The sequence below is a fragment of the Mucilaginibacter daejeonensis genome (genome assembly GCF_020783335.1).
In the GTDB taxonomy this organism is placed as follows: Bacteria; Bacteroidota; Bacteroidia; order Sphingobacteriales; family Sphingobacteriaceae; genus Mucilaginibacter; species Mucilaginibacter daejeonensis.
Window position 1 is genome coordinate 3861957 of sequence record NZ_CP086068.1, and the last position, 461373, is coordinate 4323329.

The following is a 461373-nucleotide window of genomic DNA, read 5'->3' on the forward strand; positions in this document are numbered from 1 at the left end:
TACTTATGATGAGCCTTTACAGCGCGTAGGTGGCGAGAACAATGCCTTCACCAGCAACGATATCACCAACTACTACATCACCCTGCCTGCCGTGAACCTCGAGACCGCTTTTTGGCTCGAGAGTGACCGCATGCTGAGCCTGGCCTTTAGCGAGAAAAGCCTGGAGGTACAGCGTAATGTGGTGATGGAAGAGTTCAAGCAGCGTTACCTCAATCAGCCTTATGGCGATGTTTGGCTGCGTTTACGTCCGCTGGTGTATAAAAAGCACCCTTACCAATGGGCAACCATCGGCAAAAATCTCGAACACATCGAGCATGCAAAGATCGAGGATGTAAAAGCGTTCTTCAAAAAGCACTACAACCCGCAGAACGCTATCATGGTGGTAGGCGGTGCCGTGACCACCGAGCAGGTAAAACAACTGGCCGAAAAGTGGTTCGCCCCTATCCCTGCCGGCGAAAAATATCAACGTGATCTGCCGCAAGAACCTGACCAGCACGAAGAGCGCCGCGAAACGGTGACCGCCAAGGTGCCGCTTAACAGCATCTACATTGCGTTCCAGGTGCCTGCCCGTACCGACAATGATCATTACGCACTTGACCTCACGTCAGACATCCTATCACGCGGACAATCATCACGTTTATACCGCTCGTTGGTACGTGATCAGCAATTGTTCAGCGAGATACATGCGTACCTGACCGGCAGTTTTGATAAAGGCATGCTGGTGGTTGAAGGTAAACCATTGGAGAACGTCAGTATAGAGGAAGCCGAGGCGGCCATTTGGAAGGAACTGGAGACCATCAGTTCGACCCCGGTAAGCGATGAGGAACTGACCAAGGTGAAGAACAAGACCGAGAGCACCATGGTGTTCGCCGAGATGGCCCTGCTTGACAAGGCCATGAACCTGGCCTATTTTGAATTGTTGGGCGATGCCGACCAGTTCAACCATGAAACGGAACGCTACCTGGCCGTAACTGCACAACAGATACAGCAACAGTGTGCAGCCACCTTCCGCAAAGAGAATTCATCGACCCTGATCTACCTGGCCGAAAAATAATGACCATGCTCAACAGAACACAAGCTCCTGACTTCAAGGCTGTGGATCACATCCATCTGATCAAGCCTCAACATACTACCCTGCCTAACGGTTGTCCGGTTTACATATTCAACAGCGGCGACCAGGAACTGGTACGCATTGAGTGGATATTTGGCAACCTGCGTTTCGACCCAAGTAAGCCATTGCTTAATATGGCGGTGAACACCATGCTTACCGAGGGTACTTCTACGCGCACATCGGCCCAGATCGCCGATACCATTGACTATTATGGTGCCTTCCTGCAAGCAGAATATGGCTACGACCGTTCGGCATTGACCCTATACTCGCTGAACCGGCAGTTGGCCAATACCCTGCCGGTGATCGTTGATATATTGACCGACAGCCAGTTCCCCGAAAAGGAGCTGCAGACCTTTGTGCGCAACCAGCAGCAAAAGCTGCAGGTAAGCCTGCAAAAGAATGATGTGCTGGCTCGTCGCGCTTTCAATAAGGCCTTGTATGGCGATACCATATATGGCCAGTCTGCCGATCCGATCGACTACCAACAGCTTCAGCGCGCTGACATGCTCGCTCATTTCAAGCAAATGTATCAGCCCGGCAACTGCACGCTGGTCATCTCCGGTAAGGTGGAAGACGACATTCTGGAGCAGATCACTTCAGCATTTGCACAATGGACCAATGGGCCCGAAGCTGCTGATACCAGCCAACCACCTTTGGTACCACAGCCTGAAAAGTTCTATTTCACCGAAAAGCCTGAGGCCTTGCAGTCGGCCATACGCATGGGCCTGCCCATCGTGAACCGCACTCACCCAGATTTCCCGGCTTTGCAGGTACTCAATACTGTATTGGGTGGCTATTTTGGTTCGAGGCTGATGGCTAACATTAGGGAAGACAAAGGCTATACATATGGCATCGGTTCGGGCATATCCTCACTGAGCCATGGAGCGGCGTTCTTCATTGCCACCGAGGTAGGTGCCGATGTTTGCCGTGATGCCGTATCGGAGATAGAGAAAGAGGTGACCCTTTTACAGACCGAGCTGATCAGCGAAGAGGAACTATCCTTAGTACGTAACTATATGCTTGGCTCACTCTTAGGTAGTTTAGAGAACGTTTTCTCCCATGCCGATAAGTTCAAGAATATCCATTTTGCCGGCCTTGGTTACGATTACTACGACCGCTACACCGATGTGGTAAGGACCATTACTGCTGAGGAGTTACAACAACTGGCTCAAAAATATTGGAACCTGAATGACCTGTACCGCGTGATCGTGGGCAAGTATTAATGCCGATTATCTGCGCTCTGTCAATTTAATACAGGTCTATTGACAGATAGTTGAGCATCAGATAAATTTGGTGCTCAACTATTTATCATTCCAATGCATCTCCTGATCGCCAACCTGTTCACGTTCAAATTCTTTGTGCTTTTTTCGCTCATAGCGGCAACTATGATCGTACATTACCGGGGTAAGGTACGTTACAAGTTCCTACGCCAGCTGGGCGATCACTCTACCTTCATGGCGCCGATCAACGTACCTATGTATGCCTTGTCGGGGGTGGAGAACAAACCTTACATCAGCAGCTCTTACTTCCCGCAGCTGCAATTACTCAAAGAGAATTGGGAGACCATTCGGGATGAGGCCATCTTGCTTGAAAAAAGCGAACTGATCAAAGGTTCGGACCAATACAACGATGCCGGGTTCAACTCATTTTTCAGGCGTGGCTGGAAACGTTTCTATTTAAAGTGGTATGGCGATTTTCACCCATCGGCTAAAAAGTACTGCCCCAAAACGGTCGAACTACTCAAGAACACGCCTAACATCAAGGCGGCCATGTTCGCGGTACTACCTGCGGGCAGCCAGTTGATGGAGCACCGTGACCCTTACGCCGGATCGTTACGATATCATTTAGGACTTATCACCCCCAACTCTGACCAATGCCACATTGTGGTGGATGGCCAAAGTTATGCCTGGAAAGATGGCGATGACGTACTGTTCGATGAGACCTATATTCATCATGCTGAGAATAAGACGGATAAGGATCGCCTCATCCTTTTTTGCGATGTGGAGCGCCCGGTAAAGACCTGGTTCGGACGTGCATGGAACAGCTTTTTCGGCTGGTTCGTGATGGCGTCGGCCGCATCGCCAAACATGGGCGAGGATAAGACCGGTAACATCAACAAAGCATTCCGGTACGTATATTCGATCAGGTTGGTAGGTAAACGCCTTAAAGCTTATAACGAGCGGCTGTACTATGCCGTTAAATATGCGCTGATGTTGCTGATCCTGTATGCTTTATTCCTGAGACACCTGATCTAACATTAGCTTAATGAAATAATAGCTAACTTTACTACATGGGCCACGATCATTCGCACGCACACCACCATCATGACCACGGTCCGCAAAAGCTGGATCATTTGAACACTGCCTTTATCGTAGGCATCGTGCTCAACTCGGCCTTTGTGGTGGTAGAGGCTGCGGTGGGATTGATCTACGGTTCGCTATCCTTACTGACCGATGCTGGCCATAACCTGAGTGATGTAGCCAGCCTGGCCCTCGCCCTATTGGCTTTCAAGCTATCTAAAATGAAGGCGAGTGATACTTATACTTATGGTTTCAGGCGTTCTACCATCGTGGTGTCACTGCTTAACGCGGTGATACTGGTAGCAGCAGTAGGTATCATTGCTTATGAGGCCATTTTAAGGATCGGGCATCCTCAGCCTATACCGGGTGTTACTGTGGCCTGGGTAGCCTTTGCCGGAATATTGGTGAATGGCGTTACCGCATGGCTATTCATGAAGGACAAAGAGAAGGACCTCAACGTTAAAGGCGCTTACATGCACATGGCGGTTGATGCACTGGTATCGTTAGGTGTGGTGGTATCGGGGTTGATCATCTACTTTACCCACTGGTACTGGATCGATAGCGTGGTTAGCCTCATTATCGTGGTGGTGATCATGCTGGGTACTTGGCGCCTGCTGATGGATAGCATTCGTTTGGAATTTGACGGGGTACCCGACGGTATCAAGATCAATGAGATCAGATCTGAGCTACTCAAAGCCAAGGGAGTGCTTGATGTACATCACTTACACGTTTGGGCGCTCAGCACTACTGAGAATGCGCTTACCGCCCACCTGGTGATCCCGCCCGACCAGTTCACCAACTTTGACCAGATCAAGAACGACCTGCGGCACCGATTGCTGCACCTGGATATCCACCATAGCACATTTGAGCCTGAGTTCGCTACCGAACAGTGTGAGGCTAAACAATGTACCCTTTAGATCCATATCATAAAAAAGCCCCGAACGTGATGTTCGGGGCTTTTTGCTTATTTTTTGGCTGCGGCCTTCTTTTTCTTGGCCGGTGCCGGAGCTTCTTCCTCAGTTGCGGGTTCTGCGTTGGCAGGAGCTTCTTCAACAGCGGGCTCTTCTGCTACCGGTGCGGCGGTCTCTTCGGTAACAAAGATCGGCATATCCTTCAGGATGTAGTACCATGAAAGGATCTTCTTCATGTCCGAAGCGTATACCTTCTCTTCATCGTGATCAGGTGCTACCTCTCTAAAGAATTCGCGGAGTGCTTTACCATCTGCTTTGGCATCAGGTACGTTGGCCGCTGTTTTGATGCGCTCAAAAACATCGGTCAGTTTGATATCGTCGTAGTCGCCAAAAATGGTGATCTCATCCAAAGCGGCCAGCTTGGCGGTGCTCAGGTTAGCTACCAGTTTAGTTTTTTTGTCATCAAGGCTTTCCAACACAAAACCTGTCTTGTTCTGTGCCAGTGCCTTCCACAGACCGGGTTTGCCGGCTACTGATACGATCGCTTGTAAGTTCATTTATGTTAACGTTCAAAGGTCGGTGGCCCAAGTCAAAGAACTGCTGCTCTGTGTCAAGGCCACCAACGGCCTTTATCTATTCTTCTATTACTTCTACGCTGGTGATCTTGTCACCCTGACGGATAGCATCAACTACCTCTACGTTATCGATCACTTTGCCAAAGCAAGTGTGGTTACGGTCAAGGTGAGCGGTGTTATCGCGGCTGTGGCAAATAAAGAACTGTGAGCTGCCGGTGTTACGGCCAGCGTGCGCCATTGACAGTACGCCACGGTCATGGTATTGGTTACCACCGGTCAGTTCGCAATCTATGCGTTTGCCTGAACCACCTGCACCGGTACCGGTAGGGTCGCCGCCTTGTATCACAAAGTTAGGGATCACACGGTGAAAGGTAACACCATTGTAAAAGCCTTCTTTAGCCAGGTTAATAAAATTAGCCACGGTGTTAGGGGCATCAGCATCGTAAAACTCGATGGTCATGTCACCTTTTTCGGTTCTCATTATTGCTTTGCTCATAATTTTTTGAGTTTTATAAAGATGGCAAAGTTAAACATTTTGGCCATTACCGTGAACTTATAATAGTTTATGTGATCTATCGTTATATTTAGCGATCCGGTATGAGGTTACTTACTGCTTTCGTGCTTTTGCTCATGCCCCTGCTTGGCAGGGCATCGTCTATCCTGTTACCTATGGACGCGGTGCAAAAGGACCATTTGAAAGCCTACGGCATCGCCTTTTGGACACTTAAGAACGGAGAGGAAGTGAACTGGCTGCTCAACTATCGGGGCGGTAGCTTCTTGTCTAAGTACAGCAAACCTCTGGAAGATGAATGTAAGATACGTGGGGTAAGCTACGAGGTATTGCCCGATGCCAAGGTGAACAGCGTGCTGACCGAAGTAAGCGAGGCCTCCGTGAACATGGATGTGGTGAAGTTGGAAAAAGCGCCCAAAATGGCCGTTTACTCTCCCAAGAACAAACTCCCCTGGGATGACGCCGTGACCATGGTACTCAAATATGCCGAGATACCCTATGATGTATTGTATGATGAGGAAGTGATACGTGGCGACCTTTCCAAATACGATTGGCTGCACATGCACCATGAGGACTTTACGGGTCAGTACAGTAAATTTTATAGCAACTTTCGTTACCAGCAATGGTACCAGGATGATGTACGCGGCCAGGAGGCCATGGCGCATAAATTAGGTTTTAAAAAGGTGTCGCAAATGAAGCTGGCCGTGGTGCAGCACATTCATGATTTCTGTAGTAATGGAGGCTTTTTATTCGCTATGTGTTCGGGTACCGACACGTTCGATATAGCGGCCGCGGCATCGAACACTGACATTTGCGAAAGCATGTTCGACGGTGATGCGGCCGATCAGCGGGCGCAAAGCAAACTCGACTTCGGACAAACGTTCGCGTTCCAGAACTTCAATTTGGATATGAACCCAATGTCGCACCAATTTAGCGACATTGATATGACCATGACCCGCCAGGTGCAGCGCGATCAGGACTTTTTTACCCTATTCGATTTCTCGGCCAAATGGGACGTAGTGCCCAGTATGCTTACCCAGAACCACGACAAGGTGATCAAGGGCTTTATGGGCCTCACCACCGCCTATAACAAGAACCGCATTAAACCGGGGGTGACCATTATGGGCGAGATGAAGACCAGAAATGAGGCCCGCTACATTCATGGCGAGTTCGGTAAAGGGCAGTGGACCTTTTATGGCGGCCACGATCCCGAAGATTATCAACACGCAGTTGGCGATCCTCCTACCGACCTGAAGCTGCATCCCAACTCTCCCGGCTACCGGTTGATCCTTAACAATGTGTTGTTCCCTGCTGCCAAGAAAAAGAAGCAGAAGACCTGATGAAATGGGCAAGTATTTGATAATATCGAATAAGATATTTATCATTGAATAAAACAGCCGCCTTATGAACATCCTCTCTGTCCTACTGGTCATTTATCTTTACATCATTGTCAGATATTGCGTTAGTAATGTGGTAAGAGATGCTCGCATTACGACCACGCAGTACACCCTATGGTTATTAGCCATCATATTCTTACCTTTTTTGGGCTATATACTTTATCTCCGTTGGCTATCACAGAAGTTAGCTTAGGAGCAGATCAACGAACCTCAGCTTTTAATTATAGAACGTCCAGCTCACACCGAACTTGAGTTGCTTGTCGGGCATGGGGTAGCGGTTCACGGTGTAGTACCCGTTGCTTTGCAGGCCCTGATTGGCATAGTCATACATGATAAAAAGGTTGGTACGGAATAGCGTGGCCTTTATGTACGGCGTGATCACCGGGTAGGTATAGAACGATAGGTCGGCACTGTTATAGAACTGACCTATGCCAATGGCGTAATTAGGCGCCTGGTAACGGGTATTGTAGCGTACGTTAACGCCCATGGCAGCATCCAGTACCTTGAAGAACATTTTGGTGTAGCAGAAATTAAAGTAGTTGTACAGCTGCGGCGTACGAATAGTGCTTTGGTAATCAGACTGCTGGTACACCAGGTAATCCTCAAAATGCCAGCGGCCAAAGTCAAAACGTTTACCGGCAGCAAGCTTGAGCAGGTTCATAGGCGAATTGAGCTGCGCGGGTGCTGCGTCTATCCCACCCGGGGTTTGTGAGGCGAAGTACTGATAACCGCTTATCAAAAAGTACTCGGCCTTTACATCGAACTTATATTTATCATTGATGTAATTGAAAGAGAAGTTATTGATCTGCTGCTTGCCTATGTCGGTATTGGTGTAAACGTAGTGGTTCGATATCCAGTTCTTGAAGATCAGCGGGGCTTCGTTATTTTGAGCATAGGCCCCTAAAATGATCTTGCCTGCACGCTGACCGCCGGCCAGGGTAAGCTTGGCATCGTACAAATAATCGCCAAAGTTATAACCGGTCACCACCTGCTGGAAATCACCATCAAGCAATACGCGGTCGCTGAAGCGGTAGCTGAACTTAGCGTTCAGTTTGATGTTCTGGTAGGTCTTGCCCTGCACGCGGCGCACCTGATCACGCAGGTTGTTCACCAGCGAGTCGTTCACGTACTGGTTAAAGTGGAACAGGTCGTGGGTAAGACCAACGTCCAATTTCACTTCGTTCTTCACAAAGCTTACCGAGCGGCCTCTCAAATAAAAACTGTACGAGAACTCGTTACGGAAACTGGTGACCGCGATAGAATCCTGCGAGATGTCGTTGTTAAAATAGTAATCAGGGAAGGCCTTATACGTATCTGGCTCGTTTTGCCTGAACCTGTACTTTTGAATGTTGTAGAAAAAGGTATGAGCCACGCGCTGGGTAGGCAATATCTTGGCTACCTCCTTACTGGCCGATTGTATGGTATCGATGCGGCCCACGTAATAGAATTGCTTCAGATAGAAACCATTATTGCGGTGATTGGTGTACGAGTTGTTCAATCGTACGGCTTCCTGCTGCTTATCAAGCGAGCCGGTGGTGAATACACTTTCATTCAATATGGCGCCACTTTCCGGGGTGCGGATGTTGTTGAAGAACAAAGTCCCTAACAAGTTATATCGCTTGCCCTTCGACTCATACCAGGTAGAGATGGCCGCATTCAGGTCGCTCACGTTCTGCCTGCGGTAATAACCGCGCGACCCGGTATTGTTGAAGTTGACCGTAAAGTTCCAGTTAGGCTTGATGTTCTGCGTGTGCACCATCCTGAACACCTGATCTGCATTGGAGTTACTGAATGCGCCGCTAAAGAAGGAAAGGTTGGTATAAGCCACCCTGGCGCGGTAGTAATTGACATCCTGCGGACCCATCATGTACACATCAAGCGAGTGCAGGCCAACATCGAAACCCACCGTTTTGGCCGGCTCGAAGAGTAATGCGCGTTGCGGCAAACCCGTATTACCTAAGTGGATACGCGGACTGCGCGGTTGCATCAGCGCAGTGTAGTTCTCAAAGTTGGTGAGGCCGGTATCGATAGGGAACACCTGCGTACTATCGTTGAGTAAACGCTCATTGGTCACCTTCACATACTTGGCACTGTAGATCACGGTATCCTTATCACCTTCCAATCGCTTGCGCACGCTATCGATGGATTGCGCCGGGCGCGCACCACGCAAGGTATCGGTACCGTAAGGCACATCAGGTATCTGTGCAAATGCCGTATGCCCCAGCGCGGCCAGCAGCAACGTTAAAAAAAAGTATTTCAGCCCTTTGAGCATTGAGTGTATCTGTGAACCAGCAAGGTCCTCTCGTAATGGAGAGAACCTTGCTGGCATCTAATTCATTATGTATCTCCCCACCGGGGAGGATCAGTAGTGGGCTATGATCCTGCGATCAGTTCCTTCATGATAAAGGTCAGATCAGGTTCGGCGTTATTGGCCACCTCAATGATCTCCTCTATCGATACCGGCTTCAACTGATCAGGGAAACCCTCATCGGTCAATACCGAAATAGCGAACACCGGCAAACCCATGTGGTTAGCCACGATCACCTCGGGTGCGGTACTCATCCCCACGGCATCGCCACCAATGATGCGCAGGTAACGGTATTCGGCCCTGGTCTCGAGGTTAGGTCCCATAACCGCTACATAAACTCCTCGATGGCAGGTAATATTGTTGTCGGCAGCGATCTGTAATGCTTTTTGTACCAGGCCAAGGTCATAAGGCTCGCTCATGTCTGGAAAACGTGGGCCTAACTCGTCATGATTGGTACCCACCAGCGGGTTGGTAGGCTGCAGATTAATGTGATCATCGATCACCATCAGGTCGCCTTTTTTAAAGGCCGGGTTAAGCGCACCGCTGGCGTTGGATACGAACAGGGTTTTAATGCCCAGCATCTTCATCACCCTCACCGGGAAGGTGATCTGCTGCATGCTGTAACCTTCGTAATAGTGCAGGCGGCCTTGCATGGCCACCACTTTTTTACCGGCCAGTTCGCCAAATATCAAACGGCCCGAGTGGAACTCCAGCGTTGATATAGGAAAGCCCGGGATGTTGGAATAAGGTAACTGCTTTTCAACGGCTATCTCTTTTACCAGCCCGCCAAGGCCAGTGCCTAAAATGATCCCAACTTCGGGTTCAAAGTCGCCTATGCGGCTTTTTATATAGGATGCGGTACGTTCAATACTGTCTAACATAGTTCTGTATGGTTTCGTTAAATCGCTTTTCAGCATCGTTCAAGAACATAACACCGATAGGCAGCACATAGATAGGTAAAGCCTCCACATGCGGCAATAATTCGGGCTGGCGCAGGCGTTGGGCATCCTTTTCGGTAGTGATGACCATGGTGCCCGGCGGGGCGTTATGTTGCAGATCTGCTGCAAGTTTAGTAATATTTTTTAAGCTGAACTGATGGTGGTCAGGATAATTATGATGCACCACCTCAAGCTGCAAGTAATTTAAATGACCGATCAGCGGATCGGAGTTGGCAATACCCGTCAGCACAAATATCTTGCTTCCGGCGGGCGGTAGTTCACCTTTCCTTTTACCATATATATCCTGCAAAGGCATATAGCTGATGGACGTAAAGTATACCTGCTGGTAGCTTAAAGGTTTTAATTTTTGCAAAGCTTTTTGCTGCTGCACCTCGGTAAGATTAGCCGGGCACTTGGTCACCACCAGCACATCGGCGCGGTAGCGGCCCACGAACGGCTCGCGCAGGTTGCCTGCCGGTAGTAATAGCTGCGGCCCGCTTAGCCGTCCGTGATCAAAAAGCAAAAGGCTGAACCCCGGCTTAACGGCGCGGTGCTGGTAAGCATCATCAAGCAGCACCACATCGTGCTGTGGCAATAACCGCTCAATGCCTACGGTGCGTTTCTCGCAAACGGCGACGGTAACATCAGGGAACTTTTGCTTGAATTGAGCCGGTTCGTCGCCCAGTTCGGTGGCACCCGTGATCGCATCGGCCAAAACAAAGCCTTTGGTAGCACGGCCATAACCGCGGCTCAGGGTAGCCAAACGGTGATCGTTCTTAAGCATCCTGATCAGGTATTCGGTCATGGGACTTTTACCTGCGCCCCCAACATCAAGGTTACCTACGCTGATCACCGGCTTGGTATACGATCGGCTCTCGAACAGCCCGGCATCATACAGCCAGTTGCGCATCATCACCACCAGGCCGTAAACTATGGAGAAAGGGAGTAGTAACCACCGCAAATACTTCATAATCGATTTTGGACCGCTAAAGATACGTAATTACGGATGGGAGACGCAATAAGCGCCGGTTACTTGAACAGAAAGAAAGTCAGGAAAGGAGGCTTATTTAGAAAACGAACTTATCCTCAGCCTTAGAGGCGTTACGGCGACCTTCGTCACACACCTCGAAATAAAAGAAATCGCTCACGTGGCGGGGTGATCGCAGGCCGTTCACATCCTGATCGTTATACATCACCTTTTGTATGCCATACTTAGCCGACTGACCACCTTTTTGAAAATACGAGATCTTGATCACATGCTCATAACTACCGGTAGGGTTAAAAGTTACCGGGAACGTACCAGGTGATTGCTTATAACCGGCCTGTAATTTGGCCACACCCAGATCTATTTTTAACTTCTGCAACGCCTCATCCATATCGGCATCGGCCTCGCCGTAGCAGATCACTGAGTAAGGTTTATCATAAGCGTTCTTACTCACTTTGATCTTAGCTTTGATCTCCTTGCCACCCGTTTTGATCACGATATCGCTGGTGTCTTTATACAAGTTATATACACGGTCAACATCAAGTTCCGGACCAGCAGTCTTGGTTTGAGCCACAGCTACGTTGATCAATAAAAAACCAATGATGATGAAGCAGATGTTTTTCATGTAACGACCTTGTGCATGTTGTTGAACACTGTTCGAATATACAGCATAACCGCCTAACTATCTAAAATATTGTAACAGATAGATAATATGATCGCCGATCTTTCGTAAAAATAAAGTTTTGCTTAACAAATATTACAGATCAATGAGTTGAGCACACCTGTAGGTCAGAAGTCGAACTTCTCGGGCTTACGGTTCTTTTTGCGGGTCATATCACCCACTTCGAAGTAAAAAAAGTCGCTTGAGTATCGTTCGGTAGTATTCTCTTGCAGAGCCTGGTTACGTTTCTCGGCTTCTTTGATGCCGTACCTGGCATACTGTGAACCCTTTTCATAAGCACGAACCTCTATATTATTTTCATATGCTCCCTTTTGATCAAAATTGACCACCGTAGTATGCGGAACACGTTTGTAACCGGCTTTTTCTTTAGCGGCACACAGATCGCCGATAAGCGATTCCATAGCGGCGTCGGCAGCCGTTTCACCATAAATGATGATGCGGTAAGGCTTGTTGTGGCTATTGTAATTGATCAGCACGTGGGCATTGATCTCGCGGTCGCCGGCAAATATCACTGTTTCGGTCTGCCCTTTGTATTTGGCATATAAGCGGTCAACATCCAGTTGTGCGGTTTGCGCTTTGGCACCAAACAACATCATGTACATCATAACCTTGAACAGGATCAGGCTTTTGTTGACCTTTAACATATGCGTATCAATAATATATGATGCAATAATAAAACTTAAATGGCATAACATACACACAGCCTGCGTGTTTTTTGATCCCGACCTGCAACGGGCGTCAGATCTTATCTCGCGATCGTTACACAAGAACCGGACAGTGCATCACGGTTGCTACCTCTGCTACCTATAGCTTTAAACCGAACAACTATTTTACATCGATGAGATCACTACTAAGATCAGCCGCGATCTTACTTTTCATATTCACCTGCACAACTTCTACCCTATTAGCCCAACGCGCCATGGAAAGGCTTGGCCGCGGGGTGGTGGCCATCAACAAAGGCCATGGCAACATCTATATAGGCTGGCGCATGTTAGGCACCGACCCTATCGATATCGCTTTCAACCTTTATCGCAGCAGCCCAGGCAAAGCGACTGTGAAGCTCAACGACCGACCATTGACCAAGACCACCGATCACACCGACCACCTCACCGATACCACCGCTATCATAAGCTATTTTGTGAAGCCGGTGATCAACGGCGTTGAAGGCGAGGCAAGCGCCCCGTTCCTTTTAAAGGTTGGTGCTGGTGATCAGCCTTACCTATCCGTTCCGTTAAATACTATGGCTGGCTACCACCCTAACGATGCCTCTGTAGGCGACCTTGATGGCGATGGCGAATACGAGATCATTTTACACCAGGTAGGCCGTGGTCATGATAATTCGCACAAAGGCATTACCTCCAACCCCATCTTAGAAGCCTACAAACTTGATGGCACCATGCTTTGGCGCATCGACCTGGGTCGCAACATACGCGAAGGTGCTCATTACACCCAATTTATGGTGTATGACCTTGATGGCGATGGCAAGGCCGAGGTGGCCTGCAAAACTGCGGACGGTACCATTGATGGCAAGGGCAACGTGATCGGCGACAGCACCAAGACCTGGCGCAACGCGGACGGCCACATTTTGCGCGGACCTGAATACCTGACCGTTTTCAACGGGCTCACCGGAGCCGCCATCAATACTACCAATTATGTACCCGCTCTTCACCCTGACACACAGGAACCCACTCCGGAGCAGATAAAAGCTATTTGGGGCGATAGCTATGGTAACCGTGGCATGCGCTTTTTGGCAGCCATAGCCTACTTAGATGGTAAGCACCCAAGCCTGATCATGTGCCGTGGATATTATACCCGTACCGTAGTAGCTGCGTGGGACCTTGAGCAAGGCAAGTTGAAGCAACGCTGGGTATTTGATAGTGACGCCAATTCAAAGAACAAGCCCTTCCGTGGACAAGGGAACCACAACCTGACCATTGCCGATGTGGATCACGACGGCAAGGACGAGATCATTTACGGCGCCATGGTGCTTGACGATAATGGCCAGGGTTTGTACTCCACCGGAACAGGGCATGCCGATGCGCTGCACGTTTCAGACCTTAATCCCGACCGCCCCGGCCTGGAGGTGTTCGATATACAGGAACGTTTTGGTGATGCCGGTGCCAATTTCAGGGATGCCCGAACAGGCGAGTTCATTTGGAAAAAGGCATCGGTACAGGCCGGTGAAGATGGCGAAGGACCTGGCCGCGGATTATCATTGAACGTTGACCCGCGTTATAGGGGCTATGAATCATGGGTGGCCGGCGCCGGGGTCAGTGGCATGTTCGATGTGAAAGGCAACAAGATATCAGACCGTACACCGTCAGTGAACTTTGGCATATTTTGGGATGATGACCTGCTGAGCGAATTGCTCGACGGAACACGCATCACCAAATGGAATTACCAGGACTCAAAAGCTGAAGTACTCTTCGATGCCTCAAAATATGACTGCGTAAGCAACAACGGCACTAAGCAAAACCCAGTATTGAGCGGCGACATTTTGGGCGATTGGCGCGAAGAGGCCATATACGCCACGCGCGACGGCAAGGAGCTCCGGATATTTACCACTACCATACCCGCCAGGAACCGCTTTTACACTTTTATGCATGACCCACAATATCGCCTCAGTATCGCCTGGCAAAATGTGGCCTACAACCAGCCTCCACATACCAGCTTTTACATTGGCGATGATATGCAACCACCGCCGCGCCCTAACATCGTATTGACAGGTGAAGCCAAGAAATAGCTAAAACAGAACAATAACCGGGCTGTACTATTATTATGACCCGTTACAGAGACCTGTCAGGCAACTCCGGAGTGGTGGCTTACCGCATAGGCACTGACCATATCGCTGTGGAGTTCAGGAGCGGCGACATGTACCTGTACACCTACCACAAGCCCGGCAAAGTGGCCGTTGAAGACATGAAACGACTTGCCGAAGCAGGCCGTGGCTTAAGCACCTACATCAGTCAGCACGTGCGTGATGACTATGAGGCGAGGATATAGCATCGCATTGTCAAGATGATGTATCTGCCTGTCCTCACATTCGCACATCTGCACATTTAGCCTTATCTTTGCGGTCTCAAGATTTAGCTATGTTAAAAGGATTCTTTAATGTGCCGGCCCCCGTTAATGAGCCGGTATTGAACTATGGTCCGGGAAGTGCTGAGCGTGTGGCCTTGCAGGCTGCGCTGGCCGAAGGCCGTTCCAAAGTGATTGATATACCGATGTACATTGGTGGCCAGGAAGTGCGCACCGGCAAAACGCTGGAAGTACATCCTCCGCACGACCATAAACACCTGCTGGCCACTTACCACGAGGGTGATGCCAGCCACGTAAAAGCTGCTATTGACGCTGCCCTGGCCGCCAAGGCCGATTGGGAAGCCCTGCCATGGGAACAGCGTGCCGCTATATTTTTAAAAGCTGCCGACCTGCTGGCCGGTCCGTACCGTGCCAAGATCAACGCAGCCACTATGCTGGGCCAGTCAAAGAACGCCTACCAGGCCGAGATCGATGCGGCCTGCGAGTTCATCGACTTTTTGCGCTTCAATGTGCAATACATGACCGAGATCTACGCTGAGCAGCCTATATCGAGCAAAGGTATCTGGAACCGCTTGGAGCAACGCCCGCTGGAAGGGTTCGTGTTCGCGATCACGCCTTTTAACTTTACCGCCATTGCCGGCAACCTTTGCGCTGCCCCTGCCATGATGGGTAACGTGGTGGTTTGGAAACCTGCCCCTACGCAGATCTACGCCGCTAACGTGATCATGGAAGTGTTCATTGAGGCCGGCTTACCTGCCGGTGTCATCAATATGATCAGTGTTGATGGTCCGGTGGCTGGCGATATCATTTTCAAGCATCCTGACTTTGCCGGTCTACATTTTACCGGTTCTACCCACGTTTTCCAGGAATTATGGAAGACCATCGGTAACAACATAGCCAACTACCGCAGCTACCCACGCATCGTGGGAGAGACCGGCGGTAAGGACTTTGTATTGGCCCATTCAAGCGCCAACGCCGATGTGGTTAGTGTAGCCTTGCTACGTGGTGCCTTTGAATACCAGGGACAAAAATGTTCGGCTGCCTCACGCGCCTACATACCTAAGTCGTTATGGCCTGCGGTGAAAGAGAATATGCAACGCGACCTGGCCACCTTTAAAATGGGCCCTACCGAAGATTTTGGTAACTTCATCAACGCGGTGATCACTGAAGCCTCTTTTGACAAACTGGCCAAATACATCGATGATGCTAAAGCTGATCCATCAGTGCAGATCATTGCCGGCGGTGGTTATGATAAATCGGTAGGTTACTTTGTGGAGCCGACCGTGATCGAGGTACAAGATCCTAAATATGTGACCATGTGCACTGAGTTGTTCGGCCCGGTACTGACCGTTTATGTTTACGAGGACGACCAGTACGAGCAGATCATGGAAGTGATCGATACCACATCACCATATGCGCTTACCGGTTCGATCATTGCACAAGACCGTTATGCCATCACCACAGCTACCGAGCGTTTACGCAACTCTGCCGGTAACTTCTACATCAACGATAAACCTACCGGCGCGGTGGTTGGTCAGCAGCCATTTGGCGGTGCCAGAGGTTCGGGTACTAACGATAAGGCCGGCTCGATGCTTAACCTGTTACGTTGGGTATCGCCACGTACCATCAAAGAGACTTTCGACCCGCCTAAGGATTACCGCTATCCATTCTTGCAGTATTAATATAGAGGCAAGAACCAACAAGCAGGAGCCCAGATATATCAAAAGGCGTATTCTTTACTGAATACGCCTTTTTTAGTTCCAAGGAATCCATCTTGATTCTTGGCTCTTAACTCTTGGCCCTCACCTATTCCTCTTCTTTATCGGCTATGCCTTTGTCCAGATCCAGCTCGTAAGATGGGGTCGATGCGTCGTAGGCATGCTGAACGGCTTCCATTTCACCGGCCTCTTTGTTCTCGGTGTCGTGGGTGTAGCCTAAAGTGGTATCCTGAGGGTCGCGGGTCGATGCCTTTTGGTCCTCTTCCTCGTTGATGGGTACGTTATTTTGGTTATCTGTTGCCATGGCTTTTTGCAATTATCATTTCCATAAAAAGCGATGAGAACAGCCTTTGTTTTAATTTATCGGTCGTGGAGAATCTGCTGCAAGTGTTACATTCAGGTGTTTCACTGTTAAATTTGGTGTTACATTTCGGCTTTTTGTATGCTTTTTCTTAAAAAAGTTGGGTTTTTACGAATTTCGCAATGACGAAAAGTGGGGAAAGTTGGGGAATTTTGTTACAGGCGTGAAACAGCCCCACCCTAACCCTCCCCGGGAGGGAGGGCCTTAAATGACAGGCGTATCACCCACATCATGGCGAGGCATCTCCTACCCCGTCATGGCGAGGCACAAAGCCATCTCTGCCGAGGACAAGCAGCCTCGTTAGAATCAAACATGTTGTTCACTGATCGCTTGGTGGCGCTCATTCGCCGCTATGCTATGGCTTTGTTCTTCTGTCTTTACCACAAAAGAACTTTTCGCTTTGATAGACACACCCCTGCCCCTCTCAAGAGGGGAATAGAACATGATCGCTTCTTTTGCTGGCGCACGCGTGCTGCGTGTGCTTCGCGCGGCCCAGAAGCCGTGAACGATCGACAAGCAAAAACGCTTACATCCTTCCCTGTACCTTCCTCCCACTCATCCGCATACTCGCCACTAACGACACCACTATACAGGCCGTGATGTACCAGTAAAAGCCCTGCTCATAGTTCAGTTTCTTGAACAACAGGGCCACGTACTCGGCGGTACCGCCAAAGAGGGCCACGATGAAGGCATAAGGAAAACTCACGCCTAACGACCGCACATTGACGGGGAACAATTCGGCTTTAACGATGGCCGATACCGAGGTGTTCAAGCTCAGGATACACAACGCTGCGGTGATCAGCAGGGTGGCTTGCCAAGCCTCTTTGGTGGTACCCAGCAACATCAGGATAGGTACAGTGGTGATCAATGCAAGCACGCCATAGATCACCATGATACGTTTGCGCCCTACCCGATCGCCCAGCATACCGGCAAAAGGCTGGGCCAACATGAATACGACGAGCGACAAGGTGGTGATCAGCGTCGAATCTTGCTTACTGAAACCGGCCGTATTGACCAGGAACTTTTGAATATAAGTGGAGAAGGTATAATAGCACACCGTAAGCCCAATGGTGATGCCCACGATGAGCCTTACCTCGGTGCCATACTTGCGCAGTTCGGCAAAGGTACCGCGCTTTTCTTCCTGCACCTCTGCGTTGCGGAAGGAGTCGGTCTCCTGCAGGCTACGGCGCAGGTACAGGGCCGATACGGCCAGCACAGCACCTATACCAAAAGGTATCCGCCAGCCCCAATCGGTCAGCTGGGTGGGCGTTAGCAACCAGCGCTCCAGGATCATGAGGATCAGCAGCGCGGCCAGTTGCCCCATGGTGGTGGTCACGTACTGGAAGCTTGAATACAAACCTCGCCGGTGAGGTGGCGCGATCTCGCTCAGGTAGGTGGCCGCGGCGCCATACTCGCCGCCAACGCTTAGGCCTTGCAGCATACGGGCCAGTACCAGTATGGCCGGTGCGGCCAGCCCAATGGCACCGTAGGTAGGTACGATGGTGATCATCAACGATCCGGCGCTCATCATCAATACCGACAGCGTCAGTGCTGCCTTGCGGCCTTTGCGGTCGGCATAGGTGCCCATGAGCCATCCGCCTACCGGGCGCATCAAAAACCCAATGGCAAAAATACCTGCCGTGTTGAGCAGTTGAGCGGTCTGGTCTTGCTTGGGGAAGAACGACCCGGCAAAGTACAGCGAGAACACCGAATAAGCATACCAGTCGTACCACTCGACCAGGTTACCGATCGATCCGCCAAAAACGGCCTTTAAATGACGAGTGATATTGACTAAGCGTTGCTGCATCTCTGGGTGGTTCCCACCATGACCGTTGGGAATTAGTTACGAACACCGAAAGCTACAAAAATATGCCGAAGAACCAGCCATGAACATTATTTGATGCAGGGTGTTAATCAAGAAACACCATCATTATGGAAGAGCAGAAGATCATCACCGGAACAAAACAAGAGATATGGGACACCATTGAACGCGACCTTACCGTAGACGGTGAGGTGTTAGGTTATGATGCATTGCTTGATGATGGCCAGCACCGGGTGGCGCTGTACATCGATATTGACCTGGGTGGTGGTTTTGAAGGTGGTTCGGCCCTTACCCGTATCACCTCTCCTTTGCATGTGAGCCCGGGTTTCAGGTTCGCGCTGCATGATGAGGACTTTTTAGACAGCATTGGTAAGTTCTTCGGTTTGGAGGATGTGGTGACCGGCTACCCTGAACTGGACGATCATGTGGTGATCAAGACCAACGCCCGCGAAAAACTGGTGGAGCTATTCGCTGATGACGAGGTGCGCCGCGTACTGACCGGGTTAGAAGATTTTGACCTCGGAATCCATCACCGCACGGTGGACGATGTGGAATATCCCTTCCTCGAACTAAACATCAACGACGGAGTGACCGACCCAGCCTATCTTCATAGCATTTTCAACGTTTTTTATAAACTGATAGATGGTTTGGAAAGATAGCTCTAAATTAACTTCAACAGGCCATTCGATCGTCTTCGTAACTGATATCTTATACTGCTGATGCAGTTATTTTCTGTAATAATTAATTTACTGTGGTATATTTAACCACAACATAAAAATTATCACATGAAAAGAATTTTGGTCACAGTGTGTGCGATGATCGCTTTGGTCGGTTGCAAAAAAGATGACAACGATGTAGCCCCTGACTTTACGTTAAGTGCACAGAACGTTTACATTGGTCAGGAACTACAGATAGTTCCAGGCGCTAATTCCGGCGCAAGTTATACCATTAGTTACGGCGATGGAAATTATGGGACCACTTCAGGAACTACCCAACATAGCTATGCAAAGGGTGGCATCTTCACCATAACCATGACAAGAGGTTCATCAAATTTCTCTAAAAAGGTGCGTGTATACCCTGGTACCGCAAGCTATCAGATTCAGAATAATTACAAGAAAAGCTTTTTTGAGCTCATCTCTCAGGTCAACGATAAGAACAGCAATGCGATACAAGACGCAAAGATCCACGGTCAACTCGATAACGGACGGCTTAGCGATACCGTTTTTGTGAATGCCGCCAGCCTTACGTACGAACCAACCGTTGTTGCTTTGTTCAAATGGCGCAACGATAACGCTATCCTGATCAATTTTTTTATTGATTCGTATTTCAAAGCCAGTAAGTTTCAGCATAAGATATTTACGCTCGATCAGAACACACCCGGAATATATAGTTACACGAAAGGTATTAACCAGTATTTGTTCAACGGATCACTGAATGATGCAGACAAGCAGCCTTGATCATTGGTTCTCTTGCCGATACCATAACTACAGGGGCTTCGCCATGGGCAATTTCCAATCGTAACGTACGGCCAACAAGCGCGTAGTGCAGATCACTACGATAGCTATGGTCTCGGCGGCTTGTGCAGGTAAAAAGTGCAGGCTGCCAAAATAGATGCTACCGCCCAGTATGCAGGCGGTGGCGTATATCTCGCGGGTATGGAACAGGGCGGGGATCTGTCCGGTCAATGTATCGCGCAGCACACCGCCAAAGCAACCGGTAATGGTACCCAGCGCCACGCATATCCCATGGTTCAACTCCAGGTCGAGCCCCTTCTTCATCCCGGTTACCGTGAACAGAGCCAACCCGAGCGTATCGAACAGGAACAATGTGGTTCGCAGCTTTTGCAGGTAGCGCCCAAACACCATGGTGAATAGTCCGGCGCCCAGGATCACCAGCGGGGTGGTCAGGTCGCGCATCCAGCTTACGGGGGTATTGCCGATCAATACATCACGTATGGTACCGCCGCCAATGGCGGTCACAAAGCCCAGCGTTAACACGCCGAACAGGTCGAGCTTTTTTTCAATAGCGGCCAGCGCGCCAGAAATGGTGAAGGCTATGGTGCCCAATATCTCGATGATGAACAGGTACTGCACGGTGTTAAGGAGTGATACTGATCAAATGTAGCTTTTTATACATAAAGATCTTGTTACTATACCATCCGCAGTGTGGGCACCCACTCAAAAGTTGCCCAATGTTTTTATTTTAGCTGAATGGATCAGTACAGCATACCCCTCAAGTACCGCAAAATGGAGAACCTGCATATCGTTTTCTGGCTGCTTAAGGATATTGGCTGGTGCCTGATCTGGCAGCCGTTAGGGATCATCATGATCTTCCCAACGCTGCTCATTTCCATTGTGATCGCTTACCGTACGCGGGGCATGATGTCCGAACTTTGCCATAACCTGGCCATCACGCTGTGGATCACGGCCAACTCGTATTGGATGATCAGCGAGTTCCTGCACTTTGATGCTCGCATCGTATTCGGTACGGTCACTTACAAGCATTTGGCGCTCATCCCCTTCCTTTCGGGCCTGGCCTGCCTCATTTACTACTATGCTATTTGGCACCCACGCCACCCCGACGAGGTGGAGACCATGTGATCGCATCTACGCTTAACATTAACTCCAAACTAACTAAGCATACTATGAACAGATCTTTACTTACCAGCCTGCTCTTACTAGGCATGGGCACTACCGCCCTTGCACAAGAGGATTCAGGCAAACCCGCCAAAGCAACGGCCGGCAAAGCTTACACGCAGCAGATCGACGCACTGGCTGGCAAGCCGGTGGTCAAAAAAGCGTTCCAAACCATTGTTGACCTACAGCCCGAAACCCTGAAGGACCATGTGCTGCTCACCGAGATACCTGCACCGCCTTACAAAGAGACCGAGCGCGGTAAAAAATATGCCGAGATGTTGAAGGCCGCCGGTGCCGACTCGGTTTGGATAGATGCCGTGGGTAACGTGATCGCTAAACGTAAGGGCAAAAAAGGCAAACGTACCGTAGTGCTGGAAGGCCACCTGGATACGGTGTTCCCTGAAGGGACCGACGTGAAGATCAAGCACCGCGGCGATACCTTATATGCACCAGGCATAGCCGATGATACCCGCGCACTGGCCGTAGTACTTACCGTGCTCAAAACGGTGGAGATGAATAGGATCGAGACCGATGATGATGTGTTATTTATTGGTGCCGTGGGCGAGGAAGGCCAGGGCGACCTGCGTGGCGTGAAGAACCTGTTCAGCGATAAAGGCCCCGGCAAGATCGATAGTTATATAGCGGTAGATGGCACCGGTTTGAACAGCATCGTTCATCGCGGTTTGGGATCGCACCGTTATAAGATCACTTACAAAGGTTTGGGCGGACACTCGTCGGGCGCGTTCGGGTTGGCCAATCCGCATAATGCACTGGGCCGCGCCATCCATTACTGGACCACCGATGCCGACAAACTGGTGCGCACACCCGGCGTACGCGCTACCTACAATGTGGGCGTGATCGGCGGTGGCACGTCGGTGAACTCGATCCCATTTGAATCATGGATGGAGGTGGATATGCGATCAGAAAGCCCCGAACGGGTGGCCGGTATGGATAAGCTGTTACAAGCCGCCGTACAAAAAGCTTTAAAAGAGGAGAACGCCATGAAGATGCGCGGCCCCGACCTTACCGTAGAGGTTAAAATGGTGGGTGACCGTCCATCAGGTTCAGGCGATCCTAACACACCATTCGTGCAGCGCACCATTGCCGCCACCAGCTACTTTGGTGTGGAACCGGGCCTGAGCGTCAGTTCGACCAATGCCAACATTCCGATCTCGAAAGGAATACCTGCTGTGACCATAGGGAGCGGCGGCCGCTCGGGCGGGGCACATGCCCTGGGCGAGTGGTTCCTGGATGATGGCAAAGCCTACCAGGCCACCCAACGCGCCTTGCTGCTTTTATTGGCCGAAGCTGGCCTGGCTAAATAATATGGTTCCATAAAGTATAATATGCTATTAAGCCCCGCATCGCAATGATGCGGGGCTTTTTTGTTGAAAGAACCCTACTTCTGCAGGTTGTAAAAAGGTGATAAAGGAAATACAGAAAATTACTAACTTACTGACCCTAAACAATATATAATGACCGTTAAACCTTCCAAATTCCAGATAACCGTGGGACTGATCGTGGCCGCTATCGGCTTTGCGATCGCTATCTATTTATACCGTACCCATCCACATGCAAAAAGTGTGTTCCCGATGTTCGTCAGTGCGTCCATTATCGGCCTTTGGGTGGCCTATCTTATCATCAAACGTTACCGGATGACCATTGCAAGCCGCTAAGGCCGTTTATTATTTTAAAATAAGCCGAAACAATACTCATTAATTACTGTTCATCAACCAACCATTATTGACCATGTTCAGGCTTGTTATGCTGATATGAAGCCCATATTAACATTAACAACACTCCAAAACATTTCGGAAAATGCATCGTACAATAATGCGAATGATATGCCCGTGATATATGATAACGCACACTGAAAGACCGATCATCTCTAAAACAGCTAATATACCAGGTTACAGAAGAAAAAAATACTGGACAGGATACAAATTCGAGACCGCCGGAAAAGCCAAACCCGTATGGTCGTGGCTGAGCCTGGTGCTGGTAGCCATCGTATTTTTACTGATCGCCAGGGCCTGACCTGCTGCTCAGCTCACCAGATCTTTACTTTTAATAATAAATGACCGTCAAGAGGCTTTCCTGCATAAGGACAAGCCTCTTGGTGTGTTAACTACTTTTTGAACCGGGGTATCATCCGCAACCTTCTTCCTACAACTTTGCGGTGTGGTCAAAGATCAATGATCCCGCTTTTTACTACCTGATCTCACCAGGGATCCATCTTTTTTCAATGTTCTTTTAACGTATCGCAGCTTCAGGTCAAAACGATGCTTTCTGCTTCAAATGCAGCATTATCAGTGTTAAGCCGAACGTTCATCAACCGTATCACCATCCTTACAATACATTGTATATCAGTATTTTATTTAGTAAAACCTCTTGACATTGGGTTGAATTATCCATTATTTTGGTCGTAACCAATTACCCGATATCCCCCCAGGTATCCATTACTGATCTGCCGAAATGACCGCCTGACCCGCCATGCCCCTGCATGCGCGACCAAGCTCATGTATATACCAATTGATCCTTGTACCTATGAGAAGAAAGACCATAGCGCGGTACTTCATGTGTCCGTTCCTGTTCATGGCTGTGACCGTGCTCACCAACTGCTCAAAGCCCTTACCCGTGGCGCGCCCGAGTGCATTTGCACCCCAGCAAAGGGATAGCCTGCAACACTTCATCAACAACTATTATGAAAATGCCGGCTTGCCGGGCCTCTCGGTGGCTATCGTTAAAGGTGACAGCATCTTCAGTACCGCCATGGGCCATGCCGATAGCAGCGGTAAGGCTTTTACGCCTAACACTACGTTTATGGCCGGCAGTCTATCAGAACCGCTATTGGCATTGGCCGTGCTGCAACTGGCCGATGAAGGCAAGATCGGACTTGACAAGCCGGTGATCACCTACCTGCCCTACTTCAAAATGGGTGGGGACAACTACCAGAACGTTACCGTTAAGCACCTGCTTACTCATACCTCGGGCATACAGCATTACAGCATCATGTGGGATAACCCCACCTTTGCCCCCAACGCTCCCGAGACCACCACGCGCAGCATAGCCGCCCAGCAACCTGACTTTAAGGTGCCTGGGTCACGTGTTAAACGATCCCCCTACAACTACGATATCCTGGCCGATATGATCTGCAAAGTGACCGGCCAGCCCTTTGAAAAATATGTTCAGGAGCGGGTATTGAACGGGATCGCTATGCGGCATTCGTCGTTCATCAAACCCAATAATACCGCCCAGCCCTTTGTCACCAGCAACTGGCTCAGCTATCAAACCCGTCAAGACATCCTGTACCCCTACAACCGTGAGAATGGCGGCAGCGGCGGCCTGCACACCTCGGCCACCGATATGGCCAACTGGATGTTCACCCTGCTGAACCGGGCCTCCGTTGTACCTGGATCACAACTGACAGACAAGCTCCTGGCCAGCGCCATGACCATGCAGTTCAACACTGGCAAGGGTAGCGGCATCGGCTTCGGGTGGGACATTGAACAGATCGACCGTGATCAGGTGTTCGTGAAAAGTAGCAAATATGGCGGTTTTTGCACCACTACGATACTTATTCCTGGTAAAAAGATTGGTGTAACCGTGGCCAGCAATATTACTGATGCAGGTATGGATCCGCTGGCATTGAGCCGCCCGTTAGCGCAATGGCTCATGGGCAAGCCGCTGGTTCAACCCAAGGTACCGGTATCGATACTGATGGGTAAAACGCTCGCGGCCACCGGCAACATGGCCGATGCCTTTGCCGTGTACCGCTCGGCTCAACAACAGGCTGATAGCAAATTCGATGTGAGTCCGGCCGCCCTGAGCCAGTTCGGCATCAATTTGCTGCACCGTGTGCATGACCGGCAAAAAGCACTGGAGGCCTTCAAGTTCTGTGTTGAGCGATTCCCGCGATCGGCTTATGCGCACCTGAACCTGGCCGAAGGCTTTATCTTCAATAAAGATGCTCCTAATACCCGTAAGGCCCTGGCAATGGCCAACTCCCTACCTGATGATTCCGGCCTGAAAGCCCGCTACATGGCCTACCTCAAAGAGAACCTCGAGATACTGGAGGAAAAGAAAAGCTAAAAGACACTCAACCGATACACACTATTAAAAAACCAACAAATTATGAACTTGAGAACTCATTTGACCCGCACGCTTACCGCAGCCGTGCTTATTCCGGCGCTTTTTACAGCGTGCAAAAAGGACGCTAACACACAAAACCCTATCGTTGACGAGGACGCCACCGTGGCCCGCGCCATTTATTCGAGCAAGTCGACCGGCTTTGCGCATGGCGACGGCACTTATTCACAGTCGACCGCCGAGGCCGATATGGGCCAGCTGGCCAGCGGCACCTGGAAAAATGCCGACATTTACAGCGAGCAATGCCGTATACGCATACCGGCCAATACGCTGTCGAACGGTAACATCGTCAATATCGATGTGTCTGACGGTACCGAGTACGAACTGACCTTCCGGGTAAGGTTCGGACCTAATTTTGACTGGAGCCGTGGTGGTAAGGTAGGCTTCGGTTTCCACATCGGTAACGGCTTTACCGGTTGCAACAAGGCCGATGATGGCACCGGCGGTACCGCGCGCCTAATGTGGTACAACCCTAACGGCACCAAGACCGATAACAGCAATGATGCACCTTACTTCAGGCCGTATGTCTATTACAAGGATATGCCCGAAAATTGCGGCAATAACTTTGGCAAGCAGAGTAAAACGCTTAGCAAAAACACCTGGTACACCGTTAAGATCAGGGTAAAAAGTAATACCGGTACCAGCACCAACGGCAGCGTGCTGTATCAGATCGATGGTGTTACGCTGCTGAGCCAAACGTTGCGCTGGACCACCGACGATAACTTCCGTAAGATCAAGAACATCACCTTCCACACTTTCCGTGGCGGCAGTGATACTTACTGGCAATCGGCATCTGATGGTTTGATCTATTATGATGACCTGAGCTATACCCGCATAGCAAGCTAAACTGGATCTATCGCTGTGGTTGGGGGCAATATTCATATTAGCCGTTATCAAAGCAGGAACGCCTTGGCGTCTTCCTGCTTTGGTCGTTCATTCAGTTGGGTCATTGTGGTGTGCCTGGTGGTCGTGGCGGCGGTGTGCCCGCAGGTTACCAACGCGCAAGATATTTTGCACCGATCGGTCAATGACAGGTTAACCATTTCCATTTCGGGTGGATATGCGCAATTGAACACTTCGTGGTCTATCGCCGGTAATGTAAAAGGACAAAAGCCCAATATACTGTCTGAATTGAAATGGACCGGGCTAAAAGGCCCGGTGCTGGATGTGGGTTTGAGATACCAGTTCACCGATCACTGGTTCGTGAGTGGTAAGTTCATCAATACCCTCTTTAGGGGCGGCACCGTTACCGATACCGACTATTCAGGCGACGACCGTACCGGAGAGGCGTTCCGCATCGAGCTGCCTGTGCAAAAAGGCAACGACAAGGTTTATGATCTGATGCTCGGCTACCGCATATCACTTGCCGACCGATGGCGTATGGATATCTCCGCAGGGTACAACGACTATCGACAGCACCTTTACCTGACCGACCCGGTGAACAGGACCGACCTCAACAGCACCTATCAAAATAGCTGGCGCGGAGCGTCGGTGTTGGTGGCTCCTGCGTTTCAAGCATCCTCCAGGCTGACCTTACACGGAACCGTAAAATATGACCAGATACGTTATGATGCGGTAGGGAACTGGGATCAGGTGAATGAATTTGCCCATCCAATCAGTTTCAGGCACCGGGCCAATGGTTATGGCTTTACTGTAGGAGCCGGAGTGATGTATGAATTGAACCGAAACTTATCGATCGATCTGCGAGGATATGGCTTTAAACGAGAGACCGGCAACGGTACGGATAAGCTTTACCTGGCCAATGGAAATGAAAGCATCACGCAGTTCAATGGCGCCCGGAGTACGGGTTACCAGTTGTTATTGGGGCTGATCGTGAAATTATAACGATCGCGTCACTACCTAAGCCTTGCTGGCCATACGGCCAATGTAGCCACTGGGTGATCGTCCCGTCACCGTTTTGAATACACGGTTAAAATTGGTGATACTGCTGAACCCACAGGCATAGGCCACGGCCGATATGCCATTCTCCGGTTGATTCACCAGCATCTTACAAGCCTCATTGATCCTGATCTTATTTAAAAAGCTGATGAAAGTATGATTGGTATGCTTTTTAAAATAACGGCAGAAAGCCTGCGGTGTCATGTGCGCCTGATCAGATACCTCTTCAAGACTCAGGGCGCGGTCATGATTTTGAATGATGTAGTTGTAAATGGCACCAATGCGCATACCCTCGCTATCGGTCAACCCTTGCGGGTAGGTAGTAGCGGTGAGTGGCTCAAGGTTCTTCATGCTGCTCAATATCTTGAGCAATTGCAGGAACTGCATTAACTGATCTACCCCCTCGGCCTTTTTAATGTTCAGCATATTGGCCGACACCACATCCAACATTGCCTCGGGCACCTTAAAACCCGACTGGAACTGCTTTAAAAAAGCGCGTATGCTCTTCATCTCTGGTAGCTCGAACAAGGAGCCAAGCTGGCGGTAAGGATTAAAAAAGATGGTAATGGTATGTACACTTTTGGTACTGCCCTGCTCAAAATGAGCCGATTCGCTTTTAAAAAGATGCGGCAGATCGGGGCCAAGCAAATAGATCTCGCCAGGCCTGAACACGTGGATGCTGTTACCGGTAATGAGCGTGCCCTCACCTTCTAATATCCAGGTGAGCTGTATCTCTTCGTGCCGGTGAAGGTGAGTGTAAAAGTAAGGCAGCACTTCCTCCTGCACAATGATCGTATGATCATGTGGTACGGGTATGGTAAAGGGCAATACTTTCATATCAGGCCAAATTGATGGCTTTAATAGCTAATTAACAGGGGTTGGGAGCGCACACCGTAGTGATGCGCCAATATAAACAACAAATAGCTGACCTACAAGCAACTATCTTGAACAAGCATTAACATTAACGATCAGGCGCGAACGCATCTACCGAGATAGAAGGCTGCACCTCGCTCACGATCTCGGCCACCAGTTTACCGGTAGCCGGGCCCAGGCTAAGGCCCATCATACCATGCCCGCCGGCGATCACCAAATTGCTGATCTTGCGCGAGCGGCCTATGTAAGGCAATCCATCAGGCGAGCAGGGCCTGAAACCGTACCACACCTTGTTTTGCGCAGGCAGGGCGGGCCTTATGTCGGGGAAGTAGCGCGGTATGGACTCTACGATGCCCTCCACGCGGCGCATATTCACCTTGTCGTTCATCGGACCGATCTCCATGGTGCCGCCAAAGCGGATCTGATCGCCCATAGGCGTGACCGATACGCGGGCCTCCATGAGCAGGGCCGGGATGTGCATGCGTTGCTGGGGCTCATCTACCATGAACGAGTAGCCCTTACCGGGCATGAGCGGCATGTTAAGACCGGCCAGTTCAACGATCCTGGGCGACCATGCCCCACCGGCGATCACCACCGTGTCGGCTGTCAGGGACCAGTCACCTGCGAATACGCGGGTGATCTTACCGCCCTTATTCTCAATCTTGTCAACAGCGCTGTTATACATGATCTTCACGCCTTTGCCTTCCAGGTAGCTTACCAACTGGCGCATCAGTGCATTAGGTGTGATGTGTCCGTCGCAACGGTAATGTACGGCCCCTGCAATGTCAAGCCGGATATCGGGCTGCAAGGCTTGGCTTTCAGCGGCGGTGAGCGCCACCACGTCTAAGCCAAGCCCCTTGGCCTTTTCGGCCATATGCAGCTCCTCTTCTCCAACCTTAGGGGTCTTATACAGCATCAGGATGCCATTGTTATGCAACCCGAAATCAAAGCCATCCTGCTTTGCTAATTCCTGATAAAGTATGGTGCTGAACAACGACAGATCACGTAATGGCTCGGCCGAGGCATCCACATGCTTACGGTTGGCTTTTTTCAGGAATTTCAATCCCCAGGAAACAAGTGCCATATCCATTGACGGACGCACATAGAAAGGGCTTTTGCTATCGAACATCCAACGGATGCCCTGCTCCACCATTCCGGGTGCCGCCAATGGAACAAAATGGCTGGGTACGATCATTCCAGCATTACCAAAAGAGCAGTTATCCTCCAGCGAACCTTTTTCAACTACGGTGACCTCATGGCCTGCCTGCTGCAAGTAATATGCAGAGCTCAGCCCAATAATGCCGCCGCCAACAACCAATACTTTACTCATCTATATTAATAGGGGATCTTAATTCAAAAATTTCTAAAGCACCTGGAACCCGTGTGCATACGGGTCATCATCGTCTATCTTAATGGTGTTATAGCCATACACTTTGGCCCAACCTTCAATACTCGGTATAATAGCCTGATGTCCGGCCATGGTCACTACATCCTCCACCCGGCCGATGAATTTACTGCCGATGATGCTCTCATGCACGAATCGATCACCGACCTTGAGTTTGCCTTTGGCGAACCACTGCGCCATACGTGCCGATGTACCGGTACCGCACGGAGAACGATCGATGGCCTTGTCGCCATAGAACACCGCGTTACGAGCCGTTGCATCTGCCGATAGGGTCTTACCTGCCCACAAAATGTGTGTACAGGTATTGATGGTAGGGTTTTGCGGATGCACGAACGTGTAGGCCGCATTGATGCGCTTACGTAGCTCGCGGCTCCAGCTGATCAGCTGGTCGGCGGAATAGTTCTCGATGCCTGTAAAATTTTCCTGCGGATCGATGATGGCGTAATAGTTACCGCCATAGCTTACATCGAAGGTGAGCATACCCAGGTCAGGGCATTCTACCTGCAGATCATGAGCGGCCAGGTATGATGGCACGTTGGTCAGCTTTACCGAGCGCACCTTTTGATCTTCCTGCTTGTACTCGATCATGACCAGACCTGCCGGAGCTTCCATACGGATCACGCCGGGCACCTTGGGCTGTATCAAACCTTCCTCAATGGCAATGGTGATGGTACCTATGGTGCCATGGCCACACATGGGCAGGCAGCCACTGGTCTCGATGAAGAGCACGGCCACATCATTTTCGGGCGAATGAGGCGGATACAGTATACTGCCCGACATCATATCATGCCCGCGCGGCTCGAACATAAGCCCCTTGCGGATCCAGTCATACTCCTTCAGGAAATGCTGACGCTTCTCGCTCATGGTGTTGCCCGTAAGGTTAGGGCCGCCACCGGCCACCAGCCTTACCGGGTTGCCGCAGGTATGGGCATCTACACAAAAAAAGGTCTTACTTGCCATATTGATCCTTTGTCCATTGCTGATCCAGCGTGCGCCATATCTGCAATGGGTTATCGTCCTTTAATTCGTCGGGCAGGTTGGCGTTATCCCAGCCCTGCCAGGCCAGGGGTCTTACAAAGCGGCGGATGGCCGATGTACCTACCGAGGTGAAACGGCTATCGCTGGTGGCCGGGAAAGGGCCGCCATGCTGCATGGCCGCGCAAACCTCCACACCCGTGGGCACGCTATTTAAAATGATGCGGCCTGCCAGTTCGGCGGCCTGATCGATCAGCGGGCGGAAATGCGTTAACTCATCGGCGTTGGCCATAAAGGTAACGGTAAGTTGCCCCGGCAATGTACCGATCAGCTGTGCCAGTTGCTGTTCATCATCGGCCACCACTAACAGTGAATATGGGCCGAACACTTCTTCAGCTAGATGCGGATCGTTGATCAGCTGCTGGGCGGTCACACGGGCAACGGTTGCCAGCGCCTGATTTTCGGCGCCCTCCCGCTTAAGTTCAGATGAAGCGATCACCGACACCCCCTGATTATCCAGCATTTGCTTCACTTTGCCGGTATAGTTTTGGTATATACCGGGGGTTAGCATGGTAGCCGACGGGATGGCGGTGATGGCGGCTTTTAAATTCTCTTCCAAAACATCCAAGGCCGGCGACCTTACGGCCAGCAACAGACCCGGGTTGGTACAGAACTGCCCCGCCCCTAACGTGATCGATGCGGCATATTGGTTGGCCAGCTCGGCCGCGCGGCTGTTGAGCACCCCCGGCAACAAGATCACCGGGTTGATGCTGCCCATCTCGGCAAATACCGGTATAGGCACCCCGCGCTGGCGGGCTATCTTCTCTAACGCCATACCACCGTTGTACGATCCTGTAAAGGTAACAGCTTTGGTGTGCGGATGCTTAACGAGTGCCTCACCCACGGTGTAGCTATCATCATACAAAATAGAGAACACGCCTTCGGGGATATCATGAGCGATGGCCGCCATGTGGATGGCCTCTGCCACCAAAGCGCTGGTACCCGGATGCGCCGGGTGCGCTTTGACCACCACCGGACAACCGGCCGCTAAGGCCGAAGCCGTATCGCCGCCCGCTACCGAAAACGCCAATGGAAAGTTACTGGCACCGAACACTACTACAGGACCAATAGGCACCAGCATTTTACGGATATCGGGCTTGGGCAAAGGTTGCCTTGAAGCATCGGCGGTGTCGATCACTGCCTCTACCCATGAACCTTCCTCTACCACGTTGGCGAACAAGCGCAGCTGGCCGGTGGTACGGCCTAACTCACCTTGTAAACGTGCCAGCGGCAAACCACTCTCGGTCGACGCACGCTCAGTAAGTGCAGGCGCAATGGCTTCTATACCTTCAGCTATAGCGCGCAGGAAAGCTGCTTTTTGATCTTTACCGATATGCTTGAACCGGGCATGCGCCGCCACGGCCAACTGCATAGCCTGATCCACCAATTCCTGGCTGGCCGGGAAAAAGTTCCCATCCAACTCCTTGCCGGTGGCAGGATCGGTAGCCTTGAAGGCTGCCGTATCGGTATCTATATAGGCGAAACCTATCAAGTTCCTTCCGTCCATCTAAAATAAATTAGGCGTTGGCCAGTTCCAGTTTACCCCAGCTATCGGCCGGTAACTCAGGACGGGCCTCTAACGCAGTGTTGATGATGTTCAATACGTGCTCACGCTCGGCACCTTTAATGGCCAAACGTGGCGCTCTTACGGTCTCGGTACCCAGGCCGGTGCAAGCCTCGGCCAGTTTAATGTATTGTACCAGTTTAGGATGGATGTCCAGCTCCAGCACAGGCAGGAACCAGCGGTAAATGGCCAAAGCCTCCTCTATCCTGCCAGCCTTGGCCAAACGGAATATGGCCACGGTCTCTTTAGGGAACGCGTTCACCAAACCTGCCACCCAACCATCGGCACCGATGCAAAGGCTTTCCAGAGCCAGGGTATCCACACCGGTAAGCACGCTGAAACGGCTGCCGAACTGGCTTTGCATACGGATAACGTTACTGGTATCGCGGGTCGATTCTTTAACCGCTTGTATATTATCAAAAGCGGCCATCTCCTCGAACATCTCTAATGTTACCTTGATGCCGTAATCTACCGGGTTGTTGTAGATCATGATCGGCAGGGCCACGTTCTTGGCCACGTCGGTAAAGTAGGTCACGGTCTCGTGGGCGTCGGCTTTGTAACGCATAGGGGGCAACAGCATCAAACCATCGGCACCGGCATCTAATGCCTTTTTGCCCAGGTCGATCGCTACTTTGGTAGCTTGCTCGGCTATATTGCTGATCACTGGTACGCGGCCGTTCACCAGCGCCACGGTATGTTCAACAAGTTGTATCTTCTCTTCGTTACTTAATACACTGGCCTCACCTAACGATCCGCCCAGCACGATACCGTCAACACCGGCCTCCAGTTGAGCCTCGATGCCCTTGTCAAATACAACAAGGTCAAGTTGATCATCAGTAGTGAATTTTGTGGTGACCGCAGGGTACACGCCTTTCCAGGTAACTTTCATATTATGCTTGATTTTATGCAAAACTATATCGAACGCTTTGCAAATTTCAGCCGGGAATTAACCACATATGGCTTGATTTTAACATAATAATGTTCACTACTCCCCTTAACAGTTAATATATGGCCAGCATCGGTCAATATTTAACTCATAAGCGCTTGCTGATATCTTTACATTTGAGTTAACGGCTGTTGCATATGCTCCACCAAGGCGCGCTCCGGCCTTTCCCTTACCCCTAATTAAAATGAGATACCGTTATTTGATGATGGCCGGCATGTCGCTGCTGTATGTTCAGCGGTCGGCCGCCCAGCAAAAAGATTACCGTATTCAGCCGGTGGCCTTCACCAGCGTGCAGGTGAACGATGCCTTTTGGAAGCCCAAGATGGATGTGAACGCCACCGTGACCATACCTTACGTGCTACAGAAATGTCGGGAGAACGGCCGCGTCGACAACTTTTTGCGCGCCGCCAAAAAGATGGACGGCGACAAGCTGACCGAGTACCCGTTCGATGATACCGACATTTATAAGGTGATCGAAGGAGCATCATATGCCATGCAGGTAAAGGACGACCCTAAGCTGGACCATTATGTAGATACCCTGATCCAGATCATTGGGCAGGCGCAGGAACCTGATGGTTATCTCTACACCTTCCGCACCATTAACCCCGCCAAACCGCACCCCTGGGTAGGCGAAAAACGCTGGCAAAAGGAGGAAGAGCTCAGCCACGAACTGTACAACTCCGGGCATTTATTTGAGGCCGCGGCCGCTCACTATACGGCCACCGGTAAAAGGACCCTGCTCAACATCGCCCTCAAGAACGCCGACCTGCTGGTGCGCGACCTTGGCCCCGGCAAGGAGAAAATATACCCGGGCCACCAAGTGGTGGAGATCGGGTTGGTGCGTTTGTACCGCATCACCAAACAGAAAAAGTATCTTGACCTGGCCAAGCACTTTTTAGATATACGCGGGCCCGGCGGCACTGAATACAACCAGGCCGATAAACGCCCAGCCGACCAGCACGCCGCCGAAGGCCATGCCGTAAGAGCTGCTTATATGTACACCGGAATGGCCGACGTGGCCGCCCTCACCGGCGACAAGACCTACCTGACCGCCATTGATGATATTTGGAAAGATGTGATCGGCCATAAACTTTACCTGACCGGCGGCATAGGTGCTACCGGTAATGGCGAGGCCTTTGGTGCCAATTATCAGTTACCTAACATGTCGGCCTATGCCGAAACGTGTGCTTCCATTGCCAATGTGTACTGGAACAACCGCATGTTCCTGCTGCATGGTGATGCCCGCTACATTGATGTGCTGGAACGTACGCTTTACAACGGCCTGCTATCGGGCGTATCGCTCAGCGGCGACCATTTCTTTTACCCCAACCCGCTGGCATCCATGGGTCAGCATGCGCGGAGCGCCTGGTTCAGTTGCGCATGCTGCATCTCAAACATGACCCGCTTTTTGCCGTCGGTACCAGGCTATGTCTACGCCGTGTCGGGCAATGATCTTTACGTGAACTTGTTCATGGGCAACCATTCGACCATCATGCTCCCAGCCACCAAAGTGAACATAAGCCAAACCACCGATTACCCTTGGCAGGGCACCATCAAGATCAATGTTGACCCGGATAAGGCCTCAGCATTCGCACTGAAGGTCCGTATACCGGGCTGGGCGCAGGGTCAACCGATCCCAGGCGACCTTTATACTTATGCTGCTTCGGCAAGCCGACCGGTAAGTTTATTGGTGAACGGCAAGCCGGTACCCATGCCTTTACAGCTGACCAATGGTTACGCCACCATCAACAAGATCTGGAAAAAAGGCGACGTAGTGACCCTGGAGTTGCCCATGGAACCGCAAAAGGTATTGGCCAACGCGCAGGTGAAAGACGATGTTGGTCGTTTCGCTATTCAGCGTGGCCCCGTCGTGTATTGCCTGGAAGGCCCCGACAACCGCGACAGTGTGGTGCAGAACATCATGATCGATAAGAACGCCCCGCTTACTTACGCCTATGAGGGTAACTTTTTAAACGGCGTGACCACCATCAAAGCACAGGGCAGTAGCGCCAAGCGCCTGTTGAACTCTGACCAAGTGGCTACCACCCAGCAGCAGGTAAAGGCCATACCTTACTACGTCTGGAACAACCGAGGCAACAGCGAGATGACCGTGTGGATACCTTACGAGGCATCGGCCGCACGGCCAAAGGCAGCGCCTACCATTGCCGCTACCAGTAAAGTATCGTCCTCATTACTTAAGGCCCGCAGCTTAAAGGCCATCAATGACCAATATGACCCTGAAAGTTCGGCCGATAACAATTATCCGTATTTCCACTGGTGGCCCAAGAAGAACACCACCGAATTTGTGGAATACACCTTCGATAAGCCGCACACCGTATCAAGCTCAAAAGTGTATTGGTATGATGATGGTCCGTTCGGTGGTTGCCGCGTGCCGGCCTCATACCGGATACTTTACCAGCGCGATGGCCAGTGGATGGAGGTCAAGACGACCACACCATATACCATTGCTAAAGATAGCTACAACGCGGTGAGCTTTGACCCGGTGAACACCACCGCCTTGCGCCTTGAAGTGAAACTCCCTGTTGATAATTCGACCGGCATACATGAATGGATCGTTAAATAACATCGACACTAAGCTAAATGACCAATATTAAACTCTGCATAACCGCGCTGCTGATCGGCCAAGCCACACTTTCATCGGCACAATCATACGTGCCTGAGCAACGGGATGCCAGGATAAAGGTACAGCCCAAAGTACCCATCAAGGCTTACAGCTTCCCGTTGCAGGACGTGCGACTACTGGATGGCCCTTTTAAAAAGGCCATGGATGCCGATGCCCGTTACCTACTATCCGTGGACCCTGACCGTTTACTGGCTGCCTTCCGGGCGCACTCAGGCCTTAAGCCCAAAGGCCAGATGTACGGCGGCTGGGAGTCGACCGGGCTGGCGGGCCACACGCTGGGCCATTACCTATCGGCCTGTTCTATGCAATATGCCTCAAGTGGCGACCCTAAGTTCCTGAGCCGGGTCAACTACCTGGTGAACGAACTGGACGAATGTCAAAAGGCCCGCAAAACGGGTTACATAGGTGCCATACCTAAAGAGGATAGCCTATGGACAGATGTTGCGGCCGGCCGCATCCAAAGCCACGGTTTCGACCTGAACGGAGCATGGTCACCCTGGTACACGGTTCATAAGATCATGGCAGGTTTGCTGGACGCTTACCTCTATTGCCATAATATCAAAGCCCTCAACATTGAGCAACGCATGGCCGACTGGACCGGCAACACGGTAAAAGGTTTGGACGACCAAGTGATGCAGAAGATGCTACTGTGCGAATATGGCGGTATGGCCGAGACGCTGGTGAACACCTATGCCCTCACCGGAAACAAGAAGTACCTTGACCTAAGCTACCGCTTTTATGACCGCCGTATACTGGACTCACTGGCCGCTAAAAAGGATGTGCTTCCGGGTAAGCATTCCAACACGCAGATCCCCAAGATCATTGCCAGTGCCCGCCGTTATGAACTCACCGGCGACCAGCGCGACGCCACCATAGCTAAATATTTTTGGGATGTGGTGGTGAACCAGCACTCGTACGTGACCGGCGGCAACAGCAATTACGAATACTTGGGCCCGCCGGGCAAACTGAACGATCAGCTGACCGATAATACAACCGAGACCTGCAACACGTACAACATGCTCAAGCTCACGCGGCACTTGTACAGTGTAGAGCCATCTGCTTATTTGATGGACCATTACGAAAAGAGCTTGTACAACCACATCCTGGCCTCGCAGAACCACGAAAATGGCATGATGTGCTACTTTGTTCCGTTGCGCATGGGTGGCCAAAAGGAGTTCAGCACACCGTTCGAGACCTTTACCTGCTGCGTGGGTTCGGGTATGGAGAACCATGTGAAGTATGGCGAGAGCATCTATTTCAAGGGATCTGACGGGAGCCTGTATGTTAATCTGTTCATTCCTTCGGTATTGAAATGGAAAGAAAAAGGTGTGACCATTAAGCAGGAAACATTGATCCCGGCTAATGACCACACTACCTTGACCGTTAACACCGCCAAACCATCGGCCTTTGCCATGCGCATCCGCAAGCCGCGCTGGGCCGGGGCCGTTACGGTGACCGTTAATGGCAAACCTCAGGACGTGATCCTGAACAATGGCTACATCACCATTGACCGCAAATGGCGTAACAATGATGTGGTGACCATCACCTTGCCGGCAAGTTTTTATACCGAGGCCATGCCCGACAATGCCGCCCGCCAGGCCATATTTTACGGGCCGGTGTTACTGGCCGGCGTATTAGGCAAAACAGAACCCGACCCTGTAAGCGGCAAACCGGTACTGGTGACCAACAACGGCACCGTAACCGACCGCATACGTACGGTGGATCAAAGGAAACTGATCTTCCGCACCGCAGGTGCCGGCGTTCCTAACGATGTGGAGCTTATCCCTTTTGCTCAAGTGCAGGATGATCACTACAATGTGTATTGGGACGTGTTCAACGCCCAGACCTGGGCCAAACAACAAAAGATATACGAGGCCGAAAAGAAAGCGGCACAAGAACTCGATGCACGGACCGTAGACATTTTACGCATGGGCGAGATGCAGCCTGAACGCGACCATGACCTGACCGGCGAACACACCACCACCGGTGATGCTCATGGCCGCAAGTGGCGCGCTGCCGAAGGCGGGAGCCTGTCATTCAAGATGAAGGTAGCGCCAGGTGTGGCCAACACGCTCATGTGTACCTACTGGGGCATGGACAACCGTGGCCGCACCTTTGATATTTTGGTAGATGGCGCACAGATCGCCACCGAGAACCTTGACCATTACAAAGAGAGCCGCTTTTACGATATCAAATACCCCATTCCAGCCAACGTGACCGGCAACAAGCGCGAGGTGACCATCACGTTTGCACCCAAGCCCAACAACGCCGCTGGACCTGTTTATGGCTGTCGTGTGATCAAAGATCAGTAGCATCGCTTAAGAAAAAAGCTGGCCCGGTGGGTCAGCTTTTTTAATTGGAAATGACTTTAAACAAGAAAGCCCCTTAGCGTTAACTAAGAGGCTTCTGACGTTTGTGGTACCAACTGGGATCGAACCAGTGACACAAGGATTTTCAGTCCTTTGCTCTACCATCTGAGCTATGGTACCAGCAGCGTTTTTGAGCTTTAAGACACAATCCGTCGCCAAAATGGCGCCAAATGACCTATACAGCTCCTTCCATCGTAACAAGCGATGACTTAAGAAAAAAATCATACATAACCTTCTACTACGGCACAGAACGGGTTCGCAAGTACAGTGCCCAATGCCTGAATTTGAAAATTGAACCGAACAGGGCGAAGTCCGTAGGTTTGCGGAATGAATTACTTGAAAGACTGCGCTTCGAGTATCACAAAGCATTAGATGCAGGTACATACGGTATACCGATAACCAACTCATCACAACCGTCATCCGATATCATACAGTCAGAACTACCCCACAGCGCAATAAATGAACCTGAGGCACAAACAACGCAGGCCCTATTACAAGAGTCCTTAAATGAAAAGCTGAACTCCGATTTGAGCAGAAGCTATAAACGAGATCTTAAAACCATACACAAGGAGTTCTTAGCTTTCTTAACCGACGCCGAAAGAGTCTCACCTATAAATGATATATCAACCGCTAGGGTGCAGAAGTTTCTAAGTCGTTATGGTTCATCCGGCACCTACTATATGAACAAGCGTAGGAACCTAGCTGTTCTCTTCAATTTCGCGGCCGGACTAGAAGACAAACAGCTTAAAACCGTTAAAGCTACATCGAGGCGCAAGTCCAAGGCCAAGCTCCACGAAAAGTATGAGAAACAACAACTCAAACCTATACTGGAGTTTCTCAAAGAAAAGCATTTCAACTTGTACGTATGTTGTCTTCTCACATACAGCTCTTGGTTGAGGCCTCATGAGGAAATCCGCCTCCTAACGCCCCACGACTTCAAAAAAGGTTTGACGGAAGTTCACCTTACAGGCGCAGAGAACAAAGGGAGACAGGTTAGAATAGTCCATATTCCTGAATATGCCCGGGATTACATAGCCAAGATGCTAACTGGTCTACAGCGTAACGACAATCTATTTAGCCGCTGCCCCGAACCCTTCAATGAGTCTTATTTCAACACAGCCTGGTCACGTATGTACAAGAAGATGGCTAAGGTCAGCTTAATACACGAAAATCAAACAATTTACTCTTTTCGTCATACAGCAGCCGTGGAGGTATATAGACGTACCAAAGATGTACACCTACTGCAAAAGCTACTAGGACATTCATCCATTGTAGTTACATTAAAATACTTGCGTAGCTTGGGCGAATTGAACAGCGAAGAAATGAAGAACGCTGCCCCACAGCTTGACATATAAAGAGAAAGCCCATCACTAAGCGTGGTGGGCTAATTGCCATTGCCTCTTGGTTACTAACTGGGGGCACGAATACTTAACTTGCTAGAATAGCAAAGATAGGAATAATCCCTACGTGCACCTTCGAGGTATCACCATTTTCATCGGTTCTATCCTCTTTCCTATCCTCGTAAATGAAGACCTTATCAAACTCTTTCAAACAACTGGTAGTGATGTTAGAGGTAAAAGTCGGCATTTGATGTTGTGCTCTTGCAGAACACACATGTTGTACGATATCATTTTTGGTGACGAGTTCGTTTAAATCAAACATCTCCGTCAAGGTGGTTAGATAAATCTTTTCTTGGCCGTCACTGTTGTTAACAGCGTCCGACAGCTCAACAAATTTAGACCATTGCCCGCCACGTTTTGACTTAAAGTGCAATACTATGGCTTCTGCATCATCTTCATACCTGTGTTTGATGGACGCAACCTTTTCTAAATCAGCTCTAGATAATGGCTTGGCGGCGACAACTACAGACTGAACTGCGGCGGATTGCGCAGACTTGACTGGCGATTGGGTCAATGTGTTATTGCTTTCTATTGTATTCTGAGAATTTTCGATCATGACTATTAAGTTTAATATAGAAGTAGGTTTTAGAGCAACCTTATACTCCCATTTAGCCATGGGTTAAACTCAATGATTCATTAGTAACCAAGAAGTCAAAGAGCATATATGTTCCACGGTTGAACCGAGTGACATGATGGTACAAAGCTAGAAATTTTTACAAGCCCCTAAAGCCTCAAATTCAAACCTTTCAATACCATGACAGTTTCAAATAAACGGAATCAAACTAAACTTGTAGTTCATGGTTGAGTTTTGTATCTTTGTATCACATTTCAAGGTCGGCTAAAGGTGCTGAGTAAAGGAGGCCATGTTGCAACTGGTCTTTTTTATGCTTCGTACTTTCCTCTCACAAGCCGATTTTGCACAGATCGACTTTCGAGCCTTTTCCAAGGCCGCCGAGATCCCCCTCATACATCTGAACCTTTACATTGAAATGTATACGCACCTACAAGAATATACCATAAGCAAAGAAGCCTACCTAGATACAGTTTTCAATTCCATCCCATCAAATGCCTTCATAGATAAAGGTAGATGCGGCATAGGAGGAACCACATTAGAACTACTCAACAAAACACGTTGCTCGATCATCGTAGCACCAACACGGGGCATACTTCGCAATAAGAAATTAAAGCACCCTGACCTTTTTATCATCGACGGCGATGTCAATAGATCAGACATTGAAGAATACCTACAGCACGTTAAGCCAGCCTCAAAAATAATGGTCACCCCCGATAGCTTTGGCAAGCTTATCGATGCGCTCAAAGCGCGAGGTTTATATGAGACCGCATTAAGTACTTGGTTTCTATTATTAGACGAGTGCCACAGCTTCATTACTGAGGCCTTTAGGAAGAACATACTTAAGCCATTCCAATACTTTTGGGCGTTCACACACAAAGCTATTATCTCAGCAACACCCTATCATTTTTCAAACCCTAGATTCAAACAGTTAGCATATTACAAGATCAACTTCACGGCCAGCTTAGGCACTGTCACATTAGTGCAGTGTTACAGCATTAAGGCTACTTTGAACGCTTTGTTGGCGCGAGCGAATGATGCTTCAGGTAACATACACATCTTCTATAATTCTGTTACTGCTATTGCCCAAGCTATTAAGCTTGCAGGTTTGACCAACTTAAGTATCTATTGTGCCGACGACAAGGATAAGACGAATATGGAAAAGCTCGGTGAGTATGCTAAGTACTATCATGAGTTACCTGATAACAGCAACTCTAGCAAGGTAAATTTCTACACCTGTAAATATTTTGAGGGTATCGACATAGAAGATAAGGATGCGGTTGTTGTAGTGGTTACAGATGTAAATCAACCGCACACCAAAGTACCGGTCAACATGAAACTGAAGCAAGCAGTCGGTAGATTACGAGATGCCCCCGAACAGATCATACACTTAACTAACCATCACCGACGAACTAATATCAAGCGGGAGCTAAGTGAGATCCAACAACAGTTCAAAGCAGAGGCCGACTTGCTTATCAAACAGAGGATAGAGTATCTCGAACTTTGCACTAATCACGCCTTGAAACCTAAACCTGATGATCTTGTCGCCCGTTATGCAGATATAGATGCAGAGACGGGTTACCCCACATTTAACTATGAGCTCTTTGATCAAGTGGTGAATGAAGTTTACAGCAATGAGATCTATAACGACATTAACCTAATAAGAGGAGATTGGGAGGCTGGCTATTATGATGTGATCATGAAACGCTCAGATCTTAAATCCGAAACCTCAACTGCTATGAAACGTAAATCGAAAGCAACCATTTTAAAAGAAGATATAGAGGCCTTAAAAGCGTATAAACTAGCGGCAGCCACAGCCATGATCTTTAACTTCGGTCATACAGTCGAAACAGAGATCAGGAAGCGTAACCCTTTGGCATACGAAGCGGAAAGGGTGTTAAGTATGGAAAAACTGGAAGAACTTAAATATAACCGCATCAAAGTACAGCAGGAAGTGATCATAGCATCTAACTTACAAGTTGAACATAAGCTGCTCAAGCTTCTAAACAGTACATTTCAGGTGGGCCAACGTTACTCAATTGAGGTCATCAACGAGCGGCTTCAAACCATATATGAAAAGCTGAACATCAGAGATGCTAAGGGAAACGTGAGGAAAGCGCAGGCTACTGATCTTGGCGAACCTGGGCGATTCCGTATACATCTTTGTAAGATACAAGGTAGCACCCAAAATGCTTATGATATACTTGGTAAGAACTTTGGGCTACAGATCGCAGCTTAAGTGTCAGGTCAGAGGGATTTCCTTTGAAAATTGAAAAACTACTTTAGTAAAGGGATTTACAAGAATCTCAATTAGAGAGGAAATAGGATTTGAAACTGGCAGCCTTTTGATAGTTCAAACCTTAGATAGTGCATATTGTAGCCCACACACTCGCAATATTGATCAGTTCAAGCGCTGAAACGCGTAAGATTATTCAATTTGTCCACTGTAACACGACGGATACGAAAGTTCAGCTTCTAAGGGTGACACATTGACTGTTTACTTACTAGTCCCCCCGGCTGTAAAATTTTGGATGAGTTAAGCCTCCCCACCCAGACCTGAATTAACCCCCCGCGCTTGATCTTGAGGAAAGCAAATAATATACGCGGCCGCCCTGTCTCTCAGCCAGAGCAATTTGAAGAACGTATCGCTAAACGCTTCCTGCTATATATCTCTATGAAGAATGCCTGATCCAAGATCTGGCAACCTTTCCAACTTGTAAAAATGCAACCAACCTTCATCCTTATAAGTTGGCCTGCATGCAATTATACCTTACCGAACATCTACTAAGCCGCTACTATAGCGGCTTTTTTCATGACCATCCCGCAATAGATACAAACCATCAAGTAACCCACCAACACCATGATACCATACTGGATAACAGCGCTGAAACGCAAACATAACTCTGCACAATATTCGATCAACCTGTCACTTGACACCAACTTTCCCTTCCTTGTAAATAGAGTAAAGGAGTTGTTAAGGCCTGAAAAACCTTTAGTATTCGAGCGAAACTTCAAGACGCATCCATCGGGTTCTCTTGTCACTGTTCATGCGTTTCTCGGCCCATCGGTCTACTTGAACCTTGATTGTGATGGTGCCTACTGCTATCAGATGGAATATTGGTTCGACCATTGCCTTTATGAGCAGGAGATCCGCGTCTACATGCGTGAGTTAGGGCTGCATGATAAAGCCTATGAGAAGAAGCGATGGCCTGACTTCGATACCTTCTTTCATAAGGTGTTACACCATCAAGGTAGAGCAGCCTTTTACCGACTTGGCTTAGAGCCGAACCCTTACCAGTAATTAACCGAAAGCTTGGTGCAATAGCACCAGGCTTTCTTCATTTTAAAACTACATCAATCTAGTCATTATGAACACATCTAACAAGCAAGACCAAAGTGTTAAGATCGCGAACGAGGCAGTAGAGAAAGCCTACCATGCGGTGATCAAACAGGTTAAAGACCTATTAGCTAACTTTCCAACAGAACCATTGCGTACGTATGTTGAACGTACTGGCACAAACAACAATTCTCATTCCTTTTACTCACCGCTTGTCTACATAAGTGTTGCTGAGTACTACGGTAAGCGAATGATCTCTTTTGCAAAGAACCCAAGAGTTAAACCACATATTGGGCCGTACTTGGATAGTCTTATCCCACGTATCATTTACAAGTTGACAAGCGTGGAGGTCACAAAACACAGCATCGAGGACCGGCTAGAAGAGTACACCTATCATTACAGTAAGTATGATGATGCTCTGAAGCACTCCGAAACGCTTGACAACTACAAGAAGGACACCGTTCACTCAAACCAAGCTGCTTAAAAACATCTATCAAACATGCGTGGTGGCAAAGCATCACGCATGTTACTACACCCACACAATGAAGACCAATAAAACTATTGACCCACAGACCGCAGCCTATAATATAGAGGTGCGTAAGGCTTACTTCAAAATACTAAAGCAGGCCAAAGCATTGATCGCGACCATGGTGCAGCACGAGCTTCGCTGTGCGCTTGTACAGGCCGACCGTTCTAAACCAATCTTTATGAACAAGGTGCATGAGTTCGTATCACCGATCATCTATTTATGCTTGATCTGTCCTGTAGATACCTACTGTATCCATTTCGGCTTTGAGATAGGCGTTAGCAGCGACAGCGATCACACAGAGCTTACTTCGAGGTTCATGCGCATACTTTACAAGTTGACATCTCAAGAGCATACTTCCGTCAACATTGAAGATTGCGTTTCAACTTATAATGTGATAACCGAGTGCACGGAACTATTTGATTATATGGAAGAACGCGGCAAAAGTGCTCATACACTGGAGGTGATACCCTACAAGCAGCCATTGAAAAGAAAGTTGCGTAAAGTGGCTTAACGTATCGTTCTGCTGCTTAACTTTGCTTGAGACCAATACAGGAGGCATATACAGACAGTATCATACTTAAACATATAATAAAGATTTAAAGCGTTTGCTTTGTTCTTGCACCCCGAAATCTGGCGATCTCTTAATGCAACAAGAACAGACAAGTCAAATGCTCATGCGAAAGCGTGGGCTGTGACCGTCTGTTGCATTGGGCTCCGCCAGAGCCTCGGGTGTGTGGACTAAGTTGCAGTTCCACGCTCTTGTTTTATATACCCACCGATGAAGGACTGCTTCGGTACTTCAACCCATCACATTGAAAACTTTTCTTATTTCAGCCTTTGGCACCTTCGCCTTGGCTCTTACAAGTTGTAAAAGCGACAGCAGCGGCCGTTATGTAGTTTACAAGGTCACACAGGATGACCAACATTTCTTTTTCAATAGAACACGTTACGCTGACAATGACACTGCGTTTGAGATACTACAGCGCACAAGCCTGTCAAAGCAGTACAACATCAAGTACCAAAAGGACTTCGCTTCTATCACCGGCACCACAGGGAGCGAGAGCTTGATATTAGCGATGGACCAGACCAAGGATGGTAACGTTTTCTATAAGCAAGAGATCCATCAGGACGAAGTTATATACCGATACATACTTTATCCTACCAAAGACACTTTGATGCTTGCAAAACAAATGCTGGTGCCTTTAAGAATACCTTTTTCCCAACCTGCACAGCTCGGAGGCAGCTTGATCACCAAGTTCAAAGGCAGCCAAGTTATCTGTTATCTAAGCAAAGCCGAGTAATGACTGAGGCATATAACTCACTACCAAAAGGGCCGAAGCGGCTTATTTGGTTTGGCTATATCATTTATCTTCTTTGGATGAATGTCTTTGGTGGCTGGGATGCCATCATTGACCCGTTCTTCACCACCTTATGGGATAACTTCGCCGTTACGCTTATAGTGATGCTCACGCTTTACTGGATCCTGGTCTTTCTCATCCTGTGGGTGATCATTGGCTTTCTTGACTAAACAACTTACCGTTTCAATAACACCTTTAACACAAAAACTTATAAAGATGAACAAACTGACCACCTTGCTGCTAAGTGCAGCTTTATTGGCAACCTCATGCTCAAAAAGCGGGGACTCGAACACGGACAAACCAAGTTCGACGCAACCGACCGTACTCCTCACCAAGATCACCAACGTTACTCCCGGAGTGGATAACGGAAAGGTAATTGCCGAGTTCTTATACAATGGCAAGCAACTTATAAAGGCAAATCTGGACAAGCAAGCCAACGGCACATTTGCCGAGGCTCACACCTTTAATTACAACTCACAAAGCCAACTGACAGGCACTACCATCTCAAGTGGTCAATACGGTTATAGAAAAGCTGATGTAACATACAATGGTAGCAACATTGCCACTGTAGCATTTACACGTTATGATAACACCGTTAGAGGCAACACGCTAACCTATCAAAATGGCAGACTTGCTACATGGCGCATGGATACAGGTTTCAGTCCGCAGATCGGAATTGAGTACACATATGACGCTAACGGGCACAATAGTAAGAGGGTGGAAACGGAGTACTATACAACGCCCAGAACATATGCTTTCAATTACAATTCCTTTGACAATAAAAGCAATCTAGCCAGCTCATTGCCGTACTGGATCTATTTTAGAACATATCAGGTTAGTGGTATCGGTGATGTACTTGGCACGAACAACCCATTGACAGGTAATGAAGATGGCTTCACTGCTAACTTCATCTACACATATAACAGCGACGGATACCCATCTAAAGTGACCTCAATCGTTGGCACAAGAGAACATTCTTACACTTACGAGTATGCTACCGCAAACTAAGGAGAATCCTGAAGGCAACCAGTGGTATTTCCTGCTGATGATACTGTTTGCCGTATTGGTGGTGATCATCAAGTCGCCATACTTAATAGTAAAAGGTATCTATCACTATATCAAACAACTTATAGCTGACCAACATCCGAACTTGCTGCACAAGCCTGATCACAAACAGTACTATATCTAACGCCAAAGCCTACCTTGAATGAGGTAGGCTTTTATATCTTATATATCAGATTCGGCAGTTATAAGCCATCCTTCACGAGCGGCTAGTGATATTAATTCTTGCATGTCAGCAAAACTTGGAATCCTTGCCTGCCCCCTTGCAGCTTGTAGCGAGCCGTCTGGACGTCGCCAAATAAATCTATACCCATGATCTGTGTCGCCTTCACTGTAGACATACTCACACCATTGAAAACAAAGTTTCCAGGCACCTTCTGTGCCATTCGACACTTCTTTAATTATAGTAACATTAGCCATGATCTGTAATATTGTTTAAGTGTTAGCAAGATAGATAATTTACAGCTCCAACCATAGCATCATTTCGGCTAACGAACAGATCCTATGCGGTAACGGTCAGAACCATAGTATGCCTTAGCTCGAAGAGGGTGTTTACGCGAGAAAGGCATTCCCTGGATCTTTAGGGTTGTTCCTCCTGGCTATCGCAGGAAGATAGGTATTCTTCACTCTTAAGCTCCACACCAATAGCGCCAAGCTGCATTACGTTCGGTAAGTGCGATGCACACACCTCACTTCATCAGCCATACGGCTGGCTCGTCACAATTGCTGCAGGTCGCAAGCGAGTTCATCATGTTCGCTGCCTCTTAACTTATAAACATTAAGCTACGCTGCATTCTTTATAAGCTAACACGCTCACCTTGCTTGGCTCACCTGCTGTTCGCTCGGGCGGCACGCTGTCACAGCTTTTGATTGGCCTTATACGCGCCAACCTTCGCTTCAAAAGCAGCGCCAGTGTTTGTAAGCATTTCTAAGCAGCCGCCTAGCGGCTCCCTCTGCTTAGACCCGAGCTCAATTCGCAGGACGGTTCGCAAACAAGTTCTATGCTGTCTATACAGTTGTAATGCATATTGTAGTTACTATTGTATACTTATATTTGAGTTATGAAAAATATATCTATCTACTGTCCGTTTTGCCACCGGCATACCGCTGTAAGTCCTGCACCAACACGTTACACGGGAAAATACGGTATTGTAGAAGAAACACCAGCTATGTGGCTCGGTGATGGTGAGTGGTGGATAGGATTATGTAACTACTGTCAAAAGCCTATGTTAGTTCATGCCGATGGTGACACAATATACCCGACACCAATGCCAACACCTACAGATTTACGAATACCTGAAGGTATAAGATTAGATTTAGAGGAAGCAAAGCGGTGTTTTAGTGTCAGTGCTTTCAGAGGGTGCGCTGTTTTAGCTAGGAGGGCTATACAGTCTACATGTATCGACAAAGGCACCGCTCAACGGGACCTAGTTAAACAAATAGATGATTTACAAATAAGGGGAATCATAACGAACGACTTGAAGGAGTGGGCTCACGTAATTAGATGGATTGGCAATGACGCGGCGCACCCTAACAAAGACGTGGTTAGTGAGGAAGACGCTGGTGACATACTCGAACTTTGCGATCAGTTTCTTAATACAATTTACGTAGCACCGGCAATTGCTAAAGAAAGGCGTGAAATTAGAGGCAAGTAGGTGCTGCATCCTACATCACCTTTAGACAAATTGCAGTACACCGCCTTGACAGCAAATTGGCTTTGATCGTTGAAAAGCGATATCTTGCAATCTTATGTTATAACGATGGTAGAAACTACAACCTTAAATTTATCAAACGCTTGTGTGGAAGCGCTTCAAACCGACAACCACGACAGGTTAGACCTCTTGGACGAGGAACTAAAGAACCATCAAGGCGTTGTTCGATTACTATCTGCCTATCATGATGGTGCACATACTTGGTATGAATATCAGTCCTCTGACGTTGACACAGACGGCAACGGTTCTTTCGAGGTGAACTATACCGTGGAAAGATATAGTGGTTGTAAGGACGTAAACTTAGATGAAGAACACCATATGGTCATTTCCATTTCCGTCAATCTAGTTACAGCCGAAGCGACAATTACCAGTGAAGAGAAAAGACAACCCGAGCCGGATGCCTATTGAAGCACAAACGCCATAATGAACCGCCAAAAACTCGCCACTGGCTGATTTGCTCCATACATTCACGGTTATATACTGCGATTGACTGTATATTAGCTTATGTATAAAGCCAAGCTTGTAGCTTGGCTTTTGCATTTAAGTTCGCGCTCATCCAGCCTCCTAATTCGTATATTAGGCAGACTTAAAACCTTAACATGAATAAAGAGATTGAAGACCTATGCGAAGTTTTGGAAGAACTCGCTGAAGCTATTGTAGCTGGATGGGCCAGTGATACGGACTTGATAGACAACTGGGCCTTCACCGTACCACTGAACAAAAATGAATTGAGCGAGGGACCTTTAATTATAGCAAATAGGCTGAAAGAGGCGGAAATTCGAGAGCTCAGTCCTGAAATGAAGGATACGGTGGTCAACCTAGCCGCGAATGTCAAAAAACTTATAGGCAACACGGTGCCACATTTCTATAATGGTAACGGACATATGGCTGTATCTACATTCTTTAATACAATGTACTTTGCTGAACTCGTCTTGCAGCCACTAACAAGCTGGCAGGTGTTGGCTGACACCAAGGCAATGCCGAACCGCCTTGCCAACCGCCTTAAAGGTTTACAAGCTGGCATTGAGGAAATTGTTCCTGACAAAGCCAAACTTGAAGGCCAAATTAAGGTAATCCAAGATGCATATGCAGCAGCGGAATCACTTCCTACAGACCTTCAGTCATTAAGATCTGCCCGTAATACTATTGATCAACTAAGCACACAGTCTTCTGAATTTAAAGTTAAGGCTGAGCTAAGTGCCAAGGCGGCTTTGACCGACGCGGACCATATTAAAGTAAAGAAAGAGGAAGCGGACAAGCTAGTTGAACAGTGTGAGATTGCTTATCGCATCACTACAAGTAAAGGACTAGCCGGAGCCTTTAATCAGAGAAGCAAAGCCTTAAATTGGTCAATCTACGGTTGGGTGTTGGGTTTAATAATAGCCTTAAGTGGAAGTATTTGGTTAGGATCAAGTAGGTACGCAGTGCTTGTTGCGAAGTTGGATTCTGTCAACCCTTCGTGGGGCGTTATAAGCATACACCTTGTTTTATCTGCACTAGCTTTAGCAGCTCCAGTGTGGTTTGCATGGTTAGCTACTAGGCAAATTAGTCAACGTTTCAAACTTGCAGAAGACTATGCTTACAAAGCTTCTATAGCAAAGGCTTACGAAGGTTATAGACGAGAAGCAGCTAATATCGATGAACAATTTGTAGCACGACTATTTTCATCTACCTTGACTAGACTTGAGGAGGCACCTTTAAGGCTCGTAGGGGAAGAGGAACATAGCAGTCCAATACAAGAATTGCTGGCATCCAAAGGTTTTCAGAAAGCGTTGGAGACTGTACCAGAACTTAGAGATTCATTTACAAAGCTTTTCAATGATACTGTCGGCTCGTTAGCTTCTAACATAAAAGAAGTTATCCCATCTAAGGTCATCAAGCCTGATAAGATAGAAAAAGAAGAAGCTTGAGCAGCGCTAGTGTTTATAAGCATTTCTAAGCAGGCGCCTAACGGCTCCCTTTGCTTAGACCCTCGCTCAATTCGAGGGACGGTTCGCAATATCTAAACAAGCAACTATATTGAAGGATGAAATCAGATGAACTCATAAGACAGTTAGATTACTTAATCAGTTTGGCGGCGAACGCTAAACTAGAGGCAGATGGTTCTTTGAAGGTTGTTGATTATGCGGATAGAATTGGTTTCTCGTCCGCTGGTCTTTCATTCATTGGTAAGCTGTATGGTGAGCAACATAGTTACTATACCACTTTTACCCGAACAATGCGAAGTGAGTACGAATCCGGCATTAGGGCGGCAACTAACATTCTACAGCAAATAAAGGTTGAGGTTGAACAAGGATGGCTATATACGATTAGGCAGTTGGTGACGGCCGATATTTTCTCAGATTTCTTGGAAATGAGTGAACATCTTCTGGAGGAAGGCTACAAAGACGCAGCGGCAGTCATGATTGGTTCAACACTTGAAGAACATCTCAGAGAGCTTTGCGACACCTACAAGATACAAACTAAAATGCTCAAGGGTAGTGATGAAGTACCAAAAAAAGCTGATACCTTAAACTCTGACTTAAAAAAAGCCGAAGCATACAATGCATTGGATCAAAAGCAAGTTACAGCTTGGTTGGGTATTAGAAACAGTGCCGCGCATGGAAAGTACGATGAGTATACAAAGGAGCAGGTACAGACAATGTATATTGGAGTTCTTAACTTTATTTCTAGAGTTAAATAGCAAATGGAAGAACAACTAAGACCTATTCATTATCTTGATCACAATGTTAAGGAAGCATTTGAACACTTTGCTAGTCAACTAAGCCAAGTACGGAGGGCAGGAATCTCTAAAGCTACGATAGGTATTGAATTAACGGAAGATGAAGAACCCGCGCGTACACCTGTTGCCGACCTCAACAGTAATCTCATTAAGTTAAACGTAAACCACCTTTCATACGTGTGGACATGCTGCTATTTTTTTACAGGAATGCAAGACTTATACTACAAAGCAGCAATGCAAGATAAGCCTGTAGTTATATTAGAGCAGACACCTGTTGTAAACAAAATGAACCATACGTTTTATTGGGGACGTTCGTTAAACTCTTTTCACAGTGAATGGCCTTCTAACACGGTGTATCCAAGTTCTAACGAACCATACGTCGAAGGCGCTAACACAATTTTTTTATATGCTGTTTGCTATTTGATGTTCCATGAGTTGGGTCATTTAGTCCTGCATCGCGATCTAACACAGTTCATCCAAAGAGTCAAGGGAAGGTATTACGAGAAGACGATTGACGATGTGAGGCGTATACGTAACATGGAACGGCAAGCTGATTCTTATGCACTTGATTGCATGCTGTCAACTGCAAGTGATGATAGGCAAAGGTATATGATAGCAATAGGTGCAATCGTTGGCATTTTTACGATGTTCTACTCTCTACAAAACACTGATATACGTGGAGGCACTCATCCCGACTTAGATGATAGATTGAAATTGGTAATGAAGTCTATTAAGCTTACTGAAGAATATCACAGCATCCATATGCAAGCAACGTCTAGCATAGGCCTGCAAACCTTTCTTAAACTTACAGAAACCGAGTTTCGCCCTGAAGGCAAGAATTTAAGCTATGCTGACTTTAAAGAACTGGAAAAAGACATCTTTGATTTGCTTAGTGATACTAAGGCAAAGTATAATCAGCGCTGGCCATTTAATTTTAAACCTGAATGAATAGCAGCAACAGTAGATCTATAGGAAGTTAATGCTTAATTAAGGAACGCCATTCTCTACTCAGAGTTAGCTGAGCCACCCGGCACACAGGTTGAGCTAGCTTCAAGCTAGTATCTCGTAATTGGGTTTCCCTACCGGGGGCCTCCGCAATTACTCAATCTCCACCTTGCCTTATTATTGCCGTTCAGCAAATAAGCTTGGGCTATACGCATTCTGGAGATACTAGCTCACCCAACTTTGCCGCAATGTCTGACATTGTGTTCTCAAATGTGCTAAGGCCACTTCGTGAACCCAATAAAGGACTTACTTCTCTTAACGCTTCATAGGTCGTATTATGAACAATCGGAACAAGTAGATCTCTTGCTAATAGTGCCGAGAGCTCTTTGTCAGCAATCCCCTCTCCTCGTATTCGGCTTAGGAAATTTGGTGTTACCAAGACTATCCCGACTCGTGACTTTGCTAATCCCTTGTCAATCTCCCGAAGTAAAGGGGAACCTAGTGCTACATCCTTTTCACTAAACCACACCGAGACCCCTTTTGACTCGAGTAGGTCATGTAGCTCTTTAGCAGCTCCTTGTCGGTCATCCCACGCATGGCAGAGAAAGACATCCCGTAAATCAGGTAATGATACTCGCTTCTCTACATTATTACGTACAGGTGTAAGCGTAACTACTTCAGCAGGGGTATAGTAGACAGGAGAACTGGAACGGGACCAACGCGGCTTGCTACTTCTTCCTGAAGTGCCGCCACTACTTCTTCCCGAATAATTTGTCGATGAAGAATAAGACGATGAGTATGAATCGTAAGAACGATAGCTGCCATAGCGACTGCTACCACCACATGCAGGACATGCATCTCTTCCACTTGCAGTGCGGTGGCCATATCTTGGTGCTGTACATCTTGCCATTTGATTTGAATTTCAATTTATTATTAAGGGTTACATCTGCTGCATGCAGTGTAGCCACTTGACTGAGCATCGCTCTTCTTCATAGGTATTGAACTATATCTGAGATAGCTACAATACTCTTCATGATACTTACTGCCAGTTCGAGTTACATATACTGTTGCTTCTTTTCTTACTGCCTTCTTGACGTGCTTAGCATGTTTCTTTTGAGCTATCGAAGGCTGATTGAATCCAATACTTAATGTAGCTAAGAGTAGAAGGTAAAGAAATCTTTTTGTCATGATAGGGTTTACTAAAGGTAGCCGAAGGTACCTTCATTTAGTACTTATGTCTACCGTAGTGATTGCTGGTTCTAGCATTACGATAATGTCCTCCCTTGTGAGAGCTTCCTGAGCCTCCATTATAATGACCACCGTGGCTTGAAGAGTGCGTTCGACCGGAATAACGAACTCGTTGAGCAAATGAAAAGTTAGCTGCTAGCATGGTTACGACTAGCATGATCGTAAGTTTGAATCTCATATTAGCATTGGGGTAAGTTTAGTAAGTTGTCCTTCTCTGTATGGTCTGGTACCGTGCGAATGTATGGTCTTCGTCCTTCTGGTCTCTCTACTTTGACATAAGCCGACCCTGCCGGAGTTTCTACATAGAACTCCCGACTATTGGCTTCGATACGTTTGATGGCTTCCTCTACAGTTATAATTCCTCGCTTGAACAAAGTGTCATAACCGATATGAGTAATGTGCTCATGGGAGCTTTGTGCGTTAGGTTTAGTGATGCATACAACTTGATAGCTTGCCATATTTCAATAAGGTTTAGATTTGGTTAACGGGATGCAATATAACCTTCCTTAAGAGCTACGCAGCAGGTGATTACACCCTATCTACAAAAAGGGAGAAATACTTACTTTCTTTACTTGAAGTAGCATCATAGCACCATATAGCACATAGTCTCAAGGCATCTTGTTTTGAACAGCAAGCTAACTTACATTTGTTATACTCTTTTGATTGCCAACTAGTAAGCAGTGATGAGAGTGCAGGGTAAAGGAGTTGTAATGTCGGACTAACTTCAAATAAGCTTAATAGGCGACCAAGGTTTCAAGGCCTAAGAATTGAAGAAAGCTCTTGTTGTTTAGCGTGGCCGTACAGCTTTAGGGTTGAGCGCATTAGCAAAAGTCGTAGGATTCAAAGCCTGTACTTTGATTTAATCTCAATCCGCCCTGCTAATTCATCTTCAATTCATCAGAAAAAATGGTATCAAGGTCTAGAAACTATACGCACTACATTGGAGTTGATGTATCTCGGAATAAGCTTGATTTTGCAGTAATGCATGGCAGGAAGCTACTCTTCTGTAGAGAAGTACAAAACGAAACACTTGCAATACTTTCATTTATCAAAGACTTGAAGGACATAGATGGGATAACTTTCAGTAAGGTTATCTTTGGAATGGAGCAAACTGGAATTTATACCAATCACTTGTTAAATACTTTAAAGAAGGTTAAGGCTCATGTTGTATTGGAAGACTCCGTTCACATCAGAAACTCACTTGGGAAGATGCGGGGAAAGTATGATAAACTTGACGCTATAAGAATTGCGACCTACTTGTTCAGATCAAGGGATGATTTAAAGCTGTGGCAGCAACGGAGGTCTATCATAGTTCAATTATCCCACTTATCAACCTTACGTTTCCGATTACTCACGCTACAGAACTCATTGAAGGTGCCTTTAAAGGAACAGAATGAATTTCTAACCCCTCAAATCGTCAAACTTCACAGTGTACTATGTAATGACAGCTTGATCGCGCTAAAGAATGATGTTGCTAAGGTGGATAAAGCTATATTAGAACTAATAGCTTCTGATGAACGTTTAAAACGATTGTTCGAGATTATCACGTCTGTGCCTTATGTAGGGCCTGTTACAGCTACACAGATCATCGTCACAACCAATGAATATTTAAACATAACAGATCCTAAAAAATATGCATCCTATGCCGGTGTAGCTCCTTTCCGCAAAGAGTCTGGCACGGCTATTACAAGCGCAAGAGTCTCTCCAATAGCCAATAAAAAGGTAAAAGCACTGCTTCACATCTGTGCAATGGCATCAGTTTCAAGAGACTCAGACTTGAAGACTTATTACCTAAGGAAGACACAGGAAGAGGGAAAACCAAAGATGGCAATGTTGAATGCTATCAGGTACAAGATAATTTTAAGGGTCTTTGCTTGTTTAAAACAGGATAGGCTGTATCAAAAGGATTATGTAAGGGGCTAAGATTTACTCTTAAAGTTGAGACACTTGCACTGGCCGCTGATACCGTCATGGTGTACGAGCTTTCCTGAGTATCAAACATCGAACGCCCGAAGTGAGGACATGCACGATAAAGCATCATTCAAGCACTTATTAGGTCAGCGTCATTGTGTGATCGCGGTCGATGGCTTCTATGAATGGAAAGGCAAAGGGAAGGATAAAGTGCCGTACCACTTTAGCATGGCCGATGGTAGCATGATGATGTATGCGGGTTTGTGGGACTATAATACCAAACTGGAAGCACCTGTGTTAAGCTGTACCATCATTACACGGGAACCTAACCAGATCATTGGAGAGATACATGACCGTATGCCGGTGATCTTGACGCCTGGACAGGTAAAGATATGGCTTGACAGAGAGTTACCGTACAGCGAACGGGCTAAGGTGCTACAGCCGATCGAGAACAGCGCCCTCATTAGGCGTGTGGTCGGTAAGAGCGTCAATGGTGCCGGTAACAAGTCAGGCGACTGGTTCGATGCCAAGGATGAGGACGGTACCTGTTTATTTTAACGTAGAACGGCCGTCAAGGTCATAAGGAGAAAGCTATGCTGATCTTAGAAGATATTTTATACGGAAGGTTCGTTGTAGAAGGCGTACTGGAAGAGCTGATCTTATCAGCACCTATGCAACGCTTGAAAGGTGTGCATCAAGGCGGTGCTATATTTTTGGTCGACCCGGCCCAACAACATACGCGCTTTGAGCACTCGTTAGGTGTGTTCTGGTTACTTCGCAACTTTGGCGGTAGTGTCGATGAACAGATCGCAGCCTTGCTGCATGATGTGTCACACACGGCGTTCTCTCATGTTGGCGATCAGGTATTCGATCACCCAGGCGAGGATTACCACGAGCAGATCTTTGAGGAGGTGATCGCAAGGTCGGAGATACCTATGATATTAGAGAAGTACGGCTATGATCAGGCGTTGAAGCACTTTGAGGACCACAGCCTTTTAGAACGACCATTACCCGAGTTATGTGCAGATCGTATCGATTATACGTTACGGGATCTGTATCATGCCGGTATGGTCGATCTTGGTGATGTGAGGCATTTTCTCACAAGCCTCACTGTTGAGGGTAGGCAATTTACATTATCAACTGACATAGCTGCACGCTGGATAACCACAAAGTTCAAGAAGCTGAATGAGCAGTACTTTAAAAAACCGCAATACCTATTCGCTAATCAGCGAATGGCCGAACTGTTGAAGGCAGCCTTGCTTAAAGGCTTGATCACAGCTGCTGATCTGCAATTGGATGATGAAGCAGTACTTACTAAACTTCGTTCAGTAGGTTACGAAAATCAGGTTGCATCGATAAGCAATCTGGAGGGCTTTGAAGGTTTCGCCGTCACAGGTGCCGCAGAACGGGTAAAACGTAGGGAGCTATGGCCTGCCGTGTCTATTTAAAAGTTATATTGCCATGATGATCACCCATTATGATTTCATACGAATGAGCGAGGCCGAACAGTATGACGCTGTTTGGGCAGGTACGTTCTTAGGTGATCGCAAAGAGGGTGACTTATGGGTACAACTATATAACGTGAGCAGCTTTTACGTTGAGGTCTACTATGATAGCGGTTTCAACAAGATACAGCGTATTAGGTCATTCACTAAGGTTGCGCAATTGGATCTGTATCTGTAGCTGTCCCTTAATGACTTTAGAGGTTGGTAGGATGTTATAATAACTTAGTTGGAAAGACTGGTTTGTTGTTTTGATACTCAAGCAAAGTTAGGCGACGGGAGCAACACGTTTCAAGGAACTACGGCATAAACACATGCTTAAGCTCAGTTCATCATTTATTCCGTTCCTCCTTGACTTAATTGCTCCCTAGCCTGAGTGTTCGCACGTAAACTAACAACAAAACAAATGGAAATACATTATCAATCATCAAGAATGCTAGGGACGCTCGGTGTATGTACAGTTTAAATATACGACCCGAGTAAGGCAAGTGGGACACAAAACGTCGCCAAATCGTCGCCAAAAACAGCATAGAAAGGAGGAAACCAGTACAAGAAGAGACAAAGTAATGATTGCAACTACAAAGTAATTAAGACAACCAACAGATTAGAAAACCGCGCGGAAAGTGCACAGAGGCTTCTTAAATACAAGAAAGCCCCTTAGCGTTAACTAAGAGGCTTCTGACGTTTGTGGTACCAACTGGGATCGAACCAGTGACACAAGGATTTTCAGTCCTTTGCTCTACCATCTGAGCTATGGTACCGCCGTTTTGGGACTGCAAATGTAGCTTCTTTTTTTATTTATTGAAATTTATTTTGAAAAAAGTTGACCTGTTTTGAACCATAAAGCGCCGATATCAGGATAAGTGATTGAGCGCAAGACAAATAAATATCGAAAAAAATTCACTTACTGGCCACACTTCATACCCATACTGCATAACTGTAATTATATTTACGCTGACCAACTGACCGACCTGATCCATTGCCTTATGAAGAACCTTTTCCTATGCCTGTTAACCTTACTGCTGTTCACGGTTCATGCGTCAATGGCGCAGGGCCCTGCTTTGCCCTCAGGTATCAAGCAACTGGTGCGACAGGTGAACGATCAGGCCACTAATGCGGCGGCAGAGCAGATCTACATTCATACCGACAGGCCAGCATACAATGCGGGCGATACCTTGTGGTTCAAAGCCTACGTGTTCGATCGGGCGTTATGGCAGTCATCGGTCAAGAGCGGGGTGCTGTATTTTGAGTTGGCCAATGATAGCGACCGTGTGGTGAAACGCGCGATGCTACCCATCTATTGGGGTCTGGGGCTTGGCAATGTGCCCCTCGACTCTGAAACTTTTGCACAGGGTGGCTACACCCTTCGGGCGTACACCAACTGGATGCGCAATTTTCCCGAGCAGGTGGTATTCAAACAACGTTTCTACATCTCCAACGCCAAAGGCAATGACCGCATATTTGACCAACGCGCAACCATTGCGCAAGTGGGCAATAAACAGAACGTGAAGCTGAGCCTGCATGTAGGCCAAATGGACCGGTCGGCCGTGATGCTGCGCGATATGCAGCTACGGGTGACAGATGGACGGCGCACCGTTGTCAAAAGCAAGGTAACTACCGACCTGAGCGGCATAATCGACGTGAACTTTGACGTACCCGAAAAAGTGAACCTCAAGGCACTGTCCCTGACCCTACAGGACATTGACAAGACCGGCGAGGCGCCCCGCATCGTGATGCCTATCTTGTTCGACCGTGCCGAGAACATGGACATACAATTTATGCCCGAAGGTGGTAAGCTGGTGGCCGGCCTCCCGGCGGTGGTAGGTTTCAAGGCCATCAATGAGTATGGAGCGGGTGTCGATGTTAGTGGCGAGATACGGGATAGCAAGGCTCAAGTGGTCACCACGTTCCGCAGCAACTACAAGGGCATTGGCGCGCTGTCGTTCATGCCGCAGGCAGGAGAAATCTATACGGCAAGGGTGAAGTTACCCAATGGTTCGTTCAAAACCTATCCGCTCCCTGCCGTGGCGGCATCAGGACTTTCCTTGATGGTACGCAACTCTTATGGTTCGGATACCTGCTCGATAGCGCTGTCGGCCACACCCGACGTGGTAAGTTCGGGCAAGGTGTTCTATCTCATGGGCCTTTCGCGCGGGTTGGTGTGCTATGGCGCGGCTATACAAGCCAACAAATTACCGATGAACATCCACATCTCCAACAAGCTATTTCCCAGCGGTGTGGCGCGTTTTATTGTGACGGACGCCAATTACCAACCCACTAACGAACGCTTGGCCTACATGGACCATGCCGATGATCTGCAGATCAGGGTGAGTACGCATAAGTCCTCCTACCTGCAGCGGGACAGTGTATCTATGGAGCTGGCCGTGACCGATAAGGACGGCGCACCGGTACAAGGCAGCTTTTCACTGGCCGTGACCGACGACACGCAGGTAGATACTGACAGTCTGAAATATAATAGCATGGCGATGGCCCTGCGCTACACCGGCGTACTAAAGGGCGATGTGGAAACACCCGGCTATTACGCCCACGCATCGTCGTCGCCGGTAAAATGGCAGCAGTTAGACCAGTTGTTGCTCACCCAAGGGTGGGTAGGCTACGAATGGGCCGATGCGTTAAAGGCTCCGGCCACGCCGCAGTACCAGGCCGAGAAAGAACCGCTGATCACCGGCAAGGTCACTAACATCTTCAACAAACCAGTGGCAGGTTCGGGCGTCACCTTGTTCTCCAAAAAGCCCACCATGTTCACCGATACCGTGACCGACCAGCGGGGCGTATTCACCTTTCAGCACATCCCGGTGTCTGACACGGCCATATACTTCATTCAGGCCAAAAATAAGCGCGGCAAGAGCTTCAATGTGGGCATTGATATGGAAGACCGTAAACCACCTGTATTCGCGTCGAACACCACACGTACCATCCCGTGGTTCATGAATATCGACAGTACGGCATTCGTATCTAAAAAGAAACAAATGACCTTAAAGGCCGAGCAGCAACGGATCAGCCGGGGAACTTTGCTCAAAGCGGTAGAGGTGAAGGCCAAAAAGGTGGTGAGAGGTAGCAAGAACATCAACGGCCCCGGCGAGGCCGACATCATTATTGATCAGGAGACCATGGAACGGTCAGGGCGGATGAGCCTGCGTGAACTGCTGGAAAGGAACGTGAAAGGCTTTGCATTGATCTACAAAAAAGGATACCCATTTTGGGTGGTGAGTATGACACCGCTTAAACTCATAATCGATGGGATAGACGTGGACTCTACTAAACCTGAGACCATCTCCAGGTATGAATACCTGAAAGAGTACCTGGATTACTACGACGCCGAAGAGATCAAGGGTATCGAATTGATGACCTCACCCGGGAACCAGTCCAAATATGACTCGGCTTTCCTACCGCCGCTGGCACAGCCCTGGCAAACCGTATATATTGAGATCACTACCCGCAGCGGTTCCGGGCCTTTCCTGAAAAAAGCGGTAGGCACTTATGTATATCGTCCGCTGCCCTTCATGCTGCCTAAGCAATTTTACGCGCCCAAATACCGCCGCGACCCAAAACCCGACATGACCGACATCAGGGCCACTGTGCACTGGGAGCCCAACATCATCACCAATAAAGATGGCAAGGCCACGGTAAGCTTTTACACGGCCGATGATATCGGCACTTACACCATACGCATAGAGGGGGCTGACATGGCCGGCAGCGTAGGCTCCTATACAGGCAAGATCAAAGTAAAACGCGGCTCGTGATCAGCGGGCGTTTTTAAGATAAAGCAGTGTATTGAAGAGGCTATCCACCCGCTCGGCGCTCATATCGCGCAGCGGGATCCTCATGGTGGTCGACATCGAATCGACGTTGCCTTTAGGGTCGTTGAAGGTTTGCACGATCACATCGTCGGCCTTGGTGCGGATGCGGAGCATTCCCCTGCTCACATTGCCCAGGTAATCCATATCCTTAAAGCTGCGCAGGTTGAACGAGTAGTATTCCTGCTTGCCGGTAGCATACGTTTTACGGAAGCGTAAAAAGGAGTCATCAGTGAGCTTAAAGTCCCAGCCTTTAAGCTTAGCCTCGGCTAAGTGATCAAAGTTCTGGTAAAAGCACCGGCTCCCCCACTCAATGGCGCTCATCTTATCCAAATGGTAACTACCATAGGTAAAACCGCTGGCCACGCTCAGCACCGCGCCACCCAAAAGCAAACTTTTAAGCCTGGCAAAACCTGATGTGATCATGACAACAGACCCTTCCTATTCAATTTACAAATTTGGTACATTTGCGTATGCGATTTTCTGAGAACTCAAGAGTTTGGATATACCAGTCGAACAAAGCGTTAAACGATCAGCAGGCTGAAGAGTTACAGCAAAAGCTGAACGATTTTACACAAAGCTGGACCGCCCATGACCACCAGTTGCTGGCCGGTGCGCAGGTCAAGTACAACCGCTTCATCATCCTGGTGGTAGATGAAAGCCAGGCCGGTGCCAGCGGCTGCTCGATAGACAAGTCGGTGCGTTTCCTGAAAGACATCGAGACCGAGTTCGGTATCGACCTTTTCGACCGCTTCAACCTTGCCTACCGCGACGGTGAACAAATACTATCGGCACCCCGCGCCCAGTTTGAGGAACTGATCAGTAACGGCAAGATCACCGCCGATACCATCGTATTCAACAACCTGGTGAAAGACCTTAACGAACTGCAGACCAAATGGGAAGTACCACTCAAGAACAGCTGGCATCAGCAAATGTTCGGCAAACTATTAGCTATATAAAATGAGTGCTTAGCTTCATCAGCTAAGCACTCTTTGTTTTTAGAATTGATGCTTTACTTGGTCAATTCGACCGCGATGGAAGGATGATCATTCAACAGTTGGGCAATGAAGCCTGTTCTGTCTTTGGGTGACACCATGATGGTGTCATATTTCCCGTAAGCAATCTCCAGCCTGTCCAAAGAGATCGCCGGAGCACTTAACGGGTTCCGCGTCGCCTTGACGCTTTTGATCGTATTCGCATCGATATTTAAATTCACAAAGAACCCGCTCTTGACCACCAACTCATCTTAATTTAAAAGGTAAAAGGTCGTTTTGAACGTATAAGCGATAAGCGCTCCTATTATGCTCACGATCATAACTCCCACCCATGCCTCTTTGACCACCATTAACACGTCCGTACCGATCAGGATCAGCGCTACGGGAAGCGCTATCTCCAGCCCGATCTAGGAGTTATACCTGGTGAACATCAGGTCGGCTAATTAAGCGATGTAGCTTTCCAGTATCTTGAAGCCACCTTCGGTGGTCAGTTCCACCTTATCTACGGTGTTAGGCAGCAGGATGCTGTCACCCATCTTCACCTCGTAGCTTTCGCCATTGTAATTGATGGTGTAGGCACCTTGCAAACACACGTGGATCACGAATGAATCAAACGCAGAGTAGTCCTTGCTCACGTTCTCGGTGTAGTCCAATACGTTGGTGGTAAAGTACTCGCAGCTTACCAGTGGCACATCCTCGTTCTTTTTAGGGGTGTACTCGGTGCGGTAGTTCGGGTATTTTTTGTAGTCGATAGCGGCCAAGGCCTCTTCAGTATGCAATTCGCGTTTGTTGCCGTGATCATCAACACGGTCAAAATCGTAAATGCGGTAGGTGATGTCTGATGTTTGCTGTATCTCAGCGATAAGTAAACCTTTGCCTATGGTGTGCACACGGCCAGCAGGTAAAAAGAAAACATCACCGGCCTTTACCTCTTCGCGGTTCAGTATATCGGTCAGGTGGCCGCTGTTCAGTTTCTCTACATACTCGTCCTGATCCACATCTTTGTTAAAGCCTGAGATCAGGCTCGAGCCCGGGTCAGCTTCGATCACATACCACATTTCGGTCTTGCCAAATGAGTTATGGCGTTTTTTGGCCAGCTCGTCGTTCGGATGTACCTGTATAGAAAGATCATCATTGGCATCGATGAATTTTACGAGCAGCGGGAACTCATCACCAAAACGCTCATACACTTTCTTACCTACTAATTCGTCCTTGTACTGTACCAGCAGATCAGCCAATGACTCGCCACTTAAAGCGCCGCCATCAACTACCGACACGTCAGACTTAACGCCCGATATCTCCCAGGTCTCGCCGCAATTTGGCAGATCACCAAAGTCTTTATGTAAATAGGTCTTGATCTTTTGGCCGCCCCAGATCTTGTCTTTGTAAATGGTCTTAAATTTTAGTGGATAGAGTGTTGACATGTTCGTTCGATTGAAATACGTGCTAAATTAAACATACCAATACAAAACCGGCAAAATAGTTTTGCAGATGTGCTAACTTGATCAGGCGATACCGAGTTGAGCGGCAGGCCTTAGCCTTGCAGGGTTCAATACCAAAGCCAGCACGGCCATGGCCAACGTATGCAAGTACACCAGATCGGGCACGCCTAACCACCTGCGGGTAGATAGCCATCCGCTATGCAATACCATGCCCAGCAGCTTGAACTCGTACAGGTACATGATCGGCATGGGCAATATGCAAAAGGCCAGCAGCACCCATACTTTGCGATCATTGGTCATGCGCTTATACAGCATTAGGATCGGTGGTAGGGTGAGTGAGGCCACGATCGCAAAGCCAAGTATCCGGCATCCCCAAGGGCCTATGTGAGGCAGCAGCAGTGCTTTCAAAACAGTGATCTCATCGCCCCCACCTATAGCAGCGGTGAACAGACGGGCGAACACCAGGTTACCCATAACTAGCACAAAGGCAAATGGCCAATAGCGGGCATCGTTCTTCCGGAATATCAAGTGACCCGTCCAGATCATGGCGTAGCTGAACACGGGGCCGGCAAGCGTGGCCAGGTAGGTATATTGAGAGTTGTTACATTGGGCTCCTGTGGTCCAAAGGTTCAGGTCGATCTGCCGGCCTGCGCAGCCGCAAACCAGCTGCACCACAAAAAGGTGAGCCATTTCGTGCAGTTGCCCGAGCACAAAAATAGACGCCATAATGGCGATGCAATAGCGTAAGGTGTAAGGTATATTCATTGTTCTTTAGGTCTGTCGGCTCTGACGCCGGTCCGGCCCAACAGGTTACACCTCAAAACATAAAGCCCCGCCTGAATGATCGGGCGGGGCTCATGCTATTATAAAAGCTTAAAGGATATTATTTACCCAGTTTAGCTTTCAGGTTCTCGTTGATCGCTTCCAGGAACTCTTCAGTGTACAAGTAATCTACACCGTGCTCAACCTTAGGCTTAATGGTGATGGCAAGGTCCTTGGTCATTTTGCCGCTTTCAACAGTTTCGATACAAACCTGCTCTAAAGTGTGGCAAAAATCGATCAGCTCCTGGTTGTTGTCCAGTTTACCACGGAACTCTAAACCACGGGTCCAGGCAAAGATCGAAGCGATCGGGTTGGTAGAGGTCGGGTTGCCTTTTTGGTGTTCCCGGTAGTGACGGGTCACGGTACCGTGTGCAGCCTCAGCTTCCATCACAGTGCCATCAGGAGTAACCAAAGTAGAGGTCATTAAACCTAATGAACCAAAACCTTGAGCTACGGTATCTGACTGTACGTCGCCGTCATAGTTCTTACAAGCCCAAACAAAGTTACCGTTCCATTTCAAGGCCGAAGCGACCATGTCATCGATCAAACGGTGCTCGTAAACGATACCTTTCTCGGCAAACTTAGCTTTGTAATCTGCTTGGTAGATCTCTTCAAAGATGTCTTTGAAACGACCGTCATATTTTTTCAGGATGGTATTCTTGGTAGACAGGTATAATGGCCAGCCTTTCATCAATGCCTGGTTAAAGCAAGCATGAGCAAAACCACGGATAGACTCGTCGGTATTGTACATAGCCAAAGCAACGCCATCGCTTTTGAAGTTGAACACCTCGAATGATTGCTCGTCGCTGCCATCTTCGGGAGTGAAGGTGATGGTCAGTTTACCTTTGCCTTTAGTAACAAAATCGGTAGCGCGGTACTGATCGCCAAAAGCATGACGACCGATGCATATAGGAGCGGTCCAGTTTGGAACTAAACGTGGTACGTTGTTCATTACAATAGGCTCGCGGAAAACGGTACCGTCCAATATGTTACGGATGGTTCCGTTAGGCGATTTCCACATTTGCTTCAGGCCGAACTCTTCAACACGGGCTTCGTCAGGAGTGATGGTAGCACATTTGATACCTACACCGTATTGTTTGATCGCGTTGGCAGCATCAATGGTCACCTGATCGTTGGTCTCATCACGATACTCGATACCAAGGTCATAGTATTTGATGTCCAGATCCAGGTAAGGCACGATCAGTTTGTCTTTGATAAATTGCCAGATGATGCGGGTCATCTCGTCGCCATCCAGTTCAACTACCGGATTTTCTACTTTAATTTTTGACATATCGGGTTTGTTGTAATTCGATTTTTAATTAAAACGCCCAAATATATCACATTATATACACTTTGGTTATCGGCAATTTAATAAATTGCACATCCAGAATACAGAGCGGCTAACAATTGACAGGTTGCAAACAAAATGTTACTTTTAGTGGCCATAATGATCGATGAAAAAGATATACGCAGTTTTAGCCCTTGTCACTATCCTGTTCGCCGCGGGCTGTAAACAAGACCCGGCCGTAGTACCCGCTAACCTCCAGAACGCCCAGCTGCTGGGCAAATGGTACCTGACCTCATTGGTGATCGATACTGATGTGGACGGTTCTGTTACCACAGCCGATGCCATTACCGATTTTACCGACCAGGACTACTTTGAATTCAAGACCGGGAATGAGGCCGTATTCTCGTCAAGCCAGTATGGCAAGCTATTTAAAGGCTACTACTCGGCCAACTCCGACGCCAGCCCGCAAACGCTCAAATTTAAAAGTGGCAGCGTGTTGATCAACTACGTTTTAGAAAGCATCGACGATACTGAATTTGTGGTGAATACCTCATCATCATCCACCACAGCTGGTTCAACCACCATTATCACCAGCCATTACACATACAGCCGCACCCGGTAACAGGCATATATTTATATGAAGAGATATTTATTTACCCTAAGCATTTGCCTGATCAGCTTTTTGGCCAAGGCGCAGTTAGGCTACAACTACGCTCAGTATGACCTTGGGGTAAGCGGGGCGCTCAATTACGCCTATACCGATGCCGAGACCATTAAAGGCACGCCTGCGGTGCACCTGCATTTCACTTACAACCATACCCCTTTCCTTAATTATATAGCCGAGGTGCAACTGGGCAAACTGGCCGGTGGCGATTCGGTGAACACCCTTTCGGGCCGTCAGTTCAAGAACAATTATTCGGCGGTATCCTTCAGGGTACAATTACAGGCCGGCGAGCTGATCAACTACGAGAACAGCATGTTCTTCAACGCACTTAAGAATATCTACGTAAGCAGCGGCATTGGAGTGATCTATAACAATATGGACGAGATACACCGCAACTCCTTATATATACCCGACTATACCTCGACCGGCCGCAACAATAGCAGCGAGGCGTTCATACCGATCAAATTAGGTTATGAGTTCAAGATCTTTAACAGCTATGATGAGCCTGCCGTAAAGCTTGACCTGGGTTACCAGCATAACCTGATACTGGGCGATCAGCTTGACGGTATCAAAGCCGGCATACACAAGGACATGTACAAGCAATTTGTGGTGACGCTCAAATTCGGCATCGGCGGTTATACCTCATACCGTAAGAGCATCAGGCCTAACTGATCCGCGTAGCCGCATCTCCCCTTCTTTCATACCATGGTCGGGCTAAAGTTTAAAACTTTGGCAGGATAAGTGCTGTTATGTTTTTAAATAACCGACCTATGAAAAACGACGAGACCTTCTACCCTGGGTTCAATGATGAGAACCTGGATAGAGACAAAAAACTGAAAGACACACTGGACGCTGAGACCGATGCTCACGACCTTAAATATAACGCCGAGAAAGATAGCTACGAGATAGAAGTAGAAAGCGACGATCCTGACTATGATCCACCTGCGCTATTCGATACTGCTGCACCTGGTGGCAGCGACTTTGATTCGAGCTATGATGAGGCCAACCCTTATGATGTGGAAGGTGAATACGATAAGGAACGCTCGATAGAGACCGATGCCGAAGGTTTAGGCATGCATATCGATAGCGGCCACATCGTTGAGCTTGACCCCGTAGATGAATCACTGGCCCGCACCCCTGAGGACGATCGCGATGACCTTGACGAAGAAGGCTATCCAAAAAATGATGCCGACCTGGCCGATGGCCTTTCAAAAGATGATAGCGACATTAGCGGTGAAGGTGAAGATAATGACTATCTGAAATAACCTCACCCCGGCCCTCTCCAGAGGAGAGGGAGACGAAAATAGATCTAAATCAAAAGGTCCTCCTTGATCGGAGGACCTTCTTGTTATTATATCATTAAGCTTTTCAATTACTTCCTCTCCTTTGGAGAGGGCTGGGGAGAGGTATTAATCCAACTCCAAATTCAGCCGCTTGCGCAACTCTAATAGTTGCGGGTTCTTGGCAGCCATATGCTGAAATTTCTCCAGAGCGGTATACGGTTTACGCACCACGGTCTGTTCGTCTATGCGCGTGTTCACCTCAATGCTGAAATTACGCAAGGTGGTGCGCAGGTGGTTCATCAACCCTGGCTTTTCTTCCCTGAAAACGTTCTCCTGCGTACGATTGCTCACGATCACCTCAAATACATAAGGTTGCAGCATCACCGGTGCGTTGGAGGTCAAAATGGTCACCAATGTGGCTTTACCATCGGCCTTTACCTTGGTCACGTGGTCCATCCAGCATTTCATGAACTCATCAGTAGTAAAGCTTTCGTTGTCGGTACCTTTTAAGTAAGGATCTTCCTCATCTTCAACGGCGGTAAGGGCGCCCATGCTGCCACCCTTTAATGATGGACTTAACGATGGCGTGGCCAGTAAAGACGTAGCCAATGGCCGAACGGGTGCTTCGGGCTTGGCAGCCTCAGGCTGAGGCGAAGCCGACGGCAAAGGTTCCGTTACGTGCCGGACCGGTTCGGGAGGTGCCGCCTTTAATGATGGCGTTGAGGATAAACTGGGTGTAGCACCAGCCGTGTAAGCAGGCTTTGGCTCATTCACCACAGGCTCGGGCACGGGAGGCGCAGCTACCGGACGCGGTGCCTCTGTAGCTGCATTCATGACCGGTTGTGCCGCAGCAGGTGCGGCTACGCCTGGATCAGAGTTTTTTTTTAAGGCCTCACCATTTGGCGACGCTTGAACCGCAGGCATACTTGCTGCTGTGAATACCGATGGCAAATGGCATATCTTGAGTAGAGCAAGCTCTACTTGTAAACGCTGATTCTTACTTAGCTTATAATTCAGTTCGCACTGGTTGGCCATGTTAAGCGCCGAGAGCAGGAACGATACCGTTGCCCGTTGCGCCTGTTGTACATATTTTTGACGGATGCCCTCGCTTACCTCCAACAGTTTCACAGTTGCAGCATCCTTGGTCACCAGCAAATTGCGCAGGTGCCCGCACAAGCCGCTAATGAAGTGGCTGCCATCGAACCCTTTAGATAGGATCTCATCAAAGATCAGCAGGGTCTTGGCCGTGTCCTCGCCGAGCAGGCTATCGGTGATATTGAAGTAGTGGTCGTAGTCGAGGATGTTCAGGTTATCGATCACCGAACGGTAAGTGACCTTACCACCCGAAAAGCTCACGATCTGATCGAACATGGACAGTGCATCGCGCAAACCACCATCTGCCTTTTGGGCAATGATGTGTAGTCCGTCGGGCTCAAAGCCAATGCTTTCTTTTTGGGCGATGGAGGCCAGGTGATCGGCCATATCCTCTACCTTAATGCGGTTAAAATCAAAGATCTGACACCGCGAAAGGATAGTAGGTAATATCTTATGTTTCTCAGTAGTGGCCAGGATGAAGATCGCATAGTTAGGCGGTTCCTCCAAAGTTTTCAGGAACGCGTTGAACGCCGCCTGCGACAGCATGTGCACCTCATCGATGATATACACCTTGAATTTGCCTGCCTGCGGGGGTATACGCACCTGCTCGATCAGGCTCCGTATATCATCTACCGAGTTGTTGGATGCAGCGTCCAACTCATGTACGTTAAAGGAAGTACCTTGCTGAAAAGCACGGCACGGATCGCACTCGCCGCAAGCCTCGCCATTGGGCTGCAGGTTGGTGCAGTTAATGGTTTTGGCCAGGATACGCGCGCATGTGGTTTTGCCCACCCCACGTGGCCCGCAGAATAAAAATGCCTGCGCCAGCTGACTGTTCTTGATCGCGTTCTTCAAAGTATTGGTCACATGTTGCTGACCTACAACGCTTTCAAAAGTTACCGGGCGGTACTTACGGGCCGAAACTATAAAATTATCCACAGCCACTAAGTTACGCAAATTTGCCGAAAGGCTAAAGGGGAAAGAACGCTTAGACGTGAGGTCAAGCGCGCAAGCTCAAATAGCTCAGCTGAACTATTTGGCGTAAAAGTTGTACTTTTACCTATATAAAGTGACCATTAATTATGCGATTCTCTGACCTTGACCTCAGCAAAAGCTACACCTACGCCGACTACTTAAAATGGCAGTTCGATGAGCGACTGGAGCTGATCAAAGGCAAGATATTCAAGATGAGTCCTGCACCGAGTGTGATCCATCAACGACTGTCAGGAAGAGTATTTCTGAAGTTAGGCAATTACCTTGCGGGTAAGGCTTGCGAAGTTTTCAATGCGCCCCTTGATGTTCGCCTAACACGAACCGTTAATGATGCACAGGTCACCACAGTGCTTCAACCTGATGTTTGCGTGATCTGCGATCCCACCAAAATTGATGCCCGCGGCGCTGTTGGCGCTCCCGACATTGTGGTGGAGATACTATCGCCGGGGAATAACAATAAAGAGTTACAGACCAAGTACGATGTGTATGAAGAGGCAGGTGTACAGGAGTACTGGATCATTCACCCGTCTGAACGCACCTTTCTTAAATACACACTTGCCAATGGATCATACGTGGCCTCACGTCTGCTTACCGGGGGCGATCAAGTGACCACTCCTATCCTGCCCGGATTTGTGCTCGACCTTGAAGAAGTATTCAAAGATCTATAGGTTCATTCGATGCCTGTGATCTCTTTCACCTTATAATAACCTTTGGCAGCCGGAACATAAACCTCCATCTCCTGCCATTTGACCTTGACCTTTTTGCCTGCGTATGTACTGGTCGCGCTCTGGAAATTCTCCGACCCATCAAATTGCCTTAGCCACAGGAATGACCTTTCCTTGCCGGCAACATCGGTTATCACAACATAATTGAAGCCTTTATTCTCGATCCGTTTGATCGTCCCCTGAGTGGTGCCGATCTCGGCACCCGGATCTTTTTCTTTCTGAGCCATTTTGGTGGCTATCTTCAGGAACGATGCACAGTTAGACTTTAAGAGGTTCTTACCAATGTCGGTACCCAGCGCCTGCATTGCTCCATCATCGCTAACATCGATCTTTCGTTCTTCGGCAACGTTCATCAACAATGCACTATATTTCGAGAATGCTTCATTAAATGCGTTCTCCGCCTGCTCTTTGGTCTTTAATGATGCCACATCCACTTTATTCATCTCCAGGCACAAACTGTCGATGAGCTTTTTTTCTAATGGTCCGGAAGTTACATTGGATTGAGCTTTTAGGAGTTGGGCGCCTGCTGAAAAGATAGCGAGCAAAAGGATGATACGCTTCATGATGATAAGTTGAGTTGCGGGAGTAAATATAGAATAAAGATGCGACAACGCCCGTTAATAAGGGAAGCGCTAAGTGTATCAACGGATTATCTATTGAACACTTGCATATATCCAGATATATTTCTACATTTGCGTCCCCGTTTTGCACGGGTAATTAATTAACAAACGTATAAAATGCAACAGTACGAAACCGTCATCATTCTAACCCCGTTGTTATCTGATGAGGCTGCTAAAGAGGCGATCGCCAAATTTAGCAAGATCCTTACCGATAACGGAGCCGAGATTGTTCAAGAGGACAATTGGGGTTTGAGAAAATTAGCGTATCCGATCCAAAAGAAATCGACCGGATACTACCACCTCACCGAATTCCGCGCTCCGGGTGAATTAATTAGCAAACTGGAGATCGAATACAAACGTGATGAGCGTGTTATGCGTTTCCTGACCATTGCTTTAGATAAAAATGCTATTGCGTACAACGAGAAAAAACGCAGCGGTGCTTTCAACAAAAAACCTAAAACAGAGGAGGCAGCAGCTTAATTATGGCAAACGAACAGATCCAATACGTTACCGCCCCTAAAGTGGACGATAACCGCAAAAAATACTGCCGCTTCAAAAAGAACGGTATCAAATACATCGATTACAAAGACGCTAACTTCCTTTTGAAGTTCGTTAACGATCAGGGTAAAGTATTACCACGTCGTTTGACCGGTACTTCATTGAAATTTCAGCGTAAAGTGTCGCAAGCCGTTAAACGTGCCCGTCACATCGGTTTATTACCATACGTTACTGACTCGTTAAAATAATAGGAGGTTACAAAATGGACATTATCTTAAAACAAGACGTTAAGAACCTCGGCGAAAAAGACGAAGTGGTTAAAGTAAAAGCTGGTTACGGCCGTAACTTCCTTATCCCTAAAGGATTTGGTATACTGGCTACTGAATCGGCCCGTAAAGTTTTAGCTGAGAACCTTAAACAAGCTCAGTTCAAACAAGACAAGATCCGCAAAGATGCTGACGAAGTTGCTGCCCGTTTAGAAGGCGTGAAACTGAGCATTGGCGCTAAAGCTGGCGAAAGCGGCAAGATCTTCGGTGCTGTGAACACCATCCAGGTGGCTGATGCTTTAAAAGCTCAAGGCTTTGAAGTTGACCGTCGTCGTATCACCTTTAACGAGGACCCTAAATTTGTTGGTGAGTACACCGCAACCCTTAACCTGCACAAAGAGGTTAAAGTACAGGTTCCTTTTGAAGTGGTAGCTGAGTAATTTGGCACACCTGTCCTCTCCCAAAGGAGAAGGAATTAGGAAATATCAACAAAGCCCTTTCCATTGGAGAGGGCTTTGTTATTTTTAGGGAAAATTTTTAGATCCCTTAAGCCCTCCCTCCCGGGGAGGGTTGGGGCGGGGCTGTTTATGATCACCAAAGGTATAGGTAAACTGATATGGCGCTTTGTAAGGCTGGCGCTGCTACTATTTTTCGGCATCAGCATTTTGTGGGTGCTGCTGCTGCGTTTTATAAACCCGCCCGTTACCTGGCTCATGATCAGCCGTGCCTTTGAGCGCAAGGCAGCCGGCAAAGAATGGAAGATCGACAAGGACTGGAAGGACTTTGACGAGATATCCATCAACATGAAAAAGGCCGCCGTTGCCGGTGAGGACCAATCCTTTCTTGAACATAATGGCTTTGATTTTAAAGCCATTGAACGCGCGATCAAAAAGAACGCGCACAGCAATAAGATCATTGGTGGCAGCACCATATCGCAGCAAACTGCAAAGAACGTTTTTTTATGGCAGGGCCGCTCGTGGCTGCGTAAAGGTTTAGAGGCCTACTTTACCATGCTGATCGAGATATTTTGGAGCAAGCAACGCATCATGGAAGTATACCTGAACGTGATCGAGATGGGTGATGGCATTTACGGCGCCGAAGCTGCCGCGCAGAACTACTTCCACAAGCCGGCCTCACAACTGACCCGGCGCGAGGCGGCGGCCATTGCGGCCATCTTCCCGAGTCCGCTTAAACGCTCGGCCACCGATCCTACACGCTTTGTAAGGCACCGCCGTTACCTGATCATGAAGAACATGCGCCGTTTAGGTCCGCTGGATTTTTAAATAAAGATCTGTAAAGCCCTCCGTCCCGGGGAAGGTTTGGGAGGGGCTGTACTACCATTCACCATCAAAAAAATACCATTCGGCTAAAAGTCCATCTTTCTGAGTGCTTGTGCTGTACATTTACAGCATGGCAAAACAACCTATCATCACAGTTACCGATCTGGTAAAGCAATACGACGGACTTACCGCCGTTAAAGGCATCAGCTTTGAGGTCCATGAAGGCGAGATCTTTGGGCTATTGGGCCCTAACGGCGCCGGCAAGACCACCACGCTCGAGATCATTGAAACGTTACGCGACAAGACCTCGGGCCGTATTTTGGTGGACGGACTGGATATTGATACCCAAGCCAGCCAGATCAAACAGCGCATCGGCGTACAGCTGCAGGCCGCAGGCTACTATCCGGGCCTCAACCTTACCGAGCTGCTTAAATTATTTGCCGGCCTTTACGGCGTAGGTATCGATCCTATACAAATGCTGGCCAAAGTGAACCTGACCGATAAAGCTAAGGCTTTGTATAAAGATCTGTCGGGCGGCCAAAAACAACGCTTCTCGATCGCCACCACGCTGATCAACAATCCACGCATCATATTTTTGGATGAGCCTACTACTGGCCTTGACCCGCAGGCCCGCCGTAACCTTTGGGAACTCATTCGCGAGATACGAACCGCCGGCACCACTGTGGTGATCACCACCCACTACATGGACGAGGCCGAAGAACTTTGCGATCGCGTTGCCTTTGTTGATGGTGGCCACATCGTTGGCATTAACACTCCTGACACCTTCATTGACCAGCTGATAGAACGCGGCTTTGAACGTAAGAAACACACCAAACTGGCCAACCTGGAAGATGTGTTCATTGACCTGACCGGCAAGGAGTGGCGGGAATAACCCCACACAACCCTCCCCGTAGGGAGGGCTTTAGAAACGAACGATCACATATAACATCCCTAAACTTAAAATACCCCCATAAAACTCCCTCTCCTTCGCAGAGGGCTGGGGAGAGGTACCATGAACTCATCATACTCTAACCTTCGCGCAACTTTGGCCATCACTAAGGCCAGTTTACGTTCCATCTTTCGCAGCCCATCGGCTGTTATATTCAGTTTGCTGTTCCCGCTCATTTTCATTGTCATATTTGCCAACCTGGGCGGCGGCGCTGTATCGGTAGATGTGGGCGTTGATAAGAACAGCGACACCATCAACCCCATCTATCAGATCCTGAAGAACTACAAGGTGATCAACCTCAAGACAGGTCTTACCGATAAGGCGCTGCAAACCAACCTGTCAAAGGGTAGCCTTGATGCCGTGATCAGTATACAAAAGAACAATGGCATGCCAACCTATGTGCTCAACGCCAAATTTTCAAGTGCCTCGCAAGAGAAGGGTAACATGTTCCGCTCGATGCTAAAAAGCCTGCTGTACCAATTTAATAATCGGGCCCAAGCCAACGCCCCGCAAGTGGCCGAGCTGAAAGAGACCACCATCACCGGCCGCGAATACAAATACATCGACTTTATACTGCCCGGCCAGTTAGGTTTCTCGTTGCTTAGCATCGGGGTTTTCGGTACCGCTTTTGTGTTCCTGAGCCTACGCCAAACGCTGGTGATCAAGCGCTTTTTTGCCACCCCGGTAAAACGCTACAGCATCGTATGTGGCGAAATGATCGCCCGTGTGCTCTTTGCCATGATGGGTTCGGTAGTGATCATTGGTGTAGGCCATTATGCCTTTGGGTTTACGCTGATCCATGGCGTGGCGACGGTGCTGAGCATGCTGCTACTGGCTTTGATCGGGCTGATCATCTTTATGGGCTTTGGTTTTATCATCTCTGGTCTGGCTAAAAATGATACCAGCATTCCTCCTTTATCTAATCTGGTCACCCTGCCACAGTTCCTGCTGTCAGGTACTTTCTTCTCTAACTCGGCGTTCCCTACCTGGCTCAGGAATGTGAGCAATGTATTGCCCCTCACCCACCTGAACAATGCCATGCGCAAGGTAGCCTTTGAGGGAGCCGCGATCACCGAGGTAGGCCACGAATTATTGATCTTATTGATATGGGGTATCGTACTATACACCATCGCCATCAAAACCTTTAAATGGGAATAATATTATATTAACAATGAATGGCTTACAAGCCTATATTTGCGCCTTTGTTAATAATTAATTAACAAAGGCGTTTTTATGTCGCTCAAACACACTCTTCTCATCTTTTGCTTAATTTTTAGCCTTACGGCAAGTGCCCAATACCAAGGCTTGGGTAGCTGGAACGTGGTCACCATTAATTTACCGGGTAGTACCGAACACCGCTGGGGAGGTTACCTGGAGGCTCAGAACCGGAACTACGGCCTGACCAGCAAATTTTACTACTATGAAGCCAAAGGCGGGGTCAGTTATAATTTAGATAAGAACAACGTGGCATTGCTGGGCATAGGCCGTTACGTTACTTATGACGAGGACGATGTGGATAATGGTCCAATGCTGGAAGAGTTCCGTTTTTGGGAGCAGTTCGTCTCTAACCAGTACCTGGGCCGCATTCGTTTTGAGCATCGTTACCGCATCGAGCAGCGCTGGTTCAACACCGGCTATCGCAACCGTTTCCGTTACCGGTTCAGCTCGATCATCCCCTTCAACAAAAAGAAGGTGGAGCCAGGCGCACTGTACAGCATTTTGTACGACGAGCTTTTCTTCAACAACAAACAGCCTCATTTTGAACGTAACCGGGTGGCCTTATTGCTGGGTTATCAGTTCAGCAAGCAATTCGCGTTCACGGCGGGGTTGCTCAACCAGTTCAATAATACCGCTACCGGCACTAACCGTAAGTACTATTTACATTTGAACGCCATATACAATATCGTACGCAAATAGAGGCGGATCGCAGGCTGCAATAGCGCCACCATGCCTATATTAAGTTATTGTAAACAAAACACTAAGTATTCATCTTTTACATTTCGAATGTCATTTTTTGCGCTTATCTTAGCGCGCAATTAACCGTACAGACCATATACTTACCAAACTAGATAGCACTATGAGCTTAATAATTGATGTACATGCCCGCCAGATACTCGACTCGCGCGGCAACCCCACAGTAGAAGTTGAAGTATTGACCGAGAACGGCGCCCTTGGCCGTGCTGCGGTTCCTTCAGGCGCTTCTACCGGTGCACACGAGGCCGTTGAACTTCGCGATAACGATAAAAGCCGTTACATGGGCAAAGGCGTATTACAAGCCGTAGCTAACGTGAACGACGTTATTGCCAAAGAACTGGTAGGTTTAGATGTATTTGAGCAAAACACTATCGACAAGATCATGATCGATCTTGACGGTACTCACAATAAAGGTAAATTAGGCGCCAACGCGATCCTGGGTGTATCACTGGCCGTTGCCAAAGCTGCCGCTCAGGAAAGCCGCCAGCCATTGTACCGTTACATTGGCGGTGTTAACGCTAATACCCTGCCTATCCCGATGATGAACATCGTGAACGGTGGTTCACACTCTGATGCGCCTATCGCGTTCCAGGAGTTCATGATCATGCCTATCGGCGCACCTTCATTCTCTGAGGCTTTGCGTTGGGGTACCGAGGTATTCCATAACCTGAAAAAGATCCTTCACGATCGTGGCCTTTCTACAGCGGTGGGTGACGAAGGTGGCTTTGCTCCTACCTTTGAAGGTACCGAAGATGGCGTTGAGACCATTTTACAAGCGATCGAGAAAGCCGGTTACAAACCAGGTGTTGATATTTACCTGGCGTTCGACTGTGCTGCCTCTGAGTTCTATGTAGATGGCAAGTACGATTACACCAAATTTGAAGGCGATAAAGGTGCTGTTCGTACCAGCGCCGAGCAGGTTGAATATTTAGCTCAACTGGCCGAGAAATACCCTATCGTATCTATCGAGGATGGTATGGCCGAGGACGATTGGGATGGCTGGAAATTACTGACCGACCGCATTGGCGACAAGGTGCAGTTAGTAGGCGATGACCTGTTCGTGACCAACGTTACCCGTTTACAACAAGGTATCGATACCGGCGTAGGTAACTCTATACTGGTAAAGGTTAACCAGATCGGTTCATTGACCGAGACCATCAACGCGGTATCATTAGCTCAAAGCAACTCTTACACTTCAGTAATGAGCCACCGCTCAGGAGAGACCGAAGATGCTACCATTGCCGACCTTGCTGTTGCCCTTAACTGCGGCCAGATCAAGACCGGTTCTGCATCACGTTCAGACAGGATCGCAAAATACAACCAGTTACTGCGTATCGAAGAAGAATTAGGCGCTAACGCTAAATTCATCGGTAAGAACTTTAAATACGCTAAAAAATAGTGAGCAGAGAATGGTGAGTGGTGAATAGTTGAATGGTTCACTATAAGCCTTCTTAAAATAAAAAGGCCATCCTAAGCGGATGGCCTTTTTTGTTGTGCTATCGTTTGTCCAAGCTTTTCCACATGATATTACCAACCTACTATCAAGCTCTAAGGTTGTGCTTCAAGATTAAAAATGTTGAATAACCAAGAAAGGCCGCATTAAGCGGCCTTTTCTGTTTATCAATTACCGAACTATTCATGCAATATGTTTATGCACGATGGCGAACAGGTCGGTCAGTTCAAATGGTTTTTTCAGGTAACCATCGGCCAGGCCCGCCTCGCTTACTTCTTTGATGTTACTCACCGCCGATACGATGATCACCGGTATATGGCTCGTGGCCGGGTTGGTCTTCAATTCTTTACTGATCTGCTGGCCATTGGCATCGCTTTTCCAGTCGGTAAGCCAGTTATCCAACAAAATAAGGTCGGGGGCTATCTCGCTAACGTTCTTCAGGATCTTCGCGCTTTCCGATTCGATCACCTCGAAGCCGTCCTCCTTTAACGCCAGTACGATGGTATCCCTTATATCTTTATCATCCTCAATGAGTAGAACTTTCTTAGCCATGGTGTTTTATCAATTAAGCATCTTCAATTAAGCATCGCCCCTCAGGCGACGGCGCTTTTATACGAGTTGTAACAAACAGCACCCCATATATTGTTTTGATCCAACAAAGGTAACTTTAAATAAGTGCATGGCTAAGTTCACCGTTATGCCTCACACCAGGTGGCTAACATAATGAAACTCCAAGGGCTGCTCCAGCAACACCGGTACCACCCGCATAAAATGCTTGTAGTGTGCCGTCGACTGATGCGCCTCGAAGGCTTCTGCATCGCGCCATTCGTCAAGTAATACGTATTTATAGGGCTTATCCTGGTATTGGAATATCTCGTATTTGATGTAGCCCTCATCGGAGGCGGAGGCCTCTACCAGCTTTTTCAATTCCAATTCAAACGCTTCTTCTGCATCGGCATGGCAATGCAGTATAGCTATCGATCTAACGCTCATAACTTGGTCATCATATAGGTGATAAGATAACCAATGGTCAATATCTTCTGTTTGCTTGGGGCGAGCCGATCAGGACGAAAAAAAGCAGGTGCGGCAACGGGGTTCGTAGCTTTCCTTTTCGCCCAGCAGTACACGGCCTTCATCAGGCACCAGGCGATATGAGTACAGGGCGGGGCTGCCACAGCACACGCATACCGCGTGCACTTTGGTCACCGATTCGGCCATGGCCATAATAGCGGGCATAGGTCCGAAAGGTACACCTTTAAAATCCATGTCCAGCCCGGCCACGATCACGCGCACGCCGCGGTTGGCCAGGGCATTACATACGTTGGGCAGCTCATCGTCAAAAAATTGCGCTTCATCGATACCTACCACTTCAACGTTGGCACCTAACAGCAGGATGGCCGATGAACTTTCGACAGGAGTGCAGGGAATGCTGTTCTGGTCGTGTGATACCACCGCCTCTTCGGCGTAACGGGTATCAGTTTTGGGCTTGAAGATCTCGACGTTCAAACGCGCGATCTGGGCACGGCGCAACCTGCGGATCAGCTCCTCGGTCTTGCCCGAGAACATGGATCCGCAAACCACTTCTACACTACCACCATGCTCACTTCGCCTCTTAAAAACGTCCTCACTAAACAACATTCCAAAACTTTTACAGCCGGCTAATATCAGAATTATATCTTACTTTTGAATGCGTACATTTTCAACATCGGCACCCATGAAACAGCAGGAGATACTCAAAAAGATAGGTTTTATACTTAAAGAACTCAACGAACAGTACGACTATCTGTTGACCCAGGAAGGCCACATCAACGACCTTGAATTGGAGCTTTTTGCTGCCAACGCCCGCTTTTTGGGCGACCATAATGACATATTGCGCAAGGTGAATACCCAGGCCCTGAACCTTAGGCCGGCCCTGCCTGAGCATGACCAAAACGCTGCCCCGGTTAATGCTTTTGATACCACCAACACTGTGGTACAAGAACCGGTGATCCTTGATCAGCATTTTGACACACATGCCCCTGTTGATACTTATACCGAACCTCAGCAAGTGATCCACTTGCCTGAGACCACCGAAAGTGCCCCCGAACACACCGAACCTGCTTTGGCCTACCAGGAACCACAGCCCGTTGCTGAAGAACCTACCGTAACCATTGAAGAGTACGAGCACGAAGCCGAACCGGTAGAAGAAAAAAGCTTTGACACACCTGCCGCCTCTGTTGAGCCCGAACATCAGGCGACACAGGACCATGTGTTCCACAAGACGGTAGACATTAATACCCCGCCACCTCCGGCCTACGCTGATACGCACATAGAGGAGGCCCGCGAGAGTAATGACCATTACGACTTTATACGCCACGAGCCGCAGGTGAGTAACGAGCAGCACGAGTTCTCGATCAGTAGCCACTCGGCCGAAGAAGAACGCCCGCCACACGTTGACCTCACCACCGACGAACCGCAACCGATCGATGCCAACGAATACGCGGAACCCGTGAACATCGCGCCGGTTGAGCCGGAACCTGTTGCTCCTGCTCAGGAAGAACGCTCTTTATTTGATCATCCAGCTGAACCTCAAATAACAGTTCCGATAGAAGAAGAACGCCCTGCTTATAACTTCGAGGCTCAAGAGCCGGTAAAGGAAGAGGCTCCTGCCGCTCCGGAACCTTACACCGCCCCTGTTCATGAAGCGCCTAAGGCCACCGAGCCAGAAAAGCCATTGACGCTGCATGAGCGACTGGCCGCCCAATTACGTGGCGACAAACCTGCCGAAGCACCTTTAGCCCAACCTATCACCAGCGCTTACGCCGCACCGCAACATCAACCGCAAACGGCCATTACCGATATCAAATCGGCTATTAATATGAATGATAAGATGCTGTTCGTGAAGGACCTGTTCAATGGCTACAGCCTGGCCTACAGCGAAGCGATCGAGCTGCTCAACCGCTGCAAGACCATGGAAGAGGCCGACCAGTTCCTGAAAGCCAACTACGTGACCAAGAACCGCTGGACCGAAAGACCGGACACGGTAGATAAGTTCTACGCAGTGCTGAGAAGAAGATTTCAGTAATTAATTTATTGTTTGATCGGTCATGCTGAACTTGTTTCAGCATCACACTTGCAAGGTGGTTAGCCTGTCCTGAGAGATGCCGATATGCATCGGCATGACGGGGGTGAGTATGTAAAACAAATAACCCGTCATGCTGAACTTGTTTCAGCATCACACTTGCAAGGTGGCCGACCTGTCCTGAGAGATGCCGATATTCATCGGCATGATGGGGGTGAGTATGTAAAACAACTAACTTGTCATGCTGAACTTGTTTCAGTATCTCACATGCAAGGTAACTACATATACTGAGAGATGCTGATATGCATCGGCATGACCGTAAGCATTCGCCCTCTAAATCCCCAACACCTGCTTCAATTTTGCGTATCCTGTTTTACTGACCGGGATGCGGGCCCCTGATCTGAGGATGGCGATGTGGGTATCTTTTTCGTAAGGGTCTATACGGGTGATCTGGGATAGGCTCACCATATACGAACGGTGCACGCGGGCAAATTGCCGTGGGTCAAGCGTGCGTTCGAAGAAGCTAAGGGTCTTATTCTTTAAAAAGGAGCCTTCAGGGGTGATGATGCTCACGTAATCATCATCGGCGGCCAGGTATTCTACATCATGCACCGGAATGATCTTCACTTTGGCGCCGGTCTTCACCACGATGCGCTCATGTTGCGCGGGTGACTGGGCGGCGGTCTCTAACAGTTCCTCGGTAGGTTTGCTTACGGGAGCCGGGCTGGTCACGGCTTGACCGAGATACTTTTCGATGGCCTTGTTAAAGCGCTCACGACTGAACGGCTTTAGCAGATAATCCACCGCATGCGCCTCAAAGGCCTTGATGGCATACTCGTCAAAAGCAGTGGTAAAGATCACCTGCGGAGGTTGCTCTACCAGTTCGAGCATCTCGAAACCGTTGATCTTAGGCATTTGCACGTCCAAAAAGATAAGGTCGGGCTGGTGCTGCATAATAGCCTTGATACCTTCAAAGCCATCACCGCATTCCTGCAATACCTCTATCTCGTTCTTATATTGTTGTAAATATTCGAGCACCACCATGCGGGCCAATGGCTCATCGTCTATCACCAGTACCCGTTTCATGCTGCCTGTGGTATTTTGATCATGATGGTAAATATATCATCATTCGTGTAAGTTTCAACCAGATCATTACGGGCATACAGCAAATAAAGCCTGCGTTTGATCCCACTCAAGCCAAAACCTGTGCCCTGGCGGGGTCGGGCGGTTTGCGGGTCAAAGGGGTTTTGAACCATCACGGCAAGGTAGTTATCCTCTATCTCGGCCCGTATGCTGATGGTCACCTCGCCGGTGGTATCATACAAACCAAATTTGATGGCGTTCTCCACTAAGGGTTGTAACAACAGCGGCGGCAGCATGGCCTTCCGGCAACGGTCATCACAACTCACCTCCGTAAGCAGGCGGTGGCCAAAGCGTACCTTTTCAATATCGAGGTAAAGGTTGAGGTGAGCAAGCTCTTCGTTAAAGGTCACATGTTGCTGGTCGTCCTTTTTTAAAGTGCCGCGCAAAAAGTCAGATAGTTGATGGATCATCTTGCGGGCCTCGTCGGGCTTGAAACCGATCAGCGCGTTGATAGAGTTGAGGCTGTTGAACAAAAAGTGAGGCTGAAGTTGCTGGCGCAGGTTGTACAACTCTGCATCGCGTGAAAGTTTCTCGGCTTCGGACTTACGCTTTTCATTATCCTTTTGATCTTGCTGTACATACCAGATCAGGCTGATCATGGCCATCCATCCAATGGCTAAAAAGCTGGTAAAAAAACGAAGCATGAGCGACTGTTTCAGGAAAATATCATATGTGTCGCCCATGCTGAACATTGGCATCAGCCACCGTACCGCCACGGTGCAAACCGCTGCCAATGCTACACACCAGATCACCAGGTTAATGTAACTGCCCTTGCCGGGTTGGTAGTAGCGCAGGTTATTATCGATAAGCCAGCAGGCGGCCGCCAAGGGCAGCACGCTCACGCCGCTATCGATCACGGCCACGTACCAGTCAAAACCAAAGCTATGCACCACGTAGGTTTGCAAAGCTGCCCAGGCCAGGCCGCCTATGGACAGTGCGAGTCCTAATTTACCGTAAAGAGTGGTAGTTGGGTTGGCGGTCATTGCTTAAGGGTCAGTTCAGTTAGTGATGTACAGGTGTTAAAGGTTCGGTTGAAAGTAAGATGGATCGGCTACCCGACAGGTCCGCCCAGGGCGCCTATGATGAGTTGCAGGATCGTGTAGATGCTTAAAATGATGAGATACCAGTTCATGACTTTAAATATGATGAAGGTTAAAAACTACGAACGTCTACCCCGGCGAAAATGGAAACTCCTTTGATCACCAGTAATTTATCAGGGTTGATGGCACTTTGCGGGCCAAACTTGCCGAAGCGTTTATCATCAACACTGGCAAATACAGCGGCCATATCTGAAGTGACCGACCAGTGCGGCGGCACGACCAGTTTGATCCCGCCGAACAGTTGAGTGACCTCGATCACCACCGTGCCGTGTATATCGGCCTGGCTCAGGTCTATCTCGGCACCGCCGAAGATGTTCACGATCTGGCCGCCGCGGAAGTTCTTAGACAATACAGCCTTTTTGATACCACCGAACACGGATACCGTATCGATCACGTCGTCGGCCGAGTAGCCGGTGCGGGTGTTCTGGTAAGCGCCGTATGAGCTGTCCTCAGTTTTTTTTTCGGGCTCGGGGTCGTTGGCGTCACGTACTACGTAATCCACTACCGGTACGTCTTGGGTAGTATTGGTGAAGTCGGGTTGGCTTTTCCAGTCGGTATTACCCCAGCGGTTGTTCTGGTGGCTGCGTTTAACGATCAGCCATATACCTACTGCGATCACCACGATCGGCAAGCTCAGGTGACTGATATCGATCCAGGGCGATATACGACCCGACAAAAAGATCACACCGATCAGGATGGCGATCAGCGCGCCGGGCTTTTTAAAGTTGTGCTTGGCTCCGCTGAACAGGCCGATCACGATCAGCAGCATAGGCCAGCTGAACAACCAGTGCGGAATAAAGAAGAAGTGGAACTGGCGCAGCAACAATGCACAGCCAACTACCAGCAGCACCAGGCCAGCAATGGCTTTACCGTTATTTTGTGGTTGGTTAGGATATATGGGTTCGGTGTTCATGACGATCAGATTCTATGTTCCAAAAGTACGATAGCGATCGCCTGTAGTAAATAGCAAAGTGGTGGCCGGGGCCACAACCTCGGTGAACGGCCATTTTTTGTCGGTGAAATTTCTGGCCGCTGTAACATTATCGGTGAACGCGGTGTCTTATCCGTATCCTAAACTTAATATGACACCCCTGGCCTCACAAAAGAGGCTTGACATAGGAGCATATACTCAACAACAAAAGGCCATTGCTGATCAAGCAAATGGCCTTTATTGTGTATTACATCGCCTCAAAAAAGTTACAACCTATAAAAGGTAGTTTATCATAACTTAGGAAAGTCAAACTTAACTAACTCCCGAATGAAAGTAAACTTACTCAGCACCTTAGCGGTATCGTTGTGGTTAGCCACCACGATACAGGTACAGGCTCAGAGCGTCCCCACCCCCAAACAACATTTTGGTTTCAACATAGGCGACGACTACAACCTGGCCAACTACACCCAAACCGAGGCTTATTTTAAAAAGCTGGCCGCATCGCCCCGTACCAAGTATGTTGATATAGGCCTAACCGAAGAAGGCAGGCACCAGCTAATGCTCATCGTGTCATCGCCTGAGAACATCAAGAACCTCGAAAAATATAAAGAGATATCGCGCAAGCTGGCCCGTGCTGAGGACCTTACCGAGGCCGATGCCAAAAAGCTGGCCAATGACGGCAAGGCCATCGTTTGGATAGATGGAGGCCTGCATGCCACCGAGACCGTAGGTACACACCAGCTGATCGAGACGGCCTACAACCTGGTAAGCCGCACTGATGCCGAGACCATGCGCATCCTCGATAACTGTATCATCCTGATGGTGCATGCCAACCCCGACGGGCAGGAACTGGTATCCAACTGGTATATGAGCCAAAAGGATCCGGCCAAACGCAACATGAACATTCCGCGCCTGTATGAAAAATACATCGGCCATGATAACAACCGCGATTTTTACATGATGAACATGAAGGAATCGCAGAACATCACTCGCGTACAGTTCCTGGAGTGGTTCCCGCAGATCGTGTATAACCACCACCAAACTGGTCCTGCCGGATCGGTAGTGGCCGGCCCGCCGTACCGCGACCCGTTCAACTACGTGTACGACCCGCTTTTGGTGACCAGTATAGATGCGCTGGGCGCCGCCATGAGCAGCCGCCTCAATGCCGAGAACAAGCCCGGTTACACCGAGCGTAACGGCACCCAGTTCTCTACTTGGTGGAACGGTGGTTTACGCACTACCACTTATTTCCACAACATGGTGGGTTTACTTACCGAGATCATTGGCAGCCCTACCCCGGCCACGGTGCCGCTGGTGCCTGAACGGTTGATCCCGAGCAGTAACACGCCTTACCCGGTAACGCCGCAGCCATGGCACTACAAACAGTCTATAGATTATTCACTATCGCTCAACTATGCGGTATTGGGCTATGCCGCCCGCCAGCGCGATATCATGTTATATAACATGTACGTGATGGGCCAAAACTCGATCAAAAAAGGCCGTACCGATACCTGGGGCTTATCGCCTAAAAAGGCCGACTCGATCACCGCAGCTTACCGTAAAGACAGCCCTGCACCTGCAGCTGGCGGCCGTGGTTTTGGTTTTAATGGTGTACCTACCAAGTATTATGATCAGGTGTTGAAAGACCCGACCCTGCGCGACCCACGTGGCTATATCATCCCTGCCGATCAGGCCGACTTCCCTACCGCTGTTAAATTCATCAATACCTTAGTGCGCAGTGGCCTGATCGTTCACAAGGCATCATCAGCCTTTAAGGTAAATGGTGTGAGCTATCCGGCAGGATCATACGTGGTGAAGACCGATCAGGCCTTTCGTCCGCATGTGTTGGATATGTTCGAACCACAGGATCACCCTAATGATTTTCAATACCCGGGAGGCCCCCCTATCCGCCCTTATGATAATGCTGGCTGGACACTGGCCTTCCAAATGGGTATCAAGTTCGATCGTATACAGGACGCCTTTGATGGTCCGTTCAAACGTATACCTTATGGCCAATTACAAACCCCGCCGCTTGCCGCCGTACCTGCTGCTGCTAAGGCCGGTTACTTGTTAGATACCCGCAGCAACAACGCTTACATTGCCGTTAATGACCTGTTAAAGGCCGGCGTTGAAGTGTACCGCGCACCACAAGGTGCCGATGGTCTGCCTGCCGGAACATTCTTCGTTCCATCAAGTACTACTGCACAAGCTGCACTGGCTAAAGAGGCTAACCTGGGCGTGAAAGCCATCGCTACCGCGAAAAAGCCTAAGGGCGCGGTGAAGATCCAGGCCTTACGCATTGGTTTGTGGGATCAGTACGGTGGCTCTATCCCATCAGGATGGTTGCGCTGGTTGTTCGAGCAAACGCACTTCAACTTTGAGCGTGTGTACCCGCAAGAGATAGATGGTGGCAACTTGAAAAGCAAATACGATGTATTGGTATTTGTGGGTGGTGCTATACCAAGTACTACTGGTGGTCGTGGCGGCTTTGAAGGCCGAGGCGGTTCTGCCGAGGACCTGCCGGCTGAGTACAAAGCCATGACCGGCCGCATCACTGCCGACAAGTCGATACCGCAATTGAAGGCCTTTTTGGAGGCTGGAGGTAGCATCGTGACCATAGGCAGCAGTGCCAACCTGGCCTACCAACTTAAATTACCGGTAAAGAACGCCCTCACCGAGACCGTGAAAGGAGAAGAAAGACCACTTTCTGGCGATAAGTTCTACATTCCGGGCAGCGTATTACAAGTGACCTATGACACCACCCAACCGGCCACCTGGGGTATGCCAGCCACCGGCGATGTGATGTTCGATAGCAGTCCGGCGTTCAAACTAGACCCTAACGCCAACGCGCAAGGCATCAAAGCACTGGCCACTTATACCACTGCCACTCCGTTACGCAGCGGCTGGGCCTGGGGACAAAAATACCTGCAAGGCTCCATGGCCGCCTTCGTGGCACCATACGGCTCAGGCAAACTGTACGTGTTCGGCCCCGAGATCAGCTTCCGCGCCCAATCGCACGGCACATTCAAGCTGTTATTTAACGAACTGTACGGCACCGCCGGTAAGTAAATATTATTAGAATGACAAAGGGCCGCGATGAGCGGCCCTTTTTGTTTAGGTAGGTCTTTGATCATGCCGATGCTTATGGGCGTGGTTGTCCCTTAAAAATACTTGTCATGCTGAACGTAGTGATGTATCCTATACACCAGGACCGATCGCACGCATAGGATGTTTCGCATGCGCTCAACATGACAGATGCTTATGTGTGTGTGTGTGTGTTCTCCACATCCATACCCACCTCGTTATGCCGATGAATATCGGCATCCCTCAGGACTGGCTGATCACTTAGCATGTGAGATGCTGAAACAAGTTTAGTATGACCGGTGCGGATGAATGGATGATCATTATAATAAACTTGTCATGCTGAACGTAGTGAAGCATCCTATGAACTATGACCGGTCGAACGTATAAGATGTTTCGCATGCGCTCAACACGACAGGTGTGTGTTCGGCGGAAATCTATTTATCCCACCCCGTCATGCCGATGAATATCGGCATCTCTCAGAACAGGCTGATCACTTAGCATGTGGGATACTGAAACAAGTTCAGCATGACCGGCGCGGATGAATGGATGATCATTATAATAAACTTGTCATGCTGAACGTAGTGAAGCATCCTATAGATACGACCGGTGGCACGTATAAGATGTTTCGCATGCGCTCAACATGACAGGTGTGTGTGTGTGTGTGTGTGTGTGTGCTCGACGGAAATCTATTCATCCCATCCCGTCATGCCGATGCATATCGGCATCTCTCCGGACAGGCTGATCACTTAGCATGTGAGATGCTGAAACAAGTTCAGCATGACAGAGCAGATCATTTACATGTGCGATCAGGATCACTCAGTAATTATGAAAAACTTGGCATCGAAAGATAACCGATCGTTATGACCGATCACTCTGCTCCCAGCCGCTTCAATAGCCGGTTCACGGTGGCTACCGATATGCTGGCCTCTGCGGCCATTTGGCGTTGGCTGTAGCCTTGGAATCGGTAGAACAGTAGCTGCCGTTCAAGGTTGGTGTTGGTCTTGAGGTGCTCCTGCTCGGGTGCAAAGCCGATCACGTCGAAACGGAGCATACTCTTATCGCGCTCAATGCGGCACAGGCAAACATTGCCTTCGCCGTAGAGCTCCTGCGTGCTGCGCTGCTTGATCTGTTTAAGGTAACGCAACTGCGGGATCATGCTGCTTTGGCCAATAGCAAAAGCACCGTCGGCAAAGTTGATCAGCATTTTGCTGCCTTGCAGATCATTGGCGGTCAGTGGCCGGCCGGGCCGTCGTTTTGGGGTGTGGGCCAAAACGAGTATCGACAGCCGATACTGTTGTTTGAGGCGCGTGAGCTCTTTCATCAAAGGCAAAGCATCTTTGGCTCTTTCGGTGCCGTCGCGCAAAAAAGTAATGTTATCGATGATGAGCACTTTGGCACCGGTGGAAATAAGTGCGTTCTCGATACCGTTATATAGCAGTTTATCATGCCGCACGGCGCTCAGGGAAGTGGTGACCGCAGGTTATACTCGGCCCTGTACAGCCGCGGACCAAAGTTGTGGGTGGTTCGGTCGGCCTCGTTGGTGTAACGCCGTTCAAATTGCTGGGCCGAAAGTTCAAAATCCATGTATAGCACGTTCGTGGGCACAGTGTCGATAGCGAATGGCTCGATGCGGCGTCCGTTGGCCAAACTGTCGGCCAGTTGTACCGCCAGTATGGATTTACCCATATTAGTATCCGCGAACAGGATGCAAAGCTCCCGCTCGTACCAGAACTCACCGAACAGCCGTCCCGGTCGCTCTGCCTGGCGTTGTTCGCTAAGCCACTGATCGCCTGTCTTGACAGCGAACAAGCCGCCGGCCGCGTCGGCCTTTTGGCGATCGTGGGTGATCTGCCGGATCTCGGTACGCAGCATCTCTATCTCTATAGGGCGCAATCCGTGTAAGTGATCATTGGTATACATGATGAAGTATTGTGTCACGCTAACATACCGTATCATGACCGATATGCTGGTGGCGCAACTATGTCAGCTATCTGTTCTGACAGGCATCTTTAATGCAAAGAAGGTCGGTGTTACGATCGCAAAAAAGTGTTACACAGTTGTAACATAATTCCCCAAATTTCCCCACTTTTCATCATTATGAAAATGGCAAAAACCCAGAAATTTCCAGAAAAAACTACATTTTTCTGAATTGTAACACAAAATGTAACACTTTTTGGGTCGAATGTAACAGCAGAACCCTGTTCAATATTTCTATATGATTTAATTAATTTACCCTAAGTAGATTTTGGCACCAACTTTGTAATATTCGTAAACGTAATGTGAAGTGAGATAAGCGATGCAGAGTGAGTGAAACAGCCATGAGAACCATGGCTGTTTTTTTGTACTCAGGCTTCAAAAACGTCACGCTCATTTTACGGCTCGGGTGGTAATTTACGTTTGCGTATCGTACCTTTGCGCCCTGATCAGCAATTGGCACTTAAACCACCTCATGAAGCAACATCTGCAGCATCCTGTGTTCAAGACCATATCGGCCGTAGCCGATGAACAGCAGGTACATGCCTATGCCATAGGTGGCTTCGTACGCGACATCTTTCTTGAGCGCCCTTCTAAAGACATCGACATCGTGGTGATCGGCAACGGTATAGCCTTTGCCGAAGCGGTGGCTAACCGACTGAAGGTCAAAGTTTCGGTATTTAAAAGCTTTGGCACTGCCATGCTTAAATACCGGGATGTAGAGGTGGAATTTGTGGGTGCCCGCAAGGAATCGTACCGCTCACAGTCGCGCAAACCAGTGGTGGAGAACGGCACGCTTGACGACGACCAAAAGCGCCGCGACTTCACCATCAATGCCCTTGCTATAGCCTTGCATGCTGAGGAACACGGTCAACTGATCGACCCATTCGGCGGCATGGCCGACCTGGAGCGTAAACTGATCCGCACCCCGCTCGACCCTCAGGAGACCTTTAGCGACGACCCGTTACGGATGATGCGCGCGATAAGGTTCGCTTCACAATTAGGCTTTACCATTGATGAGGTTGCTGTAAAGGCCATCGAACTGAATAAAGAACGTATTCGCATCGTATCGCAAGAGCGTATCACTGACGAGCTGAACAAGATCATTCTATCGCCGGTGCCTTCGGTGGGTTTCAAGTACTTACATGATACCGGTCTGCTTGCGCTCATCTTCCCACAAATGGAAGCGCTTTACGGAGTAGAGTATGTGAACGGCCGTGGCCATAAAGATAATTTTTACCACACCCTGCAGGTGCTGGACAACATAGCTACTACCACCAATGATCTTTGGCTGCGCTGGAGCGCCATATTGCATGACATAGCCAAACCTGCCACCAAACGTTTTGAAGCAGGCCACGGCTGGACCTTTCATGGCCATGAGGACAAGGGCTCGCGCTGGGTACCCAAGTTGTTCGGCCAGTTGAAATTGCCGTTGAACGACCGCATGAAGTTCGTTCAAAAAATGGTGCTGCTGCACATGCGCCCTATCGTGCTCACGCAAGAGATCGTGACGGACTCGGCCGTGCGCAGGCTGCTATTTGAGGCTGGTGATGATATTGAAAGCCTCATGCTGTTATGTAAAGCAGACATAACCACCAAAAATGAGTACAAGATCAAGAAGTACCGGCAAAACTTTGAGCTGGTACAACAAAAGCTCAAAGATGTAGAGGACCGTGATCGCATACGGAACTGGCAACCCCCTATCACCGGCACCGACATCATGGAGCTATTCGGGCTCCAGGAAGGCCGAGAGGTAGGCATCATTAAGAATAAGATACGGGAAGCCATATTAGAAGGCGACATCCCGAACACCTACGAAGATGCATTGGCCTTTACGATCGCTGCCGGCGAGCAGATCGGCTTAAAAGTTGTGGCGAGACCTAATTGAATTTTAAAGTAATATTTTTGAACATTAAATCAACCTATTAAAAATGGCAGTATACCGGTTCAGGGTAACTTTTGAAGATTATGACGACATCAGCAGAGAGATCGATATCAAATCGACCCATACCTTTGTTGACCTACATAAAGCAATTCATCAGTCGGTGGGCTATGATCCTGAGTACTCTTCATCATTTTACATCAGTAACGATCAATGGACCAAAGGCGAAGAGCTGGCCTACAAACCTTCGGAGCGCAAAGTGAACCGGGGCGTAACATTGATGGAGAACGCCAAGCTGGCCAAATTCATTGACGACCCTCACCAAAAATTCTACTACACCTCTAATTTTGACCGTCCGTTCGATTTTCATGTCGAACTGGTGAAGATACTGGACGAAGCACCTGGTGCCACATATCCACTTACCGCTAAAACAGTAGGCGAAGCGCCTAAACAATTTGGCAACGTAGTCGCACCAGCCTCTGGAACGGCCAATGCGGTAAGTGAAGACCTTGATTTCCTGAATGAAATGGAATATAATCCTGAGGATACCGAGCATTTCAGTGAAGTGACCGAGGACGGCGGAACCGATAGCGAAGAGAACGATGAAGAGGATGAATTCAGCAACGAGTTCTCAGATGATGAGAACTATGACGAAGAAGAACGTGGTGGTCGTGGTGGCCGCAACGACGATTATTGATCATTGAACAACAACAGATATCATTTGTCATCCTGAGCGATCAGGATGACTTTTTTATTTGATCTCAGCCGATCTTAGATGACCAGCCATAAATACCTGATATGTGTAGTAGGCCCCACAGCCATTGGGAAAACGGCTGCGGCCATAGCCCTGGCAAGACACTATCATACTGAGATCATATCAGCAGACTCGAGGCAATTCTACCGGGAGATGAGCATTGGTACAGCTAAACCCACCGATGACGAACAAGCCCAGGCGGTACACCACTTTGTGAACTCGCACAGTGTCAATGAACTTTTCAACGTTGGAGACTTTGAAGCTCAAGGGCTCAGTAAGTTGGAGGAGATATTCAGCGATCATGGCATCGCGATCATGGCTGGCGGATCGGGCCTTTATGTAAATGCGATCACCAAAGGTTTTGACGACCTTCCCAAGATCGACGTGGCTGTGCGTGAAGAGCTGAACGCGTTATTCACACAGCAAGGGATCAGCGCTTTACAACAAGAACTAAGCATAGCCGACCCTGGATATTACGCCCAAGTAGACGTAAATAATCCTCAAAGACTGATCCGTGCGTTGGAAGTGTACCGAAGCACGGGCAAGCCGTTCTCATCATATCGTACCGGCAATAGTAAACCACGCCCGTTTAAAACTATCATGATCGGTTTGGAGCTTCCGCGGGAGCATTTATACGAGCGCATCAACCACCGGGTCGATCTGATGATGCAAGCCGGATTACTGGAGGAGGTAAGGTGGTTGCTGCCTGATCGGCATCTCAATGCACTCAATACAGTAGGATATACCGAATTGTTCGACCATTTGGATGGACATACCGATTTGACAACTACTGTGGAACTGATCAAACAAAATACCCGGCGCTTTGCTAAACGCCAACTCACCTGGTTCAAAAGAGACAGGGACACCAAATGGTTCGCTCCCACCGATGTCCCTGCCATTATTCAATATATTGATAATGCGATCAGGCACCCAAACGCTTGATGCATTCTTCGAGACTGTGGCGCCAGTAAGGTATCTGTATGTTGAAGGTCTCTTTCACCTTCGTCTTATCCATTACTGAATAGGTTGGCCTAACTGCAGGTGTTGGATATTGTGAAGTACGGATAGGGTAAGCTTTTACCTGGGTGCTGGAAATATCGAATATGGCCACCGCAAAATCATACCATGAAGTCACACCCTCGTTACTGTAGTGATAGATGCCGTATGCCGTACTTCCTGAAGCGATGATATCTAAAATACATCCAGCCAGATCGATCGCATAGGTCGGGGTGCCTACCTGATCGGCAATGATGTTCAGTTGGTCACGCTCGGCTCCAAGGCGCAACATCGTCTTCACGAAGTTATTACCGAACTCCGAATACAACCAACTTGTACGTAAGGTAAAGTGTTCAGGCAGAATATCAGTTATGGCTTGCTCACCTTCCAACTTGGTCAATCCGTAAACGTTGATCGGGTTGGCAGCATCTGTCTCCACCAAAGGGTAAGGATTCACTCCCTCAAAAACAAAGTCAGTAGATACGTGCACCAGCACTGCACCATGTTTTTTGCACGCATGGGCCAGGTTGGCCGCACCATCTTTATTCACTTTGCGTGCCGTAGCCGTATCTTCTTCGGCTTTGTCTACCGCAGTATACGCTGCACAATTGATGGCAAAATCTGGCTGGTACTTTTCGAACAGTCGGTCGATACCATCTATATCTAAGATGTTTCCCTCATCCTCAGCCGGAAAAAAAACTTCGGTGATCTGACGTTCTTCCGCCACCTTTTTTAAACAATGGCCCAACTGCCCTGAGGCACCTAAAACTAATATTTTGCTCATATAAAACGTTTGTGGCGCAATATAGCAAAATTGCTTATGGTGCATATTAAGTCGATCTTATCCAGTTAGAGAACGGTCTCAAAATTTCGCAAAACGAAAGTTCAAACAGTTCGTTATCGACTTGATGTCGAGCTTGCTTTAGCTTAACTCACACGGTCCGCCATCTGTTCGCGACCGTATGATATTTTTATTCTGATAAAATATTTTAACTACAAATTATTTATATCAAAATATTTGAAGTAAAATTACCCGTTTTATAATATTTAATTTTCGACAAACAAATTATTATTATTATTGTAAAGATTTATACGTTTTACCAGTAAAGTTTCAGTAAATCGGAATTAATCTAATGGGCGCAACTTTCTATGCGTAGTAAACATTTTAATTACGATCTACACCCCCTTAATTAATAACTAACTGATATTTTTAAACGTTCAGGCTCAAAAGAGGTCTGATCTTTGATAGCGTTCACTAAGCATAAATATTTACCTGGAAATAATTCACAGTCGATGAAAATGAAGTTCACTCAAGTCGCGATAACACTTTCGGCGATATTAGCCATTACAGCTTGTAAATCGAAGCGTTTGGCAGACATTGATAACATTGGAAAGTCAAGGACCACTTTGCAGTCCCTCACTCCTCTTGCACCACATGGCATGGTGTTCGTACCGGCCGGATCGATAGTGGAAAAAGATGTTGTTAAGGATACATTAATGGCACAAGATACTGCCGCTAAGACCGTTACCGTAAGTGCGTTCTTTATGGACCAAACAGAGGTGACCAATAAACAATATCGTATGTTCGTTGACTGGGTAGCCGACTCGGTTGCCATAACCGACTATTTAAAGGACGAAAAATACTTCCAAAAAACTAAAAAGGCCGCTACCACCACTCGTAAGGGTAAAGGCAAAAATGCCACCACTGTTGAGGTGCCTACCTTTGCAGACACTACCAAAATGATCGACTGGAGTAAAGCTGATGGCCGCACACCACTTTGGCAAAGCCAAGACCCTACTATTAAAGGGGCATTGTTTGGCAAATTATACACCATGGAGAACGGCCGGCCAACATTGATCAGAAACGCTGTGGTTTACCGCTTCGACCGTCGTTCGGTAGATCGTAACGGTGCAAGCCGCTACATCACTGATACCGTTGCCGTACCACCAAACACAAAAGTATGGTCAACAGATTTTCCTAACTCTCAAATGGAAGTTATGGATAACAACTACTTTACCAATAGGGGTTATGATGAGCACCCGGTGGTAGGCGTTACCTGGAAGCAGGCTCGTGCTTATGCTAATTGGCGCAGCAAAATGATCTACGCTACAGCAGGCGAAAGATCTTTAGTTAAAACCTATAACTTACAGTACAATCTGCCTTCCGAAGCACAATGGGAGTATGCAGCCTCTATGGATACTAAACCGGAGGACATGAGCAAGCTGGCTACTGTTAACCTTAAAGACAAAAAGACCAAAAAGAACGTGGATATGCTTGCTGTGAACTTTAAACAGCAAGAGGGCGATTATCGTAAAGATGGTGGCACCTTCACGATGCACGTTAAATCATACGCACCGAACTCGGTTGGTCTGTATAACATGATGGGTAACGTTTCAGAATGGACCCTAGATGCCTTCAGTCCATCTTACAAACAATTGGTACATGACCTAAATCCAGTGCTATTATATGATGCTGACGATAGCGAAGCTGAAGCCATGCGTCGTAAAGTGATCAGAGGTGGCTCATGGAAAGATAATGCTACATTGCTTACTCCATCTACCCGTAATTACGAGATACAGAACGTAGCCCACTCATACATCGGCTTCAGGTGTGTGATGCCAGCACCGGATATCGTACTTGAACAGACCAAGACACGTAAATTTGCCAACAAATAATAAACAAAGCATAAAGTAGCGGTTCGAGGCTTGATGGGCCATTTGCCTACGAGATCTCGGACCACAATAACGACCAGGATATGAAAAAATTAGCAAATAAGTTATACGTTACTGCCCTTTGTTTATTGGTGGTGGTAGCAATGAGCACTACTGCCGACGCTCAGAAAAAGAGATCGACCAAAAGCTCAAGATCAAGAACTTCAAAAACGCAGATCAAAAAATCATATAAACCTGCAAGAACAACGTCGGTGCCGGTAGATACTGCCACTCAGGTCAATTATGCTCAAGCGCCGACACAACAGCCAGGCATTAAACCTGCCGTGCAGGACACTATGCCGCAGGATACTTTGCCACCAATGGATGGCTATTACAAGAACGATATGTTCAATAATGCTAAAGCATTCAGCTATCCAGGCATCAGCTCACGTGACGTGCGTTTTTACAAACGCGTATGGAGAGATATCGACATCAATGATCCAAAGAACTCGCTTTTCAACACCCCGGGCTCACAAACCCTGGGTGATATCATTGTCGAAGGTATCAGAACTGGGAAATTGACCGCGTACATGCCAAGCATCTACAACGCTAATGATAGCACATTTGCGCATCGCCTGTCGATCCCAGCCGCTATGAGGCTTTTACAAGGCGCTGAGGTAGCTGTTAAACAGTTCAATGAAAAAGGTGAAGAGATCGGTACTAAAATGACCCGTAACGATTTTAATCCTGCTTCATTAGTAAAGTTCAGAACTAAAGAGGACGTGTACTTTGACAAAAAACGTGCGATGGTGGTAACCCGCATTATTGGTATAGCTCCTATCAAGTCAACGGAGGCTGCTGGTCAAGCGATCGAAGCACCGGTTTTTTGGTTATACTTTCCACAATGCCGCGACTTCTTTGCTACCAAAGACGTATCTGACCCTGACCGTAACATCTACGACACCAGCCTTGATGACGTATTTGTACAAGGTAAGTATGTGAGCAATATCGTTCGTGCCACTGGTAGTAATGCTTCACGCGCTGCATCACAACAGATCGCTGCTGCCGCTACTACCGGTTCTGCTGCCGACGCTTTAGCTGCCGCTACCGGTCAAGATAAGACCGCTGTTGCTAAGCAAACAGAAGAGCAGATCCAACAGTTCAAAGAAAAGACCTGGGAGTACGATATCAAAAAGACCCCTACTGCTGCTGAGAAGAAAGCTGCTGCTAACGCTGCTAAACAGGCTGCCAAAGCAGAGAAAGACGCTCAGAAAGCTGCTAATAACGCGTCTAAGCAAGCTTCGAAGACCACAGCAAGCGCTGACATTAAGAAGCCACAATAATCAAGACACTTTTTCTATATATGAAGCCGCTTTGAATCATCAAAGCGGCTTTTATTTTGTCATTAACATTGGCCGATCGCACATCCCATTAAAAGAAAAGGCCCGGCGAGTATGAAACTCACCGGGCCTTATTTTATTTCAGGATCCTTTATTACTTGTTGTATTGTGAGAACTCTTTGTGCTCGATAACGTGCTGTGGAAGTGACTTGAAGTATTCATAAGTGATCTTCAAACCTTCCTGACGGCTAACTTTAGGCTCCCAACCTAATATCGATTTCGCCTTAGTAATATCTGGACGACGCTGTTTGGGATCATCGGTAGGCAGTGGCTTGCCAACCAATTTTTGATCGGTGCCGGTCAATTTAATGATCTCTTCGCCGAACTCTTTGATAGTGATCTCGTCAGGGTTACCAATATTCATCGGTTGTGCGTAGTCGCTTAACAATAAGCGATAGATACCTTCTACCAGGTCATCAACATAGCAGAAAGCTCTTGTTTGAGAACCATCACCGAACATGGTCAACGGCTCACCTCTTAAAGCCTGACCAATGAATGCAGGTAATACACGGCCGTCATTCAGTCGCATACGTGGGCCGTACGTGTTGAAGATACGGATGATACGGGTCTCCACACCGTGAAAGGTATGGTAAGCCATAGTGATAGCTTCTTGGAAGCGTTTTGCTTCATCATAAACACCTCTTGGACCTACTGGGTTAACGTTACCCCAGTATTCCTCTGGTTGAGGATTAACGGTCGGGTCACCATATATTTCAGAGGTAGATGCCACCAGGATACGTGCCTTTTTAGCACGAGCTAAACCTAATAGGTTGTGTGTACCCAATGAACCTACTTTCAAGGTCTGAATAGGGATCTTTAAATAGTCGATCGGGCTTGCAGGGCTTGCGAAGTGAAGAATGTAATCCAATTCGCCAGGTACATGAACGAATTTAGAAACGTCGTGATTGTAAAATTCGAACTCTTTCAGTTTGAAAAGGTGTTCGATGTTTTGCAGGTCACCTGTGATGAGGTTATCCATACCGATCACGGTACATCCTTCTTTGATGAACCTGTCACAAAGGTGTGAGCCTAAAAAGCCCGCAGCACCTGTGATCAGTACTCTTTTGCCACTTATATCCATATTTATCTGTTGTTGAAGTTAAGGTGTGAAACGTAATGTTACTTACTGAATGACCGAACGCTTTTTTATGGTGTCCGGTCATTCAGTATTGATTTATTTGATCTCTTTCCTGCCGATAGAGTTGTAGTAGAAACCACGGTCGATCATCTTGTCCAGGTCGTACAGGTTACGGCCGTCAAAGATAACCTTCGCTTTCAGCAGTCTCTCCATCCGCTCCAGGTCAGGTGTGCGGAACAGTGACCACTCGGTCACGATCAGCAGTGCATCAGCGTCCTTCAGCACGTCGTACTGGTTCTCTGCGTACGTGATCTTGTCGCCCAGCAGTGCCTTCACATTGTTCATGCCTTCCGGGTCGAATGCTGATACCGTTGCGCCGGCCTCTACCAGTGCATCGATGATGTACAGTGCCGGTGCTTCCCTGATGTCGTCCGTTTCTGGTTTGAACGCCAGACCCCACAGCGCGAAGTGCTTGCCTTTCAGGTCGCCTTTGTAATATTTCTTTACCTTCTCGGTCAGTACGTTCTTTTGTATCTCGTTCACTTCCATCACCGAGTTCAGTATCTTGAAGTCGTAGCTGTTCTCTTCTGCCGATTTGGCCAGCGCCTGCACATCCTTAGGGAAGCATGAGCCGCCATAACCGATACCGGCGAACAGGAAGCGTTTACCGATGCGTTCATCCGCACCAATGCCTTTTCTAACCATGTCCACATCAGCGCCTACCAGCTCGCACAGGTTGGCTATCTCGTTCATGAACGATATCTTGGTGGCCAGGAAGGAGTTGGCCGCATACTTGGTCAGTTCTGAGCTGCGCTCATCCATGAAGATGATCGGGTTGCCCTGGCGCACGTATGGTCCGTACAGTTCGGCCATCAGTTTTCTTGCTCTTTCGTCGGTGGTACCTACCACCACGCGGTCGGGCTTCATAAAGTCCTCCACCGCTACGCCTTCGCGCAGGAACTCCGGGTTACTTACCACCGCATATTCCACACCTTCTTTGGCGTGCTGCTGCATGGCGGCGGTCACTTTATCGGCCGTGCCTACCGGTACGGTGCTCTTGGTCACGATCACTTTGTAGTCGGTGATCAGTTTGGCGATGTCGCCTGCTGCACCCAGTACGTAGCTCAGGTCGGCCGCACCATCACCACCCGGAGGGGTCGGCAGGGCTAAAAAGATGATCTGTGCCTCAGCGATGCCTTCGGCCAAACTGTTGGTGAACGTTAACCTGCCTTGCGCGATGTTGCGGTGGAACAGTTGCTCCAGGCCTGGCTCATAGATCGGCAGCTGGCCGGCCTTCATCATCGCCACTTTCTTTTCGTTGATGTCCACACAGGTCACTTCGTTCCCTGTCTCTGCTAAACATGTGCCTGTCACCAGGCCTACATAACCCGTTCCTACTACGGCTATCTTCATATTAGATGTTGTTTGTACGGTTGTCTTATCTGCTTGCTACTGTCTCGGCACTCAAAAAATCGTGATAGGCTAACTTAATGCCCTCAGAGAGTTCAATTGTGTGTTTCCAACCCGTAGCATGTAGCTTGGACACATCCATCAATTTACGTGGAGTACCATCGGGCTTAGTGGTATCAAAATCTATCTCGCCTTCATAGCCAACAACTTGTTTGACCAACTCAGCGAGCTCTTTGATAGAAAGATCTTCCCCTGTACCTACGTTTACCAAACCTGGCTCGTCATAATTCTGCATCAAGTAGTAGCAAGCCGCTGCTAGGTCATCCGCAAAAAGGAATTCTCGTTTCGGTGATCCAGTGCCCCAGATCGTAACAGATGGAGTACCGTTCTCCTTAGCTTCGTGGAACCTTCTTATCAAAGCCGGAAGAACGTGGGAGTTTTGTGGATGGTAGTTGTCGTTGTAGCCGTACAGGTTAGTAGGCATTACAGATATATAATTACATCCATATTGCGCCCTATAGGCATCACACATTTTGATACCTGCTATTTTCGCGATCGCATACGGCTCATTGGTCTCTTCTAAAAGGCCGGTAAGCAACTGATCTTCTTTCAATGGCTGAGGAGCCATCTTAGGATAGATACAGCTGGAACCTAAGAACATCAGTTTTTTCACTCCATTTAAATATGAGGAGTGTATGATGTTGTTCTGTATCTGTAGATTATCGTAAAGGAACTCTGCCCTGTACGTGTTATTAGCTATTATACCTCCGACCTTAGCAGCCGCCAAAAAAACATAATCGGGACGCTCCTGCTCAAAAAATTCAGCTACTTTTTGTTGGTCGCGAAGGTCAAGCTCAGATGAAGTGCGAACGACAAAGTTAGTAAAGCCTTCTTTTTCTAATTTCCGTTTAATGGCAGAGCCGACCATCCCACGATGGCCGGCTATATAAACTTTTCCTGCTTTATCCATATTTGATTAGTCCTTATTCGAACTGATTTTTGATCTGGTAGCCAGAATCTTTTAGTAATTTTTCGCGACGGAAAAGTTCGACGTCCGCCTGCATCATGTCCTTCACCAGTGAGGCCAGGTCATGCTTAGGCTTCCAACCCAATTTGGTTTGTGATTTGGTAGGGTCACCTATTAGCAACTCCACCTCTGTAGGGCGGAAATATTTTGGATCTACAGCTACTACCTCTGTCCCCTCCGCTATTTGAAAATCTGCATTATTGCATTTTACAACATAACCTTTTTCATCAACACCTTCACCTTTGAATTCTACTTCGACACCAACCTCAGCGAACGACATACGAACGAAATCTCTTACGCGAGTGGTAACGCCGGTCGCAATAACGAAGTCCTCAGGAGTATCTTGTTGTAGGATAAGGTACATCGCTTCAACATAGTCCTTTGCGTGGCCCCAGTCGCGTTGTGCATCAAGATTACCTAGGAATAATTTTTCTTGCATCCCCATGGCGATCTTTGATACCGCACGCGTGATCTTACGCGTTACAAAGGTCTCACCACGCAGCGGGCTTTCGTGGTTGAACAGAATACCGTTGCAAGCGTACATTCCGTACGCCTCACGATAGTTCACAGTGATCCAGTATGCATATAGTTTAGCTACGGCATAAGGTGAACGAGGGTAAAAAGGAGTGGTCTCACTTTGAGGAACGGCTTGAACGAGGCCGTAAAGTTCCGAAGTGGATGCTTGATAAATGCGGGTCTTTTTTTCCAGACCCAAGATGCGGATGGCTTCCAATAAACGAAGTGTACCGATACCATCAGCATTGGCAGTATATTCTGGAGTATCAAAGCTCACTTTTACGTGGCTCATAGCGCCCAAATTGTATATCTCATCAGGTTGCACCTGTTGGATGATACGGATCAGGTTGGTAGAATCACTCAGGTCACCATAATGAAGCACTAGGCTTGGATGTGGCTCGTGAGGGTCTTGATAAAGATGGTCTATACGATCGGTATTGAAAAGTGACGAACGGCGTTTGATACCGTGAACTTCATAACCTTTGCTCAAGAGTAACTCCGTCAAATAGGCCCCATCCTGACCTGTTATACCTGTAAGTAGCGCTTTTTTCATATATGTAAAAGTGAGAATATTAATTTAAGAATTCTGCTCTTTGATAAACTTGTTAATTAATGAGTTGTGGAACGTTATTGCTTGATTTGATGTTTTGCATAAAATTATTCATCACATTATCGATATTCAAATACATTAAAGCATACTCTCTTGCATTCGAACGTTTAAGTTCCGTTACTGCATCGCTATTCCTTAAATCTGCTATCGTACGTGCAAGCAGATGGTAGTCTTCTGGTTCAATGATATAACCGACATCATATTTATCTACAACATCATGTAAAGATGTACCCGGCGAACAAGTAACAATGCTTGCTCCGCCTACTGCCAATATCGTGGTTAGTTTAGAGGGCATCACCAGGTCGCCGGCATTTGCTTTTTGAAGGACCAAGTGAAAATCAGCCATGTTCAAAAATTCATTGAACTTTTCCTTATCCTGCACGGGAAGAAAATTTACATTTTTCAAATTTTTATCCTTCGCTAAACTGATCAGTTTTTCTTTATAAGGCCCAGAGCCGCAGATGACAAAATTGATATTCTCATCTTCTCGCAGTATGTCGGCTGCATAAATAACATTTTCCAGCCCCTGTTTTTCACCAATCGCGCCAGAATATAAATATATAATGTCTGTCTCCTTGTAGCCCCACTGTTTCTTTAAATACTCTCTTCCAGCTACAGGAAAAAAGAACGATGTATCCGCCCAATTAGGAAAAAATAGTACATCCTTATTGGTCTTAGCCCGGATCTTATCGATCATGCCTTCTGAGATGCTGCTCACAAAGTCAGCTTTCAGCAATATGTTCTTTTCGATGTTATATAGCCTATCCAAAAGTTTATTATTCGATAGCATGCCAAGATCTTGAGCTGCCTCGATTTGAAGATCTTGAATGTGGTACAACAATTTACCTCCACTATAATTCTTGACCAACAGACCTAAATATGCCAGATGGAAGGGTGGAGCTACAGTAAATATCAGGTCGAATCTTTGGGATGTTAACAAAAGTTTTAACACCACCCACGATTTGAAGAACCAGAATGATATATCTTGAATCATTCTCCTTTTGCCAGTAGGCTTAGCCGGAATATACGAAGGACAGCGATATACGGTGATGGCAGCATCACTATTTGGGTAAGTGATCACTTCTTTTGTATACCACCGATTCTTGTAGGGTGCCTGAACCTTCCATTGGGGATAGTAAGGAAAAGTGGTTACCACCGTGCATTCATAGCCTCTTTTTGCAAGCCATTCGATCATCTCGCCATTGTATTTTCCGATACCTGTAGGTTCCGGCAAGAAGTTGTGACTTATCAATAAGATCTTTTCCTTTTTCATCTCAAGGCTTGGCTCGATCATGCACTATGGCAGGAATACAGCTAAATATGTTTTTTTTATTGGATATCTTAAAATAATATAATGTACCAAATATAGCACAAAAATAATTATAAATCTCATGATCTAGTTAACGGATAATTAACATCGCTTTAACTCTACCATCTATTCTTTATGAATACGGCAGGGTCTCCCTTAAATATTCCATTCCCATGAATATTATTCGTCACCACACTTCCGGCGGTTATAACGCTATCCGCGCCAATGGTAACGTTTGGGGCGATAAAACAGCATGCTCCTACCCACACCCCATCCATTAAAGTAATAGGTCCGTTGCGGTAAGGCATTGCAGGGTCTTTATAGTTATGGTTACCACCGCACAAAAAGGCTCTTTGAGATATGCAAACACTGTTACCGATATTGGTCGTTTCAAAGTTTAAAATAAATACCTCTTCACCGATCCATACATGATCGCCCAACTTCAACTTCCAGGGGAAATGAATGTTGACCCTAGGCTTAATGATAACACCTTTACCTACTTTAGCACCGAAAAGTTTTAAAATGATTATTTTTATTTTGTTAGGGTACGGTAAAGCACTTAAAAAAAAGACGACCTTGGTCAAATACCAAAGTATTTCTTTGACCTTGCTCGCACCTCGATCAAAGTCTCCAGGGTCAAATTTTTCTAATCTTACTTTTGAGACATTAGTTGGCTCCATAATAACTACTTGGAATCCTTTTTAAGCTTTTCTTCCTCAATCAAACGTATAGCCATTAAGATCTCTACCATAGTTCGTTGCAAAGTGTAATGCCAACCCGCCCAGCCATCCAAAATAAGTCCTTTGACAAAGAGCGAGTAAAAGAACACAAAAAATGGTGCGATCACTTTATTCTTCCGAATTTTTGAGCTAAAGGACAGCCTACTTCCAGGTTCAAGCAACTTATGACATTCTTTTACAGAGTATCCATCTTGGTTACTTAACCAGCGGCTCAAAGATTTACGATCATCATGCAATATTTTAGCCTTGTAATTTCCGGTAGGGCCATTGATCTGCAATCGGTGAGCATGGCCATCATCAAAATATGAACCTTCCCCCTTCTTGAATAGCACAGCACGTGGAGTAGTATTATTGCTGGTCAGCTGATGCCCAAAAACCAAAAATTCAAAGCGCGTGAAATAGCCTACGTTATTATCGGCGTCGTCGTTCACAATAGATTTCGTCTCACTAATAAATGCATTCGTAAGCACATAATCGGCATCTAAACTTAAGACCCATTTACTTGTAAGCAATTCCAAACCATAATTACATTGTTGCGCAAAACTGTCGAATTTACGATAATGAACTTCAACGTTTGAGTAACCTCGCAATATATCAATCGTCTTATCGGTGCTGTAACTATCTAATACCACTACTCGATCCATCCACGTAAGTTTATCAAGCACACGTTTGATATTGGGTTCCTCATTTTTGGTAAGGATGAGGGCTTGCAGTCTGTCGACTCTTACGTTGTCCATGTCTAATAGCTTTTATTACCCGGCAATATCAGCATTTTGAGCCAGGTGCTTTTCGTTAAATGTTGAGCAAAGGATCACCGTATTTGGAAAATCCTGGTAGAGTTTTTTTAATTTATCAGAGGCCGATATCGAACGGTCGCCACCGCTAAGAGCGGAAAAGAAGATATTTCGTCGGTCACCTCTATTGTGCTTGATATCCTCGTACTCGTCCATCCCAGGAGAAGCGTTGAATTGCAGAACGTCGAATTTATTGATATAGCTTTGATGCAAATCCAACTGCGACTGATTATAGGCCAAACCAATGGCTTTTATCTTGCCTTCCTTCTTCAGCTTTTCTGCTGTCTCCAATAACTCATCAATATAGATTAGCGAGGTGTTAGGTTCGTGTACAAAGTATACATCAACATAGTCAGTACCCAACGCACGCAAACTTTTGTGGAGGTTGACCTGCATGTCCTGGCCGCGTAATGGTGATATGCGGTCAAAAAAACGGTTGAGTATGGCGGTCTCAGTATTTACACTTTGCATGGCCGCAGTTGGCGCAGGCTTTGGCTTATTACCTTTCAAGGCACGAACTATAGGTTTGACCGGCTTAAGCAGCTGCGCTTTCCAATTAGCTTTTATACCAAATTTGGTGGCTATAACCAAGTCATTCCTTTTACTTTTGACCAGTTTACCTACAAATTGTTCGGCTTCACCATAACCATATGAACGGGCCAGATCAAAATGCGTTATCCCGTGGTCCAAGGCGCATTTAACACCGCGCTCGGCTGTTTTGGCATCAGTAGCACCTAAGATAGACGCGCAACCGAAACCAAGTGCGGAAGAATTGATACCCGGAATAAGTTCTACTTTCCTCATTTGATCAGTTTGTTAAATGATGCGCTAACCGGACGGCAAAAGCACCTAAAAAAAATGTTGGATTGGCCTGTCCCGAAGTTGGAAATACCGAGCTACTGCACACATAAACGTTACTGGTACCAAACAATTTAAGATCACTGTCGACAACTCCTTTATCAGGAGAGTCGGCGATACGCGTGGTACCCGACTGATGTATCCCGTCACGCGATACTCCTCTGATCGCGTTGGGGAGTTCATTTTTCTCATACCAATATTCCAGTTGACCACAATTGTTTTTGCGTAACCATTTGTCCAATGCATCGTGCAATTCGATCACCGATGACACGTCTTTGTCTGACAAAGTATAGTGAATGTTTAATTGTTCGCCGTCAGCGCCAAGTTCCATACGATTATACTCTTCTGGAGTTTGTTCTGCGTGAAAGTGCAGGGCGTATCTGTTTTGACCGCTGTACAAAAATATGCCTGGCAATTTTCGCTTTAAAAGGAACCGCTTGTAAAATATCGTGGCAGGTGTTAGCACCGAGCCCGGGAACTGCTTAATAACATTCCAAATATGCTTGTTAACACCTTTCACAGTGCCTTTCGTAATGCTGTGCGCGATAGCAGGCGGCAGCAGCTTTTTACCAAGTATTGGAGTGATCATGGCCAAATACATTAACGACATAGCCCCACTACGATGCTGTGGATCATGATATAGAGGGTTATCGAGCCACATTGCTGTGTTGAGCAGATTATTATTTACCAGATACTGGGTATCAAATTGAAAACGACGTCGCAGATAAACGCCATCCTTGTCGCGCAGGAATGAATACTCTGTTTTTTTGGGGTCTCCATTGAATTTTACCGAAGCGATCTTGCCTGATACGTGTCCCTGATAATATTTACCTAATGCAGCCGGTGGTTGTGGCAATAAGCTAAAAAGTTGTTTGTTACGTAACAGTATGCGGGTGCTTTCTTGAGTACCAGCGGCCAGTACTATTTTTTCGGCTTTTATTTCTTTGACCTCGTACGTAGTAGTACTTCTAAGTTTTACTGAAGAAACCCTCCCTGTAATATCGGGTTCAGCAAATTCGCGTGCCTCATAACCCTGCAGTAGTGTGATATTGGCGTTATTCAGTATCTCCTGCTCATATCGGGCGCCAAAACGTGTGGGCATGCTCCAGCGCTCAATAGCGGTGTCAGTGACAACTCCTACTTTAAAATTTTCGGTGATTCGGGTGCCTTTAAATTCATTACTATCATCTAAGTCAAAGATACTTTCACCGCATTCAAAATAATCACATGTGGCTTGCAAAAACTGTTTTACCTCGTTAAATAAAGATCGGTCCCACGTACAACCACCGTTTACCGCCGGGCGGTCAATAAAGTCCACCTCATCATACATCACGCACCTTCCGCCCCATGTAGCCGACGAGCCGCCCAATCCTTTATTGGTACACTCATAAGGTTCGTGGTGATTGGTCAAATTGTCAATCTTAATCGTATCGTCAAGCTGATTGGTAGGCTTTTGACCTTTGTGACCATACTCCACGAATAAGATCTTCTTCTCAGGGTAGAGTTTGGCATATTCGAGCACCAGGATGATCCCTGCCGGCCCGCTGCCAATAACGCAAAGGTCATATATATTTTCTGTCATGGTAGCGTTAGAGAGCGTAAAACATTACTGCGTTATTATTTTTTTGTACTCGCTAATATACTCCTCACTAAGTACCTTTTCTGAAAAGTTTTGCTGTATCACCGAACGTCCGTTTTGTCTGATATTGGATAATTTGACCTTGTCTGCATACGCTTGGGTCAATTTGTCAGCTACATCATTAACCTCTAATGTACTTACCCATCCCATTTCCTTGTTCTTCACAAAATCGGCGAGACCCACATCCTGAGATACCAAGACCGCTGTACCAACATGCAATGATTCTATCACCACATTGGCGAAATTCTCATTGAGCGAAGTAAGTACAAAAAGATCGGCTTGCATCAGGCGCAAGAATTTTTCCTCGCGGTCCATCCAACCCAACCATTCAATTTTATCTGTAACCTTTAACTGCGCAGCCAAGGCTTTCATCTCGTCAATATAACCATTCTCGCCCGAGCCGGCTATCTGTAATTTTACATCAAAGCTCAGCTTACTAATGGCAGTGAACAGTATATCTAAACCCTTTTTCGGGTGGATCCGAGATAAAAAGATCAACGTAAAAACATCATTTACCTGATGCTTGACCGGCAACTCAGGCAGGGCAATAACATTGGGTAACATGAACCCTTTCCAACCGGGTATCAACTTGCGGCATTCTTTAAGCTCAGCATCTGAAGTAGCGTGTAAATAGCACTTGGTCAATATAGCCTTACCGAACATTTTGTAGGTAAGCCTTTTTGCCATACTCGCACCAGATTTAAATATATAGGTACTAAGCATACCTCGCGGAGCCAATATCACCTTCCTTCCTTTTGTAAAACAAATCTGCGCGGCAACAGGATTCAGTATATTCCACCACGCATGTATATGAATAACATCGTAACTTTTGGCGTTTTTTAACAATGCCTTCCATAAACCTGGGGTTACGTTAGTGGGATCGCCGGTAAGCCGCTTAAAGTAAATGACGTTCACGCCGTCAACGTCCATAAATTTATTATATGGCACATCAAGCTCTGTTTTTCCATTAGCAGAAGTTGTGTATACATCGACAGTATGGCCGGTCGCTGCAAGTGCTTCACACAATCGCGCCACAGATTCGGTAGGGCCACCGTAAATGTAAGCTGGTTTATAAGCAGGTGCTATGTGTAATATCTTCATCTATCTTAAGCCAACTTTTTCGTACTTTTTAAAACCTGTGCATAAACCGCTTCTATTTGCTTAAGCGACTCTTCAGTATCGAATCTTTTGGCATTATCAATACCAGCTTCTATCACTCTTTCTCTTGTTTCCTTTGGGAGATCCAAGATACTTTCGATCACTTTAGCTACATCATTCGACCACTCGTGCCAATTCTCTTCAAAGCTCTTACGGCGAACGTAATATGCGGCGGATCCCCCCACTTCTGTCATAGGGGCTTCTTCTGTCGTAATAACGGGACAGCCCGATGCCATAGCCTCAGCTATCGGCCATCCAAAACCTTCGGCAAGCGATGGGAACAGAAAAAGTGAAGCCCCGCAATATGCGCTTTTAACAAATTCATCATTCTTTCCACTTAGCAGCATGATATCATCCTTGTAAGGTGAAGTATCGCAACGCCCTTGTAACTTTGAAGACGGCGACGGCCCTATCATTAACAACTGCAAAGGAGTGGTCGTCTCTGATCGCCAAGCGTTGTAAGCTTGTATGACACCTTCTCGATTTTTGTACCACTGGTTACCGCCAACATGTAATAGATAGCCCTTCGTAACATTCACCTTGAGCTCAGAGCTAATCTTTTGACGTGCTTCTACAACATTTTGAGGCCTAAAACCTTGATTTAATCCGTTATATACGACCTCTGATACTTCCGGCTCACGACCCAACATGGCATGTAGGTCCTGCTGAGTTTTCTTGGATACGGAAATGAAATACTTTCCTTTACTATATCCCTTTCGTATGTAATCTTGGTATTTTTTTCCGGTCGCACTCGTTGGATTCTCGGGAATTTCACCCAATGCTGAACGTTGTGCCAGTAGATCATGCGCATGTATGACATGCGGACGATCAGCGACCAATGGAATCCATGGCCCCAAAGCCTGATCAGCAAATACAAATAAGGTATCATCGGCATAAGTTAATAACCTTTTCTTAACCTGAGCAGGGAACACCATGTACTGATCAATATATCCCATCCATTTTTTTAAGCTCTTATAGATCGGCAACTTATAAAACAAAGGCTCCGGAGCCCATACCTCTACAGTGTGCCCGCGGCCCTTCATGCCATTGCTAAGCATAGAGGCGAACCTCGGCATACTTTGCGAGCCTAAAAAGGTAGGATGTGTGAAAAGCACTATATGCATAACGGTGATCAGAACCCCATTCTACTTCGCAACTCATCGATGCAGCCCCGGTGGGAGCGCTCCTGAAATTTCACAGCGATCTGGTGAGAATATTCGCTAAAATTATGGCGTAATACTTCATCGTCCATCAATTTAATGACCTGTTGCGATAGTTGAGCGATGTTACCGAACTCATAAACGTATCCGTTCTTTCCATCCTGCACGTCATCATCAGGACCATAGCTACCGCAACGATCACTAATAATAGCTGGACAGCCCATATACACCGCCTCACTGATAGCCAACGAATGAGGCTCTATGCTTGCTGGATGGGCGTAAAGATCACTCGCCGCATAGAAGCTCGGCAATTGTAATGGATCTACAAAACCGGCAAAATGTACTCTACTCTGCTTTAGCCCTTTAGCTTTCTCCTTCAGTTCATCCATCATCGCACCAGAACCAAGCATGATCACGTGAGCCTTCCTGCCTTTGCTCTCCAAGTCATAAAGCAGGTCGATCAAATGGGACTGGTTCTTCCAATGCACTAATTTGCCTACTACCGACATCACGAAATCTCTCTCAGGAATATCATAGCGATCACGAATATCCTTTCTTAACGTGACACGATCTTCATAGGCATTTTTGTAAAAATCGATATCGATAGGATGGTGCATCCTGATAAACTTTTTCGGGTCGGCTCCATAGGTCTTATAGTAAGATTCATTCTCATCACCAATAGTGAAGAAATAGCTGATCTTACGGAAGCGCCAAGAGAGGTAAAAGTATTTCAATATGCTTTTCCACAGTTTACGCTTCTGCCTGTTCTCGGCATCGGTCATGTAAACGATAGGCACTTTTTTAGATGATGCCCAGTTGTATAAACGCTTTTGCACCTTATGGTAATAACCGTAGTTCAGAACAACATCAGGTTTAAAAAGCTCAAGCTCTTCTTCAAGGTTAGGCGCGTCAAGCTGTGCTGTAGAAGGCAATACCGCGTCTCCGTTCAAGAACATATGATCGAACTCATCAAGACGTAAATTATTCCATACTATTTCCTGTCCAAAATTCTTATCCAGGTAGCTCTTGTAACCCATGGCAGAGGCGAAAAAAAGTTTAACTTCAAGACCTGGGATCTTTGCAAAACTTACATATTGGGGACACCAATACTGTATCGGGTGTGAGGATACAATCGCGAACCGAAGTTTCTTATCTGACATTTTGTAATGTTTTTGACATGTGATTATAGACGGGAGACAGCACTCTTTTTTTATCTTTCTTTAAACTTTCAACGTAATCTGTATAATTTTTGACAGTGATGATACACCCCACCATCAACCAAAGCCAAAGGTTTAAAGGAGGCTGTTTCCCTATGGCACTCATAAGTGCATTCAAAATTATGTATGATAATAAGAACGAGGCAGCCACCGCCCAATCTTCATCTTTTATGCCTTTCCACACGTTAAAGCAAAAAATTATCAACCACACCCTAAAAAAATACCAGATAAGCATTAAATAAACACCTCCCTCCCAAAAAGTAACGTCTACATCGCTTTCTGCGAAGGCTGACTGCTTAGCTGCCGCAGCATAGTTGCTCAATTTCTCAGAACCGTTACTTAATATACCTAAACCGTTACCAAATAAAATCGATATCATATCTTGTTGCATCCCCCATTTGGTCCAACTGAAAAAACTATCCTCAACACGTGACTGAATCTCTTCAGATTGGGTACGACCTCCATATCCCTGAGAACGGGCATCGTACGCTTCAAAATATTCAGGCTTAGCTATTCTAATGGCTCCAGTACCAATAATCAAGACGGCTACAGCAATCGCACCACGCTTCACTAACTTCCCGGGGGAGCGAAAGCTGGCCAGAACAAACCCTAAGATCAGGGTTGTAGCACATCCCAACACTGCAGTGCGGCCACCAGTTATGAAGGCTCCTACGAAAAGACATATCACTGCACCAATCGATATGATTTTTGTGATTGGATTTAATGACTTCGCAGTTTTATCTTTTGGTAGTAAGAGTAAAAGAGCCAAACAGGGACAAACTAAGACTAAATACCATGAAAATTGACCAGTAAAGGAAAATGTCGAGCTTACACGTAATCTACCTGCAGCAGAGAATGCTTCTAAAGACCCTCCGTCAACGCTCAAGTTTAACCAATGACTTGATGGTAACGAGTTTTGTAAAGTTGCAACTCCAACAGTTGGGAACAAGGTCAACACTAAAAAGAAAACGAACGTCTTAAAATCATTGATCTTATTAGGTGGATAAGCTATAGGAGTCAGAAAACCGATTACACAAAATAGTAAATATTGCTTAAGACCGAATATTGCTAGTATAGGCCCACCATTTATCAATGTCATAAGCACAATGGGAATAAATAACGAAAATGTATTCTTAACTTTGTCATTAATCCGGTTGAGCAACTTGCTAAATCTTGCATTCTTCAACACAAAAAACAACCCGATAACACAAAGTATATCCTTTAAGAAAAATATTGAAAGGCCTAAGGAGGAGGGCACAAGTTTACGAATCAGTCCTTCGAATATAAGAACCGTTACCAATGCATAGAGTAATCTCTTAGCATTGACCTGTTCCATATTCTTTTTATCTGGTTTCCTCACTGATGATCTTAAATTATTTTGCAGTATAAAGTTTAGTTAACTCCTCAACAAGTGAATGTTCGGTCTCATCCCACCCCTTTAAACTTGATGCTGTTATTAAGGCTCTCTCCTTCATTTGCATAAATACACCATCATCATCTGCCAGCAGTTGCAGCTTCTCAGCTATGGCGCCACCATTTCTGATAGGGACAATGAATCCTTCTTCTCCATCAGTGATGATGTCATCAGCCCCAGTGTTTTGCGTTGCGATGATAGGAATACCGAATGAAAGAGCCTCGCCTAAAACGAGGGCTAGGCCTTCTTCAATGGACGGCAGACAAAAAACATCAGCTGATCTATAGGCATTTTCCAGGTCATCTCCTTTAAGTGGCCCTGTAAAAATAACACTTTCGGGAATAGATATATCTTCTAACCCGCTTGCTTTTGCCTTCGGCCCAACAATGACCAACTTTTTATTTGGGTGCTTGAAGCTTCGGAAAGCTTCTATAAGATAGCGAAGTCCTTTTCTAACAGATATACTACCTACGTATAAGATGGTAAAACTTCTCTTAATATCATTAGATGTGTCTTCCACACCCTTACTCATTCTATTGAAGCCGTAAGGCACCTTGATCAGCTTGTCCGCTGGAAATCCTAATCCTATAAAACTGCGTTTAACAAATTCTGATGGAAGTAATATACGATCGGCTATCTCAAATTCTTCCATACGTCGACGCTTTTCCGCCGCGTCGAACGGCTGCCAGGGCAGACCCAACGAAAGATATTCATCTTTAAGCAATTCTTCCTGATAATGCACATGACTATTTACAGCTTCAGCTACCGTTATCGTATCTGGAAGTGTTTTTGCTTTTTTACATGTGTTCAAGCCACTACCATTGTAAAACATAAAAATATCTGCTTCCTCAATATGGCGTTCACAAATATTATCTTGCTGAACCTTCGCTAAATAGGCCAAATGTGCGCTTACTTTTATAGGGACCTTAAATTTCAAACTGGCTAAATAGATATTTTGTAATATATCAGCTCTGATTAGTTTATTGCCGATATCAGGTATAGCCGCTCTCGGGCTCCATCTTGAAAAGCCACTAACAAATTTATGCAATATTCCTGCATTATTTAATGCTGTTGCATAACGGTAATGATGTCCACGGTTGGGAGCTGTATAAATTACTTTCATCGCCTTTTATCAGTGATCGATAGTAAAAGTTCAAAATAGCGTTGCGAAACTACTTCAGGTGAGTGTGTGCTAAGCTGGTTTGCCGATGCGTTTTTTAATTTATTTTTTAATCCATCGTTATTCAGCAGCATCTCCATTTTATCGGCCAGGTCGGTCACATCGCCACGTTTGAATACCAGACCTGCCGCGCCTACGGCATCGGGTAGCCCACCGCCATCAGCTACTATAGGTATACATCCGCATGCCAGCCCTTCTAAAGCCACTATTCCAAAGGGTTCGCGCCAAGCGGAAGGTATGAGCATATACTTGTGCTCATTAAGGATATTCACTAAAGGTTCGCCACTTAACGAACCTACAAAACTTACTCGTTCGCTAATCCCTAGCTCGAAAGCCTGGTCTTGTAGCTTTTGCTTATCAACACCGTCACCTATCACCGTAAGCTTGAGTCCGCTGTGATCCATTTTAGACAAAGCATATTTCTTGACCAAAGATGCAAGTGCCAATATTGCCAAATTTACACCTTTATCGGATACAAGCCGACCCAAAAAAACGAACGAGCCGTTCCTTTCAAAGTCAATTAATTTTTTTGAGAATAGCTTGTCATTGTAAGCGTTCTCTATCACCACCGCATCTTGCCAACTGTCTTTCCTGATAGCATCACTAACAGCTACCACTACCTTAGCTTGTTTCAACCATTTAAACTTGACCTTACTCTGTAGCGCGGGCGGTTTTCCTTCAGTGGTCAGCCAGGTATTTAATGAAACAGCTAAAGGCTTGCGCGTAAATAGTACCGGCCACGATAAGCGAAGTACGGGACTATTTTCAAACACGACTTCAGCCCAAAGATGCTCTTTCCATAATTGACAAAACGACGGCTCACGTAATACGATATACGGAAATCTTTTATCTCCGACTTCTTTGGTCCAAGTAATCAAGTGCACCTCAGCCCCTTTGTCGCAAAAAGCTTGTGCTAAGAATTCTGCGTTCGCTTCAGTCCCACCGACATGAGGGTAAAATTTATGTGTGATAAGAAGTATCCTCATAACTGCCGTCGATCGCTACTTACTTGTGAATAATATAATCTGCCTTTCGAGAATATATTCTTAAACAGTCCTATCCAACGATATCTGTTTCGTTCCATAATGTAGCCGAAAAACAAACTCATCATAAGAGCGAATAGTATGCCTAAACACATTTGCATACCGTCATAATACCTAGTTTTTGAAAACCAACGAAATAACACGAGAAAAGGATCATGTAAAACGTAAAGTGGGAAGGTTAGGTCAGCCAGCTTTCGTACGACTTCAACGAGCTTACTTTTTTTATTTTGTTGAACTTGATAGGTTGGTAGCAACCATAAAATCGTAGCTACAACGATGCCGATGATATTATCAGTGATGAACTGACTTGCAAAAAACAAGGGGGCTTTCCCTATGTGTGAGGGTAATCCCGGGAGAAATATAACTAGGATATAGATCAACATTATAAACACGGCAATCAGCATCCAAGATATTCTTCTATTTTTTATAGGGCACTTCGCACGATAAGCAATGTTACCCATTATCCAAATAGGCATCATCACCAGTATTTTAGGTCCTGCTATCACACATGCCAATAATGGCAATAACCATCCTCCTACTTTTTTTGATTTAAATAAGTACAGGCCAAATATAAAGTAATACCAAAACTCAAAGCATAAAGACCAAAGTGGACCATTGAGTAATGGAGATGCTGAAAAAAACCACACCTCATTGATGAAAAGTGCTGAGACGACGTATCTTGGCCAGGAATGACCACGGGTAAAATGAGCTGCCAACTCGGCATCAGAAGAAATTATCAACTCTATCAAGAAAGTAATAATAACTGCTGGAAGCACCACAGAGTATAGGCGACTCAACCTTGCTTGCGCGTAATTTATTGGCCCTCTATTGTTTACAGTTGTCGTGTAAGCTATTACGTATCCTGATAAGGCGAAAAAGACAACTACTGCAACGTGCCCCCAATCAATTGCACCATAATTATAACCTAATTTTGAGTACCATTGCGCGTAAGCATGACCTATGAATACCATAAGTGCCGCGACGATACGCAGGCAATCCATAAAAATGGATGTCCATCCTGCTATCGTTTTATGTGACGATTCGACCTTCATTATCACACTTCGCCTTTCAAGAACATTGAGATCAATTTTGATCGAGAATAAGATTTGTCTTCTCTTATCTCGTTTGACATCTTGAACCTGCCTATGGTATTTATTGATAAATATTCGACCATTAGCCGAGATACGATCAAAGTATTTAATAAATATTTTGCTGGATACTTATTGAATTTCTTCAGAAGCTTCATCCTGTTTTGGTAGAACCTGATCACTCGCTTACTTACCTTTTGTGGGGTTCCGCTACCCTTGTGAAATGCTCTAACCGGAATGATACCTATCTTCCAGCCCTTTCTTATCGCGCTCATGCATATATCATGGTCGAGTTCAAGCCAGTCATAACTTTCGTCAAACCCACCTACTTGTTGAATGACCTCTTTGCGCAACACCATAGCACAGGTATACACCGTTATTTGTTTCGGCTCATTGTTAAAGAGCTTTTGATAATATCCATGTAACTTCTGCCCTAAGATCAGGCTCATAGCATCTGGTTCTGGCTCATAGGCTATCGCAGGACGCCCTGAAGCATTCTCAGTTGTGTACGCTGCTATACCAACTTCAGGATGTTCGTCAAAATATTGCTTGGTCCTTAATATGTAGTTCTCCAATGGCCAAGCATCTGAATCGAATAAGATCACCAGATCAGTATCAACCGCTTGTAACCCTTTATTCAAACTTTTAACGAGGCCCAGATTTTCCGAATTGCGTATAAGCTTAATATTTTTAAACTGATTCTCGAACGGCTGGGTAGAATGATCATCAATCACAACAAATTGTTCGATGGTGTCATCAGCAAATGCCATGCAGTTCTCGATACACTTTGACGTGAGTTCCCAGGTGTTATAATTTGTAGTGATCAGCCCTACTGTCATATCGTTATACTATACAAATATTCGTTGGTAACGTTCTACGATGTTCTGAACGTCGTAAGCATATTTAAAATCTTTGACTTGCTCGATAAATGTTTTTATATCGGTTATCTCGATTAATTCTTTGATCTCGCTTACATTCCGGATGTCATGTTCAAAGCCCTTCCGTAAGATCATTACAGGGCAGCCATTGTTCAATAATGCTGCTATGCTACCGCTCTTTTCAGACAACACTTTTGGGTAATTTGACAAACCTACATCTATGTGTGTGAACAGATCAGCAATATCCTGTTCAGGCCACTCACCTAAAACGCAGGTCTCTATTTCCGTTCTTTCACTAATATCTCTAAAGACCGTTTCGATTCCACCGCTACGTCCAACATGTAATATTAATAACTCTTTTCCCAAAGATCGTTTGACCTTGTCACGAAACTCCGTCAATCTCGTTGATATGTCATTATGAAAATGAAAACCTCCGAAGAATCCGGCGATAATATATTTTTCCCGTTCTTCCAAGACCTTGGTGGGTAGTTTTGACAAGATAGCTTCACCCGACACATCGCCCTTAGGCATATTACTGAATACCGGTATCTTATCAATTTTAATTTTGGCCTTCTCAAAACAGCGCTTATAATACTCGTTGGTGGTAGTGACAGTTCGTGGCTTCAAGCGCGTAATCAAATCCAACGACACGCTTTTTTGTAAGCGCCCAAGTATCACATCTTTAAAAGTGCTTTCGTTCGACTCTCCCTGCCAAAGTTCATGAAACATGATATGAACTTTCGCCTTCTTAAAGGCAGCTTGGAGCTCACTTGGCAAGCTGAAAGCGATACCTCTTTTATGATAACTATAAGGAACGTATTGTAAGCTGATCCATTGTGGATCAAATTTTGTTAAAAAGTCTTTTAGAGCTATGCAACGCTCCTGCCTTTTCAAGTTCTGGGGTAACCTTATAACATCAACCCCCCTTTTGTCTACCCACTGCCTTTCTTCCGTTACAGTATTAGTGTTCCGGTCTTTGTAAGAGATGATCAGCACATCATAGCCCTTATTCAACAACCCTGCTGCCAATCTGCGTGTATAATCGCCAACGCCATCTAAACCTGGCTCCATAGATCCACAAATAAAAGCGATCTTCATTGATGATGGATTGACCTTATATAATATTTATTGATCAAATGCTCAGATGCATAAGCATTTGAGTCCGAGCTTCGATCTACTATTTACTATAGAATCTTGAAAGAAAAGCAACAAGCTTCAATTTCATTTTTTGTGTCTTCAGTTTGCCCAAACTGTAAACCGTGATAATACCCGAAGCATTTTCCCAATAGGCCTTGTCAACTGATGAAGGCTTTGAACCCTTTTTGAGCCATGAGGTCAAGATCCTCTTGTTCCAAGGCTTATCTCCTCCTACAGCATGTGGCATCAAGGTAAGGCCCGGACCAAAGCCCATTGCTTCTTTACGCTGAAAGCTAACCGCTCCATCATGTAGTTCAATAGTGGCATTCAACGCATCCTGGTCTGTTTTACCAAAAGCATAAAAATTATTCATCTTCCCCGATGGGATCTTTTTGCCTTTGTTAAAAATAGCTATCTCTAAGCCACCTATATCATGAGCCATGTTCTCTTGCACCTGTTTCCAATGTTCTAAAAAAGCGAGGCTGTTACGATGTACGCCAACAAAACCGCCATTAACATAGATGTTCGTTTTGAAAGACAACTCCTGACCATAGCCTTTGAAATAGGTCCGCCAGAAAACCCGTTTGGGGTTATATTCTTCTACCGGCGAATTTACGTCTTCGCATACTGCTACACCACAATTCACCCATTCGTCCATAAATGACCATGGGGCCTGCTGAACGATATCCGGATCATAGTAAAAGACAGCATCTGCATTTTTACCATAGCCATTTAATAAACCCAACATAAAGTCAGGCTTATAATTGGTCAAATGATATTTAGTGTCAACAGGTAAAAAATATACACTGAGGTCACTATTAACGGTAAGCTTTTTTGTACCTGCTACTTCCCCCTCAACTTGCACCGCTTGATCAGTCCAATGGGGAAGAGATCCTTTGTAGCCAGCATATACGTCACCCCTGTAACCGTTATTATATAACGAGTTTATCAGCACGGCTACACCGATATGGTACGAGCCTTCAAATAGAGTACATACGACAGATGCCATGCTTATTTTTTACCTGACCTTTTGAAAAATCGCATCAGACCTTTATTACCACGTGGCTGTTCGCCGTAATAACTATAATCGTACCGATAACCATAGCCAAAGGACGAAGTATCGATCGAGTTGAATATGATGTTCATATTCCTGAATATCTTTTTGCGGTTTAACTCGTTCACCAACTCAATCTGGTCCTTACGGGTAAAATTATGACGAACAAGGAAAAATGTGATGTCGGCATACTGACTTAATATCTGCGCATCCGTAACCAAACCTATAGGTGGCGCATCGATCAAGATATAGTCATACTCTTTCCTAAGCTCTGTGATCAATTGCTGTAGGTACTTCCCCATCAATATTTCAGCTGGGTTTGGAGGAATCGTACCGCTTTCTATCAAATAGAAATTTTCCTGTTGAGGTACCTTTCTAACGATGTCTTTGTAGTCGATCTTGCCGATCAGGTAATCAGATAAACCGGTCCTTTTATCAAGGCCGAGTGTGCTGAGCAACTTTGGCTTACGGAGGTCAAGCTCAAGAATTATCACTTTTTTGCCTGTACTGGCTAAACTTGCACCCAGGTTGAGTGATATAAATGATTTGCCTTCACCACTATGTGCTGAGGTGAACAATAGCGCCTTTGGCCCTGGCCCGGGTACCAAAAAATCCAAATTGGTCCTTAAAGCACGTATCTGTTCTGCTATAATGGACTTCGGCTTGGAAACGATAGTAAGCGGATCAATGTCGTCAGAATGCGAGATCTGGGCTATTACCGGAACTTTGGTTGCCTTGATTATGTCTGACCTGCGCCTTACCGTATTATTCAACATCTCCTTGATGAAGACCACACCAAAAGGAATACCCAAACCTAACGCAAAGAAAATCATGTATAAAGAGCTTTTTACCGGTTTGATCGGTTTACCACCCGTGCTCGCCGCATTGATAATGCGCACGTCTGATGTATTAGACGCCAAGGTCAGTTGAGTCTCTTCACGTTTTTGAAGCAGGAAGTTGAACAAAGTGTTTTTAACACCTTGATTTCGCATCACATCTAATAACTGGCGCTCTTTAATAGGAACATTCTTTAATTGACCAGTAAAGTTTGCCGACTGTTGCTTTAACGTACGCTGTGACAGCAAAAGGTTACTTCTGACTGTCTTTATAGTACCGCTTAACGTTTGCTTTAAGGACAGGATCTGGTCATTAATGGAAACAATTAGAGGGTTCGTCTCTGGAACCGTAGTCAATAAATTTTTCTTTTTTAATAAAAGATCGGCTAATTGAGCAACCTGACCTGTAACTGTGCTCTCTGTTAGTCCGATCATCGACGGCTGAGTGACATCTACGTTGTCCGTACGGGCCAAAAAGCTTTCGATGTTCCTTAAAATATTCAGTTCGAGATCTATTTCAGCTACTCGTTCATCGTTACTCGATATATGTTTATAAATATCTTCCGACTCTTTACTAAGATCCGTAATGTTATTGCTGATCTTGAAATTTTCTACGTTCTTATTCTCTGCATCTAACTCTATCGCTAATTCCTTTATACGGTCATTAATAAAGTTAACAGCGCTGGTGATGTTTTTGGTCTTGTCGTCCGTTGAAGCGGTGATGTAATTCTTAATCAACTTATTTAAAAAATCTTCGCCACGCTTTGGTACAGCATTCTCTGTGGTCAAGAGTAAAATATTACTTCCTTTAGCCACAGGTGCAACCCCTGTTTTGTTAATGTATTCACCTGCCACATCTCCGACCTTCGAAAATTTTACAAAATAAGGAATGGTAGAAAAGCTTAATCTATTAACTGTTATCTTGATGACACCAGCAGGAGTATTCACGGGCGCACCTAAAGAAACTCTTTTACCATCAAATAAAGCTTCGCTATTATTGGAAAGTTGTACGGGCCAATCAACAGAATAAGTTTTATCAGATGGTTGTATCACCTCTATCTTAGCAGGAACATTGCTATACAAAATCCGGTCATTTAAGGGCCCTTTTGCATAATATGATGTTTGCAGATCAAGTTCCTTGATAGTCACCTCTACCAGGGTTGGCGACCTCAGAATCAATATCTCGTTGTCTACGGTCGATCCAGGAGGCGTTATATTTAACTCTTCAAATACTACCTGATCGGTCAATTGCTTGCTATTGTCTTTGATAAGGATCTGCGCCTGAGTGCTGTATTGAGGAACTTGAATCTTTACGTAGAAATACCCAATGACCAAAAAAATCGTCAATGATATCAGGAACCAGTACCAATATTTAAGGTAGGTAAAAATGACTTCGATCAAACCAGGTCCTTTTTCGGCACCCTCTTGCCCGTCGTCTTCATATAGATCTTCTTCGTTCATTTTACAATGCAGAGGTAGATAAGTATTTATTTAAGGTTAACCAAAATTAATATCAGCAACGATATTGTACTGACAGCGATCGGAAGCACTCTACTTAAGAAACTCGACGCAAGTGCCTTGCCAGGTATTGGCTCCACATAAACGATATCATTAGCATACAAATAATAATATTTTGAATTAAATACAGAACGGTCATTCAGGTTCAGATGACCTACCACTTTCTTACCTTCTACATCGCGAATCACCATAATGTTATCCCGCTTACCTAATTCGGTTAGGTCCCCTGCTAGGTTCAATGCTTCTATAACAGTTATACGTTCATTAGGTATCACGTATACAGATGGCTGCTTTACCTCCCCCATAATCGTGATACGATAATTAAGTACCCGGACGATAACGTTCGGCCCCTTCAAATATGGCTTTAATTTTTCTTTAATCAGGTCTTTGATTTCCAAGGTATTTAAGCCTTGTACCTTCAATTCACCTATGAGCGGAAGTTCAATGTTGCCCTTCGTATCGACTAAAAAGCCAGCTGACTCAGACGCATTCAAAGAAGCTATAGTTGATGTTTGAGTCGTTGGAGTTGCTAAAGTTGGAAAAGGGTTAAAGAATTTACTCGCTTCAGAGTTTAAGGAAACCACCATTACGCCCAATATATCACCCGGCTGTATGGTTGATGGTGTAGCCTCCGGGACCCTCAGGGTATCTGACTGTCCGGGCGCCTTAGAAAAATACCTCAATCGGTTGATGCTTTGACACGCTGAAAAAGTATAGGTTATGATGACCAGTAGAATAAATATTCCAAGTTTGGTGTTTTTCATTGAATAGTTGTATGTAAGATATGGCCGTTGTTAGACTTTCACCGTTCACAACTAAGGCTTAAGCACATCTCTACCAGATTGTAACTTTTTCTCGTTAAAATTAGCGTTTTTTTAAATAACACGCCAATATTTTGAATAATTTATAATCGCCACTATGCTTCGCCAATTGTTCCACCAAAGTTCATAGGAAACCCGGATGACTCGCTGTCGACTTTGATACGACCATTGGTCGCTTCAAATTTGTCAATATTCTCCTCTAATGCTGTTAATAGCCGTTTAGCATGTTCAGGTGTAAGTATGATTCGTGACTTCACCTTAGCCTTGGGAACACCCGGCATCACTCTTATAAAATCCAAGACAAATTCAGCGCTTGAGTGTGTTATAACAGCAAGATTAGAATAGATACCCTCCGCTACTTCTTCAGTTAATTCTATATTCAGTTGTTCTACGTTGGTCTCAGCCATCTCAAGATATTAAACTACAATTATTTATATATATTTTTTCAACTTAGTGATGATACGGTCTTTTTTCGTTTCAGTTCTCTGTATCCCGACAGTTAACTCATTCCTTCAGTAACTATCTGTTTCAAGCGTTGTTCAGCAGTCGACGAGGCGAGCATGAGGTGATCTATAGATTGCGTTCTGTCTAGTACTTGGCCAGTCTGTATCAATTTGATCACCTCAAAAGAATTAGGATGGTCACCGGCCCAAGAACTTGCCCAATCATGAGGAGGTTTGCATATATTCAAGACCTTCCATTCGCCCAGTAAGATGGCAATATGCATCAGTGTCTGGTCATGTTTTTTAGGTATCGAAGGATTTTGCTCAAACCAATCTAAGGCCTTAATAATATCGTCCACTTGCTTGTGACTACGGCGAGCGGCGAAATGCCCGGCAGTGATGGCCTGCTCTAAAGCATCCGTTCCGAATATTTCAGTCGCCTTTTTAGGCTGAACAAAATTATAAATGCCTTCCGTGATGTATTCCTGATCAGCATGAACAAGGTCATTGCTTTGTAAGTGCTCAAAGAGCTCCGTCCAATCACACAAAGCTACGATATCATTATCGCTGTAGATAAACTCTTCACGTTCGCCGAACCAAGCCAAAAAGCGGTACAGGAAGCCTCTTGGACAGTCGCTGATCCGCTCAGCTACTTGCTCAACAAATCGGTTGGCTTCAGGAGAAAAATCTTTTGCCGTGACCAGTTGAGCTTCAGCGGTAATATAAGAAGAGGTCACTGGTTCGCCACCAAAATGGATGACTTTAATGGGTAGTGAACAGCCGAATTGACGGATGGTGTAGATCAGGTTCTCACAGAACTGCTCGCTTCTTTTATTAGCGACCAAGTATATTCCTCGACTGCTCGACATAGGTTTTTTTTTCAAAAATAAGAATATCTTATGCACGCACAACTTTACGATCAACAAAAAGGCCGCTCTCTTTCGGGAGCGGCCTTGTGATTTTATAAGTGATACTTATGCTTCTACATCTTCGGTCTTCGATGCCATCAGGCGATCGAATTCCTCTTGTGAACCTACGCGGATGTTGTCGTAAGCACGCAGACCGGTACCTGACGGGATCAGGTGACCTACGATCACGTTCTCTTTCAAACCAAGCATCAGGTCACGTTTACCAGCTATAGCAGCTTCGTTCAATACCTTGGTGGTCTCCTGGAACGATGCGGCCGAGATGAAAGACTTAGTACCTAATGATGCACGGGTGATACCCTGCAGGATCGGGCTTGAAGTGGCTGCGATAGCATCGCGAACCTCAACCAGTTTCTGATCTTTACGTTTCAGTACCGAGTTCTCATCACGCAGTTTACGTAACGATACGATCTGGCCTGGTTTCAGGTTGGCCGAGTCTCCCGGATCAACAACAACTTTCTTGTCGAATATCTCGTCGTTCTCGATCATGAAATCCCAGCTATCAACAGATTCTTTTTCTAAGAAACGGGTATCTCCCGGATCTTCGATAGCTACTTTCTGCATCATTTGGTGTACGATAACCTCAAAGTGTTTATCGTTGATCTTCACACCTTGCAAACGGTAAACTTCTTGTATACCATTCACCAAATATTCCTGAACAGCTGCAGGACCTTTGATGGCAAGAATATCGGCAGGTGAGATCGAACCGTCAGACAATGGCATACCAGCTTTGATAAAGTCATTGTCCTGTACCAGGATGTGCTTAGAAAGCGGCACCAGGTACTTTTTAACTTGTCCGTCACGTGACTCGATAGTGATCTCGCGGTTACCACGTTTCACACCACCTAAGGTCACCACACCATCGATCTCGGTAACTACCGCAGGGTTTGATGGGTTACGAGCCTCGAACAACTCCGTAACACGTGGAAGACCGCCGGTAATATCTCGGGTCTTACCGGTAGAACGTGGGATCTTAGCGATCACCTGACCTGTCTGTATCTTCTCGCCTTCTTCGATAGCGATGTGTGCACCAACCGGGATGTTGTATCCTTTAATGATGTCACCGCCACGTTCCGCGATCTGGATAACAGGGTTCTTTGTCTTATCACGAGTATCGATGATCACTTTTTCACGGTGACCGGTTTGTTCGTCAGATTCCTCACGGAAGGTGATACCTTCTAATACAGCATCGAATTTAGCAGTACCGGCGAACTCAGAGATGATCACCGCGTTGTACGGATCCCATGAACAGATACGCTCACCTTTAGTGATCTTGCTGCCATCTTTGATGTACAGGTAAGAACCGTAAGGGATGTTATTGGTCATGATCACCTTGTTGCTGCCTGGCTCAATGATGCGGAACTCGCCCGAACGACCCAGAACTACCTCAACTGTACCATCTTCCTCGGTCTCGAAAGGTACGGTACGTACGTTCTCGAATTCGATGATACCGTCATAACGTGCACTGATCTGTGATTCAGCCGCGATGTTAGACGCGGTACCACCCACGTGGAAGGTACGAAGTGTTAACTGTGTACCCGGCTCACCGATAGACTGTGCAGCGATAACACCTACCGCCTCACCAGCCTGAACGCGTTTACCAGTGGCCAGGTTACGGCCGTAGCAAAGCGCACAAACACCACGTTTGCTTTCGCAGGTCAGTACCGAACGGATCTCGATACCTTCCAGCGGAGAGTTCTCTACACGTTTAGCGATATCCTCATCGATGTCCTGACCGGCAGATACCAACAGTTCGTTAGTAAGTGGATCAAATACATCGTGAAGTGAGGTACGGCCCAATATACGATCGTATAAAGGCTCTACGATATCCTCATTATCTTTCAATGCCGTAGTGAAGATACCACGCAATGTACCGCAATCGGTCTCACCAACGATCATATCCTGGGCAACGTCATGTAAACGACGGGTCAAGTAACCAGCATCCGCCGTTTTCAAAGCCGTATCCGCCAAACCTTTACGGGCACCGTGAGTAGAAATAAAGTACTCTAATACCGACAGACCTTCTTTAAAGTTCGACAAGATCGGGTTCTCAATGATCTCGCCGCCTGAACCTGATTTTTGAGGCTTGGCCATCAGACCACGCATACCAGCCAGCTGACGGATCTGCTCTTTAGAACCACGGGCACCTGAATCCAACATCATGTAAACCGAGTTGAAGCCTTGGTTGTCGGTAGACAGGATCTCCATTACGTTGGCGGTCAAACGGTTGTTGATACGGGTCCAGATATCGATGATCTGGTTGTAACGCTCGTTGTTGGTAATGAAACCCATGTTATAGTTGTTCATTACCTCTTCAACTTCGCGTGACGCTTGTTGGATCAGGTCTACCTTTTGCGCAGGGATGTTCACATCCTGCAGGTTGAATGACAAACCACCACGGAATGCCATTTGGAAACCTAATTCCTTAATATCGTCAAGGAACTGTGCGGCACGGGCCATACCGGTGATCTTAACCACCTCACCAATAATATCACGAAGTGACTTCTTGGTCAACAGTTCGTTGATGTAACCTACCTCGGCTGGTACATGTTGGTTGAACAGTACACGACCTACGGTGGTCTCGATCAATTTATTCACGATGCTGCCATCGCGTTCTTTAACATTAGCTTTTACCTCGATAAAGGCATGCAGGTCTACTTTCTTCTCGTTGTAGGCAATGATCACCTCTTCGGCTGAGTAGAAAGAGAGGCCTTGTCCTTTAACCACGCGCTGCTCATCTGTTTTACGGCCTTTAGTAATGTAGTAAAGACCCAAAACCATGTCTTGCGATGGTACAGTGATAGGTGTACCGTTAGCAGGGTTAAGGATGTTGTGCGATGCAAGCATCAAGATCTGGGCTTCCAAAATTGCGGCGTTACCAAGCGGCACGTGCACGGCCATCTGGTCACCGTCAAAGTCGGCGTTGAATGCGGTACAGGTCAGTGGGTGCAGCTGGATCGCTTTACCTTCTACCAGTTTTGGCTGGAAGGCCTGGATACCTAAACGGTGCAGCGTAGGTGCACGGTTAAGTAACACAGGGTGACCTTTCAATACGTTCTCCAAAATATCCCAAACCAATGGGTCTTTGCGATCAACGATCTTTTTAGCTGACTTTACCGTTTTAACCACACCACGCTCGATCATCTTACGTATGATAAATGGTTTGAACAGCTCGGCAGCCATATCTTTAGGTAAACCGCACTCGTGTAATTTCAGGTTAGGACCTACAACAATTACCGAACGGGCAGAGTAATCCACACGTTTACCCAATAAGTTCTGACGGAAACGGCCTTGTTTACCTTTCAGGATGTCTGAAAGTGATTTAAGAGCACGGTTACCTTCAGTTTTAACAGCGTTCACTTTACGTGAGTTATCGAACAACGAATCCACAGCTTCCTGCAGCATACGTTTTTCGTTACGTAATATCACTTCTGGTGCTTTGATCTCGATCAAGCGTTTCAAACGGTTGTTACGAATGATCACACGACGGTAAAGGTCGTTAAGATCGGAAGTAGCGAAACGGCCACCTTCCAACGGCACTAACGGACGCAACTCAGGCGGAATAACAGGAACGATCTTCACGATCATCCACTCAGGGTTGTTATCTATACGGCCTTGAGCATCGCGGAAAGCCTCAACCACCTGAAGGCGTTTTAAGGCTTCGTTCTTACGTTGCTGAGAGGTCTCGTTAGCTGCCTGGTGACGCAGATCATATGATAACTGATCCAGGTCGATACGTTTCAATAACTCTTCCAGAGCCTCAGCACCCATCTTAGCAACAAATTTCTGTGGATCTTTGTCATCAAGGTACTGGTTCTCTTTTGGCAAGGTATCTAACACATCCAGGTATTCTTCCTCAGTAAGGAAGTCCATTTTCGATATGCCGTCACCTTCTTTGATACCTGGTTGAATTACTACATAACGCTCGTAGTAAATGATCAGGTCCAATTTTTTGGTAGGTAAGCCCAGTAAGTAACCGATCTTATTCGGTAACGAACGGAAGTACCAGATGTGCGCAACAGGCACCACCAGGTTGATGTGGCCCATACGCTCACGACGAACCTTCTTCTCGGTAACTTCAACACCGCAACGGTCACACACGATACCCTTGTAACGGATACGTTTGTATTTACCGCAATGGCACTCGTAATCTTTTACCGGACCGAAGATCCTTTCGCAAAATAAACCATCACGCTCGGGTTTGTAGGTCCGGTAGTTGATGGTCTCAGGTTTCAAAACCTCACCGCTCGAACGCTCCAGGATAGACTCCGGAGAGGCTAAGCTGATGGTGATGGTGGTGAAGTTGCTTTTTATTTTATTATCTTTTTTGTAAGACATAGTTCTTTTTTGGTATTGAATGAATGATCAGTGATGAGCGAACGCTGGTTCGCTTTGCACATAAAAGTTAACAAAGGATAGGATGATCGCTCACCCTATCCTTCACTAATTCATTATTCTAAAGTGATGTCCAAACCTAAACCTCTAAGCTCATGAACCAATACGTTGAATGATTCAGGAACTGATGGAGTTGGCAGGTTCTCACCTTTAACGATCGCCTCGTACGTTTTAGCACGACCGATCACGTCATCAGATTTAACGGTCAAGATCTCTTGCAGGATGTTGGCTGCACCGAATGCTTCCAGTGCCCAAACCTCCATCTCACCAAAACGCTGACCACCGAACTGGGCTTTACCACCCAATGGTTGTTGCGTGATCAACGAGTACGGACCGATCGAACGGGCGTGCATCTTATCATCGACCATGTGACCTAGTTTAAGCATGTAGATGATACCTACGGTGGTAGGCTGATCAAAACGCTCACCGGTCAAGCCGTTATGTAAGTATGTACGGCCTGTAGCTGGTAAACCTGCCTTAGCGATCCAGTCCTCAACCTCTGCATAAGTAGCACCATCAAAGATCGGGGTGGCAAATTTGACACCAAGCTCTTTACCGGCCCAACCTAACACGGTCTCGTAGATCTGACCCAAGTTCATACGTGAAGGTACACCCAGTGGGTTCAACACGATATCAACTGGTGTTCCATCTTCCAGGAACGGCATATCCTCATCACGAACGATGCGGGCCACGATACCTTTGTTACCGTGACGGCCTGCCATTTTATCACCCACTTTAAGCTTACGCTTTTTAGCGATGTAAACTTTGGCCATTTGCACGATACCTGATGGAAGCTCGTCACCTACGCTGATCGCGAATTTATCACGACGATAAGCACCCAGTTCCTCATTCACCTTAATGCCATAGTTATGAAGCAGAACTTTGATCTGGTCATTCTTGTCATCATCAGTGGTCCACTTGGTAGGGTTGATGTTCTCGTAGTTAAGCTCGGCCAGTGTTTTTTGGGTGAATTTAACACCTTTAGCTACCAGCAGCTCTTTGTAAACGTTGTAAACACCTTGTGATGTCTTACCGTTCACGATCTCGAACAACTTGTCGACCAAGCGATTTTTAAGGTCCTTGATAGCCTTTTCGTGCTTGTTATCCAGTTTCTCTAACTGTGCTTTTTCTTCGGCCTTAGAGGTCTTTTTAGCACGTGAGAATAATTTAGTATCGATAACCACACCGCTGATCGATGGAGGGGTCTTCAACGAAGCGTCTTTTACGTCACCGGCTTTGTCACCAAAGATCGCACGTAACAATTTCTCTTCTGGTGAAGGATCCGACTCACCTTTAGGAGTGATCTTACCGATCAGGATATCGCCTTCTTTAACCTCAGCACCAACACGGATGATACCGTCCTCGTCAAGGTCTTTAGTGGCTTCTTCTGATACGTTAGGGATATCTGGTGTCAATTCCTCTTCACCACGTTTGGTGTCACGAACTTCAAGTTCGAACTCTTCTACGTGGATAGAAGTAAAGATATCTTGTGATACTACACGCTCAGAGATCACGATCGCATCCTCAAAGTTGTAACCTTGCCAAGGCATGAAGGCGACCTTCATGTTACGGCCCAGTGCAAGCTCACCGTTCTGAGTAGCATAACCTTCGCACAACACCTCACCTTTTGACACGCGCTGACCTTTGGTCACGATCGGTTTAAGGTTCATGGTAGTACTTTGGTTGGTCTTTTGGAACTTGATCAAACGGTAACCCTTGGTGTCATCATCAAATGATACCAAACGATCATCATCGTTACGATCATAACGGATGCGGATCTCGTTAGCGTCAACATACTCTACCACACCATCGCCTTCGGCGTTGATCAGGGTACGAGAGTCTTTCGCTACACGGCCTTCCAGACCAGTACCCACTATCGGCGCCTCAGGGCGTAAAAGTGGAACGGCCTGGCGTTGCATGTTCGAACCCATCAACGCACGGTTAGCATCATCATGCTCAAGGAACGGGATAAGCGACGCCGCGATCGAAGTGATCTGGTTAGGCGCGATATCCATATAATCCAAACGCTCTGGTTCAATAACCGGGAAGTCACCCTCGAAACGTGCTTTAACGCGTGGGCTATCAAATACACCCTGATCATTGTACACTGCGTTAGCCTGACCGATGGTCTTGCCGTCCTCATCCTCTGCAGAGAGGTAGATAACCGGCTCATCAACCGCTACCACACCGTTATCTACACGTTTGTACGGAGTCTCGATGAAGCCTAAGTTGTTGATCTTGGCGTGAACGCAAAGTGACGAGATCAGACCGATGTTCGGACCTTCCGGGGTCTCGATGGTACACAAACGACCGTAGTGGGTATAGTGAACGTCACGTACCTCGAAACCGGCACGCTCACGTGACAGACCACCGGGACCAAGGGCCGACAAGCGGCGCTTGTGAGTTATCTCGGCCAATGGATTGGTTTGATCCATGAACTGTGATAACTGGTTGGTACCGAAGAAAGAGTTGATCACTGACGACAGCGTACGCGCGTTGATCAGATCGGTAGGCGTGAACACCTCGTTGTCACGAATGTTCATACGCTCACGGATGGTACGGGCCATACGGGCCAAACCAACACCGAACTGGGCATACAACTGCTCACCTACCGTACGTACACGACGGTTTGACAAGTGATCGATATCATCCACCTCAGCTTTTGAGTTGATGAGTTTGATCAGGTATTTAACGATGGCAATAATGTCTTGCTTGGTCAAAACCTTGATCTCATCAGAGGTATCAAGCTTCAGTTTACGGTTGATGCGGTAACGACCTACATCACCCAGGTCATATCTTTTATCTGAGAAGAACAAACGATCGATGATACCGCGGGCGGTCTCTTCATCTGGTGGTTCGGCGTTACGCAACTGACGGTAGATGTGCTCTACCGCTTCCTTCTCAGAGTTCGAAGTATCTTTTTGTAGGGTATTATATATAATGGTATAATCACCGCTGGTGGCCGCATCCTCTTTGTTCAGGATAATGCTTTTCACGCCAGCATCAATGATCATGTCAATATTGTTGTCATCCAGTATGGTCTCGCGCTCAAGGATGATCTCATTGCGGTCGATCGATACCACTTCACCGGTATCCTCGTCCACAAAATCTTCCACCCATTTCTTAAGCACTCTCGCAGCCAGTTTACGGCCAACGAATTTTTTCAGACCTGACTTGCTTACCTTAACCTCATCGGCCAGTTCGAACAGCTCAAGGATGTCCTTGTCTGAATCGTAACCGATGGCACGCAGCAAAGTAGTTACCGGGAATTTTTTCTTACGGTCAATGTACGCGTACATCACGTTGTTCACGTCAGTAGCGAACTCGATCCATGAACCCTTGAACGGGATCACACGGGCCGAGTACAATTTAGTACCGTTAGTATGGCGGCTTTGGCCAAAGAACACACCTGGCGAACGGTGCAGCTGAGATACGATAACGCGCTCAGCGCCATTGATCACAAATGTACCTTTTGGCGTCATGTAAGGAATGGTACCCAGGTACACATCCTGCACGATCGTTTCAAAGTCCTCATGCTCCTCATCATTACATGACAGGCGCAGCTTGGCTTTTAATGGCACACTGTAAGTCAAACCACGGTCGATACACTCTTGTATATCGTAGCGTGGCGGATCAATAAAGTAATCCAGAAACTCTAACACGAAGATGTTACGAGAATCGGAGATCGGAAAGTTTTCGGCAAACACTTTGAACAAGCCTTCCTTGTGACGGTTGTCCGAAGTGGTTTCCAGCTGGAAAAATTCCTGAAAAGATTTCAACTGTACGTCCAGGAAGTCAGGGTAGTCAAGGACGTGCCTGCTGGTCGCAAAGTTCACTCTTTGGTTATTTTTGTTTGCCAAGGGATTATAATTTTAAGATGAATTAAACTCTTATTGGTTTATTTAAAGTTGTTCCTGAACTTCAAACAAAAATGAAAATGGTATAAACGGCAATAGACCCCGGCCTATACAGGTCGGGGTCTGAATGCATTTTGGCTCATGCTGAGCGTGAGATATTACTTGATCTCAACTACAGCTCCAGCTTCTTCTAAAGCTTTTTTCAAAGATTCAGCTTCGTCTTTAGCAACACCAGTTTTTAATTCTTTAGGTGCACCGTCAACTAGGTCTTTAGCTTCTTTCAAGCCCAGGCCAGTAAGATCTTTAACTAATTTAACTACAGCTAATTTTTGACCACCTGCTTCTTTCAGGATCACGTCAAATGCAGTTTGCTCAGCAGCAGCAGGAGCAGCATCACCACCACCAGCAGCAGGAGCAGCAACAGCAACAGCTGCAGCAGCAGGCTCAATACCATACTCGTCTTTCAGGATCTGAGCTAATTCGTTAACTTCTTTTACTGTTAAGTTTACCAACTGTTCAGCAAACGCTTTTAAATCTGCCATTTTATTTTAATTTTTACTTTTAATACTTTGTGTTGTTTAATTCCGAACTTTTGTAAAGGTGTTCGATCAACCTTCTCTTTCTTGCAATGTTTTAACCAAGCCTGCGATAGTAGTTCCGCCTGATTGCAGTGCAGAAAGTACATTCTTAGCAGGTGATTGAAGTAAGCCAACGATCTCGCCAACCAATTCTTCTTTCGATTTCAGCGTCAATAATGAATCAAGCTGTTCGTCGCCAACAAAGGCAGCCGAATAAACGTAAGCCGCTTTTAATAAAGGCTTAGGTCCTTGCTTGCGCAGATCTTTGATCAGCTTTGCAGGTGCTTTAGCTGATTTAGAGAATAAGATGGTCGAGGTGCCTTTCAGCACGTCAAATAATTGATCGTAATCATCACCGGCAGCTTTCAGCGCTTTTTTGATCAGGCTGTTCTTGGCCACCTGCATGGTGATCTCGGCATCAAAACATTTGCGACGGATGTCATTTACCTTGGCTACAGTAAGGTCGGCAGTATCAGTAATATAGAAATTACCATACTCCTTGATCTGCTCGGTAAGAGCATTAACCAGTTCGTATTTTTCTTCTTTATTCATGATCAGATCCCCGCTACTGTTTTAGTTTCAACTTCAATGCCGCGAGACATAGTTGATGAAAGGTGAATACTCTTGAAATAGGTACCCTTTGCTGCCGAAGGTTTTAACTTTGAGATGGTTTGCAATACTTCTAAAGCATTCTCATAGATCTTCTCAGCAGGGAAAGATACTTTACCTATCGAGGCATGGATGATACCGGTCTTGTCAACTTTAAAATCGATCTTACCGCCTTTAACCTCAGTTACAGCTTTGCCAACTTCGGCAGTTACTGTACCTGATTTAGGGTTAGGCATAAGGTTACGCGGACCTAAGATACGGCCCAAACGTCCAACCTTCGCCATAACACTTGGCATAGTGATGATAATGTCAACGTCAGTCCAACCGCCTTCTATTTTGGCAATGTAGTCATCTAAACCTACGTAATCTGCACCGGCGTCCTTAGCTTCTTGCTCCTTGTCAGGAGTACAAAGCACCAAAACGCGTACAGTTTTACCGGTACCATGAGGTAAGGTAGCTATACCACGTACCATTTGATTGGCTTTACGTGGATCAACACCTAAGCGCACGTCAATGTCAACAGATGCATCAAATTTAGTAGTGGTGATATCCTTTACTAAACTGGTGGCATCTTGCAAAGAGTACTGCTTGTTAGCCTCAATTTTAGATAGTACTGCCTTTTGATTTTTTGTTAATCTTGCCACTGTCTTAAACTGAATTGTGTGTTAATTATTAATTCCAGGGTGCTGTACCAGAAACGGTAATACCCATGCTGCGAGCAGTGCCAGCCACCATTTTCATGGCCGACTCTACTGTGAACGCGTTCAAGTCAGGCATTTTATCTTTGGCGATGGCCTCAACCTGCTCCCAATTCACATTGGCAACCTTTTTACGGTTTGGCTCGGCCGAGCCGCTTTTCAAGCCCGAAGCCTCTAACAACTGGATAGCTACTGGAGGGGTCTTGATGATAAAATCGAATGACTTGTCGGTATACACAGTGATCACTACAGGCAACACTTTACCAGGTTTATCCTGAGTACGTGCATTGAACTGCTTGCAAAATTCCATGATGTTCACACCTTTCGCACCCAATGCAGGGCCGATCGGAGGAGACGGATTTGCAGCGCCACCCTTAACTTGTAGTTTTACTAACGCACCGACTTCTTTTGCCATTTTAATTAATTTTAATGTACTTAATGTTAGTAAGTTGGAAGCTATGTAACATTTAGAACTGAATATAAAAAATTCAGCCCGCAAAGATATGAACTTTACGGGCTGAATGCAAATTATTTTTAGGTTATTCTTTCTCGACCTGCATGTAGTTCAGCTCGAGCGGCGTACGGCGACCAAATATCTTCACCATTACCTTCAGCTTCTTCTTCTCTTCGTTAACTTCCTCGATCACACCACTAAAGCCATTGAACGGTCCGTCCATTACTTTAACGTTCTCGCCTACGTAGTATGGTACGTTAACGGTCTCGCCTTGGGCGGCCATCTCATCTACCTTACCTAATATACGGTTAACCTCGGCCTGGCGTAAAGGTATAGCATTGCCTGCTTTATCTCCCAAAAAACCGATAACGCTATTGATGTTCTTGATGATGTGTTCAAGCTCACCGTCAAGGGCGGCTTCCATCATTACATATCCGGGGAAGTAGTTGCGTTCTTTGGCGATCTTCTTGCCATCGCGCATCTGGTAGTATTTCTCGGTAGGGATCAACACTTGAGGTATCAGGTGCGATATACCCAAGCGGTTAACTTCTGCGTCGATATATTGCTTTACCTTTTTTTCTTTACCGCTTACTGCGCGAACCACATACCATTTTAACTGATCACTCATCTCTTTAACTGTATTTTATTAGGCAAGTGAACTGTAGAACGTTCTGAGCACGTAACCGATGATCTGATCCATACCAAAAACGAGCAACGCGATGATCAGAGCAGCTACCAGAACCAGGATAGCGCTGCTTTGCAGCTCACGCCAAGTTGGCCAGGTAACCTTCTCGGTCATCTCGATGTATGATTCTTTAATGTATTCAGTTACTGCTGACATGTGCTTGAATTACTTAGGAGCACGGGAACAAGGATTCGAACCCTGATCAAAGGTTTTGGAGACCTCTATTCTACCGTTGAACTATTCCCGTGTGTATTTTAATTTTTAAAACAAAGTACTTAGCGTTGCGCTAAGTACTTTGTTTATAAATTAACCTTACCTTTTTGCTCCCCTATCGGGGAATTTGGGGCTTGGTCTTATTTTAAGATCTCAGTTACCTGACCAGCACCTACGGTACGACCACCTTCACGGATCGCGAAACGTAGACCTTTTTCCATTGCGATAGCGTTGATCAAAGATACAGTGATCGTAACGTTATCACCTGGCATAACCATCTCTACGCCTTCGGCTAATGAGATCTCACCAGTTACGTCAGTGGTACGGAAGTAGAATTGTGGACGGTATTTGTTGAAGAATGGAGTGTGACGACCACCTTCAGCTTTCGACAATACGTAAACTTCGGCTTTGAAATCGGTGTGAGGAGTTACTGAACCTGGTTTGCAGATAACCATACCACGACGGATATCGGTTTTCTCAATACCACGTAACAACAGACCTACGTTATCACCAGCTTCACCACGGTCAAGGATCTTACGGAACATCTCAACACCAGTTACGGTAGATTTCAAGTTCTCAGCACCCATACCCAGGATATCAACCGGATCACCAGAGTTGATCACACCACGCTCGATACGACCAGTTGCTACAGTACCACGACCAGTGATCGAGAATACGTCCTCAACAGGCATCAGGAATGGAAGATCGGTCAGACGTGGAGGGATAGGGATGTAGCTATCTACAGCGTCCATCAGTTCCATGATCTTTTCAACCCATTTTGGCTCTGCGTTCAAACCACCTAAGGCCGAACCTTGGATAACAGGGATATCATCACCAGGGAAATCGTAGAATGATAATAATTCACGGATCTCCATTTCAACTAATTCTAATAACTCTGGGTCATCAACCATGTCAACTTTGTTCATGAAAACGGTCAAAGCAGGTACACCTACCTGACGAGCTAACAGGATGTGCTCACGAGTTTGAGGCATAGGACCATCGGTAGCAGCAACTACCAGGATAGCACCGTCCATTTGAGCAGCACCAGTAACCATGTTCTTTACGTAGTCAGCGTGACCTGGGCAGTCAACGTGTGCGTAGTGACGGTTAGCAGTTGAGTACTCAACGTGTGCGGTATTGATAGTGATACCACGCTCTTTTTCTTCTGGAGCAGAGTCGATAGAGTCGAAAGAACGGGCTTCTGATAAACCTTTATCAGCTAATACTTTAGTGATAGCAGCAGTTAAAGTGGTTTTACCGTGGTCAACGTGACCGATAGTACCGATGTTTAAGTGCGGCTTACTGCGGTCAAATTTTTCTTTTGCCATGATTTATTAATGTTTGTAGGTTAATTTACTCTCAATTGTAACGTTTAGAACGTTGAGCCAACGAAGGGATTTGAACCCTTGGCCTCTTCCTTACCAAGGAAGTGCTCTACCCCTGAGCTACGTCGGCTTATTATTTTTTCACTTGGTGGTTATCGAGTTATTATGTTATCCAGTTATCGAGTAAATGCGTCCATCGACCTTATAACTAACAACCCAGTAACTTGATCACCTATCCGAGCGGAAGACGAGGTTCGAACTCGCGACCTATAGCTTGGAAGGCTATCGCTCTACCAACTGAGCTACTTCCGCTTTTAAATGAGTATGAGCAAAAGATGAAGAGCTGATAGCTCGTTCATTCTTTTACTCATCACTCAATGTGTGGGGAGAGAAGGATTCGAACCTTCGTAGCCGAAGCAACGGATTTACAGTCCGTCCCATTTGACCGCTCTGGTATCTCCCCAGGCTTTTCAGTTAATTTTACTTTGTGTTTCTATCAACCTTTGCGGGGTGCAAATATAGGTTCATTTTTCACAATGCAAACAATGAATTTAAAAAACTTGAGCCCCCTATCGGAATCGAACCAATGACCTACTGATTACAAGTCAGTTGCTCTACCAGCTGAGCTAAGGAGGCTTATTTTTTCTATTTGAAAGAACCGTTTCCCTCGTGTTGAGCACCTCTCCAAAAGGGAATGCAAATCTACACAATTTTACGCCTGTGCAAAATATTTTTACAAAAAAAATGAGCAGGCTTTTTACCTGCTCATTTTTTACGGTGTAACGTGCTGATGATCAATATTCATCCTCTTCAACACCCAGTGTATCTACTTTACGGGCGGCCTCTTTAACGGCCGATTGTTTTTGCTTATGCTTCTGAATTTGCTTGCGCAGGCTCTCGATGCAAAGATCGGTAGCCTCTTCGAAGGTCTTACATTGGTGGCTGGCAAATAATTGTGTACCCGGCGTGAGCAACTTAATCTCAGTGATCTTGTTAGCCTCTTCTCCGGTGTTCTCCAATTTCAAATATACCTCACCACTGACTATACTGTCGCTGAATAGTTCCAGCTTATCGGCTTTTTTCTGTATAAAATCAATTAACTTCTTGTCTGCACTAAAATGAATTGCCTGAACAGTAATTTTCATATGTTCCTCCTTGTTAATTTGAGGCCTTTGGATGGGCCTGTTTATAAATAGATTTAAGTCTTTCGACAGAATTGTGCGTGTATACCTGAGTTGCGCTCAGGCTGGCATGACCCAGCAGATCCTTGATCGCATTAAGGTCGGCGCCATTGTTCAATAAGCTTGTTGCAAAGGTGTGCCGCAGCACGTGCGGGCTTTTTTTGTTTTGGGTCGATATGTAACTTAAATACTTTTGCACTATCAAATACACCATTTTAGGGTAAGCATCAGCTCCTTTGTTTGTAACGATCAATTTTAAGGAATTGTTAGAAAAAAGTTTATCTTTTTTTAACTCCCTGTAACGCTGCACCAGCCTCTTCAACTCGGCTGTGAGTGGTATGATGCGTTGCTTATTGCGCTTACCCAAAACCTTTACCGTTCCTTGTTGCAGGTCGATATCATGATCCTCAATGGCCAGCAATTCGGCTAGGCGCATACCGGTACCGAACAGCAATTCAATGATGAGTTTATCCCTCGTACCGGCAAGATCGTTGGTGAAAACAAGGTCGTTATCAAGCAATTTGGAGAGCTTTTGATCTTCGACCACCACAGGCAACTGTTTGCTTACTTTGGGTGTATGTATACGGGCGGTAGGTGTAGAGGTAATGATCTGCCCTTGCAGCAGGAACTTGAAGTACTTGCGCAGCGTGGCTATCTTACGGTTAATGGAACGGCCGCTAACCTGCTTATCCATCAGGTCAACGATCCAGTTACGTATATGATGATGAGTGACCTCGGATGGATGTGTCACCACCACTTCGGGATGGTTCAAAAAAGAAAAGAATTGGTCAAGATCTGACCCATAAGCAGCCACGGTATGCGGCGAGTACCGCTTCTCGTACTTGATATAAGCTATGAACTGCTCTAAAAACATAAAAACTATTTGAACAATGCCAGAAAGGCAAAGTACAAATAGTTTTTTATATAAGAACAGGAAGTTTACTTATACAGCAGCTTCCTGATTCAAGCCTTGTTTGTAGACGGCATGTTTTACCACGTTACGACGGGTAACTGATTTTTTCTCGAATGCCTGACGGCTGCGTAGTTCGCGCAATACACCAGTTTTCTCAAATTTCTTTTTGAAGCGTTTTAACGCTTTATCTAATGATTCGCCTTCTTTTACGTTGATAATGATCATAGTCCTTCTAAATACCTCCTTTCAGGGAGAGCAAAGGTACAAAAAAGGCCTGCAATGTTGCAAGCCTTTTTTATTTATATTATGCAGATAATTAAGCCGTTGGGGATCACACCGCAGGCTCCTGCTGGCTAAGGCAATGAAAGCTGCCCAAACCCCAGATGATATCGGTAGAATCTACTCCCACCACCTTACGGTCGGCGAAGCAGTTTTGAAGTATTTGTAAGGCCTTATCATCATTAGCGCAACGGTATGTAGGTACTACCACCGCAGCATTGCTAATGTAAAAGTTAGCATATGATGCCGGCAACGGCTGATCCTCGTAGATCACCGGGGTCGGCATAGGCAGTTCGATCACGTTCAATTGCTTGCCATTCAGCAGGCGCATGGTGTTCAATTCTTTAAGATTATCTTGAAGGATGTGATAGTTCTCATCATTCTTGTTCTCTTCTACCACGGTCACTACAGTATCCTCGTTCACAAAACGGGTGATGTCATCAATATGTCCATCAGTATCATCACCTATGATGCCATCGCCTAACCAAAGCACCTGCTTCACACCGTAGTAGTTTTGCAGATAGGCCTCGATCTGTTGCTGGTTCAAATGCGGGTTACGGTTCGGGTTCAGCAAGCACGCAGTAGTGGTAAGTACAGTACCTTTACCATTGAACTCTACCGAGCCGCCTTCCATCACGATACCCGGATAAAATACCGGTAGGCCGAACTCTTGGGCGATACGGGTAGGGATCACATCATCCAGATCGAACGGTGGATATTTGCCACCCCATGCGTTATAGCCCCAATCGACCACTACTTTTTGTTTGGTTTGCGGGTCGATCAAAAATGCCGGACCATGGTCACGGCACCAGGCATCATTGGTAGGAAAATGATAGAATTGGATACGGTCGAGGTTCACACCTGCCGCCTGCAAATGCTGAGTGGCAAAACGCTCCATAGTGGCGTCGGCCACATTGATGCGTACCAACTCTCCAACTGATACCTCCTTGATGAACTCGCAATATTTACCATATATCGTATCGATCTTGCCAGGCCATGAAGCTTCCTTATGAGGCCAGCTTAACCATGTGGCCATATGCGGCGCCCATTCGGCTGGGAACACGAAGCCGGCCTTCGCCGGTAAGTTCTCAAAATTATTCATCGTCTAACAGGCGTTTAGTGATCGGCTGATAGGTCTCTACTCGGCGATCACGCAGGAACGGCCAGTGGGTACGATAGTAGTCGGTCTTGGTCAGGTCAAGGTCCACAACGGTAACTTGCTCTTCTTGATGGTCGCCCTGGAAGATCACTTTGCCGAATGGGTTGGACACGAACGAGCCGCCCCAGAATTTCAGACCAGCCTCTTCGCCTACCCTGTTCACGCTCACCACGTGCACGCCATTGGCCACCGAGTGCGAACGCTGAATGGTTTGCCATGCGTTATACTGATCGGTGTTGGTGTCCACATCTTGTGATGATGCCCAACCGATGGCGGTAGGATAGAATAATATCTCAGCGCCCATCAAAGCGGTGATACGAGCTGCCTCAGGATACCACTGATCCCAGCAGATCAACACACCAATGGTAGCGAATTTGGTTTTGAATACTTTATAGCCCAGGTCGCCCGGAGTAAAATAGAATTTCTCGTAAAAGCCCGGATCATCGGGAATGTGCATCTTACGGTACTTACCTAAGTAAGCGCCATCGGCATCCAATACCGCAGTAGTATTGTGGTACAAGCCTTGGGTACGTTTCTCGAACAATGAAGCAATGATCACCACACCCAATTCGGCCGCTACTTTCGAAAGCTCATCGGTAGATGGGCCGGGGATAGCCTCGGCAAGGGCAAAGTTGTCATAGTCCTCAACATCGCAAAAATACAATGAGGTAAAAAGCTCTTGCAGGCAAACGATCTGCGCACCCTTTTGGGCGGCCTCACGTACCTTTTCAATGGCTTTTTGTAAATTTTGCTGTTTATCAGCCGTACAGCTCATCTGTACCAAACCTACTTTTACTTTACTCATGTCGTTCTCAAAATTTGCGCAAAAATACGCATTGTATCACGAATACTGAATGATGCATCCTTAAATAGTTAAGTAGTACAACAGGTTATTACATTACGATGAGGTGGTAAGTTACACCGTCATTTCCAGTGCCTCAACTACTTGCCCTACACTACCTATTATGCACAGATCGATGATTTTGCTTAGTTTTGCCTCACATGACCGAAAAGGAAATACCTGCAAAACCCAAGACCTGGAAGGACCATTTGTGGACCGCCACCAAACTGATCCTAAAGTTAGGGTTCACCTCACTGCTCTTATACTATATATTCAATAAGATAGATATCCAGAAGGTAAAACTCCTGTTGGCCCAGGCCAACCCTTACTGGATCGGTGCTGCCATTATTTGCTTCTTTATCTCCACTGTGGTATCGGCCTCCAGATTGCTGAGCTTTTTCCGCTCGATCGATCTGCACATCAGCTGGCGTTTTAACCTGCGTTTGTACTTGCTGGGTATGTTCTATAACCTGTTCCTGCCGGGAGGTATCGGGGGCGATGGTTATAAGATCTACCTACTTAACAAGCGTTTCCATCTGCCGGCCAAAAAGGTGTTCTGGGCTATACTGTTCGATAGGCTGAGCGGCTTTTGGGCTATTGGTTTTATCACCGTGATCCTGATCTTCTTTTTACCGCAAATGGGCATACACATCGGGATACCGCTTGCAGTGTTCCTGGTTGGTACCGCCATCTATTACTTTGTAGCCAAACGCTTTTTTAAAGAATATACCCGCTACTTTTTCGAGGCTCATTTGAAGGCCATTGGCGTACAATCTTTACAGGTGCTTACCATATTACTGGTGATGCTGGCGCTCAGACACCAGGAAAAGTTCGCTCCTTACCTGTTCGCTTTCCTCATGTCGTCAATGGCGGCGGTGGTGCCTTTCACCTTTGGTGGATTAGGTGCCCGTGAGTTCATCTACAAATATGTGATCACCGACCTGTTCCACATGAATGATGAGCTGGCCGTATTCCTGAGCCTTTCGTTCTATGTCATATCGGCCATCGTATCCCTAGTGGGTATCTATTATGTGTTCCGTGAGGATAAGTTACAGGAGGGTTTGCCCGCTAACGAAAAACTGGAAGAGGAGGACGTTTAAACCATGAACATCATTATCACCGGCGCCAGCAGCGGCGTAGGCTTTGAGGCCGTACTGGAACTCACCCTGACCAATAAACACCAGGTGATCGCCCTGGCCCGATCACAGGATAAGCTGACCCGCTTACTGGAGATCGCCAAAGGACTTAACCCGGAGTGTACGTTATACCCTGTGGCTTTCGATATCGTTCATGATGACCACCATGCTTTGGCTCAATTCGTTAGCTCACGTTTTGATGGTAAGGTAGATGTACTGATCAACAATGCCGGCGCACTGGTGAACAAACCCTTCACCCAAACCACCGAGACCGACCTGGTAGAGATGCTGCAAAGCAATTACCTGGGCCACGCCCGCATGATACAGACCATTTTACCATTCATGAGCGAGGGTGGCCACATCATGAACATTGGCAGTATGGGTGGTTTTCAAGGTAGTGTGAAATTCCCCGGACTGGCAGCTTACTCGGCCAGTAAAGCGGCCCTGCATACCCTGACCGAGTGTTTGGCCTATGAACTGGCCGACCGCAAGATCAGCGTGAACTGCCTGGCCCTGGGTTCGGCGCAAACGGAGATGCTGGAACAGGCCTTCCCGGGTTATCAGTCGCCGGTGATGGCTTTTGAGATGGGTAAGTACATTGCTGATTTTGCCACGGCGGCCCACAAGTTCTTTAATGGGAAGGTGTTGCCCGTAGCGGTCACCACCCCCTGACAGCACGATCACCAAATTTGTAATTCTTGGTCGTGACCGTACGTTTAAGGGCACTTTGCGACACTAAGTATGGTTTTACAGGTGTTACATTTTGGTGTTTCAGTGTTACATTTAGTGTTACATTCCGGCTTTTTGTTGATTTTTCTTGAAAAAGTTGGGTTTTTACGAATTTGGCAATGTCAAAAAGTGGGGAAATTTGGGGAATTCTGTTACATCGATGTAACACCTGAAACAGTGCCTCATCTTGAAAAAAGTTCACGATATCGCTAACACAACTCCTCCGATATAACGCACTATCTTCTCTTTTCATCTTCATCAACGCTACAACTCCATATCCAATATACGGCTACTCACTATGCCAAAAATGAAAGGCCCGAAGAGTTCATCTTCAGGCCTTCTGTTTATTATGCTGAGCTCGCTTTAATTCTTATCTACGAATTTGCTGCTCGATTCATTGTAGCGTGCACCGGTATCCGGGTACTTTTTCAACAAGGCTTCGATGCTTTGCAGATCAGCTGATGATAGCTCGATATCGACCGCACCTGCGTTCTCGATCAGGTATTTAACGCGTTTAGTTCCGGGTATCGGTATAATGTTATCGCCCTGGTTGAGTACCCAAGCCAGTGCCAGTTGCGCCGGCGTACAATTCTTAGCTTCGGCCAGGTTGGCAAATTCGAGGGTAAGCGCTTTATTGTTCTCCTCGTGTGCCGATTGAAAACGTGGAAGCCCTTTACGGAAATCGCCATCTTTTAAAGCATTGATGTCGAGCGTGTTGGTCATTAAACCACGTGCCAGCGGACTGAACGGAACAAATGAGATCTTCAGTTCTTTGCAAAGCGGCAATATCTCTGCCTCAACTTCGCGGGTCAGTAATGAGTACTCGCTTTGCAGCGCACTGATCGGGTGCACCGCATGAGCCCTCTTGATGGAATTTGCCGAGGCTTCTGAAAGCCCCAGGTAACGCACCTTACCCTCTTTCACCAGATCAGCCATGGCTCCCACCATATCTTCTACCGGCACGTTCGGGTCTATACGATGTGCATAATACAGGTCGATCACATCCGTCTGTAAACGTTTTAAGCTGGCTTCAACGGTCTTTTTGATCCGCGCAGGCGAGCCGTCGAATTCCATAGCATTCTGGCTGTTCAGGTAGAAACCGAATTTGGTGGCCAAAAAGATCTTCTGGCGGTTCGGTCGTAGCACTTTAGCTACCAATTCCTCGTTAGCGCCGTTGGCATATACATCTGCGGTGTCCCAAAAATTGATACCCAGTTCAAGTGCCTTTTCTAAAGTGGCTATCGATGAAGCATCGTCGGGCTCGCCATAACCGTGGTTCATGCTCATGCAGCCTAAGCCAATGGCTGACAACGACACGTCGGTATCCCCTAATTTTCTGTATCTCATGTTATAGATGTTTGTTATAAGCAAAGGTAAAGTACCGTTAACCGGATACCTTGCAATATTCAAACCAATGGTTAATTATTTCAAACATCGCCCAAAACGGCGCATCAGCATATATCGTTTTACACGATCCTTCTGCTGCGCAACGATGGCCCAACTGTCATACATTATTTGTATGTTGGGGTTCAAAAAAGCACATCACACACTATATGAAGATCGAGATCATATCGGGCAGTCCGCGCCCGGATAGCCACACTTACAAGGAGGCCTTATTTATTTACAACCACTTTAAAACCAACACCCAGCACGAGGTAGGCCTGATCGACGTGCGCGAGAACCCGTTGCCATTGCTCGAAAAGGTATGGTCGTCGGCCGAGGCAGCGCCCGAACAATTCCGCTCGCTGGCCGAACGCATGTTCGCGGCACAAGCCTTTATTTTGGTGACTCCGGAATATAACGGCGGCTATTCGCCAGCGCTCAAGAACCTGTTCGACCATTTTCCAAAGCAGGTACACAAGACCTTTGGCATCGTGACCGGTTCGGCCGGACCAATGGGCGGCATGCGCGCAACCCAGCAACTACAGCTCTACATCAACGCCCTGTTCGGCATCGCCTCCCCCTACATGATCGTGACCCCACACGTTGACAAGAAATTTGATGCCGAAGGAAATTTGTTGGACAGCAGCTTCCAGGCCAATGTGGATACCTTCACCGCCGAGTTCCTTTGGTTAGCGGAGAAGGTTAGTGTTTAAAGTTCTATTTGTTACACAACCCGTCATGCCGATGCCTATCGGCATCTCTCAGGACAGGTCGGTTACTTGGCATGTGAGATGCTGAAACAAGTTCAGCATGACCGGGGTGGTAAGGAATAGCTCCCCCAAATAAAAGTTGTCATGCTGAACGGAGTGAAGCATCCTATACGCCATGTCTGATCGCACGTATAGGATGTATCGCATGCGCTCAACATGACAGGGAAGTATAGATCACCACCAACCCAGCCCGTCGTGCCGATGCATATCGGCATTCCTCATGACAAGTCAATCACTTAGCAGGTGGGATGCTTAAACAAGTTCAGCATGACGGGGTGGTAAGGAATAGCTCCCCCAAATAAAAATTGTCATGCTGAACAGAGTAAAGCATCCTATACGCCATGTCTGATCGCACGTATAGGATGTTTCGCATGCGCTCAACATGACAGGGAAGTATACATCACCATTCACCCAGCACTCAACCAACCAACCCGTCATGCCGATGCATATCGGCATCCCTCAGGACAGGTGGACGCTGGGCGACCTTGCATGTGAGATGCTGAAACGAGTTCAGCCTGACCGGGGTGGTAAGGAATAGCTTCCCAAATAAAAGTTGTCATGCTGAACGAAGTGAAGCATTCTATACGCCATTCCTGATCGCACGTACAGGATGTTTCGCATGCGATCAACATGACAGGGAAGTATAGATTACCAACCAACCCGTCATGCCGATGCATATCGGCATCTCTCAGGACGGGTCGGTCACTTAGCAGGTGGGATGCTGAAACGAGTTCAGCATGACCAGGGTGATAAGGAATAGCTCCCCCAAAAAAGTTGTCATGCTGAACGGAGTGAAGCATCCTATACGCCATTCCTGATCGCACGTACAGGATGTTTCGCATGCGCTCAACATGACAGAGAAGCATAGATCACCAACCAACCCGTCATGCCGATGTATATCGGCTTCCCTCAGGACAGGTGGACGCTGGGTGACCTTGCATGTGGGATGCCGAAACAAGTTCGGCATGACGGGGTGGAGAACTAACCTCATCCCAAAAAAAATGTCATGTTGAACCTATGCTCAACATGACATTTTAATATCAACCCAGGGAAAAGACCCTGATCACTTCAGTTTCTCGAACAGGCTTTCGGCGTCGGCTTTGCGGAAGAGTTCGGGGCCGGCGTTCATGGTGGCGGCGCTGCCGCAGGCTATGCCCATACGTACCACGTCCTTTAGCTCCCAGCCTTTGTCTAATGCGTAAACCATACCAGCTACCATGCTGTCGCCTGCACCTACGGTACTGCGTTTCTCAACATCAGGTGCCGGGATGTGCTCACTGTAACCGCGCGAGGCCACATAGGCTCCATCCGGACCTAAGGACACCACCACTACCTGGCATTTGCCTTTATCAATGATCTGCTGGGCCGCGGCTTCCACGCTTTGCTTATCCTTCACCTCGATACCGGTCAGCTTGCTCAGCTCCTTTTGGTTAGGCTTAAGCAGGTAGATGCCTTCGTTAACAGCATTGGCAAGCGCCTCGCCCGAAGTATCAACAATGAGTTTGATATCGTCCTCTTTGCAAACGCGCGCCAGTTTGGCAATAAAGTCATCGCTGGCACCAGGCGGCATACTACCGCTCACTACCATAAATTTAGGCTTAGGTACCAGCTTCTTAATAGTGCTCAGTATCTCGCGCTCCTCCTTGGGCAGCAGCTCTACCGCAGGCATCCCAAAACGATATTCCTCATGCACCTCCCGGTTCACCACGATGAAGTTCTCGCGGGTCATCTTTTCGGTAAGAATAGGTACCTGGTTGATATGCTCAGCTTTAAGCAGATCCTGCAGTAGCTGACCGGTCAACCCGCCCGACGGGAAGACCGCGATGGAATTCACGTTCAAACGTTTTAATCCTCTTGAAACGTTGATGCCTCCGCCTCCCGGCTCGAACAATGGTTCGTCGCAAGCCAGTTTTTGATCGGGCTCTATCCTGTCTACTTTGGTGCTTTTGTCAACTACCGGGCTCAGCGTGACCGTTACGATATGCTTCATGCAATGGTGATCTCTTGCGCCAAATATACATCTTGTATCATATTCAGGAACTCCACGCCCTCAGCAAATGGACGCTGGAACGCACGACGGCCTAAGATCAATCCTGAACCACCTGCACGTTTGTTGATCACCGCGTTCATTACCGAATTGGCCAGATCGCCCTCGCCTTTTGATTCGCCACCTGAGTTGATCAGCCCGGCACGGCCCATGTAGCAATTAGCCACCTGGTAACGGCACAGATCGATCGGGTGATCAGTAGCCATTTTGCTGTACATTAATGGATCAGATTTAGAGAAACCGATCTTGGTGAAACCACCGTTCACATCAGGCATTTTTTGCTTGATGATATCGGCCTGAATGGTAACGCCTATATGATTGGCCTGACCGGTGATGTCGGCCGAGGTCTCGTAGTTAACGCCATCCTTTTTAAAGTCGTTGTTGCGGGTGTAGCACCACAGTACGGTGGCCATACCCAGCTCGTGCGCACGCTCAAAGGCTTGCGATACTTCGATGATCTGGCGACTCGAGTCTTCGGACCCGAAGTAGATGGTAGCGCCTACTGCGGCAGCACCCAAATTCCAGGCATCCTCTACCGACCCGAACATGATCTGATCATATTTGGTAGGATAAGTAAGCAGCTCATTATGGTTGATCTTGACCAGGAACGGGATCTTGTGCGCATACTTGCGCGATACCATGGCCAGGTTACCGAACGTGGTCGCCACCGCGTTACAACCGCCCTCAATGGCCAGCTTCACGATATTTTCGGGGTCGAAATACATCGGGTTCTTGGCGAACGACGCACCTGCAGTATGCTCGATGCCCTGATCGATAGGCAATATGGATAAGTAACCGGTATTGGCCAACCGGCCATGGCCATACATGGCCTGCAGGTTACGCAGCACCTGCGGGTTGCGGTTGCTTTGAACAAATATCTTGTCAACAAAATCAGGTGACGGGGTATGCAGCAGGTCCTTGGCAAAGGTCTCGCTTTTATGGTCCAGATAGTAGCTGGCCTTGTCGCCTAGCAGTTCCTGTATCTTTTGAAACGCCATAACTGTATTATTTAATTCGTTAATGTTTGTGCAACAATAACATCGGCCCAATGTTATTGTTGATCGAAAAATAACGCAGCATTTTTTATGACGATCGGGAGACGGGGGATGATGCATAACTATTCGACCCCGTCATGTTGGGCGTATGCGAAACATTCTATACTTACGATCGGCCATGACGTATAGGATGCTTCACTGCGTTCAGCATGACAAGTTTGTTTTATGGTGCTTGGCGTAGCTTGACCTGTTATGTCATGCTGAACTTGTTTCAGCATCTCACCTGCACGGTGAGTTACTTGTCCTGAGAGATGCCGATATGCATTGGCATGACGGGGTTGGACAATTTTGTTTCCCTCCATCTCCACCCCTGTCATGTTGAGCGTATGCGAAACATCCTGTGCGTGCGATCAGGCATGGGGTATAGGATGCTTCACTGCGTTCAGCATGACAAGTTCGTTTTATGGTGCTTGGCGTAGCTTGACCTGTTATGTCATGCTGAACTTGTTTCAGCATCTCACATGCAAGGTGAATTACTTGTCCTTTGAGATGCCGATATGCATCGGCATGACGGGTTGGATAATTTTATTTGCCTCTATCTCCACCCCTGTCATGTTGAGCGTATGCGAAACGTCCTGTGCGTGCGATCAGGCATGGGGTATAGGATGCTTCACTGTGTTCAGCATGACAAGTTTTTTTATGGTGCCGGCGTATCTTGACCCACCCTGTCATGCTGAACTTGTTTCAGCATCCTATAAGATACGTAGCCGACAGATGCGCAACCTTTCCTGCGAGACCCCGATACGGAGCGGCATGACGGTCGGTAAAAAACTTCCGCCGCAGAGATGGCTTCGTGCCTCGCCATGACGGGTGGGTAGTGCGCTTAGAACTGTTAAAGCATCTTCAACAATTCTTCATCGGTAATGATAGGAATATTTAGTTTGTTGGCCTTTTCGAGTTTAGAAGGGCCCATGTTATCGCCGGCCACCAGGTAGTTCAATTTGGCCGATATGCTGCTCAAGATCTTGCCGCCGTTCTGCTCGATCATCTCTTTGAGCTCATCGCGCGAGTATTTTTCGAACACACCTGATATGATAAATGTCTTGCCTGCCAGTTTATCGCTGGCCAGGACCACTTCCTTTTCTTCGGCCGCGAACTGAAGACCCTGGCTTTTGAGCTTTTGCAATTCCTGCTGATGCACCTCACCGCTCAGGTATTCCACCAGGCTTTGGGCAATGCGTTCGCCGATCTCGTCCACAGCGGTGATCTCTTCGAGGGTGGCGGCTTGCATGCGTTCTAAGGTCTTGAAGTGAGCCACCAGTTTGCGGGCCACGGTCTCCCCCACGTAACGGATACCCAGGCCGAACAGTACTTTTTCAAATGGCTTTTCTTTCGACTTTTCGATACCGGCAAGCATGTTGGTGATCGAGCGTTCGCCAAAGCGGTCCATCTGTTTTAATTCGTCGGCACGGAGGTGCAGGTCGTAGATATCGCTGATATGCGAGATGAAACCTTTTTGGTACAACGTTTCCAGGGTCTCATCACCCAAACCGTCAATGTCCATGGCCTTGCGACCTACAAAATGCTGCATCTTGCTCACGATCTGCGGTGGGCAGCCTTCGTCGTTAGGGCAATAGAACGCGGCCTCGCCTTCTTTACGTTCGAGCGGGGTACCGCATACCGGGCAATTGGTGAGATATACGATCGGCTCGGCATTAGGCTTTCTTTTGTCAGGGTTCACGCTGATGATCTTGGGGATGATCTCGCCGCCTTTTTCTACGTATACGGTATCGCCTTCGTGCAGGTCGAGGCGGAGGATCTCGTTGGCATTGTGCAGAGTGGCACGTTTAACGGTGGTGCCGGCCAGCAGGACCGGCTTCAGGTTGGCCACCGGGGTAACGGCACCCGTACGACCTACGTTGTATGACACGCTTTCGAGCGAGGTCTCTACCCGCTCGGCCTTGAATTTATAAGAGATGGCCCAGCGCGGCACTTTGGCCGTAAAGCCCAGTTCTTCCTGCTGGCCGTAGTTGTTCACCTTGATCACGATACCATCGATATCAAAACTGAGGTCGAAACGGGCCGTATCCCAATGTTCGATGTATTTGAGCACCTCATTGATATTACTGCACAGTTTGCTATCGTCACTCACATGGAAGCCCCATTTTTTGATGGCCTGCAAACTTTCCCAATGTGTTTTGTAGGGCGAGCGCTCCATGTGCAGGGCATATAAAAAGCAATCGAGCGGGCGGCGGGCCACCTCGGCAGAGTCCTGAAGTTTCATGGTGCCTGAGGCAAAGTTGCGCGGGTTGGCATAAGCCACCTCACCATTCTCGATGCGCTCATTGTTCAAGCGGTCAAAAGCCTTGCGGTGCATGAACACCTCGCCCCGTATCTCGAACAGGTCGGGGTAGCCGTCACCTTTCAGCGTTTTGGGTACGGTATGTATAGTGCGGACGTTGGTGGTCACGTCGTCGCCCTCTACCCCGTTGCCGCGCGTGACGGCGCGGGCCAGTTTACCGTTCTCGTAGGTCATGCTCATGCTCAATCCATCGAACTTGAGCTCTACCACATATTCAAAATTATCGCCAATGGCCTTACGCACGCGTTGATCAAATTCCAGCAGTTCCTGCTCACTGTAGGTGTTGCCTAATGACAGCATAGGCCAGCGGTGGCGCACGGTCTGGAACTCTTTGGTCACCTCGCCGCCTACCCTTTGGGTGGGCGAGTCGGCATGGGCAAGCTCGGGATTGGCCTCTTCCAGTTTGGCGAGTTCTTTAAGCTTCAGATCAAAATCCTGATCGCTGATGGTGGGCTGCGCCAGCACATAGTAATTATAGTTATGCTGTTTTAGCTCGGCGGTCAGATCATCGATCTGTTGTTTGATATGGGTAGACATGAGGTAATAATTAATATAAAGTATCAGGTGACCGGACGTATTAATTCACGGGGGCTTTGTCACCCTTGTCACTTGTGGGTGCGGTGGCGGCTGGTGCATCATCCGCCTTTTTGGTGATCATCAGTTCGCGGATCAGTTTGACCGGGGCGCTGCCATAGCTCAGGAACTTTTCGTTAAAGGCCTTGACGGTGAACTTATCACCCAAACGCTTTTTGTAGGCGTCGCGCAGGTCGGTGATCTCTTTGTAGCCGTTGAAGTAGCTGGTGAGCTGCACGCTGCTCACGGTCACCCGCTTCCACTTACCTTCGGCCTCGGCCTGCTGCTGGAAGGCCTCGCGGGTGAGTAACTTGATGGCTTGCTCCTTATTCATGTTGTTCACGTGCACGCCATAGTCGAGTATGGTATTGCACACCGAGCGCAGATTCCACTTATACCACATCAGGCGCATCTCGGGCTCGTTGTTGCCGTAGCCTGCATCGAGCATCATCTCTTCGGCATAAACCGCCCAACCCTCGATCATGGCACCGTTCTGCAGTACGGCCTTGATCATGCTGGGTGCTTTGTTAGAGTATACCAATTGAGTGTAATGTCCGGGTATAGCTTCATGGATGCACAGGATCTGCAGCATATATTGGTTGTACTCGCGCAGATAGCTTTCGGCGCGTTGGGGTGCCCAACCGCTCAGGCTGCCTACGTTGAAGTAGGTGTTACCCGTTTTGTCATACGGGCCTGGCGAACTTACCGATGCACCGGCCACACCAGCCATGTAGGCCGGCTCTTTACGCACGATGAGCGGCTTCGAAGGATCAAGCGTGAGCAGGTCCTTGGCCCGTACAAAGTCCACCAGTTTAGGCATGAGCTTCTCGATAGAGCTTTGGAACTCTTCGGGCTTCACGTGTTTGGCCGATAGCGTGTCGATCATCTTACCGATCAGCTCGATCGAATCTTTAGGCATGGGTGTGTTAGCACCAAAGTATTTAGGCCATAGTTGCTTGCTGATCTTGGCCATTTGACCATGCAGGTACTTTTTACGGTCGACCGCGGCATTATATAGTTGCTGCGCCGTAAGGCCCGACTGTATCTCGAACTTGAACTTATCCTGATACAGGTCATTCCCTAAACGGAAGCTGCGCGGCTTGGTGCTTTTTAATTTGGTGAGCCAGTCGGCAAAAGCTCTAACGGCATCGGCACTGGTCTTGGCGCGGGCCACCATCAGCTTTTGGGTGGCCTCGGGTATCTTGGTCTTCTTGAGCGAATCCGCAAAATCCTTCTCGATCACGCTTACGCCACCGTTCAACTGATCAGCGGCCAGGGCGGTGAGCTCGGGTACAGGGTCTTTGATCTGCTTTTGGGCCTCTTTGTAGTAATCGGGCAGCTTTTGCAGTTTCTCGTAAAAGTTGCGCAGGCGTTTGTCTAACGGGGCATACCGCTCGTTCAAAATGTAAGCAAAGGTGGAGATGTTGTTATAGCTGCCCGGGTCCCACTCCCACTCCTTGAGGGTTTGCAGGCTCCATTGTATGCGCTGCACCTCGTTCTGGATCAGTTGGTAGTCGAGCTTGTTGCTGGCCGGCAGGGTGTTGGCATCGTAGTGGGTGAGTGAGTCGGCCTCTACTTTGGCAAAAGTGATCAGTTTATCACGGTTGCTTTGGCTCGGGATCACCAGCAAACTATCATATACGTGGTAACCGGTCTGGGTGGCGCGGTCGGGCTGTAACTTCCACAAAGCCTCTAAAAAATGCTTGGTGTAGTTGCTAAAGGCCGCGTTGTCGCGCATGGTATCGCTCGGGCCGCCCTCTTTTTTACAGCCAATAAGCAGCAGCGCGCCTATCACTATGGTAGTTAATATCCTGTTGATCACGACTATGAGTTTGATGCGGTTAAAGGTATAAACCTACAAATTTAGCGGGGTAATTAGCAAGCTTGAAATTCAATGAACCATGCCCCCATTGTTTTGTTAGCTCTATTAAAACCCTAACAATATGTCAGATCATAGCCGATCCCTCGTGAATGAGATCATCAAATTGATGAATGGAGGTACTGCACATGCCTCGTTAGAAGATGCCTTAAAAGACCTGCCTGCCGAGCAACGCGGTGAACGCCCGCATGGACTGCCCTACAGCATCTGGCAATTGGTAGAGCACATCCGCATAGCGCAATGGGATATGCTGGAGTTCAGCAAAGATGCCTTGCATAAGTCGCCTAAGTGGCCTGAAGAGTACTGGCCCAAGGAGACCGCTCCAGCCAGCGAAGAGGCCTGGAACAACTCACTGGCCCAGATCAAAAAAGACCTGCAGGAAATGACCGAACTGGTACAGACCGAAGACCTGCACAAACCCATTCCTCACGGAACCGGGCAAACCCTGTTGCGAGAGGCCTTACAGATAGCCGACCATACGGGCTATCACATCGCCGAGATCATTGTGATCCGCAGGTTATTGGGAAGCTGGAAAAGCTGAGTAGTGAGTAGTGAGTAGTGAGTAGTGAGTAGTGAGTAGTGAGTAGTGAGTAGTGAGTAGTGAGTAGTGAGTGAATGCGCTTTCCCTGTTAAAGGTTTGAGAACTTGTCATCTTTTTAATAAAGATGACAAGTTCTGTATATGCTATTCGGACCTTGTTTAGCCCTTTTGACCACCGTCTCACATACCAACAGACTCAAAAGTCCTATCTTACTTGACCGCTTTTACAAAGTCGGTCACGGCGGTCACTAATTCGGGTTTGATGGGGAGCGCGGGTTGGTTGTAGGTGGCCAGGTTAGCGGCTTGGGTGGCAGGTGCTTCTTTCAGTACGTAGTTCATGCCGGCTATAGGCACCAGTTTGGCATCGCTTTTTGCTTTTTTCAAGCGTTCGGCATCGGCCATGCTCACTTGCAGGTCAGTAGTGCCTTGTACGATCAGCACCGGTATCTTCACCTTTTTCAATTCTTTTACGGGATCGTATCGCATCCAACTGGCCAGGTAGTATTGTACGCTTGGGCGGGCTATGCTGTACAAGCCAAAATCTACCTGGTCGCGCGTTTTGCCTTTGCGCAAGCTGTCCAGTATAGCTTTAAAGTTTTGGGTGATATTCTCAGGTTGCGACTTCAATTGCTCGGTCATCACCTTATCGCCCGATAAGCTTTCGCCTTCGGCCGATATCAGGCCGCTCACTGGTTGACCGGCCGAAGCCAGTATGCCTACTAACGAGCCTTCGCCATGGCCGAACAGGATCACTTTCGAAAACCGCTGATCTTCTTTCAACTGGTTGGTGATCGTCACCACATCGTCCACGTAATCATCAAAGCGCCACTCCTTTTCGGCGGCCGGGCTTGCCGAGGTGACATCCAAACGGCGTTTATCGTATCTAACGGTGGCAATGCCGTTCTTGGCTAAAGCACCCGCTAAAAGTTTATAGCTGTCGGTACGCTGATTGAGGCGGGGCTTGTTACCATCGCGGTCGGTAGGGCCCGAGGACGGGATAATGATCACCACCGGCACCTTACCGCTTACCTGTTTAGGCAAGCCTAAAGTACCACGCACCACACCCGAAAGCGTCTTGATCTCCAGCGGTGACTCGTCCATATCAGGGTCGGCCACACGGGCACCTGTTTTGGCGTTAGGGTCTTTAATGTTATCAAAAAACAGTCCGCTTAGCTTACCGTAAGAGTTGATGCTGATCTTCATGGCCAGCGAGCCTTTTTGAAAGTCGGCACGGTAAGTGGCCACGCCATTCTCGAAACCGGCAAAGACCGTGCGCTGCAATGCGCCCGAGCGGCTTTGCAACTCAGCGAACATTTGGCGGTTGGTCTCCTGCGGCATCTCTGACCTTACCTCGGCCGCGAACATATTGAATAAGCTGTCGGGTTGGTTACGGTTATAGTAATGCATGAACTTGCCTAATGCCACGCGGTAACCAACAGGTTCGCTTTGTGCCCAAACGCTGCAAAGACTGAACAGTAAAGTAAAAAGTAAAAGCGGTCGTCTCATTGTTCCAAAAGTAAGAAATAAAAGCAACCCCACCCAACCCTCCCCGATGGGAGGACTTTATTAGTTATATATACTCACTCTCCTTTGGAGAGGGCCGGGGTGAGATTACCCCGCATGCCCGGAGAGGGCACTGGCCACAATGATGAGCAACACCAGCAGGGTTATGCCGGTGTAAAGCCAGTCGCGCTCGAGCACAAAACCAATTGCTGAAAAGATGATGCGGATCACCGGAGTACTGATGAGCAGGATGATGCCACCTTGTATGATGGCACGCCCACGACCGGTCATGATGCCATGCCAAATTCCTCCTGCACTGTGCACAAAGGCCGGCACACCGGTAAAGGCGCTGTAATGTACCTGCTCGGCACCATGGCGGTACAGGTAAATGCATCCACCTATAAACACCACCAGCATGGACACGATCACGCCCACGCGCAAGATCCAGCCAATGATCTGCTGTATATCAGTATCGTGTATGGTGTCTTTGGTTGCCACGCTTATTTATATCTTATGGTTGAGGCCGTTGTATATCATTTGCACGGCCAAAAAGGTAACGATCACGGCAAATACCCAGCGCAGCCATTGTGATGAACTGGTATGCACCAAAATTTTGGATCCGGTGAGCGCTCCCAGCAACACGCCCAGTACCACCGGCATGGATAGCCCCGGGTCTATATACCCCCGTTGCAGGTACACCACCGCGCTGGCCGCTGCCGTAACACCGATCATGAAATTACTGGTAGTAGTTGATACCTTGAACGGGATGCGCATGATGCCATCCATGGCCACTACCTTCAAAGCGCCCGAGCCGATGCCCAGCAAGCCTGATATCACTCCGGCAAAAAGCATCATTAAAAAGCCGCCGCCTACATGGCGTACGCCATATTGAACCACACCAGCCGAGGTCGGGTAAGTGCCGTTGAGTTTAAGCTTTTGCGCCCAGGTATCATCATGCTTATCTATATGTTCGACCTTTGGCTTTAATGACATGATCGCCGAGAATATGAGGATCACCCCAAAAATGACGGCAATGACACTGGTTTGTATATGCAACGCCAGCATGGCGCCTGCCAATGCGCCCACGGTAGTAGCGATCTCCAGGAACATGCCGAGCCTGATGTTGGTGATACCTTCCTTAACATAGGCAGCTGCCGAGCCCGACGAGGTAGCGATCACCGAGATGAGCGAGGCACCGATCGCGTAATGGATGTTGACCCCCAGCAACAGGGTAAGCAACGGGATGATCACCACCCCACCGCCCAGCCCAGTAAGGGAGCCCAGCAGCCCGGCAAAGTATGATCCCACCAAAACGATAACGGTCAAAACAAGTACTGACATGCACGGGCTAAGTTAGCAAGAACCCCTGCCGTAATGCTGCTTTATTTGAAAATAGTGGTCTATAATATCTACCAATAAAGTGGCTTAACGCTTTGCAGGGCAACTTTTTAGCGCTGCGTGCAACTGTGGGTAACAGCATTTTTCCTTATCAATTAACATACTTTAACGATCAATCATGGCTAAATAATGAGCATATTTACGCTCACCTATTCTGTCTCATGCACAAAACGTTTTTCTTGCTTTTATTTACATTCTTGACAGCGTTAGCTAACGCACAAACCTTCACCTTAAAAGGAACCGTAAAAGATCAAAATGGCCAGCCCATTCCCTTTGTTACCGTAGTGGTAAAAGGCACCAGCAAAGGATCGCCGGCCAATAGTGATGGCGAGTACAACCTTAGCTTAGCTTCGGGCAATTATGATATTTTGTTCAAAGGCATTGGATACAAGCAACAGATCAGGCCTGTAGCGCTTACGGCCGATCGTGTATTGAACGTTCAGCTGGAACCGGAATCGTTCGTGTTGCAAAATGTGGTGGTGAAAGCAGGCGGCGAGGACCCGGCCTATGCGATCATTCGTAAAGCCATCCGCAAACGTAATACTTACCTTACCCAGGTAAAAAGCTACCAGTGTGATACTTACATCAAAGGCCTGCAGCGCATGTTGAGCGCACCCAAGAAGTTCCTGGGGCGAGACATCGATCAGATCGGTCGTGAGCTGGGACTCGACTCCAACCGCAAAGGCATCCTATACCTTTCAGAGTCAGAATCTAAACTAAGTTTCATGCAGCCCGACCGCTATCACGAGGAGATGGTGTCCTCCAAGGTATCGGGCAGCAACCGGGCGTTCAGCTTTAACCGGGCATCAGATCTGGACGTGAACTTCTACCAGAACCTGCAGAATTGGGAAGGCATCAGTAACCGCCCACTAATATCGCCCATTGCCGATAATGCTTTAAGCTACTATAACTACCGCTACATGGGCGAAACAGTGGAGAACGGCGAGACCGTGAACCGCATCAAAGTGACGCCTAAACGCCAGTACGAGCCCACCTTCGAGGGCTACATTTATATTATGGATGATAGCTGGCGCATCCATAGCACTGATCTTTATTTGACCAAAAGCTCGGGCATCAACTTTTTAGATACACTCTCGGTAAAACAACAATACATCCCGGTTGAGCGTAAGGCCTGGATGCCATCGTCGGTCAAGTTCGAATTCACCGGCGGATTGTTAGGCTTCAAGATCGGTGGATACTTTGTGGCCGTTTACAAGAACTATGATATTGACCCTAAGCTGGATAAAAAGCTATTTGCCGAGGTGATGAAAGTGACCGCCGGCGTCAACAAAAAGGATTCGACCTACTGGCAGCAGGCCCGCCCTATCCCACTTACCACCGAGGAGACGGTCGATTATGAAAAGAAGGCCGTGCTGGCTCGCAAGCGTGAATCGAAAACGTATTTAGATTCACTCGACCGGGCCAACAACAAGGTATCGGTCGGGCGTTTCCTGTTCTCGGGGCTTAACATCCGTAACCGGTATAACAAAAGCTATTTCAGCACGCAGTCGGTATTGGGCTCTATGCTGTACAATACCGTGGAGGGTTTTACCATTAATTACGGTGCGTCGTTCCGTAAGCAGATCGACAGTGCGCGTAATAAATATCTGCTACTGAACGGCCATGTGCGCTACGGCTTTGGTAATAAATTATTGCATGGCAATGTTAATGGTGTGATCCCGGTGGATGATTACCGGATCGGCTTCAACGTAGGATCTGACGTGGTAGACCTTAACAACAAGGAACCGATTACGCCGCTATCCAACTCCATTGCTACGCTGTTCTATCGCCGTAACTATCAAAAGTTATATGATAAGCATTTTGCTGCGGTATCGGTGTCGCGCCGCATTGTTGGTGGTTTGCAAGCATCGGTAGGTGCCGAGGTAGCCGACCGTAAATGGTTAGACAATACCTCGTACTACAGCTTTTTTTACCAGCAGCGCCGCTTTACGCCTAATAACCCTTTTGCGCAAAGTGTTGATGACCATACGCCGCTGTTCAACAATAACCGGTCGTTCAAGATCAACGTTCGCGCCAGCTATGATTTTAGCGACCGCTACGTGACCTATCCAACCGGGCGTTATTACCTGCGGTCGAAGTATCCCAAACTGGAAGTATCCTACACCAAGGGCATCCGCAACTTTTTAGGATCTGATGTTGATTACGACCTGTTAACGGCCAGCATCACCAAAGATGATGTTGACCTGGGCCTTTGGGGTAAGTTCTCGTTCTATGTGGGTGCGGGCAAGTTCCTGAACAACAAAAGTGTGTTCTATACTGACGCCAAGCACTTTATGGGCACCGAGATCTTCCGTTATCGTAATGCCCCCGACGCCTTTTTGCTGCTCAATTACTATACCTACAGCACTACCGACCAGTACCTGGAAGGCCACATCGAACATAACTTTGGCGGCATTGTGATGAGCAAGATCCCGTTGCTGCGCAAGTTGAAGTTGCAGGAGATCGTTAAAGCCAATTACCTGACCACACCTCAGCTCAAAAACTACACCGAGCTGGCCGCCGGGCTGGAGTTCTATGGTATGAAAGCGCTGTACGGATGGTCATACAATACCCAGGAGAATACCAAGCACGCGTTCAGGATCGAGATAGGGTTTTAACCCCTCCCTCCCGGGGAGGGTTTGGGTGGGGCCCTTTTTAGATTATATAAGTCGGTTTATGGCTTAAAATATTATCTTAGCAACCCTTTTAACACGTAAACGACAGAAATGGAAATGTTTCACGGAACGGGGGTGGCTATGGTCACTCCGTTTACAGCGCAAGGCTCGGTAGACTATGCCGGCCTTGATACCCTGATCGATCACCTGATCAATAATGGTATCGATTACCTGGTCTCGTTAGGTACCACCGGCGAAAGCGCCACATTGAGTAAGGAAGAGAAGCAGAAGGTGTGGGCCTTTACCGCCGAAAAGGTGAACAAGCGCGTGAAACTGGTTGCCGGTATAGGCAGCAACAACACCTACGAGGTGGTTGAGGCTGTGAAGAGTTTTGACACCAATGGTTATGATGCCATCCTATCGGCCAGCCCGCATTACAATAAGCCCATACAGGAAGGCATTTACCAGCATTACAAGGCAATAGCCGAAGTTTCTCCCCTGCCGATCATTTTATATAATGTGCCCGGCCGTACCGGCAGCAACATGACCGCCGAGACCACCGTACGTTTAGCTCACGACTTTAAGAATATCATTGGTATCAAAGAAGCCTCTGGCAACTTCGACCAGTTCAACCAGATCATGCGCGATAAGCCGGCCGATTTCCTGTTCATTTCAGGTGACGATCCGGTAACGCTGCCTATGATCGCTTTGGGTGCCGTGGGTGTAATATCGGTAGTAGGTAATGCTATTCCGCGCCAGTTCAGCGATATGATCCGCCTGGCTTTAAGCGGCGACCTGGTAGCTGCCCGTGCCGAGCACTATAAGTTCATTGAGTTCACCCGGTTAATGTTCGCTGAGGGTAGCCCTGGTGGTGTAAAGACCGCGCTTAAACAATTAGGCGTTTGCGGTGATGCCTTACGCCTGCCATTGGTTCAGGTTAGCCCGTCAACAGCCGATAAGATCGCTGTTGAATTGAAGAAGATCGTTTAAAGCTATTTTATATTATCACATCCTAAAGGTGGCCGAAGCTGTAAATGCGGATCCGGCCACCTTTTTTGTTGGGATAAATTTTAATGTATTCTTGGCTGTAGCTATCGGGCAAGTGGTTGCGTATAGGCTTACACACAACAACCAAAAGTTATGAAAAAAGCTTTCCTATTCCTGTTACTGATCACTGCCATTTGCTCCTGCCAAAAAGATGACCTCAATGGACCTGGCGAGATCATTATCGAACCACCAGCAGTGGTGATGATCTCGAAAGACTCGATCGCTACGGGTCAGTTCTGGGGCATTACCATCGGACAAACCTCGGCCGAGATATATGCCAAGATACAAAGCCTCAGGACCGAGAAAGGCATTACCAGCCTTGGCGTAGTAGACAATAGATTCAGCCGCCTGGATTCGATACAGAGCATGATCCCCTTGTACAGTTCACTGTTCCTGGACGAACGCAAAGGCACCGACCGTGGGATTCAGTTCTCGTTCAATAACGACAAGGTAGAACAGATATTTGTGAACAGCGGCCAGCGATTGCAGCAATGGCCTACGCTATCGAACAAGACCCTATCGGTAGCGGTGGGCGACCCTGTTAGCGAGGTATATAACAAGCTGTCAGCCATCAAGAGTACCGGTAATTACAATAGCCTTTTTGAAAGCCTATCTATCTTTTATAAGATCGTTAGCAAACCTTACGACCCAACCATGAGCAAGTCAAGGCAGTGGTACTTTGCCACACCGGTGGTCAATAAACGCTATTACCTTGTCCACCTGAATTTTGTGGGAGGCAAGCTTCAGTCTATTAAGTCAGAGTTATGGGAGACCGCGGGATAATGGCCCTTGACCTATAGCTCGTTAAAAAAAAGAGGCCCCCTTGACAGGCCTCTTTTTATTTTACCAGGGCTGGTTATAAGTATCATTATATGAATGGAGCGGTTCGCTATCATCAACATATTTCCAATTGAATTTGGCCACGGCTGGTTGCCCCGGAACACCTTCTCCGTATATAGTAGCCGAGGGATTAAGATAGTACGCCGGCACGAACTGGGTTCCATCATAGTACTCGATACTTGTAATGTAACCTTTGACCTGTGCTTCGTTTATCCAGTGTCCGTATAAACGGATCTCCACCCCTCCATCGAAAACGTATCCCAGATAAACTTCGTCTACAGCCTGACGTTTAAGGTGTTTAATGGCATGCTTGTTCGACAATGGTGCTACATGATCAAATGATGACAGCACAGTAAAGGCAAGCAAAGCCGCTGCAATAAGTAAAGTTCTTTTTTTCATGATAAAATTTATTTAATTACAATGTAGATCATTATTAATTATAAGTCAACATTTACCATAAAAAAAGGTCCCGCATATTGCTATGCGAGACCTTTTTATTTATCATTGAAGCGGTGCTTATACAGCAGCCGATTTTACTGTTTTGATGATACGGGCAGCCACTTTGTATGGATCTGCAGCCGAGTTAGGACGACGATCTTCCAAATAACCGCTCCAGTTATGCTCAACAGCGTACAGAGGGATACGGATAGAAGCACCACGGTCAGATACACCGTAGCTAAAGTCGTGGATAGAAGCGGTCTCGTGCTTACCGGTCAAACGCTGATCGTTGTCAGCACCGTAAACCTCGATGTGCTCTTTAACTACCGGACGGAAAGCCTCGCAGATCGCTTTGAAAGTAGCTTCGCTATTAGCGGTACGTAATACTGAGTTAGAGAAGTTAGCGTGCATACCTGAACCGTTCCAATCTAATTGGCCCAGCGGTTTGCAATGCCAGTTGATCGATACTCCGTATTTCTCGCCAATGCGCTCTAATAAGTAACGAGCAACCCAGATCTGGTCACCAGCATCTTTAGCACCTTTAGCAAAGATCTGGAACTCCCACTGACCAGCAGCAACCTCAGCGTTGATACCTTCAACGTTCAGACCAGCGTCAAGGCAGGCATCCAAATGCTCTTCAACGATCTCACGACCGTAAGCATTTTTAGCACCTACTGAACAGTAGTAAGGGCCTTGTGGTGCTGGGTAACCGCTGGCCGGGAAACCTAATGGTTTGTTGGTCTCAGGATCCCACAAAAAGTACTCTTGCTCAAAACCGAACCAAAAATCATTGTCATCATCCTCGATGTGGGCACGGCCATTAGACTCATGTGGCTGACCATCTGAACCTAATACCTCGCACATTACCAGGTAAGCATCTTTACGCTGTGGATCAGGGCAAATGAACACTGGTTTAAGGATACAATCAGATGAACCGCCTGGTGCCTGCTCGGTAGAAGAACCATCGAAGCTCCAGTTATCAAGATCTTCCAATTTTCCGCTGAAATCTTTTACGATCTTTGTTTTGCTACGCAGGCTTTGAGTTGGTTTATAACCATCAAGCCAGATGTACTCTAATTTTGATGCCATTTTTGTGGTTTGTTTAACAATTAAGGGAAAGTATGTTAATTTTTCCTTGCTCAGTTTCTAATTACAGGCTAATATAAAACTTTCCGCACCAAATCTTTGAAAATTTTAAGAAAAAACAAACTTTGTTTTAAATTAATTACGATTTTCCTAAAAAGCATACAAAATATTATACGGCTAATGCTTTTTCATCAAACTGCGACGTTCACCACCATCCATTTCGACCTTGATCACGACTCGAGTGTTTTTGAAGTGTAAATTTATCGTTAAATAGCTGCTAACGAATCATTTACAGCGCCTTTAGGTCTCTAAACTTCCTTAGCAATAAAAAAGCCCCCTGATATGTATCAGGAGGCTTCTTATGGTGGTTCGCGAAATATTATTTCACTTCTTCAAAATCAACGTCGGTAACGGTATCGCCACCTTGCTGCGGACCTTGACCGGCCCCTGCATCAGGGCCTGGCTGGCCACCTTGCTGACCTTCGGCCGAAGCTTTGTACATGTCTTCTGAAGCAGCTGCCCAGGCAGTGTTCAGTTCGTTCTGAGCGGCCTCGATCTCGTCAAGGTTCTTGGCTGAGTACGCCGACTTCAATTTTTCCAGAGCCGATTCGATCGGTGCTTTTTTATCAGCAGGGATCTTATCACCGTACTCTTTCAATTGTTTCTCGGTCGAGAAGATCAATGCATCAGCACCGTTCAGTTTCTCGATCTCTTCTTTTGCCTTTTTGTCAGCATCAGCGTTAGCTTCTGCTTCCTCTTTCATTTTCTTGATCTCGGCATCGGTCAAACCTGATGAAGCCTCGATACGGATCTTTTGCTCTTTACCGGTAGCTTTATCTTTAGCCGACACGTGTAATATACCGTTGGCATCGATATCGAAGGTCACTTCGATCTGTGGCACACCGCGAGGAGCCGGTGGGATGCTATCCAGGTGGAAGCGGCCCAGTGTACGGTTCTGTGAGGCCATAGGGCGCTCACCTTGCAAAATGTGGATCTCAACAGATGGTTGGTTATCAGATGCTGTAGAGAACACTTCCGACTTTTTGCTCGGGATAGTGGTGTTAGATTCGATCAGTTTGGTCATTACACCGCCCATGGTCTCGATACCTAATGAAAGTGGGGTAACGTCCAGCAGTAACACATCTTTCACCTCACCGGTCAATACACCACCTTGAATAGCAGCACCGATCGCTACTACCTCATCAGGGTTAACACCTTTTGAAGGAGCTTTGTTAAAGAACTTTTGTACCGCTTCCTGAATGGCAGGGATACGGGTAGAACCACCTACCAGGATGATCTCGTCGATATCTGAAGTGCTGTAACCGGCATTTTTCAAAGCGGTACGGCATGGTTCAATGGTACGTTTGATCAGGCTATCGGCCAGTTGCTCGAATTTGGCACGGGTCAGTTGCTTAACCAAGTGCTTAGGCATACCGTCAACAGCGGTGATGTATGGCAGGTTGATCTCTGTAGTGGTAGAGCTTGACAACTCGATCTTGGCTTTCTCAGCAGCTTCTTTTAAGCGTTGCAGGGCCATAGGATCACGGCGCAGGTCAAAACCCTCGTCGCTCTTGAACTCGTCGGCCATCCAATCGATGATCACCTGATCAAAGTCGTCACCACCTAAGTGCGTATCACCGTCGGTAGCTTTTACTTCGAACACGCCATCACCCAACTCCAGTACTGATACGTCATGTGTACCACCACCGCAGTCGAATACCACGATCTTCATGTCCTTGTGTGCTTTGTCAAGGCCGTAAGCCAGGGCAGCAGCAGTAGGCTCGTTAATGATACGGCGTACTTTCAAACCAGCGATCTCACCGGCCTCTTTTGTGGCCTGACGCTGAGCATCGTTAAAGTAAGCTGGCACGGTGATCACCGCTTCGCTCACTTCGGTACCTAAAAAGTCTTCGGCGGTCTTCTTCATTTTTTGAAGGATCATGGCCGATATCTCTTGAGGAGTATATTTACGGTCGTCTATCTCAACACGTGGAGTGTTATTGTCACCTTTCACCACGGTGTAAGGTACACGTTCAGCCTCTCTGGTCACCTCGTTAAATTGGTTACCCATGAAGCGTTTGATAGAGTAGATGGTTTTTTTAGGGTTGGTGATCGATTGACGCTTAGCAGGATCGCCCACCTTACGCTCACCATTATCAACAAAAGCCACTACCGATGGGGTGGTGCGTTTACCCTCGCTGTTGGCAATAACTACAGGCTCGTTGCCTTCCATTACCGCAACGCAAGAGTTCGTTGTTCCTAAGTCGATTCCAATGATCTTTGACATATGATTGATATTTCTTTTTATTTGATGTTACCCTCACTAATTATCAAGGCTTGTGCCAACGTGCGATCGGCAGTAAAAATTGTACAGGCACCGACAAAAACGATACTACCGTCAGTACAAGATGAGTTTTCTGTGACAGCTTGTCACTTTGAAAGGGCACTTATTGTGACAAAGCTTGTTGCTCATCATTATTTTCGGCAATTTGCCTTCATAAGGTATGTTGAACATTCGCACCAAAAGACTTTGCATCATTCCGCTTGACCATGAGCTATTGAAACTTTATCATGAACAGCCACATGCATTATTGCAACTGTTGCAACTGAAGCCTTCATTACCCTTGATCAGATCATCGTTTAAAGCGCAAATGGACGTAGCCATGAAAGAACGCTGGCTGCCTGACACCCTCGCCTACCCCGATCTTTATACCTGGTACACCAACTCGCTGATCGTGCACTCGAAAGATAGGCTGGTCCTTGGCACCACTGGCCTAGGTGGTTACCCTAACGACCATGGCGAGACCACTATTGGTTACATGATCGGCGAGCAGTATACGGGTAAAGGCTATGCTACCGAAGCTTTGACCAGTATGATCAATTGGGCATTTGCTTTCAGTGCCCTGCAAGTGATCAGGGCAGACGCATCCCGATCTAACCTAGCATCGCAGCGGGTATTAGCTAAAGCGGGCTTCGAATTGACCCATGCCGATAAAAACGACAATTATTATCAACTGACCCGTAAACAAGTACAACAGCTGATCATTAAACACTAAGTATCATTACACCATGTTTCAACCCCTTATTGATCATATTCAAAAGATAGTTCTGCTCAGTACTGAAGAACAAGCCTTACTTACCCAACATTTGCAACATCAGCACCTGGGCAAAAAAAAGTACTTGTTCAGTGAGGGTGAACGGTGCAATGCGCTGTATTTTGTAGTGAAGGGTTGCCTGCGGATGTATTTCATTAAGGATAACGGTACCGAGCAGATCATTCAATTCGGGATCGATAATTGGTGGATCAGCGATCATACCAGCCTGATGATGCAGGCACCGTCGCAATTTTACCTGCAAGCGGTTGAAGATAGCCAACTGATCATATTGCCCACGAGTAAGCACGATGAGCTGTTGAATAAGCTGCCTAAGATGGAGAAGTATTTCAGGCACATGTATCAACGCGCCTATGCTGCGGCACAGAACCGAACCTTTTACTTTTTTGACATGAGCGGCGAAGAAAAGTATCACAACTTTGCCCGCCGTTTCCCCGACTTTGTGCAGCGGGTACCGCAATACATGTTGGCCTCCTACCTGGGGTTCTCGCCGGAGTTCCTGAGCCGCGTGAGAGCAAAAGACCACTGATCTGCATTTCTTGACCTTGGTCAATTTTTGGCGAGCCGCGATCGCTCACTTTTGCTATGTGAACAACATCTAAAAATCAAAAGCATAGCAACATGACACCAAGATTTAACATCGAGCAATTAGCACCCGAAGCCTACAACGCCTTATTGGGTTTAGAAATGTATAACCGTAAAAGCGGATTGGATAAGAACTATTATGAGCTGATCAAGATCCGCGCATCCCAGATCAATGGTTGTGCTTTTTGCCTCGACATGCACACCCGCGACGCCCGCAAGTTAGGTGAGACCGAACAACGCATCTACGTATTGAACGCCTGGCGCGATACCGACTTCTTCACCCCCGAAGAACAGGCCGTGCTTGCACTCACCGAAGAGATGACCAACATACAGGGCCACGTGAGCAATGCAACTTATGACAGGGCTATCGAGCTGTTGGGGCCAGAGACCACCTATAAAGTGATCATGGCCAACATAGCCATCAACAGCTGGAACCGGCTGGCCATTACAGGTCACTTCATGCCACCACTTGCGGAATAGTATTTGAATAGCCATGGCAAAAAGGGAGCCCGTAACGGCTCCCTTTTGTATTTGATCAATAATAGATATAGCTTTATAACAATGATGAGAAAGGTGGGTATTTCCATTATAGCAGCGTTGTGCATGTCGACCATCGTATATGGCCAAAAACTTACACTCAAGGCAGAGCGCAAGGAATTTCTGACCTTCTACATCGACCATCTATCAAGACCAGTACATGACTCTTTATTATCCATTCTAATACCCCACCAAAGAGAGCCACTGCGATATGATGATGCAAAAGACTTTCACCTAAGCAAAAAAGATATAAGCTTCATGCTTGATCAATACCATGCGAACGCGCCTATCAAGCGCCTTAAAGCTTTACCGGTCGATAAAGTAACGAAGGGCAGCCAACCAACGGAGTTCGACCACTACATTTCGCTCCCTGTGTTCTCAATAAAGCGCGATGTCGCATTCATCAGAACATATTATTACTGTGGCCCCCTCTGCGGAAGTGATGGCATTGAGATCTACATCAAGCGCAAGGGTAAATGGATACCGTCAACATATGACCCACCCCGTGCTGAATTCTAAATATCAGTAAAAACAAAAGCGGCCGGTTCAAATGAACCGACCGCTTTTTCGCTTAAATGATAATTGATGAATTATTCGCCTTTTTCAGCGTTCTCTTCATTGGCTGCAGGAGCTTCTGGAGCTTCTTCAGTTTTTGGTTGCTCGTCAACAACCACTGCTTCATCAGCAGGAGTTACTTCGGCAGTAGCAGCAGGAGCAGCTTTGCCTTTACCAGCACCACCACGACGGCGGGTAGCTTTTTTAGCAGGAGCAGCTTCAGCGCCGGCACCGTATACGGTGTTGTAATCAACCAGCTCGATGATGGCCATCTCGGCGTTGTCACCCAAACGGTTCTCTAATTTGATGATACGGGTATAACCACCTGGACGGTTAGCTACTTTCTCAGCGATCTCGCGGAACAGGATAGTTACCGCTTCTTTGTTTTGCAGGTAGCTAAATACTGTACGACGTGAGTGAGTAGTATCTTCTTTTGATTTAGTTACGATCGGCTCAACATACACACGCAGTGCTTTAGCTTTAGCCAAAGTAGTAGTGATACGTTTGTGCAGGATCAGTGATGAAGCCATGTTGCTCATCATAGCCACGCGGTGGCTCTTGGTACGACCTAAGTGGTTGTGTTTTTTACCGTGTCTCATTTTGTTGTTTGTAGTGGCACGTGCATACCGTTGGGCGGCGTTGCCGTCAAGCCCTCGGAATTATGCCGGGTTTATTTAGAATTTAGACTCAAGAGCCGAGAACAAAGAAATCTTGTATCTTGGTTCTTGACTCTTGAGTCTTGAAATTATTCTTCGTCCAGTTTGTATTTGGCCAGGTTCATACCAAAAGAAAGTCCTTTTGATTTAACCAGGTCCTGGATCTCGGTCAATGATTTTTTACCGAAGTTCCTGAATTTAAGCATATCGGCAACATCGTATGATACCAGATCAGCAAGGCTACGGATATCAGCTGCTTTTAAGCAGTTCAGTGCGCGTACTGAAAGGTCAAGATCAACTAGTTCGGTCTTCAGGATCTTACGCATGTGCAGGATCTCCTCGTCAACCTCTTTGGTCTCCTCTTTAGCCTGAGCTTCCAGCATCATGTTCTCATCAGAGAACAGCATGAAGTGTTGGATCAGGATCTTAGCGGCTTCTTTCAGTGCTTCTTCAGGATGGATAGAACCGTCAGTTGCAATGTCCAGAACTAATTTCTCGTAGTCGGTCTTTTGCTCAACACGATAGTTCTCGATGGTGTACTTAACGTTCTTGATCGGGGTATAGATCGAGTCGATAGCGATAACGCCAACCGCTGCATCAGGGTTCTTGTTCTCTTCGCTCGGGATATAACCGCGACCTTTATTAACGGTCAGTTCAACTTCAAGGGTAACCGCAGGATCCATGTTGCAGATCAGCAGGTCAGGGTTCAATATGGTGAAGTTGTTCGAGAACTGGGTGATGTCGCCGGCTTTGAATGTATTTTGGCCGTTGATGATAACAAAGATCTTTTCGCTATCGCCTGAATCACCTGTTTTTTTCAACCTCACCTGTTTCAGGTTCAGGATGATCTCGGTAACGTCCTCAACCACACCTTTGATGGTAGAGAACTCATGCGTTACACCTGAGAAACGTACCGAGGTGACAGCATAACCTTCAAGTGATGAAAGTAAGATACGACGTAAAGCATTACCAATGGTTACACCGAAGCCAGGTTCTAACGGACGAAATTCAAACGTACCTTCAAAGTCAGTAGACTTCTGCATGATAACCTTATCAGGTTTTTGAAATGCTAAAATTGCCATTTATTATGCTTTGTTTATTGTTTACGAATTAAATAGATAAAAGACATGAGATGTTAGATCTGTACATGGCCTTAACCATATCAGATCTAACATCCCATATCTCAATACTACTAAATATTATTTAGAGTATAACTCGACGATCAGGTTCTCCTTGATGTTCTCAGGGATCTCATCGCGGTTAGGGTAGTTCAACAGCTTACCGCTCAATGCAGCAGCATCCCACTCGAACCAGCTATACTTGTTCACTTTGCGGCCAGCTACCGAGTTGGTAATAGCTTCCAGTGATCTTGATCTTTCACGTACGGCAATAACATCACCAGCTTTCAAAGTGTAGGAAGGGATGTTAACCACCTCACCGTTAACAGTGATGTGTTTGTGACCAACCAGTTGGCGTGCGCCTGAACGAGTTGGGGCAATGCCTAAACGGTAAACGGCGTTATCTAAACGAGCCTCTAATAATTGAAGCAAGTTAGTACCGGTGATACCTTCACGAGCCGAAGCACGGTGGAAAAGGTTCTCGAAGTAACGCTCTAATACACCGTAAGTGTATTTTACCTTTTGTTTCTCCATCAGCTGTACAGCGTACTCTGATTGCTTGCCTCTGCGTTTTGAAACGCCGTGCATGCCCGGAGGGTAGTTCTTTTTCTCTAATACTTTATCAGGACCGAAGATCGGCTCTCTGAACTTACGGGCGATCTTGGACTTTGGTCCGGTATATCTTGCCATTGTTTGTGTGTTTTAAAGTACCAAACAGCCTAAAGCTGAAGGATCTTAGCTTTAAAAATATGATTAATTAAACTCTTCTGCGTTTTGATGGACGGCAACCGTTGTGTGGAAGCGGAGTGATGTCCTTAATGGTAGTGACTTCGATACCTGAAGTTTGCAGCGTACGGATAGCCGACTCACGACCAGAACCAGGACCTTTAACAAACACCTCAACTTTACGTAAGCCCAGGTCATAAGCAACTTTACCGCAATCGGCAGCAGCTTGTGAAGCAGCGTAAGGAGTGTTCTTTTTTGAACCTTTGAAACCCATTTTACCTGCAGAAGACCAAGAGATAGCCTGACCGCTGGTGTTGGTCAAAGTGATGATGATGTTGTTGAAGGTAGCGTTAACGTGTGCTTGGCCAACCGGCTCAACGATCACGATACGCTTTTTGGTTACTTTTTTAGCTTTAGCCATTTTCTTTTTTTACGATATGGTCTATGGATTACTTGATCAGCGAATGATCAGGACCCATGGCCCGTTTGATAATGTATGTTCCCAATAAATGCAGGACCTTTTATAGAAGCCCTGCACCTACTGATCAGTTATTATTTAGTAGCTTTTTTCTTGTTAGCAACTGTCTTACGTTTACCTTTACGGGTACGTGAGTTGTTCTTGGTACGTTGACCACGTAAAGGAAGACCTTTACGGTGACGGGTACCACGGTAGCAACCGATATCCATTAAACGTTTGATGTTCAGTTGAACTTCTGAACGCAGTGCACCTTCAACCTTGATCTGGTCGTTGATGATACCACGAATAGCAGCCAACTGATCGTCGGTCCATTCTTGTACTTTGGTGTCATAAGAGATACCAGCCTGGTCCAAAATGTTTTGAGCCGTAGTGCGACCGATACCATAAATGTAGGTTAATCCTATCTCTCCCCTTTTGTTTCTTGGAAGATCGATACCTGAGATCCTTGCCATATTTTTTGATTGTTTTTAGATGAGCGACCGAACGGCGGGCCACCGTTGTACGGATATCGCTCCAATGTTTTTAATTATCCCTGACGTTGTTTGTACTTAGGGTTCTTTTTGTTGATCACAAAAAGCTTCCCTTTGCGGCGGATGATCTTGCAATCAGCGCTGCGTTTTTTGATGGATGCTCTAACTTTCATGTTATTATTTATATCTGTAGGTTATTCTACCCTTGGTAAGGTCATATGGACTCATCTCCAATTTCACCCTGTCACCAGGAAGGATCTTGATGTAGTGCATACGCATTTTCCCCGATATATGCGCGATGATCTCATGACCGTTCTCCAGCTCTACCCTGAACATTGCATTGGATAATGCTTCCTTGATAGTACCGTCTTGTTCGATCGATGATTGTTTGGCCATATATTTTACTGATTCTTACTTGTTTATACCGATGCAAATCGGGATGCAAAAATAAAAATAATTTTTGAAATATTAATTATTTTTAGCTAAAACTTCTTCAACGTATGAAAATGTTGATAAAAGCTCTGCTTTGCCCTTGCGCACAGCTACCGTATGCTCAAAATGGGCGGATGGTTTACCGTCAACGGTAGATACGGTCCAGCCGTCCTTCCAGAACTTGACGCCCGCTTTGCCCCCATTGATCATGGGTTCTATCGCGATGACCATGCCCTCTTCTAACTTAGGTCCTGAGCCGCGTTTGCCATAGTTGGGCACTTCTGGCTTTTCGTGCAGTTTAACGCCAACGCCATGGCCTACCAGTTCCTTCACCACACCAAAGCCATGACGCTCGGCATGTTCCTGAACGGCATACCCGATGTCGCCTACGCGCATACCGGTAACGGCTTTAGCAATTCCTCTGTCAAGGCACTCTTGAGTCACCTTCAACAAGGTTTGCGTTTCCGGGCTTACCTCGCCAATGGCAAAGGTATAGGCCGAATCGCCGTAGAACCCGTTCAGGATAACACCGCAATCAACAGAGATGATATCGCCATCGGTAAGCTCATGCTGACCCGGGAAACCATGCACCACCTGATCGTTAGGTGATATACATAAAGAGTAAGGGAAACCGTGAAAACCAAGGAAAGCTGGCACGCCTCCATTATCTCTAATGAAGGTCTCTGCCAGCTTATCTAATTGTATGGTAGTTACACCGGGCTTAACGATCTTGGCTACCTCTCCCAGTGTCTTTGACACCAGTTGGGCACTTTGACGGATAAGCTCTATCTCTTCGGCTGTCTTGAATATGATCTTCGACATTATCTGTATTAGATAGCCGGTGGTACGGTACCAGCTGCGGTAGGAACGGCCGTGCGGCCTTTAACCCTACCGGTCTTCATCAGGCCGTCATAGTGGCGCATCAGCAAATGGCTCTCGATCTGTTGCAGCGTATCTAAAACAACACCCACCAAGATGATCAGCGAGGTGCCGCCAAAGAAACGAGCGAACTGACTGTTCACATGTGCCATGTTAGCCAGTGCAGGTATGATCGCGATGATCGCCAGGAAGATCGAACCAGGTAAAGTGATGCGTGAGATCACGGCATCAATGAACTCTGAAGTAGGATTACCCGGAGCAACGCCCGGAATAAAGCCACCGTTCTTCTTCATATCATCTGACATTTGTTTCGGGTTAACGGTGATAGCCGTATAGAAATAAGTGAACAGAATGATTAGGATAGCGAACACCAGGTTATGCAACCATGAAGTATAGCTTGATAAAGCGATCAGTACGCTGTTAGATGCGATGTTAGGGAAGAACGAAGAGATGGTAGCCGGGATGAACATCAATGCCTGAGCAAAGATGATCGGCATAACACCTGCAGCGTTAACTTTCAACGGGATGTACTGACGCACACCACCGTATTGTTTGTTACCTACTATGCGTTTTGCATACTGTACAGCGATCTTGCGTGTACCTTGAACCACCAGTATGGTGAACATGATAACGGCTACCAGCGCCAGTATCTCCACAATGAACAGCAGTGGACCGCCAGACGCGTTGGCACCGCTCACACGTGAGTTGAACTCATCGATGATAGCTGCCGGCAACTGGGCTATAATGCCCACCATAATGATCAGCGAGATACCGTTACCGATACCTTTATCAGTAATTTTTTCACCTAACCACATCACGAACAGGGTACCTGCGGTAAGTACGAATATCGAGCTCAGGTTGAACCAGAACGCACCCATAGCCGGGTTGATCGCGTTAGGCGTGATCTGCGATTTTACGTAACCCACGGCTTGTGCCATGGTGATCAATATGGTCAGATAACGGGTCCATTGGTTGATCTTGCTGCGACCGCTTTCGCCCTCTTTTTGCAATTTTGCAAAGTAAGGCACGGCGATACCTAACAACTGCACCACGATAGATGCCGAGATGTAAGGCATCACACCCAAAGCGAAGATAGATGCACGAGAGAACGATCCGCCGGCGAACATGTTCAATAGGCCTAACAGACCATCTTTTGCTGCCTGATTGTTCAACACGTTGGCATCAACACCTGGCAATGCTACGTACGAACCCACGCGGTAGATCAAAAGAAATAAGAGTGTGTTTATGATACGCACTCTCAGATCTTCGATCTTCCAAATATTGGATAATGTGGTGAAAAAATTTTTCATTTAAAATTACAACTTAACGATTGAACCGCCTGCTGCCTCAATAGCTTTTTGTGCAGTGGCCGAGAATGCATGAGCCTGAACATCGATCTTAGCGGTCAGTGTACCACGGCCAAGGATCTTGACCAGGTCATTCTTTGACGCCAGACCATGTTCTCTCATGGTCTCAAAGTTAATAGTTGATACTGAATAAGTATCAGCTAATTGTTGTAAAGTATCCAGGTTGATGCTGTTGTACTCAACGCGGTTAGGGTTTTTAAAACCAACCTTAGGTACACGACGTTGTAACGGCATCTGGCCACCTTCAAAACCAACTTTTGTAGATGTACCTGAACGTGAGCCCGCACCTTTATGGCCACGGGTAGAGGTTCCGCCACGGCCCGAACCGGTACCACGGCCTATTCTCTTTTTATTTTTAGTAGAACCTTCTGCAGGTTTAAGATTACTTAAATTCATAACATTAAATGTTTTCTACTGCTACCAAATGATTAACTTTTCTGATCATGCCAATAATAGCAGGATTAGCTTCAACTTCAACGCTATGGTTAATTTTCTTTAAACCTAAAGCCTCAACAGTTTTTTTCTGGCGCTCGCTTCTATCGATCACGCTTTTGATCTGTGTTATTTTGATCTTTGCCATGATAATTATCCGTTAAATACTTTACCTAAATTAATACCACGGTGCTGAGCTACGGTATAAGCATCGCGCAGTTGCGCCAGGGCCGATACAGTGGCTTTAACCACGTTGTGAGGGTTTGATGATCCTTTTGATTTGGCCAGTACGTTATGTACACCGGCGCTCTCTAACACCGCACGCATCGCACCACCAGCAATTACACCGGTACCGTTAGCTGCTGGCTTCAAGAATACGAAACCACCTGAAAATTTGCCTATTTGTTCGTGAGGGATAGTGTTATTGATGATAGGCACTTTCACCAAGTTCTTTTTAGCATCATCGATACCTTTGGCGATCGCCTCGGTAACCTCTTTTGCTTTGCCAAGGCCGTAACCTACAACACCGTTCTCATCACCTACCACCACAATGGCGCTAAAGCTGAAAGTACGGCCGCCTTTGGTCACTTTGGCAACACGCTGTATACTTACCAACCGGTCTTTAAGTTCGATCTCGGTGGTCTTTACTCTCTTAATATTTATTGTTGACATTACTCGTTACGATTAGAAGTTCAAACCACCTTCACGTGCACCTTCGGCCAGTTGCTTAACGCGACCGTGATACAAGTATCCATTTCTATCAAATACCACTTGCTCGATACCAGCAGCTTTGGCTTTCTCGGCGATCAGTTTACCTACGGCTACTGATTGCTCACCTTTTGAACCATTCGCTTGAAAATCTTTTGATGCAGACGAAGCTGATACTAAAGTTTTGCCGGTAACATCGTCAATGATCTGTGCGTAAATACCTTTATTACTTCTGAACACTGACAAGCGAGGGCGTTCTGCAGAACCCGATAAACGTTTTCTGATGCCCATTTTAATTCTGTCTCTTCTTGATAATTTACCTGTCATGACGATTATTTTTTAGATGCTGATTTACCTGCTTTTCTTCTTAACACCTCACCAACGAACTTGATACCTTTACCTTTGTAAGGCTCTGGTGCGCGCAGTGAGCGGATCTTGGCAGCTACCTGACCGATCAGTTGTTTGTCGATAGACTCCAGGATGATGGTCGGGTTCTTACCCTTCTCAGCAGTGGTTGATACTTTGATCTCTTGTGGTAACTCGAACACGTAGTGGTGAGAATAACCTAACACCAGGTCAAGTGTGTTACCTGCATTGGTAGCACGGTAACCTACACCTACCAGCTCTTGCTCAATTTTGTAACCAGTGGTAACACCGATAACCATGTTATTGATCAGGGCACGGTATAGGCCGTGTAATGCTTTGTGACGCTTTTGGTCGGTCGGGCGTACTACGGTAAGTACACCGTCTTCTTGTGATACAGTGATATCACTGTCTAACGCCTGCTCTAATTGGCCTTTCGGTCCTTTTACGGTTACTACGTTATCATTAAATGTAACGGTAACACCGGCAGGGATAGTAATGGGGGCTTTTCCTACTCTTGACATTGTTTAATTCCTCCTTGCAATTAATAAACGAAGCATAGAACTTCGCCACCGATGTTTTGCTGACGGGCTTCTTTATCTGTCATCACACCTTTAGAGGTTGACAAGATAGCGATGCCTAAACCATTTAATACTCTTGGCATAGTGTCCATGCCTGCATATTTTCTCAAACCTGGTTTACTTACACGGGTAAGCGTGCGGATAGCAGGAACTTTGGTTACCGGGTGATACTTCAAAGCTACTTTGATAGAGCCCTGAGGACCGTTGTCCTCAAATTTGAAGTTAGCGATGTAACCTTTGTCGAAGAGCACCTTAGTGATCTCCTTTTTCAGATTTGATGCAGGAATTTCAACAACCCTTTGGTTGGCTTTGATAGCATTCCTTACTCTGGTAAGATAATCTGCGATTGGATCAGTATTCATTATATAAAATTATGACAGCGGTTTCCTTCGCCTCTCGGCGACGACCTTCCATCGGTTAAAAATTCTTTTTTTGGCGGCAGGCGTAAATGCATAAAGGAACAGTGAACGCATAGCTCACCCTTCCATTGATTATCATTACTTGCCTTAGGCTACCGCAGTATTTGCAAATTGCCGGCCGCAAAGGTAAGAATTTAATTCTCAACCTGCAACCGGCAATTATTATACAGTGGAGCTGATTACCAGCTTGCCTTTTTTACTCCGGGGATCTTACCGGCCAGTGCCATTTCACGGAAAGTTACACGTGAGATGCCGAACTGACGCATGTAACCGCGAGGACGACCAGTAAGCTTGCAACGGTTGTGCAGTTTTACCGGTGATGCAGCTTTAGGCAATTTGTCTAACGCTTCGTAATCACCAGCGGCTTTAAGGGCTGCTCTTTTCTCAGCGTATCTTGCTACTAATTTAGCACGTTTTACTTCACGCGCTTTTACACCTTCTTTAGCCATTGTTAACTGGGGTTTGATTTTTAAATGGTAAACCAAATTGTTTTAGTAACTCCAATGCCTCAACATCGTTAGTTGCCGAAGTTACAAAGGTAATATCCATACCTTGGATCTTGTTGATCTTGTCAATGTTGATCTCAGGGAAGATGATCTGCTCGGTGATACCTAAAGTGTAGTTACCTTTACCGTCAAAACCTTTATCATTGATACCTTTAAAGTCACGGATACGTGGCAGGGCAACAGCGATCAAACGGTCCAGGAACTCGTACATGTTATTGTCACGTAAAGTTACACGTACACCTACTGGCATACCTTTACGTAATTTAAAGTTCGAGATATCTTTTTTTGACTTTGAAGCTACCGCTTTTTGACCAGTGATAGTGGTCAACTCAACGATGGTAGTATCGATAAGTTTCTTATCGGTAGTAGCACCGCCAACACCTTGGTTAATAGCGATCTTTTGTAGCTTAGGAACCTGCATTACGCTTTTGTACTGAAATTTATCTTTCAGTGCGGTGCGGATCTCCTCTTTATATTTTGATTTTAATCTTGGAACGTATGACATTATTTGATCTCCTCCCCTGATTTTTTAGCTACACGTACTAATTTACCTGCGTCGTTCTTTTTACGACCTACGCGGGTGGCTTCACCTGTTTTAGGATCTACCAGTGCTAAATTCGAGATGTGGATAGCTGCTTCCTTTTTAACGATACCACCGTTAGGGTTAGCTGCGTTAGGTTTGGTATGTTTCGATACCAGGTTAACACCTTCTACCACGGCGCGGTTCTTATCTATAATAACCTCGGTAACTTTACCTTGCTGACCTTTTGAGTCGCCGGCGATCACTTTTACCAGGTCACCTTTACGGATCTTTAATTTGATCTTCTTTTCCATATTACAATACCTCCGGTGCTAATGAAACGATCTTCATGAATTGTTTCTCGCGTAACTCTCTTGCTACAGGGCCGAAGATACGTGTTCCACGAGGCTCATCCTGGTTGTTCAACAACACAGCTGCGTTATCGTCGAAACGGATGTAAGAACCGTCCTTACGACGAACTTCTTTGTTGGTTCTTACAACTACGGCTTTAGATACGGTACCTTTTTTCACGTTACCTGAAGGTAAAGCGCTTTTTACAGTTACTACGATCTTATCGCCAACAGAGGCATAGCGTTTTGCGGTACCGCCTAATACGCGGATCACTAACACTTCTTTTGCGCCGCTGTTATCGGCTACGGTTAATCTTGATTCCTGTTGTACCATCTTATTTAGCCCTTTCTACAATTTCAACTAATCTCCAGTTCTTATTTTTGCTCAGGGGGCGAGTTTCCATGATCGTTACAGTATCGCCGATGCCGCAAGTGTTGGTCTCGTCATGAGCCATGAACTTAGCGGTCTTGTTAACGAACTTACCGTAGATCGGGTGTTTCACCTTACGCTCTACTGCAACCACGATAGATTTGTCCATCTTGTTGCTAACTACCAGACCGGTACGGGTCTTTCTTAAATTTCTCTCTTCCATTGTTTCGACGCTTAAATTATTGCTGTTCAGAAGCTGACGCCGCTTTACGCTTGGTTAATTCAGTGTTTAAACGAGCAACCTCCCTGCGTACATTTTTGATACGGATAGGATTCTCAATAGCCGAAACCGCATGAGCGAATTTCAGTTTGGTAAGATCAGTTTTCACCTCGCTAATTCTTGCAACCAACTCTTCAGTTGACAGCGCTGATATTTCTGAGTTCTTCATTGTTCTCTCTCTTGTGAGTTTTCTGTGTGAGAGGTAAGTTGGATGCTTACGTCACGCTTCTTATTATTTACTTGTTCAAGGTCACAGGTCGTGAGCTCTATTACGGAACTCACAACTCACGACCTGTAACTTTTTATGCTTCTACGTAATCTCTACGTACGATGAATTTTGTTTGGATAGGCAGTTTTTGAGCGGCCAGGCGAAGTGCTTCTTTAGCAACTTCTAATGGCACACCTTCTGCTTCAAAGATGATCCTTCCAGGGCGCACAACGGCTACCCAGTACTCAGGAGCACCTTTACCTTTACCCATACGTACCTCGGCTGGTTTCTTGGTCACTGGCTTATCAGGGAATATCCTGATCCAAACCTGACCTTCACGTTTCATAAAACGTGTTACAGCGATACGGGCAGCCTCGATCTGGCGGCTGGTGATCCAGGCCGGCTCGAGTGATTTTATACCGAAAGATCCGAATGAAAGTTCAGCACCGCGGGTAGCGGCTCCTTTCATTCTGCCTTTTTGCATCTTTCTGAACTTCGTTCTTTTTGGCTGTAGCATTTTATTAGCTTTTTATATCTAAACGATGTCTGTCTCGACTTTGATTAATTATCTGTTACCACCTGGGCGGTTACCACCCTGACGGTTCTGGCCACCACCGCGTTGGTTGTTACCACCTCTGCGGTCGCCACCACCTCTGCGGTCATTGCCGCCTCTGCGGTCACCACCACGCTCGTTACCGAAACCGGCACCACCCTCTGGGCGGCCACCGCGGCCACTTGCGCTGCTGGTTGATCCGATGTTAGGTGAAAGATCACGTTTACCGTAAACCTCGCCTTTGCAGATCCAAACCTTAACACCTATTTTACCATAGGTAGTTAATGCTTCAGCCAAAGCGTAATCAATATCAGCACGGAAAGTATGCAGAGGGATTCTTCCTTCTTTGTACTGCTCGGTACGTGCCATCTCGGCACCACCTAAACGGCCAGAGGTCATTACTTTGATACCCTCAGCACCCATACGCATGGTAGAGGCGATAGTGGTCTTCATTGCACGACGGAAAGAGATACGGGCCTCTAATTGCTTAGCTATGCCTTCAGCTACTAACTGAGCATCAAGTTCAGGACGTTTGATCTCAAAAATGTTGATCTGTACGTCTTTCTTGGTCAGTTTCTTTAACTCTTCTTTGATCTTATCAACTTCCTGACCGCCTTTACCGATAACGATACCCGGACGGGCAGTATGGATAGTTACAGTGATGCGTTTTAAGGTGCGCTCGATAACTACTTTAGATACGCCGCCTTTAGCGATACGCACTGATAAGTATTTGCGGATCTTTTCGTCCTCAACTAATTTATCGGAGTAGTTGTTGCCACCGAACCAGTTAGAATCCCAACCACGGATGATCCCTAAACGGTTACCTATTGGATGTGCTTTTTGTCCCATTTCTAAATTAGTTGATCTCGGTTTTACTATCCACAATTAAAGTAACGTGGTTAGAGCGTTTACGGATACGGTATCCGCGGCCCTGAGGAGCCGGACGCAGTCTTTTCAACTGACGACCACCACCCACTGAAACTTCTTTTACATATAAAGCGCTCTCGTCAATGCTCTTACCTTCGTTCTTTGCTTGCCAGTTGTTGATGGCCGACAGCAGTAACTTTTCTACACGGATAGCCGCTTCTTTGTTAGTGAACTTCAGGATGCTAAGTGCTTTAACTACACTTTCGCCACGGATCAGATCCACTACCAAACGCATTTTGCGTGGTGAGGTAGGGCAGTTCTGTAACTTGGCAACAGAAGCTCCTCCTTGCTGAGCTTTCTCTTGCTCTTTGCGTTGTCTGATCAGTACAGACTTTTTGATTTTTGTTGTTGCTTCCATTGCCTATTATTTTTTCTTCTCTGCGTGACCGCGGAATGTACGGGTAGGTGCGAACTCTCCCAGCTTGTGACCTACCATGTTCTCTGTTACGTACACAGGGATAAATTTATTACCGTTGTGTACTGCGAATGTATGACCAACGAAATCAGGAGAGATCATGGAACGGCGTGACCATGTTTTTACAACTGATTTCTTATTTGAGTCATTTAACACCTGTACCTTTTTGTCCAGGTTATGATCAATATAAGGGCCTTTTTTAATCGAACGTGCCATTATTTCTTCCTTCTTTCTATGATATAACGATCAGATGTTTTCTTCTTGTCGCGAGTCTTGTAGCCTTTAGCCAACAAGCCTTTACGTGAACGTGGGTGACCACCAGATGAACGGCCTTCACCACCACCCATAGGGTGATCGACAGGGTTCATTGCTACACCACGAACGCGTGGACGACGACCTAACCAACGTTTGCGACCAGCTTTACCTAATACTTCGTTCGCTTTCTCAGAGTTAGAAGCGGTACCGATGGTAGCTAAGCAGGTAGCCAGGATCATACGGGTCTCGCCTGAAGGCAATTTGATGATAGCGTATTTGCCATCACGAGCCGATAGTTGAGCGTATGTACCGGCCGAACGAGCGATGATACCGCCCTGACCTGGGTTAAGTTCGATGTTATAGATGATAGAACCTAATGGGATGTTCTTCAAAGGTAAAGTGTTACCTACCTCTGGAGGCGAACCAGCACCTGATAGAACGATCTGACCTACGGTCAAACCTTCTGGAGCCAGCATATACCTTTTTTCACCATCAGCATATACCAAGAGAGCGATACGGGCCGAGCGGTTCGGGTCATACTCGATAGTTGCTACAGTAGCAGGGATATCGAACTTGTTGCGTTTGAAATCGATCAAACGGTATGACTTTTTGTGACCGCCACCTAAATAACGCATGGTCATTTTACCACTGTTATTACGGCCACCTGACTTTTTATGCGCTACTACTAATGATTTTTCAGGAACGTTAGTTGTAACGTCAGAGTAATCAGCACCTACCCTGAAACGGGTACCCGGGGTTACCGGTTTAAATCTTTTAACTGCCATTTCTCTTGTTATATAGTGCTATAAAAATCTATTGTTTCACCATCCTTTAAAGTGATGATCGCTTTCTTGTAAGCAGCTGGCCTACCGGTCACTGTACCTGCTTTAGTGTAGCGGCTCTTCAATTTGCCGGCATATTTCATAGTGTTAACTGCTGTTACAGTTACACCGAACATTGCTTCAACTGCTGCCTTAATTTGGATCTTATTCGCCTTAGGGTCAACTTTAAAAGCATAACGGTTAAGTTTCTCGGTCAACAGAGATACTTTCTCGGTAAGTAGTGGTTTTTTAAGTATTTCCATAATTACTTAGCGAATGCTTCCTCCAGAGTTTTAACAGAACCTGCAGTAAGTAACAGTTTACCGGCGTTCAACACGTCATAAGTGTTCAATTGGTCGGCAGTAATGACCTTGGCTTTTTTCAGGTTTCTGCTTGATAAATAGATATTGTTGTTAGCAGCAGGCAGTACCAATAAGGTCTTCTCGTTGCTGATGTTAAGATCAGCTACCAGTTGTACGTAATTTTTGGTCTTTACAGAATCGAAGTTGAAGTCTTCTAAAACTACGATGCTGTTCTCCTGAGCTTTGTAGGTAAGGGCCGATTTACGAGCCAGTTGCTTAAGCTTTTTGTTCAGCTTGAAGCTATAATCGCGCGGCTGCGGACCGAATACACGGCCACCACCGTTGAACAAAGGCGATTTGATGCTACCCGCACGGGCGCCACCTGTACCTTTTTGTTTATGTAATTTGCGGGTCGAGCCAGCAATTTCGTTACGCTGCTTTGCTTTGTGCGTACCTTGACGTTGGTTAGCTAAGAACTGCTTAACGTCAAGATAAATAGCATGATCGTTAGGTTCGATAGCGAAAACGGCATCAGACAGTTGCACCTTGGCACCTGTTTCTTTTCCTGATACATTTAATACGTTGATCTCCATCTTATTTATCCACAATTACGAATGAACCCTTAGCTCCTGGGATGGAACCTTTAACAACCAGCAAGTTTTGCTCAGCGAATACTTTAACTACTTCAAGGTTCTGCACTTTAACACGTACGTTACCGGTTTGACCAGCCATGCGCATACCTTTAAATACGCGTGAAGGCCATGATGAAGCACCGAGTGAACCTGGAGCGCGTAAACGGTTGTGCTGACCGTGGGTTTGCATACCCACACCGCCAAAACCATGACGCTTTACAACACCCTGAAAACCCTTACCTTTTGAGGTACCAACCACATCCACAAAATCTCCGGCGGCGAAAATATCAACGGTAACAGTGTCACCTAATGATTTTTCATCTTCGAAGGTCTTGAATTCAACCAGCTTACGTTTTGGCGTAGTGCCGGCTTTCTGGAAATGGCCTTTTAGGGGAGCAGAGGTGTTTTTTTCTTTCTTCTCGTCATATGCAAGCTGAACAGCTGCATAACCGTCTGTATCAACAGACTTAACGTGAGTAACCACGCAAGGGCCAGCTTCGATCACAGTACAAGGGATATTCTTGCCTGCTTCGTCGAAAATGCTGGTCATTCCTACTTTTTTACCAATAATTCCTGACATTTTCTTAATTAATTTGTTTTGCCCATCGAAGCAGTAGGGCTTCGTTCAAGGCATTTTCCCGGTTTAAGGGAGGGCAAAGATAGGAATTTTTGATTATGTGTCAAATAGTTACGTAATTATTTTTCAATGTTTTTGAGTTGATGATCAGGGATATATAACCCATTCAGGCGGTCGTCTATATCATTGTATCCATAGCGCTTCCTAAACAATATTATTGCCGTCACTTTTTGTCGATATCTATGGTCATCATTGAGCTCAAGATCGGCACTATAAAATAGCTATCAAAGACCGATATCGATAGCAAGTATTTGACTTACAATCAATAACACACAATGTAATTTTAAAGTTGAACTTGTATCCAACTCGCATCAGCTGATTGCTTTTCTTGATAATTCCTCGAAACCGTATACGTTTCTTCAATAAACAGCACGAGACGAACCCAGTGCATATACCAAAGATTTAAAAAAGAAGACCAAGGTAAGACGGCCTCAAATCAGTAACGCAAGAAGATATTGATCTGCCCTTAAAGACGGTTAAGAACACTTAGCTCCTAAACCCAGAACAATGCTGAGAATATGAGACTCTCTCCTATTTCTTCATTAGCTTCCTGATCATATCTGCGCTGTGCTTTTGGCCTTCTTCCAACCGGTCGGCGAAGAAGGAGCGAACGTGGTCGAAGTGCTTTTTGTAACCTTCCATGTCGCCGTAGTTGATGATGGACGACCACTCGCGTACCGCTGAATGGAATTCGAGGTCGTCGCCACGGATAGAACGGTCATATAGCGCGGTCTGTATGGATTCCTCTAACAGATCATCGTTCTTGAACAGGTATTCGGCAATGCCTAATCTTAAACGGAAAGGTGGTGTTTGGCCGATAAGGTTATCGTAAGGATTCACACCTAAATGATACCAGGCATCTACCATACTCAATATGCTGAGGTGCGAGTTGGGTTTACGTTCGCTGGTGTTGCCATGAAAAGTGAACTCATCCATTACTGCATCGTTAAGCATGATGGGTGTGCGGCTCTCGTGAAATACAAAGTCGCGCGCTTTGAATAAGCGCTCTCTAAAGCTTTGTTCATCCTCCTTGATCATCAATTTGAACAGTTCAGACTCTGACTGGGCATAACGCTTCACCTGTTGGCGTGCGTAAGGGTTGAGTATGGCTAAACCACCGTAAACGTGTGCTTTGTAACTAAAAATGCGCAGCGTGATGAGTATCTTCACGTTATCGATACCGCCAAGGTATGAGGCATTCTCCCATGGGAAAAGACCTGAAGCAGCCCAAGCGGTACCCATACTTTCGAAACCTACGTGGGTCACGGCCTGCGTGTCGGCCACGATCTGATCGTGCTCGTGGTAATCGTTCAGCTCAACAATGTCAGACCCGATGAGAGTGAATAGATCCAACATGCGCTGGTAAGCTTCGTCATCGGACCGATAGCGAATGAGTATCAGCTTTTGACCAGCCGGCTCAAAGCCTCCACCATGCATGGCATGAAAGGTCACGATCTGGGTATCGGCCGGCAGGTACCGGTTAAAGATGGCGATCTCAGGATGCTTAACGGAGGTCTGTCCTGCCACTATAGCGCCGTACTTGATGGAGCCGCAGCTTTCGGCTACTACCTGTTCCATGTGTTCGGCCTCGACCGAGTAGATCAGCAGGTCACTGATGCGTGCCACTTGACGGCTGTCATCCATGATCTTGATACCGAGCGGCGACAGGTCGGCTTCCAGCGACTCCCTATTTTGGGGAAGATCGCACCCGGATACCCTATGGCCAGCCTTGACGAATGCCTTAGCATATACCCTGCCCATGTCGCCCAAACCAATGATCCCGATATTCATGCTGCTAATATAAATAAATATGGTTTGGTAATTTGGCTGTGGTTAGCCTATATTCGTTATCAGGGTGATGCATATCGCCTTTTTACAACAAGGCTTGACCTACAATTATTTACAAAGAACAAAGCATCAGGAATGGTGTTCTGCATGGTAAAACTCCACTTTGCGCTTATGAAAAACCGTTATATCGCAGCCTCACTGGCTCTTTTCACATTATTAAGTATGGGTGCTGCCCAAGCTCAGGATAGTGTTAAAAAAGCGAAGACCGCTCCTACTAAATGGGTACCCAAACCGTCGGCGTATAGCTCCCGCCCGGCAGCAGCTGCAGCCTATGGAACAGCACAACAACCGGGTGCAGCTCCTGTGAATACCGATAAAAGCTTGAATGGCCAGTACCAATACATATCCGGCAAATTCTACAATTATCAAAAACCGCAACTGGCAGCCTTTTATAAGAACGTGACCGATACGCTGCGTGCCGAACGTAAAAAGGTGAAGGATCTGCAAAGCCAGCTATCGGCACAAGGCAAAACCGTTAATGACCTGCGCACCGATGTATCGTCAAAGGAACAAAGCCTCAATGAATCCAATGCCAAGGTCGATTCGATCAGCTTGTTAGGCATAGGCGTAACCAAATCGGTATACAATACCATTATGTGGGGTTTGGTGATCGTGTTCGGTGCGGTGGCAACAGTGGTGCTATTACAATCGGGCAGCGCACGTAGAGAGGCTAAATATCGCATTAAGCTTTATGAGGAGCTTGATGAAGAATTCAAAGCCTACAAGGTAAAGTCGAACGAAAAGGAAAAGAAACTGGCCCGCGAACTGCAAACCGAGCGTAACCGCATCGAGGAGCTTTTAGGCAGAGGCTAAGATCTTACTCAAAACATAAAAATGCAGAAAGGCTATCCACAATGGATAGCCTTTCTGCATTTTTATAAAAACGTTCCTTATTCAGTACGTAAACTTTTTACCGGGTTGGTCAGCGCTGCTTTAATGGCCTGAAAGCTCACGGTCAGCAAGGTGATCACCAACGCCCCTATACCTGACACCGCAAATATCCACCATGAGATGCTGGTCCTGTACTCATAAGCTTGCAACCACTGATCAAGGAAGTACCAGGCGAATGGTACGGCTATAGCGCAAGCGATCAGCACCAGTATCACAAAGTCTTTGGACAGCATACTCCAAAGGTTATATACCGATGCCCCTAACACCTTACGTACACCGATCTCTTTGGTGCGCTGCTCGGCAACGAATGAGGCCAGCCCGAACAATCCTAAAGATGATATTAGTATGGCCAACACAGCGAACAGCGTGGCCAGGTCGCCTATGCGCTCCTCGGTCCGAAACTTTTGAGCATACATACTATCGGTAAAATCATATATAAAAGGTGCCTCAGGATTAAATCTCTTAAATACGGCCTCTACCAGATCAAGTGCCGAACGCACCGGAACGCCAGGCTTCAATTTAACCAAAATGATATTGGCCCAGTTATAGTTTAACATGAATACGCTTGGCTGGGTTGGCAGGTAAGGCGACTCCATGATCATATCATTTACTACACCTACCACAGTAAGTGGCTTACCGTTATACACCACCACTTGCCCCAACGGTTGTTTAAATCCCATCGTTTTAACTGCGGACGTATTCAGGATAATGCCGGAGGAATCGGTCGCAAAGTCGCGGGAAAAATCGCGCCCCGACCTCATTGACCAGCCGATGGTCTTGCCATAATCATGCGTGACGGCGATGGTGCCGAATACCGGTATTGAGCCAGGCTCCTTCCCTTTCCAATCAAAACCGATCTGGCTGCTACTGATACTGGTCGACCGGCTTGACGACTCGGCCATTTCCTGAACCACACCGGTGCGCACCAGGTCACCGCGTAAGGCATCGTAATGACCTGCCAATTCGGGGGTGTTGATCTCGACACTGATCAGGCCTTCGCGGTCATAACCCACTGGCCTGTTCTTGGCATATTGGATCTGCTTGTATACAATGATGGTACCGATGATCAGCGTGATGGATACCGTAAATTGAATTACCACCAACACCTTGCGTGGTAGAGCCGAAAACCGGCCGGCTTTGAACGTGCCTTTTAATACTTTCACCGGATCAAAGGCCGAGAGATAGAGCGCAGGATAACTGCCCGACAGCAGACCGGTGATGATCGTGAAGACGAGTGCCGCTATCCAGAACACTGGGTTGAGCCAAGGCAATTGAATTTGCTTATCAGATATGGTGTTAAATACCGGAAGGAATATTAACACCATGATGACTGATAGTAGAAAAGCCAAACTGACCATGACCATTGACTCGCTTAAGAACTGCGCGATGATCTGTACCCTTAACGAACCGATAGACCTCCGGATACCTACTTCCTTAGCGCGTTTTTCGGATCTTGCCGTGCTCAGATTCATAAAGTTGATACAGGCCAGCAGCAGTACGAACACACCGATAATCCCGAATAACCACACGAACTTGATACGTCCACCACTTACCCTACCATCAGTGAACTGATCATACAGATGCCACTGCGACATCGGGTGCAACTGTATCTTGTCATCGCCCGATACCTTATGCGGGGTGGCTATCTCTTTGATCTTGGCGTTGATGTGGCTGATGTCGGCACCGTCGTTCACCTGGGCAAATAAACGGAAGCTATGGTTGTCCCACTGCTCGGCCGAGTCGCGCACCCAATTCTCGATCTGCGCAAAGCGTTCCCAGGCACAAAAGATCTTGATGTCGTGGAAGGTGGTATTCTGGGGAAGGTCCTCATACACGCCTGCTACCTTGACGTCTGTTTTATTGTTGAGCTTGATGGTCTTGTTAAGCGGATCGGCGTTGCCAAATAGCGACCGCGCTAGTGACCGGGCGATCAATACCGAAGAAGGGTCATTAACAGCACCGAGGCTGCCATTCACCATTTTGATGGTCAGCATTTGCGCCAGATCGGGCTGCGCCCATACTCCTGTGGTACTTACGCTCTGATCGCCCGCCTTTATGGTCATGGTCTCGTTCCATGAGCTTAGCGCTAGCCTTTTTATATCATTAGGATACTTGGTGCGCAGTTCCTGTGCCAGCGGCAAGGCAACCGCCTCATGCGTGGTGTTATGCCCGCTGAACACCTGTGTTACCTTTACCTGCGCAATGGTATCATAGTTATCATGATAGGTGTCGAAGCTGAGCTCATCCCACATCCATAAGCCGATGAGTATGGCCACGGCCATGCCAAGGGCTAGCCCTAATATGTTGATGAACGAGTATACTTTATTTTTAAGCAGATTACGCCAGGCGATCTTGATGTAGTTCTTGAGCATATATATAATGATAAAGGCTGTTCAAAGGTAGAGGCCACCAAGACAATGCCATGCCCGAAAACGACCTTCAAGGGCTTCCAACGGCACTTAGCACAATGTTGACTGTTCGTTATCGATACAAACATACGTACGCTTATGAACATGACATAAACACAAAAGGCCACCCTTTGCAAGGTGGCCTTTTGTGTTCGTATCTTCCGGTACTATCACACTTTGATCTCAACTTCAACGCCGCTTGGCAATTCAAGTTTCATCAGTGCGTCAACTGTTTTAGAGTTAGAGCTGTAGATGTCCAGTAAACGTTTGTAGCTGCACAGTTGGAACTGCTCACGAGCTTTCTTGTTTACGTGTGGTGAACGCAATACAGTGAATACTTTCTTTTCAGTTGGTAAAGGCAGTGGTCCGCTTACTACGGCACCAGTAGGCTTTACAGTTTTTACGATTTTCTCGGCTGACTTGTCAACCAGGTTGTAATCGTAAGATTTCAGTTTGATCCTAATTCTTTGGCTCATTTTAATTGTTTGTTATGACCACCTGTAAGAGCTATTTATTACAAGCGGACGGTTTATTTGATATGCAGATGTGCTTATGTGTAAGTGTGCAAATGATCTGCACATTCACTCATTGGCACATCTGCGAATTTACTTACGCAACAGCGCCTTTGGCTTTACCTTTTGATTTGGCAACTACTTCGTCCTGCACGTTACGTGGAGCATCTTCGTAGTGGTCAAATTCCATGGTAGAAGTTGCACGGCCTGAAGTGATGGTACGTAATTGAGTTACGTAACCGAACATCTCAGAAAGTGGAACTGTAGCCTTGATCACCTGAGCACCGTTACGGGTGTCCATACCTAAAAGCTGGCCACGACGACGGTTCATATCACCGATCACATCACCCATGTTCTCTTCTGGGGTCAAGATCTCGATCTTCATGATCGGCTCAAGCAATACTGGTTTACATTTTGGTAATGCCTCACGGTAAGCTGAACGGGCAGCGATCTCGAAAGATAACGCATCCGAATCGACCGCGTGGAACGAACCATCGATCAGTCTTACTTTCAAACCTGTTAAAGGATAGCCTGCTAACACACCATTTGCCATGGCTGAAGCGAAACCTTTTTCAACAGATGGGATGAACTCACGAGGGATAGAACCACCAGTGATCTCGTTCACGAACTGTAAGCCTTCTTTACCGTCATCAGTAGGCGAAATGATAACCTGGATGTCGGCAAATTTACCACGACCACCGGTTTGTTTCTTGTAAGTTTCACGGTGTTGAGTAGTACCGCTGATAGCCTCTTTGTAAGCTACCTGTGGTGCACCTTGGTTAACCTCAACTTTGAACTCACGTTTCAAACGGTCCATGATAATATCTAAGTGAAGCTCGCCCATACCCGAAATAACGGTTTGGCCGGTCTCTTCGTCAGAGTTTACACGGAAGGTTGGATCCTCTTCGGCAAGTTTACCTAAGGCCATACCTAATTTATCAACGTCGGCCTGAGTTTTAGGCTCGATCGCCAAACCGATAACCGGCTCAGGGAACACCATTGACTCCAGAACGATAGGGTTCTTCTCGTCGCAAAGGGTATCACCAGTTTTGATATCCTTAAAGCCTACTACCGCAGCAATATCACCAGCACCTACGTTAGGGATAGGATTTTGCTTGTTAGCGTGCATTTGGAATATACGTGAGATACGCTCTTTATTGTCTGAACGCATGTTGTGTACATACGAACCGGCCTCAAGGTTACCTGAGTATACACGGATGAAGCACAAACGACCTACGAATGGATCGGTAGCGATCTTGAACGCCAAAGCAGCGAATGGCTCTTTAACATCAGGTTTAACCAGGATCTCTTCGCCAGTGTTAGGGTTGGTACCCACAACACCTTTCGAATCGATAGGTGAAGGCAACAATTCCATCACATAATCAAGCATGGTTTGTACACCCTTGTTCTTGAATGATGAACCGCAGGTCATTGGTACGATCTTACCGGCTAAGGTAGCCTGACGTAAAGCGTCCAATACTTCGCGCTCAGTGATAGTGGTTGGATCGTCAAAGAATTTCTCCATTAACGTATCATCGAATTCAGCTACTGCTTCCAGCAACTTCTCTCTCCACTCGTTAGCTTCATCGACCAGGTCGTCAGGGATAGGCACTTCGGTAAAGGTCATACCTTTATCGTGCTCATTCCAAACCACACCACGGAAGTTGATCAGATCCACAACACCTTTAAAGCCATCTTCAGCACCGATAGGGATCTGCAGTGGAACAGCGTGGCTGCCCAGCATATCACGTACTTGCTTAACAACTTTCAAGAAATCGGCACCTGAACGGTCCATTTTATTTACGAAACCGATACGTGGTACGTTGTAGTTATTAGCTAAACGCCAGTTGGTCTCTGATTGAGGCTCAACACCGTCAACAGCCGAGAACAGGAACACCAGGCCGTCCAACACACGTAAAGAACGGTTAACCTCAACGGTGAAGTCAACGTGTCCTGGAGTATCGATAACGTTCACCTGGTATTTGTTACCACGGTAGTTCCAGAATACAGTAGTAGCAGCCGAAGTGATGGTGATACCACGCTCCTGCTCCTGGGCCATCCAGTCCATGGTAGCAGCACCTTCGTGCACCTCACCTATTTTGTGGCTTACACCAGCATAGTAAAGGATACGCTCGGTAGTGGTGGTCTTACCGGCATCAATGTGGGCGGCAATACCAATGTTTCTTGTGTATTTAAGATCTCTTGACATATCTTGTTTTTATTTAAGCTAAAATGGCTATTGAGGTATTAAGATAAGATGAACTTTGCGTGCACTTATAACTTAATAACTCAATAACCTTTATAACTATATTTTTATTAGAAACGGAAGTGTGAGAACGCTTTGTTGGCTTCAGCCATTTTGTGCGTATCTTCTTTTTTCTTCACAGCGGCACCTTCACCTTTTGAAGCTGAGATGATCTCGCCAGCCAATTTCTCCATCATGGTCTTTTCACCACGACGACGAGCATAGCTGATCAGCCATTTCATACCCAAAGCGATCTTACGCTCAGGACGAACCTCGGTAGGTACCTGGAAGTTAGCACCACCCACACGACGAGATTTAACCTCTACGGCAGGCATAACGTTGTTCAATGCTTTTTTCCAAGTTTCCAGACCATTTTCGCTGGTCTTTTTCTCGATAATATCAACTGCGTTGTAGAAAATACCGTATGCGGTAGATTTTTTACCATCATACATCATATTGTTCACAAAGCGGGTCACCATCACGTCGTTAAAACGAGGATCAGGAAGAAGGATGCGTTTTTTCGGTTTCGACTTTCTCATTTTGTACTATCCTCCTTTAATTATTTCTTTTTGCCTTTTGTAGGTGCAGCAGCTGCCTGACCTGGTTTAGGACGTTTGGTACCATATTTAGAACGACGTTGGTTACGACCGTTAACACCTGAGGTATCCAGTGCACCACGGATGATGTGGTAACGAACACCTGGAAGGTCTTTAACACGACCGCCACGGATCAACACGATAGAGTGCTCTTGCAAGTTGTGACCTTCACCAGGGATGTAGGCATTCACCTCTTTACCGTTGGTAAGGCGCACACGGGCAACTTTACGCATTGCTGAGTTTGGTTTCTTAGGGGTAGTGGTGTATACACGGGTACACACGCCTCTTCGCTGTGGACAGCTGTCCAACGCTGGGGATTTACTCTTATCCTCCAGAGCTACTCTACCTTTTCTAACTAATTGCTGAATAGTAGGCATTCTTCCTTTTTTTCTGTTACTTTTTACAACCCGGTTTTCGGGACTGCAAAAGTAGATATTTATTTGTTGATCATCAAGGGGTTGACAAAAATATATTTCAGAGTTAACTCGCACAACTGTAATGTTATACCCTTTAATAAGGCATACGATATCAGCTCCTGCTATCGCCTACTCATATCAGCCATGCCGAGCCCAGGCTTACAGGTCCAAAAAGTTCAGCAGATACCTACCTCAACAACAAAAAAGCTGCGCCGGTATGATCCCGACGCAGCCCCTACTACTTACTCAACATTAACACTTATGCTTTTTGAGCCTTATGGTGGCGGAAGCCTCTTTTACCATGCTGACTTTTCATAAGCTCTTTCATCTGCGCTTTTTGCTGATCATTGAGCGTTGCTACAAAGGCTTTGCGATCGGCCCTGGCTTTTTCGCGGTTATCAGCAAGGGTCTTTTTTTGCTCATCGGTAAAGGTGGCGGCCAGTTTGGCATGGCGCTCTTTAGGTGCTAAGCTTTTATCTTTAATGATCGCTTTTTGATCGGCTGTGAGGCTGGCATGAAATGCTTTGCGGGCCTCTTTATGCTTTTCCTGGTTAGCCTTCAGGGTAGCTTGTTGTTCAGGGCTAAGCACGGCCTTTAGCTTTTGATGGGCCTCTTTACGAGCCAAACGGGCGCTGTCGTTCTTAACTTTGGTCTGCGCGTTGGCACCTATGGCCAATGCACTCACCATCAGGGTGGTTAAGGCTATTGATCTTACTAACTTTTTCATTTTGCTCTATCTGTTTATTTGTAGAGATAGAGTGTTGCCGGATCAAATGGTTTAAGTAACAAATATGTAACAGCCGTTATAGATGACCACACAGGCTAACGGGTATCCATGGTAAAGTTGCTTACGCAGGTACCAAAACCGATCAGTACGGCCAGGAAGCCGCCTAAAAGCCAGGCCCACCTGCTGGTAACGGCGCCAATGATGCCGCAGATCACAAAATGTGCGATCGATATGATGAACGCCACAAAGCCGCCGCTGCTTCCATCAACCAGCAGACATAAGCCGGTGTAAGCGGCAAAAGCCAGCAGGTTATAGCCCAATATGGCCGCGTCCGATGGTTTTTTCGGTTTAATTTCTCGCTCTGGTCTCATCATACAGGTATCTCGTTACGGAGTGTTTCTAAATAAGCTGCTTTATCGTCACGGTAGAACAGGTTCATGGTCTCGAACGGAATAATGTTCAGATCTTTGTTCACAATGTGGACGCACGATTTTTTGATGGCCCGCACGTCAAAGTTCTGTGCATCTATAAAGTTCATGATAATAACGCGGAACAAGTTATCGTAGCTCAAGCCGGGTGCATCGATGTTGGGTAAACAACACATGATCGAGGTCAGGTGTTCCTGTGCCTTATCTACCGAGTTACCGGTGCTGAACATGTGCAGCAGGTGTTCCTTTAATACCTCATCCTGCTCATATACGATCGTGTTGCGCGAATTGTCGAGCAGGTCATTAGGGTCTATCATTCGAGTTAGCGGGAACACGCAGTCGCCCAATTTAAGCGCGTAACCCATCACCAGCGCATCGGGGTTGCAGGGAACGGGCAACAGATCTTGTGCGGTAAAAATGCCGGTCTGTTCCAAAATGGCGGTGCGCACCTCGGTCATGGTATAACGGTCGGTGGCCGGTTCAAAGTTCTCTAACCGCCCGGCTTGCTGCGTGGGCTGAAAAGTGACCCCTCTTACACAGCGTTGTTTCAAGGCATACTCGGTTATGGCGCCTATCTCGTCGGTGTTCAGTCCTTTTTGCAGGGTGACCACCAGCGTGGTCGATAGGTTGTATTTGTTCAGATTCTCGATCGCTTTGCGCCTTACTTCGCGCAGGTCCTCGCCGCGCATCTGTTCCAGCACTTCCCTTTTGAATGAATCGAACTGGAGATAGATCTCAAAATCGGGCATGTAGGTGGCCAAGCGTTTAACGAACTCCTCATCCTTGGCTATACGGATGCCGTTGGTGTTCACCATGAGGTGTTTGATCGGCTTACGCTTGGCAATGTCCAGTATCTCGAAGAAATGCGGATGCACGGTAGGTTCTCCCCCACTGATCTGCACCACATCGGGTTCGCCCTCGTTAGCGACAACTACATCCAGCATCTGCTCGATCTCGTCGAGGGTGCGATGCCTGCCGTAATGCGGCGATGACATGGCATAACAGGTAGGACAGCTCAAGTTACAGCGGTCGGTCACCTCCACCACGGTAAGGCAGGAGTGTTGTTCATGATCACGGCACAGGCCACAATCATAAGGGCAACCATAGTGGGTGGCAGTATTGAACTTGAGCGGCATCTCACTCCGCTTGGCATAATTGCGGCAACTCTTGTAATATTCTACATCCGTTGCGATCAGCACCTTCTCAAAACCGTGGTGGCGGCAATTCTTGTGCATGTACACCTTATCGTCCTCAAAAACGATCTTGGCATCTACCCGCCGTAAACAGGTAGAGCATATACTGATGGTAAAGTCGTAATAGATGTACGGACGTTCAGGCATAAGGTTGTATCAGTTCTTTAGGATAGACGATGACCCGGTAATAATAAAACAAGCCAGCTAAACAGGCCAGTTGCAATACCGATAGTCCGAAGTTAAAAAAATATGCCGGTTTAATGAATTCGACCATGAGGCGGAATATCAGGTAACTGACCATCATGATCTTGAACCGCGCACCATTGGCCAACTCGTGGTGTTGTTCCAGTTTCCACAAGGATAACCATAACACCAACCAAAACAGCATCTCATACAGGTTAGTAGGATGCCGCGGCACACCATCACCCATATCAATAGCCCAAGGCAGGTTACTCGGTATGCCATAGGTACCATCAGTAAGCCCTGCTAAAAAGCAACCCATACGACCGATCACCATACTCAGAATGATCGGATACACCATCAGATCACCTGATGAGGTATGCACACCGATCCGCTTTTTCATCAGCTCCACCCCGACCAGGCCGCCCAGTAAGCCGCCTATAATGGTGGTATTCCCCATAAAATAAGCTATACTCATTTGGTTCAACTTATCAGGGTCTTCTAAGATGCCCAATAGGTGTGACCCCACAAATGCCCCAGCCGCCGCACCGATGAAAATGAGCATACGCTGATTATCATTGATAGGATCATGCCGGTGCCTGCGCAAATAATTGTAATACCGGTAGCCTATGGCATAGGCCAGCACCTCGCACACCAGGTGCACTGGGATAACGGTATGGCCTAAATGGATATTGACAGGGAACTGCACTGGTTAAAATTAATATGGATCAAATAAGTGCGTTGAGTGACCGTTTATTTTTTACCAGCCTCTTCGTCCTTCTTTTTTAACCTGCCGCTTTCGGTCAGCGCCTTGTGCAGTAACCACTCGATCTGCCCGTTCACACTCCTGAAATCATCGGCCGCCCATTTCTCTATCGCCTTTAGCGTTTCAGCATTTACCCGCAACGCGAACGACCTTTTATCAGCCATGCTTTCTTTCTCCTCTTACCAAACTATTGATATAACGTGCCAGTGTTCACTACCGGCTGTGTTTCGCGGTCGCCGCAAAGTACTACCATCAGGTTGCTTACCATGGTGGCCTTTTTATCATCGTCAAACTGAATGATCTCTTTTTCTGATAATAACTTCAAAGCACTATCTACCATACCTACGGCACCTTCCACGATCTTGTGGCGGGCAGCCACCACGGCCGATGCCTGCTGACGGCGCAACATCGAATGCGCTATCTCGGGCGCGTAGGCCAGGTGACCGATACGGGCCTCGATCACATCGATACCTGCCATGTGCAGTCGCTCAGCTATCTCCTTTTCAAGGGCATTGTTCACATCCTCAAAATTAGTACTCAGGGTGATGTGGGCCTGCTCATCCTCAAAGTGATCGTAGGGGAAACTGCCGGCCAATTTACGCACGGCTGAATCGGTTTGTATGCGCACGAATTGGATATAATCATTAACGGCGAACGAGGCCTTGTAAGTGTCCTGTACCTTCCAAACCAGGATCACGCTGATGAGTACCGGGTTACCCATCTTATCGTTCACTTTGATCAGCTCGCTCTCGAAGTTGCGGGCCTTTAACGATACACCTATGCGCCAGTAAAACGGATTGACCCAGAACAGGCCGCTTTGATCCACACTGCCCACATACTTACCGAACAGCAGCAACACCTTCGAATCATTTGGCCCAACAATGATCAGTCCTTTAAGTAAGATCACACCCACGATCACTCCAGCCACTGCGCATAAAGGGATGTTGATGGCCAGTACCAACCCTACAACAACAGCTACCAAGGCCAGGACCACCGCTACATAACCATTAAGCGGTTTCAATATACGTTCAGTTTCCATGTCTATTCAATTTGATATTAAAATGATATCACAATTGTCGTACATGTTTTGTTCAAATGCAAGAGGAGGCCATTAATTATTTTTGATGTTGCCTTACCTCATTCACTCGCCTTCAGGTCAAACTTTTTTGGACTTATGATCATTCAGTATATATGAAGGGAAACGTGTTGTAAGTTATGTCGGCCATATTTTTTTCAATAAGCGAGCAGCTGCCGCTAATGATCATTCCAGATACTTTGTTCCATAGCAATGGCCACGAGGTTATCACTTACACATACAGTGTGTTTAAAGACATTACCAATGGCGATGCTAATGCCGAAGTGACCAAGAGCAGTGAGCTGCATTTGCAAAAACATGACGACCCTAATTATATGGGCTATATAACCTTTGAAGACCCGGGAAGGCTATTCTCCTATACGGCCGACGGGGCCATCAGATTGGAATTGGCCCAGGTAGAAGAGATCATTGAACACATTAGTCATTACCGCGACAACCCTAACATGTGGCGGCATCTACATCATTAATACACAGATGAATTATGGAATTTAAAATAGGCGACGCCGTAAGCACGCCAAATGGCAACGGCTACATTAACGATATTATTGGCGACCAGGTGATCGTTGACCTGACCGATGGCGACGACCGCCGCGAGATGTTCAGCAAAACTGAGATCACGCTGCTGGCCGAATAGCCCGTGTGTCAAATGCTGCACTTATAAAATAATCGCTAAAGGTCCTTTCTTTTTAGTCTACGAATCTTGTGCTTGAACAGCAACAAAAAAGGGAACTGCATCCTTGGCAATTCCCTTATATAATTTAACTCGCTATGTAGTTACCTGGCGTCTTACTCGTTCAGGAATACGAACTGGTTGTCGAACATATCCAGCTTGATCTTGCTGTCCTTATCTACCTTACCAGCCAATATTTGCTTACTCAGCTCGTTCAGGATCTTTTTCTGGATCACCCGTTTAAGCGGACGTGCACCATATTGCGGGTCGTAACCCAGTTGGGCCAGCCAATCAAGTGCTTCGTCAGAGGCCTCCATGTGGATGCCCATTTCCTGCAGCGTGGCCTGCAAACCTTTGAATTGCAGCTTCACGATATCGGCTATCTCATCGCGACCCAGTGGAGTGAACATGATCACCTCATCTATACGGTTCAAGAACTCCGGACGAATGGTCTTTTGCAACAATTCGAACAGTTGGTTCTTGGTACGTGCCATCACTTCTTCCTTATCACTGTCCTCAAAATTCTGGAAGTTCTCCTGAATGATGTGCGAACCAATATTGGATGTCATGATCACAATGGTATTCTTGAAGTTGACCACGCGACCTTTGTTGTCGGTCAAACGGCCATCGTCCAGCACCTGTAGCAATATGTTGAACACATCAGGGTGTGCCTTCTCGATCTCGTCGAGCAGGATCACGCTGTATGGTTTGCGGCGCACGGCCTCGGTCAGTTGTCCGCCTTCATCATAGCCTACGTAGCCCGGAGGCGCACCGATCAAACGGCTTACCGCATGGCGTTCCTGGTACTCCGACATATCGATACGTACCATGCTTTGCTCATCATTGAACAGGAACTCGGCCAATGCTTTAGCCAACTCCGTTTTACCTACACCCGTAGTACCTAAAAAGATGAATGAACCTATAGGGCGGCGTTTATCCTGCAAACCGGCACGACTGCGGCGTATGGCATCGCTGATCGCCTCAATGGCCTCTTCCTGCCCTGCCACGCGTTTGTGCAGTTCCTCTTCCAGGTGCAACAGCTTTTCGCGCTCACTTTGGATCATTTTAGATACCGGGATACCGGTCCAGCGGGATACCACACCGGCGATATCATCGGCGGTCACCTCTTCTTTGAGCATGCGGTGATCTTCCTGGTTCTCGCGTAGGGCTGCTTTTAGTTTCTCTACCTCTGCCTCGGTCTCACGGATGCGGCCGTAACGCAGTTCGGCTACTTTACCATAATCACCGGCTCTTTCAGCTTGTTCGGCTTCCAGTTTGTATGCTTCTATAGCTTCGATCTTACTGTTGATACCATCCACCAGATCCTTTTCGCCCTGCCATTTAGCACGCAGTGAATCCCGTTCGGTAGACAGGTTGGCGATCTCCTCGCTCAGTTCTTTCACCTTGCGATCATCGTTCTCGCGCTTGATGGCCTCGCGCTCGATCTCGAGCTGCATGATACGTCGCTCCAATTCATCAACCGCTTCGGGTACCGAATTCATTTCTAAACGCAGCTTACTGGCTGCTTCATCCATCAGGTCGATAGCCTTATCAGGCAAAAAACGGTCGGCGATATACCTTTGCGACATCTCTACTGAAGCAATGATGGCCTCATCCTTGATGCGCACCTTATGGTGTGTTTCATAACGCTCCTTCAAGCCACGCAGGATCGATATGGCATCGGCAGCATCAGGCTCTTCCACCATCACGCGTTGGAAACGACGCTCGAGGGCTTTATCTTTCTCGATGTATTTTTGATACTCGTTCAGTGTGGTAGCGCCTATGGCTCTCAGCTCGCCACGGGCCAGGGCAGGTTTCAGGATGTTGGCAGCATCCATCGCACCCTCGCCACCACCAGCTCCCACCAGTGTATGGATCTCATCAATGAACAGGATGATCTCGCCATCACTCTTGATCACCTCATTCACTACCGCCTTCAAGCGTTCCTCAAATTCGCCTTTATATTTGGCACCGGCTACTAGTGCACCCATATCCAGTGAGAAAACGGTCTTGCTCTTGAGGTTATCGGGCGCATCACCTTTGATGATCCTAAAGGCGATACCTTCGGCTATAGCTGTTTTACCTACACCAGGCTCACCCACCAATACAGGGTTGTTCTTGGTGCGGCGGCTCAGGATCTGGATCACTCGGCGGATTTCTTCATCACGACCGATCACGGGATCCAGCTTACCTGATTCAGCATACTCGTTCAGGTTACGCGCATATTTGTTTAAGGCGTTATAAGTGGCCTCGGCATTTTGGCCGGTCACCTTGCTATCGCCACGCAAACTAACGATGGCCGTTTTAAGGTCCTTTTCGTTCACGCCATAGTCCTTAAGAGCGGCGCTCACTTTATCGTTCACAGATAAGATACCCATCAGGATATGCTCTACCGAAACGAACTCATCTTTAAATTCTTTTAAATAGCTCTGCGCTTTTTGCAAAGCAGCGTTGGCATTGGCCGAAAGATAGATATTGCTTCCGCTTACTTTAGGGAAGGCTTGGATCTGGTTGTCGAGTGTTTCGTTCAACCTGCTAATGTTCACGTTCAGTTTTTTGAGCAGGTAGCTTACCACGTTCTCATCGACCATTAATAAGCCTTTGAGCAAGTGCGCGGTCTCAATGGCCTGCTGCTGATTGCCGGTGGCTATCTCGGATGCCTTCTGCACGGCCTCCTGTGCTTTTATGGTAAAGTTGTTAAAATTCATGGTACTTAGTGTTAGTCAAACTATTTGCCATTCAACAATTAGTGAAAAAAAGTCAGCTATTTCCAATTTTCAGCGACAATTTGTCTAATTGGTCAATATTCCGGGCGGCCGTTTTGTTTGTCTATAGATATATCGCACGGTCATGCTATCTGCTTTGCTCTAGCATCCACCTGATCGTTAATCGAAAAGACAGCCATAATTAACTCAGGAGTTATTAATACAACATTCGGAGAAAATCGGACTCAACACACCTTTATTTTAGTAGATAACTTTTAGTTTTATAGGTATCCAATAAGTGTTTTGAAAACCTATTATTTCAAAAGTATACCTAAAGCGTACCGGGCCAGCTATCAGCGCCTATACATGCAACAGAACCTTGACACCGTACAAGTTGCGTGCATGATCTTTTTTGGGCTAAACCTGTGTATCAGAGCTTTCTTAAGTCTGTTACCAGTTAGCGTCACCCACATCCACAATTTCCCTGAGTTCAACCTGGCTAATTGGGCCTGTTTGTTACTCACTCCATTATTCTATGTAGCAGGCCATCAACTGGCCAGGCAGTATAGCTGGCGTAAAAATGCGATATCGTATGCCCTGTTCTACGTGATCATCTTTTGTATTTACCTGTCGTTATGCGGCATGTTCTTCAACTTTGTGGCCACGTCCGACCCAAGCTCAAGCATCATCATTTACCTGATCGCGCTGATTGCCGTAGCTGGCGTTTACACCTTTGAGTACCAGGAAAGCCTTTTACTTACCATCGTCAACTGGCTATTCTTCAGCTTACTGCTACTGTATGTACATGCCGACCCCACTCAGATCATTTATAATGAATTGCTGCTGCTTTGCCTTTTACTCATCTTTTTCTTTATATCGAGGCACATATACTCATACCGTGCCGATCAGTACATGCAGCTCCAGATCATTAAAGAAAAGAATGAGGAGATAGAACGCGCAAGCTTGTTCAAGAACGATGTACTGGGCATGGTGGCACATGACCTGCGCAACCCGATAGGGGCGGTAGAATCGATAGCCATGCTGATGGAGATGGATGAGTTGGACGAAGACACCAAAGAGAACGTGAGCATGATCAAAACATCATGCCGCAAGGCCTTTGCGATCATTAATGACCTGTTAGAAGTTGCGCGTAATGATAATAGCAGCCATATGGAGTTCGTGCTGGTGAACCTAAAGGACCTATTGCAAGATGTGGTGAGGATCTGGCAGCGACCAGGCGCGGTGGACAACCCGATTATTTTGCATGCACCTACTTATCCCGTATATGCGGAAGTGAACCAGGAAAAGTTTCAAAGGGTGATGGATAACCTGATCAGCAACGCAGCCAAGTTCTCTAAGGAAAACTCCCCCATTGAGATCACTCTGAGCGAGAAGGATAACCATGTGACCATTGAGATAATGGATCATGGCGTGGGCATTCCGCCTGACCTGTTGCCGCAACTGTTCGATCGCTTTACCCGCTCAGGCCGGCAGGGGCTCAAAGGAGAACGCTCAACAGGGTTAGGACTCAGCATATCAAGGCAGATCGTTGAACAGCACCATGGTCGCATAGAGGTGAGCAGCGTGGTAAATAAGGGCACGACCTTCACCATCAAACTTCATCAGGTCAAAAATGGCTGATACAATTGTATTCAGCGCTTGGATATAATGACCTGGCACTGATCAGCAACTCAACTTTGAACTGTAATTCAGCAAGATGTATACACAACTACTCAATTATCCACACTTTGTGTAACATTGTCTACGTGGACAAAAACTACTCGTTTTCTTTATTCACAACCTTTATACCACAGTATTGTGCGATCTGTGATCATTGACCTGAAACGTTGATGAACTTGTAAAAATGCGCTCTGAGGCTATTTCCAGTATCAATCTTGCTATAATTGTCGTATCGTTTACCATACGTACACCTAAAAAGAAGAGACCATGAGAAAGGCATTCACTTCCACATTTAGCTCATTTACTGCATTTCTTTCTTTGCTATTTTTAGTAGCTGTAGTTTTCTTTAAAATAAAAGACCCACATTATTGATCGCAGTTCGTGACTAAAACACAAAGAGCATCTGTTATCACAGGTGCTCTTTGTGTTTCGAGACGGTTACCCTTCGGCTGGTGCGGCGTAAAAGCGCTGATTGAAATTGACAAGGAAAAGTTCAGTAGTGGCGCGGGTACATGCGGTATAGAACCATCGGAGGAAGTCGGTATTTAACATTTCTTCGGTCAGGTACCCCTGGTCAATAAATACGGCCTCCCATTGGCCACCCTGTGCTTTATGGCAGGTGACGGCATAAGCGAACTTGATCTGTAAAGCGTTGTAATACGGATTAAGTTTAAGTTCGGCCAGTTTCTCGCGCCGGGTAGGTAAATGTTCGTAATCCTTCATCACCTCCAAAAAGAATCGCTTCTGATCATCAGCAGATAGTGCCGGCGAGTCAGCATACAGCGCTTCGAGCAATACCTTGCAATCGATCACCGGGTCCTCTGCATAGTCAATGAACTCGATCTGCACATCAGCGAACCGGAATCCATACAGTTCCTCTATCCGCCTTACTCTTTTGATACGGGCGATATCGCCATTGGCAATAAATCCTGTGCTTGCTTCTTCGCCCCCTTGCAGCCAAAAGTAGTTGTTACGCACCACCATGATCTGGTCGCCGCCGGTCAGTTCTTCCTCACGCATGAGTATGCGGTTACGGATCTGTTGATTGTACAGGTTAGCGTTCTTATTTGACCGGCAGATAACCAAAGTGCCGTCGAAACCATATTTACCATACGCATAACTCAACCCTTCTTCCAGCCGCTCACCGGTCATGCGGTATACATCCTTGTACCCTTTGGTCACGATCTGAGGATAGTTGGCTTCTTCGTGCCTGATCAACTCCCGTACGGCGGTCACATTATGCAGTATACCCGAATTCTTTTGTTGCCTTAAAACTTCGGTCAATTCAAAACTGAACACTTGCAGACCCAGGTCCTCGCTCAATATGCTGGCATCCAATGCAGGGCTATACTCAGAACCGACGGGCGGAAGCTGTGCCGTATCGCCTACCAACATCAACTTGCAGTTCTTGGTGTTGTAAACATAGTTCACCAGATCACGCAGAAGCGTATCTCGAGCGGTGCCCATGGCCTCGTCAGATATCATGGAGGCCTCGTCGACAATGAACAAAGTATCTTCAGACAGATTGGTGGCCAGCATGAACATGTCATCCACATTCATGGCCGAGCGTTTACGGTAGACCCGCTTATGTATGGTGAAGGCCTTACGCCCTGAATAGCCGGTGATCACCTTAGCGGCCCTACCGGTAGGCGCCAACAGTACTGACTTTAAATTGTACGCTCGCAAAGCCTTTACCAGGGCACTGAGCACGGTTGTCTTACCGGTACCGGCATATCCTCTCAGCAGGAAGCACTCGTAACCGTTATCGCTCAGCAAGAACTGGTGCAACTTGCCGAACAGCTCACGTTGCTGAGGTGCAGGTTCGAAAGGAAATGATGCGCTGATCTGTTCGCTTGCTGGCATGGCTTTATGGCACAAAACTCAACAAAGCAAACGAAAAAATAGTTATTTTTGTGCATTACTGATGAACGACGCCTTATACCATTACATTGACCCAAGTTTTAGCCACCTGGAGGTAGGCCATTACACTTTGACGCTGTTGCTTGGTGAACAAAGGTTCTCTTTGTCTGTACTTTACGGTCAACAATTGATGGTTTGGCGTAAAGATGCACCGATCGCCGAACTTACTTCGCCCGGCGAGGTGCAGGAGGTGCTCAACTTTGGTTATCAGGACGTGATCACCGCTGTGCGATCGGCCAACTTTACGCTGGTACCTCAAATAGTATTTGAGGAAGACGGCATTACAGAAATAGCCCGATTTTTAGACGTGCATGCCACTGATACCGTGATGGCCCAGCCTTTAGACGATAACAATGAGGTGGTGTTCAAGATCACCCAAACACAGGCCGAGGCCTTGAACCGCTTTGGTACCGCTCGTACATTGTTCGGTGCAAAAGGTTGGTTAAAGGCTATTGCCAGCGCTCAACCATCAGGTGATGAGTTGTACGTGAACATCTGCGACGGCCAGTTCGATATCGCCTACTTTCAGAATAGTTCGCTGCAATTGTTCAACACTTTTGAGTTCGGTCATGAGGATGAGCTGGCCTATTATGCGGCGTTCATCTGTCAGCAACTTAAGCTCGACATGAGCAAAGTCACTTTGATCCTGAGCGGCATGATCGCCGAAGGCAACCAACGTTACACTGACCTGCTCTCTACTATGTTCAAGTCGGTGCAGTTGAACACTATTACGGTAGCCAACATACCCGACCGCTTTGCTAAGCACCAATTGCTGGCAATAACCTCACTGCCATTATGCGCATCATTGGCGGACGCTTAAAAGGGCTTCGGTTAGACCCTCCCAAAAACCTCCCGGTACGGCCTACTACCGATATGGCAAAGGAGGCTCTTTTCAATATCCTGCAAAATCAAATAGATCTGGAAGGCATCAAGGTGCTCGACCTGTTCAGCGGGACCGGTAACCTGGCACTTGAATTTGCATCGCGCTTTGCCCAGAGTGTTACCGCTGTTGACCGTAGCATACACTGCATCAATTACCTTAAAGGTACTGCACGCAAGCACGGACTGACGCAAATTAGCACGTATAAAGCAGATGTATTTAAGTACCTGGAGATGGAGACAGAACAATATGATCTCATTTTTGCCGACCCTCCGTACGATCTGAGCCGCATACCCGAGATACCCAAGATCATTTTTGAGAAGAACTTGCTACTGCCGGGCGGAATGCTGATCGTTGAGCACCAGTCAATGCAAAACCTGAGCAATCATTTCAATTTTACCGAGCAACGGCGGTATGGCCATTCGTCATTCTCATTCTTCCATTTGGAAGAGGACGACGATAGCCAAGAATAATGCGCTCACCTATTATTGAACACATAACCCACGTATTGACCGTGGTGCGATAATGAAATTGGCTCGGTACTATCAATTCCTGAGCTACTGATCAACGGTATCCCCCGTTCATCTTTTGTGATCACGGCACTTTGGCCGTAAAGAGTGTGGAGCCTTTCCGTAGCCGCTTCCCTGACCGCAGCGGACAACCCCGCCGGCGAATCGTCATCGGTGAGCAGTAAACCCCAGCGGATGTTGTTAAAGCTTTGGTCGTTGCTAACGAGGGTATGTATCACTTCCTGTGAGGAGAATGAGCGAAAATAAAGTGTGTGTTTATCATGAAGTATGCGACCATGATAGCCTTTATCCGTATCAAATATTCGATCGTTTAGCTCTTTGACTACCGTAACAGATGGTTCCTCTGTAGGTGGAGTAAGATTTATGACGGTAAACTTGGTAGGCGAGAATACTAAGTGAGGATGGTGTCTTTGAAGAAATTTAAAGGCAGCCTCTTTAGCCGACCATGACAACCATACATAATGATGAAGCGGCATGGACTGGTGATATCCCTGTTCATACCGCTCTATCTCAGTGGGGGAAAGTATCCTTTTATAGAAAGCCGGCCGCTCTGTGCGGACCTTATCAGTATGGGCTAATGATACGATATCATTGCCTGCACTGATCATGCTTTTTCATTTAGCTTTTCGCTGATCACGTCGATACAAGTACCTACGTTCATCATCTTATCGGCCGAATCATAATCGATCTCGATATCATATTTGGCTTCCGCATCAATAATGATATCGACCAGGTTGGCCGAGTTGATCTGCAGATCTTTAAGCAGGTCAGTATCATCGTTCATCTCGGCAAGTTTATCTTTATGAGTAGTGTATGGTGAGATAACTATTTTAAGTTCATCTAATATCTCTTGTCTTGTCATTTATTGAGTGTATTTACTTAAGATCAAACACGAGTTAACATCGCCAAAGCCAAAATTGGCTTTAGCTACAATATTAACTTCTTTTTTTATCATTTCGGTAGGAATATTGTTCAAACTTACCAGATCAGTGATGGCCGGGTTAGGGTCCTCGAAGTTGATGTTGGGGTGAACGAAACCATGCACGATCTGTAATACCGATGCCACCGCCTCGATCGATCCGGCCGCGCTGAGCGAGTGACCGATCATTGATTTTACGGAATTGATGAGCGGAAAGTTGTCGCCCCTGCGGCCCAGGGCCTGTACCCAGTTCTGTATCTCCTGCCTGTCGGCATTAGTGGCGGTAAGATGACCGCTGATGAGGTCGATATCATTAGTATGAACACCCGACCTTTCAATAGCCTCGGTGACGCAGCGCACCACTCCTACCGAATTTGCGGCCGTCATGGTGCCGCCCAAACGTTGCCCGCCAGAGTTGGTGGCACCACCCAATATCTCAGCGTAAATGTGAGCGCCACGCTCTAACGCTACATCCAGGTCTTCCAATATCATGGCACCGGCACCTGATCCCGGGACAAAGCCTCCGGCAGTAGCACTCATGGGTCTTGATGCTCGCTCGGGCTCGTCATTGAACTTGCGTGACAGTACGCGCATCGAATCAAATGCGCCGTATACGTAGGTGTCCACATGCTCAGCGCTACCCACCAGCATGCGTGGTGCATAACCATGTTTAATATACTCGTAGCCCATTAAAATGGCCTGCGTACCTGTGGCACATGCGGCCGAATTGGTCATCACCTTATTGGCCAGCCCTAACCTGCCCGATATATAGGAGGTCACACTGCTATTCATGGCCTGTTCCACCACACGTGACCCTAATTTCTTTACCTCTTTGTTATCTACCCGGGTGATCACATTCTTCATGGCCTCGGTATCGGCCACACTGTTCCCGAATATGCAACCGGTATCCCAGCGCGGCTCAACGGTCTCACGCTCCAAGCCTGCATCGGCCCAGGCATCAAGCGCGGCAACAAGGCCATAACCTATGTTGGTCCCTTTGAGGCCGTGCAGCACCACTTCCGAAATGTAATCTTTCAGGATACTCCACTCAAAGGCAGGCATACCCGCTACCTGGCAGCTAAAATTAAGCTCACGGTAATGCGGCATGAATTTAATGCCTGAAGTACCCTGTTGTAAAGAGTTCAGAAAGGCTGGGATGCCCACCCCATTGGGCGATACCACACCCATACCGGTGATCACAACGCGCTTAGCCATTATTCTTTTTGATATCGATCTTTTTAATGATGCCCGAGAACGTTCCTCTTGCCACCAGTTCATGTTGACCGTCGAACATCTCTACTTGGCACTTTAATTTACCAAAGCGGAAATATTGTTTTTTGGATATTACGGTCACTTTCTGACCGGGTAACACCATTTTAAAGAACGACACATCGGTCGACGTGAGGAGCGGATACATCGAGGCGTCATCCGTATAACTGTGGTCGGTCTCCTTCATGATCAGGAATATCCCTAACACCACTAAACCGATCTGCGCCATGATCTCAGTAATGATCACGCCCGGGGTCACCGGGTTGTCTTCAAAATGATCCTCGTAAAAAAAGGCATCATGCCTCAGCGTATAATCACCTTGAACACCGTCCTCGCTCAATGCCGATATGTTGTCCACAAAACGGAAAGACGATTTATAAGGAAGATGGTTTAGTATAAGATCTGTCATACGTAAAAGCAGTAGTGTGTATCAGTTGCAATGTTCGCCGCCGTCAACGTGTATCAGGGCACCGTTGATCCAAAATGCCTCAGCCATACAAAGGAGATATATAACATTCGCAACGTCTTCCGGTTTGGTGATACGCCCCATCGGGTTGCGGGTCTCCCCTATCTCGATCAGCTTATCACTGCCTGGAATCTTTTTCAATGATGCGGTAGCGGTGATACCGGCTTGGATCACGTTCGTCTTTAAGCCGTAAGGTGCAAATTCCACGGCCATGTATTTAGCCAGGCTCTCTAACGATGATTTGGCTAGTGATATAGCGGCATAGCCCTCCCAAACCTTATGCGCCCCCTCGCTGGTGAGTCCGATCACTCTCGCATCGGGCTGAAAAAGATCATGCTGAAGCAACGATCTGGTCCAATCCAACAAACTGTTGGACATAGCATAGGTGGTCATTTGTATATCCTCGGCCGATAGCGTACTCAATGTATCAGCATTCTTATCTTCGGTCACCAAGGGCTTCAGGTTCCCGCGCGCTATGCTGTGTAACAACAGCTTTACACTATGTTTAGGTGCGGTCTCCTGGAACTTTTCAAGGAATCGCTCCCGACCTGAGGTTTCCAGAGCGTTGATGTTGAAAGGCAGTATAGTCACCATGCATTCTTGCGCCAAGGCATCAAGCTTTTGGAGCAGTGGCTTTTCAGTAAAGGCTGGTTCGCGGTACAGCAGTGCAACGTTCATGCCGTTACGGGCCAGTTTTTCGACCGTTGCATGGCCAAATCCACTGGAACCACCCAGTATGACCGCCCACTGATCTGCAAATAACTTATTACTCATCCGTAGCTAAACTTTAAACCTTAATGGCCTTTGCGTGTCTTGCTTTGGTGATCAACTACAGCGGAATCGCAATAACGCAACCCCAAAGTAAGCGAAAGTAAATGGATCTTAAGGCATTTATATCGCATTTGTTGCTTCACACCGCATCAGGTAACAGGTAAGATAAGAAAGCACTTACAAATACGTACCTGATACGGCTTATGTACTGATAATTAATTATGTTTGGTAACATGAATTTTAAGCGTGGAGCAGCGCCGATCTTTGCTGCTCTTATATGGATAGGTGCCGGGGCGATAAATAAAGCTGTCGCCCAGGAAAGATTTGATAAAGCGGCCTTTTACAAGGTAATGGAGGCTGGCGAATTAAAAGACATCAATGATGAGATCGATGTGGTTAAGGCATCGGCGCTTAAAGAGAACGATAAAAAAGGTTACGAAGGTGTGTTGCTGATGCGTAAGGCAGGCAAAGTGAAGGTCCCTGCGCACAAACTGAACCTTTTTAGGGAAGGTGCTTATAAATTAGAGAACGCCCTGAAGAATGATACCGACAACGCCGAGTTCCATTTTTTAAGATTGACCATACAAGAGAATGTACCCAAGATCGTGCATTATCGCAAGGATATAGAGAAGGACAAACAGCATGTGATCAGGAATTACAAGAGCCAGCCTGATGTTGTAAAAGCAGCCATAAACAGCTACTGCAAAATTTCAAAAACACTACATGCCGAAGATCTTTAACTTTGCTGCAAAATGCATAAGCGGATTTTAGCCATATACTTCACGCAATCGGGACAAATGGGGCAAATTATTGATGCCTTCACTGCTCCGTTGGTCGAGGCTGGTGCCTTGGTAGATAAGGTGTCGTATAGAACGGTTTCCGACTATGACTTCCCGTGGACAGGTAGCCGCTTTTTTTCGGTTATGCCATCATGCGTATTGAGTATACCAGAGGCCGTAAAGCCGATCAGCTATCAGTACGAACATTACGACCTGGTCATCTTGGGCTATCAACCATGGTTCTTGTCGCCCAGTATACCTACCAACTCTTTGCTGAACGATCCGCATTTCAGGAAGCTGATCAAGGATACACCGGTAGTGACCATCAGTGCAGCGCGCAATATGTGGGTCAACGCTTACGTGCGGGTCAGGATGGCGTTGCACAACGCTGGTGCTAAATTGGTAGGGAATATCGCTTTGGTCGATAAGCATCCCAATGTGGTGAGCTTTGTTACCATTTTTTACTGGATGTTATCAGGTAAAAAGGACCGCTACCTGAACATTTTCCCTAAACCGGGTGTTGCCGATGATGACATTGCGCACACCAAGGTATATGGCCAGATCGTGAACGAACATCTCGAGAACGATGACCTTGATAACCTGCAAGCGGCACTCTTGAAAGAGAAAGCTGTAGTGATCAAGTATCCGCTCATGTTCACTGAGGCCCGGGCCAAGCCAATATTTGCGGCCTGGGCAAAATTTATTTCGAAACGCAAGCACAAGACCCCATGGTTAAGTGTTTTCAAATATTACCTTTTTATAGCGCTGTTCTTGGGAGCGCCTATATTGTTGACGCTGGATGCGATATTTTTGCGTCCGTTTTTTCCAAAGCGTATCAACCGAACAAAATTGAGATATTTACAAGTTGCTAATCTTTAAAGTACATGTCTAACAACGTTTATATTAATCATACCTCCGCTTATTTTCCGAACGACCCTGTGTCGAACGATGAGATGGAGGAGTACTTAGGTTACATCAACAATAAGCCGTCGAAATCAAAAAAGATCGTGCTCCGCAATAACGGTATCACCAATCGTTATTATGCTTTAAATAAGGAACGTAAAAGCACTCATACCAACGCGCAAATGACCGCTGAGGCCATTAAGGCGCTTTTTAGCGACCAACCTGACAAGATCAGGGAGGTACAGTTATTGGCTTGCGGTACATCATCGCCCGATCAGGTGATGCCCAGCCACGGTGTAATGACCCACGGCCAGGTGCCAGAGATAGGCAGCATTGAGGTGGTATCGCCTGCCGGTGTTTGCTGTGCAGGTATGCATGCTTTAAAATATGCTTACTTAGCCATTAAAGCAGGCGACACCAAAAAAGCGGTAGCTACAGGTTCTGAGCGCTTTTCGGGCTTGCTGGTGTCTGATGTGTTCGAAGAAGAGAGCCAAAAGCTGATCGAGATGGAGGCTAACCCCTACATCGCGTTCTCTAAAGAGTTTCTGCGCTGGATGTTGTCTGACGGAGCTTCGGCGTTCCTGTTAAGCGACACCCCTAACCCTGAAGGCCAGTCGTTACGGATCGATTGGATCGAAGGGGTATCATACGCCAACGACATGAACACTTGTATGTATATGGGTGGTGAGAAACAGGCCGACGGTTCTTTGAAAGGCTTTATGGACTTCACCCCTGAGGAGATCATGAACCAGTCGATCTTTAGCGTGAAACAGGATATTAGCCTGCTGAGCGATAATATCGTTCCTCGCGGCGGCCAAAAGATCAAAGAGATATTTGAACGCAAAGGACTTACCGCTGATGACATCGATTGGTTCCTTCCACATATATCCAGCAACTTTTTCCGCAGTAAGATCTATGATATGATCCAGGAGTACGGCGGCGGCATCCCTTACGATAAATGGTTCATCAACCTGTACACCGTAGGTAACGTTGGCGCGGCATCGATATACTTGATGATCAATGAGCTGTTCAACAGTGGCAAGCTAAAAAAGGGCGAACGTATTTTATTATTAGTACCTGAAAGCGCGCGTTTTTCGTATATGTATGCGATGCTGACCGTAGTTTAGATCGCTGGCGGTAAAAAGACAAGATGAAGAAGGACGAGATACCACAAGACCCGGGCGCCCTTGGCCGTATCACCAAAGAGGTTTGTTATGCTACTGATGCCAGCGGCAAATACACTACCGAGCTGAGCAGCGGCTGGGATGTCAAGATACAGGCACTTAATGTAGCTTGGGAAGATATCGACAAGCGCATTGCAGTGGCTAAGCAAAAGGTATTGGATGGCCAGGCCAGCCCGATCTATTTCTTTATGGAATATAGGCTAATGGACGTTGCCCTTGTGGCCGACTATACCGGCTTTTGGCAATGGCAGGTAAAAAGACATTTAAAACCTGAGGTATTCAAGGGCCTTAATGATACAAAACTTCAGAAGTACGCGCTGGCATTTAACACCACCGTAGATGATCTGAGAACCATGACCGTGCACGATGACCGAGTTTGAACACCATCAGGCGGCTCATTGCGAATCGGGCGTAACGCGTGACCTGTTAAATACCCGTACGAACGGCAAACTGACAGAACCTCTTGTTTTTGGTATCGGGGCAGGCCTCTTTTTTGCTAACATCCCGTTCATCAAGATTAATCACGGTCCGGCCATCGCATTCCGCACGTTACCGGGTCATATATTCAGGCGTACCTGCCGCTCACTGGGCATACCGGTGGTACGCAAAAAGTTCTTTTCTAAGGAACGCGCAAAGGCATTTTTGGATGAATGCCTGGCCAACGGGCAACCGGTAGGCTGCCAAGTAGGCGTTTACTATCTACCCTATTTCCCACGTGAGTACCGCTTCCATTTCAACGGCCATAACCTGGTGGTTTACGGGCGCAAAGGCGAGGATTACCTCATCAGCGACCCCATCATGGAGAATGCCACCACTTTGGGCAGTTATGAGCTGGAGCGCGTTCGTTTTGCTAAAGGAGCGCTAGCGCCCAATGGCCAGATCTACTACCCAAAAGGAGATGTAGAATTGAGCGACGACCGCATCAAGCGATCGATCGTTAAGGGTATCAAAAAGAACGTTTACAACATGCTGCAGATACCAGGCAGCTTTGCAGGGATCAGCGGCATATGTAACACCGGCAAAAAGATCAAAAAGTGGCGTGATCAGTTAGGCTTGGAAAAGGCAAAGCTGTATCTGGCTCAATTGGTGCGCATGCAAGAGGAGATCGGTACCGGTGGTGGCGGTTTTCGTTATATTTATGCAGCTTTTTTGCAGGAAGCCGATGCTTACTTACCCGGTCATGGCCTGATCGAAATATCCAAGATGTTCACTCAAGCCGGTGATATGTGGCGCACGGCCGCTGTGCATGCGGCTGGTATCTATAAAGGCCGGTTGAGCAGTCAGGAAGATTTTGACGTGATGGGTGACCACCTGATCCGTATAGCTGATGTTGAACAACAAGCTTTTGAAAGTTTGAAGAAGATAAAATGGCAGATCAGTTAGCGATAGATATCGATCATATCAGCTTTGGCTATCCGGGTAACGCTGGTTTGGCATTTAGTGATCTAAGCCTTAAAGTGGCTAAAGGTTTACGCTTTGGCTTGTTTGGCCCAAATGGTGCGGGTAAGACCACCCTCATCAGCCTCATGACCGGCGTTCTGCAAGCTCAACAGGGCCACATCAAAATGTTGGGTCTGGAGGTTGGCCAGCACAAAAGTGCGGTGAATAAGCTTTTTGGCTACGTACCGCAGGATTTTTCTTTTTACCAGGAACTGAGCCCGGTAGAGAACTTGCAATTCTTTGGTGCCTGGAGCGGCCTTGATAAGCGGGCGATCACTCAGCGTACCGATGAGTTGCTTGACGTGTTAGGGTTGAACGATGTACGCGACAAACAGGTACAAAAATTCTCGGGCGGGATGAAGCGTCGTGTTAACCTGGCCATTGCTGTGATACATGACCCGGCTATTCTTTTTTTAGATGAGCCTACCGTGGGTGTCGATGTACAGACCGGCCATGCTATCATCAACTACCTGATCGGGCTGAATGAAAGAGGTACTACCCTTGTATACACCTCGCACCAATTGAGTGAAGCCGAAGAACTTTGCCAGGACGTAGCCCTGATCGATGACCGAAAGATCATTGCACACGACACACTGGACAACCTGTTGCAAGCCCATCAGCATGAGAATCTCGAACAATTATTTTTAGACCTTACCGGCAAGGAGTACCGCGACTAATGTTCAAACTCAAAGCCACTATCATTAAAGACATCCGGATACTGCTGCGCGACAGGGTAGGTCTGCTCATGATGTTCATTATGCCTATCGTGCTGGTCGTAGTGGTCACCAGTATTCAGAACAGCACTTTCAGTTTAGTGAATAAGAACCGCCTCAGCGTACTGATCAGCAACACCGATAGCGGCAAGGCCAGTAAGCAGTTCATCGATGCCATCGGGCAGATCGGCCTGTTCAAGGTAGAAGAGGCCGACGCGAAACTGACCACGGCTCAAATGAGTGATGCCATGCATCAAAAGGATGCTATGCTCGGCATCATCATCCCGGCAGATTTTTCAATAAAAGTAGCCCGACGTTCGCAGAACGTGACCAATAAGGCACTTAAATCGTTCGGGCTTGATGGCGACAGCGTGAAGAAAGGTAATAACGATAATCCGCTTACCATATATTACAATCCGGTTCTTCAGGAGTCGATACGCTTGTCGGTGCAGGGTGCTATAGGCAGTGCCCAGCAAATGGTGGAAAGCCGCGAGACCCTGCACCGTTTGTACTTTGCTATCAACAACGAGCCTTTACCTCAGCAACTGGAGAACGAGATGCTCAAGAACGGTAACACCATCAGTACTGTACCGGTATCGAAGGGTGGCGCGGCGGTAACACCGAACGCGACCCAACATAACGTACCCGCCTGGACCATATTTGCCATGTTCTTCGTGATCATGTCGTTAGGAGGCAGTGTAGTACGCGAAAAGATCAGCGGAAGCTTTATACGATTGAAGACCCTGCCTACCAGCTATATGGTCAACATCGCTTCTAAACAGGTAACCTATATGCTGGTGACCGTGCTGCAAGCGGCCGTGATCTTTGCTATGGGCATATGGCTGTTCCCTATCATCGGTCTCCCCAAATTGAACGCCCCGAGCGATGTGTTAGGATTGATCGTTGTCACACTGGCCACCGGATGGTGCGCCGTAAGTTATGCAATATGCGTGGGTACCTTTACCCAAACACAAGACCAAGCTAACGGCTTTGGGGCCGTGTCCATTGTTATACTGGCCTGTATAGGTGGATTAATGGTTCCTACATTTGCTATGCAAGGCTTTTTCAGGTCCGCGGCTGCTATATCGCCTATGCATTGGTGCTTACAGGCTTACTATGCGTTGTTCTTGGAAAACGCAAAACTTGCCGACGTATTGAACAATATCGTACCTTTGCTCATTATTACCGTACTGCTCCAGTTCATTACATATCTGGGCTTAAAAAGAAAGAATCTGATCTAAATGGAAACTGCCGAACTGAAAGAACAACTCAAACAACAGATCATCAAATTTTTGAACCTTACCGACCTTACCCCTGCCGATATCAAGGATGATGAACCTTTATTTGGCGATGGATTGGGCCTTGACTCGATAGATTCGCTTGAGCTGATCGTGCTGTTGAAGAAAGAGTACGGCATCGATATCAAAGATCCGCGCGAAGGCCGCAAGATATTGGTGGATGTGAACACCATGGCCGAGTACATCCAAGCCAACGCTACCAAGTAGTGATCAGCTTTTGCTGAACTTTCCCTGCATCTTGAAACAGACCGCATCGTTTGACTTGATCTGAGCCGTAAAGGTGATCAGCTCGTCGTCTGATGGCTTGTACGTAACCGTCAGATGGCAGGTCGGGTGCGTTTGCGGTATCATCATGCTGATGAACTTGATCATACTGGCGTTGGTCAACAGCAATTGGGTGTTCAGCGCTTCTCGCATCACATCTTTCACCACTTGCACTAAACAAGCTCCGGGCATTACCGGCTGATCAGGAAAATGACCTTTCAGTATCACATGGTCAGTGTTCATGCGCAGCAAGGCTGATAGTTGCCCGTCCTGATGATCAAGACCTTCTATGTGGAACAATTGACCGTTCATACTTAGTTAACGGCCGATACCAACATCAGTGAGTGATACTTCATTTGATAATGGTTGTAAAGTAGTATCCTTTTAGGAGCTTGGGCAGGCACTTCCCCTTGCATTACTACTGGTGGAATGGTCTGGGTCTTCAATATGTTGGAGGCCATCCATAAAGCAAAGGATGACGCCACAGGATATTCCCCGCACAGGTGCTTGTAATTAGCTACGGGTATGCCTTTGAACATCCCTTCTACCAGTTCATGATAGGCTTGGTCGTTCTTGATGTCGCCGTTATTGCCGAAGATAACCAGGTCGATGTCGTTCAGAGCGATGCCTTGGCGGTCTATAAAGCGCTGTATCTCGGCATGAATATCATGAGGCTTGTAGAGCGTGGCCAGCGCATCCAGTTTGGCCATATCGGTAGCTGAAGGCTGACTGCCCAACAGAACAAAGGCTGCGCCTTCGCCGCCCATGGTCCCTTTTTCGGTCGATGATAAGAGCTGGAGATTGGATACGGGCTTACGCCTGTACAGTCCTAAACGGGTAAGCACCTTAAAACTGGTATCTACCATCTCTTCGGTACCACCCACCAATACGGTATCGGCATCTTGCTCATTCAGGAGCATGATCGCATCGGTCAAAGCACTCTCGAACGATACGCCTTTATGCACGTAAGTACTGTTGTAGTTATGGCATTGCAGCAGTAAAGCTATTTGAGCGGCAACCGTGTTGTGGGTCGATTGGATGAATGCCGTAGGCGGCAGCATCTCCTCGTTACCTTCCACCAAACGGGTCATGAAAGTGATGGTATCTTCCATACAGCCAAAGGCAGTGCCGGTGATGATGGCGCCCGGCATATCCACACCGGCGTCCATTAAACATTGCTTGGCAGCAGCTACACCCATTTTGATCACATGGCTCATGCGCCTGATCAGCTTTAGGTCGATGTATTTTTTATAGTCGGGGTCAATGACCGGTAGCCGGGTACCAGTGTACTCAGCGATATCGGTCAGGAATCCCTGATCATTTAAAGTAGGTTGCGCCGAAACGCAGGCCGAAGACCGGATATAGATACTCATGATCGAACCGCCGAGAATATTAAAGATGTACAATTACCGCCAAACCCGAAGGAGTTGGACATGACGTGTTCTACCGGAACATCAGTAGTGTATTTTGTCTCCGGCTCAAATGGCATGTTCTCCATCCGCTTGTTGAAACGAAGGTTAGGATAGATGAGCTGATGTTTGATGGCCAACACCGAGAACACCGCCTCTACCCCACCACTTGCACCCAGCGTATGCCCGGTGAACGATTTGGTAGAGCTCAATGGCGGATAGTGCGGGTCGAACAAACGCTTGATGGCTGTCCCTTCCGAATCATCGTTATTCACCGTACCCGTTCCATGTAAGTTGATGTAGCTGATATCCGTTGTGGCCAACCCGGCTTTCTTCAAAGCGCCCTGCATAGCCAAATATGACCCTGTACCTTCAGGCGATGATGCGGTTTGATGGTAGGCATCATTGCTGTTCGTATAACCGCTCAGCTTGCAGATCACCTCTTTGGTCAACCTAGCGGCTACTTTCTCTGATACCAGCACCACATAACCGGCACCTTCGCCCAGGTTGAGTCCTTTACGGTCCTGGTCAAAAGGTTTGCACAGTTCGTTATCCAATATCATGAGGGTATTAAACCCATTGAGTGTGAACTTGGTCAGCGCATCGGCACCACCGGCGATCACCACATCCACCATGTTGTTACGAATAAGCCGAGCCCCGTAGAAAACGGCGTTCGCTGATGAGGAACAGGCTGTACTGATCGTGGTCACCACATCCTTAACGCCAAGCTGATCGGCCACGATCTCGGTCATGCTGCCGCATTCGTGATCATACACATCGCGCAATTTACCTTTGTTATTATCTTCGAGGAACTTCACGAAAAAGTCTTCGCTCTTATCCATACCGCCAACGGTGTTGGCCGATACGAAGCCGGTGCGCCATTGGTGCAGATCAGGGATGGCCGCATCAGCCACTGCCTCACGGGCAGCGATCAGGCTTAATAAGGCCGTGCGGCTGGTGCGATCGGGCAGGCCGGTCATGCTCACCAATTCCTCGTTACTGAGTTTCACCTCGGCAACAGGAAGCTTACCCTGATGAATGGTACGCAACAGGGTGATCGGCCCCATGCCTTCCTTACCGGCTTTGAAGGCGGCCAGGTGTTCACTCACATTGTTGCCAATGGCGGTGATCACACCTGCACCTGCTATATAAACGTTTTGGCTCATTGAGCGTACTTAGCTATTTTTAGTATTGAACAATCGGTCCATATGTTGGGGAGTGAACGGCATGCTGCTCACACGGTCCTGCTTCTCCACCAGGTATAATGCCGCTTTATATTGGTCTCCCAGCACATCCACCCATCCGCAAATACAGGTGTTTAAGATGTCGTGGTCCAGCAGATAACTTACCTGCTCGTGTATAAAGTTGGCATCAAAAGCCGGCTGAATAAAGAACGAATGCTCGCCCTTGATGTTGTTGCGAATGCATATCTCGCCTATAACGATATTGGGCAGCGTATACACGAAAACCGCCGGGCTGGGCACATCATCAATGGTGTTGTAATACCGCAGATCGTTGTCGAGGCTCGAGTTAGCATTGGCCAGCACCATGCCTACTTCTTCAGGCTGGTGATCATTACGCAGGTCAATATCCTTTAACAGAACCTCTGAGGCCAGCCATCCCAGCTTGCTCAGGTTATCCATTTTATAAAATTTAGGATAATTGAAATGGAAATGCTGGTAGATCGACAATAACAGATTCGCTACCCCTGTGGCTTGCTCATTACTGAACAGTTCGAGGCCGTTATACATTAACGAATGCCGGTCAATGACGCAGCTTGCAGATATATGGTATTTTGCCGACAAGGAGTTAGAGGATCGTTAAAAAAGGTTCACTTTCCAAATATAACAGCTCCGTTGCAACCGCCAAAACCTGAGGCGGTTTTTAAAAAAGTATCGGCTTGTAAGGTTTCGGTATGGGCACTCACTTTTACCGGGTGGGTTACACCCAAATGCTCGTAGCCTACGGTAGGTAATATAACACCTTGTTGTATGGCCTCCAAGGACGCAATGCTTTCGATCAGGCCTGCTGCACCCAGCGTATGGCCATAGTTGGCCTTTAAACTGTTAAGCGGCACTTGTGAAAGCCCTGCCAGTGTGATGGCCGCAGCTTCCATCTCGTCATTGTATGGTGTGGCTGTACCGTGGGCCGATATCATGCCAATGTCTTCCGATCGCTTACCGGCATCGGCCATGGCCTGGGTGATCGCATGAGCTAACTCCTGCCCGGTACGTGATGGCCCGGATATGTGATTAGCATCATTGCTGATGCCGCCACCCAAAACTTTAAAGTTGCCTTGGTAACGATCGTTCGATGACAGGATGATGGTACCGGCACCTTCGCCGAGGTTAAGCCCGGTGCGGTCACGGTCGAACGGACGGCAAACGCCATCGCTCAGGGCCTTGAAGGAGCTAAAACCCGATGCCACAAATCTGGAAACCAGATCAGCGCCGGTCACAATCACGTTCTGATATTTACCGGCCCGAAGTGATCGCATAGCGGTCACTATAGCCAATACACCTGAAATGCAGGCATTAGACACCACGATAGGTGCAACAGTGCCGCCAAAATATGAGGCTACTAATTGCGCTGAAGTTGCTAATGATATCCTGGTATTGAGCTCAGGCGTATGCTCTTCGGTCTCTAATAATCCTATGTTCCCTTTGGTGGAGGATACGATGAAGATCGTATCAGGTGCGGCCACGTCGATATCGGTTCGACTTAAAGTATCTTGCACCGACGCGATAAGTAACCGCTCGAAGCGGGTATAAGTATTTGATGTATCGTTTATGAAATGTTCGTCCTGATCAAACATTGAGGCGTAGATGGGCGTAGCTGAAAGCGTTTCATCGACACGACGCTCTACCCCGCTCTTACCTGCTTTCAAGGCCTCAACATTGTCGATCGTCGTTCTTCCAAGTGGCGTATAAATGTTGTGCGCCACTACATATGCGTTCGGTGTTTCGTTGCTCATGCTTAAACGCTTTCTTCCTCCTCCAGCACCCGCATGTCACATTTAGCGATCAGTTCGGTCCCTGACCACACCTGACCGGTCAATATGGTCATGTTGCCGATCTGGCTATCGACACGTATCTCGGTGATCAGCTCGTCATTCACTTTTGGCAAAGCCAATATCTCCAGGTCCTTCACACTGCCTATGTAACCATTTTTAACCGGTGTGCCATTTACCGATGCCACATAACCGGCACGCAATGCGGCCGTCTGTGCTATGTTCTCGATCAGGCCGCCTTCGGTAAAATGCCCGTTGCTGACCATCATATTATCAGGGCTGATCACAAAACTGCTTCTGATCAGTTCATCATCCACGTGCAGCAACCTGCCTACCATCACAAAAGGGTGCTTTTGCGGGATCAATGCGGTGATGTCGTCAACAGGCAGCTGCATATCGTTTATGAATATAGTCCCCCGTTAACAGAAAGGATCTGTCCGGTAATATAAGCAGCATCTGGTGAGGCCAGGAAAGCCGCCGCATGAGCTACTTCTTCAGGCTTGCCGAAACGGCGTACCGGGATCAGGTTCCGAAGTTCTTTTTCGTCCAGTTCTTCGGTCATATCGGTACGGATAAAGCCAGGGGCCAGGGCGTTCACTGTGATACCCTGCCTGCCTACCTCCTGTGCCAGTGCTTTGGTAGCACCGATCACACCGGCCTTAGCAGCCGAATAATTGGTTTGACCAGCAAGGCCCTTGATACCTGATAGCGATACTACGTTAACTATGCGGCCATATTTACGGGTCAGCATTCCGTTGAGTACAAGGCGGGTCACATAAAAAAAGCTATCTAGGTTGGTCTTCATCACGTTATCCCATTGGTCCTCTTCCATCCAAGCCATCAGGCTATCGGCACGGATACCGGCATTGTTCACCAATACCTCTATCTCGTGATCTTCGTGGGCATCTATCCAGGCGCTTAACACCTGTTTGATCTGTTCTTTATCGGAAACGTCGAATTGCAGGATCTCACCGGTACTACCGGCTTGCTTGACCTGCTCTAACGTATTTTGTGCCTCTTCGAGATTGCTTTTATAATTGATGAGCACATGGTAGCCCAATGCTGCCATTTTAACGCAGATGGCGCGGCCTATGCCACGCGAACCACCGGTGATCAGCGCACACTTCATTCGGCAAAGGCGTTTATGTGCTCCGTAGAAGCCAGCATTTGGCTCAGGCGGGCGATGTCCTTATACCTTGGCTCGTCTTCCACAAATTTAGGGAAGATGGCGCGGGCTTGATCGTAAAATGCTTTGGAAACTGGCGCTAAACGGTCCTGGCACTCCAACAGGTCGATCGCCTGTAAGATGGTCATTAAGTGAATGGCCAGTACCTCGAATGAGTTATCGATCACCTTTTTGGTCATGAGCGCGGCATTGCAGCCCATGCTCACGATGTCCTGGTTATCGTTATTGTTCGGGATGCTGTGCACGTACATCGGGAAGGACAGTGTCTGATTCTCGGCCACTGTTGAGGTAGCGGTGAACTGCACGCCTTGCATACCGAAGTTGAAGCCCAAGATACCCATATTGACGAATGGTGGCAGCTTTTGATTAAGCCTGCTGTTAAGCAGGTAATTCAACTGGCGTTCGGCCAGCATAGAAAGCTTAGTGATGGCGATCTTTAGCTTATCCATTTCCAGCGATACATAGTCGCCGTGGAAATTGCCGCCGTGGAATATATTGTGGTTCTCGTGGTCGATAACCGGGTTATCATTGGCCGAGTTCAGTTCGTTCACCACTACCTCGCCGGCTTGTAATATGGTGTCGTATACAGGGCCTAGTACCTGCGTTACACAACGTAAAGAGTAATACTCCTGAACCTTGTCCTCAAATACCTCTACATCCAGGTTTTCGGGATTGTACAAATGCTCGGACCGGTTACGGATCATGCCACTACCTTTCAGAATATCGCGCATGGTGGCCGCGATCTGGTTCTGGCCTTTATGATGTTTAACGATGTTGAGCTCTTTAGAAAAGTGATCATCAAAGGCTCCTACCACCTCGTTCACCATGGCCGAGAATAGTACCGACCAGTTGAGTAATTTGCGGGCCTGGATCACATTCACCATACCGATACCGGTCATGGCCGAGGTGCCGTTCAGCGTGGCCAGCCCCTCACGGATATGTATGGTCAGTGGTTTGATACCGCATTGCTCAAATACCTCTGCGGTAGAGCGTACTTGGTCCTCGAACCAAACTTCGCCCTCACCGATCAGCGTAAGGCCTAAGTGCGCCAATTGTACCAGGTCGCCGCTGGCGCCTACGCCACCGTGCTCATATATACAAGGGCTGATATTTTGGTTGATCATTTGCTTCAGCAATTCGATCACCTCAGGGTGAACACCCGAATGGGCCTGCATAAAGCTGTTCAAACGAGCGATGGTAAGTGCTCTTGACAGTTGGGACGGTATCATTTTACCGCTACCTGATGAATGGCTACGGATCAGGTTATATTGTAGCTGTAGCAGGTTATCCTCACTTACCTTGTACTGAGCCATTGGCCCAAAGCCGGTATTGATACCGTAGATGAGTTTGTTAGAAGAGAACTGCTTTAAGAACTCATAGTTAGCGGTCACCTTTTGCAGGGCGGCAGCATCAATGTCTATCTGCTTTTGTTTGAATATGAGGTCAGAGAAATCTTGTAAAGAAAGCGCACCTTGTCCAACAAATATCATGGGTAAATTACAGGTATTATCAAAAATGAATTATTTGGCTAAAGTATGAAATATATACAGAACAGTTGAAAAGAAGGTTTATTATGCCCTTAGGCTCTCTTGTCGATAAATTTGATCGGCTTGCGCGTGGCCTCAGTGAACTGTATCTTTTGGATCTGTTCGGCCGTCACATACTTGATATGCGGACTAACCCTTAACCGGGCCTGCAGGTACGCGCGGATCTGGTGATCACACTCTTCGGTCTCTTCGGCTGGCACTACGTATAGCAATACCTCATCAAGGCCTACATCATTAGAGTACACCTCGATCACAAAGTCCAGTATCTCTTCGCGCTCGTTCAGCAGATCGAATAATGCCGGCGGGTAAAGCGTAGTACCTTTGAATTTGATCATTTGCTTTTTACGACCGATGATGGACGATAAACGCAGGCTCTCGTTACCGCAAGCGCAAGGCTCGTCAAAGTACATGCAAATGTCGCCCGTTTTGTAGCGTAATAAAGGCATTCCCTCAACGCCCAGGGTGGTAATGGTCACCTCGCCGGGAATGTTAGGACCTACCGGATCATTGTTCTCATCGAGAAGCTCAACGATCATCAGGTCGGGTTGATAGTGGCCTCCCCTGCCCTGACCGCATTCGGTAAAGGCCGTTTGCATCTCGGTGCTGGCGTAGGTGGAGTAAAGCGGTATATCCCAAGCATCAGTGATCTTTTTACCCAGAATATTCAAACTAAAATCAGTATTCCGGATATTTTCCCCGATACAGATCGCTTTTTTGACCGATGTACTATTGATGTCGATGCCAGTCTCCCTAGCAAATTGGATCAGCTTAAGGATGAACGAAGGCACCGCCACGATCGCCGTAGGTTTCAGTCGCTTGATGGTCTCCCATTGCAATGCAGGCACACCCGGCCCTAACCGCACCACGCTGGCACCTAACATTCGTATACCCGAATAATAGGCTATACCCGCCATGAACTGCCTATCGAGTGTTAGCATTAGTTGGTATACATCGTCCTTTGAGCCATCGGCACATACAAAGGAGTTATATTCGTTATAGGCCAGTCGCTTAAGGTCATTCTCGCTCAAAGCTATGGTCACTGGGCTACCCAAGGTACCGGAGGTCGACATGTATTCGGCCACCTCATTGCGTGGTATACATAAGAAGTCGTCGTTCTGGCGTTGCAGATCATCCTTGGTGGTCACGGGTAGCAGGCGCAGGTCATCCACCGACCTAATGGCATCGATATCCACCTCGTGGCGGGCAAATAGGTCCTTGTAGAACGGCGATCGCTGAGACAGATATACCAGTAGCTCCTGCAGCTTTTGCTGCTGGGTCAAGGTCGGGTTATCGGCTTTGTCTGCTAAATATTCCATTACTCGTAGTTATTATCCAGCGTTGATGTTGCTTACCTCAATGCCTTATCAGCCTGAACTGCACAACAGGCCGGGCACCAAATTTAGTAAAAAAGCGGAAAGCACTTTGCTACGCTACAAACAACCGATATGCTTGTTTGTAGCGTATATACCGTATGAGATCAGTTGCCGTCCTTATATTATCCGTCATGCTACCTGCCCTGGCATCAGCCCAAACCATTACCGGGATACGGTATAAGGATCACGTATTCGCTAAGGTGACCGAGCTAAAGGATCAGCGTTATGATAATGGCCAGGATAAAAAGGACAAGGCACACCTGTTCGACCTGTACACACCGGAGGGCGACACGCATACTGGCAGGCCGCTGATCATTTGGATGCACGGCGGTGGGTTCAAGTTCGGATCAAAGGATGCTAAAGGCGTTGAGCTATGGAGCCGTGATTTTGCCCAACGCGGCTATGTGGCGGTGTCGCTTAATTACACTCTGAGTAAAAAGTTCCCGATATTCAATTTTGATGAGTTGCTACGCAGTGCCTACTTTGCCGTGCAAGACCTGCATGAAGCGGTGGCCTACTTTAAAAAGAACCATACCCGCTATGGAATCGACCCTGACCAGATATTTTTGGCCGGTAACTCTGCCGGTGGAATGATCGCTTTGCAGGCGGCGTTCGTGAGCAATGCTACGCTGGCCAAATTTGTGAACCTGCCGGACACTGTTGCCGGGGCCAAGATCACCACCATACCTAAAGCAGCGGGTGTGATCAACTTTTGGGGTGGCATATTCGACCTTAACTGGTTAAAGAATAGCCGTACACCGGTGTTCACCGTTCATGGCAGTACCGATGGTACCTTGTCGCCTACGCATAAAGATGCGCCATTGTACGGCAGTATCGACATCCACCAAAAAGCTGATGAGATAGGTCTGCCCAATGGCATCAAGATATTTGAGGGCTATTCGCACGAGTTACAAAAGCATTTTAACCCGGTCTTTGGCGTAGGCAAAGGCACCAAGCAGCGTTGGATGGAAGCATCGGACCTGGCGGCCAAGTTCATGTACCAGCAGGTGCTGAGCAAAAAATAGTTAGCGCCGCGAACAATTCGTTAAACCTTACCGTTATAAGGTCATTCTATATATCTGAATTAACCACTGATATTTTATGAAGATCATCAAGTTAAGCCTTGTGGCCGCTTTCACGGCAGCAAGCATCGTTATTGCCGACGCTGCCCCTGTGGTGCACGTTACCACCGAGAGTTACGGCCAGCCAAAACCGCCACCACCACCGCCAGACCCGCTGCACTTGTTCAGTAAGAAAGGTAGCCGTTCATCGCGCGCCCGAGCGCCACGACGCCGGAAGGTGAGCTTCCCTAAAGTGAAGCTGCCATCACGCCCGGCACCGCCGCCAGGAGCGCCACCGCGACCTTTCTAATAATGAATGATCGATATTTGAGGCCCGCATTACATGATGCGGGCTTTTTTGTATATGGCGATGATCTGTACACAATATGGTCATACCTTATTACTTCTTCACCGAACGTTCATACTTGTCAAGCGAATGATCCAGCCGCTCGCCTTTTAGGTGAATATCCTCGCAAAATATTCGGCAGGCCTTCGTGTCCTTATCACCACGGCACTGTAGCTGACAATCGGCATAAGTGTTGCGCGGCTTGATATCATAGATCTGTGTGAGCAGCATAATGACCGTCACCATGGTTACCAGTACCCCTCCAAAGAATTTGAATGGGAAATGCCGGTCGTTAACACTGAGATCTAAAGGCTCAGGCCACTGACGTGCAAAGATCGGCCTTAATTTATAATAGTCCCAGCAAATGAGGAAAAGGTTAGCTAACAACATCAAAGGCGACGAGACGAGCGAACCATCGAACCTGACGGCCAACGACAGTACGCAGATATTGGTAATGATCGGCAGGTACAACAAGGCACCCAGCGTGGCCGTGCGCGGTATGAGTAGCAAGATGGCTGCGGTCATTTGAGCTACGCCGATGAAGGTGTAATAATATCCGGTATAACTCAACGCTTCGAGATAATGCCCCATGGGGTGGTTCACTGATAGTGACGTGAATCGCTCGCCCATGATCTTGACAAAACCTGAGGGTAAGAAGCCTAATGCTAGGGCCACTCTACAGAAAATGGCAAAATAGCCTAACCACTTATTGCGCCTTAACCTAATATACAATCTAAACATAAAAAAAGTACTTTTATTTTCAAAGTTAGTTATTGTACGCTGGACCGTCAACATTTTAGCCATCTAATATCCTATTTAATTGTGTGCCGATAGATATTTATATACCTTGTGATCAAGCGCCACCTGCACAATTGCGCTTAAAAATACATCGTTAACTAAAAAAGTGCTTATGAATTTATCACGCACACTGACCGTTATGGCCATATTTGCCTTGAGCACCGCGGCTACACAAGCGGCCTTTGCACAGACCGCCCCGGCAGACAGCCGGCAGGAACACCCTAAACCGCCGCCACCGCCGCCAAACCCTTTCGACCTTTTTAAAAAGAAGAAGAAAAAAGACTCGACCAAGGTAAATCCTAAAGATACCATTGGATCTGCCACAAAAGATTCGACCCGCAAACGCAGAGGATTCCGTTTCCCGAAACTTCCGCATCCGGGCGAGCCCCGCCCTACCCCACCGGGAGGTACTATTTGATCATATTAAAAAGGCTATCGGCATCGATAGCCTTTTTGGTGAATGAACATTTCAAGAATTTGCTCGGCATGATAGCACTTCTTATTTTTATGCTCGAACGATGACCTTGAAAAGCATGACCACGGCCGAACAAGCGCTTTGGGACAAGATCCAGAACTTCCAATTAGACGACGAGGCACATGACCTTCAATTCACTGACAGGCTGGCCCGGGAGAATGGCTGGACCAAAGCCTATGCCTTAAGGGTAATTGAAGAGTACCGTAAATTTCTTTTCCTTTGCTGCGTCTCGACCTCTGGCATCACCCCTTCAGATGCCGTGGATCAGGCCTGGCACTTACACCTCACCTACACCCGATCATACTGGGTAGACCTTTGCCGTAACACCCTTGATCGTGAGATCCATCACAATCCTACACAAGGCGGTAAAAAGGAGGCCGATAAGTTCGACGGCATGTACACTGATATGTTCGACCTGTATACCCAAAAATTCGGTGTGCCTCCACCGGCAGATATTTGGCCAGCCAATGAGCAACGCTTTTCAGACATCGATTTCAGGCGGGTGAACGTAGGGCGGTACTTACCTGTGAACAGGCATATCATCACCGCACTAAAAGTGGTAGGCATGCTCACATTAGCGATGATCGGCCTTATCGTTGTTCCGGCCTATTTCCCGCGGATCGATAAAAGTTTAATAGCGGTACTCCTGATCATTGCCTGCGTGTTGGTCTTCAGCAAAGGCGACGTCAGTACAAATAACAACAGCGGTGACAGCGGCGATGGAGGCACCAGTTACGATAGCCATCACGGTCATCACAGCGACGGCCATCACGGCGGGGATCATGGTTGCAGCAGCGGCTGCTCAGGCTGTTCGGCATCAGGTTGCAGCGGTTGTGGCAGTGGATGCGGAGGAGATTGACAGATAGGTGATTTAACTTGCTGCACAACTATTAGCTGCTATATTTGTCATTACCGTGCCGGCCCGCCGGCAGTGTGTAAAAGCTATCTACCCTACCATGATCAAAACCGTTTTCATCACCAGTACTGAGCCCTACAGCGGCAAATCCATCGTATCATTAGGCCTCATCAATATGCTTTTGGGCAAGGCGCAAAAGATAGGTTATTTTAAGCCCATCATCAGCACGCCAGGGGGTAAGCAAGACGACCATATCCGTACCGTGCTGCAATACTTCGATCTGCCTGTAAGCTATGAAGATGCCCATGCCTTTACCTGGCAAGAGGCCATGCAACGTTCGGAGAACGACAGCCAAGGCGAGATGATCGACACCATTATCCGAAAGTACAAGCAACTGGAGGACAAGTACGACTTTACGGTGATCGAGGGTAGCGACTATCAGGGCGAAGGCACGGCCTTTGAGTTTGAGGTTAACGCATCGATAGCCAAGAACCTGGGCGCGCCGGTGATTGTGACCTTATCGGGCGAGAACAAGACCACAGCTCAGGTAGCCAATTCGGCCATTACAGTGGTACGTAATTTTGAATCGCGCGAGTTACAGATATTGGCGGTTATCGTTAACAAAATAGCCCATGAGCAGGTGGCCGATGTGCAGGAACTCCTCACCGCCCAACTGCCGCAAGGCGTGATCGTGACGGTGATCCCCACCACACGCGGCCTGCAGGCACCTACCATGAAAGAGATATGCGAGAGCCTGAACGCCAAGCTACTTTTTGGTGCCGAACGCCTGAGCAACCAGGTGGACAACTTTGTGACCGGCGCCATGCAAGTACCTAATTTTTTACGGTTCATTAAAGACAACCTGCTCATCATCACCCCCGGCGACCGTGGCGACATCATTATTGCGGCGTTACAGGCCAACCTATCCACCAGCTATCCGCAGATCGCCGGTATAGTGCTTACGGCCGATACCGTACCCGAGGAGCCGATCATCAGGCTTATAGAAGGTCTGCAAACGGTGGTGCCGATCATAGCGGTCAAAAGTGGGACCTTTCAAACCACTACCGAGATAGGCAACATCCGCTCAAAGATCACGCCTGATAATACCAAGAAGATACAATTGGCCATTGACGTGTTCAATAAACACGTTGACGTAGCCAAGCTCGACCAGCAGATCGTCACCTTTAAACATAGCGGCGGCATCACTCCGCGCATGTTCCAGTACCAGCTTACCAACTGGGCCAAGGGTCAAAAGAAACACATCGTACTTCCTGAAGGTAACGACGAACGCATCCTGCGTGCAGCTGCGCGTTTGGTTAGCCAGGACATCGTGACCCTGACCTTGCTGGGCAACCCCGACGATATTTGGGCCAACATCAAACGCATCGGCCTCAACCTGGACCCTACCAAGATCAACATCGTGAACCCGGCCGCATCTGAGTTTTATGAAGATTACGTGAACACGCTCTACGAACTGCGTAAAAATAAAAATGTGAACATGGAAATGGCTACCGACATGATGACCGACGTATCCTACTTCGGCACTATGATGGTGTATAAAGGCCACGCCGATGGTATGGTTTCGGGCGCGGTACATACCACCCAGCATACCATTCGCCCGGCCTTACAATTTGTGAAGACGAAGCCGGGGATTTCAGTGGTATCTTCAGTATTCTTTATGTGTTTGCCCGACCGTGTATCGGTATTTGGCGATTGTGCCGTAAACCCCAACCCTACTGCCGAGCAACTGGCCGAGATCGCCATATCATCGGCCGAGAGCAGCAGTCGTTTCGGTATCGAGCCACGCATCGCCATGTTATCGTACTCATCGGGCACGTCGGGCGAGGGCGAGGATGTAGAAAAAGTACGCCGTGCCACCGAGATCGTAAAGACCAAACGCCCTGATCTAAAAGTGGAGGGCCCGATACAGTATGACGCTGCCGTGGACCCGATCGTGGGTAAAAGCAAGCTCCCGGGCTCAGAAGTAGCAGGGCAGGCCAGCGTGCTCATCTTCCCCGACCTGAACACCGGGAACAACACCTACAAGGCCGTACAACGCGAGACCGGCGCCCTGGCCATTGGCCCCATGCTGCAAGGCCTCAACAAACCCGTGAACGACCTCAGTCGCGGCTGTACCGTAGATGATATATTTAACACGGTGATCATTACAGCTATTCAGGCGCAGGAGGAGTAGCTTTATTAGTTAATGGTTCATGGTTCATAGTAGCTCATTTATTTAACTTGTAACAAACGCTTCATGGCATTTAGATTTGAGAATTTGCAGGTTTGGCAAAGGGCTATGGACTTAGATGATCAGATCAACTTACTGACTAAAAACTTTCCGAAAGACGAACTTTATTTACTTACCTCTCAGATAAAACGGGCTGCCGATTCGGTCGTACTAAATATTGCCGAAGGTTCTACGGGTCAAACAAAAGCTATATTTAAGTTATTCCTGAGCTATTCGATGCGGTCAGCCATTGAGGTCGTCAGCTGCCTATTTATCGCAAAACGCAGAAATTATATTTCAGATGAACATTTCAAAGCCTTGTACGCTGATTACGAGTCGTTGGTGAAGATGCTAACATCACTTAAAAACTCGATATAGGCATAGTCAACGTCCAGACTCCTTCCATGAACCATGAACTATTATCTATGAACTCTAAAAACATCTTCGTTGTCAACTCGGGCAGTAGCTCTATTAAATATCAATTATTCAAAATGCCGGCCCATGAACCGGTGTGCAGCGGACTGGTAGAGCGCATTGGCTTGAGTGGCCCTACCATCACACATAAGGTTTACCTCAACGGTGAAGAACAGGTGATCAAACTAACGCCTGAAGAATTGCCCGACCATGAGGCCGGGTTAAAGCAAGTCAACAGGTTACTGACCGAGGGCGATCTTGCGGTGATCCAGGACCCGGCGGATATACAGGTGGTGGGTCACCGCATCGTACATGGTGGCGAGCGTTTCACCACCACCACAGTGATCGATGCCAAGGTAAAAGAGGAATTGAAAACCACTTTTCAACTCGCACCATTGCACAATCCGCCGAGCTATTTAGGCATCGAAGTGGCCGAAAAGATATTTACCAATGCTACGCAGATCGGCGTATTTGATACTGCTTTTCACCAAACCCTGCCACCTAAAGCTTATAGGTTCGCCATCCCTAATTCGTATTATTCGGATATGAACATCAGGGTGTATGGCTTTCATGGTACCAGCCACAAATATGTGACCGAGCAGGCTGCAGCGTATTTAGACAAGGCCGACAGCAAACTCATCAGCATTCACCTGGGTAATGGCTGCAGTATGGCTGCAGTTAGCAACGGCGCATCAGTGGATACCACCATGGGATTTGGTCCGCTGAGTGGACTGATCATGGGTACACGTTCAGGTGATATAGACCCGACCGTGATCTTTTACCTGGTGAATCAACTGGGCTACGACATAGAACAGGTAAGCAACCTGCTTAACAAACGCAGCGGAATGTTAGGGCTTACCGGGTACAGCGATATGCGTGACATCACGGCCGCCATCGAGGCCGGCGATGAGAACGCCCGCCTGGCCTACGACCTGTACGCTTACCGCATCAAAAAATATATCGGGGCTTACGCCGCCGTACTGAATGGCCTCGACGCGATCATCTTTACGGCAGGTGTAGGCGAGAACGATGCCCTGATCCGCCAAATGATCTGCACAGATATGGAATACCTTGGCATCCAACTGAACGCAGAAGCCAACCGTACTCGTGCCAAAGGCATTCGCGAGATCAGCATTGACGGTTCAAAGGTTAAGGTACTGATCGTGCCCACCAATGAGGAGTTGGAGATCGCGCAGCAGTGTTATGGAATGATGGAATAAACCATAACGGTCATGCTGAACTTGTTTCAGCATGACCGTTCTTTAGCCTAAGTTTTTATCCTATCTTTAGGCTATGCCTCAAGCCTACCCATCTTCACGCGTTACTTCTATCGATATCCTTCGCGGTCTGGTCATGGTCATCATGGCACTGGATCACACACGCGATTTCGTCCACATAGATGCCATGCGTCAAGACCCGCTCGACCTGCAGACCACCACCGGCGTCCTATTCTTTACCCGGTGGATCACGCATTTTTGTGCACCGATATTTCTGCTGCTTTCAGGCATTTCGGCAGGCATCTCAGGGCAGCGGCATAGCCTGAGCGAAAAGTCGACGATGCTGATCAAGCGCGGACTATGGCTTTTACTGATCGAGGTGGTGGTCATGGCGCTTGGTTTGAGCTTTGACCTGAGTTACGGCACTATCTTTTTTCAGGTGATCTGGGCTATTGGCGGCAGCATGATCTTCTTGGGGTTGATATTAAGGCTAAGTACAAAGCTGGTATTGCCTATGGCCTTGATATTGATACTGGGCCATGACCTGCTGACTTACCTGCCGCCGATCAAAGATCCACTTGGGAATGGCATTATACAGTTGTTGTTCCTGGCGCGCTTTTACATTATACCGTTGGCTCCTGGTCACGTGATCGCTGCCTTTTATCCGGTGCTTCCCTGGGCGGGTATCATGTTGTTGGGTTATGCTATCTCAGCCTGGTTCAGGCCGGAGTTCGATGTGGCTAAAAGAAGATCACTTTTATTAAGGAGCGGAACTGTTGCGATAGCCTTGTTCATCATCTTGAGACTGGTCAACCACTATGGTGACCCTCGCCCCTGGTCGGTGCAGGATAGTCCGTTCAAAACGTTCCTGTCGTTCATCAACGTGAGCAAGTACCCCCCATCATTGCTTTACACTTGTATCACCGTAGGCACCGGACTTTTATTTTTAGCCGCAACAGAAAAAGTTAATAACTGGTGGTCACGCATCCTGACCGTTTATGGCAAGGTGCCATTCTTTTACTATATCCCTCATTTCTACCTGATCCATGCGGTGGGGGTCATCATTTTCTTTGCACAGGGCTATACGTTAGCACAAGCCGCCGACCCAAACTTACCGTTCATGTTCCGTAGGGTTGATATGGGTCTATCATTAGGCTATACATACCTGATCTGGATAGCCGTAGTAGCCGCCTTGTATCTGCCGTGTAAATGGTACGCCAGCTACAAACAAACGCACCGTGACCAATGGTGGACGAGGTATATCTAGCATATCCTTTAAAGTAAAACGTCATGCCTAATTTATTTCGGCACCCCAGCAGGCAAGCTGAACCAACGAGCATCACTGTTGGCGAACTTGCATGAGAGATGCTGATATACATCAGCATGACGTTTCTTACTATTTTAAGGGTCGCTTACGACACCGTTAACTCACCGCGCATGTCGGTCTCCATCCATTTTTTCACCTCGGCCGGGTCTTCGTATTGGCTCAGGAGGTACATGGTCTTGGTCACGGCGGCTTCAAAGGTCATGTCGTAACCGTTGGCTACGCCGATATCCTTGAGCTGCTTACTGGTCTCATAACGGCCCAGTTCTACGGTGCCCACTTTACATTGAGAGATGTCGACGATCACTTTGCCGCTATCGATAGCGCCTTTAAGCAGATCAGTGAACCACTGATCGGTAGTGGTATTACCGGCACCAAAGGTCTCCATCACGATACCGCGAACGTCAGAGTTCACAATGTTCTCTACCACTTTAGGGCTAATGCCTGGGTAAAGTTTCAGTACGGCCACATCGCTCATCAATTCTTTATGAACGATAAGAGGCTCCTGGCCGGGCTGGCGGATATCATTGATGCTGAAGCGCAGGTGCACGCCCGACTCGGCCAGTACCGGGTAGTTAGGCGAACGGAAGGCTTCGAACTTAGATGAATTGTATTTAAAAGCACGATTACCGCGGAAAAGTTTGTAGTCAAAGTAAATACAAACCTCAGGTACGCGTACCTTGTCGTTCTTTTTGGCTTTGGCCAGCTCAATGGCGGTCATCAGGTTCTCCTTGGCATCGGTACGGATGGCGCTGATCGGCAGCTGCGATCCCGTAAAGATCACCGGTTTGGCCAGGTTCTCGAGCATAAAACTCAAGGCCGATGCTGAGTAGGCCATGGTGTCAGATCCATGGAGTACCACAAAGCCGTCCACCTCGTCGTAATGTTGTTGGATCAGGCTGGCCAGATGGCTCCAAACGGCAGGGCTCATGTTCGATGAATCGATGATGTCCTCGAAGGAGTGCACCATGATACGGCAATTCAAACGTTCCAGTTCAGGAACGTTCTCCATGATCTGTTCAAAATTTATGGGTACAAGCGCTTTGGTTCGCGGGTCGCTCATCATACCTATTGTCCCACCGGTATAGATGATCAGTATTTGGCACATGTATAATTGGTTATGCTTTAAATATAAAAATCATTAATTGAATTTCCGTTCACACCCCGAAAATGATCTTCGAATTTTCGGTCGTGATGCGGGCCACCTCCTCTACACTTGTTTGGTGTAGGTCGGCCACTTTTTGTGCTACGTATATCAGGTATGAGCTTTCGTTAGGCTTTCCCCTGTACGGTACGGGAGTAAGATACGGAGAATCTGTTTCCAAAACGATGTGTTGAAGGGCTATCTGCTCAACCACCTTATCCAGGCCACCGTTCTTGTAGGTCACCACACCGCCAATGCCCAAACTTAACCCAAGGTCAATGATCTGTCGGGCTTGCTCAACCGTGCCCGAAAAGCAATGGAATATGCCTTTCAGCTTATCGTCGTGCTGTTGCTGTAATATGGCATATACCTCATCAAAAGCGTTACGGCAATGAATGTTGATCGGCAGGTCACGCTCTTTGGCCCAGCCGATCTGGCGGGTAAAGGCGTCGCGCTGTTGCTCAATGAAGGTCTTGTCCCAATACAGGTCGATGCCGATCTCGCCTATGGCGTATACCTTAGTATCTTCCAGTGCATGGTGTATGGCGTCCAGCTCCTCCTCATAGTTAGCTTTTACATCACACGGGTGCAGGCCCAGCATCGGGAAGCAGTGCTCAGGGTAAGTGTTCACCATATCCATCACCTGGGCAATGCTCGAGGCATCCACATTGGGCAGGAACAGCCTGCTGATACCATTGTCTAAGCAACGCTGCATCAGGGCCGCCTTTTTTTCAGGATCTGTTTCGTAGTATTGGTGGGTATGGGTATCGGTAAGTACCATGGCGCGAAAGTAAAAAGCCCTGCGAGGTTAACGCAGGGCTTTTTCATAATATTATTGTTTGGTGACTTTTTTCTTAGCTGCAGTTCTCTTCGCGGCGGCCTTTTTGGCCACCGGTCGTTTACCTTTCGGCGCAGCTTTAACCACTGGTTTTGGCTTGCCAGGTATCACCTTGATCAGCTCTACATCGAACAACAGCGGGCTGTAAGGCTTGATATCTTCGCCAGCACCACGCTCACCATAACCCAATGCCGAAGGGATGATCAGCGTAGCCTTTGAACCTTCGTTCAACAACAAAAAGCCTTCGTCCCAACCCGGTATCACTTCACCATTACCCACCACAAATTTGAAGGGCTCATAATTACGGCCCGGCTGTTGTAAACCAGCGGCTTGTGCCACCTCGGCAATGCTCGAGTCGAACAATTTGCCATCAGGCGTGCGGCCCGCATAGTTCACCAGCAAGGTATCGCCTGCTTTAGGTTTTTTACCGGCCGATGCCTGTGTGATCACATACTTAAGGCCCGAAGGAGTCGTTTGTGGGTTAAGCTTTTTATCGGCAATGTACTTAGCCATCGTTGCTGCTTCTGCAGCTTTCAATTGGGTGGCCATCGCTGCTTTCTCGGCACGTTCCTTTTCCATCTTGGCATTACGCTCAGCCATGGCCGACTCTAACGACTGGGTCTTTTGGATCTTGACCAAAAAGTTGATAAAACTTCCTTTAGGGAAGAAAGGCGGCCTCCTGTCGTCATGACCGGCAAATATGCTGTCGGTAGGTACTTTGATCAGTACGCTATCGTTAACGCTCAATATCGAGAACACGTCCATCAGGTCGCCCACGTTCTTGGATGGCTGTACTTGCGCCATAGCTGGCTGGCCCATTTGGTAAGTGCTGCCCAGTACCGAATCTTTATCGGTCTTTTGGGTCATTTGGAAGGTGATCACATCACCGATCTTGATCTTTTCGCCGTTACCGGGTTTCAAGATCGCGTATTGTGCGCCCCTGGCAGTTTTGGTCATGGCGGGTTGAGCCACGGCCTGCGCCACGATCGCTAATGGGAAAATTAGGCAGAAGAATATTTTTTTCATTGTACTTTATTAAACAAGAACGAAGCGACAAGTACTTTCAACTCATCGCTTCGTTCAGGGTATTCAACTCGATCAGGAGTTTTTTATTATTGGGCGGCCGGTGCCTGACCCGGCATTTGCGGGGTGGCTGGCTTTGGAGCGTTAGGGTTTGGATGAACGATATCGATCAGCTCAACATCGAACACGATCGGCGAGTACGGTGGAACCGGACCAACACCTTGCTGGCCGTAAGCCAGGCTTGATGGGATGATCAGCGTAGCTTTAGCACCTTTGTTCAGCAATTGCAGACCTTCGTCCCAACCCGGGATAACGGCACCTGCACCCACCGCGATGCGGATAGGCTGATAAGGACGCATGGCGTCAAATATCTTCTCTTTTTGAGCTACTTCTTTAACGCTGGTATCAAATACTTTACCACTGGTCAAACGGCCGGTGTATGATACCACAGCGGTATCACCTTTGCTGATCACCGGACCTGAACCTGGTTTAGTGATCTGGTACTGCAGGCCGGTAGCTGTCTTGCTAGCTTTGATGTTGTTATCGGCAATGTACTTGCTGATCTTGCCTGGCTCCTGGGCTTTCATTTTTTCGCCTTCGGCTTTAAAATAATCGCTCACACGGCCTTGGAACACTGCGTCGGTCAGTTTGCCTTTAGGGATGATCTTAACCACTTTTACCTGGTATGTGATGTATTTACCTTTAAAGCCCGGAGGTTTTGGACCATGTTTAAAGGCCGAATCAGCGTTCACTTTAAAGGTAGCACTATCACCTTCGCTCAACATACCGATACCTGAATAGATATCGCCTTTGAATTGCGATTTGGGCATCAGCGTAGGCATTGGCTTGCCTTGATCGTAAGAGTTTAGCAACACCGAGTCAGCATCGTTCTTAGCAATGATGTTCACACTAATAAAGTCGCCCTCTTTTACCGGTGCGCCATCTTTATCCTCGTGGATGCTGTAAAGCAAACCACCGTCGCCTTTTTTCAAGCCGCTGTCGCAACTGGCCAAGCCGATCGCAGCAACCGCTAAAAGCATGAAATTCTTCTTCATTTTTATTGAATTAATAGAGTTTTGTATTCGGGTAATATTTGTTTGAATCTTTGGATGGTCATCTCCAGGCTATCAACCGATTGGCCTCCGGCAGCATTACGGTGACCGCCGCCTTTGAAATACTTTTTACATATCTCATTGGCCGGGAACTCGCCGGTTGATCGCAGCGAAAGCTTGACCAGATCGGTACGCTCCACGATAAATGCAGCCAGACGTATGCCGGTGATCGATAACGCGTAGTTCACGATGCCTTCGGTATCGCCGGTATTGCTTTCGAAACGTTTAAGTTCCTCTTTAGTAACGCTGATGAGTGCGGTATTGTATTCGCGCAGTATCTCGAGTTTATTGCTCAGGCAAAAGCCTAAAAAGCGCAAGCGATTCTCGCTTTGGTTACCGTACACCAGTTCATGTATGCGGTAGTTAACGGCACCTGCATCGATCAGGTCGGCCACTATACGGTGAACGGCCGATGTAGTATTAGGTAAACGGAACGACGCCGAATCGGTCATGATACCGGTATACAGGCAGGTGGCCACATCGGCGTCTACCAGGTCGGGCCTTTGGAGTTGCTCGGTAATAAAGGTATATACCAACTGAGCAGTAGCACACGCGTTGATGTTCCAGTGGCGGTAGTCGTCAAAATCCTCGGGTTCGAGGTGATGATCGATCATCACTTTTTTAGCGCTGCTTTGGCGCACCAACTCGCCCATATCATTGATACGGCTCAGGTTATTAAAATCAAGGCAGAAGATGATGTCGGCATCGGCGATAAGCTGAGCCGATAGTTCAGTGTTCTCGGTATAGATGGTCACTTCCTCGTTGCCGGGCAGCCACCATAAAAACTCAGGATAATCGGTAGGTGCGATCACCCTTGCATGATGCCCCTGCTGGATCAGATAATTATACAACCCCAATGATGAACCCATGGCATCGCCGTCGGGCTTATGATGCGTGGTGATAATGATCTTTTGGGGCTGGTTTAAAATGTCGCGGAGCGAGGCTATGTCTAACATCAACTAAAAAACGAAGCTGCAAATTTATATAAATATATAACATACAAGCTATGCAAATTATACAAAAAGCTTTAGTTTTCAGTGACAAAAGTTTACTTTTGCGGCAATTATTAAACAATAATGGAAAACAACAAAACTTTTACCATGATCAAACCCGATGCCGTAAAGAACGGTCACATCGGTGGTATCCTGGATCAGATCATCAAAGGTGGTTTTAAGATCACAGCTATGAAATACACCAACCTTACTGCCGAAAAAGCAGGTGAATTTTATGCTGTACACAAAGAGCGTCCTTTTTATAAAGACCTGGTAGGCTTTATGTCATCAGGCCCGATCGTTGCTGCTATTTTAGAGAAAGACAATGCAGTAGAAGACTTTCGTAAATTGATCGGTGCTACCGATCCTAAAAAAGCCGAGCAAGGCACTATCCGTCAACTGTTCGCCGAGTCTATCGAAGCTAACGCCGTTCACGGTTCTGATTCTGATGAGAACGCCGCTATCGAAGGCAGTTTCTTCTTCTCAGCTTTCGAAAGATTCTAATAAGCTTATACCAAGTAAGTTGAAGGACTTACTTTCAGCACAGAGGCCAGATCTGCGTTATAGGAAAGGACAACTTTCTTTTAATGAAGATCTGGCCTCTTATTTTACGTTGTGGCACAATTTTTAACAACAAAGAACTGTAATTGATTATATTAGCGTTATGAAGTCAACATCAAGAGCCGCTATTTATTCTGTAGTGATCGTTTTGTTCGTTATTGGTACTTACTCATTGGTGAAAGCTCACCCTGAGGTTCAGTTCGCTTTTTATGTACCTGCTGTTATGGTAGTGATGTATGCCATCATACGTGATGACCTTTTTGGCAGTTCCAAAGCGCACTTGCAAATGCGCCACGCGGTTAAAGGAAAATAATTTCCTCTACCAGCACATCGCCTGCCTGGGTATTGATCTTTTCGATGATCTGCGAGCGCATCATCAAGAGTTCATTTTTGACCACCGATGATTCGATACGCAGGAACAAGCGTTTGTTGTTCACAAATATCTCGCTGGTACGGTTAGCCACCGGTTTACCAACGATCCCGGGCCAGGCCGTTATGATCGCCGTTTCATCGAAGCGGCGTTTTATTTTATACACATTGAGCATTTGCGCAATGGCTTCTTTCATCGTTTTATCGTTAGGCTTACGCATCTTATTTTAAGTTAATGTTGAAAGATAAATGGCTGAGGAAGCTTTCAAACTCCCAACCATCATCACTCACTATCCTTACTCACCGCTCACTATCTCTCCCCCGGCCACATTGAACAATTTGAGGTCGACGCCTATTTGCTCAAATATGCGCTGAACCCGGCCGGCGCTGGCATCGGTGATGAACACCTGGCCAAATTCATGCTGTGATACCAGTTGCATAAGCTTGGTGATCCGGTGCTCGTCGAGCTTGTCAAATATATCATCCAGCAAAAGCAAAGGCTTGAAGCCCTTTTGCTGTAACAGGTAATTGTACTGCGATAGTTTGAGCGCGATCAAAAATGACTTTTGTTGCCCCTGCGACCCGAACTTTTTAAGCGGCATGCCATGTATGCTGAACACCAGGTCATCGCGGTGTATGCCAGACGTGGTACGCTCGAGGGCCCGGTCCTTTTCGGTACTGCGTTTGAGCAGTTCGCCCAGGCCGGCATTCAGCAATTGCGAATCATATACCAGCTCTACCCTTTCGGCCTCCCCCGTAAGGAAGCGGTAATACTGATCAAATATGGTGGTGAACGTTTCCATGAACGCCCGGCGCTTTTGAAAGATGCGCGTACCTGACGCAACCAGTTGCTCGTCCAGTATCTCCAGCAAGGGCGGATCGAAACGACCGGTATCTGCAATACTTTTTAACAGGGCATTACGATTGGCCAGTACCTTGTTATATACGATCAGCTCGTCGAGGTAGCGGTCGTCGGCCTGTGATATCACGTTATCTACAAAACGCCTGCGCTCCTCGCTGCCTTCCATAATGATGCTCGAATCATATGGCGACACCATCACCAGGGGAAACTGCCCGATATGATCAGCCAAACGCTGATACTCTTTTTTGTTACGTTTGAACAGCTTCTTTTGTCCCCGTTTCACCGAACAGGCCACCATTTCGGGCACATCATCGCGCTCAAAAGTGCCGTTCAGCATAAAGAAATCGGCACCTTGCTTGACCTGCTGTATGTCGATGGTATTGAAGTAGCTCTTGCAAAGCGCCAGAAAGTGGATGGCATCCAGAACGTTGGTCTTACCTGCGCCATTGTTACCCGTAAAAGCATTCACTCCCCTGCTGAACTGGAGCTCGGCCTCGGTGTAATTCTTGAAATTGATGACGGTAAGTTGCTGCAGATACATATAAGAGGTGCAAAGTTAGTACTTTTATACCGCCCTGATAGCTATTTATATACTCCAAAAAAAGGCGCTAATATTTAGGTGGTCTGGTGTTGTGAACGCAATAGGAAAAACCTATTTTTGCAAACTTAATTTTAGCATAAAAATGTCAAAGACGGAAGTAAATGCCAACGTTGCACCAGAACAAAAAAGAACTGTGCCAACCGGTGGCTTTGTTATGGAGAACCAAAAAAGCCTTTTATTCATTGGTGCAGCTATTGTTGCATTGATCGCTATCTATATCGCTTATCAAAAACTATACCTTGCCCCACGTGAGGTAGAGGCGGCTAACCAAATGCACGTTGCTCAAGGTTACTGGGATAAAAAAGAATGGGACAAAGCGTTGAAAGGTGATGCCAGCTATCCGGGTTTTGAAAAGATCATGGCCGATTACAGCAATACTAAAGCTGCTAACCTGGCTTACTACTACGCAGGTGTTGCTTACCTGAACAAAGGCGAATTTGGCAAAGCCATCGAGAACCTGAACAACTTCCGCAGCGATGACAACATGGTAGCTGCTGAGGCATTAGGCAGTGTAGGTGATGCTTACGTTGAACTGAAAAAATACGATGAGGCCGAAAGCAGCTTCAAAAAAGCGGTAGATAAAGCTAACAACAAGTTCCTGTCACCTTTCTACCTGAAAAAATTAGGCCTTGTGCAGGAAGCGTTAAAAGATTACGCTGGTGCCGCCGAAAGCTACAACAAGATCAAGAGCGATTACCCGGCCAGCGCCGAAGCTCAAAGCATTGATGCTTACATTGGCCGTGTTGAAGCTAAACAATAATTTTCACCGGTAAGCACACAGATCAATGGCCACTCAATTAAAAGATCTTTCTGACTTTTCGCACACTACCATACCCAGTGCTGAGCCCTTCAGGTTCGGTATAGTGGTGGCCGAGTGGAACGCCAAGATAACCGGTGCCCTATACGCAGGTGCCTACCAAAGCCTGATCGAGCATGGAGCTTTGGAGAGTAATGTGTTCACTTACGCGGTACCCGGCAGCTTTGAGTTGACCTCGGGCGCCGACCTTTTACTACAGAACAAGAACCTGGATGCAGTGATCTGCTTGGGTTGCGTGATACAGGGCGAGACCCGCCATTTTGATTTTATTTGCGATGCGGTGGCCCATGGTGTAACAAATGTATCGGTCAAACACGTAAAACCGGTGATATTCGGGGTGTTAACTACCGATAACGAACAGCAAGCCATGGATAGGGCCGGAGGGAAGCATGGGAACAAAGGCGTTGAAGCTGCTGTAACAGCCATTAAAATGGCCGACCTTGCTAAACAGTTACAAGATCATTAACAGTAGTATTTAACATGAAAAAACTAATCGTAGTTGCGCTTTTGGCCGTTGTGGTGTCAGGTACCTTTTCATCGTGCTCAAACAAGCTTTGCCCGGCTTACGGCAACGCACGCCGCCGCTAACATCAGATCGTCATTTTGTGCCTTGCACAAACCTAATTGATAGCTTAACCGTATCTTTGTATAAAGATATTTTTAAGCTATTTTTTATAATCTATTATGACCTGGACAGCGCTAAACTCGGCCGATCAGATCGACGCCATCAAACAACAACCTGGTTACAGCATTATTTTTAAGCACAGCACCCGTTGTTCGATCAGTATGATGGCCAAACGCCGTTTTGAACTGGATTGGGATCAGCTGCCTGAAAGCGTTCCTCTTTACTTTTTAGACCTGATCAAATTCCGCGAGATATCTAACCAGGTAGCTCAGGATTTCCAGGTCCACCATGAATCGCCGCAGTTGCTGCTGATCAAGGATGGTGAATGCATCCTCGACCAATCGCACGGCGCCATCTCTGTTGAAGAGACGCTGGAAATGGTGCAGTAACCTGCGAGAGGTCAGAGGCCAGAGCCAAGAACCTAGACATTAATTAACACGATGATATCTCGGCTCTTGCATCTTGTTTCATGCTTCCGCAGCTATGTTTCTTGCCCATATCCCCTTGCCTTCTCTTATAAAATCCATAATTTTGTAACATGATCGATCTTCCGGTAATACCTGCCAACCAGGTACAACGCAAACCCGACTGGTTAAGAGTTAAGCTTCCTGTTGGTAAAGAGTATGCGCATGTACGCAGTTTGGTTGACACCCATAAACTTCATACCATTTGCGAGAGCGGCAACTGCCCTAACATGGGCGAGTGTTGGGGTGCCGGTACGGCGACCTTTATGATCCTGGGTAACATCTGTACCCGGTCTTGCTCGTTCTGCGCGGTAGCTACCGGCAGGCCGCTGGCCGTTGATATGGATGAGCCGGAACGTGTGGCCACCTCGGTCAAGCTGATGCAGGTCAAACACTGCGTGATCACCTCGGTAGATCGTGACGACCTAAAGGATGGCGGATCCATCATTTGGGCTGAGACCATCAACGCTATTCGTCGCGAAAGCCCTGACACTACGCTGGAGACCCTTCTGCCTGATTTTAAAGGCAATTGGGAGAACCTGGCCCGCGTACTGGCGGTACGCCCCGAAGTGGTATCACACAACCTGGAGACCGTACGCCGCCTGACCCGCGAGGTACGTATACAAGCCAAGTACGATCGCAGCTTAGATTGCTTGCGCCAGATATCGGCCGCAGGCCTTCGTACCAAATCAGGCATTATGCTGGGCTTGGGCGAGCAGGAAGAGGATGTACTGGAAGCCATGCAAGATCTGTATGATGCCGGTGTGCACATCCTTACCTTAGGCCAGTACCTGCAACCTACCCGTAACCACCACCCGGTGATCGATTGGGTAACACCAGATCAGTTCAAATATTATAAAGAAGTTGGCCTGCAAATGGGCTTCAAATATGTAGAAAGCGGACCGCTGGTACGTTCATCATATCACGCCGAAAAACATTTGTTCGACCTGTAATGTTGTGAGTTAATATTTTATATTTACAACGTTTTGGCCAAAAAACATAAACTTTCCCTAAGCGAAGAAGAACTTGTACATGCCCTGCAGCGCCACGAAAAGATAGCTGCCGAGGCGTTGTATGATATGTATTCGGCCTCGTTATTTGGTGTGATCGTCAGGATCGTGAATGATGAAGCTACCGCCGAGGACGTTTTGCAGGAGGTTTTTGTGAAGATATGGCATTCCTCATCAAGTTATAGTGCCGATAAAGGCCGGCTGTTCACCTGGATGGTGAACATTGCCCGTAACTTGTCTATCGACAAGATCCGATCTAAAGATTTTAAGAATCAATTCAAAAACCAGGAACTCGAAAATAACGTAAATTACATCGACACGCATAACAGCACGGTGTATAAGCCAGAGTTGGTGGGCGTTAAGGAGTTGGTTGATAAGCTGAGACCCGAGCAAAGATCCATACTCGATCTTATTTATTTCAAAGGTTATACACATGTTGAGGCAGCGGATGAACTGGGGATGCCCCTGGGCACCGTAAAGACCCGTTTGCGTATGGCCATACAAGAGCTAAGGAAGCATTTCAATTGACGGTGGAAGAGGTAAAGGAATATATTAGTTCAGGAGTGTTAGAGCTTTACGTTCTAGGCGACATGAGCGCAGACGAAAAGCTTGAAGTGGAAACTATGGCTCGTAAGCATGCCGAGGTAATGGCCGAGTTGCGTGAGATAGAGGCCACGATGGAAAATTATGCCGACGTTAACGCGGTGACCCCATCGGCCAGCACGCGCGATCGTGTGCTCAATAGCCTGCTTACTAACCTGGGCGACGACCGCAACCTCAAAAGCAGCCGTTCACAGTCGCTTACCGCCAAGGTGGCTGCCATGCCGCAAACCACAGCACGCCGTTCGGTCAACTTTTATAAATATGCTTTTGCCGCCTGCCTTTTACTGCTTTGTGTGAGTGTTGCTGCGCTGATCGTGGTATATCAACAATTACGCACCTCTAATGATCAGCTGTTGAGCGCTACACTTTATAACCAAAAAGTAGTGCGCCAGGTAAGCATGATGGATAACGAGTTAAGCATGTACCGTGACACTTCATTCAAGCTTATCAGGCTCAAGGGAGTTAACAAAACGCCGGCATCAAGCCTTACCGTAGCCTGGAATGCTGCCGAGCGTAAGGTGATGGTGGACCTGGCCAATGCCAAACTTCCTGAAACGGACAAAGATCACCAGTACCAACTGTGGGCAATTGCCGCAGGCAAACCGGTGGATCTCGGTGTCTTTGATAGTGCTCAGCCTGATTCGGCAGTGGTAAGAGCTATGAAACCTATCGGTGAGGCTCAGGCCTTTGCAGTGACGATCGAGCCACGTGGCGGCAGTGTTGACCCTACCATGGACAATATGGTGGTAATGGCCGCCCTCTGATTCGATCAGCGCGTTAACTGATCAATTATTAGAAATTTTAATTACTGTGTAACACAAGGTACTGATCAGGCGTCATATGTACGCTTATTGACCAGTATGTTGTTCTTTATTAAGTTCAGTAAATTATTAAATACAACCACAAGGGCCGTTCATACTGACGGCCCTTGTTGGTTCATAGCATTTTAGCTATGGTGGCCGGCACCTGAGCGGCTACCTGCCCGGGTAGTACAACATGTAACCTGTTAGACAGCGCCAGCTCATCGCCAGCCTTGCCGTGCAGGTGAACGCCTGCTATGCAAGCATCCTTGCCTGAGTGGCCTTGCGACATCAACGCGGTAATGATGCCGGTCAGTACATCTCCCATCCCCCCTACTGCCATTGCGGCATTGCTGGTGCAGTTAAAGTACACGTTACCATCGGGCGTACCGGTCATGGTATAGCTGTTCTTGAGCACGATGCAAAGGTTGAGCTCTTGTGTCTTTTGGCGCAAGGTCTGTAAGCGCTGCCACCAATTTTGACGCTCGCCAAATAAACGGTCAAATTCTTTCATATGCGGGGTAAGCACCGAGCCAGCGGGGAGTCGATGTAAAAGCTCAGGTTCCGCAGCGAGCATGTTCAAGGCGTCCGCATCCACCACTATCGGCTTTCGGTAATTGGTGAGCACATACCTCAGCCAGTTACGGGCATCATCATCCTTACCCAAACCCGGACCGATGGCGATCACACTGAACTTATCAAGTTCGAGGCTGGGCGTTTGACCCGGTTCCCGTACAGAGGCCATTACCTCGGCCTGGTAGCTATTGAGTGCGGTAAGTCCGCTGGCAGGTATACAGGTCGTAGTAAGCCCAGCCCCAGCGTACATACAGGCCGATGAGCATAGCAACGCAGCACCCATGGTACGCTCCTGACCAGCGATCAGCAGTGCATGCCCATAGGTACCTTTATTACTGAACCGCTTACGCGGTTTAATGATGGCTTGTATGTCGGCCATTTCCACCATTTTATAAGGTGAGCCTATGCTGCTCATAAAACCAGCATCTAACCCGATATTCACCGCCTTCCATTCATCCATGAAAGGCGCCGAGTCGGGCAGTAAAAAGTTGATCTTGGGTTGTTGGAAGGTGATCACCACATCGGCCTTCAATACGGCTGCTTGGGGGTCGATCTCGCCATCGGTATAAAGTCCGGTAGGCACATCAACGGCTACTACCGTTCTTTGGAGCCCGTTGAGGCTATTCACCAGTTGTTCATAAGCTCCGCTAAGTGGCTTATTTAACCCGCTGCCCAGTATGGCATCAATAATTATGCTTGCAGGTTCTTCCTTAACAGTAGGTTGATCAGGATGTATCTCGGTGATGGTCACTGGTAGAGCTTGCAGCCGTTGCAGGTTCTCCTGGAAGTCTTTTGAAGCTTTGTCTGAGAAACGCACCAGCTTCACGTCCACTTGATGATACCCATGCCCATGCAACAAGCGCGCTATGGCTAGCCCATCGCCACCGTTATTGCCTGTACCGCAGTAAATGGCTATCGTCTCCTGCTGATCAGGGAAATGGTTCACGAACCAGCTCACAAAAGCCTTTGAGGCCCGCTCCATCAGATCGATGGAAGAGACCGGTTCATGAGCGATAGTATAAGCATCCGCTTCGCGGATCTGAGATGCGGTGAGGAGGGGTTGCATACCTCATCAATGCTGGTATTAGCTGTTTTGTTTGAGGTGGCTTTACTGCGCTTTAGGTAAATGATAGTCGATACCCCATTGTTTCACATAGTCCTCCAACGGTTGCAAGCCAACTGATGCACGGCGCTTGTTCACGTTGGGCTCATCCTCGATCGGGCTGATGGTGGCTTTACCGGTTTTGCTATCAACACTGATCTGGCTGCCATAGATCTGCTTTTTACCCTGCCGCAGCGCTACCCTATCCTCGAGCAGTGCGAGGCTCGAAGGTTGCGCTTTCCCTGCTTTTACTGCTTCGCGTACCATAGGCAAGTACTTCACCTGCGTAGCGATGTCAGCATGCTGGATCACCAGGAAGAGAGCCAAATTACCGCGATCGCCCACCTCATTAGCACCGAGCCAACCATGCTGATCAAGGATGCCTTTGACCTTGACCAGATCGATCGAGTCTTTATAAGAGATGGTTTTCCATAAGTCCTTCACTTCTTTTGACTCTCTGCCATACTGCTTGGACACCGAATCTAATTTCAGCCGATAACTTTGATCATCGTTGAAGATCTGGTTCAATTCGGTCATCAGCGGCTTGTTGTATCCAGCTTCGGCAGCAGCCTGATTGAGCTTTACCTTTTCAACGAGTTTTTTCCACCGTTTATCTGCATGAAGTGAGTTCAGGTCCGTATCCTTTATAATATGCTCATAGTTAGCATATTTGCCTTTGTGAACGATACGATCAAGGTTCGCAAAAGCACTATCGGTCTCACCGGCTAAAGCCCATGAGCAGGCCGCATTGTAACGGTCATCTACCCTGCCCATTCCCTTGTTACTTGCAAAGGCTTCCGAATATTTTAGCGCAGAACCTTTATAGTCTTTGGCCTCATATAGTGCGTCGGCTTTTGCTACCAGTGCCAGGTAGGGTGAACTGGCTTGTTGTGCATGCAGATCATAAAGATCGATTACAAGGAACAGGATAAGGAAGGTATATCTTTTCATATGTATTAAGAGCTGTGATCAAGGTAAAACAAAAGGTGTTAAACTTATACAGTTTAACACCTTTTAACGCTTAATAGCTGTAAAAGCGCTACAATTTCATCTCTTTAGCCAGGAATACGCCAGTAAAGCTTTCCTTGACTTTGCATAATCCTTCTGGTGTACCTTTATACATGATTGTACCGCCACCCGAGCCACCTTCGGGGCCAAGGTCGATCACATGATCCACCACCTTGATCACGTCAAGGTTGTGCTCGATCACCAATACGGTATTGCCTTTGTCTACCAGTTGTTGCAGTACGCCGAGCAGCACGTTGATATCCTCGAAGTGCAATCCGGTGGTCGGCTCATCCAATATATAGAAAGTGTTACCAGTATCTTTTTTTGAAAGCTCAGTAGCTAGTTTTACGCGTTGTGCCTCACCACCTGACAGGGTTAGTGACGATTGGCCCAGCGTGATATAACCCAAGCCTACATCGTTCAGCGTTCTCACCTTACGGTAAATGGCCGGGATGTGCTCAAAGAAAGCCGTAGCATCCTCGATGCTCATGTCCAGCACATCACTGATGGATTTTCCACGGTAGCGTACTTCGAGCGTTTCGCGGTTGTAGCGCTTGCCGCCGCACTCTTCGCAAGGCACCTGCACATCGGGTAAAAAGTTCATTTCGATCACCTTTTGGCCGGCACCCTGGCAGGTCTCGCAGCGGCCACCTTTTACGTTGAACGAGAAACGGCCTGGCTTGTAACCGCGGATCTTCGACTCTGGCAGTTGCACGTACAACGCCCGTATATCGCTGAATACGCCGGTGTAAGTGGCCGGGTTAGATCGCGGTGTACGACCGATCGGCGTTTGATCGATCTCGATCACCTTATCTATATGTTCCAGCCCCTCGATCTTATCATAAGGGAGCGGTGTTTTTTTAGCGCGAAAGAAGTGATGATTCAAGATCGGGTACAAGGTCTCGGTGATCAGGCTCGATTTACCACTACCGGATACACCCGTGATACCGATCAGTTTGCCGAGCGGGAACTCCACGGTCACCTTTTTGAGGTTATGGCCGGTGGCCTTTTTCAGTGTCAACGATTTGCCGTTGCCCTTGCGGCGCTTTTTGGGCACCTCTATCTCTTTAGTGCCATTGATGTATGAAGTGGTCAGCGTGTTCACGCTCATCAGCTCTTGAGGGGTACCCTGTGCTACTACGGTACCGCCATGCACACCAGCAGACGGCCCCATGTCGATCACGTAGTCGGCCTCCAGGATCATGTCCTTATCATGCTCCACCACCAACACCGTGTTACCCAGATCACGCAGATCCTTCAGGGCACGGATCAGCCGGTCATTATCACGTTGGTGCAGGCCGATGCTGGGCTCATCCAAAATGTACATCACGTTCATGAGCTGCGAGCCGATCTGCGTGGCCAGGCGTATACGTTGCGCCTCACCACCTGATAGCGTACGTGCGGTACGGTCGAGCGTCAAATAGCTCAATCCTACATCAAGCAAAAAGCCAATGCGGGCGCGTATCTCTTTTAATATCTCGCGGGCGATCACGTTCTGGCGCTCGTTCAAGCGGTCCTCCACCCCAACGAACCACTCCTGCAAGGTGCGGATGTCCATGGTGGCCAGCTCGAAGATGTTCTTGCCATCCACCTTAAAGTTCAATGATTCCTTTTTTAAGCGGGCGCCTTCACATACCGGGCATACCTTTAAGGTGCGGTAGCTTTCCAGGTCGTCGCTCACGCCTTCGCTTTTACGTTCCTGCTGTTCTTCCAGCATGCGGATAATGCCATCGAAGGTCACCTGGTAATTCTCTACGTTCCATTTGTTGTACTCTACCGCCACGCTGATGATCTCGTTCGAGCCATTCAAAATGATGTCCAGCTTTTCACGCGGTATCTTCTCGATGGGTACCGACAACGAGAACTCATATTTTTTGGCCAGCGCTTTCAGCACCTGGAAGGTCCACGTATCGCGGTACTCACCCAGCGGCGCCAGGCCACCGTTCATGATGCTCAGCTTAGGGTCGGGTATCACCGATGCTTCATCCACCACGAAGATGTAACCAAGCCCATCGCACTTTTCGCAGGCGCCATACGGCGAGTTAAAGGAAAAGGTATTGGGCTGAGGCTCGTCATACGAGATGCCCGATACCGGGTCCATCAGGAACTTGCTGAAGTAGGATACATTATTGTCCTTGTCGGCTATACGGATGATGCCTTTGGCCGTTTTGAGGGCCGATTGCACTGAAGTATATAAACGTTTGCCATCCTTTTCGGTCACCACCAAGCGGTCCACCACAATGTCGATATCGTGGATCTTGTAACGGTCCAGCTGCATCTTGGGCTCAACGTCCATGATCTGGCCATCCACATATACCTTAAGGTAGCCTTGCTTGCGGATCTGCTCGAACAATTCGCGATAGTGACCTTTACGGCCCTTCACTACCGGCGCCAGTATATTCACCGGCTGCCCATCAAATTTCTCGGTGATGGTGCGCAGGATCTGGTCCTCGCTCATGCGCTCCATTTTTTGACCGCTGATGTACGAGTAAGCCTCACCTGCGCGGGCAAATAGCAAACGCATGAAATCGTATATCTCGGTAATGGTGCCCACGGTACTGCGCGGGTTCTTGCTGGTGGTCTTTTGCTCAATGGCGATCACCGGGCTCAGGCCCGATACCTTATCCACATCGGGGCGTTCCATACCACCCATGAACTGCCTTGAGTAGGCCGAGAACGTTTCCATGTAACGGCGCTGTCCTTCGGCATATATCGTATCAAAAGCTAATGACGATTTACCGCTTCCACTCAGCCCGGTGATCACCACCAGCTGGTTGCGCGGAAAAGAAACATCGATATTTTTTAAGTTATGTACCCGGGCACCGTACACCTCCACTTCGCTTTGTTCGCCCAGGTCGATCGTTTTTTCAGCCATAGTTATAACAAGTAGTAAACTTGCAAAAGGCGGCTAAGTTTGAGGCCGCCTGTAATTACTTCATAAAGAGCGACAAAGATACTAAAAAAGGCCGGTACGCACAACGCATACCGGCCTCATTGCTCCGTAATTACTAATTTTTTTAGTTGATGGTAAGTACCTCTGCAGGTAGTAGCCCGGCCGTGGTAAGTTCTCCACCACTCTCGGCCTGCTTGTCCATCATCTCTTTCATGGCCACCAGGCTATACACGTAACTGCCTGTTTCGCGGTTAAGGCGCATGTAAAAGTAATTGCCTTTGTTCTTGTGGTTAATGGCCTTGGCTATACGCGGCGATCCACCATTGAAGGCGGCGGCAGCCAGCGTCCAGCTGTTAAATTGGGCATACAATTCCTTCAGGTACTTGCATGCCGCAATGGTGGCCTTGCGGGTGTTCAGGCGTTCGTCCGTTCTACGGTTCACCTTTAGCCCATACTGGCGTGCGGTAGCAGGCATAAATTGCCATACCCCGGCCGCGCCACGCGGCGATCGAACGTGCGGTTGCAGCCCTGACTCTAGCAGCGGGATGTACTTCATATCCTCAGGGATACCGTACAACTCCATGATCGGCTCGATCAATGGAAAATACCTTTTGGCACGTGCCTGTAATTGATGATTGTACGAAGCATAGCGACTATGCTTCCAAATTGAGTACCGCACTTTGCGGTTAACTTTTGCATTTTGTACAGGTACTGCTTCTTCGGCAAAATTGAGTACGCTGTCTGTTACTTCTGTTACTTTTTGACCTTCGAAGAAGTTAAAAATAACGGGACTGTTTTTCAACGGCTGCTTGTCTGGAACGCTGTAGACAAAGAGCTTTAAAATGATAAACAGAACACATATTACGGAGCACGTAATGAGGTGTTTTTTGATCATTCATTTACATTTAGTTCAACAATACACAGGTAGAATGTGTGGGGCAAAGGTATAAAACATTGCACACAATCAAACACTTATGCAGGCTTAGTGTTTTTAGCAATGTTGAAAAAAGATCAAAACACTGCCTTAACGACCCTTTAAACACCGATTTTGCATGTGGAAACTTTTTTCACTTTTACGCTATTTTTAGTACCTTTGCTCCCCGCTTTTACAGCACATAAAAACAAAATATGGTATTCAAGAGACCAGGGAACAGTCGTGACGACAAGTCCAACAGATCGGCCGGAAGGCGCACCGGAAACGGCGATCAACCACGCAACACATCCCCACGCACACGTAACGCAAATTCAGGTTTTAATAAGGATAACGACGGCGCTTTCAAGAAGCGTTCGGGCGGTGATGCCGAGCAAAAGCCATACAGCGCGTCGCGTAAAAGTTCGTCGGGTGGGTTCAGCTCATCGGCCGATCGCAAGCCTTATGGCGACAGACCTTTCCGTAAGGACAATAATTCTGGTGACAGACCTTTCCGTAAGGATGGCAACTCCGGCGACAGGCCGTTCCGTAAGGACAGCAGCTCCGGCGACAGGCCATTCCGCAAGGATGGCAACTCTGGCGACAGACCTTTCCGCAAAAATACCAATGGCGATGGCTTTAAAAGCGACCGTTCTTCATCATACAACAAACGCAGCGAAGGCAGCGACGACCGTCAAAGCTTTGGCAACAAACGTCCGGTAGGTTCTTCACGTAAGTGGAGCGACAAGCCGGCCGATACCGACCGCAACCGTCCGTTCCGCGAACGTGGCGATAACCCGGCTAACGTAAAAGCCCGCACCCCACGCGATCAGTACAGTGATGAGACCACTAACCGCACCATGCGTGGCCGTAACAAAAAGGCAGCCACCAATGCTGAGGATAGCCACCTGATCCGTTTGAACCGTTATATCTCTAATGCCGGTATCTGCTCGCGCCGTAAGGCCGATGAGCTGATCATTGCAGGTGTGGTATCGGTAAATGGCGAAGTGGTTTCAGAACTGGGCCACAAGGTAGATCCATCGAAAGATGTGATCCGCTACAATGGCGAGACCCTGAAACGCGAGAAAATGGTTTACGTGCTGTTGAATAAACCTAAAGACTACATCACCACTACCGACGATCCGCAAGAACGCCGTACCGTAATGCACCTTGTGGATAAAGCCAGCAAGGAACGTATTTACCCGGTAGGTAGATTGGACCGTAACACCACCGGCCTTATCCTCATGACCAATGATGGCGAACTGGCCGACAAGTTATCGCACCCGCGCAACAGCATCACCAAGATATACCATGTTGAATTGAACAAAAGCCTTACCCAAGGTGACATGAACAAGATCGAATATGGTTTGGAACTGGAAGATGGCCTGATTAAACCTGATAACGTAAGCTACGTACAAGGCGGCACCAAACGCGAGGTAGGTATACAGATCCACAGCGGCAAGAACCGCATTGTGCGCCGTATATTCGAGCATCTGGGTTACGAGGTAGTGAAACTGGACCGTACCATTTACGCCAACCTCACCAAAAAAGATCTTCCACGCGGCCGCTGGAGATACCTTGATGAAAAAGAGATCATCCAATTGAAGCACCTGGTACAAGCCTAAGCTAACCAGAACTTCTTTTTAATATTCGAATGCCACTCTGATCAACGGAGTGGCATTTTTGTTTGATGGGCCGCGGGGGCTTCCTTTCCTCCCCGATTTGTCATGCTGAACTTGTTTCAGCATCCCACACGCTAAGTGAACGACCGTGCCTCGGGCAACTATTCTAAACACACCATATGACCGACCTTGCACTAACTCTACCTGTCCTGAGGGATGCCGAAACGAGTTCGGCATGACGGGTGAAGGGTTACTGTAGACTCCTGCCCCCACCTGTCATCCTGAGCGAAGCCGAAGGACCTTATACGCTGGGATAGCTGATCACTTGCATAGGATGTTTCACTGCGTTCAACATGACAGTTGGTGAGTCAAAAAGGAAAAAACCCAACCGGTCATGTTGAACTCGTTTCAGCATCGCACCTACTAAGTGACCGATCTTCAGTGAACCGACTTGTCTTGAGAGCTTTGAGAGCTGCCCAATAACTGACCCTGTACTAACCGACCTGTCCTGAGGGATCCTGAAACAAGTTCGGCATGACGGGCGGGAAACCTAAATTAATTATTACGATAAGTAAAATTCAAACTCCACTCCTAATTAAATTCTAATAAGCGCTATGAACCGATTTTAAGCTACCTTCCAAACCTCTAAAATTTCTTTCTAAGAAATTTCAAGATCTTTTTGACGCCAGAACTGTTACAACTTATATGAGTAACGCCAGTAACATAGCCGCTGATCAGCAGATCTACAATTTACTGATCGGCTCTTATACCACCAACGGCACCGAGGGGATATACATTTACCGCTTTGATGCAGCGAGTGGTAACGCCACTTATTTGAACCGTACGCCGGTGGGCATTAATAACCCTACGTACCTATGCATCACTACCGATAACCGGTTCGTTTACGCAGTCAATGAGAACGAGGGCATGGGTAGCATCAGTGCCTTTGCCTTTGATGCCCACGAGGGTAGCATCAATCTGCTTAATACGCAGCCCTCAGGGGCTGGGCCATGCTATATATCTGTCGATAAACAGCATCAGCACGTGTTCGCGGCCAATTACGTGAGCGGAAGCGTGCATGTGTTTCCGATCAACGAAGATGGATCGCTGGCCCCGGCCGAACGTATATTACAGGAACAGGGTACCGGCCCTAATGAGGAGCGGCAGGACACCTCGCACATCCATGCGGCCATGCTGTCGCCCAATGAGGAATTTCTGTTCTATACGGACCTTGGCACTGACACCTTGAATGTTTACCGTTATCAAGCCGCAGAGGCGACGGTAGGGGGCGATAAGCACGCCGTGGTGAAGGTGAAGCCTGGCGATGGTCCGCGCCATATAGCCTTTAGTCCTGACCACCGGTACCTTTACCTCGTGACCGAAATGGGGGGAAACATTTGGGTTTATGAGCATGAGGCCAATGGTCAGCTATCGCACCGCCAAACGATCAGCATGCTGCCTGAGGATTTTACGGGCGAAGCAAGCGGGGCCGATATACAGGTATCGCCCGATGGCCGTTTCCTGTACGCCTCCAACCGTGATGGCTTGAACGAGATCGTGAGCTATATTATTGACCCAAAAAATGGAATGCTTAAATTTTTGGAGCGGCAGAGCAGCGGAGGTATTGAGCCGCGCAGTTTTGTGATCGACCCTACCGGTCGCTACCTGCTGGTAGCCAACCAAAAGAGCAACATCATCGTGAGCTTTAGCATTGATCAGGATACGGGCCTGATCAACCCTACCGGCCATACCATTAGCGTTGATCAACCCAGCTGCCTGGCGCTGGCGCCGGTGAGTTAGCGGGGCACTTATTAAAAATTCATTACCTTGCATGCCGGATATCATCACATGCTATGAAGAAATTATTACTGCTGCTGTGCCTTGCTCCTGCTTTGTTGGTGGCGCAGCCCAAACCTCCTAAAACACTTGATCTGCTGATCGGCACTTACACCACCAATGTACCCGATGGCATTTATGTATACCGCTTTTATACCGAAAGCGGCCGTTTAGTGTACCTCAACCGCACCTCGGGCGTCGACAACCCATCGTACCTGTGCGTAGCGCCTAACGGCAAGTTCGTATATTCAGTGAACGAGATCGGTAACGACCGCACCGGCAGCGTAAGTGCTTTTTCATTTGAACCCAAGGTGGGCAAGATCGAGCTGATCAACAAACAGCCATCAGGCGCAGGCCCTTGCTACATATCGGTAGATAAGGATCAAAAACATATATTCAGCGCTAACTATGCCGGGGGCAGCTTATCGGTGTTCCCGCTTAAAAAGGACGGATCTATAGCACCAGCTTCGCAAACCATCCAAGATCAGGGTAACGGCCCTAACAAGGCCCGCCAAGAAAAAGCGCATGTGCACACGGCCATGCTGTCGCCCGATGAAAAGCATTTGCTATATACTGACCTGGGTACAGACAAGGTGAACATCTACCGTTACCACTCAGGCCAGGAAAAACCGCTGACCCCATCAGACCCCGCATCATTTAGCCTGCCCGGAGGTGAAGGTCCGCGTCATATCGACTTTAGTCTTGATAAGAGATACATGTACGTGGTTAGCGAGATGGGTGCGCACGTATTTGCTTACACCTATAATAACGGCAACCCTAAAATGCTGCAAAAGGTAAGCATGATGGAAGATGGCTCCACCAAAGAAGCAGGCGGCGCCGACATTCACGTATCGCCCGATGGACGTTTCCTGTATGCTACCAACCGTGGCACCGCTAACGAGATCGTGGTGTACGCCATTAATGCCGAGAGTGGACTGTTGACCTTCATTGAACGCCACGACACCGGAGGTAACCACCCGCGCAACTTTGTGATCGATCCGGCAGGCAATTATCTGCTGGTGGCCAACAAGAATAGCAACAACATTGTGGTTTACAAGATCAACCACACCACCGGTAAGCTAACGCCTAACGGCAACACCGTAGAGATCGACAGCCCGACGTGCCTCAAATTCACTCCGGCACAATAAAATATTAAGTCCATCGGCAGTGACAGGTACCAGTACTTGTCATTGCTGATGGCACAATTTAAGCGTACCACGCTAAAATATCTTCCACTTAGTGTATCGAACAGGTGTTACAGGGCTGTAACAAAATTCCCCACTTTTCCCCAGTTTTAGTCGTTGCGAAATTCGCAAAAACCCAACTTTTTCGAGAAAAAACGACATTTTTAAAGAATGTAACAGCAAATGTAACGCTGAAACGCTCAAATGTAACAACAAAGGACCGGCACTTTACTGTACCGGTCCTTCATTTTTGGCGGTGTTCACCGCTTTATTAACAAATTCGTAATTATTGTTTATCGAACGTGTAGATCACGTAGCCGGTGCTGCTGCCAATGGCAACAGGGGTCTTTAACACCATGGTGCTGCCGTTGTTGCTGCCTACCAACAACTGGTAACCTTGCTGTACGTTCTTGGCCTTGTCGCCCTCGTATATCTTTTTGAACTGGAACATTTGTCCGTTAGCACCATTGTTGTTCACCGACCAGAAAATGCTTTGCGAAACGCCGTTGGTAAGCGTATACATACCATTACCGCTATTGGTGAGCTTCCAGGTACTACCGATGAACGCCGAAGGTTTGGCTTCGTCAAAAGCCCTTGATACAGCATTCTCTACCAAGCCATCGTAATTAACGCTGCTGATGGTCCAGGTGCCGGTGAATTTGCCACGGCCTACATTGGCAACGCCAGTGGCCTTATTGGTAGATGAGCAAGCGGTAACGGTCATACCGATCACAACTGCCATTAAAATGATCTCGAGTATCCTTTTCATTTGAGTATGATATAATGTTGAACTTATATACATCCGTACCGATCACCTTGTTTGTTCGGTCGGGCGTTTCTTACAACATTATGCGCTATACTAACGGTTTACTGTTCTGGATCACCTCCAGGTAGAAGTTCTCATACTCTGGTAATATGTTGGCCAGGTCAAATTTGCGGGCGTGGTTCAGGGCATTTTCCTTGAACTGGTTCAGGCGGTCCTGATCCTCCAGCATATACACGGCGCGTTCGGCCATGCCGTCAACGTCGCCCACATCGCGCAGGTAACCGGTCAGTCCCTCAATGTTCAATTCGGGCAAACCACCTGCGTTACTGCTGATCACGGGCACCCGGCAGGCCATGGCTTCCAGCGCAGCTAAACCGAAGCTTTCTGATTTAGAAGGCATCAGGAACAGGTCAGACACCGACATGATCTCTTCCACGGCATCCTGCTTACCCAGGAAACGGATATTGGAGCTTACCCCGAGGTCGCGCGCCAGTTGCTCACATTCCGGGCGGTCCTCACCATCACCCACCATCAATAACTTTGATGGGATCTGCGCATTTACCTTGGCAAATATGCGCACCACATCGGCCGTGCGCTTCACCTTCCTGAAGTTGGAAGTATGCACCAGGATCTTTTCACCCTCGGGCGCTATGGCTTTTTTGAAGTGTTCTTTAGGGGTATGGCTAAAACGACGCAGGTCAATAAAGTTGGTGATCACTCTGATGTCCTTCTCTATCTCAAAATAGCGGTAGGTATCTTGCTTGAGGTGCTCTGATACAGAGGTCACGCCATCGCTTTTGTTGATGGAAAAGGTGACCACCGGTTTATACGTACGATCGTTGCCCACCAAGGTGATATCAGTACCGTGAAGGGTAGTGATCACCGGGATGTGGATGCCATAGGTAGCCAGTATCTGTTTGGCCATAAAAGCTGCCGAAGCGTGCGGGATGGCGTAATGCACATGGAGTACGTCCAGCTTCTCGAAGCGTACCACATCCACCAAACGGCTGGCCAGGGCCAGTTCATAAGGTGGGTATTCAAAAAGTGGGTATTTGCTGACCGCTACCTCATGGTAGAACAGGTTCTCGGAAAAGAAATCTAAACGGACAGGTTGGTTATAGGTAACAAAGTGTACCTGGTGACCGCGATCGGCCAGCGCTTTACCTAACTCGGTGGCTACTACACCGCTACCGCCAAAAGTGGGGTAGCACACTATGCCAATTTTCATGAAGATACGCTGATAAAAGTTGAGTGCGAACCACAGCTTTCATTGCGCTTTTTCACAATGACCGCCTTTAGTTCCATGCCGCAAGTTTAACAGGTATTTATGGCAAATGTGTTAGCACTGTGTAAACTTTAGCGGTGCCCTCTAAATGAGCATTCAGATGCTTCTATTCCGCATCTGACCCGTCTCGCATATAGCTCAGGCGCCTGTGATCCACCACGTATTGCCGAACGGATCCGTCACTCCGCAGGAGCGGCCGTAGCCCTGATCAGCGGGCGGCATAATACTGGTGGCATCTTCATCTAACGCGGTCCGGTAAGCGGCATCACAGTCGGCCACATAAACGAACATACCCGCGTTCTGAGGCGAAAAATCTGCGGTGGCCTCAGCAAGCATAATGGTGCTCTTGCCAATCAGTATCTCGGCGTGCATGATGGTATGTCCATCGTCGCGCAGAGTCCGCATCTTTTCTGTAGCCCCTAATACTTTTTGAGCGAACGCGATGAACGCTGCTGCATCTTTTAAGATGAGATAGGGCATGACGTGCTGATAGCCGTCAGGGATCTGTAGGTCTTGCATATCGCTAACTTACAAATAGTTAGCCATATATTAATTAAATCCCTTTTGTATAGCCTGGTAAACCACATCCATTACCCTTGGGCGTATACTGCGGCTGTTGAACAGCGTAGAATCCCGCGGGTAGATGCGGTTAGAGAGCAACACATACACCAAATTATACTTAGGGTCTACCCAAACACAGGTGCCGGTATAGCCAGTATGGCCATAGGTTTCGGGCGAGGCATTTTGCGCAGGGTAGTGCTTACTCAGCTCAGGGTCCCAACGGTCAAATCCTAAACCCCGACGACTTACATTGGAGTGTTTGGCTGTGAACTTGGCCACCGTTTCAGGCTTCAGGTATTGTACACCTCCATAGGTGCCGCCGTTCAGCATCATTTGGAACAGGATGGCCAGATCATTGGCCGATGCGAACAAACCTGCATGACCGGATACCCCGCCCACCATGGCCGCACCCTGATCATGCACATAACCATCCAACAATTGATGCCTGAAGTAGGTATCGTTCTCAGTAGGTACGATCTGCTCCTTTGCGAAACGGTTGCGTGGCAGAAAGCCCGCCGTTTGCATGCCTAACGGATCATAGAACTTTTGTTGGGTGTACAGGTTGAGTGGCGTGGCCGTGATGGTCTCCACGATCTCTTTCATAAAGTACATGCTCAGGTCGCTGTACACATACACGCCGCGGGTACGCAAAGGTGAATTAAGCATTTGCGGCCACATAACATCCTTAAAGTAATCCTTACGCATGAAGTAGCTTTCGGCCACCTTGGTTGGGTAGGCAGCTGACGAATCGGGGCTATGGTCATTAGCCCTGATACGTTCGTAGAACGGGATGTAGGGTATCAACCCTGCCTGGTGCAGCATCAGATCTTGCACCTTGATATTGCTTTTGTTGGTATTACGGGCCAGCGCTACGTAGCTACCCATGGTAGAGTCCAGGCTCAGTTTGCCCTGCTCCACCAACTGCATCACCTCCATAGTAGTGGCCGATATCTTGGTCACCGAGGCAATGTCAAATATGTCGGTCACCTTTTCGGGCATGGTGCGATCATACACATGGTAGCCGTAGGCTTTATTAAAGATCACCTTACCATCCTTGGCTACCAGCACCACAAAGCCTGGGGTAGCCTGGTCGTTGATCGCTTCTTTAGCTATGTTATCGATCGGCAGCAGGTTATCAGCTTTAATACCCACTGATTCCGGTACGCTATAGCCTAAACGCGTTTTGGCGGTCAGGAAGCCTGACCCTGCCTTGTATTTAGCCGAAGCGGTGGTCTGGGTCTTCTGCGTGATGGCCACCCCACCGAACACCGCCTGCGCAGCGTATTCTGCAGATACATTAGATATACGGGTACTCCAGATGATCGGGATATCCAACCCATCGAACTTGTTGAGCGATGTGCCTATTCCCCAATACACGATCACCATTTTACGCAACTTATCGTTGGTCCTGATCAGTTCAAAAAGCTGCTCATTGCCCATATCACGCTCCGTCACCTGCACGATCAGCGTTTTGTACATCTTTAAGTTATCAGTAAGCGTATTGATGTTCTTGTACGTCAGTGCATTGAAGGTAGTGACCTTAGAATACTTGTTCAGCAAGCTGTCAAATGCGGCACCGTACTCATTATTGAAGCGGATGCTGGCAAATTGCCCCCTGTCCAGGTCCTGAAGGGGAACAACGTTCTGCTCATTGTTGAACAAAAAGGTCGAACGTTCAACTTCTTTCTCTTCAGTAAGGTAAGCAGGACCACTAACCACCAAGGGTGGGTTCTGCGCACATGCGGTTTGTAAAATGACGATACCCGATAACAGCCCAATTAACCAGCTGTATTTACTTCTTCTCATAAACTTTCTCACCATTCACAAATGTCTTCAGCACTTTAACATTCGGCAGATCTGCCCCTTTGGCTTTCATAATATCCTGATCCAATATCACAAAGTCGGCGTATTTACCTACCTCTAAACTACCTTTTTCCTGCTCTTCAAAATTTGAACGCGCGGCCCAGATGGTCATCCCTCTCAGGGCTTCTACCCTATCCAGCGCATTCTCTTTTTGAAAGCCACCCGATGGTTGACCTTTCAGGTCCTTACGCTCGGTGGCCGCATAAAAGGTATATAACGGGTTAATGTTCTCGACCGGCATATCGGTACCCAGCGGCATCCAGCCGTTCTGTTTAAGGAGTTGTTTGTAGGCATAGGCGCTCTTTAACCTTGCGCCAAGCCGGGTACCTGCCCACGACATATCTGACGTGGCGTGGGTAGGCTGCACAGATGGCACCACGTTGTACTCGCCAAAATACTTCAGGTCTTGCGGGTCTACCACCTGGGCGTGCTCGATGCGCCAGCGGCGGTCGTTCTTCCCTTTCAGAACATTCGCATATATCTTCAGGATGCTGCGGTTGGCCGAATCACCGATGGCATGTGTACACATCTGGAAACCTTTGGCGGCGATGCGTTGGGCAACATCTTCAAAATGTTTCTGGTCGCTTAGCAGGAAGCCTTTCCAACCTTTTTTATCACTATAGTCATGCAGCAGACAGGCGCCACGAGAACCTAAGGCACCATCGGCATATACCTTGAACGAGCGTACGTTCAGCATGGGCGTTTTGTATACGCCGCGCTTGAACAGGTAGGCAATGTTATCCTCATTGTCAGACAGCATCACATACATGCGCATTTTGAGCGCTTGTTTATGCTGTAATTGGGCGATCACGCTTACCAAAGGGTAATCAAGTCCGCAGTCATCCACGGTGGTAAGCCCTACGGCAAAACAATTTTGTTGTGCGCCAAGCAGGCCAGCCTCTACCTGCTGGTCGGTAGGTTGAGGGATCTTGCGGGTCACTAAACCTACGGCATTATCGATCAGGATGCCGGTCAGCTTTTGATCGGCCACTTCTATTTCACCGCCCGTTATCTTTTGGCCGGGTTTGATGCCGGCTATATTCAGGGCCGCCTGGTTGGCAATGGCCGCATGTCCATCCACGCGGCTCAGGATCACTGGCCTGATAGGGAATAGCGAATCCAGTTTAGCTTTATTGGGGAAGCGTTTGTCCTGCCAGTCGTTCTGGTCCCAGCCACGGCCTATGATCCAGCCGTCGGGGTTATGGGTAGCATAGTTCTGTACGGAGTCAAGGATGTCGTTCCAGCTTTTGGTACCTACTACGTTCACTTCTTGTAAGCTAAGGCCATAACGGTAAAAGTGAGTATGGGCATCAATAAAACCCGGATACACCGGCTTGCCTTTGGCATCGATCACCTCGCGGGCCAGGTAGATCTTTTCGAGGCTATCGGTGTTACCCAAACCAACGATCTTACCGCCGCTTACCACAAAAGCTTCGGTGGTGCTGAACACGCTATCTACCGTATATACTTTGGCATTTTTAACAAAGAGGTCGGCGTTGTACTCTTTCTGCTTACAGGAGGCCAAAGCCAGCAGTAGCAGCGCAGGCCATAATTTCTTCATAGGGACGAGCTAAAATTAAAAGCAGTTGAACCGCCTACAGTAAACCTCACAATTACAGAGCATTAACCCGTAATAAATGAGCTGTAAGCGCTTTTTATCTACATATATACAATTTTTCAAAGGTAAAGTTATGGCGCCAAATATTTAATTTAGCGCCTCGAAATTTAGGGGGTCGTTGGATGTCAGATATAATACAGCTATTACCGGATGCAGTTGCCAACCAGATAGCCGCAGGCGAAGTAGTGCAGCGGCCGGCTTCTGCGGTAAAGGAGCTGATCGAGAACGCCATCGACTCGGGGGCCGATAAGATACAGCTGATCCTGAAGGACGCCGGTAAGGCGCTGATCCAGGTGATCGACAACGGTTGCGGCATGAGCGCCACCGATGCCCGCATGTGCTTCGAGCGACATGCCACCTCTAAGATCCGCAAGGCCGAAGATCTTTTTGCCATACGCACTATGGGTTTCCGGGGTGAGGCCATGGCATCCATCGCAGCGATCGCTCAGGTGGAGATGAAGACCCGCCGCCATGAGGACGAGCTGGGGTCATGCATTGTTATAGAAGGTTCGGAAGTGATGAGTCAGGAGCCGGTTGGCGCCAGTGCAGGTACTTCTACATCGGTTAAGAACCTTTTTTACAACACCCCCGCCCGTCGTAATTTTTTAAAGAGCAACCCCGTAGAGTTGCGCCACATCATCGATGAGTTTCAGCGGGTGGCCCTGGCACATCCCGAGATATTTTTCACTATGCACCATGATGGTCAGGAGGTTTTCCACCTGCCCGCAGCGCCGTTAAAGCAGCGCATCGTGCATTTGCTGGGCAACAATTATAACCAGCGCCTGGTACCGGTAGAGGAAGATACCACGATCATCAAACTATATGGATTTGTTGGCAAGCCTGAGTTCGCTAAACGGACGCGTGGCGAGCAGTTCTTTTTTGTGAACAACCGCTTCATCAAGGACAATTACCTCAACCACGCGGTAATGACCGCTTATGAGGAGTTGTTACCTGAGGACACCTACCCGCTGTACGTGCTGTTCATTGACATTGACCCGAGCAAGATCGATATTAACGTACATCCCACCAAGACCGAGATCAAATATCAGGACGAGAAGGCCATCTATGCGATCATCCGATCGGCGGTAAAGCGCTCGTTAGGCCGGTACAACATCACACCTACGCTTGACTTTGAGCAGGATAACAGTATTGAGCAGATGATCACGGCCAAACCGTTGGAGGACATCACTCCGCCGAGCATCAGCTTCAACCCCAACTTTAACCCGTTCGATACACCATCAAAGTCGCAGGAGCGTTCACGAGAGAGCAGCAGCTATCAGCCCAACCCGTACAAGGGCGGCATACCGCAAAATTGGGAGACCCTATACGAGATCACCCGTCAATACGATGCGCCACGCCAGCAGGAGATACTGCCTGATGACAGCTTTGAGGTAGATAACCAAGCCGTGAGCAAACCCAGCGAGCACCAGTTGTTCCAGATCCATAATCGATACATTCTGTCGCAGATCAAGTCGGGTTTTATGCTGATCGATCAGCAGGCAGCTCATGAGCGGATCTTATATGAACGCTTTTTGCAGCAGTTGCAAAATCACTCGGGCACTAGTCAGCAAAGTTTGTTCCCCCAAAGCGTGACCCTCAACGCCAGTGATTTCACCTTGTTGATGGAGCTCCTGCCTGACATTAAAGCATTGGGTTTCGATATACGCGAATTTGGTAAGAACACCGTAGTGGTGGATGGCATACCTGCCGATGTGAACTCCACGAACGAGCACCATTTACTGGAGCGCTTATTGGAAGGTTTTAAAAACGATCTGGCCATTTTAAAGTTAGATAAGCGCGATGCACTGGCCCGTACACTGGCCCGCAATGCGGCCACCAAAACAGGCGCACGCTTAACGCTCGAAGAAATGAATTTGCTGATCGATCAGCTATTTGCCTGCCAAATGCCTAATATTGCACTCAACGGCAAACCTGTGATCAGCACCTTTACCATGGCCGAACTGGCCGAGCGTTTTGGGCGATAGCATTGGTGCACCGCGCATTGATCTGAATACCATACCACGAGGCCGCAAGGCTTTCATGAACACCTATGAGCGCATATAGACAGAATCCGCTGGCCAATTTAAGCCCGGTAGTTAAAAATCTACTCATCCTCAATATCATTTTCTTTGTGGCCACCTGGTCGTTAAAAAAGATCGGGCTTGTTGATCTTGACCTTTTGCTGGCCGCGCACTATTTTGATTCACCCTACTTCAGGGTGTGGCAGATCATCAGCTACATGTTCATGCATGCCGATATCTTTCACATCTTTTTCAACATGTTCGCGCTGTACGTGTTCGGGCCTATGCTGGAATACACCATGGGGCCCAAGCGTTTTTTGCAGTTCTATTTTATTACCGGACTGGGCGCGTTAGCTCTTCAAATGGCGGTGCAAGCATTTGAAGTTCACCAAATTATCGGTACATTTACGGTGCCAGGTCATGATATCAGGCCCTATCAGTACACGGCAGGTTATGAATACCTTTGGGCCACTTACAGCGCTTATGGCGGTATAGTAGGAGCCTCGGGTGCGATCTTTGGTTTGCTGGTGGCCTTCGGCATGCTGTTCCCCAATGTCGAACTTTTTATCATGTTCATCCCGCTGCCCGTAAAGGCCAAGTACGCGGTGATCGGTTACATCGTTTGGGAACTTTGGGGCGGTTTAAGGCCAACTCCGGGCGACTCGGTAGCACATTTTGCTCACCTTGGCGGCGCCCTGTTAGGCTTCATCCTGATCAAAGTTTGGCGAATGCAAAGGCCAAACAATTTTTATTAACTAATGTAAGTTAAATATAGATATACATACCGTGCAATGAACTCGCTTTGGCAGGATATACGTTACAAAATGCAGGCATCGGGGAGCCGCATCACCATGCTTATTGGCATTAACGTACTCATATTTTTACTCATCAACATACCGGCCACCTTCCTGTGGCTGATGATGAAGAACGATATCCTGAACGAGTTCAAGTACGAATACCTTGCCCTCCCGGCCTCACTACCCCGTTTAGCCACCCACTTTTGGACACCGATCACCTACATGTTCATGCATGATGGGGTGTTCCACATCCTGTTCAACATGCTATGGCTGTACTGGATGGGGCAAATGTTCGAAGAATACCTGGGCAACAAACGCTTGGTGAGCCTATACATTATGGGCGGCTTGGCAGGTGCACTTTTCTTTGTGCTGGCCTATAACCTGCTACCGGTATTCGCTGGCAGCTTGGCAGGAGCCTCAGTAGTAGGCGCTTCGGCCAGTGTAACGGCTGTGGTTATCGCTACAGCTACCCTATTGCCTGACAATACGATCTATATGATGTTCATTGGTCCGGTCAAACTTAAGTGGCTGGCGGCCTTTTTTGTATTGATCGACTTTTTGAGCATAGCCGGGCCTAACGCCGGTGGCGAGATCGCTCACCTGGGCGGTGCGCTGATGGGTTTCATCTACATTAAGCAACTGAACCGCGGCCATGACTGGAGCCGCTCGGTAGATAAGATCTTCAGCCAGCGGCCAAAGGTCAAGATCGTATCACAGAACCGCTCGTATCAACAACAGCCTACATCTGCTCCCCGTCAGGAAGAGATCGATCATATCCTGGATAAAATATCGCAAAGTGGTTATGATAGCCTGAATAAGCATGAAAAAGATGTATTGTTCAGGGCAAGTAAGAATGGTGGCTAAGAAGAAGAAAAAAAGGACCAACCTTTTTGACAGAATATCTTTGTGGCTGACCATTGGGTTCGGCCTTGCTTTGTTGGTCAGCTACCTTTCTCCCATTACCGATCCGCGCAAATTTTGGCCGGTGGCCTTTTTTGGCCTGGCCTACCCACTGCTGTTGCTTGCCAACTTTTTGATACTGGTATACTGGATGCTGCGCTGGCATCGCTTTGTATGGATACCCGCTCTGAGCATCTTAGTAGGATGGAATACCTTGTGCAATAATATCGGTTTCCGGGCTTCATCAAAGGGCGCTATCGCTAACGCCAATACGGTGCAAGTGATGACGTACAACTGCCATAATTTTAAACCTTTTGGCGGAGAGAACGACCCGGCCACGCGTCACGCCATGTTGCAAATGATCGCTAAAAGTTCGCCTGATGTGATCGGTTTGCAGGAGTTCTTTACCCGACGTAAAGGCAAGTACGCCATGAAGGACTCCATGGCCAAGCTCATGGGTACTGATCATCATTACTTCGAATCATTTAACCTGAATACCTCGCAAGATCTGATCGGTTTGGCCATTTTTTCCAAATATCCAATCATGGGTACAGGCAAGATCATCCTGTCTGACGAGAACAATGGCAACCAGTGCATCTACGCTGATATCAAAAAAGGCGGGCATATCTTCCGGTATTACTGTATCCATTTACAATCCATCCGTTTTGTACAGGAAGATTACAGCTACCTGAGCCGGGTGTCAGAAGATGGCAAGCCAGATATGACCTCATCGCGCCGTATAGGTGGCAAACTCAAACGCGCATTCATGAAACGGGCCGAGCAGGTATACAAGATCAGGGAGCATGCCAACCAGAGCCCCTACCCTTACATTATTGCGGGCGACTTTAATGATACGCCATCATCCTTTGCGGTGAACCGGATGGCCAAGGGATTGAAAAATGCCTTTCGTGAAAAAGGTTCGGGGTTCGCACGCACGTATAATGGCAGCTTCCCTAACTACCAGATCGATTATGTGATGGCCAGCCCAGGCCTGGGCGTTGCCGATTATCACATCATACCCGAAAAGCTATCTGACCATTATCCGGTCACCAGCACACTTCTATTCAAGTGATGTTGCGATAAGCCGTTATTTCAAAAAATCGTAAGTTTGCCCTATGCAACAAACTGTATTTGTTTACAATACTTTAACCCGTACTAAAGAAGAATTCGTTCCGCTTGATGCGCCTTATGTAGGCATGTATGTTTGCGGTCCCACTGTATATAGCGATGCCCACCTGGGTAACGCACGCACTTATATCTCTTTCGATCTGATCTTTCGTTATCTAACTCATTTAGGTTACAAGGTGCGCTACGTGCGCAACATCACCGATGCCGGCCACCTTGAAGGAGATGCCGATACAGGTGAAGACAAGATCTCGAAAAAGGCCAAGCTATCAAAGCTGGAGCCGATGGAGATCGTACAGCGCTATAGCATCGGTTTTCACGATGTGATGCGCGAGTTCAACGTTCTGCCACCAAGTATCGAGCCTACCGCCACAGGCCACATCATCGAGCAGATCGAGCTGGTGAAGATCATGCTCGAGAGAGGCTTTGCTTATGAGGTAGATGGTTCCGTATATTTCGATGTGGAGAAATACAACGCCACGCAAGATTACGGCATATTGAGCGGTCGTCATCTCGAGGACCTGTTGAACAATACTCGCACGCTGGGTGGTCAGGATGAGAAACGCGGCAAGCTGGACTTTGCCCTCTGGATCAAAGCCAAACCTGAGCACCTGATGAAATGGCCTTCGCCATGGAGCGTAGGTTTCCCGGGCTGGCATTTGGAGTGCTCGGCTATGAGCCACAAGTATCTGGGTGAACAATTTGACATCCACGGTGGTGGTTTGGACCTCATCCCTACCCATCATACTAATGAGGTAGCGCAAAACATGGCCTGCTATGGTAAGAACCCGGCAAAGTACTGGGTACATACCAACATGCTGACCGTGAACGGGCAAAAAATGTCAAAATCATTAGGCAACAGCTTTTTACCTCACGAATTGTTCAGCGGTAACAATAACATCCTGAACAAAGGGTACAGCCCGATGACCGTACGCTTCTTTATGTTGCAGGCGCACTACCGCAGCACGCTCGATTTTAGTAATGATGCGATGGAAGCTTCAGAAAAAGGCTTTAAGCGCCTGATGAATGCTTACACCTTGCTTGATGGCTTGAAAGCGACCGCTGATAATGAAGTAAGCATCCAACCTTTAAAGGACCGTTGCTACCAGGCCTTGAACGATGATTTCAACAGTCCGGTGCTGATCGCTGAGCTTTTTGAGGCTTCACGCATCATCAACTCGGTACATGATGGCAAGATGAAGATCAATGAAGCTGAACTGGGATCGCTAAAAGACCTGATGCACACCTTTGTGAGCGGCATCTTGGGACTCAAGAACGAACAGGCCGGCACAGACGAGTTACCGGTAGTGATGGACCTGATCGTGAACCTGCGCAGCGAAGCCAAGACCAACCGCGACTATGCCACCTCAGACAAGATACGCGATGGTTTGCAAAAGATAGGCTTCCAGCTGAAAGACAGCAAGGAAGGCACGACCTGGAGCAAGATCTGATGATCAGCGTACCGGCCGCTCCTATCTGGTCTTTTTATTGATAAGCTTGGCTAACAATATTTTTAAGTTATTTGAGTTACTCTAATAGTCATACTTGCTTGATAGTACATGCTTTTGAAAATTTGTGTACTATTGCCCCTTCGATCTAAATATGAAAATGAATAAAGTTCTGCTGACCGTGGCTGCATTAAGCTGCTACGCCGTTACAGCCGTAGCGCAAAAGAGCGCCACCGTACAAACCGTAGTTACCGCCGAAGAAGATTTTGTTAAACTGGCCGCGCGCAAAGGCATCAAAGAGGCCTTTTTAGCGGTAGCCGACCCAGAAGGCATCGTATTCAAACCTGATGCGGTAAAGATCACCGACTTTTACGGAAAAATAGATAAGCAACCAGGCACCCTGACCTGGACCCCTAAGTTGGCCCGTATATCGGCCAATGGAGACCTGGCCTTCACTGCTGGCCCATACGTTTACCAGAACGGCAAGACCGAGGATGACAAGGTTTACGGTGATTACGTTTCCATCTGGAGGCTTGATCAGGCCACCAATAAACTGAAGTTGCTACTTGATGCAGGCATACAACACCCGCAAAGCGATAAAGGGCAACTACTGGATGTGAAAGAGCCTGTATCAGAACAGCGCGTAGCGCCAAGCAAAGACCCTTTCAATCCTAAAAAGATCATCATCGATAATGATCAGCAATTTAACCAAGGGTTAAAGATATCGGCACTGGGAACTTATAAAGAGTTCTTTTTACCCGAAGGTCATTATTACTTCCCTGGCTTTGAACCGATGGCCGGTATCGACAAGACCATGAAATTTGTTGCTAACCAAGCCGTTAGTGTTACCGCACAAACGATCGATGCCGGTCGTGCCTCCAGTAACGATCTGGCCTACAGCTACGGCCGTGCGCGCATCACCAAAGGCAACATCGTAGGTAACTACAATTACGTACGCATTTGGGAGATGGATGCCAAACATCGTTGGAACGTACTGGTCGAGATATTCTCAGCTATAGAGAACGAATAGTTATATAGCGCAAGCATAACTACAAAAAGCTACCCCAACAGGTGGCTTTTGTCGTTTTAAGGCGGCTCATTAGCTGCTGGCTGCCTGCATTTTTGGCCTCCACCGCTATTACCATTGTTCACATTTTATAGATTTGGGTAATGAAATGGATCACCCGCGAAAGGCCTAAGATCGACCGCATAGCTTGCCCATGGTTGATCAAACGATTTATCGATCCAACGGCCGAGATCATATACGCACCCTATGACCAGGTACTTGCGATGGCCGCAGCACTCGATGCCACCCCTTTTGATATACCTGGCGTAGAGTACACTCATCATGAGGATCAGTGCACCTTTGACCATTTCATTAAAAAGCACCAATTAAAAGACGAGGCGCTTGATCGTATGGCCGCTATAGTACGCGGTGCTGATACCGACCGGCATGACCTTGCGCCACAAGCCGCAGGGCTTGAGGCCATCTTTTCGGGCCTTGCGTATAACCTAAAAGATGATCAGGAGCTGCTGGAGTTGGGAATGGTCATATACGATGGCCTCTACACCTGGGCACAACGTCTGTACAAGCTTAAACACGTGCAGGGAAACCCGGCCGAACAGCTGCTGTTGGAAGTATACCATCGATACCTCAAAGAACAGCCCGGCAAGAAGATCCCGGCATGGGCAAAGGCGCTCAAAGAGATTATACAAGACCAGTTGGATACCAATATGACCTTGAGCCTGCAACAGGTATCCAAAGAGCTGGAGATCAACCCTGCCTATCTTTCGCGCGAGTTCTCTAAACACTTTGATGACCTCAGCTTTGGCGAATACATGCGTAAGCTCCGTATAGATAAAGCGATACAATTAATGGAGCAGGACCGGTACAGCCTCACCGAGATCGCCTACCTGACAGGCTTTTCAGACCAAAGCCACTTTAACCGCACTTTCAAAAAACTGACAGGTAATAGTCCGCTGATCTTTAAAAGAAATTTACTGCAAGGTAAAAAGGATACAAAATAGTTAATAGCGTTCTATTTTGCCGGTGATACCGGGGCTAACATTGCCCTATGAATATATTTCGCTATCTAACCTTTACTTTGTTGCTGTTCGCCTTCATGGCATCAGCACAGGACCGCCCTGCTGCACCTACCTATCCTAAGATCGCCGGGTATGTGGGCATCTTACACCCTTTGTTCACTTTCAGCAGCGCTGGTACCGACAAGAACTTTGATCACCATTATGTTGTGGGCATGCCCGTAGGCATCAACATCTGGAAGTCGTCGACCATTGGGTTCTCGGCCGAATTCGTACCCACTATACGGGCCGAGAACGGGACAAGTAAGATGAGCAATTTCCTGTTCCATCCCGGCGTATTGGTGGCACTGGGCAAGGGCTACACTTTTGCTGGCCGGGCCGCATTTGAAACATCAGGCCGGTATGGCGTGACACCGGTATTGAATAAGATCGTGATCAGGGGCAAAAGCAGTAGTATGTTCGCAGCCGTACCCTTACCGTTACGCTTCGGTAACGACAGACCGACCTCCTTTACCATAGGCTTTCAATTTGGCATCGCATTTTAGAAGGAGCTACGCGGTCAATAAGGATAAACGGCAGGATAAGCGAATAACTATCAGCAAGAAGTGGCCATCATGGTGTGGCCGTATGTATAGCGACCAGCTCGCTTATCTTTTTATCCAATACCGGTATCGGCAAGTTTTTAGCAGTGATGTGGCCATCGGCACTGACCAGGAAATACTGTGGGATAGCGTAGACACCATATGCTTTCACCGCAGCGCTTTGCCAGCCTTTGAGGTCCGACAGTTGCATCCACGTCATCTGATCACTTTTGGCAGCGTTTACCCATGCCTGCCGTGCACCGGGGCGGTCAAGTGATATACTAACGATCGTGAAACCTTTAGCTGCATGTTTATTGTAAAGCTTGCGTAGTTGTGGGGTAAGCTTCCGGCAAGGCACACACCAAGATGCCCAAATATCGAGTAAGAACGGTTTACCCCTTAGGTCCGACAGCTTGACCGGCCGGCCAGACATGTCGGGCAGCTCCAGATCAGGCAACAACATGCCGACCGACATGTTCCTGGCCGCTTCGATACGGCTTGCGATTTTAAGGCCTTTTTCTGAACGTTTAAGCGCATCAGGCAAACTATTATATATCGGCATCACGGTCTCATAGTCTTCGGTATAAAGCAGGTTCTTTACCCGAACCAGATTTATTTCAGACGAGGGCTGTGCCCGGATGGATGCCTTGCAACGAGCTACGGCGTTGCTATCCAATACTTGCCCTAAGCCTATGGCAGGGATGAACATATAACCTATGGCGAAAGTAAACAGGTATCTGATCATTATTTATAGGTATAAAAAAAGCATTGAAATTCAATGTTTTTTTTCAAATGGGTGTATAGCGTTATTCTGCTTTTACCTTCTCAGCTTTTAGCACCTGGGCTAATTTGGCATCCAGGGCATCACCACGCAAGTTCTTGGCTACCACTTTGCCGTTCGGGTCTAGCAAAAAGTTCTGCGGAATGGCTTGTACGCCCCAAGCCTGGGCTACTTCGTTCTCCCAAAATTTGAGGTCAGATACGTGGGTCCAGGTCAGGCCGTCCTTCTTGATGGCAGCGATCCATTTGTCTTTAGCACCCGGGCGGTCCAGTGAAACGCCCAACACGGTAAAATTTCGGTCCTTGTATTTGTTAAAGGTGCGCACCACGTTAGGGTTCTCCTGGCGGCAAGGGCCGCACCATGATGCCCAAAGATCAACTAATACATATTTGCCTTTAAATGATGACAGCTTCACCATATTGCCTGCAGTATCTGCCATGGCAAAATCAGGCACGGTAGCACCCAAAGCAACGTTCTTCATGCCGTTTAACTGTTTACCTAATGCCGCACCATTAGCGCTAGCTTTCAACTCAGGCGACAAGCTAGCGTAAAGCGGGGCCAGTTCAGCATAATCAGCACTGTAGGCCAAATTGCGTATCTGGTTAAGGCTGATCACCGATGCAGGATATTTTTTGATGAACTTACGGCTTGCATCGGCCATCAGATCATCAGCTTTAAGGTCCATGACATCCATCCATTTCTTGTATGCTTCGGTCTCCTTTTCAGCAGCGCTGGCCGCCTTACGTTTGGCGGTCATCTGATCATAGATGTCGCCCACCGGCTTGATCAGCGTTTTGTAGGCTTCCTGTTCGATGTTGGTCTTGGTGCCACCCAACACGGCCGTACGTGCAGAATCGACCTTATTAGTTACCGTGATGGTACCTGGTTCTAAGTAGATCTGCTGAAAATCACGTGCGGTCATTAACGATGTACCGGCTTTGTTAAGGTACAGGCCTGCCATAGTAGCGGCCTTGACAGAATCGCCGGCAAAGGCGAACTCGCCGTTCTTAAGTACTGCCGAATCAACGTGAGCTTTACCGTTCAAGCCGTAACGCAAATAGACCTTTGCGGGCGCGTTAAGTGTGCCCAACTTACCTTTAAGCGTGAAGTGGCCATCAGTTTGTGCCATTACCACAGCTGGCAAAGCGGCCAACGCGGTCAACAATATCTTTTTCATGTATTGAATTTTTTGAAGTGAGTGAATAAGTTCAAGTAATGCGGGCAAGCGATCAGGCTCACACCGCTATTCACAAATCTAACATAAACGTGCATAATTGTACTATCTCCCATTAATTTTACAATTGCGTATCGCTCACTACTGTTCCAGCGTTTTTATTATATGTTCACCATGAGGGTAAGTACTTTAGCTATTTGAACTTGAATTGGCCTTATTGGGCAAAAAACCTTAAATTGCCTGCCTTACATTTTAAATACATCGAGCCATGACCACCGAAACGCTTGACATCAAAATAACCCGTAACCCAAATTCACGCCTGGAAAGTACCGATTTTAGCAAGCTTGTTTTTGGACACACTTTTACCGACCACATGCTGGTGGCCGACTATGCAGACGGCGAATGGAAGAACTTTGAGATACTTCCGTACGGGCCGATCGCGTTGAGCCCTGCCATTTCCTCGTTACATTACGGACAAGCATTTTTTGAAGGCTTAAAAGCATACAAACAGGCCGACGGCCAGATATCGATCTTTAGGCCAGACAAGAACGCGGCCCGCTTTAACAAGTCGGCCAAGCGCTTGTGTGCACCTGAGTTACCGGTAGACCTTTTTATCCAAAGCTGCGCCGCCTTAGTGGATATCGATCGTGGTTGGGTACCTGACAGCGACGGGCACTCGCTATATCTGCGTCCGTTCATGTTCGCTACCGACCCTTATTTGGGTGTGGTGCCATCAAGCACTTATAAGTTCATCGTACTGGCTTGCCCTGTAGGCCCTTACTTTACCAAACCTTTGCGTGTTAAATTTGAGACCGAGTTCACCCGTGCGGCCGAAGGCGGTTTTGGTTTTGCCAAGGCAGCAGGTAACTATGCTGGCGCTATGCTGCCTACCCGTAAAGCACTTGAGGAAGGTTTTGACCAACTGATCTGGACCGACTCGAAAGAGCATCAATATGCGGAAGAATTAGGCGCCGCCAACGTAATGTTCCTGATCGATGGTAAACTGGTGACCCCAATGACCCGCGACACCATTTTGGATGGCGTTACCCGTGACACGGTGATCACGCTGGCTAAAGACGAGGGCATTGAGGTTGAGGAACGCCGTGTATCTATAGCCGAGATATTAGAAGCTGCCCGCAACGGTAAGCTGACCGACGCCTTTGGTGCAGGTACAGCAGCTACCATTGCTCCTATCGGCGCTTTCCACCATGATGGTGAAGAATACACTTTGAGTGACCCGGCCAGCCGCGAGTTCTCTAACAAGTTACTGAACACCCTGAACGATATCCGTTACGGCCGCGTTGCCGATACGCATGGTTGGAACCACCTGGTTTAAACATGACTGTCAGATATAACAGAAAAGGCGCTTCATAGATGAAGCGCCTTTTCTGTTATAGTGGTTTTGGCAATGATCGATCCGAAACAAGGTCGATCATTCACCTTCCTTCTCTTCTTCATGGAATGGCACTACCCAAACCGGTATCGGCGAGTGTCTTACCACTTCTTCGGCTACGCTGCCCATCAACAATCGGTCAAAACCGCTACGGCGATGCGTCCCGATCACGATCACATCTGCTCCAAATTGTGCAGCACAATTAACGATGCCATCGGCACTGGCGCCGTAATCGGTAAATTGAGTGATCTGCTCATCACCTGTTTTGTATTTGGCTACAATGCGTTCTAACAACGTATTGGCGGCTTTGTCCTGGGTGTTGATCAACTCCGGGTCGGCCATGGCTCCAGCTCCCTCAAAAGGTAGCCCGAAGGTGGTATCGGTCATCGGTGTAACAGCGGCTGGGATGGGCTCTATAATGGTCACTATACCAATAGCTGCGCCGAATTTACGGCCCAGTTCAAAACCATATTGTGCAGCGTGATCGGCATATTTGCTATCATCTATCCCGATCAGTATCTTATTGATGTTCATATTCGTCAAGGTTCAACGGTGTATGAGTATAACAGTTGAGCATTGATTTGTTTTTAGTGGAGAGATAAGAGCGAGTAAGATAGACGCAAGAGTCAAGAGCTAAGAACCAAGATGGATATTGTATAAAACGCAAAAGAGCCAGGAACAATATTATTGTCTCCTGGCTCTTTCCTCTTAGTTCTATTTCTTAGTACAACAGCCTGAACTTGATGGTATGCTCTATCGCCTTTAGCTCGCTCAACACCTGCTCATCATAACCGCTATTCACATCGGTGATCACGTAGCCAATCTGGCTATTGGTGACCAGGAACTCACCCACGATGTTGATATTATGACGGGCGAACACTTCGTTGATCTGGGCCAATATACCCGGAACGTTCTTGTGGATGTGGATCAACCGGTGAGCGTTATTCACACGTGGTGGTTGCAGATCAGGGAAGTTGCAACTGGTATGCGTTTTACCCTCGTTCATAAACGATATCACCCGTTTAGGTATGAAATCGCCATTGCGCGGGTTGTGCTTAGGATCATCAAATATGATGATGCCGTTCTCGCACGCAGCCTCGATCAGCTTGCGGTTGGCCACCTTGCCAAAACAACCGATCACCTTTAAGCGGCCGGCATTATGCAATTGCTCTGCCGTTGGCTGGTGATCTTCATCGCACAACAGTACGCCAGCCTCCTGTAAGTAGCTTTCTTTGATCTCGTCGTGGTGACGGATGTTATATCCTTCCTTCTGCATCTGGGTAATGGCCTCTTCATCTATCTTACCCACCACTAAACATTTGATGCGGTTCTTGGGATATGATATGGCCCTTGGCAAACGGTTGATGTAAAGGAACTCATCCAAACTTGGCGTAACATGGTCGGCCTTTTCCACTACCGACTGCCGCGCGATGTTCTCGGTAAAGGCGAAGAACTTTTTGATCAGGCCAGATTCCTTTAACTGGAAGTCGGAGTAACCATCACCGATACCGTATATGTCGCCTTGCAGGTCCAGCTCTTTCAATAGTTTTACCTTACCACCTTCCTGCGACAGTGGATTCAGACGGTCATAACCAATAATGTTACCTTCGGCATCGAACACGAAGGTGTTAGCGTAGATATTCTCTTTGCGGATATGATACTCGGTCACTACCGGCGTAATGAACTCCTTAAAACCGCCAGAAACGATCAGTACCTCTTCAGGATGTTGCTTAAAGAAAACGTTATTGCGCGAGAACGACGGAGAGACCTTTTTACGGAGATGCTTGATCAGCAGCTCCAGATGGCTGCGGTTGGCGCTTAAAAGTTTGATGCGACCCTCCAGGCTATCCGCAAAGGAAAGCTTACCTTCCATGGCTAGGTTGGTCAAACCTTCTATCTGTTCATATATCTTTTCCCGGTCAGGGTGATCTTTCAGGCTGATGCGCGCCAGTTCGTCGAGTGCTTCGACCTGTGTGAACGTGCTATCGAAGTCAATGATGTAATATTGCCCCATGTTGGCGGCAAATATAGTTCTTTTAAACCTATGCTAAACCAAATTTATAAAGGCGACATTCTGGTATCAAGCCGTTATGCGGTATTCGTCGAGCTTGCGGTAGAGAGTGGTGAGGCCAATGCCCAATAGCCGTGCGGTCTCCGTTTTATTACCACGGGTATGAGCCAATACTTTGAGGATGTGCTGTTTCTCTACGCTTTCCAGGTCGAATGAATTGACCTCGGCACCTCCACCATACATGAACTCCGGCGGCAGCAGGTCGGCGTCTACCGCATCCCCATCGGCCAGGATAACCACGCGCTCCATCACGTTCTTTAGCTCGCGTATGTTACCTTTCCATTGATGACCGGCCAACGCTGCCAAGAACTGCGGTGTAGGCTTCAAACCATTACGACCTACCTTTGCGGCAAAATCTTTAAGGTAAAACTTGGCTAACAACTCAATATCGCCCTTACGCTCGTTGAGCGATGGCAACTGAATGGTGAACACAGACAAGCGGTAATAAAGATCGGACCGAAACGTACCCTGATCGGCCTCCTTTTGCAGATCACGGTTGGTAGCGGCCAATATGCGCACACTCACCCGGGTGGTTTGGGTGTCGCCAACTTTGATGAAGGTCTTGCTTTCCAGCACACGCAGTAATTTAGCCTGTAATTCGAGGCTCAGTTCACCTATCTCATCCAGGAAGACCGTTCCGTGGTTAGCTTCTTCTAATAGCCCCTTCTTATCTTTCAACGCGCCGGTGAAGGCGCCAGCCTTGTAACCGAACAACTCGCTCTCGAGTAATTCGGGGGTAAAGCTACTGCAATTGATGGCCACAAAAGGCATCTGCCTGCGCTGGCTTTCATGATGAATGGCCGACGCGAATACCTCCTTACCCGTACCCGTTTGGCCAAGCAGGAGGACGGTGGTATCGGTCGCTGCCACTTTACGAGCCAGGTTAATGGCATCGGTGATCAGTTTTGAGTTGCCGATGATGCTGCCAAAACTGTGTTTACTGCTTACCTTCTTTTCCTGCTCGAATGAGCGCAGCTGCTGCTCAGCTTTTTCCACTGCCTTGTTGATCAGCGGTATGATCTTGTCGTTGTCGTCGCCTTTGGTGATGTAGTTGAATGCCCCGTTCTGTATGGCCTTTACCCCATCGGCAATGGTGCCGTAAGCGGTCAGGTTGATCACCTCAACGTAGGGCTTTTTCTCCTTGATGGTACGCACCAGGTCAACGCCGTTCACGTCAGGTAATTTAACGTCACTTAATACCACCAGCACATCATTTTGGGCTAGTAATTTGAGCCCTTCCTTGCCGGTAGCGGCCTGTAACACCTTGAATCCCTCTAAACCGATAATGCGCGACAGGAGTCCGCTTAATTTGGTCTCATCATCGATAATGAGGATAGTTGCTGGTGTTTTGTGTGGCATTTGCGTACAAATGTAGCATTATGTTGACGATTATCGATGAACCCCAACAACCGCCGGTGCTGACAAATTTTTTGACCTAAATGTAACATAGAGGTTACTTTCACCGTCTATATAGGATGAATACGCTTGCAACATCCGTAAACATATTATTCAAGCCCATCACCGAAGAAGAGCTTTTACAAGCCTTTGTGTTGATGCAACAGCTGCGTGAAGATATTACCCTTGAAGATTTCCTGTTCGTACATAGCAAGGCCAAACAGTGCAACCAATACACGCTGATCGGTGCTTATGATGAAGAAGAATTAGTTGCCCTGATGGGTTACCGCATACTGTACGACTATGTACACGGCAAGCATTTATACATTGACGACCTGGTAGTATCATACAAACACCGCGGACAGGGATTTGGCGCCCAAATGCTTACTTATGCTGAGGCTAATGCGGCAAAGCTATTGTGCAACGGTGTGCGCCTATCCACAGGTGTATCCAATACCGAAGGCATACGCTTTTACGAGCGCGAAGGCTGGCAATTGAAAGCCTATACTTACAAGAAAGGCTTTTGAGCTTATTCCATAATGAAGACGGTCATGCTGCGGGGCCCATGGGCTCCCAGCACTAATGACTGCTCGATATCGGCTGTTTTGGATGGACCAGCGATAAACGTACCGAAGCCATATTTTCCATCAGCGATGCGGATGTAGGCGCGGTGCATGGTATCAATGATCTGATCGGCACTGATCACGGCCGCTAAATGCTGGCATATAAAGGGAACGGCACGGTGTCCAAGCAGTTCTTCGGTCACCCATACCGAACCATTTTCGGCCACCCCAAAGTGAGCGCCTATCACGGCCAATTCCACATCGGCCAGTTGGTGGGCTTCGGGGTTTACTTCATATACTGAGCCTGTACTGGTGATATCCACCAAATCGGGCAAAAGGCTGATCACCCGCTGAGTGCGGCCATCATACTTTTCGGCCAGTATGGCCTTGATATCCTCATAGCTTTTTACACGGTGAGCCTTGCCACCAATGTTGCCTAATACCGTCTCGTATTGAGCGATCGGGTCATCATACGCGATCTGTTCAAAAGGTGCGATATCTGGTATCGGCATCTCTTCTTTGATCTTGTTCTGGCCTACGGCGGCCAATATCTTTTCTCTGCTGCTCATGAGTGGTTGAGTGAGTGGTGAATGGTGAATGGTGATTAGTTGAGTGAGTTATTCTCCCCTGACTTCCGGCATTCTTGCACTCTATCTTTTTGTGACCTTATCTCTTGGTTCTTAGCTCTGGCTTCTTGTCTCTTGCCCTACTACTTCCTGTTCTTTGCGTACCATTCGCCGAACGACTCTTTAGGGGCCGATGGCATGTCGCGTTCTTTGTACCAGGGGTTCAGTTTGTTGCTCACGGCAAATGGTGCATATTTGATGGTCAACCTGCCCATTTTACCGGCAGCGTGATACATAGTGGGAGATGCGAGCGTCTTGGCCATCACCTGCATGGCGATCTTTTTTCCTGTTGGGGCATAGCCTTCTTTCACCAGTACCTGGCGCCATTTGTACAACTGATCATGGATGTCGATCTTGACCGGGCATACGTTACTGCATGATCCGCACAGGGTCGATGCAAAGGGCAGGTCGGCATATTTCTTCATGTCCAAGTTAGGCGCCAATATTGACCCTATCGGTCCGGCAACTGCGGTATGGTAACTGTGTCCTCCGCTGCGACGGTATACCGGGCAGGTGTTCATACAAGCCCCGCAACGGATACACTTCAAAGAGTTACGGAAATCCTCACGACCTAACTGCACGCTACGGCCATTATCTACCAATACGATGTGCATCTCCTGACCTGCCCTTGGTTTAGCAAAGTGGCTGCTGTAAGTGGTTTGTGGCTGACCTGTAGCACTGCGCGTTAACAGACGCAGAAAAACGCCTAAATGCTCGCGCTTAGGGATCAGTTTCTCGATACCCATACAGGCAATGTGCACTTTGGCTAAGTGGGCGCCCATATCGGCGTTACCCTCATTGGTACACACCACAAATTCGCCTGTTTCGGCCACGGCAAAGTTAACACCGGTAAGGGCCACTTTGCGGGTCAGGAAGGTCTCACGTAAACTACCACGGGCGGTCTCGGTCAGGAACTGAGGATCGGCCATGTTGCTCGGGGTACCCAAGTGCATGTGGAACAGGTCGCCTATTTCCTCTTTCTTCTTATGGATACACGGCAGTACGATGTGGCTTGGCGGTTCGCCGGCCAGTTGAACGATGCGCTCACCAAGATCCGAGTCAATAACTTCGATGCCGTGGGTGGCCAGGTATTCGTTCAGGTGGCACTCCTCAGTGAGCATACTTTTGCTTTTCACCATTTGGGTAACACCCTGCTCGGCGATCAGCTTATGCACGATCTCGTTATGTTCTTTGGCATCGGCCGCCCAGTGCACGGTCACGCCGTTGGCTTTGGCTGCAGCCTCGAACTCCATGAGGTAAGTATCCATATTGCCCAGCACATTGAATTTGATCTTTGATGCGGTCTCCCTCAATGCTTCCCATTCGGGTAGCTGGTGTACTATCTTGTCGCGTTTGGCACGGATCCACCAAAGGGTCTCGTCGTGCCAGTTAACACGGTCCTCGTCCTTGTTGAATATCCCGGCCAGTTCGGCGTGGTCTTTTGTTCCTGTGTTCATGAGTAGTTCATGGTTAATGGTTCATAGTTAATGGCAACCCGATGGTGGGCGCATGGTCCGTAGTTCATGGATCATAGCAGTTTCATTTCAATTAGCTACGGACCATGAACTATCAGCTAGGAACTACTGACTATTCAAAATCTCTGCTATGTGCAGCACTTTCGTTTGGCTGCCCTGACGTTTCAGGATGCCTTCCATGTGCATGAGGCATGACATATCGGCTCCGGTTATGTATTCAGCTCCGTGGCGCAGATGGTCGGCCACCCTGTCCTTACCCATTTTGGCTGAAACGGCTTCTTCGGCAACGCAAAACGTTCCGCCAAATCCGCAGCACTCGTCCTTACGGTCAAGCTCTATCAGCTCAAGATCTTTTACCATGGCCAATAACGAGCCAGGTTTGGAGAACGAAGGCGCCACCAACTCGGTCATAGAGCTTAAGTGCAGGCCACGTTGACCGTGGCAGCTTTGATGCACGCCTACCTTGTATGGAAAGCGTGACGGCAGGCTTTGCACCTTCAGTACATCGGTCAAGAACGAAGTGAGTTCCCATACCTTATGGCTGATCTCTTTGGCTTCGGCCTCACGCTTCTCGTCATGCAAATGCTCACGAATGTGCAGCACACAGCTTCCTGAGGGCGACACGATATAGTCGAAGCCCGAGAAATTATCGATGAAAAGCCGGTTACAGCCTCCCGTTAAATGCTCAAAACCTGAATTGGCCATAGGCTGTCCGCAACAGGTTTGATCAGGTGGATAGGTCACGTCGACACCCAGTTTCTCCAACAATTGTAAGGTAGCTATCGCCGCACCGGGATAGAACTGGTCAACGTAACAGGGTATGAATAAGCCTACGCGCATGTCGGTCGCACAAATTCGTTTTAGTAAATATTCAGTTAAGTTGTGATACCCTGCGTGGCCGAATAGAATTTCAGCTCGAGCAGGTCATGTGGAAGAGGTTTAGTGTTCCAAGCATTATGAATGGCCAGTGCTGCACCAACTGCTGTAGCCTGAGCCATCGATGCTGCGAATACCTCCGTGTGAGGGAACGCAGCGGCCAGTAGATGCATATATACGGAATTTTTGCTGAATCCGCCGTCAACAAATATCCGCTTAACGTTGCCATCCTTCAGCACGTAACCGGTCGATATCTTTTGCTGGTCAACAATGTCCAACATCAGGCGATGATAAGCTTCCTCATCATTAGCGAACGAGGCCAGATCACGCTGACCGAATACCGACGCCTGCAAACTGGTAGCTCCTGTACGTTTCTCCGTTTCCTGTGCCTGCAAACGGGCCACCAGATCTGGGTTAAAACGTATGGTACGGTAATGGGCGATGTTCTGGTCAAAATGAGCGGCTATACGTTTTACCTGCTGCTCATACTCATAACCGGCAAACAAGCGTGATGCTTTTACCGGTTTGCCTTTGTATTGGATGAAATTCAGGCAATCCGCCTTAAGTTCCTCGTCGGTCAACGGTGAATTATCGAATGGGTTCAGGCTGATGGTCCAGGTACCGGTAGATAACAGCACAAATGGCTCGGTAAAGCTGACCAGGTAAGGGATCAACGCCGCCGAACTATCATGCAGGCCAATGCCCACGCTATAGTTGTTACCCGGGAACGCTGCGGGACGGACCGTATCAGCATCGCAGATTGGGGCCAGCTTTTCGGCCAGTCCTTCTTTGGTCACCCACTCATGGTAGCGGTTGTGCTCAAAATCCCACAAGCCGGTATGGCAACCTATGCTGGTAAGATCGGTACAAGCCTCGCCGCTGATCAGGTAGCTCAAATATTGCGGTAAGTGCAACGCATACTTAATGCGCTCGAATACCTCGGGCTGTTTATACTTCAGGCGATACAACTGCAGGCCTGAATTTAAGCTACCCAGTACTGGTGATGCCGTTTCGCGCGCTACCCTGGCCTCGCCACCGTAAGTGGCGTAAAACTGCTCGTGCAGATTCTCAGGGTAGGTCTTTAAGTAATTATAAAGAGGGGTCAACGGCGTACCATGCTCATCCAGGTACACAAAACTGGCACCATACGAAGAAAAGTTCACGGCCTTTACTTCAAATTCGTTGCGCTTGAATATCTCGCGCAACGAATCGAATACCGAAAGCCGTAAACTGTCAATGTTCTCGCAGGGGTCGCCATCCTCATCGGTGGTCTCGTTGAACCGGGCCGATCTTTCGTAAACTATCTTATAATCCTCATTGAACAAGAACAATTTTTTGTTGGTCTTGCCCACATCAAAAACGGCTATTACGGGAATTGGCGTCATGCTAAATTATAGACCGGTAGCAACGGTCTTCAGACCGCGCTCTGTTATCAAATTTCCACGTACATCAATGCTGCGGTAAGCGTTAAGCGGATCGATAGCGCCACCCTCACGCAGGCGAGCCTCGGCCACTAACGGGCGTACATCGGTACGGGAAGCAGCTTGCAGTATTTCTTGCGCCAACACGGCATCATTGGCAGCTTGTGCAGCTTTCAAAGCCGCAGTGTCAACTAATAAAGCTTGGGCGTAAGCGATCTTGATCGCTTCAACTGATTGGATCAGATCTTCGATCGGATCTTTCAGGTTGTGTGATGCGTCGATCATCCAACCAATGTCAGTAGCGTGTTTCATACCACGGGCGTCCATACCTTCAACCAGTTCGTTAAAGATCAGGAACAATTGGTAAGGGTTGATGCTACCTACGGTCAGGTCATCATCACCATATTTAGAATCGTTGAAGTGGAAACCGGCCAGTTTACCTTCCATCAGCAGTAACGATACGATCTGCTCGATGTTGGTATTTGGCAGGTGGTGACCAAGATCCACAAGCGTTGATGCTTTAGGACCTAATTTATTGGCCAGTAGCAATGATTGGCCCCAGTCACCAATAGTGGTCGAATAGAAGTTCGGCTCATACGGTTTGTACTCTACCCAAACCTTCCAATCGTCAGGCAATGCTGCGTATATCTCTTGCAGGCTTTCCAATGTGTTTTGGAACGCACCACGGAAGTTCAATTGACCAGGGAAGTTAGAACCGTCGGCCAACCAAACTGACAATGCGTTAGAACCTAATTCGACACCGTACTTGATCACCTCGATATTGTGATCAACAGCTTGTTTACGCACAGCCTTATCCACATGGTGTAACGAACCGAACTTGTAGCTGTGCTGCTGATCTTTTTGATCTTGGAAGGTATTTGAGTTAACCGCATCAAAACGCAGACCGTTATCGGCCGCTACGGCTTTGATCGCCTCTGCGTTAGATGGGATATCCCATGGAATGTGTAACGATATTGAATTGCTTGATCTGTTCAGGCTGTTGATCACGCCAACGTCGTTGATCTTTTCTTCCAGGCTACCCGGCTCACCACCGCCCGAAAAACGTCCAAAACGGGTACCACCTGTGCCCAATGCCCAGCTCGGTATGGCCACGTTAAAGGCAGCCAGCTTTTGCAGTACATCGTCCAGGTTATTCACATCGGCAGCCACATGGTCAAATTTGCGTTGATGCTTAACTGCCAATTGATGATTTAACTCATCGAGTTTATATTTTTCGATTTTCATAATTGGTCTGTTTCACCCCCACCCAACCCTCCCCCAAGGGGGAGGGCTTTAGGAGGTAGTCTATTCTTTTATTCTTAAGCCTCCCCTTGGGGAGGTTTGGAGGGGTTTATCTTACAAATCCGGCAGCAACACCACCGTCAACGTTGATCACGTTACCGGTCGATTTGGCCAGCAGGCCACCTGTCAAGGCGAAACAAGCATTAGCGATGTCAACAGGCAATATGATCTCGTTCAGTAAGGTACGTTTTGCGTAGTAGGCTGGCAGTTCGGCCACGGTGATACCGTAAGCTTTTGCACGACCTTCGGCCCAGCCACCAGCCCAGATGTTGCTGTCGCTGATCACGGCGTCAGGGTTCACCACGTTCACGCGGATCTTATCAGGACCCAGTTCTGCAGCGTTCAAACGGCTCAGGTGTAATTGAGCAGCCTTAGCACTACCATAACCGGCATTGTTAGGACCACTTACCAGGGCATTCTTGCTAACGATGTTGATCACATCGCCACCAATAGCTTGTTTCTTCATCACGGCAACAGCGGCCTGGGTCACGAAGAACTGGCCTTTCACCAATACATCATATAACAGGTCCCAATCTTTCTCGGTGTGATCGCCAATGGTCTTAGAGATAGAGAGACCGGCATTATTCACGATCAGATCGACACCGCCAAAGTTCAAAGCGGCTACGTCCATAGCGGCCTGGATCTGGTCGGCGCTGGTCACGTCCATTACTGCGGTGGCATATGAGTCTTTACCGTAAGCGGCTTTGAACTCTTCGCCGGCACCATCTAAACGCTCGGCATTCATGTCGTTCAGGATCACAACAGCACCTTCTTCAACGAACTTTTTAGCGATAGCTTTACCTATACCACCGGCGCTGCCAGTGATCAGGGCTATACGGCCGCTCAAAGCTTTTGGCTTAGGCATACGCTGCAATTTAGCTTCTTCTAACAGCCAGTACTCGATATCGAACGCTTCCTGACGTGGCAATGAAGTGTACTCAGAGATGGCCTCAGCACCTTTCATCACGTTGATGGCGTTGGTATAGAACTCAGCGGCAACACGTGCGGTCTGCTTGTCTTTCGAGAAACTGAACATACCCACACCCGGATACAGGATGATCACCGGATTGGTATCGCGGATGGCCGGACTGTTATCGTGTTTGCAGGTGTTGTAGTAGTCGGTATACATCTGGCGGTAAGCCTCGAATGCCGGAGCTAATTTAGCTTTCAGACCTTCCACATCGCTCAGGTCGGCATCAGGAGTAAGGTCTAATACCAACGGACTGATCTTGGTGCGCAGGAAGTGGTCAGGGCAGCTGGTACCCAGCGGCGCCAAACGGTCAAGATCATTAGAGTTGATGAACTCCAGTACGCGGGCATCATCAGTAAAGTGACCGATCATGTTGCGCTCGCTTGAGCAAAAACCACGCAGGATAGGTGCCAGGGCAACGGCTTGTTTTTTACGGCCGGCCTCATCAAGGCTTTGGATCTTTTGGCCACCAAATACAGGGCCCTTTTTACCATAGTTCTGCTCCAGGTACTCAGCACATTTCTCGATCACCTCTAAGGTGTTGATGTAGCTTTCGTAAGCGGTATCACCCCAGGTGAAGAGACCGTGTGAACCTAACATGATACCACGGATGCCTGGGTTAGCATCTAAGCAAGCTTTCAATTGCAGGCCCAGCTCAAAGCCAGGTTTCTTCCACTCTACCCAACCAATGGTGCCACCAAATAACTCTTCGGTGATCTTTTTACCATCTTTTGCCGCAGCGATAGCGATCGCTGCATCAGGGTGCAAGTGGTCGATGTGCGCGAACGGTAAGAAACCGTGTAATGGGGTATCTATAGAAGGCGCTTTAGAGTTCAGATCATAAATGCTATGGTTGAACAGTTCTACCATCTCATCTTCAAATTCCACACCGCGGTAAACGTTCTTCAGGCTGCGCAGGCGGTCAACATATAAAGCAGCCAGGCCGCTTTTTTTCAACGTACCGATGTCGCCACCCGAACCTTTGATCCACATCACCTCAACATCCTGACCGGTCAATGGGTCTTTGCTCATTAACTTGCATGAGGTGTTACCACCGCCGTAGTTGGTAAGGCGAAGGTCGGCTCCTAACAGGTTGGAGCGATATATTAACAGGGCTACCTCATCGCCAGCCAGCTCGGCTGCTTTGGCATCGTCCCACAAATAGCTTACGTGCTTAAATTCGGTTGATCTAACAGACATTTTGAGTTTTGCTTATTATTTTTTGAATACTTTGATGTTATTTTAAGGAGTTGCCATACCCTACGATCAATACCGAAAGGATGATCGTTACGATACCAGCGACCACCGTCATGAACGCTTTGCGGCTTACGCCTTTCCACTCTTTGAGCACCAGCCCCCAGCTATTAGCGATCAGGATGATGAACGCCATGTGCAGGATCCACGAGCTTGGCCCGTTACCCAAACGGCTTTCGCCCATACCATAGAAAAAGAACTGCAGGAACCACGTGGTACCGGCCAGTGCCGAGAATAAGTAGTTGGCCAGCAGTGGTGTCCGTTTATCGGTATAGTTACCGAATGTTTTATTACGGGCGTTCAAGATCATGCAATAGATCAGGTTGGTGGTCAAACCACCCCAAAGGATTACTATGTAAGTGACGTTATTTTGGTATAAAAAATTACCCTGTCCCGGGTTGGCGGCCATCCAGATCTGGTTGGCGGTATCGGCCATACTGTGGCCGGCCTCTATACCGAAGTTGAAACAGGCGCTCAATATACCCGATACGATAGCCAGTGTGATGCCCAGGCCAAAATTGTACTCGTTGTTGGTATCGGCCACTTCGCCTTTCGCCTTCAGTTCTTTCTCTTTAAGCACCCCTGCTTTACCGCAAATAATGATACCGATCACACAAACCAGGATGCCAAGTAATACCATCTGACCCCAGTTAGTGCTTACTAAAGTAGATATAGAATCTTTATTAGCTTCAGGGAAAAAGTTATAGTAAACAGAGGGAATGAGTGAACCAAAGATCGAGCAAAGGCCGAGGATAACTGAGCTACCCAGCGCAACGCCCAGGTAACGTACACCCAAGCCATAGGTAAGACCACCTATACCCCATAATACGCCAAAGAAATAGGTAAGCGCTAATATATGACCGCTGGTTTGCTTGATGATCTCAGTGAAGTTAGGGATGGTTAGCCAGGCGGCCAAAGGTGGCACGATGAGCCACGAAAAAAGCCCCCCCACTATCCAGAAACTCTCCCAGGCCCAGCCTTTTACTTTCTTGTAAGGTATGTAAAAGCTACCCGACGCAAAGCCCCCTATGAAATGGAAAATAACTCCTAAAATTGCTTGCATTAACTCTTAATTTTTATATAATTGGTATCAGCGAAAGTAGAAAAGACGGTGCAACATCCTATCATGTACTGTCATGGTTTTACAGTGCAGTTGGCCTTGCATCGGCCTTTCGGCACGCATAATGCAATAATACTTTATTAACTACAATACTCCTTCCTTACAGTTATAGTTGGGTAATTTAGTATACCATTTAGCTAATATTTGCAAATTGACTTTGCTTAACGTACGGTATGGTGTATATTGCGCATAACCCGGCCCTGACCTCACCCCATCATGGCCGCAAACCACATAAGCAGTGCCTGGTTACTGCTTTTGTAACTGGATACTTCATGAAACCGATCTCTTTCTTAGAATACATCGAGATAGATTATTATTCATCTACCCCCAAATATCTGCAGCTGGCCAACTCTATAGCCAAGGCAGTGCGTGAGGGTCGGCTCAACCGTAATGATACCCTGCCATCCATCAACGAGCTTAACTACAATTTCGAGATATCGCGCGATACCGCCGAGAAAGCTTACAAGCATTTAAAATCGATCGGGTTGCTGGGATCGGTGCCAGGTAAAGGTTACTACATCAAGAGCAACGAGACCATGCAACGGTTCAAGGTGTTCCTGATGTTCAATAAGCTGAGTACTCATAAAAAGATCATCTATGATGCCATTGTCGCCGGGTTGGACAATGAGGCGTTCATCGATTTTTATATCTATAATAACGACTTCTCCCTTTTTAAGAAGATATTGGAGAACGCCGGCGACGATTACACCCATTATGTGATCATCAGCCATTTTTTAGACGGTGGTGGCGAGACCTCACACGAGGTGATCAACAAGATACCTAAAGATAAGCTGATCCTGCTCGACAAGTTAGTAAAGGGTGTGGATGGCGAATATGCGGCCATTTACGAGAACTTTGAAAAGGACATTTTCCAGGCTTTGGAACAGGCCCTGGAACCATTAAGCAAATACCACACGATCAAGATCGCGTTCCCTGAACATACCTATCATTCTACGGAAATACTGAAAGGGTTCGACCGGTTCTGCATGCAGTATGCTTTTAATTACAAGGTAGTGCATGACATCAATACCGAACCGATTAACCATAGCGAGGTATTTATCACATTGATGGAGAACGATGTGGTGGTACTGATCGAACGCCTGTTACAGACCGAACTGAAGATCGGGCAGGACGTGGGCGTGATATCGTACAACGAGACCCCGCTCAAGAAGATCATTTTAAACGGACTGACCACCATATCTACCGATTTTCAGCAAATGGGAGAAATGGTGGCCAAAATGATCATTAACAACAAGCGCGAACACATCGAAAATCCTTTTTATCTTACTTTGCGCGCCTCCCTGTAATAACCTACATTTGGAGGTATGAGAAGAAATGTCCTCCAGACAATTAACTTGATCGCACTGGTCATGCTGGGCCTTACCGCCAGCGCCCAGGTCAAGTTGGCCTCGCTGTTCACCAGCAATATGGTACTGCAACAACAAATGAACGTACCTATTTGGGGCTGGGACAAGACTGGCAAAAATATCAGCATAACCACTTCATGGAATAACAAGACCTATAAAGGCGTTGCTGATGTTTCAGGCAAATGGAAGATCAAAGTGAGTACACCTGTTGCCGGAGGACCATATACCATCAACATAACCGACGGCCAACTGACCAAACTGGACAACGTACTGATCGGCGAGGTATGGCTTTGCGGCGGCCAATCCAACATGGAGATGCCCATGAAAGGCTTTAAAGGTCAACCGGTGTTAGGCTCCAACGAAGTGATCCTTCATTCCAAAAATGACAAGATAAGGCTATACACTGTTCCCCGCTCATCGGTAACAGAAGTACAGGAGAATAGCAAGCCATCAGAGTGGAAAGTGGCCGGTCCGGAATCGGTAAGCAACTTTAGCGCTACGAGCTATTACTTTGGCCGCCTGCTCAATCAGATGCTGGATATACCGGTTGGCCTGATCCACTGCTCATACAGCGGCTCCTATGCCGAGGCATGGTTAGACCCTGATGTGTTGAAAGCATTCCCCGAGATCAAGATACCTGCCAAAGGCGATACCATTAAACAAGTAAGCCGCACCCCTACCACTTTATATAATGGGATGCTCCATCCGATACTTGGTTATGGCATCAAAGGCGCCATCTATTACCAGGGCGAATCTAATCGTGACAACCCCGAGAACTACGAGAAACTATTCCCGATGCTGGTGGCACGCTGGCGCGAGTTATGGGGACAAGGTGAGTTCCCGTTCTACTACGCACAGATCGCGCCTTACGATTATGCCCAGCTACCTCCTTACAATAAAGGCGGCAAGTTCAACTCGGCTTATCTGCGTGAAGCGCAGCGCAGGTCACTGAAGACCATACCTAATAGCGCCATGGCCGTGCTGATGGACATTGGTGAACAGGCCAGCATTCACCCTATGCGTAAAGAACCGGGCGGCACTCGTTTAGCCTACCTGGCCCTGGGCAAGACCTACGGCTTAAAAGGCTTCGGCTTTGCCAGCCCCGAATATGACTCGATGACCATAAAGGATACATCCATTGTGGTCAAGTTCGTGAATAGCCCCAACGGCATGACCTCTTACAACAGGCCGCTAACGCAATTTGAGATAGCCGGTAAAGATCAAAAGTTCTATCCGGCCAAAGCGGTGATCAATGGCAGTTCGGTCACGGTATCGGCACCTGAGGTCAAACAACCGGTCGCGGTCCGCTATGCCTTCCGCGACTTTATCATAGGCGAGTTATACGGTACCGATGGTTTGCCGGTGTCTTCATTCCGTACCGATGATTGGTAACAGGCAGTGATGATGAGGAGATACTTATCAGCGATCGCATGCCTTTTGCTGGCGCTTACCGCAAAGGCACAAACGGCGGCTCAACAGCTCGATCGCTACGACGTGACCTGGAACAGTCAAAGCCAGAACTCAAGCGAAAGCATGCCCTGCGGTGGCGGCGACATTGGCCTGAACGTTTGGGTAGAGAACGGCGACCTGCTTTTTTACCTCTCCAAAAGTGGCACGTTCGACGAGAACAATGCCTTCTTGAAACTTGGCCGTGTGCGGGTAAAATTAATGCCTAACCCCTTCGAGGGGAAGGGCTTCAAACAACAGCTATCCTTACGTACAGGCTCCGTGACCATTCAAGGCAGCCATGCAGGGGTGAACGCCAACATCAAGGTGTGGGTAGATGTACATGCCCCGGTGATCCATGTAGATATGAACGCCAATAAGCCTGTGAAGATGCAGGCCACTTATGAAAGCTGGCGTTTTGAGGACCGCATACCCAAAGGCCGCGAGAACATGCAGGGATCCTGGAAATGGGCTAACCGCACCGACATCCGTACCCGTAAGGATGTCATCTCTGTGAATAATAACGCCATCACCTTTTATCACCACAACCTCGATACAACGGTCTTCGACGCCACCGTGGCCCATGAGGGTATGGCTTCAGTAAAGGCGCAGATGACCGACCCATTGCGCAACCTCACCTTTGGCGGGCAAATGCAGGGTAAAGATCTGATAGCGGCCGGCACCTATAGCGGTACTTATTTGAGTACACCTTACCAAGCATGGAAGCTGGAAAGCCGGTCGGCAACTCGCCAACAAAGCTTTCAGATCACCTTGCATACCGAGCAAACACCGGATGTATCCTTGTGGCAAGCCGGTTTACAACGAACAGTACGAACTGCCACTAATGCGAGAAAAGCCTGGGATGCTACCCAAGCATGGTGGAAAAGCTACTGGGACCGCAGTTATGTTCACATTGATACTGATGCGCCTACCAAGGAGAGCTGGCAGGTTGGACGTAATTATCAGCTATTCCGCTATATGCTGGGCTGCAATGCCTTTGGCGAATACCCTACTAAATTTAATGGCGGGTTATTTACATATGATCCTGAGTTCACCAATAATACATTTAAGTTCACACCAGATTTCCGGAATTGGGGTGGTGGATTAATGACCGCCCAGAACCAGCGTTTGGTGTACTTCCCCATGCTTAAAAGCGGCGATGAGGACCTGATGAAGCCGCAATTTGATTTTTACCTACGTGCTTTAAAAAATGCCGAGTTAAGATCGAAGGTTTACTGGGGTCATGCAGGAGCCAGCTTCACCGAACAGTTAGAGAACTTTGGCCTGCCTAACATGGTAGAGTACGGCCTGAAACGTCCAGCCGGTTATGATGCAGGCATGGAGTACAATGCCTGGCTTGAATATGAATGGGATACGGTATTAGAGTTTTGCTACATGATGCTGGAGACACAACGTTACACCGGCAAGGATATCAAACAGTACGTGCCCTTTATTGAGAGTTGCCTCACCTTCTTCAATGAGCATTACCAGTACCTGGCCCGCAACCGCGGCAGCAAAGCACTGGATGGTTCCGGTCATTTGGTGCTATATCCGGGCTCGGGTGGAGAGACCTACAAAATGGCTTACAATTCTACATCAACGGTGGCTGCCTTAAAGACCGTGTTGACCAGACTACTTGAACTACCCGAAGACCATTTAAGTGCTGATGCACGCAAGAACTGGCAGACGATACTCGACCGCATCCCTCCCATCAGTTTCAGGGAGTTTAACGGCTATCGCACTATATCGCCGGCACTGACCTGGGAGCGCGTGAACAATACGGAAAGCACTCAGCTGTATCCGGTATTCCCGTGGGGTATGTACGGCGTTGGCAAGCCTGACCTCGATGTTGCCCTCAACACCTGGAAGTACGACACCCTTGCCGTAAAGTTCAGGAGCGGTGTAGGCTGGAAACAGGATAACATTTTTGCGGCCCGGTTGGGGTTGACCGAGGAAGCCGCTAAACTGGCCATCTTCAAGCTAAAGGATTCCGGTCGGCGCTTTCCGGCATTTTGGGGGCCAGGCTTTGACTGGACGCCCGACCATAACTGGGGTGGTTCAGGTATGATCGGCTTGCAGGAAATGCTGATGCAGGTAGATGGCAAAATGATCATGCTATTCCCTGCCTGGCCTAAAGACTGGGATGTGCATTTTAAACTGCATGCACCCTATCGAACCACTATCGAAGCTAAGCTGAAAGGCGGCCAATTGGTCGACCTGAAAGTGTTTCCGGAGAGCAGGAAGGCTGATGTGGTGAGTATGTTGAAGTAAGTTTTCACAACAGTAAGGCAAACAAAACCCGTCATTGCGAGGAACGAAGCAATCTCTGAGCTATGCATGGCCGAACTGCCTCCGCAGGGATCGCTTTGTTCCTCGCAATGACGTGGTAGAAACCAGAAAGGGGCTTAGCGATCGCTAAGCCCCTTTCCTTATATATAGCTCTTATCTATCCAAAGGCATCCAGGTCTCCATGTCCACATGGCCGCGGTTACCCCAGGCGTAATACGGGATCAGCCTGATGTTGACCTTTGAGGCATCTACCGACCCTACTTCGCGATAAAGCTTGTTGGTCCAGTTGCTTTGGTTACGCACATCAACGCTACCGATCAGGCTCATGATCGGGCTATTCTCGATCTTGATCAGCTCAGGCTTCAGGTCGTTCTTGGCTGGGATGGCCACATTGAAGACCTTTTGTCCTTTAGGCAGATCCACCGATTCGAGGCAATAGACCACCGGTCCGCGTTTAACGGCTACCTGGTTGCGTACCTCCTCTACCAACGGATTGGCTTCCATCAACTGCACCGGCATAGGCAAGCTTAGCTCTACTTTGTCGCCGGCTTTCCACTTACGGTTAACCTCAGCATATTGGCCGCTTACAAGCGATGCATTAACCGCCTGACCGTTGACCATCAGGCTGGCACCTTTGCACCAACCCGGTATCCTCAAAAATAATGAATACGCCTTAGCAGGCACCTGCTTCATGGTGATCACCACTTTGCCATCCCATGGGTACTCGGTCTGCTGGTCCAATTTAAGCTTCGAACCATCTTTTAAAACGGCGTTCAGGGCGTTGCCCCCGTACAGGTTAAAGTATAAGCCTTTGTCGGCTATGCTGTAAGCATAATCGCTTACTTCGGCTATGGTGCGTACCACGTTAGGCGGGCAGCAGTTGGATAGCTTGATGTACGGCACACGATCCTTACTCCAACGCTGCTGGAACGGCAAGCTATCTGAGTAGCTCATGGGGTTGGTGTACAAAAAATTCTTACCGTCAAGGCTGATGCCCGAAAGAACACTATTGTACAACGCAAGTTCCATCACATCGGCATACTTGGCATTGCCGGTAGTTTGCAGCATGCGCCAGTTCCAAAGCACGTTACCTATGTTGGCACAGGTCTCATTGTGCGAGGTGAAGTTGGGCAGCTGATAGTCTCTCCCATAAGCCTGATGCACCTTTTGCACATCGGTAGGCTGATATGAAGTACCATCGGGCGATACGCCATCATACAGGGCGCCGCAACCGCCGGTCACATACATTTTGCGGTTCACCATATCGTTCCACATCAGGTTAAGCGTGTGCATCAGGGTGCTGTCGCCCGTCTCGGCATAAACATCCGCCGCACCCGCGAACAGGTAATTGGCCCTTACAGCATGCCCCATCACTTTGGTTTGCTGGCGAAATGGGATACGATCCTGGTTGTCATCAGTACCATCCTTCATCAAACCACGTATATCGATCAGGTTCTTTGACAGTTCCAAATATTTAGGGTCTCGCGTGGTGCGGTACATCTCCACCACACCCATATAGTGCGATGGGCAGATAGCGTTACGCGCCAACTCCGGCGATGCCGTTTTGTAGAATTTGTACAGGTAGTCGGTAGCTTTGATGGCTACGTTGAGTAAGGTACGTTTACCTGTGGCACGGTAATGCACACAGCCCGCCGTCATGAGGTGGCCTAAGTTGTAGGTCTCAAAGTTCAGGCGGTCGGCAAATGCCTTGGCATTTTTAGGGTCATTCTTTTGCGCGATGAGCGTTGGGGTGTGGATGTAACCATCAGCACGCTGCGCTTTCGCGATCACTGCGATGGTTTTATCCATCAATGCATCCAGCTTCGGGTCGTGGGTCATGGTGTACATGCTGGCCACGCCTTCGAACAGCTTATAAAAATCACCATCATGGAACGGCGGACCAGAATGTGAACCGGTATCCAGCCCGGCCGCTATCTCAAAATTGCGATAGGCATGGCTAACTTTAGGGTCGGTGTACACCTTCCAAAGGTTAGGGATCATGGTATCGCGGCAAACCTGCAAACGGTCGGCCCAGAAACCTTTGGTCCAGCTTACCGCACCCATATCCAGACCGCTCAACTTGGCGTACGGACTGGCCGAGGTATTAGTAAGCGCCTTGCTTTGCGCAAAAGCGCCGGTAGAGCCGGCCAGCAATGCTAAAACGTATCCTATCTTCATTATCCTTCTCATCTCTTTATGATCTATGTCTTTGCTTCGCCGACGTCCACCGCTTGATCGGTATTCGAAGGACTTCGAGTACTATTTCAACCTCTCTATCACTACCGGCCCCATCAAACCGGCAGGCAGTAATGATTTGCCCTCTAAACGGTATGGCGCGTTGGTCCAGGTGATCTGTTTTTCTTTAGGCAAGTTATGATCGCCCATTAACCTGTTAGCCCAGGTGTTGGTCACGGCTATTCGTAACTTATTGATGCCCGGTTTCAACGCCTGGCTGATGTTGACACGATAAGGCGCTGTCCACGCTATGCCGCAGTTCACGCCGTTAACAATAACTTCGGCCACGTTGTTAACCTTGCCAAGATCTAGCCATATATTAGTAGTGCTTTTGGCATCTCCCTTATAATTGAACGTTTGGTCGTACGTGGCAGTACTCGAATAATATTTGATCGTGGTGTCGGCCTGCTTGCTCCAATCTTGCAGGTTGTTCCATTTCACCGGAGCTTTTGGTCCGCCAAGTTGCGGATTGAAGGTGACGGTATAGGCCGGTTCAAGAGTTTGCAGTGTTTGCGCGACCGGCCAATTGTTCGACTTGGCAATTTTCTTAGCCTTATTTCTTAGCACCACGAACACCGACCCGCTTGGCTCCAGTTTGATCGTCAATTCGGTGCGGCCGTTGGCTTGTTTCCAATCACCAGCAGATGTGGTGATGCCTGTCAGTGCATCCCAAAGCTCAGGTGTGCGCCCCGACTCGCGTAATGAGACACGCAGATCGCGAGGATGATCGGTTTGGTTAGATATGAAGTAGATATCGACATTGCCATCCTTCCGGTGCGACCATGATACGTTTTTTGCATACTGTCCGTCATTTTCGGTCACCTGCATATCACGCGGTAAGCCCAAACTGCTTAGGTCATCTTTTTCGAACGGGCCAGTGATCACTTTGCCTTTTCCCGCCTGTGTTAACACCGGACCTGCGTTTGCGTGATAGATGATCGTAGCGCCTTGTGCCACCAGTTCGTTCAAACGGGCGATCACTTTGGCCGACCTTACTGTGCCGTTAGGCAGCATTTGCGTATTGCCTGGGATCACCAGAACCTTATAACTGGCGCCGCCCGGCAACTCGATGCGGCCGTTGCGTACGGTGGCCAAGCGCATCAAAGCATCAAGGTTGAAGGAATCATACTTGTATCCGCGCAAAGGGTCGATCAGGTCTTCCGCACCTACCATGTTGGCACCACTGTTCACCCCGATCGGCATGGTGCGCATGGGTAAACCTGTGTTAGCTAAACGTTCCTTCTCACGGGCAACTCTTTCAGCGCCGAACAAACCTGGAAGCGTAGGGATCAAACGATCGGGCAGCATGGACCGTCGTGGGGTTTGCTCCCCGGTGAATACTGCGATATCAACGACCGGATGCCCTTGTTGCAATAAAGCCTGACAACGCTGCAGGTAAGTGATCCAGGCACGGCTTTGCTTATACCAGGTCTGGTCGCGCTGCATGAACAACCCAATACCATCGAGGGTCAGGCCCGGTTTGCGGTCGATCCATGGGTTTAGCGTATTCACGTGAAAGGTGAGGCGATTGACACCCAATGCCAAGTTGCGGTCGGCAAGTGATTTTAACATCGCCGGGTGCTCGTCCCACATGGTGCGCAGCTCGGTGAATGATTCAGATTGAATGATATTTTTGCCATAGATGTGCCCGCTCGAAATAGCATCCAGCATATCGTTCGGCTTATCGTGCGTCGGACTGTTCAACCAGAACTCTCCCATGGGGATATCGGCCTTTTGGTAGTGCATCATACCATCGCTCACCATGGTAGGTGCTACACTTTCGGCAGTGAACGTGCGACCACGTTCGTGCGCTAAACGCTCCAACGTAGTGTAAAATTTATCGACGATCAGTTCAGCGATGGTCTGTCGAACATCTGCCAATACCTTTTCCGACTCGTCAGCACTTTGTACCGGCATACCGGCCATAACGGGCAGGTAGCTGATCAGATCATACCCTCTGCGCTGCTTGAACTCTTGCGCAAAGTTCTTAGACCAGTTTTGGCTGCCGCACTCCCAGCTATCGATATAGAACATCTTTAAGGTGCGATCGGCCACCTTAGGGTCAAGCATATCGTAGGTCTTGCCCCACCAGTTCTTGAATTGCAACTCGGTGGCTTCGGGACTGAACTTATCGCACTCTAAACCCGAACCCTTACCGCCGGTGGCATTGGTATGCCCTGTTGAGGTATGCCCAACGCGAAGGATGGTCCAGTCACTGGCCGGTGCGTGCCATCGCAAACGGCCGTTGGCATCCAGTTTATGGGTAATGTTGATGATCTTATCTTTAGGGATACAGGTACCGTCGGGCAGTTCTGCTGCTGTCGTGCTTTTACTCACACGCCATACTTCACCCGTTTTACCTTCATACTGACCTATGCGCGGCTGGCCCGAAAGCTCCACTCCGGTGATCTTGAGCGATTGCTTCCACTTGGCAAAGTCCAGGTCCTCGGCACCGGGCTCTGAGCCTTCTTTGTCGTACACCAAACGGAAATATTTAGCCGTTGTAGGTACGATAGCTTGCGTCACCTCGGCATCGTTATCTTGCCAGCCATGGCGTGGCGGTTGCAGTTGGGTGATCTTGCGGAAGTTCTGCCCATCTTCACTGGCCATTACCGTCAAACGCTCCGATTGGTAGTTAGGCGAATTGGTATGGATGACCATTGAGCGGCAGGTGAACGGCTGTTTGAATTCGAATTGTATCCAGCAGGGATCACCGGTAGATAAGCTTTTTTTACCCTTAGGCTCCACCAGGAACTGCACATCGGTAGCGGGTAAACTGGTGGTCACTTTGGGAACAACCGTTTTGGTGCTTACCCCTGAACCGGGCAGCGACGGGTAAGCCAAAACCGCGATATCTTTGTAATAACCTTTATAATTCTCCGGCCTTTGCAGGGTATCGTTATAAGTTTTGCCGCCTTTGATGTGGGTCTCGGTCCACACCACTTTTTGCATCGACATCTCAGGCGTGATCCACGGACCGCCGGCCAATGCAAAACCATCACTCACATGCATACCCATTTTCAGGCCAAGTCGGTCAGCCTCGTTCATGGCAAACTTGACCATGTCCCACCACTCTGGGGTCAACTGCTCAACAGGCGGATCAATGAATGGCGGATTGGCAGCAGGTTTAATGGTCACCAGATAAGCGCCGCCAATGCCAGCCTTTTTCATGGCCTCCAGATCGGCAGTGATGCCTTTTTTGGTGATGGCCGCCTGCATCCAGTACCACAGCACCCATGGCTTGGCCGATCCGGGTGGTTTTTGGAATAGCTGCAGCAGGTCGGTTTTAGCTGCCTGCTTTTTGCCCACCTGCGCCTTGGCGCTGACAGCTAAGAAATTCAGTGCTATGAACAGACAGCAGTATTTTGTCAGGCTCGAAAAAGTGAGTATACTTTTGCCTGTGTACTTACATAAACTGCTACCCGCACGGCGCTGATGCCGCGGAAGATGTTTTACTTCGGTCACTGCTTTTTGGGGCATGGTCATCTATATTCCTTTAACTTTCCTAACCACCTCACTCATTTTAGCGGCGGTGGCTTTGCATGGGTACAAGCTAAAACCGTAGCGGTACGGCTTGGCCGGAATCTGATATTTTTCCAATGGAGCTGCCACGTCTGACCAACTATCATTACCGCCCACGCCCATTTGAATCAGGTCGATGTTGAGGGTGATGTAACCGGCATCCTTTAGCTTGTTGGTATGCTTGGCCGCCACGATGTTGGCTTCGGTGTAGGGCCAGGCGCTCATGCTTAACAAACTGTCTGCTGTTACCAGTAAACCGTTTTGCTGTTTATCACCCAGGAACATCCAACGCACGTCTGTACGATTGCCGTTCTCTTGCGGTACAGCATAATTCTCCATAAAGTCGGCTATCGGTTGGGTATAAATGCCAGCCTCTGAACCGCTGTTACGATCGATATAATTTTCTAACGGACCGCGACCGTAGTAGCTGATGTTGTCATAAGCGCGTTTAATGCCGCCCTGCATACCCACTTTAGGTAGGTTGTTCAGGCCCGATACTTTAGGAATGAATTCATAGTTGACCTTGACCACACCCGAACCGCTGATATTATAGCTTACGTTCACCTCGGCACTGTCATTCATGAGGCTGTAATCGCTGTTGATCACCGCCGAACCATCACTGCCCTGCCCTATGCTTATCTGCTTTAGCACCGGTTTGACCGTGAACCACGGTCTCAGTTTGCGCTCGGCCTTCCAACCACGGTGATCGTTATCGGTCACCGGGCGACTAAAATGTGGCAGCAATGGCGCAAAGATCTGTTCTTGCCCGTTCCACTTATACGAGGTCAGTGCACCATTCTTCATATCGAAATTGATGGCAAATCCTTTTCCGGTGATCGTAGGGCCATTAGCCGCCTCGGTCACCACCAATTTACCATTATTTTTCTGTGGGAACTCAGCAGCAGCTAAGCCTTTCAAGGTGAACTGATCCGACGCGATCTCATAACCTTTCGCTGCCCACAACTCGTCTTTGCCTAAGCTGAAATGAATATCGGCCAGGTACTCACGCCCGGCCTTGAACGATGGCAGGTACTGGCGAATGCTGATCACGGTATCCTTACCAGCCGCAAGGCTCATCACCGGTAATGCTTTCCTCACGATAATGTTCCCATCCTCGCGTAGCTGAAGCATTACGGTATAAGCTGATAGGTTTTGTACCGCGCTACGATTAGTGATCTTGATCAAGCATTTAGGAACATCGGTCAGCTCGGCTACAACCGGCTGGAACACGTGCTTACTCTCGAACATGGCTGCTTTTGGTCGGCCGTCCGAGGCTACCGTTCCTTTAATGGTAAAGTTATCGTAATACTTTTCTCCAAAATCACCGCCATAAGCGTAGAACGGTGTTCCCACAGAGTCGCGCTTCAACAAGCCCTGATCTTTAAATTCCCAGATGGCGCCACCGATCACGCGTGGTAATGAACGCCACTGGTCCCAAAGATCTTTCAGGTTACCGTTAGAGTTCCCCATTGCATGCGAATACTCCACAAAAAATATCGGCCGGTTATCGCCATTACGCTGGTTCACCAGTAAAGGAGCGGTATACAGCGCGGGGTACATTCTGCTCACGATGTCCACATAAGGCTCGTCGATCGGGTTCTGTAAGCGGTGCGAGTGGTCGTTAGGTTTGAGGTAACGGGCGTCGGTCACATCGATATAACCCTCGGCCTGCGGTGTACCTTGCGCAGGTTCGTAGTGTACCGGGCGTGTGATATCAAAATCATGTATCCAGGCGGCCATAGCAGCATGGTTAGGTCCGCGACCAGCCTCATTACCCAAACTCCAGATCACAATGCTGGGGTGGTTCTTGTCGCGCATCACCATACGGGTGGCACGGTCCAAATAAGCGCTGGTCCATTGAGGGTCATTACTTAACTTGGATCCTAAGCCGTGTGTCTCCAGGTTAGCCTCATCGATCACCAGGATGCCGTATTGATCACAAAGATCATACAGGTACGGGTCCATGGGGTAATGGCTGGTGCGGATACAGTTGAAATTGAACCTTTTAATGGTGCGCACATCCTCCAAAATATCCTCGCGCGATAGCGCTTTGCCTTTTACCGGGTGATGGTCCGGTCGGTTGATGCCGTACAGGTAGGTCACCTTGCCATTGATCAGCAGTTTACTGTCCGTCTTACGGAACTCCACACTCCTAAAACCTACGCGGCAGCTTTTCACTTCCAACGTATGGCCGGTGCTATCTTGTAATGACAGGGTCAATGTGTACAAATTCGGTCGCTCATCACTCCACTTGGCCGGGTTCTTTACCTCTGCCTCTAACAGGCCGAACTTCACGTTATCCAAACGCGGATATATCTCATTGATGATACTCTCTACACTGCGTTGCAATGGCTTTTGAAAAACCTCTTTCTTGTTCTGATCAAACAATTGAGCCTTGATCTGGTAACCTTTGATCGCTTTACCGGTCAGATTCTCGATGCGTGGGCGGATGCTCAACAAAGCATCCTTGTACTCCTTGTCCAGTTTGGTCTGATAAAAAAAGTCGGCTATACGCAGCTTTGGCTCTGCTAATAGCATTACCTCCCGGTGGATGCCGCTCAAACGCCATTGGTCCTGATCTTCCAAAAAGGAACCATCGCTCCAGCGGATGTTCTGCACCGATACGATGTTCTCGCCAGCCTGTAAATATGGAGTGATGTTAAATTCTGACGACAGGAAGCTATCCTCGCCATAACCCAGGAACTTACCGTTCAGCCACACCTTGAAGCCCGAACTTACCCCGCCAAAATGCAGCGTCACGTTCATATCCTTCCAGTTGGCCGGCAGGGTGAAGGTGCGCTGATAGCTGCCTACGCCATTCATATCCAGCGGTACATGGGGTGGGTTCACCGGGCGGAACGGATACACAGCGCTTTTATAGATCGGCTTGCCGTAACCCAGCATTTCTACGCTTGATGGGACAGTGATCTTTTTCCAGCCTGATACCCGGCCTTTATAAAAGTCCTTAGGCGCATCGGCAGGTTTTTCGGCAAAGCTAAAATCCCATTGTCCGTTCAGCGACAACATGCGGCCTGAACGTTCGCGGTCGCCGGTAACGGCATCAGCCACATTGCTGAACGAATATGCCGTAGCCCGAGAAGCGTCACGGTTGATACTGCTCACCAGGGGATCTTCCCAAGGCTCGGTCTGGAACACAGCGGGTGCGTTAGGCACGGCCGCAGGCGTTTTATCTACCAACTGGGCAAAAAGCGTGGAAGGAACTAAGCAAAATAGCAGCCCCACCCAAATCCTCCCCGGGAGGGAGGACCTTATGTTTTGGTCACGTATAAATTCAAGCATGGAATAGCACATACCCTGAAGCTTTTATCACCTCAGGGCATAATTGGTCTTAACATGCAAGTTTGCTTAAATTGCTGTATATTTTATTGTATGATCTTTTCCTTTTTCTATACTAACTTCGTATGAGCCGTTAGCAAGGGTGGTGATCGCTGCACCGTTACTCACCGGCTTGCTCTTGCTTTTGATGCGCAGTTTGCCGGTACCGGTGGCTGAGGTGATCTTGATCTCGGTAGCGCTTACTTTCAGCTTAATATCACCTTTTGGTGTTGGTATCGTCCCTTCCATCCATTGCAGGCCGCCCAACTGAGGCTCGATGCTGTAGGTGTTATAACCGGGCGATGTTGGCTTGACGCCTAAATAGTATTTACCTAAAAGGTAGATCGGGCTGGCTCCCCAGGCATGGCAAAGGCTTTTACCGAACGGACGGCCATACATGGCGTACACTTCAGCACCCTTTTTGTCGGGGTTATATTCTTCCCAAAATGAGGTAGCGCCTAAATTGAGCATTCCGCCCCAGTAGTCTTTCATCTGTTTCAGCACATAATCCTGCTCGCCCATGGCACACAAGGCTTCCAGCTCGTAAAAGCGCATGTATGGGGTGGTGATCTTAGGCACTTTGTTGTTCAGCAGCACGTACTTTTTAACGTCCTGCTTTTGAGCCTCGTTGAAGTAGTTAAAGAAGATGCCGAACATGTTGGCATACCGGGTCACATTGTCGGTTTGCTTGCCGTTGATCCGGCTGTGCACCATGGCATGTTTTTGCGCGTTCCAGTAGTAAGCGAACAGCTTTGTTTTGAGGTCTTTGGCCAAAGCGGTGTATTTGGTTGCTCCCTGCGCATCTTTCATGATGTTGGCACAAAGCGACATGCTCTCTAAGCTTCGACAGAGTAACATTTGCTCAAAGCTTACCTCGCCCTGCTTGCTCAGCCCATCGGCCCAGTCAATGAATACCCAATCGCCCGACAGGCCCTGCATCAATCCGTCCTTATTGCGGCGCTTGAGGCAGTAGTCCATCATGCTTTTCATACTGTCATATGATTGGGCGATGAAGGCCTTATCACCCGAATGCTGGTAATAATCGTAAATGCTGATGAACCAATAGAAGGTATAATCCATGATGGTATTGATATGGCTGGTCACCGGATCTTTACCGCGCAGGGCGCTGATGGTACGTTTTACTGTTGGCGAATCAAAGTACAGGTAATAGTTCATTAGGTAGCTTTGCGCCGCATCGCCCGACCATACCCAGCGGTCGCGTTTGATACCATCGATGAAGAACTCGCGAGTGTTCAGCTCCATGGTGTAAGCGGCCACATCCCATATCTTATTGATCTGTTCGTCGTTACATTTAAAGCTTCCGCGTTGCTCAACGGGCGAATATTCGTACAGCATCGATACGTCATCAATGCTTACGTTATCGTCGAATACCACATTCACATAACGGAATGCGCGCGAACCGTCGAACGTATAGTCATCGGCCTTGGCCTGATCGATCGTGATGCTGTCGGCCAGTTCGCCGTGCAACTTATCCAGGGCTTCTTCCTTGCTCTCGCCAAAGTACATGTTGATGGCTCCCTTACCTTTCACGTTGTGCAGCTTGAGGAAGCCGAACGTCTCCTTACCAAAATCGACCAGGATCGAATGAGCTTTTTTATTGCTGCTAACAGCTTTCATGGGCTTGACCGGCAGGCGGAACATAGATGGCATCGACAGCGCATCATTAAAATTCCACGAACCGGCATCCACATACTTAGTGGCCGACAGATCTGACGCTTTACCCGACGCATCGATCCATTCCTTATCCTCAAAGGTCACCTTCCATGAGGCATCACTCACCACGTGGGGACTTTTGAAATATACCGATGGAACGCTGGCCTGGTTGTACACCTTCATGTTGATGCGGTGTTTACCGGCGGGCAGGGAGATCTTTTTGGGATAGCCCGAAAAAGCCTTGCCGTCTATCTTGATGTTGTACTGACCATCAACGGCCAGTTCGGCCTCTTCGGCTGTGGGGATATCATAATCTTTATGAAAATCGATGAGCACATAATGACTATCCAGCTTCCAAAATGGCGGTAGGAACGAGCCCCGTTCGGTGCGGCGGTTCTGCATCTTATTGCTCAACCATATCTCGTAATCGCCGGGGTACCATATCCAGGTGGCATTGGTTTGAGCGTGCGCTTTGGAAGTGGTAAATAACGAGAGCAAAGTCGTCAATGTCGTTATGAGGAGGAACGACGTTCTTATATTTAATATAAAATTCTTTTTCATGATCAGTGTCCGTTAAAATAAATGTAGAGGCTTATCATCACCACGGTCAGTAAGGTCCAGGCGATCTTGACGCGGTTGGTCGCTTTAGGCAGGTCGGCTAACTCGTTCTCGCCTGGCGTGTAGACCTCGGGCGAACTATCCAGTAAGGAAATTAGGATAGCCACGATGAACAGGAAAGCGAATATGCAGAACGATAGCAGCAGGTAATGCGGCCAAAAACTGTATTTAGATGGAGGGAGCACCCAAAGGTACACTACGCCGGTACCTAAACTAAATGCTGAACCAGCCGACAAGATCGTGTTCACTGCTTTGCGGGTCGTACGTTTCCAAAATACGGTCAACAGGAACACCACCGATAATGGGGGCGCGATGAAGCCCAAAACCGACTGGAACACATCGAATAGGTTCAGCCCCTTGATGCTATCGATAGCCAGTGCCATCACGATGGCGAACAAGCAACCCACGATCACGGTTATACGTCCTACCCTGATCAGGTCGGAATTGGTGGCCTGAGGATTGATCTTTTCAGCGTAGATATCGGTGGTAAATACAGTGCTCAACGCATTAAGCGATGAACCGATAGTGCCCACCAGAACGGCGATCAGCACCACGATCACCAAGCCGTTCATCCCTGGTGGGAACAAACTGGTCACCATGGTCATATAGGCTTCAGCCGGGTCTTTCAAATGCGGGAACAGGATGTAGCAAAGCACCCCGGTGAGGATGAACAATGGTAATGACAGGATCTTTAACCAACCGATAAAATTAACACCCAACTGGCCTTGTTCGAGGTTACGCGCTCCCAAAACCGATTGAACCATAGCCTGATCGGTACAAAAGAAAGCCACAGCTGATACCGGGTAACCCAATAATATAGCAGGCCAAGGATACTTGGTATCAGTGGCCGGATGAATCAGGTTCCAGTAATCGCTTGGAGCACTGTGGAACATGGCGGTGATACCTCCTACCTTGTTCAGTCCTAATATGGTGAGTGTTAGGGAAACCCCTATCAGCAAGATCATTTGGAATACGTTGACCTTGGCAATGGCCTTTAAGCCACCTGCATAAGCGAATATGCCTGCGAACGACACCAATGCGATCACCGACTGCCACATCGGTATGCCCAGTATTTGCCTTACCAAAAAGCCACCAGCGAATAACCCCAACGACAGCCACGAGATCAAAATCTTTATCAGCGCATACCAGGCCAGTATGTTACGGGTAGAATCACCATAGCGGTTACCCATAAATTCGGGCATGGTGCTAACCTTGGAGGCCAAGTAACGCGGGGCAAACACCAATGCCAGCAACATCAGGAACACAAAGGCGTACCACTCAAAATTAACGGCCAAGATGCCGGTGCTATAGCCGATGCTGGCAAAGGCCAGCAGCATAGATGGCCCCACATTGGTACCCCACATATTTAAACCTATACTGCTCCACCCCAACGATTTGTTGGCCAGGAACAGCGTCTCATCGGTATTTTTCTTGCTGCCGAAACTGGCCCGGTAGCCGATCACGATCAGCACCACCAGGTATACCGCTACAATGGCATAGTCTAAAGTGGTGAGGCGCTCGATAATGTTTCCCATCAATGCTGAGGTTTAAGCTTTTAAAGTATCCGTGTCGATGCCGTATTCGGCTAATACATCGTCTATCTTGACCGGCACGCCTGTTTTCAGTGAGCGGTCCATGGCTTGTAATAGGGCGATCGTTCCTACCCCCTCTTTTACGTCAGGATAGGCGATCTGTCCACTCTGGAGGCAGTCGGCAACGTATTCCAGGTAGTTCTGATATTCGCCTGCATGGTGGCTCTGCCCCTCGAAACGGAAGTAGTATTTAATGGTGCTGTCGCCCCAAACGATGATCTTTTCCTCGCCGGTATTGTCGGTGATGGCATAGCGCAGTTCGTGGTAATCAGCTTGCGAAGCACCTTCAGTACCCCGTAGTATGGTGCTCATGCCGCTATCGCGCTGTGCTGGTTGAGTAGGGCCGGTATAACAGCCACTTACACGAGCCACCCTACCGTCAGTTGCTTTGAAGATAAAGTGCATGGTATCCTCGTTCTTCAGTCCCGCTTTTTTACCGTTTGCACTGATCATACCATAACCCATAACTTCTTCGATGTTAGGCAAATACCAGCGAATAAAGTCCACCGGATGGCTTAACCCGCCGTATAACCATTTGAACGCCTGCTCTAAAGCCCAGGGCTTTTCCAGGAACCAGCGGTGGTCGGCATGGTACTCGGCCTCGATGGTGATCAGTTCGCCAATGGCGCCAGCCTCATAGTCCTTACGCTGGCGTTTGGCAGGCTCAAAAAAGCGGGAACTCTGGCCAATGAACACCTTCTTACCCGTTGTTTCAGAGAGACTTATCATCTCGTTGGCCCGGCTCAGGTCATCAATGAAGGGCTTGGTGCATACCACGTGTTTACCGGCCAGTAAGGCCTGTTTCACATGGTCAGCGTGCAGATGATCAGGGGTGTATATGGCGATAAGGTCGATCTCAGGGTTATTCAGCATCTCCTCATAGCGGGTGGTATAGCTGTGAAAGTTAAATTCTTCGGCGCGTTTTTTACAGGCCTCAATACTCAGGTCGCAGATCATTTTCAGCTCTACCTTGGTGCTTTGTAACGCGGCCGACATCGTACTGCGGCCTTCTCCTAATCCTAATATCCCTATTCTTAACATATATTTTGGCGGTGTTGTATCGTGTTCGATTTTGTTGGCTTTTGTCGGTTTTTCTTGAAAAAGTTGGAAAAATGTATCAGTTATCCAGGTGCTCCAAAAACACCCAGGTCTCGCCCTTTTGGGTACCGGTGATCCCCTCCTGGTACTGGCTCATGAGCTTGTTCCAATCGTTCACCCGCGGGTTGTTCTCGCTGGTCTTGGGGTTCAGTTTATCGAGGCTTTCGCCTCTAGGTATGCTGATGATCAGCATGAGCTGACGACCGTTCCTGAAAGCCAGTAGCTGTTGGAAACTCGCATTGCAAAAACCTTTAGCTACCTCGGGCCACTTGGTAAATTGGGTGGCATGGTGGTCCATATATTCCTGCTGCTTTTTACGGTCGTCCATTAGGTTGGCGGTCAGGATTATGTTATCCCATTCGGTAGCCTTTACCACCTTGCCACTGCAATTCTCTTTGTTGCTGAAGGTATAGTACGGGCTATCGTAGAGCTTTACTTCTACCTTGTCCAACGCCTCTTTGATCTGCTTTTGGATTCGCTCGGCACCCGGTATATAGCCGAACAACACCAAATGGTTCTTCCATTGATACAAGGAAGATACAGGTATTCCGTTACGCATGCAGATGTCCTTTACCTTGTCGGCGTCTACCGTTTTGCCCTCCGCCGCTACCACCTCGATCACCTGCGGCTTGTCAGCTTTAGCATCTACCCCAACGTAGTTGATCGGCGCTTGCTTGTTGAGGTCCTGATATTTGAGCAGGCCGCGATAGGCCGGCTCCAACCCGGCGTTTTGCTTAATGCTTTGCGCTACCTGCGGGCCGTTATTCACCCAGTGATTATCCGGGCCGTTGGCATTTTGGAGGAACTTATCGGCAGGCGTCCAGTTATCTTTTACGGTGAACCCTGAGGAGCCTTCATCACAATATAGGTAGAACCAGTGGTGCGGGTCGTGCGCATATGCCACCTTATACAGGCTGTCCACATAGTTTTGACTGATCACCGATCCGGGCTGAGCCGACAGGGTGTAGATACCCGACACATCGTACAAATGCTTGCCATAATGATTGATCCTGTTGGCCGTGATCAGGTTGTCGCTCATGGCATTGGGCAGCTTGGTCCACCCCCAACCCATACTGATACCGCTGTACGACACTTCGCTAATATCGTTATGGGATATATTGATGCCTTTTACATAACCGGCACCAATACCCACGCAGCCCCAGTCCTCGTTGGTCACATCGTTGATCAGGTTATTGGTGATGCGTTCGTTGGTACATACCTCCCGCTTGTCCTCTGGGTTGTATGGTAAGTGTACCTCCATACTTTCATCCGAAAAAACGCCCACCTGTATGCCGGTACCGCCAATATCTTTGAATAAGTTGCCTATAATATCATCATCATGTGTGCCGCGCTGGTAATCCAAACCTGTAGAGGCCATGTGCGCAAAACGGCAGTTCTCAAAACCTGTGTGGTGCGCGTATGCTACTTCAACACCTGCTGACGGGCGACCTACCCAGGCCTGATTCTCCAATCCCTTTTTATCGGGCGTACCGGGCACTTTCAATTTATAGGCGTCGGTCATATACATACCCGCCTGGTGAGGCACATGCCCTTGTTGTGATGGGTGCAGCCAGGTGGCGTACTCGAAAGCGATGCCTTTGCTATAAACGTAACTTACCGGGCGATCGGCCGTGCCGCTGATCTTGAGTAAGGTTTGTAATGCCGGAACGGTCACCGTGGCGATGTTCATATTCTCGCCGTTGCGTGGCCAATAATATAACTTGTTGGTGCGGGAATCGGCATACCATTCGCCGGGCTGGTTCAGGAACTCGATGGCGTTGGTCAGGTAAAAGGCCGAGTTGCCATTTTGCTTATGGTCCTTATCGATCACGGCCGCCGGCCATGGATGCTCGAATTGAATACGGCTTTCGGGTTGATGGAAGGTCACTTTGGCTTTGTTGCCCTCTACCGTCAGGCTTTTGACCCGCAGGTTGGCAATAGCCCACATTTGATGGATAACCATTTCCATCCCGTTCACGTTATCGACCTTAACATTAGGCGCAGGGATCCACATTTCCTGCTTTGCCTTATCTACCGATAGGATGCGCGCCATCAGATCGTCGTTATCTACCTCACGTGCGCGGACGGCCTTTTTACCATTCACCCATAACTGCCTGAACAGGAGTTGCTGACCGCCTACTGCCGGTATATCACTTACCCAAACCTTACCTTTAGCGATCGACGGTAAACCGGCTATAGTGCCCATCGCTCTCTTCCATCCGTTCACGTTAACGCCGCCACTTAGCACTGGCGTAGCGCCCTCAACCGCCTCGATACAGGTCGGTGAATCTGCCGTGCCCGAATCTTCCGGACGAATGAACACCGGCTCTGTAAGCTGGTACACGCCGCCCGCTAATATGATATGGATACCGCCTTTAACCGATGGATCATTCAGCCTGCGCAACTCCCTTGCCTGGCGTAATGCCGCATTCACCGTTGCCTTGGGCGATGCCTTAGTACCATCATTGGCATCATTTCCTTTGGGCGATACGAAGATATCGGCAGCCCGCGCATTGAGCGACAACAGCGTCAGTATCAGTAGCGTGGATTGGCGTAAAGCTTTGTTCATTTATTGGTTTTGTATTATTGATCACGTCATTGCGAGGCACGAAGCAATCTCTGCGGAGGTATTTCGGCCATACGCGGTTCAGGGATCGCTTCGTGCCTCGCAATGACGGGTTTTTGTACTATTTCTTACCCCTCCTGAAATACCTTTTTCAAATAAGCGGTATTGGCACTAAAGTTCCATTTTACATTTCGGGGGTCGATTTGGTCGCGTGAGCGTTCGATCACCAGCCAGCCTTCCCACATCATTTTATCGAGTGTCTTTTTGATCTTCTTGAGGTCGAGTTCGGGGTCATTCTGCAGCCAAACGCCATCGGTGTTGCTTGCATGGATCTGGCAGATGCGTTCCTTACCTAATATCTTCAGTTCTTCGCAAACGTCGCGACCGGCATCACAGGCATTGGCAAAATTGAAATAACTTTTGATAGCCTTCGAGTTCACTTCGTCCAACAATTTAGCCTCTTCGGTAGCGCTCAACGTGGTCTCGATGCCGATCACTACGCCAGCCTCCTCAGCCTTCGGGGCTATCATCTTCAAACGTTCGATCACCACCGGGCGTAGCTCAGGGTTCTTGACCAGATCGGCGTTGACGCCCAATGGCAAAAAAGCCACCTTCACGTTCATGGCCTTCATGGTATCGATGCAGTCCTGCACCATACGATCGACCCCATCGCGCTTGGCGAACGACTGTGCAAAAAAACCGGTCATGCCCATCGAGCATATCTCGAGGTTCAGTTCTTTGGCCTTATCCAGGAATTGCTGCCGTATTTCGGCATTGGCCAATTGGTTATCAAAGGTGGGCCGATTGCCCAGTCCGCCCATGTCCACCTCCAGCCCATCGGCACCAATGTCCTTGGCCAGTTGGAACGCCCCCAGCTTTTGACGTTTCAGGATCATCAGATCCACCACGGCCACCTTGTAGCGCTGTCCTTTGGCCGCCGTACCGAACACCGATGCCCAGCTATTTTGCGACAGTGCCAACCCTGCGGTGAGCATGGCGCTTTGTGTGATGAAGTTGCGTCTGTTGGTCATAATTAAGTCCCACCTAAACCCTCCCCGCGAGGGAGGGATTTAGGAGGTTTAGTTTTTGTTTTTATGTCATCGCCAGGGTAGCGCGGCGATCTTATCGCTTTGCATCACCCGTGTATTAGGTTTGCCACGTCGCTGTCGCTCCTCGCAATGACATGTTGGTCTATTGTATTATTAGGTCATGCTGAACTCGTTTCAGCGTCTCACATGCAAGGGAGCGTTTTGCACAAGTTCTTGTCTCCGCAGAGATCGCTTCGTTCCTCGCAATGACGGGTTTTATTATTTTACGTCATGCTGAACTCGTTTCAGCATCCCACATGCAAGGTCGCGCTCTGCAAACGTTCGTGTCTCCGCAGAGATCGCTTCGTGCCTCGCCATGACGACCATGAGTTACCCCCTCCCTCCCGGGGAGGGCCGGGGTGGGGCTACTTGAACAACTTCTCCAACTCCCCAAACCCATGTATCGCGTTCTTGGGCAAATCCTCGCCTTTAGGGCCGAAAACGTATTGAGGCTCCATCTTCTCTATCGTTACTTTGCTTTCGTCCACCTTTCCATCGGCACCTTTCACGGCATCTATGTTCAGCTTAAAGTGTTTGGCCACAAAATCATACATGGCCATCCGTTTCGACTTTCCGTAATCGTGCCCTTCTTTAGGGAAATGAGCGTTCTCCACCTGATCGGCCTTGCCGTAGTAACCGTATATCTTTTTCAAATAAGGCAGATCGGTATCTGGCACATTGGCCGACCAATCGCCACCGTCAGATATCACCAGTTGTGGCCTTGGTGCGGCCATGGCGGCCAATTCATCGTTATTGGTGCCTCCACCGCAAAGGTGTACCGGCTGACCGCTCTCACAAGGGCATCCACCCGAAAAGTAGCTCGACAGCATCACCACCGGCACGCTCAGTTTGATACGATCATCCAACGCGGTGATCAGCATGGTTTGGCTTCCCCCGCCCGACGCACCGGTAATGGCCACGCGGTCAGGGTCGGCTTCCTTTAGGGATAGCATGTAGTCCAATATGCGCATGCTGTTAAGGGCCTGCACCGTCATGGCTAAACTGCGGCGATGATCTTTACCGTCGAACTGCAGCAATGATTCGCCCCAGGCGAAAAGGTCATAACTGATGGCCATGGCACCCATGCGGGCCAGCGTAGCGTAACGATACTGACCATCGGCCCGGTAACGGCCATCGCCAAAATGCCCATCGGGGCAAAGCACCACGGGTATCTTGCCTTTAAATTTAAGTGGTTTATACAACGATCCGCTCACATATACGCCCGGCAGGGTCTCGATCGCAATGTTCTCGACCGTGTAACCATCCATTACCCGCTTGTTGGTAATGATCGGCGTTGACTTAGGTTTGGCCGGCATGGGCGACAGCTGCAATGCCTGCAACATGCAGGGGCGCAGCTCGTATTTTCGTTTTTCCCAGCTGGCTTTGTCGGTATAGGCTTTTTCCAGGTAGGCCAATTTTTCACGGCCTTCGTCAGGCGTCAGGCGTGAGTACTCATAATATTTGAGCTTGAACACACCCGGGGCCTCCTCATTTACCTTCATATCCAGCGGGGCCAGCACCGCGGCCAGTGTTTTGGCGGCGGTGGGTTTGTAGCGCCAGTCGGCATAAGGCACCACCAGGTCCTTCACCATCTTTTCGTCGTACTTAACCTTCACATGGAACTTGTCCTGTATCTCAGTGAGTACCTGCTTTAACGGTTTTTTATACTCGTTATCAGAGTTGTTGACCTGTGCCCATACCTTTCCCTGCCCCGCCAACAGGCAGGTCAGGATTAAGGCGGTACGTATGTGTTTTAGCATCGGTCGTTAGTCTTCGGTGATAAGCAATGGTTTGGGTAATATACCCTTTCCTCGTCATTGCGAGGCACGAAGCAATCTCTGTACTATGTAAGATCGATATGCCTACGCAGAGTTTGCTTCGTTCCTCGCAATGACGGGTCGCGGTGGGAAGGATCACCTCCTACAGATCCTTCGTTTCTCCTTTGATCACCGGTAGCTCGTAGCCTTCTACCTTAGGCCATTGGCCGTCTTTGATCTCGACCAGTTTGAATTTGGCTGGATCGGCCACTACGTGTTTGATGCGTTCGCGGCGCCAGGTGTAAATGAAATGCACCATGCCATCCTTGGTCTGTATCACTGATGGATATGAGTACTGACTGATCGGCGAATCTTCCAGGATCAGCGCCGCATACCAGGTCTTGCCGTCTTTGGATACCGCCACATTGAGCGGCGTGCGGGCACCTTTGGCCAGTTTACCCGGAGGCAACACATGATTGTATACCAGTAATTGACGGCCATCCTTCAGCGTTACGGCATCGGTACCTGAATTGTTGTTGGGCAAGTTGGTCTTGCTTAACGGAGTCCAGGTCATGCCTTTGTCGCTGCTCCAGGCTTGGGCAATAGCGCGGTTCTTGGTACGGGCCAATAGTTGTAAGCGGCCATCCTTGTAGGTCAATATGCTGGGCTGTATGGCATCGATCGTGTCAGTACCTTTGGCCACATCTACCATTTTCCAGGTCTTTCCCAGGTCGGGGCTGATCTCAAAGTGGATCCTCCAGCCACCTTTACCTTCAGTACTCGTAGGGCTGGTCAAATTTTTGCCCACCATAACCGGTTTGTTCTTGATCGGACCTAAGTAGCCTTCCGGCAAAGCCATTTGATCTGACCAGGTATATCCGTTGTCCTTGGAGGTCTTCCAATAACCTTTCCATGTACCCGGGCTCGCGCCGATCTTATAGAATAGCATCAACTCGCCACCGGGTACCTGGTATAGCACCGGGTTCCAGGTAGGGTAACGCAGCGTATCGTTCTGGATGCCATTGGCCACATTAACGCCTTCGGTCCACTTACCGTTCACCCTGTGGCTTACCCAAATGCAAACATCGGGATTGCGCTCCTTGGTGCCACCGAACCACGAGGCTACCAGGCCTTTGGGTGTTTCGGCAATGGTAGCGGCGTGGCACTCTTTGTAGGGCGCTTTCTGGTAAACGAATTCATCGGTAACGATACCGGTGCGCCACGGGTTAGGGATCGATTGCGCACGACCGGTGTTCACCATTGCCAGTAGGGCAAAGGCGGATATAGTGGTGCGTAACAGGTTGGTCAGTTTGATCATAACAGTAAGGTTATTGTGCTTTTGGGGCACTCTCTTTGGTCTTTGCAGCAGCAGCTTTTTTGGCCTTGGCCGCATCTACGTAAGCCTTGAACATCTCGTGCCAGTTACGGCCATGGGTGTTCAGGTATTGCTCGTTCCTGGTCTTGTAGATCTCAAATATGGCCGATATCTGCTTCATGTTCTTGTAGTCCACCGCCTGCTCGCGTGCCTTTTTCAAGTTCTCGGTCAGCACCTTTTCCTCGGTCTCGGTCAGGTTAGGTACGATGGAACGGTAGCCGTTCATGGTGAACTCTACCTTGCCAATGGTATATTTATCGAGTATGGCCTCTACTTGCGGCTCGGTCAGGTTCTGGCGCAGCCCGGTCATCAGGGTCTCATGGATGGTCTTGGGCATGGCCGATATGGCGATCACCTGGCGGTCCAGTTCCGTAAGCGGTTGCCCGTTGGCCGGGTTGATCCCTGCGGGAACGGTAGAAGCCGGGTGCTCGTTGTTCCAGTCGCGGATGGCCTTGAGGTGCGTAGCGATAATGCCGGCAACGGCCTTTTCTTTGGCGGCGTCATTCAAGCTGAGCGATGCTACCCATTCGGCAGCCTTCTTTTCAGTGTCCTGATCGCTTTTAGCGCGGGCCTCGGCGGTCATGGCCGGGGCGGCCGGCTTATCGGTCTGTGCGTAAGCGTTAGCGCCAAGCAATAAGGCGATGGCGATAACGGTCAGTTTAAAATTCTTCTTCTTCATATCTCTATCTCGGTCATTGGTCTTTATAGGAACTTACAGGCTTGATCGGAAGTGGTAGTCACCCGAACCTGCCTCGTAAACTGCGTAACCATTATCGAACTTCACGAACTTCAAGCCTTCGGCCTCAGCAGCTTTTTTGCCGCCTTCCGTCACCGCATCGGCGGCTTTTGACGGTACCGATATCAGCGCCACCGAATTGGCCGGTATGCTGACATCCCAGGTGAAGTTGCTGCCTTTTTTCCAACTGCTTTTCACCAGGCCGTAGGGCGTTTGGTACGATGCTTTTACAAAGTCGAGGCCTTCGGGCAGGGTGGGCTTCATGATCACCTGCTTGAAGCCAGGCTTATCGATGCCAGCCTTGATGGCGGCGAGGTTCTGATAGTACCACACAACCAGGTCGCCCAACAACATCACGTGGTTACCCGAGTTCATACTTGGGTTAGCCGTATCGCCGTTCCAAAGCTCCCAAATGGTGGTGGCGCCGTGCTCGGCCATGTAGCCCCAGCTTGGGTAATCTTTATTGGTAGCCAATCGGTAGGCCAGGTCAGGGCGGCCGTACTCGGTCAGTCCACGCATGAGCCATTGCGTACCGATCACGCCGGTGGCAATGTGGTAGTTATCGGTGGTGGTGACGCGTTTCACAATGTTGGCGAACACGGCCTTACGGTTAGCCACAGGCGTGATGTCAAAGTATAGCGGCAGCAGGTTGGCGGTCACGGTGCCGTTATCATATTGCTGTGTTTGCGCGTTGTAGAATTTGGCATTGAACGCATCGGCGATCTTCGATTGCAAGGCACCGAACTCTTTAGCGTCCTCTTCCTTGCCGAACATTTTGGCAAAGCGTTTCATCAGAAACAGCATACGGTGGTAGTAGGCCGTAGCCAGTAATTGACCGTTGGTAGTGCGGCTGCTATCCTTGGCGTGGATCAACTCAGGCGATTCAGGCGGAACGCACCAGTCGCCGTATTTGTCTTTGGTGACGATGTAGTCCTTCATGTATTTGGCTTTCATGTAGTCGAGCCATTTTTTCATGGAGGCGTAATGCTTTTGCGCCGGGCGAATATCACCGAACTGCTTGTATTCCATATCGGCCAGCAGGATGTAGGTGGCCGGCCAGGTCATGTTATCGCTGTAATAGTTCCAATAGGCGGGGGCCACGTCAGGTATAGCACCTTCGGCGGTTTGCGATTGCTCGATATCATCCATCCACTTGGCATACAGTTTTTGGTTATCAAAGATGAAGCTCTCGCCCAATGAGCCCGTGGCACGGTCACCCAACCAGGGCATACGCTCGTTGCGTTGCGGACAATCCACCGGCATGCCTTTGTAATTACCAGCCACACCCCACCATGTATTCTGGTACACCTGATCGATCACCTTATTAGAGGTCTCGAACTGGCCGATCGTGGCCAGATCATCATATACCATCTCGCCCACAAAATCTTCGGCCTTAGGCTTGCCCGGGTAACCGGTTATCTCGGCATAACGGAAACCATGGAACACGAACACCGGGTGCCAGGTCTCCTGTGCGGCGCCTTTCAGGGTGTAGATGTCGGTCACCTTGGCATCACGCAGGTTAGCTATGTACAGGCTACCATCCTTTTGCAAGGTCTCGGCAAAGCGCAGGGTAACCTTGTCGCCTTTTTTGCCTTTCACGTTAAATTTGAGCCAGCCGGTCATGTTCTGGCCCATATCCATGATCCAGGTGCCGGGTTTAAGCTGGGTTAGCTTTTGAGGCTTGATGGTGCTCATTACCTTGATCGGTTCGCTCATTTGCGCCACCAGTTTGCCGGGCGGGGCAGGCACCAATTGCGGCGTAAGCCATTTAGCGGCATTGTAATCGATCCTGTTCCAGCCGGTGAGTTCTTTGTTGGAATCATATTCTTCGCCATCGTATTCATTATTGCTGCGGATGGGGCCGTCGGCGGTCATGCGCCAGCTCTGATCACTGGCTACGATCTGGTGATGGCCGTCCTCATACTCGATATCCAATTGTAACAGCAGCTTAGGGAACCCGAACTCCTTTACCTTTTTAGGTTTATAGATCGGCCTCATGGTAAAATACCGGCCGTTGCCTAATACAGCGCCTATGGCGTTCTTACCCGGCTTAACATTGGGGGTCACATCGTAAGTGGTGTATTGTACCGACTTGTTATAATCGGTTGGCATTTGGGTCAGCACATCATTACTGATGTATTTGCCGTTCACATACAACTCGTAATGACCCGGACCCGATATGTATACCATAGCCCGTTTCACCTTAGCTGCCGAAGCGAACTCCTTGCGATAATAACGTGCTGATAAACGCGAGAACTTGGCTATACTATCCCATGCAAAACCCTTTTCCCAGCCTATCCACTTGCCTTTCCAGTCAGATAGCAGCAACAAACCCATACTCCATTTGGCAGGCGTGCTCCAGGCACTTTGGCCTTTGGTGGTGTATACTTTTACTTTCCAGTAAGCAGCCATGCGGCTGGTGAGTGCTTTACCGGCGTAGGACACCATGATAGATGCGTTGGAAGCTACCTTACCCGAGGTCCAAAGATCGCCCTGACCGGCGGCCAGCTTGGCAGGCGACGAGGCGACCAATACCTCGTAGGCCGTTTGCTCGATGCCGCGGCCGGTGCCGGTCATTTTCCAGCTTAAACGGGGTACCGTAACATCGATACCCTGCGGGTTCACCAGCATCTCGCAGCGCAGGTCATTGAGCTGGATATCGGCAGCAAAGGCTGATACGGCAGTCAGGCAAATGCAGGCAGTTACCCATAAAAGTTGCTGTATATGTTTGAATATCTTCATTATCTTCCTGAAAAGTCAAAGTACAAGTTGAGTTCCTTGGCGCGCATCGGCGTTTTGTCGTAATCGTAATAGATGTTCTTCATACCTGCCGGCCCGGTATCTTCGGCACCCAGCGTTTTGTTGCCAATGGCGCTGATGCCCTGCATGAATGATATATCGCCCGAAGGGAACTTGATCACGTAATTATGCCACTGATCATCATGCGGTTTTGGCGAGAACAATCGGAAAAAGGTATCCTCATCCTCGGCCACAACCGTGAACGGCTGACCTGTGGTATTGAATTTTAGCCAGTACATATTGGCGTGATATCCCTTAAATTCCGGGTAAACCCATTTTTCGCCGGTCTCAGTGTCATTGTAGTCCTTTTTCCAAACACCCAGCTTGGTGCCTTTCATGCGGTTCTTCCACACGCGGTATGGGCCGCTGCCCATGTACTCTACGCTTTTAACCGTCTTTTCGGGGAACGAGAAGTTGACACCCACGAAGTTGGTAAAGTAATCGCCCGGAAAATAACGAACCTTCATTTTAACCCAACCGGTCGGGTAAATGGTCCATTGCAGGGTATTGAACGCGCTCTTTTTATCAAAGGTCGATTCGATCACCACCGCTTTGCCATCCATCTTTTGGGTGAAGTTCTTGAAGTTGGTCTCCCCTTCCTGCAGGATCGGTCCGTTGGTGAAAGGTATCTTTCCTTTAGCGTTCTCCACCTCGCGCAGCAGCCCGGTAGTTTTGCTGAACGATAGTTTGATGCCGTTGGCCGATACCTGGTACAGCGAATCGGTCTGTTCTACCTTGACATTGCCTTTACCATCTTTCACCACCAGTTTGCGGGCCACCTTTTCAGGGCGGGCGATCGGCCAGCTCCAGGTGAACAACTCATGGCCGTAACGGTCGATAGCGGTGATATATAAGAGGTCGTAGCTTTTAAAGTCAGATGGCAGGTTCACTTTCAGGTCGCCTTTTTTCATCGGCTCAATGTTGGGCGATGCGATAGCCAGGTCCAATTCGGCAGGTTTTGCCTTGCCGTAAGTATCGCTCACGCGTACCAGTTTGCCCGTGAATTTACATTGGTTAAGGTTGGTGATGTTGTACCGGTTCTCGATATGGAACACGCCATCGAAACCTGAGGCGATCTCACGGCGCTCGAAGAACACCGGCGCCCATATCTCTTTCACCGTAAAATAGCTTCCCTCTTTTTCATGGTACGGGCCAACTATACCGTCAGCCGCCTGGTTGCCATCGGTGTCTACCATGCCGTTCTTATCGGTACGTACAACGCCTTCATCGGCAAAGTCCCATAAAAAGCCACCTGCCGATAGCGGGTCGTTCCACATCATGGTCCAGTAGTCCTCTAAACCGGCGCCGCTGCCGCCATCATACAGGCCATGCAAAAATTCGGTAGGCATCACAATGCTGTGACCGTGATTGTAGCTTCCAATACCGTAGTTGTAATCACGGTAATGCTGTGTATCAAATCCGCCAAAATCTTCCCAGGCATGTATCACAGGGCGCTTTTGCATATCCAGTTTGCGGAACAGGGGGTCAAGCTCGTAATTGTGTCCACCCTCGTTGCCATTGATCCAAAACACTACCGACGGATGGTTCTCGTCATGCTCGATCAATGCTTTGGCCAGCTTGGTACCGGTAGGCGTATCATAATGACCGTGCCAGCCGGCCAGCTCGTCCATCACAAAAAGCCCTAATGAATCGCACACGTCCAAAAAGTGATCATCGGGCGGGTAGTGCGACATGCGTACGGCGTTCATGTTCAGGTCCTTCATCATCTTTACATCCTCAATGCTGCGCGTTTTGTTCAAAGCGCGACCAGTGGTTGGCCAAAATGAGTGACGGTTGACACCCTTGAACTTGATCTTATAGCCATTCACATAAACCCCGTCGCGCTGTTTAACTTCTACGGTGCGGAAACCAAAGCGTTTAGTGATGGTGTGTACTACCTTGCCGTTTTGAGTAAGACTGAACTCCACCTTGTATAAATTAGGTTCCTCGGGCGACCATAGTTTGGGCGATGCAACTTTGGTTTGCATGGTGATCACCGAGTCGGTCGTTGTTTTTGACATGAACGCACTGCCTACCTTTTGACCCGAAGTAGTAAAGATCTGTGCCGATACGGTGCTTCCGGCTGGTGCGCCTTTCAGGTAAACGTTCGACCTAAATTCACCATTGGCCTGTGCATCTAATGATATGCGGCTGATGTGCTGTACCGGCAACACCTGCAGATACACCGGGCGAAAGATACCCCCAAAGATCCAAAAATCACCTTTGCGTTCTGCCTCATTCACCGACTTGTTGGCCGAGTGCTTGGCGACCGTGGCTTCCAAAACATTGGCACCGCCATATTTTAATAACGACGACACATCATACTTAAAAGCATAATACGCCCCCTGATGTGTTGGCCCGGCAGGCTTGCCATTGATCTTGACGTCAACATCGGTCATGGCGCCTTCAAATACCAGTTGAACCACCTTGCCTTTGTAGGCTGCCGGTACTTTGAATTCGTATTTGTACAGACCTTTCTCTTTACCGCGTACGGTATCCTTGGCCCAGCCGTAATCATACTTACCAAAGCCCTGTAACTCCCAGTTGGATGGCACAGGTATGGTGGTCCACTTGCCTGAGTTAGGGCCGGCCGTGCAGTAGAACTGCCATTTAACGGTGTGGTCGCTACCTGTGCCCGACAGGTACATGCGCTGCGTATCCTGCGCTGAAGCTTGTTGTGCTGCAAAAGCCAACAGGCAGATCAGGAAGGTATAAAAGCGGGCAGGTGTCATGGTCAACGATCTCAATAAACAGGTTTGAAGCTGATGGTGCTATCCGTGCGGAAAGGCATGGCAGGCAAACCATCTTTATTATAAAAGTTAGGCTGAGCGCTTTCGCCCCAGGCAAAGCGGGCAGCCACAGGTTTTTTAACGTCGGTTGCCGATAAGATCACCTGATCATCTTTGATCATGGCATTGGCCGGTACAAATTTTCCATCGGCCCCGGCAATGGTGAACCAGTTGAGCGGTTTACCGTCATGACTGATGAGCCCTTTGCCCACGTGATCGAACGACAGAATGATCTGATCACGGCTAACGGCCATACTCTTGTAGATCGGTCCCGAATACTCGTTCTTGAAGCCGTAAGTGCGGCCAAGCGCTACCAGCGCCAGGCGGCGGCCCACCTCCCACTTAAACGGCGGGTGAATGTTCTTGATGTTATCGTTCAGGTCGGTGGTCACGATCATGAAGGTGTGCGGTACCTTCATCACCTGTGCCTGTGCCTCCCTGAACTCGGGCAGACTTTCGGTCGTAAATTTCTTGTCCTGTGAGTTGAGGAACGGCGCCAACTGCACGTAATAGAAAGGCAGCTTGTTGTTTTGCCATAGCTTACGCCAGCTATCGATCAGCACCTTCATTTTGTAGGTGTAGCTGATGGTCTCGCCTACGTTGCTTTCGCCTTGGTACCATAAAAAACCTTTGAGCGCGAACGGAGCGATGGTCCTGATCATGGGGTAATAGAATTTACCATGGTCGGCATTTACCTTTACGGTCTTAAAATATGGTTCGGCCTCGTATGCGGTGGTATCGACCCAGGTCTCGATGCGCACGCCGCTCACTGCCGAGCAGATCATGCCCACCGGCACCTTGAGCTCAGCCTTCAATTTCTTAGCGAAAAAATAACCCACCGCCGAGAAGGACCTTAAGGCTGAATCCTGGGCTATGCTCCAGCCGTTATGCTCAGGGTCTGGCTTTAACTGTTTCTTACGGTCGGTCATAAATACCCTGATGCCTGGGTCATGTGCACGCTCCACCTCATCTATCGGCGAGTTGGCGGTGCTGGTATCGGGTCGGTTGACCTTGCCGTTCTTGCGCATCTCGTACTGCATGTTGCTTTGACCCGAGCATAACCACACTTCGCCTACCAGTATATCGGTCAGCGTGATCTTGTTGTTGCCGGTGATGGTCAGGTCCTGGCCTTTGGCCGAGGCAGGCATTGGGTCGAGCATTATCTTCCAGTTGCCGGCCGCATCAGCGATCGCACCCTTGGTCTGTTTGCCGAACTTTACGGTCACCTTTTCGCCCATGTTGGCGGTGCCCCACACCGGCACGGGCTGATTGCGTTGCAATACCATGCTGTTGCCTAATATCTTAGGCAATACCACATCGGCCTTACTGCTCAATGCGCACAGGCCAGCAGCTAAAGAAAGGATGATCTGTTTTGGATAGCGCAACATCAGAATGCTTCTGTCTTGAATGACTTAATGTAATAGGCCGCCTCTTTCACCGGATCACCTGCCTTTTTAAGGTCATAGCTTTGATCGGTAGGCGTATCGGCATCCGGGAAACGGCGCACATCGCCGGTACGGAACACCACGCTGCGCACGCTGATCACCGGTTGAAAGAACAACGACGGCGACAGATCCTTACCATTGATATTGATGGTGTAGAACCGGGTATCGGTATTGAGCCTCAATTTCACAGTGTATGCTTTGCCTGCCTCATACTTCATGAAGTTTTTGGCGCGATAACCGGCTTTGCCACGCAGTACACCTGTCGAATCGAAGGTCAAGCGGATTGCTGCCATACCCTTCTCGTTTTGGAACTCGATATCAAGCTGACCATTATTGTTCTGCGCCGGAATGATGGTGAACTCGGTCTCCAGTTTCTTACTTTCAGGAACCACGCGTTCGGCTTTGGCATATTCGTAACGGTCCTTGTCCTTAATGGCTAAAGCTTTCTCCCCGTCAGGACCTTTCTCGATACCCACCGGCGCCCACATGGCACTGTTATAGTTCCAGTTGTCCAATTCTTTTCCGGCCGGCATCATGGCAAAATCCTCATTGGCATGGGTCTTGGCTATCTCTGTCAAAGGCACGGGGATCGATGATACCCAAATATCCTCTTTATTCATGCTGTAGGTGACCCACATCTTACCATCGGGCGGAGTGCCGTTACCTTCAATAATGCCGCGCACATATTGCGGACCGTATGATTTGTAGTTACCTCCGTAACGCATGGTAGATATCTCGCCATTGATGAGCAGCAGGTTGGTATAATTCAAGCCATCCTTGCTTACTGAGGCAGCCAGTGGCCAGCGGAACTCTGATGGATTGTACACCAATGCATACTGACCATCGCTGGTCTTTTGGCCCCAGATCTTGGCATTGCTGTTGATCACGCGAGGGGCGCGGGCGGCGTTCTGTGGCCAGGTCTTACCGTTATCGGTACTGATCGAGGTCAGGGCATTTTTCCACAAGCCTACCACACGGCCATCAGGCAGGTGATAGTAGTTAAAGGCCTTATATTCTTTTTTTAGCGGGATCAACGGGTCTTTGCGGTCAGTCTCCTCTACCCATTGCATCATCATGAGCGGGTTGGCCATCAACTCATCGCAAGCCTGCACAAACCCTTTGTCCTTACTTTTTTTATAGAATGGGTACGAGGTATTGCTCTCGTTCCATTTAGGGTTATAATGGATGAAGTAGATCGGGCCGTACTTGCCGTTAGGCAACACCTCACGTACCACGCGGCCAATGCCCTGTCCATCGTTAGGGTCATCGTGCTCATCTAAACAGATGCCGTAAAAGCCCAAGGCCAACAGCCGGTTGCTTTTAGAAGTATAAAAACCCATGCGCTGATGCATCACGGCCATCAGGTCTTTGGCTACCAGGCCGGGCTTATCGAGCTTGGTGGTACCATCAGGTACTTTGTATTGGGGGAAGATCACTTCCGGCTTGCTCCAATTATTGCCACCATCTTTTGAGGTGATCATGAGCGTTTGGCCTGGTGGGATGCTCTCGCCTACCTTATCACTCAGGTACTCTACATAGAACGTTTTGTTCCAATAGGCCAGCATGGGCGCGTGGTTATAGGTCCAGCCAAAGCCTTCGGCCATTTCAGGATGCTCGCGGTTAGCCCGGAAGATCTGTTTGCTGTGCACACCCACTACCGAGGTTAGCTGACCGTGGTGGTAATCGACGTTAGAAACAGTATTTCCGGTGTAATGCACCGTATCCTGCGCCTGTGCCGCAGCCATGCAAGAACTTAATATATAAGTAGCGATCAAAAGCTTCTTCATCATTATCAATAGAATACTTGATGCACCGGTGGTTTACTTCCCGATGCTTTTCTTTAATTGTTCGAGGGTTCGGCGGCTTACCTTTACAATGGTGCCGTGTTTGTGCCCCTCTGGCACCTTCACCTTGTCCGACACATCCTCGAAGGTCTTGAAATCAGTAGTGCTCATGGCGCCATATCTTTTTAAGCGGTACGAATCATAATAGATCAGCCAGCCTTTATCGGTCTTCACCGCATTAGGGCCTTCAGAAAACAACTCAGTAAAGCGTTTGCTATAGTCATGGTACGGACCGAGCGGGCTATTGCCGAAAGCCACCAGTATGTTACGGTTAGGCCGGGTATTATCTTTCATCACCAGCACGTAGTCGCCTTTGCCACGCTTCAGGATCTGTGCATCGATCACGCTGAAACCGGGATCAAGGAACAGTTTTTCTGGCGAGAAAGACCTGAAATCAGTAGTGGTGGTGTAATACAAGCGATGGTTGTTATTCTCATCCTCCTGCCCTTTTGGGTAGCGGAACGGGATGGTAGATGCCCACACAATGATATACTGTTTGGCCTCATCATCATAAAAGATCTCGGGCGCCCATACGTTCACGGTGGTAGGCTCGGTACTCATGATATTGATGTGCTGCTGAGCCGACCAATGGATCAGGTCTTTTGAATTGGCGTAACCAAAACCCTGGTCGCCTTTCCAGCCGGTGGTCCACACCAAATGGAAGGTTCCATCAGGACCTTGTACCATAGATGGATCGCGCATGATCTTGGCATCACCTATCTCGGGCTTAACAAAAATATGGTCGAGGTCGGTCCAGTTCCAGGCATCATAGCTATATAGCAGGCGCAAACCTTCATTAGCCGGTTCGTGGAACGAGGTGAACAGGTAAGCGCTTTTTTTTGACGCGCAGGATGATAGCAGCATCAAAAAGCATGTCATTGCGAGGAGTGACAACGACGAAGCGAACCCACGCGTACTGGGTCGCCGCGCTATCGCTCGCGATGACATGTTTCTAATATGGATCAAAGCACTTCTCATTTCCACTTATCTATACCGCATCCAGGATCAGCACCCAGTCGTTACCTTTCTTAGGTTCTCCCGGTGGGTTAAAGTTCAGCACTCTGGCTTTAGCTTGAGTAATTCCGGCAGTGATCTTGCCCGTGCGCGGATCGAACCATGAAGCTTTGATCTTGATACCCGGCAACTTGGCGGTATTTACACTGATATTCCGGCCAGTGTAAGTATAGATGAACGCGTAATTTTTGCCGCGTGTGGCCAGCAGGTAATTGTAACGCGTACCTTGTTTGCCCGCAATCAGCGACTGATCCGGCACGCGCTCGTAGTATGGACGCGACAACATCAGCTCTTTGATGTAGACCATTTGCTTTGCACCCGGATCATTCACCGACTGGTACCAGTATTCTTTTGAGCCGTACGCGCTGCTCTTGTCGGTTGGCTTGTGCATTTGCATCACATCGTTATTGCCATAGGTATAGCCACAACCACCGGCAAATACCGACCAGTAGGCATAGCGGCGAACATCCGCGGCTTTCCAGCGGGGCAGCTTTACATCGTGCAAACCGTATGGGATCTTCTCGTATGATGGTTCGGCATCAAACGTGGGTCTGATGGGCGTTTTGGCGTAGTCCACGTTCACGTACTTCCAATTGTCCTCGCCATATTTCAAATCTTTTTTAGAGGTATCCTGGGCATAAGTACGGTGCCCTGATTGGAAGCAATTAAAATCCAGCCAGTTCTCGTTATGGAACCAAGTAGATGATTGGGTGCGTCCGCGCGGATGATAAGTGATCAGCTTGTCGGGGTCACCTGCGCGCAAGGTCTCGCCTATAGTGTTCCACACGCGGGTGCTGTCGCTTCCGGCAATATCGCCACCGTTCATCCAGATCACGTTGCTGCGATCTTTATAACGTTTGGCCAAAAATTCAGCGTAGACCTTCGCCTTTTCGGCAGGCACATCGTGGTTCTTCGATTTGACCACCGAACCCCAAACCGGTACCATGGCCATATAAATGCCTTTTTGGGCAGCCAGATCGACGATGTAGTCGACATGGTCCCAATAATCGTACTCAGCTTCATTGTCGGGGTTAGCACCCGGTGTGACCGCTGGGTGGGCAATATTTTTGTTTACCAAGGCCGAATCGCCGTAAGCATTCGTTTCTTTAATGTCATGGATCACCATCACCTGTATCACATTGAAGCCTTGCTTGCGGCGTATCTCCAAATATTTTTCGGCCTCTGCACGGTCCAATTTGGAGAACAGCAGCCAGCCAGTATCACCCAGCCAAAAGAAGGGCTTACCATCGGGGGTAGAAAAATAGCGATGGTTATCTGACACCTTAAGCAGCGGCAGGCCGGCATTATGAGCTTTAAAGGCCAACCCTATCACTGCCACCAGTGTGAGCGTATAAATGATCTTTTTGAACATGTCTTAAATTCTTTTTAGCCATAGCAGGCCAGCGCCGTTGGCACCCTGCCATTGGTTCATATCAGCGCCTTTTACCGTTTTAACGGCAGTGGCCTTGCCTGTACGCGCATCGATCCAGGTCGCCTGATAGGAAGCGTTAGCCTCCAATGCCAGCGGTGTCACCGTACCTGTAGCGGTGTAAATGATGTATTCTTTTGAAGCATTGCCCAGCGCCCACTGATCCTGCGGCTGACCGGCCAGTTCAATTCCCTTCATCGTAGATGCGGCTGCCAAAAGCTTTTGATCGACCTCTTTAGGCAATACCGGCAACGATCCACCAGCAATGAAGACGGCCCAGCCATAACGGTCAAAGCCATCGCCTGAGTACACCACCGCTTTTGACGGATACTTGGCACGATACTCGTGCACCGCACGGTATACCTGCTCAAATGAGGTAGCTTTAGGTTTTAGCAAACGGGCATGCTGACGTGGGGCCAGGTTCAGCCCGCCTTTAGGTTCATAGGTCTTGCCATCGGCCTGGTAGTGCCATTGGCGAATATCGATCACGTCAATGACCGAGGTCAGGGTAGCGTCAGCCAAGATCGCGTCCTGTACATCTTTGGTGGTGCTTAGGCCAATTAGTTCTTTTTTGCCTTTTTCCTTTTCCCACTGCTGGATGGTTTGCACCCAGAACTTGGTGAAATTAAGCGGGCCAGTATATTCAGCACCGATCAGTTGGATCACGCCGTTGTTACCGGCAAATGCTTCCAGATTTTGACGGATGAACTGCTGGTGCAGTTTTCGCCTTACCGGGTGGTTCACATCATAGAACTGCTCGGCCATGAACAAGCGTTTATCACCTGCGTAAGGCACCGGCTCAGGGAAACCGGTATTATTCACGTTGTTGACCGGGCGCCAAGGGAAATCGGCATAATGTGCACCTGCCTCGATGATGTTGTGTTGAAAATAATTTTGATTGATGAGTACCTGTCCACGCTGATCGGCCAGATCGGCAAATTGCTTCAGGCGGCCCCAGTACCATTTGTTGTAAGCGGTCAGGTCATATTTGCTTAAGCCATCCCAGGCCGTTTCGCGACCGGTGCGCGCAAATGGCAGTTCGTAAAAAGGTGCCCAAACATCGCCATCCATACGGCGCACACGCTCATGATCATCGCGGCGGCGTTCGTACCATAAGGCATAATTCTGCTCAAATACGACGATGTTGCGCTTTTGCATCCAGTCTGACACCTCGGTCACATCGTCTGTAAGGCCTGTACCGGTACGGCCGGGAACCCATCGGGTGAGTGCCGGTTTGGCGTTCTTTTTTAAATAAACAGGTTTAACCGTACCATTCCACCACGGTGTTTCGTAATGCATACCGCTCAATACGGTATTGCCACGTACCAGCCATCCGTTGCTCACTTTCATGGCCGGTGCCATAGCAACTCTTGCCAACCCTTTAACACCTATCTCGTCGATGCTTTTAGCACCGGCGGCATTTAAAGAAATGGGATTGCGTTTAGATGCACCATCTATCCAGTCGGCTATGGTCACAGCTGGTGCTACGGCGGCCGCGGTCAGTTGCTGCGCCACCTCTACTGAGGGTGAGCTTGATGCATCAGTACTGATGTCGAGTATGTCGGCCTGCTTGGCTACATCGTGGCCTAAACGTTCTTTAAGTTGTGCGTAATAAAAGCTGCGCGGGCTGATCGAGTTGTTGGAATCGCCCCAGTAACCATCACCCGCAAATTGCGCCCATGAGCCAAAGGCCCAGTTCTGTGCACCTGGCGGTTGATAACAATCGATACGGGCGGCACTGCAATTCCAGAACAGGCTGTTGGCTGCACTCCATCCGGCACCCTGCCCGTCCTGACCCCGGTTCATGAAGCTTAGCGCATTGCCATCCATCATGAACACATCGAACAATACGCCCGATGCCCAGCTATCGATACCGCCGCTAAAGCTATTGGCCTGCCATGCCTGGCATTGCACAAAGGCATTAGGGCCCGGAGCGCAAAAACCTCCGGCGTAATCATGATAACCGTGCTCAGCATATAAGCGCTCGAACAAGGTCTGACCGCCCATGGTCCAGTAAGTATTGCGCCGATATCCACCTATTTCAGACACCGGCGCTAATGACTTGCAATCCTGCACGGTGACGCGGCTACCGGTCTCGAGCACGAAAACGGCCGAACCGGCAAAATGCTCAAAAGTGACCTGGCGTACCCAAGCATCGCGTACATTCTCTAAAGTGATCGCCATCCAGCGGTGCGCTTCGTCCTTTGGGTTGCGTGTATCATAGCTTGATACCAGATGCAGGTTCTCGATGCCTATGTTTTGCACCCGGCCGGGCCAGTTGTAAGCGGTAATAATGCCGCCACCGTAAGCGGTATCTAAAGCGGTGGTAAGCGGCGCATCGATGGTGATGGTATTCCCCGACACCTGCGTGATCTTACGATCCCAAACGATGTCGCGTTCGCCGGGTTTCCAACCTAATGCAGATATTCCCCCGCCAAACTGGTCGGTCTTTAAAAGGTCGATCCATTTTTTGGTGCTTGGGCGGCGGATGCTCACCATATCGCCAGCCTTGAACCTGCCACCGCCGATATGAAAGGTCATGGCATTCACCGGCACATACGCATCGGTGATCTGTGCGCTGTCAGTATGAATACGGTCTTGCTGACCGTATACCCTGATAAACGTTTGCCTATCGGTACCGGCGGCGATCAGCGTGGTGCCGTTAGCGGTCATCCCACTACCCCTGAGCACTACGCCCGAGGCTTTGAGCTTCAAACTACCGTTAACGGTGTAAGTTCCTTTCTGCAGCAATACCGCACCCCGAAAGCCGTCCTTACCCATTGGCAATCCGGCCACATGATCAAGTGCCGCCTGGATACGCAAGGTAGCGTCTCCCGGCTTTACCGGTACCACCACCTTGACCGCCACGGTAGGTATGGCCTGCTCGGAGGCCATGTAACCGCAGTACGAATAATCAGGTATGCGATCGCCTTTGGCTTCAAGCGCATAGATGAGCTTGCCACCCTTGTCGGCACTAACCGGCGGTTGCGGTTTCACCACTTTGGCCTTTTGCGCTAATAAGGGCGCATGTGTGAACATGCACCCTAACAGGCAGGCCGTAATTGTTCTGACCATGAAATAGCCGGACCTTTTGTCCATATCTATGGTTTACTATTTTCCTTTAACTACGCCTTTCTCACCTTTTTTGGCAAGCTCGTTCAAGTACACTTCGATGTTGCTGTAACCGCCGCCATTTTTGGCCATAGCTGGTGAATCGGCAGCATTGTTGGGGTTCAGGCCATGAGCTTTTTCCCAATCGTCTGGCAAACCGTCATTATCGCTGTCTTTATAGGGAGTACCTTTGTAATCAGGATAACCACCAACCTGCGATGGGTCGGTAATGATACCGATCTTGTACGAATCGATAGGCAAACGACGGTGCTCGAACTGCGTTGCAGGCAACTTCACACCTTCTTTGTATTCGATCTTACCTGTGGCCACCTGCTTAACTATACGGTGATCCACCGCATCACGTACCGGCAAGGTAGCACCTGCGTTGGTCAGCACGAATTGTTTACCTTCAGTAGCCGACAGGATCTTTACCGGAGGCATCGGGAATGGCTTGTTCCACTTCATGTAATCTTTGTAAGGACCGGTGTCAGGCAATTCATCTACCTGCACGCCACCATCCCAGTTATCGGCAGTTACTTTTGGATAACCCTCCATCACGTTACCATTCACATAAGCCATACCGAACACGCGCTCTTTCAATTTTGAACGGCCAGATTCTGGCTTCAGGATGCGGTGGCCTACGTTATTATCACGTGGGGTGGCCGGTCCTGGCTGGAAGTAGTTGTTGATGATATTGAATTTAGCTGTGTAATCACCACCGTCCATGGTGCGATGCACCCAGTTAAATACCACGTTGTTCACAAAATTGTATATACCGTTCCAACCTACCGAAGGGTTACGACCGGTATTATCAGCCCAAAGGTTGCGTACCAGCATGCTGTTCTCGCCACCGGTGGTGCTACCAAAGGCATGGTTCCAGGTGTCTAATGATTCTGAGTAGATACAGTTAGAGATGGTCACGTTGACGGTGCCCAGCTTTTGCTCTTTGGTACCGTCGCCCGGATCGAACATGTGACGATAGATGGACATGTTCTCATCCAAACCCCAGCTGGTAGAGCAGTGATCGATAATGATGTTACCCACCGGGTTACCACCCAATGAATCATCACGACGGCCAACGTTCGTTTCGCCACGGCGGAAACGCATGTAGCGTAATACCACATCATGTGTATTGATCCAAACAGATTCGCCCGCTACGCACACGCCCATACCAGGAGCTGATTGGCCTTCGATGGTGATGTATGGTGCCCTGATGATGATCGGGCTTTTGATACGGATGATACCCGAAACATTGAAGACGATGATACGAGCGCCACCCTGCTCGCAGGCCCAGCGCAGTGTACCCGGACCGCTATCGGCCAAACTGGTGACCACGTAAACTTTACCACCGCGGCCACCGAACGAGTGCGCGCCGCCACCCTCGGCACCCGGGAATGCTAAAATTTCTGATTGTGGAAGGTCGGTAGGACGGGCAGCCCATGGAATGAACGGCTTACCGTGACGCATATCATAGTCAACTTGCGTGTATGCTACTTTCCACGCCGAGTCTGACTTACGGGTAGCCTCTTTCATCATGGCGTTCGATGCGGCTGCGATGTCAGCAGGTATTTGTGGGTATTGCGCGAATGCCGGCTTCACGAAGGATGCTGCGGCGCACAAGGTGAGTACAAGGGATGTTCTCTTCATTTTACGTTTCTTGGTCTGTTGGTAATGGGCCTGATCGGCAATATCATATACTGAACAAAAGCGACCTCTCAAGAGCCTTTACGTTCAGATGCGATGAGCTTTCAGGAAAACTTAGGTAATATCAGGTTTTCTAATTTTACTATTCAAATATGCAACGTCGGCATCGGCCTTTTTTGTATCATATTAACATAGTGCTGTAAAATATTGTCATTTGCCTTGTCAGGCATCATAAAGCCCTATATATAGCGAACATGTTACAAAAACAGCTCCCTGAATGATCTTTGTAGCTTGAACAACTGATCATCCCTCGTATCACATTCATCGAAACGACGGTCCAGAGTGTTAACATGATACAATAAGTGTCTAACAAAAAAGGGGAAAGCTTGCGCTCTCCCCTTTTCTATGGACTTGATGATGTTGTTATTGCAATGGGTCGAAGGTTCCACCCCAACCTACTGTTTGTTGCAGGTTAACGTTATTGTTAAGCGCACCGATAGGCAAGCCGTAAAAATACTCTGCCGCGGTTTGATAAGCGATAGGTGTAGTATCCATGAATTTGGTCAACACCCTAAAGTTAGTAGCGTAAAAGGTATCGAAGTTAGTGTTGGCTGAAGCATCACGTGTACTTGCTATGTAGTCAGTATAGGTAGTATTGTTGTTCAACGCGAAGACAACACCCAATCTACGGCGGCCGTTCAGGGTGCTGATCAGCAGTTTTCTTCTGCGCAGGTCCCAAAAACGTTTACCTTCAAAAGCAAATTCGATCTGTCTTTCTTTCATGATCGCGGTGATCATTTGAGCTTTGGTCATGCCAGCGGTCAAACCGTACAGGCCATCGCCCGCTTCGATGCCAGCGCGCTGCCTTAACGCAATGATACCTGCATAAGCTTCATCACCGGTACCTAATCTGCCAAGTTCGGCAGCTGCCTCACCTAAGTTCAACAGAACCTCGGCGTAACGGATCTCTAACCAATCGGTACCACCGAATTGTAATTTATCAGCAGTGATACCCGGGTCGATGGCTTTTCGAAGGTAGAGGCCTGTAGAGCTTGCTGCTACGGGCTCGGTAGTTTGTAACTGAGAGGCGTTGCTCTTATTGTTAGGATAGTAATAGGTCCACACGCGATAATTGCTATTGCCCAATAACGGCCACAAAGCACCATTGTAAGCGATGGTTTGATCAAAGCGCGGATCACGGTTCTTGTAGAACGTTTGCTGGGAATATGGATACTTTGAGGTCAAGGTATCCTTACCATCCTTCATCGGGAATGCTCTAGCCATATCCCACGTCGGTTGGTTAGATCCACTACCAGTGCTCAGTGAACGTGGTATGGTGTTGTTGGTGTAAGTGTTGCTTGCGCGACCATTGTCGGTTTGATCCGTATTGAATTGAGTAGCCAGTACTTGCTCGCTATTCTTTTCGTTGGTCCACATGGTATAGTCGAACTTATTGTACAAGCCAAAACCATTTGCTTTCAAGATGTTCACCGCATTTAGGTTGGCATCGTAAGCTGCTTGCCAACGAGTTTGATCGTTATTTGGGTTGAACAAAGGACTGGCATACTCTACCAATACCCTGCCCAGGAATGCGGCAGCAGCGCCTGAAGTGACACGACCATAGTCATTAGCATTTGGCCATTTACCCGGTAGGTATCTTACGCATGAATCCAGATCGCTCTTGATCAGCGCTAAGGTAGCCGCTGCACTACTACGAGGTAATAAAGCTGCTTTTTTGGCTTCGTCGCCTACTGCGTCAAGCGGAGCGCTAACCAGTGGTACGCCACCGTATATCCTCATCAATTCGAAGTAGCGATAAGCTCGCCAAAAATAGGCCTGTGCGGCAAATCTTCTTTTTACTGCGGGTGCAAGTGTTCCCGCATTGATATCGCGCAGGAACATGTTGATAAAACGGATCTTACCGTAGTTGTTACCATTAGAGTTAGCTACGCCGATATCGGTCACAGAGGCAATGGTCAAAGAGCCACTGGTAAATGCGTTATTGGAATACTGCTCGTCACTAAGCGTACTGATGCTGCTGCTGATCGAACCACCTGTGTTACCGAACCATACTGGCTGGTTTTGGGTGTACAAATAATCAACACTCAATTTAGCCGTAACAGAGTCATTGTATACTTGAGCCGCGGTAAAGTTGCCCAGATCTTGTTTCTCCAGTACTTTTTTACAGCTGCTTGCGCTGATCGCAACACCAAAAGCTGCTATGATATATAGAGATGTTCTTTTCATGATGTTAACTTTTATAGACCAATATTTAAACCTAATGATACTGTTCTTAAGGTCGGGTAACTATATAGCCCGGTTTGAAGATCGCGATAGCCGTTAGGGAACGGATTGATGAACTGTACAGGGTTGGTTGAAGTGACAAAAAAACGAGCGCTTGCCAAACCGATCTTGCTTGCCCAGTTATTAGGCACTGCAAAATTCAATGTTGCATTGGTAACGCTGAACGATGTGGCACGTACTAACCAAAAATCGCTGGTGACGTCATAGTTGGTCAGGTAGCCTGGCGCAGGGAACCTGGCGTTAGTGTTGGTCGGGGTCCAGTGATCGGCCCAGTAAACCGGACGGTTATCATAGATAGATGCACCGCTGCTTGACTGATTAAATGGTTTTCTACCGTCAATGTTGGTCCAGCCACCCCATGACATGCCCATGATCACGTTCATGCTAACCGGACCATAACCTACGTTAAAGTTCAAACCAAGGCTATTGTGGTTAGATGCTTTTTTGGTCAGGTATTTTTGGTCTGAGTTATCAGTACTGATCACACCATCGCCGTTAAGATCTTCATAGTTGATCATACCCGGCATAATGCGCTCACCAAAAATCTTTACGTTGGCTGCGCCGCCCGCTGCTGCTGCACGTGATGCGATGATCGCGTTAGCTTCCTCTTGTGTACGGATGATACCTAATGACTTATAACCGAATACGCCGGGGTCTCCTGAACGGCCGGTAAGATCCTGAACGGTACCTACCAGACCCGACGCCAGGTCATACTTTACATATTTGTTGTCGTTCCAGGCAAAGAATGGGCTAAAGCTGTAAGAGAACTTACCCACATTATCGCGCCAGGTCAACTGTAATTCATAACCGAACGTATTAACTTTGCCAAAGTTCTCGGTAGGAACGGCCGCTCCAATGGTCGCTGGCACGTTTGACGACAAAGTGGTCAGCATGTCGTAACCATAAGTATAAAAGTAATCGGCAGAGAACGATAAACGGTTACGTAAGAACGCCATATCCAGACCGTAATCCAGCTTGGTGAATTTATCCCAGGTCACGTTAATGTTAGGGATCGCCAGGTTTGGCCTGATCGCCACTCCTCTAACACCTTCATTAAACACCGGGCCACCGTTGGTTCCAACAAGTGCCTGATAGTTGGCCTGGTATTGGTATGGCCTGGTATTATCGGTACCCACTATACCTACCGAGGCACGTACTTTGAACAGGTCTACCCAGTTGACCTTGTTCTTAAAGAAATTCTCTTGAGAAAGCACCCAGCCCACTGAAGCTGCAGGGAAGCCGCCCCAATTCTGACCCGGAGCAAAACGTGAGCTACCGTCACGACGATAGATCAGTTGCAACAGGTATCTGTCGGCGTATGAGTAATTTAAACGGGTGATCAGCGATTGGAAACCGGTAGTGCTTAACTGGCTGGTTTGAGTTGAGCTGGTTACACCTGTGGTAAAGGTTTGGTAAGGCAATGCACCTGGTACCACGTTATCGGCCTGACCGGCTACGCCCTCAGAGTTGGCCTCACGTTGCTCCCAAAGGGCAATGGCCGATATGGTATGTTTACCAAAGCTACGGCTATAATTTAAGCCGGCATCCAACTGGTAGCTATCGGCAAATACAGGATTCAAACGCACCCTGTCGCCGTTAAGGATGTTGGTCACGCTCAACAGCGTACCACCAGGGATGTGGAAGTTAGTACCAGTACCTGAGTAACGGGCATACGCAAAGCCGGTACCGAATTGTTTACCCAATGTGTTATTGATGTTCTTGTTGAATGTAGCAGTAGCGGTCAACCCTTTAACGCCAGGGATCTCATAATTGATCTTACCCAGTATATTGGTCACATAGTTCTTTGAACTGGTAAAGTTATTTGAATCACGGATCTGGAAGTAGTTGATATTATCGATACCACCTGTAGTAGAGGCGCCCAGGATGACCGGCATGCCGTTGATGAAGTATTGTTGCCAAGGCTGAACGTTCTGCAAGGTCGCCACGTCGTTATCGAGCGATTCAGTAGTACTATTCAGTTTGTACCAATAGCTTTTCGAGTAACCAACGTCGGTACTTAATGACACGGAGGTGGTCAATCCTTTTGCTGGTTTGATCTCGACGTTAGCTCTGATACCGTATTTATTAGAGTTTATGCCTTTAAAATTTGAGTTCTGATTAACATAATCAGCACCCACAAAATAGGTCACTTTATCAGTACCACCGCTTATGCTCACAGCTTCGCGCCAAACTTGCGCATTCTGAAAAGCTTCTTTTAACCAATTAGTGCTGTTATTGGCATAATACGCCAACTCATCAGGGGTATACCATGCCGTATTACGGGTAGCATCAGTAGTGCTTGTGCCGGTACCGAAAACCACACCATTGGTAACGGTGTTGCCCGGACGTACCAGGAAACCATCAGCATTATAGTAGTTAGGGACAAAGCTGGGATCAGCAATGTAAGAGTTGCTTGCTCCTAAGCCGGTTATAGCAGTTGCTTGTGCCGCACGGCTTTGGTTATAGTCATTATTAAAGGTAGCCAATTGGGTCGAGTTCATGAACTTAGGCAGCATGGTGGCATTAGAGATACCTAATGAACTGCTAAAGCTTACACGAGGAGCACCCTGACGTCCTCTTTTGGTACGCACCAATATAACACCGTTAGCACCTGACACACCGTAGATCGCAGCTTCAGCATCTTTAAGGATGTTGATGCTCTCGATCAGTACAGGGTCTAAAAGGTCAAAGTCCGACTGGCTTCTGATCACGTCATCAATAACGAATAAAGGGTTGGTACCTTGACCGCCATCTTTAGCGAAAGCGGTAGGGTTACGGATAGTGATCGTGGCCGACTGACCAGGACGCTGAGTACCACCCGAAACGCTGATACCAGGAGCGGTACCACGTAACAAGGCTGATGCGTTAAGCGCCGGAACATCCTCTACCTTTTTCAGGTCAACAGCTGATACTGCGCCTGTAGCGGTGATCTTGTTCTGGGTACCACCGTACCCGGTAAAGATCACTTCCTGTAAGGCCGTAGCTGCAGAAGCGGTCATTTTTACATCCAGGTTCTGCTCGCCAACGCGTAGGGTGTGCTCCTGGTAGTTAAAACCAACATATTTGACCGTCAATACCACGTTCTGGGCGTTGGTGACCTTGATGGAGAACTTACCGTTCACATCGGTCTGGGTGGCGGTGTTACTTCCTTTTACCTGGATGGTAACGCCAACAAGAGGTTCATTTTTATCACTGCTTACCACCGTACCGGTGATCACACGCGATTGTGCAAAAACGGTGACTGTCAGGAAGCATAATGATAAGAAAAGTAGAATTTTCTTCATTTTAGAATTTAGTGAAGTTCATGAATTGGGTTTATCTCAAAAATTGGGGAGGGGAAAAGTAGATCTTTCTATCTCATTCGTTATGGTTTATGTATCGGTATTTGTGTTCTGTTGAATATCGATGACAGGTCATGCGGCCTTTTAAGCGGCACGACCTGATCTTCTACTATTGCATATTGCTTTTAGCTTCTTTTTCGCGCGCCAGCCAGGCAGCTTCTTCCTTTTTCATGTCAATGCCGGCAGCTGCCAGGTAATTATTGACACGGCCTTTGTATTTACCGAACCAGGCGTGCTTTTTTTGCGACGACTCTGCATCCATCGCGCGCTCACGGGCTTCGGTTAGCCAGGCCAGGATCTGGGTGCGTTGCGCATCGGTCAGGTTAGGCAGCATCTTGTTGTATGCGTTCATGGTCACGTTCAATACGTTGTAGGTCATACCATTTTTGATGGCATCGATCTGCTGTGCGTTAAGGCCAGCCTTGCTCAAACGCTCCAAATATTGCGGGTGTAGTTTGTCGATCTTTACTGCGGTCTCTTCCTCTAGCTTTTTCAGTTGAGCATCAGCAGCTTCTTTGTTGCCTGCGGTCTCGGCTTTGATGGCCTGCTTGCGGCTATCGCGGATCACATAAATGTCGTTCAGGTCCTGATATTGTTTGGCTACTACGTTGGTAACGGCTAAAGCTTGTGTCGAATCAGATAGGTTGAGGCCCTTAACGATCTTGGCCGAACGGTCGAACACCACTTTGCGGTAAGCTAATTCTTTCGCTACAGCTGCATCCTGTGCCTTTACAGGGTTCACATAGGCTAACAGCAGGGTCATCAATACGCCGAACGTAATTCTCATCATTTTCACGATACTCTCTTTTAATTAACAGAATTGGTCAGTTGCACATCACCACAAAAATGGACCTTGATGCCCAGTTGGCGCAGGGCCGCTGCTTTAATGCGGCAGGCCTCGTGTGCTTTGCTTTCGCTGGTAGCATACACTACCTGTATGTGGTTCGCCTTATGACGAGCCATCATTTGATCACGGGTAACACCTTTTAATGTTGCGTTCATGATAGGCCATTGTGGGGTGGATAGTTCCCAGCGGCGGTCGGTCTCAGCTTGCGGTAACGCTACCGATTCGCCCACACCTATGTCGCAATGCAATTGGTTATCCATAACATAAACACGACTCCAAACGATGTGTCCTGGCTTGCTCACACCTTTCAGACTACCGCCGCCTAAGCGGAAGTACATGGCAGGCTGACGCTCGCTTGAGGCGCCTTCATAACCACCTACAAAATGTGCCGGCGGGGCCGCACCTGATATCAGGAACTCCCAAACAAAATCATTTACGCCATTGCCTTCAAAGTGTGCACCCCAACGCAGGTCATGCAAGGTGGTCTCACCGGGCATGCCCAGTTCTTTCCATAAATGGTAGGTCACCAAAGCATCAAGGCCGGCACACTCGTCCACCTCGTTGAAATGCGGAAGCGCCTCGCCTGCGTAAAGCTCACGGCCATCGGCCGAGTAGACAGGCGGGCGGTCCTGGTTATTGAGCAAACCTTCCACCAGGTCACTAGCAACGGTCAGGTCCTTTAAGCCTTGCTGATATTGAATACCAATCGTATCACAACCGAACTCATCGGCTATACGGGTAGCTGCGATGTACATCTTACATTGCTCCAAGGTCTGGGCTTCGGTAAGTTCAGTGGCAAGATCAGTGCCCCAGTTAAAGGTCATGCCTTTTTGCAGCAGCCAATCCAATATCTTGCGGGCCTCGTCGTCATTTACTAACTGCATGGCAGCGTATAACGATGATTGGCTCAATCTTTCTTTAAAAATGCCGGTAGCGTGTAGCAGATCATCAGGAATGATGGCGTTGAACATGCCCATGCAACCTTCGTCAAAAACACCCATGATCGCCTTGTTGGCTTTCAGTTGTTTGGCGAAGGCTTGCCCCTTGTCCTCATCGGCCTGTGGTATGCTCACCTCATCATAACCTTGCACGTGGCTTTGGTCATGTTCGATGTTACCGGTATGCAGCCACTGGCTTAATTTATCGGTAAAAAAGCTGTCGGTAAATTCTTCGCTCCAAAGGGTGCTGTATTTCACGCCGGCTTTGGTAAGCGATCCGTTAAGATTGAGCATGCCTACCAAACCTGGCCATGTACCGCTCCAGTTGGCAACGGTAAGGATGGGGCCTTCATGTGTGGTCAAACCGGCCAGCACGTGATGGGTGTATTGCCAAACACTTTCGGCCACGATGATAGGCTGCTGAGGATCAAGCTCACGGAAAACCTCGATACCCATTTTTTGAGAGTCGATGAAACCGTGCTTCTTCACCTCATCGTAGGCATGAACCCGCTTAACAGTGTACCCTTGCTTTTCAATGGCTGCGGTCAACAGCGCTTCCATCTCACTTTGGGCGGCCCAGCAATTCTGGTTGGCCGATAAGCGAAGGTCGCCGCTGGCAACTAACAATACCTCTTTATTAGTACTATGCATCAATTTTGGCTTTGTGATCATGCACCAGTAAAAGGCGATCGAACGGTCATTTAGTTGAACGGTACCGTGCAAACAAATCGATCTATTTGCGGGCGAATGAACATGACAAGATCACACAGATCGGTCTTGAATGCTTTATTCGGGTAATGGTTCAGTAATGGTTAGCTACTTTAAACTGGTTAGTTCTACAAATATCAATTTTACGATATGCCCTTTATTGCTCCTTTTTATCAATTTGTTGTAGGATGTTAGCATTGCGATTTTTAAGCCTCAAAATATCAGCCGGTTACAAAACCCAAATTTTCATCGAAAAATCAGGCTAAAGCCATCATCGTGCTATATATGCAATAGTAAACTGATAATTTTTAAATGCAGATACAGGAAAATATTTAACAATACCGCTTCAATTTTAATATTACTTTAATCTGCACCGAATCATTTGAGACGCCGAAAGATCACGATACGCTGGTTATCTCCAACTCCTGCTGTAGGATCTTATGATCTTCAAAAAGCTGATCGATACTGTTACGTACCTCGGAGGTGAATGACCCAACATCACGGCGGGTATAGGTAGAAATGTTGACGCCGCGCTTTTGGAGGTAGTATTTGGATACGGTTGGATACACATGGTGCATCACATCCATGTGATCGATAAAGAACTGTTGTACTTTATTGACCTCAACAGAGAGTGCCGGGTCATTATAATGGTCGCACAGCCATACGATCAGCTCCGGAAAGTAATTACCTTGTATGCAAGAAAGGCCTTTGGCCCCTGCTTTAAGCGACTCCACCGCGTGTACCATGTAAGCATCGTATAGCCCGAACGCCTGGAAGCTATCGGTAGCATCTACCTTAGCCCGTACCTGGTCAATATCCAGACAGGTATCCTTATGATAGATCACCCTCCCGGTGGATGCGAACTGGTGCAACTGCTCAGCCGAAAGCAAGCGTTTGTAGGGCACCGGGCATTCGTAGAAGCCAAGGGGCACCTCATCGGTCAACTCCAAAAGCTGATCGATCCGCCGGTTAAATACAGCATCGGTCTCATCTTGCCCGGCGATAAGTCCTGTGATGCCGATCACGGCCTGAACACCGGTATCATAAACCTCTTTAATGAAATCGGCCTGGTCCTCTATCGGTCCGCCAAAAGTGCCGGTGGCTACCACGGGCACCTTCCCATCTGCTACTTTCACCACCTGCCGGATGACCTGTAAGCGCTCTTCGTCGCTCAATTCGAACATCTCGCTCGACAGACAATTGGCGAACAGACCGGCCACGCCCGAACGCAAATAAAAGTCGGTCAGTGAGGCCAGCGCATGGTGGTCTACTGCGCCCGTGTCGGTGAACGGGGTGAGCATTACCGGTATAAAACCTTTCTTATGTGCATTATCAGTGGTCATTATAGATGGATATTGATAGTTAGCTATTCGTTATGAGTTAGTGACGGTGGTCGCAACGCCGCTGCGCTTAAATCGGGTGATCAGCACACCCACCAAAAAGATGGTAAGGGTGCCTACCACGATCACCATATTCTGATGCAATTGATTTCGCAACATACCGTATCGTTCGGGCAATAATGGAGATAGCGTCATCCATAGGATCACCAGGATGCCGATCACGATCGCGATGATGGCCTCATGGTTACGCGTCCGCTTGCTGATGATGCCCAGCAGGAACAGCCCCAACATGCCACCGGCAAAAATGCCCGACAGTTGCCACCATACATCCAACACGCTCTTGACGCCGATCATGGCTATCCCTGCTGCAACACCTGCTACGCCTACGACAATGGTTGCCATGTGCAACAAGGCCAATGTTTTCTTCTCGTTCAGATCAGGCTTAAAGTATCGTTTGTAGATGTCGACCGAGAACACCGTAGCGGAGGCGTTCATTCCCGAACTGATGGTGCTCATAGCAGCCGATAGTATGGCCGACACGATAAGTCCCACCAAACCGGCCGGTATCTTGGTCACCATAAAGTTGGGCATGATCTTATCGCCATAGTCCTCAGGTTTGAGGGTGGCGGCCATTTTTGCTATCTCAGCGGCCGATACCCCAGGTAGGCGTTCGGTGGCCACCTGCTGGCGAATGGTCTCTGTGAGTTCGGGGTGTACATGGTAATAGGCATAAAGGGCCGACCCTATGATGCAGAACAGCAATGATACCGGTACATACAAGATCACACATAGCCAGATCGAGTTGACCGCCTGCTTACCTGAAGCGGCGGTATGATAACGCTGCACGTAATTTTGGTCCATACCAAAATTATTGAGGTTGATAAAGAACCCGTACAATAATACCACCCAGAACGATGACGTAGTAAGATCAGGCATCATACTACCGAGACCGAACTTGTGGTCCTGCTGGCCGATATCGATCACGCGGCTTACACCGCCCGGCATGTTGGTGATAATAATGTACAAGATCAGCAGCGCGCCGAAGGTCTTGATGATCCCCTGCACCACCTCGGTCCAGATCACGGCCTCAATGCCGCCCAACACTGTGTAAATGATAATGCAGATACCCATGGTCAGGATGATCAGCTTCATGCTGAAACCGGTGAGGGCCTGTAAACTTAGTGCGATGCCGAAAAATATGGAACCCATCCGGGCCAGTTGGGTGAGCAGGAAGCACACTACCGCATAAGTGCGCGCCCAAGCACCGAACCGGTGTTCCAGATGGGTGTAAGCGGATACCTCGCCTGTGCGGCGATAAAAGGGCACGAAATATTTAGCTGCGAACCAGGCCGCAAAAGGCATGGATATACTGAACACGAAAGCATTCCAGTTGGTGCCAAAGGCCTTCCCGGGCACACCCAAAAAGGTGTTGCTACTCAGGAAGGTGGCATATATGGATATACCCAACGCCCAGCCGGGTATACTGCCCGAGGCCTTGGTGAACTGGTCGGCATTCTTGTTCTTGCGCGAAAAGTAGAAGCCCACCAGCAACATGGCCAGTAGGTATACAGCAATAACAGCAAGGTCAAGTGCAGGTAAGCCCTTCATCCGCATAAAATATTGTTCGGTTCAATTGGTGGCATGGGTAAGAGACGCTCATGCCTGAAAAACAAATCTATTGGATAGTTAAGGTGCTATTATGTAGCATTTTGGCTGCCTTTTATACGATATTATCTGTATGCCGACTTAGTGCGTAAAGTGATGGTAGCTGGCGCCAAACCGTAGGCAGTGGCAGTAAAGGTGATCATGCCTGGCGAACGCCCGGCCTGCACAATGGCCAAGCACAACCCGTGAAATGCTTTACGCTGCGGTTCTTTAAATGATTCCATACTGGCTTGTGCGCCGTTATCCACACCGGCCAACTGGGCCTTGCCTTTAATGTTGAACCGCACTAGGTCATCGGCGTTAGGCACTATATTGCCTGCAGCATCCACCACCTTGACCGTAATGAAGGACAGGTCCTTGCCATCGGCATTGATGATCTTTCGGTCGGCCTCCAGTACGATGCGTGCGGGTTCACCTGCTGTGCGTATCACTTCAGTAAGTACCGTGCGGCCCTCCTGGCGCGAAACGGCCTTTAGTTCGCCCGGCTCAAAAGGCACCTTCCATACCACGTGGAGGTCATCACCCTGCTTTCTGCGTACGCCTAACGAGCGCCCGTTCAGGAACAGTTCCACCTCGTCGGCCTGGCTGTAGTAGGCCCAAACGTCCACCGTCTTGCCTGCTTCCCAGTTCCAGTGAGGCAGCAGGTGCAGTACCGGCTTGCTGGTCCACTCGCTTTGGTACATGTAATACACATCCTTAGGGAAACCTGCCAGATCCACTATGCCATAGTAAGAACTACGTGCAGGCCACGGATAAGGCACGGGTTCGCCAATAAAGTCGAACCCCGACCATACGAACTCGCCTGACAGGTAGTCGTGCTTTTTGATGATCTTCCAGGTCTCCTCGTGGGTAGAACCCCAGTAAGCGGCCACGTTATCATAAGCGGATACCGCAAATTCGGCATTGCCCTGTGTGAACTTGGCCTTAGAGCTGGTGGGCCAATGGCGGGTACTGTCGGTTGGGGTATCATAATAACCACGGGTAGCATAGCCCGAAATGGTCTCGGCCGCTATGAACTTTTGACCCGGGTAATTTTTCGGGAAATCAGCATAGGTCTCGGGGTGATAATTGAAACCCAGTATATCCAACGCGCCCGACTTGTATATGAAGTTCTTGTTCCCATCGGCCTCACTTAACGCCGAGGTGACCAAACGGGTAGTATCTAATTGCTTTATGATGTTGACCAACTCGCGGGTGTAGGTGATGCCCGTGCTATCGAATTGCTCACGTATCTCGTTGCCGATGCTCCACAAGATGATCGAAGGGTGGTTACGGTCGCGCAATACCTGGTCCTCCAGGTCGCGCTTATGCCACTTTTTAAAGTCTTTGGCATAGTCATATTTGTTCTTCTTTTTGGCCCACATATCAAAGGCCTCATCCATCACCAAAAAGCCCATGCGATCGCACAGATCTAAAAACTCCGGCGCCGGCGGATTATGCGACGTACGGATCGCGTTGCAGCCCATGGCCTTCAGGATTTCCAGCTGCCGCTCCATGGCACGCACATTTATGGCGGCACCCAGGGCACCCAGATCATGGTGCATACACACACCTTTGATCTTCATCCATTGCCCGTTCAGGGTGAAACCTCTGTCCTTATCAAAGTTGAAGGTGCGCACGCCAAAGGTGTTCTGGTATTTATCGATCACCCGCTTGCCTGCTATCAGGCTATATACCACTTTGTACAGGTAAGGGTCATCTACCGACCATACGTGCGGCTTACCGATCACCACATTTTGGGTCACCAGGGCGGTGGTATCATCATTACCCACCTGGGTAACGATAGAGTTCATTACCTGCCCGCCTTTGTTCAGGATAACGGCTTTCAGTTGTAACCCAGGCTGGTTCACCACCACTTTAGTACGCAGCCTGATGATGGCGTTATTAGAGTTGACCTGCGTGGTCACATAAGCCCCCCAAACCGGTAGGTGCGATGCCGATGTGGTGGTTAGCCACACATTACGGTATATCCCGGAGCCACTGTACCAGCGCGTATTGGGCTGTGCAGAGTTGTTCACCTTTACTGCGATCACATTCTTACCGGTCCCGAAATTCAAATACCGCGATAACTCGTACCGGAAAGAGATATAGCCATTAGGGCGGTTACCCAAATGATGCCCGTTCACCCAAACATCGCTATTACAGTAAACGCCATCAAAGTCGATGAAGATGCTTTTATCCTTAGCCGATAACGGCATAGTGAATGTTTTACGGTACCAGCCAATGCCTGTGGGTAGCCCTCCCCCGGCCTGACCGGTCGGGTTCTTTTCGTCAAATTTACCTTCGATGCTCCAGTCGTGCGGCAGGTTCAGCTGACGCCATTGGCTATCGTTGTAACCGGGTTCCCGTGCGGTGCTGTCATCACCGAGGTAGAATTTCCAACCGCTGTTGAAAAGCCCGACCTTGCGAGGTGATTGCGCGTGGACGGAGGTGAGAGTAAAGAATAAGAGGACAAAAAGAATGACTTTGTTAAATGGCATTATATTGGAACTTTATCGTCATTGCGAGGAACGAAGCAATCTCTGAACTATATATGGCCGACAAGCCTACGCAGAGATCGCTTCGTTCCTCGCGATGACGGTGTGGAATAACAAATTTATTTCTTTTTGACCTTTGGCGGTGGCGGCGCAGGAAAACTTACTTTGCTTTTGCCCATATCTTTGGAGGTGGCTACCGCGATACCGCGCTGATCGGCCTTGTTGACCGCACAGTAGAAGTGATACACCACGCCCTTATATTTGACCACGCATGATTTATGCGCGAACATGTTATCGTAATCTTCGCTCGACCTGACCAGGTCATCGCCTTTCCATTCGGTCCAATTTACCAGATCGTATGAGCAGGCAAAACGGTTGAACGCGCCCCCTTTATCCTTCCAGAACGCACCAAAATAGAACATTACCCAAACATCGCCGATCTTTTGAAAATAAGGGTCGCCGGTGATGCCCACATTATGGTTAAGCAATGGGTTATGAGGATAACGCTTCCAGGTCACCATATCGTCTGACGTGGCCAACCCGACGCGCTCGGCGCCGCGCTTTTTGTTCACGCTGTCGCCATTGGCGTTATAATACATCAGGAACGGGTGGCCGAGGCTCTTGGTCTTATCCCAGATCACTGTCTCTTTGTACATGGTGTGGTTATCCCACCATTGCACGTTAGCATCGGTCGACATCAGAACCGGTTTTCCCAGGCGCTTCCATTCGTGAGCCACCGATGGGTCTTTATCGGTAAAGGCCATACTGATCGACAGCAGACCCTTCTCGTAACCCGTGCTACTACCACCAAAATACGACATCCAGTACTTGCCGTTGTATTTTGCCAACTCGTAGCTGCCGCCCCATTTGGTATCCTGCAATCCAACATAGCCGGCTTTTTGGCTGTTATCCCAATCGGTGCTGTCACTGCTGAACGACAGGATACGTCCCTGCGTTGTCCAGTTGAGCAGGTCGTCGCTTTTGGCCAGCCAGGTCTCATAACCACGGCCATTGAAGATGATATAGCTCATGAACCATTTACCGTTCTTACGGAACACGGTAGGGCAATCGGCCTTGTTGGCGTTATCTTCCGGAGCGATCACCATACCATACTTGTAAGGTGTTTTGATCTGCTCGTATATTTGGTTCATAACCTTTTCGGGCACATCCATTTTACTGGTCTGTGCGCTTGCCGATCCGGTGATCAGTACCACCAAAGCAACAGTGAAATATTTGATCTTGCTATGTAGAAACTGCTTCATTACAGAGAACTTTCGTTACTTAAATTACTTTTGGTCTTTCGTTTTAACACCCTCCCTTCCCGGGGAGGGCCGGGGTGGGGCTTATTCTACCACTAAGTGGTACCTGCCCGACCCCACTTTTAACTCCGCCTTACCATCTTTCCATGCCGCGGCTACAGGCTTGCCGTTCATTTGCACTTTATCGCCTTTGTTAGCAGGCAGGTGTACCGATGCCCTTGCATTGGCCGGTATCTCCACGTCCAGCACGAACTTTTTGCCTTCCTTTTTCCAATCGCTGCTGATCATGCCATAGGGCGAGTTATAGCTGGCTTTCGCAAAGGTCACATCACCTACCGGCTCGGGCCGTATCTCGATATGCCTGAAACCTATGCCGGTGGCATCGTCAGGTTGTTTGATACCCGCCAGCCCACTGTAGAACCATTCCATTAAATGACCCAGCATCAGGTGGTTATTGGATACGCCCGGCAGCGCCTGCCATGACTCGGTGAGTGCCGTGGCGCCTTTGGCCAACTGGTAACCGTAACCGGGTACATCGCTGCGGTTGTTCATCTCAAAGATCACATCGCTGCGGCCGTTGTCGTCCAGCACCCGCAGCAGGTAACGATAACCGATATCGCCGGCGGTAAGGGCATTGTTACGGGTGCGAATGTCCTTCACGATATTGTCCAACACGGCGGCCTTGTCCTTAGCATCTAGCAGGCCACAATACATGGCTATGGCGTTAGCGGTTTGGCTGCCGGTGCCATACTGTTTGGTGCTGGCGTCAAAGAAACTTTTGTTGAACGATGTCTTCACTTCGCCCGCCAGCTTTTCATATCTAACAGCATCGGCACTTTTGCCCAGCAGGCGCGCGATCTGCGCTATGATTTGCAGATCATAATAGTAAATAGCGGTGGCGGTGATACCCTGCGGCGTGTTCTGTGATAAGCCGGGCGACTTAGGCCCGATGTCGAACCAATCGCCCAGTCCCTGGCTCAAAATGTTATCTTTTGCCATACCGTTGAGGTAGATCAGGTAGCGCTCCATCATGGGGTAACTATCGGCCAGTACCTTTTTATCGCCATACCATTGGTAAACGTACCACGGCAAAATGATCGAGTTGCTCCCCCACTCGGGTGAATCGCGGAAGATGCCGCCGAAATTGGTGAACTCGGGCGCGATCTCGGGCACTAAGCCCTCGGGCGTTTGTGCCACCTGCATGTCATTGATGCACTTACGGCTCAGGTTGGCAATATCATATATATAGCGGATGGATCCGCCTACCAGGTGCGCTTCTTCCAGCCAGCCCAGTTTTTCGCGGTGCGGGCAGTCCGTAAATACGCTGGCCATGTTACTTTTAATGGCCCAGTCGATCAGCTTGAACGTGCGGTTGAACAACTCGTTAGAGCAACTGAAGTTACCCACAATGGCCGAGGCGTTACGGGTATGCAAGCTTTTGATAGCGGTTATCACGGGCAATTGATGAGGGTTGGCACTGCCACTGCTCACTGCATTCTCTACCTGGGCATAACGGAAACCGTAATAGGTGAACCGTGGTTGCCAGGTCTCTTCGCCGGTGCCTTTCAATATATAATCGTAATAATGCGGATTCCCTGAACCTTTTTGATCGATCGTGCCCTCTTTGGTCAGCAGCTCGGCTGGATAGATGCGGACGGTGTCGCCCCTTTTGCCCTTTACCGTGATGCGCACGATGCCCGACAGGTTCTGCCCAAAGTCATACAACACGCGGTTCGTCATCATTTTTGGCTTGAAGGTGGGGTCCTTGCTTTTAGTGGCCTGACCGGTAACGCCCGGGCCAAGCTCTTTGACCGTTTTTGGCGCGAACTGCTCGAACACCTTCAACGGTTCAGCGATCTGCGCATCAAGTTGAGGTACGCCTTCAACGACCATCGCCTTTTTCCACCTGGCATCATTAAAGCCTGGCTTGTCCCATCCGGGTTGCTCCAGGTTGGCGTTATAGTCCTCACCGCCATAAATGCTGGTGTACGTGATGGGGCCTGGCGCGGTGGTCCAGCTTTGATCACTAATCACGTTATCGGTAGTACCGTCAGTGTACTCGGTCACCAAACGGCATATCATCTTCGGATATCCATAAGCACCGGTGAGTTTACGATAACGCGCATCACGTGGGATAAAATAGAACCCATTACCCAGCATCACGCCAATGGCGTTACTGCCTTGTTTGATCTGATCGGTCACATCAAAAGGCACATACAGCGCCTGTTTATCATAGCCCGTCCACCCTGGGTCCAGGAAATGGTCTCCCGTCTTTTGTCCGTTAATACTCAACTCAAAATGGCCCAGGCCAGATATATAAATCGTAGCGCGTTTCACCGCCTTAGTGACCTTGAACTCTTTACGCAACAGGGGCAGCACATCATTGGCAGGTCCGAGCTTTTTGGGGCCGCGCAGGTGGATGAGCGGGGTGATCTTGGACGAGTCGGGCAAGCGGTCGTAGGCTATCCATTGTGCACCTTTCCAGTCGGCTTTGCTGGGCAGGCCCATTTGCCAATGCGCAGGCTTGCTCCAGGCGGAAGTATGTTGCTGGTTATCCCAAACCATCACCTTCCAGTAATAAGTACGGGCAGATGCCAATGGTTTACCCGCATACCCTACCTGTATAGAAGCCGACGAGCTGACCTTTTTAGAATCCCATACATCGCCCTTATTTTGATCAAGCAATGTTTTGTTAGATGCCACCAACACCCGGTAGGAGGTTTGAATGATGTTATGCCCCGTACTTTGCAGTTGCCAGCTCAATTTAGGCGAAGCCTCCTCGATACCCTGCGGATCGCTCTTATACTCACATTGCAGCTTGCCGACCTTGAGATCTTGAGCCAGCGCAACAAATGGGAGCAGCAGGAAGAGGATAATTATCTTATTGATCTTCATGGAGGTGTTATTGCATTTCGATGCCCGATATACTCAGCGCCTCGGCATTAGTAGCGGTGATGATCACTTTGTAGTTGCCGGCGTTGATGCTGGTACCCGTTGTGGTAGCGATGGTACCTGACTTGCCTTTGGCCACCGGCTTAAAGGTAAGGTCTTCCTGCTTCATTAAAGTGCCATCCTGCGCGCGGAGTTCCATTTTGCCGGTCAGCGTTCTATCACTGTAGTTATAATATTTGATGCGCAAGGCATACAGATCGGCCACACCCGGTGTGATACCAATGGCCACTGATCCCCCCGAAGAGTTGGTGAAACGTACCACTTTTCTACCTGCCAAAGTATCGCGCACTGCATTTCCCTGAGCAACGGCATCGTCGGCACGGAAGGTCACGGTCTTGCGCAGGTCGGTAGCTGGTTCAAGGGTCACGTCGGGTAGCACCGCAACGGTGTACCTCTGCGTACCCGCATTAGTGCCCAGGGTAACTTGCTCACCTTTTTTAAAGGCTTTACGGTACACGTTCAATTTGTTGTTGCCTGGTGCATCGGTCAATATTGATAGTCCGCTTACCTCGTAGCCTTTCAACCAATCGGGGCACTGATCTGGCACTGCTTCCATAGCTACATGCACGCTGCCATCCTCGTTCATAGTGAACTGGGCAATGTTGTTGGTTGCAGAAGCTGTACGTATCCACTCGGCGCCGTACAGTGCGGGAGGCAACGCATTGATGGTGACCTTTTGACCACCTGCATATAGCTGATCGCCGATATCCAACCACGAAGTTACCTTCCATGATGATGGTGCTTTGAGCTGGCTAATAATACTTTGAGGTTGGGGTGCCGCTTTGATGTTGCTTTTGGTAGAACCGATAGCGATGGCCGAGATGATAGCTTCGCCCGCGGCCACATCAGGGAACGAGATGACGAGTTTGCCGCCGGTCACCTGTGCGGTCACGGTCTTTTTAAGGGCATGGTTAGTGCCTACCTCTTTCCAGATGTCCAGATCGCGGATCACGGTGCGATCGTTAATGGCCACATCAAATAGGCGCCAACCGGCGGCGTTCATTCCGCCGCCTATGCCGTACCAGGGTTCATTAAAGTATAGCTCCACCAGGTAAGTACCATCCGGCAGCGGGAACTCATACTCAAGCTTTTCCATCCCATAACGGAAACTCTGGAACAAGCCACCCGTGGCCGTTCCTTTCACGGGATCGAACGTGCGCTGCTGACTGGCAAAGAAAGCCGGCATACCTTTAAAGTCATCGGTCCATGAGGTGGAACCCCACGTACCTTTTGTTAAATGACCATCTGCCAACCACAGGTTGCCGAAACTGTCTTTGATCTCAGGGCCACCGCAATTGACGCGATAGATATAGTTGATACCTTTTAACGGCTTTAACACATCATTAGATGAGCTTGTCAGTTGGGCAATATGCGGTGCTTGTGGCAAATGGTTCAGCACGATGATATCCTTAGCAACGGCCTTGCCGTTGACATAGCCGACCGCATATAGTATATTGTACTTGATATTCGCACCGTCCCACTGAAAGTGTGTACCAACGCCGCCCTGGCGCTTGCGTTTGCCTAAAGAGGTGTGGTCCACATCGTTGAAAAGTTCTACCTCATCGCAATTAGAGTATACGATGATGCTATCTTTTTTGCCGGGCTTGGTCCAGCGGTTGGGCCAGGTATGTGATACGATGTAGACCATCGGCTCCTTGTCCTTTGGTGCATAGTTGGACCGGTACATGTAGAACACATCCAACGGCTGCCCCCATGGGGTGAACAGTCCCTTGTAGTTGATCGGCCCTACCCTATCCAGTTCGCGCAAACCTTCGCCGCCTTGTATACGGCCAGGATTCTCGTGCGAGTAAAGCAGCCAGTGGTACTGACCGGCCACTTTATCCTTTACCGACTCGGCCAAACGCACCTTGGTCTCCATGAGCTGGGTCATGCGGTCCTCACTTACCGAGCCGTTGGCCACAAAAGGGCCTTCGGTGTGCAGCTCTAAACTGCGCCAGGCACCATACTCGCCGATCAAGATCTGTTTTTTAAGGTCCTCGCCGTAGGTGTTGGGGTCGCCGCCGTAGGTGCCGGTCCAGTTCTGTGGCACGTCCCAATCGGTGCCTTTGCCGCCATTGCAGGTGGTCACCTTGCGTTGCGACGATGCCGTATGATCTAAGCTGCGTATCAGCTCGGTACACTCACGGGCGAAGGCCTCGGGCAGTTTGCTTTCGTTCTCCAAACCCCATAGCGTCACCGACGGACTATTACGCCTTTCCTTCACCCAATCAACGATCAGTTTCTTGTAGTTCTCTTTAAATTCCGGCGTATCATACCAGATATGCGCCGAGAATTGCGGCCACCATAACAGCCCCATCTTGTCCCAATATTGCTGATAGGCCAAATTATGCGGTTGGTGCGCGTCGCGGAAGGCATTGAAACCGGCCGCATGCAACTGCATCACACGCGCTTTGATCTCCTGTGCTGTGAACGCGTGGCTCTTACCCATCAAATGCTCGTATTCGCCGATACCGTTAATGAATACCAGCTTGCCATTCAGGTAAAAGCGACCATCGCCATTGATGCCCATGCCCCATTTGATCCAACGGATGCCATACGGCGTGGTCTGCTCGTCGATCAGTTTACCGTTCTGCTTGATCTGGGTGCGCAGCGTATACAAATAAGGTTGCTCTAACGACCATAGCTTAACGTTCTTTAACCCGGCAAGGTCTTGTTTAAGGGTAGCGGCTGCCTCTTTGTTCAGGCTCTGTGATGCTTTGGCGGTAGCTACCGGCTTACCTGAAGCATCTGTCAGTGTATTGATGACCTCAATGTTGGCAGCTTTGATACCATAGTTCTTGACCTCTGTTTCGATATGCAAAGTGGCCGATCGCTCCATGGCGGTAGTATCGTTCCATACATAAACACCGAACGGCTGTATGCGTATAGGATCAGTGGCTATCAGATGCACCGGGCGGAAGATGCCCATAGGCTGAGAGCCCTCTGAAAAGCCCACCTCGTCAGAACATCCGCCGCAAACCCAGGGCAGATCTTTAATATTAGCCGGATGATCGGCCTTTACGGCCAGCAGGTTGGGTTTACCTAATTTGATCGCATCGGTCACATCAAGCGTGAACGAGGTACGGCCACCGGCGTGTTCACCAACCTTTTTGCCGTTCAGGTACACAGTGGCGTATGAACTTACTCCTTCGAACCACAAAAAATACCGTTTACCGGCTTTAAGTGTTGTTGGCGTGAACGCTTTGCGATACCAGGCATAGCCATGCAGGTTGCCATGCTTGAGCCTGCGGTATCCTTCGTATCCATCCCAATTGTGCGGAACGGTCACTGCTTTCCAGTTGGTGGTCTTGAACGCTGGCTGTTCGAAACCAGGGTAAGCATCAGCTTTGGTCTCGCTGGCTATGGTGGTCCAGCCGTTGTTCAGGTCTATCGACTGGCGTGTGGCACTCTGCGCCTGTGCGCCATGGCCAAGCAACACAAGCACAGCCGTTGTGGCCGCAAGCTTACCCATGTCGATATAGTGACGTAACTTCCAGATCATGTTATATTTTTTGCAGGTTGCCATTCAGCTGATAGGTGGCCCCTTTTTGCGTATCAAATTTGATCTGCTTACCCGCATAATTCACAATGCAAGGCTTACCCGCTGTTGAAGTGATCCGAACCTTTTGCAGTTCGCCGTTCTTCCAGTCAATATTCAGCACAAAACCACCGCGGGCGCAAATGCCTTTCACGCTACCATTGGGCAGGGCTGTGGGCAGGGCAGGCAACAGGTCAAGTGTACCGAACTGGCTTTGCAGCAGCATCTCGCCCACGCCCGCCGCAGCACCGAAATTTCCATCGATCTGGAACGGGGGGTGCGCGTCGAACATATTATGGTAAAGTCCTCCCCTGTCCTTACCGCCATCAGGCGATTCGGCGGTGGATAGCAGCCTGTTCAATAATTTGAAAGCGTGATCACCATCGTGCATGCGTGCCCATATGTTCACCTTCCATGATATGCTCCAACCTGTACCGTCATCGCCCCGGTAGTACATGGAGCGCTTGGCTGCCTGCATCAGTTCAGGCGTCCGTTCGGTGATCTCGGTGCCCGGGTGTACACCCCACATGTGTGATACATGGCGGTGGGTATCAGTAGTATCGTCCTTATCTTCCAGCCACTCCTGCAACTGGCCATATTTGCCGATCCTGTTGGGTGCGATCTGCGCATATTTTTGCTGCAAAGTTCGAGCAAATGCAGGATCAAGGCCTAATAAAGCAGAGGCTTTTGAAGTATTCTTAAATAGTTCGCGAATGATCTGGTGGTCCATGGTAGGCCCTGCCACCAGCCCGCCATGCTCGGGTGAGTTAGATGGTGTACTGATCAGGTAACCGGTCGTGGGGTCCTTCACTAAATTAGCGACGAAGAATTCGGCAGCACCTTTCATGGCCGGGTAAGCTTGCGAACGTAAAAAGGCCTTATCCTGCGTGAACTGATAATGCTCCCACAGGCTCTCGCTTAACCAGGCCGCGCCCGGTTGCCATATGCCATGGTTGGAGGCATTCACCGGTGCTGTACCGCACCATATATCGGTGTTGTGGTGCAATACCCAGCCCGGTGCGTTGTAATGTTCTTTAGCGGTGGCATGTTCCGTCTGCTCCAGGTCGTTCACCATGTGGAACAGCGGTTTGGTACAGGCTGAAAGGTTGAACATCTCGGCCGACCAATAATTCATTTGCAGGTTTATGTTGGTGGTGAACTTGCTGCCCCAGGGCGGGGTAAGCAGATCATTCCAGATACCCTGCAGGTTGGCCGGCAGCTTACTGTCGGGCCTTGACGACGAGATAAGCAGGTAGCGGCTATATTTTACGAACAAGGCCACCAGTCCTGGGTCATCCTTACTGTTAAATTTGGCTATGCGCTCATCAGTAGGCAAGCCCTCATTTTGGCCTTTGCCCAGCTCGATATCAAATGTATTGTAGTAACGCTGATAGTCGGCCACGTGGGTTGATCTAACCGCCGCATAACTTTTGGCTTTGACCGATGTGATGCGTTTCTTACAGATCGCATCAGGATCGCCGGTCACGTCATGATAGTTCCTGAAGCTGGTGGCCGCTGTGAGGTATAGTGTAGCACTGTTGGCTCCGCTGATATTGATGCCGTTATTGGCGATGCTTAGTTTACCACCCTGCCTGCTCACATGCAGGTAGGTCACGCCTTTTAAAACACCATTGTTCACCTTAAGGTTGAGTGCCAAAGTGCTTTCGTTGACCTTGCGAATGGTATATTGATGATGCAACGTGGTCAGCCCTATTTTCAATGTCAGCTGGCCGGGCTTGCTGACCGCCAGCTGAATGGCCATGGCCTTGTCGGGCGCACTCACCAGGTACTCGCGGGTGTAGGTAACACCATTTTGCGCGTACGATACATGCGCGGTGGCATTGGTCAGGTCAAGATCACGGCGGTAATTGGTGACCTCTCCTTTTGCAGCGAATTGAAGATGCAGATCAGCGAAAGGCTGATAGCTGGCATTATATTTTGGGTAAACCGGCGCCTCGCCGTCCTGAATAAAATATTCCCACTGCCCGCTCAAGGGTAAGGCTTCAGCTTCGTTTCCCTGCGGATAGATCTTGATCTCTTTGGCGTTACTGGTCAGTCCACCTTTATCATTAAAGTTGAGTACCTGCACGGCGATCACGTTACGTCCGGTATGCAGCTTGGATGCCGGGATCACGTATTTACGGTAGGCCGTTCCATTAGTGGAGCCTACCCTTTCACCGTTAAAATAGGTAACGTCCATATCGCGTACTCTTCCTAACGACAGCACCACGTCCTTGCCTTTCCAGCCAGCGGGTATCTCCACATAACGGCGGAACCAAACGGTCCCGTCCAGTCCTTCCAAACCGCGGGTAAGTTCCCATCCCTGCTCCGTTGGCAGACTGATGGTCTTAATGGTCGAGGGGTGAAATAGTTCATCCTGCGGACCATAATAGCTCAGCATGGTGTTGACCCAACGAGCCGAGTCCTTCGCGTAGTTCAGTTCGTTCTCCTTCAAACCCATGAACGCCTTGCCGGCCAGGGCTTCCGCCTCCTTTTGCTTGCCCTGGGCGATCAGCGCGCGGATCTGGGCTAAATATTTGTAGGCTCCTTTACGCGCGTAAGCTCGCGGAGCACCGTTCCAAAGCGTGTTCTCGTTAAATTGTACCCTATCGTTCTGCACATCGCCGTATACCATTCCACCTATGCTGCCATTACCGATAGGCAGGGCATCGGTCCATTTTTGGGCAGGTGCGTTATACCAAAGCTTGCTATTGTTTTGTGCTGATGCCTTAAAGGTGCATAGCACGGTAAAAAGCACCAGTGGCGCTTTGTTCCATAGCTTTTTAAGCTTGTGCGATACGGTACAACGGTTCATGACGCTTAATTAAATAACCATCTCAGATCTTTGATATTGCCCGTGGTACTCAGCCCGGCATCATATACCGGCACCGGCTGGTCCTCGTTAACGATACCCAGCACCAGGCAAATGCCTTTAGCCAGCGTAAGCGTGTTGGTACCCGGCTTAAAGCTAAAGGTATGGATATTGACCGAGGGCATGTTAGGGATCAGCACCGCGTTCGACAGCTTTACATCGGCCTCGCCATGGTCATTGGCGCTGGCATCGGTCTCCAGTTGCGATGGCGACAAGTAGCGCCAGGTAGCCGGGTCGATATATCCGGTCTTGTTAAAGTAACCTACCAACACCTTTACCGGCCGGGCATTGGTGAACGTAATGGTAGTACCTTCTCGGTATTGTTTGTTGCGGTCAAGCTTCACGCCTTTCAGTCCTTGCAGTTCCTTGGCAAAGTCAGTGATAGTGGCTGCGGTATCGGCAAATGGCTGGGCGCCGTTACCGATCACATAGCTACCTTCGGCACCTGCCGTGATGGTCACGTTGGCATTGGTCAGGTTAGGTGAGGCCTTTTTATTTTTGGCAGCAGGCGAACGCAACGAGTCAATGTTCTTTTTAAAGTTGGCCAGCTCCTTTTCATAAACGGGTAGCAGCTCCGCCCAGGTCTTCATCTTGCCATCGTTACCCCCCACCGGGATCTTGCGTTGCTTAGTTTGCATGCTATTGGCATACAGGTAGCTGTTCTCTGTCAGTTTCACCAGTTCGCGGTAATAATTCAGGCTGGCCTCCATATCGGGAATAGCGTTCTGCAGGTCGCGAACATCATCCGTATATTTATACCTCAGGATCGATATGGCCGCTTTGATTTTGGCCGAATAGCTGTTGGCCATAGCCGCCTGGCAATACATATCGTTCTTGAGACGATCAAATTCTGTTTTATTTTTTTTGACACCCGGCGATGCTTTTTCAATGGCCTCGATAGCACGTTGGCCATAGCCTCTGATGTTCTCCATCACGGTCACCGGCGTTTCGCCTATGTGTGGCTGCTTCTTCCATTCTTTTTCGGCGTACTCGCTCAATATCTCGCCCTCGGGTGCTTCAGAATTATATAACAGGCTGAACAAACCGAACTTTTCGGGATTGGTGAACTGTGCCATCAGCATGCCCAGCGTCATGGTTTGGCGGTTACCATCTGTGATGCCCACGCGGCGCAGGATCTGGGGCGATATCTCGCCTGCCTCTTCGTATGCTTTCAGGATCTGTTCGCCTTGAGCTTGTGAGCAGCCGTACATACCGGCCAGCAAACCTCCCCAATATCTGACCTCTTCGGGGCGGGCACGATCGGCGTTCCAGGCATAGCGCGACCATTCCTTGTACCAGATCCAATCGCGATCGATCTGTAACAGGCGCGGGTCGGCTTTGTCGGCAGTATAAGGCCAATCCCAGTATGATGCTTGCGGGTACAGGTGCAAGCCGTTAGCCTCATAAACATTGTGCATGGCTTGTACGCTCTTCTGTATAAAATCGGCCGAACCATAACGGAAAGGCTCCAGGTTGGCCAGTATATGTACGTTCTCGATCTGTACGGTACCAATGCGGCTTAAGGTGCGGTGCAGGTCAGCCCACGGTCCGCGCGGGGTATAGGTGGTTAGCGCCTCACCATTGAATTTAGCCTCGGTGTATAGGTTCTTGTAGATCGGCAGCGCGGCCTTCATTACGGCAGGTGCGTCAGTATCGTGCGCACGGAGCACTATAGGCGGTTCTTCGGTTTGTCCTATCGCTTTTAAGCCGTCCTTTACCCCCGGTATGATCGTTTTGGTGAACCAGTCGATATCGTCCTGACCTACGCCCTCCATGGCCTCGCCCAAGGCCACCATTAAGCCAACGTGTGGGTACTTCTGCACAAAGGCGGCAATAGACTTGCGGGTATAATCGGCAATGATGGGAACGATGTGGCGGTTACGATCTTGCGTTTTCAGATCATTCTTTTCGGCAAAAGGTTTGGACACGATGATGTTATAGAACATCTGGATCACCCAGATGCCGCGCTTATCGGCCTCATCGGTCAGGAACTTGAATATCTCCTCGTTCTTTTTGAACGTAGCCTCATCCACCTCTACCGCATAAGGGTACTCCTTCACCCGCACCAGCGAGGCAAATGGGTGACCGTTCCACAGGTAAAGGGCATTCATGCGGTTATCGGCCAATGAGTCGAGGTAACGCAACCACAGGGCCTTGTCATAGAACCATGGGAAATTTTGAGGCGTATAAGGGTATTCATAAACGCCACGGCCAGGCAGCAATAGCGGCTTTTGTACACCGATGCAGGCTCCACGCATCACCATCTGCGGCTGATCGGTAATGTTGATCGTAGCCGGTAACTTACCTTGTTTTTTTATGCGGTCGGCCAGTTCGAGGCAGCCATACAACACCCCCGAATCATCTGTACCGGCCAACAGCAACCCTTTTTTAGTGGTATTGATGGCGAAACCTTCCTTACCGGGCTTGCGCGAAAATTGGATCTTATTGCCGGTGATGCCCGCTTTGATCAGCGCATCCTGCATGCGGCCTATGGTGATGATCGTACCGGTCGTAGGTGCCTGGTGTGCGATGCGTACCTGGTATCCTTTAGCCTGCAAAGCCTTTTGCACCTGCGTGGCTCCAAAACCTATGCGCACATGCGCTTTTGCCGGGGTAACCAAGGTCACCGATCGTGGCGGTGTGGCCGCTAATGTGGTAATGGCACTTAAACAATATAGAAATATCCAGAAGGATGCTTTACGCAAAGTGGTCATATCAATTCAGTGTGTTCAGAAAACGCGACCCTGCTTGCTGTAGTTGCTGTAGCATAAAGGCTCGTGGTTCATATTGGTTATAGCATGGTTGCCCGAATATTTCGATCTCCTCTTGAGAGGGGGTGTGGCGGGTGCAGTGTGATGGCAGGGGTGTGTTACCTCTTGAAAAGAACACACCCCTTGCCCCTCTCAAGAGGGGGATCTGATCTGCACTTACCTGATCATTCGGAAACTCGATGCTTTTTCAGGCTATTTGATCAGCTTCAAATCTATGTTTACCTGTCAAAATATTTGTGTAGCATTTTTCCATGCTACTCCAAAATATTAGCATGAATGACCAACGATCACGGCAGTTTAGTGATGATATGTTTCAGATCTTTGCTTTTGGCCAGTTGTTTCCCATCGGCGTAAATATATAGGCCGGCGCCTTGCTTGTACTTGTTACCCGTCTTGTCCCAACGAACGGTGATCTCGTGGCCGTGGTAAGGAACCTTATCTAAACAGAACCAGTCCCATAGGCCGTCGGGGATCAGAGGGTATACTTCCAGCTTGTTATCATCGCGGGGTTTCAGGCCCACCAGGTCGCTGATCACAATGTCGGCAAAGCCTGAGTGGTTGTAGTAGCTGCTGCGTGGATTGTCACCCTTGAGCCAGTAGCCGGTCTTTTCGTCCTGGTACTCGCCCAGATAAGGCAAGCCACGTTTGGTATGCGATGCCGCGTACTTATGCAACTCGGTATAGAACACCTGCTTGCTCATGCCGTCCTGGTGTTTGTAATTGGTGAGCAGGTTAGCCAGCCCTTTAAGCGTTTGCGTAGTGGCGAAAGGCCATACGGCACCATCCCACTCGCAGCCGTGACCGGTGCCATGGGTACGGAACAGCGGGTGACGACGTTCGGCCGTGGTGATACCCCATGGCGCATTGAAGCCTTTCTCGTCGGTCAGTTGTTCCCATTGCTCGGCGTATTTGACCTTATCATCAGGCAGGTTAAAGTACCAAGGGATAAAGCCCAGCTCTTCACGAGCATCGGCCAGTTTTCCTTTGGCCACTTGTTTGACTTTGAAAAAGTTGGCCTCATTGTCCCATAGCGTATCCTGCACCATGCGCTTCAGTTGAGCGGCCTTGGCCTGGTAACGGTTCATCAACGTATCATTGCCAAAAAGTTTGGCCATTTTAGTAAGGGCTACCGCGTTGCCATACATGTAGCTGTTGATCGTAGGCCTGATGTTCTTATCCTTACGGCCGCCGCTAATGGATTCCTCCATGGCATCGCGCACATCAAATTGCCAGAACATTTGGTTTGGCGCCATCTTTTCGGTCTCCCACTGGCGGTAGTCGGCATCCAGTACGGGCAGTTGCTTTTGCAGCGTGGCCTTGTTCTGGTTAACGAGGTAGTAGTTGTATACCGCATCCTGCAACCAGCTGCTGAACGCGTGCAAATGTGGCTTAGGAGTTTTAGGGTCGATATAGAGCCAGAAGTTGATGTACTGATCCAAGTATTGCGGGTCGCGCATCCAGCGACCTTCATAAATATGGTGGCCCAGGGCACTGCTTACCGTGTTGTACTTACCGGCATGGTTCACCTGTGTAATGAATTCCGTGAACACGAACCCATCAGGTGTTTGCTTCAGGTGCTTGCGGAACGCCCACCAACGGTAGTAGTAGATCTTCTCGATGGTACTATCAGGGCACTCGAACAACGGCGCGTTCTTGGACAGGAACTCATACGCCTGGTCATTGGTCACGTAGTTCTTTACCGTTTCGGTATCGATCTTATTGAACGACTCTACGTAAAACTTCAGCTTATCGGTGCCGAGGCCTGGTTTGGTTTGCGCCACACCAATGGCCGTGGTCAGGCCAAGTGCAAGGCTGAATATCGTCTTCTTCATAATAAAAACGGCCCCACCTAAATCCTCCCCGGGAGGGAGGACCTTTGGAACCTGAGGTAGTTCTATGGTTCACCCCCTCCCTCCCGGGGAGGGCCGGGGTGGGGCTATTTTACTCGTTCACGATCATGGCTTTGATCACGCCGTTGGCGGGGTCAAGCCAGCTCTCAAAATTATCGGCCACCTCGTTAAATTCTACGCGGTGAGTTATGTAGGTCTTGGGATCTACCAGGCCTTGTTTCATGCAGGCGATCACATGCTCAAAATCCTGACGGGTGGCGTTGCGGCTGCTCATCAAGGTCGATTCGCGCTTGTGGAACTCAGGGTGACTAAAGCTGAACGCCTCTTTTTGCAGGCCGATGAGCACGTAACGGCCACCATGGGCCAGGTAGTCGATACCGCCGTTGATGGCTTTCAGGTTACCCGTAGCATCGATCACCACCGAGGCCATATCGCCACCGGTGATCTCACGTAGTTTTTCTACGGCGTTGCCGTCCAGAGGGTTGATCGTATATTCGATACCCAGCTTATCCTTACAGAATTGCAAACGATCATTGCTTACATCCATGGCGATCACCTTACCACCGGCAATGCGGGCGAACTCGATGGTACCTAAACCGATAGGGCCCGCGCCGATCACGAGCACAAAATCGCCCTGATCAATGCCTGCACGGCGGATGCCATGGGCACCAATGGCCAATGGTTCAACCAAAGCCAATTCATCATAGGTAAGGCCTTCGCCGTGGATCAATGAGTAGGTGGGTACTTGCAGATAATCGCGCATACCTCCATCGGCATGCACACCGCACACTTGTATGTTGGCGCAGCAGTTAGGTTTGCCCGTGCGGCAGGCCACGCAATGGCCACAGTTAAAATACGGGATGAACGTTACGGCCTCTCCCACCTCAAAGCCCGGCGCGTTGCCGGTATCTACCAGCTCGCCCGAAAGCTCATGACCTAAGATGCGTGGGTAGCTAAAAAAGGGCTGCGTACCGCGAAAGGCATGCAGATCGGTACCGCAAACACCTATTCGTTTGATCTTGATGATGGCGTGATCGGCTTTGGATACCGGCTGCTCAGCTTCGCTATAGGCAAAGCTGCCCGGTGTGGTACAGGTCAATACTTTCATTATTATCAGGAACTATATATCAAGGTTATAAAATTTGATGGCGTTGCCACCCCAGAACTTCATTTTATCGGTGTCAGACAAGGCTTCGGTGTAATGGCGCACCATTTTGACCACGCGGTTGTAACCTCCCGCTACCATACACACCGGCCAGTCAGACCCGAACATGACGCGATCAATGCCAAAGGCATCAAATATCACATCCATGTACGGTTTAAAGTCCTCTTCTTCCCAGGTGTACCAGTTGGCCTCGGTCACCATGCCCGACACTTTACAATGCACATTAGGATGTTGAGCGATGGACCTGATGCTTTTTTCCCAACCTGCCACTTCGTGGTTCTTGATGTCGGGTTTGGCGATGTGATCGATCACAAAGGCCTGATCCGGGAACTCGGCCACCAGCTGCGCCGAAAAGTCGATCTGATCTGGAAAGATCAGGATGTCATAGGTGAAGCCGTATTTGCTTAACAAGCTGATACCCTTTTTGAACTTTGGTGTCAGCATCAGATCACGCTGCGGTTCGCCCTGCAGCACATGCCTGAAACCTATCATCTTGTCATGACGGCTGTAATGCTTCAAACGCTCTTCCACATCGTCGGCCTGCAGATCAACCCAGCCCACTACGCCTTTGATGAATGGGTAACTGTGAGCCAGTTCCAATAAAAAAGTGTTCTCTTTTTCGGTTTGGCTGGCTTGCACGGCAATGCAACCCTCAATGCGGTTATGCATCAGGATGTGCATCAGGTCGGGCGGCAAAAAATCACGACGGATGACATCCATGTCCTCCGTGATCCAGCTGTCTCTTACAGGGTCAAATTTCCAAAAATGCTGATGGGCATCGATCTTTATCATGGTAGTAGTAATGTTCTTATAGGTTATCCCACAACAATGGCGGGGTACATCAGCGGCATTGTTCAAATAGATCAAAAATTATCAACACATCATTAATAATTTTTGCCCGTTTGTTATAGCATATTATCATTAACGGATAACTTACGATCGGCCACTGAGCAAGATGTTCAAAATATTGAACCAAAGGTCCTGCCTTACGGCTTAGTTGCCCGGACCGGTAACGCCTTCGAAGCTTACGTTGCGACTATCACTAATGTCCACATTCACGCGGCTATTCCCGTTAGGGTCTATCTCGAACGTGAACTTATCGATCTTAGGGTCATCCTTGGGATCTACCACAATGGTCACGTTCCCTTTTTTACGCTGCTTTACGGCATACTGAAAGGTCTTGGTCACGTATTTCATAGGCGTCTCGTTACGTTTGGTGAGCACTGCCCCGTCAGAAGCGAAAGCACCATTATCATACTGGTTATCGAACGATGGCAAATAGGCCACCAACGAGTCGGCCGTCATTTTGATGTAGTAGTTATTGACCAGCTTGATATGGCTGTTGGCCGACGTGGCCTGGTTATTAGCGAAAGTAGCGTTCAGGGATACTTCCTTGCTAATGGCCGACAGGTTTGCGAACTTGGCCAAAAAGGTAAAGCTTTTACCATCGGCGAGCTTTTTAAGAGCCACGGCCTGCGGATCGGCGGCAGTTTGTGCTTTTACGAACAGCGTAGCAACGGCCATTAGCCCTGCGGTCATTAATAGTTTGATGGTTCTCATGATCGATATTGGTTAGTAAGGTTATAGTGGATCTAGTACACAACAATATACGCAAGTTTTATTTGATCTGAACATTAACGTTGGTGTATTTTGATACAATATAAAAGGCCGCATAAATGCAGCCTTTTATCATATATCTGTAACGCTATCGATTATAATGACACACCGCGTTTCCACGGAATGAAATCGTCCTGACCATGGCGTACGGCGCTGACCTCGATCTCGCCGCTGGCCACCTGGATCACATAATCCAATATACGTGAGCCGGCCTGCTCAATGGTCTCCTCACCTTCAATGATGGTACCTGTATTGATATCGATGATGTCGCTCATCTTATTATACAGCGCGGTGTTGGTAGCGATCTTGACCACCGGGGTGATCGGGTTGCCCGTAGGCGTACCCAAACCGGTAGTGAACAACACTACGTTAGCGCCCGAGCCTACCTCGGCGGTGGTACTTTCTACATCGTTGCCCGGGGTGCAAAGCAGGTTCAATCCGGGGTTGACCACTTTTTCAGGGTAATCCAGCACATCTACCACTGGTGAGGTACCGGCTTTTTTGGCCGCACCTGCTGATTTGATGGCATCGGTGATCAGTCCGTCCTTGATGTTGCCCGGCGATGGGTTCATATCAAAGCCCGAACCGGCCTCTTCGGCACGTTGCGCGTAGGTATGTACCAGGTCAACAAAACGGTCGGCATCCTCTTTTTGCACGCAACGGTCGATCAGGTTCTGCTCAACTCCGCAAAGCTCAGGGAACTCGGCCAGGATAACTGATCCGCCCAAAGCCACCAACAGATCGGAGGTATAACCGATGGCCGGGTTGGCCGATATACCCGAGAAACCGTCAGATCCGCCGCACTCTAATCCAATGGTAAGTTTGCTTAACGGTGCCGGCTGGCGGGTAGCCTTGTTGGCCTCGATCAGTCCGGCCAGGGTTTTACGTAAGGCCTGCTCGATCATATCCGACTCCTTACCTATCGTTTGCTGATCCAGTATGTACAGCGGTTTATCAAAGTTGGGTGAGCGTTTTTGTATCTCGGCCTGCAGGATCGATACCTGTGCGTTTTGGCAGCCAAGGCTTAGCACCGTAGCACCGGCCACGTTAGGGTGGGTGATGTAGCCGGCCAGCAAGCCGCAAAGCGTTTCGGCATCCTGACGGATACCGCCGCAGCCGCCCGTGTGGCTCAAAAACTTGATGCCGTCAACATTAGGGAACACACGGCTTTGCTGATCATCGGCATCAGAACCCGATATCTCGGTGTATAACACCTCATCGATACCGCCACCGGCCTTTACTTTGTTGATCAGTTGCTGTGCTTTGCTTTCGTATACTTTTTTACGACCGTAGCCCAGCGGTTTCAATAACGATTCCTGCAACACCTCGATGTTGCGGTTCTCGCAAAACACCATAGGGATCACCAGCCAGTAGTTAGCGGTACCCACCTCGCCGTTGCTGCGGTGAAAACCGTTAAAGGTGCGGCTTTGCCATGGACTTACGTCCGGCTTTTGCCAATCCATGTGGCTACCCTCATGCAGGGTGCTGTTGGCGGCATGCTTGATGTTGGCCGTACTGATCACACCACCCGCAGGGATGTGTACCTGCGCCTTGCCCACCAGTACACCGTACATAATGATCTCGTCGCCAGGTTCAAAGGCATTGATAGCCACTTTGTGTTTGGCCGGTATAGGGTCAACTGTGGTAACGGTATCATTACCGTAGGTGATCACCTCACCCACCGGCAGATCTACCAGCGCCACCAGTACATTATCATTAGGATTGATCTTTAAGATCTTCTGTTTCATATCTTCTCTTGTACTATTGATCTTCTGTTATACTAACGTTTCTTTGGCCAGGATATGTTGCGCACCATGAGCCTCTATCTGCTGCAACTGTTTTAACACCGCCTCTTTAAAACCGGGCAGTTGGGTCAGGTCGGTATCCCACAGGGTCTTGTTGCTCAGTATGCTGTAGGTCACATCATGCAGGTCATGGTTTTGCCAGGCTTGCGCAAAAATATCGGCCTGGCTATCGGTGATCACATAGTCGGCACCGTTGGCATGACCAATGTACTGGCCATTATCGGCCTTGGTACATTTCATGAACCTGATGAAGGCCGCAAAGCCGGTAGCGATGTGAACCGGGACCAGATCGCACATTTTGTAATGGTTAAGCAGTAACGGCAAAACCCTCATCTTGATCTTTGATGAGTATTGTGCCGAGATACTGATCCACTGATGCTCGATGGCCGGGTTGCGGAAACGATCGAGCACTTTGGCCGAAAATTCGGTAGCGGCCTCATGGTCTACATCATAAGGGATGGCCGGGGCGATCTCTTTCAGCATCAAATGTTCGATAAAGTGTTTGAAGCCGGCATCGTCCATGGCTTGCTTCACGGTACGGAAACCTGAAAGGAACGCTACAGCGCAGCTCAGGGTATGCGTGCCGTTCAGTAAACGCAATTTCAACTCGCGGAAGATCTCGATATCAGGTACGATTACCACGCCTTTATCTACCTGGGCAAAGCTCAGCACGTTCTTCACATGCTCATCGCCTTCGATAGCCCAAAGGGAGTACACCTCTGATACGATGCGCAGATCATCCTGGTAACCGCACTCGCTTTGCAGCTGGGCGGCCTGATCCGCACCGGGCTTACCCGGAACGATACGATCTACCAGTGAGTTGCAGAAATAGTTATGTTCTTCCAGCCAGTCCATAAAGGCGGGCTCGAGTTTATTCAAGTGTGCCAGCTCAAGCACGATGGACTCCAGCTTTTTGCCGTTATCAACGATCAGCTCAGATGGCACGATCACCAAACCGCTATCGGCGCTGCCGTTGAATGCCTGGTAACGCTCATACAATACCGCCAGTAACTTACCCGGGAAGGATACGGGCGGATGCTTGCGAATATCATCCTGTACCAACTGTATGCCCACCTCGGTGGTGTTGGATATCACGATCTGCAGGTCGGGGCTTTGAGCCACCTTCAGGATGGCATCCCAATCGGTACCGGCCGATAGCACACGGCTGATGGCCGAACAGATGATCTGCTCATCAACATGCTTACCCTCGTCGATGCCTTTGATGTGGAGGGTGTACAGGCTGTCCTGACGGTCAAAATCAGTGGCCGAACCGGTATCGGTAGATTTGACCACCACCACGCGGCCGTTAAATACGCCCTCACGATTGGCTTTATCAATGTAATAGTTGGGCAAACCGCGCAGCAATACGCCGGTACCGAACTGTAATACTTTTTCGGGCAGATCAAAGATCTTTTCATCTGGCATCACCAGGCCCTCTACGTTTATCTTGTTTAAATTATATCTGGAAAGGATCATTTTCTATCTATCGCACCTGCATTTACATTCAATTACCATTTGCCGTTGTCACCTTATCAAAACGCAGCGATCCGCTGTATTTATCTGGCATCGGCCAACCTTTTACAGGCCCATTACAAATTAATTCTACTTTTTAGCACCGATCTGCTGGGTTATCCAGTCCACCAGATCGTTGGCGGCTTTGTAATTATCAAAGTCGGGCGGCAGTTTGCGGCCGTCCAAATATTCGTTGTAGAACCATGGATCACCCACAGCGATCACCGTGCCTTTACCATACTTGGCCATGGCCACCACTACCTCGCCTTTATGCTCCAGTACCGGTTTGGCGGGTGCTTTCAGGTCGAAGGTGCTGATCTCTTTGATGTAGATCTTTTTGGCCGTTTTGAATACCGCATTGCCGGGCGGGATCATCACTGCGCCCTGCTCAAATTTGCTACCCTCAACGTGGTTAATACTATTCAGTTTGAACGGCATACCAAATTTGTTCATCAGCGTGTTAAAGTGGTTGAACTCGGCGTTGCCGGTATCATTATGCAACACCAGCAGCACACCGCCTTGTTTTACCCAATCGCTAACGGCGGTCACATGGGCCGGCTCTACATATTTAGCGTTCGGATTCTCTTTAGGGATATCAGCATCAATGATCACATAAACCGATGCCGGCTTCAGATCTGCCGTGGTAGGTGCTTTGTACAGCGTACCGATGTTGAAACCGTAGTTCTTGAATACCTGCCCGAACAATGACACGCCGTTATTGTCCCACTGCTCCCATTTGTAATGATAAGGCACCAGGGTACCGGTCACGTCCTTTTTGCGTTCGTCGTTAAAATAGCTGTCGAGCAGTACGTTCTTGTTGTTGGCCTTGCTCAGGTCAGGTATACGCTCGATCTCGACCGCTGCCTGGATGAACGCGCCTACACCTTTGGCATCGTTGGTGACCACCTTTTCACTCAGGTAGTACTCGTAGCTGCCATCGCGGTATGGCTGGCCACCTAAACCGGCCACGCTTACCGTACCGTTCAGGTTGGTCTGCCCATCGGCATCAACGCTAATGAATTTTTTGATGATACCATTATAACCCTTTTGAGCCACCTCGCGGAAGTACACCGGCAAATAGTGCTGCCTTACGCCTTTTGCCAACGCATACACGAACATACATGATGCCGAAGCTTCGAGGTAATTACCCTTGCCGGTCGCCCGGTCGAGCACCTGGTACCAAAGCCCGGTGGGCTTATCCTGGAATTTGGCCACCGCCGTGGCGTAACGGCCTAATATGGCCAGCAGCGCCGGGCGTTTAGGGTGATCTAATGGCATTTGATCTAATACATCTACCAAAGCCATACCGTACCAGCCCATGGCCCTGCCCCAAAAATGCGGCGAACGACCGGTGGTCTTGTCGGCCCAGCGCTCTTGTTTGCTTTGATCCCAGGCATGGTATAACAGGCCGGTCTTGGCATCGCGTGAGCTGCGCTCCATCAGAATGAACTGGTTGGCGATATCGTTAAAAGCGGTGTCTTCATGAAAGGTGTTGGCGTACTCGGCGTAGAAAGGTTCACCCATGTACAGGCCATCAAGCCACATTTGGTTGGGGTAGCGTTTCTTATGCCAAAAACCACCCTCAGGTACGCGGGGCTGCTGGCGCAATTGCTCGCGGAGGGTGCGTACGGCGGTGAGGTACTTGGCGGTACCCAGCACTTTGTACAGCATGAGCACCGAGCGGCCCGATAGAACGTTATCGATGTTATAATCGGCCATTTTGTAGCCTTTGATGGTACCGTCATCAGCGATGTGGGCATCAACCCGGGCCTTAATGTAGTTGAAATACGTGCGGTCGGCGGTTTGCAGCCAAACATCTTGTACGCCTTTCCATACCACGCCCTGCTCGTATGTCCAATGGGGTTTGGAGGTATCGGCCCAAACCTTCATGGCGGTACGGGCCATGCGTTGTGAATATGGCAAAGCGGCATCCTGAGCATGAACAAGCTGAAGGCCTGCCAGCAGGAACAATCCAAGTAAGATCTTTCTCATTATATATTGGTCACACTTACGAGTTTACAATTTTAAACATTATCTGTCAGGCTGATGCCAAAAATCCATGCAAACGTTTGCGCATGGCGATCGGTCATTTACTGCCTGGCTTCAGGCTGCCAATTATCAGTGCCACCCAGAATATTTTTAATGGTATAGGCTTTGGCTTCCTGATCGCTCAGTTGCTTGCTCCAGGCCACGCGCTGGGAGGTGTTGGCTCCGGGGCCGGTGTTCTTGTACTCGGCGTAATAGGCGGTCAATTCCTTGTTGGGGAACATGGCATCGCCGGGCCAGGAGTTCCAGCCGGCCGGGGCAATGTGCGCACCGATCTGGCAGTTCATGAACACCGTACGGGCGTAAGGCCTCCACGGGCGACCCAGCAACGCTTTCTTCACGCTGGTATCGGCCACCAATTTGCATTTCATGAACACAAAGCCGAAAGGCTGACCCTGCAAGGTAGACGCTGCCGTAATGAACGATGGCGTTAAACTGCGGATGGTACAACCGTTGAACACCGCCGTGGCCGCCCCGAAAATGAAGTCAGTAGTTCCCTCGATGTAGCAGTTATCATAATACTGGCGGCTGTTGCCATTGGTGGCATACAAGGTATCCTGGTTGCCCAGCAGGCGGCAGTTCCTGATGACGGTGCGGTCGCCCTCTACGTGCAGGGCCACGGCCTGGCCTACCCGGCCTGCGGTATTCTCAATGGTAAGGTTCTCGAGAATAACACCCGCCCCTTGCACCAACACGGTGTGCGAGGTGTAGGTGGTCATTTGCGAGCGGCCATAGGCGTCGGTGCCGCCCGGAACGGCCTTTCCCGAATAGTCGTTATTGGTGATGATGGTATTCTCCGGCGCATCGCCCACCAGGCTGATGTTGGTCTTCCAGCTTGGGATCAGCAGCTTTTCGTGGTACGTGCCTTTTTTGATGTGGATCAACACGCGTTTCTGTCCCAGATCGCGCACCGAGTTCACGGCCTCCTGAATGGTGCGGTAGTTGCCGCTGCCATCCTGCGCCACGGTGAGCTCTGACAGGTACACCTGTTGCTGTGCCTGGGCCGCACCTGCCATCAGCAGGCACATGATCATGATCCGGAGCCTCTTCATCATAGCTTGATCATTTTACGGTCAAAGCTTTTTCGGTAGCGCCGTTCTTGAATTTGGTCTTTTGAGCGGCCTTGCTCAGGTCAGAGTTAACTACCTGTATGCCGCTGGTACGTTTACCGTTAATGCTGAACAGCAGCTCGGTCTTACCGTAACGGAAGTTATCGAACTTAACGTTGGTGCTGTTAATGATATCCACCAATGGGTTATTCTGATCGGCCTCTATGTAAACGTTCTTGAGGGTGATGTCCTTACCTTCAATGATATCGATACCGCGTTTGGCCTTGATGCTGATGTTATCGAAGTTCATGTTTCGGATCGCCATTTCGGGCAGGCCCCGGATCATCAGCGCACGGTCGGCACCGTTGCATGATACGTTGCTGATGTAAAAATCACGAAACTGCGGTGTGGCCTCGGTAACGGCCGGAATGTTCACATCGTTGGCCATCTCCTCTTCGGTTGGCGATTTGCCGGTGTAGTACATATCCATCAGGATCGCGCTGGTGATGATATCCTTCATGGCGATGTTCTTGATGTGGATGTTCTCCACGATGCCGCCACGGCCACGGGTGGTCTTGAAACGCAGACCGATATCGGTGGTCATGAAGGTACAATCGCTCACAAAGATGTTGCGTGCCCCGCCCGACATCTCGCTGCCGATCACAAAGCCACCGTGTGCACGGTAAACGATGCTGTTCTTCACGATCATGTTCTCGGTAGGCATACCACGCTTACGGCCTTCCTCGTCACGGCCCGATTTTACGCAGATACCGTCGTCACCGCAATCGAAGGTACTGTTATCGATCAGCACGTTCTTGCATGATTCTACGTCTATACCGTCGCCGTTCTGGGCGTTCCAGGGGTTGCGTACCTTCACGTTCTGCACGGTCAGGTCCTGACACATCAAGGTGTGCAGGTTCCAGGCCGGCGAATTTTGGAACGTCGTACCTTGCAGCAATACCTTTTTACAATTGGTAAGCACCAGCATGTTAGGGCGGTAAAAATCCTTGAACTCGGCAGCCTTTTCAGCGGTAGAACCCGGCTCTATGTAACCCGCACGTGGGGTTTTGATCGCCTTAGCATATTGCTCTGACGGGTACCAGCTCTTACCATTCTCACTGATCACGCCGCCTGAGGCCACTTTGCGTTTCCATTCTTCCTCGGTCAAACGATCCTTGCCTATGGCACGCCATACTTCGCCGTTACCATCTATCACGCCATCGCCGGTAATGGCCACATTGGTGAGGTTAGTGCCTGATATGGGCGACTCGTTGCGGTAGGCCGCGTGGCCTTCCCAGTTACCTTCAATGATCTTGTACTGGCTTTTATCGGCCGTGAACTGCAACAGGGCAGCACGGTGCAGGTGCAGGTCAACATTGCTTTTTAATACCACCGGTCCGGTCATCCACAGGCCGGCAGGGATCAGTACCACACCGCCACCTTTGGCGCTGCAGGCCGCAATGGCGCTGTTGATCGCTTTGGTATTCAGGGTGACGCCATCATTTTTGGCACCATATTTCACAATGTTGATGGTATCCTTTTTAAATACCGGGCGCGCGATCTTGGGCAGGTTGCTCCACGAGTACGGCTTGGTTTGTGCTGATACGGTAGCGCCTGCGCCGAGCATCAACAGCGCGGCAACGCTTATTTTAGAGATATTGAACATCAGGTTATTGATCGGTTTATACAGAATTATCAAAATACGTTATTTGTTAAGGTACTTGTGTTGACCCTTGTTATCCAATTTACTGGCAATAATTATCAAGATGCTACGGATGCACGATGCGATCGGCCAAACCCAGCTTCAGATCCTTGATATTTTGCAGCACCAGTTCGGCAATGCGGCGTGCGCCTAATTCGCTGAAATGGGTATCGTCCTCCTTACCTTTCGGGTAGTTAGGGTTTTGCCCCGGAGCTAAATAGTTGAACAGCATCTTTGAAGGCTCTACCCCTAACTGCTGGTATAGCTGCTGTGCCTGTGTATCCAGATCGATAAGCGGTACCTTTTGCTCCTGCGCCAACTTGCGCACGATCTGTGCGTAAACCTCATGCGTTGGAACGATGTGGCCGGTGCTATCGAACTTGCGGCGGGCCACCGGCGTGACCAGTACCGGGATGGCCTGCTTCTGGCGTGCCGTGTTCACGAACATTTCCAGGTACTTTTTAAAATCGGCTTCGGTGGTATAGCTTTTTTTGGTAGGCACCTCATCGTTATGGCCAAATTGAATGATCAGGTAGTCGCCGGGGCGCATGCCTTCGGCAACCGGTTTCCATAACCCTTCATTAATAAAGGTGCGGGTACTGCGGCCATTGCGGGCGCGGTCATCAACCGTTACGGTGCTGTCAAAGTAGTTGGCAAAAGGCATTCCCCAACCGGTCTCGGGGTAATACTTTTTCTCTTTGATGGACATGGTCGAATCGCCGATCATGTATACGGTGATCTTGTCCGGTGGTACGCACCAGGCTATGGTAATGGCCATTACAAATACACAAACGATAAATAACTTACGTTCCATTGGTTCACAGATCAGTTAACAGCGGCCGGGCCGCAAAACGCTACAGGTCAAGGTGTGGTTAGGGCAGCGGTAAAGGCTGATGCCCTGCTCACCGGTGCAATTGGTCGTGCATTGCAATTTGAAGAGTTTATGCGGCTTTCAAAAGAAAAAAGAACGCAATCGTTTGCGGGCGTTATTTCGATCGCCTAATGCTCTTTCGGTCTTCAGCTTCGAGCTATCAGTGTCTGCATCTGCCTTTATAAGCCTGTGACCATTAGCGGTACGGTCAACTTGAGGTGATGATGGTGCGGTTATCAATAAAATGCTATAATTTTGACCAAAGGCCATGTTCAAGTCATACACCATTAAAGATATCGCCAAGGCGCTTAACCTATCTACCTCCACCGTATCGCGCGCGCTGAACGGCAGTTACGAGATAGGCACCGAGACCAAGAAACTGGTACTGGATTATGCCGAAAAGATCAATTACCGGCCCAACCCCATCGCGTTGAGCCTAAAGGATCAGCGCAGCCGGTCCATCGGTGTGATCGTGTGCGAGGTGGCCAACAACTATTTTTCACAGGCCATTAATGGTATCGAATCCATCGCTTACAACTCGGGTTACCATGTGATCATCTCACAAACGCATGAGTCGGCCGCACGCGAGGCTGCCAACGTGCAGAACCTGTTATCAAGGCATGTGGATGGGTTGCTGATCTCGCTTTCGGCGGAGACCGCCGATACCTCGCAGTACCGTTACCTGCACGAAAAAGGTTTCCCGATCGTATTTTTTGATCGTGTGGCCACCGATATCGATACGCACCGCGTAACGGTGGATAACTTTAAAGGTGCATTTGAGGCCACGGAAGAACTGATCCATTCGGGCTATAAAAAGATCGCCATTGTGACCAATAATGCACATTTGCAGATCAGGCATGAGCGGTTCAATGGATTTAAAGCGGCTATGGAGAAACACGGCTTGCCCGTACCCGACCATTACGTGAGCCTTTGCGCACATGGTGGCATGATCATTGGCGAGGTGGAGGAAGCACTTACCCAACTGATGGGCTTGCCTGACCGCCCGGAGGCCATATTTTCGACCTATGACCGATTGACCACTGCCTGCGTACCGGTGCTTAAGCAATTAGGCTACCGCATACCCGATGATGTGGGCCTTGCCGGCTTTACCAACTCTGACGTGTCCGGCTCCTTTGACCCGCCCCTCACCGTGGTAAGGCAGCCAGCCTTTATGATGGGCCAACTGGCCACCGAGTTACTGATCAAGACCATCGAGAGCAAATTCCCGATACACGAATATACCTCAGAGCAGGTTGGCACCGAACTGATCGTGAGGCGATCATCGGCCAAGGTCTGACCGCTCCATGTTCAATAAACATAAAGGCCCGGCCACTTACGTGACCGGGCCTTTTTTGGTTGAGTGTGTGATCTGTGTATTAGAAGCCAAGACCCAACGCAAAGCCACGAACCGCTTGCGGGAAGGTAGCGCCTGCGGTGGCTGCACCGGTTTGCAGGTTAACACTGTAGATACGGGTAACGCCACCCACAGTGAATATACCGTAGGCCGTGTTACTGGTACCGCCGATATCAAAACCGTTAGCAGCATCTACCGTGATACCCAGCGAGCCTACCTCTACCAGGGTACCATCATTAGGTGGGTCCTGGCGGTATAAGCGGCCATTGCTCGAGTTGATGTCATACAACACGGTGCTGGTGGCGCCTGCAAAATTGTTGGTGTAAGCTGCACCGTTGATGAAACTATTGGCTGTAGTAAGCGGGCCGTCGATAGCTGCCACGGCACCTGTTTCAGGATTGAGGCGCAGGTTTTGGCCGGTGTTGCTTACCAAACGTATACGATCTACCGTTGGGTTAAAATCGAACCCGAACGAGGTGCCCACCAGTAAGGTAGTGAATGGTGAGGTACCTACCGCAGTGGCCACACCTGATGAGGCATTGATGGTGTATAACCTGCTAGTGCTACCCAGGGCATAAAGCTGTCCGTTCACCGGGCGCATATCGATGCCTAAAATATTCTCTCCTGTTTGCAGTCCTGTCATGGCTTTCACCACCGGCGTTGGCGAGTTAGGGTTAAAGATCAGCAGTTCATTATTGTTGCTCACCGCGTAAGCCACCGGTTCGGTAGGGATGGCCACGCTCAATACCCTTGAGGTAAAGTTGGCGATCTTGGTGGCTTTGCCCGAGGTCAGATCAATGGTGTACAAACCTTGCTGACCATTGGCAGTGATCGGGGCTATAGCAACCTTACCATCAGGACTGATGTCAAAGTCATTAGCCTCGGTAGCGCTGATGCCCAGGCCGCCTACTTCTACCAGTTTGCCATCATTAGGCGGGTCTTGCTTGTATAATTTTTGCGTTGCCGCGTCAATATCGTAAAGCACGGTGGTGGATGCACCGGCACGGTTCTCGGTGTAAGCTGCCGACGAGATCTTGACACCCGACACGCCGTTCAGTGCACCATCGGTGTTCACCACGGCACCTGTTTCGGGGTTAAGGCGCAGGTTTTGCCCATTGTTGGTGATCAGGCGTATACGATCTACCGTTGGATTAAAATCGAAACCTACGGCCGTACCGTTAATAGCTGGTGTGAAAGGCGTTGAGCTAACCGCGCGGGCCGCACCGGTACGCTGATCGATCACGTAGATGCGGCTGCCACTGCTCACACCATACAATTGCCCGGTGGCCGGACGATAATCGACGGCCAGGATGGTCTCGCCCGATTGCAGGCCGGAAATACCTACCGTTGGCGATACGGTGCCGCCTGTTTGGGCATTGAAATACGACAGTTGATTACCTTGTTGTAAGGCTACCACATTAACATTAGGACCAGGTGACAGGTCATCGCGGATCTCGTCATTATCTTTACGGCACGACGAAGTGATCAGTAGCAGGGCGGCCGCACAAAGCGTCCAAGCCTTTGCCGGAGCATAGTTGTTCAAAATTTTCATAAGTATCGATTAAAAAAAAATGAATGGATGGGCCATTGGGGCGGCCATCAGTTGATTACAAAAAAATATAAAGGTTACCTGACGGATCAGGCGTTGGGAGGCGGTGTAAGTACCTTGAGGTAAGTGGAGGTCAGGCTACCGATCTGCAAAACCGGGCGATCAGGGCAGGCGACAAGTATGGCACCGATCACCGGCCGACCGATCAGGGCCGGCGCAAAGCACTTGAATTGCTTTTCGGCATACTTGTTCTCTTCCTTTTTGTCGTCGTTCTCCTGCTCGCTGCTTTCGGAGTGGATGCGCGAGGTGCCTGGTTTGGGTACACCCGCAAAGCCGTAAACGCTAACCAGCGCTACCCGGCCAATAAAAATGAACAGCAACAAAAAGCCTACCGACCTGATCAACTTCAGGTACGGAACGCTTGTACGGCCAATGCTGTTGATGCTGCTCATATATGATCGCCATGAACCATTGCACGTCAGCACTTTACTAATGCCAACAGCCCGGACATGACCACTGATGAACAAAAAGTATTTTGATGTAGAAAAGTTTGATGAAGGGAGCCACTGATCCACAACCATGAGTGCTATCAGCGTAAAGTACAGTATCGGCAGGTTACTCAACGCCCCACCTTAGTGTAATGAAATAGCGTTACATCGATGTAACAAAATTCCCCAAATTTCCCCATTTCTCGTCATTGCGAAATTTGTAAAAACCCAACTTTTTCAAGAAAAAACTACAAAAAGCTGAAATGTAACACCATTTGTAACACTTTAACGTCCAAATGTAACACCGTAACAGAGCGGGCATGGTGTACCGGCAACTACTTTAACGACAAGATCACAACTTTAACGAAAGTGATTACCAGATCGGTGATCAGCGGATGAGGATGTACGGTTTCAATTTCTTCAGCACCCCGGCATCTAAAATGGCCACATTGCTTAGTTCATCAAAGTGCTCGTAGTTGCCATGCTGCTTGCGGTACTGGATCAGGGCATTGGCCTGCTTATAACTCAGGTAAGGCATATCCTTAATGTCGGCCAGTTCCACAGCATTGATATCGATCTTCCTGATCTTACGGGCGTTCACCCTGAACTGACCCTGAATATCCTGGTAATGCATGGCATCCATACCGTATATCTCCATCAACTGTTTTTTGCTATGAAAGCCACCCAGCCGCATGCGGTATTGAATGATACGCCTGGCCAAACCGGGGCCTACGCCTTTCAAAGCGGCCAGTGCGGCACTATCGGCAGTGTTGAGCTCTACCACATGCATGGCAGCGGCCGAGCGTTCGGGGAGTTTGATGTAGGGTTCAAGCCGGTGGTAGTCGTCGGCACTAAGGGTGTACATCTTTTGCACATCGCCCTTGCTGATGAAACGTCCGCCTGCGGCCTCGTAGTTCTTGATGCCTTTGATCTGGCGGTCGGTAAGTCCTAACTGCTTCCACTTGGTTATGGGTAAGTGGTTGGGGTCGAACGCAAAAAGTTTGGCAGGCGTACTTGATGTAGTGTGTTGGCTGATATCGCCGGTATAACCGGCCTTCTTCAGTTGTGCCACCGCACGCTGCAGTTTGCTAAAGTCGACAGGCTCGGGCGGATGCAGGTAGGAGTACACATATGGCGCAGCCACGGCCATTGCGATCAGTGCCACCATCACCACCAGACCGTTCCATTGGGTCTTGTTCAGGGCCAGGTAATTTTTGACGCGGGTGAGCACAGGGGTTAATTAAGCGACGGTTAAAATAGAGAGAAAATACTTATTTTTATAGAAATTTGCCGGGATAGGATCTGCTATGAAAATTATAACCACAGATGAATTTGCCAAGGCCACCAAGCTGGATAAGCTGAAAATGCCGGGTTTGGCGGCTTTGTTGATGGAGCTGATGAAGATAAACCAGGTGAACAAATTGTTCGCCCAGGCACAGCCCAAAGAAGGCCCTGATTTTGTGGACGCGATACTGGAAGGTTGCGGTGTAAGCATCGACATTGACCAGAACGAGCTAAAGAACCTGCCTGCCGACGGCGCTTTCATAGCTATCGCAAACCATCCTTACGGGGGTATAGAAGGCATGATCCTGCTCAAGATCCTTTGCATGGTAAGGCCCGATGCCAAGCTGATGGCCAATTTCCTGCTCAAAAAGATCCCCAACCTGGCCGATTATTTTGTGGCCGTTAATCCTTTCGAGAACGTAGAGCATTCTTCCAGCATCAGTGGTATCAAGACCACCATGGAACTGCTTAACAACGGTACGCCGATCGGCATATTCCCGGCAGGTGAGGTATCTACCTACAAACTGAACACCAAACAGGTGACCGACCGCATGTGGCACCCAGTAGTAGGTAAACTCATCAACAAAGCCAAAGTGCCGGTGGTACCGATCTATTTTCATGGCAACAATGGCCTGTTATTCAACTTATTGAGCCTGATACACCCTACCCTGCGTACTGCCAAGCTCCCTTCGGAGCTGTTCAATAAGCATGGTCATACCATCAAGGTACGCATCGGCAAACCGATCAGGGTTGAGGATATCCCTAACTACAACAACACTACCCAGCTTCTGAACTTTTTACGCGCCAAGACCTACGCTTTAGGCACTGGTTTGGAGAATGAAAAGAGACTATTCAACCCCCGCAGCCTGTTCAAGATCAAAAAAGAAGCTAAGGAGATAGAACCGCCTACGGCCGCCGAATTGATGGAGCGTGAGCTGGAACCATTACGCGAGAACTACAAGGTTTGGACGGAAAAGAACTACGAAGTATTCATTACCCCTACTGCGCTGATCCCGAACATCATTCGTGAGATAGGCCGCCTGAGGGAGGTCACCTTCCGCGAGATAGGCGAAGGCACCAATAACAGCACCGACCTTGATGAGTACGATATTTATTATCACCATTTGTTCATTTGGGATTTCAAGGCCAGCATGATCGTTGGCGCATACCGGATCGGTATGGGCGATGAGATATTTGATAGTTACGGTAAAAAGGGTTTCTACACGGCTAACCTGTTCAAGATCAAGTCTCAGTTCAGCGATGTGCTGCAAAGCAGCCTGGAACTGGGCCGCTCGTGGATCCGGAAGGAATATCAGCAAAAACCCTTGCCGCTGTTCCTGCTTTGGAAAGGCATCCTCAAATTCTTACTCGAGAATCGCCGTTATCGTTACCTGATCGGTCCGGTGAGTATCAGCAACACTTTCTCTAAGTTCTCCAAATCGCTGATCGTGGATTACATCACCCGTAACCATTTCGACCACGAGATGGCGCAATACGTAAAACCACGCAAGCAGTTCAAGGTCGATTTTTCAAGCATCGATACCGACCTGCTGATGGCCGGCGAAGAGAACTTTAAAAAGCTTGACAACCTCATCTCCGAGATCGAGACCCATAACATGAAGGTGCCGGTGTTATTGCGTCAATACATTTCGCTTAATGCCAAGATCATTTGCTTCAACATCGACCCCAAATTTGCCGACTGCTTAGACGGCTTCCTGGTGCTCGATTTGCAGAAAGTACCTAAGGACGTACTGGATAAACTGGGCAGGAATTTGTAAGTAGAAAGATCGCTCTCTCAATCGTTAGTGCGACGATGCTTAAGCCAGTACCAGCCTAAGTTGAAGGCGATCACCACATGGTTAAAAACGGTCGGTATTAAACCGTAGTGCTCTTTCATGATCTGGAATCGCTCTACCAAGCTTTGCCGGTGCTTGGCTTTTGACATGCCCCCGACCAGGTATTTAGCCACGTAAGCATGCACATTGACGATCTTTTTGGCTTTTTTGGCCGCCTGTAATATCCAATCGATATCGGCACTGAGCTGGTAACGCGGGTCATACGCGGTCAGCAACGAGCGTTTGATATAAATAGCCTGGTGACTAATGCTCATGCCATATTTGAAATCTTTCCAGGTAAAGCTTTTGGGAGCCTTGTGGCGGCGTTGACCAAGGCTGTTACCGGCATTGTCGATCATCTCGGTCTCGCCGTAGTAAATGTCCGCGTCTGGGGCCGAGGCAAATACCCTGCTTACCGTGTCTTGGTCATATAGCTCGTCGCCTGAGTTCATGAACAGCACATAGTCGCCAGTGGCGTGTGCAAGGCCTTTATTCATGGCATCGTAAATGCCTTTGTCCTTTTCGGTCACCAACTGACTGATACGATCGCGGTAACGTTCTATCACCTGCAAGGTTCCATCGGTAGATGCCCCATCGATGATGATATATTCGATGTTGGTATATGTTTGACCGATGACCGATAGCAAGGTGCGTTCGATATCACGCAAGTTGTTATACACCACGGTGATCACACTCAACTTCGGGTCAGCCATTCGCACCTCCAGGCCTGGCCGTTCCCAACAGTTGCTCATAAAGCTGAATATGCTTTTGCGCGATCACCTTTTCCGAAAATTTGCTCATCACCGTATCACGGGCATGCTGCTGCAAGTCCGCGCGGTCGTTATGGTCAATGATCCACTGCATGCCGTCGGTGAAGCTCTCCGCAGACTTGTAGGTGGCCAGGTACCCGTTTTGTTCATGCTCCACCATATTGGGTATACCACCCGTGGTAAAGGCAACCACCGGTGTACCGCACGATAGCGATTCCATGACGGTATAAGGCAGGTTATCCTCAAGGGACGGGATCAGGAACGCATCTGCAGCAGCATAGCACAAGGCCAGTCGCTGATCATCATTGATGGTGCCTAAAAAGTTGGCCTTAAAAGCCAGCTCAGGTACGTTATTAGCATCACGGTTACCGAATACTACCAATTCCACATGATCTGCCCGGCTGCCCAAGCGGGTTTTAAGCATCTCCAGACTGTCCATCAAATAGCTGGTACCTTTATGAAGGTCCTTGCGCGAAGGCATAAAACCCGTCAGGAAGATGATCTTGTCTTCAGGTAATCCCAGTTGTTTGCGCGCTTCAGAACGGTTCACTGGCTTAAAGACATCGGTCTCCAAAGTATTGGGTATCTGCAGCACCGGCCTATCATGCATCAAACTGCTTGATAGCACTGAACTCAGCATCCACGAACTTGGCGCAATGACATTGATATCCATCTTTTGGTAAGCCTCGTTCTTTTGTGTCCATATACGATGCGAGATATCATTGGCATCGGGCTTTTTTAGCAATGGGCAATGACCGCATTGACGCAAAAAGTGGTCGCAGGTATAACGCACGTGGCAACCGCCAGTGAATGCGTTGCTATCATGGAATGTCCAAACGATGGGTTTGTTGAGCTTGGCCAGCTCGGCTAAATGTTTAGGGTCTAAAAAGCTATGGTTCACCCAATGGAGGTGGATCACATCGGCGGCCTTCACATCAGGATGATGGATCACCGACCGCCCGAACCAGGAGAACGAGAACGGCGTACGCTTTTGTGGTTTCAGGAAGCGCTTGGCCAGTATCCGCTCCAATATGATGGTACCGGCGGTGTAGGCCTTTTGCACGGCATTCTTATTAAAGGTGCCGATCTGCGGATCTTTGCCAAATTTATAGTGCACAATTACTTTAGAATCGATATTTTCGGCTTGCAGGGCCTTGTTCAACCGCAAGCACGCGCGGCCAGCCCCTCCGTTACCATCATAAGTATTGATATGCACTACTTTTAGCATGGTTCAAAAATACATTTTATCGGCACAGTTATTCAACAGATCAGTTATATGAAAAGATCAATCGCCGCCTTTGCCTTATCGGTCGGCCTTTCATTACCGGGTTTTGCACAGCAAGCCTCAAGCTACTTCACTTCGTACCCTACCCTAACGCCCGACGGCAACACCATCGTTTTCAGTTTTGAAGGCGACATTTGGAAGGCCGATATCAACGGTAACAACGCCGTTAGATTGACCGCCATGCAGGGGCTCGAGACCAATCCCAAAGTATCGCCCGATGGTAAGTGGCTGGCCTTTTCGGCCAATCAGTATGGAAACAGCGATGTATACGTGATGCCATTGACCGGTGGCGATGTCAAACAACTGACCTACAACGAATCGTTCGATGATGTAGCCTCCTGGAGTTGGGATTCCAGGACCATCTATTTTACTTCAGGACGCTATAACTCGTTTTCGGCCTATAGTGTGCCGATCACCGGCGGTACGGCGGTACGTTTGTTCGGCAACTACTTCAATACCATACATGGCCTCACGCCGCATCCTAAAACTGGTGAATTATTCTTCGGTAACACATGGGAAAGCTTCCGTTTTCCGCAGCGTAAACATTACAAAGGTGATTATAACCCAGATATCCAGTCGTACGATCCCAAGACCAAAGCCTACAAGCAATATACTACGTGGATAGGAAAGGACTTTGACGCTACTATAGATAGCAAAGGCAACATCTATTTTATTAGCGATGAGGGTAACGGTGAGTATAATCTTTACACTTTCGACAACGGTAAAAAGACGGCGTTGACCCAGTTCAGCACGTCCATCAAACGTCCGTCGGTAAGTGCTGATGGCCGCAAGGTAGTGTTCGAGAAAGATTACCAGCTGTACATTTATGATGTGGCTACCAAAGCCACTCAAAAGATAGGTTTATCGCTTACCCGCAATAACGTATTGCCTAAGGAGCAGGAATTCGACATCAGCGGTAAGATCGAGGCGGCAGACCTATCGGCCGATGGAAAGAAATTAGTGCTGGTATCACGCGGTGAGCTATTTGTTAGCGATGCTGATGGTAAATTCATCCAAAAGATCGAACGCAACAGCAGCGAACGTGTTACCGAAGCCAAATGGCTGGCCGATAACCGCACGTTGATCTATAACCAAACCCTGGGTGGCTATGTGAATTGGTACACCATCAGCGCCGACGGTAATGGCAAACCTAAACAGCTCACTGCCGATAAACGCAGCAACCGCCAGCTTACCTTAAACAAGAACCGCACGCAAGGCATATACCTGAGCGGCCGAGACGAGGTGCGTACCATCGACCTAAAAACTTTGGCGAGCAAGACCATCGTCAAGGACGAGATATGGGCTTTCCAATCGCCGCAGCCCCGCTTTTCGCCTAATGGGGAATATGTATTATTTAATGCACGCCGCAACTTTGAACTTGATCTTTTTGTGCATGACCTGCAAAGCGGCAAGACCCTCAACCTAACCAATACTGGCGTAACAGAGTCTGACCCGTTCTGGTCGCCTGACGGCAAGTACATCTACTTTAGCTCGTCGCGCGCTAAGCCTGAATATCCGTACGGAACTAATGACGCTCATATCTACCGCATGCCTTTACAAAAATTCGATGAGGCGTTCAAGCTGGATAAGTACCGGGAGCTATTTAAAGAGGAGAAGAAGGACACGCCGGCCACCACCGCCAAGACCAAGGCCAAAAAGGCCGAACCTAAAAAGATATCGGAACAGCCTACCCCGAAAGCACCGGCCGATATAGTGATCGATACCGACGACCTGATGAAACGCCTCGAGCGCATCAGCCCGGATTTTGGCCAGCAGGAAGCGCCTTATGTGATCCAGAAGGGCGACAAGAGCCTGGTGTATTATGTATCGGATCAGGGTGAAGGTAAACGTGCCGTATATCGTACCACTATCGAAAACTTTGAGAATAACAAGACCGAAAAGGTAGCCGGCGCCGACGTGTATGGTTTCGACATCGTTAGTGGCGGCGACAAGTATTACCTGTTGGGTAGCTCGGGTGACCTGTATAAACTCAACCTTGACCAGAACAAGGTGGATAAGGTAGCCATGAGTTACCGCTTCGACCGTAACCTTTCCAGCGAATTTAAACAGATGTTCGATGAGGCTTGGGCCGGTTTGGAGGAGAACTATTATGACGGTACCTTCCATGGCGCTGACTGGGCTAAACTACATGATGTTTATGCCGCCTATTTACCTTATGTGAACAACCGTGCCGACCTGCGCTTATTGCTGGAGGACCTATTGGGCGAGCTTAATTCCTCACACATGGGCTTCAATTCGCGTGGTATGGAAGAACGTACCAACCTGCGCTACGTGACCATGGAGACCGGTATCGTGTTCGATGATCGCGATCCTTATAAAGTTGACCATATAGCCGACCTGAGCAACGCCGACCGCAAAGGCATCAACGTTAAACCAGGCGACCGCCTTAAGACCGTGAACGGAGTTGCGGTGGATGAGAAACAGGATCGCGACATGTACTTCACCAAACCATCGGCCGATGATGAGTTGGAACTGGGCTTTGAACGCTCGGGTACCAATGTCAACGTTAAAATTCATCCAGAACCAGCCGCTAAGTTGAAGGCCAACCTTTACGACGAATGGATCCGGAACAACCGCAAGATCGTGACCGATAAAAGTAAGAACCGTATCGCTTATGTGTACATGAAGGACATGGGCGGTCAATCACTACAAACCTTTTATGAGGACATGGTAGGCGATGCTTATAAAAAAGATGCCCTGATCCTTGACCTGCGATACAACACCGGCGGCAACGTGCACGACAACGTATTGAACTTTTTGATGCAGCGCCCTTACCTGCAATGGCAGTATCGTGATGGTAAGCGCTCACCGCAGCCTAATTTTGCCCCTGCGGCCAAACCGATCGTGCTGCTCATTAATGAGCAAACGCTGAGCGATGGCGAGATGACCGCTCAGGGCTTCAAGGCGCTTGGCCTGGGCAAGATCATTGGCACCGAGACCTACCGCTGGATCATTTTCACCAGTGCCAAAGGACTTGTTGACGGTTCGAGCTATCGCATACCGGCCTGGGGTTGCTTTACGCTCGATGGCAAAGATGTGGAGAAGGAAGGCGTTAAACCCGACATCTACATCAAAACAACCTTTACTGATCGTTTGACCGGCCAAGATCCGCAGTTGGATAAGGCGATAGACGAAATTTTGAAACAACTGAAGTAACACCCCCACCTGAGTCCTCCCCCAAGGGGGAGGACCTTAAAAGCCCTCTTCTATTTTTGCTTCCTCTCCCCTGGAGAGGGTTGAGTAGAGGTGTTTTTTTCTTTTCTTTGCATCATACATGAGCAACGAACTCACCGACCGTAACTTTTGGGCTAATTACTGGGAATCAAAGACGGGGCTCGCCGTAGAGGTGCCCGCCAACTATACGTTTCACCGGTTATTTAAAGATCTGCTAAGCAGCAAGGGATTCTGCACGGCCATCGAGTTGGGCGGATTTCCTGGTTACTACGCCATCTTCCTGAAAAAGTATTTTGGGCTCGATACCTCGTTGTTCGACTTTTATGTACACCAGCCTATCCTGAAAGAGGTACTTGCGGCCAACCAACTTAAGGACGACGATATCAAGGTGATCGAGGGCGACCTGTTCACCTACCAGCCGGAGGAAAAATATGATCTCGTACTATCATGCGGACTGATCGAGCATTTCAATGACACCAAGGATGTGATCGCTCGTCACTTACCTTTTTTGAAACCGGGCGGTACCCTATTTATAACGCTGCCCAACTTCACCGGCGTTAATGGCTGGGTGCAGCGCAGTTATGATATGGATAACTATAATAAGCATAACATCAGTAGTATGGACCCAGTCAAGCTGGCGCAGTACTGCAAAGAGTTAGGCTTAAAAGAGGTCAGTTCATTTTATTACGGTCACTTTTCGATATGGCTGGAGAATAAAGCTCAGCAAAGCGCCCTTACTAAGGCGTTCCTCAAAACCATATGGACAGCCGGCAAGATATTCACCAAGATCATCCCGATCGAGAGCAAGGCGTTGTCGCCTTATATCGTGGTGAAAGCGGTGCTTTAGTTAGAACTTATTATTGTAAGATCAAGGCTTTCATTGATCATGTGTGGCCGGTGTATCTGACCAGGGATCGCTTCGCGCCTCACGATGACATAGCTTCAGTTCACTTCAAATACTTTTCGCGCATTTGTATTAAGAATCTGATGCCTCGTTGCCACAGCGTGCCTTTGCGGCTTTTCAGGAAGCTTTTGATGGCTTGATAGGCTTGCGGGTCTTCGTGTATCGCGGATGGAAAGAAGGTGACCGGCTCGCGGGCCATTTGCACATCGTATATATCTTCGAGGTTAGAGTGGCGGCCACTACCATCATGGCCAATGTTCTGAATGAGTGAGTGCGAAGGGTTGAGCGTTAAACCGTTCCTCAAAAATATGGAGGCATACCAGCGTATGGCCCAGGAGTTATTTTTGCCTGCTTTGAACTGCTGCATCTGCTTCCAAAAGTTCATGGTGCCCTCGATCGAGAACTGGTGGATCCTCTCCTTGTCGAACTGCTGCATCAACACATCGATATTGGGTTCAAAATGTTGCCACGCCCGCGCCCAGGTGGCCCAGCCCCAACTGGTGGCGGCCCGGTAAAAAAAGGTCGGCGGCAGATCTGGCACTTTCAGATCATACATATAAGCGCCAATGTGCATCACTTCGGGCACTTCCTGGTAACGGTCGAGTGCATCATTAAAGTAACGCAGCGTATAGGGCGATGACAACAGGTCATCCTCAAATACGATCACCTTGCCGTACTCCTGCACCAGTTGCGTAACGCCGCTAATGATGGAGTTGGCCAAACCTACGTTCATACTGCGTTCGATCAGTTTTACCGACTTGAAACCCGTTACGGTGCGGGCCAGTTGACGTACGTCCTGCACCTTGACCTCGTCGGCAGTGGTACGGGGCCCATCAGAGAAGATAAACAAACGGGAATCAGCAGCCAGTTCGTTTTGCTGCAAAAAGCTGAGCGTGCGGCGCGCATGATCAGGCCGGTTGTACAAAAAAAGGGCTATGGGGGCTAAGTGCTGCATCCCGTTGTTGGCTAAAAAATATCGGCCTGTTTGGTCGTCTTGCTGCACAATACCGTGTAGGCATTGGCCAGTTGTTCCTGTTTCTTTTTGCCCATCAGGCTGCCAACAGCTTTTTTCAACCCGAACTCGGCAGTGATCTTCAGGTCGGTCACCAGGCTTTTAGGCTTCTTTTGATTGATGTAGGTATTGAACCTGGTCACCTCCGGCTCGATCATAGAGGTGAGGTCACGCTCTACCTTAAAGCCCTCGGTACGGAGCAAGTATCGTAATGAGGTAGGCGTGTACATGTTGATGTGCCCGTAAGCCAGGAAGTGTTTGATGCGGTCATCAACGTTGGTCTTGTAATCACGCGGAACTTCGATCACGCACGTTTTGGCGACGCGTTTAAGTTCACGAAGCAACAGGCGTTCATGCTCAACATGCTCCAAAACGTGCGAAAGGATAATGAGGTCGAAGCTGTCATCTGCAAAAGGCAACTGATAACCATCGAACACCTGAACCGATACTAATTTGTCGATATTGCGTGAGCGTATGTATTCTACGCCACTGTCCGATATCTCTACCGCATGATATTCTGGCGCAAAATTTTGTTCGGATAAGATCTTGAGTATACTGCCGTCACCAGCACCAACTTCCAACACACGGTCAAAGGTATATCCCTTACAAACCTCAATGATGTGTTGTGCTTTGTATTTGGCGCCCAGCATGCGCCAGGCCTCATCATGCTTTTTGTAAAATTCGTCGTAGGCGGTCTTTACGTTGCCGCTCAGTTTATCGTCGGCCATGTGATCAGATCCCTAAGCAGTTATTGTCTTTGTAAAAAACCGTGGTGGATTTGTAGTAGAACAATCCCGGCGATATACCACTGAACGGTATCTGCCTGAAACCTTTATCGGTCAAATAAGTGATAGCGTCGCGATAGTCAGGGCGCTCTGAATCATCCAGTACAATCACGCCACTTGCCGATAAGGCTTCCACAGCCTGTATGCAGCAGTTCACACGGTCGCGGCCATCAACAATGATGATATCGAACTCCTCGCCCAGTTTCACCGGCATACGGCAGTAATCGCCGTCGCGCTGTAGCTCGCAGTATATTACTTCGGCATTGTCGGGCTTGTCTTTGGTCACTTTATCGAACCATTCTTTATCATGCTCTACCGATACCACTATGCCGGTACGCTGCGCGTAAAAAGCTGTAGAGTTACCCGACCCGAACTCGAACACAGCATGCTCGGGACGAAGCCGATCCTTGATAAAATCAATGAATGAATACGTTACCCACGGGATCGGGTTGCCTTGCGCATCAACAGGGGCCTGATCATCAAATGCCCTGAGCCAGCCTATGGTGTTCAAATAACCCTTGCTATTGAATGATAGCAAAGAACGCAGCCTTTTGGGCTTCTGAAGGATATCTACAAGTAGTGAAAAGTTGCTCAACGACTGAATGCTTTTTGAAAAAGTGAAATTAAGAATAAAGATCTTAACATTTGCACACCCTGTGCCCGAGTTTTAGGAATGAACAGGATAAAAAATGTGGCTACAGCATAAGCTACAAGGGTTGCATAAGCCGCGCCGATGATGCCATATTTGGGGATAAGATAAATGTTCAACAGCACATTCACGATGGCTCCCACCCCGGTACGCAGCATGGACAGTTTGAAATAACCTTCAGCGATCAGGTACTGCCCGCTGGCACTTCCCAGGAAAACGAATATGCCTGCCCAAACGTGGACTGCCAGCACCGGTGCACCTGCCCACCATTCGGGATGGTCACGAAAAGCTATGTGGTATATATATGTGGAAGCAAAGGTCATGAACAAAGCGACCGACACACTGATCACCACCATAAGGTCGTACATATTTTGCAAGCGCTTCAAATATCGGGCGTGATCGGTCTTGCGGGCATAAATGATAGCCGGGAAAACAGAGGTGACCACAGCCACCGGTAAAAAGTAAAAGCTTTCGCTTAACTGCGCCACGGTAGAATAGATGCCTAACTCAGCCTCGCCCAGGTAACTGGTGATCATGGCCTGATCGATCTTCATGTAAATGGATACCAGTACAGCCGAAAATGCCAAAGGCCAAGACCTTTTTAGAAGGTAAACGGCAAGAGCAGGTTTGAACTTCCATTCACCGATGCTATTGCCACTTGAGCGGTAAGCCAGCAGATACCCAGAGGCCAATATCGCCGCATCTAAAAGGAGTGCGTAAATAAAGAATATCAACGGCGCCTGCATGAATACCATCAGCAACTTGATCACGGCCGAAGCGATGTTGCCGAACACCTGCACATACATCACATACTTACCCTGTACTTTGGCCTGAAAAAAGCTTTCAATGATGTTGACCGACTGCACCACCGAGACCAGACCGACGATCATCACATAGTTGACCGGTGTATCCAAGTGCTTAAAGTGGTCCTGTATCAGGTAAACCATGTACAGCAAAGGCAGGGTTAACAAGCCTGCCGCCATCCGCATCCAGAATGCGGTGCCTAAAAATGAGCCTTTCCTTTCAGGGTGATTAACAATCTCGCGAGTGACAAAGCCATCCAAACCAAGAGCAGCGATCGCCATGAAAAAGGTGACCAGCGCCATTGGATAGTTAAGTATGCCATACCGCTCGGTACCTAGATAGGTAGACAGCACAAAGCTGTTCACGATCATTTTGATGACCTGGCTGCCCACCTTGGCCAACATCAGCATCCCCGTATTTTTGAAATACTTTTGTAAAGCCTGCTGGTCAAAACCGGGGATATTGGGAATGCGCATAAGTTGGGCACAAAGGTATAAAAAAAGCGAACCCCGATCAATGCCGGGGTTCGCTTATCAAATATGTTGTGCTTAATAAAATTAAGCGTTCTGGAAACGTTTAGCGTTGATCTTACGCTCGTTCTCGGTAAGGTAGATCTTACGGATACGCATGCTTTGCGGCGTAACCTCGATATACTCATCAGCCTGGATGTACTCCATTGATTCCTCTAATGAGAATTTGATAGCCGGCGCGATACGTACGTTATCATCACTACCTGATGCACGCATGTTGGTCAATTGTTTACCTTTTACCAGGTTAACCACCAGGTCGTTGTCACGGATGTGCTCGCCCAGGATCTGACCTTCGTAGATATCAACACCCGGATCAACGAAGAAACGGCCACGATCTTGCAATTTATCGATCGAGAAAGCAGTGGTCTTACCGGTCTCCATAGAAACCAGTACACCGTTAGAACGGCCAGGGATAGTCCCTTTCCAAGGCTCGTAAGCTTTGAAACGGTGTGCCATGATCGCCTCACCTGCAGTAGCGGTCAGCACGTTGTTACGCAAACCTATGATACCGCGTGATGGGATCTCGAACTCTAAGTGCTGCAGATCACCTTTTGGTTCCATGATCAATAACTCGCCTTTACGCTGAGTTACCAACTCGATCACTTTACCGGCAACATCGCCCGGTACGTCAACGGTCAACACCTCGATAGGCTCGCATTTAACGCCGTCGATCTCTTTTACGATAACCTGTGGCTGACCTACCTGTAACTCGTAACCTTCGCGACGCATGGTCTCGATCAGTACAGATAAGTGGAGGATACCACGGCCATATACTAAGTATGAATCAGGAGAATCGGTCTCGACCACTTTAAGGGCAAGGTTCTTCTCCATCTCTTTGTACAGACGGTCACGTACGTGACGTGAGGTAACGAATTTACCTTCTTTACCAAAGAAAGGCGAGTTGTTGATCGTGAACAACATGTTCATGGTCGGCTCGTCGATCTTGATAACCTCTAATTGCTCTGGTTTCTCAAAGTCAGCGATAGTATCACCGATCTCAAAACCTTCGATACCTACAACAGCGCAAATATCACCGGCGTTAACCTCGGTAGCTTTAACTTTACCTAAACCTTCAAAGGTGTAAAGTTCTTTGATACGTGATTTTTGGATAGTACCATCACGTTTTACTAATGATACCGGCTGGTTCTCTTTGATGGTACCACGGGCCACACGACCGATCGCGATACGACCAACGAATGATGAGTAATCCAAAGAAGTGATCTGCATTTGAAGTGTACCTTCATTGTAAGGAGCAGCAGGGATATTTTCCAGGATGGCATCCATCAACGGGAATATATCTTCTGTTTTTTGCTTCCAATCAGTGCTCATCCAGCCTTGTTTAGATGAACCGTAGATCACCGGGAAATCCAGTTGCTCTTCGGTAGCATCAAGGTTGAAGAACAATTCAAAGATCTGCTCGTAAACCTCTTCAGGACGGCAATTCTCTTTATCAACTTTATTAACTACCACGATCGGTTTCAAACCTAAGGCCAAAGCCTTTTGAGTTACGAAACGGGTCTGTGGCATGGCACCTTCAAAAGCATCGCACAACAGCAATACACCATCGGCCATTTTTAACACACGCTCAACCTCACCACCAAAGTCGGCGTGACCAGGGGTATCGATAATGTTGATCTTTACATCTTTATAACGTACTGAAACGTTCTTTGAAACGATGGTGATACCACGCTCGCGTTCCAGATCATTGTTGTCAAGGATAAGCTCGCCTGTCTCCTGATTATCGCGGAAGATAGCGCAGCTATGAAGGATCTTATCGACCAAAGTGGTTTTACCGTGGTCAACGTGTGCTATGATAGCAATATTACGGATCTGATTTTGCATGAAATGCCTCTTAAAATTTGCGCAAAGATACGCTTATTTTATGGCATTTAAAAGCATGCTCAGCTTTTTACAAATATTTGAAAATTAGAACATAACACATCGACAATAGATATCAACCGCCTTTTTAGTGAACACATAGGTGAACTGGTAATTTTCGTGATGACGTTCGTATATTTACGCAAGTCACATACTTCTATCCATATATATCCAATGAGCCATCCCCCACCTGTTAAAGTAGCCATACTGGATCTTTATGATGGTATAGTTAACCAGGGCATCATGGCCATACAAAAGGTGTTGGAAAATTTTGAAGATGAGCATGGCTTTCAATTCAAGATCGAGATATTCGACGTACGGGGCAGCAACCAATTGCCTGACACTGATCATGATATCTACCTGTCGAGTGGTGGCCCCGGCGATCCTTTAGCTAGCGAGGGCAGCGAATGGGAGAACAATTACTTTGACCTGATCGAGCGCCTCCAACGCCATAATCATACCGAAGGCACTATTAAGAAACATGTGCTGTTCATTTGCCACTCTTTTCAACTGATGTGCAGGCGGTGGCGTTTGGGCACCGTCAATTTACGCAAAATACCTTCATACGGTGTGGTACCAGTACAGATCACCGGCTACGAGCCACTTTTGGCTTCATTGAGTGACCCGTTCTATGCGCTCGATTCCCGATCCTGGCAGGTGGTGCATCCTGATCAGGAACGCTTCGAACAGACCGGTGCCACACTGGTGGCTACTGAACAGGAGCCCGGAGAGCAGGATGATCCGCCTGCTATGATGGCTATTCGTTTCGATCCCTACTTTTTTGGCACGCAGTTCCACCCCGAGGCTGATGCCGAGATACTGACCGAATATCTTACCGGTGCAGACAAGCGCCATGAACTGATCGCAGATCGTGGAGAGGCAGGTTACTATGCGCTACTTGCAGACGTTCAGGATCCGGCCAAGATCAAGGCCACACAGCACACCATTATACCGCAATTCCTACTTCAAGCTATATCAGGCAGTTGAGAGCATTGCCCGTGCGTTGAACTAAATTACACTTCTGTTACGTAATAGTACCAAGCGTTACCTTAAATTTGTGCCGTCATGAGTTTTCAGACCATAGCTATCATATTGCTTTTTGCAGCTGCCATATTTTATGTGGGCCGCATGCTTTATAAGAGCCTTTATGTAAAAAAGGGCTGTGGCTCTAACTGTAAATGCGGTGTCGACTTCTCCAATATCGACGTTAATAAACCCCGCTCCTGATCTTAATTGTCTTCTAATTCACGGTTTTATACAAAACCGTTAAATTTGCAGCCTGCAAAGCTAAACCCTAATGCCTAATAACAAACAGATCTTTCAAGCCGATAGCCCTACCCGTTGGAACCGTTTCAAGTGGTTAAGCCGAGGCATCCTGTTCGTGCTCATATGCGGCGTGGTCGGTGCGGCCATCACCGTTACCTCCAAGCAATATCCTGATCTTCCCAATCTTATCCCTACTCAAAAAAAGCTGACCACCGCGCAGCTGAATAAGTTGAAACGCTCTACCGAGTACCGCGATTTCAAGGTAGATAAGGCCCGATTGGAGGAACTACGCAATGCGTTACGCCGCCATCAACTCAAGCATCCTAATAATAAGGACCGTATCAATGCTGGCTTTTACCTGGCCTGGGAGCCTCAGGCCTACTACTCACTGGCCGAACATATCAGTAAGCTCGACCTGATCGTGACCGAGGGCTTTGCCATAACACCGGGTCAGGACACCCTTACCGTAAGGCTCGACACCGGGCTCACCAATATCAATCGCCGTTACCGCAAACCGGTGATCGTAAGGTTGAGCAATTACATTAACTACACCAACACCACCGGCGGTTTTGATACCAAGGATGTGGACCGCATCGTAGGCGATAAAAAGCTGCGTACCTCGTTCATCAACAACATAGTTGATCAGCTGAACAAGCATAAACTCAAGGGCATCGACCTTGGGTTCGATAATATTAAGAAACGTAACGGCCCCGCATTTAAAGCCTTCGAAAAGGAGTTGTATGCCACCTTGCACGAGCAGGGTTTTTGGGTAACGCAGGGTGTTTGGCCGGGCGATGATGAGTACGACCTCAAGTTCCTGCAAACGGTGAACGACTACCTGTTCGTGATGGCCATTGACCAGCATAACGAGACCAGCAACGCGGGCGATGTATCGCACCAGCATTGGGTGGAAGAGATATTGGATGATGTATGCGAGCAGGTTCCCAGCAACAAGGTGATCCTGACCATAGTAGGTGGCGGGTACGACTGGCCGCAGAACAACATTGGCCAGCCAATGGGTTATACCACGGCTATCAGTACCGCCAAAGAGAACAACAGCAAGATCCAATTTGATCCCGGATCGGGCAATTCGAGTTTTACTTACAAAGGCACCGACAGCGTACAGCATACCGTTTACTTTGCCGATGCGGCCACTAACTTCAACGTGATGCGTATGGCCGATGACTGGGCCACGGGCGGTATCGCGTTATGGCGTTTAGGCTTCGAGGACCCACGCTTGTGGACCTTTATACAAAAGAATCTATCGGCAGATACGCTGCGCAAGACAGGTATCGATAAAAAGAACTTCGCTGCCGTAGGTTTGAATGACCGTATCGACTATGTGGGCGACGGTGAGGTGCTTGACCTGGTGAGCGTACCGCAAACGGGCCAGATCGCCGTGAGCTTTGACGATAAGAACTTTTTGATCACTGGGCAGGATTATCAAAAATTGCCTACCAAATACGTGATCAGGCGCTACGGCTACGCCCCTAAAAAGGTGGTGCTTACCTTTGATGATGGTCCTGACCCAAACTACACGCCACGCATACTCGACATTCTGAAAAAGGAAAAGGTGCCCGGATCGTTCTTTGTGGTGGGCGCCATGGTAGAGAAGAATATGCCGCTTTTGCGCCGCATCTATGATGAGGGATACGAGATCGGTAATCACACGTTCTTCCACCCTGATATATCGCAGATCAGCTTGCAGCGCGTAAGCCTCGAACTTAACTCTACCCGTAAACTCATCGAGTCGGTAACGGGCCACAGTACCATACTGTTCAGGGCGCCGTTCAACGCCGATGCAGAGCCGCAGACCCTTGCCGAGATCATTCCGGTAGCTAAAAGTAAGGAGGAGAACTACATCAACATTGGTGAATTTATTGACCCGCACGACTGGGAGCCCGGCGTTACGGCCGACAGCATAGTTGCCCGCACAATTGCCCAGGCCAATAATGGATCGATGTTGCTATTGCACGATGCAGGTGGCGATACCCGTGAGGAAACCATCAAGGCCCTACCACGTATCATCCATTATTTTAAAACGCATGGTTATCAGTTCACCACCATTGCCGATGTGCTTCACAAAAAGAAGGATGAACTGATGCCACCGGTGAAGGATGATGCTGACTCAGGTGTTACGGGCACGCTGTACGATATGTTCAACATTGGACTGTTCTATGGCAACTGGATCTTATTGTACCTGTTCTTATCGGCTATATTCTTGGCCGTGGGTCGTATCATTTTGATCGGAATACTGGCGCTGCGTCAATATGCCGGAAATAAAAAGGACACTACCCGCAAGATCGACGTTGATCAGCTTCCACCGGTAAGCATCATCGTGCCCGCTTATAACGAAGAGATCACCGCTACCAAGACGATCGAGAGCCTCTTACAACTGGAGTACCCCAAACTGGAGATCTTATTTATCGACGATGGATCAAAGGATCGCACCTACGAAGTTGTGAGCGCGGCTTACCAAGATCATACATTGGTGAAGGTACACACCAAACCTAACGGCGGTAAAGCATCGGCCCTTAACTACGGCATTGGCAAGGCGCAGTATGACCATGTGGTTTGCATCGATGCCGATACCCTGCTCAAGAACGACGCTATATTGCACTTAATGTCGTACTTTACTGATGCCGAGATCGGCGCCGTTGCCGGTACCGTTAAGGTAGGTAACGAGACCAACATCATTACCCGCTGGCAATCTATCGAGTACATTACGGCACAGAACATGGACCGCCGTGCATTTGATCTGCTGAATAGCATTACCGTGGTTCCGGGAGCGATCGGCGCTTTTAGCAAGGAAGCCATTAATAAAGCTGGCGGATTTACTACGGATACCCTGGCCGAGGATTGCGACCTCACCATGCGTATCCTGAAGCAAGGCTACATCGTTCGTAATGCCGGTGAAGCCATTGCCTATACTGAGGCGCCTGAGAACGTGAACATGTTGCTTAAGCAACGTTTCCGCTGGAGTTACGGGGTGATGCAGAGTTTTTGGAAGAACCGTGATGCCTTATTTAACCGCAAGTACAGTTACTTTGGTATGGTGGGCATGCCTAACATATTGATCTTCCAGATCATACTGCCATTGTTCTCGCCATTGGCAGATCTGATGATGATCGGTGGCTTGTTCAGTGATCATCCGGAAAAGATATTCGCCTTTTATCTCGCCTTCATCGTGATCGACCTGATCGTATCTATGATCGCCTTTAAGATGGAGAAGGAAAGCTATCGCAAGCTGCTGTACATTATCCCACAACGCTTTGTGTGGAGGCAGCTGATGTACTATATCCTGTTCAAATCATTACGCCGTGCCCTTAAAGGCCAGCACAGCGGTTGGGGGATATTGAAACGTACAGGTAATGTAAAGGCCGACGAGCAAGCCAATTGATCAGAGAGAGATCAGTTAGACCATAAACAAGAAGCCCCTGCCGATCGGCAGGGGCTTCTTGTTTATCTATCATTTCTCGATCAAACAGACGGCGTAGGCTACTACACCTTCGCCGCGGCCAATAAAGCCCATTTGTTCGTTAGTGGTAGCTTTGATCGATATATCTTCTTCGCTGATGCCTGCCGCGCGGGCAATGTGAGCTTTCATCTCAGGGATGTGCGGGTTGATCTTGGGCGCCTCGAGGCAGATCATGGCGTCGATATTACCGATGGTCCAGTCCTTTTCATCAAGTAGCTCCACCACATGCTCCAACAGGATCAAGCTACTGATGCCGCGCCAGCGCTCGTCCTTATTGCTGAAATGATAACCGATATCGCGCAGGTTGGCAGCACCTAACAACGCATCACATATGGCATGAACGATCACATCGGCATCTGAGTGGCCAAAGGCGCCCGAATGATGTGGCAGCGTAACACCTCCCATTACGAATGGATGCCCTTCTTTCATTTGGTGCACATCAAAACCAAAACCAATGCGTGTTTTACTCATCGTACTAAAATATTATTTGCTGCCAAAGTTAGCGATCACGGTAAAACGCAGCGTATTGGCCAATGCACTTTTTTGTTGTGTGGCCACCAGGTATGAAAGGTCGAACCTGAAGATGTCGTACTTGTAGCCTGCACCTAAGGTACCGTACTGGCGGTTACCCTTATTCGGATTCTCATAATAATACCCTGCCCTCAAGAACAACTGCTTATCATAACCATACTCTACGCCGCCGGCATAACTGATCTCGTGCAGTTCCTCGCGGAAGCCACCTGGCGCATCGCCAAAGGAACCGAACACGCCTGACGGGATAGAACGGTCGTCGTCATACCCTCTAATGATATTGCCGCTGCTGTTACGGATGGGCGGCGTAGGAACCAGCAGTTTATTTAGGTCGAACGCTACAGTAAAGGTGTTCACCTGATCAAGTGTCCAGGTATCGGCCACACCAAGGCGCAGGTTGGCCGGTAAAAAATACCGCTTGCCCGACATCGTGTAACCTATCTTGGTACCAATGTTCGACATGTTAAGGCCGAAGGCCAGCAAGGCTTCTTTGCCAAATTGACGGGTATATTTTTGATAGTAGCCAGATACATCGGTAGCTACTGCGTTGCCTGAGTTCACTTGCTGCCCGTTCAACGAGCCGCCGCTGGCTATACCCGAATGGATGTAACGCAGGGTAAGCCCGAGCGAGAAGTTTTGCCCGAACTTGCGCGCGAACGAGCCATCTATCGAAAATTCATTGGGTGTGTAAGTGCCTTGTGAATTCTGGTTCGCATCTACCAGCTGCACGCTCCCGAGGTTAAAATAACGTAACGAGGCACCTATGGTATTGCGCTGATCCAGCCGGTGAGCGTAGCTTAGATAAGCGAGGTTGATCCCCCCCACCAAATTACGCAACCATGGGCTGTAAGACAGGGAGGCCTGATCCTGGCCAGGTTCGTCAATGAAGGTCAGTTTGGATGGGTTCCAGTAATTGGCGTTCACGTCGGGGCTTAACGCCACGCCTGCATCACCCATTGCCCCTGAGCGTGAGTCGGGCGCTATGGTGAGGAATGGCACAGCGGTAGGAAGCCCGCCTGAGCTACCATTGGTAGTAGTGCCCGAATTGCCTATGGTACCCTGCGCCAACAGCATGCCGGGCAGTAAGCAGCAAGCAGTAATAAAAGCGGAAAGCTTACCAAATATCATTGCCGCAAATTAGGTGTATTTTTTCAAATTGATGATACCGCTTGTATGCCGAACTCATAAATAATCATAAATTGGCTGCGCTGATCTTTTATTGATCTTAACGTAACCAAATAGCCTCACTGCCGTATAACGGCTTACTTTACGATCACTATTATCAACTTGAATTACAGTTACGTTCAAATAAATTATTGTATTTTTACTATCTAATTTTTTTAAAACAACATGATCAAGCGTTTTACCAGAACTGCTTTACTTTTGGGATGTGTGGGGACGATATTAGGCAGTTGCAGTAAGCCAATGCGCTCGCAAAAAACGGGCGTGGTATACAACAATAAGTATAACGGTGGCTACACGCGCTTTAAAAAGACCCACCCGGCACCTGGCCCTGGCCTGATCGCCATTGAGGGTGGTACCTTCGTACTGGGCGGCAGCGCCGATCAGGACGTGATGTACGAGAACAACAACAATCGCCGTCGTGTTACCATCGCTTCGTTCTACATGGATGAAACGGAGGTATCTAACCAGGACTGGCTTGATTACCTCCACTATCTGGCGATCACCTTCCCGAACGATCGTGAGGCCTATTACAATGCCACTCCGGACACACTGGTATGGCGCAGGCCCCTGTCTTATAACGAACCTTACGTTGACAGCTACTTAAGGCACCCTGCCTTCCAGGATTATCCGGTGGTAGGTGTTACTTGGGAACAGGCGCAAGACTACTGTGCATTCCGTACCAACCAGATCAACGAAAATATTTTACGCGAGACCGGCCGTTTGGCCAGCTGGAAAGAAGTTGCCGCCAGTGGCAAAGGCACCGACCAGCCTTTTGATACCGACATGTTGCTGAATAACCAGTATGGTGGTAAGGCTGGCAAGAACGCGATCAAAGACCTTAACCCCAACGCCAAAGCCGGTGCCAATGGCAAAGCTACCAGATCAGTACGTATGGAGGATGGCATCTTGAAACCATCGTACCGCCTGCCAACTGAGGCTGAGTGGGAATATGCTGCCTTAGGTTTGGCCGGCAATACCCAGTTCGAGAACATTGAGGATGGTAAGATCTATCCTTGGAACGGCATGGGTGTGCGTTCGCCTAAAAGACGTACCCGCGGTTTGATCCTGGCCAACTTTAAACGTGGCGAAGGTGACAACATGGGTGTGGGTGGTTCATTGAACGATAAGGCCGACATTACCGCTCCGGTGCGCTCGTACGAACCGAACGACTTTGGCCTGTACAACATGGCCGGTAACGTTAATGAGTGGACACAGGACACTTACCGCCAGTTGACCTTTGAGGACGTAGAGGATTTCAACCCTTTCCGTGGTAACGAGTATACTAACAAGCGTTTATCTGACCCTGAAAAAGGCATATTAGCAAAAGACAAATTTGGCCGCCCGATCAAGGATGCTGCTAAATCGAATAAGAAAATGAGTTGGGCAGAGTTCACTGCTCAGCAGCAGGGTGCAAAAGCTCCGGCTACTACAGTGGCTCCTACCGTAAATGGCGTACCGGCTGCAGCACCGGCAGGTGCAACACTGGCAGGTAAGCCGTTCAAAGCGGATCAGCGCGGTTTTGCCGACTCGACCGATAACACTCTATACGGTGTGACCACCTTAGTGAATGACCATTCGAAGGTGTACAAAGGTGGCTCATGGAACGACCGTGCCATGTGGCTTAACCCTGCTACCCGCCGTTATATGGATCAAGGTGATGCCAGTGCCGAGATAGGCTTCCGATGTGCCATGAGCATGATCGGTCCGGCGGAGATCAATCCGGGTAATCGCTCACACTTCAGCGTGAAGAAACCACAGGCCTATAAGCCTAAGAAATAAATTCACTCTGAGATCGTATAAAGCCTGCTATTGAGATAGCAGGCTTTTTCTATTTGAATACACCAAAAGCCCGTAACTGATGTTATATACTTAAGACAAACCGATTACCTCATCAGTTCACATGAATACAACATTAAATAAACTTTTAAAAATTTTGGCGTTGGGTATCGTACTCTATTTTTTATGCGATGCTATTTCGGCCATAGATACCTCACCTTCCCAACAACATATCCTCACATTTGAAAGAAAGACGGCGATAGATAAAAGCAATGACATTGAAGAAGTCAGATACATAGCCAAAAGTTATCTGGATGACCTATTGTTACAGCACGAAAATAAATCTGCAGCGGGGATCCTCAACATGAACTTGCTGATCGTGTTAATGTGCATTCTTATTTACCTATCGTACAGCACAAAAAAAGCGGATACTGTATAGTACCCGCTTCCTTCGAACTTTTCAATGCTCACAACTACCAAGACGCCATGTTGCTATTCATCCAGTTGATCCGTTTTGTTAAAAAGCTCTTTAAATATTCCACTTCTTTATCGTAACTGCCGGTCACTACCGCGTTAGGGTATACGTAAGTGCCCAATATAGGCCAGCGAACAAAATTTCTTTTTTGGGAATACTTAAGGTATTCTGCATTTTCATCTATATCGGCCAGCAGTTGCTTCACCTCATTATCTTTTATTTGCGCCCACCTCTGTTTGACCTTAGCGGCAAATGCAGGATCTTTAGACAAACGCTCGAACCATTTACCGTATTTAATATACCAAAAACTTGCCGGATCCTTTGTGGCCGCATAATCTACATTGCCGGCACTGGTATCAAAATCCCATATTGGCCCCATGCCTAACTTTCCGTTGCGATCTTTATAGTAAAATATGCTGCTAAAATCGCGCGCATCAGTGGTCTGGAAGATCTCTTCTACAAAATACCATTTTAAAAACGAGTCCACATTGATGTACTTGGCATAACCATTAACAGAATCGTTGGCATTTGCTGCAAAAAGGGCATCTTCGGTGACCTGCATGTAACCGGTGATGTATTTAAGCTGTAGTGGAGTGATATCGTCGGGAGATTTTATGCTGAATGGCAGATCTTTTTTGGTTTTAAACCAGTGTACTTCGTCCATTTTTTGATCAAGCTCCAATAAGTAACCACCTGTGATATCTTCGTCGGATGTATTGGTGGGTTTTAATTCTTTGATATTGACCCGCGCCTCGTTGACCTCAACCTGTGCTGTAAGCAAATAGTTACCTACATAATCGCCATTAAGGTATAATTCAACAAAGCGGCTGTCCGAAGTAAAATCAGCACCTAATCTGCGTCCCAGCGCCAAAGCCAAGCGGTTTCGCATCAAGGTTTTATCATTGTAATTGGCCAGAAGTACCCAATTTTTTGCCGATGGCATGCCAAGCATCGCCGCTTTATTATCGAATTTTAAGCGATATGGTTTTTTAGGATACATTACCCAAGTGGAATTACCCCTACCCTTAGCTTGCAATGGTATGGTGGTTATAGGCTGGTCAAACTCCATGTTAGGATCAACCGTTAACGTGCCCTTCACATAATCATCTTTAGATACGATCGGCCCTGATGTGGTTAACTTGAGGATCGGCAGACCTGTAAAGATCTTAACCATCACTTTGTAAGTTTTAGTGCTACCATCAGTGGCTAAGGTCACCAAATTGACCGGCTTACTATAATTGGTCACGGTTTTACCACTTACTACTAAGGTATCTTTATTTTTTACCGTAACATTTGCTGTTTGAGTGGCGAACGTAAGCACCAATCTTTTAGAATCATCTACATTAGGCAATACGGCCACTATCTCATCTTTAGCATTGATAGAGCAGGTTATGTCTTCGGTAGTTTTTCCTAAGTTATTTTTCAGTTCTATTTTAGCTGATATGATCGCTGCAGTAGAAACATTGGCAAGAGGTGGAGGAACAACGACCGTGCTGTCACCTTTTGCAGGCGTAGAGGTATCGTACTTACGGCAGCCCGGCACGATCGCAGCAACCACCAAAAAAAGTGATGAAAGAAGGTAATGTTTGATCACACGCAAGCTATTAGTAGAACAAATATAGCTAATTATTAATGTGTTAGTAAATTTTGCGCAACTACAAGGCCACTTATCTCATTAAAGCGTACTGTACCATGTTGGCTCCCATTTTAAGAGCCTTTAGCCTCCTTTCAGGACTATCGCCTGCATAAGTACCTGCATCTTCCCACCCGTTACCTAGATCGCATTCTACGTCGTAAAAACACACCAGGCGGCCTTTGTATATCAAACCGAATCCTTGAGGCCGTTTATTATCATGCTCGTGTATCTTAGGCAAGCCGTTGGCAAAATCAAATTTCTGGTGATATATCGGATGGTTCAATGGCAGTTCCACCAGTTCCAGCTCTGGAAATACCTTTTTCATTTGCGGCCTGATAAACTTATCCATGCCATAATTATCGCAAATGTGTAGGAAACCACCACCGATCAGATACTTGCGCAGGTTACGTGCCTCCAGATCAGAAAAGATCACATTGCCGTGCCCGGTCATGAATATGAATGGATAATTGAAGATCTGGCTGCTACCTACCTCAACGGTCTCGTCGTCGGGCTTAAAATTGGTCTTGAGCTGTTGATTGCAAAATTTGACCAGGTTGGGTAAGGCTGTGCGGTCGCCATACCAGTCGCCACCACCGTTGTACTTGAGCCGGGCCAACGTATAGGTAGGCACAGGCCGGTAACTGCAAAACAGTACAGCGATCAGGCTAATATAAAGGGTCTTGTATCGCATGGTCATCATCCGCTCCCGTAGCGCAAGTCGTGAACTAACGGTTCAAAAAGTTCACTTCAAAGCAAGCCTCTAAGGCGGCGGTTTCGGTACGTAAGCGGCTCTCCCCTAAAGTTATGGGTTCGAAACCATTTTTCAAAGCATCAGCTATTTCCTTTTCGGTAAAATCACCTTCAGGACCGATCAGGATCAGGCAACGACCCTTAGGTACCAACCTGGAAGCCAAACTCACCTTATCTTTGCCAGGTAAGCAGTGCGCAATGAACTTTTGCCCCTCGAAAGGCTGATCGATCAACTTGGTGAACGGCTGGACCGCATTAAGCTGCGGATGATAGGCCTTGAGTGATTGCTTTACGGCAGAGGTGATGATCTTATCCAAACGTTCGGCCTTGGCCTCTTTACGCTCGGAACGCTGACATAGCAGCAATGAAATCTCGTCGATACCGATCTCAGTAGCCTTTTCCAGGAACCACTCGATACGCTCGATATTCTTGGTAGGTGCCACCGCTATATGCAGGTAGTGGCCACGCTTGCAATATTCCTGTTTCGTATCAGTAATGACCAGTAAGGTCTTTTTGGGGTGCGAGTCAAGGATGCTGGCTGTGTATAGCCCTCCGCGGCCGTCCACAAGGGTAAGGCTATCGCCTTGTTGCAGTCGCAATACGCGGATCGCATGCTTGCTTTCTTCTTCGGTAAGGGTGTAGTGGGTAGCGCCGGTAGCAATGTCGGGCGTATAGAAAATTTGCATAAGCGTTGCGGCTTAATGTAAATTGGTCATGTCCTCTTCGTTGAGCAATACCTCAAGCTTGACCGACTCAACGTTCTGTTCTGATTTACGCAAAACGGTGATGTTGTAACCGTTGGCCTCATGCTGTTCGCCAACTTCAGGTATCTTGCCAAATATATCGCTCACCCAACCCGATACGGTATCAAAGTCGCCGTCCTCAGGCAGGTCATGCGGTAAGCTTTCGTTCACGTCATAGATAGAGGCCACGGCATTGACGATGAACTCACGCTCATTCACCTTCTCAACGATCGGTTTTTCCTCGTCATACTCATCCTGTATCTCACCCACCAATTCCTCAACGATGTCTTCCAGCGTCACCATACCGGCCGTACCACCGAACTCGTCCAGCACGATCGCTATCTGTATGCGCTTTTGCTGTAACTCAGCCATCAGATCATTGATCTTTTTGGTCTCTGGGATGAAGTATGGCTTACGGATGATATCCTTCAGTTCGAACTCTTCTTTGCGCGCTAATAGTGGCAGAATATCCTTTGCATGTACTATACCAATGATCTTGTCTACCGTATCGTCATACACAGGCATGCGCGAGTAACCTTCGGTCACCAGGCAATCGAGGAGCTCTTCGGCAGTTGAGTCGATATCGATGCCCGATATCTTGGTGCGTGGCACCATGATGTTCTTGACCACACGCTCGTTAAAATCAAAAACGTTCTTGATCAGCTCATGCTCGTTTGAGTCAAGTGCACCACTCTCTTTACCTTGCTCCAGCAGGTATTGCAGCTCCTCTGACGAGTGATGTGACTCTTCTCCATGGACTACATTAACGCCGAAAAGGCCTAAAATGAAGTTGGCAAAGTTGTTCAGCAACCAGATGAAAGGTCTGAACACTATAAAAAAGAAACGTAGGGGATACGATACTGCCATGGCCGTACGTACCGAGCGTTGGATGGCCAGCGTTTTAGGCGCCAACTCACCAAATACGATGTGTAGTACAGTGATAGTGATAAAGGCCACGATGTGGGTAATGGTGATGACCACCTGTGAGGTGATCGCTACGCCAAAAAGCAGGAACAGACGCATCACCAGGGTGGTGACCACCTCTTCCCCTATCACACCTAATGCAAGGGAAGCGATAGTGATACCCAGCTGTGTGGCAGCCAGGTATCCATCTAAATTGTGCATAATGCCCCGGGCAATTTTGGCCATACTACTGCCGGCCTTGGCCTGCAACTCGATCTGCGAACCCCGAACCCGCACGATGGCAAATTCGGCGGCCACGAAGAAGCCGTTAAGCAGCACCAAAAAAATGGTTAGGAATATGTGAAAACCGTTTATATCTAAGTCGGGGCCCATGTATGTTATTGTTGGTACTCAGGGAAAGTGGACTTATACAGTTCCAAACTTTCTTCGATCACTTTAAGCGCGTATGGTTTACCCATCAGGTGCTCAATGGTAACATTCTTACCTTCCAGTTTCTTGTAATCCTGGAAAAAGCGAACGATCTCTTTCATGGCATGCGGAGGTAACTCATTAAGATCGTTAATATAGTTCACCGACATGTCGTTCTTGGCCACAGCAATGATCTTATCGTCCTGCTCACCGTTATCTACCATGTGCATCACACCGATCACCTTAGCTTCGATAAGCGACATCGGGAACACGTCCACCGAGCAAAGTACCAATATATCCAAAGGATCTTTATCATCGCAGTAAGTTTGCGGGATAAAGCCGTAGTTGGCCGGATACATTACTGAGGAGAATAACACGCGGTCTAATTTCAACAGACCTGAATCTTTATCTATCTCGTATTTTGCTTTAGAACCTTTTGGGATCTCGATGATGGCATTCACCACCTCGGGTAAATTCTCTCCCGGGTTGACCTGATGCCATGGATGTTGTGTGCTCATGTAAAGTTTTATGAATAATTAAATATAAATTACTGTTCGTTCGTTTTGTTTGCGATCAGCTTCCTTTTAAAAAAGGCAATGATCAGCGGTATGCTCGTTATCACGATCAGTCCGATAACAATATACTGTAAATAATCCTTAAGTTGTGGGTAACGCCTTCCTAAAAAATATCCTGTGAGGGTTAGCGTCATTACCCACGCCATACTGCCTACTATATTATAAATAGTGAATTTTTTCAGGTCAACCTTTACAACTCCAGCAAAGATAGGGGCAAATGTCCTGATTATTGGGAAAAATCTACCCAATATCAATGCCATGCCACCATACTTTTGGTAGAACTCCTGTGCCGCTTCTACGTAACGCTTTTTAAAAAAGATACTCTCCTTTCTTGTCTCCATCAAAGGGCCGGTACGGTAACCGAACCAATAACCGGTGTAGTTGCCCAGTACTCCGGCCGCGATCAATGATAGAACAAGCGTAATTACAGGGATATCGAGCAGACCAGTGGCGCATAAAAGGCCCGCCATGAACAGGAGATAATCACCGGGAAGGAAGAATCCGAAGAAAAGTCCGGTCTCGGCATACACGACCACAAGTAATAAGTAAAAGCCTCCTTTACTGATTATGGCCTGCGAGTCCGTTAGGTTCTGTAGATGTTCCCAGAAGTTTTCCATTCAGAATATTTGTAAAGCTACAAATATTAACCATACAAACTATAGCCTATTTATGTTGCGAAAGGAGCTGGCTTAATTGCGCATACCGGCTCAGATCAGGTTAGTGATGAAGGCCGGATAGATGCCGATCACCAGGGTAGCAACGGCAGAAATGGCCAATACCACCTTATAATAAGCAGGTACGGTAAGCTCATCATGCTCCGCCGAACGGAAATACATGACAATGATCACCCTGAAATAATAGTATATACTGATGATGGCATTGATCACCGCAATGATCACCAACCAGATCTGGAAACGAGCCATAGCACCCGAGAACATCAGGAATTTACCCATAAAACCGGCGGTAAGCGGGATACCCGCTAATGATAACATGGCTATGGTAAGCACTGCCGCCAGGAACGGGTTACGTTTACCCAGCCCGTTGAAGCACTCAAAGCTATCACTACCTAATTGCTGTTGCACCAGGATAAGCACTCCGAACGCAGCTATAGAAGCGATGGAATAAGCAGTAGCATATACGAAGATGGCATTGCTTGACACCGCGCTTAGCGCCACGATAGCGAACAGCAGGTAGCCGGCGTGCGATATACTGGAGAAAGCCAGCATACGCTTAAAGCTATGCTGATATAGAGCAGTAAGATTACCCACGAACAAGGTCAGGATGGTGATCACCAGCAAGGTCGGCATCCAGAAATCGGCCAGTGGGCCAAAGCTTACTGCGAACAAACGCAGGAAAGCGGCAAAGCCAGCGGTCTTGACCACGGTAGACATGAATGCGGTGATCAGTGTAGGTGAACCTTCGTATACGTCAGGCGTCCAGAAGTGGAACGGCGCAGCACCCACCTTGAAGCATAGGCCCACGATCATGAGGATGATACCCGTGTGGAACAATGGGTCGATACCACGCGGATGAGCCAGTGCCCAGTCGCGGATGCCTTCCAGCTTAAAGGTACCGGTAGCACCGTAGATCAGCGCTACACCGAATAACAAGAAACCTGTTGAGAAAGCTCCCATCAAGAAGTATTTTAATGAGGCCTCGTTAGAAGCGAAGTTCTTTTTATCGATACCGGCCAGGATGTACAAACTTACCGACATGATCTCAATACCGATGAACAGCATGGTGAGGTTGTAGTAAGATACCATCACGATGATACCGGCCAATGAGAACAGGATAATAGACAGATACTCGGCCACGTGCATACTGATTCGCTCAAAGTATCCTTTTGATAGCATGAGGATCAGTAAAGTAGAGAATATGGCGGTCACCGAAAATGCGATCGAAAAGTTATCGAACAGCATCATATCATGGTATATAGGGAACGCACCACTGTTCCATTGCTTAACAGCAGCAGCCATAGCCAGTATCAACCCAACGATAGTTGCTGGCAGTAATGCTTTTTGCGCTTTGAACAAGCCCAGGTAAAGCAGCACGATCGGCAGTATGGCTATAATAATTAAGGTGGTCATCTTTATATCAAAATACTTTTCTTAAAACTAATCTTTTTCCTCGCGGCTGGGGCGTTACATGCCCGGCGTTGGCCTGGCATGTAACAACTCCGTGCTGATCTTGCCGTTCACTTCATTCATCAGTACGTTAACCGCCTGTTCAGACAAATGCATTAGCGGCTGCGGATAAACACCGATCACGATCACCAGCACGCAGATCACGCCCAGTATAAGCTTTTCGCTCATGGTGATATCGGTAATAGTGGCAGTAAGGGTATTGGTGCTTCCCTGCATCACGTTCTTGTAGTAGCGCAGCATGTATACCGCACCCAGAATGATGGTCAAACCCGCAACAATGCCCATCCACATATTATAGCGGTAAACACCGTTCAACAGCAAGAACTCACCAATGAAACCGTTAGTAAGCGGCAAACCTACCGAACCCAATACGATGATCAGGAACGCGATAGCCAAATGCGGTGCTACTTTGGCAATTCCCCCCAGATCGGTAACGTTGCGGGTGTTCAACTGGCGTTGAATGATATCGATGATGAAGAAGATACCAACCACTTCTAAACCGTGGTTGAACATCTGGATCATGGCACCTTGTAAGCCTTGCATGTTCCATGCTAACAAACCGGCAGCGATCAGGCCCACGTGAGCGATAGATGAATAAGCGATCAAACGTTTACCATCGGTTTGCTTGAAGGCTATGATGGATGCATATACGATACCTGCTATGGCCAGCCATAAAGGGTTGTTCTGGTATTCATAAAAGCCGATCGGCGCTACCGGGATCATCCAGCGGATGGCACCATAGATACCCATCTTCAACATGATACCCGATAACAACATGGTACCCGCGGCAGGTGCCTCGGTGTAGGTGTCGGGCTGCCAGGTATGCAGCGGAAATATCGGCATCTTGATCGCAAAGGCCAGCAGGAACGCCGCAAACACCCAGCTTTGTTGTTTAACGGTAAGATTAAGCGCGTAGAACTTGTGTATATCGAAGGTACGGTCAGGCGTTTGCTGGTAGAGATAAAGGATAGCCAACAGCATGAACAATGAACCGGCGAACGTGTAGATGAAGAACTTAAGCGTTACTTTGATACGGTTCTCGCCGCCCCACATACCACAAATGAAGTAGATCGGGATCAGCGCCACCTCCCATCCCACATAGAACAGGAACGCGTCAAAAGCAGTGAACACCAACAACAGGCCGAACTGCATGAACAAGATCAATGCATAGAACACAGAAGGGTTCTTGTATTCGTGCTTGAACGTAGTACCTATGATGAGCGGCACCAATACGACCGTTAACAATATCGGGATGATATTGATACCGTCGATAGCGGCCGTAAAGTAAATACCCATTTTAGGCATCCAGGCCACATCGGTCACGAATTGCAGGTTGGCATCGGATTTAAATTGCGAAAGGAAATACAAGCCTAAGGCCAACTCGGCCAAGCCAAACAACAGGGCAACGTTCTTTACTGCGTTACCTTTGATGAACAAAAGCGCAATGGCTGCCAGCAGGGGAAGAAATATCAATAAACTAACCGTCATGGTATGTGCAGTAAACGCTGTTATATCTTTATCAAACTATAAATAAGCACGGCAATAACGCCGATCACCATCATGAATAAATACAGACCTACGTTACCGCTTTGCAGTAAACGTAAACCCTTGCCACCCTCGATTGGGGCCTGGCCGATACCGTTCACCAAGCCATCGATACCCTTCTTGTCGATCACCTTGTAGAAGAAGGTCGACAGGAAGTCGAGTGGTTTGCGAATGATGGTATCGTATATCTCGTCGATGTAGAATTTATTGTAAGATAGTTTGACCAGCGCTGGGCGTTCTTCTGAGTCAGCGACCGGTATATCAGCTTGCTTCACGTATTTAATGTAAGCATACACCAGTGCGACCAATGCGCCACCCACCGATACGATCATCAGCATGCGCTCAGTATTTACCGCCACGAACATTTTGCCGGTGTGCACTGCTGAGCCTTCCAGCACTGGTTCTAACCAATGCTCCAACCAGTGGTGGCCGCCCAATGCTTCAGGCACACCCATAAAACCACCTATGGTAGACAGGATAGCCAATACGATCAGTGGAATGGTCATGCTTGCAGGCGACTCATGCAAGTGATGCTCTTGCTCATGCGTGCCGCGGAACTTGCCCCAAAAGGTCAGGTACATTAAACGGAACATATAGAATGAAGTGAACATGGCGCCTAACACACCCAACACATACAGGATAGGGCTGTGCATATAGGTGTGCGCCAGGATCTCGTCTTTACTAAAGAAACCTGCGAACGGTGGGATACCGGCAATAGCCAGCGTACCGATCAGCATGGTGATGAAGGTGACAGGTAGTTTGCCTTTCAGGCCGCCCATGTTGCGCATGTCCTGCTCACCGCTAACGGCATGGATCACCGAACCGGCACCCAGGAACAATAGTGCTTTAAAGAAAGCATGCGTAAGCACGTGGAAGAAAGCACCGGTGTAGGCACCAACACCCAACGCCAGGAACATATAACCCAACTGCGAAACGGTAGAATAAGCCAATACCTTTTTGATATCGGTTTGCGTAAGGGCGATCAGTGCTGCCAGCAGTATGGTAGCCAAACCAATGATCGCGATGATATGCTGTGTGGCCGGGGCCAGGGTGAACAATACGTTAGAACGGGCGATCATGTAGATACCTGCGGTAACCATGGTAGCTGCGTGGATCAACGCCGATACCGGTGTCGGACCAGCCATCGCATCAGGCAACCAGGTGAACAGTGGTATCTGTGCGGATTTACCGGTAGCACCCACGAACAACAGGATAGTGATCAGCACTAAGGTCGTGTCGCCGCTGTGCATTTTAGCAGCTTTGGCAAATACGTCGGCATAAGTGATGCTGCCGAAGGTCTTCATGATGATGAACACAGCGATCAGGAAGCCGAGGTCACCTATACGGTTCATCACGAACGCTTTTTTAGCGGCATCGGCATAGCTTGGATTACTATACCAGAAACCGATAAGCAGGTAAGAGCACAGGCCCACGCCCTCCCAGCCAATGAACATCACGATATAGTTGCTACCTAATACCAGCAGTAGCATGAAGAATACGAATAGATTTAAATAAGCGAAGAACTTACCAAAGCCTTCATCATGGCTCATGTAGCCGATCGAATATAAATGGATAAGAAAACCGATACCGGTGATGATGAGCAGCATGATCGAGCTCAACTGATCAACCATAAAAGCGAACGGGATATGCAGGTCGCCAACCTTTACCCAATCGAACAGGGTAACGTTAATGGCTTGGTGAGTGTCCTTGATCTGCATGAAAGCGCCAACGCTCAGGGCGAACGATACCAACACCATCAGGCTGGCAATGCCACCGATCAGTGCTTTAGGTAAGGTATTGCGGCCAATTCCGTTGATCACGAAACCTGCTAAAGGCAGTACAGGAATAAGCCATAAATATTTCTCCATATTAGTATATCTGAACCGGAATTTTAAGAATTTATCTAATTGACAGAATTTCGGTCTGTATCTTACTTGTCTATCTTTTATTGTTCGTCAGCACATTTGCATATCCACGCATCTGCACATCAGACGCTACCACTTCAATCGGTTCAAAATGTTGACGTCGATCGAGTTGGTATTGCGGTGGATCATCACGATGATGGCCAAACCAATGGCGATCTCGGCGGCGGCCAGCGCCATAATGAAGAACACGAAAACCTGCCCATTAGGGTCATTGCCATACACCGAGAAAACAGTGAGCAAAAGGTTAACGGCGTTGAGCATCAACTCTACCGACATGAACACCACAATGGCGTTACGACGGATCAGTACGCCTACTACTCCTATAGCAAATATGATAGCGCTTAACAGAATGTAATGGTTAAGCGGAACTACCTTTATACCTTCAATAAAACTTTCCATTAAACAGTAGCTTTAGGTTTTTCATCCTTGGTGGCCAATAACACAGCGCCCACCATGGCCGATAGCAGCAGGATGGACGATACTTCAAATGGCAATAAGAACTCGTTGAATAACACCTTACCCAGGTTTTGCACTGAGCCCAGGTTCACGTCTTTAAGCAGCACCGGGTTCGACTTGGCGGTCATTTTCACAGCGGCCACCAGCGTTACCAGTAACGCTCCGCCACCGATCACACCGGCAAGCTTTACATAAATGCCCTTGCTGGGTTCAGTATCCTTGTTGAGGTTGAGCATCATCATCACAAAAAGGAACAACACCAGGATGGCCCCCATATATACGATGAAGTTCACGATAGCCAGGAATTGCGCGTTAAGAATGATGTAATGAATGGTGAACGTAAAAAAGGTAAGCACCAGGTACAATACACTGTGCACCGGGTTCTTGGCAAAGATCACCAGCAGTGCGAACAGGATCGACAGGAAGGCAATGAAGTAAAATATACTCATACGGCTTAAAAACGGCTTTACTTTCACGGCTTTGGTCAGCGGCCGTAAAAGTAAATTCTTTTTGTTATTGGTTCAAAGGCGGCTCAACTAATTTGTCTTTGCCGTATATAAAATCTTTACGTAAAAAGTCGGTCGGTACAATATCGCCGTCAAGATATATGGCCTCTTTAGGGCAGGCTTCCTCACAAAGGCCGCAAAAGATGCAGCGTAGCATATTGATCTCGTAAACGGCCGCATACTTCTCTTCACGATAAAGATGCTCTTCGCCTTTCTGGCGCTCGGAAGCGGTCATGGTGATCGCTTCGGCCGGACATGATAATGCACACAGGCCGCAGGCGGTGCAACGCTCTTTACCATTCTCATCGCGTTTAAGCGAGTGCATACCACGGTAGTTCTCCGAGAACTCACGCTTTTCGTCAGGATAGCGCACGGTCACATCACCACCGGCGAACACGTTCTTCACAAAGTGTTTCATGGTGATGCTCAGGCCTTGTGCAATGGCCGGTAAGTAGGCCTTCTCCCAAAAATTAAGGGGTTTGGCTTCTAATAACTTTCGCTTTTTACTTAAAGGTTCCATATATGGGTTAAGCAAAGTAGTGTTGATATATTGTAGAGATAACGCCGGTCAACACGATGTTGGCAATGGCCAATGGAATCAGTGTCTTCCAGCCTAAGTGCATCAGCTGATCATAACGAAAACGCGGGATGGTCCAGCGGATCCACATGAAGAAGAAGATGAACGCGAATATTTTAGCGAACAATACCACCACACCAATAATAGGCGCAATGGTAGGACCCGCATGAGCAGCCACCCAGTCCATACCCGGATAGTTGTAGCCACCCCAGTATAGCGTAGCCATAACAGCCGATGATACGAACATGTTGATATACTCGGCGAACAGGTAAAAACCCAGTTTCATAGAAGAGTATTCGGTGTGATAGCCACCTACCAGTTCGGTCTCACACTCGGGGAGGTCGAACGGGCTACGGTTGGTCTCGGCAAAAGCGCATACCATAAAGATCAGGAAGCCAAGCGGCTGGTACAAAACGTTCCAGTGCCAGCCATGCTGCTGGGCAGCGATCTCTTTCAGGCTAAGGGTCTGCGTAAGCATCAACAGGGCGATGATAGACAGGCCCATCGATATCTCGTAGCTGATGCTTTGCGAAGCTGCACGGATAGCACCCAGCAATGAATATTTATTGTTAGATGCCCAGCCACCGATCATGATGCCGTATACACCTAATGACACCACACCGAAAATGTAGAGGATACCCACGTTGATGTCGGTCACCTGCAGATCGATCAGGCGGTCGCCGATCTTCATTTGCGGCCCCCAGGGGATCACCGCAGAGCCGATACAAGCGGTCATGATCGCTAATGAAGGACCTACCACGAACAAAAAGCCGCTGGCTCTTGTCGGGATGATCTCTTCTTTCATGAACATCTTGGCACCATCGGCCAAAGGCTGTAATATACCGAACGGACCGGCGCGGTTAGGGCCTACCCTATCTTGAAAAAAGGCGGCCACTTTACGTTCGGCATAAGTAGAGTACATGGCTACTACCAGGCTAATGGCAAAGATCGCCACCACCAATATTAGCTTAATGATAAGATCAGTAGTTTCCATTACAGTCGTGTCTCCCGTTCAAATTGTTCTTTATTAGCCTCCTGTAATACCAGGTTAGGTTTTACTACAGGCAGCGGCTTCAATGTATCGTAGTGGTTAGCGCTGATCACCGAGGTATTGGCGATCTTACGCGGACCTTCGATCACCCAATCGGCGGTCTTCTTTTTATCAAAGCGGCAGGTGTTGCAAATAAATTCTTCCACCTCACCATATTGATCTTTACGGGCAGTTACCCTGATCACATCCTCGCCTTTATACCATAAGGTCACCTTACCATTGCATTTCTCGTGCTCGCAATCGCGGTGGGCATCAACTGGTTTGGTGAACCATACACGGTTCTTGAAGCGGAAGGTCTTATCGGTCAACGCACCAACAGGGCATACATCGATCACGTTACCTGAAAAGTCGTTGTCCACTGCTTTGTGTATGTAGGTAGATATCTCGGCATGATCGCCACGGTTCAATACACCATGTACGCGTTGCTCGGTGATCTGATCGGCCGTGAACACGCAACGGTAACAAAGTATGCAGCGCGTCATGTGGAGTTGGATCTTGTCACCTATATCGATACGCTCGAACGTACGACGATCAAATTCGTAACGGGTCTTGGCAGCACCGTGTTCAAAACCCAGATCTTGCAGGTGGCATTCGCCAGCCTGGTCACATACCGGGCAATCAAGCGGGTGATTGATGAGCAGCATCTCTACCACTCCTTTACGGGCCTCGATCACCTCAGGCGAGGTGATATTTTGAACCTCCATACCGTCCATCACTGCGGTGCGGCATGAGGCTACCAGCTTAGGCATTGGGCGAGGGTCCTTTTCAGAGCCCTTGCTCACCTTTACCAGGCAGGTGCGGCATTTACCACCGCTGCCCTCAAGCTTTGAGTAATAACACATTGCCGGTGGCACGATATCGCCTCCTATTTGCCTTGCGGCATTCAGGATGCTGGTGCCAGGCTCAACATCAATACTAATTCCGTCAATAGTTACTTTAACCATTATTAACTTTATTTCTAACAAAAGCGAGGTAATCGCCGTTGATGATCTCTTTATGCTTAGGCTTTAGGGCATCCTGATAAAGGTATACCCAACACCTGATCCGCTCATTATCTGATGACCTCACCATCATTTTTCTGCGGATGTACTCGCTGCCTTCATATTCATCCAGCTCAGCAAATACCCGTTGTGGTTCGGTCACCCGGTATATCTCTCCGTACACCTCGTACCCGTTAGGGTCCTCTATTAAACCGGGATAACTTCCCAGATCGTAAAGCCTGCCTTTTACAAGGCCGGATCCACTGTGCTGCAGATATGGAGCCAATGGCCTTATTACCTCATGGTCAAAGTGTTTGAGCAAGGTACCGTACACAAATAAACATTCCATTCAATGCCTCCCTATGTAAGGTACCTTGTTCATCAGCCTTATAGCTGATATTCTTTAACTATGGGTTGGCCTTGCGCATCCTTACCCATCTCAATATCGATCTTTGCGCCTTTCAGTATGGGCGAGTCCTGTAAGATGCCGGTCAGTGACCTGACCATCAACTCCGGATCGTGCGAGCTCATGTAAAAGATCGCCAGATTGTTATCCTCGTCCAACTCGTAGCTATCGTACTCACCTATACGCCGGTGAGTAAGCGTTTCATCTATATTTTCTTGCAACTGATCTAAATAGTCAAAGTCCTCTACCTTGTAGTTGAACTTAATGATCACATCGTGGTTCTCTGCCATTTTTTCAATAAGTATCGTTATGTGTTAATAAATATAACGCAACTTACTATCAATCAGTATTGTTTTTAGCATTTAATGCTATGCCTCAACCTTGACTAAAGGGTCTGCATAATGAGCCAGACCAAAGTTACCGGCAACTGCTGCCGAGGGGTTGGTCACATGCCATTCGAACTCATCCCTGAAGTGACGGATCGCGCTGGCCACCGGCCACGCTGCCGCATCACCCAACGGACAGATCGTATTTCCTTCTATCTTTTTCGATACATCTACCAGCAGGTCCATATCGCTCAGTTTGCCATGACCATGCTCCAACCGGTGCAGTACCTTCTCCATCCAGCCGGTACCCTCACGGCAAGGCGAACATTGTCCGCAGCTTTCGTGGTGATAGAAACGGGTGAAGTTCCAGGTGTTACGAACGATGCACTGGTCCTCGTCAAAAGCGATAAAGCCGCCTGAACCCATCATGGTACCGGTAGCAAAACCACCTTCTGACAAACCTTCGTAGCTCATTACACGGGCATCGCCAGCAGCTGTTTTCAGGATCAGGTTAGCAGGCAATATCGGCACTGATGAACCACCGGCAACTACCGCCTTTAAGCGCTTGCCGTTAGCTATACCACCGCAATACTCGTCCGAATAGATGAACTCCTCTACAGGCACACCCAATTCGATCTCGTAAACGCCTGGTTTTTTCAGGTTACCACCTGCCGAAATCAGTTTGGTACCGGTACTACGGCCGATACCGATCTTAGCATACTCATCGCCACCATCACGAATGATCGGCACGGTAGCCGCGATAGACTCTACGTTGTTGACCACCGTAGGACAACCATACAGACCCGCGATAGCCGGGAACGGTGGTTTGATGCGTGGATTACCACGTTTACCTTCCAACGATTCGATCAGTGCGGTCTCTTCGCCGCAGATGTAAGCACCACCACCTGGTTGTACATACAACTCCAGGTCGTAACCGGTGCCTAAAATGTCTTTGCCTAACAAACCTGCATTACGGGCCTCGGCAATGGCTCTTTCCAGTATACGAATCTGAGGCATCATTTCGCCACGTACGTAGATGTACGAGGTTTTTGCGCCCAGTGCATAACTGGCTATGATCATACCCTCGATCAGTAAGTGAGGGATGTGGGTCATTAAATAACGGTCCTTGAAGGTACCGGGTTCCGACTCATCAGCATTGCAAACCAGGTAACGTGGCACACCTTCGGGCTTGGCCAAAAAGCTCCACTTCATACCTGTAGGGAAACCTGCACCACCACGACCACGCAAACCCGACTTCTTTACCTCTTCTACCACTTCATCAGGGGTAAGGGTCTTCAATGCTTTTTGCATCGAATCGTAGCCGCCTTTTGACCGGTATACCTCAAGGGTATTAATACCGGGTATGTTGATATGTTCGAGTAATAATTTGCGTGCCATTAGTTGTTCTCCTTTGCTTTAAGGTCGCTGATCAGCTGATCTACCGACTCAGGAGTCAGGTTCTCATAAAAAGTATATTCAGGACCGATCTGCAGCACAGGGCCAAAACCACATGCGGCCAGGCACTCTACCCCACGCCAGCTGAACATACCGTCGGCGGTAACTTCGCCTTCTTTAACGCCCAGCTTTTGCTCAATGTGATCCATGATCTTTTCGGCACCTACCAGGCAGCAAGGGCCGGTACGGCAAACCTCAAGCATATATTTGCCTTGAGGTTTTAAAAAGTACATGGTATAAAAGGTAGCTACCTCATAAACCTCAATGGGTTCGATCTTCAGGTATTCGGCCACCTTGTCCATTGCAGGAGCGCTCACCCAACCGAACTCGGCCTGTACAGCGTGCAACGCAGGCAACAAGGCCGATTTTTGTTTTCCTTCAGGATAGCGGCTTACAAAGTCGGCAAATTGAGCCAATAACGCCGGTGAGAACTCTACCGGCTCATGGGTAACATTCTCTACTCTAAGCATCTAACTCTCCGGCTATAACGTTCAAACTACTCATGTTAATAATGGCATCTGATAGCAGCATCCCACGGCTCATATCAGCATACATACTGTAATTGATAAAGCTTGGCCTGCGGAAGTGCAAACGGTAAGGCGACCTGCCACCATCATTCACCAGGTAAAAGCCCAACTCGCCGTTGGCACCTTCAACTGAATGATATACCTCTCCTACCGGTGTATCGATCTCGCCCATCACGATCTTGAAGTGATAGATGAGCGCTTCCATATTGTTGTACACTTCCTCTTTGGGAGGCAGGTAGAACTCAGGAACATCCGCGTGGAATATGGTCGGGTCTTCTTTTTCTATTTTATCTAAAGCCTGCTGTATCATACGCATGCTTTGTTTCATTTCTTCGTTACGTACCAGGAAACGGTCATAAACGTCGCCTGTGGTGCCTACCGGTACCTCAAAATCGAACTCTTCGTATGAGCAGTATGGGTTCATGGCGCGTACATCGTAATCAACACCGGCAGCACGCAGCAACGGGCCGCTCCAGCTGTAATCCAACGCGGTCTCGATACTTACCGGCGCTACGCCTTTGGTACGGTCGATGAAGATACGGTTACGGTTAAATAACGATTCGAACTCGGCCAGTACCTTAGGGAACTCGGCCAGGAACTTCTTGATCTTGGCAAAAGCTATCTCATTGAAGTTACGCTCAAAACCACCGATGCGACCAATGTTGGTGGTCAAACGTGATCCGCAAACTTCTTCGTATATCTCGTAAATGGCCTCACGGTATTCCATCATGTAAAGGAACCCGGTAAAGGCGCCGGTATCAACACCCAATACACCGTTGCAAATGATGTGATCGGCTATACGTGATAACTCCATCACGATGATGCGCAGGTAATCTACCCTTTTCGGGGTCTGTATCTTTAACAGCTTCTCTACCGTCATGTGCCAGCCCATATTATTGATCGGGGCCGAGCAATAGTTCAAACGGTCAGTAAGCGGGGTGATCTGGTAAAAAGGGCGGTGTTCGGCGATCTTTTCGAACGCGCGGTGTATATAACCAATGGTAGATACGCCACTCACGATACGCTCGCCGTCCAGCTGCAATACGTTCTGGAACACACCGTGCGTGGCCGGGTGGGTTGGCCCAAGGTTAAGGGTGGATAACTCGCTTTGCAGGTTGATATCCGTATTGCTGTTAGTATTTAACGAAGGAAAATTCTGCATGGGTTATCTTCCAAAATAAAAATCTTTCTTGTCTACCCGGTTAGGATCTTCTAGCGGGTATTCCTTTCGCATCGGGAACACGGTCATGTCATCCACGTTGAGGATACGCACCAGATTGGGATGGCCTTCAAAGTTCACCCCAAAAAAGTCATAGGTCTCACGCTCCATCCAGTTAGCACCATTCCAAAGCACGGTAGCTGTAGGGATACGCTCATCACCGGCAGGCAGGAATACCTTGATGCGGATGCGGACATTGTGAACGAGGCTATGAACATGGTAGATCACGCCGATCGGGCTCTCCTTTTCAGGATACTGGATAGCAGTGATATCGGTCAGGTAAATGAACTGCAATGCTGCATCTGTTTTAATGTAGCGCAGCAGATCAATGATGGTATCACGATCGGTATGCACGGTCAGCACGCCGTACTCATCGGCCTGAGGCTGTATAGCCTGGCCAAACTTGCCGGTCAGGTTCTCAAGTAATATATCGTTGTTCAATGCAGCCATTACTGGATACCGTATTTAGCTAATAATGCCTGATACTCCGGCGTGTTACGACGACGCAGCGACTCAGTTTGTACAAGTTTTTGAATATTCATGAAGCCATCAATGATCGCTTCGGGGCGCGGTGGGCAACCCGGAACATAAACATCCACCGGAATGATCTCATCGATACCCTGAAGCACTGAATAGGTATCAAATATACCACCGCTTGATGCACAGGCACCAACGGCCATTACCCAGCGGGGCTCAGCCATTTGCAGATACACCTGACGAAGTACCGGTGCCATTTTTTTGGAGATCGTACCCATCACCATCAATAGGTCAGCCTGCCGAGGCGAAAAGCTCAAACGCTCGGCACCGAAACGCGAAAGGTCATAGTTAGAACCCATGGTGGCCATGAACTCGATACCGCAGCACGATGTTGCGAAGGGCAACGGCCACAACGAGTGTGAGCGAGCCAACCCTATAGCTTTATCTAAAGAGGTAGCAAAAAATCCTGAACCCTCAACGCCCGGGGGGGCGTTCACTATCTGAACTTCACTCATTGATACAATTGGCTAAATTCCACCTAAAGTGGATGGCTGCAAATTTATTATAATTAACGTGAGTTGCGATAGTGTATGATGTACAACATAGTATTTAGAAACAGTCTAAACAACTTATTGTCAGCGTTTAAAAGGGCTTTTAGGATACGAAAAAGCCCGTTCTGCAAATGCGGAACGGGCTTTCTAATCGGTCTTTAATATCTCGTATGCTACGTGATGAGCGTAGGCTTGTTAATTCCAGTCTAATGCACCCTTTTTAAGCACGTAAATGAAGCCGGCCAGCAGTGTGGCCATAAAGATGAACATCTCGATCAGGCCTTCGGTACCCATGGTCTTGAAGTTTACGGCCCAAGGATACATGAAGATCACCTCTACGTCGAACAGTACGAACAGTATAGCTACTAGGAAATACTTGATCGATACCGGTGTACGGGCATTACCCACCACCTCGATACCTGACTCGAAAGGGGTAAGCTTATCGGCCGTTTGGCGCTTAGGACCTAACCTGTGCGTAAAGAACATGGTAGTGACCACGAACCCTACGGCCACCAGCATTTGGATGATGATCGGCAGATAATTGATAGGTAAACTTTGTGCTTCCATTTGGCAAATATAACGCCGTGATACTTAATAACAAAAAAGGCCGCATAAAATGCGGCCTTTTATAAATTCGTTGATATTATTTACCTTTTCCTTTAGCTGGAGTGGTCTTCTTTTGGAAGAAGAAAGCGGCCTGTTTGTTAGCAGGGTCGTACTCTCTTGCTTTGGTAAAGTTCTCAGTAGCTAAGGCCATATCTTTAGCGGCATACTGATAGTAGGTACCCAGGTAAGCATATGCTTCGCCCAAACCTTTTTTATCAGCATCTTTTACCGGCTGTGTGGCAGTGGCTATCTGAATGTATTTCTCGTAGAATGGCTTAGCAAGACCTTGGCTGGTTTCGCGGCTTGGCTCTTTCAGGTCATTCACACGGGCACGGTATAAAGCTACCGCAGCGTTAGGGGTCGATACTTTCGATTCCACATAAGCGAAAGCTGAATCGGCTTTGGTCAACAATCCCATGTCAGGCGCAGGACCTTTTTTGTTGGCAGCAGCAGTATACTGATCGGTATAACCAAAGTAGTAGCTGGTACCCATAGCTAAGTAGTCGTTCAGCGTTAATTGCTTACGGGTCTTAGCTATGTATTTAGCATAAGCATCACCTGCCTGAACGTACTTTTGTTTACCATAGTAAGCTTTAGCGATATCGCCATAAAGATCTACTTGTGTGCTGTCCAGCTCGATAGCTTTTTGCATGGTGATCAAACCTACCGAATCCTGACCTGGAGTGTTCAGTTGCAAACGGCCTAAGTACAGGTAATCATAAGGGATGATACGTTTAGGGTCGGCTTTGGTCATCCAGGTGTTCAAAGCAGTTAGACCGTTAGCATAATCTTTGGTCTCATAACCGGCATAGCCTAAGTAACGATATACACGCAGGTTCACGTTTGGAAGTTTAGACAAAGCGGTAGCTTCGGCTTGCAGCTCCTTAAATTTACCGGCTTGGTATAAAAAGTCGGCATAACGTAAACGTGATTCTACTGAGTTATCGGTCAGGCTCAGGAACTTGCTGTATTTCTCAACTGCTTCGTTCACTTTAGCCGATGCTTGTTGAGGAACTTTTTGTGCCCAACGAATGTCGGTCTCAGCCCACTCACGGTAAGCAGGTCCATAGTTAGGATCGATAGCTAAAGCAGCTTTGAACTCGTTCTCTGACTCTTCCCAGTTCTGCGCCTGACGCCAAACCACACCAGTGGCCACTTTAGCGTGAGCAGCTTTAGGGTTGATGTTCAAAGCGTCGGTGTAAGCTTTAACCGCTTCAGTGTTCTTTAACTGGGTACGGTAAGCATCACCCAGGGCGATGAATAGGTCAGGATCTTTAGCGTTAACGGCTATACCTTTGTTCAACACGGCAATGGCCGAGTTGCCATCAGGATTGGGGCCCAGCAAATAGCTCAAGCCTACGTACTCATATGGTTTGCTATCCTTACCTGCCAAAGTGATGGCTTGGGTAAAGTTAGACTGTGCGCCTGCGGCGTCTTTATTTAAACGGGCAACTGCACCTAAACCGGCATAGTTCAAACCTGATTTAGGATTTACCGCTATACCTTTATCAAAGGCAGCTTTTGCCGAGTCGATATACTCTTGCTCCAAATACACCCAGCCCAAATAGAAAAAATTCTCATCCTTTGTGGCTTGTGTGGTGGTGAGGTTTTTAAGCATCGACTTGGCTTTCTGGTATTGTTCGGCGTCAATGGCTTTCTTGGCGTCGGCAAGACTTTGCGCAAAAACTGATGAACCTATAAATACCAGGCCAAGGGCTGCGGTTCCCGCTACTTTACTCATCGTATTCTTCATGGCTTAATTTTATAGTTAGAATATAGTTATTTAATGTTTATCTCCCTCGCGGGTATAGAGTCAGGTAATAACCCCGACCGTAATATGATCCTCTGGCCTCTGTCGCTTCTTAAAAAATTTGAGAAAGCTGCAGCCAATCCAGCACGTCCGGTGCAATCTATCACATATAGTTTGCGGCTTAACGGATACTGTTTTAGAGCCAGTGTTTCCTGTGATGGTTTAAAGTATTGTGTAGGCGCTTTGTCATTCTTTGCGTCACGCACACCTACGATCTTCACTTTTGATACGGCATCAGCATAATCACTATCCGCATCATTGAGCCAACCAAAACCAACGATACCTATCGCATTTGCGTGAGCACTTACATAACGTATCACTTCTTTATTGGTGTTCAATGCGTAGATATTCTTTTGTTTTAGTTCCGTATTACCGCTCAGTTCTTTCAAATACCTTACCAAACTCGAATTCGGGTTATCAAAAACGATGTTCTTATCGGCAAAAGCTTTGCCGTTCAACATCCCTTTGATCTGATCCACAGTAACTAACGTGTCAGTAGAAGCACTGTTCACGATCACTGCAACGGCATCTACCGCTACAGGCGTAGTTTCGGGCGGAAGTGTACGCGAGGTCATCAACTTGGCCTCACTATCGGTCAATTCTCTTGACAATATGGCAGCTCTAATGCTATCGGTCAATAATAGTTTCAAGGCCTCGTTCTCACTTTTGAACACGAGCTTAACATCAGTAGCCGGATACAGCGACTTAAATATATAACGCTCCTGTTCTAAAATATTGCCGAACGACTCGTCGGCCAAGATCTTTATACTTCCCGATACACCGGTATCTGTTTCGGCAAGTTTAGCGGTCTTTTTGCGGTTGCACATCACAAATACCGCCATGACCACTACACAGGTCATGATCAGCTTCAAACTATTGCTCATCGATCGTTGGTGTGTTGATGATACGTATAAAACGCAGTATACCGTAAATAACGAATACGCCTCCGAACGCATAGCGCTGGTATTGACTTAGCGTATTGAATAATGGGATGCCATCCCAGAAAATGATCAGTACCCCGCATACGGTTATGCTAATGAAGAGGGCACCTCCTAAAATAAACAAAAATCGCCTTGTGGGCGATCTTTGTTTATTTGAAAACTTATTTAGCATCAATTTTATTGATCTGCCAGGGTGAACACTACCGGCACTGTGTATTGCACACGTACAGCACGACCGTTCTGTTTACCAGGGTTCCATTTAGGTGAAGATTTCAATACACGGATAGCTTCTTCTTCCAAACCTGAGCCTAATGTACGGCCTGCAGCCTTCACGTCGGTAAGGCTACCGTCACGTTCAACTACGAACGTTACGTTAACACGACCTTGTACACCGTTCTCTTGAGCCACAGCTGGATAACGTAGTACTTTATTCAGGTACTTGTAGAACTTATCGATACCTCCCGGGAACTCAGGCAACTGCTCCACCGAAGTAAAGATCTCATTCGGGTTCGACTCCACTACGGCGGCGCTTACAGGAGCGTTACCCACAGGCTCGTCGATACGAACGGTTTGCGTTGGGTCACCTTTGATATCTTTCTGACCAGGGTCGGCGGTCTTCAGATCTTCCTGGGTCGGTGGATCTTTTTCGCGTACCTGCTCGTCAGGTTTTACTATCGGTGGCGGGAATTTCACCTGATCCACTTTAGGCTTCTGCGGCTCAGCCGATGGCGGCGGCGGTGGAGGAGGTGTTTTTTCGTTGATCGGTGGCGGAGGTATCAAAACTACTTCCTGGATCTTTACTTCCTCTTTTGGCGGAGGTATCAATCCTTTGATCTTGTTGATGATAGTTGGTAACGATACGGCGAACACGAATAAAGTGCCCGTGATCAGCAAAGCGATCATTGTATTGCGACCATTGTTCTTACGAAGTTGGTACGCACCGTATGTTTTGTTCCTATCAGTAAAAACAACATCAAGCCACTCTGTTTTTAATATATCAAGCTTTGATCCTAACATGGCTTTTTATTTTAAAACGTTTAACAAAGTGTTTGTTTTTAGTAGATATTATCACGCTTCAAAAGATCAACTTCTGGAGGGGTGATAGCTACGATGGCAAATGCCATATTATCAGTGATGTGCAATTCGTCAAGCACATCTACCACATTTTTGTATACCGACTTGTCGCTCGGTTTGACGATCACGAACAGTGATTTACCAGTGGTTTGTAATACCTTTTGTTTTTGCTCGGTAAGTACCTTACGCAGGTCATTTTTACCGTAACCGATCACTTCAGGTGCACTTTTACCTGGCTCACCAATGAACCACTCCAGCTTATTATTGCTACCCAGCAGCACCGTCATGGTACGTGAGGCAGCGATAGGCTCTTGTGTGTTCTGATCATCCTTATCAGGCATGGCAAGGTCCATTGCCTTAGGCTTATTGAGGGTGGTGGTAAGCATAAAGAAAGTTACCAATAAGAAAGCAAGATCCACCATGGCCGTAAGGTCCACACGTGTACTTTGCTTTTTACTTCTAACCTTCCCGCCTTTCTTGCCACCCCCGCCGGAGGTATCTAATTCTGCCATTGTATTATTTTGCTCTTAATGAGGTAATTAAACTGAATTTATTTACTTTTTGCTTTTGCAGTATCGCGATCAAACGCTCCATGGTAGGATATTCTTCGTTGCTATCACCTTTGATAGAGAAACGAAGTTCTTTACCGCTAATGTTCTTTTCTACCACGCGCGCCTCACGTATCCAGTTGAACATCTCATTGCTTACCGAATCGGTAGGGATACCACCGTTCTTAGAGGCTAAGAAAGCTTTACGCTGCTCACCATCTAAAGCAAGGAATTGTTTTAATGACTGCACCGGAACACCGATAGCGTCCAGGTTTTGAAATTGCTTTACCTCGTTAGGTGTAAAACCGATGTTATACTTTGAGCCTATTTGCAATAAGGTTTGCTTACGCATTTCAGGACCATCCAAAGTTAAGAACGTTTTACCTTTACCTACAGTGATCAAAGCAACGCCACTTTCAGGTAAAGTGACCTCGGTGGCCGACCTTGGAGTATCGACCGGAACCGGATCCTCAACCTTTGGCTTGGCTGTTAATATAAAGAAAGTAAGCAAAAGGAACGCCACGTCGCACATGGCGGTCATATCTATCGCTGTACTCTTTCTTGGGATCTTTACTCTTGGCATTTCTGTTGTCTTATAAGATGAATCACTATGATCAGTTAATCAATAACAGCTTTGCTGCATTACACAGCAAAGCTGTTCATTATATCAAAAACTAATTCTTAGTAACCTCTTTCTTTGTTCTTGTGCGAAGCAGCGAATGTTTGAACGATGCTGAAACCGGTCTCATCGATAGCATAGGTCAACTTGTCGATCTTTGAAGTGAACAAGTTGTACATGATGATCGATAAAGCCGAAGTACTGATACCTAATGCAGTGTTGATCAACGCCTCAGAGATACCGGTAGCAAGTTCTGATGAGCTTGATGCACCTGAATCACCTAATGACTGGAACGCCTTGATCATACCTGTTACAGTACCTAACAGACCCATCAGTGTACCGATAGATACTAAGGTAGCGATGATGGTCAGGTTTTGCTCTAACATTGGCATTTCTAAAGCAGTAGCTTCTTCGATGTCTTTTTGGATAGCTAAGGTCTTTTGGTCTACGTCCAGGTTAGGCTCAGCTTCCATCTCTTTGTATTTTTTCAGGCCTGATTTGATCACGTTAGCTACTGAACCTTTTTGCTTGTCGCACTCAGCGCTGGCTGCGTCGATCTGACCTTGGTTCAAGAAAGCGTTGATCTTTTTAACAAAAGCGTCAACGTTGCCAGTACCTGAAGCTTTACCGATAACTACGAAACGCTCGATCGAGAAAACGATCAGCATCAAGAACATGGTCATCAGAACTGGTACGATGATACCACCTTTGTGTACAGTACCAAAGTAATCTACTGGAGCACCTTTTTCAACATCACCACCTTTATAGTGACTTGGATCACCTAAAACGAAAATGAATATGCATAATGCAATTACGAAACAAATTGGAATAACAAGAGAAGCGAAAGCGCCTGAGTTACCTGAGCTTTCTTTTTTTACCGGAGCAGTTGGTTTTGATGGTGCGGTTGCCATTACTTTAAATTTAGTTTTTAGTTTTTGTTTATAATATTTAGTTAATTAAATATGCATGTACTGCGGATAACAAATCTATAATTTTAATCATATAAAATTACGCAAAATGTTATTCTTCATAATAATTTAATCTCCCGACCTTATTCGTTTTTAACTTTTGGCCGATGTATAACTTAACGTTACACCGTTCATATATTGTGTTTAGACAATTATTATTTTGCAATGAAAGCCATTTTTTTTCTTAATAGCAAGCATCGCCAGCCAAAAATGTGTAACTAAACTGATATAACTGAACGATCTTGGTGTACAAATTACGCTTATTGGCAATAATGCACAATGCTAAATGAAAAAATAGCCATTTAGACGGCTATTTGATAGAGAAATCGCAAAACGGCATACATTGTTTTGCTCATTTGCATGAAGGGTGAGGTGTGGCAGGCTTATCCGCCGGCTTTTTTGGCTTTGTAAGCGTTATCGGTAAGTATGATAAGTACCTTATCACGGTGGTCGCCTTGGATGAGGATCTCGTGGTCTTTTACCGATCCACCCACTCCGCACTTATTCTTGAGCATCTTGCCGAGCGTTTCCAGATCGGCCAGTGAACCGGAAAAACCGCTAACACGAGTGACCACCTTGCCACCGCCCTTGCGGTCAAGATAGATCTTCAGATTTTGCTGCTGTGGTGGCGGGGTGGTGATACCGTCATCATCGTTGGTGTCGAACTGGAAGCCCGGATCAGTTGAGTACATGATGCCTCCCTGCAGATCTTTATTCTTTTTACTCATGTGCTTTTGGATGATACTCGTTACCTACAATGACCTTTAACGATAGTGGCACCACATTTATTTCGGCATTGGGCCCGGTCACCTGCGGTTCGCCGTCCAGATGCACAGGTCCGCTTAGCTTGCGGCTCACTTGTATGTGCCTTCCTTTAATGATCTCCACATAGCGCGACTTATCGGCCGTTTTGGTGAACATGCGCAGGCCCATCTCTGGGAAACGGTATAACGGGAAGGGCTTGATCACGCAAACATCCAGCAAACCATCCTGTACCGAGGCACGGGGCGATACGTGGGCGTTGTTACCATATTGTGATGAATTGGCAAAGCTCAGCATGAAGGCCTCCCGGTCGTACTCACTCCCATCGATCTGCATATGGTAGCGTTGCGACCGATAGTTAATGATCTCTTGCACGGCCGAGCGGAAGTAGGTGATAAAGCCGCGCTTGGTTTGCCGTGCGAACACCTCGCTAATGTGGGCATCAAAACCCATACCGGCCATATTGAAGAACCACTGCCCGTTCATTTGACCGGCGTCGATATGTTCTACCTTATTATGATTGATGTTCTTGATCGCCTCGACCGTATCCATAGGGATGCTCAGGAACCTGGACAGGCCGTTACCCGAACCAAATGGAAGGATACCCAACGCGGCGTTGCTTTTCACCACGGCCGAGGCCACCTCGTTCACGGTGCCATCACCACCCACGGCGATCACGCTTTGATAGGTGTTGCTAGCCTCTTTGGCCAGCCAGTGGGCGTGGCCAGCCTCTTCGGTAAATACGATGGTATGATCGATCGTCGTTCTGTCGATATACTTATCTATCAGCTCGGGCACGTGGGCTTTAGCCTTGCCCCCGGCAATAGGGTTTATCACAAATAAGACTTTCCGTTTCAACTATATATCCCTTTACAGGCACCAAAAGTAAGCCTATTTTCGGCTTTTGTAAAATTGTTTTACTTTTGCTGACCGAAAGTGGACTGATTTGATTTAAGCTGCCCGGCAGCCGGATTGCAACCACGTAAAAAAGTGCTAAAACCAAATTTCTTTTTTACTCTCCGATCCTATCCAACAGGTTACCTTTCAGGGACATCATATTAACTGACAGAAATTTTTTATGCCTTATTTATTCACCTCAGAGTCCGTATCAGAAGGACACCCGGATAAAGTGGCCGACCAGATATCGGACGCACTCATTGACAATTTTTTGGCCTTTGATGCCGACTCCAAAGTAGCCTGCGAGACCCTGGTGACCACCGGACAGGTGATCCTTGCCGGAGAGGTTCGTTCAAGCGCGTACCTTGACGTGCAAAAGATCGCCCGCGATGTGATCAACCGCATTGGCTACACTAAAGGTGAGTACATGTTCGACGGTAACTCTTGCGGTGTGCTTTCGGCCATCCACGAGCAATCTCCTGATATCAATCAAGGTGTTGACCGCCAGAACAAGCAAGAACAAGGCGCCGGCGACCAGGGCATGATGTTCGGCTACGCTACTGTGGAGACCGAGAACTATATGCCATTAGCGCTCGACATCGCACATGCTTTACTGATCGAATTGGCCGCTATTCGCCGCGAGAACAATGAGATCAAATACCTGCGCCCGGATGCAAAATCGCAAGTTACCTTGGAGTACAGCGATAACAACCAACCACAACGTATCGACGCGATCGTGATATCGACCCAGCATGATGATTTTGCTGACGACGAGACCATGCTGGCCAAGATCCGTGAGGACATCATCAACATCCTTATCCCACGTGTTAAGGCTCGTTACGCCAAGTATGCCCACTTCTTTAACGACGATATCAAATACCACATCAACCCTACCGGTAAGTTCGTGATCGGTGGTCCGCATGGTGATACCGGTTTGACCGGCCGTAAGATCATTGTGGATACTTACGGTGGTAAGGGCGCTCACGGTGGTGGCGCGTTCTCGGGTAAAGATCCATCAAAGGTGGATCGTTCTGCCGCTTATGCTACCCGCCACATTGCCAAGAACCTGGTAGCAGCCGGTGTTTGTGATGAGGTGTTGGTACAAGTATCATACGCGATCGGCGTGGCCGAGCCAATGGGTATCTACGTGAATACCTACGGCACCGCTAAAGTTGACCTGCATGATGGTGCTATAGCCAAAAAGGTAGAAGAGCTATTTGATATGCGCCCATACGCGATAGAGACCCGCTTTAAACTGCGCAACCCGATGTACAGCGAGACCGCAGCTTATGGCCACTTTGGCAAACCAAGCCAAACCGTTACCAAGACCTTCGTTAGCCCTGAAGGCCGCCAGGTGACCAAAGAGGTAGAATTATTTACCTGGGAGAAACTTGACTACGTTGAAAAAGTAAAACAGGCTTTTAGCTTGTAATACGACCCCATAGCTTAACAAAAGGCCGCATGATCTGATCATGCGGCCTTTTTGTTTTAGGTGCTATAGACTTACTCCTTCTCTACCACCACAGCGGTGCCATAGGCCAGTACCTCAGTAACGCCTTGCATCACCTCGTTGGCATCGTAGCGCATGTTGATGATGGCGTTAGCGCCCAGTGCGGCAGCATGCTGGATCAGCAGTTGGTAGGCTTCCTCGCGGGTGCGTTCGCAAAGTTCTACATAGATGGAAAGCCTGCCGCCGAAAAGCGACTGTAAACCGCCGGCTATGTTACCTAGTGCGCTACGGCTGCGTACCGTGATGCCGCGTACCACGCCTAAATGTTTGACCACTTTATAACCGTCTAAAGCGTTGCTGGTAGTGATGAGTGAAGTGTCCATCTCTTGAATTATGAATTTGATAATTTTTAGTGTTTATGGCGGTCAAGATAGGTAATGCTATGTTACAAAATGGTGTTACAACTGTTACATTTTGCCCGAACGGTGTTACAATTAGTGTTACATTCCGGCTTTTTGTCGATTTTTCTGGAAAAAGTTGGGTTTTTACGAATTTCGCAACGCTAAAAAGTGGGGAAATCTGGGGAATTCTGTTACACTGATGTAACACCTGTAACGCCCTTTCTAGCGGCCTGCAGGCTTTGGATAAACTGCTAAACTTTCGTGCCCCTCGGCATCTACACACTGCACCGCAAAGAAGTAATTATCCTTTGAATAGTCAGACGTGAACTCATTAACGGTCACCCATATCTTCTTTTCCCAATAAGGATTAATGGTCTCGCGCATGAGGATATAGTAGCCAGCCGGGCGCTTACCATTCTTGGGGGCATCCCACTTTAAGGTGGTCTTGTTGGTGAGGCCGGTGGTGCTCACGGTCACGTTCTGCGGTTGGCCCGGGGCCAGCGCCAGGTTAGCCAGCACCGAAAGGTTCATGCGAGCCACCTTTTGGATGTAAGGGTAGTCGGCAAAGTCGGGCAGGTCGCCATAGTCAACTCCCTTGTCTTTGCGCAGGTCCTGATGTTGACGGGTGAAATCCTCGTTCATTTCCGTGAAACGCACTGCCGTAAAGCCTTGCAGCAGGAAAGGAGTTTGATCGCCTCCACGCAAAAAACGATCACGGCGGTATACCATACGTACGTTCAGGTGGCTTACATAGCGTTCGGCCACTTCCTTCACGTAACGAGCCAGTTGCCTCGATGGCGCATCGTTCTCGCCGCCATTATTGATCAGTGCCGCAAGGGCGCGGGCATTGTTAACGGTGGTCGAGGGCACACCTTCGCTAAAAACGCGAACGCTGGTATTATCCTTGATGCCGTTCTCCATACCGACGGTATTGCCCACGATGTCGTTATTAAGCATAGCATCGATGTCCCATTTCTCTGCAGCGGCACGTTTGGCCACGTTGGTCGATCCGTTAAGCCCCTGCTCCTCACCTACCACGGTCATGAAAATGATGGTAGCCGAGAATTTGCTTTTAGCCATCACACGGGCCAGCTCCATCGACACGGCCGTACCGGAAGCATCATCGACCGCGCCCGGTGCCACTGAGGCCGAATCCATTACATTGGTCACCCGCGAATCATAGTGGCCTGATACGAGGTACACGCGGGTATCGGTCGGGTCGGTACCCTTCAAGGTAGCCAGCACATTTTTGAGCACCGTAGGCTTGCCAATGCGCCCCCCGGCGGGTTGCGTAAAGGTATCGAACTCCACTTTCATCCTCCCACCCGAGGCAGCGGCATAACGCTCCAGCTCGGCCTTGATCCAGTTACGGGCCGCGCCAATGCCGGTGGTCTTGCTGGTGGTATCGCTTAGGGTATGGCGGGTTTTAAAGCTCACCAGCTTACGCACGATGGTCTCTATATTCTGTGCCGATACCTCGCTGTTCATTTGCTGTATGGCAGCATCAGGCCTAACAGTGGTTTGCGCCAGGGCCACCGGTGTAACGAACAAAAAAGGGAGTAATAGTTTGAGTTTCATGAGTTGAGAGTTTGCCTTAGCAATATAATTCATTGCGATGGCAATCGAATGGTTTGAAACAGGATATTTACCTGCGGTGCGCTTGATGGATCGAGCTTGCTAGACACTTAGGCTGCGATAGATCGGCCGTGTAGGAGATGAATTGTTGTCTAGGTTGGCGATAACACCAACCATAGGCTGCGGTGAGTTTGATAGATCGACCTTCGTAAAGACTTAGCCTGTGGTTGGTGTTATCACCAACCACTCACGTGATCTGCTATCTAGCGATCGGTTCTGAAGCCCCTAGTTAGTGTTATTTACCAACTATGTGTACCGATGCAACTTAATATTGGGCGTTATACGTAAGGTTATGTTGTCGTCACCCCCAAAACTTTAACCAACTGAAGTTTATATATTGCCTGTATGCATCAGGGCATAGAATTTTTTGCTGCGACTTGCTTGAACTGGAAGGCTCTACTCAAACCTCATGAGCACAAGCAAATAATACTTGAAAGTTTAGCTTTCCTAGTGAACGAGAATAGAATATGGTTATACGGCTACGTCATCATGAACAACCATATCCACATATTATGGCGCAAGCAGGACGATCAGGTCGATAAAAATATTCAATTACAGTTCTCAAAGTATACAGGCCAGCAACTCAAGTTCAGTTTAGAGGCCAATTACCCGCACCTTTTACCTTTTTTTAAAAGCACACAAGTCGACAGAGCATATCAGTTTTGGGAACGTAGGCCATACAAGGCTACAATGTATAACAGGATTGTGTTGGAGCAAAAGTTGGAGTACATTCATGACAATCCTGTCAAAGCTAACCTGTGCGATGTTCCTGAGAATTATGAGTATTCGTCTGCCGCTTATTATGTATTGAATGCTCCTAACAAGCTATTAACTCATTACATGGAACACATGTAGTGAAATGACAAATCAAAGGGTTGGTGATAACACCAACCTTAGGCTGAAACGACAACCCGATACTGTTTGATGACACCTACTGCTTTTTCAAACTTTCCACCTCAGCCAGGGTATATCGCTTATATGTTACACCGAAGGTTCTGGCGTATGCCGCTATCGGCTGATCAAAGCCGGCCTTCAGGCGAATGCGGTCAATGTTGGCCGGATCTTTTACTGGCCAAACGAACATCACATAGTCCTTCTTGCCGGTGCTCTTGTTAGGCACCATCATGCCATATATCTGCGTGCCGTAGACCTGCTCTTTGCCCTCGTCCATTAACAGCCGGTCCTGCATCTTAGCGTACAGGGTAAAGGGTATCTCCTTTTTTGCGGCGGCCTTTCTGATCAGCTCGATATGATCTTTGATGTGTGGCGAATGTTGGATCACGTTCCAGGCCACCTCATTGGTTGGCGTACCTACCAGGCTTGCACCCGGGTATCCATACTTTTTAATAATACCTTCCACCTCCAGCATGTTCAATGAGTCGACCCGCTGCATATCGTTCACCAGGAACATGAACAAACCATCAGAAGAACGACCGAACATCCTGGCGATCGAATCCTTGTTTGCACCTTTGCTCAAGGCCACCTGCGCCTCCCGGTACCGCTGATCCAGCATTAAAATGCTGTCCAATTTCCTTTTCAGGAACAAATTTGGGCCATGTTGAGCATTTACGAACGAGATGAACGCGCTTAGGATCAGGGTAAATGTTGTTCTCATTTGAGGCTATTGGTATGGATAAGGGTGTATCATTAGCCAATATATGAAATTAGTCGCCACTATATTGGCTTGTGGTTTATTTGGTCAACACCCAACTAAGCCAAGGCTACCTGTTAGCTGTTCGCTGTAAAGAGAAAATATATATATGCAGAGCCAATAAACCTTGTATCAAGCTTATTGTCAAACTCGAACATAAAAACCCTCCAACCTATGACAACGTTACGCTTTTCAACGATCATCGCAGCTTTTATGCTCATAACATCATGTTACACCGTAGGCTATTTTGGCGACAAGTTGCCGCCTACCGAGCATACTGATATTTACTATTCTGCTAAAGATGTTAAGCGTGCGCATAAAGTGTTGGGGCATATGACCTACCCGAGCGTAGGACAAAAGACCGTAACGGCCAAACTATCCAACTATGCAAGATCGATCGGTGCCGATGCCATTATCATATTTGGCACCGAGAATAGCAGCGCTCATGATAACGATGTGGTGAAGGCTGACGCCATCAAGTACACATCAGAGAATTGAGCTGATCGGCGAAGATCCAATTTATAGCCCAAGCTGGTGATAATATCAACCTTAGGCTATAAGCTGTATGATCGTGACCGCACGTCCAATAAAAAAAGCCGTAGAACCTATCAGGCGCTACGGCTTATATTTTCTAGAATAAGGTCTGTTAATTACCGGCTACTTCGGCGGCTGAACGGCTGCCTAAGCTGGCGAGTTCTTTGCCGGCCTTGGCCGACTTGCCTGCGGCCACGTTAGGAGCGCTCACTTTTAACTTTTGGCCAGGCGTAGCTTTGTTACCGCGGATGTTGTTCCATATGCGCAGGTCCTCAATATCCACCCCATACTTATCGGCTATGCGGCTGAGCGTCTCTCCTCTTTTCACCGTATGCGTGGTCTTGATATGGCTTTCGTTATCAGCTACCGGTGCCGATGCGTACATGGCTTTTGCAGGTATCGACTCTTCGCCGCGTTCGCCGTTCAATACCTCGTATAATACGCCGTACCGTTCCTTTTCAAGCTGCGGGACCACCATGCGGCGTGGTGCCTTGGTAGTACCGTTAACAATGCGTTTGGTATAGGCCGGGTTAAGCAATGCCAGTTCGTTAGCGTCAATGTTCAAAGCACGGGCAATGCTGTTGATCGAGATGAACTTGTTCACCATCACCGTATCAGTGGCCAGCCTCATGGTGCACTCGCGCGGAGTGATGCCGTGAGCGTTGTTGAAGTTCATCACATAAGCGGTGGCAATAAAGGCCGGAACGTAACCGCGTGTTTCGGCAGGTAGATACTGGCGGATCGACCAAAAATCGGTAGCGTTGGCTTGCTGCATAGCACGTTCAACACTGTTCTTACCGCAGTTGTAGGAGGCAATGGCCAGCAGCCAGTCGCCAAATTCCTGATAGGCATCCTTCAAATAAGCCGCAGCTGCGTAGCTGGCCTGGATAGGATCGCGGCGCTCATCAACATAGTTGTTCATATTGAGGCCGTAGATACGGGCGGTAGATGACATGAACTGCCACGGACCGGTAGCACCCACGCGTGATACAGCGTTAGGATCAAGTGCCGACTCCACGATCGAGAGGTACTTCATCTCATCAGGGATACCCGCATCGCGGAAGGCCTTCTCGTAAATAGGGAAATAGTATTTGGACAGACCCATGATGCGGGCCATATCGTTACGGCGGTTAGGCGCCAGGTAAGTATTGATGTAAGCCTGTACATACTCGTTATGATCAAGCTGGATGTCGCGCTGCAAAGAATCTAAACGGATCTTGAAGATCGAGTTCTCCACCGCATTTTGCTGGAGCTGCGCGGCCACACCTGGCGACACAGGTGCTGCTATCTTATAACTGGGTACGAAATTTTGCTCGTATTGGGTGGTGTCATTGTAGGCAGGCTGAGCATACGCCTGGTAAGTTTTGAATGCGAACAGTAAAATAGTTGTCGTAAGGAGTTTCTTCATTCTCAGGCTTCTATGGTCACGTTTATAAACACACTTTCCGAAGTGACCAATTTATTAACTTTTACGCAATCCTAAAAGATAAGTTGCAAAATTTAACAATTCGACCTCGTTAAATGCTTTGGTGCAGAGTTGTAACCCTAACGGTAAACCTGCGCTGTTGTTTTGTACCGGGACAGATATTGCCGGCACACCGGCCAGTGAGGCCTGTACCGTAAAGATATCCTCCAGGTAAGTAACGATAGGGTCGATATCCTGACGACCGATCTTGAACGCGGGCTCAGGAGCAGTAGGTGTCAGGATCATGTCGTACTCTTCTAAAATAGCGTTGGTGCGCTGCTGGATCAGTCGGCGTACCTTTTGCGCCTTGGCATAGTAGGCATCATAGTAACCCGCGCTTAGTACGAAGGTGCCCAGCATGATGCGGCGTTTCACCTCGGTACCAAAACCTTCAGAACGTGACCGTTTATACGTAGTGGTAAGATCAGTGGCATTAGGGCTGCGGTAGCCGTAATGTACCCCATCATAACGGGCCAGATTAGAGGAAGCCTCGGCCATGGTAAGGATATAATAAGTAGGGACCACGTGGTCGAGGTACTCGAACGATACCGGCTCAACTGTGTGTCCATCGGCCTTTAGAGCTTCGATGTGGTCGACCAGGCAAGCTTTTACTTGAGGATCCAGCCCTTCACTGTCCATTACCTCGCGCAGGTAGGCTATCTTCTTTTTACCGGTAACAGGTGCCAGTTCGATGCTGTATGAGGGTACCGGCCTGCGCGATTGGGTACTATCGTAACCATCGGCACCGGCGATCACTTCCAGCAGCAGGGCAGCATCTTCTACCGAACGGGTGATCGGCCCTGCCTGATCAAATGAAGAGGCGTAAGCGATGATGCCATGCCTTGACACGCGACCATAAGTGGGTTTTAACCCTACCACACCACAAAATGAGGCCGGTTGGCGGATGGAGCCTCCCGTATCGGTACCGATGGACGCATGCGCCATACCGGCCTGCACCGATACTGCCGAACCACCTGATGACCCGCCGGGTGCACGGGTCTCGTCGGCCATGTTCTTCACCGGGCCAAAGTAGGAGTTCTCGTTAGCGCCACCCATCGCAAATTCATCGCAATTGCAGCGGCCAATGATGATAGCATCCTGTTCCAGCAGCCTTTCGACCACTGTAGAGGAAAATACTGATGTGAAATTTTCAAGTATATGGGATGAAGCGGTAACCTGGTGCCCTTTGTAGCAAATGTTATCCTTGATGCTGATCACCAGGCCTGCCAGGCGGCCAGCCTCGCCCGAACTGATGCGGGCGTCAACATCAGCAGCGCGTTGTATGGCCTCTTCTGTAAATACCTCATTGAAAGCATTGAGGTGCTGGTACCGGGCTATATTAGCCAAGTAACCGTTGACCAATTCCTTTACGGTGGTTCTTCCTTCGCGCAGATCTTGCTGAATGGCCGTTAGGGTGGTGTACGTATTTACCATAGGCCGCTAAAATAAAAAAACTTATCAGTTGCCATAGAGTTATTGCAACCGATAAGTTCATAAAATGTGCAGAAGAGCGGTATCCGGCCTTAAAGCCGTACGTTATTAATGAACGTTGGTCTTCTCTTCAGTGGTAGTTCTTGTGGTGGTGGTGTTATCGTCCCTGTTCGAAGCATCTTTGAACTCTTTGACGCCCTGACCCAAACCTTTCATAAGTTCAGGGATCTTACGACCGCCAAATAGTATCAATATTGCAACGATGATCAGGATGATCTCTGGTGCGCCTAATCCCATGATTATATGATTTTAATTAATATTCTTTTTTAACTGAGTGATCGGTCTCAACAGCTACCGGCTCGGTAACGTGAGTATCATGATCGTTAGTGATAGAAGTACGATGTACAGGCTCCGACGGTTTTTCGGCATCGAAGTTATTGATCTGATTGTGTATCTCGCGTTTCACCCCTTCGGAGGCATCCTTGAAATCACGCATACCTTTACCTAAACCACGCGCCAGTTCAGGGAGTTTATTACCGCCGAACAGCAACAACGCCACGAACAGGATCAATATCAACTCTGGCGTGCCGATGTTCAAGAACAAAAGGACCGAACTGTACATAATGGATTTTATTAAAGGTACAAATATATACAATTATAACTGTACAATGTTTAACTTATTGTGTGGCCAGCCATGATCTCGGGTTCTGCGGCGTCTCCACATTGCGGATCTCGAAGTGTACGATGGTCTCGCCCGTAGCAGGATCGGTGGCCGCCGCGCCCAGTGTTTGGCGGGTGGTCACCTTTTGGCCTTTACTTACCGATACCGACTTCAAATTCACGTAACCGGTAAAGTACGCACCATGACGGATGATCACCATGTAACTACCGGCCACATCCACCACGTTGGTCACCTCGCCCTCAAAAACGGAACGTACGGCAGCGCCTGCACCTGTTCGGATGTCGATACCCTGGTTGTCGTTAGTGATCCCTTCTGATCGGTATATACCGAACTCCTGTACCACCTGACCTGCGCCTACCGGCCATGGTAAACGGCCGCGGTTACCCAAAAAGTCGTTCGACAGCTTGGCCGCCTCCGGGGTTGCGGTCAGGATCTGTGAGTCGGTCTTGCGTTCGATCACCTTTGGCTTGGCGGCCTCGGCTATCTCGGCGGCCGATTTATTCTCGGCACGAGCCTTCTCGGCAGCGGCTGCGGCACGACGGGCAGCTTCGGCACGAGCCTCGGCCTCTGCCTTGCGGCGTGCCTCGGCGATCTCACGTGCCAAAGCACGGTTGAACTGCCTGTTGATCTGTGCGTATTGGGCCTGTAAGTTCTTTTGTTGTTTTTTGAGCTGGCCTTCTTGTTTAGACAGGTCTTGCGCTACTTTATCCTGTTCGCTGCGTTGCTTGCCCAGGTTCTCTTTCTCTTTCTCTTGCTCCTGCAAAAGCGAACTTTTCTGGTTCTTGGTACGGTCCAGCTCGTTGATCTTTACGTGAAGTTCCTTTTGGGTACCCTCAATGGATGCTGCCTGACGCTCCCGGTAGGTACCGAATTGCTGCAAGTACTTTAAACGCTTAAAGGCCTGATTAAAATCTTTAGAGGCGAACACGAACATGAGCTTGTTGTAAGCGCTCTGGTTACGGTAGGCGAACACGATCATGGCCGCATACTCTTTTTTGAGCTGATCCAGCTGGCCTTGCAGGGTGTGTACCGTGTTGGTATTGCTGTTGATCTGGCTGTTGAGCAGGCGTATCTCAGAGTTAACGGTCTTGATCTTCTCCTCGCGCAGACCGATCTGGGCTTTTAAGATATTGAGCTGCTTGATGGTGGCGCGCTTGTTATTGCGGGTCTCCTCATACTCGCGGCGCAGGTCCTCCAGTTCGGCAGTTATCTTATCCCGACGGCGTTTCAGTTCGGCACTGCTTTGCGCATGAGCTTTATTAAAAAGGCATAAGCTTAGTACCAGGAACAGTGCAAGTCTCAAAAATTTCATCCTGCCCAAAAGTATGATTTTAATTGGCAGGTTCAAACCGCTCAGGAATGCTGAACGGATATTCGAGCACCTTATTGAACTCGGTGCGGTTGTATTCTAACTTAGCATTGATGGTCTTGCTTTTAACGGCCGATGTGATGTTGATCACCGATGGGATCACACGGCCTTCATCGGCCTGAATGAACTGGCTGTTGGTCACCTTGAGCGACTGGCCCACGGCAGGGTTGGCCAGCGAGGTTTGCGTCACCTTTTGATCAGGACCTACCAGCAGGCTGTATACCAGATCGCGCAGGTTACCGCTCAAAGTGGCATTGCCATTTGCGCCGTTGGTGATGTTACTGTTAGCATCCAGCAGTTCAGGAATGGCATTACCTACCAGTAAGGATTCGATGGTCAGGTAATTGACCTGGCGGCTGGCGTAGTTGTAAATGTAGCTGAACGGCTTTTTAAGGTATACGCCTTGAATCTTGTTGATCACAATGATACTATCGGGCGTGATCAGCGCACGGGCAGCCTCTATGCCTAATATGGCGGTTACCGATACCCAGATCTTTTTGCCATGCTGTATGCGGATATTCAGCGTTACATCGTTGTTCTTCCCATCGATGCTGAGCTGCGTTTTGGCCCTGCCCGAAAAGGTATTGAAAGGCGTTTGCCTGGCTTTTACCGCCGCAACGCGCGCAGCAGCAGGATTAGCTGTAGTAGTAGGCTTGGTCGCTACCGCCACGCTATCGGCGGTGCGGGTGACCAGCTTTTTCTTCGACTTACAGCTGGCCAGTACGGCCAAGCATATCAGTATGATGGGTAGTTTATTCGAAATACTTTTTCTCATTGATCTTACGGTCTAACAAGGGCGATGCGGCGCCCAGTTGTTTTGCTTTCTTCCAGTTCTGTAAGGCAGCTTCGGTATCGCCCAGGTGGAACAGGATGTCGCCATAGTGCTCTACCTGCGTGGCCTTGTCCTTGTTGTGCACCAGTGCCTTTTCCATCCACTCCTTCGCCTCGGCATACTTTTTTTGCCTGAACAATATCCAGGCATATGTATCCTCGAACGAAGCAGTATTAGGCTGCAGATCGATGCTGTGTTTGGACATCACCGCTGCTTTCTCCAGCTCCTCACCCCGTATAGACAGATAATATGCGTAGTTGTTTAATGTGTACGCATTGTCGGGGTTAAAGGTGAGCGAGCGGGTGTAAGCCTCATCTGAGCGGCCATTGTCTTTCAGTTCGTGATAGCAATCGCCCAGGGCGGCGTAAGCTTGGGCCGAAAGGTCCTTATCGTCAAATTGCAGGGCTACGGTATTTTTAAGGTAGCTCAGCGCTTTTGGAGCTTCCCTTTTTTGCAGATAGGCCACCCCTACCATGTAGTTCATCCAGGCCTGGTTAGGGAACAAGGATAGAGCGTTATCACCATCCTTGATAGCCTCATCGAGCGCATTGTCGGCCAGTTCGAGGCGTACCAGTTGCTCATGCACCTGGTAGATCTCGCCATTGATCTGCACCGAGCGTTTGTAAGCCTCGCGTGCCTCTTTGTAATTGCCGCTTTGAGCTAATATGTCGCCGTAAATGGCAAAGGCTTTAGCCTCATTAGGATGAACGGTGGTAAGGATGCGACTCAGGCGCAAAGCGCTGGCCTTGGCATTAGGGTCGCCCATGCGGGGCATATACCCTAACACGATGCGTACCTTTTGATCGATATCCAGATCGGGCGAGGCAAAGGCCAGTTCCAACTGTTTAAAACTGGCCTCTATTTCATTCTTTGACCGATAGGTCTCGGCAAGTGCTAAATGCACCATACCATTATCGGGCCGGGCCTTTTCACCTTTAAGCAAGATGCTAAGCGCCTTGTCAGGAAATTTATTGGAGTTGTAGATCTCGCCCAGGAGCAGGTAATAGCGGATCTGGTCGGGGTTACGGTCGATCAGGCCTTGCAGTTCGGACGCTGCCTTATCAATGTTGCCCAATTTGAGGTATACCTTTTGCCTGTTGGCCACCAGGTCATCGGTGAGGCCGGTCATCTGTTCCAGCTTGTCGTAAACAGCAAGTGCATCGTTGTACTTCTGTTCTACATAATAGGCGTTGGCCTTATCAAAATAGTAATCGGGCTTACCCGGGCCAAGCCTTAGCAATTCGTCCAGCACGCGCTGCAGGCGGGGCATGTCATTGCTTTTTTCATAACTATCGGCCAGAGCCAGCCAGTACCACTCATTATCGGGTTTGATAGATACGGCCTTTTCCAAAAGCTCGCGCGCCGAGGTAGGATCGTTCTGTAATTTTTTGAGGCCCGAGAGCTGGTACATAGCCGCATCATTACCGGCATCGAGCTGTAACACGCGGGCGAACATATCGCCGGCGCCTTTCAGATCTTCGATGGTCTTTTTGCGCATACCCTCAAAGTACATCTGCTGCACAACGATACTATCAGTAGCGTTAACAGGCGTACGCCCAGGCAACGCGCTACCACCGCTTTGGGCCGTGGCCGCCAGCGGAAGCAATAATGATACGATACCCCAATACCTCGACCTCATGTGTTGTCAACCTATACCGGTGTGGCCATAACCGCCCATACCACGCGATGTTTCGGTAAGTACCTCTACCTGCTCCCATTCAACCTTTTCGTGCTTGGCCACCACCATCTGTGCGATGCGGTCGCCGGCGTTGATCTCAAAATCAACGTCGGAAAAATTGATCAGCAGCACTTTGATCTCTCCGCGGTAATCAGCATCTACCGTACCGGGCGAGTTCACTATACCTATACCATGTTTGAACGCTAAACCACTGCGCGGGCGTATCTGTGCCTCAAAACTTTCCGGCAGTTCGATATGCAGGCCCGTCGGGATCAGTTTACGCTCCATGGGCTTTAGTACAACGGTCTCTGCCACATCGGCGCGGAGGTCCATACCAGCGGCATGTAGGGTCTCATAAGCCGGAAGGCTGTTCTTTGAGTTGTTGATAATACGAATGATCATCTATCTTTTGAGTATGGCCAGTATCTGCCTGCGTTCGGCAAAAAAGGCAACACCGGTGTAAAGCACCAGCAACGCGTTACCGATCAGCAAACTGCGATGAAATACTGAGAATGATAAATATACGATTACGACCGAACTTACGATGTAAGCCAGGTTCTTTTTCACATTGTACGGGATGGGATAATTTTGTTGCCCCCAAAGGTACGAGAGCACCATCATGCTACCATACGCGATCAGCGATGCCCAGGCCGATGCCATGTAGCTGTATTTGGGGATGAAAAGCACGTTGATCACGATGGTGAGTATAGCGCCCACACCAGAGATGTACAGGCCGTAGCGCGTTTGATCCGATAGCTTATACCATACGGACAAGTTCATGTAGATACCCAAACTCACGTAGCCCAGCAACAGCAGCGGCACCGCTTTGAGTCCTGACCAGTACAGCTGCTGCTGTACTGCGCCATGGCCTTTAATAAAGCCTTTCATGATCTCGATGTTGGCCACCAACGCTATAAAGATCACCGTTACGGCGATCACAAAATAATCCATGATAAGGGCATAGGTGTTACCGGCGTTCTGCTTTTTGGCCTGGCTGAAAAAGAAGGGTTCGGCACCCAACCTGAACGCCTGGACAAAGATGTTGAGGAACACGGCGATCTTAGCACACGCACCGTAGATACCCGTCTCGCTGGCACTGATAGAAGCGGGCAGGAATTTGCCTAAAAGTAATTTATCAAGGTTCTCGTTGATCACGAACGACAGGTTGGCCACCAGTACCGGCCAGCTGTAACTTAGCATCTCCCTGAACATTGGGCGGTCAAAGTTCGGTCGCAACAACAGGAACTCGGGCAGCAACAATACCAGCGTCAAGGCACTGGCGATCAGGTTCGACAGGAATACATACCCTATCCACCCTTGTCTGAACCAGCCGCTCAGCCACTCGTGGCCCGGCAACCGGTTGCTGATCATGTATGGGATACCGTAAATAAAAAGCAGGTTAAGCATGATGAACACCAGTACGTTGATGCATTTGATCAACCCGTACCTGCCCGGCCTGCCATTGGCCCTGATCCGTGCGAAAGGGATCACACACCAGGCATCCAACAGTAGTACACCAATAAAGTAGGCCACGTACTTCACGTGATCTTGCAGCGGCGTTTGCGGATCTACCCGTACCAATTCGGCTATATTGGTGATAAAGGGCAGTACGGCCACCAAAAAGATGAGGCTAATGCCCAGTATGGCGCCAAAGGTGTTGTTATATACCTGTTCTTTTTCGTCTGGGCGTTTGTTAAGGTATCTGAAAAAGGTGGTCTCCATACCAAAGGCCAGTATAGGGTTGATCATAGATACCCAACTGAACATGGTAGTGAAAATGCCGTACACCTTGGCCGGGTAGGCGCTCACATATATTTTGGTGAGGAAGAAATTAAGAATGCGCGGCGCTATGGTAGTTAGCCCGTAAACGGCGGTTTGTCCGGCAAATTTTTTAGCGGTCGACAATTTGAGAATTTTCTTTTATTGAAAAGAAGAAGCGTTAATGATTATCGGCTATGGTTCATGGAAGCTCCAATGCTAATGTAGCTGCTATGAACTATGAACCATCAGTTATGAACCGAACTCACCTCTTCACTACCTCAAAGTTACGATAGTTTTTTACTTCGCCTTCGGTCGTATCAACGGAGGTAACCCTGGCGCGCTCGGGTCCTTCGTTACACCAGTCTAAAAACATGTCGATCAGCGTTGGTTCGGCTTCGGCCTCTATATATACATCGCCGTTACTTTCGTTGCGTACAAAACCGCGAATGCCTAACTGATCGGCCACAGCCTTAGTACTGGCCCTGTAGAACACGCCCTGCACCTTCCCTTTTACCGTTATATTCAAATGCTTGATCATAGCCGTTGTTATATAACTGCAATGATACGGCTAATGTTCAATAACGCCGCAGATCTACAATAAACGTTTTACGCGGGTATCGGCCGTGATCTGCATCCCATCAAGCCCGGTGATCAGGTTGAGGCCCGGGGTCTTGCCCGGTTCGATCGAGCCCATCTCATCATCGATACCCAGGAACCGGGCACCATTCAAGGTACCCCATTGCAGCAAGGTAGCCAGCGGCAGGGCCGGAAAATGCTTATGGATGGTATGCATCTCGCTGAGGATGCAAAGCCTGTCATTAGAGGCCAAACTATCAGTACCGAGAGTGATATTAAAACCTTCGTCGGCAAAAAGGTCGATCTTTGGCAGGCGCCCCTCGATGTACATATTGGCGTTAGGGCAAAAGCACCAGTTGATCTTGCGGTCAAAGCGCTTTACAAAGTATATGTCTTTCAGATTAGTGCAGGTATTGTGCACCAACAGGATCTTTTGCTTGTTGCTTAGCAGCGGGATCACCGATTGGATAGAGTTACGGGCCTGTGGCTTAAAGTAACTGATATCCATCCCAAAGGCCTCATACAATTCCAGAAAACGACCGTGCTTGTAGCGGTAAAACTTATTCTCGTCCTCACATTCCTGGTTGTGGATGCTTAGCATGTTATCATGCTTGTCACAATAGGTCTTGATGAGCCTGAACAACTCTTTTGAAACGGAGTATGGCGCGTGCGGGGTAATACTTGACGGCAGCGGCTTGAATTGCTTTAGCAGTTCCAGCGCATCCTGAAAGGCCTGTTCGGCACGTTCGGGCAAAAAGCTGAATATCTCGAGAAAGGTGTGATAGTACAGCTTACTGCTATTTTTAATGGCGATAGAATGCGCACCGTTGGCAATATCGCCCACGGCCACTATACCATTATCATACATTTGCTGATCGGCAGCCTTTGCCGCGTCTGCAACGGCACCATCGTCTGAGTTGCGAAGCTGCTGAATGTTCTTGATAAAATCGACCAGCCCCGTGCTTTTAGGTACCTGCTGATGCAGGTGCGACAATTCGATATGGCAATGGGTGTTCACAAAACCCGGGCATATAATGCCGCTCAATTGTTCTACCGGTGTGTCGGGAGGGGCTACTGTATCAACTGATACGATCTTACCGAGGTCATTAACAGTGACTATTCCATTTCTTACAGGATCGGCATTAACAGGAAAAACGTAATCGGCTCTAAAACTTTTCATCTAATGAAATTGAAACTATGACCCCCAAACCAATCTACACATTTTAACTCCAATAACAATATATCAACAAAAATAACACACAATTTAACTTATAGTTATACATGCCAATTTTACATTTCAAAAACCGAGCCGTAAAACTGGATCCCGATATTTAGCTATCTTTGTGTTGTGATTTCAAACAATAGTAAGATCGACATCCGCAGCCTGAGTTTGGAAACTCTGCAACAACACTTTACAGTCCTGGGCGAAAAAAGTTTTAGGGCTAAGCAAGTATATGAGTGGCTTTGGAAAAGATCATGTGTCTCATTTGAGGACATGAGTAATATTTCTAAAGAACTGCGCAAAAAGCTGGAAGAAACTTTCACCATCAATAATGTGGTGATCAATAACTCACAGTTTAGTGCCGATAAAACTATAAAAAATTCCTTTAAGTTGCACGATACGCATTTAATTGAAGGTGTTTTGATCCCCACCACAGAGCGTATGACGGCCTGTGTATCATCTCAAGTAGGCTGTAGCCTGACCTGTAAGTTCTGCGCTACCGGTTATATGGACCGTAAACGCAACCTCAACCCCGACGAGATATACGACCAGGTGGTGCTGCTAAGCCAGCAGGCCCAGCAGAATTACGGCATCCCCTTAACCAATATCGTGTACATGGGTATGGGTGAGCCGCTGCTTAATTATGCTAACGTATTGAAGTCGGTTGAACGTATCACGGCCGAGGACGGTTTGAACATGGCGGCCAAGCGCATCACGGTATCTACCGCGGGTATCGCCAAAATGATCAAGAAGCTGGGCGACGACCAGGTAAAGTTCAACCTGGCGTTATCACTCCATGCCGCTAACGATGATAAGCGTAACCAGATCATGCCGATCAATGAGCAGAACTCGTTGAAGGCATTAGCCGAGGCACTAAAATACTATTACAACAAGACAAAGAACGCGGTCACTTACGAGTACATCATCTTCCACAATTTTAATGATGAACTGCAGGACGCCATGGAGCTGGCGCGCTTTTGCAAGCACCTTCCCTGCAAGGTCAATATCATTGAGTATAACCCTATATCGTTCGCCGATTTCCTGAACGCCGGCGAGGACAAGATCGACGCTTTTGCCGCATACCTGCGTAAGCAAGGTATCATCACCAATGTTCGCCGCAGCCGTGGTAAGGACATTGATGCGGCCTGCGGTCAGTTAGCTGTGAAGGATAAAGCAGCTGCAGCGGTAGAGTAACGTTTCTTGAGTGGCAGTTGGAAAGTGACAGTAGCACTCGGTTCGAGTTACACTACCGCTAACACCAATACTGCCACCGCCACTTGCCACTGCCAGCAATATCCATTAACTTACGGTCGTGAACCTGCGCAATAGTTACCTAAGCCATTTCGTCGACCTGCTTTTCCCAAGGCTTTGCCAAGCCTGCAAGGCAAGCTTAGTGGGTACTGAGGAACTGATCTGCACAAATTGCCTGTTCGATCTGCCTTATACCAACTTCCATCAACAAGCGGACAACATTGTTGCGCGGCAGTTTTGGGGTAAGATCCCGTTGCAGTATGCTTACGCGCTGCTGTATTTTGAAAAGGGTGGCAAGGTGCAGCACCTGATCCACCAGTTCAAGTACAAGGATATGCCCAAGATCGGCGACCGGCTGGGACAGATCGCGGGCGAGCAGTTGCTACAGGTCGCTGCGCTGACCGACGTGGATCACATCATACCGGTACCGCTACACCGAAGCCGCCTGCGCGAGCGCGGGTACAACCAAAGTACCCATTTTGCCAACGGCTTAGCCCAGCGCTTGCAAGCCACTGTGCTTGACCGTACGCTCATCAGAACCGTACGCACCTCCACCCAAACACGAAAGTCGAGGTTCGACCGCTACTTGAACATGCAGGAGGTATTTGCCCTTAACGCTCCGGAGCTTTTGCATAACAAACATATATTGCTGGTGGATGATATCGTGACCACCGGCTCCACCTTAGAGGCTTGTGCACATGAACTACTGGCCGTACCTGGCCTGCGCTTAAGTATAGCTACTATAGCATATGCCTTATAAAGCTTATTTAACACTACGCATATATATTTTTCATATCTTGCTCCCAATTACAACTTAACGTTACACGCCCGTGAAAGGAATTATTTTAGCCGGTGGATCAGGTACCCGATTGCACCCTCTTACCTTAGCCGTTAGCAAGCAATTGATGCCGGTGTATGATAAACCCATGATCTACTATCCACTGTCGGTATTGATGCTGGCCGGGATCAAGGAGATACTGATCATATCCACACCGCATGATATGCCGCAGTTCCAAAAACTACTGGGTGATGGTTCACGCATCGGTTGCCGTTTTGAGTATGCCGTGCAGCCTGAACCGAATGGCCTTGCACAAGCGTTCGTGATCGGTGCTGATTTTATCGGTAATGACAAGGTAGCCCTCATCCTCGGTGATAACATCTTTTACGGCGACGGCCTTTCGCACCTGTTGCAGGAAAGCGCCGACCCTGATGGTGGTATGGTATTCGCTTACCAGGTGGCCGACCCTGAGCGCTATGGCGTAGTTGAATTTGACGAAAATAATCAAGCCATCTCTTTGGAAGAGAAACCTGCGGAGCCAAGATCGGACTTTGCAGTACCGGGTTTATATTTTTACGATAATGATGTGGTGGAGATTGCCAAGAACATCAAGCCATCGCCTCGTGGAGAGTATGAGATCACTGATGTGAACATCGAATACCTGAAACGCGGTAAATTAAAGGTAGGCATCCTGAGTCGTGGTACGGCCTGGTTAGATACCGGCACCTTCGCCTCGTTGATGCAGGCAGGCCAGTTCGTGCAGGTGATCGAGGATCGCCAGGGCATTAAGATCGCTTGTATAGAAGAGATCGCTTACCGTATGGGCTTTATTGATGCGGAGCAACTGACCGAGATCGCCAAACCATTGACCAAAAGCGGTTACGGACAGTATCTACTTAAGATACTCAAGAAAAAACACTAATAACATGCTGAAAGCGCAAGCCATTGCGTTGGCTGTTACCAATATCGTTCAGGGCACCCAGGACAGGCTTTCACTGCCTGACCTGGATGCCCTAATGGATGGCAATCCCATCATCACCACGCGCGATCATATCCGCCAGTTATTTCAAAACCTGGGCGTAGAGGTTGAATTTAGCGGTAAAGGGCCGCACGAAAAAGGTGTGGTGATCGACATGGACCCTGAACGGATGCAGCAATTAGGCCTCGACCCGGATACTTTACGGTTCGGCCAAACGGTGGTGAAAGCTGGAGCTGTATAACTTTGGTTCACCTGTCATGCCGATGCATATCGGCATCTCTCCTGCAAATATCTATGATACCTTCCCTTTAAATCATATCCGCGACCTGTCCGTGAGATGACGATAGGCATCGGCATGACATAGGTTGGAAGTTGGGGATTAATTAAGAAGTTTACGACGCTATGATGTGCCTGTTCTGCGCCACACCCATGTTCTGTACCGTGCGCACGATGCTGGCCGCATCATAACCACATTCGGCCCAAAGTTCAGGTTGTTCGCCATGCTCGATCACGGCATCAGGTATACCTAAGCGCACCACGTCGGCCTTGTATTTATTATCGGCCATGAATTCCAGTACAGCACTTCCGGCTCCGCCTTCTAAACAACCATCCTCAACGGTGATCACTTTGCTGTACTTGCTGAATACCTCGTGTAACATGGCTTCGTCAAGTGGTTTTACAAAGCGCAGGTCGTAATGTGCAGGGTAAAAACCTAAGGTGTTCAGCTCAGTAGTGGCTTTTACTACCTCGTTGCCGATCGCACCGATAGATAGTATGGCCAGTTCTTCGCCATCGCAGATCTTACGGCCTTTACCTACAGGCAAGGCTTTCATTGGGCGCTGCCAATCTACCATAACCCCATTACCACGAGGGTAACGGATCACGAACGGACCTGCATTTTCCTGTTGGGCAGTGAACATCAGGTTACGCAGTTCTTCCTCGTTCATTGGTGCAGCAACGGCCAGGTTAGGGATGCAACGCATGTATGCCAGATCGTAAGCACCATGGTGGGTAGGGCCGTCGGCACCGGCTAGACCGGCACGATCCAGGCAAAACACCACATTGAGCTTCTGGATAGCCACATCATGGATCACCTGATCATAGGCGCGCTGCATAAAGCTGGAGTAGATATTACAGAACGGCACCATTCCCTGCGAGGCCAATCCGGCCGAGAAGGTAACAGCATGCTGCTCGGCAATGCCCACGTCAAAGGCGCGGTCAGGCATGGCCTTCATCATTAGGTTGAGCGAGCAGCCTGATGGCATGGCCGGCGTAACACCCATGATCTTAGGGTTCTGCTCGGCCAGTTCGATAATAGTATGGCCGAATACGTCCTGATATTTAGGCGGTTGCGGCTTTTCGTAATAGGTCTTTTTGATCTCGCCGGTGATCTTGTCGAACAAGCCGGGAGCATGCCACTTGGTCTGATCCTTTTCAGCCAGGGCATAACCCTTGCCTTTTACGGTGACACAGTGCAGTAACTTTGGTCCGGGTATGTCGCGCAGGTCGCGCAGTACCTTCACCATATGCTTTACGTCGTGCCCGTCAATAGGACCAAAATATCTGAACTTGAGGGCTTCGAACAGGTTGCTGTTCTTCAACAGGGTTCCCTTGATGCTCTTCTCGATCTTTTTGGCGTACTTCAAAGCATCCGGACCAATGGCCGATATCTTTGATAGCACGTAACCGATATCGCCCCTGAAACTGTTATAGGGTTTAGAGGTGGTGATGTCGGCCAGGTATTCTTTTAAAGCCCCCACGTTGGGGTCGATGGACATATTATTATCGTTCAGGATCACCAGCAGGTTACTGTTAGCGATACCGGCATGGTTTAGAGCCTCAAAGGCCATACCTGCGGTCATGGCACCATCACCAATCACGGCTACATGCTGGCGGTCCTTTTCCCCTTTGTAGTGCGAGGCCACGGCCATACCTAAAGCGGCCGATATAGAGGTGGACGAGTGCCCTACCCCAAAAGTATCATACTCGCTCTCGCTGCGCTTAGGGAAACCGCTCAGTCCGCCGTACATACGGTTGGTGTGAAAGTTATCGCGGCGGCCGGTCAGGATCTTGTGTCCGTAAGCCTGGTGGCCTACGTCCCAAACCAGCTGATCGTAAGGCGTATTCAACACGTAATGCAAGGCCACGCTCAATTCAACAACGCCAAGGCTCGCGCCAAAATGGCCACCGTTAACAGATACCACATCAATAATGTATTGACGCAATTGCTGTGATATCTGCTCCAGTTCTTCTTCTTTGAACTGTTTCAGATCATGCGGTGAATTGATCTTTTGTAGCAGATCGCCGGCAGGTACTTGCATTTACTATGGGATACGATGATTAACTTACAAAGTAAGTCATTTTAGTTGGTAATCTGTTCGACAAATTTGTTGGTCACTTTGTTTTTATCGGCTTACATTTATCATATTTGATGTCATATTAAATATTCATGATACCCCTAATGCCGCGTATCGCTCTGGCGTCAATGTGCTTATTGATCACGGTGTTCACCGGCTGTAAGCCAGCACCCGGTACCTGGGTGAACGATCAGATAAAACCCGAGCAGCGCAACGACTTCCATGCCCTTAACACCCGATTATTGGACTACCTGCACAAGAACGACCTAAATGGCTTAGGCAACATCATGTCGAAGGAATTATTGGATGCGCCGACCACGAGGCGCATCGTAGAGCTTTGCAGCATCAGGCTTAAAAAGAGCAAAGCCACCATGCTCGATGAGTATCACATCATACACGCCACTCCTGATGAGCAAAGCGTACGTTCATTTAAGTATGAGACCAACAGCTATCAACTAACCTATAACCCGCTGACCCGCGAAAAATATATGGCCTTTTTCAAGGTGAAGTATGATGGCGAGGACTGGTTACTTACGGCCAATTATAATAAATATAAGTACGGTTGGAAGATCGACGAGATCGAGCTGGAACGTTACACCATGGATCACATGACCGCGCCTGAACTCTACGCCAAGGCACAGCACGAATATGATAAAGGGCATTTGATCAATGCGGAGAAGTATATGCATCTGGCGCGCCAGTGCTCGATGCCCTGTTCCATATGGCGGTATGACGCCTCTGACGACATGGATCGCTTTTACACCAAGGTGATAGTGGAGGCCGAACGGGCATGGTCGCGCGGGGTGGTACTTGAGCAGGTGCCTACCAAACCAAAACTCATCCGCGTTTTTATACAAGATCGCGGCGAGGGAAATGCACCCATGATCTGGTACGTGTCAAAACTGAACGTAAAAGATACGGCCACCATTAAAAAGGAGCATGAACAGGTGCGCAGGGCGATAGTTAAGTTGATACCGGGTATCGATCAGGGCAACAAGTTGGTTCAATACATCGCCTTCAACAACTTTCCGGCCACTAACCATAAAAAGACGACCAGGTACGAGTTCTTTGACCGTTATTAGATACTATTTTTAGCCTCATACAGTTTAACCTCCATAACCTTACCCGACCATGAAGATCAAGACCAAAATATTAATGCTTTGCATACTATGCACCTCACTGATCGGGTGTGATATGCTGACCAAGGACCTGGCCAAGCAGCACCTGATGTACAGCAGGCCGACATCGTACTTGTATGATACCTTCAGGTTGGAGTATGCCGAGAATACCGGCGCTGCCCTGAGTTTAGGCGATGGACTATCGCAGCCTTACAGCTTTATATTATTGAGCCTGCTACCGCTGCTGTTCATGATCGGGATGATTGTTTATATGATGAGCCGCATCAAACAATTGGACACCCTTAAACTGATCTGCCTGGCCATGGTATTTGCCGGTGGCATAGGCAACCTGATCGATCGTATATTTCATGACCGCCACGTGGTCGATTTTATGAACATCGGCATCGGCAGTTTGCGTTCGGGCATTTTCAACGTGGCCGATGTTTGCATCAGCCTTGGCGTGGTAGGCCTCATTATAGCCTACAATAAGCCCGAACCCAAACCCGAAACGGCTATCAGCTAAAGCTGATCATCGTCCATGTTGCTCATAATATCCATGAGTTGTTGGGTGAACAGCACGGCCGCCTTTTTACGGTACACCCCTTTTTGCCAAAGGATGTAGGAACGCCGCCTGATCTGCTTACCCTCAATGGGTACCGCGCAGATGCCTTCCCATCCGAACAAGGCTTTTTCATTAAGGATGGTGGCCCAGTGCCCATTTTGAACCATTGACAGGATGGAGTGCACATCGTTCATCTCGATCCTGATCTTGGGGTCGATCTTATTCCGGTAGAACAACTCATTGATAAGCGCCCTGGAGGTGAAGCCCTTGCCAGGCATGATCAGGTCCTGCATACCCAGCTCTTTAAGGGTTATCTCTTTTAGTTTGGCCAACGGGCTATGCTTACCCACCGCCATCACAATGCCCGAACTAAATAACAGCTGCATCTCCAGGTCCTCATCGTCCGATTCGTTATGGAAAGCCAGGATCATGTCCAGTTCGGCCAGTCGCAGTTTGCGCTCCAACTCTTCCGGGTTACCATAAGTGATCAGGATCTTGATGCCCGGATACTTGGTAGAGAATGGCGCCAGTGCGGGTAACAATAAAGAGGTAAAAGCATACGACACGCCGATGTTCAGCTCGCCGGTGGCGGCGTTCTTCAATTCGGCTATGGCTTGCTTGCTCTTTTGCACATCGCGCAGGATCTTTTGTGCATGCTCAAAAAACACATGCCCCGCCTCAGTGATGCGCACATGCTTACCAATACGGTCGAATAGTAGCATGCCCAACTCCTCTTCCAACTGCTTGATCTGCTGCGAGAGGGTGCTTTGGGTAATGAACACCGAAGCCGCTGCCTCGGTGAAATTCATGGTCTCGGCTGCCTTAACAAAGTATTGTAACTGTCGTATCTCCATAACCATTGATCGCTTTTGCCTATCAATATCATTAAAACAATCTATTTTACAAATATATCAATATACCCGATATTTGTGATACCGAAATATTTTAGTGACCCGGCATTCGGGCCCGACTAAAATAGTTCGGGTAGAACGATGTTGTGCATGAATGTTTTCCGCTCCCTTAAGTACCGTAATTTTAAACTTTTCATCTATGGCCAATCCATCTCGCTGATCGGCACCTGGATGCAAAAAACGGCCGTAAGCTGGCTGGTTTACCGGCTTACCGGTTCGGCGCTGTTATTGGGTTTGGTCAGTTTCATGAGCTTGATCCCATCGCTGGTACTGTCGCCTTACGCGGGCAGCATCGTAGATCGCCACGACCGTTACAAAATATTGGTGATCACTCAAGTGATATCTATGTTGCAGGCGGGTGCGCTGGCCTTCCTTATCCTGTTCAAGATCTATAACATTCCGGCCATCATTGGTTTGAGCCTGCTGCAGGGTATCATCAACGCTTTTGATGTGACCTGCCGCCAGGCCATGATGGGCGAGATGGTGGAAGATAAGGCCGACCTGCCTAACGCCATCGCACTCAACTCTACCATGACCAACATTGCCCGTATAGCCGGTCCGGCAGTGGCCGGTATCGTACTGAGCACATTTGGTGAGGACGTTTGTTTCTTCGGTAACTTCATCAGCTACATTCCGGTACTGACCTGTTTGTTCATGATGAATTTGAAGATCACGCAGATCAGTAAACCGCAAACCAGTATCTGGCAGGAACTACAGGACGGTTTCAAATACGTGGCCGGCGATGCCGACCTGAGCAGCCTGATCCTGATGCTGACCATCAGTAGTTTATTCGTGATCCCGTTCAATACCCTGATGCCGATCTTTGCCAAAGACATCTTTCACGGCAATGCCCGTACCTTCAGCTGGTTCGAGAGCGCTGCAGGATTAGGCTCGGTGATCAGCGCGGTGTACCTGGCATCGCTCAAAAGCCATAAAGGTTTGATCAGGATCATGCTGGTGGCCAGTTCACTATTCGGCGTGAGCGTATTGCTGCTCGGTTACGCCAACAACCTGACCTTAGCGCTGGTGTTCATGACCATTACCGGTATCGGTATGATGGCGCAAACCTCAGCCATTAACACCTATATACAAACCCACGCGCTTCCAGCTATGCGTGCGCGGGCCATCAGTTACTATGTGATGGCGTACCAGGGTATGATCCCGATCGGTAGCCTGATCATTGGCTGGCTGGCCAACACCTGGGGTCCGCGTGCAGCGGTATCTATTGAAGGCGCCATCGGTATTTTGGCCACCGGTGCCTACATCGTTTATAACAAGCGCCGCACTGATGCACAACAAGGCAGCGGCCGCAATATTCCCCGTTTGTCAAGCATCTAATTTTGCAGGGCCGGTACCGATCACATGTTATTTGATCAGTATCGGCCTTTTTAATAGGTATTAACTATATTTGCCATCCCATGGCCGATGATAGTTTTGCCATACGTTTGCCGCAGTTCGAAGGCCCCTTTGATCTGTTGCTGTTCTTCATCGAACGCGACGAACTGGATATCCACGAGATAGCTATCGCCCGCATCACCGACGACTTTTTGCAATACATTCACCAGATGAACAGCCTCAATATGGAGCTGGCCAGCGAATTCATCTTTGTGGCCGCTACGCTGATGCGCATCAAAGCCAAAATGCTACTCCCCCGCTATGAGGCCGAGGTGGCCGACGGCGAGATCAACAGCAAGGAGGACCTGGTACGCAAACTGATCGAATACAAAAAGTTCAAGGATGTGTGCGAGCAATTGAGGCCACTGGAAGAAGAACGCTTTAAGCAGGAGCGCCGCGGCAACATAGCCGCCGACCTGGCCGCAGTAGAGTTAACTGCCTCACCGGGCGAAGAGCTGACCGACCTGACCCTATACCGCCTCATGCAAGTGTTCCATCGCCTTAATTTGCGCTACCTCAACCGGTCAGAACCGGTGACCCACACTGTAGTACAATACCCGTATACCATTGAGCAGCAAAAGAAGGTGATCGATGATCTGCTGCGCATCAACGGCCGGCTTGACTTTGATGCCATGGTGCAGAACTCGGATAACCGGGTACATTTCATCTACAATTTTTTGGCCATGCTGGAGATGCTTCAGCAGGAACTGATCGACATACAGATAGGGCTTGAATTCAATAATTTTTGGATATCGCCCCGTACAGCACATTGATTTTGATTAACTTAGGCACCTTAATAATAACATGAAAAAAGATAAACTGATATTCGAGTTACTCGACGAAGAGCAAAAACGCCAGGAAGAAGGATTGGAGCTTATAGCCTCAGAGAACTTTGTAAGTGAACAGGTAATGGCCGCTGCCGGATCGGTAGCCACCAACAAATACGCCGAAGGCTTACCCGGTAAACGTTACTATGGCGGTTGCCAGATCGTTGATGAGATCGAGACCATTGCCATTGAACGTGCCAAGCAATTGTTCAATGCCGAGTGGGTCAATGTGCAGCCACACTCAGGCGCACAGGCCAACGCCGCAGTGATGCTTGCCGTACTGCAACCGGGCGATAAGATCCTGGGTTTTGACCTTTCGCACGGTGGTCACCTGACCCATGGTTCGCCGGTCAACTTTTCGGGTAAACTGTATCAGCCATTTTTTTACGGTGTTAAAAAAGACACCGGTTTGATCGATTATGAGCAGCTGCGTGAGACCGCTTTGGCCGAAAGACCAAAACTGATCATTTGCGGTGCATCAGCATACTCACGTGACTGGGATTACGCCTTTATACGCCAGGTGGCCGATGAGGTTGGTGCACTGGTATTGGCCGATATATCGCACCCGGCAGGTTTGATCGCCCGCGGCTTGTTGACCGATCCGCTTCCGTTCTGCCATATCGTGACCACTACTACTCACAAGACCCTTCGCGGCCCACGCGGTGGCATGATCATGATGGGTAAGGACTTTGATAACCCATGGGGACTGACCACTCCAAAAGGCGAGATCAAAAAGATGTCGGCCTTGTTGGATGGCGCAGTATTCCCGGGCACACAAGGAGGCCCGCTGGAGCACATCATCGCGGCTAAAGCAGTTGCCTTCCATGAGGCCCTGAGCGATAGCTACCTGAAATACATCCTGCAAGTTAAATTGAACGCTCAGGCGATCGCCAAAGCATTGTTAGAGCGTGGTTACGAGATCGTGTCAGGCGGTACTGACAATCACCTGATCCTGATCGACCTGCGCAACAAAGGCATTTCGGGCAAAGCGGCCGAGAACGCGTTGGTGCAAGCCGATATCACTGTGAATAAGAACATGGTCCCTTACGATGACCGCTCACCGTTCGTTACCTCAGGTATCCGTATAGGTACCGCTGCTGTTACCACCCGTGGCATGAAAGAGAAGCAAATGGAGCAGATCGCCGAACTGATCGATGCGGTGATAAAAGATCCTGAAAATGAACTTTCTTTGAAAAAGGTACGTAAAAGTGTCCATGCCTTAACGGAAAAGTTCCCGTTATACAGCTAAAATCACTTTATGATAACGAGCAGTGTACCCATTCCGGTTAATGAAAAAGAACGTTTAAGCGCACTGAATACTTATCAGATCCTGGATACCCTTCCGGAAGCTGAGTTCGATGCCATCACACGTTTAGCTTCATATATCTGCAATGTGCCGTTCGCCTCGATATCATTTATGGATAATGACCGACAATGGTTCAAATCGGCCGTGGGAATGCCTTTAGGGCAAATACCACGTGCCGATGGCTTTTGCCAGTATACCATCATGACCGACCAGTTGCTGGAGGTACCTGATACCACTCAAAGCGACCTGTTCCGTGATAATATATTCGTGACCGATGGTCTTCACGTTCGTTTCTACGCGGGCGCTCCATTGGTAGATGCCGATGGCCGGTGCCTTGGTACGCTCTGCGTTTTTGACCAGCAGCCCCGTGCCCTGGCCGAGGAGCAGCGTGATGCTCTGCGAACCCTGGCCACCGAGGTCATCTCTCACCTTACCCTGCGCAAGCAAAAAAGAGAACTGGAGCAAAGCCTTCAACTACACAAAGATTTTTATACCCTATTCAACAGTTCGTCTGAGATCCATTACATAGCTGATGAGACCTCTAAGATCGAGCTGATCAACAATGCGGTGGAGACCATTTTAGGTTACAAGCCTGAGCAGTTGATCGGTCGGTCGTTATGGGAATTTGTGGTAGATCACGACCGTGACCAATTTGCTACTCAGATCGAGACAGGGCTGCGTACACAGCGAGCCTTTGCCCTCGAGACCTGCGTGCTGGCTGCCGACAAAAAGGAAAAATGCATCAGTTGGACGGCCGTTAACCGCGAAGGCAGATGGTTCGCCAGCGGGCGCGACATCACCGCTCAAAAAGCCGTTCAACAGCAGATCGAGCAACTGTCATTAGTGGCCAGCAAGATCAGCAATGGTGTGGCTATTACCGACTCACAGAACCGGGTGATGTGGATCAACAATGCATTTGAGAGCATTACCGGCTTTAATATGGCCGACATGCAGGGCATGCAAATGGGCGAACTTTTTGGCGGTGATTACCTGGACCCTAAGGTTGGCCAGCGCATCAGCGACATGCTGCTGTCTAAAAAGGCTTTCGAGATCGAGTTACTTATCCAACACAAAATGGGTAAAGAAATGTGGCTATCTGTCACCAATTCGCCGGTATTGAATAGCGATGGAGAGGCCGAAAAATACATCAAGGTCATAACCGACATCACTGACCGCAAGATCGCCGAAAAGGACCTCGAGATATTGTCGTTCGCGTCGGCCAAGTCGCCAAGCGGCGTCGTGATCCGCGACCGTGAGAGTCGTGTGATCTGGATGAACAATACCCTGGAGGAGACCTTGGGTTACACCCTTGATGAACTGAAAGGGAAGGTGTTCGGCGACATACTGATCGGTGAGTATACCGACCGCAGTGTACTGCAAAAAGCCAAGGAGGCTTACAACGAAAATAAACCTTATGGCATAGAACTACAGATCTACCGTAAGGATGGTACTCCACGCTGGGTATACCTGTCCAACAGCCCGTTCTTTAATGAGACCGGTCAACTGGAACGCCAGGTGACCGTGTGCGTGGATATTAACGACCGCAAAGAGGCAGAAGAACAGGTACAAATGTTATCCTTAGTGGCCAGCAACACGGCCAGCGGTGTGGTGATCAACGATGCTGACGGCAACGTGGAGTGGGTGAACAAAGCCTTTGAAAAGATCACCGGATACGCCCTGGCTGATGTACAGGGCACACACGTAGGTGATGTGCTGCGCGGTGAAATGACCGACTTCTCGATCATTGAAAAAGCCAGGGAGCTATCGAAGAATAAACAGTCGTTCGAGGTGGACCTGCTGATCTACCGCCGCGACGGGCAGCCGTTGTGGATATCGGTGATCAACTCGGTGATCCTGGACGAACGTGGCCGGATAAAGAAATACATTGAGGTGATCATTGACATCACTGCCCGTAAAAAGGCCGAGATAGAATTGATCAACGCCAAAGAAGAGGCCTTGCAACTGAGCCGCGCCAAGGAGATGTTCATATCGGTAATGAGCCATGAGATCCGTACACCGCTTAACGCAGTGATCGGGATGGCGCACTTACTGGCCGAGGAGAACGCATCCGAATCGCAAAAAGAGAACCTGGAGGTGCTAAAATTTTCAGCATCTAACCTCATGACGCTGATCAATGATGTATTGGACCTCACCAAGATCGAAACAGGCAACATTGAACTGGAAAGGGCCAGTTTGGACCTGCGCGAACTAACCCGTAGCGTGGTCAACTCGTTACAGTTCAACCTGGGCAGTAAAAAGCACATCTATCTGAAGCAACACGTTGATGATGCTATACCGAAGCATGTATTGGGCGATCGTACCAGGCTTATCCAGATCCTGCTTAACCTGGCCAGCAATGCCGTTAAGTTCACGGAAGAGGGTGGCGTGACGATCGATCTGAAAATGATAGAACAAAGCGCGTCGGAGGTACGTATACGGTTCGCAGTGACCGATACGGGCATAGGCATACCGGCCGATAAGATCGATACGATATTCGAATCGTTCAAACAGGCCTCTACCGATACTACCCGTAAATACGGCGGCACCGGTTTGGGGCTGGCCATCAGTAAGCGCCTGATCGAGTTACACGATTCGCGCATTAATGTAGATAGCGTGGTCAACCAGGGTTCGACCTTTTGGTTCACCATAACTTTTAAAAAAGATAATAATACGGCTATGACAAGCACCGATACCGCAGAGATAGGATTAAAAGTGAATGTACTGGTAGTTGATGATAACCAGATCAACCGGTTGCTGATCAACAAGGTACTCAAGAAATGGGGCATCCAAGCCGATTTTGCCGAGAATGGCTTAGAGGCGGTGCAGAAAGTTACCGCAAACATGAACTACGATGTAGTATTGATGGATATACACATGCCTGAAATGGGCGGACTGGAAGCCACGCAGGTGATCCGCGGTAAAAGCGATGACTACTTTAAAAAGTTGCCGATCATTGCCCTTACCGCATCCATGTTGAACAACCAGCTGAACCAGATCGAGGAATCAGGCATGAACGACTTCATCCTAAAACCATTCGACCCAAAGAATTTGTACGAGAAACTGAGCCGTTACCAACAGCAATAAGTTGTGATATAGAGAACAAAAAAGCGCCCTGAGCTCATCACGGCGCTTTTTTTATGGTGCAGCAGTAACTTTATATCATAAAAAAAAGGAGCAACTTTTTACGGTGTACTCCTGCCTCATTAATTATGATCAAACGCTCCAGGTATTATACGCGTTCATTATGAAATAGTTACATTATATTCCCGCTACACGGTCTTCCAATTCCTGGTACCACTCGGCACCGTATTTACGGATCAGCGGTTCTTTCAAAAATTCGTGTACACGTACTTTTAGTTCATCACCAAAGGTACAGGCGGGGCTACAAATGTTCCAGCGATCATAATGCAGCGCGTCAAATTCAGGGTACTTGGTAATGCGGATCGGGTACAAATGGCATGATATAGGTTTGCGCCAGGCAACAGCACCCTGCTCCCATGCCTTCTCGATCGCACATTTGGTAATGCCATTCTCCCAGGTCACGTAAGCGCATTCCTTATTCGTGTCTACACAGGGAGTAGTATAATCGCCTTCAAAATCGGTCACGTACTCACCCTCTGCCTCAACGGTAGCTATGCCTTTGGCGGTCATGTAAGGCTTCACCTTGGGGTATATCTCCTTGAGTATGTCCAGCTCATCGGCGTTCAATGGAGCGCCCGAATCGCCTTCCAGGCAGCAGGCTCCCTTGCAACGGTTAAGGTTACAAACAAAGTTCTCGGTCACTACATCTTCATGCACCAGGGTGCTCCCTACTTCGATCATCTTATCTCTTTTATTTTTTTATCGTGTTCAACGGATATTTCAACCCTTTAGCATTGGTCAGGTCCATGGTCACGCTACCTACGATCAATTCTACATGCGCCCGCACCGGTATGCGGTTACGATCGTCGGTGACCCAAAGGTACAACTTACTGTTCTTTTTAAATATACGGCCGGGTATAATGGTAGGGTTGAATTTTAAGCAATTGAACGTACCTAAGGAACATTCGGCCTTTTCTTTACCCATATAAGTGATCGTGAGCGTTTGTATGGCATCATCCAAAAAATACCGGAGGTCGAATTTGTCGCCGATCTTCAGCTTGCTCACGTCAAGATTACGGGCGAAATAATAGGCCGATGGGAAATCGAATACCTGCCCGCTGAATGGATAGGTACCACTGTTGGCCTTGATCTTACCATCCGCGTGGTCAAATTCCACATGGTCCTGATGCTTGTATTTAGCTTCGTGACGGTCCTCGGTATACAGGTAAGGCTCGAGGGTACTGCGGTCGATAAAGGTCTCGTAACGGTTACGTACCTTGTAAAAAACATCAAAGCTACCGGCCGTTTTACCATCAACGATAATGTGCCATGCCGGCTTGCCTTCAAATTTAGTATCAGTATCGGCCACACGTAAATGTGCCTCGGCACCGGTGAACCAACCGTATTTGAGTCGGTAGTTCAGTTCCTCCCCTGCCTTAAAGGTAGGCTCGTCAAGCTTTACCGGTTGCTGGGCATATAAAGGCAAGAGCGCGGTAAGCATCAAACCGATCAATGCTAAACCTTTACCCGCCATACCCCTGAATTTATTTGTAGATCTTGTCATGGTCTTTGATAAATATAGAAGTTCCTGAAGAACATCTACTAAATAAGACAGGAGATATGGCTTTCTGTTTAATGCCTGTAAGTATCTATCGGACGGGCGATCCTACGTCTATTTATCTTTACGCTTATAGATGGGCACGGTAGAACAAGGTTCACCGAACATAAGGCTTTTGGCTACAGGTGTCAAGCGCTTGGTAAGCTCCACGTAAGCCGAGGTGGGTACTTCTACATCGCCGCAACCTTTCAGCACTACACGCTGATCACGGTATTGCTCCAGATCGGCCTTGGCCATCGCTTTCTCGAACAACACGGTCTCCAGCACTGCCGCATCCCCGAACACCACTTCTTTAGCGTAGGGAGCCATACGGTTAGCTAACAGCATATAGGCCCAGGCAGGCACAATGGCATCAGCCGTACAGGTGATGCCCACATACTTGCCGGTATACCGGCTCCAGTCATGCTCTTTAACGAAGTCACGGAAGTCTTTTTCGCGCAGGATCAGTTCCATGAACAGGTTATCTTTGATATCATAGATCACGCGCTCACCCTGCGGGTAAAAGCTGGCCGGGTCAAGGGTCACCAAACCACTTTGAGCCACCTTATTCACAATATTTTCCTGTATATCCATAACCGTATAAAATAAAATATCCGGGAGCAGCTAAAGCCATTCCCGGATACAAAATTACTTCAATTTATACTATAAGAACTTGAAGCGGTAATCTTTTACATTAGCCTTATCTTTCAGCGCATCGAACAAGCGGTTATCGGCTTGCTGCAATACGGTTTGGCCTAACTGCTGTTTCTCACGTACAGTGTTGGTAAGCGGAGCAGGGTTAACAAAGCTATCTACTGATACCATGTAAACACCGTTAGCACCTTCGATAGGTTTGGATACCTTTTTAGGCTGAAGACCGAATACGGTACCGATCACTTTATACTCTAATGACAAGCCTGGGATAACCGGGTTAGCGAACACAACGTTCTCTACCGGTACCACTTTTACGCCACCTTTTTGAGCAGCTTGTTGCAAAGTAGTAGCACCCGAAAGCTTATCCATTAGTTGTTTGGCTTTTACTTTTTGGATCACTTCGCCTTTGATCTGTTCTTTAACAGCTTCTAAAGGTAGAGTGCCAGCTTTTTTGATAGCGGTCAAACGACCTACCACGTACTGGTCGCCCAGGGTATAAACCTGATCAACTACGTCGCCTTTGTCTTCGGCTTTGTTGAAGGCCCATTTAACGATCTCGCGAGCGTTATCTAAACCTGGCAATGATGATGCTGTGCCCGGTACGTCTGATGCGTTCTTTACGGTCAAACCTATTTTTTTAGCTTCCTGAGCAAAGTTGCCATCAGCTACCTGACCAAGGAAAGCTTGTGCTTTACCGTAAGCGGTAGATGAGGTGCTATTGCTGGCTACCAAAGGCTTATCAACAGTGGCTACCTTAACAACTTTAGACGATCCTTTTTGGCCGGTGATGTTGATCAGGTGAACACCAAATTGTGAGGTCACTATTTTAAGGTCGCCGGTCTTGCCATTGAATGCAGCCTCTTCAAAGGCAGGCACCATAGCACCACGACCGAATGTACCCAGGTCGCCACCTTTTTCGGCAGAGGCCTTATCTTCTGAGAAGTTCTTAGCCAGTTCGGCGAATGGACGGCCACCTTCGATCAGTTTCTTTAATGAGTCGGCTTTGGCCTGAGCCTTATCCACACCACCTACAGCAGCAGGGTTTATCAGGATATGACGGGCGCTAACAGAGTCAGGACCGATACGGCTATCAACCAGTTTAGCGATCTTGTAGCTACCGTTAGATACGTACGGACCGTAGATGAAACCCGGAGTGGCGTTGAACATCACTGAGTCCAGTTGAGGCTCTAACTGACCTTTTTTTGCGTACACCAAAGGAGTTTTGGTCTCTGAGTTGATCTGCACGAACAATGAATCGTTGGTGCTGGCTTTCAATTCGCCGCTCAGTTTCTGCATTTGCTCTTTGATGGTAGCGCTATCAGCCTTTGAAGGCGAAGCATTGAAGCTCACATATTCAAAGCTGCGCAGTTCTTGCGGGTTGTTGAACAACTTTTTATGGTCGTTGTAATAGCTTTGGTAATCATCATCAGTAGGGTTCACCTTGTTATCGGCGATAGATGAGTACGGCAGCTCTACATAGTTGAACTTAGCCAGTTTGCCTTTGTTCTCGTAAGCGTCTTGTGCCTCAAGTGAGTTCACATATAAGCCATTGTGCACTAAAGCAAAGTATTTTTCGATACGGCGCTGCTCGATCTTTGGCGCGATGAAAGATGCCCATTGCTCAACACGAGGGTCATTATCCTTTGCGCTTTGCAGCTCGCGTAAAAATGCGTTCAGTTTCGGGCGGTCAAGCTGGCCGGTTTTAGGATCGCCAAAGTATTGAACGATCTGCGGATCAGGGTTCGGTCCGCTGATCATGTTCTTGATCTCGTCCTCGCCTACCACGATGTTCAGTTTGTCCATCTCCTTTTTCAGGATCACCTGGCTAACTGATTGGTTCCACGAGTTCTCCTGAACATACTCAGTGATCTGTGGGGTCAGGCTGGTTTGGCCAGACTGCTGCATGAACATTTGGGTGTTCTGCTCTACGTTCTTGGTGAAATCTGTGTAGCTGATCTTCTCTCCCGCCACTTCGCCTATCTCATCTCGGTCACCACCCATAAATGAGCGACCGTAGGTGATCACCTCACCTGCAATGAAAGCAAAAAGCGCCAAACCAATGATAACGACCAGGATCGTACCCATTCGTTCGCGCAAAAAACTCATTATACCCATATGTACTTATAAAAATAAATTTTCTATTCTTTCAAAAGAGGGCGCAAGATACAACTTTTAACAAATTTTCGGGAAACAAAATTTACTGCGCAAAGTTTTGACTGACTGTAATTTGCCCGTTACTTCCGCCCATGGTCCAGGGCGACATACTTTCGTTGCTTTTGAAGTTATTTCCGAGCAAATGCGTACCTGAGGCCAGGGTGACCTCTACCGGTTTGTTGGAGTAAAATTCCTTTTTGTTCTGGTCCCAGATCAACTCATCAGATTTGAACACTTCGCCCTTGGCATTGGTGGCTACCACGTTGTGCCTCAACTCAATGACGTTCTCTCCTTCGCGCTGGATGCCATAATCGGCCACGATCTGGCCGGCCTCCTTTTGTGTTTTAGTATCATACGATACGATCTTTACACCTTTAGGCATCTCGCGGAATTTTTTGTCCATATAATCGAGCAGCAGGGGTGCGGTGAGGTGGAACTTAACCACGGCCGAATCACTGAAAAGCACATCGAGCCCTGTGGTGGTGCTGATCGGCTTGCTCACCTCCTGACCCGATATTTTCTTGATGGCCTTCATATCGTTCTCGCAGGCGCTTGCTAACGCCATAAAAGCGAAAAGCACCGGTATACCATACCGGTGCACTAAAGCCTTGATCATGCTTCGTTTAATCGAATCTGTATTTCTGGAACCAAACATCGTTCAGCGTAAAGCCTAAGCGGAAATTGAAGTAGTTCTCTTTAATGAGGTTGTTGTTATACGTGCCACGCTGGCCATACTCGGCCGAAAAGTTGATCTTATGGAACGCGCTACCGTTGCGAGCCAGCGGCAAACCCAAACCAAAGGTAACGCCATATTGCTTAATATCGGTATTGCTCAACCTGATGTAAGTTTGATCGGTGTGGAAACCTAAACGGTAATCGATCAGTGCCAGGTAGCTGTGTAGTGCATTAGCGTTAGGGGTATACTGACCACCTACGCTCAGGCTTTTGCTGTCCTGCAGGCTTACGCTTTCGCCCGGTATGGTCAGTTGCGACCATTTGCCCATGCTGTAATCGGCCCCGATCAAAAACTTGCCATCCTGCTGGAACGACACCCCAAAGTGATGGATCAACGGCAATTTGATCTTGCCATCGTTGATCACCTGGTTCGAGATAGTATCCAAGGCTGAGCCTTCGGCACCATCGGTATTAAAGTATTGGCTTACCACGTTGGTCACCTTAGAACGTAGCGAATTTGCTGTTGAACCTGAGTAACCGAACACCACGTGACGGGTCTCATCCAGGTCAAAGTTCACTTGTGTACCAAAATCAAAGTTGAAACCGCTGATACTGTTACTGCGCTCGCTGCGTGAGTTGATCACGCCGTAAAGGCTTGGGATCTCGGTAGATCTGAACTTACGCAGGTTACCGAATATGTACGAGGCGTTACCACCAAAGGAGATGTGCCTGCCGATACCGAAACCGTAACCAAAATATGCTTTTGACAGACCACCATCACCGCTGTAAATGTAGTTCACAGCGCTGGTGTCTGATGGCAGGCCGGTGCCAAAGTTGGCAGCGGTCTGTTTGTAGTTATAACCTAAGGTAGTGTAAGGAACCAAACCGAAACTCAAAGCCGAACGCCTGCTTACGGGAGCAGCAAAGTTGAAGTGGTTAAGCCTGAAGTTACCGTTGCTTTGACCGCCTGACACATTAAGCTGCTTAAGCTTTGATACCTCACCGTAAGCACCTATATCGATAGTGGTGTAGTTGATGAAAGAGTAGGATGCCGGATTGACCACGTTAACGGTATTGAAACCGTTGATCTTATTGATCGCGGTGGCTATACCACCCATAGCACTGGTTTGCGGCAGCAAAAAGCTATTAGGGGTGCCCAACCCGAACTGCGAGTACGGCGAACTATTGTTGGCCGTTGATTGCGCCATTGCCCCTAAGGTAAGTACAGTAAGTATAAAGGTTATGCTTCCCTTCTTATAGTTGATCATTATGCTCTTGTATAGCTGCGTTCAATCCTTTCAGAACCAGGTGCGGTTCTGTTTTAATATAGCCGGCAAAGATGCTATTTTTCAGCACAGTATCCAAAAAAACGCTGTCGCCGCCGGTGAGTATGATATTCAGTTGGGTGTGATCCCGCTTGTATTGTTGTATAAAACCCAGCACTTCGTAAGTGATCCCATTCTGCACGCCCGACCGTATGGCGGTGGTGGTGTCATCACCGTAATAGTTGCTGAAATTGAGGTCGGCATCTACCTCAGGCAACACCGAGGTGTAATGGGCCAGTGCTTTATAACGCATATTCAGCCCGGGTGATATGCTGCCACCAAAATAATTGGATCCAGCATCGATACCGTCGTAAGTGATGCAGGTACCCGCATCGATCACCAGGCGATCAGTGCCCGGGTAGCTTTGTTTAGCACCCAGTACTGCGGCCAGCCGATCAAGCCCCAGTGTTCGTGGCGTACGATAGTGGTTGTGTATCCCACCGGCCATATCCCTGTTAAAACCGATCACCGGTATCGATCCGGCTAACTGGTCCAGCCAGGGCTGTGCTTCCTTTTTTACGGTCGATACGATGGCCTGCGTTACCGCATATTCATCGATCATGGCCAGCAGATCAGCGAGATTCATCTGATCATGGCTATCGGCCCTCAGCAATTCATGACCTTGAAAGATACCCGTTTTAACGCGTGTATTACCGATATCTATCGCCAGCCGGGCCATTTAGGCTTTTGCCATGTTCAGTATGGACTCAAAGATGGCCAATCCGTCCTCGTTAGCCAGCAAGTTATCGGCTGCGCGCTCAGGGTGAGGCATCATCCCAAATACGTTACGGCCCTCGTTGCAAACACCGGCTATGTTCTCAACCGAACCGTTAGGGTTAGCATCCTCGGTCAGGTTGCCGGCCTCGTCGCAGTAACGGAATAGGATCTGGTCGTTGTCGTTCAGTTTCTTCAGGGTATCAGCATCGGCAAAGTAGTTACCCTCGCCATGAGCGATCGGTATCCTCAGCACGCGCTGTTCATCTATTTGCGAGGTCAGCAGCGAGTTCTGCGTTTGTGGCAACAGGTAAGTGTTGCGGCAAATGAACTTACGCTGACGGTTGTGCAGCAATGCACCCGGTACCAGTCCGGCCTCGGCCAGTATCTGGAAACCATTACATATACCCATCACTTTACCACCTTTGGCAGCAAATTGGATAACCTCCTGCATGATCGGCGAAAAACGGGCGATGGCGCCTGAGCGCAGATAATCACCAAAAGAGAAACCACCCGGCAGGATGATCATTTCGGCACCTTGCAGGTCGTGGTCCTTGTGCCACAAGCGTACCACCTGCTGGCCCATGATCTTCTCGAGCACATAGATGATATCTTCGTCGCAATTGGAACCGGGGAATATAACTACACCAAATTTCATGCTACAAAGCTAATACAACGGGCTGAACATGAACGAATGTAAAAGTTAAAAATTGTTAAACTGGAAGTAGATGATGCTGGCAATAAGCAAAAAGAAGAGGCTTTCGTACATCCAGCGCATGTTGGCGTACAAAAAGTAATAAGCAAAAAAGATGGCCACCGGCACCGCGCATAACAAGAAATGATCGAGCCCGAACTGTGGCCTTACATAGAACGACACCCCGGTAAGGATCACCATGAAGAAGAGTAATTGGAACGCCTTGCGGATGAGCACGTAGCTCTTAAAAAAGTTCTCCTGTAGCTTGAAAGTACCCAATACCAGGATGATCAGTACGGGGATGATGAGCAACAGATCATATTTATCAAGCAGTTGAGGCGCCTGGAAGGTAGACCCCAACGGGCTCCAGATCTGGTGCAGCATAGGCAACCTATCGGTCAGGTAATATACCACCGCTACAAAGAAATAGATAGTGCCATAACCGATCAAGCTACCCACCCACTCGCGCCAGTCGAACGGGCGGAAGATGATGAAGCCGAACCACACGGCCAGTATCAAATAGGTGAATGGCAGGTAAATGAGCGATCCCAAAGCCACCAGCATACCCATATCATAGGCCAGCGAACGGGAATCTTCGGTCTTATATAGTTCAAATAGCTTGAACAATATCCAGATCACGATGAAGTTGCAAAGCAACGGGACGCTTAGGGTCAGGAAAGGAGTGAACAGCCCCGATAGCACTACATACATAAGTGCCGGCAAAAAGCTTGGACGACCCAGCAGGTTGTAGAAATTGATCAGGTAGTTGACCAGTACGGCTTGCGCCAGCACCACCAGCCCAGCCAGCAACATGCTTACTTGCGGTGCAAAGGTCATTTTGGCTACCTGCGGGAAGAACGTTAAGATGACCGGTTCGGTGATCTGCAGATGGATGATATCAGGCGCGAAGAACACGTGACCAGCCCTGAGGATGAACAGCAGGATGGCCAG

416 protein-coding genes, 7 tRNA genes and 1 pseudogene (2 of these 424 running past the window's edge) are annotated in these 461373 nt (G+C 48.4%); 138 read left to right on the top strand and 286 right to left on the bottom strand.

Annotated features, from left to right (window positions below; translation table 11 throughout):
- The 4 genes from LLH06_RS16425 to LLH06_RS16440 form a co-directional block, all read left to right on the top strand.
- Window positions 1-1054, top strand: partial view of a M16 family metallopeptidase gene (locus LLH06_RS16425; protein WP_228170381.1) — the 3' portion only. Its footprint begins 185 nt before the window's first position; only the last 1054 of its 1239 coding nucleotides appear in the window; its start codon lies off the left edge, out of view; the stop codon is at window positions 1052-1054.
- A gap of 5 nt (window positions 1055-1059) precedes the next feature.
- A complete protein-coding gene (locus LLH06_RS16430) occupies window positions 1060-2334 on the top strand; it encodes a M16 family metallopeptidase (protein WP_228170382.1) in 1275 nt (424 codons plus the stop codon).
- Between the two features lie 93 nt (window positions 2335-2427).
- Window positions 2428-3366: an aspartyl/asparaginyl beta-hydroxylase domain-containing protein gene (locus LLH06_RS16435; RefSeq protein ID WP_228170383.1), complete on the top strand. Its 939-nt coding sequence runs from the start codon at window positions 2428-2430 to the stop codon at window positions 3364-3366.
- Window positions 3367-3401: 35 nt separating this feature from the next.
- Entirely contained in the window at window positions 3402-4328 is a 927-nt protein-coding gene (locus LLH06_RS16440; RefSeq protein ID WP_228170384.1) for a cation diffusion facilitator family transporter, read from the top strand.
- 47 nt (window positions 4329-4375) lie between these two features.
- On the opposite strand, the gene LLH06_RS16445 is transcribed toward LLH06_RS16440, so the two are convergent.
- Together LLH06_RS16445 and LLH06_RS16450 are read right to left on the bottom strand one after the other, a co-directional pair.
- The gene (locus LLH06_RS16445; protein WP_228170385.1) at window positions 4376-4879 is read right to left on the bottom strand and encodes a DUF5606 family protein; all 504 of its coding nucleotides are present in this window, start codon (window positions 4877-4879) and stop codon (window positions 4376-4378) included.
- A gap of 76 nt (window positions 4880-4955) precedes the next feature.
- Window positions 4956-5393, bottom strand: coding sequence for a peptidylprolyl isomerase (locus LLH06_RS16450; RefSeq protein WP_228170386.1), 438 nt, complete (start codon window positions 5391-5393; stop codon window positions 4956-4958).
- Window positions 5394-5566: 173 nt separating this feature from the next.
- Here LLH06_RS16450 and LLH06_RS16455 point away from each other — a divergent pair, with 173 nt between their 5' ends.
- Window positions 5567-6748 carry an asparagine synthetase B gene (locus LLH06_RS16455; protein WP_228173305.1) on the top strand — a complete coding sequence of 394 codons (1182 nt, stop codon included), beginning with the start codon at window positions 5567-5569 and terminating at the stop codon, window positions 6746-6748.
- Between the two features lie 274 nt (window positions 6749-7022).
- Here the strand turns inward: LLH06_RS16455 and LLH06_RS16460 are convergent, their stop codons facing one another.
- From LLH06_RS16460 to LLH06_RS16480, 5 genes are all read right to left on the bottom strand, one after another.
- Window positions 7023-9077, bottom strand: coding sequence for a putative porin (locus LLH06_RS16460; protein ID WP_228170387.1), 2055 nt, complete (start codon window positions 9075-9077; stop codon window positions 7023-7025).
- A gap of 101 nt (window positions 9078-9178) precedes the next feature.
- Window positions 9179-9994, bottom strand: coding sequence for a purine-nucleoside phosphorylase (locus LLH06_RS16465; RefSeq protein ID WP_228170388.1), 816 nt, complete (start codon window positions 9992-9994; stop codon window positions 9179-9181).
- Entirely contained in the window at window positions 9978-11021 is a 1044-nt protein-coding gene (lpxK, locus tag LLH06_RS16470; protein ID WP_228170389.1) for a tetraacyldisaccharide 4'-kinase, read from the bottom strand. The genes LLH06_RS16465 and lpxK overlap by 17 nt, the downstream gene beginning before the upstream one ends.
- 97 nt (window positions 11022-11118) lie before the next feature.
- Window positions 11119-11661: a hypothetical protein gene (locus tag LLH06_RS16475; RefSeq protein WP_228170390.1), complete on the bottom strand. Its 543-nt coding sequence runs from the start codon at window positions 11659-11661 to the stop codon at window positions 11119-11121.
- Window positions 11662-11825: 164 nt separating this feature from the next.
- Window positions 11826-12362: a hypothetical protein gene (locus LLH06_RS16480; protein ID WP_228170391.1), complete on the bottom strand. Its 537-nt coding sequence runs from the start codon at window positions 12360-12362 to the stop codon at window positions 11826-11828.
- 194 nt (window positions 12363-12556) lie between these two features.
- On the opposite strand from LLH06_RS16480, the gene LLH06_RS16485 reads away from it, so the two are divergent.
- From LLH06_RS16485 to pruA, 3 genes are all read left to right on the top strand, one after another.
- On the top strand, window positions 12557-14461 hold the full coding sequence (locus tag LLH06_RS16485) for a rhamnogalacturonan lyase (RefSeq protein ID WP_228170392.1): 1905 nt from the start codon (window positions 12557-12559) through the stop codon (window positions 14459-14461).
- A 35-nt stretch (window positions 14462-14496) separates the two neighbouring features.
- The gene (locus LLH06_RS16490; RefSeq protein ID WP_228170393.1) at window positions 14497-14721 is read left to right on the top strand and encodes a hypothetical protein; all 225 of its coding nucleotides are present in this window, start codon (window positions 14497-14499) and stop codon (window positions 14719-14721) included.
- Window positions 14722-14810: 89 nt separating this feature from the next.
- Entirely contained in the window at window positions 14811-16439 is a 1629-nt protein-coding gene (gene pruA, locus LLH06_RS16495) for an L-glutamate gamma-semialdehyde dehydrogenase (protein WP_228170394.1), read from the top strand.
- A gap of 124 nt (window positions 16440-16563) precedes the next feature.
- On the opposite strand, the gene LLH06_RS16500 is transcribed toward pruA, so the two are convergent.
- A complete protein-coding gene (locus LLH06_RS16500; protein ID WP_228170395.1) occupies window positions 16564-16779 on the bottom strand; it encodes a hypothetical protein in 216 nt (71 codons plus the stop codon).
- Between the two features lie 583 nt (window positions 16780-17362).
- Window positions 17363-18643, bottom strand: coding sequence for an MFS transporter (locus tag LLH06_RS16505; RefSeq protein ID WP_228170396.1), 1281 nt, complete (start codon window positions 18641-18643; stop codon window positions 17363-17365).
- 125 nt (window positions 18644-18768) lie between these two features.
- On the opposite strand from LLH06_RS16505, the gene LLH06_RS16510 reads away from it, so the two are divergent.
- Both LLH06_RS16510 and LLH06_RS16515 read left to right on the top strand, forming a co-directional pair.
- Entirely contained in the window at window positions 18769-19317 is a 549-nt protein-coding gene (locus LLH06_RS16510) for a hypothetical protein (protein ID WP_228170397.1), read from the top strand.
- A gap of 126 nt (window positions 19318-19443) precedes the next feature.
- Window positions 19444-20115 (top strand): hypothetical protein, encoded by a 672-nt coding sequence (locus LLH06_RS16515; RefSeq protein ID WP_228170398.1) that lies wholly within the window; start codon window positions 19444-19446, stop codon window positions 20113-20115.
- 27 nt (window positions 20116-20142) lie between these two features.
- Here the strand turns inward: LLH06_RS16515 and LLH06_RS16520 are convergent, their stop codons facing one another.
- A complete protein-coding gene (locus LLH06_RS16520) occupies window positions 20143-20751 on the bottom strand; it encodes a trimeric intracellular cation channel family protein (RefSeq protein WP_228170399.1) in 609 nt (202 codons plus the stop codon).
- A gap of 117 nt (window positions 20752-20868) precedes the next feature.
- Here LLH06_RS16520 and LLH06_RS16525 point away from each other — a divergent pair, with 117 nt between their 5' ends.
- The 7 genes from LLH06_RS16525 to LLH06_RS16555 all read left to right on the top strand — a co-directional run bounded on the left by LLH06_RS16525 (window position 20869) and on the right by LLH06_RS16555 (window position 27285).
- Window positions 20869-21258 carry a hypothetical protein gene (locus tag LLH06_RS16525; RefSeq protein ID WP_228170400.1) on the top strand — a complete coding sequence of 130 codons (390 nt, stop codon included), beginning with the start codon at window positions 20869-20871 and terminating at the stop codon, window positions 21256-21258.
- Between the two features lie 44 nt (window positions 21259-21302).
- Window positions 21303-22619, top strand: coding sequence for a M20/M25/M40 family metallo-hydrolase (locus tag LLH06_RS16530; RefSeq protein WP_228170401.1), 1317 nt, complete (start codon window positions 21303-21305; stop codon window positions 22617-22619).
- Window positions 22620-22769: 150 nt separating this feature from the next.
- Window positions 22770-22970 carry a hypothetical protein gene (locus LLH06_RS16535; RefSeq protein WP_228170402.1) on the top strand — a complete coding sequence of 67 codons (201 nt, stop codon included), beginning with the start codon at window positions 22770-22772 and terminating at the stop codon, window positions 22968-22970.
- Window positions 22971-23151: 181 nt separating this feature from the next.
- On the top strand, window positions 23152-23328 hold the full coding sequence (locus LLH06_RS16540; protein ID WP_228170403.1) for a hypothetical protein: 177 nt from the start codon (window positions 23152-23154) through the stop codon (window positions 23326-23328).
- Window positions 23329-23838: 510 nt separating this feature from the next.
- Window positions 23839-25383: a serine hydrolase domain-containing protein gene (locus LLH06_RS16545; protein WP_228170404.1), complete on the top strand. Its 1545-nt coding sequence runs from the start codon at window positions 23839-23841 to the stop codon at window positions 25381-25383.
- Between the two features lie 42 nt (window positions 25384-25425).
- Window positions 25426-26286 carry a polysaccharide lyase gene (locus tag LLH06_RS16550; protein ID WP_228170405.1) on the top strand — a complete coding sequence of 287 codons (861 nt, stop codon included), beginning with the start codon at window positions 25426-25428 and terminating at the stop codon, window positions 26284-26286.
- Window positions 26287-26349: 63 nt separating this feature from the next.
- On the top strand, window positions 26350-27285 hold the full coding sequence (locus LLH06_RS16555; RefSeq protein WP_228170406.1) for an outer membrane beta-barrel protein: 936 nt from the start codon (window positions 26350-26352) through the stop codon (window positions 27283-27285).
- Window positions 27286-27300: 15 nt separating this feature from the next.
- On the opposite strand, the gene LLH06_RS16560 is transcribed toward LLH06_RS16555, so the two are convergent.
- The 5 genes from LLH06_RS16560 to LLH06_RS16580 all read right to left on the bottom strand — a co-directional run bounded on the left by LLH06_RS16560 (window position 27301) and on the right by LLH06_RS16580 (window position 33105).
- Complete coding sequence (locus LLH06_RS16560) at window positions 27301-28176, bottom strand: AraC family transcriptional regulator (protein ID WP_228170407.1); 876 nt, start codon at window positions 28174-28176, stop codon at window positions 27301-27303.
- A 124-nt stretch (window positions 28177-28300) separates the two neighbouring features.
- On the bottom strand, window positions 28301-29542 hold the full coding sequence (locus LLH06_RS16565; RefSeq protein WP_228170408.1) for an NAD(P)/FAD-dependent oxidoreductase: 1242 nt from the start codon (window positions 29540-29542) through the stop codon (window positions 28301-28303).
- A gap of 33 nt (window positions 29543-29575) precedes the next feature.
- Complete coding sequence (locus LLH06_RS16570; protein WP_228170409.1) at window positions 29576-30577, bottom strand: 4-hydroxyproline epimerase; 1002 nt, start codon at window positions 30575-30577, stop codon at window positions 29576-29578.
- Window positions 30567-32159 carry an aldehyde dehydrogenase (NADP(+)) gene (locus LLH06_RS16575; protein WP_228170410.1) on the bottom strand — a complete coding sequence of 531 codons (1593 nt, stop codon included), beginning with the start codon at window positions 32157-32159 and terminating at the stop codon, window positions 30567-30569. Before LLH06_RS16575 ends, LLH06_RS16570 begins: the two co-directional genes overlap by 11 nt.
- 10 nt (window positions 32160-32169) lie before the next feature.
- Window positions 32170-33105: a dihydrodipicolinate synthase family protein gene (locus LLH06_RS16580; RefSeq protein ID WP_228170411.1), complete on the bottom strand. Its 936-nt coding sequence runs from the start codon at window positions 33103-33105 to the stop codon at window positions 32170-32172.
- 241 nt (window positions 33106-33346) lie between these two features.
- Between LLH06_RS16580 and LLH06_RS16585 the strand changes: the two genes are divergently transcribed.
- Window positions 33347-35746 carry a glycoside hydrolase family 127 protein gene (locus LLH06_RS16585; protein WP_228170412.1) on the top strand — a complete coding sequence of 800 codons (2400 nt, stop codon included), beginning with the start codon at window positions 33347-33349 and terminating at the stop codon, window positions 35744-35746.
- Between the two features lie 17 nt (window positions 35747-35763).
- Window positions 35764-38118 (top strand): glycoside hydrolase family 127 protein, encoded by a 2355-nt coding sequence (locus LLH06_RS16590; RefSeq protein ID WP_228170413.1) that lies wholly within the window; start codon window positions 35764-35766, stop codon window positions 38116-38118.
- 104 nt (window positions 38119-38222) lie between these two features.
- Here the strand turns inward: LLH06_RS16590 and LLH06_RS16595 are convergent.
- Window positions 38223-38295 (bottom strand) — tRNA-Phe (locus LLH06_RS16595).
- Between the two features lie 50 nt (window positions 38296-38345).
- Here LLH06_RS16595 and LLH06_RS16600 point away from each other — a divergent pair.
- Window positions 38346-39530, top strand: a complete 1185-nt coding sequence (locus LLH06_RS16600) for a tyrosine-type recombinase/integrase (RefSeq protein ID WP_228170414.1) — start codon at window positions 38346-38348, stop codon at window positions 39528-39530.
- Window positions 39531-39603: 73 nt separating this feature from the next.
- On the opposite strand, the gene LLH06_RS16605 is transcribed toward LLH06_RS16600, so the two are convergent.
- A complete protein-coding gene (locus LLH06_RS16605) occupies window positions 39604-40191 on the bottom strand; it encodes a hypothetical protein (RefSeq protein ID WP_228170415.1) in 588 nt (195 codons plus the stop codon).
- A gap of 247 nt (window positions 40192-40438) precedes the next feature.
- Between LLH06_RS16605 and LLH06_RS16610 the strand changes: the two genes are divergently transcribed.
- The 8 genes from LLH06_RS16610 to LLH06_RS16645 all read left to right on the top strand — a co-directional run bounded on the left by LLH06_RS16610 (window position 40439) and on the right by LLH06_RS16645 (window position 46559).
- Complete coding sequence (locus LLH06_RS16610) at window positions 40439-42385, top strand: DEAD/DEAH box helicase family protein (protein ID WP_228170416.1); 1947 nt, start codon at window positions 40439-40441, stop codon at window positions 42383-42385.
- Window positions 42386-43006: 621 nt separating this feature from the next.
- Window positions 43007-43447, top strand: a complete 441-nt coding sequence (locus LLH06_RS16615) for a hypothetical protein (protein WP_228170417.1) — start codon at window positions 43007-43009, stop codon at window positions 43445-43447.
- Window positions 43448-43514: 67 nt separating this feature from the next.
- Window positions 43515-43967 carry a hypothetical protein gene (locus LLH06_RS16620; protein ID WP_228170418.1) on the top strand — a complete coding sequence of 151 codons (453 nt, stop codon included), beginning with the start codon at window positions 43515-43517 and terminating at the stop codon, window positions 43965-43967.
- Between the two features lie 58 nt (window positions 43968-44025).
- Window positions 44026-44523, top strand: a complete 498-nt coding sequence (locus LLH06_RS16625; RefSeq protein WP_228170419.1) for a hypothetical protein — start codon at window positions 44026-44028, stop codon at window positions 44521-44523.
- 301 nt (window positions 44524-44824) lie between these two features.
- Complete coding sequence (locus LLH06_RS16630) at window positions 44825-45313, top strand: hypothetical protein (protein ID WP_228170420.1); 489 nt, start codon at window positions 44825-44827, stop codon at window positions 45311-45313.
- Between the two features lie 77 nt (window positions 45314-45390).
- Complete coding sequence (locus LLH06_RS16635) at window positions 45391-45540, top strand: hypothetical protein (RefSeq protein WP_228170421.1); 150 nt, start codon at window positions 45391-45393, stop codon at window positions 45538-45540.
- Between the two features lie 46 nt (window positions 45541-45586).
- The gene (locus LLH06_RS16640) at window positions 45587-46378 is read left to right on the top strand and encodes a hypothetical protein (RefSeq protein ID WP_228170422.1); all 792 of its coding nucleotides are present in this window, start codon (window positions 45587-45589) and stop codon (window positions 46376-46378) included.
- Window positions 46362-46559 carry a hypothetical protein gene (locus tag LLH06_RS16645; protein WP_228170423.1) on the top strand — a complete coding sequence of 66 codons (198 nt, stop codon included), beginning with the start codon at window positions 46362-46364 and terminating at the stop codon, window positions 46557-46559. The genes LLH06_RS16640 and LLH06_RS16645 overlap by 17 nt, the downstream gene beginning before the upstream one ends.
- 38 nt (window positions 46560-46597) lie before the next feature.
- Here LLH06_RS16645 and LLH06_RS16650 read toward each other — a convergent pair whose 3' ends face one another.
- Window positions 46598-46852, bottom strand: a complete 255-nt coding sequence (locus LLH06_RS16650; RefSeq protein WP_228170424.1) for a hypothetical protein — start codon at window positions 46850-46852, stop codon at window positions 46598-46600.
- Window positions 46853-47493: 641 nt separating this feature from the next.
- Between LLH06_RS16650 and LLH06_RS16655 the strand changes: the two genes are divergently transcribed.
- The 5 genes from LLH06_RS16655 to LLH06_RS16675 all read left to right on the top strand — a co-directional run bounded on the left by LLH06_RS16655 (window position 47494) and on the right by LLH06_RS16675 (window position 51814).
- On the top strand, window positions 47494-48087 hold the full coding sequence (locus tag LLH06_RS16655; protein WP_228170425.1) for a DUF4145 domain-containing protein: 594 nt from the start codon (window positions 47494-47496) through the stop codon (window positions 48085-48087).
- A gap of 105 nt (window positions 48088-48192) precedes the next feature.
- The gene (locus LLH06_RS16660; protein WP_228170426.1) at window positions 48193-48552 is read left to right on the top strand and encodes a hypothetical protein; all 360 of its coding nucleotides are present in this window, start codon (window positions 48193-48195) and stop codon (window positions 48550-48552) included.
- A gap of 191 nt (window positions 48553-48743) precedes the next feature.
- Complete coding sequence (locus LLH06_RS16665) at window positions 48744-50054, top strand: hypothetical protein (RefSeq protein ID WP_228170427.1); 1311 nt, start codon at window positions 48744-48746, stop codon at window positions 50052-50054.
- 116 nt (window positions 50055-50170) lie between these two features.
- Window positions 50171-50827: a hypothetical protein gene (locus LLH06_RS16670; protein WP_228170428.1), complete on the top strand. Its 657-nt coding sequence runs from the start codon at window positions 50171-50173 to the stop codon at window positions 50825-50827.
- 3 nt (window positions 50828-50830) lie between these two features.
- Window positions 50831-51814 carry a phage exclusion protein Lit family protein gene (locus LLH06_RS16675; protein WP_228170429.1) on the top strand — a complete coding sequence of 328 codons (984 nt, stop codon included), beginning with the start codon at window positions 50831-50833 and terminating at the stop codon, window positions 51812-51814.
- A 202-nt stretch (window positions 51815-52016) separates the two neighbouring features.
- Here LLH06_RS16675 and LLH06_RS20810 read toward each other — a convergent pair.
- From LLH06_RS20810 to LLH06_RS20815, 3 genes and pseudogenes are all read right to left on the bottom strand, one after another.
- A pseudogene (locus LLH06_RS20810) lies at window positions 52017-52412 on the bottom strand (toll/interleukin-1 receptor domain-containing protein); the annotation flags it as partial.
- A gap of 71 nt (window positions 52413-52483) precedes the next feature.
- A complete protein-coding gene (locus LLH06_RS16685) occupies window positions 52484-52696 on the bottom strand; it encodes a hypothetical protein (protein WP_228173324.1) in 213 nt (70 codons plus the stop codon).
- A 542-nt stretch (window positions 52697-53238) separates the two neighbouring features.
- Window positions 53239-53517, bottom strand: coding sequence for a DUF3892 domain-containing protein (locus LLH06_RS20815; protein WP_394800294.1), 279 nt, complete (start codon window positions 53515-53517; stop codon window positions 53239-53241).
- A 448-nt stretch (window positions 53518-53965) separates the two neighbouring features.
- Between LLH06_RS20815 and LLH06_RS16690 the strand changes: the two genes are divergently transcribed.
- From LLH06_RS16690 to LLH06_RS16705, 4 genes are read left to right on the top strand one after another with little or no spacing between them, the layout of a single operon-like run.
- Window positions 53966-54982: a transposase gene (locus LLH06_RS16690; protein WP_228170430.1), complete on the top strand. Its 1017-nt coding sequence runs from the start codon at window positions 53966-53968 to the stop codon at window positions 54980-54982.
- 24 nt (window positions 54983-55006) lie between these two features.
- Window positions 55007-55528 carry an SOS response-associated peptidase gene (locus tag LLH06_RS16695; RefSeq protein ID WP_228173306.1) on the top strand — a complete coding sequence of 174 codons (522 nt, stop codon included), beginning with the start codon at window positions 55007-55009 and terminating at the stop codon, window positions 55526-55528.
- Between the two features lie 35 nt (window positions 55529-55563).
- Window positions 55564-56418, top strand: a complete 855-nt coding sequence (locus tag LLH06_RS16700) for an HD domain-containing protein (RefSeq protein ID WP_228170431.1) — start codon at window positions 55564-55566, stop codon at window positions 56416-56418.
- A gap of 13 nt (window positions 56419-56431) precedes the next feature.
- Window positions 56432-56653 (top strand): hypothetical protein, encoded by a 222-nt coding sequence (locus tag LLH06_RS16705; RefSeq protein ID WP_228170432.1) that lies wholly within the window; start codon window positions 56432-56434, stop codon window positions 56651-56653.
- 507 nt (window positions 56654-57160) lie between these two features.
- Here the strand turns inward: LLH06_RS16705 and LLH06_RS16710 are convergent.
- Window positions 57161-57233 (bottom strand) — tRNA-Phe (locus LLH06_RS16710).
- 225 nt (window positions 57234-57458) lie between these two features.
- Between LLH06_RS16710 and LLH06_RS16715 the strand changes: the two genes are divergently transcribed.
- Window positions 57459-60236, top strand: a complete 2778-nt coding sequence (locus tag LLH06_RS16715) for a hypothetical protein (RefSeq protein WP_228170433.1) — start codon at window positions 57459-57461, stop codon at window positions 60234-60236.
- Here LLH06_RS16715 and LLH06_RS16720 read toward each other — a convergent pair whose 3' ends face one another.
- Window positions 60237-60716, bottom strand: coding sequence for a hypothetical protein (locus LLH06_RS16720; RefSeq protein ID WP_228170434.1), 480 nt, complete (start codon window positions 60714-60716; stop codon window positions 60237-60239).
- Between the two features lie 47 nt (window positions 60717-60763).
- Here LLH06_RS16720 and LLH06_RS16725 point away from each other — a divergent pair, with 47 nt between their 5' ends.
- Complete coding sequence (locus LLH06_RS16725) at window positions 60764-61249, top strand: ABC transporter ATPase (protein WP_228170435.1); 486 nt, start codon at window positions 60764-60766, stop codon at window positions 61247-61249.
- 53 nt (window positions 61250-61302) lie between these two features.
- Here LLH06_RS16725 and LLH06_RS16730 read toward each other — a convergent pair whose 3' ends face one another.
- From LLH06_RS16730 to LLH06_RS16745, 4 genes are all read right to left on the bottom strand, one after another.
- Complete coding sequence (locus LLH06_RS16730) at window positions 61303-61527, bottom strand: PH domain-containing protein (RefSeq protein WP_228173307.1); 225 nt, start codon at window positions 61525-61527, stop codon at window positions 61303-61305.
- A gap of 201 nt (window positions 61528-61728) precedes the next feature.
- On the bottom strand, window positions 61729-62709 hold the full coding sequence (locus tag LLH06_RS16735; RefSeq protein ID WP_228170436.1) for a type I phosphomannose isomerase catalytic subunit: 981 nt from the start codon (window positions 62707-62709) through the stop codon (window positions 61729-61731).
- 81 nt (window positions 62710-62790) lie between these two features.
- On the bottom strand, window positions 62791-63492 hold the full coding sequence (locus LLH06_RS16740; RefSeq protein ID WP_228170437.1) for a hypothetical protein: 702 nt from the start codon (window positions 63490-63492) through the stop codon (window positions 62791-62793).
- A 118-nt stretch (window positions 63493-63610) separates the two neighbouring features.
- Window positions 63611-64840, bottom strand: a complete 1230-nt coding sequence (locus LLH06_RS16745) for an NADP-dependent isocitrate dehydrogenase (protein ID WP_228170438.1) — start codon at window positions 64838-64840, stop codon at window positions 63611-63613.
- A 163-nt stretch (window positions 64841-65003) separates the two neighbouring features.
- Between LLH06_RS16745 and LLH06_RS16750 the strand changes: the two genes are divergently transcribed.
- From LLH06_RS16750 to LLH06_RS16760, 3 genes are all read left to right on the top strand, one after another.
- Entirely contained in the window at window positions 65004-65459 is a 456-nt protein-coding gene (locus LLH06_RS16750; RefSeq protein WP_228170439.1) for a hypothetical protein, read from the top strand.
- A gap of 15 nt (window positions 65460-65474) precedes the next feature.
- Complete coding sequence (locus LLH06_RS16755; protein ID WP_228170440.1) at window positions 65475-66173, top strand: hypothetical protein; 699 nt, start codon at window positions 65475-65477, stop codon at window positions 66171-66173.
- A gap of 98 nt (window positions 66174-66271) precedes the next feature.
- On the top strand, window positions 66272-66766 hold the full coding sequence (locus tag LLH06_RS16760) for a hypothetical protein (RefSeq protein ID WP_228170441.1): 495 nt from the start codon (window positions 66272-66274) through the stop codon (window positions 66764-66766).
- A gap of 144 nt (window positions 66767-66910) precedes the next feature.
- On the opposite strand, the gene LLH06_RS16765 is transcribed toward LLH06_RS16760, so the two are convergent.
- On the bottom strand, window positions 66911-68818 hold the full coding sequence (locus LLH06_RS16765) for a DNA polymerase III subunit gamma/tau (RefSeq protein ID WP_228170442.1): 1908 nt from the start codon (window positions 68816-68818) through the stop codon (window positions 66911-66913).
- 143 nt (window positions 68819-68961) lie between these two features.
- Here LLH06_RS16765 and LLH06_RS16770 point away from each other — a divergent pair, with 143 nt between their 5' ends.
- Window positions 68962-69540: a Uma2 family endonuclease gene (locus tag LLH06_RS16770; RefSeq protein ID WP_228170443.1), complete on the top strand. Its 579-nt coding sequence runs from the start codon at window positions 68962-68964 to the stop codon at window positions 69538-69540.
- Window positions 69541-69542: 2 nt separating this feature from the next.
- On the opposite strand, the gene LLH06_RS16775 is transcribed toward LLH06_RS16770, so the two are convergent.
- Window positions 69543-70160, bottom strand: a complete 618-nt coding sequence (locus tag LLH06_RS16775) for a hypothetical protein (RefSeq protein WP_228170444.1) — start codon at window positions 70158-70160, stop codon at window positions 69543-69545.
- A gap of 174 nt (window positions 70161-70334) precedes the next feature.
- Between LLH06_RS16775 and rpsF the strand changes: the two genes are divergently transcribed.
- The 8 genes from rpsF (at window position 70335) to eno (ending at window position 76583) form a co-directional block, all read left to right on the top strand.
- Entirely contained in the window at window positions 70335-70697 is a 363-nt protein-coding gene (rpsF, locus tag LLH06_RS16780) for a 30S ribosomal protein S6 (protein WP_228170445.1), read from the top strand.
- Window positions 70698-70699: 2 nt separating this feature from the next.
- Window positions 70700-70963 carry a 30S ribosomal protein S18 gene (gene rpsR, locus LLH06_RS16785; protein ID WP_228170446.1) on the top strand — a complete coding sequence of 88 codons (264 nt, stop codon included), beginning with the start codon at window positions 70700-70702 and terminating at the stop codon, window positions 70961-70963.
- A gap of 14 nt (window positions 70964-70977) precedes the next feature.
- On the top strand, window positions 70978-71421 hold the full coding sequence (rplI, locus tag LLH06_RS16790; RefSeq protein WP_228170447.1) for a 50S ribosomal protein L9: 444 nt from the start codon (window positions 70978-70980) through the stop codon (window positions 71419-71421).
- 147 nt (window positions 71422-71568) lie between these two features.
- Window positions 71569-72264 carry a monofunctional biosynthetic peptidoglycan transglycosylase gene (mtgA, locus tag LLH06_RS16795; protein ID WP_228170448.1) on the top strand — a complete coding sequence of 232 codons (696 nt, stop codon included), beginning with the start codon at window positions 71569-71571 and terminating at the stop codon, window positions 72262-72264.
- Between the two features lie 127 nt (window positions 72265-72391).
- Window positions 72392-73153 (top strand): ABC transporter ATP-binding protein, encoded by a 762-nt coding sequence (locus LLH06_RS16800; RefSeq protein ID WP_228170449.1) that lies wholly within the window; start codon window positions 72392-72394, stop codon window positions 73151-73153.
- 120 nt (window positions 73154-73273) lie between these two features.
- Entirely contained in the window at window positions 73274-74368 is a 1095-nt protein-coding gene (locus tag LLH06_RS16805) for an ABC transporter permease (protein WP_228170450.1), read from the top strand.
- A gap of 75 nt (window positions 74369-74443) precedes the next feature.
- A complete protein-coding gene (locus tag LLH06_RS16810; protein WP_228170451.1) occupies window positions 74444-75127 on the top strand; it encodes a DUF2490 domain-containing protein in 684 nt (227 codons plus the stop codon).
- A gap of 160 nt (window positions 75128-75287) precedes the next feature.
- Window positions 75288-76583, top strand: a complete 1296-nt coding sequence (gene eno / locus LLH06_RS16815; protein ID WP_228170452.1) for a phosphopyruvate hydratase — start codon at window positions 75288-75290, stop codon at window positions 76581-76583.
- A 237-nt stretch (window positions 76584-76820) separates the two neighbouring features.
- Here eno and LLH06_RS16820 read toward each other — a convergent pair whose 3' ends face one another.
- The 3 genes from LLH06_RS16820 to LLH06_RS16830 form a co-directional block, all read right to left on the bottom strand.
- Window positions 76821-77189: a response regulator gene (locus tag LLH06_RS16820; RefSeq protein ID WP_228170453.1), complete on the bottom strand. Its 369-nt coding sequence runs from the start codon at window positions 77187-77189 to the stop codon at window positions 76821-76823.
- A 150-nt stretch (window positions 77190-77339) separates the two neighbouring features.
- Complete coding sequence (locus LLH06_RS16825; RefSeq protein WP_228170454.1) at window positions 77340-77630, bottom strand: putative quinol monooxygenase; 291 nt, start codon at window positions 77628-77630, stop codon at window positions 77340-77342.
- A gap of 69 nt (window positions 77631-77699) precedes the next feature.
- Window positions 77700-78275 carry a thymidine kinase gene (locus LLH06_RS16830; protein WP_228170455.1) on the bottom strand — a complete coding sequence of 192 codons (576 nt, stop codon included), beginning with the start codon at window positions 78273-78275 and terminating at the stop codon, window positions 77700-77702.
- A gap of 49 nt (window positions 78276-78324) precedes the next feature.
- Here LLH06_RS16830 and LLH06_RS16835 point away from each other — a divergent pair, with 49 nt between their 5' ends.
- Window positions 78325-79701, top strand: a complete 1377-nt coding sequence (locus LLH06_RS16835; RefSeq protein ID WP_228170456.1) for a hypothetical protein — start codon at window positions 78325-78327, stop codon at window positions 79699-79701.
- Window positions 79702-80031: 330 nt separating this feature from the next.
- Here the strand turns inward: LLH06_RS16835 and LLH06_RS16840 are convergent, their stop codons facing one another.
- From LLH06_RS16840 to LLH06_RS16850, 3 genes are all read right to left on the bottom strand, one after another.
- A complete protein-coding gene (locus tag LLH06_RS16840) occupies window positions 80032-80784 on the bottom strand; it encodes a LytR/AlgR family response regulator transcription factor (RefSeq protein ID WP_228170457.1) in 753 nt (250 codons plus the stop codon).
- The gene (locus tag LLH06_RS16845; protein ID WP_228170458.1) at window positions 80781-81824 is read right to left on the bottom strand and encodes a sensor histidine kinase; all 1044 of its coding nucleotides are present in this window, start codon (window positions 81822-81824) and stop codon (window positions 80781-80783) included. Before LLH06_RS16845 ends, LLH06_RS16840 begins: the two co-directional genes overlap by 4 nt.
- Window positions 81825-81993: 169 nt before the next feature.
- Window positions 81994-82854, bottom strand: coding sequence for a LiaF transmembrane domain-containing protein (locus LLH06_RS16850; RefSeq protein ID WP_228170459.1), 861 nt, complete (start codon window positions 82852-82854; stop codon window positions 81994-81996).
- A 345-nt stretch (window positions 82855-83199) separates the two neighbouring features.
- Between LLH06_RS16850 and LLH06_RS16855 the strand changes: the two genes are divergently transcribed.
- Window positions 83200-85941, top strand: a complete 2742-nt coding sequence (locus tag LLH06_RS16855) for a M14 family metallopeptidase (protein WP_228170460.1) — start codon at window positions 83200-83202, stop codon at window positions 85939-85941.
- 883 nt (window positions 85942-86824) lie between these two features.
- Here LLH06_RS16855 and LLH06_RS16860 read toward each other — a convergent pair.
- Window positions 86825-87409, bottom strand: a complete 585-nt coding sequence (locus LLH06_RS16860; RefSeq protein WP_228170461.1) for a P-loop NTPase family protein — start codon at window positions 87407-87409, stop codon at window positions 86825-86827.
- 5 nt (window positions 87410-87414) lie between these two features.
- Window positions 87415-87912, bottom strand: a complete 498-nt coding sequence (locus LLH06_RS16865; protein ID WP_228170462.1) for an AAA family ATPase — start codon at window positions 87910-87912, stop codon at window positions 87415-87417.
- A 493-nt stretch (window positions 87913-88405) separates the two neighbouring features.
- Here LLH06_RS16865 and LLH06_RS16870 point away from each other — a divergent pair, with 493 nt between their 5' ends.
- The 3 genes from LLH06_RS16870 to miaA all read left to right on the top strand — a co-directional run bounded on the left by LLH06_RS16870 (window position 88406) and on the right by miaA (window position 91508).
- Window positions 88406-89818 (top strand): CCA tRNA nucleotidyltransferase, encoded by a 1413-nt coding sequence (locus tag LLH06_RS16870; protein WP_228170463.1) that lies wholly within the window; start codon window positions 88406-88408, stop codon window positions 89816-89818.
- 43 nt (window positions 89819-89861) lie between these two features.
- Window positions 89862-90509, top strand: a complete 648-nt coding sequence (locus tag LLH06_RS16875; protein WP_228170464.1) for a plasmid pRiA4b ORF-3 family protein — start codon at window positions 89862-89864, stop codon at window positions 90507-90509.
- Window positions 90510-90587: 78 nt separating this feature from the next.
- Window positions 90588-91508: a tRNA (adenosine(37)-N6)-dimethylallyltransferase MiaA gene (miaA, locus tag LLH06_RS16880; protein WP_228170465.1), complete on the top strand. Its 921-nt coding sequence runs from the start codon at window positions 90588-90590 to the stop codon at window positions 91506-91508.
- Here the strand turns inward: miaA and rfbD are convergent.
- Window positions 91489-92346: a dTDP-4-dehydrorhamnose reductase gene (gene rfbD, locus LLH06_RS16885; RefSeq protein ID WP_228170466.1), complete on the bottom strand. Its 858-nt coding sequence runs from the start codon at window positions 92344-92346 to the stop codon at window positions 91489-91491. The genes miaA and rfbD overlap by 20 nt on opposite strands.
- A gap of 515 nt (window positions 92347-92861) precedes the next feature.
- Here rfbD and porK point away from each other — a divergent pair.
- Window positions 92862-94238, top strand: a complete 1377-nt coding sequence (porK, locus tag LLH06_RS16890; RefSeq protein ID WP_228170467.1) for a T9SS ring complex lipoprotein PorK/GldK — start codon at window positions 92862-92864, stop codon at window positions 94236-94238.
- An 80-nt stretch (window positions 94239-94318) separates the two neighbouring features.
- The gene (gene porN, locus LLH06_RS16895) at window positions 94319-95557 is read left to right on the top strand and encodes a type IX secretion system ring subunit PorN/GldN (protein ID WP_228170468.1); all 1239 of its coding nucleotides are present in this window, start codon (window positions 94319-94321) and stop codon (window positions 95555-95557) included.
- Window positions 95558-95708: 151 nt separating this feature from the next.
- Here porN and LLH06_RS16900 read toward each other — a convergent pair whose 3' ends face one another.
- The 42 genes from LLH06_RS16900 to LLH06_RS17105 all read right to left on the bottom strand — a co-directional run bounded on the left by LLH06_RS16900 (window position 95709) and on the right by LLH06_RS17105 (window position 138619).
- Window positions 95709-96689, bottom strand: coding sequence for a UDP-glucuronic acid decarboxylase family protein (locus LLH06_RS16900; RefSeq protein WP_228173308.1), 981 nt, complete (start codon window positions 96687-96689; stop codon window positions 95709-95711).
- Window positions 96690-96788: 99 nt separating this feature from the next.
- The gene (locus tag LLH06_RS16905; RefSeq protein ID WP_228170469.1) at window positions 96789-98105 is read right to left on the bottom strand and encodes a UDP-glucose dehydrogenase family protein; all 1317 of its coding nucleotides are present in this window, start codon (window positions 98103-98105) and stop codon (window positions 96789-96791) included.
- 25 nt (window positions 98106-98130) lie between these two features.
- Window positions 98131-99072: a GDP-L-fucose synthase gene (gene fcl / locus LLH06_RS16910; protein ID WP_228170470.1), complete on the bottom strand. Its 942-nt coding sequence runs from the start codon at window positions 99070-99072 to the stop codon at window positions 98131-98133.
- A 13-nt stretch (window positions 99073-99085) separates the two neighbouring features.
- Window positions 99086-100198, bottom strand: a complete 1113-nt coding sequence (gene gmd / locus LLH06_RS16915) for a GDP-mannose 4,6-dehydratase (RefSeq protein ID WP_228170471.1) — start codon at window positions 100196-100198, stop codon at window positions 99086-99088.
- Between the two features lie 52 nt (window positions 100199-100250).
- The gene (locus LLH06_RS16920; RefSeq protein WP_228170472.1) at window positions 100251-101528 is read right to left on the bottom strand and encodes a WcaI family glycosyltransferase; all 1278 of its coding nucleotides are present in this window, start codon (window positions 101526-101528) and stop codon (window positions 100251-100253) included.
- A 155-nt stretch (window positions 101529-101683) separates the two neighbouring features.
- A complete protein-coding gene (locus LLH06_RS16925) occupies window positions 101684-102244 on the bottom strand; it encodes a WcaF family extracellular polysaccharide biosynthesis acetyltransferase (protein ID WP_228170473.1) in 561 nt (186 codons plus the stop codon).
- A 5-nt stretch (window positions 102245-102249) separates the two neighbouring features.
- Window positions 102250-103041, bottom strand: coding sequence for a glycosyltransferase family 2 protein (locus LLH06_RS16930; RefSeq protein ID WP_228170474.1), 792 nt, complete (start codon window positions 103039-103041; stop codon window positions 102250-102252).
- Between the two features lie 15 nt (window positions 103042-103056).
- A complete protein-coding gene (locus LLH06_RS16935) occupies window positions 103057-103902 on the bottom strand; it encodes an aldo/keto reductase (protein WP_228170475.1) in 846 nt (281 codons plus the stop codon).
- Between the two features lie 4 nt (window positions 103903-103906).
- The gene (locus LLH06_RS16940; RefSeq protein ID WP_228170476.1) at window positions 103907-105478 is read right to left on the bottom strand and encodes a GMC family oxidoreductase; all 1572 of its coding nucleotides are present in this window, start codon (window positions 105476-105478) and stop codon (window positions 103907-103909) included.
- An 84-nt stretch (window positions 105479-105562) separates the two neighbouring features.
- Window positions 105563-106696: an XrtY-associated glycosyltransferase XYAG1 gene (locus LLH06_RS16945; RefSeq protein ID WP_228170477.1), complete on the bottom strand. Its 1134-nt coding sequence runs from the start codon at window positions 106694-106696 to the stop codon at window positions 105563-105565.
- Between the two features lie 5 nt (window positions 106697-106701).
- Window positions 106702-107877: a glycosyltransferase family 4 protein gene (locus LLH06_RS16950; protein ID WP_228170478.1), complete on the bottom strand. Its 1176-nt coding sequence runs from the start codon at window positions 107875-107877 to the stop codon at window positions 106702-106704.
- An 8-nt stretch (window positions 107878-107885) separates the two neighbouring features.
- Window positions 107886-108950 carry a glycosyltransferase family 4 protein gene (locus tag LLH06_RS16955; RefSeq protein ID WP_228170479.1) on the bottom strand — a complete coding sequence of 355 codons (1065 nt, stop codon included), beginning with the start codon at window positions 108948-108950 and terminating at the stop codon, window positions 107886-107888.
- A 112-nt stretch (window positions 108951-109062) separates the two neighbouring features.
- On the bottom strand, window positions 109063-110466 hold the full coding sequence (locus LLH06_RS16960) for a hypothetical protein (protein WP_228170480.1): 1404 nt from the start codon (window positions 110464-110466) through the stop codon (window positions 109063-109065).
- Window positions 110467-110503: 37 nt separating this feature from the next.
- A complete protein-coding gene (locus LLH06_RS16965; protein ID WP_228170481.1) occupies window positions 110504-111667 on the bottom strand; it encodes a glycosyltransferase family 4 protein in 1164 nt (387 codons plus the stop codon).
- Window positions 111664-112710, bottom strand: coding sequence for a glycosyltransferase family 4 protein (locus tag LLH06_RS16970; RefSeq protein WP_228170482.1), 1047 nt, complete (start codon window positions 112708-112710; stop codon window positions 111664-111666). Before LLH06_RS16970 ends, LLH06_RS16965 begins: the two co-directional genes overlap by 4 nt.
- Window positions 112707-113819 (bottom strand): acyltransferase family protein, encoded by a 1113-nt coding sequence (locus LLH06_RS16975; RefSeq protein WP_228170483.1) that lies wholly within the window; start codon window positions 113817-113819, stop codon window positions 112707-112709. Before LLH06_RS16975 ends, LLH06_RS16970 begins: the two co-directional genes overlap by 4 nt.
- A gap of 2 nt (window positions 113820-113821) precedes the next feature.
- Window positions 113822-114694 (bottom strand): glycosyltransferase family 2 protein, encoded by an 873-nt coding sequence (locus LLH06_RS16980; RefSeq protein WP_228170484.1) that lies wholly within the window; start codon window positions 114692-114694, stop codon window positions 113822-113824.
- Window positions 114695-114703: 9 nt separating this feature from the next.
- The gene (locus tag LLH06_RS16985; protein ID WP_228170485.1) at window positions 114704-115831 is read right to left on the bottom strand and encodes a glycosyltransferase family protein; all 1128 of its coding nucleotides are present in this window, start codon (window positions 115829-115831) and stop codon (window positions 114704-114706) included.
- A gap of 79 nt (window positions 115832-115910) precedes the next feature.
- The gene (locus LLH06_RS16990) at window positions 115911-116879 is read right to left on the bottom strand and encodes a hypothetical protein (RefSeq protein ID WP_228170486.1); all 969 of its coding nucleotides are present in this window, start codon (window positions 116877-116879) and stop codon (window positions 115911-115913) included.
- A gap of 2 nt (window positions 116880-116881) precedes the next feature.
- Window positions 116882-119221, bottom strand: a complete 2340-nt coding sequence (locus LLH06_RS16995) for a GumC family protein (RefSeq protein WP_228170487.1) — start codon at window positions 119219-119221, stop codon at window positions 116882-116884.
- Window positions 119222-119247: 26 nt separating this feature from the next.
- On the bottom strand, window positions 119248-120042 hold the full coding sequence (locus LLH06_RS17000; protein ID WP_228170488.1) for a polysaccharide biosynthesis/export family protein: 795 nt from the start codon (window positions 120040-120042) through the stop codon (window positions 119248-119250).
- 152 nt (window positions 120043-120194) lie between these two features.
- Window positions 120195-120506 carry a DUF3467 domain-containing protein gene (locus LLH06_RS17005; RefSeq protein WP_228170489.1) on the bottom strand — a complete coding sequence of 104 codons (312 nt, stop codon included), beginning with the start codon at window positions 120504-120506 and terminating at the stop codon, window positions 120195-120197.
- Between the two features lie 92 nt (window positions 120507-120598).
- The gene (locus tag LLH06_RS17010) at window positions 120599-121426 is read right to left on the bottom strand and encodes an alpha-1,3-mannosyltransferase family protein (protein WP_228170490.1); all 828 of its coding nucleotides are present in this window, start codon (window positions 121424-121426) and stop codon (window positions 120599-120601) included.
- Window positions 121427-121516: 90 nt separating this feature from the next.
- Window positions 121517-125806 carry a DNA-directed RNA polymerase subunit beta' gene (gene rpoC, locus LLH06_RS17015; protein WP_228170491.1) on the bottom strand — a complete coding sequence of 1430 codons (4290 nt, stop codon included), beginning with the start codon at window positions 125804-125806 and terminating at the stop codon, window positions 121517-121519.
- A gap of 113 nt (window positions 125807-125919) precedes the next feature.
- Window positions 125920-129723 (bottom strand): DNA-directed RNA polymerase subunit beta, encoded by a 3804-nt coding sequence (rpoB, locus tag LLH06_RS17020; protein WP_228170492.1) that lies wholly within the window; start codon window positions 129721-129723, stop codon window positions 125920-125922.
- A 155-nt stretch (window positions 129724-129878) separates the two neighbouring features.
- Window positions 129879-130262: a 50S ribosomal protein L7/L12 gene (gene rplL / locus LLH06_RS17025; RefSeq protein ID WP_228170493.1), complete on the bottom strand. Its 384-nt coding sequence runs from the start codon at window positions 130260-130262 to the stop codon at window positions 129879-129881.
- Window positions 130263-130328: 66 nt separating this feature from the next.
- Entirely contained in the window at window positions 130329-130850 is a 522-nt protein-coding gene (gene rplJ / locus LLH06_RS17030) for a 50S ribosomal protein L10 (RefSeq protein WP_228170494.1), read from the bottom strand.
- A gap of 2 nt (window positions 130851-130852) precedes the next feature.
- A complete protein-coding gene (rplA, locus tag LLH06_RS17035) occupies window positions 130853-131551 on the bottom strand; it encodes a 50S ribosomal protein L1 (RefSeq protein WP_228170495.1) in 699 nt (232 codons plus the stop codon).
- Window positions 131552-131579: 28 nt separating this feature from the next.
- Entirely contained in the window at window positions 131580-132020 is a 441-nt protein-coding gene (gene rplK, locus LLH06_RS17040) for a 50S ribosomal protein L11 (RefSeq protein WP_228170496.1), read from the bottom strand.
- A 124-nt stretch (window positions 132021-132144) separates the two neighbouring features.
- Window positions 132145-132687, bottom strand: a complete 543-nt coding sequence (nusG, locus tag LLH06_RS17045) for a transcription termination/antitermination protein NusG (RefSeq protein WP_228170497.1) — start codon at window positions 132685-132687, stop codon at window positions 132145-132147.
- A gap of 18 nt (window positions 132688-132705) precedes the next feature.
- Window positions 132706-132900 carry a preprotein translocase subunit SecE gene (gene secE / locus LLH06_RS17050; protein ID WP_228170498.1) on the bottom strand — a complete coding sequence of 65 codons (195 nt, stop codon included), beginning with the start codon at window positions 132898-132900 and terminating at the stop codon, window positions 132706-132708.
- 20 nt (window positions 132901-132920) lie between these two features.
- Window positions 132921-132991 (bottom strand) — tRNA-Trp (locus tag LLH06_RS17055).
- Between the two features lie 106 nt (window positions 132992-133097).
- Complete coding sequence (gene tuf / locus LLH06_RS17060) at window positions 133098-134285, bottom strand: elongation factor Tu (RefSeq protein ID WP_157539718.1); 1188 nt, start codon at window positions 134283-134285, stop codon at window positions 133098-133100.
- A gap of 55 nt (window positions 134286-134340) precedes the next feature.
- Window positions 134341-134412, bottom strand: a tRNA-Thr gene (locus LLH06_RS17065).
- Window positions 134413-134521: 109 nt separating this feature from the next.
- Window positions 134522-134594 (bottom strand) — tRNA-Gly (locus tag LLH06_RS17070).
- Between the two features lie 70 nt (window positions 134595-134664).
- Window positions 134665-134745: transfer RNA gene (locus LLH06_RS17075), tRNA-Tyr, on the bottom strand.
- A 100-nt stretch (window positions 134746-134845) separates the two neighbouring features.
- A tRNA-Thr gene (locus LLH06_RS17080) sits at window positions 134846-134918 on the bottom strand.
- Between the two features lie 158 nt (window positions 134919-135076).
- Window positions 135077-135427 (bottom strand): ribosome hibernation-promoting factor, HPF/YfiA family, encoded by a 351-nt coding sequence (gene hpf, locus LLH06_RS17085; RefSeq protein WP_228170499.1) that lies wholly within the window; start codon window positions 135425-135427, stop codon window positions 135077-135079.
- A 13-nt stretch (window positions 135428-135440) separates the two neighbouring features.
- A complete protein-coding gene (locus LLH06_RS17090) occupies window positions 135441-136337 on the bottom strand; it encodes a tyrosine-type recombinase/integrase (protein WP_228170500.1) in 897 nt (298 codons plus the stop codon).
- A 69-nt stretch (window positions 136338-136406) separates the two neighbouring features.
- Window positions 136407-136601 (bottom strand): 30S ribosomal protein S21, encoded by a 195-nt coding sequence (gene rpsU / locus LLH06_RS17095; protein WP_228170501.1) that lies wholly within the window; start codon window positions 136599-136601, stop codon window positions 136407-136409.
- Window positions 136602-136707: 106 nt separating this feature from the next.
- Complete coding sequence (locus LLH06_RS17100) at window positions 136708-137757, bottom strand: agmatine deiminase family protein (RefSeq protein WP_228170502.1); 1050 nt, start codon at window positions 137755-137757, stop codon at window positions 136708-136710.
- Window positions 137750-138619, bottom strand: coding sequence for a carbon-nitrogen hydrolase (locus LLH06_RS17105; RefSeq protein ID WP_228170503.1), 870 nt, complete (start codon window positions 138617-138619; stop codon window positions 137750-137752). Before LLH06_RS17105 ends, LLH06_RS17100 begins: the two co-directional genes overlap by 8 nt.
- A gap of 197 nt (window positions 138620-138816) precedes the next feature.
- Between LLH06_RS17105 and LLH06_RS17110 the strand changes: the two genes are divergently transcribed.
- Window positions 138817-139755: a lysylphosphatidylglycerol synthase transmembrane domain-containing protein gene (locus tag LLH06_RS17110; RefSeq protein ID WP_228170504.1), complete on the top strand. Its 939-nt coding sequence runs from the start codon at window positions 138817-138819 to the stop codon at window positions 139753-139755.
- 3 nt (window positions 139756-139758) lie between these two features.
- A complete protein-coding gene (locus LLH06_RS17115; RefSeq protein WP_228170505.1) occupies window positions 139759-140463 on the top strand; it encodes an SDR family NAD(P)-dependent oxidoreductase in 705 nt (234 codons plus the stop codon).
- Window positions 140464-140883: 420 nt separating this feature from the next.
- Here LLH06_RS17115 and LLH06_RS17120 read toward each other — a convergent pair whose 3' ends face one another.
- The gene (locus LLH06_RS17120) at window positions 140884-141867 is read right to left on the bottom strand and encodes an aldo/keto reductase (protein ID WP_228170506.1); all 984 of its coding nucleotides are present in this window, start codon (window positions 141865-141867) and stop codon (window positions 140884-140886) included.
- A gap of 206 nt (window positions 141868-142073) precedes the next feature.
- Between LLH06_RS17120 and LLH06_RS17125 the strand changes: the two genes are divergently transcribed.
- The gene (locus LLH06_RS17125; protein ID WP_228170507.1) at window positions 142074-142616 is read left to right on the top strand and encodes an NADPH-dependent FMN reductase; all 543 of its coding nucleotides are present in this window, start codon (window positions 142074-142076) and stop codon (window positions 142614-142616) included.
- Between the two features lie 1120 nt (window positions 142617-143736).
- Here the strand turns inward: LLH06_RS17125 and LLH06_RS17130 are convergent.
- The 4 genes from LLH06_RS17130 to LLH06_RS17145 all read right to left on the bottom strand — a co-directional run bounded on the left by LLH06_RS17130 (window position 143737) and on the right by LLH06_RS17145 (window position 150472).
- Window positions 143737-144663, bottom strand: a complete 927-nt coding sequence (locus LLH06_RS17130) for a 1-phosphofructokinase family hexose kinase (protein WP_228170508.1) — start codon at window positions 144661-144663, stop codon at window positions 143737-143739.
- Window positions 144660-145718, bottom strand: a complete 1059-nt coding sequence (locus LLH06_RS17135; protein WP_228170509.1) for a class I fructose-bisphosphate aldolase — start codon at window positions 145716-145718, stop codon at window positions 144660-144662. The genes LLH06_RS17130 and LLH06_RS17135 overlap by 4 nt, the downstream gene beginning before the upstream one ends.
- An 889-nt stretch (window positions 145719-146607) precedes the next feature.
- Window positions 146608-148614, bottom strand: a complete 2007-nt coding sequence (gene ligA, locus LLH06_RS17140; protein ID WP_228170510.1) for an NAD-dependent DNA ligase LigA — start codon at window positions 148612-148614, stop codon at window positions 146608-146610.
- A gap of 40 nt (window positions 148615-148654) precedes the next feature.
- On the bottom strand, window positions 148655-150472 hold the full coding sequence (locus tag LLH06_RS17145) for a DUF885 domain-containing protein (protein WP_228170511.1): 1818 nt from the start codon (window positions 150470-150472) through the stop codon (window positions 148655-148657).
- Between the two features lie 121 nt (window positions 150473-150593).
- Between LLH06_RS17145 and LLH06_RS17150 the strand changes: the two genes are divergently transcribed.
- A complete protein-coding gene (locus LLH06_RS17150; RefSeq protein ID WP_228170512.1) occupies window positions 150594-151070 on the top strand; it encodes a DinB family protein in 477 nt (158 codons plus the stop codon).
- A gap of 209 nt (window positions 151071-151279) precedes the next feature.
- Here LLH06_RS17150 and LLH06_RS17155 read toward each other — a convergent pair whose 3' ends face one another.
- From LLH06_RS17155 to LLH06_RS17165, 3 genes are all read right to left on the bottom strand, one after another.
- Window positions 151280-152575 (bottom strand): serine aminopeptidase domain-containing protein, encoded by a 1296-nt coding sequence (locus LLH06_RS17155; protein WP_228170513.1) that lies wholly within the window; start codon window positions 152573-152575, stop codon window positions 151280-151282.
- A 105-nt stretch (window positions 152576-152680) separates the two neighbouring features.
- Window positions 152681-153070, bottom strand: coding sequence for a DUF1634 domain-containing protein (locus LLH06_RS17160; RefSeq protein WP_228170514.1), 390 nt, complete (start codon window positions 153068-153070; stop codon window positions 152681-152683).
- A 6-nt stretch (window positions 153071-153076) separates the two neighbouring features.
- Window positions 153077-153913, bottom strand: coding sequence for a sulfite exporter TauE/SafE family protein (locus LLH06_RS17165; RefSeq protein ID WP_228170515.1), 837 nt, complete (start codon window positions 153911-153913; stop codon window positions 153077-153079).
- Window positions 153914-154167: 254 nt separating this feature from the next.
- Between LLH06_RS17165 and LLH06_RS17170 the strand changes: the two genes are divergently transcribed.
- The 3 genes from LLH06_RS17170 (at window position 154168) to LLH06_RS17180 (ending at window position 158415) form a co-directional block, all read left to right on the top strand.
- On the top strand, window positions 154168-156588 hold the full coding sequence (locus LLH06_RS17170) for a DUF5686 and carboxypeptidase regulatory-like domain-containing protein (RefSeq protein ID WP_228170516.1): 2421 nt from the start codon (window positions 154168-154170) through the stop codon (window positions 156586-156588).
- Between the two features lie 108 nt (window positions 156589-156696).
- Window positions 156697-157575: a 4-hydroxy-tetrahydrodipicolinate synthase gene (dapA, locus tag LLH06_RS17175; protein WP_228170517.1), complete on the top strand. Its 879-nt coding sequence runs from the start codon at window positions 156697-156699 to the stop codon at window positions 157573-157575.
- Window positions 157576-157725: 150 nt separating this feature from the next.
- Window positions 157726-158415, top strand: coding sequence for a hypothetical protein (locus LLH06_RS17180; protein WP_228170518.1), 690 nt, complete (start codon window positions 157726-157728; stop codon window positions 158413-158415).
- A gap of 60 nt (window positions 158416-158475) precedes the next feature.
- Here the strand turns inward: LLH06_RS17180 and LLH06_RS17185 are convergent, their stop codons facing one another.
- The 3 genes from LLH06_RS17185 to dnaK form a co-directional block, all read right to left on the bottom strand.
- On the bottom strand, window positions 158476-158871 hold the full coding sequence (locus LLH06_RS17185) for a hypothetical protein (protein ID WP_228170519.1): 396 nt from the start codon (window positions 158869-158871) through the stop codon (window positions 158476-158478).
- A 117-nt stretch (window positions 158872-158988) separates the two neighbouring features.
- Entirely contained in the window at window positions 158989-159999 is a 1011-nt protein-coding gene (locus LLH06_RS17190) for a glutamine synthetase beta-grasp domain-containing protein (protein WP_228170520.1), read from the bottom strand.
- 376 nt (window positions 160000-160375) lie between these two features.
- Window positions 160376-162283, bottom strand: coding sequence for a molecular chaperone DnaK (dnaK, locus tag LLH06_RS17195; RefSeq protein ID WP_228170521.1), 1908 nt, complete (start codon window positions 162281-162283; stop codon window positions 160376-160378).
- A gap of 217 nt (window positions 162284-162500) precedes the next feature.
- Between dnaK and LLH06_RS17200 the strand changes: the two genes are divergently transcribed.
- The 4 genes from LLH06_RS17200 to LLH06_RS17215 all read left to right on the top strand — a co-directional run bounded on the left by LLH06_RS17200 (window position 162501) and on the right by LLH06_RS17215 (window position 164750).
- Window positions 162501-163052 carry a GNAT family N-acetyltransferase gene (locus tag LLH06_RS17200; protein WP_228170522.1) on the top strand — a complete coding sequence of 184 codons (552 nt, stop codon included), beginning with the start codon at window positions 162501-162503 and terminating at the stop codon, window positions 163050-163052.
- A 13-nt stretch (window positions 163053-163065) separates the two neighbouring features.
- The gene (locus tag LLH06_RS17205) at window positions 163066-163638 is read left to right on the top strand and encodes a Crp/Fnr family transcriptional regulator (RefSeq protein ID WP_228170523.1); all 573 of its coding nucleotides are present in this window, start codon (window positions 163066-163068) and stop codon (window positions 163636-163638) included.
- A 92-nt stretch (window positions 163639-163730) separates the two neighbouring features.
- Window positions 163731-164174, top strand: a complete 444-nt coding sequence (locus tag LLH06_RS17210; protein ID WP_228170524.1) for a carboxymuconolactone decarboxylase family protein — start codon at window positions 163731-163733, stop codon at window positions 164172-164174.
- A 123-nt stretch (window positions 164175-164297) separates the two neighbouring features.
- Window positions 164298-164750 carry a hypothetical protein gene (locus LLH06_RS17215; protein WP_228170525.1) on the top strand — a complete coding sequence of 151 codons (453 nt, stop codon included), beginning with the start codon at window positions 164298-164300 and terminating at the stop codon, window positions 164748-164750.
- Window positions 164751-164821: 71 nt separating this feature from the next.
- Here LLH06_RS17215 and rplQ read toward each other — a convergent pair whose 3' ends face one another.
- The 30 genes from rplQ to LLH06_RS17365 all read right to left on the bottom strand — a co-directional run bounded on the left by rplQ (window position 164822) and on the right by LLH06_RS17365 (window position 181982).
- On the bottom strand, window positions 164822-165385 hold the full coding sequence (gene rplQ / locus LLH06_RS17220; RefSeq protein ID WP_228170526.1) for a 50S ribosomal protein L17: 564 nt from the start codon (window positions 165383-165385) through the stop codon (window positions 164822-164824).
- 146 nt (window positions 165386-165531) lie between these two features.
- Window positions 165532-166524: a DNA-directed RNA polymerase subunit alpha gene (locus tag LLH06_RS17225; RefSeq protein WP_228170527.1), complete on the bottom strand. Its 993-nt coding sequence runs from the start codon at window positions 166522-166524 to the stop codon at window positions 165532-165534.
- Between the two features lie 117 nt (window positions 166525-166641).
- Window positions 166642-167250: a 30S ribosomal protein S4 gene (gene rpsD / locus LLH06_RS17230; RefSeq protein ID WP_228170528.1), complete on the bottom strand. Its 609-nt coding sequence runs from the start codon at window positions 167248-167250 to the stop codon at window positions 166642-166644.
- Window positions 167251-167317: 67 nt separating this feature from the next.
- Window positions 167318-167707, bottom strand: coding sequence for a 30S ribosomal protein S11 (gene rpsK, locus LLH06_RS17235; RefSeq protein ID WP_228170529.1), 390 nt, complete (start codon window positions 167705-167707; stop codon window positions 167318-167320).
- Window positions 167708-167838: 131 nt separating this feature from the next.
- Window positions 167839-168216, bottom strand: coding sequence for a 30S ribosomal protein S13 (gene rpsM / locus LLH06_RS17240; RefSeq protein ID WP_228170530.1), 378 nt, complete (start codon window positions 168214-168216; stop codon window positions 167839-167841).
- A gap of 74 nt (window positions 168217-168290) precedes the next feature.
- Window positions 168291-168407 carry a 50S ribosomal protein L36 gene (rpmJ, locus tag LLH06_RS17245; protein ID WP_157539780.1) on the bottom strand — a complete coding sequence of 39 codons (117 nt, stop codon included), beginning with the start codon at window positions 168405-168407 and terminating at the stop codon, window positions 168291-168293.
- Window positions 168408-168411: 4 nt separating this feature from the next.
- Complete coding sequence (gene infA / locus LLH06_RS17250) at window positions 168412-168630, bottom strand: translation initiation factor IF-1 (protein ID WP_074487406.1); 219 nt, start codon at window positions 168628-168630, stop codon at window positions 168412-168414.
- 72 nt (window positions 168631-168702) lie between these two features.
- The gene (map, locus tag LLH06_RS17255; RefSeq protein ID WP_228170531.1) at window positions 168703-169488 is read right to left on the bottom strand and encodes a type I methionyl aminopeptidase; all 786 of its coding nucleotides are present in this window, start codon (window positions 169486-169488) and stop codon (window positions 168703-168705) included.
- A gap of 8 nt (window positions 169489-169496) precedes the next feature.
- Entirely contained in the window at window positions 169497-170855 is a 1359-nt protein-coding gene (gene secY, locus LLH06_RS17260) for a preprotein translocase subunit SecY (protein WP_228170532.1), read from the bottom strand.
- 6 nt (window positions 170856-170861) lie between these two features.
- On the bottom strand, window positions 170862-171308 hold the full coding sequence (gene rplO, locus LLH06_RS17265) for a 50S ribosomal protein L15 (RefSeq protein WP_228170533.1): 447 nt from the start codon (window positions 171306-171308) through the stop codon (window positions 170862-170864).
- Window positions 171309-171312: 4 nt separating this feature from the next.
- Window positions 171313-171492 (bottom strand): 50S ribosomal protein L30, encoded by a 180-nt coding sequence (gene rpmD, locus LLH06_RS17270; RefSeq protein ID WP_157539784.1) that lies wholly within the window; start codon window positions 171490-171492, stop codon window positions 171313-171315.
- A gap of 5 nt (window positions 171493-171497) precedes the next feature.
- Window positions 171498-172016 (bottom strand): 30S ribosomal protein S5, encoded by a 519-nt coding sequence (gene rpsE / locus LLH06_RS17275; RefSeq protein WP_228170534.1) that lies wholly within the window; start codon window positions 172014-172016, stop codon window positions 171498-171500.
- A gap of 12 nt (window positions 172017-172028) precedes the next feature.
- Entirely contained in the window at window positions 172029-172379 is a 351-nt protein-coding gene (gene rplR, locus LLH06_RS17280) for a 50S ribosomal protein L18 (protein WP_228170535.1), read from the bottom strand.
- 5 nt (window positions 172380-172384) lie between these two features.
- Entirely contained in the window at window positions 172385-172939 is a 555-nt protein-coding gene (gene rplF, locus LLH06_RS17285) for a 50S ribosomal protein L6 (RefSeq protein ID WP_228170536.1), read from the bottom strand.
- A 20-nt stretch (window positions 172940-172959) separates the two neighbouring features.
- On the bottom strand, window positions 172960-173358 hold the full coding sequence (gene rpsH / locus LLH06_RS17290; RefSeq protein ID WP_449560083.1) for a 30S ribosomal protein S8: 399 nt from the start codon (window positions 173356-173358) through the stop codon (window positions 172960-172962).
- A gap of 236 nt (window positions 173359-173594) precedes the next feature.
- On the bottom strand, window positions 173595-173864 hold the full coding sequence (gene rpsN / locus LLH06_RS17295) for a 30S ribosomal protein S14 (RefSeq protein ID WP_228170537.1): 270 nt from the start codon (window positions 173862-173864) through the stop codon (window positions 173595-173597).
- Window positions 173857-174426, bottom strand: coding sequence for a 50S ribosomal protein L5 (gene rplE, locus LLH06_RS17300; protein WP_228170538.1), 570 nt, complete (start codon window positions 174424-174426; stop codon window positions 173857-173859). Before rplE ends, rpsN begins: the two co-directional genes overlap by 8 nt.
- On the bottom strand, window positions 174426-174755 hold the full coding sequence (rplX, locus tag LLH06_RS17305; protein WP_228170539.1) for a 50S ribosomal protein L24: 330 nt from the start codon (window positions 174753-174755) through the stop codon (window positions 174426-174428). Before rplX ends, rplE begins: the two co-directional genes overlap by 1 nt.
- A gap of 1 nt (window position 174756) precedes the next feature.
- Complete coding sequence (rplN, locus tag LLH06_RS17310; RefSeq protein ID WP_228170540.1) at window positions 174757-175125, bottom strand: 50S ribosomal protein L14; 369 nt, start codon at window positions 175123-175125, stop codon at window positions 174757-174759.
- Between the two features lies 1 nt (window position 175126).
- Window positions 175127-175384 (bottom strand): 30S ribosomal protein S17, encoded by a 258-nt coding sequence (gene rpsQ / locus LLH06_RS17315; protein ID WP_228170541.1) that lies wholly within the window; start codon window positions 175382-175384, stop codon window positions 175127-175129.
- Between the two features lie 16 nt (window positions 175385-175400).
- Entirely contained in the window at window positions 175401-175610 is a 210-nt protein-coding gene (gene rpmC / locus LLH06_RS17320; RefSeq protein ID WP_228170542.1) for a 50S ribosomal protein L29, read from the bottom strand.
- Window positions 175611-175743: 133 nt separating this feature from the next.
- Window positions 175744-176166, bottom strand: a complete 423-nt coding sequence (rplP, locus tag LLH06_RS17325) for a 50S ribosomal protein L16 (protein WP_228170543.1) — start codon at window positions 176164-176166, stop codon at window positions 175744-175746.
- Between the two features lie 48 nt (window positions 176167-176214).
- The gene (rpsC, locus tag LLH06_RS17330; RefSeq protein ID WP_228170544.1) at window positions 176215-177051 is read right to left on the bottom strand and encodes a 30S ribosomal protein S3; all 837 of its coding nucleotides are present in this window, start codon (window positions 177049-177051) and stop codon (window positions 176215-176217) included.
- Between the two features lie 7 nt (window positions 177052-177058).
- Complete coding sequence (gene rplV / locus LLH06_RS17335) at window positions 177059-177487, bottom strand: 50S ribosomal protein L22 (RefSeq protein ID WP_228170545.1); 429 nt, start codon at window positions 177485-177487, stop codon at window positions 177059-177061.
- 6 nt (window positions 177488-177493) lie between these two features.
- A complete protein-coding gene (gene rpsS / locus LLH06_RS17340) occupies window positions 177494-177760 on the bottom strand; it encodes a 30S ribosomal protein S19 (protein ID WP_228170546.1) in 267 nt (88 codons plus the stop codon).
- Window positions 177760-178584, bottom strand: a complete 825-nt coding sequence (gene rplB / locus LLH06_RS17345) for a 50S ribosomal protein L2 (protein ID WP_228170547.1) — start codon at window positions 178582-178584, stop codon at window positions 177760-177762. The genes rpsS and rplB overlap by 1 nt, the downstream gene beginning before the upstream one ends.
- Window positions 178585-178592: 8 nt before the next feature.
- Window positions 178593-178883 (bottom strand): 50S ribosomal protein L23, encoded by a 291-nt coding sequence (rplW, locus tag LLH06_RS17350; protein ID WP_228170548.1) that lies wholly within the window; start codon window positions 178881-178883, stop codon window positions 178593-178595.
- Window positions 178884-178885: 2 nt separating this feature from the next.
- Window positions 178886-179515, bottom strand: coding sequence for a 50S ribosomal protein L4 (gene rplD, locus LLH06_RS17355; protein ID WP_228170549.1), 630 nt, complete (start codon window positions 179513-179515; stop codon window positions 178886-178888).
- 1 nt (window position 179516) lies between these two features.
- On the bottom strand, window positions 179517-180134 hold the full coding sequence (gene rplC, locus LLH06_RS17360) for a 50S ribosomal protein L3 (protein WP_228170550.1): 618 nt from the start codon (window positions 180132-180134) through the stop codon (window positions 179517-179519).
- A gap of 588 nt (window positions 180135-180722) precedes the next feature.
- Window positions 180723-181982 carry a prephenate dehydrogenase gene (locus LLH06_RS17365; protein WP_228170551.1) on the bottom strand — a complete coding sequence of 420 codons (1260 nt, stop codon included), beginning with the start codon at window positions 181980-181982 and terminating at the stop codon, window positions 180723-180725.
- 168 nt (window positions 181983-182150) lie between these two features.
- Here LLH06_RS17365 and LLH06_RS17370 point away from each other — a divergent pair, with 168 nt between their 5' ends.
- Entirely contained in the window at window positions 182151-182852 is a 702-nt protein-coding gene (locus tag LLH06_RS17370) for a hypothetical protein (RefSeq protein ID WP_228170552.1), read from the top strand.
- A 77-nt stretch (window positions 182853-182929) separates the two neighbouring features.
- Here LLH06_RS17370 and LLH06_RS17375 read toward each other — a convergent pair whose 3' ends face one another.
- From LLH06_RS17375 to LLH06_RS17425, 11 genes are all read right to left on the bottom strand, one after another.
- Window positions 182930-185302: an ABC transporter permease gene (locus LLH06_RS17375; RefSeq protein ID WP_228170553.1), complete on the bottom strand. Its 2373-nt coding sequence runs from the start codon at window positions 185300-185302 to the stop codon at window positions 182930-182932.
- A 206-nt stretch (window positions 185303-185508) separates the two neighbouring features.
- On the bottom strand, window positions 185509-185814 hold the full coding sequence (gene rpsJ / locus LLH06_RS17380; protein WP_078347761.1) for a 30S ribosomal protein S10: 306 nt from the start codon (window positions 185812-185814) through the stop codon (window positions 185509-185511).
- A 133-nt stretch (window positions 185815-185947) separates the two neighbouring features.
- Window positions 185948-188059: an elongation factor G gene (gene fusA / locus LLH06_RS17385; protein ID WP_228170554.1), complete on the bottom strand. Its 2112-nt coding sequence runs from the start codon at window positions 188057-188059 to the stop codon at window positions 185948-185950.
- A 107-nt stretch (window positions 188060-188166) separates the two neighbouring features.
- Complete coding sequence (gene rpsG, locus LLH06_RS17390) at window positions 188167-188634, bottom strand: 30S ribosomal protein S7 (RefSeq protein WP_228170555.1); 468 nt, start codon at window positions 188632-188634, stop codon at window positions 188167-188169.
- 20 nt (window positions 188635-188654) lie between these two features.
- Window positions 188655-189068, bottom strand: coding sequence for a 30S ribosomal protein S12 (gene rpsL / locus LLH06_RS17395; RefSeq protein WP_228170556.1), 414 nt, complete (start codon window positions 189066-189068; stop codon window positions 188655-188657).
- A 298-nt stretch (window positions 189069-189366) separates the two neighbouring features.
- Window positions 189367-189834 (bottom strand): hypothetical protein, encoded by a 468-nt coding sequence (locus tag LLH06_RS17400; protein ID WP_228170557.1) that lies wholly within the window; start codon window positions 189832-189834, stop codon window positions 189367-189369.
- A gap of 95 nt (window positions 189835-189929) precedes the next feature.
- Complete coding sequence (locus tag LLH06_RS17405; RefSeq protein ID WP_228170558.1) at window positions 189930-190208, bottom strand: hypothetical protein; 279 nt, start codon at window positions 190206-190208, stop codon at window positions 189930-189932.
- Window positions 190205-191602 (bottom strand): radical SAM protein, encoded by a 1398-nt coding sequence (locus tag LLH06_RS17410; protein ID WP_228170559.1) that lies wholly within the window; start codon window positions 191600-191602, stop codon window positions 190205-190207. The genes LLH06_RS17405 and LLH06_RS17410 overlap by 4 nt, the downstream gene beginning before the upstream one ends.
- Window positions 191595-192344 (bottom strand): prolipoprotein diacylglyceryl transferase, encoded by a 750-nt coding sequence (locus LLH06_RS17415; RefSeq protein WP_228170560.1) that lies wholly within the window; start codon window positions 192342-192344, stop codon window positions 191595-191597. The genes LLH06_RS17410 and LLH06_RS17415 overlap by 8 nt, the downstream gene beginning before the upstream one ends.
- 44 nt (window positions 192345-192388) lie before the next feature.
- A complete protein-coding gene (locus tag LLH06_RS17420) occupies window positions 192389-192565 on the bottom strand; it encodes an Arc family DNA binding domain-containing protein (protein WP_228170561.1) in 177 nt (58 codons plus the stop codon).
- A gap of 23 nt (window positions 192566-192588) precedes the next feature.
- Window positions 192589-193440 (bottom strand): SPFH domain-containing protein, encoded by an 852-nt coding sequence (locus LLH06_RS17425; protein ID WP_228170562.1) that lies wholly within the window; start codon window positions 193438-193440, stop codon window positions 192589-192591.
- Window positions 193441-193616: 176 nt separating this feature from the next.
- Between LLH06_RS17425 and LLH06_RS17430 the strand changes: the two genes are divergently transcribed.
- Window positions 193617-193964 carry a hypothetical protein gene (locus LLH06_RS17430; RefSeq protein ID WP_228170563.1) on the top strand — a complete coding sequence of 116 codons (348 nt, stop codon included), beginning with the start codon at window positions 193617-193619 and terminating at the stop codon, window positions 193962-193964.
- A gap of 14 nt (window positions 193965-193978) precedes the next feature.
- Window positions 193979-194131, top strand: coding sequence for a hypothetical protein (locus LLH06_RS17435; protein ID WP_228170564.1), 153 nt, complete (start codon window positions 193979-193981; stop codon window positions 194129-194131).
- Window positions 194132-194283: 152 nt separating this feature from the next.
- Here the strand turns inward: LLH06_RS17435 and clpB are convergent, their stop codons facing one another.
- Window positions 194284-196875, bottom strand: coding sequence for an ATP-dependent chaperone ClpB (gene clpB / locus LLH06_RS17440; protein ID WP_228170565.1), 2592 nt, complete (start codon window positions 196873-196875; stop codon window positions 194284-194286).
- A 300-nt stretch (window positions 196876-197175) separates the two neighbouring features.
- On the opposite strand from clpB, the gene LLH06_RS17445 reads away from it, so the two are divergent.
- Complete coding sequence (locus LLH06_RS17445) at window positions 197176-198513, top strand: sensor histidine kinase (protein ID WP_228170566.1); 1338 nt, start codon at window positions 197176-197178, stop codon at window positions 198511-198513.
- Window positions 198514-198990: 477 nt separating this feature from the next.
- On the opposite strand, the gene LLH06_RS17450 is transcribed toward LLH06_RS17445, so the two are convergent.
- Window positions 198991-200415 (bottom strand): ATP-dependent DNA helicase, encoded by a 1425-nt coding sequence (locus tag LLH06_RS17450; protein WP_228170567.1) that lies wholly within the window; start codon window positions 200413-200415, stop codon window positions 198991-198993.
- Window positions 200416-200476: 61 nt separating this feature from the next.
- Here LLH06_RS17450 and LLH06_RS17455 point away from each other — a divergent pair, with 61 nt between their 5' ends.
- Both LLH06_RS17455 and rsmD read left to right on the top strand, forming a co-directional pair.
- On the top strand, window positions 200477-201292 hold the full coding sequence (locus LLH06_RS17455) for a DUF3822 family protein (protein ID WP_228170568.1): 816 nt from the start codon (window positions 200477-200479) through the stop codon (window positions 201290-201292).
- Window positions 201268-201825: a 16S rRNA (guanine(966)-N(2))-methyltransferase RsmD gene (gene rsmD, locus LLH06_RS17460; RefSeq protein ID WP_228170569.1), complete on the top strand. Its 558-nt coding sequence runs from the start codon at window positions 201268-201270 to the stop codon at window positions 201823-201825. Before LLH06_RS17455 ends, rsmD begins: the two co-directional genes overlap by 25 nt.
- A 5-nt stretch (window positions 201826-201830) precedes the next feature.
- Here the strand turns inward: rsmD and LLH06_RS17465 are convergent, their stop codons facing one another.
- From LLH06_RS17465 to LLH06_RS17485, 5 genes are read right to left on the bottom strand one after another with little or no spacing between them, the layout of a single operon-like run.
- Window positions 201831-202490, bottom strand: coding sequence for a 4'-phosphopantetheinyl transferase superfamily protein (locus LLH06_RS17465; protein WP_228170570.1), 660 nt, complete (start codon window positions 202488-202490; stop codon window positions 201831-201833).
- Window positions 202487-202744 carry an acyl carrier protein gene (locus tag LLH06_RS17470; protein WP_228170571.1) on the bottom strand — a complete coding sequence of 86 codons (258 nt, stop codon included), beginning with the start codon at window positions 202742-202744 and terminating at the stop codon, window positions 202487-202489. Before LLH06_RS17470 ends, LLH06_RS17465 begins: the two co-directional genes overlap by 4 nt.
- Complete coding sequence (locus tag LLH06_RS17475) at window positions 202745-204016, bottom strand: beta-ketoacyl-[acyl-carrier-protein] synthase family protein (protein ID WP_228170572.1); 1272 nt, start codon at window positions 204014-204016, stop codon at window positions 202745-202747.
- A complete protein-coding gene (locus LLH06_RS17480) occupies window positions 204009-204479 on the bottom strand; it encodes a 3-hydroxyacyl-ACP dehydratase FabZ family protein (protein WP_228170573.1) in 471 nt (156 codons plus the stop codon). Before LLH06_RS17480 ends, LLH06_RS17475 begins: the two co-directional genes overlap by 8 nt.
- 21 nt (window positions 204480-204500) lie before the next feature.
- Window positions 204501-205310, bottom strand: a complete 810-nt coding sequence (locus LLH06_RS17485) for an SDR family oxidoreductase (protein ID WP_228170574.1) — start codon at window positions 205308-205310, stop codon at window positions 204501-204503.
- Between the two features lie 230 nt (window positions 205311-205540).
- Here LLH06_RS17485 and LLH06_RS17490 point away from each other — a divergent pair, with 230 nt between their 5' ends.
- The 8 genes from LLH06_RS17490 to LLH06_RS17525 are packed head-to-tail and all read left to right on the top strand — an operon-like array spanning window position 205541 to window position 211831.
- On the top strand, window positions 205541-206047 hold the full coding sequence (locus LLH06_RS17490; protein WP_228170575.1) for a hypothetical protein: 507 nt from the start codon (window positions 205541-205543) through the stop codon (window positions 206045-206047).
- 12 nt (window positions 206048-206059) lie between these two features.
- Window positions 206060-206965: a hypothetical protein gene (locus tag LLH06_RS17495; RefSeq protein WP_228170576.1), complete on the top strand. Its 906-nt coding sequence runs from the start codon at window positions 206060-206062 to the stop codon at window positions 206963-206965.
- A 5-nt stretch (window positions 206966-206970) separates the two neighbouring features.
- Window positions 206971-208116: a beta-ketoacyl-ACP synthase III gene (locus tag LLH06_RS17500; RefSeq protein ID WP_228170577.1), complete on the top strand. Its 1146-nt coding sequence runs from the start codon at window positions 206971-206973 to the stop codon at window positions 208114-208116.
- A gap of 23 nt (window positions 208117-208139) precedes the next feature.
- Window positions 208140-208553 carry a hypothetical protein gene (locus LLH06_RS17505; RefSeq protein ID WP_228170578.1) on the top strand — a complete coding sequence of 138 codons (414 nt, stop codon included), beginning with the start codon at window positions 208140-208142 and terminating at the stop codon, window positions 208551-208553.
- Window positions 208540-209556 carry a BtrH N-terminal domain-containing protein gene (locus tag LLH06_RS17510; RefSeq protein ID WP_228170579.1) on the top strand — a complete coding sequence of 339 codons (1017 nt, stop codon included), beginning with the start codon at window positions 208540-208542 and terminating at the stop codon, window positions 209554-209556. The genes LLH06_RS17505 and LLH06_RS17510 overlap by 14 nt, the downstream gene beginning before the upstream one ends.
- Window positions 209541-210290, top strand: a complete 750-nt coding sequence (locus LLH06_RS17515; RefSeq protein WP_228170580.1) for an ABC transporter ATP-binding protein — start codon at window positions 209541-209543, stop codon at window positions 210288-210290. The genes LLH06_RS17510 and LLH06_RS17515 overlap by 16 nt, the downstream gene beginning before the upstream one ends.
- A complete protein-coding gene (locus tag LLH06_RS17520) occupies window positions 210290-211567 on the top strand; it encodes an ABC transporter permease (protein WP_228170581.1) in 1278 nt (425 codons plus the stop codon). The genes LLH06_RS17515 and LLH06_RS17520 overlap by 1 nt, the downstream gene beginning before the upstream one ends.
- Window positions 211568-211831, top strand: a complete 264-nt coding sequence (locus LLH06_RS17525) for a phosphopantetheine-binding protein (protein ID WP_228170582.1) — start codon at window positions 211568-211570, stop codon at window positions 211829-211831.
- Window positions 211832-211834: 3 nt separating this feature from the next.
- On the opposite strand, the gene LLH06_RS17530 is transcribed toward LLH06_RS17525, so the two are convergent.
- From LLH06_RS17530 to LLH06_RS17570, 9 genes are all read right to left on the bottom strand, one after another.
- Window positions 211835-212200 carry a hypothetical protein gene (locus tag LLH06_RS17530; protein WP_228170583.1) on the bottom strand — a complete coding sequence of 122 codons (366 nt, stop codon included), beginning with the start codon at window positions 212198-212200 and terminating at the stop codon, window positions 211835-211837.
- A 2-nt stretch (window positions 212201-212202) separates the two neighbouring features.
- Window positions 212203-213261, bottom strand: a complete 1059-nt coding sequence (locus LLH06_RS17535) for a beta-ketoacyl synthase N-terminal-like domain-containing protein (protein WP_228170584.1) — start codon at window positions 213259-213261, stop codon at window positions 212203-212205.
- Window positions 213258-214463 (bottom strand): beta-ketoacyl-[acyl-carrier-protein] synthase family protein, encoded by a 1206-nt coding sequence (locus tag LLH06_RS17540; RefSeq protein ID WP_228170585.1) that lies wholly within the window; start codon window positions 214461-214463, stop codon window positions 213258-213260. The genes LLH06_RS17535 and LLH06_RS17540 overlap by 4 nt, the downstream gene beginning before the upstream one ends.
- A gap of 9 nt (window positions 214464-214472) precedes the next feature.
- A complete protein-coding gene (locus tag LLH06_RS17545; RefSeq protein ID WP_228170586.1) occupies window positions 214473-215048 on the bottom strand; it encodes a beta-ketoacyl-[acyl-carrier-protein] synthase family protein in 576 nt (191 codons plus the stop codon).
- A gap of 80 nt (window positions 215049-215128) precedes the next feature.
- Window positions 215129-216271: a beta-ketoacyl-[acyl-carrier-protein] synthase family protein gene (locus LLH06_RS17550; protein ID WP_228170587.1), complete on the bottom strand. Its 1143-nt coding sequence runs from the start codon at window positions 216269-216271 to the stop codon at window positions 215129-215131.
- A 2-nt stretch (window positions 216272-216273) separates the two neighbouring features.
- Window positions 216274-216702, bottom strand: coding sequence for a 3-hydroxyacyl-ACP dehydratase (locus tag LLH06_RS17555; protein ID WP_228170588.1), 429 nt, complete (start codon window positions 216700-216702; stop codon window positions 216274-216276).
- A 5-nt stretch (window positions 216703-216707) separates the two neighbouring features.
- Window positions 216708-217436, bottom strand: a complete 729-nt coding sequence (gene fabG, locus LLH06_RS17560) for a 3-oxoacyl-ACP reductase FabG (RefSeq protein ID WP_228170589.1) — start codon at window positions 217434-217436, stop codon at window positions 216708-216710.
- Window positions 217433-218983, bottom strand: coding sequence for an HAL/PAL/TAL family ammonia-lyase (locus tag LLH06_RS17565; RefSeq protein ID WP_228170590.1), 1551 nt, complete (start codon window positions 218981-218983; stop codon window positions 217433-217435). Before LLH06_RS17565 ends, fabG begins: the two co-directional genes overlap by 4 nt.
- 89 nt (window positions 218984-219072) lie before the next feature.
- On the bottom strand, window positions 219073-220356 hold the full coding sequence (locus tag LLH06_RS17570; protein ID WP_228170591.1) for a phenylacetate--CoA ligase family protein: 1284 nt from the start codon (window positions 220354-220356) through the stop codon (window positions 219073-219075).
- 188 nt (window positions 220357-220544) lie between these two features.
- On the opposite strand from LLH06_RS17570, the gene LLH06_RS17575 reads away from it, so the two are divergent.
- A complete protein-coding gene (locus tag LLH06_RS17575) occupies window positions 220545-221438 on the top strand; it encodes an alpha/beta hydrolase (protein ID WP_228170592.1) in 894 nt (297 codons plus the stop codon).
- Window positions 221439-221514: 76 nt separating this feature from the next.
- The gene (locus tag LLH06_RS17580; RefSeq protein WP_228170593.1) at window positions 221515-221784 is read left to right on the top strand and encodes a hypothetical protein; all 270 of its coding nucleotides are present in this window, start codon (window positions 221515-221517) and stop codon (window positions 221782-221784) included.
- A gap of 90 nt (window positions 221785-221874) precedes the next feature.
- Here LLH06_RS17580 and LLH06_RS17585 read toward each other — a convergent pair whose 3' ends face one another.
- On the bottom strand, window positions 221875-222495 hold the full coding sequence (locus tag LLH06_RS17585; RefSeq protein WP_228170594.1) for a DoxX family protein: 621 nt from the start codon (window positions 222493-222495) through the stop codon (window positions 221875-221877).
- Between the two features lie 235 nt (window positions 222496-222730).
- On the opposite strand from LLH06_RS17585, the gene LLH06_RS17590 reads away from it, so the two are divergent.
- From LLH06_RS17590 to LLH06_RS17615, 6 genes are all read left to right on the top strand, one after another.
- Entirely contained in the window at window positions 222731-223036 is a 306-nt protein-coding gene (locus LLH06_RS17590) for a hypothetical protein (protein ID WP_228170595.1), read from the top strand.
- A 100-nt stretch (window positions 223037-223136) separates the two neighbouring features.
- On the top strand, window positions 223137-223952 hold the full coding sequence (locus LLH06_RS17595; protein ID WP_228170596.1) for a glycine-rich domain-containing protein: 816 nt from the start codon (window positions 223137-223139) through the stop codon (window positions 223950-223952).
- A gap of 97 nt (window positions 223953-224049) precedes the next feature.
- Complete coding sequence (pta, locus tag LLH06_RS17600) at window positions 224050-226143, top strand: phosphate acetyltransferase (RefSeq protein WP_228170597.1); 2094 nt, start codon at window positions 224050-224052, stop codon at window positions 226141-226143.
- Between the two features lie 63 nt (window positions 226144-226206).
- Complete coding sequence (locus LLH06_RS17605; protein ID WP_228170598.1) at window positions 226207-226557, top strand: four helix bundle protein; 351 nt, start codon at window positions 226207-226209, stop codon at window positions 226555-226557.
- A gap of 47 nt (window positions 226558-226604) precedes the next feature.
- Window positions 226605-227813: an acetate/propionate family kinase gene (locus tag LLH06_RS17610; protein ID WP_228170599.1), complete on the top strand. Its 1209-nt coding sequence runs from the start codon at window positions 226605-226607 to the stop codon at window positions 227811-227813.
- Window positions 227814-227886: 73 nt separating this feature from the next.
- Window positions 227887-229077, top strand: coding sequence for a DUF1624 domain-containing protein (locus tag LLH06_RS17615; protein WP_228170600.1), 1191 nt, complete (start codon window positions 227887-227889; stop codon window positions 229075-229077).
- A 145-nt stretch (window positions 229078-229222) separates the two neighbouring features.
- Here LLH06_RS17615 and LLH06_RS17620 read toward each other — a convergent pair whose 3' ends face one another.
- The 5 genes from LLH06_RS17620 to LLH06_RS17640 form a co-directional block, all read right to left on the bottom strand.
- Window positions 229223-230242 (bottom strand): asparaginase, encoded by a 1020-nt coding sequence (locus tag LLH06_RS17620; RefSeq protein ID WP_228170601.1) that lies wholly within the window; start codon window positions 230240-230242, stop codon window positions 229223-229225.
- 49 nt (window positions 230243-230291) lie between these two features.
- Window positions 230292-231059 (bottom strand): TatD family hydrolase, encoded by a 768-nt coding sequence (locus tag LLH06_RS17625; RefSeq protein WP_228170602.1) that lies wholly within the window; start codon window positions 231057-231059, stop codon window positions 230292-230294.
- A gap of 51 nt (window positions 231060-231110) precedes the next feature.
- Complete coding sequence (locus LLH06_RS17630) at window positions 231111-232142, bottom strand: FKBP-type peptidyl-prolyl cis-trans isomerase (RefSeq protein ID WP_228170603.1); 1032 nt, start codon at window positions 232140-232142, stop codon at window positions 231111-231113.
- 86 nt (window positions 232143-232228) lie between these two features.
- Window positions 232229-233194 (bottom strand): FKBP-type peptidyl-prolyl cis-trans isomerase, encoded by a 966-nt coding sequence (locus LLH06_RS17635; protein ID WP_228170604.1) that lies wholly within the window; start codon window positions 233192-233194, stop codon window positions 232229-232231.
- Between the two features lie 2 nt (window positions 233195-233196).
- Window positions 233197-234207 carry a DHH family phosphoesterase gene (locus LLH06_RS17640; RefSeq protein WP_228170605.1) on the bottom strand — a complete coding sequence of 337 codons (1011 nt, stop codon included), beginning with the start codon at window positions 234205-234207 and terminating at the stop codon, window positions 233197-233199.
- Between the two features lie 120 nt (window positions 234208-234327).
- Between LLH06_RS17640 and LLH06_RS17645 the strand changes: the two genes are divergently transcribed.
- The gene (locus tag LLH06_RS17645) at window positions 234328-234747 is read left to right on the top strand and encodes a nucleoside-diphosphate kinase (RefSeq protein WP_228170606.1); all 420 of its coding nucleotides are present in this window, start codon (window positions 234328-234330) and stop codon (window positions 234745-234747) included.
- Window positions 234748-234907: 160 nt separating this feature from the next.
- Entirely contained in the window at window positions 234908-235117 is a 210-nt protein-coding gene (locus tag LLH06_RS17650; RefSeq protein WP_228170607.1) for a hypothetical protein, read from the top strand.
- On the opposite strand, the gene LLH06_RS17655 is transcribed toward LLH06_RS17650, so the two are convergent.
- Both LLH06_RS17655 and recF read right to left on the bottom strand, forming a co-directional pair.
- Window positions 235104-235394 (bottom strand): DUF721 domain-containing protein, encoded by a 291-nt coding sequence (locus LLH06_RS17655; protein WP_228170608.1) that lies wholly within the window; start codon window positions 235392-235394, stop codon window positions 235104-235106. The two genes, LLH06_RS17650 and LLH06_RS17655, sit on opposite strands and share 14 nt — an antisense overlap.
- A 75-nt stretch (window positions 235395-235469) precedes the next feature.
- Window positions 235470-236576: a DNA replication/repair protein RecF gene (gene recF / locus LLH06_RS17660; RefSeq protein WP_228170609.1), complete on the bottom strand. Its 1107-nt coding sequence runs from the start codon at window positions 236574-236576 to the stop codon at window positions 235470-235472.
- 142 nt (window positions 236577-236718) lie between these two features.
- Between recF and LLH06_RS17665 the strand changes: the two genes are divergently transcribed.
- The 6 genes from LLH06_RS17665 (at window position 236719) to LLH06_RS17690 (ending at window position 240919) form a co-directional block, all read left to right on the top strand.
- Complete coding sequence (locus LLH06_RS17665; protein WP_228170610.1) at window positions 236719-237396, top strand: tetratricopeptide repeat protein; 678 nt, start codon at window positions 236719-236721, stop codon at window positions 237394-237396.
- Between the two features lie 25 nt (window positions 237397-237421).
- The gene (gene ribH, locus LLH06_RS17670; RefSeq protein WP_228170611.1) at window positions 237422-237919 is read left to right on the top strand and encodes a 6,7-dimethyl-8-ribityllumazine synthase; all 498 of its coding nucleotides are present in this window, start codon (window positions 237422-237424) and stop codon (window positions 237917-237919) included.
- A 218-nt stretch (window positions 237920-238137) separates the two neighbouring features.
- Window positions 238138-238467: a bacillithiol system redox-active protein YtxJ gene (gene ytxJ, locus LLH06_RS17675; protein WP_228170612.1), complete on the top strand. Its 330-nt coding sequence runs from the start codon at window positions 238138-238140 to the stop codon at window positions 238465-238467.
- A 149-nt stretch (window positions 238468-238616) separates the two neighbouring features.
- Entirely contained in the window at window positions 238617-239495 is an 879-nt protein-coding gene (gene lipA, locus LLH06_RS17680; RefSeq protein WP_228170613.1) for a lipoyl synthase, read from the top strand.
- Between the two features lie 33 nt (window positions 239496-239528).
- Window positions 239529-240080: an RNA polymerase sigma factor gene (locus LLH06_RS17685; protein WP_228170614.1), complete on the top strand. Its 552-nt coding sequence runs from the start codon at window positions 239529-239531 to the stop codon at window positions 240078-240080.
- A gap of 62 nt (window positions 240081-240142) precedes the next feature.
- Window positions 240143-240919: an anti-sigma factor gene (locus tag LLH06_RS17690; RefSeq protein WP_228170615.1), complete on the top strand. Its 777-nt coding sequence runs from the start codon at window positions 240143-240145 to the stop codon at window positions 240917-240919.
- A gap of 172 nt (window positions 240920-241091) precedes the next feature.
- Here LLH06_RS17690 and LLH06_RS17695 read toward each other — a convergent pair whose 3' ends face one another.
- The 4 genes from LLH06_RS17695 to LLH06_RS17710 form a co-directional block, all read right to left on the bottom strand.
- On the bottom strand, window positions 241092-242597 hold the full coding sequence (locus LLH06_RS17695; RefSeq protein ID WP_228170616.1) for an NAD(P)H-hydrate dehydratase: 1506 nt from the start codon (window positions 242595-242597) through the stop codon (window positions 241092-241094).
- 42 nt (window positions 242598-242639) lie between these two features.
- Window positions 242640-243584: a DUF6624 domain-containing protein gene (locus LLH06_RS17700; protein WP_228170617.1), complete on the bottom strand. Its 945-nt coding sequence runs from the start codon at window positions 243582-243584 to the stop codon at window positions 242640-242642.
- A gap of 88 nt (window positions 243585-243672) precedes the next feature.
- Window positions 243673-246516: an excinuclease ABC subunit UvrA gene (gene uvrA / locus LLH06_RS17705; protein WP_228170618.1), complete on the bottom strand. Its 2844-nt coding sequence runs from the start codon at window positions 246514-246516 to the stop codon at window positions 243673-243675.
- Window positions 246517-246658: 142 nt separating this feature from the next.
- Complete coding sequence (locus tag LLH06_RS17710) at window positions 246659-247336, bottom strand: lytic transglycosylase domain-containing protein (protein WP_228170619.1); 678 nt, start codon at window positions 247334-247336, stop codon at window positions 246659-246661.
- Window positions 247337-247662: 326 nt separating this feature from the next.
- Here LLH06_RS17710 and LLH06_RS17715 point away from each other — a divergent pair, with 326 nt between their 5' ends.
- The 3 genes from LLH06_RS17715 to LLH06_RS17725 all read left to right on the top strand — a co-directional run bounded on the left by LLH06_RS17715 (window position 247663) and on the right by LLH06_RS17725 (window position 252050).
- A complete protein-coding gene (locus tag LLH06_RS17715; RefSeq protein WP_228170620.1) occupies window positions 247663-249069 on the top strand; it encodes a pseudouridine synthase in 1407 nt (468 codons plus the stop codon).
- A gap of 702 nt (window positions 249070-249771) precedes the next feature.
- The gene (locus LLH06_RS17720; protein ID WP_228170621.1) at window positions 249772-250866 is read left to right on the top strand and encodes a lactonase family protein; all 1095 of its coding nucleotides are present in this window, start codon (window positions 249772-249774) and stop codon (window positions 250864-250866) included.
- 53 nt (window positions 250867-250919) lie between these two features.
- On the top strand, window positions 250920-252050 hold the full coding sequence (locus LLH06_RS17725; RefSeq protein ID WP_228170622.1) for a lactonase family protein: 1131 nt from the start codon (window positions 250920-250922) through the stop codon (window positions 252048-252050).
- A 322-nt stretch (window positions 252051-252372) separates the two neighbouring features.
- On the opposite strand, the gene LLH06_RS17730 is transcribed toward LLH06_RS17725, so the two are convergent.
- From LLH06_RS17730 to LLH06_RS17750, 5 genes are all read right to left on the bottom strand, one after another.
- Window positions 252373-252855 (bottom strand): hypothetical protein, encoded by a 483-nt coding sequence (locus tag LLH06_RS17730; protein ID WP_228170623.1) that lies wholly within the window; start codon window positions 252853-252855, stop codon window positions 252373-252375.
- 85 nt (window positions 252856-252940) lie between these two features.
- On the bottom strand, window positions 252941-254080 hold the full coding sequence (bshA, locus tag LLH06_RS17735) for an N-acetyl-alpha-D-glucosaminyl L-malate synthase BshA (protein ID WP_228170624.1): 1140 nt from the start codon (window positions 254078-254080) through the stop codon (window positions 252941-252943).
- Between the two features lie 195 nt (window positions 254081-254275).
- The gene (locus LLH06_RS17740; RefSeq protein WP_228170625.1) at window positions 254276-254656 is read right to left on the bottom strand and encodes a VOC family protein; all 381 of its coding nucleotides are present in this window, start codon (window positions 254654-254656) and stop codon (window positions 254276-254278) included.
- 30 nt (window positions 254657-254686) lie between these two features.
- Window positions 254687-256504 carry a serine hydrolase domain-containing protein gene (locus tag LLH06_RS17745; RefSeq protein WP_228170626.1) on the bottom strand — a complete coding sequence of 606 codons (1818 nt, stop codon included), beginning with the start codon at window positions 256502-256504 and terminating at the stop codon, window positions 254687-254689.
- Window positions 256491-258122 carry an amidohydrolase gene (locus tag LLH06_RS17750; protein ID WP_228170627.1) on the bottom strand — a complete coding sequence of 544 codons (1632 nt, stop codon included), beginning with the start codon at window positions 258120-258122 and terminating at the stop codon, window positions 256491-256493. Before LLH06_RS17750 ends, LLH06_RS17745 begins: the two co-directional genes overlap by 14 nt.
- A gap of 179 nt (window positions 258123-258301) precedes the next feature.
- Here LLH06_RS17750 and mutL point away from each other — a divergent pair, with 179 nt between their 5' ends.
- The 8 genes from mutL to LLH06_RS17790 all read left to right on the top strand — a co-directional run bounded on the left by mutL (window position 258302) and on the right by LLH06_RS17790 (window position 267058).
- Window positions 258302-260164 (top strand): DNA mismatch repair endonuclease MutL, encoded by a 1863-nt coding sequence (mutL, locus tag LLH06_RS17755; protein ID WP_228170628.1) that lies wholly within the window; start codon window positions 258302-258304, stop codon window positions 260162-260164.
- 65 nt (window positions 260165-260229) lie between these two features.
- Complete coding sequence (locus LLH06_RS17760) at window positions 260230-260955, top strand: rhomboid family intramembrane serine protease (protein ID WP_228170629.1); 726 nt, start codon at window positions 260230-260232, stop codon at window positions 260953-260955.
- A 36-nt stretch (window positions 260956-260991) separates the two neighbouring features.
- Entirely contained in the window at window positions 260992-261861 is an 870-nt protein-coding gene (locus LLH06_RS17765; protein WP_228170630.1) for a rhomboid family protein, read from the top strand.
- A complete protein-coding gene (locus tag LLH06_RS17770; RefSeq protein ID WP_228170631.1) occupies window positions 261818-262969 on the top strand; it encodes an endonuclease/exonuclease/phosphatase family protein in 1152 nt (383 codons plus the stop codon). The genes LLH06_RS17765 and LLH06_RS17770 overlap by 44 nt, the downstream gene beginning before the upstream one ends.
- A 43-nt stretch (window positions 262970-263012) precedes the next feature.
- Entirely contained in the window at window positions 263013-264473 is a 1461-nt protein-coding gene (gene cysS / locus LLH06_RS17775) for a cysteine--tRNA ligase (protein ID WP_228170632.1), read from the top strand.
- 157 nt (window positions 264474-264630) lie between these two features.
- Window positions 264631-265500 (top strand): hypothetical protein, encoded by an 870-nt coding sequence (locus LLH06_RS17780; protein WP_228170633.1) that lies wholly within the window; start codon window positions 264631-264633, stop codon window positions 265498-265500.
- Window positions 265501-265640: 140 nt separating this feature from the next.
- Window positions 265641-266498 (top strand): chromate resistance protein ChrB domain-containing protein, encoded by an 858-nt coding sequence (locus tag LLH06_RS17785; protein ID WP_228170634.1) that lies wholly within the window; start codon window positions 265641-265643, stop codon window positions 266496-266498.
- A 47-nt stretch (window positions 266499-266545) separates the two neighbouring features.
- Window positions 266546-267058, top strand: a complete 513-nt coding sequence (locus LLH06_RS17790) for a hypothetical protein (RefSeq protein ID WP_228170635.1) — start codon at window positions 266546-266548, stop codon at window positions 267056-267058.
- Between the two features lie 67 nt (window positions 267059-267125).
- Here the strand turns inward: LLH06_RS17790 and LLH06_RS17795 are convergent, their stop codons facing one another.
- Both LLH06_RS17795 and LLH06_RS17800 read right to left on the bottom strand, forming a co-directional pair.
- Window positions 267126-267839 carry a peroxiredoxin family protein gene (locus LLH06_RS17795; RefSeq protein WP_228170636.1) on the bottom strand — a complete coding sequence of 238 codons (714 nt, stop codon included), beginning with the start codon at window positions 267837-267839 and terminating at the stop codon, window positions 267126-267128.
- Window positions 267840-267900: 61 nt separating this feature from the next.
- Window positions 267901-269052, bottom strand: a complete 1152-nt coding sequence (locus LLH06_RS17800; RefSeq protein ID WP_228170637.1) for a TlpA disulfide reductase family protein — start codon at window positions 269050-269052, stop codon at window positions 267901-267903.
- Window positions 269053-269317: 265 nt separating this feature from the next.
- Here LLH06_RS17800 and LLH06_RS17805 point away from each other — a divergent pair, with 265 nt between their 5' ends.
- Window positions 269318-270385: a branched-chain amino acid aminotransferase gene (locus tag LLH06_RS17805; RefSeq protein ID WP_228170638.1), complete on the top strand. Its 1068-nt coding sequence runs from the start codon at window positions 269318-269320 to the stop codon at window positions 270383-270385.
- Between the two features lie 96 nt (window positions 270386-270481).
- Here LLH06_RS17805 and LLH06_RS17810 read toward each other — a convergent pair whose 3' ends face one another.
- From LLH06_RS17810 to LLH06_RS17820, 3 genes are all read right to left on the bottom strand, one after another.
- Window positions 270482-270976: a universal stress protein gene (locus tag LLH06_RS17810; protein ID WP_228170639.1), complete on the bottom strand. Its 495-nt coding sequence runs from the start codon at window positions 270974-270976 to the stop codon at window positions 270482-270484.
- Between the two features lie 187 nt (window positions 270977-271163).
- Window positions 271164-272456 carry an HAD-IB family phosphatase gene (locus LLH06_RS17815; RefSeq protein WP_228170640.1) on the bottom strand — a complete coding sequence of 431 codons (1293 nt, stop codon included), beginning with the start codon at window positions 272454-272456 and terminating at the stop codon, window positions 271164-271166.
- 66 nt (window positions 272457-272522) lie between these two features.
- Entirely contained in the window at window positions 272523-273872 is a 1350-nt protein-coding gene (locus LLH06_RS17820) for a sigma-54-dependent transcriptional regulator (protein ID WP_228170641.1), read from the bottom strand.
- Window positions 273873-273988: 116 nt separating this feature from the next.
- Between LLH06_RS17820 and LLH06_RS17825 the strand changes: the two genes are divergently transcribed.
- Window positions 273989-274435 carry a GNAT family N-acetyltransferase gene (locus LLH06_RS17825; RefSeq protein ID WP_228170642.1) on the top strand — a complete coding sequence of 149 codons (447 nt, stop codon included), beginning with the start codon at window positions 273989-273991 and terminating at the stop codon, window positions 274433-274435.
- 2 nt (window positions 274436-274437) lie between these two features.
- Here the strand turns inward: LLH06_RS17825 and LLH06_RS17830 are convergent, their stop codons facing one another.
- From LLH06_RS17830 to rhaT, 7 genes are all read right to left on the bottom strand, one after another.
- Complete coding sequence (locus tag LLH06_RS17830) at window positions 274438-275040, bottom strand: LutC/YkgG family protein (protein ID WP_228170643.1); 603 nt, start codon at window positions 275038-275040, stop codon at window positions 274438-274440.
- Between the two features lie 140 nt (window positions 275041-275180).
- Window positions 275181-276554: a lactate utilization protein B gene (locus LLH06_RS17835; RefSeq protein WP_228170644.1), complete on the bottom strand. Its 1374-nt coding sequence runs from the start codon at window positions 276552-276554 to the stop codon at window positions 275181-275183.
- Window positions 276555-276677: 123 nt separating this feature from the next.
- Window positions 276678-277412, bottom strand: coding sequence for a (Fe-S)-binding protein (locus tag LLH06_RS17840; protein WP_228170645.1), 735 nt, complete (start codon window positions 277410-277412; stop codon window positions 276678-276680).
- Between the two features lie 35 nt (window positions 277413-277447).
- The gene (locus LLH06_RS17845) at window positions 277448-278833 is read right to left on the bottom strand and encodes an FGGY-family carbohydrate kinase (protein ID WP_228170646.1); all 1386 of its coding nucleotides are present in this window, start codon (window positions 278831-278833) and stop codon (window positions 277448-277450) included.
- A 6-nt stretch (window positions 278834-278839) separates the two neighbouring features.
- Entirely contained in the window at window positions 278840-280114 is a 1275-nt protein-coding gene (locus LLH06_RS17850) for a TIM barrel protein (protein WP_228170647.1), read from the bottom strand.
- 106 nt (window positions 280115-280220) lie between these two features.
- Window positions 280221-282341, bottom strand: a complete 2121-nt coding sequence (locus LLH06_RS17855; RefSeq protein WP_228170648.1) for a bifunctional aldolase/short-chain dehydrogenase — start codon at window positions 282339-282341, stop codon at window positions 280221-280223.
- A 37-nt stretch (window positions 282342-282378) separates the two neighbouring features.
- The gene (gene rhaT / locus LLH06_RS17860; protein ID WP_228170649.1) at window positions 282379-283458 is read right to left on the bottom strand and encodes an L-rhamnose/proton symporter RhaT; all 1080 of its coding nucleotides are present in this window, start codon (window positions 283456-283458) and stop codon (window positions 282379-282381) included.
- 329 nt (window positions 283459-283787) lie between these two features.
- On the opposite strand from rhaT, the gene LLH06_RS17865 reads away from it, so the two are divergent.
- From LLH06_RS17865 to LLH06_RS17875, 3 genes are read left to right on the top strand one after another with little or no spacing between them, the layout of a single operon-like run.
- Entirely contained in the window at window positions 283788-284822 is a 1035-nt protein-coding gene (locus LLH06_RS17865) for a GntR family transcriptional regulator (RefSeq protein WP_228170650.1), read from the top strand.
- A gap of 18 nt (window positions 284823-284840) precedes the next feature.
- Entirely contained in the window at window positions 284841-286274 is a 1434-nt protein-coding gene (locus LLH06_RS17870; RefSeq protein WP_228170651.1) for a sialate O-acetylesterase, read from the top strand.
- Window positions 286275-286283: 9 nt separating this feature from the next.
- A complete protein-coding gene (locus LLH06_RS17875; RefSeq protein ID WP_228170652.1) occupies window positions 286284-288599 on the top strand; it encodes a DUF5703 domain-containing protein in 2316 nt (771 codons plus the stop codon).
- A 171-nt stretch (window positions 288600-288770) separates the two neighbouring features.
- Here the strand turns inward: LLH06_RS17875 and LLH06_RS17880 are convergent, their stop codons facing one another.
- The 41 genes from LLH06_RS17880 to LLH06_RS18080 form a co-directional block, all read right to left on the bottom strand.
- On the bottom strand, window positions 288771-290807 hold the full coding sequence (locus tag LLH06_RS17880; RefSeq protein WP_228170653.1) for an aceric acid hydrolase: 2037 nt from the start codon (window positions 290805-290807) through the stop codon (window positions 288771-288773).
- 69 nt (window positions 290808-290876) lie between these two features.
- A complete protein-coding gene (locus LLH06_RS17885; protein WP_228170654.1) occupies window positions 290877-294332 on the bottom strand; it encodes a glycosyl hydrolase in 3456 nt (1151 codons plus the stop codon).
- Window positions 294333-294338: 6 nt separating this feature from the next.
- Entirely contained in the window at window positions 294339-297572 is a 3234-nt protein-coding gene (locus LLH06_RS17890) for a glycoside hydrolase family 2 TIM barrel-domain containing protein (RefSeq protein WP_228170655.1), read from the bottom strand.
- Between the two features lie 168 nt (window positions 297573-297740).
- The gene (locus LLH06_RS17895; RefSeq protein WP_228170656.1) at window positions 297741-299945 is read right to left on the bottom strand and encodes an alpha-L-rhamnosidase-related protein; all 2205 of its coding nucleotides are present in this window, start codon (window positions 299943-299945) and stop codon (window positions 297741-297743) included.
- Between the two features lie 2 nt (window positions 299946-299947).
- Window positions 299948-301537: a sodium:solute symporter family transporter gene (locus LLH06_RS17900; protein WP_228170657.1), complete on the bottom strand. Its 1590-nt coding sequence runs from the start codon at window positions 301535-301537 to the stop codon at window positions 299948-299950.
- A 12-nt stretch (window positions 301538-301549) separates the two neighbouring features.
- Window positions 301550-302635, bottom strand: a complete 1086-nt coding sequence (locus LLH06_RS17905) for a Gfo/Idh/MocA family protein (protein WP_228170658.1) — start codon at window positions 302633-302635, stop codon at window positions 301550-301552.
- Window positions 302636-302711: 76 nt separating this feature from the next.
- Entirely contained in the window at window positions 302712-305261 is a 2550-nt protein-coding gene (locus LLH06_RS17910; protein ID WP_228170659.1) for a right-handed parallel beta-helix repeat-containing protein, read from the bottom strand.
- Window positions 305262-305386: 125 nt separating this feature from the next.
- Entirely contained in the window at window positions 305387-306289 is a 903-nt protein-coding gene (locus LLH06_RS17915) for a sugar phosphate isomerase/epimerase family protein (RefSeq protein ID WP_228170660.1), read from the bottom strand.
- Window positions 306290-306711: 422 nt separating this feature from the next.
- Window positions 306712-308106: an alpha/beta hydrolase family protein gene (locus LLH06_RS17920; protein WP_228170661.1), complete on the bottom strand. Its 1395-nt coding sequence runs from the start codon at window positions 308104-308106 to the stop codon at window positions 306712-306714.
- Window positions 308107-308266: 160 nt separating this feature from the next.
- On the bottom strand, window positions 308267-309421 hold the full coding sequence (locus LLH06_RS17925; RefSeq protein ID WP_228170662.1) for a sialidase family protein: 1155 nt from the start codon (window positions 309419-309421) through the stop codon (window positions 308267-308269).
- Window positions 309422-309431: 10 nt separating this feature from the next.
- Entirely contained in the window at window positions 309432-310157 is a 726-nt protein-coding gene (locus tag LLH06_RS17930; protein ID WP_228170663.1) for a DUF3826 domain-containing protein, read from the bottom strand.
- A gap of 33 nt (window positions 310158-310190) precedes the next feature.
- Complete coding sequence (locus LLH06_RS17935; protein ID WP_228170664.1) at window positions 310191-312956, bottom strand: alpha-L-rhamnosidase; 2766 nt, start codon at window positions 312954-312956, stop codon at window positions 310191-310193.
- Window positions 312956-315745, bottom strand: a complete 2790-nt coding sequence (locus LLH06_RS17940; protein ID WP_228170665.1) for a glycoside hydrolase family 2 protein — start codon at window positions 315743-315745, stop codon at window positions 312956-312958. Before LLH06_RS17940 ends, LLH06_RS17935 begins: the two co-directional genes overlap by 1 nt.
- 11 nt (window positions 315746-315756) lie before the next feature.
- Complete coding sequence (locus tag LLH06_RS17945; protein WP_228170666.1) at window positions 315757-317190, bottom strand: sialate O-acetylesterase; 1434 nt, start codon at window positions 317188-317190, stop codon at window positions 315757-315759.
- Window positions 317190-319037, bottom strand: coding sequence for an exo-alpha-sialidase (locus LLH06_RS17950; protein ID WP_228170667.1), 1848 nt, complete (start codon window positions 319035-319037; stop codon window positions 317190-317192). Before LLH06_RS17950 ends, LLH06_RS17945 begins: the two co-directional genes overlap by 1 nt.
- A 30-nt stretch (window positions 319038-319067) precedes the next feature.
- A complete protein-coding gene (locus tag LLH06_RS17955; RefSeq protein ID WP_228170668.1) occupies window positions 319068-319955 on the bottom strand; it encodes a glycoside hydrolase family 43 protein in 888 nt (295 codons plus the stop codon).
- Window positions 319956-320079: 124 nt separating this feature from the next.
- Window positions 320080-321477 carry a glycoside hydrolase family 140 protein gene (locus LLH06_RS17960; RefSeq protein ID WP_228170669.1) on the bottom strand — a complete coding sequence of 466 codons (1398 nt, stop codon included), beginning with the start codon at window positions 321475-321477 and terminating at the stop codon, window positions 320080-320082.
- Between the two features lie 3 nt (window positions 321478-321480).
- Window positions 321481-324633 carry a DUF6298 domain-containing protein gene (locus tag LLH06_RS17965; protein WP_228170670.1) on the bottom strand — a complete coding sequence of 1051 codons (3153 nt, stop codon included), beginning with the start codon at window positions 324631-324633 and terminating at the stop codon, window positions 321481-321483.
- A 12-nt stretch (window positions 324634-324645) separates the two neighbouring features.
- Complete coding sequence (locus LLH06_RS17970; protein ID WP_228170671.1) at window positions 324646-326292, bottom strand: polysaccharide lyase; 1647 nt, start codon at window positions 326290-326292, stop codon at window positions 324646-324648.
- Window positions 326293-326712: 420 nt separating this feature from the next.
- Complete coding sequence (locus LLH06_RS17975; protein ID WP_228170672.1) at window positions 326713-328536, bottom strand: RagB/SusD family nutrient uptake outer membrane protein; 1824 nt, start codon at window positions 328534-328536, stop codon at window positions 326713-326715.
- A gap of 11 nt (window positions 328537-328547) precedes the next feature.
- Window positions 328548-331877: a SusC/RagA family TonB-linked outer membrane protein gene (locus LLH06_RS17980; protein WP_228170673.1), complete on the bottom strand. Its 3330-nt coding sequence runs from the start codon at window positions 331875-331877 to the stop codon at window positions 328548-328550.
- A gap of 166 nt (window positions 331878-332043) precedes the next feature.
- On the bottom strand, window positions 332044-332724 hold the full coding sequence (locus LLH06_RS17985) for a DUF3826 domain-containing protein (RefSeq protein ID WP_228170674.1): 681 nt from the start codon (window positions 332722-332724) through the stop codon (window positions 332044-332046).
- 17 nt (window positions 332725-332741) lie between these two features.
- Window positions 332742-334391 (bottom strand): fucose isomerase, encoded by a 1650-nt coding sequence (locus LLH06_RS17990; protein WP_228170675.1) that lies wholly within the window; start codon window positions 334389-334391, stop codon window positions 332742-332744.
- 434 nt (window positions 334392-334825) lie between these two features.
- Window positions 334826-335770, bottom strand: coding sequence for a dihydrodipicolinate synthase family protein (locus LLH06_RS17995; RefSeq protein ID WP_228170676.1), 945 nt, complete (start codon window positions 335768-335770; stop codon window positions 334826-334828).
- Window positions 335771-335800: 30 nt separating this feature from the next.
- Entirely contained in the window at window positions 335801-337381 is a 1581-nt protein-coding gene (locus tag LLH06_RS18000; RefSeq protein WP_228170677.1) for a sodium:solute symporter, read from the bottom strand.
- 116 nt (window positions 337382-337497) lie between these two features.
- Window positions 337498-339912, bottom strand: coding sequence for a glycoside hydrolase family 2 TIM barrel-domain containing protein (locus LLH06_RS18005; protein ID WP_228170678.1), 2415 nt, complete (start codon window positions 339910-339912; stop codon window positions 337498-337500).
- A gap of 116 nt (window positions 339913-340028) precedes the next feature.
- Window positions 340029-341171, bottom strand: a complete 1143-nt coding sequence (locus tag LLH06_RS18010) for a glycoside hydrolase family protein (RefSeq protein ID WP_228170679.1) — start codon at window positions 341169-341171, stop codon at window positions 340029-340031.
- Window positions 341172-341252: 81 nt separating this feature from the next.
- Window positions 341253-344063: a family 78 glycoside hydrolase catalytic domain gene (locus LLH06_RS18015; protein WP_228170680.1), complete on the bottom strand. Its 2811-nt coding sequence runs from the start codon at window positions 344061-344063 to the stop codon at window positions 341253-341255.
- Between the two features lie 7 nt (window positions 344064-344070).
- A complete protein-coding gene (locus LLH06_RS18020; protein WP_228170681.1) occupies window positions 344071-347622 on the bottom strand; it encodes a malectin domain-containing carbohydrate-binding protein in 3552 nt (1183 codons plus the stop codon).
- Between the two features lies 1 nt (window position 347623).
- Window positions 347624-350473 (bottom strand): glycoside hydrolase family 95 protein, encoded by a 2850-nt coding sequence (locus LLH06_RS18025; protein ID WP_228170682.1) that lies wholly within the window; start codon window positions 350471-350473, stop codon window positions 347624-347626.
- 5 nt (window positions 350474-350478) lie between these two features.
- Complete coding sequence (locus LLH06_RS18030) at window positions 350479-353244, bottom strand: alpha-d-galacturonidase (protein WP_228170683.1); 2766 nt, start codon at window positions 353242-353244, stop codon at window positions 350479-350481.
- Window positions 353245-353588: 344 nt separating this feature from the next.
- The gene (locus LLH06_RS18035; protein ID WP_228170684.1) at window positions 353589-355133 is read right to left on the bottom strand and encodes an MGH1-like glycoside hydrolase domain-containing protein; all 1545 of its coding nucleotides are present in this window, start codon (window positions 355131-355133) and stop codon (window positions 353589-353591) included.
- 109 nt (window positions 355134-355242) lie between these two features.
- Window positions 355243-356259: a zinc-binding alcohol dehydrogenase family protein gene (locus tag LLH06_RS18040; protein ID WP_228170685.1), complete on the bottom strand. Its 1017-nt coding sequence runs from the start codon at window positions 356257-356259 to the stop codon at window positions 355243-355245.
- Window positions 356260-356271: 12 nt separating this feature from the next.
- Entirely contained in the window at window positions 356272-357108 is an 837-nt protein-coding gene (locus LLH06_RS18045) for an amidohydrolase family protein (protein WP_228170686.1), read from the bottom strand.
- Window positions 357109-357309: 201 nt separating this feature from the next.
- Entirely contained in the window at window positions 357310-357876 is a 567-nt protein-coding gene (locus LLH06_RS18050; RefSeq protein ID WP_228170687.1) for a DUF4251 domain-containing protein, read from the bottom strand.
- A gap of 152 nt (window positions 357877-358028) precedes the next feature.
- Window positions 358029-359681: a UxaA family hydrolase gene (locus tag LLH06_RS18055; RefSeq protein ID WP_228170688.1), complete on the bottom strand. Its 1653-nt coding sequence runs from the start codon at window positions 359679-359681 to the stop codon at window positions 358029-358031.
- 27 nt (window positions 359682-359708) lie between these two features.
- Window positions 359709-361214, bottom strand: coding sequence for a tagaturonate reductase (locus tag LLH06_RS18060; protein ID WP_228170689.1), 1506 nt, complete (start codon window positions 361212-361214; stop codon window positions 359709-359711).
- Window positions 361215-361340: 126 nt separating this feature from the next.
- Window positions 361341-363242 carry a glycoside hydrolase family 88/105 protein gene (locus LLH06_RS18065; protein ID WP_228170690.1) on the bottom strand — a complete coding sequence of 634 codons (1902 nt, stop codon included), beginning with the start codon at window positions 363240-363242 and terminating at the stop codon, window positions 361341-361343.
- Window positions 363243-363340: 98 nt separating this feature from the next.
- Window positions 363341-364351, bottom strand: a complete 1011-nt coding sequence (locus LLH06_RS18070; protein ID WP_228170691.1) for a pectinesterase family protein — start codon at window positions 364349-364351, stop codon at window positions 363341-363343.
- A 7-nt stretch (window positions 364352-364358) separates the two neighbouring features.
- Complete coding sequence (locus LLH06_RS18075) at window positions 364359-366044, bottom strand: glycoside hydrolase family 28 protein (protein WP_317206689.1); 1686 nt, start codon at window positions 366042-366044, stop codon at window positions 364359-364361.
- A gap of 70 nt (window positions 366045-366114) precedes the next feature.
- Window positions 366115-366861, bottom strand: a complete 747-nt coding sequence (locus tag LLH06_RS18080; RefSeq protein ID WP_228170692.1) for a rhamnogalacturonan acetylesterase — start codon at window positions 366859-366861, stop codon at window positions 366115-366117.
- A gap of 325 nt (window positions 366862-367186) precedes the next feature.
- Between LLH06_RS18080 and LLH06_RS18085 the strand changes: the two genes are divergently transcribed.
- Window positions 367187-368215: a LacI family DNA-binding transcriptional regulator gene (locus tag LLH06_RS18085; protein WP_228170693.1), complete on the top strand. Its 1029-nt coding sequence runs from the start codon at window positions 367187-367189 to the stop codon at window positions 368213-368215.
- A 79-nt stretch (window positions 368216-368294) separates the two neighbouring features.
- Here the strand turns inward: LLH06_RS18085 and LLH06_RS18090 are convergent, their stop codons facing one another.
- From LLH06_RS18090 to LLH06_RS18100, 3 genes are all read right to left on the bottom strand, one after another.
- Window positions 368295-369824: a DUF4394 domain-containing protein gene (locus tag LLH06_RS18090; protein WP_228170694.1), complete on the bottom strand. Its 1530-nt coding sequence runs from the start codon at window positions 369822-369824 to the stop codon at window positions 368295-368297.
- 86 nt (window positions 369825-369910) lie between these two features.
- Window positions 369911-370273, bottom strand: coding sequence for a hypothetical protein (locus LLH06_RS18095; RefSeq protein WP_228170695.1), 363 nt, complete (start codon window positions 370271-370273; stop codon window positions 369911-369913).
- Window positions 370274-370697: 424 nt separating this feature from the next.
- Window positions 370698-371540, bottom strand: a complete 843-nt coding sequence (locus LLH06_RS18100; protein WP_228170696.1) for a helix-hairpin-helix domain-containing protein — start codon at window positions 371538-371540, stop codon at window positions 370698-370700.
- Window positions 371541-371616: 76 nt separating this feature from the next.
- On the opposite strand from LLH06_RS18100, the gene LLH06_RS18105 reads away from it, so the two are divergent.
- The gene (locus LLH06_RS18105; protein WP_228170697.1) at window positions 371617-373371 is read left to right on the top strand and encodes a lysophospholipid acyltransferase family protein; all 1755 of its coding nucleotides are present in this window, start codon (window positions 371617-371619) and stop codon (window positions 373369-373371) included.
- Window positions 373372-373388: 17 nt separating this feature from the next.
- Here the strand turns inward: LLH06_RS18105 and LLH06_RS18110 are convergent, their stop codons facing one another.
- Window positions 373389-374180, bottom strand: a complete 792-nt coding sequence (locus LLH06_RS18110) for a glycosyltransferase family 2 protein (RefSeq protein WP_228170698.1) — start codon at window positions 374178-374180, stop codon at window positions 373389-373391.
- On the bottom strand, window positions 374134-375426 hold the full coding sequence (locus LLH06_RS18115; RefSeq protein ID WP_228170699.1) for a glycosyltransferase: 1293 nt from the start codon (window positions 375424-375426) through the stop codon (window positions 374134-374136). Before LLH06_RS18115 ends, LLH06_RS18110 begins: the two co-directional genes overlap by 47 nt.
- A 48-nt stretch (window positions 375427-375474) precedes the next feature.
- Between LLH06_RS18115 and LLH06_RS18120 the strand changes: the two genes are divergently transcribed.
- Window positions 375475-378660: a S41 family peptidase gene (locus tag LLH06_RS18120; protein WP_228170700.1), complete on the top strand. Its 3186-nt coding sequence runs from the start codon at window positions 375475-375477 to the stop codon at window positions 378658-378660.
- Window positions 378661-378778: 118 nt separating this feature from the next.
- Complete coding sequence (locus LLH06_RS18125) at window positions 378779-379525, top strand: class I SAM-dependent methyltransferase (protein WP_228170701.1); 747 nt, start codon at window positions 378779-378781, stop codon at window positions 379523-379525.
- Between the two features lie 100 nt (window positions 379526-379625).
- On the opposite strand, the gene LLH06_RS18130 is transcribed toward LLH06_RS18125, so the two are convergent.
- From LLH06_RS18130 to typA, 5 genes are all read right to left on the bottom strand, one after another.
- Window positions 379626-380537: a sugar transferase gene (locus tag LLH06_RS18130; RefSeq protein ID WP_228170702.1), complete on the bottom strand. Its 912-nt coding sequence runs from the start codon at window positions 380535-380537 to the stop codon at window positions 379626-379628.
- Window positions 380538-380548: 11 nt separating this feature from the next.
- On the bottom strand, window positions 380549-381322 hold the full coding sequence (locus LLH06_RS18135; RefSeq protein WP_228170703.1) for a class I SAM-dependent methyltransferase: 774 nt from the start codon (window positions 381320-381322) through the stop codon (window positions 380549-380551).
- A gap of 4 nt (window positions 381323-381326) precedes the next feature.
- On the bottom strand, window positions 381327-381917 hold the full coding sequence (locus tag LLH06_RS18140; protein WP_228170704.1) for an FkbM family methyltransferase: 591 nt from the start codon (window positions 381915-381917) through the stop codon (window positions 381327-381329).
- Between the two features lie 53 nt (window positions 381918-381970).
- A complete protein-coding gene (locus LLH06_RS18145) occupies window positions 381971-383308 on the bottom strand; it encodes a flippase (protein WP_228170705.1) in 1338 nt (445 codons plus the stop codon).
- Between the two features lie 81 nt (window positions 383309-383389).
- A complete protein-coding gene (gene typA / locus LLH06_RS18150; protein ID WP_228170706.1) occupies window positions 383390-385204 on the bottom strand; it encodes a translational GTPase TypA in 1815 nt (604 codons plus the stop codon).
- 210 nt (window positions 385205-385414) lie between these two features.
- Between typA and LLH06_RS18155 the strand changes: the two genes are divergently transcribed.
- The 3 genes from LLH06_RS18155 (at window position 385415) to LLH06_RS18165 (ending at window position 389906) form a co-directional block, all read left to right on the top strand.
- Window positions 385415-386227, top strand: a complete 813-nt coding sequence (locus LLH06_RS18155; protein WP_228170707.1) for a type 1 glutamine amidotransferase — start codon at window positions 385415-385417, stop codon at window positions 386225-386227.
- A 78-nt stretch (window positions 386228-386305) separates the two neighbouring features.
- Window positions 386306-386467, top strand: a complete 162-nt coding sequence (locus LLH06_RS18160; protein WP_228170708.1) for a FeoB-associated Cys-rich membrane protein — start codon at window positions 386306-386308, stop codon at window positions 386465-386467.
- Between the two features lie 70 nt (window positions 386468-386537).
- Window positions 386538-389906 (top strand): glycosyltransferase, encoded by a 3369-nt coding sequence (locus LLH06_RS18165; protein ID WP_228170709.1) that lies wholly within the window; start codon window positions 386538-386540, stop codon window positions 389904-389906.
- Between the two features lie 69 nt (window positions 389907-389975).
- Here the strand turns inward: LLH06_RS18165 and ispF are convergent, their stop codons facing one another.
- Both ispF and porV read right to left on the bottom strand, forming a co-directional pair.
- Window positions 389976-390455, bottom strand: a complete 480-nt coding sequence (ispF, locus tag LLH06_RS18170) for a 2-C-methyl-D-erythritol 2,4-cyclodiphosphate synthase (RefSeq protein WP_228170710.1) — start codon at window positions 390453-390455, stop codon at window positions 389976-389978.
- 12 nt (window positions 390456-390467) lie between these two features.
- Window positions 390468-391643 carry a type IX secretion system outer membrane channel protein PorV gene (gene porV / locus LLH06_RS18175; RefSeq protein ID WP_228170711.1) on the bottom strand — a complete coding sequence of 392 codons (1176 nt, stop codon included), beginning with the start codon at window positions 391641-391643 and terminating at the stop codon, window positions 390468-390470.
- Window positions 391644-391865: 222 nt separating this feature from the next.
- Here porV and LLH06_RS18180 point away from each other — a divergent pair, with 222 nt between their 5' ends.
- Together LLH06_RS18180 and LLH06_RS18185 are read left to right on the top strand one after the other, a co-directional pair.
- Entirely contained in the window at window positions 391866-393479 is a 1614-nt protein-coding gene (locus LLH06_RS18180) for an SUMF1/EgtB/PvdO family nonheme iron enzyme (RefSeq protein ID WP_228170712.1), read from the top strand.
- Window positions 393480-393600: 121 nt separating this feature from the next.
- Window positions 393601-393915, top strand: a complete 315-nt coding sequence (locus LLH06_RS18185) for a hypothetical protein (RefSeq protein ID WP_228170713.1) — start codon at window positions 393601-393603, stop codon at window positions 393913-393915.
- Between the two features lie 34 nt (window positions 393916-393949).
- On the opposite strand, the gene LLH06_RS18190 is transcribed toward LLH06_RS18185, so the two are convergent.
- The 29 genes from LLH06_RS18190 to LLH06_RS18330 all read right to left on the bottom strand — a co-directional run bounded on the left by LLH06_RS18190 (window position 393950) and on the right by LLH06_RS18330 (window position 419560).
- A complete protein-coding gene (locus tag LLH06_RS18190) occupies window positions 393950-395545 on the bottom strand; it encodes a CotH kinase family protein (protein WP_228170714.1) in 1596 nt (531 codons plus the stop codon).
- A gap of 73 nt (window positions 395546-395618) precedes the next feature.
- Window positions 395619-396278: a DUF4159 domain-containing protein gene (locus LLH06_RS18195; protein ID WP_228170715.1), complete on the bottom strand. Its 660-nt coding sequence runs from the start codon at window positions 396276-396278 to the stop codon at window positions 395619-395621.
- A 34-nt stretch (window positions 396279-396312) separates the two neighbouring features.
- Window positions 396313-397023 (bottom strand): 16S rRNA (uracil(1498)-N(3))-methyltransferase, encoded by a 711-nt coding sequence (locus LLH06_RS18200; protein ID WP_228170716.1) that lies wholly within the window; start codon window positions 397021-397023, stop codon window positions 396313-396315.
- A 12-nt stretch (window positions 397024-397035) separates the two neighbouring features.
- Window positions 397036-398376, bottom strand: a complete 1341-nt coding sequence (locus LLH06_RS18205) for a hemolysin family protein (protein ID WP_228170717.1) — start codon at window positions 398374-398376, stop codon at window positions 397036-397038.
- Window positions 398377-398381: 5 nt separating this feature from the next.
- Complete coding sequence (locus LLH06_RS18210; protein ID WP_228170718.1) at window positions 398382-398930, bottom strand: inorganic diphosphatase; 549 nt, start codon at window positions 398928-398930, stop codon at window positions 398382-398384.
- 29 nt (window positions 398931-398959) lie between these two features.
- On the bottom strand, window positions 398960-399604 hold the full coding sequence (locus LLH06_RS18215) for a DedA family protein (protein ID WP_228170719.1): 645 nt from the start codon (window positions 399602-399604) through the stop codon (window positions 398960-398962).
- Window positions 399605-399694: 90 nt separating this feature from the next.
- The gene (locus tag LLH06_RS18220; protein WP_228170720.1) at window positions 399695-401074 is read right to left on the bottom strand and encodes an NADH-quinone oxidoreductase subunit N; all 1380 of its coding nucleotides are present in this window, start codon (window positions 401072-401074) and stop codon (window positions 399695-399697) included.
- 54 nt (window positions 401075-401128) lie between these two features.
- Window positions 401129-402619: a complex I subunit 4 family protein gene (locus tag LLH06_RS18225; protein WP_228170721.1), complete on the bottom strand. Its 1491-nt coding sequence runs from the start codon at window positions 402617-402619 to the stop codon at window positions 401129-401131.
- A 20-nt stretch (window positions 402620-402639) separates the two neighbouring features.
- Window positions 402640-404544 carry an NADH-quinone oxidoreductase subunit L gene (gene nuoL, locus LLH06_RS18230; protein WP_228170722.1) on the bottom strand — a complete coding sequence of 635 codons (1905 nt, stop codon included), beginning with the start codon at window positions 404542-404544 and terminating at the stop codon, window positions 402640-402642.
- 126 nt (window positions 404545-404670) lie between these two features.
- Window positions 404671-405000, bottom strand: a complete 330-nt coding sequence (gene nuoK / locus LLH06_RS18235) for an NADH-quinone oxidoreductase subunit NuoK (protein ID WP_228170723.1) — start codon at window positions 404998-405000, stop codon at window positions 404671-404673.
- Window positions 405000-405506: an NADH-quinone oxidoreductase subunit J family protein gene (locus LLH06_RS18240; protein WP_228170724.1), complete on the bottom strand. Its 507-nt coding sequence runs from the start codon at window positions 405504-405506 to the stop codon at window positions 405000-405002. Before LLH06_RS18240 ends, nuoK begins: the two co-directional genes overlap by 1 nt.
- Window positions 405507-405570: 64 nt before the next feature.
- The gene (locus LLH06_RS18245; protein WP_228170725.1) at window positions 405571-406083 is read right to left on the bottom strand and encodes a NuoI/complex I 23 kDa subunit family protein; all 513 of its coding nucleotides are present in this window, start codon (window positions 406081-406083) and stop codon (window positions 405571-405573) included.
- Between the two features lie 7 nt (window positions 406084-406090).
- Window positions 406091-407134, bottom strand: a complete 1044-nt coding sequence (gene nuoH, locus LLH06_RS18250) for an NADH-quinone oxidoreductase subunit NuoH (protein ID WP_228170726.1) — start codon at window positions 407132-407134, stop codon at window positions 406091-406093.
- Window positions 407134-408135, bottom strand: a complete 1002-nt coding sequence (locus tag LLH06_RS18255) for a 2Fe-2S iron-sulfur cluster-binding protein (RefSeq protein ID WP_228170727.1) — start codon at window positions 408133-408135, stop codon at window positions 407134-407136. Before LLH06_RS18255 ends, nuoH begins: the two co-directional genes overlap by 1 nt.
- Window positions 408128-408520: a gamma-glutamylcyclotransferase family protein gene (locus tag LLH06_RS18260; RefSeq protein ID WP_228170728.1), complete on the bottom strand. Its 393-nt coding sequence runs from the start codon at window positions 408518-408520 to the stop codon at window positions 408128-408130. The genes LLH06_RS18255 and LLH06_RS18260 overlap by 8 nt, the downstream gene beginning before the upstream one ends.
- 38 nt (window positions 408521-408558) lie before the next feature.
- Window positions 408559-408867, bottom strand: coding sequence for a hypothetical protein (locus tag LLH06_RS18265; protein WP_228170729.1), 309 nt, complete (start codon window positions 408865-408867; stop codon window positions 408559-408561).
- Window positions 408868-408945: 78 nt separating this feature from the next.
- Window positions 408946-410301: an NADH-quinone oxidoreductase subunit NuoF gene (gene nuoF, locus LLH06_RS18270; protein WP_228170730.1), complete on the bottom strand. Its 1356-nt coding sequence runs from the start codon at window positions 410299-410301 to the stop codon at window positions 408946-408948.
- On the bottom strand, window positions 410301-410828 hold the full coding sequence (locus LLH06_RS18275; RefSeq protein WP_228170731.1) for an NADH-quinone oxidoreductase subunit NuoE family protein: 528 nt from the start codon (window positions 410826-410828) through the stop codon (window positions 410301-410303). The genes nuoF and LLH06_RS18275 overlap by 1 nt, the downstream gene beginning before the upstream one ends.
- The gene (locus tag LLH06_RS18280; protein WP_228170732.1) at window positions 410821-412047 is read right to left on the bottom strand and encodes an NADH-quinone oxidoreductase subunit D; all 1227 of its coding nucleotides are present in this window, start codon (window positions 412045-412047) and stop codon (window positions 410821-410823) included. Before LLH06_RS18280 ends, LLH06_RS18275 begins: the two co-directional genes overlap by 8 nt.
- A 3-nt stretch (window positions 412048-412050) precedes the next feature.
- Window positions 412051-412554, bottom strand: coding sequence for an NADH-quinone oxidoreductase subunit C (locus LLH06_RS18285; RefSeq protein ID WP_228170733.1), 504 nt, complete (start codon window positions 412552-412554; stop codon window positions 412051-412053).
- The gene (locus LLH06_RS18290) at window positions 412554-413096 is read right to left on the bottom strand and encodes an NADH-quinone oxidoreductase subunit B (RefSeq protein ID WP_228170734.1); all 543 of its coding nucleotides are present in this window, start codon (window positions 413094-413096) and stop codon (window positions 412554-412556) included. The genes LLH06_RS18285 and LLH06_RS18290 overlap by 1 nt, the downstream gene beginning before the upstream one ends.
- 231 nt (window positions 413097-413327) lie before the next feature.
- Complete coding sequence (locus LLH06_RS18295; protein ID WP_228170735.1) at window positions 413328-413699, bottom strand: NADH-quinone oxidoreductase subunit A; 372 nt, start codon at window positions 413697-413699, stop codon at window positions 413328-413330.
- Window positions 413700-413775: 76 nt separating this feature from the next.
- Entirely contained in the window at window positions 413776-415491 is a 1716-nt protein-coding gene (locus LLH06_RS18300) for a tetratricopeptide repeat protein (RefSeq protein WP_228170736.1), read from the bottom strand.
- 26 nt (window positions 415492-415517) lie between these two features.
- Complete coding sequence (locus LLH06_RS18305; protein ID WP_228170737.1) at window positions 415518-416432, bottom strand: PstS family phosphate ABC transporter substrate-binding protein; 915 nt, start codon at window positions 416430-416432, stop codon at window positions 415518-415520.
- A complete protein-coding gene (locus LLH06_RS18310; protein WP_228170738.1) occupies window positions 416422-416613 on the bottom strand; it encodes a hypothetical protein in 192 nt (63 codons plus the stop codon). The genes LLH06_RS18305 and LLH06_RS18310 overlap by 11 nt, the downstream gene beginning before the upstream one ends.
- A gap of 53 nt (window positions 416614-416666) precedes the next feature.
- Window positions 416667-417506 carry an energy transducer TonB gene (locus tag LLH06_RS18315; protein WP_228170739.1) on the bottom strand — a complete coding sequence of 280 codons (840 nt, stop codon included), beginning with the start codon at window positions 417504-417506 and terminating at the stop codon, window positions 416667-416669.
- Between the two features lie 38 nt (window positions 417507-417544).
- The gene (locus LLH06_RS18320; RefSeq protein ID WP_228170740.1) at window positions 417545-418075 is read right to left on the bottom strand and encodes an ExbD/TolR family protein; all 531 of its coding nucleotides are present in this window, start codon (window positions 418073-418075) and stop codon (window positions 417545-417547) included.
- Window positions 418076-418079: 4 nt separating this feature from the next.
- The gene (locus tag LLH06_RS18325) at window positions 418080-418694 is read right to left on the bottom strand and encodes an ExbD/TolR family protein (RefSeq protein WP_228170741.1); all 615 of its coding nucleotides are present in this window, start codon (window positions 418692-418694) and stop codon (window positions 418080-418082) included.
- Between the two features lie 98 nt (window positions 418695-418792).
- Window positions 418793-419560: a MotA/TolQ/ExbB proton channel family protein gene (locus LLH06_RS18330; RefSeq protein ID WP_228173312.1), complete on the bottom strand. Its 768-nt coding sequence runs from the start codon at window positions 419558-419560 to the stop codon at window positions 418793-418795.
- On the opposite strand from LLH06_RS18330, the gene LLH06_RS18335 reads away from it, so the two are divergent.
- Window positions 419523-419675, top strand: a complete 153-nt coding sequence (locus LLH06_RS18335) for a hypothetical protein (protein ID WP_228173325.1) — start codon at window positions 419523-419525, stop codon at window positions 419673-419675. The two genes, LLH06_RS18330 and LLH06_RS18335, sit on opposite strands and share 38 nt — an antisense overlap.
- 406 nt (window positions 419676-420081) lie before the next feature.
- Here LLH06_RS18335 and LLH06_RS18340 read toward each other — a convergent pair whose 3' ends face one another.
- Together LLH06_RS18340 and LLH06_RS18345 are read right to left on the bottom strand one after the other, a co-directional pair.
- A complete protein-coding gene (locus LLH06_RS18340) occupies window positions 420082-420426 on the bottom strand; it encodes a translation initiation factor (RefSeq protein WP_228170742.1) in 345 nt (114 codons plus the stop codon).
- A complete protein-coding gene (locus tag LLH06_RS18345) occupies window positions 420419-421318 on the bottom strand; it encodes a diacylglycerol/lipid kinase family protein (RefSeq protein WP_228170743.1) in 900 nt (299 codons plus the stop codon). The genes LLH06_RS18340 and LLH06_RS18345 overlap by 8 nt, the downstream gene beginning before the upstream one ends.
- A gap of 220 nt (window positions 421319-421538) precedes the next feature.
- On the opposite strand from LLH06_RS18345, the gene metK reads away from it, so the two are divergent.
- Window positions 421539-422789 carry a methionine adenosyltransferase gene (metK, locus tag LLH06_RS18350; RefSeq protein WP_228170744.1) on the top strand — a complete coding sequence of 417 codons (1251 nt, stop codon included), beginning with the start codon at window positions 421539-421541 and terminating at the stop codon, window positions 422787-422789.
- A gap of 71 nt (window positions 422790-422860) precedes the next feature.
- Here metK and LLH06_RS18355 read toward each other — a convergent pair whose 3' ends face one another.
- Together LLH06_RS18355 and LLH06_RS18360 are read right to left on the bottom strand one after the other, a co-directional pair.
- The gene (locus LLH06_RS18355) at window positions 422861-423190 is read right to left on the bottom strand and encodes a YbjQ family protein (RefSeq protein WP_228170745.1); all 330 of its coding nucleotides are present in this window, start codon (window positions 423188-423190) and stop codon (window positions 422861-422863) included.
- A 240-nt stretch (window positions 423191-423430) separates the two neighbouring features.
- Entirely contained in the window at window positions 423431-424786 is a 1356-nt protein-coding gene (locus LLH06_RS18360) for a M28 family metallopeptidase (RefSeq protein WP_228170746.1), read from the bottom strand.
- A gap of 546 nt (window positions 424787-425332) precedes the next feature.
- On the opposite strand from LLH06_RS18360, the gene LLH06_RS18365 reads away from it, so the two are divergent.
- Entirely contained in the window at window positions 425333-425698 is a 366-nt protein-coding gene (locus LLH06_RS18365; protein WP_228170747.1) for a hypothetical protein, read from the top strand.
- Between the two features lie 76 nt (window positions 425699-425774).
- Here LLH06_RS18365 and LLH06_RS18370 read toward each other — a convergent pair whose 3' ends face one another.
- Window positions 425775-426458, bottom strand: a complete 684-nt coding sequence (locus LLH06_RS18370) for a DUF6624 domain-containing protein (RefSeq protein WP_228170748.1) — start codon at window positions 426456-426458, stop codon at window positions 425775-425777.
- A 210-nt stretch (window positions 426459-426668) separates the two neighbouring features.
- Between LLH06_RS18370 and LLH06_RS18375 the strand changes: the two genes are divergently transcribed.
- A complete protein-coding gene (locus tag LLH06_RS18375) occupies window positions 426669-426992 on the top strand; it encodes a hypothetical protein (protein ID WP_228170749.1) in 324 nt (107 codons plus the stop codon).
- Between the two features lie 148 nt (window positions 426993-427140).
- Here LLH06_RS18375 and LLH06_RS18380 read toward each other — a convergent pair whose 3' ends face one another.
- The 11 genes from LLH06_RS18380 to LLH06_RS18430 form a co-directional block, all read right to left on the bottom strand.
- A complete protein-coding gene (locus LLH06_RS18380) occupies window positions 427141-428436 on the bottom strand; it encodes a lytic transglycosylase domain-containing protein (RefSeq protein WP_228170750.1) in 1296 nt (431 codons plus the stop codon).
- Window positions 428437-428490: 54 nt separating this feature from the next.
- Window positions 428491-429927, bottom strand: coding sequence for an Asp-tRNA(Asn)/Glu-tRNA(Gln) amidotransferase subunit GatA (gene gatA, locus LLH06_RS18385; RefSeq protein ID WP_228170751.1), 1437 nt, complete (start codon window positions 429925-429927; stop codon window positions 428491-428493).
- 105 nt (window positions 429928-430032) lie between these two features.
- Window positions 430033-430221, bottom strand: coding sequence for a Sec-independent protein translocase subunit TatA/TatB (locus LLH06_RS18390; RefSeq protein ID WP_228170752.1), 189 nt, complete (start codon window positions 430219-430221; stop codon window positions 430033-430035).
- A 16-nt stretch (window positions 430222-430237) separates the two neighbouring features.
- Window positions 430238-430546, bottom strand: coding sequence for a Sec-independent protein translocase subunit TatA/TatB (locus LLH06_RS18395; protein ID WP_228170753.1), 309 nt, complete (start codon window positions 430544-430546; stop codon window positions 430238-430240).
- A 55-nt stretch (window positions 430547-430601) separates the two neighbouring features.
- Window positions 430602-431918, bottom strand: a complete 1317-nt coding sequence (locus LLH06_RS18400) for a murein hydrolase activator EnvC family protein (RefSeq protein ID WP_228170754.1) — start codon at window positions 431916-431918, stop codon at window positions 430602-430604.
- Between the two features lie 19 nt (window positions 431919-431937).
- Window positions 431938-432750: a DUF4292 domain-containing protein gene (locus tag LLH06_RS18405; RefSeq protein WP_228170755.1), complete on the bottom strand. Its 813-nt coding sequence runs from the start codon at window positions 432748-432750 to the stop codon at window positions 431938-431940.
- On the bottom strand, window positions 432728-434446 hold the full coding sequence (locus LLH06_RS18410; protein WP_228170756.1) for a tetratricopeptide repeat protein: 1719 nt from the start codon (window positions 434444-434446) through the stop codon (window positions 432728-432730). Before LLH06_RS18410 ends, LLH06_RS18405 begins: the two co-directional genes overlap by 23 nt.
- A gap of 6 nt (window positions 434447-434452) precedes the next feature.
- Complete coding sequence (dut, locus tag LLH06_RS18415; protein ID WP_228170757.1) at window positions 434453-434887, bottom strand: dUTP diphosphatase; 435 nt, start codon at window positions 434885-434887, stop codon at window positions 434453-434455.
- Window positions 434888-436390, bottom strand: coding sequence for an oligosaccharide flippase family protein (locus tag LLH06_RS18420; protein WP_228170758.1), 1503 nt, complete (start codon window positions 436388-436390; stop codon window positions 434888-434890).
- Window positions 436391-436508: 118 nt separating this feature from the next.
- On the bottom strand, window positions 436509-436784 hold the full coding sequence (locus LLH06_RS18425) for an acylphosphatase (protein ID WP_394800297.1): 276 nt from the start codon (window positions 436782-436784) through the stop codon (window positions 436509-436511).
- Window positions 436785-436838: 54 nt separating this feature from the next.
- Window positions 436839-438002, bottom strand: coding sequence for an amidohydrolase family protein (locus LLH06_RS18430; protein WP_228170759.1), 1164 nt, complete (start codon window positions 438000-438002; stop codon window positions 436839-436841).
- Window positions 438003-438173: 171 nt separating this feature from the next.
- Between LLH06_RS18430 and rlmN the strand changes: the two genes are divergently transcribed.
- From rlmN to LLH06_RS18450, 4 genes are all read left to right on the top strand, one after another.
- Entirely contained in the window at window positions 438174-439238 is a 1065-nt protein-coding gene (gene rlmN / locus LLH06_RS18435) for a 23S rRNA (adenine(2503)-C(2))-methyltransferase RlmN (protein ID WP_394800335.1), read from the top strand.
- Between the two features lie 118 nt (window positions 439239-439356).
- Window positions 439357-440055: a ComF family protein gene (locus LLH06_RS18440; RefSeq protein ID WP_228170761.1), complete on the top strand. Its 699-nt coding sequence runs from the start codon at window positions 439357-439359 to the stop codon at window positions 440053-440055.
- Window positions 440056-440125: 70 nt separating this feature from the next.
- Complete coding sequence (gene rfbA, locus LLH06_RS18445; RefSeq protein WP_228170762.1) at window positions 440126-440995, top strand: glucose-1-phosphate thymidylyltransferase RfbA; 870 nt, start codon at window positions 440126-440128, stop codon at window positions 440993-440995.
- A gap of 4 nt (window positions 440996-440999) precedes the next feature.
- A complete protein-coding gene (locus tag LLH06_RS18450) occupies window positions 441000-441293 on the top strand; it encodes a hypothetical protein (RefSeq protein WP_228170763.1) in 294 nt (97 codons plus the stop codon).
- Between the two features lie 151 nt (window positions 441294-441444).
- Here LLH06_RS18450 and dxs read toward each other — a convergent pair whose 3' ends face one another.
- The gene (gene dxs, locus LLH06_RS18455) at window positions 441445-443373 is read right to left on the bottom strand and encodes a 1-deoxy-D-xylulose-5-phosphate synthase (protein ID WP_228170764.1); all 1929 of its coding nucleotides are present in this window, start codon (window positions 443371-443373) and stop codon (window positions 441445-441447) included.
- Between the two features lie 140 nt (window positions 443374-443513).
- Here dxs and LLH06_RS18460 point away from each other — a divergent pair, with 140 nt between their 5' ends.
- Complete coding sequence (locus LLH06_RS18460; protein ID WP_228170765.1) at window positions 443514-444491, top strand: hypothetical protein; 978 nt, start codon at window positions 443514-443516, stop codon at window positions 444489-444491.
- Window positions 444492-444540: 49 nt separating this feature from the next.
- Entirely contained in the window at window positions 444541-445050 is a 510-nt protein-coding gene (gene lspA, locus LLH06_RS18465; protein WP_228170766.1) for a signal peptidase II, read from the top strand.
- On the opposite strand, the gene LLH06_RS18470 is transcribed toward lspA, so the two are convergent.
- Entirely contained in the window at window positions 445047-445943 is an 897-nt protein-coding gene (locus LLH06_RS18470; RefSeq protein WP_228170767.1) for a LysR substrate-binding domain-containing protein, read from the bottom strand. The genes lspA and LLH06_RS18470 overlap by 4 nt on opposite strands.
- 147 nt (window positions 445944-446090) lie before the next feature.
- Here LLH06_RS18470 and LLH06_RS18475 point away from each other — a divergent pair, with 147 nt between their 5' ends.
- The 4 genes from LLH06_RS18475 to LLH06_RS18490 all read left to right on the top strand — a co-directional run bounded on the left by LLH06_RS18475 (window position 446091) and on the right by LLH06_RS18490 (window position 452612).
- Window positions 446091-447338, top strand: a complete 1248-nt coding sequence (locus LLH06_RS18475; RefSeq protein ID WP_228170768.1) for an MFS transporter — start codon at window positions 446091-446093, stop codon at window positions 447336-447338.
- Between the two features lie 80 nt (window positions 447339-447418).
- On the top strand, window positions 447419-448168 hold the full coding sequence (locus LLH06_RS18480; RefSeq protein WP_228170769.1) for a segregation and condensation protein A: 750 nt from the start codon (window positions 447419-447421) through the stop codon (window positions 448166-448168).
- A gap of 31 nt (window positions 448169-448199) precedes the next feature.
- Window positions 448200-449471 (top strand): serine hydroxymethyltransferase, encoded by a 1272-nt coding sequence (locus LLH06_RS18485; protein WP_228170770.1) that lies wholly within the window; start codon window positions 448200-448202, stop codon window positions 449469-449471.
- Window positions 449472-449480: 9 nt separating this feature from the next.
- Window positions 449481-452612 carry a PAS domain S-box protein gene (locus LLH06_RS18490; protein ID WP_228170771.1) on the top strand — a complete coding sequence of 1044 codons (3132 nt, stop codon included), beginning with the start codon at window positions 449481-449483 and terminating at the stop codon, window positions 452610-452612.
- Window positions 452613-452786: 174 nt separating this feature from the next.
- On the opposite strand, the gene LLH06_RS18495 is transcribed toward LLH06_RS18490, so the two are convergent.
- The 9 genes from LLH06_RS18495 to LLH06_RS18535 form a co-directional block, all read right to left on the bottom strand.
- Window positions 452787-453350 (bottom strand): DUF3109 family protein, encoded by a 564-nt coding sequence (locus LLH06_RS18495; protein ID WP_228170772.1) that lies wholly within the window; start codon window positions 453348-453350, stop codon window positions 452787-452789.
- 10 nt (window positions 453351-453360) lie between these two features.
- Entirely contained in the window at window positions 453361-454173 is an 813-nt protein-coding gene (locus LLH06_RS18500; protein ID WP_228170773.1) for a DUF3108 domain-containing protein, read from the bottom strand.
- A 108-nt stretch (window positions 454174-454281) separates the two neighbouring features.
- Window positions 454282-454800 (bottom strand): DUF2480 family protein, encoded by a 519-nt coding sequence (locus tag LLH06_RS18505; RefSeq protein ID WP_228170774.1) that lies wholly within the window; start codon window positions 454798-454800, stop codon window positions 454282-454284.
- A 69-nt stretch (window positions 454801-454869) separates the two neighbouring features.
- Window positions 454870-456966, bottom strand: a complete 2097-nt coding sequence (locus tag LLH06_RS18510) for a peptidylprolyl isomerase (RefSeq protein WP_228170775.1) — start codon at window positions 456964-456966, stop codon at window positions 454870-454872.
- A 91-nt stretch (window positions 456967-457057) separates the two neighbouring features.
- On the bottom strand, window positions 457058-457630 hold the full coding sequence (gene lptC / locus LLH06_RS18515; RefSeq protein WP_228170776.1) for an LPS export ABC transporter periplasmic protein LptC: 573 nt from the start codon (window positions 457628-457630) through the stop codon (window positions 457058-457060).
- 7 nt (window positions 457631-457637) lie between these two features.
- The gene (locus LLH06_RS18520) at window positions 457638-458957 is read right to left on the bottom strand and encodes an outer membrane protein transport protein (protein WP_228170777.1); all 1320 of its coding nucleotides are present in this window, start codon (window positions 458955-458957) and stop codon (window positions 457638-457640) included.
- Window positions 458944-459693, bottom strand: coding sequence for a type III pantothenate kinase (locus LLH06_RS18525; protein WP_228170778.1), 750 nt, complete (start codon window positions 459691-459693; stop codon window positions 458944-458946). The genes LLH06_RS18520 and LLH06_RS18525 overlap by 14 nt, the downstream gene beginning before the upstream one ends.
- Window positions 459694-460386 carry a phosphoribosylformylglycinamidine synthase subunit PurQ gene (gene purQ, locus LLH06_RS18530; protein WP_228170779.1) on the bottom strand — a complete coding sequence of 231 codons (693 nt, stop codon included), beginning with the start codon at window positions 460384-460386 and terminating at the stop codon, window positions 459694-459696.
- A 45-nt stretch (window positions 460387-460431) separates the two neighbouring features.
- On the bottom strand, window positions 460432-461373 hold the 3' portion of the coding sequence (locus LLH06_RS18535; RefSeq protein WP_228170780.1) for a DUF6427 family protein. It continues 45 nt past the right edge of the window; 942 of the gene's 987 nt are visible here — the last part of the coding sequence; the start codon falls outside the window, past its right edge; the stop codon is at window positions 460432-460434.

Coding starts and splice junctions, on each gene's coding strand:
- LLH06_RS16430 (WP_228170382.1), top strand. CDS start 1,060: ATGCTCAACAGAACACAAGCTCCTGACTTCAAGGCTGTGGATCACATC.
- LLH06_RS16435 (WP_228170383.1), top strand. CDS start 2,428: ATGCATCTCCTGATCGCCAACCTGTTCACGTTCAAATTCTTTGTGCTT.
- LLH06_RS16440 (WP_228170384.1), top strand. CDS start 3,402: ATGGGCCACGATCATTCGCACGCACACCACCATCATGACCACGGTCCG.
- LLH06_RS16445 (WP_228170385.1), bottom strand. CDS start 4,879: ATGAACTTACAAGCGATCGTATCAGTAGCCGGCAAACCCGGTCTGTGG.
- LLH06_RS16450 (WP_228170386.1), bottom strand. CDS start 5,393: ATGAGCAAAGCAATAATGAGAACCGAAAAAGGTGACATGACCATCGAG.
- LLH06_RS16455 (WP_228173305.1), top strand. CDS start 5,567: ATGGACGCGGTGCAAAAGGACCATTTGAAAGCCTACGGCATCGCCTTT.
- LLH06_RS16460 (WP_228170387.1), bottom strand. CDS start 9,077: ATGCTCAAAGGGCTGAAATACTTTTTTTTAACGTTGCTGCTGGCCGCG.
- LLH06_RS16465 (WP_228170388.1), bottom strand. CDS start 9,994: ATGTTAGACAGTATTGAACGTACCGCATCCTATATAAAAAGCCGCATA.
- lpxK (WP_228170389.1), bottom strand. CDS start 11,021: ATGAAGTATTTGCGGTGGTTACTACTCCCTTTCTCCATAGTTTACGGC.
- LLH06_RS16475 (WP_228170390.1), bottom strand. CDS start 11,661: ATGAAAAACATCTGCTTCATCATCATTGGTTTTTTATTGATCAACGTA.
- LLH06_RS16480 (WP_228170391.1), bottom strand. CDS start 12,362: ATGTTAAAGGTCAACAAAAGCCTGATCCTGTTCAAGGTTATGATGTAC.
- LLH06_RS16485 (WP_228170392.1), top strand. CDS start 12,557: ATGAGATCACTACTAAGATCAGCCGCGATCTTACTTTTCATATTCACC.
- LLH06_RS16490 (WP_228170393.1), top strand. CDS start 14,497: ATGACCCGTTACAGAGACCTGTCAGGCAACTCCGGAGTGGTGGCTTAC.
- pruA (WP_228170394.1), top strand. CDS start 14,811: ATGTTAAAAGGATTCTTTAATGTGCCGGCCCCCGTTAATGAGCCGGTA.
- LLH06_RS16500 (WP_228170395.1), bottom strand. CDS start 16,779: ATGGCAACAGATAACCAAAATAACGTACCCATCAACGAGGAAGAGGAC.
- LLH06_RS16505 (WP_228170396.1), bottom strand. CDS start 18,643: ATGCAGCAACGCTTAGTCAATATCACTCGTCATTTAAAGGCCGTTTTT.
- LLH06_RS16510 (WP_228170397.1), top strand. CDS start 18,769: ATGGAAGAGCAGAAGATCATCACCGGAACAAAACAAGAGATATGGGAC.
- LLH06_RS16515 (WP_228170398.1), top strand. CDS start 19,444: ATGAAAAGAATTTTGGTCACAGTGTGTGCGATGATCGCTTTGGTCGGT.
- LLH06_RS16525 (WP_228170400.1), top strand. CDS start 20,869: ATGGATCAGTACAGCATACCCCTCAAGTACCGCAAAATGGAGAACCTG.
- LLH06_RS16530 (WP_228170401.1), top strand. CDS start 21,303: ATGAACAGATCTTTACTTACCAGCCTGCTCTTACTAGGCATGGGCACT.
- LLH06_RS16535 (WP_228170402.1), top strand. CDS start 22,770: ATGACCGTTAAACCTTCCAAATTCCAGATAACCGTGGGACTGATCGTG.
- LLH06_RS16540 (WP_228170403.1), top strand. CDS start 23,152: ATGATAACGCACACTGAAAGACCGATCATCTCTAAAACAGCTAATATA.
- LLH06_RS16545 (WP_228170404.1), top strand. CDS start 23,839: ATGAGAAGAAAGACCATAGCGCGGTACTTCATGTGTCCGTTCCTGTTC.
- LLH06_RS16550 (WP_228170405.1), top strand. CDS start 25,426: ATGAACTTGAGAACTCATTTGACCCGCACGCTTACCGCAGCCGTGCTT.
- LLH06_RS16560 (WP_228170407.1), bottom strand. CDS start 28,176: ATGAAAGTATTGCCCTTTACCATACCCGTACCACATGATCATACGATC.
- LLH06_RS16565 (WP_228170408.1), bottom strand. CDS start 29,542: ATGAGTAAAGTATTGGTTGTTGGCGGCGGCATTATTGGGCTGAGCTCT.
- LLH06_RS16570 (WP_228170409.1), bottom strand. CDS start 30,577: ATGGCAAGTAAGACCTTTTTTTGTGTAGATGCCCATACCTGCGGCAAC.
- LLH06_RS16575 (WP_228170410.1), bottom strand. CDS start 32,159: ATGGACGGAAGGAACTTGATAGGTTTCGCCTATATAGATACCGATACG.
- LLH06_RS16580 (WP_228170411.1), bottom strand. CDS start 33,105: ATGAAAGTTACCTGGAAAGGCGTGTACCCTGCGGTCACCACAAAATTC.
- LLH06_RS16585 (WP_228170412.1), top strand. CDS start 33,347: ATGAGATACCGTTATTTGATGATGGCCGGCATGTCGCTGCTGTATGTT.
- LLH06_RS16590 (WP_228170413.1), top strand. CDS start 35,764: ATGACCAATATTAAACTCTGCATAACCGCGCTGCTGATCGGCCAAGCC.
- LLH06_RS16600 (WP_228170414.1), top strand. CDS start 38,346: ATGACCTATACAGCTCCTTCCATCGTAACAAGCGATGACTTAAGAAAA.
- LLH06_RS16605 (WP_228170415.1), bottom strand. CDS start 40,191: ATGGCTAAATGGGAGTATAAGGTTGCTCTAAAACCTACTTCTATATTA.
- LLH06_RS16610 (WP_228170416.1), top strand. CDS start 40,439: ATGTTGCAACTGGTCTTTTTTATGCTTCGTACTTTCCTCTCACAAGCC.
- LLH06_RS16615 (WP_228170417.1), top strand. CDS start 43,007: ATGATACCATACTGGATAACAGCGCTGAAACGCAAACATAACTCTGCA.
- LLH06_RS16620 (WP_228170418.1), top strand. CDS start 43,515: ATGAACACATCTAACAAGCAAGACCAAAGTGTTAAGATCGCGAACGAG.
- LLH06_RS16625 (WP_228170419.1), top strand. CDS start 44,026: ATGAAGACCAATAAAACTATTGACCCACAGACCGCAGCCTATAATATA.
- LLH06_RS16635 (WP_228170421.1), top strand. CDS start 45,391: ATGAATGTCTTTGGTGGCTGGGATGCCATCATTGACCCGTTCTTCACC.
- LLH06_RS16640 (WP_228170422.1), top strand. CDS start 45,587: ATGAACAAACTGACCACCTTGCTGCTAAGTGCAGCTTTATTGGCAACC.
- LLH06_RS16645 (WP_228170423.1), top strand. CDS start 46,362: ATGCTACCGCAAACTAAGGAGAATCCTGAAGGCAACCAGTGGTATTTC.
- LLH06_RS16650 (WP_228170424.1), bottom strand. CDS start 46,852: ATGGCTAATGTTACTATAATTAAAGAAGTGTCGAATGGCACAGAAGGT.
- LLH06_RS16655 (WP_228170425.1), top strand. CDS start 47,494: ATGAAAAATATATCTATCTACTGTCCGTTTTGCCACCGGCATACCGCT.
- LLH06_RS16660 (WP_228170426.1), top strand. CDS start 48,193: ATGGTAGAAACTACAACCTTAAATTTATCAAACGCTTGTGTGGAAGCG.
- LLH06_RS16665 (WP_228170427.1), top strand. CDS start 48,744: ATGAATAAAGAGATTGAAGACCTATGCGAAGTTTTGGAAGAACTCGCT.
- LLH06_RS16670 (WP_228170428.1), top strand. CDS start 50,171: ATGAAATCAGATGAACTCATAAGACAGTTAGATTACTTAATCAGTTTG.
- LLH06_RS16675 (WP_228170429.1), top strand. CDS start 50,831: ATGGAAGAACAACTAAGACCTATTCATTATCTTGATCACAATGTTAAG.
- LLH06_RS16685 (WP_228173324.1), bottom strand. CDS start 52,696: ATGGCCACCGCACTGCAAGTGGAAGAGATGCATGTCCTGCATGTGGTG.
- LLH06_RS20815 (WP_394800294.1), bottom strand. CDS start 53,517: ATGGCAAGCTATCAAGTTGTATGCATCACTAAACCTAACGCACAAAGC.
- LLH06_RS16690 (WP_228170430.1), top strand. CDS start 53,966: ATGGTATCAAGGTCTAGAAACTATACGCACTACATTGGAGTTGATGTA.
- LLH06_RS16700 (WP_228170431.1), top strand. CDS start 55,564: ATGCTGATCTTAGAAGATATTTTATACGGAAGGTTCGTTGTAGAAGGC.
- LLH06_RS16705 (WP_228170432.1), top strand. CDS start 56,432: ATGATGATCACCCATTATGATTTCATACGAATGAGCGAGGCCGAACAG.
- LLH06_RS16715 (WP_228170433.1), top strand. CDS start 57,459: ATGAAGAACCTTTTCCTATGCCTGTTAACCTTACTGCTGTTCACGGTT.
- LLH06_RS16720 (WP_228170434.1), bottom strand. CDS start 60,716: ATGATCACATCAGGTTTTGCCAGGCTTAAAAGTTTGCTTTTGGGTGGC.
- LLH06_RS16725 (WP_228170435.1), top strand. CDS start 60,764: ATGCGATTTTCTGAGAACTCAAGAGTTTGGATATACCAGTCGAACAAA.
- LLH06_RS16735 (WP_228170436.1), bottom strand. CDS start 62,709: ATGTCAACACTCTATCCACTAAAATTTAAGACCATTTACAAAGACAAG.
- LLH06_RS16740 (WP_228170437.1), bottom strand. CDS start 63,492: ATGAATATACCTTACACCTTACGCTATTGCATCGCCATTATGGCGTCT.
- LLH06_RS16745 (WP_228170438.1), bottom strand. CDS start 64,840: ATGTCAAAAATTAAAGTAGAAAATCCGGTAGTTGAACTGGATGGCGAC.
- LLH06_RS16750 (WP_228170439.1), top strand. CDS start 65,004: ATGAAAAAGATATACGCAGTTTTAGCCCTTGTCACTATCCTGTTCGCC.
- LLH06_RS16755 (WP_228170440.1), top strand. CDS start 65,475: ATGAAGAGATATTTATTTACCCTAAGCATTTGCCTGATCAGCTTTTTG.
- LLH06_RS16760 (WP_228170441.1), top strand. CDS start 66,272: ATGAAAAACGACGAGACCTTCTACCCTGGGTTCAATGATGAGAACCTG.
- LLH06_RS16770 (WP_228170443.1), top strand. CDS start 68,962: ATGCGATTCTCTGACCTTGACCTCAGCAAAAGCTACACCTACGCCGAC.
- LLH06_RS16775 (WP_228170444.1), bottom strand. CDS start 70,160: ATGAAGCGTATCATCCTTTTGCTCGCTATCTTTTCAGCAGGCGCCCAA.
- rpsF (WP_228170445.1), top strand. CDS start 70,335: ATGCAACAGTACGAAACCGTCATCATTCTAACCCCGTTGTTATCTGAT.
- rpsR (WP_228170446.1), top strand. CDS start 70,700: ATGGCAAACGAACAGATCCAATACGTTACCGCCCCTAAAGTGGACGAT.
- rplI (WP_228170447.1), top strand. CDS start 70,978: ATGGACATTATCTTAAAACAAGACGTTAAGAACCTCGGCGAAAAAGAC.
- mtgA (WP_228170448.1), top strand. CDS start 71,569: ATGATCACCAAAGGTATAGGTAAACTGATATGGCGCTTTGTAAGGCTG.
- LLH06_RS16800 (WP_228170449.1), top strand. CDS start 72,392: ATGGCAAAACAACCTATCATCACAGTTACCGATCTGGTAAAGCAATAC.
- LLH06_RS16805 (WP_228170450.1), top strand. CDS start 73,274: ATGAACTCATCATACTCTAACCTTCGCGCAACTTTGGCCATCACTAAG.
- LLH06_RS16810 (WP_228170451.1), top strand. CDS start 74,444: ATGTCGCTCAAACACACTCTTCTCATCTTTTGCTTAATTTTTAGCCTT.
- eno (WP_228170452.1), top strand. CDS start 75,288: ATGAGCTTAATAATTGATGTACATGCCCGCCAGATACTCGACTCGCGC.
- LLH06_RS16820 (WP_228170453.1), bottom strand. CDS start 77,189: ATGGCTAAGAAAGTTCTACTCATTGAGGATGATAAAGATATAAGGGAT.
- LLH06_RS16825 (WP_228170454.1), bottom strand. CDS start 77,630: ATGAGCGTTAGATCGATAGCTATACTGCATTGCCATGCCGATGCAGAA.
- LLH06_RS16830 (WP_228170455.1), bottom strand. CDS start 78,275: ATGTTGTTTAGTGAGGACGTTTTTAAGAGGCGAAGTGAGCATGGTGGT.
- LLH06_RS16835 (WP_228170456.1), top strand. CDS start 78,325: ATGCGTACATTTTCAACATCGGCACCCATGAAACAGCAGGAGATACTC.
- LLH06_RS16840 (WP_228170457.1), bottom strand. CDS start 80,784: ATGAAACGGGTACTGGTGATAGACGATGAGCCATTGGCCCGCATGGTG.
- LLH06_RS16845 (WP_228170458.1), bottom strand. CDS start 81,824: ATGACCGCCAACCCAACTACCACTCTTTACGGTAAATTAGGACTCGCA.
- LLH06_RS16850 (WP_228170459.1), bottom strand. CDS start 82,854: ATGAACACCGAACCCATATATCCTAACCAACCACAAAATAACGGTAAA.
- LLH06_RS16855 (WP_228170460.1), top strand. CDS start 83,200: ATGAAAGTAAACTTACTCAGCACCTTAGCGGTATCGTTGTGGTTAGCC.
- LLH06_RS16865 (WP_228170462.1), bottom strand. CDS start 87,912: ATGATACGGTATGTTAGCGTGACACAATACTTCATCATGTATACCAAT.
- LLH06_RS16870 (WP_228170463.1), top strand. CDS start 88,406: ATGAAGCAACATCTGCAGCATCCTGTGTTCAAGACCATATCGGCCGTA.
- LLH06_RS16875 (WP_228170464.1), top strand. CDS start 89,862: ATGGCAGTATACCGGTTCAGGGTAACTTTTGAAGATTATGACGACATC.
- miaA (WP_228170465.1), top strand. CDS start 90,588: ATGACCAGCCATAAATACCTGATATGTGTAGTAGGCCCCACAGCCATT.
- rfbD (WP_228170466.1), bottom strand. CDS start 92,346: ATGAGCAAAATATTAGTTTTAGGTGCCTCAGGGCAGTTGGGCCATTGT.
- porK (WP_228170467.1), top strand. CDS start 92,862: ATGAAGTTCACTCAAGTCGCGATAACACTTTCGGCGATATTAGCCATT.
- porN (WP_228170468.1), top strand. CDS start 94,319: ATGAAAAAATTAGCAAATAAGTTATACGTTACTGCCCTTTGTTTATTG.
- LLH06_RS16905 (WP_228170469.1), bottom strand. CDS start 98,105: ATGAAGATAGCCGTAGTAGGAACGGGTTATGTAGGCCTGGTGACAGGC.
- fcl (WP_228170470.1), bottom strand. CDS start 99,072: ATGGATAAAGCAGGAAAAGTTTATATAGCCGGCCATCGTGGGATGGTC.
- gmd (WP_228170471.1), bottom strand. CDS start 100,198: ATGAAAAAAGCGCTACTTACAGGTATAACAGGTCAGGATGGGGCCTAT.
- LLH06_RS16920 (WP_228170472.1), bottom strand. CDS start 101,528: ATGAAAAAGGAAAAGATCTTATTGATAAGTCACAACTTCTTGCCGGAA.
- LLH06_RS16925 (WP_228170473.1), bottom strand. CDS start 102,244: ATGGAGCCAACTAATGTCTCAAAAGTAAGATTAGAAAAATTTGACCCT.
- LLH06_RS16930 (WP_228170474.1), bottom strand. CDS start 103,041: ATGGACAACGTAAGAGTCGACAGACTGCAAGCCCTCATCCTTACCAAA.
- LLH06_RS16935 (WP_228170475.1), bottom strand. CDS start 103,902: ATGAGGAAAGTAGAACTTATTCCGGGTATCAATTCTTCCGCACTTGGT.
- LLH06_RS16945 (WP_228170477.1), bottom strand. CDS start 106,696: ATGAAGATATTACACATAGCACCTGCTTATAAACCAGCTTACATTTAC.
- LLH06_RS16950 (WP_228170478.1), bottom strand. CDS start 107,877: ATGCATATAGTGCTTTTCACACATCCTACCTTTTTAGGCTCGCAAAGT.
- LLH06_RS16955 (WP_228170479.1), bottom strand. CDS start 108,950: ATGGGTTACAAGAGCTACCTGGATAAGAATTTTGGACAGGAAATAGTA.
- LLH06_RS16960 (WP_228170480.1), bottom strand. CDS start 110,466: ATGGAACAGGTCAATGCTAAGAGATTACTCTATGCATTGGTAACGGTT.
- LLH06_RS16965 (WP_228170481.1), bottom strand. CDS start 111,667: ATGAAAGTAATTTATACAGCTCCCAACCGTGGACATCATTACCGTTAT.
- LLH06_RS16970 (WP_228170482.1), bottom strand. CDS start 112,710: ATGAGGATACTTCTTATCACACATAAATTTTACCCTCATGTCGGTGGG.
- LLH06_RS16975 (WP_228170483.1), bottom strand. CDS start 113,819: ATGAAGGTCGAATCGTCACATAAAACGATAGCAGGATGGACATCCATT.
- LLH06_RS16980 (WP_228170484.1), bottom strand. CDS start 114,694: ATGACAGTAGGGCTGATCACTACAAATTATAACACCTGGGAACTCACG.
- LLH06_RS16985 (WP_228170485.1), bottom strand. CDS start 115,831: ATGAAGATCGCTTTTATTTGTGGATCTATGGAGCCAGGTTTAGATGGC.
- LLH06_RS16990 (WP_228170486.1), bottom strand. CDS start 116,879: ATGGCATCTGTCGTATGTACTCTATTTGAAGGCTCGTACCATATCGGT.
- LLH06_RS16995 (WP_228170487.1), bottom strand. CDS start 119,221: ATGAACGAAGAAGATCTATATGAAGACGACGGGCAAGAGGGTGCCGAA.
- LLH06_RS17000 (WP_228170488.1), bottom strand. CDS start 120,042: ATGAAAAACACCAAACTTGGAATATTTATTCTACTGGTCATCATAACC.
- LLH06_RS17005 (WP_228170489.1), bottom strand. CDS start 120,506: ATGGCTGAGACCAACGTAGAACAACTGAATATAGAATTAACTGAAGAA.
- rpoC (WP_228170491.1), bottom strand. CDS start 125,806: ATGTCTTACAAAAAAGATAATAAAATAAAAAGCAACTTCACCACCATC.
- rplL (WP_228170493.1), bottom strand. CDS start 130,262: ATGGCAGATTTAAAAGCGTTTGCTGAACAGTTGGTAAACTTAACAGTA.
- rplJ (WP_228170494.1), bottom strand. CDS start 130,850: ATGAATAAAGAAGAAAAATACGAACTGGTTAATGCTCTTACCGAGCAG.
- rplK (WP_228170496.1), bottom strand. CDS start 132,020: ATGGCAAAAGAAGTCGGTGCGTTAGTAAAACTACAAGTTAAGGGTGGC.
- nusG (WP_228170497.1), bottom strand. CDS start 132,687: ATGAGTGATCAGTTAAAATGGTATGTGGTTCGCGCAGTAAGCGGTAAA.
- secE (WP_228170498.1), bottom strand. CDS start 132,900: ATGTCAGCAGTAACTGAATACATTAAAGAATCATACATCGAGATGACC.
- tuf (WP_157539718.1), bottom strand. CDS start 134,285: ATGGCAAAAGAAAAATTTGACCGCAGTAAGCCGCACTTAAACATCGGT.
- hpf (WP_228170499.1), bottom strand. CDS start 135,427: ATGAAAATTACTGTTCAGGCAATTCATTTTAGTGCAGACAAGAAGTTA.
- LLH06_RS17090 (WP_228170500.1), bottom strand. CDS start 136,337: ATGTTTTTAGAGCAGTTCATAGCTTATATCAAGTACGAGAAGCGGTAC.
- rpsU (WP_228170501.1), bottom strand. CDS start 136,601: ATGATCATTATCAACGTAAAAGAAGGCGAATCATTAGATAAAGCGTTA.
- LLH06_RS17100 (WP_228170502.1), bottom strand. CDS start 137,757: ATGAATAATTTTGAGAACTTACCGGCGAAGGCCGGCTTCGTGTTCCCA.
- LLH06_RS17105 (WP_228170503.1), bottom strand. CDS start 138,619: ATGAGTAAAGTAAAAGTAGGTTTGGTACAGATGAGCTGTACGGCTGAT.
- LLH06_RS17110 (WP_228170504.1), top strand. CDS start 138,817: ATGACCGAAAAGGAAATACCTGCAAAACCCAAGACCTGGAAGGACCAT.
- LLH06_RS17115 (WP_228170505.1), top strand. CDS start 139,759: ATGAACATCATTATCACCGGCGCCAGCAGCGGCGTAGGCTTTGAGGCC.
- LLH06_RS17120 (WP_228170506.1), bottom strand. CDS start 141,867: ATGAGATACAGAAAATTAGGGGATACCGACGTGTCGTTGTCAGCCATT.
- LLH06_RS17125 (WP_228170507.1), top strand. CDS start 142,074: ATGAAGATCGAGATCATATCGGGCAGTCCGCGCCCGGATAGCCACACT.
- LLH06_RS17130 (WP_228170508.1), bottom strand. CDS start 144,663: ATGAAGCATATCGTAACGGTCACGCTGAGCCCGGTAGTTGACAAAAGC.
- LLH06_RS17135 (WP_228170509.1), bottom strand. CDS start 145,718: ATGGCGTTTCAAAAGATACAGGAACTGCTAGGCGACAAGGCCAGCTAC.
- ligA (WP_228170510.1), bottom strand. CDS start 148,614: ATGTCTACCCATATCAAACAACAGATCGATGATCTGACCGCCGAGCTA.
- LLH06_RS17150 (WP_228170512.1), top strand. CDS start 150,594: ATGTCAGATCATAGCCGATCCCTCGTGAATGAGATCATCAAATTGATG.
- LLH06_RS17155 (WP_228170513.1), bottom strand. CDS start 152,575: ATGAGACGACCGCTTTTACTTTTTACTTTACTGTTCAGTCTTTGCAGC.
- LLH06_RS17165 (WP_228170515.1), bottom strand. CDS start 153,913: ATGTCAGTACTTGTTTTGACCGTTATCGTTTTGGTGGGATCATACTTT.
- dapA (WP_228170517.1), top strand. CDS start 156,697: ATGGAAATGTTTCACGGAACGGGGGTGGCTATGGTCACTCCGTTTACA.
- LLH06_RS17180 (WP_228170518.1), top strand. CDS start 157,726: ATGAAAAAAGCTTTCCTATTCCTGTTACTGATCACTGCCATTTGCTCC.
- LLH06_RS17185 (WP_228170519.1), bottom strand. CDS start 158,871: ATGAAAAAAAGAACTTTACTTATTGCAGCGGCTTTGCTTGCCTTTACT.
- LLH06_RS17190 (WP_228170520.1), bottom strand. CDS start 159,999: ATGGCATCAAAATTAGAGTACATCTGGCTTGATGGTTATAAACCAACT.
- dnaK (WP_228170521.1), bottom strand. CDS start 162,283: ATGTCAAAGATCATTGGAATCGACTTAGGAACAACGAACTCTTGCGTT.
- LLH06_RS17200 (WP_228170522.1), top strand. CDS start 162,501: ATGTTGAACATTCGCACCAAAAGACTTTGCATCATTCCGCTTGACCAT.
- LLH06_RS17205 (WP_228170523.1), top strand. CDS start 163,066: ATGTTTCAACCCCTTATTGATCATATTCAAAAGATAGTTCTGCTCAGT.
- LLH06_RS17210 (WP_228170524.1), top strand. CDS start 163,731: ATGACACCAAGATTTAACATCGAGCAATTAGCACCCGAAGCCTACAAC.
- LLH06_RS17215 (WP_228170525.1), top strand. CDS start 164,298: ATGTCGACCATCGTATATGGCCAAAAACTTACACTCAAGGCAGAGCGC.
- rplQ (WP_228170526.1), bottom strand. CDS start 165,385: ATGAGACACGGTAAAAAACACAACCACTTAGGTCGTACCAAGAGCCAC.
- LLH06_RS17225 (WP_228170527.1), bottom strand. CDS start 166,524: ATGGCAATTTTAGCATTTCAAAAACCTGATAAGGTTATCATGCAGAAG.
- rpsD (WP_228170528.1), bottom strand. CDS start 167,250: ATGGCAAGATATACCGGACCAAAGTCCAAGATCGCCCGTAAGTTCAGA.
- rpsK (WP_228170529.1), bottom strand. CDS start 167,707: ATGGCTAAAGCTAAAAAAGTAACCAAAAAGCGTATCGTGATCGTTGAG.
- rpsM (WP_228170530.1), bottom strand. CDS start 168,216: ATGGCAAGGATCTCAGGTATCGATCTTCCAAGAAACAAAAGGGGAGAG.
- rpmJ (WP_157539780.1), bottom strand. CDS start 168,407: ATGAAAGTTAGAGCATCCATCAAAAAACGCAGCGCTGATTGCAAGATC.
- infA (WP_074487406.1), bottom strand. CDS start 168,630: ATGGCCAAACAATCATCGATCGAACAAGACGGTACTATCAAGGAAGCA.
- map (WP_228170531.1), bottom strand. CDS start 169,488: ATGTCGAAGATCATATTCAAGACAGCCGAAGAGATAGAGCTTATCCGT.
- secY (WP_228170532.1), bottom strand. CDS start 170,855: ATGAAAAATTTTTTCACCACATTATCCAATATTTGGAAGATCGAAGAT.
- rplO (WP_228170533.1), bottom strand. CDS start 171,308: ATGAATTTAAGTAATCTTAAACCTGCAGAAGGTTCTACTAAAAATAAA.
- rpmD (WP_157539784.1), bottom strand. CDS start 171,492: ATGGCAAAGATCAAAATAACACAGATCAAAAGCGTGATCGATAGAAGC.
- rpsE (WP_228170534.1), bottom strand. CDS start 172,016: ATGTCAACAATAAATATTAAGAGAGTAAAGACCACCGAGATCGAACTT.
- rplR (WP_228170535.1), bottom strand. CDS start 172,379: ATGACAGGTAAATTATCAAGAAGAGACAGAATTAAAATGGGCATCAGA.
- rplF (WP_228170536.1), bottom strand. CDS start 172,939: ATGTCAAGAGTAGGAAAAGCCCCCATTACTATCCCTGCCGGTGTTACC.
- rpsH (WP_449560083.1), bottom strand. CDS start 173,358: ATGAATACTGATCCAATCGCAGATTATCTTACCAGAGTAAGGAATGCT.
- rpsN (WP_228170537.1), bottom strand. CDS start 173,864: ATGGCTAAAGAAGGTGTAAAAGCGCGTGAAGTAAAACGTGCTAAATTA.
- rplE (WP_228170538.1), bottom strand. CDS start 174,426: ATGTCATACGTTCCAAGATTAAAATCAAAATATAAAGAGGAGATCCGC.
- rplX (WP_228170539.1), bottom strand. CDS start 174,755: ATGGAAAAGAAGATCAAATTAAAGATCCGTAAAGGTGACCTGGTAAAA.
- rplN (WP_228170540.1), bottom strand. CDS start 175,125: ATGGTACAACAGGAATCAAGATTAACCGTAGCCGATAACAGCGGCGCA.
- rpsQ (WP_228170541.1), bottom strand. CDS start 175,384: ATGGAAGAGAGAAATTTAAGAAAGACCCGTACCGGTCTGGTAGTTAGC.
- rpmC (WP_228170542.1), bottom strand. CDS start 175,610: ATGAAGAACTCAGAAATATCAGCGCTGTCAACTGAAGAGTTGGTTGCA.
- rplP (WP_228170543.1), bottom strand. CDS start 176,166: ATGCTACAGCCAAAAAGAACGAAGTTCAGAAAGATGCAAAAAGGCAGA.
- rpsC (WP_228170544.1), bottom strand. CDS start 177,051: ATGGGACAAAAAGCACATCCAATAGGTAACCGTTTAGGGATCATCCGT.
- rplV (WP_228170545.1), bottom strand. CDS start 177,487: ATGGAAGCAACAACAAAAATCAAAAAGTCTGTACTGATCAGACAACGC.
- rpsS (WP_228170546.1), bottom strand. CDS start 177,760: ATGGCACGTTCGATTAAAAAAGGCCCTTATATTGATCATAACCTGGAC.
- rplB (WP_228170547.1), bottom strand. CDS start 178,584: ATGGCAGTTAAAAGATTTAAACCGGTAACCCCGGGTACCCGTTTCAGG.
- rplW (WP_228170548.1), bottom strand. CDS start 178,883: ATGGAAATACTTAAAAAACCACTACTTACCGAGAAAGTATCTCTGTTG.
- rplD (WP_228170549.1), bottom strand. CDS start 179,515: ATGGAGATCAACGTATTAAATGTATCAGGAAAAGAAACAGGTGCCAAG.
- rplC (WP_228170550.1), bottom strand. CDS start 180,134: ATGTCAGGAATTATTGGTAAAAAAGTAGGAATGACCAGCATTTTCGAC.
- LLH06_RS17365 (WP_228170551.1), bottom strand. CDS start 181,982: ATGAATATCGGGATCATTGGTTTGGGCGACATGGGCAGGGTATATGCT.
- LLH06_RS17370 (WP_228170552.1), top strand. CDS start 182,151: ATGAAAAACCGTTATATCGCAGCCTCACTGGCTCTTTTCACATTATTA.
- LLH06_RS17375 (WP_228170553.1), bottom strand. CDS start 185,302: ATGCTCAAGAACTACATCAAGATCGCCTGGCGTAATCTGCTTAAAAAT.
- rpsJ (WP_078347761.1), bottom strand. CDS start 185,814: ATGAGCCAAAGAATTAGGATCAAACTGAAATCTTACGATTACAACCTG.
- fusA (WP_228170554.1), bottom strand. CDS start 188,059: ATGTCAAGAGATCTTAAATACACAAGAAACATTGGTATTGCCGCCCAC.
- rpsG (WP_228170555.1), bottom strand. CDS start 188,634: ATGAGAAAGTCGAAACCGAAAAAACGCATCCTTCTTCCTGATCCTCGT.
- rpsL (WP_228170556.1), bottom strand. CDS start 189,068: ATGCCTACTATTCAGCAATTAGTTAGAAAAGGTAGAGTAGCTCTGGAG.
- LLH06_RS17400 (WP_228170557.1), bottom strand. CDS start 189,834: ATGAAAAAGTTAGTAAGATCAATAGCCTTAACCACCCTGATGGTGAGT.
- LLH06_RS17405 (WP_228170558.1), bottom strand. CDS start 190,208: ATGATGAGACCAGAGCGAGAAATTAAACCGAAAAAACCATCGGACGCG.
- LLH06_RS17410 (WP_228170559.1), bottom strand. CDS start 191,602: ATGCCTGAACGTCCGTACATCTATTACGACTTTACCATCAGTATATGC.
- LLH06_RS17420 (WP_228170561.1), bottom strand. CDS start 192,565: ATGGCTGATAAAAGGTCGTTCGCGTTGCGGGTAAATGCTGAAACGCTA.
- LLH06_RS17425 (WP_228170562.1), bottom strand. CDS start 193,440: ATGGAAACTGAACGTATATTGAAACCGCTTAATGGTTATGTAGCGGTG.
- LLH06_RS17430 (WP_228170563.1), top strand. CDS start 193,617: ATGTCGGCCATATTTTTTTCAATAAGCGAGCAGCTGCCGCTAATGATC.
- LLH06_RS17435 (WP_228170564.1), top strand. CDS start 193,979: ATGGAATTTAAAATAGGCGACGCCGTAAGCACGCCAAATGGCAACGGC.
- clpB (WP_228170565.1), bottom strand. CDS start 196,875: ATGAATTTTAACAACTTTACCATAAAAGCACAGGAGGCCGTGCAGAAG.
- LLH06_RS17450 (WP_228170567.1), bottom strand. CDS start 200,415: ATGCCAGCAAGCGAACAGATCAGCGCATCATTTCCTTTCGAACCTGCA.
- LLH06_RS17455 (WP_228170568.1), top strand. CDS start 200,477: ATGAACGACGCCTTATACCATTACATTGACCCAAGTTTTAGCCACCTG.
- rsmD (WP_228170569.1), top strand. CDS start 201,268: ATGCGCATCATTGGCGGACGCTTAAAAGGGCTTCGGTTAGACCCTCCC.
- LLH06_RS17465 (WP_228170570.1), bottom strand. CDS start 202,490: ATGATCAGTGCAGGCAATGATATCGTATCATTAGCCCATACTGATAAG.
- LLH06_RS17470 (WP_228170571.1), bottom strand. CDS start 202,744: ATGACAAGACAAGAGATATTAGATGAACTTAAAATAGTTATCTCACCA.
- LLH06_RS17475 (WP_228170572.1), bottom strand. CDS start 204,016: ATGGCTAAGCGCGTTGTGATCACCGGTATGGGTGTGGTATCGCCCAAT.
- LLH06_RS17480 (WP_228170573.1), bottom strand. CDS start 204,479: ATGACAGATCTTATACTAAACCATCTTCCTTATAAATCGTCTTTCCGT.
- LLH06_RS17485 (WP_228170574.1), bottom strand. CDS start 205,310: ATGAGTAATAAGTTATTTGCAGATCAGTGGGCGGTCATACTGGGTGGT.
- LLH06_RS17490 (WP_228170575.1), top strand. CDS start 205,541: ATGAATTTTAAGCGTGGAGCAGCGCCGATCTTTGCTGCTCTTATATGG.
- LLH06_RS17495 (WP_228170576.1), top strand. CDS start 206,060: ATGCATAAGCGGATTTTAGCCATATACTTCACGCAATCGGGACAAATG.
- LLH06_RS17500 (WP_228170577.1), top strand. CDS start 206,971: ATGTCTAACAACGTTTATATTAATCATACCTCCGCTTATTTTCCGAAC.
- LLH06_RS17505 (WP_228170578.1), top strand. CDS start 208,140: ATGAAGAAGGACGAGATACCACAAGACCCGGGCGCCCTTGGCCGTATC.
- LLH06_RS17510 (WP_228170579.1), top strand. CDS start 208,540: ATGACCGAGTTTGAACACCATCAGGCGGCTCATTGCGAATCGGGCGTA.
- LLH06_RS17515 (WP_228170580.1), top strand. CDS start 209,541: ATGGCAGATCAGTTAGCGATAGATATCGATCATATCAGCTTTGGCTAT.
- LLH06_RS17520 (WP_228170581.1), top strand. CDS start 210,290: ATGTTCAAACTCAAAGCCACTATCATTAAAGACATCCGGATACTGCTG.
- LLH06_RS17525 (WP_228170582.1), top strand. CDS start 211,568: ATGGAAACTGCCGAACTGAAAGAACAACTCAAACAACAGATCATCAAA.
- LLH06_RS17530 (WP_228170583.1), bottom strand. CDS start 212,200: ATGAACGGTCAATTGTTCCACATAGAAGGTCTTGATCATCAGGACGGG.
- LLH06_RS17535 (WP_228170584.1), bottom strand. CDS start 213,261: ATGAGTATCTATATCCGGTCTTCGGCCTGCGTTTCGGCGCAACCTACT.
- LLH06_RS17540 (WP_228170585.1), bottom strand. CDS start 214,463: ATGAGCCAAAACGTTTATATAGCAGGTGCAGGTGTGATCACCGCCATT.
- LLH06_RS17545 (WP_228170586.1), bottom strand. CDS start 215,048: ATGTATAACGGCCTCGAACTGTTCAGTAATGAGCAAGCCACAGGGGTA.
- LLH06_RS17550 (WP_228170587.1), bottom strand. CDS start 216,271: ATGAGCAACGAAACACCGAACGCATATGTAGTGGCGCACAACATTTAT.
- LLH06_RS17555 (WP_228170588.1), bottom strand. CDS start 216,702: ATGCAGCTGCCTGTTGACGACATCACCGCATTGATCCCGCAAAAGCAC.
- fabG (WP_228170589.1), bottom strand. CDS start 217,436: ATGAAGTGTGCGCTGATCACCGGTGGTTCGCGTGGCATAGGCCGCGCC.
- LLH06_RS17565 (WP_228170590.1), bottom strand. CDS start 218,983: ATGATATTTGTTGGACAAGGTGCGCTTTCTTTACAAGATTTCTCTGAC.
- LLH06_RS17570 (WP_228170591.1), bottom strand. CDS start 220,356: ATGGAATATTTAGCAGACAAAGCCGATAACCCGACCTTGACCCAGCAG.
- LLH06_RS17575 (WP_228170592.1), top strand. CDS start 220,545: ATGCTACCTGCCCTGGCATCAGCCCAAACCATTACCGGGATACGGTAT.
- LLH06_RS17580 (WP_228170593.1), top strand. CDS start 221,515: ATGAAGATCATCAAGTTAAGCCTTGTGGCCGCTTTCACGGCAGCAAGC.
- LLH06_RS17590 (WP_228170595.1), top strand. CDS start 222,731: ATGAATTTATCACGCACACTGACCGTTATGGCCATATTTGCCTTGAGC.
- LLH06_RS17595 (WP_228170596.1), top strand. CDS start 223,137: ATGACCTTGAAAAGCATGACCACGGCCGAACAAGCGCTTTGGGACAAG.
- pta (WP_228170597.1), top strand. CDS start 224,050: ATGATCAAAACCGTTTTCATCACCAGTACTGAGCCCTACAGCGGCAAA.
- LLH06_RS17605 (WP_228170598.1), top strand. CDS start 226,207: ATGGCATTTAGATTTGAGAATTTGCAGGTTTGGCAAAGGGCTATGGAC.
- LLH06_RS17610 (WP_228170599.1), top strand. CDS start 226,605: ATGAACTCTAAAAACATCTTCGTTGTCAACTCGGGCAGTAGCTCTATT.
- LLH06_RS17615 (WP_228170600.1), top strand. CDS start 227,887: ATGCCTCAAGCCTACCCATCTTCACGCGTTACTTCTATCGATATCCTT.
- LLH06_RS17620 (WP_228170601.1), bottom strand. CDS start 230,242: ATGTGCCAAATACTGATCATCTATACCGGTGGGACAATAGGTATGATG.
- LLH06_RS17625 (WP_228170602.1), bottom strand. CDS start 231,059: ATGGTACTTACCGATACCCATACCCACCAATACTACGAAACAGATCCT.
- LLH06_RS17630 (WP_228170603.1), bottom strand. CDS start 232,142: ATGAAAAAAATATTCTTCTGCCTAATTTTCCCATTAGCGATCGTGGCG.
- LLH06_RS17635 (WP_228170604.1), bottom strand. CDS start 233,194: ATGAAGAAGAATTTCATGCTTTTAGCGGTTGCTGCGATCGGCTTGGCC.
- LLH06_RS17640 (WP_228170605.1), bottom strand. CDS start 234,207: ATGTTAGACATAGCCTCGCTCCGCGACATTTTAAACCAGCCCCAAAAG.
- LLH06_RS17645 (WP_228170606.1), top strand. CDS start 234,328: ATGGAAAACAACAAAACTTTTACCATGATCAAACCCGATGCCGTAAAG.
- LLH06_RS17650 (WP_228170607.1), top strand. CDS start 234,908: ATGAAGTCAACATCAAGAGCCGCTATTTATTCTGTAGTGATCGTTTTG.
- LLH06_RS17655 (WP_228170608.1), bottom strand. CDS start 235,394: ATGCGTAAGCCTAACGATAAAACGATGAAAGAAGCCATTGCGCAAATG.
- recF (WP_228170609.1), bottom strand. CDS start 236,576: ATGTATCTGCAGCAACTTACCGTCATCAATTTCAAGAATTACACCGAG.
- LLH06_RS17665 (WP_228170610.1), top strand. CDS start 236,719: ATGTCAAAGACGGAAGTAAATGCCAACGTTGCACCAGAACAAAAAAGA.
- ribH (WP_228170611.1), top strand. CDS start 237,422: ATGGCCACTCAATTAAAAGATCTTTCTGACTTTTCGCACACTACCATA.
- ytxJ (WP_228170612.1), top strand. CDS start 238,138: ATGACCTGGACAGCGCTAAACTCGGCCGATCAGATCGACGCCATCAAA.
- lipA (WP_228170613.1), top strand. CDS start 238,617: ATGATCGATCTTCCGGTAATACCTGCCAACCAGGTACAACGCAAACCC.
- LLH06_RS17690 (WP_228170615.1), top strand. CDS start 240,143: ATGAGCGCAGACGAAAAGCTTGAAGTGGAAACTATGGCTCGTAAGCAT.
- LLH06_RS17695 (WP_228170616.1), bottom strand. CDS start 242,597: ATGCAACCCCTCCTCACCGCATCTCAGATCCGCGAAGCGGATGCTTAT.
- LLH06_RS17700 (WP_228170617.1), bottom strand. CDS start 243,584: ATGAAAAGATATACCTTCCTTATCCTGTTCCTTGTAATCGATCTTTAT.
- uvrA (WP_228170618.1), bottom strand. CDS start 246,516: ATGGCTGAAAAAACGATCGACCTGGGCGAACAAAGCGAAGTGGAGGTG.
- LLH06_RS17715 (WP_228170620.1), top strand. CDS start 247,663: ATGGTATTCAAGAGACCAGGGAACAGTCGTGACGACAAGTCCAACAGA.
- LLH06_RS17720 (WP_228170621.1), top strand. CDS start 249,772: ATGAGTAACGCCAGTAACATAGCCGCTGATCAGCAGATCTACAATTTA.
- LLH06_RS17725 (WP_228170622.1), top strand. CDS start 250,920: ATGAAGAAATTATTACTGCTGCTGTGCCTTGCTCCTGCTTTGTTGGTG.
- LLH06_RS17730 (WP_228170623.1), bottom strand. CDS start 252,855: ATGAAAAGGATACTCGAGATCATTTTAATGGCAGTTGTGATCGGTATG.
- bshA (WP_228170624.1), bottom strand. CDS start 254,080: ATGAAAATTGGCATAGTGTGCTACCCCACTTTTGGCGGTAGCGGTGTA.
- LLH06_RS17740 (WP_228170625.1), bottom strand. CDS start 254,656: ATGCAAGACCTACAGATCCCTGACGGCTATCAGCACGTCATGCCCTAT.
- LLH06_RS17745 (WP_228170626.1), bottom strand. CDS start 256,504: ATGAGAAGAAGTAAATACAGCTGGTTAATTGGGCTGTTATCGGGTATC.
- LLH06_RS17750 (WP_228170627.1), bottom strand. CDS start 258,122: ATGAAGAAATTATGGCCTGCGCTGCTACTGCTGGCTTTGGCCTCCTGT.
- mutL (WP_228170628.1), top strand. CDS start 258,302: ATGTCAGATATAATACAGCTATTACCGGATGCAGTTGCCAACCAGATA.
- LLH06_RS17760 (WP_228170629.1), top strand. CDS start 260,230: ATGAGCGCATATAGACAGAATCCGCTGGCCAATTTAAGCCCGGTAGTT.
- LLH06_RS17765 (WP_228170630.1), top strand. CDS start 260,992: ATGAACTCGCTTTGGCAGGATATACGTTACAAAATGCAGGCATCGGGG.
- LLH06_RS17770 (WP_228170631.1), top strand. CDS start 261,818: ATGAAAAAGATGTATTGTTCAGGGCAAGTAAGAATGGTGGCTAAGAAG.
- cysS (WP_228170632.1), top strand. CDS start 263,013: ATGCAACAAACTGTATTTGTTTACAATACTTTAACCCGTACTAAAGAA.
- LLH06_RS17780 (WP_228170633.1), top strand. CDS start 264,631: ATGAATAAAGTTCTGCTGACCGTGGCTGCATTAAGCTGCTACGCCGTT.
- LLH06_RS17785 (WP_228170634.1), top strand. CDS start 265,641: ATGAAATGGATCACCCGCGAAAGGCCTAAGATCGACCGCATAGCTTGC.
- LLH06_RS17790 (WP_228170635.1), top strand. CDS start 266,546: ATGAATATATTTCGCTATCTAACCTTTACTTTGTTGCTGTTCGCCTTC.
- LLH06_RS17795 (WP_228170636.1), bottom strand. CDS start 267,839: ATGATCAGATACCTGTTTACTTTCGCCATAGGTTATATGTTCATCCCT.
- LLH06_RS17800 (WP_228170637.1), bottom strand. CDS start 269,052: ATGAAAAAGATATTGTTGACCGCGTTGGCCGCTTTGCCAGCTGTGGTA.
- LLH06_RS17805 (WP_228170638.1), top strand. CDS start 269,318: ATGACCACCGAAACGCTTGACATCAAAATAACCCGTAACCCAAATTCA.
- LLH06_RS17810 (WP_228170639.1), bottom strand. CDS start 270,976: ATGAACATCAATAAGATACTGATCGGGATAGATGATAGCAAATATGCC.
- LLH06_RS17815 (WP_228170640.1), bottom strand. CDS start 272,456: ATGGGGCAATATTACATCATTGACTTCGATAGCACGTTCACACAGGTC.
- LLH06_RS17820 (WP_228170641.1), bottom strand. CDS start 273,872: ATGCCACACAAAACACCAGCAACTATCCTCATTATCGATGATGAGACC.
- LLH06_RS17825 (WP_228170642.1), top strand. CDS start 273,989: ATGAATACGCTTGCAACATCCGTAAACATATTATTCAAGCCCATCACC.
- LLH06_RS17830 (WP_228170643.1), bottom strand. CDS start 275,040: ATGAGCAGCAGAGAAAAGATATTGGCCGCCGTAGGCCAGAACAAGATC.
- LLH06_RS17835 (WP_228170644.1), bottom strand. CDS start 276,554: ATGAACACAGGAACAAAAGACCACGCCGAACTGGCCGGGATATTCAAC.
- LLH06_RS17840 (WP_228170645.1), bottom strand. CDS start 277,412: ATGCGCGTAGGCTTATTCATACCCTGTTACGTTGACCAGTTCTATCCC.
- LLH06_RS17845 (WP_228170646.1), bottom strand. CDS start 278,833: ATGACGCCAATTCCCGTAATAGCCGTTTTTGATGTGGGCAAGACCAAC.
- LLH06_RS17850 (WP_228170647.1), bottom strand. CDS start 280,114: ATGAAAATCGAAAAATATAAACTCGATGAGTTAAATCATCAATTGGCA.
- LLH06_RS17855 (WP_228170648.1), bottom strand. CDS start 282,341: ATGTCTGTTAGATCAACCGAATTTAAGCACGTAAGCTATTTGTGGGAC.
- rhaT (WP_228170649.1), bottom strand. CDS start 283,458: ATGCAAGCAATTTTAGGAGTTATTTTCCATTTCATAGGGGGCTTTGCG.
- LLH06_RS17865 (WP_228170650.1), top strand. CDS start 283,788: ATGAAACCGATCTCTTTCTTAGAATACATCGAGATAGATTATTATTCA.
- LLH06_RS17870 (WP_228170651.1), top strand. CDS start 284,841: ATGAGAAGAAATGTCCTCCAGACAATTAACTTGATCGCACTGGTCATG.
- LLH06_RS17875 (WP_228170652.1), top strand. CDS start 286,284: ATGATGAGGAGATACTTATCAGCGATCGCATGCCTTTTGCTGGCGCTT.
- LLH06_RS17880 (WP_228170653.1), bottom strand. CDS start 290,807: ATGAGAAGGATAATGAAGATAGGATACGTTTTAGCATTGCTGGCCGGC.
- LLH06_RS17885 (WP_228170654.1), bottom strand. CDS start 294,332: ATGCCCCAAAAAGCAGTGACCGAAGTAAAACATCTTCCGCGGCATCAG.
- LLH06_RS17895 (WP_228170656.1), bottom strand. CDS start 299,945: ATGAAAAAGAATTTTATATTAAATATAAGAACGTCGTTCCTCCTCATA.
- LLH06_RS17900 (WP_228170657.1), bottom strand. CDS start 301,537: ATGGGAAACATTATCGAGCGCCTCACCACTTTAGACTATGCCATTGTA.
- LLH06_RS17905 (WP_228170658.1), bottom strand. CDS start 302,635: ATGTTAAGAATAGGGATATTAGGATTAGGAGAAGGCCGCAGTACGATG.
- LLH06_RS17910 (WP_228170659.1), bottom strand. CDS start 305,261: ATGAACAAAGCTTTACGCCAATCCACGCTACTGATACTGACGCTGTTG.
- LLH06_RS17915 (WP_228170660.1), bottom strand. CDS start 306,289: ATGACCAACAGACGCAACTTCATCACACAAAGCGCCATGCTCACCGCA.
- LLH06_RS17920 (WP_228170661.1), bottom strand. CDS start 308,106: ATGCTAAAACACATACGTACCGCCTTAATCCTGACCTGCCTGTTGGCG.
- LLH06_RS17925 (WP_228170662.1), bottom strand. CDS start 309,421: ATGATCAAACTGACCAACCTGTTACGCACCACTATATCCGCCTTTGCC.
- LLH06_RS17930 (WP_228170663.1), bottom strand. CDS start 310,157: ATGAAGAAGAAGAATTTTAAACTGACCGTTATCGCCATCGCCTTATTG.
- LLH06_RS17935 (WP_228170664.1), bottom strand. CDS start 312,956: ATGAAGATATTCAAACATATACAGCAACTTTTATGGGTAACTGCCTGC.
- LLH06_RS17940 (WP_228170665.1), bottom strand. CDS start 315,745: ATGACACCTGCCCGCTTTTATACCTTCCTGATCTGCCTGTTGGCTTTT.
- LLH06_RS17945 (WP_228170666.1), bottom strand. CDS start 317,190: ATGTTGCGCTATCCAAAACAGATCATCCTTTCTTTAGCTGCTGGCCTG.
- LLH06_RS17950 (WP_228170667.1), bottom strand. CDS start 319,037: ATGATGAAGAAGCTTTTGATCGCTACTTATATATTAAGTTCTTGCATG.
- LLH06_RS17955 (WP_228170668.1), bottom strand. CDS start 319,955: ATGCTGCTATCATCCTGCGCGTCAAAAAAAAGCGCTTACCTGTTCACC.
- LLH06_RS17960 (WP_228170669.1), bottom strand. CDS start 321,477: ATGTTCAAAAAGATCATTTATACGCTCACACTGGTGGCAGTGATAGGG.
- LLH06_RS17965 (WP_228170670.1), bottom strand. CDS start 324,633: ATGGACAAAAGGTCCGGCTATTTCATGGTCAGAACAATTACGGCCTGC.
- LLH06_RS17970 (WP_228170671.1), bottom strand. CDS start 326,292: ATGAAGAGAACATCCCTTGTACTCACCTTGTGCGCCGCAGCATCCTTC.
- LLH06_RS17975 (WP_228170672.1), bottom strand. CDS start 328,536: ATGAAAAGAACATCTCTATATATCATAGCAGCTTTTGGTGTTGCGATC.
- LLH06_RS17980 (WP_228170673.1), bottom strand. CDS start 331,877: ATGAAGAAAATTCTACTTTTCTTATCATTATGCTTCCTGACAGTCACC.
- LLH06_RS17985 (WP_228170674.1), bottom strand. CDS start 332,724: ATGATGAGAATTACGTTCGGCGTATTGATGACCCTGCTGTTAGCCTAT.
- LLH06_RS17990 (WP_228170675.1), bottom strand. CDS start 334,391: ATGATCACAAAGCCAAAATTGATGCATAGTACTAATAAAGAGGTATTG.
- LLH06_RS17995 (WP_228170676.1), bottom strand. CDS start 335,770: ATGACCACTGATAATGCACATAAGAAAGGTTTTATACCGGTAATGCTC.
- LLH06_RS18000 (WP_228170677.1), bottom strand. CDS start 337,381: ATGCGGATGAAGGGCTTACCTGCACTTGACCTTGCTGTTATTGCTGTA.
- LLH06_RS18005 (WP_228170678.1), bottom strand. CDS start 339,912: ATGCCATTTAACAAAGTCATTCTTTTTGTCCTCTTATTCTTTACTCTC.
- LLH06_RS18010 (WP_228170679.1), bottom strand. CDS start 341,171: ATGAAGCAGTTTCTACATAGCAAGATCAAATATTTCACTGTTGCTTTG.
- LLH06_RS18015 (WP_228170680.1), bottom strand. CDS start 344,063: ATGAAGATCAATAAGATAATTATCCTCTTCCTGCTGCTCCCATTTGTT.
- LLH06_RS18020 (WP_228170681.1), bottom strand. CDS start 347,622: ATGATCTGGAAGTTACGTCACTATATCGACATGGGTAAGCTTGCGGCC.
- LLH06_RS18025 (WP_228170682.1), bottom strand. CDS start 350,473: ATGAACCGTTGTACCGTATCGCACAAGCTTAAAAAGCTATGGAACAAA.
- LLH06_RS18030 (WP_228170683.1), bottom strand. CDS start 353,244: ATGACCACTTTGCGTAAAGCATCCTTCTGGATATTTCTATATTGTTTA.
- LLH06_RS18035 (WP_228170684.1), bottom strand. CDS start 355,133: ATGAAGAAGACGATATTCAGCCTTGCACTTGGCCTGACCACGGCCATT.
- LLH06_RS18040 (WP_228170685.1), bottom strand. CDS start 356,259: ATGAAAGTATTGACCTGTACCACACCGGGCAGCTTTGCCTATAGCGAA.
- LLH06_RS18045 (WP_228170686.1), bottom strand. CDS start 357,108: ATGATAAAGATCGATGCCCATCAGCATTTTTGGAAATTTGACCCTGTA.
- LLH06_RS18050 (WP_228170687.1), bottom strand. CDS start 357,876: ATGAGAACCATCAAACTATTAATGACCGCAGGGCTAATGGCCGTTGCT.
- LLH06_RS18055 (WP_228170688.1), bottom strand. CDS start 359,681: ATGAAACAGAAGATCTTAAAGATCAATCCTAATGATAATGTACTGGTG.
- LLH06_RS18060 (WP_228170689.1), bottom strand. CDS start 361,214: ATGATCCTTTCCAGATATAATTTAAACAAGATAAACGTAGAGGGCCTG.
- LLH06_RS18065 (WP_228170690.1), bottom strand. CDS start 363,242: ATGAGAAAGATCTTACTTGGATTGTTCCTGCTGGCAGGCCTTCAGCTT.
- LLH06_RS18070 (WP_228170691.1), bottom strand. CDS start 364,351: ATGATGAAGAGGCTCCGGATCATGATCATGTGCCTGCTGATGGCAGGT.
- LLH06_RS18080 (WP_228170692.1), bottom strand. CDS start 366,861: ATGGAACGTAAGTTATTTATCGTTTGTGTATTTGTAATGGCCATTACC.
- LLH06_RS18085 (WP_228170693.1), top strand. CDS start 367,187: ATGTTCAAGTCATACACCATTAAAGATATCGCCAAGGCGCTTAACCTA.
- LLH06_RS18090 (WP_228170694.1), bottom strand. CDS start 369,824: ATGAAAATTTTGAACAACTATGCTCCGGCAAAGGCTTGGACGCTTTGT.
- LLH06_RS18095 (WP_228170695.1), bottom strand. CDS start 370,273: ATGAGCAGCATCAACAGCATTGGCCGTACAAGCGTTCCGTACCTGAAG.
- LLH06_RS18105 (WP_228170697.1), top strand. CDS start 371,617: ATGAAAATTATAACCACAGATGAATTTGCCAAGGCCACCAAGCTGGAT.
- LLH06_RS18110 (WP_228170698.1), bottom strand. CDS start 374,180: ATGAGCAACTGTTGGGAACGGCCAGGCCTGGAGGTGCGAATGGCTGAC.
- LLH06_RS18115 (WP_228170699.1), bottom strand. CDS start 375,426: ATGCTAAAAGTAGTGCATATCAATACTTATGATGGTAACGGAGGGGCT.
- LLH06_RS18120 (WP_228170700.1), top strand. CDS start 375,475: ATGAAAAGATCAATCGCCGCCTTTGCCTTATCGGTCGGCCTTTCATTA.
- LLH06_RS18125 (WP_228170701.1), top strand. CDS start 378,779: ATGAGCAACGAACTCACCGACCGTAACTTTTGGGCTAATTACTGGGAA.
- LLH06_RS18130 (WP_228170702.1), bottom strand. CDS start 380,537: ATGCAGCACTTAGCCCCCATAGCCCTTTTTTTGTACAACCGGCCTGAT.
- LLH06_RS18135 (WP_228170703.1), bottom strand. CDS start 381,322: ATGGCCGACGATAAACTGAGCGGCAACGTAAAGACCGCCTACGACGAA.
- LLH06_RS18145 (WP_228170705.1), bottom strand. CDS start 383,308: ATGCGCATTCCCAATATCCCCGGTTTTGACCAGCAGGCTTTACAAAAG.
- typA (WP_228170706.1), bottom strand. CDS start 385,204: ATGCAAAATCAGATCCGTAATATTGCTATCATAGCACACGTTGACCAC.
- LLH06_RS18155 (WP_228170707.1), top strand. CDS start 385,415: ATGAGCCATCCCCCACCTGTTAAAGTAGCCATACTGGATCTTTATGAT.
- LLH06_RS18160 (WP_228170708.1), top strand. CDS start 386,306: ATGAGTTTTCAGACCATAGCTATCATATTGCTTTTTGCAGCTGCCATA.
- LLH06_RS18165 (WP_228170709.1), top strand. CDS start 386,538: ATGCCTAATAACAAACAGATCTTTCAAGCCGATAGCCCTACCCGTTGG.
- ispF (WP_228170710.1), bottom strand. CDS start 390,455: ATGAGTAAAACACGCATTGGTTTTGGTTTTGATGTGCACCAAATGAAA.
- porV (WP_228170711.1), bottom strand. CDS start 391,643: ATGATATTTGGTAAGCTTTCCGCTTTTATTACTGCTTGCTGCTTACTG.
- LLH06_RS18180 (WP_228170712.1), top strand. CDS start 391,866: ATGATCAAGCGTTTTACCAGAACTGCTTTACTTTTGGGATGTGTGGGG.
- LLH06_RS18185 (WP_228170713.1), top strand. CDS start 393,601: ATGAATACAACATTAAATAAACTTTTAAAAATTTTGGCGTTGGGTATC.
- LLH06_RS18195 (WP_228170715.1), bottom strand. CDS start 396,278: ATGCGATACAAGACCCTTTATATTAGCCTGATCGCTGTACTGTTTTGC.
- LLH06_RS18200 (WP_228170716.1), bottom strand. CDS start 397,023: ATGCAAATTTTCTATACGCCCGACATTGCTACCGGCGCTACCCACTAC.
- LLH06_RS18205 (WP_228170717.1), bottom strand. CDS start 398,376: ATGGGCCCCGACTTAGATATAAACGGTTTTCACATATTCCTAACCATT.
- LLH06_RS18210 (WP_228170718.1), bottom strand. CDS start 398,930: ATGAGCACACAACATCCATGGCATCAGGTCAACCCGGGAGAGAATTTA.
- LLH06_RS18215 (WP_228170719.1), bottom strand. CDS start 399,604: ATGGAAAACTTCTGGGAACATCTACAGAACCTAACGGACTCGCAGGCC.
- LLH06_RS18220 (WP_228170720.1), bottom strand. CDS start 401,074: ATGACCACCTTAATTATTATAGCCATACTGCCGATCGTGCTGCTTTAC.
- LLH06_RS18225 (WP_228170721.1), bottom strand. CDS start 402,619: ATGACGGTTAGTTTATTGATATTTCTTCCCCTGCTGGCAGCCATTGCG.
- nuoL (WP_228170722.1), bottom strand. CDS start 404,544: ATGGAGAAATATTTATGGCTTATTCCTGTACTGCCTTTAGCAGGTTTC.
- nuoK (WP_228170723.1), bottom strand. CDS start 405,000: ATGGAAAGTTTTATTGAAGGTATAAAGGTAGTTCCGCTTAACCATTAC.
- LLH06_RS18240 (WP_228170724.1), bottom strand. CDS start 405,506: ATGAGTATATTTTACTTCATTGCCTTCCTGTCGATCCTGTTCGCACTG.
- LLH06_RS18245 (WP_228170725.1), bottom strand. CDS start 406,083: ATGGAACCTTTAAGTAAAAAGCGAAAGTTATTAGAAGCCAAACCCCTT.
- nuoH (WP_228170726.1), bottom strand. CDS start 407,134: ATGGAAACTACTGATCTTATCATTAAGCTAATATTGGTGGTGGCGATC.
- LLH06_RS18255 (WP_228170727.1), bottom strand. CDS start 408,135: ATGGTTAAAGTAACTATTGACGGAATTAGTATTGATGTTGAGCCTGGC.
- LLH06_RS18260 (WP_228170728.1), bottom strand. CDS start 408,520: ATGGAATGTTTATTTGTGTACGGTACCTTGCTCAAACACTTTGACCAT.
- LLH06_RS18265 (WP_228170729.1), bottom strand. CDS start 408,867: ATGGCAGAGAACCACGATGTGATCATTAAGTTCAACTACAAGGTAGAG.
- nuoF (WP_228170730.1), bottom strand. CDS start 410,301: ATGGCACGCAAATTATTACTCGAACATATCAACATACCCGGTATTAAT.
- LLH06_RS18275 (WP_228170731.1), bottom strand. CDS start 410,828: ATGCTTAGAGTAGAGAATGTTACCCATGAGCCGGTAGAGTTCTCACCG.
- LLH06_RS18280 (WP_228170732.1), bottom strand. CDS start 412,047: ATGCAGAATTTTCCTTCGTTAAATACTAACAGCAATACGGATATCAAC.
- LLH06_RS18285 (WP_228170733.1), bottom strand. CDS start 412,554: ATGGCTGCATTGAACAACGATATATTACTTGAGAACCTGACCGGCAAG.
- LLH06_RS18290 (WP_228170734.1), bottom strand. CDS start 413,096: ATGAGTGAAGTTCAGATAGTGAACGCCCCCCCGGGCGTTGAGGGTTCA.
- LLH06_RS18295 (WP_228170735.1), bottom strand. CDS start 413,699: ATGGAAGCACAAAGTTTACCTATCAATTATCTGCCGATCATCATCCAA.
- LLH06_RS18300 (WP_228170736.1), bottom strand. CDS start 415,491: ATGAAGAATACGATGAGTAAAGTAGCGGGAACCGCAGCCCTTGGCCTG.
- LLH06_RS18305 (WP_228170737.1), bottom strand. CDS start 416,432: ATGAGCAATAGTTTGAAGCTGATCATGACCTGTGTAGTGGTCATGGCG.
- LLH06_RS18315 (WP_228170739.1), bottom strand. CDS start 417,506: ATGTTAGGATCAAAGCTTGATATATTAAAAACAGAGTGGCTTGATGTT.
- LLH06_RS18320 (WP_228170740.1), bottom strand. CDS start 418,075: ATGGCAGAATTAGATACCTCCGGCGGGGGTGGCAAGAAAGGCGGGAAG.
- LLH06_RS18325 (WP_228170741.1), bottom strand. CDS start 418,694: ATGCCAAGAGTAAAGATCCCAAGAAAGAGTACAGCGATAGATATGACC.
- LLH06_RS18335 (WP_228173325.1), top strand. CDS start 419,523: ATGAATATGCATAATGCAATTACGAAACAAATTGGAATAACAAGAGAA.
- LLH06_RS18340 (WP_228170742.1), bottom strand. CDS start 420,426: ATGAGTAAAAAGAATAAAGATCTGCAGGGAGGCATCATGTACTCAACT.
- metK (WP_228170744.1), top strand. CDS start 421,539: ATGCCTTATTTATTCACCTCAGAGTCCGTATCAGAAGGACACCCGGAT.
- LLH06_RS18355 (WP_228170745.1), bottom strand. CDS start 423,190: ATGGACACTTCACTCATCACTACCAGCAACGCTTTAGACGGTTATAAA.
- LLH06_RS18360 (WP_228170746.1), bottom strand. CDS start 424,786: ATGAAACTCAAACTATTACTCCCTTTTTTGTTCGTTACACCGGTGGCC.
- LLH06_RS18365 (WP_228170747.1), top strand. CDS start 425,333: ATGAACAACCATATCCACATATTATGGCGCAAGCAGGACGATCAGGTC.
- LLH06_RS18370 (WP_228170748.1), bottom strand. CDS start 426,458: ATGAGAACAACATTTACCCTGATCCTAAGCGCGTTCATCTCGTTCGTA.
- LLH06_RS18375 (WP_228170749.1), top strand. CDS start 426,669: ATGACAACGTTACGCTTTTCAACGATCATCGCAGCTTTTATGCTCATA.
- LLH06_RS18380 (WP_228170750.1), bottom strand. CDS start 428,436: ATGAAGAAACTCCTTACGACAACTATTTTACTGTTCGCATTCAAAACT.
- gatA (WP_228170751.1), bottom strand. CDS start 429,927: ATGGTAAATACGTACACCACCCTAACGGCCATTCAGCAAGATCTGCGC.
- LLH06_RS18390 (WP_228170752.1), bottom strand. CDS start 430,221: ATGGGATTAGGCGCACCAGAGATCATCCTGATCATCGTTGCAATATTG.
- LLH06_RS18395 (WP_228170753.1), bottom strand. CDS start 430,546: ATGTACAGTTCGGTCCTTTTGTTCTTGAACATCGGCACGCCAGAGTTG.
- LLH06_RS18400 (WP_228170754.1), bottom strand. CDS start 431,918: ATGAAATTTTTGAGACTTGCACTGTTCCTGGTACTAAGCTTATGCCTT.
- LLH06_RS18405 (WP_228170755.1), bottom strand. CDS start 432,750: ATGAGAAAAAGTATTTCGAATAAACTACCCATCATACTGATATGCTTG.
- LLH06_RS18410 (WP_228170756.1), bottom strand. CDS start 434,446: ATGAGGTCGAGGTATTGGGGTATCGTATCATTATTGCTTCCGCTGGCG.
- dut (WP_228170757.1), bottom strand. CDS start 434,887: ATGATCATTCGTATTATCAACAACTCAAAGAACAGCCTTCCGGCTTAT.
- LLH06_RS18425 (WP_394800297.1), bottom strand. CDS start 436,784: ATGATCAAGCATTTGAATATAACGGTAAAAGGGAAGGTGCAGGGCGTG.
- LLH06_RS18430 (WP_228170759.1), bottom strand. CDS start 438,002: ATGAAAAGTTTTAGAGCCGATTACGTTTTTCCTGTTAATGCCGATCCT.
- LLH06_RS18450 (WP_228170763.1), top strand. CDS start 441,000: ATGCTGAAAGCGCAAGCCATTGCGTTGGCTGTTACCAATATCGTTCAG.
- dxs (WP_228170764.1), bottom strand. CDS start 443,373: ATGCAAGTACCTGCCGGCGATCTGCTACAAAAGATCAATTCACCGCAT.
- LLH06_RS18460 (WP_228170765.1), top strand. CDS start 443,514: ATGCCGCGTATCGCTCTGGCGTCAATGTGCTTATTGATCACGGTGTTC.
- lspA (WP_228170766.1), top strand. CDS start 444,541: ATGAAGATCAAGACCAAAATATTAATGCTTTGCATACTATGCACCTCA.
- LLH06_RS18470 (WP_228170767.1), bottom strand. CDS start 445,943: ATGGAGATACGACAGTTACAATACTTTGTTAAGGCAGCCGAGACCATG.
- LLH06_RS18475 (WP_228170768.1), top strand. CDS start 446,091: ATGAATGTTTTCCGCTCCCTTAAGTACCGTAATTTTAAACTTTTCATC.
- LLH06_RS18480 (WP_228170769.1), top strand. CDS start 447,419: ATGGCCGATGATAGTTTTGCCATACGTTTGCCGCAGTTCGAAGGCCCC.
- LLH06_RS18485 (WP_228170770.1), top strand. CDS start 448,200: ATGAAAAAAGATAAACTGATATTCGAGTTACTCGACGAAGAGCAAAAA.
- LLH06_RS18490 (WP_228170771.1), top strand. CDS start 449,481: ATGATAACGAGCAGTGTACCCATTCCGGTTAATGAAAAAGAACGTTTA.
- LLH06_RS18495 (WP_228170772.1), bottom strand. CDS start 453,350: ATGATCGAAGTAGGGAGCACCCTGGTGCATGAAGATGTAGTGACCGAG.
- LLH06_RS18500 (WP_228170773.1), bottom strand. CDS start 454,173: ATGACAAGATCTACAAATAAATTCAGGGGTATGGCGGGTAAAGGTTTA.
- LLH06_RS18505 (WP_228170774.1), bottom strand. CDS start 454,800: ATGGATATACAGGAAAATATTGTGAATAAGGTGGCTCAAAGTGGTTTG.
- LLH06_RS18510 (WP_228170775.1), bottom strand. CDS start 456,966: ATGAGTTTTTTGCGCGAACGAATGGGTACGATCCTGGTCGTTATCATT.
- lptC (WP_228170776.1), bottom strand. CDS start 457,630: ATGATCAAGGCTTTAGTGCACCGGTATGGTATACCGGTGCTTTTCGCT.
- LLH06_RS18520 (WP_228170777.1), bottom strand. CDS start 458,957: ATGATCAACTATAAGAAGGGAAGCATAACCTTTATACTTACTGTACTT.
- LLH06_RS18525 (WP_228170778.1), bottom strand. CDS start 459,693: ATGGCCCGGCTGGCGATAGATATCGGTAATACACGCGTTAAAACGGGT.
- purQ (WP_228170779.1), bottom strand. CDS start 460,386: ATGAAATTTGGTGTAGTTATATTCCCCGGTTCCAATTGCGACGAAGAT.